The 461,373-nt window shown below is 34.5% G+C and carries 303 protein-coding genes and 1 riboswitch (2 of these 304 running past the window's edge); of the genes, 175 read left to right on the top strand and 128 right to left on the bottom strand.

Annotated features, from left to right (window positions below):
• Nucleotides 1–610, bottom strand: partial view of an alpha/beta hydrolase gene (locus C8C83_RS19360; RefSeq protein ID WP_233566154.1) — the 5' portion only. 350 nt of this gene lie to the left of the window's left edge; 610 of the gene's 960 nt are visible here — the first part of the coding sequence; it begins with the start codon at nucleotides 608–610; its stop codon lies beyond the left edge, outside the window.
• A gap of 408 nt (nucleotides 611–1,018) precedes the next feature.
• Between C8C83_RS19360 and C8C83_RS19365 the strand changes: the two genes are divergently transcribed.
• From C8C83_RS19365 to C8C83_RS19400, 8 genes are all read left to right on the top strand, one after another.
• The gene (locus C8C83_RS19365) at nucleotides 1,019–2,488 is read left to right on the top strand and encodes an MFS transporter (protein WP_121330225.1); all 1,470 of its coding nucleotides are present in this window, start codon (nucleotides 1,019–1,021) and stop codon (nucleotides 2,486–2,488) included.
• Nucleotides 2,489–2,574: 86 nt separating this feature from the next.
• On the top strand, nucleotides 2,575–3,414 hold the full coding sequence (kduI, locus tag C8C83_RS19370; protein ID WP_121330226.1) for a 5-dehydro-4-deoxy-D-glucuronate isomerase: 840 nt from the start codon (nucleotides 2,575–2,577) through the stop codon (nucleotides 3,412–3,414).
• Nucleotides 3,415–3,418: 4 nt separating this feature from the next.
• Entirely contained in the window at nucleotides 3,419–4,210 is a 792-nt protein-coding gene (locus C8C83_RS19375; RefSeq protein ID WP_121330227.1) for a gluconate 5-dehydrogenase, read from the top strand.
• Between the two features lie 23 nt (nucleotides 4,211–4,233).
• Nucleotides 4,234–5,640: a glucuronate isomerase gene (gene uxaC / locus C8C83_RS19380; RefSeq protein ID WP_121330228.1), complete on the top strand. Its 1,407-nt coding sequence runs from the start codon at nucleotides 4,234–4,236 to the stop codon at nucleotides 5,638–5,640.
• A 222-nt stretch (nucleotides 5,641–5,862) separates the two neighbouring features.
• A complete protein-coding gene (locus C8C83_RS19385) occupies nucleotides 5,863–6,885 on the top strand; it encodes a sugar kinase (protein WP_121330229.1) in 1,023 nt (340 codons plus the stop codon).
• 10 nt (nucleotides 6,886–6,895) lie between these two features.
• Nucleotides 6,896–7,567, top strand: a complete 672-nt coding sequence (locus C8C83_RS19390) for a bifunctional 4-hydroxy-2-oxoglutarate aldolase/2-dehydro-3-deoxy-phosphogluconate aldolase (protein ID WP_121330230.1) — start codon at nucleotides 6,896–6,898, stop codon at nucleotides 7,565–7,567.
• A gap of 220 nt (nucleotides 7,568–7,787) precedes the next feature.
• Nucleotides 7,788–9,254 (top strand): tagaturonate reductase, encoded by a 1,467-nt coding sequence (locus tag C8C83_RS19395; protein ID WP_132011860.1) that lies wholly within the window; start codon nucleotides 7,788–7,790, stop codon nucleotides 9,252–9,254.
• Between the two features lie 2 nt (nucleotides 9,255–9,256).
• The gene (locus C8C83_RS19400) at nucleotides 9,257–10,876 is read left to right on the top strand and encodes an altronate dehydratase family protein (RefSeq protein ID WP_121330231.1); all 1,620 of its coding nucleotides are present in this window, start codon (nucleotides 9,257–9,259) and stop codon (nucleotides 10,874–10,876) included.
• A gap of 169 nt (nucleotides 10,877–11,045) precedes the next feature.
• Here C8C83_RS19400 and C8C83_RS19405 read toward each other — a convergent pair whose 3' ends face one another.
• Complete coding sequence (locus C8C83_RS19405; RefSeq protein WP_121330232.1) at nucleotides 11,046–12,074, bottom strand: LacI family DNA-binding transcriptional regulator; 1,029 nt, start codon at nucleotides 12,072–12,074, stop codon at nucleotides 11,046–11,048.
• Between the two features lie 288 nt (nucleotides 12,075–12,362).
• Here C8C83_RS19405 and C8C83_RS19410 point away from each other — a divergent pair, with 288 nt between their 5' ends.
• The 23 genes from C8C83_RS19410 (at nucleotide 12,363) to C8C83_RS19520 (ending at nucleotide 53,307) form a co-directional block, all read left to right on the top strand.
• Nucleotides 12,363–13,802 carry a glycoside hydrolase family 28 protein gene (locus C8C83_RS19410; RefSeq protein WP_121331376.1) on the top strand — a complete coding sequence of 480 codons (1,440 nt, stop codon included), beginning with the start codon at nucleotides 12,363–12,365 and terminating at the stop codon, nucleotides 13,800–13,802.
• A gap of 40 nt (nucleotides 13,803–13,842) precedes the next feature.
• Nucleotides 13,843–17,016, top strand: coding sequence for a TonB-dependent receptor (locus tag C8C83_RS19415; protein ID WP_121330233.1), 3,174 nt, complete (start codon nucleotides 13,843–13,845; stop codon nucleotides 17,014–17,016).
• A 10-nt stretch (nucleotides 17,017–17,026) separates the two neighbouring features.
• Nucleotides 17,027–18,712 (top strand): RagB/SusD family nutrient uptake outer membrane protein, encoded by a 1,686-nt coding sequence (locus tag C8C83_RS19420; RefSeq protein ID WP_132011861.1) that lies wholly within the window; start codon nucleotides 17,027–17,029, stop codon nucleotides 18,710–18,712.
• A gap of 329 nt (nucleotides 18,713–19,041) precedes the next feature.
• Nucleotides 19,042–19,977: an alpha/beta hydrolase gene (locus C8C83_RS19425; RefSeq protein ID WP_121330235.1), complete on the top strand. Its 936-nt coding sequence runs from the start codon at nucleotides 19,042–19,044 to the stop codon at nucleotides 19,975–19,977.
• A gap of 9 nt (nucleotides 19,978–19,986) precedes the next feature.
• Nucleotides 19,987–20,955 (top strand): DUF4861 family protein, encoded by a 969-nt coding sequence (locus C8C83_RS19430; protein WP_121330236.1) that lies wholly within the window; start codon nucleotides 19,987–19,989, stop codon nucleotides 20,953–20,955.
• Nucleotides 20,956–21,179: 224 nt separating this feature from the next.
• Entirely contained in the window at nucleotides 21,180–22,352 is a 1,173-nt protein-coding gene (locus C8C83_RS19435; RefSeq protein ID WP_121331377.1) for a glycoside hydrolase family 88 protein, read from the top strand.
• A gap of 19 nt (nucleotides 22,353–22,371) precedes the next feature.
• Entirely contained in the window at nucleotides 22,372–23,592 is a 1,221-nt protein-coding gene (locus C8C83_RS19440) for a glycoside hydrolase family 88 protein (RefSeq protein WP_132011862.1), read from the top strand.
• Between the two features lie 188 nt (nucleotides 23,593–23,780).
• Nucleotides 23,781–25,382, top strand: coding sequence for a glycoside hydrolase 43 family protein (locus C8C83_RS19445; protein ID WP_121330237.1), 1,602 nt, complete (start codon nucleotides 23,781–23,783; stop codon nucleotides 25,380–25,382).
• A gap of 216 nt (nucleotides 25,383–25,598) precedes the next feature.
• Nucleotides 25,599–27,608, top strand: a complete 2,010-nt coding sequence (gene pelA, locus C8C83_RS19450) for a pectate lyase (protein WP_121331378.1) — start codon at nucleotides 25,599–25,601, stop codon at nucleotides 27,606–27,608.
• A gap of 236 nt (nucleotides 27,609–27,844) precedes the next feature.
• Nucleotides 27,845–29,194 (top strand): glycoside hydrolase family 28 protein, encoded by a 1,350-nt coding sequence (locus C8C83_RS19455; protein ID WP_121330238.1) that lies wholly within the window; start codon nucleotides 27,845–27,847, stop codon nucleotides 29,192–29,194.
• A gap of 175 nt (nucleotides 29,195–29,369) precedes the next feature.
• On the top strand, nucleotides 29,370–30,113 hold the full coding sequence (locus C8C83_RS19460; protein ID WP_121330239.1) for a rhamnogalacturonan acetylesterase: 744 nt from the start codon (nucleotides 29,370–29,372) through the stop codon (nucleotides 30,111–30,113).
• An 802-nt stretch (nucleotides 30,114–30,915) separates the two neighbouring features.
• A complete protein-coding gene (locus C8C83_RS19465) occupies nucleotides 30,916–31,293 on the top strand; it encodes a hypothetical protein (protein WP_121330240.1) in 378 nt (125 codons plus the stop codon).
• Between the two features lie 19 nt (nucleotides 31,294–31,312).
• Nucleotides 31,313–31,714, top strand: a complete 402-nt coding sequence (locus C8C83_RS19470; RefSeq protein ID WP_121330241.1) for a hypothetical protein — start codon at nucleotides 31,313–31,315, stop codon at nucleotides 31,712–31,714.
• 319 nt (nucleotides 31,715–32,033) lie between these two features.
• Entirely contained in the window at nucleotides 32,034–32,210 is a 177-nt protein-coding gene (locus tag C8C83_RS19475) for a histone H1 (protein WP_099708224.1), read from the top strand.
• A 312-nt stretch (nucleotides 32,211–32,522) separates the two neighbouring features.
• Nucleotides 32,523–36,572 carry a two-component regulator propeller domain-containing protein gene (locus C8C83_RS19480; RefSeq protein ID WP_132011863.1) on the top strand — a complete coding sequence of 1,350 codons (4,050 nt, stop codon included), beginning with the start codon at nucleotides 32,523–32,525 and terminating at the stop codon, nucleotides 36,570–36,572.
• A gap of 894 nt (nucleotides 36,573–37,466) precedes the next feature.
• Complete coding sequence (locus C8C83_RS19485; RefSeq protein WP_121330242.1) at nucleotides 37,467–38,864, top strand: hypothetical protein; 1,398 nt, start codon at nucleotides 37,467–37,469, stop codon at nucleotides 38,862–38,864.
• 46 nt (nucleotides 38,865–38,910) lie between these two features.
• Entirely contained in the window at nucleotides 38,911–41,943 is a 3,033-nt protein-coding gene (locus C8C83_RS19490; RefSeq protein WP_121330243.1) for a TonB-dependent receptor, read from the top strand.
• Nucleotides 41,944–41,954: 11 nt separating this feature from the next.
• A complete protein-coding gene (locus tag C8C83_RS19495; protein WP_132011864.1) occupies nucleotides 41,955–43,556 on the top strand; it encodes a RagB/SusD family nutrient uptake outer membrane protein in 1,602 nt (533 codons plus the stop codon).
• 1 nt (nucleotide 43,557) lies between these two features.
• Nucleotides 43,558–45,195, top strand: coding sequence for a glycoside hydrolase (locus C8C83_RS19500; RefSeq protein WP_121330244.1), 1,638 nt, complete (start codon nucleotides 43,558–43,560; stop codon nucleotides 45,193–45,195).
• A gap of 405 nt (nucleotides 45,196–45,600) precedes the next feature.
• On the top strand, nucleotides 45,601–47,187 hold the full coding sequence (locus C8C83_RS19505; RefSeq protein ID WP_121330245.1) for a glycoside hydrolase: 1,587 nt from the start codon (nucleotides 45,601–45,603) through the stop codon (nucleotides 47,185–47,187).
• A 141-nt stretch (nucleotides 47,188–47,328) separates the two neighbouring features.
• Nucleotides 47,329–49,749 (top strand): sugar-binding domain-containing protein, encoded by a 2,421-nt coding sequence (locus tag C8C83_RS19510; RefSeq protein ID WP_121330246.1) that lies wholly within the window; start codon nucleotides 47,329–47,331, stop codon nucleotides 49,747–49,749.
• Nucleotides 49,750–50,002: 253 nt separating this feature from the next.
• Nucleotides 50,003–51,373, top strand: coding sequence for a glycoside hydrolase family 27 protein (locus C8C83_RS19515; RefSeq protein WP_121330247.1), 1,371 nt, complete (start codon nucleotides 50,003–50,005; stop codon nucleotides 51,371–51,373).
• Complete coding sequence (locus tag C8C83_RS19520; RefSeq protein WP_121330248.1) at nucleotides 51,373–53,307, top strand: family 43 glycosylhydrolase; 1,935 nt, start codon at nucleotides 51,373–51,375, stop codon at nucleotides 53,305–53,307. The genes C8C83_RS19515 and C8C83_RS19520 overlap by 1 nt, the downstream gene beginning before the upstream one ends.
• Before the next feature lie 783 nt (nucleotides 53,308–54,090).
• On the opposite strand, the gene C8C83_RS19525 is transcribed toward C8C83_RS19520, so the two are convergent.
• Nucleotides 54,091–54,423 carry a YegP family protein gene (locus tag C8C83_RS19525; protein ID WP_121330249.1) on the bottom strand — a complete coding sequence of 111 codons (333 nt, stop codon included), beginning with the start codon at nucleotides 54,421–54,423 and terminating at the stop codon, nucleotides 54,091–54,093.
• Between the two features lie 227 nt (nucleotides 54,424–54,650).
• On the opposite strand from C8C83_RS19525, the gene C8C83_RS19530 reads away from it, so the two are divergent.
• Nucleotides 54,651–55,157, top strand: coding sequence for a copper resistance protein NlpE (locus C8C83_RS19530; RefSeq protein ID WP_121331379.1), 507 nt, complete (start codon nucleotides 54,651–54,653; stop codon nucleotides 55,155–55,157).
• 159 nt (nucleotides 55,158–55,316) lie between these two features.
• On the opposite strand, the gene C8C83_RS19535 is transcribed toward C8C83_RS19530, so the two are convergent.
• The 16 genes from C8C83_RS19535 to C8C83_RS19610 form a co-directional block, all read right to left on the bottom strand.
• On the bottom strand, nucleotides 55,317–56,729 hold the full coding sequence (locus tag C8C83_RS19535) for a serine hydrolase (RefSeq protein ID WP_121330250.1): 1,413 nt from the start codon (nucleotides 56,727–56,729) through the stop codon (nucleotides 55,317–55,319).
• 118 nt (nucleotides 56,730–56,847) lie between these two features.
• The gene (locus tag C8C83_RS19540; RefSeq protein ID WP_121330251.1) at nucleotides 56,848–57,411 is read right to left on the bottom strand and encodes a DUF2911 domain-containing protein; all 564 of its coding nucleotides are present in this window, start codon (nucleotides 57,409–57,411) and stop codon (nucleotides 56,848–56,850) included.
• 98 nt (nucleotides 57,412–57,509) lie between these two features.
• Nucleotides 57,510–59,333 (bottom strand): glycoside hydrolase family 2 TIM barrel-domain containing protein, encoded by a 1,824-nt coding sequence (locus tag C8C83_RS19545; RefSeq protein WP_121330252.1) that lies wholly within the window; start codon nucleotides 59,331–59,333, stop codon nucleotides 57,510–57,512.
• A 153-nt stretch (nucleotides 59,334–59,486) separates the two neighbouring features.
• Nucleotides 59,487–61,904: a glycoside hydrolase family 2 TIM barrel-domain containing protein gene (locus C8C83_RS19550; RefSeq protein WP_121330253.1), complete on the bottom strand. Its 2,418-nt coding sequence runs from the start codon at nucleotides 61,902–61,904 to the stop codon at nucleotides 59,487–59,489.
• Nucleotides 61,905–61,992: 88 nt separating this feature from the next.
• Entirely contained in the window at nucleotides 61,993–63,180 is a 1,188-nt protein-coding gene (locus C8C83_RS19555; protein ID WP_121330254.1) for a glycoside hydrolase family 88 protein, read from the bottom strand.
• A gap of 269 nt (nucleotides 63,181–63,449) precedes the next feature.
• Nucleotides 63,450–64,961: a RagB/SusD family nutrient uptake outer membrane protein gene (locus C8C83_RS19560; protein ID WP_121330255.1), complete on the bottom strand. Its 1,512-nt coding sequence runs from the start codon at nucleotides 64,959–64,961 to the stop codon at nucleotides 63,450–63,452.
• A 17-nt stretch (nucleotides 64,962–64,978) separates the two neighbouring features.
• Nucleotides 64,979–67,981: a TonB-dependent receptor gene (locus C8C83_RS19565; protein ID WP_121330256.1), complete on the bottom strand. Its 3,003-nt coding sequence runs from the start codon at nucleotides 67,979–67,981 to the stop codon at nucleotides 64,979–64,981.
• A 213-nt stretch (nucleotides 67,982–68,194) separates the two neighbouring features.
• Nucleotides 68,195–72,286, bottom strand: coding sequence for a hybrid sensor histidine kinase/response regulator transcription factor (locus C8C83_RS19570; RefSeq protein ID WP_121330257.1), 4,092 nt, complete (start codon nucleotides 72,284–72,286; stop codon nucleotides 68,195–68,197).
• Nucleotides 72,287–72,514: 228 nt separating this feature from the next.
• On the bottom strand, nucleotides 72,515–74,155 hold the full coding sequence (locus tag C8C83_RS19575; protein WP_132011865.1) for a DUF4955 domain-containing protein: 1,641 nt from the start codon (nucleotides 74,153–74,155) through the stop codon (nucleotides 72,515–72,517).
• A 230-nt stretch (nucleotides 74,156–74,385) separates the two neighbouring features.
• The gene (locus C8C83_RS19580; RefSeq protein ID WP_121330258.1) at nucleotides 74,386–75,759 is read right to left on the bottom strand and encodes an MFS transporter; all 1,374 of its coding nucleotides are present in this window, start codon (nucleotides 75,757–75,759) and stop codon (nucleotides 74,386–74,388) included.
• A gap of 245 nt (nucleotides 75,760–76,004) precedes the next feature.
• The gene (uxaC, locus tag C8C83_RS19585) at nucleotides 76,005–77,417 is read right to left on the bottom strand and encodes a glucuronate isomerase (RefSeq protein WP_121330259.1); all 1,413 of its coding nucleotides are present in this window, start codon (nucleotides 77,415–77,417) and stop codon (nucleotides 76,005–76,007) included.
• Between the two features lie 152 nt (nucleotides 77,418–77,569).
• The gene (uxuA, locus tag C8C83_RS19590) at nucleotides 77,570–78,754 is read right to left on the bottom strand and encodes a mannonate dehydratase (protein ID WP_121330260.1); all 1,185 of its coding nucleotides are present in this window, start codon (nucleotides 78,752–78,754) and stop codon (nucleotides 77,570–77,572) included.
• 579 nt (nucleotides 78,755–79,333) lie between these two features.
• Entirely contained in the window at nucleotides 79,334–80,146 is an 813-nt protein-coding gene (locus C8C83_RS19595; RefSeq protein ID WP_121330261.1) for an SDR family oxidoreductase, read from the bottom strand.
• A 4-nt stretch (nucleotides 80,147–80,150) separates the two neighbouring features.
• Complete coding sequence (locus C8C83_RS19600; RefSeq protein ID WP_121330262.1) at nucleotides 80,151–80,825, bottom strand: bifunctional 4-hydroxy-2-oxoglutarate aldolase/2-dehydro-3-deoxy-phosphogluconate aldolase; 675 nt, start codon at nucleotides 80,823–80,825, stop codon at nucleotides 80,151–80,153.
• A 4-nt stretch (nucleotides 80,826–80,829) separates the two neighbouring features.
• Nucleotides 80,830–81,279, bottom strand: a complete 450-nt coding sequence (locus C8C83_RS19605) for a YhcH/YjgK/YiaL family protein (protein WP_121330263.1) — start codon at nucleotides 81,277–81,279, stop codon at nucleotides 80,830–80,832.
• Between the two features lie 204 nt (nucleotides 81,280–81,483).
• A complete protein-coding gene (locus C8C83_RS19610; RefSeq protein WP_121330264.1) occupies nucleotides 81,484–82,491 on the bottom strand; it encodes a sugar kinase in 1,008 nt (335 codons plus the stop codon).
• A gap of 72 nt (nucleotides 82,492–82,563) precedes the next feature.
• Here C8C83_RS19610 and C8C83_RS19615 point away from each other — a divergent pair, with 72 nt between their 5' ends.
• Nucleotides 82,564–83,649, top strand: a complete 1,086-nt coding sequence (locus tag C8C83_RS19615) for a LacI family DNA-binding transcriptional regulator (protein WP_233566159.1) — start codon at nucleotides 82,564–82,566, stop codon at nucleotides 83,647–83,649.
• Nucleotides 83,650–83,844: 195 nt separating this feature from the next.
• Here the strand turns inward: C8C83_RS19615 and C8C83_RS19620 are convergent, their stop codons facing one another.
• From C8C83_RS19620 to kduI (C8C83_RS19630), 3 genes are read right to left on the bottom strand one after another with little or no spacing between them, the layout of a single operon-like run.
• Nucleotides 83,845–85,017, bottom strand: coding sequence for a DUF4861 family protein (locus tag C8C83_RS19620; RefSeq protein WP_121330265.1), 1,173 nt, complete (start codon nucleotides 85,015–85,017; stop codon nucleotides 83,845–83,847).
• 11 nt (nucleotides 85,018–85,028) lie between these two features.
• Entirely contained in the window at nucleotides 85,029–85,820 is a 792-nt protein-coding gene (locus C8C83_RS19625; protein WP_121330266.1) for a gluconate 5-dehydrogenase, read from the bottom strand.
• A gap of 4 nt (nucleotides 85,821–85,824) precedes the next feature.
• A complete protein-coding gene (gene kduI, locus C8C83_RS19630) occupies nucleotides 85,825–86,664 on the bottom strand; it encodes a 5-dehydro-4-deoxy-D-glucuronate isomerase (protein WP_121330267.1) in 840 nt (279 codons plus the stop codon).
• 221 nt (nucleotides 86,665–86,885) lie between these two features.
• Between kduI (C8C83_RS19630) and C8C83_RS19635 the strand changes: the two genes are divergently transcribed.
• The 7 genes from C8C83_RS19635 to C8C83_RS27425 all read left to right on the top strand — a co-directional run bounded on the left by C8C83_RS19635 (nucleotide 86,886) and on the right by C8C83_RS27425 (nucleotide 104,546).
• Nucleotides 86,886–87,818, top strand: coding sequence for a nuclear transport factor 2 family protein (locus tag C8C83_RS19635; RefSeq protein ID WP_132011866.1), 933 nt, complete (start codon nucleotides 86,886–86,888; stop codon nucleotides 87,816–87,818).
• 114 nt (nucleotides 87,819–87,932) lie between these two features.
• A complete protein-coding gene (locus C8C83_RS19640) occupies nucleotides 87,933–88,565 on the top strand; it encodes an HAD family hydrolase (protein ID WP_121330269.1) in 633 nt (210 codons plus the stop codon).
• Nucleotides 88,566–89,100: 535 nt separating this feature from the next.
• The gene (locus C8C83_RS19645) at nucleotides 89,101–92,031 is read left to right on the top strand and encodes a triple tyrosine motif-containing protein (protein WP_121330270.1); all 2,931 of its coding nucleotides are present in this window, start codon (nucleotides 89,101–89,103) and stop codon (nucleotides 92,029–92,031) included.
• Between the two features lie 810 nt (nucleotides 92,032–92,841).
• Nucleotides 92,842–96,732: a family 16 glycosylhydrolase gene (locus C8C83_RS19650; RefSeq protein ID WP_233566160.1), complete on the top strand. Its 3,891-nt coding sequence runs from the start codon at nucleotides 92,842–92,844 to the stop codon at nucleotides 96,730–96,732.
• 118 nt (nucleotides 96,733–96,850) lie between these two features.
• A complete protein-coding gene (locus C8C83_RS19655; protein WP_121330272.1) occupies nucleotides 96,851–99,514 on the top strand; it encodes a beta-1,3-glucanase family protein in 2,664 nt (887 codons plus the stop codon).
• 162 nt (nucleotides 99,515–99,676) lie between these two features.
• Nucleotides 99,677–101,308, top strand: coding sequence for a glycosyl hydrolase family 18 protein (locus tag C8C83_RS19660; RefSeq protein ID WP_121330273.1), 1,632 nt, complete (start codon nucleotides 99,677–99,679; stop codon nucleotides 101,306–101,308).
• A 376-nt stretch (nucleotides 101,309–101,684) separates the two neighbouring features.
• A complete protein-coding gene (locus tag C8C83_RS27425; RefSeq protein ID WP_233566161.1) occupies nucleotides 101,685–104,546 on the top strand; it encodes an RICIN domain-containing protein in 2,862 nt (953 codons plus the stop codon).
• A 147-nt stretch (nucleotides 104,547–104,693) separates the two neighbouring features.
• Here C8C83_RS27425 and C8C83_RS19670 read toward each other — a convergent pair whose 3' ends face one another.
• The 3 genes from C8C83_RS19670 to C8C83_RS19680 form a co-directional block, all read right to left on the bottom strand.
• Nucleotides 104,694–105,752, bottom strand: coding sequence for an SDR family oxidoreductase (locus tag C8C83_RS19670; protein ID WP_121330275.1), 1,059 nt, complete (start codon nucleotides 105,750–105,752; stop codon nucleotides 104,694–104,696).
• A gap of 88 nt (nucleotides 105,753–105,840) precedes the next feature.
• A complete protein-coding gene (locus tag C8C83_RS19675; protein ID WP_121330276.1) occupies nucleotides 105,841–106,431 on the bottom strand; it encodes a Crp/Fnr family transcriptional regulator in 591 nt (196 codons plus the stop codon).
• Between the two features lie 199 nt (nucleotides 106,432–106,630).
• Nucleotides 106,631–107,005: a hypothetical protein gene (locus C8C83_RS19680; RefSeq protein ID WP_121330277.1), complete on the bottom strand. Its 375-nt coding sequence runs from the start codon at nucleotides 107,003–107,005 to the stop codon at nucleotides 106,631–106,633.
• Nucleotides 107,006–107,337: 332 nt separating this feature from the next.
• Between C8C83_RS19680 and C8C83_RS19685 the strand changes: the two genes are divergently transcribed.
• Nucleotides 107,338–109,281, top strand: a complete 1,944-nt coding sequence (locus tag C8C83_RS19685) for a metallophosphoesterase (protein WP_121330279.1) — start codon at nucleotides 107,338–107,340, stop codon at nucleotides 109,279–109,281.
• Nucleotides 109,282–109,826: 545 nt separating this feature from the next.
• Here C8C83_RS19685 and C8C83_RS19690 read toward each other — a convergent pair.
• Nucleotides 109,827–110,888 carry a phosphatidylinositol-specific phospholipase C1-like protein gene (locus C8C83_RS19690; protein ID WP_121330281.1) on the bottom strand — a complete coding sequence of 354 codons (1,062 nt, stop codon included), beginning with the start codon at nucleotides 110,886–110,888 and terminating at the stop codon, nucleotides 109,827–109,829.
• Nucleotides 110,889–111,300: 412 nt separating this feature from the next.
• Here C8C83_RS19690 and C8C83_RS19695 point away from each other — a divergent pair, with 412 nt between their 5' ends.
• From C8C83_RS19695 to C8C83_RS19725, 7 genes are all read left to right on the top strand, one after another.
• Nucleotides 111,301–111,825 (top strand): RNA polymerase sigma-70 factor, encoded by a 525-nt coding sequence (locus C8C83_RS19695; RefSeq protein WP_121330282.1) that lies wholly within the window; start codon nucleotides 111,301–111,303, stop codon nucleotides 111,823–111,825.
• Between the two features lie 83 nt (nucleotides 111,826–111,908).
• A complete protein-coding gene (locus tag C8C83_RS19700; protein WP_121330283.1) occupies nucleotides 111,909–112,832 on the top strand; it encodes a FecR family protein in 924 nt (307 codons plus the stop codon).
• A gap of 74 nt (nucleotides 112,833–112,906) precedes the next feature.
• Complete coding sequence (locus tag C8C83_RS19705; RefSeq protein ID WP_121330284.1) at nucleotides 112,907–116,197, top strand: SusC/RagA family TonB-linked outer membrane protein; 3,291 nt, start codon at nucleotides 112,907–112,909, stop codon at nucleotides 116,195–116,197.
• Nucleotides 116,198–116,200: 3 nt separating this feature from the next.
• Nucleotides 116,201–117,970: a RagB/SusD family nutrient uptake outer membrane protein gene (locus tag C8C83_RS19710; RefSeq protein WP_121330285.1), complete on the top strand. Its 1,770-nt coding sequence runs from the start codon at nucleotides 116,201–116,203 to the stop codon at nucleotides 117,968–117,970.
• Between the two features lie 815 nt (nucleotides 117,971–118,785).
• Nucleotides 118,786–119,433, top strand: coding sequence for an outer membrane beta-barrel protein (locus C8C83_RS19715; protein WP_121330286.1), 648 nt, complete (start codon nucleotides 118,786–118,788; stop codon nucleotides 119,431–119,433).
• Nucleotides 119,434–119,559: 126 nt separating this feature from the next.
• Nucleotides 119,560–120,339 carry a DUF2490 domain-containing protein gene (locus C8C83_RS19720; RefSeq protein WP_121330287.1) on the top strand — a complete coding sequence of 260 codons (780 nt, stop codon included), beginning with the start codon at nucleotides 119,560–119,562 and terminating at the stop codon, nucleotides 120,337–120,339.
• Between the two features lie 278 nt (nucleotides 120,340–120,617).
• Entirely contained in the window at nucleotides 120,618–120,992 is a 375-nt protein-coding gene (locus C8C83_RS19725; protein ID WP_121331381.1) for an STAS/SEC14 domain-containing protein, read from the top strand.
• A gap of 194 nt (nucleotides 120,993–121,186) precedes the next feature.
• Here the strand turns inward: C8C83_RS19725 and C8C83_RS19730 are convergent, their stop codons facing one another.
• From C8C83_RS19730 to C8C83_RS19740, 3 genes are all read right to left on the bottom strand, one after another.
• Nucleotides 121,187–121,462 carry a PrgI family protein gene (locus C8C83_RS19730; protein ID WP_121330288.1) on the bottom strand — a complete coding sequence of 92 codons (276 nt, stop codon included), beginning with the start codon at nucleotides 121,460–121,462 and terminating at the stop codon, nucleotides 121,187–121,189.
• A gap of 30 nt (nucleotides 121,463–121,492) precedes the next feature.
• Nucleotides 121,493–121,891 (bottom strand): hypothetical protein, encoded by a 399-nt coding sequence (locus C8C83_RS19735; protein ID WP_121330289.1) that lies wholly within the window; start codon nucleotides 121,889–121,891, stop codon nucleotides 121,493–121,495.
• Between the two features lie 188 nt (nucleotides 121,892–122,079).
• The gene (locus C8C83_RS19740; RefSeq protein WP_121330290.1) at nucleotides 122,080–122,442 is read right to left on the bottom strand and encodes a hypothetical protein; all 363 of its coding nucleotides are present in this window, start codon (nucleotides 122,440–122,442) and stop codon (nucleotides 122,080–122,082) included.
• A gap of 1,109 nt (nucleotides 122,443–123,551) precedes the next feature.
• Here C8C83_RS19740 and C8C83_RS19750 point away from each other — a divergent pair.
• Nucleotides 123,552–123,938, top strand: coding sequence for a helix-turn-helix transcriptional regulator (locus C8C83_RS19750; RefSeq protein WP_121330292.1), 387 nt, complete (start codon nucleotides 123,552–123,554; stop codon nucleotides 123,936–123,938).
• Between the two features lie 7 nt (nucleotides 123,939–123,945).
• Here C8C83_RS19750 and C8C83_RS19755 read toward each other — a convergent pair whose 3' ends face one another.
• Entirely contained in the window at nucleotides 123,946–124,374 is a 429-nt protein-coding gene (locus tag C8C83_RS19755) for a DUF6326 family protein (protein WP_121330293.1), read from the bottom strand.
• A 409-nt stretch (nucleotides 124,375–124,783) separates the two neighbouring features.
• Between C8C83_RS19755 and C8C83_RS19760 the strand changes: the two genes are divergently transcribed.
• From C8C83_RS19760 to C8C83_RS19770, 3 genes are all read left to right on the top strand, one after another.
• Nucleotides 124,784–125,182, top strand: a complete 399-nt coding sequence (locus C8C83_RS19760; RefSeq protein WP_165877249.1) for a hypothetical protein — start codon at nucleotides 124,784–124,786, stop codon at nucleotides 125,180–125,182.
• 390 nt (nucleotides 125,183–125,572) lie between these two features.
• A complete protein-coding gene (locus tag C8C83_RS19765; RefSeq protein WP_121330294.1) occupies nucleotides 125,573–126,052 on the top strand; it encodes a TlpA disulfide reductase family protein in 480 nt (159 codons plus the stop codon).
• 3 nt (nucleotides 126,053–126,055) lie between these two features.
• Complete coding sequence (locus tag C8C83_RS19770; protein ID WP_121330295.1) at nucleotides 126,056–126,667, top strand: thioredoxin family protein; 612 nt, start codon at nucleotides 126,056–126,058, stop codon at nucleotides 126,665–126,667.
• 124 nt (nucleotides 126,668–126,791) lie between these two features.
• Here C8C83_RS19770 and C8C83_RS19775 read toward each other — a convergent pair whose 3' ends face one another.
• Together C8C83_RS19775 and C8C83_RS19780 are read right to left on the bottom strand one after the other, a co-directional pair.
• A complete protein-coding gene (locus C8C83_RS19775; RefSeq protein ID WP_121330296.1) occupies nucleotides 126,792–127,523 on the bottom strand; it encodes an ATP-binding protein in 732 nt (243 codons plus the stop codon).
• Nucleotides 127,524–127,553: 30 nt separating this feature from the next.
• Nucleotides 127,554–128,285: a YggS family pyridoxal phosphate-dependent enzyme gene (locus C8C83_RS19780; protein ID WP_121330297.1), complete on the bottom strand. Its 732-nt coding sequence runs from the start codon at nucleotides 128,283–128,285 to the stop codon at nucleotides 127,554–127,556.
• 175 nt (nucleotides 128,286–128,460) lie between these two features.
• Between C8C83_RS19780 and C8C83_RS19785 the strand changes: the two genes are divergently transcribed.
• Entirely contained in the window at nucleotides 128,461–128,724 is a 264-nt protein-coding gene (locus C8C83_RS19785; protein ID WP_121330298.1) for a DUF2024 family protein, read from the top strand.
• Nucleotides 128,725–128,919: 195 nt separating this feature from the next.
• On the opposite strand, the gene C8C83_RS19790 is transcribed toward C8C83_RS19785, so the two are convergent.
• Genes C8C83_RS19790 through C8C83_RS19800 form a run of 3 tightly spaced genes read right to left on the bottom strand, consistent with a single transcriptional unit; the run spans nucleotide 128,920 to nucleotide 131,013 of the window.
• Complete coding sequence (locus tag C8C83_RS19790; protein WP_099708166.1) at nucleotides 128,920–129,213, bottom strand: DUF3861 domain-containing protein; 294 nt, start codon at nucleotides 129,211–129,213, stop codon at nucleotides 128,920–128,922.
• Nucleotides 129,214–129,235: 22 nt separating this feature from the next.
• On the bottom strand, nucleotides 129,236–129,967 hold the full coding sequence (locus C8C83_RS19795; protein ID WP_121330299.1) for a LytTR family DNA-binding domain-containing protein: 732 nt from the start codon (nucleotides 129,965–129,967) through the stop codon (nucleotides 129,236–129,238).
• Nucleotides 129,964–131,013, bottom strand: coding sequence for a histidine kinase (locus tag C8C83_RS19800; RefSeq protein WP_121330300.1), 1,050 nt, complete (start codon nucleotides 131,011–131,013; stop codon nucleotides 129,964–129,966). The genes C8C83_RS19795 and C8C83_RS19800 overlap by 4 nt, the downstream gene beginning before the upstream one ends.
• Nucleotides 131,014–131,280: 267 nt before the next feature.
• Between C8C83_RS19800 and C8C83_RS19805 the strand changes: the two genes are divergently transcribed.
• The 4 genes from C8C83_RS19805 to C8C83_RS19820 all read left to right on the top strand — a co-directional run bounded on the left by C8C83_RS19805 (nucleotide 131,281) and on the right by C8C83_RS19820 (nucleotide 137,730).
• A complete protein-coding gene (locus C8C83_RS19805; protein ID WP_121330301.1) occupies nucleotides 131,281–132,444 on the top strand; it encodes an efflux RND transporter periplasmic adaptor subunit in 1,164 nt (387 codons plus the stop codon).
• Between the two features lie 8 nt (nucleotides 132,445–132,452).
• A complete protein-coding gene (locus C8C83_RS19810; protein ID WP_121330302.1) occupies nucleotides 132,453–135,617 on the top strand; it encodes an efflux RND transporter permease subunit in 3,165 nt (1,054 codons plus the stop codon).
• 19 nt (nucleotides 135,618–135,636) lie between these two features.
• Nucleotides 135,637–137,040, top strand: a complete 1,404-nt coding sequence (locus C8C83_RS19815; RefSeq protein WP_121330303.1) for an efflux transporter outer membrane subunit — start codon at nucleotides 135,637–135,639, stop codon at nucleotides 137,038–137,040.
• Nucleotides 137,041–137,235: 195 nt separating this feature from the next.
• Complete coding sequence (locus tag C8C83_RS19820) at nucleotides 137,236–137,730, top strand: hypothetical protein (RefSeq protein WP_121330304.1); 495 nt, start codon at nucleotides 137,236–137,238, stop codon at nucleotides 137,728–137,730.
• A 461-nt stretch (nucleotides 137,731–138,191) separates the two neighbouring features.
• Here C8C83_RS19820 and C8C83_RS19825 read toward each other — a convergent pair whose 3' ends face one another.
• From C8C83_RS19825 to C8C83_RS19840, 4 genes are all read right to left on the bottom strand, one after another.
• Nucleotides 138,192–139,199, bottom strand: a complete 1,008-nt coding sequence (locus C8C83_RS19825; RefSeq protein ID WP_199735309.1) for an FAD:protein FMN transferase — start codon at nucleotides 139,197–139,199, stop codon at nucleotides 138,192–138,194.
• A 200-nt stretch (nucleotides 139,200–139,399) separates the two neighbouring features.
• Nucleotides 139,400–141,583, bottom strand: coding sequence for a PepSY domain-containing protein (locus tag C8C83_RS19830; RefSeq protein ID WP_121330306.1), 2,184 nt, complete (start codon nucleotides 141,581–141,583; stop codon nucleotides 139,400–139,402).
• Nucleotides 141,584–141,741: 158 nt separating this feature from the next.
• Nucleotides 141,742–142,218 carry a DUF2271 domain-containing protein gene (locus C8C83_RS19835; RefSeq protein WP_121330307.1) on the bottom strand — a complete coding sequence of 159 codons (477 nt, stop codon included), beginning with the start codon at nucleotides 142,216–142,218 and terminating at the stop codon, nucleotides 141,742–141,744.
• A gap of 156 nt (nucleotides 142,219–142,374) precedes the next feature.
• A complete protein-coding gene (locus C8C83_RS19840) occupies nucleotides 142,375–143,853 on the bottom strand; it encodes an ankyrin repeat domain-containing protein (RefSeq protein ID WP_121330308.1) in 1,479 nt (492 codons plus the stop codon).
• A 998-nt stretch (nucleotides 143,854–144,851) separates the two neighbouring features.
• On the opposite strand from C8C83_RS19840, the gene C8C83_RS19845 reads away from it, so the two are divergent.
• The 4 genes from C8C83_RS19845 to C8C83_RS19860 all read left to right on the top strand — a co-directional run bounded on the left by C8C83_RS19845 (nucleotide 144,852) and on the right by C8C83_RS19860 (nucleotide 162,422).
• Complete coding sequence (locus C8C83_RS19845; RefSeq protein ID WP_121330309.1) at nucleotides 144,852–157,844, top strand: MBG domain-containing protein; 12,993 nt, start codon at nucleotides 144,852–144,854, stop codon at nucleotides 157,842–157,844.
• Nucleotides 157,845–157,898: 54 nt separating this feature from the next.
• Complete coding sequence (locus C8C83_RS19850; RefSeq protein WP_121330310.1) at nucleotides 157,899–158,822, top strand: PorP/SprF family type IX secretion system membrane protein; 924 nt, start codon at nucleotides 157,899–157,901, stop codon at nucleotides 158,820–158,822.
• 911 nt (nucleotides 158,823–159,733) lie between these two features.
• A complete protein-coding gene (locus C8C83_RS19855) occupies nucleotides 159,734–160,708 on the top strand; it encodes a ribonucleotide-diphosphate reductase subunit beta (protein ID WP_132011867.1) in 975 nt (324 codons plus the stop codon).
• Nucleotides 160,709–160,721: 13 nt separating this feature from the next.
• A complete protein-coding gene (locus C8C83_RS19860) occupies nucleotides 160,722–162,422 on the top strand; it encodes a ribonucleoside-diphosphate reductase subunit alpha (protein ID WP_121330311.1) in 1,701 nt (566 codons plus the stop codon).
• 548 nt (nucleotides 162,423–162,970) lie between these two features.
• Here C8C83_RS19860 and C8C83_RS19865 read toward each other — a convergent pair.
• The 4 genes from C8C83_RS19865 to C8C83_RS19880 all read right to left on the bottom strand — a co-directional run bounded on the left by C8C83_RS19865 (nucleotide 162,971) and on the right by C8C83_RS19880 (nucleotide 165,640).
• Nucleotides 162,971–163,543 (bottom strand): Crp/Fnr family transcriptional regulator, encoded by a 573-nt coding sequence (locus C8C83_RS19865; protein ID WP_199735310.1) that lies wholly within the window; start codon nucleotides 163,541–163,543, stop codon nucleotides 162,971–162,973.
• A gap of 3 nt (nucleotides 163,544–163,546) precedes the next feature.
• Nucleotides 163,547–164,209, bottom strand: coding sequence for a 3,4-dihydroxy-2-butanone-4-phosphate synthase (gene ribB, locus C8C83_RS19870; protein WP_121330312.1), 663 nt, complete (start codon nucleotides 164,207–164,209; stop codon nucleotides 163,547–163,549).
• 467 nt (nucleotides 164,210–164,676) lie between these two features.
• Nucleotides 164,677–165,003, bottom strand: a complete 327-nt coding sequence (locus C8C83_RS19875) for a multidrug efflux SMR transporter (RefSeq protein WP_099708149.1) — start codon at nucleotides 165,001–165,003, stop codon at nucleotides 164,677–164,679.
• A gap of 73 nt (nucleotides 165,004–165,076) precedes the next feature.
• Complete coding sequence (locus tag C8C83_RS19880; protein WP_121330313.1) at nucleotides 165,077–165,640, bottom strand: Crp/Fnr family transcriptional regulator; 564 nt, start codon at nucleotides 165,638–165,640, stop codon at nucleotides 165,077–165,079.
• A 287-nt stretch (nucleotides 165,641–165,927) separates the two neighbouring features.
• On the opposite strand from C8C83_RS19880, the gene C8C83_RS19885 reads away from it, so the two are divergent.
• Genes C8C83_RS19885 through C8C83_RS19895 form a run of 3 tightly spaced genes read left to right on the top strand, consistent with a single transcriptional unit; the run spans nucleotide 165,928 to nucleotide 168,876 of the window.
• Entirely contained in the window at nucleotides 165,928–166,941 is a 1,014-nt protein-coding gene (locus C8C83_RS19885; protein WP_121330314.1) for an alpha/beta hydrolase, read from the top strand.
• Nucleotides 166,942–166,965: 24 nt separating this feature from the next.
• Nucleotides 166,966–167,985 (top strand): MBL fold metallo-hydrolase, encoded by a 1,020-nt coding sequence (locus C8C83_RS19890; RefSeq protein WP_121330315.1) that lies wholly within the window; start codon nucleotides 166,966–166,968, stop codon nucleotides 167,983–167,985.
• 45 nt (nucleotides 167,986–168,030) lie between these two features.
• Complete coding sequence (locus tag C8C83_RS19895) at nucleotides 168,031–168,876, top strand: oxidoreductase (RefSeq protein ID WP_121330316.1); 846 nt, start codon at nucleotides 168,031–168,033, stop codon at nucleotides 168,874–168,876.
• A 188-nt stretch (nucleotides 168,877–169,064) separates the two neighbouring features.
• Here the strand turns inward: C8C83_RS19895 and C8C83_RS19900 are convergent, their stop codons facing one another.
• The 3 genes from C8C83_RS19900 to C8C83_RS19910 form a co-directional block, all read right to left on the bottom strand.
• On the bottom strand, nucleotides 169,065–171,512 hold the full coding sequence (locus C8C83_RS19900) for a sensor histidine kinase (RefSeq protein ID WP_121330317.1): 2,448 nt from the start codon (nucleotides 171,510–171,512) through the stop codon (nucleotides 169,065–169,067).
• A 401-nt stretch (nucleotides 171,513–171,913) separates the two neighbouring features.
• Entirely contained in the window at nucleotides 171,914–172,726 is an 813-nt protein-coding gene (locus C8C83_RS19905) for an SDR family NAD(P)-dependent oxidoreductase (RefSeq protein WP_121330318.1), read from the bottom strand.
• Between the two features lie 174 nt (nucleotides 172,727–172,900).
• A complete protein-coding gene (locus C8C83_RS19910) occupies nucleotides 172,901–173,488 on the bottom strand; it encodes a TetR/AcrR family transcriptional regulator (RefSeq protein ID WP_121330319.1) in 588 nt (195 codons plus the stop codon).
• A 347-nt stretch (nucleotides 173,489–173,835) separates the two neighbouring features.
• Here C8C83_RS19910 and C8C83_RS19915 point away from each other — a divergent pair, with 347 nt between their 5' ends.
• Together C8C83_RS19915 and C8C83_RS19920 are read left to right on the top strand one after the other, a co-directional pair.
• Nucleotides 173,836–174,342: a GNAT family N-acetyltransferase gene (locus tag C8C83_RS19915; protein ID WP_121330320.1), complete on the top strand. Its 507-nt coding sequence runs from the start codon at nucleotides 173,836–173,838 to the stop codon at nucleotides 174,340–174,342.
• Entirely contained in the window at nucleotides 174,329–174,817 is a 489-nt protein-coding gene (locus C8C83_RS19920; RefSeq protein ID WP_121330321.1) for a MarR family transcriptional regulator, read from the top strand. The genes C8C83_RS19915 and C8C83_RS19920 overlap by 14 nt, the downstream gene beginning before the upstream one ends.
• A 7-nt stretch (nucleotides 174,818–174,824) precedes the next feature.
• Here the strand turns inward: C8C83_RS19920 and C8C83_RS19925 are convergent, their stop codons facing one another.
• Nucleotides 174,825–175,667 carry an AraC family transcriptional regulator gene (locus tag C8C83_RS19925; protein WP_121330322.1) on the bottom strand — a complete coding sequence of 281 codons (843 nt, stop codon included), beginning with the start codon at nucleotides 175,665–175,667 and terminating at the stop codon, nucleotides 174,825–174,827.
• A 90-nt stretch (nucleotides 175,668–175,757) separates the two neighbouring features.
• Here C8C83_RS19925 and C8C83_RS19930 point away from each other — a divergent pair, with 90 nt between their 5' ends.
• Nucleotides 175,758–176,756, top strand: coding sequence for a hypothetical protein (locus tag C8C83_RS19930; protein ID WP_121330323.1), 999 nt, complete (start codon nucleotides 175,758–175,760; stop codon nucleotides 176,754–176,756).
• Between the two features lie 54 nt (nucleotides 176,757–176,810).
• Here C8C83_RS19930 and C8C83_RS19935 read toward each other — a convergent pair whose 3' ends face one another.
• Nucleotides 176,811–177,635, bottom strand: coding sequence for a helix-turn-helix domain-containing protein (locus C8C83_RS19935; RefSeq protein ID WP_121330324.1), 825 nt, complete (start codon nucleotides 177,633–177,635; stop codon nucleotides 176,811–176,813).
• 278 nt (nucleotides 177,636–177,913) lie between these two features.
• On the opposite strand from C8C83_RS19935, the gene C8C83_RS19940 reads away from it, so the two are divergent.
• The 3 genes from C8C83_RS19940 (at nucleotide 177,914) to C8C83_RS19950 (ending at nucleotide 180,894) form a co-directional block, all read left to right on the top strand.
• Nucleotides 177,914–179,146 (top strand): PQQ-dependent sugar dehydrogenase, encoded by a 1,233-nt coding sequence (locus tag C8C83_RS19940; protein WP_121330325.1) that lies wholly within the window; start codon nucleotides 177,914–177,916, stop codon nucleotides 179,144–179,146.
• A 121-nt stretch (nucleotides 179,147–179,267) separates the two neighbouring features.
• Nucleotides 179,268–180,131, top strand: a complete 864-nt coding sequence (locus C8C83_RS19945; RefSeq protein ID WP_132011868.1) for a helix-turn-helix domain-containing protein — start codon at nucleotides 179,268–179,270, stop codon at nucleotides 180,129–180,131.
• Nucleotides 180,132–180,390: 259 nt separating this feature from the next.
• A complete protein-coding gene (locus C8C83_RS19950; RefSeq protein ID WP_121330327.1) occupies nucleotides 180,391–180,894 on the top strand; it encodes a hypothetical protein in 504 nt (167 codons plus the stop codon).
• A 397-nt stretch (nucleotides 180,895–181,291) separates the two neighbouring features.
• Here C8C83_RS19950 and C8C83_RS19955 read toward each other — a convergent pair whose 3' ends face one another.
• Nucleotides 181,292–182,287, bottom strand: a complete 996-nt coding sequence (locus tag C8C83_RS19955; protein ID WP_121330328.1) for an SDR family NAD(P)-dependent oxidoreductase — start codon at nucleotides 182,285–182,287, stop codon at nucleotides 181,292–181,294.
• A gap of 680 nt (nucleotides 182,288–182,967) precedes the next feature.
• On the opposite strand from C8C83_RS19955, the gene C8C83_RS19960 reads away from it, so the two are divergent.
• The 5 genes from C8C83_RS19960 (at nucleotide 182,968) to C8C83_RS19980 (ending at nucleotide 191,545) form a co-directional block, all read left to right on the top strand.
• The gene (locus C8C83_RS19960) at nucleotides 182,968–185,844 is read left to right on the top strand and encodes a TonB-dependent receptor (RefSeq protein ID WP_121330329.1); all 2,877 of its coding nucleotides are present in this window, start codon (nucleotides 182,968–182,970) and stop codon (nucleotides 185,842–185,844) included.
• Between the two features lie 155 nt (nucleotides 185,845–185,999).
• Nucleotides 186,000–187,280: a DUF5690 family protein gene (locus C8C83_RS19965; protein ID WP_165877250.1), complete on the top strand. Its 1,281-nt coding sequence runs from the start codon at nucleotides 186,000–186,002 to the stop codon at nucleotides 187,278–187,280.
• 309 nt (nucleotides 187,281–187,589) lie between these two features.
• Nucleotides 187,590–188,747, top strand: coding sequence for a TIGR03364 family FAD-dependent oxidoreductase (locus tag C8C83_RS19970; protein ID WP_121330331.1), 1,158 nt, complete (start codon nucleotides 187,590–187,592; stop codon nucleotides 188,745–188,747).
• A gap of 261 nt (nucleotides 188,748–189,008) precedes the next feature.
• Nucleotides 189,009–189,689 carry a phosphonatase-like hydrolase gene (locus tag C8C83_RS19975; protein WP_121330332.1) on the top strand — a complete coding sequence of 227 codons (681 nt, stop codon included), beginning with the start codon at nucleotides 189,009–189,011 and terminating at the stop codon, nucleotides 189,687–189,689.
• A 173-nt stretch (nucleotides 189,690–189,862) separates the two neighbouring features.
• The gene (locus tag C8C83_RS19980) at nucleotides 189,863–191,545 is read left to right on the top strand and encodes a DUF4983 domain-containing protein (RefSeq protein ID WP_121330333.1); all 1,683 of its coding nucleotides are present in this window, start codon (nucleotides 189,863–189,865) and stop codon (nucleotides 191,543–191,545) included.
• Between the two features lie 370 nt (nucleotides 191,546–191,915).
• Here C8C83_RS19980 and C8C83_RS19985 read toward each other — a convergent pair whose 3' ends face one another.
• The 3 genes from C8C83_RS19985 to C8C83_RS19995 form a co-directional block, all read right to left on the bottom strand.
• A complete protein-coding gene (locus C8C83_RS19985) occupies nucleotides 191,916–192,500 on the bottom strand; it encodes an XRE family transcriptional regulator (protein WP_121330334.1) in 585 nt (194 codons plus the stop codon).
• 154 nt (nucleotides 192,501–192,654) lie between these two features.
• Nucleotides 192,655–193,287, bottom strand: a complete 633-nt coding sequence (locus C8C83_RS19990) for a hypothetical protein (RefSeq protein ID WP_121330335.1) — start codon at nucleotides 193,285–193,287, stop codon at nucleotides 192,655–192,657.
• A 3-nt stretch (nucleotides 193,288–193,290) separates the two neighbouring features.
• On the bottom strand, nucleotides 193,291–194,142 hold the full coding sequence (locus C8C83_RS19995; protein WP_132011869.1) for a hypothetical protein: 852 nt from the start codon (nucleotides 194,140–194,142) through the stop codon (nucleotides 193,291–193,293).
• Between the two features lie 322 nt (nucleotides 194,143–194,464).
• Here C8C83_RS19995 and C8C83_RS20000 point away from each other — a divergent pair, with 322 nt between their 5' ends.
• A complete protein-coding gene (locus C8C83_RS20000) occupies nucleotides 194,465–194,899 on the top strand; it encodes a carboxymuconolactone decarboxylase family protein (RefSeq protein WP_121330337.1) in 435 nt (144 codons plus the stop codon).
• 278 nt (nucleotides 194,900–195,177) lie between these two features.
• On the opposite strand, the gene C8C83_RS20005 is transcribed toward C8C83_RS20000, so the two are convergent.
• Nucleotides 195,178–196,293: a PepSY-associated TM helix domain-containing protein gene (locus tag C8C83_RS20005; RefSeq protein ID WP_132011870.1), complete on the bottom strand. Its 1,116-nt coding sequence runs from the start codon at nucleotides 196,291–196,293 to the stop codon at nucleotides 195,178–195,180.
• Between the two features lie 454 nt (nucleotides 196,294–196,747).
• Between C8C83_RS20005 and C8C83_RS20010 the strand changes: the two genes are divergently transcribed.
• Nucleotides 196,748–199,135 (top strand): TonB-dependent receptor, encoded by a 2,388-nt coding sequence (locus C8C83_RS20010; RefSeq protein ID WP_121330338.1) that lies wholly within the window; start codon nucleotides 196,748–196,750, stop codon nucleotides 199,133–199,135.
• A 345-nt stretch (nucleotides 199,136–199,480) separates the two neighbouring features.
• Here the strand turns inward: C8C83_RS20010 and C8C83_RS20015 are convergent, their stop codons facing one another.
• The 8 genes from C8C83_RS20015 to C8C83_RS20050 all read right to left on the bottom strand — a co-directional run bounded on the left by C8C83_RS20015 (nucleotide 199,481) and on the right by C8C83_RS20050 (nucleotide 211,121).
• Nucleotides 199,481–200,869, bottom strand: a complete 1,389-nt coding sequence (locus tag C8C83_RS20015) for an AMP-binding protein (protein WP_121330339.1) — start codon at nucleotides 200,867–200,869, stop codon at nucleotides 199,481–199,483.
• Nucleotides 200,870–201,100: 231 nt separating this feature from the next.
• The gene (locus C8C83_RS20020) at nucleotides 201,101–201,343 is read right to left on the bottom strand and encodes an acyl carrier protein (protein ID WP_099708126.1); all 243 of its coding nucleotides are present in this window, start codon (nucleotides 201,341–201,343) and stop codon (nucleotides 201,101–201,103) included.
• Nucleotides 201,344–201,596: 253 nt separating this feature from the next.
• The gene (locus tag C8C83_RS20025; RefSeq protein ID WP_121330340.1) at nucleotides 201,597–203,003 is read right to left on the bottom strand and encodes an MATE family efflux transporter; all 1,407 of its coding nucleotides are present in this window, start codon (nucleotides 203,001–203,003) and stop codon (nucleotides 201,597–201,599) included.
• Nucleotides 203,000–204,835, bottom strand: coding sequence for an IucA/IucC family protein (locus tag C8C83_RS20030; RefSeq protein WP_121330341.1), 1,836 nt, complete (start codon nucleotides 204,833–204,835; stop codon nucleotides 203,000–203,002). Before C8C83_RS20030 ends, C8C83_RS20025 begins: the two co-directional genes overlap by 4 nt.
• 322 nt (nucleotides 204,836–205,157) lie before the next feature.
• Entirely contained in the window at nucleotides 205,158–206,498 is a 1,341-nt protein-coding gene (locus tag C8C83_RS20035) for a SidA/IucD/PvdA family monooxygenase (protein ID WP_121330342.1), read from the bottom strand.
• A 17-nt stretch (nucleotides 206,499–206,515) separates the two neighbouring features.
• Entirely contained in the window at nucleotides 206,516–208,957 is a 2,442-nt protein-coding gene (locus C8C83_RS20040) for a GNAT family N-acetyltransferase (RefSeq protein WP_121331384.1), read from the bottom strand.
• Entirely contained in the window at nucleotides 208,935–210,458 is a 1,524-nt protein-coding gene (locus C8C83_RS20045; protein WP_121330343.1) for an aspartate aminotransferase family protein, read from the bottom strand. The genes C8C83_RS20040 and C8C83_RS20045 overlap by 23 nt, the downstream gene beginning before the upstream one ends.
• Before the next feature lie 30 nt (nucleotides 210,459–210,488).
• Complete coding sequence (locus C8C83_RS20050; protein WP_121330344.1) at nucleotides 210,489–211,121, bottom strand: nitroreductase; 633 nt, start codon at nucleotides 211,119–211,121, stop codon at nucleotides 210,489–210,491.
• A gap of 270 nt (nucleotides 211,122–211,391) precedes the next feature.
• Between C8C83_RS20050 and C8C83_RS20055 the strand changes: the two genes are divergently transcribed.
• Nucleotides 211,392–212,507: a taurine catabolism dioxygenase TauD gene (locus tag C8C83_RS20055; RefSeq protein ID WP_121330345.1), complete on the top strand. Its 1,116-nt coding sequence runs from the start codon at nucleotides 211,392–211,394 to the stop codon at nucleotides 212,505–212,507.
• Between the two features lie 633 nt (nucleotides 212,508–213,140).
• Here the strand turns inward: C8C83_RS20055 and C8C83_RS20060 are convergent.
• Complete coding sequence (locus C8C83_RS20060) at nucleotides 213,141–213,671, bottom strand: NAD(P)H-dependent oxidoreductase (protein WP_121330346.1); 531 nt, start codon at nucleotides 213,669–213,671, stop codon at nucleotides 213,141–213,143.
• Nucleotides 213,672–213,829: 158 nt separating this feature from the next.
• Here C8C83_RS20060 and C8C83_RS20065 point away from each other — a divergent pair, with 158 nt between their 5' ends.
• Both C8C83_RS20065 and C8C83_RS20070 read left to right on the top strand, forming a co-directional pair.
• Nucleotides 213,830–214,198, top strand: coding sequence for a helix-turn-helix domain-containing protein (locus C8C83_RS20065; RefSeq protein WP_121330347.1), 369 nt, complete (start codon nucleotides 213,830–213,832; stop codon nucleotides 214,196–214,198).
• A gap of 44 nt (nucleotides 214,199–214,242) precedes the next feature.
• Nucleotides 214,243–214,671: an MgtC/SapB family protein gene (locus C8C83_RS20070; RefSeq protein WP_233566162.1), complete on the top strand. Its 429-nt coding sequence runs from the start codon at nucleotides 214,243–214,245 to the stop codon at nucleotides 214,669–214,671.
• A 928-nt stretch (nucleotides 214,672–215,599) separates the two neighbouring features.
• Here the strand turns inward: C8C83_RS20070 and C8C83_RS20075 are convergent.
• The 33 genes from C8C83_RS20075 to C8C83_RS20230 form a co-directional block, all read right to left on the bottom strand.
• Entirely contained in the window at nucleotides 215,600–216,445 is an 846-nt protein-coding gene (locus C8C83_RS20075; protein ID WP_121330348.1) for a porin family protein, read from the bottom strand.
• A 51-nt stretch (nucleotides 216,446–216,496) separates the two neighbouring features.
• Nucleotides 216,497–225,493 carry a T9SS type A sorting domain-containing protein gene (locus C8C83_RS20080; protein ID WP_121330349.1) on the bottom strand — a complete coding sequence of 2,999 codons (8,997 nt, stop codon included), beginning with the start codon at nucleotides 225,491–225,493 and terminating at the stop codon, nucleotides 216,497–216,499.
• Between the two features lie 15 nt (nucleotides 225,494–225,508).
• Complete coding sequence (locus C8C83_RS20085) at nucleotides 225,509–226,645, bottom strand: ABC transporter substrate-binding protein (RefSeq protein ID WP_121330350.1); 1,137 nt, start codon at nucleotides 226,643–226,645, stop codon at nucleotides 225,509–225,511.
• 54 nt (nucleotides 226,646–226,699) lie between these two features.
• Nucleotides 226,700–227,278, bottom strand: a complete 579-nt coding sequence (locus C8C83_RS20090) for a tail fiber protein (RefSeq protein WP_121330351.1) — start codon at nucleotides 227,276–227,278, stop codon at nucleotides 226,700–226,702.
• Between the two features lie 608 nt (nucleotides 227,279–227,886).
• Nucleotides 227,887–229,389, bottom strand: coding sequence for a DUF4157 domain-containing protein (locus C8C83_RS20095; protein WP_121330352.1), 1,503 nt, complete (start codon nucleotides 229,387–229,389; stop codon nucleotides 227,887–227,889).
• A 60-nt stretch (nucleotides 229,390–229,449) separates the two neighbouring features.
• Nucleotides 229,450–230,571, bottom strand: a complete 1,122-nt coding sequence (locus C8C83_RS20100) for a hypothetical protein (protein WP_121330353.1) — start codon at nucleotides 230,569–230,571, stop codon at nucleotides 229,450–229,452.
• A gap of 90 nt (nucleotides 230,572–230,661) precedes the next feature.
• Entirely contained in the window at nucleotides 230,662–232,806 is a 2,145-nt protein-coding gene (locus C8C83_RS20105; RefSeq protein ID WP_121330354.1) for a DUF4157 domain-containing protein, read from the bottom strand.
• Between the two features lie 61 nt (nucleotides 232,807–232,867).
• Entirely contained in the window at nucleotides 232,868–234,619 is a 1,752-nt protein-coding gene (locus tag C8C83_RS20110) for a DUF4157 domain-containing protein (RefSeq protein ID WP_121330355.1), read from the bottom strand.
• Nucleotides 234,620–234,660: 41 nt separating this feature from the next.
• Nucleotides 234,661–237,120: a DUF4157 domain-containing protein gene (locus C8C83_RS20115; RefSeq protein ID WP_121330356.1), complete on the bottom strand. Its 2,460-nt coding sequence runs from the start codon at nucleotides 237,118–237,120 to the stop codon at nucleotides 234,661–234,663.
• Nucleotides 237,121–237,148: 28 nt separating this feature from the next.
• On the bottom strand, nucleotides 237,149–238,918 hold the full coding sequence (locus tag C8C83_RS20120; protein ID WP_121330357.1) for a DUF4157 domain-containing protein: 1,770 nt from the start codon (nucleotides 238,916–238,918) through the stop codon (nucleotides 237,149–237,151).
• A 7-nt stretch (nucleotides 238,919–238,925) separates the two neighbouring features.
• Nucleotides 238,926–239,720 carry a GH-E family nuclease gene (locus C8C83_RS20125; protein ID WP_121330358.1) on the bottom strand — a complete coding sequence of 265 codons (795 nt, stop codon included), beginning with the start codon at nucleotides 239,718–239,720 and terminating at the stop codon, nucleotides 238,926–238,928.
• Nucleotides 239,721–239,764: 44 nt separating this feature from the next.
• Entirely contained in the window at nucleotides 239,765–240,403 is a 639-nt protein-coding gene (locus C8C83_RS20130; protein WP_121330359.1) for a GH25 family lysozyme, read from the bottom strand.
• 57 nt (nucleotides 240,404–240,460) lie between these two features.
• The gene (locus tag C8C83_RS20135; RefSeq protein ID WP_121330360.1) at nucleotides 240,461–241,042 is read right to left on the bottom strand and encodes a hypothetical protein; all 582 of its coding nucleotides are present in this window, start codon (nucleotides 241,040–241,042) and stop codon (nucleotides 240,461–240,463) included.
• A 6-nt stretch (nucleotides 241,043–241,048) separates the two neighbouring features.
• Nucleotides 241,049–242,422, bottom strand: a complete 1,374-nt coding sequence (locus C8C83_RS20140; protein ID WP_121330361.1) for an ATP-binding protein — start codon at nucleotides 242,420–242,422, stop codon at nucleotides 241,049–241,051.
• A complete protein-coding gene (locus C8C83_RS20145; RefSeq protein WP_121330362.1) occupies nucleotides 242,412–243,335 on the bottom strand; it encodes a hypothetical protein in 924 nt (307 codons plus the stop codon). Before C8C83_RS20145 ends, C8C83_RS20140 begins: the two co-directional genes overlap by 11 nt.
• Nucleotides 243,336–243,527: 192 nt before the next feature.
• Nucleotides 243,528–244,370, bottom strand: coding sequence for a hypothetical protein (locus tag C8C83_RS20150; RefSeq protein ID WP_121330363.1), 843 nt, complete (start codon nucleotides 244,368–244,370; stop codon nucleotides 243,528–243,530).
• Nucleotides 244,371–244,381: 11 nt separating this feature from the next.
• Nucleotides 244,382–246,319 (bottom strand): hypothetical protein, encoded by a 1,938-nt coding sequence (locus C8C83_RS20155; protein WP_121330364.1) that lies wholly within the window; start codon nucleotides 246,317–246,319, stop codon nucleotides 244,382–244,384.
• A 722-nt stretch (nucleotides 246,320–247,041) separates the two neighbouring features.
• Nucleotides 247,042–250,737: a contractile injection system tape measure protein gene (locus C8C83_RS20160; protein ID WP_121330365.1), complete on the bottom strand. Its 3,696-nt coding sequence runs from the start codon at nucleotides 250,735–250,737 to the stop codon at nucleotides 247,042–247,044.
• Nucleotides 250,721–253,468 carry a hypothetical protein gene (locus C8C83_RS20165; protein WP_121330366.1) on the bottom strand — a complete coding sequence of 916 codons (2,748 nt, stop codon included), beginning with the start codon at nucleotides 253,466–253,468 and terminating at the stop codon, nucleotides 250,721–250,723. Before C8C83_RS20165 ends, C8C83_RS20160 begins: the two co-directional genes overlap by 17 nt.
• Entirely contained in the window at nucleotides 253,468–257,259 is a 3,792-nt protein-coding gene (locus C8C83_RS20170; RefSeq protein WP_132011871.1) for a hypothetical protein, read from the bottom strand. Before C8C83_RS20170 ends, C8C83_RS20165 begins: the two co-directional genes overlap by 1 nt.
• Nucleotides 257,256–257,693 carry a GPW/gp25 family protein gene (locus C8C83_RS20175; protein WP_121330369.1) on the bottom strand — a complete coding sequence of 146 codons (438 nt, stop codon included), beginning with the start codon at nucleotides 257,691–257,693 and terminating at the stop codon, nucleotides 257,256–257,258. Before C8C83_RS20175 ends, C8C83_RS20170 begins: the two co-directional genes overlap by 4 nt.
• Nucleotides 257,686–257,985, bottom strand: coding sequence for a PAAR domain-containing protein (locus tag C8C83_RS20180; RefSeq protein WP_121330370.1), 300 nt, complete (start codon nucleotides 257,983–257,985; stop codon nucleotides 257,686–257,688). Before C8C83_RS20180 ends, C8C83_RS20175 begins: the two co-directional genes overlap by 8 nt.
• A 476-nt stretch (nucleotides 257,986–258,461) precedes the next feature.
• Nucleotides 258,462–260,261, bottom strand: coding sequence for a type VI secretion system tip protein VgrG (vgrG, locus tag C8C83_RS20185; protein WP_121330371.1), 1,800 nt, complete (start codon nucleotides 260,259–260,261; stop codon nucleotides 258,462–258,464).
• On the bottom strand, nucleotides 260,258–260,935 hold the full coding sequence (locus C8C83_RS20190; protein ID WP_121330372.1) for a hypothetical protein: 678 nt from the start codon (nucleotides 260,933–260,935) through the stop codon (nucleotides 260,258–260,260). The genes vgrG and C8C83_RS20190 overlap by 4 nt, the downstream gene beginning before the upstream one ends.
• A 261-nt stretch (nucleotides 260,936–261,196) precedes the next feature.
• Nucleotides 261,197–261,367 (bottom strand): DUF5908 family protein, encoded by a 171-nt coding sequence (locus C8C83_RS27270; RefSeq protein WP_158235296.1) that lies wholly within the window; start codon nucleotides 261,365–261,367, stop codon nucleotides 261,197–261,199.
• Between the two features lie 6 nt (nucleotides 261,368–261,373).
• Nucleotides 261,374–261,844, bottom strand: a complete 471-nt coding sequence (locus C8C83_RS20195; RefSeq protein WP_121330373.1) for a phage tail protein — start codon at nucleotides 261,842–261,844, stop codon at nucleotides 261,374–261,376.
• Nucleotides 261,831–262,301 (bottom strand): phage tail protein, encoded by a 471-nt coding sequence (locus C8C83_RS20200; RefSeq protein ID WP_121330374.1) that lies wholly within the window; start codon nucleotides 262,299–262,301, stop codon nucleotides 261,831–261,833. The genes C8C83_RS20195 and C8C83_RS20200 overlap by 14 nt, the downstream gene beginning before the upstream one ends.
• A gap of 49 nt (nucleotides 262,302–262,350) precedes the next feature.
• The gene (locus C8C83_RS20205; RefSeq protein WP_121330375.1) at nucleotides 262,351–263,928 is read right to left on the bottom strand and encodes a phage tail sheath C-terminal domain-containing protein; all 1,578 of its coding nucleotides are present in this window, start codon (nucleotides 263,926–263,928) and stop codon (nucleotides 262,351–262,353) included.
• Between the two features lie 36 nt (nucleotides 263,929–263,964).
• The gene (locus C8C83_RS20210; protein ID WP_121330376.1) at nucleotides 263,965–264,798 is read right to left on the bottom strand and encodes a hypothetical protein; all 834 of its coding nucleotides are present in this window, start codon (nucleotides 264,796–264,798) and stop codon (nucleotides 263,965–263,967) included.
• Nucleotides 264,795–265,364: a Pvc16 family protein gene (locus C8C83_RS20215; RefSeq protein WP_132011872.1), complete on the bottom strand. Its 570-nt coding sequence runs from the start codon at nucleotides 265,362–265,364 to the stop codon at nucleotides 264,795–264,797. The genes C8C83_RS20210 and C8C83_RS20215 overlap by 4 nt, the downstream gene beginning before the upstream one ends.
• Nucleotides 265,365–265,785: 421 nt before the next feature.
• Entirely contained in the window at nucleotides 265,786–266,646 is an 861-nt protein-coding gene (locus C8C83_RS20220; protein ID WP_121330378.1) for a LuxR C-terminal-related transcriptional regulator, read from the bottom strand.
• 399 nt (nucleotides 266,647–267,045) lie between these two features.
• The gene (locus tag C8C83_RS20225; protein ID WP_121330379.1) at nucleotides 267,046–267,483 is read right to left on the bottom strand and encodes an META domain-containing protein; all 438 of its coding nucleotides are present in this window, start codon (nucleotides 267,481–267,483) and stop codon (nucleotides 267,046–267,048) included.
• Nucleotides 267,484–267,902: 419 nt separating this feature from the next.
• Nucleotides 267,903–268,373 (bottom strand): Lrp/AsnC ligand binding domain-containing protein, encoded by a 471-nt coding sequence (locus C8C83_RS20230; protein WP_099708086.1) that lies wholly within the window; start codon nucleotides 268,371–268,373, stop codon nucleotides 267,903–267,905.
• Between the two features lie 189 nt (nucleotides 268,374–268,562).
• Between C8C83_RS20230 and C8C83_RS20235 the strand changes: the two genes are divergently transcribed.
• From C8C83_RS20235 to C8C83_RS20275, 9 genes are all read left to right on the top strand, one after another.
• Nucleotides 268,563–269,378, top strand: a complete 816-nt coding sequence (locus tag C8C83_RS20235) for a DUF1338 domain-containing protein (protein ID WP_121330380.1) — start codon at nucleotides 268,563–268,565, stop codon at nucleotides 269,376–269,378.
• 134 nt (nucleotides 269,379–269,512) lie between these two features.
• On the top strand, nucleotides 269,513–271,066 hold the full coding sequence (locus C8C83_RS20240; protein ID WP_121330381.1) for an aldehyde dehydrogenase family protein: 1,554 nt from the start codon (nucleotides 269,513–269,515) through the stop codon (nucleotides 271,064–271,066).
• A gap of 161 nt (nucleotides 271,067–271,227) precedes the next feature.
• Nucleotides 271,228–274,350, top strand: a complete 3,123-nt coding sequence (locus tag C8C83_RS20245; protein WP_233566163.1) for a TonB-dependent receptor — start codon at nucleotides 271,228–271,230, stop codon at nucleotides 274,348–274,350.
• A gap of 23 nt (nucleotides 274,351–274,373) precedes the next feature.
• Nucleotides 274,374–275,873 (top strand): RagB/SusD family nutrient uptake outer membrane protein, encoded by a 1,500-nt coding sequence (locus C8C83_RS20250; protein WP_121330383.1) that lies wholly within the window; start codon nucleotides 274,374–274,376, stop codon nucleotides 275,871–275,873.
• A 592-nt stretch (nucleotides 275,874–276,465) separates the two neighbouring features.
• Nucleotides 276,466–278,472, top strand: a complete 2,007-nt coding sequence (locus tag C8C83_RS20255) for a trehalase family glycosidase (protein ID WP_121330384.1) — start codon at nucleotides 276,466–276,468, stop codon at nucleotides 278,470–278,472.
• Between the two features lie 274 nt (nucleotides 278,473–278,746).
• Nucleotides 278,747–280,882, top strand: a complete 2,136-nt coding sequence (locus tag C8C83_RS20260; RefSeq protein WP_121330385.1) for a beta-galactosidase — start codon at nucleotides 278,747–278,749, stop codon at nucleotides 280,880–280,882.
• Between the two features lie 197 nt (nucleotides 280,883–281,079).
• On the top strand, nucleotides 281,080–283,377 hold the full coding sequence (locus C8C83_RS20265) for an aminotransferase class III-fold pyridoxal phosphate-dependent enzyme (protein ID WP_121330386.1): 2,298 nt from the start codon (nucleotides 281,080–281,082) through the stop codon (nucleotides 283,375–283,377).
• A gap of 541 nt (nucleotides 283,378–283,918) precedes the next feature.
• The gene (locus C8C83_RS20270; protein WP_132011873.1) at nucleotides 283,919–286,870 is read left to right on the top strand and encodes an FAD-binding and (Fe-S)-binding domain-containing protein; all 2,952 of its coding nucleotides are present in this window, start codon (nucleotides 283,919–283,921) and stop codon (nucleotides 286,868–286,870) included.
• Between the two features lie 567 nt (nucleotides 286,871–287,437).
• Nucleotides 287,438–289,762, top strand: a complete 2,325-nt coding sequence (locus tag C8C83_RS20275; protein WP_165877251.1) for a TonB-dependent siderophore receptor — start codon at nucleotides 287,438–287,440, stop codon at nucleotides 289,760–289,762.
• 191 nt (nucleotides 289,763–289,953) lie between these two features.
• On the opposite strand, the gene C8C83_RS20280 is transcribed toward C8C83_RS20275, so the two are convergent.
• The 5 genes from C8C83_RS20280 to C8C83_RS20300 form a co-directional block, all read right to left on the bottom strand.
• The gene (locus C8C83_RS20280; RefSeq protein WP_121330388.1) at nucleotides 289,954–290,637 is read right to left on the bottom strand and encodes a hypothetical protein; all 684 of its coding nucleotides are present in this window, start codon (nucleotides 290,635–290,637) and stop codon (nucleotides 289,954–289,956) included.
• A 196-nt stretch (nucleotides 290,638–290,833) separates the two neighbouring features.
• Nucleotides 290,834–291,484: a delta endotoxin C-terminal domain-containing protein gene (locus tag C8C83_RS20285; RefSeq protein WP_199735311.1), complete on the bottom strand. Its 651-nt coding sequence runs from the start codon at nucleotides 291,482–291,484 to the stop codon at nucleotides 290,834–290,836.
• A 311-nt stretch (nucleotides 291,485–291,795) separates the two neighbouring features.
• On the bottom strand, nucleotides 291,796–293,256 hold the full coding sequence (locus C8C83_RS20290; protein ID WP_121330389.1) for a glycoside hydrolase family 30 protein: 1,461 nt from the start codon (nucleotides 293,254–293,256) through the stop codon (nucleotides 291,796–291,798).
• Nucleotides 293,257–293,429: 173 nt separating this feature from the next.
• Nucleotides 293,430–294,425: an L-glyceraldehyde 3-phosphate reductase gene (mgrA, locus tag C8C83_RS20295; RefSeq protein ID WP_121330390.1), complete on the bottom strand. Its 996-nt coding sequence runs from the start codon at nucleotides 294,423–294,425 to the stop codon at nucleotides 293,430–293,432.
• A gap of 19 nt (nucleotides 294,426–294,444) precedes the next feature.
• Nucleotides 294,445–294,885 carry a hypothetical protein gene (locus C8C83_RS20300; protein ID WP_121330391.1) on the bottom strand — a complete coding sequence of 147 codons (441 nt, stop codon included), beginning with the start codon at nucleotides 294,883–294,885 and terminating at the stop codon, nucleotides 294,445–294,447.
• Between the two features lie 580 nt (nucleotides 294,886–295,465).
• On the opposite strand from C8C83_RS20300, the gene C8C83_RS20305 reads away from it, so the two are divergent.
• The 11 genes from C8C83_RS20305 (at nucleotide 295,466) to C8C83_RS20355 (ending at nucleotide 319,347) form a co-directional block, all read left to right on the top strand.
• The gene (locus C8C83_RS20305; protein WP_121330392.1) at nucleotides 295,466–296,047 is read left to right on the top strand and encodes a Crp/Fnr family transcriptional regulator; all 582 of its coding nucleotides are present in this window, start codon (nucleotides 295,466–295,468) and stop codon (nucleotides 296,045–296,047) included.
• Nucleotides 296,048–296,697: 650 nt separating this feature from the next.
• Nucleotides 296,698–298,653: an alpha-galactosidase gene (locus C8C83_RS20310; RefSeq protein WP_233566164.1), complete on the top strand. Its 1,956-nt coding sequence runs from the start codon at nucleotides 296,698–296,700 to the stop codon at nucleotides 298,651–298,653.
• A gap of 4 nt (nucleotides 298,654–298,657) precedes the next feature.
• Nucleotides 298,658–300,634 carry a sialate O-acetylesterase gene (locus tag C8C83_RS20315; RefSeq protein WP_233566165.1) on the top strand — a complete coding sequence of 659 codons (1,977 nt, stop codon included), beginning with the start codon at nucleotides 298,658–298,660 and terminating at the stop codon, nucleotides 300,632–300,634.
• Nucleotides 300,635–300,653: 19 nt separating this feature from the next.
• Entirely contained in the window at nucleotides 300,654–302,858 is a 2,205-nt protein-coding gene (locus tag C8C83_RS20320) for an alpha-galactosidase (RefSeq protein WP_121331388.1), read from the top strand.
• Nucleotides 302,859–302,924: 66 nt separating this feature from the next.
• Nucleotides 302,925–303,941: a GntR family transcriptional regulator gene (locus tag C8C83_RS20325; protein WP_121330394.1), complete on the top strand. Its 1,017-nt coding sequence runs from the start codon at nucleotides 302,925–302,927 to the stop codon at nucleotides 303,939–303,941.
• Nucleotides 303,942–303,944: 3 nt separating this feature from the next.
• Nucleotides 303,945–305,537 carry a solute:sodium symporter family transporter gene (locus C8C83_RS20330; protein ID WP_121330395.1) on the top strand — a complete coding sequence of 531 codons (1,593 nt, stop codon included), beginning with the start codon at nucleotides 303,945–303,947 and terminating at the stop codon, nucleotides 305,535–305,537.
• Nucleotides 305,538–306,624: 1,087 nt separating this feature from the next.
• Complete coding sequence (locus C8C83_RS20335; RefSeq protein ID WP_121330397.1) at nucleotides 306,625–309,651, top strand: TonB-dependent receptor; 3,027 nt, start codon at nucleotides 306,625–306,627, stop codon at nucleotides 309,649–309,651.
• Between the two features lie 25 nt (nucleotides 309,652–309,676).
• A complete protein-coding gene (locus C8C83_RS20340; RefSeq protein WP_121331389.1) occupies nucleotides 309,677–311,209 on the top strand; it encodes a RagB/SusD family nutrient uptake outer membrane protein in 1,533 nt (510 codons plus the stop codon).
• Nucleotides 311,210–311,402: 193 nt separating this feature from the next.
• Nucleotides 311,403–314,348 (top strand): discoidin domain-containing protein, encoded by a 2,946-nt coding sequence (locus tag C8C83_RS20345; protein WP_121330398.1) that lies wholly within the window; start codon nucleotides 311,403–311,405, stop codon nucleotides 314,346–314,348.
• Nucleotides 314,349–314,485: 137 nt separating this feature from the next.
• On the top strand, nucleotides 314,486–316,825 hold the full coding sequence (locus tag C8C83_RS20350) for a glycoside hydrolase family 95 protein (RefSeq protein WP_121330399.1): 2,340 nt from the start codon (nucleotides 314,486–314,488) through the stop codon (nucleotides 316,823–316,825).
• A gap of 254 nt (nucleotides 316,826–317,079) precedes the next feature.
• The gene (locus tag C8C83_RS20355; RefSeq protein WP_121330400.1) at nucleotides 317,080–319,347 is read left to right on the top strand and encodes a GH92 family glycosyl hydrolase; all 2,268 of its coding nucleotides are present in this window, start codon (nucleotides 317,080–317,082) and stop codon (nucleotides 319,345–319,347) included.
• Between the two features lie 291 nt (nucleotides 319,348–319,638).
• Here the strand turns inward: C8C83_RS20355 and gldM are convergent, their stop codons facing one another.
• The 5 genes from gldM to C8C83_RS20380 form a co-directional block, all read right to left on the bottom strand.
• On the bottom strand, nucleotides 319,639–321,177 hold the full coding sequence (gene gldM / locus C8C83_RS20360; protein ID WP_121330401.1) for a gliding motility protein GldM: 1,539 nt from the start codon (nucleotides 321,175–321,177) through the stop codon (nucleotides 319,639–319,641).
• Between the two features lie 48 nt (nucleotides 321,178–321,225).
• Nucleotides 321,226–321,873 carry a gliding motility protein GldL gene (gldL, locus tag C8C83_RS20365; RefSeq protein WP_121330402.1) on the bottom strand — a complete coding sequence of 216 codons (648 nt, stop codon included), beginning with the start codon at nucleotides 321,871–321,873 and terminating at the stop codon, nucleotides 321,226–321,228.
• A gap of 537 nt (nucleotides 321,874–322,410) precedes the next feature.
• Nucleotides 322,411–325,725, bottom strand: a complete 3,315-nt coding sequence (locus C8C83_RS20370) for a DUF5107 domain-containing protein (protein WP_121330403.1) — start codon at nucleotides 325,723–325,725, stop codon at nucleotides 322,411–322,413.
• Between the two features lie 18 nt (nucleotides 325,726–325,743).
• Nucleotides 325,744–327,153: a sugar porter family MFS transporter gene (locus tag C8C83_RS20375; RefSeq protein WP_121330404.1), complete on the bottom strand. Its 1,410-nt coding sequence runs from the start codon at nucleotides 327,151–327,153 to the stop codon at nucleotides 325,744–325,746.
• A 128-nt stretch (nucleotides 327,154–327,281) separates the two neighbouring features.
• A complete protein-coding gene (locus C8C83_RS20380; protein WP_121330405.1) occupies nucleotides 327,282–328,190 on the bottom strand; it encodes an AraC family transcriptional regulator in 909 nt (302 codons plus the stop codon).
• Nucleotides 328,191–328,328: 138 nt separating this feature from the next.
• Between C8C83_RS20380 and C8C83_RS20385 the strand changes: the two genes are divergently transcribed.
• From C8C83_RS20385 to C8C83_RS20415, 7 genes are all read left to right on the top strand, one after another.
• On the top strand, nucleotides 328,329–329,360 hold the full coding sequence (locus C8C83_RS20385; RefSeq protein WP_121330406.1) for an aldose epimerase family protein: 1,032 nt from the start codon (nucleotides 328,329–328,331) through the stop codon (nucleotides 329,358–329,360).
• 385 nt (nucleotides 329,361–329,745) lie between these two features.
• Complete coding sequence (locus C8C83_RS20390; RefSeq protein ID WP_121330407.1) at nucleotides 329,746–331,674, top strand: glycoside hydrolase family 97 protein; 1,929 nt, start codon at nucleotides 329,746–329,748, stop codon at nucleotides 331,672–331,674.
• A 1,248-nt stretch (nucleotides 331,675–332,922) separates the two neighbouring features.
• The gene (locus C8C83_RS20395; protein WP_121330408.1) at nucleotides 332,923–333,480 is read left to right on the top strand and encodes an RNA polymerase sigma-70 factor; all 558 of its coding nucleotides are present in this window, start codon (nucleotides 332,923–332,925) and stop codon (nucleotides 333,478–333,480) included.
• 116 nt (nucleotides 333,481–333,596) lie between these two features.
• On the top strand, nucleotides 333,597–334,517 hold the full coding sequence (locus C8C83_RS20400) for a FecR domain-containing protein (protein ID WP_132011874.1): 921 nt from the start codon (nucleotides 333,597–333,599) through the stop codon (nucleotides 334,515–334,517).
• Nucleotides 334,518–334,740: 223 nt separating this feature from the next.
• Nucleotides 334,741–338,130 (top strand): SusC/RagA family TonB-linked outer membrane protein, encoded by a 3,390-nt coding sequence (locus C8C83_RS20405; protein WP_121330409.1) that lies wholly within the window; start codon nucleotides 334,741–334,743, stop codon nucleotides 338,128–338,130.
• 20 nt (nucleotides 338,131–338,150) lie between these two features.
• Entirely contained in the window at nucleotides 338,151–339,686 is a 1,536-nt protein-coding gene (locus C8C83_RS20410; RefSeq protein WP_121330410.1) for a RagB/SusD family nutrient uptake outer membrane protein, read from the top strand.
• Nucleotides 339,687–340,162: 476 nt separating this feature from the next.
• The gene (locus C8C83_RS20415; protein WP_132011875.1) at nucleotides 340,163–341,986 is read left to right on the top strand and encodes an alkaline phosphatase; all 1,824 of its coding nucleotides are present in this window, start codon (nucleotides 340,163–340,165) and stop codon (nucleotides 341,984–341,986) included.
• Between the two features lie 149 nt (nucleotides 341,987–342,135).
• On the opposite strand, the gene C8C83_RS20420 is transcribed toward C8C83_RS20415, so the two are convergent.
• Nucleotides 342,136–342,888, bottom strand: a complete 753-nt coding sequence (locus C8C83_RS20420) for a hypothetical protein (RefSeq protein WP_121330411.1) — start codon at nucleotides 342,886–342,888, stop codon at nucleotides 342,136–342,138.
• A gap of 361 nt (nucleotides 342,889–343,249) precedes the next feature.
• Nucleotides 343,250–343,600 carry a helix-turn-helix domain-containing protein gene (locus C8C83_RS20425; RefSeq protein ID WP_121330412.1) on the bottom strand — a complete coding sequence of 117 codons (351 nt, stop codon included), beginning with the start codon at nucleotides 343,598–343,600 and terminating at the stop codon, nucleotides 343,250–343,252.
• A 273-nt stretch (nucleotides 343,601–343,873) separates the two neighbouring features.
• Between C8C83_RS20425 and C8C83_RS20430 the strand changes: the two genes are divergently transcribed.
• The 8 genes from C8C83_RS20430 to C8C83_RS20465 all read left to right on the top strand — a co-directional run bounded on the left by C8C83_RS20430 (nucleotide 343,874) and on the right by C8C83_RS20465 (nucleotide 352,270).
• Entirely contained in the window at nucleotides 343,874–344,617 is a 744-nt protein-coding gene (locus tag C8C83_RS20430; protein ID WP_121330413.1) for an SDR family oxidoreductase, read from the top strand.
• Between the two features lie 416 nt (nucleotides 344,618–345,033).
• On the top strand, nucleotides 345,034–346,335 hold the full coding sequence (locus C8C83_RS20435; RefSeq protein WP_121330414.1) for an epoxide hydrolase family protein: 1,302 nt from the start codon (nucleotides 345,034–345,036) through the stop codon (nucleotides 346,333–346,335).
• Between the two features lie 81 nt (nucleotides 346,336–346,416).
• Nucleotides 346,417–346,824 (top strand): cupin domain-containing protein, encoded by a 408-nt coding sequence (locus C8C83_RS20440; protein ID WP_121330415.1) that lies wholly within the window; start codon nucleotides 346,417–346,419, stop codon nucleotides 346,822–346,824.
• A 369-nt stretch (nucleotides 346,825–347,193) separates the two neighbouring features.
• Nucleotides 347,194–348,201, top strand: coding sequence for an alpha/beta hydrolase (locus tag C8C83_RS20445; RefSeq protein WP_121331390.1), 1,008 nt, complete (start codon nucleotides 347,194–347,196; stop codon nucleotides 348,199–348,201).
• Nucleotides 348,202–348,445: 244 nt separating this feature from the next.
• Complete coding sequence (locus C8C83_RS20450) at nucleotides 348,446–348,856, top strand: organic hydroperoxide resistance protein (protein WP_121330416.1); 411 nt, start codon at nucleotides 348,446–348,448, stop codon at nucleotides 348,854–348,856.
• 363 nt (nucleotides 348,857–349,219) lie between these two features.
• Nucleotides 349,220–350,236 carry a histidine kinase gene (locus C8C83_RS20455; RefSeq protein WP_121330417.1) on the top strand — a complete coding sequence of 339 codons (1,017 nt, stop codon included), beginning with the start codon at nucleotides 349,220–349,222 and terminating at the stop codon, nucleotides 350,234–350,236.
• Nucleotides 350,217–350,984: a LytTR family DNA-binding domain-containing protein gene (locus C8C83_RS20460; protein ID WP_121330418.1), complete on the top strand. Its 768-nt coding sequence runs from the start codon at nucleotides 350,217–350,219 to the stop codon at nucleotides 350,982–350,984. The genes C8C83_RS20455 and C8C83_RS20460 overlap by 20 nt, the downstream gene beginning before the upstream one ends.
• 311 nt (nucleotides 350,985–351,295) lie before the next feature.
• The gene (locus C8C83_RS20465) at nucleotides 351,296–352,270 is read left to right on the top strand and encodes an integrase core domain-containing protein (RefSeq protein WP_121326054.1); all 975 of its coding nucleotides are present in this window, start codon (nucleotides 351,296–351,298) and stop codon (nucleotides 352,268–352,270) included.
• Nucleotides 352,271–352,461: 191 nt separating this feature from the next.
• Here the strand turns inward: C8C83_RS20465 and C8C83_RS20470 are convergent, their stop codons facing one another.
• Together C8C83_RS20470 and C8C83_RS20475 are read right to left on the bottom strand one after the other, a co-directional pair.
• The gene (locus C8C83_RS20470; RefSeq protein ID WP_121330419.1) at nucleotides 352,462–353,262 is read right to left on the bottom strand and encodes a DUF1223 domain-containing protein; all 801 of its coding nucleotides are present in this window, start codon (nucleotides 353,260–353,262) and stop codon (nucleotides 352,462–352,464) included.
• A 144-nt stretch (nucleotides 353,263–353,406) separates the two neighbouring features.
• A complete protein-coding gene (locus tag C8C83_RS20475) occupies nucleotides 353,407–353,805 on the bottom strand; it encodes a DoxX family protein (RefSeq protein ID WP_121331391.1) in 399 nt (132 codons plus the stop codon).
• A gap of 205 nt (nucleotides 353,806–354,010) precedes the next feature.
• Between C8C83_RS20475 and C8C83_RS20480 the strand changes: the two genes are divergently transcribed.
• From C8C83_RS20480 to C8C83_RS20515, 8 genes are all read left to right on the top strand, one after another.
• A complete protein-coding gene (locus C8C83_RS20480) occupies nucleotides 354,011–354,586 on the top strand; it encodes a Crp/Fnr family transcriptional regulator (RefSeq protein WP_121330420.1) in 576 nt (191 codons plus the stop codon).
• A 562-nt stretch (nucleotides 354,587–355,148) separates the two neighbouring features.
• Nucleotides 355,149–355,682, top strand: coding sequence for a YceI family protein (locus C8C83_RS20485; protein WP_121330421.1), 534 nt, complete (start codon nucleotides 355,149–355,151; stop codon nucleotides 355,680–355,682).
• A gap of 26 nt (nucleotides 355,683–355,708) precedes the next feature.
• Nucleotides 355,709–355,927, top strand: a complete 219-nt coding sequence (locus C8C83_RS20490; protein WP_042564553.1) for a 4-oxalocrotonate tautomerase family protein — start codon at nucleotides 355,709–355,711, stop codon at nucleotides 355,925–355,927.
• A gap of 5 nt (nucleotides 355,928–355,932) precedes the next feature.
• Nucleotides 355,933–356,667: an SDR family oxidoreductase gene (locus C8C83_RS20495; RefSeq protein ID WP_121330422.1), complete on the top strand. Its 735-nt coding sequence runs from the start codon at nucleotides 355,933–355,935 to the stop codon at nucleotides 356,665–356,667.
• Nucleotides 356,668–356,743: 76 nt separating this feature from the next.
• Entirely contained in the window at nucleotides 356,744–357,124 is a 381-nt protein-coding gene (locus tag C8C83_RS20500; RefSeq protein WP_233566169.1) for a nuclear transport factor 2 family protein, read from the top strand.
• A 16-nt stretch (nucleotides 357,125–357,140) separates the two neighbouring features.
• Nucleotides 357,141–358,226 (top strand): nitronate monooxygenase, encoded by a 1,086-nt coding sequence (locus C8C83_RS20505; protein ID WP_121331392.1) that lies wholly within the window; start codon nucleotides 357,141–357,143, stop codon nucleotides 358,224–358,226.
• A gap of 756 nt (nucleotides 358,227–358,982) precedes the next feature.
• Nucleotides 358,983–359,083: riboswitch (SAM riboswitch) on the top strand.
• 277 nt (nucleotides 359,084–359,360) lie between these two features.
• Complete coding sequence (locus C8C83_RS20510) at nucleotides 359,361–360,353, top strand: TlpA disulfide reductase family protein (protein ID WP_121330424.1); 993 nt, start codon at nucleotides 359,361–359,363, stop codon at nucleotides 360,351–360,353.
• A gap of 356 nt (nucleotides 360,354–360,709) precedes the next feature.
• On the top strand, nucleotides 360,710–362,179 hold the full coding sequence (locus C8C83_RS20515) for an aminotransferase class V-fold PLP-dependent enzyme (protein ID WP_121330425.1): 1,470 nt from the start codon (nucleotides 360,710–360,712) through the stop codon (nucleotides 362,177–362,179).
• 78 nt (nucleotides 362,180–362,257) lie between these two features.
• Here the strand turns inward: C8C83_RS20515 and C8C83_RS20520 are convergent, their stop codons facing one another.
• Entirely contained in the window at nucleotides 362,258–362,635 is a 378-nt protein-coding gene (locus C8C83_RS20520; RefSeq protein WP_121330426.1) for a helix-turn-helix domain-containing protein, read from the bottom strand.
• Between the two features lie 92 nt (nucleotides 362,636–362,727).
• Between C8C83_RS20520 and C8C83_RS20525 the strand changes: the two genes are divergently transcribed.
• Both C8C83_RS20525 and C8C83_RS20530 read left to right on the top strand, forming a co-directional pair.
• Entirely contained in the window at nucleotides 362,728–363,726 is a 999-nt protein-coding gene (locus tag C8C83_RS20525; RefSeq protein ID WP_121330427.1) for an NADP-dependent oxidoreductase, read from the top strand.
• Entirely contained in the window at nucleotides 363,723–364,190 is a 468-nt protein-coding gene (locus C8C83_RS20530) for a cupin domain-containing protein (protein ID WP_121330428.1), read from the top strand. Before C8C83_RS20525 ends, C8C83_RS20530 begins: the two co-directional genes overlap by 4 nt.
• A 95-nt stretch (nucleotides 364,191–364,285) precedes the next feature.
• On the opposite strand, the gene C8C83_RS20535 is transcribed toward C8C83_RS20530, so the two are convergent.
• Entirely contained in the window at nucleotides 364,286–364,873 is a 588-nt protein-coding gene (locus C8C83_RS20535; protein WP_121330429.1) for a nucleosidase, read from the bottom strand.
• A 388-nt stretch (nucleotides 364,874–365,261) separates the two neighbouring features.
• On the opposite strand from C8C83_RS20535, the gene C8C83_RS20540 reads away from it, so the two are divergent.
• The 19 genes from C8C83_RS20540 to C8C83_RS20630 all read left to right on the top strand — a co-directional run bounded on the left by C8C83_RS20540 (nucleotide 365,262) and on the right by C8C83_RS20630 (nucleotide 385,444).
• Complete coding sequence (locus C8C83_RS20540; protein ID WP_121330430.1) at nucleotides 365,262–366,320, top strand: serine hydrolase domain-containing protein; 1,059 nt, start codon at nucleotides 365,262–365,264, stop codon at nucleotides 366,318–366,320.
• A 457-nt stretch (nucleotides 366,321–366,777) separates the two neighbouring features.
• On the top strand, nucleotides 366,778–367,356 hold the full coding sequence (locus tag C8C83_RS20545) for a sigma-70 family RNA polymerase sigma factor (protein ID WP_121330431.1): 579 nt from the start codon (nucleotides 366,778–366,780) through the stop codon (nucleotides 367,354–367,356).
• 219 nt (nucleotides 367,357–367,575) lie between these two features.
• A complete protein-coding gene (locus C8C83_RS20550) occupies nucleotides 367,576–368,424 on the top strand; it encodes a FecR domain-containing protein (RefSeq protein ID WP_121330432.1) in 849 nt (282 codons plus the stop codon).
• Nucleotides 368,425–368,580: 156 nt separating this feature from the next.
• On the top strand, nucleotides 368,581–371,820 hold the full coding sequence (locus C8C83_RS20555; RefSeq protein WP_121330433.1) for a TonB-dependent receptor: 3,240 nt from the start codon (nucleotides 368,581–368,583) through the stop codon (nucleotides 371,818–371,820).
• 119 nt (nucleotides 371,821–371,939) lie between these two features.
• Nucleotides 371,940–373,253, top strand: coding sequence for a hypothetical protein (locus C8C83_RS20560; RefSeq protein WP_121330434.1), 1,314 nt, complete (start codon nucleotides 371,940–371,942; stop codon nucleotides 373,251–373,253).
• 586 nt (nucleotides 373,254–373,839) lie between these two features.
• Nucleotides 373,840–375,156 (top strand): hypothetical protein, encoded by a 1,317-nt coding sequence (locus tag C8C83_RS20565; protein ID WP_121330436.1) that lies wholly within the window; start codon nucleotides 373,840–373,842, stop codon nucleotides 375,154–375,156.
• 264 nt (nucleotides 375,157–375,420) lie between these two features.
• Complete coding sequence (locus tag C8C83_RS20570; protein WP_121330437.1) at nucleotides 375,421–376,119, top strand: hypothetical protein; 699 nt, start codon at nucleotides 375,421–375,423, stop codon at nucleotides 376,117–376,119.
• Nucleotides 376,120–376,220: 101 nt separating this feature from the next.
• Nucleotides 376,221–376,994 (top strand): hypothetical protein, encoded by a 774-nt coding sequence (locus C8C83_RS20575; protein WP_132011876.1) that lies wholly within the window; start codon nucleotides 376,221–376,223, stop codon nucleotides 376,992–376,994.
• Nucleotides 376,995–377,040: 46 nt separating this feature from the next.
• A complete protein-coding gene (locus C8C83_RS20580) occupies nucleotides 377,041–378,393 on the top strand; it encodes a S41 family peptidase (RefSeq protein WP_121330440.1) in 1,353 nt (450 codons plus the stop codon).
• A 104-nt stretch (nucleotides 378,394–378,497) separates the two neighbouring features.
• A complete protein-coding gene (locus C8C83_RS20585; RefSeq protein WP_132011877.1) occupies nucleotides 378,498–378,704 on the top strand; it encodes a hypothetical protein in 207 nt (68 codons plus the stop codon).
• A gap of 428 nt (nucleotides 378,705–379,132) precedes the next feature.
• Nucleotides 379,133–379,768 (top strand): hypothetical protein, encoded by a 636-nt coding sequence (locus tag C8C83_RS20590; protein ID WP_132011878.1) that lies wholly within the window; start codon nucleotides 379,133–379,135, stop codon nucleotides 379,766–379,768.
• Nucleotides 379,769–379,989: 221 nt separating this feature from the next.
• On the top strand, nucleotides 379,990–380,436 hold the full coding sequence (locus C8C83_RS20595; RefSeq protein ID WP_121331393.1) for a hypothetical protein: 447 nt from the start codon (nucleotides 379,990–379,992) through the stop codon (nucleotides 380,434–380,436).
• 314 nt (nucleotides 380,437–380,750) lie between these two features.
• Nucleotides 380,751–381,518: a methyltransferase domain-containing protein gene (locus tag C8C83_RS20600; RefSeq protein ID WP_121330442.1), complete on the top strand. Its 768-nt coding sequence runs from the start codon at nucleotides 380,751–380,753 to the stop codon at nucleotides 381,516–381,518.
• A 26-nt stretch (nucleotides 381,519–381,544) separates the two neighbouring features.
• Nucleotides 381,545–382,135, top strand: coding sequence for a Crp/Fnr family transcriptional regulator (locus C8C83_RS20605; RefSeq protein ID WP_121330443.1), 591 nt, complete (start codon nucleotides 381,545–381,547; stop codon nucleotides 382,133–382,135).
• Nucleotides 382,136–382,210: 75 nt separating this feature from the next.
• Complete coding sequence (locus C8C83_RS20610) at nucleotides 382,211–382,798, top strand: NAD(P)H-dependent oxidoreductase (RefSeq protein ID WP_121330444.1); 588 nt, start codon at nucleotides 382,211–382,213, stop codon at nucleotides 382,796–382,798.
• 155 nt (nucleotides 382,799–382,953) lie between these two features.
• The gene (locus C8C83_RS20615) at nucleotides 382,954–383,178 is read left to right on the top strand and encodes a 2TM domain-containing protein (protein WP_121330445.1); all 225 of its coding nucleotides are present in this window, start codon (nucleotides 382,954–382,956) and stop codon (nucleotides 383,176–383,178) included.
• 118 nt (nucleotides 383,179–383,296) lie between these two features.
• Complete coding sequence (locus tag C8C83_RS20620) at nucleotides 383,297–383,935, top strand: NAD(P)H-binding protein (protein WP_121330446.1); 639 nt, start codon at nucleotides 383,297–383,299, stop codon at nucleotides 383,933–383,935.
• A gap of 104 nt (nucleotides 383,936–384,039) precedes the next feature.
• Nucleotides 384,040–385,002, top strand: a complete 963-nt coding sequence (locus C8C83_RS20625; protein WP_121330447.1) for a CorA family divalent cation transporter — start codon at nucleotides 384,040–384,042, stop codon at nucleotides 385,000–385,002.
• Between the two features lie 193 nt (nucleotides 385,003–385,195).
• A complete protein-coding gene (locus tag C8C83_RS20630) occupies nucleotides 385,196–385,444 on the top strand; it encodes a hypothetical protein (protein WP_121330448.1) in 249 nt (82 codons plus the stop codon).
• A 68-nt stretch (nucleotides 385,445–385,512) separates the two neighbouring features.
• Here C8C83_RS20630 and C8C83_RS20635 read toward each other — a convergent pair whose 3' ends face one another.
• From C8C83_RS20635 to C8C83_RS20650, 4 genes are all read right to left on the bottom strand, one after another.
• Entirely contained in the window at nucleotides 385,513–385,872 is a 360-nt protein-coding gene (locus C8C83_RS20635) for a hypothetical protein (protein WP_132011879.1), read from the bottom strand.
• Nucleotides 385,873–386,237: 365 nt separating this feature from the next.
• Complete coding sequence (locus tag C8C83_RS20640) at nucleotides 386,238–388,001, bottom strand: hypothetical protein (RefSeq protein WP_121330449.1); 1,764 nt, start codon at nucleotides 387,999–388,001, stop codon at nucleotides 386,238–386,240.
• Between the two features lie 12 nt (nucleotides 388,002–388,013).
• A complete protein-coding gene (locus C8C83_RS20645) occupies nucleotides 388,014–388,994 on the bottom strand; it encodes a FecR domain-containing protein (protein ID WP_121330450.1) in 981 nt (326 codons plus the stop codon).
• Nucleotides 388,991–389,596 carry an RNA polymerase sigma-70 factor gene (locus C8C83_RS20650; protein WP_233566171.1) on the bottom strand — a complete coding sequence of 202 codons (606 nt, stop codon included), beginning with the start codon at nucleotides 389,594–389,596 and terminating at the stop codon, nucleotides 388,991–388,993. The genes C8C83_RS20645 and C8C83_RS20650 overlap by 4 nt, the downstream gene beginning before the upstream one ends.
• 351 nt (nucleotides 389,597–389,947) lie before the next feature.
• Between C8C83_RS20650 and C8C83_RS20655 the strand changes: the two genes are divergently transcribed.
• Complete coding sequence (locus C8C83_RS20655) at nucleotides 389,948–390,406, top strand: RNA methyltransferase (RefSeq protein WP_121330451.1); 459 nt, start codon at nucleotides 389,948–389,950, stop codon at nucleotides 390,404–390,406.
• 89 nt (nucleotides 390,407–390,495) lie between these two features.
• Here the strand turns inward: C8C83_RS20655 and C8C83_RS20660 are convergent, their stop codons facing one another.
• From C8C83_RS20660 to C8C83_RS20670, 3 genes are all read right to left on the bottom strand, one after another.
• On the bottom strand, nucleotides 390,496–392,643 hold the full coding sequence (locus C8C83_RS20660; protein WP_121330452.1) for a TonB-dependent receptor: 2,148 nt from the start codon (nucleotides 392,641–392,643) through the stop codon (nucleotides 390,496–390,498).
• 263 nt (nucleotides 392,644–392,906) lie between these two features.
• Nucleotides 392,907–393,323: a cyclophilin-like fold protein gene (locus C8C83_RS20665; protein WP_121330453.1), complete on the bottom strand. Its 417-nt coding sequence runs from the start codon at nucleotides 393,321–393,323 to the stop codon at nucleotides 392,907–392,909.
• Nucleotides 393,324–393,371: 48 nt separating this feature from the next.
• Nucleotides 393,372–395,093, bottom strand: coding sequence for a carboxymuconolactone decarboxylase family protein (locus C8C83_RS20670; protein WP_132011880.1), 1,722 nt, complete (start codon nucleotides 395,091–395,093; stop codon nucleotides 393,372–393,374).
• 159 nt (nucleotides 395,094–395,252) lie between these two features.
• On the opposite strand from C8C83_RS20670, the gene C8C83_RS20675 reads away from it, so the two are divergent.
• Nucleotides 395,253–396,146, top strand: a complete 894-nt coding sequence (locus C8C83_RS20675; RefSeq protein WP_121330455.1) for a helix-turn-helix transcriptional regulator — start codon at nucleotides 395,253–395,255, stop codon at nucleotides 396,144–396,146.
• Nucleotides 396,147–396,222: 76 nt separating this feature from the next.
• On the opposite strand, the gene C8C83_RS20680 is transcribed toward C8C83_RS20675, so the two are convergent.
• The 4 genes from C8C83_RS20680 to C8C83_RS20695 all read right to left on the bottom strand — a co-directional run bounded on the left by C8C83_RS20680 (nucleotide 396,223) and on the right by C8C83_RS20695 (nucleotide 400,558).
• A complete protein-coding gene (locus tag C8C83_RS20680) occupies nucleotides 396,223–396,957 on the bottom strand; it encodes a hypothetical protein (RefSeq protein WP_132011881.1) in 735 nt (244 codons plus the stop codon).
• A gap of 22 nt (nucleotides 396,958–396,979) precedes the next feature.
• Nucleotides 396,980–399,361, bottom strand: a complete 2,382-nt coding sequence (locus tag C8C83_RS20685; RefSeq protein ID WP_121330457.1) for a TonB-dependent receptor — start codon at nucleotides 399,359–399,361, stop codon at nucleotides 396,980–396,982.
• A 309-nt stretch (nucleotides 399,362–399,670) separates the two neighbouring features.
• Nucleotides 399,671–400,009: a helix-turn-helix transcriptional regulator gene (locus tag C8C83_RS20690; protein ID WP_121330458.1), complete on the bottom strand. Its 339-nt coding sequence runs from the start codon at nucleotides 400,007–400,009 to the stop codon at nucleotides 399,671–399,673.
• Between the two features lie 132 nt (nucleotides 400,010–400,141).
• Nucleotides 400,142–400,558, bottom strand: a complete 417-nt coding sequence (locus C8C83_RS20695) for an EamA family transporter (protein WP_121330459.1) — start codon at nucleotides 400,556–400,558, stop codon at nucleotides 400,142–400,144.
• A gap of 182 nt (nucleotides 400,559–400,740) precedes the next feature.
• Here C8C83_RS20695 and C8C83_RS20700 point away from each other — a divergent pair, with 182 nt between their 5' ends.
• The 7 genes from C8C83_RS20700 (at nucleotide 400,741) to C8C83_RS20730 (ending at nucleotide 411,505) form a co-directional block, all read left to right on the top strand.
• Nucleotides 400,741–403,191, top strand: a complete 2,451-nt coding sequence (locus tag C8C83_RS20700) for a TonB-dependent receptor (RefSeq protein WP_132011882.1) — start codon at nucleotides 400,741–400,743, stop codon at nucleotides 403,189–403,191.
• A 107-nt stretch (nucleotides 403,192–403,298) separates the two neighbouring features.
• Entirely contained in the window at nucleotides 403,299–404,306 is a 1,008-nt protein-coding gene (locus C8C83_RS20705) for a YncE family protein (protein ID WP_132011883.1), read from the top strand.
• Between the two features lie 27 nt (nucleotides 404,307–404,333).
• The gene (locus C8C83_RS20710; protein ID WP_121330464.1) at nucleotides 404,334–405,575 is read left to right on the top strand and encodes a TolC family protein; all 1,242 of its coding nucleotides are present in this window, start codon (nucleotides 404,334–404,336) and stop codon (nucleotides 405,573–405,575) included.
• A complete protein-coding gene (locus C8C83_RS20715; RefSeq protein WP_158598176.1) occupies nucleotides 405,568–406,494 on the top strand; it encodes an efflux RND transporter periplasmic adaptor subunit in 927 nt (308 codons plus the stop codon). Before C8C83_RS20710 ends, C8C83_RS20715 begins: the two co-directional genes overlap by 8 nt.
• A 4-nt stretch (nucleotides 406,495–406,498) precedes the next feature.
• On the top strand, nucleotides 406,499–409,546 hold the full coding sequence (locus C8C83_RS20720) for an efflux RND transporter permease subunit (protein WP_132011884.1): 3,048 nt from the start codon (nucleotides 406,499–406,501) through the stop codon (nucleotides 409,544–409,546).
• Between the two features lie 57 nt (nucleotides 409,547–409,603).
• Nucleotides 409,604–410,359, top strand: a complete 756-nt coding sequence (locus tag C8C83_RS20725; RefSeq protein ID WP_121330466.1) for a phosphatase PAP2 family protein — start codon at nucleotides 409,604–409,606, stop codon at nucleotides 410,357–410,359.
• A gap of 81 nt (nucleotides 410,360–410,440) precedes the next feature.
• Nucleotides 410,441–411,505: a glycosyltransferase family 9 protein gene (locus C8C83_RS20730; protein ID WP_121330467.1), complete on the top strand. Its 1,065-nt coding sequence runs from the start codon at nucleotides 410,441–410,443 to the stop codon at nucleotides 411,503–411,505.
• Nucleotides 411,506–411,644: 139 nt separating this feature from the next.
• Here C8C83_RS20730 and C8C83_RS20735 read toward each other — a convergent pair whose 3' ends face one another.
• The 4 genes from C8C83_RS20735 to C8C83_RS20750 form a co-directional block, all read right to left on the bottom strand.
• Complete coding sequence (locus C8C83_RS20735) at nucleotides 411,645–414,056, bottom strand: outer membrane beta-barrel family protein (protein ID WP_121330468.1); 2,412 nt, start codon at nucleotides 414,054–414,056, stop codon at nucleotides 411,645–411,647.
• 10 nt (nucleotides 414,057–414,066) lie between these two features.
• Nucleotides 414,067–414,495 carry a PepSY-like domain-containing protein gene (locus tag C8C83_RS20740; protein ID WP_121330469.1) on the bottom strand — a complete coding sequence of 143 codons (429 nt, stop codon included), beginning with the start codon at nucleotides 414,493–414,495 and terminating at the stop codon, nucleotides 414,067–414,069.
• Nucleotides 414,496–414,570: 75 nt separating this feature from the next.
• Nucleotides 414,571–415,836, bottom strand: coding sequence for a HAMP domain-containing sensor histidine kinase (locus C8C83_RS20745; RefSeq protein ID WP_132011885.1), 1,266 nt, complete (start codon nucleotides 415,834–415,836; stop codon nucleotides 414,571–414,573).
• A complete protein-coding gene (locus C8C83_RS20750) occupies nucleotides 415,829–416,506 on the bottom strand; it encodes a response regulator transcription factor (protein ID WP_121330470.1) in 678 nt (225 codons plus the stop codon). Before C8C83_RS20750 ends, C8C83_RS20745 begins: the two co-directional genes overlap by 8 nt.
• Nucleotides 416,507–417,212: 706 nt before the next feature.
• On the opposite strand from C8C83_RS20750, the gene C8C83_RS20755 reads away from it, so the two are divergent.
• Complete coding sequence (locus tag C8C83_RS20755) at nucleotides 417,213–418,064, top strand: phosphatase PAP2 family protein (protein ID WP_121330471.1); 852 nt, start codon at nucleotides 417,213–417,215, stop codon at nucleotides 418,062–418,064.
• The gene (gene eptA, locus C8C83_RS20760) at nucleotides 418,051–419,571 is read left to right on the top strand and encodes a phosphoethanolamine--lipid A transferase EptA (RefSeq protein WP_121331396.1); all 1,521 of its coding nucleotides are present in this window, start codon (nucleotides 418,051–418,053) and stop codon (nucleotides 419,569–419,571) included. The genes C8C83_RS20755 and eptA overlap by 14 nt, the downstream gene beginning before the upstream one ends.
• Nucleotides 419,572–419,748: 177 nt before the next feature.
• On the opposite strand, the gene ilvN is transcribed toward eptA, so the two are convergent.
• Nucleotides 419,749–420,249 carry an acetolactate synthase small subunit gene (ilvN, locus tag C8C83_RS20765; RefSeq protein ID WP_121330472.1) on the bottom strand — a complete coding sequence of 167 codons (501 nt, stop codon included), beginning with the start codon at nucleotides 420,247–420,249 and terminating at the stop codon, nucleotides 419,749–419,751.
• A gap of 905 nt (nucleotides 420,250–421,154) precedes the next feature.
• Between ilvN and C8C83_RS20770 the strand changes: the two genes are divergently transcribed.
• From C8C83_RS20770 to C8C83_RS20800, 7 genes are all read left to right on the top strand, one after another.
• Nucleotides 421,155–424,331, top strand: a complete 3,177-nt coding sequence (locus tag C8C83_RS20770; protein WP_121330473.1) for a SusC/RagA family TonB-linked outer membrane protein — start codon at nucleotides 421,155–421,157, stop codon at nucleotides 424,329–424,331.
• Nucleotides 424,332–424,349: 18 nt separating this feature from the next.
• Nucleotides 424,350–425,864, top strand: a complete 1,515-nt coding sequence (locus tag C8C83_RS20775) for a RagB/SusD family nutrient uptake outer membrane protein (RefSeq protein ID WP_132011886.1) — start codon at nucleotides 424,350–424,352, stop codon at nucleotides 425,862–425,864.
• A 29-nt stretch (nucleotides 425,865–425,893) separates the two neighbouring features.
• Entirely contained in the window at nucleotides 425,894–426,550 is a 657-nt protein-coding gene (locus C8C83_RS20780; RefSeq protein WP_132011887.1) for a hypothetical protein, read from the top strand.
• Nucleotides 426,551–426,568: 18 nt separating this feature from the next.
• Nucleotides 426,569–427,561 carry a hypothetical protein gene (locus tag C8C83_RS20785; RefSeq protein WP_121330477.1) on the top strand — a complete coding sequence of 331 codons (993 nt, stop codon included), beginning with the start codon at nucleotides 426,569–426,571 and terminating at the stop codon, nucleotides 427,559–427,561.
• 486 nt (nucleotides 427,562–428,047) lie between these two features.
• The gene (locus C8C83_RS20790) at nucleotides 428,048–431,056 is read left to right on the top strand and encodes a TonB-dependent receptor (RefSeq protein ID WP_121330478.1); all 3,009 of its coding nucleotides are present in this window, start codon (nucleotides 428,048–428,050) and stop codon (nucleotides 431,054–431,056) included.
• 11 nt (nucleotides 431,057–431,067) lie between these two features.
• On the top strand, nucleotides 431,068–432,675 hold the full coding sequence (locus C8C83_RS20795; protein WP_121330479.1) for a RagB/SusD family nutrient uptake outer membrane protein: 1,608 nt from the start codon (nucleotides 431,068–431,070) through the stop codon (nucleotides 432,673–432,675).
• A gap of 206 nt (nucleotides 432,676–432,881) precedes the next feature.
• On the top strand, nucleotides 432,882–434,366 hold the full coding sequence (locus tag C8C83_RS20800; protein WP_158598178.1) for a peptidase M61: 1,485 nt from the start codon (nucleotides 432,882–432,884) through the stop codon (nucleotides 434,364–434,366).
• A 171-nt stretch (nucleotides 434,367–434,537) separates the two neighbouring features.
• On the opposite strand, the gene C8C83_RS20805 is transcribed toward C8C83_RS20800, so the two are convergent.
• Entirely contained in the window at nucleotides 434,538–435,380 is an 843-nt protein-coding gene (locus C8C83_RS20805; protein WP_121331397.1) for an AraC family transcriptional regulator, read from the bottom strand.
• A gap of 138 nt (nucleotides 435,381–435,518) precedes the next feature.
• Here C8C83_RS20805 and C8C83_RS20810 point away from each other — a divergent pair, with 138 nt between their 5' ends.
• The 13 genes from C8C83_RS20810 to C8C83_RS20870 form a co-directional block, all read left to right on the top strand.
• The gene (locus C8C83_RS20810) at nucleotides 435,519–436,433 is read left to right on the top strand and encodes a dihydrodipicolinate synthase family protein (protein ID WP_121331398.1); all 915 of its coding nucleotides are present in this window, start codon (nucleotides 435,519–435,521) and stop codon (nucleotides 436,431–436,433) included.
• Nucleotides 436,434–436,453: 20 nt separating this feature from the next.
• Complete coding sequence (locus C8C83_RS20815) at nucleotides 436,454–438,022, top strand: aldehyde dehydrogenase (NADP(+)) (RefSeq protein WP_121330481.1); 1,569 nt, start codon at nucleotides 436,454–436,456, stop codon at nucleotides 438,020–438,022.
• A gap of 3 nt (nucleotides 438,023–438,025) precedes the next feature.
• Entirely contained in the window at nucleotides 438,026–439,036 is a 1,011-nt protein-coding gene (locus C8C83_RS20820; protein ID WP_121330482.1) for a 4-hydroxyproline epimerase, read from the top strand.
• Between the two features lie 76 nt (nucleotides 439,037–439,112).
• On the top strand, nucleotides 439,113–440,348 hold the full coding sequence (locus C8C83_RS20825) for an FAD-dependent oxidoreductase (RefSeq protein WP_121330483.1): 1,236 nt from the start codon (nucleotides 439,113–439,115) through the stop codon (nucleotides 440,346–440,348).
• Nucleotides 440,349–441,190: 842 nt separating this feature from the next.
• Nucleotides 441,191–442,606, top strand: coding sequence for an amino acid permease (locus tag C8C83_RS20830; RefSeq protein WP_121330484.1), 1,416 nt, complete (start codon nucleotides 441,191–441,193; stop codon nucleotides 442,604–442,606).
• Between the two features lie 305 nt (nucleotides 442,607–442,911).
• A complete protein-coding gene (locus C8C83_RS20835) occupies nucleotides 442,912–445,161 on the top strand; it encodes a S9 family peptidase (protein WP_132011888.1) in 2,250 nt (749 codons plus the stop codon).
• Nucleotides 445,162–445,219: 58 nt separating this feature from the next.
• Complete coding sequence (locus C8C83_RS20840) at nucleotides 445,220–448,276, top strand: beta-L-arabinofuranosidase domain-containing protein (RefSeq protein WP_121330485.1); 3,057 nt, start codon at nucleotides 445,220–445,222, stop codon at nucleotides 448,274–448,276.
• 137 nt (nucleotides 448,277–448,413) lie between these two features.
• Nucleotides 448,414–450,105 (top strand): DUF885 family protein, encoded by a 1,692-nt coding sequence (locus tag C8C83_RS20845; RefSeq protein ID WP_121330486.1) that lies wholly within the window; start codon nucleotides 448,414–448,416, stop codon nucleotides 450,103–450,105.
• A gap of 85 nt (nucleotides 450,106–450,190) precedes the next feature.
• The gene (locus tag C8C83_RS20850; protein ID WP_121330487.1) at nucleotides 450,191–452,881 is read left to right on the top strand and encodes a DUF5695 domain-containing protein; all 2,691 of its coding nucleotides are present in this window, start codon (nucleotides 450,191–450,193) and stop codon (nucleotides 452,879–452,881) included.
• A 6-nt stretch (nucleotides 452,882–452,887) separates the two neighbouring features.
• On the top strand, nucleotides 452,888–455,026 hold the full coding sequence (locus C8C83_RS20855; protein ID WP_132011889.1) for a family 43 glycosylhydrolase: 2,139 nt from the start codon (nucleotides 452,888–452,890) through the stop codon (nucleotides 455,024–455,026).
• Between the two features lie 352 nt (nucleotides 455,027–455,378).
• Nucleotides 455,379–456,722: a DUF6055 domain-containing protein gene (locus tag C8C83_RS20860; protein WP_121330489.1), complete on the top strand. Its 1,344-nt coding sequence runs from the start codon at nucleotides 455,379–455,381 to the stop codon at nucleotides 456,720–456,722.
• A 90-nt stretch (nucleotides 456,723–456,812) separates the two neighbouring features.
• Entirely contained in the window at nucleotides 456,813–459,023 is a 2,211-nt protein-coding gene (locus tag C8C83_RS20865) for an alpha-galactosidase (RefSeq protein ID WP_121331400.1), read from the top strand.
• Nucleotides 459,024–459,212: 189 nt separating this feature from the next.
• A protein-coding gene (locus C8C83_RS20870; RefSeq protein ID WP_121330490.1) for a DUF6055 domain-containing protein crosses the window boundary here: on the top strand, nucleotides 459,213–461,373 show its 5' portion. 77 nt of this gene lie beyond the right edge of the window; 2,161 of the gene's 2,238 nt are visible here — the first part of the coding sequence; it begins with the start codon at nucleotides 459,213–459,215; its stop codon lies beyond the right edge, outside the window.

Below are 461,373 nucleotides of genomic sequence, written 5' to 3' on the forward strand. Positions count from 1 at the left end.
GAAGGGAGAAATCTGGTCTTGCACTTACTTTTGATGTTGTTTCATATACTTTATCATCATAATGAGTTGCTATAGTTGATGCCAAATGTCCTCCGGCAGAAAACCCAAGAACACCAATTTTTTTCGGATCAATATTCCATTTCGCAGCATTTTCTCTCACATAGCGTACTGCTTGCTGTGCGTCTTGTAAAGGACCAATTTTTTTATCCGTCATAATTAAATCACTAGGCAAACGGTATTTTAAAACAAATGCGGTAATTCCTAAACTATTAAACCATTCAGCTACTTTAAATCCTTCTTTATTAATAGCCAAATGCTGATATCCTCCGCCTGGAAGAATAATTACAGAAGCTCCATTGGATTTTGTTTCCTGAGGACGAAAAACCATAATAGTAGGAATAGTAACCATACTGACGCTTTGTATTCCTTCCGTGTAGGATACATCTACTTTTTCTCTATAATCAAAAGTTTTGATTTCTCCTGGAATTTTATCCCAAAGTGGTATTTGTGGTCCTGATTGAGCTTGTACTTGTAAAGAATTCATAAGTGCTAAAAACAGTATTGGAATTAGTAATGTTTTCTTGAATAATTGGTTTTTTATTTTTTTCAATTTTAAAAGTATTTAGGGTTGTCATAATCGGGATGTAATTTACTTTATAAAAGTTGATTTATGAGGTAAAATCGTTAAAAATAAAAGGAATTTTCTATTGGAAAAGAGCAGCACTAAAAAGAGCTGTTTTGGGTTGCTTTTTTGTTGCTAAATCAAGTGTTTTTTCAAATTAAGCATTTAACAAATATATTGTTTAATATGTAATTATGTATTATTTTTTTTATACGATATGTTTATTTATCGGCTTAAATTAATTTTTTAGATAAATTATTTGGAATATAAAGATTAAAAACTATATTTGTGCAATCGATTACATTTTTTGATTTTTGAATGATTTGAATCTTTCGAATTTTTAAATAGTAATGAAATTGAAAAACCAAAAAGTAAAATTTATAATAAATCATTATCATGAACCAAACAGATGCAGTTATTATGAGCCAAACCAGTAAAACTACCGGAAAATATCGTTGGAGTATTTGTGCATTGCTATTTTTTGCAACAACAATTAATTATTTAGACAGACAAGTGCTTTCGTTGACATGGAGTGATTTTATTGCGCCAGAGTTTCATTGGACAAATAATGATTACGGAAATATTACGGCATTATTTTCTATATTTTATGCAGTTTCATTATTGTTTGCAGGACGTTTTGTAGATTGGTTAGATACTAAAAAAGGATTTCTTTGGGCGATCGGGATCTGGTCTTTCGGAGCTTGTTTGCACGCCTTTTGCGGTATTGCAACAGCGGGATATATTACAGGAAACTGGTTCGTAGGTTTTGAAGGTGCTAAAGAAGCGATTCACTTAGTAAAAGATACCGGATTGGTTATTAATGTAAGTGTTACATTATTCATTTTTGCCCGTTTTGTTTTGGCAATTGGTGAAGCGGGAAATTTCCCTGCGGCGATCAAAACAACTGCAGAATACTTTCCTAAAAAAGACAGAGCATTTTCTACCAGTATATTTAATGCCGGAGCTACTGTTGGCGCCTTGGCAGCTCCAATTTCTATCCCATTTATTGCAGCATCTTTTGGTTGGGAAATGTCTTTTATTATTATTGGAGCTTTAGGTTTTGTCTGGATGGGATTTTGGGTTTTTATGTATGATAAACCAGAGCGACACCCAAGAGTTAGTGCTGCTGAATTAGAGTATATTCAACAAGATGATATTGCTGATAGTAAGTTGGTTGGTTATATTCCGGAGACTAAAACCAAAGTTTCTTTTGTAGACTGTTTTAAATACAAACAAACCTGGGCTTTTGCTTTTGGAAAATTCATGACTGATGGAGTTTGGTGGTTCTTTTTGTTCTGGACACCAGCTTATTTAAGCTCGGTTTATGGAATGGATTCTACAGAAGCCGCGTTGCCATTATTCGTTTTATACATGATTACATTGCTTTCTATTATTGGAGGTTGGCTTCCAACGTATTTTGTTGAAAAGAAAGGAATGAATCCATACGAAGGAAGAATGAGAGCAATGTTAATTTTTGCATTTTTCCCACTATTAGCCTTAATAGCTCAGCCTTTAGGATATATAAGTTTTTGGATTCCAGTTGTTATTATTGGAATTGCAGGCGCCGCGCATCAATCGTGGTCAGCCAATATTTTTACTACAGTAGGAGATATGTTTCCTAAAAAAGCGATTGCAACTATTACAGGAATTGGAGGTTTAGCTGGAGGAATTGGTTCTACTTTAATCAACAAAGGTTCAGGCTTACTATTCGATTACAGCAAAGAAACCAATATGGCTTTCATGGGTTTTAAAGGAATTGAAGCTGGATATTTTATTATTTTCTCGATCTGTGCCGTTTGTTACTTAACAGGTTGGATTGTTATGAAAACATTGGTACCAAAATATCGTCCAATCACGGATTTATAAGTTTTAGCAAATTTTTTTAAGGATTCTAAAAGCTATTATAAAATAATATTTTACATTTGTGCAATCGATTACATTAAATTAAAATTATGACAAAATATAGTTCAAGATACGCGTCAAGTCCCGAAGCTGTTAAAAAATACGATACTCAGGAATTAAGAAAAGAATTCTTAATTGAAGATCTAATGCAGGAAGATGAAATGGTATTAACATATTCTCACTATGATAGATATATTGCAGGATCAGCAGTTCCTGTAAAAGGAGATTTAACCTTAGAAAGTATTGATCCGCTTAAAGCTTCTTATTTTTTAGAAAGAAGAGAAATAGGAATTATTAATGTTGGTGGTAAAGGTTCTGTTGTTGTTGAAGGTAAATCTTTTGAATTAGATTTTAAAGATGCATTGTACATTGGAAGCGGGAATAAAGAAGTAATCTTTAAAAGTGAAGACAGTAACAATCCTGCTAAATTTTATATCAATTCTGCTCCGGCTCATACCAATTATCCAACTGTAAAAGTAAGTTTGGCTGAAGCCAATAAATTACAATTGGGAACAATAGAAACAGCAAATCACAGAACGGTAAATCAAATGATTATCGGGAGCGTTGTTACAACTTGCCAATTGCAAATGGGAATGACCGAATTAAAACCGGGAAGTGTCTGGAATACAATGCCGGCTCACGTTCACGATCGTCGTATGGAAGTTTATTTCTATTTAGATATTCCGGAAAATCAGGCTGTTTGTCATTTTATGGGAGAACCTCAGGAAACCAGACATATTTGGATGAATAATCATCAGGCAGTAATTTCTCCGCCTTGGTCAATTCATTCAGGTTCAGGAACTTCAAACTATACTTTTATTTGGGGAATGGCGGGTGAAAACCTTGATTATGGAGATATGGATGTTTGTAAAATCACTGATTTAAGATAAGAAAATGACAAACTTATTTGATATAAAAGGAAAAGTCGCCCTAATCACAGGAAGTACACACGGACTTGGATTGGCAATGGCAAAAGGTTTAGGGCAAGTCGGAGCGACAATTATTGTAAATGGAAATTCTTCTCAACAAAAAATTGATGACGCAGTAGCGGAACTTCAAAAAGAAGGAATAAATGCTGTTGGTTATAAATTTAATGTAACCGATGAAAAGGAGGTTATAACTGCTATTCAGAAAATTGAAAGTGAAGTTGGACCAATTGCAATTTTGATTAACAATGCAGGAATCATAAAAAGAATTCCGCTTATCGAAATGGAAGTTGCTGATTTTAAAGAAGTAATTGATATTGATTTGGTTTCGCCTTTTATCGTTTCAAAACACGTTGCCAAAGGAATGATCGAAAGACGCCAGGGAAAAATAATCAACATTTGCTCGATGATGAGCGAATTAGGTCGAAATACAGTTGGAGCTTATGCTGCTGCAAAAGGCGGACTTAAAATGCTAACCAAAAATATGGCGACAGAATGGGCAAAATACAACGTTCAAATCAACGGAATTGGTCCGGGATATTTTGCTACGGAACAAACAAAACCTATTCGCGTAGACGGACATCCGTTTAACGATTTTATCATAAGCAGAACTCCTGCAGCAAAATGGGGCGATCCAAGTGATTTAGCCGGAGCAGCAATATTTTTATCTTCTAAAGCAAGTGATTTTGTAAACGGTCACATTTTATATGTAGACGGCGGAATTCTCGCTACAATTGGTAAACCTTCAAACGAAGCATAATTCTCAATTATAATTAAAAAGACATGAGTGCAAATCAGACTTTCATAAACGATAATTTTTTACTTGAAAATAAATTCGCTGAAGAATTATATCATAACTATTCTAAAAATCAACCGATAATAGATTATCATAATCATTTGAATCCTCAGTTTATTGCCGAAGATAAAATTTTTGATAACATAACTCAGGTTTGGATAAACGGAGATCATTATAAATGGCGTGCAATGCGTACGTTGGGCGTAAACGAACAATTTGTTACCGGAAACGGATCTGATAAAGAGAAGTTCTTAAACTGGGGAAAAACAGTTCCGTACACGATGCGTAATCCTTTGTATCATTGGACACACTTAGAATTGGCGCGTTATTTTGATATCTACGATTTATTGAACGAAAAATCGGCTGAGAAAATATATATCGAAACTTCAGAGAAAATAAATTCTGAAGCTTACAGCACGCAAAACCTGCTTAAAAAAGTAAATGCTGAAGTAGTTTGTACAACCGAAGATCCAATTGATAATTTAGAGTTTCATCAGAAACTTACTCAAAATCCAATTGGAACTAAAATGAGTACAGCTTTCAGGCCTGATAAAGCCATCTTAATTTCTAATGATGGTTATAATGCATATCTGGACACATTAGGGGATGTGTCCGGAATTGCAATTAACACGTACGCTGATTTGTGTAATGCTTTAAAAAACAGGATTGAATACTTTAATCAAAACGGATGTAAACTTAGTGATCACGGTTTGGATCAGATTTATTTTGAAAATTTTACTGAATCTGAAATCAATTCTATTTTCAAAAAGAAGAGAGAAAATCAAACTATATCGTCAGAAGAAGGACTGAAGTTTCAAAGTGCAATTTTGTTGTTTTTATCCGAAACCTATCATGAATTTGGTTGGGTACAGCAATTTCATTTAGGCGCTTTAAGAAATAATAATGCAAGAATGCACAGAATTTTAGGACCTGATACAGGTTGGGATTCTATTGGAGATTATCCTCAGGCGCAAAAATTATCTAGCTTTTTAAATGCATTAGACAGTAAAGATAAATTGACAAAAACGATCATTTATAACCTGAATCCTGCTGATAATGAAGTAATGGCAACTATGATTGGAAATTTCAATGACGGAAGCGTTAAAGGAAAAGTACAGTTTGGTTCAGGATGGTGGTTTTTAGATCAAAAAGATGGAATGACCAAACAATTAAATGCTCTTTCAAATATGGGATTAATTAGTTGTTTCGTTGGAATGTTGACGGATTCAAGAAGCTTTTTATCGTTTCCAAGACACGAATATTTCAGACGTATTTTATGTAATCTTTTGGGAGACGAAATCAAACGCGGAGAACTTCCAAACGACATGGAATGGATAGGAAAAATGGTTCAGGATATCTCGTACAACAACGCAAAAGAGTATTTTAAATTTTAGAAGTTTTGAACCATTAAGATATTAAGGAAATTAAGTTGTTGGGCTTAGTAAGGAAAATTAAGTAAACTGTAATCTTAATAGTTTGTAACAAAAGAATATTTGCACGATTAAACTTAACTTTCTTAATCTTTTAATGATAGAAATAAAAACACAAAGCTTAATTGACTTAATATCTTAATGGTAAAAAAAAGAAAAATTTTACTGGTAAAACAATAAAACAATATGAATAAAGTAGTTGCATTTGGGGAAATCATGTTGCGTCTTTCGACGGAAAGGCATTTGCGTTTTTCACAATCTACAGCATTTGGCGCTTCTTATGGAGGCGGAGAATTTAATGTTTGCGTGTCTTTATCGAATTATGGTGTAAACGCTGAATTTGTAACGCGATTACCGGATAACGAAATCGGTGTTTCGGCATTGAAAGAAATGAGAAAAATGAATGTTGAGTCCAAAAATATAATTTACGGAGGAGAACGTTTAGGAATTTATTTCTTGGAAACAGGAGCAGGAACTCGCGGAAGCAATGTCGTTTACGATCGCGCACATAGTTCAATGGCAACTATTGAGAAAGGAAATATTGACTGGGAAAAAGTTCTGGAAGGTGCAAATTGGTTTCATTGGAGCGGAATTACACCAGCGATTTCAGAAACTGCCGCCGAAGCTTGTTTAGAAGCAATTAAAGTAGCACACAAAATGGGAATCACGATTTCATGCGACTTAAATTATAGATCAAAATTGTGGCAATATGGCAAAACTCCAAGCGAGGTGATGCCCGAAATGTTGAAATATTGCAATGTTATTTTAGGAGATATTGATACAGCTTATTTTATGCTTGGAATTCCAAAAGTAAACCCGAATTATCAGGACGAGAAATCGCTTCCGGTTTTGTATTCTAAGTTGTTTGATTTGATTCCTAATTTAAAAACGGTTGCGACGACTTTACGCTATTCTGTAAGTGCTTCACATCAGAGAATTGGTGGTGTTTTATTTGACGGAAAATCAATATATCACGCCGGAATTAAAGAAGTTACGCCAGTTGTAGATCGAGTAGGAAGTGGTGACGCTTTTATGGGCGGATTGATTTACGGGCTTTTAGAATATAAAAATAATAACCAAAAAGCATTAGATTTTGCAGTCTCAGCTTGTTGTTTAAAACACACGATAGCTGGAGATTATAATTTGGTAACCTTAAAAGAAGTTGAAAATATGATTGATGGTAATTCAGCAGGATTAGTATCAAGATAACTAGATAAAAATGGCAAAATATTCAAGAATAGAAGTGGCTTTAACGATGAAGGAAAACGGAATGGTTCCGCTCTTTTTTCATTCGGATTTAGAAATTAGCAAAAAGGTACTAAAAGCCTGTTATGATGGCGGTGCAAGATTAATGGAATTCACAAGCAGAGGTGATTTTGCTCACGAAGTTTTTGGAGCTTTAAACAAATATGCTTTGGCAGAATTACCGGGAATGATCTTGGGCGTTGGATCAATTACAGATGCAGCAGCAGCGTCATTGTATATGAGTTTAGGAGCAAATTTTATTGTAACACCGGTTTTTAGAGAAGATATTGCAATTGCCTGTAATCGTCGCAAAGTGTTATGGTCACCGGGATGCGGAACTTTAACAGAGATTGCCAGAGCTGAAGAATTAGGTTGTGAAGTTGTGAAATTATTCCCCGGAGATATTTACGGTCCGGAATTTATAAAAGCGATAAAAGGCCCGTGTCCGTGGACGAATGTTATGCCAACAGGAGGCGTTTTGCCAACTGTAGAGAGTTTGACTTCATGGTTTAATGCAGGTGCATATTGCGTTGGAATTGGATCACAATTAATATCAAAAGATATTCTGGATAATAATGATTTTGAAGGATTAAAAACAAAAGTAAGTCAGGTTCTTGACATCATAAATAATATTAAAAATAAATAAGGAATAATCATGCCTGTTCCTTATTTAAAAATAGTTTTTTTTTAGATTTTAGAGATTGTAATTGAGCATTACGCTTGAAAAATAAAGCTTGTCATTCCTCACAGCAAGTTTCTGTTTTAGTTTAAACAAGTGTAATGTTTCTTTTACAAGTTCAAAGTTATTTCATAAAAAAGCGAATAAGGTATTTTGTGGTTATTTATAAAGCTTTAAAGAAATTATAATGGAGAAAATAAGCAGATCAAACACGGAATTTTCAGAGAGACTTCCAATTAAAATAGTACAGTTTGGAGAAGGGAATTTCTTAAGAGCTTTTGTAGAATATGCTTTTCAGAAATTAAATCAAAAAACTGATTTCAATGCCGGAATCGCTGTTGTACAGCCTATCGATAGAGGTTTGGTCAATATGATCAATGCTCAGGACGGTTTGTATACTTTGTTTATGAAAGGTGTAAAAAAAGGCGAAGAAATTCAGGAAAAAGAGTTAATTACTAATATCGTAAAAGCGATTGATCCATATGCTTCTTTTCAGGAATTTTTGGCTTTAGCCAAAGAAGAAGAGCTGGCTTTTATTATTTCAAATACGACTGAAGCCGGAATTGAATATATAGAATCTGATCGCGCAACAATGCAACCGCCAGTTTCATTTCCTGCAAAATTAACCGTACTTTTACATGAAAGGTTCAAACATTTTAATGGAGATAAATCGAAAGCTTTAACCATTATTCCTTGTGAGTTAATTAATTATAATTCAGATACTTTAAAGGATATTGTTTTGAAATATTGTATCGACTGGAATTTAGAAGCTGACTTTAAATTGTGGTTGATAAACGATTGTACATTCCATAATACTTTGGTGGACAGAATTGTACCGGGATATCCAAAAGATCAAATTGAAGAATATAACAGTCAATTGGATTATAAGGATGATTTGATTGTAAGTGCCGAAAGTTTCTTTTTATGGGTAATTGAAGGTGATGACAAATTGAAAGCAAAACTTCCGTTTGAAAAAACAGATTTAGATGTTAAAATCGTCGCAGATATGCAGCCATATCGCACGAGAAAAGTTAGAATTCTAAATGGAGCGCACACTGCAATGGTTCCGTTTTCATTGCTTTACGGAAATGAAACCGTAAAAGAAACTGTTGATAATGCTTTTACAGGAGAATTTGTAAACAAAGCAGTTTTTGAGGAAATAAATGAAACGTTAAACATGGACAGAGCAGAATTAACAAGTTTTGCTGAAGAAATATTGGACCGTTTTAGAAATCCGTTTATCAAGCATTTATTGTCTTCAATTGCTTTGAATTCAATTTCAAAATTCAAAGTTAGAGTATTGCCAAGTTTAACCGGATATGTAGATATTCATCACAAACTTCCGGTTCATTTAACGTTTGCATTTGCGGCTTTAATTCGTTTTTATAAAGGAACTTGGAAAGGTGAAAATTTACCGGTAAATGATAGTGAAGATATTGTCGCTTTTTTCGATGGACTTTGGAAATCTGATGATTACACTAAAATAGCACGACTTACTTTGCAAAACAAAAATTTCTGGGACGAAGATTTAACGTTGATTCCTGGTTTAACAGATGCTATTGCAAAAGGACTAGAAGAAATTGATGCAAACGGAATTGAAAATGGTTTTGTTAATTTTCAAAAACAATTACATACTACAACTCAGAACGCTTAATCATGGCAACTCAAAAAAAATTAATAAAAGTTAACCCAGCAGATAACGTAATTGTCGTTTTAACCGATTTGGTACAAAACGAACAAATTATGTTTGAAGGAACTACCGTTTCACCAACAACTGATGTTAAAGCAAAACATAAAATCGCAGAGAAAGATTTTACAATTGGTAATGATATTATAATGTATGGTGTTTTGGTTGGAAAAGCTGCTAAACCTATAAAAAAAGGAGAAGTAATTACCACCGAAAATGTAAAACATCAAAGTGAAAAAGTTTTTGGTAAAAACGGAAATTTAGGTTGGACTCCACCAAATGTAGATCGTTGGAAAGACAAAACTTTCAACGGATACCATCGTACTGATGGACAAGTTGGAACCAAAAACGTTTGGTTGTTTTTTCCATTGGTTTTTTGTGAAAACAAAAATATCGAAAAACTGAAAGATATTTTCGAAAACGAATTAATGCCCAAAAAAGAAGTTTCTTATAAAAATCTGTTACGCTCTTTAATTGAAGAAAAAAGCGTAGAAGAAGTTTCGGATAAAAATTTAAATGAAAATCTTTTAGATAATGTCGAAGTAAAATTTATCAATCATCAAGGTGGTTGTGGAGGGATTCGACAAGATTCAGAATTGTTGGCAAAACTGCTTGCAGGATATGTGAACAACCCCAATGTTGCAGGTGCAACTGTTTTAAGTTTAGGTTGCCAAAATTTGCAAGTTGATATTTTTAAAAAGGCATTGGAAGAAATGAGTCCGAATAGTGATAAAGAAATTTTGATCTATGAGCAACAACAAATTGGAACTACTGATCAAATGTTTCAAATGGTGATTAAAGATTCTTATGAAGCTATTAAAAGAGCCAACAAAATTGAACGCCAACCTGCTCCTCTTTCAAAGTTAAGTATTGGTTTAGAATGTGGAGGGTCTGACGGATTTTCTGGAATTTCTGCTAATCCGGCATTAGGAATTGTTTCAGATATTTTTGCAGCTTTGGGAGGGAAAACAATTTTGGCAGAGTTTCCAGAATTATGTGGCGTTGAGCAAGAATTGATGAACCGATGTGTGGACGAAGAAAAAGCAGATAAGTTTTTAACTTTAATGAAAGCTTTTGAAAAATCAGTTGTAGATGCAGGTTCAGGGTTTGATATGAATCCATCTCCGGGAAACATCAAAGACGGATTAATTACAGATGCAATGAAATCTGCTGGCGCAGCTAAAAAAGGCGGAACTTCACCTGTTGTGGATGTTTTAGATTACGGAGAATATATTTCAAAACCAGGATTAAATCTTTTAAATACTCCAGGAAATGACGCAGAATGTACCACAGGATTGGTGGGATCGGGCGCAACAGTTGTTTTATTTACCACAGGTTTAGGAAATCCGATGGGAAATCCGATTGCACCTGTTGTAAAAATTTCTTCGAACACGGCATTAATTAATAGAATGTCTGATATTATCGACGTAAATGCCGGAACGGTGATTACTGGTGAAAAAAACATTACCGAGGTTGGAGCAGAAATAGTAGATTACATTATAGAATTGGCGAGCGGAAACGTGGAAACAAAAGCAGACCAGTTGAAACAAGATGTATTTATTCCTTGGAAAAGAGGAGTTTCGTTATAGTTTTTTCACCATTAAGATATTAAGTTTCATTAAGTGCAAAGCTTAATGTTTTAATGGTAAAAGAGAAAAAAGCACAAAGCTTAATTTTCTTAATATCTTAATGGCAAAAAAAGAAAAAAAAATAAGCTCATTGTTAAATGAGCTTATATAATTTATATGTTTAAAAAAACTAAAAGGCAGTTCTTGACGAAGATTTACGAATGTGTAATTCTGGTGCGAGAACTACCTTTTTTTCGATTTTAATCGTGTTCGTTTTATCTACTTGTTCTAAGAAAACGCGTGCTGACATTTTTCCCATTTCAAGTGGAGACTGATCAACAGAAGTTATCGACAATTCCATGAATTTTGTGAAAGGTTCATTACTGAAACCAGCTACGCAAAACTCATTTGGAATACTAATATTTCTTTCTTTCAATTCCTGAATAGCGCCTAAAGCAGCAAAATCACTCGAAGAAAACAGTGCGTCTGGCGGAGTTTCCAGTTTTAGTAAAGTGTCGATTGCTTCTTTTCCGGCTTCAACACTACTTTTGGTACGAATAACATATTCTTCATTAAAGTTTATTCCATGATCCAGTAACGCTTGTTTGTATCCTAAAAAACGATTTTTGAATATCTCAAGAGACTGATCTCCTGAGAAATGCGCAATATGTCTGCAACCTTCATCAATTAAATGTTTGGTTGTAATATATCCGCCTTTAAAGTCATTGATTGTCACAGAACTTACTCCATCAATATGTTTGCTTCTATCAAAAAAGATTAATGGAACATTTTTCTCTAAAACATTATGAAACGCACCGTCATTTTCGTTCGTCACATCTGTAACTGACATTATAATACCGTCTACTTGTGCGTCTATTAATGTATATAGGTTTTCATTTTCTCTTTTTGGATCTTCGTGCGTCTGGCAAATAATAACCTGATAACCATGCGGATGAAGTTCTTCTTCGACTCCTCTAATTACCGAAGCAAAGAAGTTGCTATCGATACGAGGAACAATTACACCTATATTATTACTACGACCACTTTTTAGGGCTAGCGCCAATTTATTTTGCTTATAGTTCATCGATGCAGCAGTTTTAAGAACCAGCTCTCGTGTACTTTCTTTGATCTTCGGGTTGTTGTTTAGGGCTCTTGAAACAGTAGCAGCAGTGATATTTAATTTCTCGGCAATATCATAAATGGTTATTTTTTCGCTCATTCAAAAAGTGTTTCAGATTAATTGTTAGACAAAAATACATTTTTTTTTATTATCAAAATATAAAATGTTATCGATTACCTGTTTAAGATAACTAAAACGTTGTATACTCTGTAATGATAATAAATTAAGACCATTTTTACATTAAATGTAAATATAATCAATAATAAAAATTAAATATATAAATTTTATCTAAATAAATTTGCTGTATTGAAACAAATTTTCTACTTTCGTGTAATCGATTACATTAATATTGATTTTACGATTGAGAAATCAGAAATATATCTGCAAATGATTATAAGTAAGTCTATAGCGTCAAAAGGGGTTTTGGTTTTTAGCCTGATTGCAATGTCATTTTTATCTTGTGGAAAACAAGTTTCGAATGTTTCAGAAGCTAATCCATGGAAAAAAATGGAATTAATCGTAAAAAGCATTCCACAAACGCACTTTTTAGACAAGACTTATAATGTTATGAATTATGGTGCTGTAGCAGATGGAAAAACATCAAATACAGCCGTTTTTGAAAAAGCAATTAAAGCTTGTGCCGAAAATGGTGGAGGTAAAGTACTTGTGCCAAATGGAAAATATTTAACAGGACCTATACATTTAGAAAGTAATGTGAATTTGCATTTAGAAGACAATGCTGAGATTTTGTTTAGTATTGATTCAAAAGAATATCCTTTAGTGCATACTTCATTTGAAGGGACAGAATTGATGAATCATTCGCCACTCATTTATGCAAAAAATAAAACGAATGTTGCTATAACCGGAAAAGGCACATTAAACGGACAGGCAAATAATACAAACTGGTGGATTTGGGCGGGAACTAAAATATACGGTTGGGAAAAAGGTATTCCTTCTCAAAACGATCCTTTAAATCGTATTGCTTTGATTGAAATGGCTGAAAAAGGAATTACTGTAGAACAAAGGGTTTTTGGAGAAGGACATTATCTACGTCCCAATTTTATTGAATTTTTTGAGTGTAATACTGTTTTAGTAAAAGATATAACGATAATCAATGCTCCGTTTTGGATTTTGCATCCTATAAAGTCGAATAATGTAATTGTAGACGGAGTAACAGTCAACAGCCACGGACCTAATAATGACGGTTGTGATCCTGAATATTCTCAAAATGTAATTATTAGAAATTGCACTTTTAATACAGGTGACGATTGTATTGCAATAAAATCCGGAAGAGATGCAGATGGAAGGCGAGTTGGGATTCCGAGTAAAAACATCATTGTTCAGAATTGTAAAATGATCGATGGTCACGGCGGAGTTGTGATGGGAAGCGAAATATCTGCCGGAGTAAATAATGTTTTTGTGGAGAATTGCGTCATGGACAGTCCGAATCTTGAAAGAGCAATTAGAATTAAAACAAATTCTAAACGCGGCGGAACTACAGAAGACATTTATGTTCGAAATATTGAAGTTGGAACTGTAAAAGAATGTGTTTTGAGAGCAACCATGTTTTATGATGTTTACGGAAGTCAATCCGGAAATTTTATACCAACAATTAAAAATATCAGTCTTGAAAATATTAGAGTTAAAAACGGCGGAAAGTTCGGGATTTTAGCAGACGGATACGCAGAATCTCCAGTAGAAAATATCACTTTTAAAGATGTTGTAATCGAAAAAGTAGATTCAGTTTATTCGTTAAAAAACGTAAAAAATATAAATTTTATAAGCACATATATCAATGGAAAGAAAGTAGAATCGATTACAAATTAAAAAAGAAAAACTATCAATTAACCAAACTATTAACCAGATTATGAACATTAAACAATTATCAAAGAAAAAAATAAAATACAATCTTGTATTTTTATTTTTCCTCAATTTCCTTTTGAGTACGACCATGAACGCTCAGTCGACAGTGGTAGAAGGAAAGATTACTGATGCTGCAGGATTATCACTTCCGGGTGTGAATATCCAGGAAAAAGGAACTAAAAACGGAACCTCGACAGATTTTGAAGGAAGTTTTAAAATAAATGTTACCAATAATAAAGCGGTTTTGATTGTAACCTATTTGGGTTTTCAGACTCAGGAAGTTAGCGTTGCAGGAAAATCAAGAGTAAATGTTAGCCTTTCAGAACAATCCAATTCACTTAATGAAGTTGTGGTTGTAGGTTATGGATCTGTAAAAAAGACCGATTTAACCGGAGCTGTAAATACTTTATCAGCGGCTAAAATTACCGAAAGAAATGTAACTAACCCAATGGAAGCCATTCAGGGAGGAATTGCCGGAGTTCAGGTAACTTCAAATTCCGGTAGAATTGGCGACGGTTTCAACGTTATTATTAGAGGAACAAACTCTATTAATAAAGACGGATCTAAACCTCTTTTTGTGGTTGATGGTGTTCCAACAGATAATATCGACTTTTTGAATCCGCAGGATATTGCGAGAATGGACGTGTTGAAAGATGCTTCTTCGGCTGCAATTTATGGTTCGAGAGGAGGAAGCGGGGTTATCATTGTGACAACTAAAAGTGGTACAAATGCAAAAGCAGGTGTAACTGTTACTTATGATAGTTCTTATGGAAATAAACAAGCCGTGAGATTACCAAAATTAATGAGTCCTGAAAAATGGTGGTATTACCATCAATCGGCATTTTTGGCTACTTCTATTTCCGCTACTAACCCAACGTACAATGATATTGATCCAACCGAATTAAGAACAGCAGTTGGTCAGGCAGGAACGAATCCGGTTTTATTTAACAGAGTAGCTAATAACCAAAGTTATAATTGGCAAGATGCCGTTTTAAAAGGTGGAATGACTCAGAATAATTATCTGAATGTTTCAGGTCGTGCTGATAACGGTTTATCTTATAACATCGGTCTTGGTGCACAAAAAGAAACAGGAGTTATCGATAATGAAGGAATTGATAAGTATAACTTTAAGGCAGGTTTAAATCATAAGATAAACGATAAAATTTCGTTTGGAGTAAATCTTACGATATCTAAAACTGATGAGCAATTAGGAAGCGGAACGGCTATGCAGGAAGCTTTTAGGCAAAATCCTTATACGTCGCCTTGGGCAATTGATGCTAATGGTAACGAAATTGTTGGGACTTATGCACAACAACCGGGGACATTAAGATATCCTAATGGAACTTTAGGAATCAATAAAACGGGTTCTTATAATCCACTTTTGGAAATTGCAAATTCAAGCGATGAGATAAAAAGATTTACTACAATTGGGAACTTATTTGGAGAATATAAATTTACAAATTGGTTGTCTTTCAAATCGACTTTTTCTGCGGGTTCAATGAATGCGAGAGAAGGAAGATCTCTTGGAGCTCAAACAGATTTTGGTCTTAAAAACAAAAGTTTACCGTCTGGAGATGTAACCAATGTTCAAAATTTCAATTATACTTGGGACAATCAGTTTAACATCAATTATACTTTAAAAGAAAATCACGTTTTCAATGTTTTATTACTTCAGAGTTTTTACTCTAATACTACCGAAACGTATTTCCAATCTTCAAGAGAAAATCCATTCGAAACAGGATTTTACAACCTTGGTTCAGGAGCGCAACCAACTTACAATTTAACGCCTTCGGGATCTATCGCGATAATTCCTTCAGGAGTATTTATTCCATATTCTAAAAATACATTAGAATCTTATGCTGCGCGTTTAAATTATACATACAAAGGGCGTTATTTATTAACAGCATCGGTACGTTACGATGGTTCATCAGTTTTAGCCGATGGTAATAAATGGACAGCTTTCCCTTCTGTGGCTTTAGGGTGGAATATTAATCAGGAATCATTTTTGAAAAACGTTTCTTTTATTTCTAATTTAAAATTAAGAGGAAGTGTAGGTTATACCGGAAACGATAATGTGTCGCCATATTCAAGTTTAAGCGTTTTAAAAGTTCCAACATATTATGATTTTAATGGTACTCCGGCAAATGGTTTTACTTCTTCAAGCTTAGGAAATACTAACTTGACTTGGGAAAAAACGAGAGAGGTGAATTTAGGTTTAGACTTTGGATTTGCTAAAAATAGAATCTCAGGGAGTGTAGATGTTTACGATCGTTTATCAAAAGATTTATTGTTTCAACAAGCATTACCGTTAGAAATTGGAGTTCCTACAATTACTTCAAATGTGGGTTCTATTAGCAATAAAGGAATTGAAGTTGCATTGGTAACTAAAAATATTCAAACAAGAAATGTGTCTTGGGAAACCAGTTTTACTTTCACTAAAAACGTAAACAAATTAGAGTCTATTTATGGACAAGATAAAGTGGATGATGTTGGAAATAATTTATTTATTGGAGAAAACATTCACTCTTATTACAACTATGTTTTTGATGGAGTTTGGCAAGAAAGCGAAGCTGCAAAAGCACTTTCTTACGGTCAGAAACCTGGAGAAGCAAGAGTTAAAGATTTAAATAATGATGGTAAAATTGATGCCAATAATGACAGAGCAATTTTAGGAAATTATGATCCTAAATGGTCAGGAAGTTTTTCTACAACTTTAAAAGTAAAACAATTTGATTTGTCAATGTCTTTAATCACCAATCAGGGAATGACTGTATTTAGTGGTTTCCACGACAATTTTGCCGATGTAACAGACAGAGGACGTCAAAAGTTAGATTTAAAAGATTGGTACATTCCTGCAAATGGAGCTGGTATCGCACCACAATATTCAAACACAAACCCTTTACCACGTGGAGCAGGAGTTTATTATGATACTAATAACGTTGCTTTTTATAAAAATGCATCATTTGTCAAAGTTCAAAACATTGCAGTAGGATATAGTTTAGATAATGATCTGGTAAACAAATTGAAAATTAAAAGCATGCGTTTTTATGTTAACGTATTGAATCCGTTTGTAATTACACCTTATGAAGGTTATGATCCGGAATGGGCAACTGCAGCTTTAGCAGTGAATCGTGTGTCGACAATGACAGTTCAAATGGGATTAAGTTTAAAATTTTAAATTAGAAAAAATGAAAAAATTAATAATAGCTATACTAATACTAGGAACGACACTTAATTCCTGCTCAGATTTTATCGAGGAAGACAATCGTTCTTACGGTTCAGCAGAGCAATATTTTTTGACTTCTGCGGGATTTGAGTCATTAATAAATACCAATTATGCAACGCTAAAAGATATTTATGGTGGAGATCCGTGGTTGTTTGAAGCAGGAACAGACATGTATTCTGAAGGAAGAAATCAGGAACCGGAAGGATTAGCCAAATATTTGACATTATCATCGTCATCTGCTGGAGTTGATCAATTGTACAGAACATGTTATATCGCAATTCAACAGGCGAATAAAGGATTGTATTATTCGACAATTACAGAGAAATCAAGCACATTGGAGACCAGAATTGGTGAACTTAAATTTTTAAGAGCAAATGCTTATTTTCTTTTAGTTCAAACTTATGGCGGAGTTCCAATTGTTTTGGATAATATCAATACAGCAGTGACATCATTTGACAGAAATACTGCTCAAGAAGTATATACACAAATTTTTAAAGATCTTAACGAGGCACTTCCGGCAGTAAGCACAGCTGCTTATGGGGGAAGAGTTAATAAAAGAGCCGTTCAGGATTTATTGGCAAAAGTATATTTAACGAGAGGCTATGAAACTTTTGGTACTCCGGCAGATTTTACAACAGCGGCAGGTTTGGCAGATCAGGTAATTGGTGGTCAGGCTTTGAATGTGTCTTTTGATAATGTTGTAAAACCTGGAAACGAAATGAATGCGGAAACGATCTTTTCAGTTCAGTTTTCTATAGCTTCAAATGCAACAGGGCAAACTGCTTTAGGAAGTTCACAAAACTATTGGTTCAGTTCTTATTTAGGTGCTGCGGCGGCAGGAAATCCTTATCCAAATAGAAGTTACACACTTTGTCCTACGGTTTATGCTTTGTCATTATATGAAAAAGGAGACAAACGTTGGGAAGGTACTTTTATGAATGAAATATACAGTAGATATTATGATTATTATACGGTAACAGATAAAGCAGCTTTGAAACTTTCAGATTTCTATGAGCCAAAATGGTTTACAACCGCTGATAGAGACGCTTGGAAATTGGATAATGCTTCAAGAATGGTAGCAAATTTCAGATACCATAATTGGGGAACTTATTCTTCATCAGCGGCTTCGGGAGGAGATTACAACCTGATTCCGGTTCGTAAATTTGATGATCCTAATGCTCCTTACAGTGGCGCAACAAGTGCAAATTATAATACAACACCTATTACGCCAGCGACTAACAGAAGCAGTACACGTGATTTTATTATTTCAAGATTAGGAGAAACGTATCTAATCGCTGCCGAAGCTTATTTTAAAGCTGGTAATACAGGAACTGCATTAGCACGTTTAAATGAAGTAAGAAGAAGAGCTGGAGGCGGAGTTGCAGGAGTAATTCCGGTATTGACATCAATTGATATCAATACAATATTAGACGAAAGAGGAAGAGAATTATTGGGAGAATACCACCGTTGGTTTGATTTAAAACGTACTGGAACATTAGTAGAAAGAACGGTTTTATACAATCCAAAAGTTACAACAACAAATGCTTTTGCAGGGCAAAATGGTAATCTTAAAATTCTAAGACCAATACCACAATCAGCATTGGATTTGAACAGAAATAAAAATTTCCCTCAAAATCCGGCATATTAGTAATTAGTTAAAAAAATGCCACAGATTAAATTGATTTAAAAAGATTTTTTGCCGCGAATTGCACAAATTTTCACTAATTAATTTGTGATTATTTATGATAATCGATGATAGAAAGAAATCATTAAAATCATTTTAATCTGTGGCAAAAAAAAGCATAGGAACGTCATAGATTAAAGCATAATTGACTACAATAATTTGCGGAAATTTGTGAAATTCGTGGCAAAAAAAATAGAATCTAAGTTTTTATAATTAGTGTTTTTTTGAAGTAGTTAAAAAGGAGTTTGACCGCATATCAAACTCCTTTCTTAACTGATAATTGAAGTTTACAGATGAAGAAAATAGTATTGTTTTTAATGTTCTATTCTACTATAATTTCTGCGCAAAGCAAGTTTGAAATTGACACTTCATATACGGTAAAGAATACTTATAATAAGTTGATAAAACAATATCCTTTTATAACAATTGTAGAGTCAAAAAAGAATGAAAATGTTACTGAAATTTATGATGTTATCTATGATAAAAAGCAAAATAGAGACTTACATTTAGATTCTTATTTTTATAAAAAAGAAAAACAAAATCCAGCCGTAATTATGATTCACGGCGGTGGATGGAAATCAGGAAATAAAAGTCAGATGCGGGTTATGGCACAAGAAATAGCTTCAAAAGGGTATTCTTGTTTTGCGATTGAATATAGATTATCAAATGAAGCGAAATATCCGGAAGGGATTTATGATATTAAAAATGCGATTAAATTTATAAAAGATAATGCAAAAAAGTTTCACGTAGATCCAAACAAAATTGCCGTTTTAGGATGTTCTTCGGGAGGTCAAATGGCAGCTTTGATTGGTACAACAAATGATAATTTAGCTTTTGAAGATGGGCTTAATAAAAGTAAATCTTCATCAAAAGTAAATGCAATTATCGATGTAGACGGAATATTAGCATTTAAACATCCGGAATCTAAAGAAGGAGAAATGGCTGCATTTTGGCTAAAAGGTTCTTATGAAGAAAATCCGGAGAATTGGAAAAATGCTTCGGCTTTAAGCCATACAAATAAAAGTACGCCTCCAATCTTATTTATAAACAGTAGTTTTGATAGGTTTCATGCCGGAAGAGATGATATGATTGCAATTTTAAAAGAAAATAAGATTTACAGCGAAGTAAAAACGATTGAAAATTCGCCACATTCCTTTTGGTTTTTTCAACCTTGGTTTGATGAAATGATAGGATATACAACACAATTCTTGAACAAAATATTTAAATAATTTATATAAATGAAAACATTAATAACGGTATCAGCGGTTTTAGTTTTTGGACTTTCGGCTTGTAAAGCCCAAAACAAATACGATATAAAAACGGCAAAAACCTATGCCGAGTTATCGGTAAAAACAGATGGGAAATGGGAAAACAGAAAGTATATTGGAGGAACTGTTTTTAAGAACGTTGACAAACTAAAACTAGCTCCTGAACATACAGATCATTCGTTTGATATTCGTTATGAAGGTCCGGGTTGGGAAAATAACAGAATTGGATATCGCTTGTATTTAGACTGGAGAAATGCAATCGATATTTTCGGAAAAAAGACTTCTGCAATTGTTTTGCCACAAGTAGGGCAAGATAATTTTGATTCGTATCATGAAATGAGTGATTGGGGAGCTGATATTCTAAAAGCTGGAAAAGGAATTGGAATTGGTTCAATTGATCGTTATTTAAACAGCGAAAAACTACATTTTCATACTGTAGATTCTACGATTGCAAATGTTGAAAATAAAGTAAATGAATCTAAAGTAATCGTAAAATATTACGGTTGGAAAACGGCTTCTGATAATATTGATTTTACAACAGAATTAACCATTAAGCCGAACGAACTTTATACAGAACACAAAATTCAGGCTTCAAAAGAAATTAAAGGAATCTGTACCGGAATTGTAAAACAAAAGAAGGCTGAATTAATCAAAAAAGATAGCAAAAACAAAAAGTGGGCTTACTTGGCAACTTATGGTGAACAATCATTAGTTCCTGATAAATTAGGAATGGCAATTTTTTATAAAACAAGTGAAGTTGAGAATGTTGCTGATACTGATTTAGATTATCTTTTAGTCTTTAAACCAACTACTAAAGCACATTCGTTCTACTTTTTGGGAGCTTGGGAGCAAGAACAAAACGGAATTAAATCGAAAGAAGAATTTGTAAAGTACTTAGATCAAAAATTAGAAGTTCTGAACAAGAAAGGGAAGATGTAAGATGGTAAAGAGTAAAGAGTAAAGAGTAAAGAGTAAAGAGTAAAGAGTAAAGAGTAAAGAGTAAAGAGTAAGGTGGATTTTATTTTGGATTATAATTAAAAATGAAATCTGTGTGTATCTGCTTAAATCTTTTTAAATCTGCGTGAAAGAAATAACTAATTAAAATATTAAAAAGAAAATCTATTAAATCCTTTTAATCTGTGGCAAAAAAACAAATTAATCCCATGCTCAGAATTATTTTTCTGTTGTTATGCAGTAGTTCAATAATTGCTCAAAATAAACATGTAATTTCTAAAGATTTAAAATGGTCTGAAAAAACAGCACTTTCAATTTTAAATAATTATCCGAAAGCTTGGCAAATTGATGGCAACGAAAAACCAAAATGGGATTATAAAATGGGTTTTTTATTGTTTTCTTTTGAGAAATTATATCAAAAAACAAACGATCAAAAGTACCTGAATTATATAAAAGAATATGCCGATGAAATGATTGACAGTACTGGAAATATTAAAAAATACGACGAGAAAGAATACAATATCGATTATGTAAATCCGGGAAAAATTCTTTTTAATTTATATGATAAAACGAAAGACAATCGCTATCAAAAAGTAATTGTTCAATTAAGAAAACAACTTGAAAATCAACCCAGAACTGCGATTGGGGGATTTTGGCACAAACAAATATATCCCAATCAAATGTGGATTGATGGTTTGTATATGGCAGAACCTTTTTATACACAATATACGGTTAAGTATGAAAATGGAAAAAGTCTCGATGATATTGCAAAACAATTTGAGTTGGTTCACGATCATTTATTAGATAAAAAAAGTGGTTTGCCTTGTCAATGTTGGGATGAAAGTAAACAAATTGCGTGGGCAAATCCTGAAACGGGAACATCGCCAACAGTTTGGGGAAGAGGAATTGGTTGGTACATGATGGCTTTGGTAGAAACATTGGATTATTATCCTAAAAAGCATCCAAAACAGAAAGAATTAGTTAGCTATTTGAATCAAATATCAAAAAGTGTAATTGAGTATAAAAGTTCCTCAGGATTATGGTATCAGGTTGCTGATAAACCGGAATTAAAAGAGAATTATTTAGAACCTTCGGCTTCAGCGATGATTATTTATGCTTTGGCTAAAGGAAGTGATAAAGGATATTTAGCTTCTAATTATAAAAAAATAGCACAAAAGTCTTTTGATGCTTTTGTAAAAGAATTTGTCAAAACAGATGAAAATGGTCAGGTAAATATTCTAAACGTTTCGCCAAGTGTAGGTTTAGGTGGAAAGCCTTTTAGAGATGGTACAAATGAATATTATATCACCGGAAAAACAAAAGATAATGGTTCGCCCGCTTTAGCAGCATTTCTATTGAGTGCGCTAGAATTAAATAAGTAGAAATTAAAGTATTTTGATAATGAAAAAGAATATAAAACAAGGTTATTCAGTATTGGTTTTATTAATCTGTACAATGACTTTTACAAGTTGCAAAGTGACTTCGCAGGAAACGGCAAGTAAAGATATTGTTATTTCTAAAGACATGAAATGGTCTGATAAAATGGCTTTAACAATAATGAAACGCCATCCTCAAGCCTTTATGATTGATGATGCAAAGACTCCAAAATGGGATTATGTTCACGGTTTGGTTTTGCATTCAATGGAAGAATTGTATAAAAAAAATCCTGATTCAAGATATCCTGTTTATATTAAAGGATATGTGGATGCTTTGGTTCAAAATGATGGAATTATTAAAAGTTATGATCTTGATAATTATAATATTGACATGGTAGTTTCCGGTCGTTTACTTTTTAAAATTTATGAAAATACTAAAGAAGAAAAGTACTTAAAAGCATTACAAATGCTGCGCAAACAATTGACAGAACAACCAAGAACAGCAAGTGGTGGATTTTGGCATAAGAAAATATATCCAAACCAAATGTGGTTAGACGGTTTGTATATGGGAGAACCATTTTATGCAGAATACACAACAGTTTTTGAAAACGGAAAAGAATTGGACGATGTTGCAAAACAATTCGAATTGATTCAAAAACATGCCACAGATTCAAAAACAGGATTGTTATATCACGGTTGGGACGAAAGTAAACAAATGGCCTGGGCAAACAAAGAAACGGGAACTTCGCCAAATTTCTGGTCAAGAGCCTTGGGTTGGTATGCTATGGCGCTTGTAGATGTTCTGGATTATTTCCCAAAACAACATCCGAAACAAAAAGAACTTGTTGGATATCTAAACAGCGTTTCTGAAGCTTTAGCTAAATATCAGGATAAATCAGGATTGTGGTATCAGGTAACGGATAAAGGCAATAAAGAAGGAAATTATCTTGAAGCATCAGGATCATCAATGTTTGCTTATGCTTTTGCAAAAGGAGCAAACAAAGGTTATTTGCCTTCAAAATACAAAAAACTGGCAAACAAAGCTTTTGACGGATTAACCAAACAATTGATAAAAGTAGATGCTGACGGATCAATTACATTAACAGAAGCTTGTGCCGTTGCAGGATTAGGAGGAAGTCCGTACAGAGATGGTTCTTACGAATATTACGTAAAAGAAAGAAAAAAAGACAACGATCCTAAAGCAACAGGGCCATTTATTTTGGCAGCTTTAGAATTAAATCGATAACCTGAAAATCTCATAAAAAACCTGTCGGGTTTAATTACGAAAGAATAACCACAAAGTCTGTCATTTCGACGGAGTAGAAATCACACGCGTAAATCACATACTGTTGAAGACATTCTGTGTAGAATTTCTAGTGTGATTTCTCCTCCGTCGAAATGACAAAACGAGCTAAACCTCAATGATTATTAAAAATGAAAAGTATAAAAAATCTTTTTCTGTTATGCTCATTTTTCCTGATGCAAATTAATTTTGCTCAGGTTTGGGTACCTGATAACGGAGACGGAACTTATACAAATCCTATAATTCATGCTGATTATTCAGATCCGGATGTTGTTAGAGTAGGAGATGATTTTTATATGACAGCATCGTCTTTTAATTGCATTCCGGGATTGCCTGTTTTGCATTCTAAAGATTTGGTTAATTGGAAAATTCTTGGATATGCACTTAGTAAACAACCGCCATTTGAAACCTATAATAAAGTACAGCATGGTAATGGAGTTTGGGCGCCAAGTATCACTTTTCATAACAATGAATTTTATATTTATTATCCAGATCCAGATTTTGGAATTTATATGATAAAATCCAAAAAAGCCGAAGGTCCTTGGTCAGAACCACTTTTAGTAAAAGCGGGATTAGGTTTGATAGATCCGAGTCCGTTATGGGATGATGACGGAAAAAATTATCTCGTTCATGCCTTTGCGGGAAGTCGCGCACAGATAAAAAGTTTATTGGTAGTTTGCACAATGAATGCGGATGGTACAATAGTCAATACTGATGAGGTTATGATAATTGACGGACATGAAAGTGAAGGAACTATTGAAGGTCCAAAATTTTATAAGCGAAATAATTACTACTATATTTTTGCTCCAGCTGGCGGAGTTGCAACGGGATGGCAAACTGTTTTAAGGTCAAAAAATGTTTATGGTCCTTATGAAAAGAAGAAAGTTCTTGAACAAGGAACAACGACAATAAATGGTCCGCATCAGGGAGCTTGGGTACAAACACAAACTGGTGAAGATTGGTTTATTCATTTTCAGGATAAAGGAGCTTACGGAAGAATTGTGCATCTTCAGCCTATGAAATGGGAAAATGATTGGCCAGTGATGGGGCAGGATTTCGATAAAAACGGAATAGGAGAACCTGTCACTAGATTCAGAAAGCCAAATGTAGGAAGTAAATATTCAATAGAAGTTCCTGTAACATCAGATGAATTTAACGAATTAAAATTAGGCTTACAATGGCAATGGCAGGCAAATCCTCAAATCAATTGGGGTTTTCCAACAAGTCTAGGATATTTGAATTTGTTTTGTTTATCGACAATTAAAGAGGATCAGAAAATTTTTGAAGTTCCAAACTTATTACTGCAAAAATTTCCTGCCGAAGAATTTACCGCAACAACCAAACTGACATTTAATGCACGGTTAAACGGAGAATCAACCGGACTTTTGATAATGGGCTTAGATTATAGTTACCTGAATTTCAAAAACGATAACGGAAAATTATATCTGAATCAGAAAACGGGAACTTTCGATAAAAAAGTTTCAGAAACAGAAACTACACCAATTTTAATTTCGAACAATACAATATATCTTAGAGTAAAAATTAATAAAGGAGGAATTTGTAGTTTCTTTTATAGTTTAGATGATAAAATATACAAATCTATAGGATCTGATTTTGTGGCAAAAGAAGGAAAATGGATTGGTGCAAAAGTTGGTCTTTTTGCTTTAAGCAAGAAAGTAACAAACGATTCCGGTAATGTTGCCGTAGATTGGTTTAGAATAAATAAAGCTTAAAAATAGAAACAGGATTAATTTTTGTAAAAAAACGACTTCAGTAAACGGTGTTTTTTTGAACGAATTTATAAAAATGACAGTTTGATATATTGTAGGAAAAATAAAAGGTTATAACGAGTTCAAAATGATTTAATTTATAAAAAGTAGAGTTTTTGCCCTTATTATAGTGTTTAGGTTTTGCATTAAGATAAAATGACAAATAGAAATTTAAAAAAAATGATTCCATTAAAAAAAGCAATAGTATTCTTTTTGTTAATCGTGAGTTTTGAGTCAATTGCTCAGAATACGTTTAAGAATTGGCCTGATATTATTCGAAAAAATGATGCGGTTTGGTTTGCTTCGGCAGAAGCCAAAAATATTGCAGAAAATGTTTTGCTGTATCAAAGAAATATTGGTGGATGGCCAAAAAATATTCAAATGCAAAATGAACTTAGTGAAGCAGAAAAGCAAAAACTCATAGCACTAAAAAGTGATTTGCATGAGATAACCACAGATAATGGCGCGACTTGTCAGGAAATGCTTTTCATGTCCAGAATGTATGCGCAGGTTAAAGAGGAGAGGTATAAAGAATCATTTTTAAAAGGGCTTAATTATTTATTAGAAGCTCAATATAAAAATGGTGGCTGGCCTCAGTTTTATCCTTTAAAAAAAGGCTATTATACGCATATTACTTACAATGACGATTCGATGGTAAATATCCTGAATGTTTTAAAACAAGTGAGTGAAGAAACTGATTTTTACAGCATAAAACCATCAAAAGAAGTTGTTGAGAAAAGTAAAAAGGCATTTGATAAAGGGATTGATTGTATCTTAAAAACACAATACAAACAAAACGGAGTATTAACGGTTTGGTGCGCGCAGCATGATGAGGTTACTTTGGCTCCGGCGAATGCAAGAGCTTTTGAACTGGCGTCGCTTAGCGGATACGAATCGGCAAAAATTGTATTGCTTTTAATGTCGATCGACAAACCATCTGATCAAGTAATTACCGCAGTAAAAAATGCTCAGATTTGGTTCGAAAAAACAAAAATTACCAATCTCGAAGAGAAACGTGTTTTGAATGATGCCGGAAAAATTATAGACAAAAAAATGATTCCAACTCAAAATGCGGCACCAATATGGGCGAGATTTATGGATCTGGAAAGCAACAAACCTTTCTTTTGTGATCGTGACGGAATTAAGAAAAATTCGCTGGATGAAATTGGTTCAGAACGTAGAAACGGTTATTCATGGTATACAGATGCGCCAAAAGAAGTACTTAAAAAATACCAGAGTTGGGCAATAAATAATAGAGTAAAAGTTGCATTAAAAGAAACATCAGATAAAAAAAACGATAAGCTTATTACGGTAGCTTTGGATGGTTCAGGAGATTTTACAAAAATTCAGGACGCTATAAATGCCTGTCCTTCTTTTCCGTATGAGAAAGTAACAGTATTGTTAAAAAACGGAATTTACAACGAGAAAATCCGAATCCCGGAATGGAACACACATTTGGTTTTAATGGGAGAAAGCAAAGAGAAAACGATTATTCAGTTTGATGATAATTTTTCGAAAATTAATTTAGGGCGAAACAGTACTTTTTATACCTACACACTTTTGGTTGAAGCAGATGATTTTTCGGCTTCAAATTTGACAATTAAAAATACTTCGGGAGATAATGGACAGGCAATTGCATTGTCTCTGACAGGAAATCGTGTTCAGATTTCGAACTGTAATATTCTGGGGAATCAGGATACTTTGTACGTGTCAGGAAAAGAAGCGAAGCAATATTTTAAAGATTGCTATATCGAAGGTACAACCGATTTCATTTTTGGAAGTGCGACCGTTTTGTTTGAAAATTGCGAAATACGCAGTCTTAAAAATTCTTATATCACGGCTGCTTCAACACCTCAGGATACTGTTTTTGGATTTGTTTTTAAAAATTGCAAACTTACTGCGAATGAGATTTCAACAGCAGTTTATTTAGGAAGACCGTGGCGTATTTATGCCAAAACGGTTTACATCAATTGCGAGATGGGAAAACATATCAGATCAGAAGGTTGGGAAAACTGGTCAAAACCAGAAGCTGAAAAGAGTGCCTTTTATGCCGAATACAATTGCAAAGGCGAAGGTTTTCAACCAACAAAAAGAGTTTCATGGTCACATCAGCTAACAAAAGAAGAAGCTGAAAAATATACAAGCGAAAACATTTTGAAAGATTCGATTTCTAATTGGTATTCGAAGTAAATAATTTGACCACGGATTAAACGGATTAGCACTGATTTTTTTATTTTTTAATATTTAAAATTAAACCCGTGAAAACCCGTTTAATCTGTTAAAATCCGTGGGCAAAAAATTATGCATGAAAGACACAGATTAATCAGATCTACACTGATTTTTTTCTCTTTAGAGCGATAAATTTTAGAACAAAACCCGCGAAAACTCGTTCAATCCGTTAAAACCGTGGGCTAAAACATACACACATGAATATTAAATCTCTGCTTTTTCTATTAATTTCCTGGACTTCATTTGCTCAGAATACTGAATTTCCATCGGCTAAAGTAGATTCAATTGTCAATAGAATTCAGCTTCCGGTAATTCCTTCCTATCAAATTAATGTATTGAAAGTAGGAGCAAAAGGCGATTCAATTTTCAATAATAAGATGGCATTTGACAAAGCTATGGCATTGTGCAAAAAGAATAACGGCGGAACTATTATTGTCCCTAAAGGAATTTATAAAATTAAAGGACCAATTCATTTTGTAAGCAACGTTAATCTTAAAATAGAAAAAGGAGCAAAAATTAAATTTAGCGATAATCCTAAGGATTATTTGCCAATGGTTTTAACCAGTTGGGAAGGTACAATGTTGTACAATTATAGTCCGCTAATTTATGCTTACGAATGTTCGAATATTGCGATTACAGGTGAGGGGACAATTGATGGAGAAGGAGGAAAGATCTGGAAAAGTTTTAAAGCAAAAGAAGAATCCGGTAAAAAGCTAAGTCGGGATATGAATCATAATAATATTGCTTTGAAAGACAGAAAATTTGGGGAAGGTTATTTTTTACGTCCGCAAATGATACAGTTTTTCAATTGTAAAAATATTTTAGTCGAAAATATTAAAATTGAAAATTCGCCGTTTTGGTGTTTACATTTATTAAAATCACAAAGCATTACTGTTCGTGGAGTACATTATAAATCATTAAATTATAATAACGATGGTATTGATCCGGAATATGTAAAAGATGTTTTAATTGAAAATGTAACTTTCGATAACGGAGATGACAACGTAGCTGTAAAAGCAGGGAGAGATCATGAAGGAAGAACAAATTCGGCAACACCAAGTGAGAATATTGTCATTAGAAACTGCAATTTCAAAGGGCTTCATGGTGTCGTTATCGGAAGCGAAATGTCAGCGGGAGTTCAGAACGTTTATGTTGAAAATTGTAAAACCGTTGGGTACTTAAAAAGAGGAATTTATTTAAAAACCAATGCTGACAGAGGAGGTTATATTAAAAATATATTTGTTCGAAATATTAATCTCGATACTGTCGAAGATTGTCTGTATATCACAGCAAATTATCACGGTGAAGGAAGCGGTTTTCAGTCGGAAATATCAAATATTTACTTTTCTAATATTACCTGCAATAAAGCAACCCAATCAGGAATTGTAATTCAGGGATTTCCGGATAAAAAAGTTCGCAATATCTCCCTCAACAATATAGAGATCAAATGGGCAAAAAATGCAATTTCAAGTGAAAATGCTGAAAATGTAGTATTGAATGAAGTTTTTATAGGGGAAAAAGCAACGGTTCCATCGGCCGCTAAATAGGTTTTTTTTAGAGGTTCAAAGGTTCATAGTTGCAAAGGAACAAAGATTTTCCGTAGAGGTGCACTGCAGTGCATCTATTGGTAGGATACCAAAATTTGATAAAGAATAAAAACACCAGTAAAAATCCGTCTAAACCCGCAAAATCCGTGCGCTATTAATCACCAACTAATAAAATATGAAATACTACATAATAATCCTCTTGCTAATCACAACAACTTGTTTCGCTCAAAAAACGACATTATACACTATTGGTGATTCGACAATGGCCAACAAAAAAGATCCTGACAAAAATCCGGAACATGGTTGGGCACAAGTATTGCAGCCTTTCTTTAAAGATAATATAATAGTAGAAAATAAAGCTGTAAATGGTAGAAGTACAAAAAGCTTTATTAACGAAAAACGTTGGGATTCTATTTATAAGAGATTAAAAAAAGGAGATTATGTTTTTATTGAATTTGGTCATAATGATGAAAAAATAGAAGACTCTACACGTTACACTAATCCGCATACTGCATATCGATACAACTTAATTCGATTTGTAAAAGAAAGTCGTGAAAAAGGTGCAATTCCGGTATTATTTACGTCTATTGTCAGACGAAATTTTAATGAAAAAGGAGTGTTAGTTCCTACACATGGAGATTATCCTGTCGAAACCAGATTAGTAGCTCAAGAGTTTAACGTGCCTTTTATTGATTTAGAATATTATACAGAAAAATTGGAACAATCTTACGGTCCGGAAAAATCAAAACAATTACACCTGCACTTTAAAGCAGGAGAAAATGCTTATTATGATAAAGATAAGGCAGACGATACCCATCTTTCATTAAAAGGAGCGACTACTATTGCTCAAATTGTTATAGATCAGATTAAACTTGTGAACGACTCTTCCCTGGAAAAACTTAAAAAAGGAGTTAAATAATATTAATGTCCTAAGTTGTGGTTTTAAAAACTTTTAGAGGTAACTATTATCTATAAACTGAACGAAATTTGCTATTGATATTAAGAACAGTAGTTATAGGTTAATTGTTTTTTTTTATATTATTCTATTTTAATATTTTGATAATTCTAGATAAGATGCCTAATTAAGGTATTCTTTTTGAAGTTAGTTATTTTTTGTTGTTTTAGGCAGTTATGTATTGGTTTTAATTTATAGTAGGATAAAAATTATAGTCAATACTGATGAAATTAAGTTTTTAAGACTGCCTAATCAACAATTTTATTTTGTTACAAACTAATTAGGTAAAATGAGGAAACTTTGGTTTCCTCATTTTTATTTTGGGTAAGATTTAAAAATATATTGCATTTTTTTTGAATTTAATCATCTAAAATATTGATAAATTTTTTCAAATCTATGTTTTGATCTTGTAAAAAAAACATAGCGTTTTTCATTGCAAGACCAAGTATTTATTATATTAAGTACAATAAGGTCTGATTGCATTTCTCAAAACTTTCCCCTACTTAAACAATCCTATTACTGAACTATTATTTTCAGTTCAGCTCTTCAATATTAATATTTTGAATTCAACACTATATAGCTATTTCTTTAATGAGGAATGTCTTAATCTATAAGTTTAAAAACTTTTACAGGCAAAAATAAGTTGGCTTTCGCAAGACCTTTGCATCTTCAAATTGAGGTGTTTAGAAATTTGTTTTAAATATTCACCTAAAAATTAGATTGATAGATTTTAAAAGAAATAATAATAACCCATAATATTAAAGTTATGAAGAATAAATTACTCCCGCTATTTGTTGTATTAGGTTTAGGTAGTTTTTCAGCTTACTCTCAAGTAGGCATAGGGACAAATAATCCTGATCCTTCAGCACAATTACATGTTCAGGCTACAAATAGAGGTGTTTTAATTCCTAATGTTAAGCTAACGAGCACTACAGATGTTGTGACAATTAATAATCCTGCTGAAAGCTTGTTAGTTTTTAATGCGGTTACGGCATCGGATGTTACTCCTGGATACTACTACTGGCTTAATAACAAATGGAATAGAATTGCGCTTTCTGGTGAAAGCACGGGTCTGAATGGACTTGATGGAAAAGATGGAAAAGACGGTTTAGCCGGAGCAGCAGGAGTACCTGGTGCAAGATAATCAGGGAACATTTTTAAAAATGTTTAAAAGAAAGTTTAAAGATGAATTTGAATTTCACGAAAATTCGTTTTCAGGTACTAATGAGAATGAAACTCTGGATTATGACAGATGTATTTATGTTGTCTATAATAAGAATGAATTTCTGGATTTTTTAAAATTAGATAAAAAAGGTACCAACATTTTAGTTTGCCTGTTCAATAAACAATTATATAGTAGTCTGACTTTTTTAAACGAACTTAAAAGTTTAATTATGGTAGATGGTTCTAATAACAAGGCGCAAATCATGAAGGATTTGAAATCGTATTTTAGAGCAAAATCAGATTTTGCGATGCAGACAACACCACGAGTGATTTCTCAAAATTTAAGTTCTCTAAAAACCAAATTCAGCAATTTTGATAAAGCTGTGTATTTTTTAATGTAGTTTGTGTGTTTTTTATATTTTCTATTCTTGTAGACTAGAAACTATTGGTGCAGGGTATATGTTGTTCTATATCCTGCACTTTTTTTGTCTAAAAACGGCATTGTAGCACTGTTTGTGACATTAATGCTAATTTAAAAAGAGCATCACAAAAAAGAATGGTTTTTGTAAGTGTATAATTAGTAGACTGTTATGTTTTTAAATTTGTAACTTGTGATGAATCTTTGCTGAAGTGCCTAAAAGTGGGATAAATTTAACATCTAATATGCTGTATCTAACGTCTAAAATTTTATTTTTGCCACTTAATTTAATAAGTATAAGCATGAAAGATCTATTAGTAAAAATCAACGCCGAAATCGAAACATTTAAAGCAGAAGCTGAGTCTTTAACTGAAAAAGGTGTTAAAGCTGCTGGACCAAGAGCACGTAAATCAACTTTGGAAATTGAAAAACTTTTAAAAGAGTTTAGAAAAGTTTCTATCGAAGAATCAAAAAAATAATATTTGTATTCAGGTATAGAACCTCGTTTAAGTAAATTAAACGAGGTTTTTTTATGTCTTGTCTTCAACAAAATTGCTTTTTTGTCCTGCATTAATGTGCGAAGCATTTTTTATATAATTCCGTATAGAATCAAATCGATTTTATACGGAATTATTATTTATAGGGATTGGTTTATTAAAAATACGGAATATGGAAAAAGTCTTATAAATAATGACGGATATGTGAATTTTGTTTACTTGTTTTTATGAAATATTTACAAAATTAGCTTATAATTGTGCTTTTTACACCAAACCAAAAAACACCACCTTATTTTGAAGTATTTTCTCCAATATTGTTTACTTTTTATAGGTTTTACATCCATAGTTCAAGCACAGGATAATCCAGTTAAATTTCTGGATATATCTGATGGTTTATCAAATAATTCTGTAACTACAATATTTCAGGATAGTGATGGTTATTTGTGGTTTGGAACTTATGATGGATTAAATCGTTATGACGGTTATAATTTTAAAGTCTATCGCAATAGAATCAACGATAAAAACTCCTTGTCATTCAATACGATTTATGATATCGAAGGAGATTCAAGAAACAATATTTGGGTTGGCGGTTCTAACGGAATTTGTATTTATAATAAAACCAATGCAACTTTTCGCTCCGTTGAATATGTGATTTCAAATAAGAAACCAAAGTATTTAAAAGATATTATACACCAAACCAGCGCCATTTCTAATAATATGGTTTTGGTGGCTTCGCAAAATTTGGGTTTAATAAGTTTTGAAAACGGATCATTCGTTGGGAAACATATTCCGCTTAAAGCGAAAGAGAATAAATCAAACATCGATAATTATGATGCGATCGCCATTCAGGACGACAAGAAAAAGGGACATTCCTGGATTTATGTCAGAAACGTTGGTGTTTGTAGTTTCGATTATAAATCAAAAACTTTAAAAGTCGTTTATCCGCTTTCTATAGAGGTAAAAGCGATGAAATTAACTTTTGATGGAAATCTTTGGTTAGGAACAGATGAAGGACTTTTTCTCTTTAATACACAATCTGGTCTTCTTTCAGAGAATTATTTTACCAATAAGTGCAGCGTTACAGACATTCTTACAGATAAGAAAAAGGAGGTTTGGATCACAACAGATGGCTGTGGAATTTACAAAGTGACAGGAACGAACAAGAAAGCAATTACATCGAATACTGTAAAAGACAATAATCTGGTTAAAAGTAATTCGGTTTGGAGTTTGTATGAAGACAAATCGGGAAACAAATGGTTTGGTACTTTACGCGGTGGAATTAGTATGTTGAGTAATACACCAAAATATTTTAAAAGTATTCGTTACAATGCCAATGATCCTGCCGAAAACTTTATTTTATCGTTCTGCGAAGACGAAAAAAATAACCTTTGGGTTGGTACTGACGGAGCAGGATTAAAATATTGGAATCGAAAAAATAATACTTACAGTAATTACAGTAACAAGCTTCTGAGTAATTTTATTACCAGTATAATTAGAGATAATAATAACGAAATCTGGTTATCGACCTGGGCTGGCGGTGTAAATAAAATTAATCCGAAGAACAATACCGTTACCCATTATTCTTGTTATAATCCGTTTACAAAACAAACAGAAAAGAACATTTGGTTTGTTTATAAAGATGCTAAAGCCAATATTTGGGCAAGTGCGACAAACGAAGGTTCGTTATATCTTTTTAATAAAGCGAAAAATAATTTTGAACTCTTTGACAAATCCATCACAAATTTGCAATGTCTGATTCAAACGAGCGAGGGTAAACTTTGGGGAGGAAATTATACGTCATTATTTTCTATAGAAAAAGCAACAAAAAAGATCCATAAAATAAACATCGGCAATCCTGTAAGATGCATTCATGAAGACAAAGACAAAAATCTCTGGTTAGGAACTCAGGAAGGCGGCTTATTATTATTTGATCGAAAAACAAATACTTTCAAGCGACTGACTACAGATGATGGTTTGCCATCAAATACTATTTTGAGATTACTCGAAGATAAAGAAGGTAATCTCTGGATGAGCACGTATAATGGTATTTGCAGATTTGATAAGAAGCAAAAAACGTTTAGAAATTTCTCTGTAAACGATGGACTTCAGAGCAATCAATTTAGTTTTAATGCGGGAATTAAATTATCTACAGGAGAGTTTTTATTTGGCGGAATTAATGGTTTTAATATCTTTTTTCCAGAGGCAATAAAAGGATACAATCAGCAAAATAATCTTTTGTTGTCCGATTTTTATGTGAATAATCAGCCTATTGAAGAGAGTAAAACAGATTTAATTTCAGAATGGGATTCCAATAAAATCAAAGAAGTGAGTTTGCCTTATGATCAGACTACATTATCACTGGAATTTGTTGCCCTGGACTATAATAATGCCGACAAAATAAATTATGCTTATTTCCTTGAAGGCTGGGATGAACAATGGAATTTTGTAGGTCAGGCCCGAAAAGCAAATTATTCGAGATTGCCCGAAGGAAAATATACTTTTAAAGTAAAAACAACCAATTTTAAAGGCGGCTGGAACAAAGAGGAAAGTTTAATTATTATAAACGTTTTACCGCCTTGGTACAGAACATGGTGGGCTTATATGTTGTATTTATTAGCAGGTATTGCGAGTATTTTTGCTTATTTGGAATATCATAAAAATAAAGAAAAACTAAAGTACAAGGTTAAAATTGCCGAACTGGAAAGCAAGAAAGAAAAAGAAATTGCCGAAAAACAATCTTCAATGTTTACGTATATCTCGCATGAGTTTCGTACGCCGCTTTCGCTGATTATTAATCCGCTGAAAAAAGCAGTTCAAAAAGAAAGTGTCCAAAATGGATCTTCGGGGAGTGATTTGGCGATTGCACATAGAAACGCAAGACGGCTTTTGAGTCTTGTCGATCAGTTATTGCTTTTTAGAAAAGCCGAAAATGATGCAGATTCGCTTAGATTATCGACAATTAACGTTAATAATTTATGTAATGAAGTCTATCAGTGTTTTGTCAATCAGGCAAAAGAGAAAAATATTCAATACAATTTTAATATTCCCGATCATGAAATTGAAATTATTGGCGATTATGAAAAAATCGAAATTTCGCTGTTCAATTTAATGTCAAATGCTTTTAAATACACACCAATAAACGGTACAATTAATCTCAATCTTGATGAGAATGATCGTGAAGTAATTCTGGAAATTGCAGATAATGGCGATGGAATTGATAAAAAGGATATTGATGTTATTTTCGAAAAATTCAAGCAAATCAATTCTAAAGTTTCGGTTGGAACCGGTTTTGGAATTGGACTTTATATTGTAAAATATTTTGTAGACAAACACAAAGGTTCTGTAAGCTGTACAAGTGAATTAGGAAAAGGAAGTGTTTTTAAACTAACCTTTCTAAAAGGAAACAGTCATTTTGAAGATGTAGAAATTACAACCGAAATTCCGCAAAGAAGTCAATTGTTTAATGAATTGATTGTTGATGAAATCGAAGAAAATAATTCATTTTCTAATACTTCAGTTTCAGAAAATGATTTTCAGAGAATAATGCTGACGGATAAACGGACTGTTTTAATAATTGATGATAATGCCGAAATCAGAGCTTATCTCATCAAATTATTTTCGGAAAACTATATTGTTTATAGTGCAGAGAATGGAGAAGAAGGTTTGAAATTGACTAAGAAACACATGCCTGATTTGGTAATAAGTGATATTACAATGGAGGAAATGGATGGTTTAGAATTGTGCCGAAAGATAAAAGAGAATCCTGCTTTGTCACATATTCCGGTAATCTTATTAACAGCATCAAAAAATCCAGAAACCCATTTGCAGGGAATCAGCGATGGAGCCGACGATTATATCACAAAACCATTTGACGATGATATACTCGTGGCGCGTGTAGAATCGTTGTTGCGAAACCGTAGTAATCTTAGGACTTATTTCTTAGATAGTATTACGCTTAAAGAAAACACACAAAAAGTTCCGGTAGAATACCAGGAAATCCTCAAGAAATGCATTGATATTGTAGAAGCCAATATCCATAAGAGAGACTTCACGATTAAAAATTTCGCACTCGAAATGGGAATGAGTCACAGAACGCTTTATACTAAGATTAAAATTATTTCGGGGCAAACTTTAAACGCGTTTATACGTTCTGTCCGAATTCGAAGAGCAGCGATGTTGATGTTGACCGAAGATATAAATATCACTCAGGCAAGTGCCGAAGTTGGTTTTGAAGACCCAAAATATTTCAGACAGCAATTTGTGAAACTATTTGGAATGACGCCATCGGAATATATTAAAAAATACAAAAGTTCTTTCAACGCAGATTTGAATATTATTAAATAATTTGATTTGAGTTCAATATTGTCATTTTTTGTTGCTGGAATTTTTGAAGAAGTTCCGTAGGAACAAAATATATTTTAAGGATGGATTTTAATCCATCCTTCGCAATGGGAATCGACAATCTTATCATCCTGAGCGAAGTCGAAGGACACACTAGTAGCTCGACAAAGATTGGTCTTTGCGAGGAACGAAGCAATCTCATTTGCTGAATAAAATTCGTGATTTTTGTTAGTGTGGTTGCTTCGTTCCTCGCAATGACAAATATGGTGTTGTTTTTTATGTCAAACAAAAACGCAAACGTTTTAGCCGCAAAATACTATCAAAAACAGATAATTGCGTATTGTTTAAAAATATGTAGTTATTTTTTTATAGTATGTAATTTTTAACCCAAAATAATAGTTAATTACGATTTTGACCTCCTTTTTTTTCCATTTTACCCCTCCTTAAAAGTTGAAACTCGACATTACTTTGCACTTATAGTAATATTTAAGTTGTATTACTGTGTATGTTATAAGTGTTTATTTTACGATAAGTTTTTTTGTCTGTTTAAAGAATTGAGCCTTCTTTAAAAAAAGATAGTAAGAGTTGGTTTTACGTATTACTTATCAAACCCGCAGAAAAAAAGCTGCGGGTTTAAATAGATTTAAAAAGAATGTTTCAACTCAATTAGATAATGAGATAATTAGTCAATTAGATAATTATTACTGATACTAAATCTCTCGTTATGGAATTATAAAAAAGTCAATGCGAAAATTATTAAATCGAGTCAATTATCTCATTTTCTAATTATCAAATTAAAAAAAGTCAATGAGAGAATTATTAATCCGGCCAATTATGTAATGATCTCATTTTCTAATTATCAAATTAACTAACTAACCTAACCTTAAAATTAAAGAAATGAAAAGAAATGTATTTTTATTTTTTCTAACCCTTTTTGGTCTCCTTTTAACCGGATGCCAAAATAACGAATCAGATTTTCCAAGTTCTGATAATCCTACGGTGGTTGTGTCTACAAAAGAAATTTACGGCGCACCAAGTAGAAAGTTTGAGATAAAAGCCGCTTTGGCTGATGATTTAGGATTAAAGAGTGTACAAATTCAAATTCCGGAATTGTCTCTGGATAAAGTAATCTCATTTGCTACAGATCCTTTACTTAAAACGTATGATTTGAGTTACTTTTTTGAAATTCCTGCTAACAGAGGAACTTCTGAAGCTTTCAAAATAAAATTAATCATTACGGATGTTTCCGGTAACGCAATTAATGAAGAAATTAATTTACGTTTAGATGGAGAATTTGCCGCACCGGCAATAACAATGATAACACCAAAAGAAGGAGCTGTCGTCTTATTGTCTACAAGCAAAGAAATGCCAGTAAACTTTGTAGTTAATGACGATTCAGGAATTGATTATATACAGGTAAAATGTGCTGAATTAGGGATTGATGAAATGGTTCAGTTACAAGGAGCGCCACAATCTTATACATTCAATAAAACGTATACATTACCAGTGACTGCGGCAAACTATGTATTGACAATTACCGCGAGAGATAAATTTGCGATTCCAAATACAGGAACTTTAAATGTAAATATAGTTGCGACAAACGAATATCCTGCAATCTATTTATGCGACCAGCCAAAAGGTACCAACCTTACTACAGATGCTGTTGGAGTTCCGATGTATTTCCATGAGAAAAACGGACAGGATTTTGAATTCAAATATTATGCTGACAAAGACAATAAAGAAGTTTATTTCTTAGGTCAGGAATCAGACTTTGCCCCACATTGTTTTGGTTTGAATGAAGCAGGAACTTTAGTTGATGATGTTGCTTCAACTCCAATTATTTTACCTACAAAAGGATATTACATCATAAAAGTAAATCCAAATACATTGAAATACACCGCAACTAAATACACGCCATCAAGCAAAGTTTGGGCAGATATTGCAAACGGATTATGGCATGATGTTGAAGCACAAAGAAGACCTTTCGTAAGTGTTTGCGGTAGCGGAATTCAAGGTGCAGATTGGGATACCTGGACGGCATGGGTTCAAACAGGATTACACTTAGCAAACAACCCAAACAATCCTTATCAATTAGTAGGAGAATATACTTTGACAGGTCAATTAGAAGCGACTTTTACAGGTCAATGGTGGAATCCGTCATGGAGATTAATTAAAAATGGTATTTGTACAATGTCACCGGGAGAAAACGGAAATGCTAAATATCCTGCTGCTCCGGGAGTGTACAAAGTAGTGTTGGATACAGAGTTAGAAAGAGTATTTATCACAAAAAAATAAGTTGTTGTAACCCAGTTATAACATTTAATTAAAAAAATAACTTGATATGAAATTTAAATATATAGGATTTTTTATTGCCCTGATGTGTACCGCAGTATCATTTGGACAAATAAAAATAAAAGGTATTGTTAAAGACAAAGGCAATGTGCCAATTCCGGGAGTAAACCTAATCGTTAAAGGTACATCTACAACAGGCGCAACTGATTTTGACGGAAACTATGTAATTAGTGTTCCAAATAAAAATGCTCAGATCGAATTTTCATTTGTTGGTTTTACCAATCAAACCGTTTCCGTTGGCGACAAAACGGAGATCAATGTAATTATGCAGGAATCTAGTCAGGCATTAGATGAAATCGTGGTTGTGGGATATGCTGCCGTTAAAAAGAGCGACGTGACCAGTTCAATTTCTTCAGTAAAAGGAAAAGAACTTCAAACTATGACTGTTGGTAACGTTGCCGAATCTTTGCAAGGTAAAGTATCTGGAGTTCAGGTTACCGGACAAGGTGGTCCCGGAGCACAACCAAGAGTTTTAATCCGCGGTATATCGACGGTAAACCTTAGTACGGATCCACTTTATGTAGTTGACGGAATCCCAATGGGAACTAGTATTAACTTCTTAAGCAATAACGAAATCGAATCTATGGAGGTTCTTAAAGATGCTTCTGCAAGCGCAATTTACGGTTCTCGTGCTTCTAATGGAGTTATTTTGATTACAACAAAAAAAGGAAAAGCTGGTAAAACAAGATTCAATTTTGATATGAGTTCAGGAATGCAATTGATGAACAATCCGTATCATATGGCTGATGCCGAAGGTTATGCCACAATCATGAACAAAGCTTACAACAATTCGGGATATGCAGATTATTTGCCAAATCCTTCTCAATACAAAGGAAAAACAACCAATTGGTGGGATGCAGGAATCAAAGCTGGTGCTCCGGTTACAAATGCTTCTTTAGGAGTTAGCGGAGGATCAGATACACATACTTACTCTGTTAGTTTGAATTATTATAACGCAGAATCTATTTATGAAGTTGGAGGATGGGAAAGAATTACGATGAGAATCAATAACGATTTTAAATTTTCGGATAAATTCAAAGCCGGAATTACTTTGAATCCTCGTTATGAAACTTATGGAAGTCCTGGGAACTGGGCCGATTTTGATAGAATTGATCCAATTACACCAATTTACAAACCGGCAAATCAGTTAACAGGATTAGAAAACGAATACAGTATATATGCACGTTCTCCTTCATATGTATGGAATCCGATTGCAGCTGTAAAACGTTATGATGATTTTACAGATCAGTACAATTTAAATACTAATGGATATTTGCAATACGAGCCAATCAAAGGATTAGTATTTCGTACACAAGCTTCTATTGAAGTTGGAGATAAAGTAAGAAGTAAATTCACACCGGATTTTATAATCGATGCAGCACACGAAAAAGCAGAAATTAATACTATCGAAAGATGGAATACAACAAACGTAGATTGGACATGGCAAAATACTGCTACATATTCTAAAACAATTGCAGATAAGCATCATGCTTCTTTAATGATTGGTAACACAATGGAAGAGTATAATGGTAAAGATCTTTGGGGTTATGGCGAAGGAGTTCCTAACAACACAGATGCAATGAGAGAGTTGAATGCTGCAACCAAAAACCGTAATAGCGGTGGTAACAGCTGGTCAAGTTCTTTGATGTCTTATATTTCGCGTTTTTCTTATAACTACGATAGCAAATATTATTTTACAGGAACATTCAGACGTGATGGATCTTCAAAATTTATGACCAATAATAAATGGGCAAATTTCCCTTCGGCTTCTGTTTCATGGAGAATTTTAAATGAAGGATTTATGTCATCAACAAAAGATGTTTTGAGCGATTTAAGATTCAGAGCAGGTTGGGGTAAAGTAGGAAATCAAGGTTTACCAACAGCAGTTTACCAATCAAATATTGGGCAAGGATTTTATCCTATAGGATCTGTAGTTACAGATACTTCTTTTCCGTCATCAATGGCAAACAAAGACATTAAATGGGAAACAGTTGAAGATGTAAGTTTTGGACTTGATTTTGGATTATGGAAAAACAAACTTTCAGGATCGTTAGAATATTATCAGAAGAAAACAGAAGATATGTTGTTTAAGAAACAATTTCCAACATACAGCGGTTTTCCAAATTATTCAACAATCTGGACAAATGTAGGTTCAATGCAATCAAGCGGAATCGATTTGTTGATCTCTTATAAAGATAAAAAAGGTGATTTCTCTTATGGAGCCGATGTAACTTTTACAACCGTAAACGTAAAAATGTTGTCACTATCTGCAGATGGAGAAAGATTGTACGGAGCCGGAAACAGAACACTTACAACGAAAGGCGAAGAACCGGGATATTTTTATGGATATGTTGCTGATGGATTATTCCAAAATCAAACAGAATTAAATGCACATACAGATGAACACGGAACCAAATTACAACCGTATGCACAATTAGGAGATATTCGTTTTAAAGATGTTAACGGCGATGGAAAACTAGATGATAAAGACAGAACAAAAATTGGTTCTCCTTGGCCAGATTTCAATGTAGGATTGAATTTGACTTTAGCGTACAAACAATTTGATTTGGTAGCAAATTTCTATTCAAGTATTGGAAATGATATCGTTAACCAAAACATTTCAGATTTATATAATGGTACAAGTTTAAGCAACAAAGTAAACGGATTAGACCAAATGGCTTGGCATGGAGAAGGAACTTCAAATTATGTTCCGCGTTTGTCTAAAGACGATAACAACGAAAACTTCAGCAAATTCTCTTCTTTTTATGTAGAAGATGGTTCTTATGTTCGAATGAAAAACCTTCAGGTTGGATTTTCATTCTTTAACAAATTTGGTTTAGACAAATTGAGAATCTCATTATCAGGTCAGAATTTATGGACCTGGACAAAATATACAGGAGTTGATCCGGAAGTTGCGGGTGGAGATCCTAAACAAGATGACGGAGTTAAAGGATCAGGTTTTGGAGGATGGAACTATCCGGTTCAGCCAACAATTTTGATGGGTCTTAATGTAGCATTTTAATAAAAAACGACATGAAAAAAATAATAATAGCAATACTTACTTTTTCATTACTGGCAGTTTCGTGCAGTGATTTTATTGAAAAAGAAGAAAGAGGAACTCAAACGCTGGAGAACTACTTTAAAACAGGGCAAGAATGCGAGAATTATGTAAACGAATTAACGCGAAGATTGCTGATTCCTAACGATTGGTACGCATTAGTGGCACCAAGAGTTACTAACGAAATGTCTACAGATGATGCCTGGATGGGAAATACAGGTCAGGACAATTCGGCACACAGACCTTGTTCGCAATATATTATCACACCGGATAATATGGGAGATATGAACAGTATTTATACCGCTCATTATTATACGATACAATCTGCTAATATTGGTTTAGAGAAAATGGCTGCATCGCCAATTTCTGAAACTCAAAAAAATCAATATATGGGAGAATCATTATTCGTTCGTGCTTATTGTTACTACGAATTAGTGAATCTTTTTGGAGGAGTTCCGTTATACACAAAATCTCTGGGAACAGCCGATTTAAAATTACAACGCAGTCCTGCGGCAGCAGTTTATGCACAAATTGAAGCCGATCTTAAAGAATCTGCTGCAAAATTAGAAACCATTCCAGTAAACAGAGAAGGTAGAGTTAACAAATGGGCAGCATATGCTTTATTGGCACGTGTATCTTTATTTCAGGAAAAATGGGCAGAAGCAAAACAGTATTCAAACAAAGTTATTTCAGAAGGACCATATGCTCTTGAAGGAGACTTCTTAAACATCTGGAATGTAAACAACCATAACGGTGTGGAATCAATTCTTGAAGCACAATCATCATCAGTTCAGGATAAAAGTTTAGGATCAATGTTACCAACATTATCAGGAGCAAGAGGAGAAGACAAAAAATATTTTCCAAGTAATGATGCTGCAGATGTTCTTGACGGATGGGGATGGTGTATGCCAACCAGTGATTTAGAAAATGCATACCTTTCTGAAAATGATGTAGTTCGTCGTAGAAGTACCATTACAAAATGGGGAGAAGCAGCTTATGGAGACGAAGTTTTAAACCCAACACACAAATTCAGCTTAAACGATAATAAATCAGGACGTATTTGTCGTAAATATTATATTCCTATAGCAACACGTCGTGCATTAGACAAAAAAGACGGACACTTACCATTGAATATTCCGTTGATTCGTTTAGCAGAAATGTATTTGACAAGAGCAGAAGCTAGTTATCATGTTGGCGGAGACGCATTGGCAGATATCAACATCATTAGAGCACGTGTAAAATTAGATCCAAAAACAGGATTAGCAGGACCAACACTTCTAAAACAAATTTATAAAGAACGTCGTTTAGAATTGGCTTTTGAAGGATTACGTTTGTATGATATTCGTCGTGAAAAAGATCCAAATACAGGCAAACCGGTAATCGAAGGTTTAATGGGACCAAACGGAACTTTTGTTCAGTACAACCTGAATTCTACAGATCCTTATGAAACCACAAACTTGAGAGAATCACAAGACAAAGGAATCAATTTTAATCCTGCAAAAAACTTATTGTGGCCAATACCACAGTTAGAAATTGATTTAAGTGGAGGTTTAATTACACAAAATCCTGGTTACTAATATGAAGTTTATCAACCAAAATAAAGTAAGTCTGCTATGTGCAGGCTTGCTTTTCGCAAACACTTTTTTAACAAGTTGCGATTCCGAAAACAATAACAATTCAAATTCTGAAAATACTACTGCCGAATTAAGTATCAATTTGGATGCAAATCTTCAAACGATGGAAAGCTTCGGAGCTTCAGATGCGTGGCAATGTAATTTTATAGGTAAAAATTGGCCATCGGATAAAAAGAATAAAATAGCCGATTTACTTTTCAGCAAAGAATTGGATGCCGATGGAAACCCAAAAGGAATCGGATTATCATTATGGCGATTTAACCTTGGAACAGGAAGTACAGAACAAGGTGATGCAAGCGATATTGGCGACGAATGGAGACGTACAGAATGTTTTACAACAGATGGAGTTTCGTATAATATGAACAAACAAGCCGGACAGGTTTGGTTTATGAAAGCTGCAAGAGAACGTGGCCTTGAAAAATTATTAGCCTTCACAAATAGTGCTCCGGTTTATTTAACCCAAAACGGAAAAGCACATGCAACCATCAAAGAATTTTATAATTTGAAAGATGGAAAAATGCCTGAATTAGCTGATTTCTGGACAACATCGTTAGACAAATTAAAAACAGAACAAGGATTAACAATTGATTATGTAAGCCCGTTTAACGAACCACAATATGAGTGGGACGGAACCGCACAAGAAGGTTCACCGGCTACAAACGCAAATATTTACAGTTTTGTAAAAGTTCTTTCTCCGGCATTACAAGCAAAAGGATTAGAGTCTAAAATTGTAGTAGGAGAAGGCGGTTCTTATGAGCCACTTTATAAAACAATCTCAGGTAAAGAAAGCAGATCCAACCAAATTGATTATTTCTTTGGCGTAAATTCAGCTAGAAATATCGCAGGATTAAGCAACGTCAAAAAAACAATTTCAGCACACAGTTACTGGCAAGCGTGGCCTTTGACAGAGTTAGTTTATTCGAGACAATCAGCTGCAACAAGAGCACAAGCAGTTGCAGGATTAAGTTTATGGTCGTCTGAATATTGTGTTTTAGAAAGCCCTGGAACCGCAGAACTTCCTGGTGGAGCAGGTCCGGGAAGAGATTTAGGAATGCCGTTGGCACTTTGGACAGCACGTATTATCAGTACAGATATTGCCGTTGGAGGTGTAACGTCTTGGCAATGGTGGACAGCAATTAGCCGTGGAGATTATAAAGACGGACTAATTCACGTAGACGATGGTTCAAGCAACGGAGCAGGAAACGCAGATTATTGCAAAAATGACGGATACATCAGAGATGCTAAAACACTTTGGGCATTAGGAAACTTCTCTTTCTTTGTAAAACCGGGAATGGTGAGAGTTCAAATTCCAAGTGTTGATAATTCCACTGCTGTGAATGATGTAATGGTAACCGCATACAAAGATGCAGCAACAAAAAAGTTAGTAGTTGTAGCAGTTAACATCAGTAAATCGGCAAAAACATACAAACTGAATCTTGCCGGAGGAACTTTGACAGATAATAAATTAACACCTTATACAACTTCAGAAACTCTAAGTTTGAAAAAAGGAACCGCAGTCGATGCAACGAATTTTGTAATTCCAGCGAAATCTGTTGTGACTTATGTAGCAACTTATAAATAGAAGGTACTAAGATGCTGAGGTTCTAAGTTGCTAAGGTTTTGAAATGCTTTGGCAAAGGTAATGTTCACAAAGTTTGTCATTTCGAGGAACGAGAAATCTCCGCAAGAAGCTCGTCAAAGATTGTCGACTTTAGGAAAGGAATTACGTGTGTGATTTTAATCCGTTGAAATTGCAAGATTGCGAATAACCGCGAAAACCTTTGTCAAAGTTTTAAACTTTGACAAAGGTAATATCCACAAAGAAATACCCGCAACGTTTGTCATTTCGACGGAGGAGAAATCACACTAGAAATTCGACAAAGATTGGCGATTTTAGGAACGGAATTACGCGTGTGATTTCTCCTCCGTCGAAATGACAAGATTGCGAAAAAACTAGATTGAAGAAAAAATTACAAAGAATAAAATAATGAGAAAAATATACGTCTCGCTTTTATTGGTTATGAGTTCGCTGTCATTTGCACAGCGAACCATCACCATTAGCACAGATAATGTAGTGCAAACTATGGACGGTTTCGGAGGTTCTGATGCCTGGAGATGTCAGTTTGTGGGTAAAAATTGGCCAGATCAAAAAAAGAACGCCATTGCTGATTTACTTTTTAGTAAAGAAATTGACGCACAAGGAAATCCAAAAGGAATCGGGCTTTCGATCTGGAGATTTAATCTTGGAGCAGGAAGTACAGAGCAAGGCGAAAACAGCAGAGTTTCGGACGAGTGGAGAAGAAGCGAATCTTTTTTGCAAGCCAACGGAACTTACGATTTCTCTAAACAAGAAGGGCAAAGATGGTTTTTGCAGGCTGCTAAAAAACGAGGTGTCGAGAAATTCCTGATTTTTACCAATAGTCCACCGGTTTATATGACAAACAACGGATTGTCCTTTGCAACTCAAAAGAATAAACTGAATCTAAAAGATGGTGCAATTCCAAAATTTGCCGATTTCTTAGTTCAAAGTATTCAGGGATTAGAGAAAAAAGAAGGAATCAAATTCGATTATGTAAGTCCAATAAACGAACCGCAATGGGAATGGATGCCAAATAACGGCGACAAAAACAGTCAGGAAGGAACGCCGGCAACCAATCAGGAAATCTATGATTTGACCAAATCACTTTCGGAAAAACTCAAAGCAAATAAAATGAGTACTGAAATCGTAATTGCCGAAGCTGGACAAATCAATTATTTATATGAAAATGTAAATGCCGAAAACAGAGACAATCAAATTGAGTATTTCTTTGGAAAAACAAAAACAAACATTTCGAAATTCTCTAATGTAAAAAATGTGATTTTAGGGCACAGTTACTTTACAACGTGGCCAGTTGAGAAACAAGTTTTAAGCCGAAAACTAATCGCGGCAAACATTAGACAAAATCCCGGATTGAAATATTGGCAATCAGAATATTGCATTTTAGAAAACCCCGGAGAAGCTGAAATTCCGGGTGGTTCAGGCGGAGGAAGAGATTTAGGAATGCAAACAGCTTTATTCGTTGCGCGTTTAATTCACAATGATATTGCAGTTGCAAACGCCGCTTCATGGCAATGGTGGACTTCAATAACCAGAGTCGATTATAAAGACGGTTTGATTTACCTTGACGACGGAAAAAGCAACGGAGGAACAACACCGGATTACGTGAGAAACGATGGAGAATTTCATGATTCAAAACTACTTTGGGCTTTAGGAAATTATTCCTTATTTGTGCGTCCGGGAATGCTAAGAATCGATGTTCCAAATCAAAACGAACTCGACGCTGCAAACGACGTTATGTTAACAGCTTATAAAGATGTACAGAACAAAAAACTAATTGTAGTTGCGGTAAACTGCGGAAAATCTCCCCAGAAATACAAATTCAATCTTTCAAAAGGAACGGTAAAAAATAACGAAGTAACGCCGTATATTACTTCGGAAAACAGCAATTTAAAAAGAACAGAAATTCAAAAAATCGATAATCTCGAAATTCCAGCTAAATCAGTAGTGACGTTTGTTGGAGAATTACAGTATTAAAAAGTTTTAAGTTTCAGGTTTCAAGTTATCACAATGAACTTGAAACCTGAAACCTGAAACCCGAAACAAAAAAACTAAATTTAAGAATAACACAAAAGCTCAGAACCTCAGTATCTCAGCACCTTAGAACCTTTAAGAAAAATGTTTACAAAAAAGATCTTACTACCCGTACTTCTCTTTTCGTGTATGTCTGCCTTCAGTCAGATATCGTTTGGAGATTCCAAAAAAATCAATGACAACTGGAAGTTTAACTTGCAAGATACTCCCGATGCGCAAAAAGCAACTTACGACGACAGCAAATGGCAAGCCGTAAATGTGCCGCACGATTGGAGCGTAAAAGGACAATTGAGCCCAACACTGGCAAGTTGTACAGGTTTCTTGCCGGGCGGAATTGGCTGGTATAGAAAATCAATTAATATTCCGCAAAATAAAGCAGGCGAAAAAGTCTATTTATATTTCGAAGGCGTTTACAACAGAAGCGAAGTTTTCCTTAACGGACATTCATTAGGAAAACGTCCAAACGGATATATTTCTTTTGCTTATGATGCAACTCCATATATAAAATATGGTCAGGAAAATATCATTTCAGTTCGTGTAGATCATAGCCAGAGTGCTGATTCAAGATGGTATACAGGTTCAGGAATTTATAGAAATGTTTGGTTGGTTTATTCAAATCCTGTTCATATTGCACAATGGGGCGTTTACGCTTATCCCGAAGTAAAAAACGGAACAGGAACTTTAAATGTTGAGGTTGATGTTGAAAATAATTCAGCGGCAAAATCTAGTGTAACCGTAATAAATGAATTGATTTCTAAAGACGGAAAACCTGTTGGAAAATCTTCTTCTAAAGTTGAAATTGCAGCAAACAAAAGTGGAAAAATTTCGACTAAGATAAACGTAAAAAATCCTCAATTGTGGGATTTAGAAAATCCTAATTTATATCAGCTTAAAACAACCGTTTTAAAAGATGGAAAACAAATAGATGAAACAACTACAAAAACAGGTTTCAGAACTTTTACTTTCGATGCAAATAATGGTTTTGCATTAAACGGAAAATGGATGAAAATGAAAGGAGTTTGTTTGCATCATGACGCAGGAGTTTTAGGTTCTGCAGTTCCAAGAGAAGTTTGGGAAACAAGATTAAAAACATTGAAAGAAATTGGTGTAAATGCCATTCGTACAAGTCATAATCCGCAAGCGCCGGTTTTTTATGAACTTTGTGATGAATTAGGATTATTGGTTTTAAACGAAGCTTATGACGAATGGGAATTTCCAAAACGTAAATGGTTAGAAGGCTGGAATTACGGAACTCCGGGATTCGAAGGTTCATTTGATATTTTTGCAGATTATGGCGAAAAAGACCTTGAAGATTTCGTTCGTCGCGATAGAAATCACCTTTCAGTATTTGCGTGGAGTATTGGTAATGAAGTAGATTATCCAAACGATCCATATTCTCACCCGGTTTTAGACAAAGGAAAAGAAGGTTTTGGACAAGCAGCTTACGGTGGTTACAAAAAAGATGCACCAGATGCAATGCGTCTTGGAGTAATTGCAAAACGTTTGGTTGCAGCAGTTAAAAAATACGATAAATCTCGTCCAACAACAGCAGGATTAGCCGGTGTTGCAATGTCTAACGAAACAGAATATCCGGGAGCATTAGACATTACAGGATACAATTATACCGAAAGCAAATACCAATCAGATCACGAAAAATACCCAAACAGAGTTATTTTCGGAAGTGAAAATGTTCACGACATGGAACCTTGGTTAGCGGTAAAAAACAACAAACATATTTTTGGACAATTTTTATGGACAGGAATTGATTATTTGGGAGAATCAGGAAGATGGCCTTCAAGAGGATTTTACTCAGGATTAGTTGATTTTGCGGGAGTAATCAAGCCAAGAGGATATTTCCGTCAGTCACTTTGGTCAGATAAACCAATGGCTTATATCGGAACTTATCCGTTAAAAGATGTAAAAGACGTTTCTAAAGATGCATGGGCAATCTGGAATTACACTCAAGGTGAAATGATTCGCGTTGTGGTTTATACCAATGCTGCAAAAGCACGTTTAGAATTAAACGGAAAAGTAGTTGGAGAAGCAAAAGCTTACGACGAAAAAATAGGAATTATTTATTGGGATATTCCATTTGCATCAGGAAAATTAGAAGCAATAGGTTTAGATAAAAATGACAAAGAAGTTAGCAAATACACAATTAATTCGACACAACAACCAGTTGAATTGACAATTGCTGATAAAAACATCACGATCACAAAAGACAAAGGCGTTGCCAAAATAATGGTTCAGGTTAAAGATCAAAATGGTTTGCCTGTAATGCTTTCAGACAATGAAGTTACTTGTACGATTACCGGACCTGGAATTTTATTAGGACTTGAAGCAGGAAATAACAGCGACGTGACAGATTATACAGATAATGTTCAAAGAGTTTATCACGGTCATATTGCTGCTTATATTCAATCAACCGGAGAAGCACAGCCTATAAAAGTGACTTTTACAAGCCAATGGTTAAAACCGGTTGAGGTTATAATTAATGTAAAATAATTGGCATAAGATTAATCGTCAACGAAGACCTAACAGTCCCGAAGCCTCGGGATTAAAACCTGTTAGGTCTAATGAGCGAGATAAATTAAAATCATTATAATCTTTTTAATCTGTGGCAAAATAAATTGACACAAGAAGTAATGAATAAAGACCCGACAGACTTTAAAAACCTGTCGGGTCTAATTTAAAATACAGATATTAAAAAAAGTTTATTATATTTAAAGTGTAATAATAACACTTATTTGAAATTAAGATGAAAATAAAAAATAGAATAGCCTTAATACTTGGAGTTGTTTTAGTATCAGCTTCTTCAAATGCACAGACAAAAACATTCGCAAAAGACGAGTTCAAACAATGGGCACAAACACCGCCAATGGGTTGGAACAGTTGGGATTGTTACGGTTCGACAGTAGAAGAACACGAGGTAAAAGCCAACGCCGATTATATGGTTAAAAACCTGAAAAAATTTGGTTGGGAATATGTTGTAGTAGACATCAGATGGTTTGTAGAAAACGACAAAGCAGGCGGATATAACCAAACAGATCCCAGATATGTAATCGATCAATACGGAAGATATCAACCAGCCGTAAACCGTTTTCCATCGGCGAAAGACGGACAAGGATTCAAACCTTTAGCAGATTATATTCATAAAAAAGGATTGAAATTTGGAATCCATATCATGCGCGGAATTCCTAAAAAAGCTGTTGAAGAAAAATTACCTATTAAAGGCACAAACGGAATCACAGCAGATCAAATTTATTCTACAGCATTGCAATGCGAATGGTTAAAAGATAATTATACCGTTGTTGCAGACAAAGCCGGAGCACAAGAATATTATGATTCATTGTTTGAACTTTACGCACAATGGGGCGTAGATTTTATCAAAATCGATGATTTATCACGACCTTATCACGAAGGCGAAATCAACTTAATAAGAAACGCGATCGACAAATGCGGACGTAAAATTGTATTAAGTACTTCGCCTGGAGAAACGCCAATTACGGCTGCTTCACACGTAAAAGAACATGCAAATATGTGGAGAATGGTTGACGATGTTTGGGACACTTGGCCGCACATTACGCATTTGATGGAAGTAAGCCAGAAATGGTATCCGTACATTGCACCGGGAACATGGCCAGACTGCGATATGATTCCGCTTGGACGTATTTCCTTAAGAGGAGAACGTGGTGAAGACCGAATGACTCGTTTGACAAAAGACGAACAATATACGTTGATTACCTTCTTCAATATCTTTAAATCACCGTTGTTTTTTGGTGGAGATTTACCAAGTAATGACGCTTTTACCTTGTCATTATTAACCAATAAAGATGTGGTAAAAATGCACAATGAAAGTACAGATGTTAAACAACTTTTTCAGAAAGATGGAAAAATTGCTGTGACTTCAAAAAATCCTAAAGACGGAAGCGTTTATTTGGCTTTGTTTAATATTTCAGATAATGCTTCTGAGAAAATAGCTGTAAATCTTTCAGATCTTGGAATTTCAGGTTCTGCCGAAGTTTTAAATCTTTGGACAGGTGAAAAATCAAAAGTTTCTGCCAAAGAAATTTCTGCAGAATTAAAACCACATAGTTCTGTCTTATATCAATTAAAAAACAAAAAATAATGAAGAGATTACAATTTTGTCTTGTATCGTTTTTACTTTTTTTTACTTTTTTACAAGCCCAGAATAATACAAAAGGAATTCCGCCAGTTATTGCCGAGAAAGATTTGACAGCTTATTTATTCGTTTATTTTACAGGAAATAATGTCGAAGAAGAAGCCGTAAGATATGCCATCAGCGCAGACGGTTATCATTATTACAATCTGAATAATAATCAGGCTGTTATTGATAGTAAAACGATAAGTTCAACCGGAGGCGTTCGCGATCCGCATATTTTGCGTGGCGACGATGGCAAAACATTTTATATGGTTTTGACCGATATGACATCTTCAAAAGGATGGGACAGCAATCGTGCAATGATTTTATTAAAAAGTAAAGATCTTGTAAAATGGGAGAGTAGTGTAGTAAATATTCAAACCGCTTTTTCAGGAAATGAAAACCTGAAACGTGTTTGGGCGCCGCAAACAATTTATGATGCAAAAGCAGGGAAATACATGATTTACTTTAGTATGCAATATGCCGGAGGACCTGATAAGATTTATTACGCTTATGCGAATAAAGATTTCACAGCTCTGGAAAGTGCTCCAAAATTATTATTTGTGCCAAAATCAGAAAGAGCTTGCATCGACGGAGATATTATCGAAAAAGACGGAGTTTATCATCTTTTCTACAAAACAGAAACCGAAAAAGCAGGAATAAAAGTCGCTACAACAACCGATTTAACATCTGGAAAATGGACAGAAAACGACAATTATTTGCAACAAACCAATGATGGAGTTGAAGGTTCAAGCGTTTTCAAACTAAATAATTCCGATGAATATATTTTGATGTATGATATTTATACCAAAGGAAAATATCAGTTTACAAAAACGAAAGACTTAGAAAATTTCACGGTAATTGACAACGATATTTCCATGGATTTCAATCCGCGTCATGGGACAATTTTACCCATAACTCGTTCTGAATTGAAAAGATTGATTGCCAAATGGGGAATGCCAAAAGATTTTCCGAAAATAAATAATAATCCCGTTTTAGAAGGATATTATGCAGATCCTGAGATTTTATATTCAAACAAAACAAACAAATATTATATCTATCCAACAAGTGACGGATTTGATGGCTGGTCAGGTTATTATTTTAAAACTTTTTCTTCAGATAATTTAACCAACTGGAAAGATGAAGGCATTATTCTGGATCTGAAAAAAGACGTAAGCTGGGCAAACAGAAATGCCTGGGCACCTTGTATTGTCGAGAAAAAAATCAAAGGTAAATACAAGTATTTCTATTATTTTACGGCAGCACAAAAAGTTGGAGTTGCATCGTCAGATAATCCAACGGGACCTTTTAAAGATAGCGGAAAAGCATTAATAAGCACAAGACCCGAAGGCATAAAAGACGGTCAGGAAATTGATCCTGATGTTTTTACAGATCCAAAAACAAATAAAAGTTATTTATACTGGGGCAACGGTTATATGGCTGTAGCCGAATTGAATGCAGATATGATTTCGATAAAAAAAGGAAGTACTAAAGTCATTAAAACAGATAATACCTTTAGAGAAGGAACATATGTTATTTATAGAAAAGGAATTTATTACTTTTTATGGAGCGAAGATGATACCAGAAGCCCAAATTACAAAGTAAGATATGGAATTTCGAAATCGCCGCTTGGACCAATTGAAATTACGGAAAACAACATCGTTATACAAGGAAATCCAGATCAGGGAATTTATGCAACAGGACATAACTCTGTACTACAAATTCCAAACAAAGACGAGTGGTATATTACATATCATCGATTTTCATACCCAACTGGAATAAAAATGGGCGATGCAGGAGGTTTTCATAGAGAAGTTTGCATTGATAAACTAGAGTTTAATCCCGATGGAACCATCAAACAAGTAATTCCAACGCACACTGGAATTAATGCAATTAAGTAATGTGACTTGTTGTTGGAAGTTGTGCCGTTAGGCACTAAATATAGGTAGTCATTATAGGTTCAAAACTTAATGGCGTGCCGTAGGTACGCAACAAAACGATAACCATTGCGTACCTACGGCACGCTAAACTCATCCCAATTCATGTTTTTTTACCAATATTTAGTGCCTAACGGCACATTTTAATTCTTGATTCATAGTCGTATTGATAAACAAAAAAAGCGAGGCTAAAAACTTCATTTTTTTAAAATTCTTTAAAACAAAAAAAGTCTGCAATTTGTGCCGTTAGGCACTAAATATCGCTAGTCATTATAGGTTCAAAACTCAATGGCGTGCCGTAGGTACGCAACAAAACGGTAACCATTGCGTACCTAAGGCACGCTAAACCTATTCTAATTCATGTTTTTTTACCAATATTTAGTGCCTAACGGCACATTTCAATTCTTGATTCATCTTTGGATTAAAAAAGCGAGGCTAAAAATTTCATTTTTTTAAAATTCTTTAAAACAAAAAAAGTCTGCAATTTGTGCCGTTAGGCACTAAATATCGGTAGTCATTATAGGTTCAAAGTTCGTTGGCGTGCCGTAGGTACGCAACAAAATGTTAATCATTGCGTACCTACGGCACGCTAAACCTATTATAATTCATATTTTTTTACCAATATTTAGTGCCTAACGGCACAAATTGCAGATTTTATATTCTTGATTCATATTGTATTAATAAACAAAAAAAGCGAGGCTATAAACCTCGCTTTTTTTATGAAAATATCTTATTTGTTAAATAAAATTATGCTGTCTGATCATCTGTAGTTGCTGCTGACGCATTTGTTTTTACCGATTCAATTCCGTTTTCTCTTGCGGCAGTACTTTCATACATTTCGCTAGCGCCAATAATTTGACCGTTAGTAGCCTTTAGATTAAAATAAGGTTTACCATTAGAAGATTCTTTTCTGTCAAATTTATTGTCATCTGCTGAGTTTGTTTTCACAGATTCAATACCATTTAGACACGCAGCTTTTGTAGTATAACCTTCGCTGGTTAAAATTGTTTGACCGTTACCTGCTTTTAAATTAAATTGAAATTCGCCGTTAGTTCTTTTAGTAATCACAAATTTTCCCATATAGTTTATTATTTAAGTTAGGCATTAAATTATTTTGCTATTGATAAAAATACAAAACTTCATCATACAAATTATAAATCAGCAAAAATAAAATTGTAAGAATATTAAAAGGCAATAAAACCATTTTTCAGGAGTTCCTATAAAGAAAAGAATATCTTTTTTCATTGATAAAACTAGAATAATATAGGTTTATTCTGTATATTTAGCTCATTCTAAAAAATATGATTATGAAAAAATTAATGCTAACGTTGGTTATTTCGAGTCTTATAATGTCTTGCAATAATAAGAAAAGCGTAAACACAGTAACTACTTCAGTCGATAGTACTTCTTCTATTATTGAAGATACAAAAAGTCTGATTGCGGAAACGGATAGTCTGGGCGAAGCAAAAGTATACGAAGGTATATTGCCTTGCGCAGATTGTAGCGGAATTAAAACTGAGTTAAAAATTTATTCGGGAGACGGCACTATGGAAAGCCATAAGTTTGAATTAACAAGTACGTATCAAGGAAGAGAACCGGGAAATGTATTTACACAAAAAGGCAATTTCAACACAGAACGCGGATTAGGAAAAGATCCTAACGGAACAATCTACGTCCTAAATTACGACAAACCAGAAGGCGAACATATATTTTACGGCTATACAGAAGCAACACCAGATAAAATTTTTCTACTAGATAATAAACGTCAAATTATTCAATCAAAACTCAATTATACTCTAACTCTCAAAAATTAGAAAATGTGTCAATTAGAAAATTTGATAATTGGAAAATTTTAAATGTCTAATAAGCTTAAGAAGTAAATTGGTACTTTAAATTGCAGCATAAAAGTAAAGGCTTTCAGAATGAAAGCCTTTTTCTCTATAATCTATAATCTATTCTCTATTCTCTATAATCTAATTAGCTGCTTTTTTCACGTTAAACGAAGGCAAAATATACTTCTGAATCAATTCATCACTTGGTGATTGTGAGTTATAATTTCCCCCAGTAATAATGGTGATCATATTTTGGTCTTCCCAAATATATATTTTCTGTCCGCCATTTCCTTGCGCGGCTTTTCCGTTGTATTTTATGCCGTTAGCGGTCAGAGATTTGAGCCACCATAAATAGCCATAATTCACACCTTGAACGACAGAATGTTTAGAAAGCGATTGTTCCACCCAATTTTTAGAAACTACTTGTTTGCCATTCCAAAGACCTTTATTGAGATATAGTAAACCAAATTTTGCCATATCACGAGAGGTTAAGTAAACCTGACAAAAAGTTTCGGCACTTGAAGCATCCGGTTTAAAATTCCATTTGAAATTTTTAATTCCAAGATCTTTAAACAGCGTTTGTTTAGCAAACTCAGGTAAAGGCATTTTTGTTGCTCTTTCGATAATTTTCCCCATAGTAATAGGATTTCCAGAGCAATACATTCCTTTTCCGCCCGGAACATCAACCATTGGCAAATCCAGTGTAAATTGAATCCAGTCATCGGAATAATTCATTGCCGTTTCATTTCCTTCAGCTTTAGGATTGCTAACATCACAATCAAGACCACTTTGATTCGTCAACAGATTTTCAATCGTGATTTGTTTTTTATCATCCGTAAGATTCTTAATCGTATAATCAGGAAAATAAGAAAGCACCGTTTCAGTTTTGTCTTTAATAAGTCCTTTATCAATTGCAATTCCGGTCAAAGCCGAAACAAAGCTTTTTGTAGCCGATCGAAGTTCGTGCAACTTAGCTTTATTATTATCATAAAAGTATTCTTCAAACACAAGTTTACCATCTTTAATAATCAAAACACTGTGAACATTAGCGTAAGTTCCGTCAACGATTTTTTGCATCATTTCGCCCAATAAAGCTTTATCTAAACCCGTATTGTCAAGCGTTCCGGTAACTAAACCATCTAAATCTTTTTTGGGTTGTTGGTACACATATTTATAATCCTTAGTAACATTTAATCTTGGATACCACATTTCTTTAGGAAAAACGACTTTTTTATTAAGTAATTTAAAGGTTTTTTCATCAGAAGAATAGCCATTTATTACAGAAGATTTATCTCTCAGGAAAGTCACAGTTTCTTGAGACATATTCAAAAAAACATCTTTATCAGAAGGTTTTAAAGCATATTTACTGTCGTTGATAATGGCATATAAAATCGTGTCTTTTGGAGAAGCAGCGATTTGCAAAGTGGTGTTATTTTTATATTCATAAACACCTTCGTACTCTTTTAATTGTTCATAGGTAATTTTAAACTTTTGCTGAGAATATCCGTAGAAAGCAGACAACAAAAGAAGCAACAGTAAATGGGTCTTTCTCATTCTTTTGGTTTTTGGTTAGTTGATTGGTTATAGCATAGTTACCAAAAATAAAGATATAAAAAAAGAGACACTAAATTAAAAAATTAGTGTCTCTTTAAATATGTTTTAGAAGTATGAATTATTTGATCGTAATTGGAACTTCAACAGTTGTTTTATCCCATCCTATTACAAGATTTGCAACAGAACCCTGAGTTGTAAAAGCAATTGATAAAGCTTCAACAACACTTGATATTGGTTTAACCGGAACAGTTACTTTAGCAATATCTTTACTTTCGTCATATGCATAAGCGCCCCACATGTCAAGTTCTTTATTGATGATAATAGTCCATTTGTCTTTTTCAGGAATAGCAAATAAGCTATAAGTTCCCGCTGGAATATTTGTACCACCAATTGAAACTGGTTTGTAAAATTTGATTTCAGTATTCTCGTTTGCACCAACGCGCCAAATTTCACCGTATTTAATTAAATCTCCAAAAATAACACGGCCTTTAACCGAAGGTCTTGAATAAATAACCCTAACAACTGGTGATGGATTATCTGTTTTTTTGAACTTAACAGCTTTATTTGGAAAATAAGAAATATCAACCGGACTTGCGTCAAGCGGAGCAAATTTCACCACATCTTGCGCCTGAACTGAAACGGCAGCAAACAATACAACTGCCAGTAAATAAATTTTTTTCATAGGATTACAATTTTTAGAGTTACTACAAAGTAAGTTAATAATGAAGAAAAATCATATAAGTTATAGCCTGTTTTTTGTTAATGAATTGATAATGGTTATTAGTTTTGCTCTTTTTTCTTTTTGTCGTACCAATTCTGCATAATATAAAAAGCTTTCTTCTTTTGACCATCATTTGAGATCAGACCTTTTCGGTTATACTCGTCCTGAATTCCTGGAAGAAGTCTTCTTGGAGATCTGAAATCAACCAAAATCCACGGACTTAAACCGCTAAGATGAGGTATTTTTTCGATCATCTTCAAATTCTGAATGTACAAGTATTCTTGAAATTCTTCTGTCCAACGCTCGTTTTTTTCTCCGTGTAATCCAGCTTTCGCATCGCCTCCAAATTCTGAAACAATAACTGGTTTATTATATTTAGTTTTCCAGAATATTTTCTCAGCATCTTCAAGATTTCCTCCGTACCAGCCTAAATATTGATTGAAAGCAATAATGTCCAGATAATCGCCAATTGCATCATTTATAGTTCCAAATCCGGCGCTGTCACTTTGCGTCAATAAAGCCGCACTGATCAATCTTGTATTGTCCAAAGATTTAGTATGATCGACTAAATTTTTGATAAAAGCATTTCTCGCATCAGATATTGGCGTTTCATTTGCCATTGACCAGATAATAATACAAGCACGGTTTTTATCTCTCGTAATTGCTGCTGTCAATTGATCTTCGGCATTTTTATAAGTAGCGTCTCTTGTAAATTCAACCGTCCAGTAAACCGGAATTTCCTCCCAAACCATCAATCCCATTTTATCAGCCGTTCTGATAATGTTTTCGTTATGCGGATAATGCGCCAGACGAACATAATTACAACCTAATTCTTTAGCCCAGTTTAACAAACGCAAAGCATCTTCTTCAGAATTTGCACGTCCGCCTTTTGCATTTTCTTCGTGAATCGAAATTCCGCGTAAAAAGATTGGTTTTCCGTTCAGTAAAATTTTGTCTTCCTGAGTTTCGATAGTTCTGAAACCAATATTATCTTTTAATTTTTCTCCGTTATAATCAATAGTTACATCATATAATTTTGGATTTTCAGGAGACCAATAAGAGATTTTTTTCGCCGGAATTTCAAAGTTTACAGTTCCGTCAGCGCCAACTTTTCCTTTATAATTAATTTTCAATTCAGGAATAGAAACCGTTACCAAATTCAATGCAGCATTAGAATTATTGATTTTAACGAACCCAGAAATTAAGCCGGAATTTCCTTTTTTAAGCTGAATATTATAATCCTCAACAAACGATTCATTTTCTTCGATTAAAGTCACATCGCGCGTGATTCCACCATAATTCCACCAATCCGTATTAATAGTCGGAACATCTTCTTTATGTCTTGTATTATCTACTTTAATAACCAGATAATTGTCTTTTGGTTTTACAATCGAAGTAACTTCGTAATTAAAAGGCGTAAAACCTCCAATATGAGTTCCAAGTTTCTTCCCGTTTAAATAAACATCAGCCTTATAATTGATCGCTCCCAAATAAACAAAAAGGCGTTTTTTAGCTTTCAAATCATAATCAAAAGATTTCTTGAACCAAACATTTCCTTCATAATATTTAAGCTCCGGAACCTGCGAAGTCCAATCCCCCGGAATATTTATTTTAGGAGATTTATCAAAATCATATTCCACCAATTCCTGTTTGTTTACCGCATGATAATTATTGAAATAAGCCGCATTTGATGGTTTAGCCTGTTTATCATATTCATCATGATGAAAGCTATAAAATCCCGTTTCGTAAGGATCAACAATATAATTCCAAACCCCGTTTAAAGAAGTTGTATGTCGGTTTGGAACATTAGAAATCAGACTTTGATTTTGCGCAAATCCAAAAAGGGATAATGCGAGGAATAATGTGGTTATTAGTTTTTTCATTAGTAAAATTGTTTTTGTTTTATTATATAAATTCGGGATGTTTTTAACCGCAAAGGCACAAAGATTTTACGCAAAGTTCGCAATGTTTAAAAAAAGCTTTGCGAACTTTGCGTTTTCACCTAGCGCACTTTGCGGTTAAATCGGTGGTTAAATCTACGGTTCAATCTTCAAATATTCCCCTTTAAAACTCTGATTCAAAGCAGTCATTTCAATCGGAATACCGGAACCATCCGGAACAACCTCAATCGAAGCCTTTCCATTTGCCATTTTAATCGATTCACTTCCGGTTGGAGTACCTTGATTTTTCATCGTTTTTCCGCCTTTCAAACATTGAAAATAAACACTTTCTTCATAATCAAGACAACGCAAATTACCATTATCAATCGCGATTGCCGTAACCAGATAATTACCATTTTTTAATTTCTGAGCTGATAATTGCAAAGATGTCGCCGTATCATTTTTCTTAAAGCGATAATTAACCTTTAAAGTATCTGAAACCTTTTTACCATCTTTAGACTCACCAACGGCAATTAGCGTATTTTCTCCCTTTAAAAAATTCACGTCCCAAGTTAAACCATTTGCAGGATATAGCGAAATATCTCTGCGCTTTTCTCCAAGAGATTTTCCTTCATGATAAAGTGTAACCTTCTCACAATTACTGAAAACGCTCAAAGTTCTCGGAGTATTTTCAGGTCCTTGGCGCTCCGTCCAGGTATGCGATTCAATGTACGTAAAAGGTTCTTTGCTCCAATAACTTTTAAAAACATAATAAGCATCTTTCGGATTTCCATTTCTATCGACAAGACCTTTTTGATTCATATATGGAATATCATCTTCGGGGCGCAATGGCGTTGCAAAATCCTTAAACGCCCACTGAATATTACCCACAAACATTGGGTCGTTCTCGGATATATGCAAATGCCAATCGAATAAATCAACGATATAATTCTCGCTCCAATCGCCAATTTGCGCAATATTCGCAACTTTGGTCTGAACAATTGCTTCTTCCCAACCTTCAGCTTTTATAATGTTTTCTCCCGTAACAGGATTTTCGCTGTGACGCCCAACGTGGCTATCACCACCATATTCGGCATGAATAAAATGTTTGTATTCTTTTTTGTAAACGTCAATTGCTTTTTGATAGCTTTTATAACTTCCGGAATACCAACCCGACCAAATAGAAGGGGAGAAGACATCGACAATTTGCGAACCTTCATAATACTTTCTAATGGCTGTTTTTCGGCTTGGATCCATTTTGTGTGCAATGTCGTTTAGTTCCGTCAAAAACACATTCGTTTTTTCAGTATTATCACCGTTAGGAAAATCAGGAAGCCAGTTCATTTCATTTCCAAGAGACCAAATAATAATACTTGGATGATTGTAGTTTTGATTGATGATTTCGGCAAGCATATTTTTAGTATTCGTTTGCCAAAGTTCATCACCAATTCCGCCGCGACACCACGGCAATTCATCCCAAACCAAAAGACCAAGTTCATCACAAGCCTTATAGATTTCAGGATCTTGCGGATAATGCGCCAAGCGAACAAAATTTGCGCCCATACTTTTTATAGATTCCATATCGGCACGATGTTGTACGTTGCTCATTGCAGCGCCAACTCCCGCTTGTTCTTCGTGTCTGTGTGTACCGCGAATCAGCAATCTTTTTCCGTTAAGGTAAAAAGGGCCATGATCTTTAAACTCAAACCATCTAAAACCTACTTTTTCGGTAATGCTGTCTTTTATTTGTTTTTTCTCCGATAAGAAAGCTGTAACCGAATATAGATTTGGTTTCTCAGTATCCCAAAGTTCTGGATTTTTGATGTTTTCGAATTTAATAGTTGAAGTTTTATCCGAAACAGCAATCGTTTTACTGGCTACTTTTTTTCCTTTCGGATTTTTAAGAATTACTGTTAATGATAAAGCTGTATTTTCAGGATTCACAACAGAAGCCACAATGTTTACCGAAGCCGTTTTTGCAGAAACCTGAGGCGTTGTAATCTTCAAATTATCGATGTGGTTTTTGTATTGAGAAACGAACCAAACATCCCTTGTGATTCCGCCATAAATAAAGAAATCGCTTTTTTGAGACGGAATAATTTCGATATCATAACTATTGTCAACACGAACAAAAATATCGTTGTTTCCTTCGTTAATGAAATTTGTGATATCAATTGTAAAACCAATATAACCACCAATATGTCCTCCGGCTTCTTTACCGTTTACATATACTTTGGTCGTTACATTCGATCCTTCAAAATAAAGAGAATAACATTGGTTTTTATCTATTTTCGGAATATTTAATTGCTTTGAATACCAACTTGCATCGCGTCTGTAACCTGGATTTAAATCTGTGGCATCTTCGGCATTCCAAGTGTGAGGTAAATTTAAAGAAACCCAATTTGTAGCTTTTTTGGCTTCGTTAAGGCTTGAAGTATTATTTTCTAAATAATGCCAATTGTCATTGATATTCATTTTTGTCTGAGCAAAAATACTGCTCAGACAAATCTGAAAAAAAAACAAAAGCGCAAAAGTATAAAATGTATTGTTGTAGAGGTACGGTAGTTTTTTCATTGCTTGTAATTAGGTTCAAAGGTTTTAAAAGGGACAAAGGCTCAGAGATGCAAAGGTTCAAAGATCAAAACCTCAGTACCTTAGTTCCTCAGTTCCTCAGTACCTTTTTTCTCAATATCGCTTCCAAAAAATAATAATCGGCATAAATAATAGGTTCATCAATTTCGTCATGTTTTGGCCAGTTTCCGGTGCTGTGATCCAGAATAAAAGGCGTTTTAATATTCCCACTCAAAACATATTTATCAGAACTTAAAGAGTCGATTATTTTATCGGCAAAAGCCAAATAAGTTTTATTGTTAGTGTAGCTGTAAAGTTCATATAAAGCCGAAGCCATAACAGCCGCAGCAGAAGCATCACGTGGCGAATTTGGAATACTTGGATCTTTAAAATCCCAATATGGAATCCCGTCTTCCGGCAGGTTTTTATTAGTCATGAAGAATTTCGCAGTGGCTTCGGCTTGTTTTAAATAAGCAGGATCTTTGGTATATCTGTACGACATCGTAAATCCATAAACTGCCCAACCTTGTCCGCGTGCCCAAACCGAATCATCATTATAGCCCTGAAGCGTTGTTTTCTTTCTCACCGCTCCCGTTTTTGGATCATAATCGATTACGTGATAACAGCTATTGTCTTCTCTAAACTGGTTTTTCAAGGTAGTATTGGCGTGTTTTACAGCAATATCATGATACTTTTGATTTCCGGATAATTTTGAAGCTTCAAAAAGCAATTCCAGATTCATCATATTGTCAATGATAACCGGATAATCCCAAATTTCTTTATTAAAATCCCAAGAACGAATCGAACCTACTTTTGCATCAAAGCGTGTACATAATGTTTCGGCACCTTTAATGATAACGTCTTTGTATTCTTGCTTGTTTTCCACTTTTAGCGCTTCACCAAAACTGCAAAACACTTTGAAACCAACGTCGTGCGAATTACTATTTACACTTTCTTTTTTGCTAAAAGGCGTCCATTTTTCAGCTTGTATTTTATATTTATCATCGCCTGTAAGACGATACAATTGCCATAAGTTTCCGGCAAAAAATCCGCTTGTCCAGTCTCTCGAAGGAACTTTTTTGATCAAATTGCTTTTAATCGTCATACTTCTTGGCATCGACATCGAATCAACCGGATAATCCAGTAACATTTTGTATCTGGTTTCCAGAAGATTATTTGTGGTCGAGGTAACTTTTGTTGAAGAATTAATTCCGGATTTGCACGCCGTTGTCAGCAGTGCAAACCCAAGAATTAATGAAATGAAACTAACTTTATTCATACTTACTAATTAATCTAATGTTGTTTGTTTTGAATTAAAAATTGAGAATTAAAAATTAAAAATCTGTGAAATCGTAATAGCTATGTGTTTAGTATTTCATGCAGGTTTTATCCACATTTTTGTCATTTCGACGGAGGAGAAATCACACTAGTTGCTCGACAAAGATTGGCGATTTTGCTGGCAGAGTTTCGTGTGTGATTTCTCCTCCGTCGAAATGACAAATCCATCGCAAATTTTTAATTTTTAATTCTCAATTTTTAATTAATCTTTTAATAACCAGGATTATTCGGTTTTAAATTTGGATTGATCGCCAATTCAGTTCCCGGTAACGGAAATAAATAATCCTTATTCGGATTAAAATTTGCGTGTGGTTCTAAGCCATTTGGACCAAAAACTTCAGGTCCGTTTTGCAATCTTTTGATGTCGTACCATCTGATGTATTCAAAAGCAAATTCTAATCTTCTTTCGTCAATAACCATTTTTCTAAAATCAGATTGTGACATTCCAGCCGTTACATTTGCAGGAAACGAAACCTGTTTTCCGGCTTTATTTCTTGCTCTTGCGCGCACTCGGTTTACATAACCATCAGCTTCGGCAGTTCCCGGAGTGATTTCGTTTAGAGCTTCGGCAGCGGTTAATAGAACTTCTGCAAAACGCATTGTGATATAATTGTGCTGAGAAGTTCTTCCGTTAGCGCCCGCTTTTCCGGGGAAACGATAGTATTTTGCAATATGCGGACGTGGCGCTTTTTCATTATCACTTGAAGGGAAAATCTTTAATTCGCTACCTACTTTTTTTCTAATAATAGTATCAAAACTCACGGCGCGTCTGTAATCTCTTTGATCCCAAGTATTAAAGGCTTTTAAGGACGGAACAGCAACAGAGAATCCCTGTCCGTAACTGTAGCTTTCGTCTTTAAGCGAACCTGTAAAAAACGCAGTATAATCTTGTCCGTAGTTTCCTGAAACTAAGTTATTAAAATCAATTGTAAACAAAGGTTCTTTTAGCGAAGCTGTTTTTGTAGCATTAAATAAATCCTGAAAATCAGAATCTAATCCTAAACCAAATTTAGCTTCGTTTGTGATAACATATTTTGCTTCATCGTAAGCTTTTTGGTAGTTTTTTAAAGTCAAATAAACAGAAGCCAAATAACCCGCAGCAGTACCTTTTCCCGGAACAGCTTTTACTTTTGGTTTATCGTCCAGCCATTTTTTTGCAAATTCTAAATCAGAGATGATTTTTAGATAAACATCAGCTTCTTTAGTTCTTTTTAAAGAATTTACCTGAGAAACATCGTTTACAATAAAATCAATATATGGAACGTCTCCAAAGATTCTCACCAAATGATAATACGTAAAAGCTCTAGCAAAATAAGCCTGAGCCACAATTGCGTTTACTTTTGAAGGATCTCCCGGAGTTTTTTTCGCGCCTTCGATTGCCTGATTTGCAGCCGTAATGATCACATACGATTGTGGCCAAAAGTTAGCAACAAGCGCATTAGTATCATTCATATTCATATCATTGACATCGATTCTGGCAGCCTGAGTCGTTCTGTCGCCAATATCGGCCATGTCGTCGCGAAGCATTAAAGCAATCGTAAATTCTCTTCCCCAGTAATTATTGTGGGCAATATTGGCAAAACTTCCGTTTACAGCAGCTTGTAAGTCATCTGTATTCTTAAAAAAGTTTTCAGGACGAATAACTCCAACCGGATGTTCTTCAAGATCAGAACAGCCAAAAGTCATTATTCCAAAACAAAATAAAGCTATATATTTTTTCATGTTGTTACAGTATTAAACTAAAATTTTAAATTAAATCCAAAAGTGAAAGTTCTCACATTTGGGTAACTTCCGTACTCCAAACCTAAGTTCGTGTTACTTCTCGCATTGGTATCATTCAGGTAATTTCCTTCAGGATCAGAACCCGGATAATCTGTAATTGTCCAAAGATTTTGCGCACTGATGTAGAAACGAACTTTACTCAATCCAATTTTCGAAACTACTTTTTCGTCTAAACTATATCCTATAGAAACATTTTTCAAACGGATATAACTTCCATCATAAACAAATCTTGATGTAACCCTTTTTGTTCTTGCTGCATTTGCCGGAACATTTGTATCCGTGTGCGTTGGCGTCCAAGCGTCTAAAACTTCTGTCGTTGCATTGTTGTTTCCTGAAGCCAATTCCATCAAAGTATAGTTCAGGATTTGGTTTCCTTCAGAACCTTGGAAGAAAATATTCAAATCAAGATTTTTATAAGTGAAATCATTGTTTAAACCAAAGATGAAATCAGGATTTGGATTACCAATAATCGTTTTATCATTTGAATCTAATTTTCCGTTACCATCGACATCTCTGAATTTTTCTCCACCAGCAACAGTTTCAAAGTTCCCCGGAAGAACCGTTTCGCCTTGCTGAATTACACCATCATAAATAAACCCGAAGAAAGCTCCAACAGGCTGACCAACTCTCAAAATCTGAGAATCTGTAGCAAGGAAATGTCCAGGCGTTGAGTTGATTAGAAGATCTTTATTATCAGCTAATTTTAATACTTTGTTTTTATTCGAAGAAATGTTGAAACTTGTTGACCAAGTGAAATCAGCACCAATAAAGTTTTTAGAATTAATACCCAATTCCCAACCTTTATTTTCTAATTCTCCAACGTTTTGAAGCTGAGAAGCAATTCCCGAAACTCCCGGTAAAGGTCTGTTGAACAACAAATCTTTAGTAATTGTTTTGTAATAATCTGCCGTAAGACTTACTCGATTATCAAACAAACCTAAATCAATTCCGTAATCTTGCTGATAAGATGTTTCCCATTTTAAGTTCGGATTATTCAAAGAAGTCAATTGAACCGCATTTACAATTACGTCACCACTTACATCATAAATTTCAGAAAATCTCGACAAAGTAGAGTAGGCGCCAATCGATGGATTTCCGGTTGCACCATAACTTGCTCTCAATTTAAGATTCGAAATAGTTTTGTTGTCTTTTAGGAAATTTTCTTTTCCAATATTCCAACCAATTGCTCCAGAAGGGAAAGTTCCGTATTTGTAGTTTTCACTAAAGCTTGACGAACCGTCACGACGCGCTGTAAACGTAAATAAATATTTATCATCATAATCAAAATTCAACCTTCCAAAAGCCGAAATTAATTCTGTTTCAGATAAGTTAGAATCCGGTTTAAGAAATACAGTTCCGGCGCCTAAATTGCGATACGAATTGGTATTCGTCAAAAATCCTCTTGAAGCAGCGTATGAACTTTCGTTTTTGTTCTTTTGATACGAATAACCTCCAAGAACCGTTAAGATTCCTTTACTGATAATTTCTTTTTTATACGTAAGATAATTTTCCGTTAAAAACGAAGAAAATCTGGTATTGTTGACAGAAGCCTCTCCTTTGATATTTTTTCCGGCAATTAAAGTTGACGGAATAAAACGCCCCGTTTGAGAATTATTATCGGTTAAACCTAAAGTAGTTTTAAAATCTAAATCCTTAGTGATTTTATATTGTGCAAAGAAGTTAGATCTGTTTACGATAGAAACCGTTTCCAGAATATTTTCCATTGCAGTTGCATACGGATTATCAATATCGTCCCCAATAGGAGCCGTCGTTGTGTAAGTTCCGTCAGCGTTATAAATTCCTTTATCAGGCATAAATCTATATGCCGCTGCAATTACACCCGCAGCACCAGTTCCTCCAGCGCCAGTTTGGCTAATGATTCCGTCTTTGTTTTGTTTACTTTGAAATAAATTCAAACCAACTTTAAAACGATCAGATAAATCAGCTTCAAGATTACTTACAATTGTATATTTATCAATTCCCGAGTTAATTACAACTCCGTTTTGGTTAAAGTAGTTTCCGGAAATATAATATCTCACATTTTCAGAACCTCCGGAAAACGAAAGCGAAGTATTCGAAACCATTCCTTCACGATAAATTACATCTTGCCAATCTGTGTTTTCTCCGCCTGAAGTATGCGTTGTAAAACTTTTTCTATACGCAACAAATTGATCTCCATTTAATAAATTCAGTTTATGATTTACAGATTGTACCGAAGTTGAATTGCTGAATTCGATAACCGGTTTTCCAGGTTTTCCCTTTTTGGTTGTAACCATAATAACCCCGTTTGAACCTCTCGATCCGTAAATAGCAGTTGCAGATGCATCTTTAAGAACCTCGATAGAAGCGATATCCTGAGGCGCTGGCATGGCAACACCAGCAAAACCATCGACTACAATAAGTGCATCACCACTTGCATTGATCGACGTTCCGCCACGAACCCTGATTTTTACAGGAGCGCCCGGTTCGCCACCATTATTAGATTGTACAGAAACCCCCGCTGCACGACCTTGCAAAGCTTGCTCTGCATTTAATAATGGATAAGCCGTAAGTTCTTTTGCCGTTACCGAAGATACAGATCCCGTTATATCGCTCTTTTTACGCGTACCGTAACCTACAACAATTACTTCGTCAAGGTTTTTAGTATCTGGTTTTAAGCTTATGTTCACGGTAGTTTTATTACCTACAGGAACTTCTACAGTTTGATATCCTACGAAGTTAAAAACTAAAACAGCATTTTTTTCAGATATAAAAACGCTATAATTTCCATCCATATCCGCAGTTGCGCCCACAGATGAGCCTTTAACATATACATTGGCACCAGGAAGTCCGAGTAAATCCTCGCTCGAAGTAACTTTTCCCGTCACTTTTCTTTCCTGTGCTTCAACAATAATACTGCCCAGTAAAAAGACTACCAGAAAGCACCATTTAAGCGACTTAATTTTTTGGTTTGTAAACATTCATTTGTTGGTTTTAGGTTAATGTTAGATAAAATAAAAAAGCAATAAACTCATTCCTATTATCAGCGCTACTAACAGAATCTGAAGCAATACGAATTTTGTTTTTTTGAATTTCATAAGACAAATGTAGATTTCGAAAACGATATAGAAATACAAAAAAGGGTATCTAAAAATACAGATACCCTTTTTTAAGCCTTGAAAACATTGGATTTTTTAAAATACCGACATTGGTTTCGAAAATTTGTCAGCAAATTGTGATGGAGTTTCTCCATATCTTTTTTGGAAACATTTGCTAAAGTATTTCGGATTGTTAAAACCAACTTTATAACTCACTTCTGAGACGTTTAATTTGTTTTGTTCCAATAATTGAGCCGCACGTTTTAATCTAATTTCATGAATAAATTCGTTTGGCGTATAATTGGTCCAGGCTTTAATTTTTAAGAATAACATCGTACGACTTACGCCTAATTCCGAACAAAAAAACGGAATATCAAATAACTCGTTTGAGATATTATCTTCTACAATCTTAAATGCCTTTTTCAATAATTCTTCATCCAGAGAAGAAACCGTAATTTCAGAAGGAACGAAACTGTCTTCACTTGAAAATTTAAGTTTCAACCTTTCAGCCGAATTCAATAGGTTTTTAACGCGAAGTTTAAATTCCATTAAATTAAAAGGTTTACTGATATAATCATCGGCACCACTTTCCAGACCTTCAAATTTATAGACTAATGAAGATCTCGAAGTCAATAAAATCACCGGAATATGACTCGTTTTGAGGTTCTCTTTTATCATCGAACAAAGTTTTGTTCCCACCATTTCAGGCATAATAACATCGCTGATAATTAAATTCGGCACAAATTGCAATGCTTTTTCTAATGCCACTTTTCCGTTTTCGGCTTCGATAATATTGTACTCTTTTTTGAGTAAGTTTTTCATGAAAGTTCTCAAAACCTTATGATCTTCAACAATCAGAATTGTTTGTTTTTCGGCATTAACAACAAGATCATCAATGTCTTCATGATTTGTTATTTCGGGAGTTTCCAGTTGAGCCGTATATTGCGCAATGTCATCGCTGATTTTAAAATCCTGTATAATTTCACTGTCCAAAAGATGCGCGCGACCCAACGGAAGCGTTACTTTAAAAACAACACCTTCTGATTTTTTATTAATCACATCGATGCTTCCTTTATGGAGTTTTACGATATTTTTGACAATCGATAATCCAATTCCTGTTCCTTTATTATAATTCTTCTGAACGTTATTGTGCAGCGGAACTTCAAAGAATAAATCAAAAATCTTATCGATATGTTCCTCCGCAATTCCAACTCCGGAATCTTCTACATTTATAAAAAGATTTTCGTGATCGTGATTGATTTTGATGTTGATATTTCCGCCTTTTGGAGTGTATCTAAAAGCGTTGGAAATCAAATTATAAAAAACACGTTCTAATTTATAGCGATCAAAGTAAACCAGTATTTCCTCTTCCGATGATTCAAAAGTGTACATATAACCGCCATCTTTGGCATATTCGATAAAGGACAAAAAGATTTCTTTAGTAAATTTTACAATATTTCCGTTAGCAGATTCCAGCGCAACCTGATCGTTTTCAAGTTTTCTGAAATCCATCAAACGATTAATCAGACTCAAAAGATGATTCGCACTTCCTTCAATAACCAAGAGCTTTTTGTACATTTCGTTCGTTCCGTTATAATCGGCTAAAATCTGTTGCAACGGACCTAAAATCAAAGTCAAAGGCGTTCTGAATTCATGTGAAATATTCGTGAAAAAGTCCAGTTTTGCCCTGTTATTTTCTTCGATACGTTTCGTTTCAAGATATTCTAATTCCAGTTTTTGTTTCAGACTTGCTTTCGATTTCATAATCCAAATCAAACCGTATAATCCCAAACCTATTACAATTCCGTAGAATAAAAATGCCCAAATACTGCGCCACGGAGCAGGTTTTACAATTACTGTCAAAGTCGTCGGAATCTTGTTCCAAACGCCGTCGTTGTTGGCGCCTTTAACCTCAAAAGTGTAAGTTCCCGGATTCTGAATTGCAAAGATTGCTTCGGTATTTTTGGTCGTTGTCCAGTTGTTTTCCAATCCTGTCAAACGATAACTGTATTGATTATTTTTAGATCGAATGTAATTTGGAATCGCAAAATTGATCGAGAAATTAGATTTGTCATAATCCAGCGTAATCGTTTTGGTATAACCAATGCTTTTCTCCAAAATTTGTGTAGTATCGTTGGCGCGTACCGTTTGATTTTTAATCTTCAGATCTGTAATTAAAACCTGTGGAGCATATTGATTTAAGGATATTTTCTTAGCATCAAAATAAGTCGCCCCTGACGGACTTCCGAAATAAAATTTATTCGAATCTAATTTTAAAGCCGCATTGTCATTGAATTCATTGCTTGCTAAACCGTCTTTCTGGTCATAAAGTACAATCGTTTTTTGAGTCGTACTGTATTTTATAATTCCCTGATTCGTACTAATCCAGAGCTTTTTTTCGGCATCTTCAAGAATAGAATGAATCGAAGTAATAATCGTGTTTCCAAATTTTAGATTGATTTTGTTGAATTTTTTTCCATCAAAATAATGCAATCCTTTTGCTTTAGTTCCAACCCAAATTTTATTTTGACTGTCTTTAAACAAAGTCAGAATATCATCGCCGGACAAAGCCGAAGCATCAAAAAAGTAATGTTTTATCGTATAATTATTGTACTGAAAATCTTTTAACGAAATGCAATTAAGTCCGTTTTGCGTTCCAATCCAAAGTTTGTCTTTGTCGACCAAAATAGTGCGAACGATATTATTCGTCAGAAAATTGGCAGAAGTCGGATCATTTCCAATCACCTGAAAAGTTTTGGAAATAATATTATACCGAATCAAACCTTTGCCAAAAGTTCCAATCCATAAAACGCCGTTTCCTTCTGTTTTAAGAGAATAAACGCCACTTTCCTTCAATAAATCACTTAAAGCTGTCGCAATTCGGTTGTCTTCTATCTTTTTAGAATTTACGTTGTAAGCGGATAATCCTTTAGAGAAAGTTCCAATCCAGAGAATATTATCTTCAGAAAGGCACATGGATTTAATGTCGTTTTTATTCGTTTGAAACGTTTTGCTGTTGATGTAACTTACAGCTTCGGTATTTGTATTATAAATGGTAATTCCGCCGCCTTCAGTTCCAAAATAAACGTTGTGATTTTTATCTGCAATAATAGAACTCACGACATCAAAACTCATCGGAATCTTTTTGGAATTCTGATTATAGTTCGAAAAATTCACATTGGAAACATCCCAAATATTCACACCTTTGTAATAACAACCAATCCAAACCGAACCTTTTTTATCAATAAATACCGATTTTACTTTGTCGATTCCGCTGTTATTAGTGCTGTTATTTATTTTTTGAATGCTTTTATCTTTTCCTAAAATATAAATTCCGTCATAAGCGCCAACCCATAAAGAACCTTGATTATCAAAAGCCAAAGCGCGAATATCAGTGCTGATTTCTTTGTAATTAGAATCAGATAAAAAAGAAACAAACTTGTTCGCCGATTTATCAAATTTCAGAAGTCCTTTGTTTTTACTTCCAATCCATAAATTCCCTAAATTATCTTCTTTAATTGCTTGAATATTTAGGAGATCGGTAGCATTTAGCGGATAATTTTTAAAAGAAAATTTATCGTTTTTTCGGCTTTCAAGTAAACATAAACCTTTAGTAGTTCCAATCCAGATTTCTCCTTTTTTAGATTTTACAATACTGGTAATATTATTACTTGGTAAAGTCGAATTATCTGTATCCGAATGAAAAGCAGAAGTAAACAATCCCGTTTTTTTATTATAAATCGACAATCCTTTTGACGTTCCAAACCACATTTCGCCGCCAATTTCCTTGATTGCCCAAATCGCATTTCCACTTATCGTGTGATTGGTTTTGTTGTGCAGATATCTTTTAAAAGTATTCGTAACCGGATTATAACAATTAAGTCCGTTGTAAGTTCCAACCCATAATTGTCCCAAATTATCTTCTTCAATCGATAAAATATCATTGTTGCTAATCGAAGTTTTATCCGTAACATCATTTCTAAAAACCGTGAATCTGCTTCCGTCATATTTATTGAGTCCGTCGCGCGTACCAAACCACATTTGCCCAAATTTATCCTGATGAATGGCAATAACAGAACTCTGCGAAAGCCCGTCAGTCGTAGAAATATTCTTAAGACGATATTTATTTTGGGAAAATGCATTCCCGAAAATGGCTGCGATTAATAGAAGGGCTATTTTATATTTCATAGCATTCAGGTTTTATTGAGGTTATTATCTCTCGCAAAGTCGCAGAGTCGCAAAGTTTTTTTCTCATTTTATGTCATTTCGACGAAGGAGAAATCTTCACAAGTAACTCCGCAACGAGAATCCAATCTTTGTAGAGCTTCTCGTGGGGATTTCTCCTTCGTCGAAATGACAAACAGTACGCTAAATAATTACTTAAAAAAAACTTTGCGACTTCGCGTCTTTGCGAGATTACTTTTTCAACCGCTTTTTCAATTGATAATCATACAACGAAGGAACTTTATCCATCGAAGTATTTAGAAACTCAATATAAGCGTCAGGTTCATATTTTACTTCGGATTTAGCATTTCCGTTCACACCAATAATTCTCGCAAAAGGACCATCTTTCATTCCGTAAAGTAAAACAGGTTTTGTATTATCAGATTGTTTTTCAACCTGAACATTCAGATTCCAAAAAGTGCTGAAAGGTCCGTGAGACGGTTTCCAATAATCAGCACCGCCACCACCAAATAAGGCGTAACTATTATTTTTATCCGGTGTCAAATGCACCGTAATATTGTCGAATAAATTTTGATGATTTGCTCCCGAATGTTGATCTAAAACCGGATCAGCAAATATTTCACAATTCTGATACACATTTTTAGTTGCAAAAGTGTTGAAACTAAGCGGATGAACAGCTTTATTGTAAATCTTTAAATTCTTAACCAAAACATTGTGAACGCCACCCAAAGTAACGGTATAATGTGCTATATGATTTCCATCCGTCACAATATCCTGAATCGTTACATTCGAAATTTCTTCGCATAGAATTCCGCTGTCAGCATTTGTTATTGTAACATCTTTGACCCAACTATTAAAAACGCGCGTTAGAAATATGGCATTATTTCCCGGTTCAACGTGATGTGCGACTCTTGGAATATCAGGAAAAGTAAAACGAATATGTTCAATTCCAACTTCGTTTAAATGTTTCCATTCGACCAATTGTGCCTGATAACTTGGTTTTATTGCAATTGTCAAAGGCGTTTTGATCGTAATTTTAGACCCTGAAATTTTAGTGATTTCAACTTGTTGCCTTACGATTGGAAGTTTTGGGAATTTCCAATGATGAGAACCCGGTTTTACATTGGCACCTTTATATAAATCTTTAATAATTTCGCCATTTTCGCCGTCTTTATTAAACAACTGAAGTTCTACAATATCGCCAACTTTTAAGGCTTTAACTTCCGAAACTGTAATGGTGTGTTCGCCCATATTTCCGGAACTTACTTTAGCAAGAATATTTGGCACAGGTTCGTATTTATCCAAATAAGATTTTACACGTTCACCCGGAATCTGCGTCCAGATAAATCCACCCGACCAGGCATATTGGGAAAAAGGCAAATCGATATTATTCTCAGGTTCGCGTTGTCTTTTATCAAATGTGGTTAGATATTCTCTCAATTCAGCCAATGATTCCGGATTTTGGAGATACATCATTGGTCTTGGAAAATAAATTTCGGTTCCGTTTTCTTCAGAACCAGTTCCGCGAAGTACAAAATTGCTTCTTTCGATATAAATAATATCACTCAGAATTACTTTTCCGGCAGGCAATTGCAAAATCACATTTCCTTCAACTGCATTTGCTGCTTTTACAGCTTTCAATATAGCTTTAGAATCATCTAAACCATCATTAGCTTTTACGCCAAAATCAACCGCATTTATAATCTTTCCGTTAGTTTCAGGAAGTGGGCTTTCGCCGAAATGATATCCTGCATAACTAAAATCCGGCAAATAATTAGTAACAGGTTTTTGCGTGAGAATCTTAGGCAATTCCTGCCCAATAACATTCATACTAATGAAAAGGCTATAGAAAATTAGGGCTTGACGTTTCATGTTTTGTTTTTTTAGAGAATGATGGGCCACGGATTTTACGGGTTGAACGGGTTGACACAGATTTTTTTGTTCTTTGCCAAAGGTTTTGCGCGATATTGTCATTGCGAGGAACGAAGCAACCTCATTTGCTAAATCAAACTTTGTGTCTTATTCTTAGTGAGATTGCTTCGTTCCTCGCAATGAAAACCAGCGAAAACCCGTTTAATCCGTAAAATCCGTGGGCAAATACATTACAAATCTGTAATCAATTTATATTTAGGAACCAATGTTTTCATAATGCTCCAAGCCACTAAATAAGCCAAAGCGCAAAGCACGAACATGATTGTATATCCGGTTTCGATATGTCCCAAACCTTGATAGTAATCAAATAAAGCACCGCCTAATTTTGACACCAAAACACCGCCAAGTCCGCCTGCCATTCCGCCAATTCCAATAATAGAACCAATGGCTTTTTTAGGAAACATGTCAGAAACTGTGGTAAATATATTAGCAGACCAAGCCTGATGTGCAGAAGCTCCAACGCCAATTAGTAGAACCGGAATCCAAAAACTGATATAACCCAAAGGCTGTGCAAAAAGTACAAACAAGGGGAAAATTGCAATAATAAGCATCGCTTTCATTCGGGCTTCATAAGGATTGTGACCTTTGTTGATGAAATACATTGGGAAATATCCGCCGTAAATACTACCAACCATTGTCATACTATATAAAACGGCTAACGGAATCGTAATTTCGGTTTTTTCCATTCCAAATTGTGCTTCAAGATATTTTGGCAACCAAAACAAAAAGAACCACCAAATTCCATCCGTCAGGAATTTTCCAATCGCAAAAGCCCAGGTTTGTTTGTAGCTCAAAAGTTTAAGCCACGAGATTTTTTCCGGTTTTGAATTTTCTGAAGAAGTGTTTTCAAGAGTTTCTTCTTCAGATATATAAGTAAGTTCTGAAGCCGACATTCTTTTCTGGTTTCTAGGTTTTTCATACAAAAGATACCAAAAAAACATCCATATAAAACCAATTGCTCCAATGATAATAAAAGCCATTTGCCAACCCCAATGTACCGCAATCCAGGGCACGGTTAATGGCGCTAGAATTGCCCCAACATTTGAACCCGAATTAAAAATTCCGGTGGCGAGAGAACGTTCTTTTTTAGGGAAATATTCGGCAGTAGCTTTTATGGCAGCAGGAAAGTTTCCTGATTCTCCAAAGCCCAGAAAAGCTCTCGAAATCATAAAACCGGCAATAGAAACCGGAACGGCTCCAATACCAACCCAAACTAATAAGTTGTTAAAAGTACTTCCAATCGGGATTGCGTAAGCGTGCATAATCGCACCAATTGACCAGATGAAAATGGCTAAAATATAACCCAATTTTGTACCCAATTTGTCAATTAATCTTCCTGCAAATAACATCGAAAGCGCATAAACAAACTGAAAAACGGCTGTTATATTGGCATAATCGGTATTACTCCAGTTAAATTCTTCAGAAAGGCTGGGAGCCAGTAAACTCAAGACTTGTCTGTCCAGATAATTTACTGTAGTAGCAAAGAAAAGTAGTCCGCAGATGGTCCAGCGGTACCTTCCGATTGGTTCGGTTTTGATAGTCATGATAGTTAGTTAAGAGCATTTTGTTTTTAAATGGTAAAAGTTTGGGGTGGTTATAAAAAAGCTATCTTCTGAACTTTTTTCCTCAAACGGTAATCTTATTTTTTAGCTTATTATGCTTTATTTTGAACGAAACAATTAAACTTTGTATCGAAATATTAGCCACAGATTAAAGGATTAAATAGATTAAAAATAAAAATCTGCAAAATCTGCAAAATCTGCAAAATCTGCGAGAACAAAAAACATTTTTATTTTTTAAAATTAAAATAACGTTCAGCATTTTCACTGCAGATATTTCTAACCAATTCACCAATCAAATTAATATCATTTGGCAATTGACCATTTTCGACTTCATTTCCTAAAATATTGCATAAAATTCTACGGAAATATTCATGGCGCGGAAACGACAAGAAACTTCTCGAATCCGTAACCATGCCCACAAATCGGCTTAATAAACCAAAATTCGAAAGCACATTTAATTGCTTTTCCATTCCGTCTTTTTGATCTAAAAACCACCAAGCTGCACCATATTGCATTTTCCCCGGAATCAAATCGTCATTAAAATTTGCAACCATAGAAGCAAAAACTTCATTATCACGCGGATTCAAATTATAGACAATAGTTTTTGTCAATCCATTTGCAGAATTTAATTTATCAAAGAAACCGCTCATATTATCGGCCATATTCAAATCTCCAATCGAATCAAATCCCTGATCAGGTCCAAGCAATTGCATCATTTTGCTATTATTATTTCTAATCGCACCTACGTGAAATTGTTGCGCCCAAGACCTTTTATGATTCATCAAAGCAATCTCAAAAAGTACCGCCGATTTGAATTTTTCTATTTCAATCACACTTAATTCCGAAACATTTAATCCTTTTTTAAAGATCGATTCAATTTCAGATTTCGTATAAGTTGAGGCATATAATTTAATATGTCCGTGATCCGAAATTCGGCCACCCATTTCATGAAAAAAGTCATGTCTTAGTCCGATTGCTTTTATAAAATCAGCATATTCTTTTATCGAAAAACCAACAACAGTTTCCAGTTTCTGAATCCAGTTTACAAAAAGTTGTCCTTTTTCGATTTCAGTCGCTTTATCAGGTCTGAAAGAAGGCAAAACCAAAATTTCGAATTCATCATCACGAAGTTTTTGATGGAATTGCAAATCATCCGTAGGATCATCAGTCGTTCCTACAACTTTGACATTCATTCGTCTAAGTAAGTTTTTGACACTGAATTCAGGCTTTTTCAGCAATTCATTACAAGTATCATAAATTTCCTTTGCCGTTTCTTTATTCAATAATAAATCAATCCCAAAATAACGTTTCAATTCCAAATGTGACCAATGATATAAAGGATTTCGCAAAGTATGAGGCAGCGTTTCGGCCCATTTCTCAAACTTTTCAAAATCTGAAGCGTCTCCCGTAATGTATTTTTCAGAAATTCCATTAGCGCGCATCGCTCTCCATTTATAGTGATCGCCTTCAATCCAAATCTCCGTAATAGTCTTAAATTGAAGATCTTCAGCAATATCTTTTGGAGACAAATGACAATGATAATCTATGATAGGTTGTGCTTTTGCAAAGTTGTGATACAAGGAAACCGCTGTTTTATTATACAATAGAAAATCCTCCGTAATAAATTTATTTTCAGACATAAAGTAATTTTTTGAGTACTATATTGAAATATTTGGACACGAATTTCACAGATTTGCACAAATTCTAATGGTTAATTTAGTTTGTGAAATTAATTTCACGAACAGAATTAGTGACAATTCGTGCAATTCGTGTTTACATCTCAAACAGTATTTTATAAGCTTTTTTTAATTCCCATTTCAAGACCTCTCAATTCAGCTAAACCTCGCAAACGTCCAATAGCCGAATATCCCGGATTTGTTTTTTTATTCAAATCATCCAGCATTTGATGTCCGTGATCTGGGCGCATCGGCAACGAACTATTATTTCTTTTTTCGACTTCAATAATCGCTTTCACAACTTCATACATATCGACATCGCCTTCAAGATGATTCGCTTCAAAAAAACTTCCTTCCTCATCTCTTTCGGTACTTCTCAGGTGAATAAAGTTCATTTTATCGCCATGACGTCTCACAATTCCGGGTAAATCATTATCAGCTCTTACGCCGTATGAACCTGTACACATCGTGAATCCGTTCGATTTTGAATCGGCAGCAGCCATTAATTCTATTAAATCTTCTTCAGTACTTACAACTCTAGGCAAACCCAAAATAGGGTAGGGTGGATCGTCTGGATGAATCGCCATCAAAACGCCTTTGCTTTCTGCAACCGGAATAATTTCTTTCAAAAAGAAGAAAAGATTTTTCTTCAAAGTCGCTCTGTCAATATGATTATATCCGCTTAAAGTCACCAGAAAATCTTCTACCGAATAGGCTTCTTCAGCACCCGGAAGTCCTGCAAGAATGTTTTGCTGTAACTTGATTTTATCGGCTTCAGTCATTGCTTCGAAATAGCTTTTAGCCTTTTGAATTTGTGGTTGAGAATATTCATTTTCGGCTCCCGGTCTTTTCAAAATATACAATTCAAAAGCTGCAAAAGCATTAATATCAAAGCGTAAAGCCTTTGAACCATCTGCAACTTCATAAGCCAAATCAGTTCTCGACCAATCAAGAACCGGCATGAAATTATAGCAAATGCATTTGATTCCGCATAAAGCCAAATTTCGAATACTTTCTTTATAATTTTGGATGTATTCCAGATAATTTCCCGATTGCTTTTTTATGTCTTCGTGAACTGGAATACTTTCCACAACCGACCATATTAAACCCGAAGCGCCTTTTTTAGGATCTCCGTTTTCATGTTCAATTTCAACTTTTCGCTTGATAATTTCATCAATACTCCAAACTTCCCCATTCGGAATATGATGCAATGCCGTTACGATTCCGGTTGCGCCCGTTTGTAGAATATCTTGTAAAGAAACAGGATCATTTGGCCCGAACCATCTTAATGTTTGTTCCATTTTTTGATTTATTTTTTGTTTTGTAAGGTTTTGAGAACCTTATAGATATTATTTTTATTATTAATGTTTAGGAGCTATTTCCCGCTATCCATTCCAATCTTTTATTTTTTTAAAGAAAAAAAATAAAAGGATTTCCACTTCTATCGGGGCTAGGACATTCATTTTTATATGAACTATTTTTATTTATCGTTCTGTCAATGAATTTCTTAATTTTTCACAATCCTTTGCGATCTCAAAGCAAAGTGGCAAAAAAATAAAGCTTAGCGAACTTTGCGTAAACCTTTGCAACTTTGCGGTAAATGTCATTTTCCATTACTCCAATGAGATTTTTAATTTTTCACAATCCCTTTACAATCTCAAAGCAAAGCGGAATAAAAACAAAGCTTAGCGAACTTTGCGCAAAACCTTTGTGCACTTTGCGGTAAATGTCATTTTCCGTTACACAAATGACGTTCCCAATTTTTCACAATCCCTTTGCGATCTAAAAGCAAAGCGACATAAAAACAAGCTTTGCAAACTTTGCGAAAAACCTTTGCGAACTTTGCGGTAAAAACTTTTACAGCATAGTCAACAAAAAAACTAAATACTCGATGCCGAGAATCCTCCATCAACTTTGATAATCGTTCCCGTCACAAATTTTGACATATCGCTGCATAAAAATAAAAGCGCACCGTCAATATCCTCAGGTTTTCCAAATCTTCCCATCGGAGTATGATCTATTATTTTTTCGCCTCGAGGTGTTAATTTTCCTTCGGGAGTCAATAATAAAGCTTTGTTTTGTTCTCCAATAAAAAAGCCCGGAGAAATTGCATTCACCCGAATTCCTTCACCATATTTCGAAGCCAGTTCAACCGACATCCATTGCGTAAAATTGTCAATAGCCGCTTTTGAAGCCGAATATCCAACAACTCTAGTCAAAGGTCTTTGCGCTGATGCCGATGAAATATTAATGATAATTCCTTGTTTTTGTTTCGCAAAAAGCTCCGAAAATACTTGTGATGGCAACATTGTACCAATAATATTAAGATCAACAACTTTTTGCAAATCATCGACTTGCATATCATAAAATGCCTGATCCGGACTTATTGTTGCACCAGGCATATTTCCGCCAGCCGCATTGATTAAAATATCCAGGCGACCATATTTTTCTACAATAAAATCTTTGGCTTTTTCAAGTTCCTCCTGATTTAAAACATTCGCCTGAACTGCAAAAGCTTGTCCGCCATTTTTTTCAATTGCTTCTACAGTTTTATTGGCTTTTTCAATAGATTGAGAAACGATTCCGGTAATAACACCTTGTTTTGCCAAAACATTAGCAAAATTACTTCCCAATACTCCGGCACCGCCAGTTATAAGAGCAATTTTACCTTTTAAATTAAATATTGAATCCATGATATTAGTTTACTAATTGTTTTTGTATAATCTCTACGATCTCAATAGCTTTTTTAACTTCATTTTCGATTAAGTAAAAATCGCCTTCCTGCATTCTTTTTTTACTAATAAGCTGACTTCCCATTCCAACAGCCGAAGCTCCGGCAGTAAACCAACTATTAATGTTGGTGTAATTTGACTCTACGCCACCAGTTGTAATAAAACGAAGTGCTGGAAAAATGTCTTTTATGCTAGTCAAAAACTCAGGTCCAAGAATGTTTCCGGGGAAAAGTTTAATGAATTTTATTCCGGCATTTTCAGCAGTAATAATTTCCGTTGGCGTCATACAACCCGGACAGTACAAGATTTCTTTACTTTTTAAGAACTCTGAAACCTCAGGAACAAAACCCGGACTTATAAAAAAATCAGCTCCAACGGCATGAAATTCTTTTGCCTGATCCAGATTTTTTATAGTACCGATTCCTAGTAACATTTCTGGCATTTCGGTGTTTCTAACGGCAACCATTTTTTCAAAATTCAACAAAGCTTCAGAACCTCTATTGGTATATTCTACAGCTCTGATTCCAACTCTGTAAAGCGAACGTAAAACTTCAATACTAATATTCTCATCAGTATTAAAATACAAAGGCAAAATCCCTTGTTCCGAAATAATATCAATTGTATTTTGAATTGTTTTCATGACTTTAAATTTTAACTTTAATCACTATTTTTTTCAATAATCCTTCGCCAATCATGGCCGCATGAACATCTTCTGGAAATAATATTGCAAATTGTTCTTCCTGTAATTCAAAAAACATATCTGGTTTATCGTGAAAAAAGCGCACATCTCTTTCGTCACTATAATCCCCATTTGGACTAATGCATTTTTCTCTTGGTTTCCATGCAAAAGTTTCAGGTCCTTTTATCGAAATCTGAATGTCAATATTTTGATCATGGCATTCAAATCCTTTGATACTTTCTTCTCGTGTTGCTCCTTCGCCAATAATTACAATTACTTTTAAACCTTCTGCAATTTCAAAAGCACCTTCTTCAAGAATCGAAATATCATTTTGATTTACATACTCAAATGCCTTTTGAAAATTGGGGTGTAAACCGTAATATTTTGCTGCGTTGTGTAATGAATCTACTATCATTTTTTTGTTTTTATATTTTTAATTAATACACAGAAAGGTAGAAGTTTAAACTTAAATAAGTGTTTTGTTTTTTCTAAATTATTACAGGCGAATGTTAAAAATTATCACCCTATTTTATACCATCATTAGAGTAAAACCAGCCTTTGCATATTAAAATAAATCAATGTTAATCTGTTCAATCCGTTTAATTCGAGGGCAAATAAGTTAACGAATAACCCGTCCGCCGCTTGCGCCATTCATAAGCGCCGTAACATCATTCACGCTCGATAAATTAATATCTCCCGGTATCGAATGTTTAAGACAGGAAGCAGCAACAGCATATTCAAGAGTTTCCTGATACGATTCTGGCGAGGTTATCAATCCATAAATTAATCCAGCCATAAATGCATCACCGGCACCAATTCTGTCAACAATATGTGAAATCTTATATTCTTTAGATTTTAATAATTTTCCGTCGTTCCATAAAACAGCGCCAATTGTATTCGACGAAGCATTGGCGTCATAGCGCATTGTGGATACAATTGTTTTAAGTCTTGGAAACTGCTTTTTCCATTTATCAAAAACAGAATCAATACTTTCAGATTCTTCTATTTTTATATTCAGACATTTTTCAGAATCATCAGAACCGCCTAACAATACATCACAATATTGAACTAATTCCGGCATGATTTCAGAAGCTTTTTTGCCATAATTCCACAACGTTGGACGATAATTTAAATCGGCAGAAATTGTTAATCCTAATTTAGAAGCTGCTTCAAGAGCTTCTTTCGTTAAAATCGCAAGATCTTCGGTTAACGACGCTGTTATTCCAGACCAATGAAACCAATCTGCATCTTGAAAAATAGCTTCCCAATCAATCATTCCTTTTTTGAGATTTGCAAATGAAGAAGCGTCTCTGTCGTATAAAACTTTGCCAGGTCTTTCTGATGCACCTTGTTCAAAATAATATACTCCCAAACGCTTTCCTTGTTTTACGGCAATTGGTTCAACACCATAAGATTTTAATTCGCTTAAAGCGGAATCTCCTAATTCATTATCAGGAACTGAGGTTACGAATTTTACATCGCAACCAAATAAAGCCAGTGATGCACCAACATTTGCTTCAGCGCCACCATAATGTGCTTCAAATGTTCTTGATTTATAAAGTTTTGAATGGTTAGGAGGTGAAAGTCTTAGCAGGATTTCACCAAAAGTTATGATAGTTTTTGACATATGTGTAATTTTACGTGTACGCACACGGGTTATTGCAAATGTATATAAAAAGTTGTCTAAAACAACTTATCTTTGATAAAAAAAATTAATTTTACACTCTTACAGAATCTTTTTAACTTAAAAACAATCAATATCATAACGATTAAAAAAATTGCAGAACTAGCTAATGTTTCGCCTGGGACAGTTGATAGAATTATCCATAATCGTGGGCAAGTGACTCAGGAAAATGTCGATAAAGTCAATGCTATAATCGAACAATACGGTTACAAAAGAAATATTCTGGCGAGTAATCTGGCGCTGAATAAAAAATTTCATTTTGTGGTTTTCCTGCCTAAATATGAAAATCTGGAATATTGGAAAAGCCAAATTAAGGGAATAGAAAAAGCAGCTGTAGAATTCAGTAAATTCGGAATTGTTCTGGATTATTTCTTTTATGATTTTAATACTTCTTCGTTTAAAGAAGCGGTCAAAAAAGTATTAGAATTTGATTGCGATGGATTGTTATTTGCACCAATTTTCTATGAAGAATCTGTTCGTTTTTTAAACGAGTATGAAAAAAGGAATATTCCGGTTGTCATGATCGATTCTAATATAAAAATCAATCAGGATCATGCTTACGTTGGACAAGATGCTTTTCAAAGCGGATATTTAGCCGGAAGATTGATAAGTTTTGCTGTAAGAAATGAAAGGCAGGTTTTGATTTTTAAAATTACCAGAGAGATAGAAAGTACCTCTGTTTATTTACAGCGTATTGATGGTTTTTATTCCTTTTTTAAAGATCATGAAGAACTTCAAAACTTCAAATTTTCAGAAGTTACCATCAAAGATTCCGGAATTGATCAGTTAAATCTTGATATGTTTTCAGGTATAAATAGTGTTTTTGTACCCAATTCCAGAGCTTATATTGTAGCGCGATTTCTAGAGCAAAACAATATAAAAGGCGTCCGAATAATTGGTTACGATTTACTCAATGATAATATCGAATATTTGAATAAAGGCGTAATTGATTTCCTTATTAATCAAAGACCCGAAGAACAGGGTTATATGGGAATCAATCATTTATACAAGAAATTAGTGCTTCAGGAACCTGTTGAAGACACGCATTATATTCCCTTAGAAATTATCTTGAAAGAGAATTATTCTCCTGCAAAGAAATAGTTTTTTTGCCCACGGATTTTACGGATTTTAACTGGTTTACGCTGATTTTTTCTTTTTCTCTGCGCAATATCTTTGTCAAAGTTTAAAACTTTGACAAAGATCATGACGATAAACTTTGCGACTTTGCGACTTCGCGAGAATAAAAAATCCGTGTAGACCCGACCAAATCAGCCAAATCCGTGGGCAAAAAACATTTTACATTTTTTTCACCTTCACCACAAGCGGATTATTTATCTTAGAAGCAAACGAACTCAAATAACTTTCCCATTCTTCTTTGGTTTGAAACGGACTTCCTTTTTTCCATCCAAAACCAACATAATAAACGACTTTATTGCTCTTAACGGCTAGGTTTCCGTATAAGTTGCTTAAATCTTTATCGTTTGTGATATAATTGTCAAATCCGGTTAAAGTCCCTTTTGGAGCAACCAAACCAGTTCCTAATTCTGAATCGTCAAGAGGTTCCCAATGACTGAGCCAACCTTCTTTTATGTTGGTTCCGATAGTTCCTTTTTTGTCATGAAGCGTTAATCCGGCAGCGATTTCTTTTGTGCCTTTGATATGGATTTCAAAACGGGAAAGGTAACTTCCGTAATCGAGACTAATTAGTTTAGATTCGGTTATTTTGTTGCCTTTTGCGTCCCAATCGGCATAAGTCAGGATAAAACTCGTTCTGATTGGTCCTGTCGTAATCGTTTTCCAGGTAATGAAATTCTTTGAGAAATAGTATTTATTATCTAGTTTAACAGCAATTCCGCCAACGCCACGGCTGTCTCCAACGTGAAAATTATCCAAACCTTCACCAGTATCTTTATGATAAGTTCCAGTTCCTAAAGTTGCTTTTTCGTACCATTTATTGATAATTGGATAATCGACTCTTTTTAGCCACGCATCAATTCCGCTAGTTAAAGTTCCGCCTTCAACATGATCTTCGGCCATTTTTTGAGCCACAGGACCATAAGTTCTAAAAGCTACTTTATTGTTTTCCCAGGCATAATCATCTGTTCTTTCCGGAACAAATCTGGAATAACAGTTTACAGTTTTTGTTGCATCTGGATTTGTAGCAACCAAAACCTGAAAGTCTTTTTTTGAAGACGCTCCAATTTTAGGCTGAAATAACAAAACATCTGATTTGCCATCGCCATCGGTATCAACAAGCTGAGTTTCTAAAAACGTACTTGTGCCACTTTCTTTAACAGAATAATCTTCAAGCTTGACCGAAGATGGTAAACCCAGAGATTTTTTAGTCAGTTCAATAGTTTCAAATTCCCTGTCAATAGCAAGAGAATTCGTAATCGTTATGGTTTTGTTTTGCGAATGAACGGCAAAACTACTTACCAAAATTGCGGTTAATAATAGATTTTTTTTCAAAATTTGAGGTTTTAGTTTTCGTTAGAAGGTTTACCAATTGTAGCGAGAATTCCGCCGTCTACATACAAGATGTGACCGTTTACAAAATCACTAGCTTTAGAGGATAAGAATATTGCTGCTCCGGCTAAATCACTCGGGTCGCCCCATTTTGCAGCAGGAGTTCTGCTAATTATGAAATCGTTAAACGGATGTCCGTCAACGCGAATAGGTTTTGTTTGTTCAGTAGCAAAATATCCGGGACCAATTCCGTTGATTTGTACATTATATTTTGCCCATTCTGTTGCCATGTTTTTGGTCAGCATTTTCAAGCCGCCTTTTGCTGCAGCGTAAGCGCCAACGGTATTTCGACCCAATTCGCTCATCATCGAACAAATATTGATGATTTTTCCCTGACGTCTTTCTATCATTCCTTTGGCAACATGTTTTGAAACGATAAAAGGCGAAACCAAATCAATATCAATTACTTCTTTAAAATCAGAAACTTCCATTTCGATAAGCGGAATTCTTTTGATGATTCCAGCATTGTTAATCAGGATTGCAATTGGTCCAACTTCATTTTCAATCTTCTGAATTGCCGTTATAACTTCGCTTTCATCAGTTACATTAAATTTATAGCCAACAGCATTAATTCCTTCTTTTTGAAGCTCTTTTACAGCGTCGTCAATTTTTTGTTGAGAAGAATTTCCGTTTACGACAATTGTCGCTCCGGCTTCACCAAGTCCTTTTGCCATTGCCAATCCAAGTCCGTGTGTACTTCCTGTGATTAAGGCGATTTTTCCTTTTATATCAAATAAGTTTATCATTTTCTTATCTTAAATCAGTGATTTTACAAACATCCATATCTCCATAATCCAGGTTTTCACCCGCCATTCCCCAAATAAAAGTGTAATTTGAAGTTCCTGAACCCGAGTGAATTGACCAAGGTGGAGAAATTACTGCCTGATGATTGTTCATCCAAATGTGTCTCGTTTCTTGTGGTTCGCCCATAAAATGACAAACAGCCTGATTTTCCGGAATATCTAAGTAGAAATAAACTTCCATTCTACGATCGTGAACGTGTGCTGGCATTGTATTCCAAACACTCCCCGGTTTTAATTCCGTCATTCCCATTTGCAATTGACAAGTCGTTACAATTCCGCCAATAATCATTTGATTTACCGTTCTGTGGTTTGCCGTTTCCATTGTTCCCAATTGTAATTTATTGGCTTCTGCCAAACTCACTTTTTTGATTGGATGTTGTGTGTGGGCTGGAGCCGAATTCAGATAAAACAAAGCAGGATTGTCAGAATCGTCACTTTTGAAGATTACTTCCTTATTTCCGCTTCCAATGTAAAGTGCATCTTTATGCCCCAATTCATACGAAGTTCCGTCAACTTCAACCGAACCTTTTGCACCAACATTAATGATTCCTAATTCTCTTCTTTCCAGAAAATATTGGGCTTTAAGCGGATCAATAGTTTCTAATTTAAGTGGAGAAACCGGAACTGCTGAACCTGCGATATAACGATCATAATGTGAATAAGTAAGAGCGATTTCGCCCTTTTTCATTAGATTATCAATTAAAAATTCTGCTCTTAATTGTCTAGTGTCGTATTGTTTTACAGCTTGCGGACTTGACGCATATCGTGATTCGTATGATATTGACATTTGTTTTTTGTTTTGAGTTCAATGTGAATTTTATAGCTCTATAAAAATACAAATCAATTTTTTAATAAAAATACATTAATGGAGTAAAAACGTCCAAAAGCTTGTTAATGAATTTGTTGCTTGTTTTAAGATGTTTTTATTTGTTTCGATTTAATATATTGAATTGTAGTGTTTTATGAAGTTATTCGTTACTTTTAACTGAATAATTAAAATACTATAAAATGATGAGAAAGATTTACTTATTGACTGCGATTCTTCTTCTATTTGGTATGCAATTATCTGCGCAAGGGCAATTAAACAAAAGCGCAGAGGAATGGAAAGAGAAGCTGAAATCTATAAATAGTGAATTGGCAAATGCTTTTATAAATAAAGATATTAATGTTGTTATGAGTTATTATGATGACAAACAGCCAACTTGTATGCCGGAATTTCATATGGCTTTATATACAAAAGGCGGAATACAATATTATTATGAGCAATGGTTCAAAAACGTTACAATAAGTACTTATAAAAGGGATATTTATGAAGTTCTGTTAATCAAAAATTACTTAATTGAAATTGGAACTTTCACCAATAATTTCACCAGAGTTGGTGGTAGTCCATTTGTTTACGAAGGAAAATATATGAATGTTTGGAGAATTGAAAAGAATCAGGATTTAAAGCTTATTTCTGAAATCTGGGGTGCGAATACTGCTGTAGACAAATCTAATTTTTCCTTTATAAAACCGCAAGCGAGTATTATGCCAAAACTCGTGGTAAATAAAGCCGTATCAGATGAAGTAAATAAACGTAATGATGGCATTGCTAAACTTGTAAAAGAAAGAAAAGGGGAGAAACATGCGACAGAATTCTTTGAAAAAGATGCAATATATATGACTTATGATACTCCAATGTTGGTTGGAATGGATAACATAAAACCTTATTTTATGGAACACGAAAAACCAAATGGTGTTTCAATTGACTTTATACAAATCAAAGCAAGTACAATGATCTCACTTGGGAAATTTGTTTTAGAATATGGTTATTATTATGTTGATGTTTCCTGGGATAATAAAAAAGGAAAAGCCACCGTTACCGGAAAAAGCACCAATCTGTGGAAAAGAGATGAAAATGGTACTTTGATGCTTTACAGACAAATGGTGAATCACGATTAAAGATTTGGGATTTTTTTAAGTTTCTGAATTTAAGTTTCTATTCTAATTTTTGTAATTTACAATCCAATCATGTGATGAAAGTTGTCAAATGATTTAAAATTGTAAATAAAGAATATGGAAGTTAAGTGTATTATTTTTGATTGTGACGGAGTTCTTGTTGATACTGAAAAGATTGGTAACGGAATATTGCTTTCAATGGGCGCCGAATATGGTTTCGAAATGAAGCTCGTAGATGCGTATCGGGAATTTAACGGACGTAATTTGAAAGAATGTTTTTTACATATCGAAAATGCAATTGGTAAAAAGCTTCCGGATAATTTTGAAAGTGAGTATCGCCAAAGAAGTTTTGAAGCCTTCAAAACACAAGTTAAACCAATGGAAGGCATAGTTGAATTCCTAAACAAACTTAAAATTCCGTATTGTGTCGCTTCCAGCGGTCCTGTTGATAAAATCAGACTGAATCTTGAAGTTGCTGGTTTACTCGATAAATTCGAAAATAAAATCTATAGTTCCTACCAAATTAATAGTTGGAAACCCGATCCCGGAATTTTTCTACATGCCGCAAAAGAAATGGGATTTGAGGTCAAAGATTGCATCGTAATCGAAGACAGCAAAGCCGGAGTAATCTCAGGAATAAAAGGTGGTTTCAAAGTCTACGGTTTTGCAAACGGATATAACAACGAAGATTTAGAAAAAGAAGGTGCTATACTTTTTGATAGTTATGAAGAGTTATGGAATTTGATTTAAATTTTTGATTTAAATTTTTGATTTAAATTTTTGTTTCAAGTTTCAGGTTTCGTTGCGATCGATAGTTTTGCCATTTTAGCGTATTACAATCTTTTTCCACATAAATATTCGTGCAGATTTTTTTAAGTTCCGAAGGAACGAATTATATTGTAGGGATGGATTTCAATCCGTCCTACGCAACGGAAATCAAACGATTGTAGCATATAAGCTTTGTCAAAGTTTAAAACTTTGACAAAGCTAGACATTGAGAAATTATCTAATTTTCTAATTCCCTCCATTTTCTAATTCCCTCCATTATCTAATTCCCTCCATTATCAAATTCCCTAATTCAAATGTAATTTGTTGCATTAAAATAAAATTTTATATATTTGGATATAGAGATTCGTTTTTTTAATGGCTTTTAGTTATCAAATTATAATTTCTAAAGCCCTTAAATAACCGACTTTATTTTGCCTTAAAAGCAACCTCTCCCCGGTAGTTGTTTTTGAGATTGTGGCACTCCGACACCACAAAATAACCTACATTCTACAGCAAAATGACGAAATTTATAATTAGAATTTTAATTCTATATCTATTCTTTATACCTATAATTGGAAACGCTCAAATTAAGAAAATTGGAGTTCCATTTATCACTAATTACAATCCGAAAACGTATAAAGCCGCTTCAGAAAATTGGGATCTTTTGCAAGATTCTAAGGGAATGATGTTTTTTGCCAATCATTTTGGCATCATGCAATTTGACGGCGTAAGATGGAATATTGTAACGCAACCTCAAAATAGAAGTATGGTTCGCTCGCTTGCCATTGATAAAAACAATCGGATATATGTTGGGGCTCAGGGCGATTTTGGCTATGCGGTTCAGTTGTCAAACGGACAATATAAATATACTTCTTTGGTAAAATTTGCTTCCAGATCGGCTAAGAATTTTGGAGATGTTTTGCATACTGTTATTCGAAATAACGAGGTTGTTTTTTTCTCAAATGAAGAACTGTTTATTTATAAGAATAATAAAATCAAAACAATACGGCCAAAAACAAAATTTGATGAATTTTTTGAAGTCAATAAAGAAATCTATGTTTCAGATGAAGTAAGAGGATTATTGAAACTCCAAAATGATGTTTTAAGAGAAATTCCAAATGGTTTTCAGTTTATCGGAATGAAGATTAAAAAAATTTTCCAAGTCAAAGAAGGTTTGTTATTTCTGACACAGAAAAAAGGACTTTTTCTATATAAAAATAATCAGCTAAAACCATTTGTAACTGAAGCTGATGAATTGTTTAAGCAATATCAGATTTCGGCAGGAATTCAACTTTCAGATGGATATTTAGGAATTGGAACGCGCCAAACCGGATTGATAGTTATTGATAGTAAAGGAAATTTAGTTCAGCATATCAACAAGCAAATGGGGTTGCAGAATGATTATGTGACGAATCTCAAAACAGATACTGCTGGAAATTTATGGGTGACTTTGAAAGAAGGAATTTCGATGATTCAGATTTCATCGCCATTATCAAGAATATTGGATACTTCGAGTGCTGAAACCAAAATATATTGCAGTTTAATTTATCAAAACAAACTTTATATAGCGACAGATAATGGCGTTTTTTGGTTGGATTGGGAAGCTTATAAAAGCGGTAAAAATCAAAATGTACGTTTTCAGCATATTTCGGGAATGTCTGAAAATGTATGGAATATTGGCATTTTTGGAAATTCACTTTTGGCTTTTGAAAAAAATGGAGTTTTCGAAATAAAAGGAAATTCAGCGCAATTATTGGCTAAAACCGATGGAGCGTGGCAAGGTGTATTAATTCCCAATCATCCTGATTTATTACTTGTTGGCGGTTATAATGGTTTGTATTTGCTAAAGAACGTCAATAATTCCTGGGTTTATCAGCATAGAATAAAAGGTTTTGAAGAAAGCAGCAGAATAATTATAACCGAAAAAAATGGAAATATCTGGATTGCGCACGGTTATAAAGGAATCTATAAAATCAAATTTAATGCAGCATTTGATACCGTTTCAAACATTCAGTTTTACAACCAGGAAGCTGGGTTTCCGTCGAGTTTGTTTCTGAATACTTTCAAAATAAACGATCAGATTTTGTTCGGAACTACAAAAGGAGTTTACAAACAAGATTCTAATTCGAAGAAAATGATTCCGGATGCTCTTTTCAAGAAATACCTCGGATTGAAAAGCCATATTCGTCTGCTTAAAGCAGATAATAAAAACAATATCTGGTACATTTCAGGAGAGAATACAGGAAAAATGAGTCAGAAAGCAGGAGGGAAGTTTGAGATTGAAGAATTGCCTTTTAGAAAGCTCAGGTATTTGTATGTTCCCGGTTTCGAGAATATTCAAACAACAACAAATGGAGATGTGTTTTTTGGTACACAAGAAGGGTTGATTCATTATAATTCGATCAAAAACAAAAAGTATCAATCGAAATATAAAGCAGTTATATCTGAAGTAAAATGTATTTTTCCGAAAGATAGCTTGTTGTTTTCGAGTCGATACGATGTGCTTCCAACCGATACGGAATCTGCAAATAAGAAGCTTTCTCCGGTTTTATCGTATTCGAATAATGCGTTGCACTTTTCGTTTGCGTCACTTTGTTATGATGAAGCTGATGCTACACAATACGAATATTGGCTGGAAGGCTTTGAGCCAAAATGGTCGGATTGGAGCCTTCAAACGGAAAAAGAATACACGAATTTGTCTGAGAATGAATATGTTTTTCACGTAAGGGCAAAAAACATTTATGATGTTGTAAGCGAAGAAGCCGTTTTTAGATTTGAGATTTCGCCGCCGTGGTACCGCACAAGTTGGGCTTATATATTGTATTTGATACTTTTTGGAGTTTTGATTTATGCGATTATCAAGTACCAAAAAAATCTTGCCGAACGTGAACGCGAACAATTGATCCTTAATCAGGAAAAGGAATTGCTGCGAAATCGTGCCGAATTAAACGAGCAAAAACTGGCATTAGAACAAGAAAATATGACGATTATGAGAGAAAATCTCGAAACGACAATCAATCTTAAAAACGCAAAAGTTGCTTCGAGTACGGTGAATCTTATCCATTTGAATGAAATTTTGCTTTCGATAAAAGAACTCATCGCTCAAATTGATAAGAAGAATGATCAGAATGTAAATTTCAGCTTACTGACAAAAATAAACCGAATAATCGATCACGAATTAAAAGGAGATCAGCATTGGAACGAGTTTGAAGAGATTTTTAATCAGCTTCATGATAATTTCATGCAACGTTTAAAAACGAGTTTTCCTGAGTTGACTCCACGTGATATGCGATTATGTGCTTATTTGCGAATGAATTTTAATACTAAAGAAATTGCTCCGCTTTTAGGGATTTCTGTCAGAGGTGTTGAAGATACCAGATATCGCATTCGTAAAAAATTGCAGCTTTCATCTGAGGCAAATATCACGGAGTTTATTCTGAATTTTTGATTTTTGTTTCACGCAGATTTTAAAAAGAATTAGGCAAATGTTTATCTAACGTTTCAACGGATTAAAATCCGTTGCTACAAAATGTATCGTTCCTTCGGAACTTTTGGAAAGAGCCTTCGGCTTGATTTATATTGTAGGGATGGATTTTAATCCGTCCTTCGCAATCGTTTTATCTAACGTTTCAACGGATTAAAATCCGTTGCTACAAAATGTATCGTTCCTTCGGAACTTTTGGAAAGAGCCTTTGGCTCGATTTATATTGTAGGGATGGATTTTAATCCGTCCTTCGCAATCGTTTTATCTAACGTTTCAACGGATTAAAATCCGTTGCTACAAAATGTATCGTTCCTTCGGAACTTTTGGAAAGAGCCTTTGGCTCGATTTATATTGTAGGGATGGATTTTAATCCGTCCTTCACAATCAAAATCGCCATTCTGTTGCGTACCTATGGCACGCTAAATTTATTTCCAATTGTCTTTTCTACCTATATTTTGTACCTAAAGGCATAATTTAATTTCAGTTTTTATTATTAAGTAAAATCTGAAGTGATTTCACGGGTTTTGAGGGCTATTTATTACATTTTTTTGCTAGCACCGTAGTCAAACCGTACCCCAAAATGGACCTTTTAGGTGGTTTATTTGTTAATATTGTCATCTTATTAATACAATAAGGACTATTTCTTTGCGAGAAATAAGATTTGTTGGGTTAATGGAACTTTACTAACAAAAACTAAAAAAAATGAAACAAAATGACCCTTTTTTCGGCCGACCACCGAGAAGCAATTACTATTTTTTAAAGAGGTGTTTTATAATGACACTTATTATGTTGTCTCCTTTTCTAAAACTTCAGGCGCAATGCAACACTTTAATTTGGTCTGATGAATTTAATGGCACAACCGTAGATGCAACAAAATGGCAAAGCATTACAGGAAACGGTTGTCCTTCTCTTTGTGGCTTCGGAAACGGCGAAGCACAGCGTTACGATCCAAATCAAGCAACAATTGTTAAAGAAGGAACGGATAGTTATTTGAATATTCAGGCTAAATACGAGCCAAATGCATCATTTCCGGCGCAACCGTATTCTTCGGCAAAACTAACTACTGAAGGAAAATATTCGATTAAATACGGAAGAATCGAAGCTCGTATGAAATTGTCTAACGGAATGGGCGCTTGGCCTGCATTCTGGATGTTACCGGCAGGAACGTCAAATTGGCCTTATACAGGTGAAATTGATATCATGGAAGCCAAACACAGAAACCCAAAATCTATCGATGGAACGATTCATTATGATGGCGGTGGATATCACTTTACAGGAAGAAGTTATAGTTCTCCAACTGATTTGTCTACAGAATTTCACGTTTATGCTGTAGAATGGGGGCCAAATATCATAAAATGGTTTATTGATGGCAATTTATTTCACACAGCAACGCCACAAACGACTGTAAATGGCGGATGGCCTTTTAACGATCAACAGTTTTATATTATTCTGAATCTGGCTGTTGGTAGTGCAGGAACACCTTATACAAGTGTAAACGGTGCTGGTGTAGAACCAATTCCGGCTGATTTTCCGGCAAAACTGCAAGTAGATTATGTTCGCGTTTACAGCGGAAGTTTTACTTATGGAGTTTTGGGCGATGCAAAAGTATATAACAATGAAACGGGTAAAAACTATTCAATAAATGCCATTGCTGGTGCAAGTTACAATTGGACAGTTCCTGCGGGAGCAACGATTACGTCAGGACAAGGCACAAATGCGATTACTGTAAACTGGGGAACATCTGGGGGAGATGTTTCGGTAGCAACTACAGTTTCGGGATGTGCTGCAAATACTTATAAACTGGCTGTAACTACGGAAGTTCCTTTGCCTGTAGAAAGAATTTATGAAGATTTTCAAACGAATCGCAATATAGTTTACGGTCTTAAAACGGGGGTTTTGACTGAAGCTGTTGCAAATCCATCGGCTACGGGAATCAATACTTCGGCTTCGGTGGGGAAATATGTTCGTAATGCTTCTGAATTATATGATGTTCTTAATATCAAAAATGTCGTAATCAGCAATGCTAATGATTATGTTTATGGCAGAAAGAAAATCTCTTTTGATATCTATACTTCGGCGCCTGTTGGAACTAAAATTTCAATGCAACTGGAGAATAGTTTAGTAACAACGGCAACAAATTTTCCGTCAGGAAGACATAGTGGTTATAAAGCCACAACAACGGTTCAGAACAAATGGGAAACTATTGAGTTTGAATTCGAAAAAGTGATCGATCCCAATACAAGTGCTCTGACGATCAATAATGTAGTTTTCCTTTTTGAATCTAATTCGAATTCCGGAGCGACGTATTATTTTGATAATCTGCTGACAAAAGCTGCGCCTGAAAAACCTATTATTGCGACAGATGTTTTACAAAACTACGACGGAATCAATAAAATCATCAAAGGAACTACAACGGGAACGTATTCTGTGGTTGCAAATCCGGGAACAAATTCGGTTAATAATTCTGCAAATGTGGCGAAGTATGTTCGTAATGTAACAGAGCAATATGATGTACTTTTCTTCAATACGCAAGACAATATCGAAGATGCAGGTTTATTTAAAAATCAGACTAAAAAAATCATGATCGATGTTTATACAACGGCTCCAATAGGAACTGTAGTAAGTCTGAATTTAGAGAATAGCGCAACATCGCTTCCGGCTAATTTCCCAACAGGAAGAAACAGTAATTATGTAGCGATTACGACGAAACAAAATCAATGGGAAACGCTGACTTTCTATTATAATTCAAGTCCAGATGCGGGAACTTCAAATCTTGCAGTAAACCAAATGGTGATTTTGGCAAACTCAGGTTCTTATACGAATGACACGTATTATTTTGATAATTTCAGAATTGGTTCAACCAAATTACCGGACACTTATACGGCGGGAGTTGTGTACGAAGATTATCAAACGGTACATAATATTTCTTTTAGAGATGCGATTGGAACTTATACGCCAAACACGGCAAATCCTAATGCAAGCGGAATCAATACGTCTACAAACGTTGGGAAATATGTTAGAAAATCGACTGAATTGTATGATAATTTTTCATTCAATACGACTTTAACCAATATTGGAGAATTCAAATCAGGCACTAAAAAGTTTGCAATGGATGTTTATACTTCGGCTCCGGTTGGATCTGTAATTTCATGGCAGGCAGAAAGCAGTGCTTCGATTCCGTCAAATTATCCAACGGGAAGACATAGTATTTATCAGGCAGTTGTTAAACAAACGAACACTTGGCACACGTTGGTATTTACATACGCAAGTTCTCCGGATGCCTCAACTTTAGACAGCGAAGTAAATCGTTTTGTTTTCTTGTTAGAACCGGGAACGAGTTCAGGAAACACTTATTATTTTGATAATATCAGAGCTGTAAATTTAGTTGGTACAGAAAATCCTCCGGCAACTTTGCCAGCTCCTTGGGTAAGCACAGATTTAGGCGCTGTTACTCCGGCAGGAGAAGCAACTCACGCCAGCGGAACTTTCACGATCAAAGGATCTGGAAATGATATTTGGGATACAGGCGATCAATTTCAGTTTGTAAACCAACCAATTACCGGTGATGCCGAAATAATTGCTAAAGTAAATTCACTTACAAATACCAATACTTACGCAAAAGCGGGAGTTATGTTCCGTGAAACTTTAACGCCAACTTCAAAACACGCCATGACAGATGTGAGCGCTGCAGCAGGTTTAGAATTTCTAACGAGAGACGCAGTTTCTGGAATTACGACTGCTACAGTAGCTGCGGGAACGGCTCCAAAATGGATTCGTGTTACAAGAGCAGGAAATGTATTTACTTCTTATACATCGGATAATGGAACTACGTGGACGCAACTTGGAACTCCAAAAACAATTGCTATGGCAAGTACCATTTATGCAGGTATGGCTGTAACATCTCATGCAAACGGAACTTTGACAACGGGAGTTTTCAGCGATGTCATTGTTCGAAATATTACGCCTCCAACCAGCAATGTCAATTTGGCTTTAGCCAAAACTACTACGGCTTCTACAGAAGAAAATGCGACTTTTTCTTCGGCGAAAGCCACAGATGGAGATGCAGGAACAAGATGGGCGAGCAGTTTTGCAAATGCAAGCGAATGGATTTATGTTGATTTAGGAAGTAACTACAACATCAATCGTGTGGTTTTAAAATGGGAAGCAGCTTTTGCAACGCAATACAAAGTGCAAATTTCGACTGATAATGTTTTCACCGAAAATGAAACTGTAAACACTCAAACGGCAAGTGACGGAGGAACAGACGATTTAACGGTAAGCGGAACCGGAAGATACATTAGAGTTTTATGTACCACAAAAGCTTTGGCTCCATACGGATATTCTCTATTCGAAATTGAAGCTTACGGATCTGCTTCGACAGCCAAAAAAGCTTCGGTTATTACTGAAGAAGCTCAAGTTGAAACCACAACTTTTGCGATATATCCAAATCCGGCAAGTAGTTATGTTCAGCTTTTATTGCCTGAAAAGTTAGATAATAAAGTCGTGACGATTTATGACGATGCTGGAACATTGGTATCTCAGAATAAATTTGATGCAAATGCTACTGAAGGCGTAATCGATATCAGCAGACTTAGAAGAGGAATTTATATTCTAAACTTCAAATCTGACCAGAAAAGCTGGACTAAAAAATTGATTAAGCAATAACCAAAATACAATTGGGTGTAATGATCCTTAATAGTTACACCCAATTTTTTATAGACTTTATTTTCTCATTCTTACTAATTAATTAAAACAAGTTTATTAACCCAAACAATTTTAAACAATGAGAAATTTTAAATTACAAAAAAACATTTTTTCGGCATTGCTGTTAGCATTGCTATTTAATTTTAGTTACGCCCAAGGGCCAATACCGTTTACGATTAGCAATACTTCAACATTTAGCGACACCGAATTGTATGTTGCCATCGTTGGTATTGATTATACTACAGGAAATCACGTTTGGGTAAATGCCAAAACAAGTCAGGTTTTGCCAATGAGTTCGTCTTATAATACCGTTACAGGACCAACAATTGGCGGAAATACCGGACCGGGACAAAACTCAAAATATGCCAATTGTTTTACCAAATTAAGCGAAATTCCCAATAAGACTTTTACGTTGCCTCAAATTGCAGGTTGTAGAGTTTTTATTGCCAAAGGACAACAGTTGTATTTCTACTTTTTTGGTGCAAGTGGCGCTCCGTCAGGATATACGTCACCAAATCCGTTGAATGCTACAGATCCAAATCAGGGAATTTTATATGAAATTATCGAGTTGACGAATAATCAATACGGTTTCTTTGGAAATCCTTCGAGAGTTGATTCGTATAAATACCCAATGGGATTAGAATTATTTGGTGCAAATGGATATCAGAAACGTGTAGGTGAATTAAAGAAACACGCGGATATTGTTGCGGCTTTTAAAGCCAATGTTCCGGCTGAATTTCAAGGTTGTGTGAATGATGCAACGGGAGAAATTACGGCGCCTTCTAAAACGCCAGCTTTCGCCGATGGAACTGGAGGAACTTCTGTAGGACCTCAAGCTAATTATTTGAAATCATACATTGATGCCATTTGGAATAAATATAAAAATGAAGATTTAATATTTTATGCCGGAGATGCCGGAATTTTCAAAGGAAGAGTTAACGGAGAACAACTGGAAATGGTAGGACAATCTGGAGGTTTTGTTGGTCGTACAGGACGTGTTCAAAACAGACCATCAACTCAGGAAGCTCTTGAAGGAAAAGGTGTTCTGGACAGAAGATTGGTCGACGGAGATTTGGATCTTGTGATTCAGGCACAATTAACAGCGGCGATAAACAGACACGTTGTAAATACGACAACGCCAAATCCGGGTCAGCAAAATTGGTACGATGCATCGAAATTTTATCAGGTGAATCCAACGAATCATTATTCTAAATTTTGGCATTTGCCGGGAATAAGTGTTGACAATCTGGCTTACGGATTCGCGTATGATGATGTGGCAGATCAATCGCCATCGCTTCATTCGCCACAGCCTACAAAAGTTATTGCCAGTTTTGGAGGATATGCAGGAACGGTTCCATCTGTTCCGGCAACAACGGATGTAATTACCGTTTATAAAGATTGTAATTATACTGGATTTTCAGGCGGATTAACCATTGGAGATTACAACTTGGCGCGTTTGAATACTTTAGGAGTTTTAAACGATGATATTTCGTCTCTAAAAATCACTCAGGGATTTCAGGCGATTTTGTATCAGGATGATAATTTTACCGGAGCTTCAACCGTAATTAATTCTGATAATGCTTGTTTGAATACAACCTGGAATGACAAAGTAACTTCGATTAGAATTTTGGCAAACGGAACAACTACGCTAGGAAATCAAACTTTCTTTTTGCAAAACCGGAACAGCAATTTATACATGGATGTTTGGGGAGCAAGTTTGAATAATGGCGCAGCGATTAATCAAGGCGCTTTAAATTCTGGAAATAATCAAAAATTTACGTTGACACATTTAGGCGATGGTTTGTATAAAATTATTGCTAATCACAGCGGACAATCTCTTGATGTAAACAATTTCAATAAAGCAAATGGTACTCCTGTACAGCAATATCCATACAATGCAACGACAAATCAGCAATTTGTATTGGTTTCTACAGGCGATGGATTTTATAAAATTGTTGCCAGACATAGCGGTAGAATTGTTGAGGTTGCAGGAGCAAGTACAGCTTCTGGAGCAGTTGTTCAGCAATGGGATAACAACAATCAAACGTGCGGACAATGGAAATTGGTTCCGGCAACAAGTTCTCAAACTTCAGTTTTAATTCAGGCGGAAGATTACTCAGCAATGAGCGGAATTCAGGTTGAAGCAACGACAGATACCGGAGGAGGTTCAAATGTTGGTTATACTGAAACAGGAGATTGGTTGGCTTACAACAGTATTAATTTCCCAACTACAGGATCTTATTTAATCGAATATCGAGTTGCAAGTGCTGTAGCAGGAGGTAGATTATCTTCGGATTTAAACGGAGGAACTATTGTTTTAGGAAATGTTGATATTCCGAATACGGGAGGATGGCAAAACTGGCAAACGGTTTCGCAAACGGTAAATGTCAATGCAGGAACATACAATTTTGGAATTTACATTCAAAATACAGGAATGAATATCAACTGGATTAAAATTACAAAAACAGGTTCAAGTGCAAAAATGGCTTCGGCTCCAATTGAAGAAGAAGTTGCTGAAACGGCTTTAAATGTATATCCAAGTCCGGTTGAAAATACACTTTTTGTAACTACAAATGTTACCGGAGGAAACATTAGTATTATAGATTCTCAAACCGGAAATACAGTTTCAAAACAAAAATTATCGAATAATAGTATAGATGTTTCGCATTTGAGAAGAGGTGTTTATCTGGTAGTTTTTGAAAAAGACGGTACAAAAACAATTAAGCGTTTTATAAAGAAATAATTAATTATTTAAGAGACAAGAAGCAAGAAGCAAGATTTTGTGAATCAATATAAAGTCTTGCTTGTTGTTTCTTGCCTCTTAATTCTAAAATCAGAAATCTAAGATCAACAATAAGTTTCCCCCATTATTTACAAATTTTTATTAATCTATTAAACAATTACCATGAAAAACAATTACAAAAAAATGCCACTAAAATGGACGATCATTTTAGTTTTGGGAGTTTTCAATTTGTCAATGGCCCAGAAGAAAGTAATAGCTTATATCCCAAATTGGGTAGATTTGAACGCGTTTTCGAGCACCGTTCAGTACAGTAAATTAACGCATATAAATATTGCTTTTGAAAATCCCGATGCCAACGGATATTTGTCTTTTAATTCAGGAAGTAACACGATTATCAATGCGGCGCACGCACAAAATGTAAAAGTATTTGTTTCACTTGGAGGAGGCTCAGTTTCTGAAGGAGGACCTATTCGCGATAATTATTTTAATCTTATTACGAGTGGTAACAGAACGGCTTTTATCCAAAAAATATACGATTATGTTGTTGCGCATAATTTTGATGGTGTCGACGTAGATCTTGAAGGTCCGGCGATTAATGGTGATTATGGCGGATTTGTAATAGCTCTTGCGGCGAAATTACATTCGGGAGGTAAATTAATTTCGGCAGCACTTTCAGAAGGATATGGAGGAGCAAATGTTCCGGCATCGACTTTTACCGCTTATGACTGGATTAATATCATGGCTTATGATGCAACAGGACCTTGGGCTCCTGGAAGTCCGGGACAACATTCGCCTTATAGTATGGCTGTAAATCAGTTTAATTACTGGACAGGAAGAGGATTACCTGCAAGCAAAGCCATTATTGGTCTTCCGTTTTACGGATATGGTTTTGGAGCTTCGGCAAATCAGGGAATTTCTTATGCTAATATCGTAGCGCAATATCCTGGAGCTGAAAATTTAGACCAAGTTGGAAATACCATTTATTATAACGGAATTCCAACGATTAAAGCCAAAACAACTTTTGCAGTTCAGAATGCCGGAGGAGTTATGATTTGGGAATTATCTCAGGATGCTACAGGTGCAAAATCATTATTGACTGCCGTAAATCAGGTTATTACCGGAAGTAATCCTCCGGGAACAGGAACTTTGATTCAGGCAGAAAACTACTCAACAATGAGTGGCGTGCAAACCGAAGCTACAACAGATACCGGAGGAGGATTGAATGTAGGTTACGCAGATGCAAACGATTGGATGGCATATTACAATATTAATTTCCCAACTTCAGGCAATTATGTAATTGAATACAGAGTTGCAAGTGCTGTAAACGGTGCAAGAATATCCTCTGATTTAAATGCAGGAACAATTCAGTTAGGGGCTTTGAATATTCCAAATACAGGAGGCTGGCAAAATTGGCAAACGGTATCTCAAACCGTAAATGTGAATGCCGGAACGTACAACTTCGGAATCTTTATCCAAGCTTCGGGTGTGAATTTAAACTGGTTTAGAATCACAAAATCGGGTTCAAGTGCAAAAACAGCTTCGCCAGCAATTACCTCAGAAGAAGGAATTGCAAGTTTGAATGTTTTCCCAAATCCTACGCAAGATTCACTGACTTTTTCTACAGAAGTTTCAGGTGCAAATGTGAGCATTATAGATTCTCAGGGAGGAAATACGGTTTCTACACAAAAAGTCAATAATAACAGCGTTGATGTTTCTAGTTTGAAATCTGGAATCTATTTGGTTTTAGTTGAGAAAGACGGAATCAAAACGGTGAGACGTTTTATTAAAAAGTAAATATTTAACTGTAAGAGTTTAACCGCAAAAGTTTAACCGCAAAGTTCGCAAAGAAAAAACTGCAAAGGTTCGCAATCCCGATAGCTATCGGGATTGTGTTGATCTAGCTTTGCGAACTTTGTGTTTTCTATGCGTAAAGTAAAATTAAATCTTCGCGTGCTTTGTGGAAAAATATTTAACTGCAAAAGTTTAACCGCAAAGCGCGCAAAGCTTTGTGTTGATCTAGCTTTGCGAACTTTGCGATTGCTAAATGCAATCCAGAATAAAAAACCTTTGCGCGCTTTGCGGTTAAATTTTTTAGCCAATACCACTCAAATCCCAAGTTTCAAAAAACTCATAATTTATAATTCATAACTTTTTTAACCCCAAATTTTATATGAAAAACAATTACAAATTTCGGTTTAGTTTATTGATGTTTCTCGCCTTTAGCAGTTTTGCAATTGCGCAGACTTCTCTAGGTTCGAGTAAAACATTTATGAATCATCTAAAGAAAGAATTAGTTGCTTCAACATCAAAAAATGCAGAAAAAACAGTTTTACTTCAGGTTGAAAATTCGAAAAGCTTCAACGGAAAAATAAATTATAAAGAATCAAATGCGTCAAGCGAATTTTTGATTGGAGAAATCAAGAATATTCCCGAATCTTCTTTTTACATAAAAGTAAAAGATCAATCGCTTGAAGGTCATATTATTTTAAAGAAAACAAAAGAAGCCTATAAATATTATTCAGATGCGAAAGGAAATGCTTTTGTATCTAAAGTCGATATCAATACTTTGGTTTGTATAGATTACAGAAACGTTCCTTCGAATACTAAAACTACAAGTAAAGCAGCAGCGGCTCAAATTGCTCCGGCTTTATTGAATTTGCAAAGTTTACCGGGCGCGGCAGGTTGTGTTTTATTAGATTTTGACGGATATAATATGCCGGCAGGAAATCTCTGGAACAACGGAAACGCGATTAATGCTGCACCATCCGGAATGAGCGATGCTGATGTACAGCAACATTGGGAAGTAGTATCTGAAGATTACAGACCTTTTAACTTGAATGTTACGACGAGCGAAGCCGTTTTTAATTCGTATCCAAGAAACAGAAGAATGCGTGTGGTGGTAACTCCAACCAATACTGCGGCTCCGGGAGCAGGAGGCGTAGCTTATATTGGTTCCTTTAACTGGGACAATGATGTACCTTGCTGGGTATTTATTACTTCGGGTAAATCTGGTGGAGATGCCTCTGCGCATGAAGTTGGACATACATTTGATCTTGGTCATGATGGGCGTACAAATCCTGTTGAAGGCTATTTTCTTGGCATTGACGGAACTTCATGGGCTCCAATTATGGGTGCAGGTTATTACAGACCAGTCGTGCAATGGAGTAAAGGCGAGTACAACTATGCTGATAATAAACAAGACGATGTGGCTTCGATCGCAAGTTCAAAATTTGGTATTGGTTACAGAGGTGATGATTATGGAGATAACACCGCTTCGGCAGCTAATTTAGATTATAATGCAAGCGGAACCATTAATCAAAAAAATGGTATCATTTCTAGTGAAGCCGATTATGATTTCTTCACGTTTACAACCGGAGGAGGAAATGTTTCGATCAATGCTAATACCGTTGGAAGAGATGGAAATCTTCATCTTTTAATCCGTTTGTATAATTCGGCTGGAGCCGAAATGGGAACGTATTGGAATTCGGATCCTTTTGCCTTAAATGCTTCGATGAATGTAAATTTGCCAGCCGGAAAATACTTTATAGGCGTTGACGGAACCGGAGCAGGAAATGCAGGTTATGGCGGATATTCGGCTTATGGATCTATCGGAAGTTATTCGGTTACAGGAACAATTCCGCCAGGAGGAAATATTAGTCCTTCGACAGATGTTATAACGGTTTATAAAGATTGTAATTATACCGGATTTTCGGGAGGTTTGACTATCGGTGATTATAATTTGGCGCGTTTGAATTCCTTAGGAGTTTTAAACGATGATATTTCTTCGCTAAGAATCACTCAGGGATTTCAGGCGATTTTGTATCAGGATGATAATTTTACCGGAGCTTCAACCGTAATTAATTCTGATAATTCTTGTTTGAATACAACGTGGAATGATAAAGTAAGTTCTATTAGAATTTTGGCAAACGGAGTTACAACTTTAGGAAATCAGACTTTCTTTTTGCAAAACAGAAACAGCGGTTTAAATATGGATGTTTGGAATGCCAGTTTAATCAACGGAGCGAGTATTGCACAAGGAACTCCAAATTCAGGAAACAATCAGAAATATACTTTCACGCATTTAGGCGATGGCTTGTATAAAATCATCGTAAATCATAGTGGACAATCTCTTGATGTAAATGGTTTTAATAAAGCAAATGGTGTTAGCGTAGAGCAATATCCGTATAACGGAACTACGAATCAGCAGTTTGTTTTGGTTTCTACAGGCGATGGATTTTACAAAATTATTGCCAGACATAGCGGTCGAGTAGTTGAGGTTGCAGGAGCAAGTACAGCAAATGGCGCCAATGTGCAGCAATGGGATAATAACAACCAGACTTGTGGGCAATGGAAGTTAATTGCAACAACTACAACACAAACTTCAACATTAATTCAAGCAGAAGATTACTCAGCAATGAGCGGAATTCAGGTTGAAGCAACAACAGATTCAGGCGGAGGTTCCAATGTTGGTTATACCGAAACTGGAGACTGGTTGGCGTATAATAACATTAATTTTTCAACAACAGGTTCTTACTTAATCGAATACAGAGTTGCAAGTGGTGTAACTGGCGGTAAACTTTCATCTGATTTAAATGGTGGAACAATTCTTCTTGGAAATGTTGATATACCAAATACCGGAGGATGGCAAAACTGGCAAACCGTTACACAAACTGTAAACGTAAATGCCGGAACTTATAATTTTGGAATCTACATTCAAAACACAGGAATGAATATTAACTGGATCAGGATTACCAAAATTGGAGCGGCATCTACAGCTTCACCAATTATAGAGGACAAAACACCTTTAGTTGCTTTAAATATTTACCCAAATCCAGTTGCGAATACACTTTTTATAACCACAGATTTGACTGGAGGAAACATAAGTATTGTAGATTCTCAAACGGGAACTATAGTTTCAGGGCAAAAAGTCTATAATAATAGTGTAGATGTTTCCGGTTTAAATAGAGGCGTTTATTTTGTTGTTTTCGCGAAAGACGGAAAACAGACTATAAAACGTTTTATAAAGAAATAAATAGTTAGTTATATTTATTCTAACCTTTGTCAAAGTTTTAAACTTTGACAAAGGTTTATCCAATAAGAAATGACAATATTACGGATATACTTTATGATAAGAATCTAAAAATACTTAAAAGCTGTCAGAAGTGGCAGCTTTTTTTATTTAAGGAATAATCTTCTCCTGACGCAATTGATCAAATAGTTTAAAGAACATTTCTTCGGTATCTATAAATTCATAGAAACCAAAACGTCTGGCTTTGCTTCCGTCTGCGAAAAAATCGTAATCCCATGAAAAAACAAAATCTCCAAATCCCCAACTGGATAATTTTTCATAACTGTGTTTTTCTAAATTATGTTTCTCCTGAATATTTTTCCACAAAACTTCTTTATCAGCCATAACCGTTTGCAATTGCATTTGAAGTGGCGGCGCAACAGGAATTTCAAAATAAGAGGCAATTTTTGGCCATAATTCCGTCCATCTGAATAAATCTCCGTTTGAAATATTAAAAGCCTGATTGGCACATTGCACATTTGTAGCGGCCCAAACGGTAGCTTTTGCTAATAATCCTGCATCGGTCATTTCCATAAGTTTATCGTATGCTCCGGGTTTTCCGGGAAAACGAAGCGGAAGATTTAATTCTTTTGAAATGGAAGCATAAACTGCAATAACAAGTGCGAGATTCATTGGATTTCCCAAAGCTGTACCACCAACAACTGAAGGACGAATAGCCGTCCAATTCCAGTTTTTTCCTTGTTGTTTTTTCTCTAAAAATTCTTGCTGATTGATATTAAATTCCGGCGGCATATGTCCGGCATCACTTTCTTTTGCAGGAGTTTTAAAAGGTCCAAGATGCGCGCCATAAACTTTATATCCCTGCATTAAACTTATGTGCTGTAGATCTTTAGATAATGGTTCAATTGTGTTAACGACATTTTTGAGCATCGTCAAATTAGGTTCAACAAGTTCTGCCCACGAAGGACGATCTTGATAAGCCGCATAAAAAATATGAGTAATAGTATTGAGATGAGATAATTGCTTTTGAGAATCTTCAATATCCAGTAAATCGACTGAAATATATTCGAGATTTGGAGCATTTTCACCGCCTTTTCGGGATAAACCAATAACATTCCAATTGCTTAAAGACAAAAGATAATTGATAAGATTTGTCCCAATCACGCCATTTGCACCAACTACAAGCGCAGTATTTTTATTCGTTGCCATTTTCTTTGTATTTAAAATTACATTACAAAGTTGTGACAGTTTTAAAACAATAAAAATGAAGTAGATTAGGAAAAAAGGTTGAAGTAGTTCAACTTTTCTTTTTCAATTTATTGTTCCTTATTTTCGAAAGAAATTCAGTTGTCATGCCTAAATATGAAGCCAACGTATATTGAGGAACACGCTGAACAATTAGAGGAAAATTTTCGATAAAAGTATCGTAACGTTCTTCTGCTGTGGAAGTAAGATTCATAATAATTCGGCGTTGAAAAAATGCTGCAGTTCGCTCAGCCGTAATTCGGAAGAAAGTTTCAAATTTTGGATTAGCGTTCTTTAGTTTTGTTTCTGTTTCGAAATCAATTTGTAGAAGAACAGCATCTTCTAATGCGACAACAAACATAGTCGCTGGTTGCTGGTAAATATAACTGTTGTAATCAGAAATCCACCAGTCTTCGATCGCAAACGAAATCGTATGTTCTTGTCCCTGACCATTTACAACATAAGCTCTTAAGGCGCCTTTTAGGACATAACTTCTATATTTAGCGACAAAATCAGGCTGGATAATAAATTGTCTTTTTTTGATTTTTGTAATTTTAAACTCAGATACAAACTGATGAATTTCTTCTTCAGAAAGGGATATTCTTTGTTGTATGTGGTTTATTAAAGACTGATATTCTTCCATTTGGGGTATTTGTAATTTTTTATTCTGTGATTGCGATGATTTTTGTCAAAGTTGGTATGCTCATTTTTGTCATTTCGACCGAAGGGAGAAATCACACAAGAAGCTCCGCAAAGTATATTGTTAATCTTTGTCGAGCTACTCGCGGAGATCCCTCGTTCCTCGGGATGACAAGATTGTGTTTGCGTTTACGATGGTATTTTCATATCGATTCCCATTTTCCGTTTTGCTTTGCGATATCAATCAAAAGCTGACCATATTCTGTCATTAAACCTTGTTCAATCATTCTTTCTGCGCGATCACGGTTGGGTTGACTCCATTTACTTTTTTTAGGATTTCGCGGAGTAAATGTCAGATAATAACTTTCGCCATCACGTTTTTTACACAAACTATCAATCCATCCAAAACATAGTGCTTCTTCTGTGGCGTCGATGAGGTTTATACTTTCTACTTTACTTTTTTTATGGTATAAAATCAACCAAACCGATTTTTCAATCTGACTGTTTTCCTGAAGCCAATTGCGCCAATCATTTCTTGTTTGGGCGTAAATGGCGAGTTTTCCATCTTTTGTTTCCATAAGTTTAGAATTGAAAATGATTATAAATTTAAGGATTTTTTTACCGTGATGTTGATTTTACCGCAAAGTGCGCAAAGTTTTTTTCCTATGCGTGGTTTTATACAAACGCAAAGTTCGCAAAGCTGGCTGTTAACAAAGCTTTGCGAACTTTGCGTTTACTATGCGCAATCCAGAACAAAAAAACTTTGCGCGCTTTGCGGTAAAATACCTCCCAACAATAAATATTTATCATTAGGTAACAATACGATAAAGGTATTTCGGGTTTTAATCCATAAAATTGCACGTTCTTTTATGATTGCGCCATTTCATAAATCTCTTTAAAATTTAACCTAATGTCTTTAAAAATTATATCTCCTTATAAAATCTATTTCCTATTTCTATTTTTTCTCTGTTTTAATTCTAGTATTTCGGCACAAAAGCAAACAAAACTCGACGGTGTTCAGGTTGCTTTTTTGTCTGATGTGCATTTACAGGATTTATTCGGAACATTTTCTGATAATGATTATAAAGGTGTTTTGAATACCAAAACCGGAAAATATACGTTAATGAGAACAATGGCATCTCAGTTGCATTCGACGCGAATCTTCAATGAAAACTATTTTGCTTTTATTGCTGCTTTGGAAGATATTGCCAAGCGAAAAATAAAATATGTAGCACTTCCGGGCGATTATACAGATGACGGTCAGCCGATTCATGTAAAAGGCTTGGAAAAAATATTAGAAGAATATAAAAAGAAATACAATATAGAATTTTTTATCACAACAGGAAATCACGATCCCGTTGGGCCATTTGCACAAGAATCAGGCAAGGAAGATTTTCTTGGCGCAGACGGAAAAAGTCAGCCCATTTATAGCAAAGAAGGCCTTTATAAGCCAAACTTAACGATCGAACAGCCTGTAGTTGTAACCGCCGATATTGCTAAAATGGGTTATTTTGGAATCACGGATAATTTGAAAGATTTTGGTTTTTATCCCAATAAAAAATACAAATTCTGGGCAACTCCGTTTTCGACTTATACTTCTCAAAATTATAGTTTCGAAAAAGCTTCACAAGCTGCTCAATTGTCAAACCGAGTTTATAATGTGGCGCCGGGTTTTGAAGTTCCGGATGTGAGTTATGTTGTTGAACCTGTTGACGGACTTTGGTTGATGGCAATTGATGGCAATGTTTATATTCCGAAGAAAAGTGATGGAGATCCAAAAGATCCTAAAAATTATTCAGAAGCAAGTACAGGTTATAATAATGTGCTTTCGAATAAAAAACATCTTATAAAATGGGTCGAAGAGATTTCGGCGCAAGCCAAACTACAAGGTAAAACTTTGATCGCTTTCAGTCATTTTCCGATGATTGATTTTAATGATGACGCTTCCGCGGAAATAAAAGAATTACTTGGGCCAAATAAATGGCAATTAAACCGAGTTCCGGTTGAAGAAGTGGCGCAGGTTTTTGCAGATGCTGGATTGAAGATTCATTTTGGCGGACATATGCATATCAATGATACAGGAGTTAGAACAACTGCAAAAGGAAATACTTTGGTAAATATTCAAACGCCTTCGTTGGCGGCATATATTCCGGCGTATAAATTATTGACTATAAAAAAAGATAATCTTGTAGACATTCAAACGATAACAATTGATGATGTTCCGAGATATAACGAACTTTTTGATTTATATAGAACGGAATATAAATTCTTAGAAAGTCAAAACACAAAAGATATTTGGAATATTGATATTTTGAAAACTAAAAATTATCATGATTTCACTGATTTTCATTTGAAGGAATTAGTTCGTTTAAGATTTCTAAAAGACGATTGGCCAGAAGGATTCAAGAATTTCATTATGAATATTTCTGCAAAAGATTTATTCATTTTGGCTAATATAAAGTCGGTTAAAGATTTTGATTATAATCTTGAACATAAAGATGATTTTCAAAAGCAATGGATCGAAGCTGAAGGAAAAACTGATTTAATTTTATCGAATAAGAAAATAAAACGGGAGGATTTAAATTGGACAGGCTATGATTTATTAGTTGATTTCTACCGTTTTAGAAGTGCTGATGAATTGGCTTTAACCGATGTTGGAAGCACAAGAGCAATGCAATATAAATTACTTTCTCAATTGTTTTTTGAGAATCATAAAGATGATGCTTCAAAAGATAAACCGTTGCAAAACCAAATGCGATTGTTTCTGATTATTTTCAATAAATTCATGCACGAAGTTCCGGCAGATCATTTTAGTGTTGACTTGAAGAGCGGCGAAGTTAAGGAGTTGAAGTAAGGTTTGTTGGAGTGAATTTTACCGCAAAGGGCACGAAGGTTTTACGCAAAGTTCGCAAAGTTTTGATTTATGCTTGCTTTGCTTTTTTTAGATCGCAAAGCTTTGTAGGAAATGGCACGCGGATGACACGGATTCGCTAAAGCGAAAGCACGGATTTTTTACGGATTTTTTTGTCATTGCGAGGAACGAAGCAATCACATTTGCAAAATCAAGCTTTGTATTTTATTGTTAGTATGGTTGCTTCGTTCCTCGCAATGACTTTGTGGATAAAAAAATCTGTGTTAGATCTTTTTAAATCCGCGTCATCTGTGTGCCATGAAAAAGTTTTAGGTTTTACTGTGGGTGAAAATTGGAATGAATTTTACCGCAAAGCGCGCAAAGATTTTTTATTTGTAAGGTTTTATACAAAACGCAAAGTTCGCAAAGCTTTATCAAGAACTAGCTTTGCGAACTTTGTATTTACTAAACGCAATCCACATCAAAAAAACTTGCGAACTTTGCGGTTAAATTTTTATTCATCCCAACCTGAAAACCGAGACTGAAAACTATTCACCTCCAGTAACAGGATTTACTCTCACATAACTACCATCATCATATTTAATTTGATAAGGAGAATTAAAAAAAGTACTTGGCAAATAATAATCGGTGGTGATGATTTGTGCGCCTGATTTTTTGGCTGCTTCAAAGTGTGAATAATCGTTTTTGCGAGCTTCTTTAGTATCTGAATCTGCTCTTGTGCGGATTATATATCCTTTTTTGACTAGATCTGTAATTTTAGGATCTTCAGAATTGCCTATTAATAATGCTGCGGCTTCTGGTTTTCCAGGATCTGCGCAAATAAAAGCGACACGTTTTTCCAGCGATGGATGATCTAAAGCATACATATCTCTTTTGGCTCCGTTGTTGTCGAGGATAAACAAGAATTTACCTTTTGCTTTTTTCAGTGTTGGCCAATTGTTGTTTAGAACAGCTTCTTCGAGTGTTTTGTATTTTCCGCGAACCATATCCGGCGTGATTAATTTATTGCCTAAACCTTTTCGAAGTTCTTTGTCTAAAGCGTCAAATAATTCCGGTGTAAATTTTTCTGCTTTTGTACCTAAGAAACTGTCATCATCTTTTGGTTCTAGTGTAATAAAAACAGGAATATGATCAGGGTTTGCGTCTGACCATTTTTTTAATTCCGCCAAAGCGATTTGTAGCGTATAACAAGAAGTTCTAAAATCAATATCGATCATATGAAATACTTTAAAACCCGGTTTGTTCATTTCTCCTTTAGGATCATAAGCAGCTTCAGATTTTACAAGATCCAATCCTTTTGGGTGTGCATATTTTCCACCTTTAGAATCGGCCTGAACATCAATTTCTAAATTTCTAAGACCTTTATTTAATTGTTCTGTAAGCGAAATATGGGTGTATTGTAAACCTTTTAGAGATCGGGAAGTATCTTTTGCCTGAATAAAATTGTATAAATCAGGTTCAATATTGTGACGGTAACTGTTGTGAGATCCAATTACTTGTATCTGATTAATTTTTAGATTGTCATTTTGCGCGTGTAAACTATTGTTTATTGCGCCGGCAAGAAGTACTGCAAACAGAAGTTGTTTCATGGTTAAAAGTATGAGTTTTTATTAAGACTGTGGACGCAGCATTAGAAAAATCAACTTTTTAATATCTATGTACAATTATAAAAATACAACACGAATTGCACTAATTAGTTTGTGCAATTAATTTCACAAACAAGGTTAACTTATTTCAATTAGTGATAATTCGTTGAATTCGCGTTTATACTATTTATATCCAAAACGATAGCTTTTTAGAATGGACTAAATTAGATACGCTATTTGGTTTTTATGTTAGTTAAAGAAAAAGAAATCGCAAACTAAGTGTCATTTTTAGTGTAAAAAAGTAGTATTAGTAAAACAAATGAATTCATTCCTTAATTTAAAGATAACGTTCAGGAAAAAAACTTTGGTATAACATTTTATTATTTTACATCACCAAATAGTCCCCAAATTAGTTATGAAGAACCCTGAAATTTTTGAAAAAACGTATACTGAATACTGGAAAAAGCTCAATGCGTTTTCGTATACGATGACTCAGGATAAAGACTTGGCACAGAACATTGTTCAGGATGTTTTTATCGATTTATGGGAAAGAAAAGACGACCTGAATATAAATGCGATTGAACCTTATTTGTTTCGAGCAGTAAAAAATCAGGTTTTCAAACATTATCAAAATAACCGTTTTGATAAGACGATTCTGGAAGATCAATTTGAAGATTACATTATAGATAATTTTGCAACGATCGATCCTGAATTAATGGATTTACTTTATTCCTTATTAGATAAACTTCCGGAGAAACGAAAAGAGGTTTTATTAATGTATAAATTTCAGGATATGTCAATTGATCAGATTGCGGATGAACTTGGAATTTCTAAACAAACAGTTAAAAATCAAATTTCTTCAGCTTTAAAACAACTTCGCGAAGGCTTAAAAGATCTTGCCTGGCTTGCTCCATTCATTATTTTGCATCAAAAGTTTTAAGATAACTTTCTGTTAATGGTTTCATAATATTTCCGGATAGTACGATTTCATGATTCTGGTACTTACTAGTAATAATAAGTATTATGATAAAAAGAATTAAACACAGTTTAGAATATCTTATAGATAAAAGTTCTCGAAATAAAACTTCAATAGCAGAAGAAAATCTACTAAATGATTTTGCTTTTACGCAATATCAAGTTTCAAAATGGAATGATGATTCGATGGGAAATTCAGATGAAGTTTCTCAGGAGATCTACGAAAATATTCAACTTAGAATAGGGAAGAAGAGAAGCTTCAATCCTTATTTAAAATATATGGCAGCTGCCAGTATTCTCTTTCTTGTTGGTTTAGGATTTTATTTCAGACCAAATATTGCCGTCGAAAAGCAACTTTCATTTAAAACCTCAGATTCCCCCAAATCTATCGAATTAAGTGATGGCTCGAAAATTTATCTGGCAGCAAATTCATTATTTCAATATCCTGAAAAATTTGAAGGAGATGAAAGAAAAGTTTCGCTATTAAAAGGAAATGCATTTTTTGAAGTTGCCAAAGACAAAAAACATCCTTTTATAATTTCTTCGGGCGAAATTAAAACCAGAGTTGTTGGAACTTCATTTCACATTCAGTTATCAAAATCAAAATGTGAAGTAATTGTCGTTACCGGAAAAGTAAATGTTTCCTCAAAAGGACAAAGTGTTGATTTAGTACCAAATGAAGAAGCTTTATTTGAATCTCAGAAACTAACCAAACAAATGGCTGATAAATCATTTTTGGTTAATTGGTACAACACGGATGTGACATTAAATCAAACGACTCTTAAACATGTTATTACCATTTTACAATATAAATACGGAGTTTCATTTCAATACAATAATGAACACGTATTAGCAACGCCATTAACGGTGTTCATCAAGAAGGACGCATCATTAGAGAATGTTTTAGAACAAATTAATTATATCACAAACCTAAAATTCAAAGTTTATGACGAAATAGTAAAAGTGGATTAAAAACAAAAAAAGCAGTTGCTGAGAACAACTGCGATTAATAATTAAGTATCGATAAAAAACCAATAACTTAAATCATGTATTTTAAACTTTCCTATTTAAATCTAAAGAGAATTTTCTTTTTAGTACTGGCGTTACTGGCCATTCAAAATGGTTACAGTAAAACTAATTTTACAGAGCATTCAAAAGTAAAAAATAAAACAGAAAAAGCTACGCTTGTTTCTATTTTTTCAAAATTAAGCAAACAAACTGATTACAAATTCAGTTACGGACAAGCAATTATCGCTGATAATACTACTTATACGGTAGATTTTTCAGATGATTCTGTGAGTTTAATATTAAGTGATCTTTCTAAAAAGGCTAATTTCAACTATAATATTAATGGTAAATTAGTTTTAATTCAAAAAACAGAAGCGCCTAAAACTATCTCTCGTAAAGCAATTGACAGAGTTAAGGTAAAAGGAAAAATTGTTGACGAAAATAAAGTGCCAATTCCTGGTGCGTTTATTAAGGAAACAAACTCTTCAAATTCAACAACTTCTAATTTTGATGGAGAATTTGAAATTACTGTTGGCGAAGGCAAAACAATCGAAGTTACATACATGGGTTATAAAACCAAAACTGTTGTAACACAAAGCGGTTTCATGACGATTCAGTTAGAACCAAATACTGCTGAATTGAGCGAAGTTTTGGTTGTAGGTTATGGTAAACAAGCTAAAAAAGATGTTACCGGAGCTGTTACACAACTTCAAGCATCAAGTTTTAGACAAGGAGTTAATGTTTCAGCTGATAATTTATTACAAGGAAAAGTAGCCGGAGTTCGTGTTGTAAGCACAAGTGGAGAACCGGGAGCTGGAGTAAACGTTACGATTCGTGGAGTTGGATCTATCAGAAGCGGAAGTACGCCTTTGTTCGTAGTTGACGGTATGCCATTGTCTAATGATGATGTAAGCCCATCAGGAACGAATGTTGGTTTTGGAAGTTCGACTGCAAAAAATCCATTAAACTTTTTGAATACAAGTGATATCGAATCGATTACGGTTCTTAAAGATGCATCTGCTTCTGCAATTTATGGAGCAAGAGGATCTAATGGAGTTGTTTTGGTTACTACTAAAAAAGGATCTAAAGGGGAAGGAACTTTAACTTATGATTCTTATATGGGAGTTTCGAATGTTGCTCACAAACTAGATGTTTTAAGTGCAAGTGAATATAGAAATGCTATAAAAGATAAGTCTTTTGATCATGGCGGAAACACAGATTGGCAAGATGTAATTTTTAGATCTGCAATTACTACAAACAACGCTTTGTCTTTTGCAAAACAAACAGAATCTGGAAATTATTATGCATCTGTTGCACAAATGGATCAACAAGGAATTATTCGTAATAGTAATTTCAAACGTCTTTCAGGAAGAATTAACGCTGCTGAATCATTTTTGGACAACAAACGTTTAAAATTAAAAGTGAATCTTACAGCAAGTCAAACTGTAGATGACGGAGTTCCAACAAGTGATGACGGTGGTTCTAACGGACAATTGGTTATTCATACTTTGATGGCTAATCCAACAAGATCAGTTTTTGATGCAAACGGAAACTACACGAATTTTAACATGAATGCGCATTACAATCCTGCTTATTTATTGAGTATTTATGAGGATCAAACAAATACACTGCGTGTTTTAGGAAATCTTGAAGCTTCGTTTAGAATCGTTAATGGATTAGAATATAAACTGAATGTTGGTGTTGACCGTTCAACATCTGAAAGAAATACTACTATTTATCCAAACATTACGGATATCAGTAAAATTGGTAAATATGTTCAGAATAATCTTGATTCGAAAAACTCATTAATCGAACATTATTTAACGTACAACGGAACATTTGGAAAACATAAAGTAGAAGCATTAGGTGGTTTCTCTTATCAAAAATTCGAAAGATCAGGTACAAGTTTTAGTATTGAAGGTATTACAGAAAAAGGTGTTGGTGTAAAACCGGAAATCAATCCTGGATTCAAAGGAATTCTGCCTGTACTTTCAGGATATGCACAGGAAAATGAATTGCAGTCTTATTTTGGAAGATTGAATTATACTTTTAATGAAAGATATCTTTTAACAGCTTCGATGAGAGCGGATGGTTCGACTCGTTTTGGAGATAATAACAAATACGGTTACTTTCCTTCATTTGCTTTAGGATGGAATATTTCTAAAGAAAATTTCTTGCAAAACATAGAAGCTATCAACAACTTAAAGTTAAGAGCGAGTTGGGGACAAACAGGAAATCAGGAAGTTGAAAATAAAATTACAAAAGCAGCTTATTCTTTATCTGGTGCTGACGGGTATTATTTATACGATGATTTAAATTTAGTAAACGGAGTTTCTGTTGTTAGAACACCAAATCCTGATTTAAAATGGGAGGTTGTAACTCAATCTAACTTAGGTTTAGATTTTAATTTATGGAGAGACAAATTGTACGGAACTCTTGATTATTTCAAGAAAACCACTACAGATGCAATCTTAAACGTTACTTCGCCACTATTAAGCCCAACGAACACAGTTTGGACGAATCTTAGTAATCATGGTAAAATTGTGAACAAAGGTTTTGAGTTTATGTTAGGTTCAAAAGTAGTTGACACTAAAGATTTTACATGGAACGTTGATGTAAACGGAGCAACATTAAACAATAAAATTGAAGATTTACCAATTTCAGAAATCTTAACAGGAACTATTTCAGGACCTGGACAATCTGGTGTAAATGCAAATATTTATAAAAGTGGTTATGCTGCAGGATCTTTCTACTTATTACAACACATAGGTTTTGACAGCAAAGGTGGTAACATCTTTAAAGATCAAAACGGAGACGGAAAAATTGATAACAGCGACAGAGTTATTATCGAAGGAGCTTTACCAACTTTTTACTACGGACTTAACAGTGATATGAGATATAAAAACTTTAGTTTTTCATTCTCAATTATTGGACAAACCGGAGGTTATTTGTTGAATAATACTGGATTAAACGCTTTAAATATCAACAACCTGGCTTCTGACAGAAACGTTTCTACAAATTATTATGAGTCTGGTGCAAATCCAACAAACTCACCAATTTTGTCGACTCTTTTCTTAGAAAAATCTGATTTTATCCGATTAAATACAGCACGTATTGGTTATAATTTCGACTTAAAAGGACTGAACTGGTTAAACGGATTAACTCTTTATGTAACAGGAAATAATCTGGTAACAATAACGCATTATTCAGGATTTGACCCATTAATAAACAGCCCAAAACCAAGCGCAGGAAACCAATCTATTGGTATTGATTATGCGGCTTATCCAACTTCGAGAACGTTCAGTTTCGGAGCAACTTTAAAATTATAAATCATGAAGACAAAGACATTTTTTAATATAAAAACTTTAACAATATTCTCTTTTATTATTCTTTTAAGCAGTTGTACTGATTTAAATGAAGTTGTTTTAGATGAGAAATCAGGAAATTCTGTTTCAGATCCTGCAGGTTCACTTGCTGCAGCATATGACAGACTTGGAGACGGAACTTTTACAGATCACGGAGCCGTTTTTGCCATGCAGGAATATACTACTGATGAAGCTATTTTGCCAACTCGCGGAAGTGACTGGGGAGATGGTGGAAAATGGAGAGATATGCACGAATTTACATGGAGTCCAACGAATGCAATTATCGTTTCTAACTGGGATTTATTGACTAACGGAATCACTCGTTCTTTGAGTGCAGTTAGATCTGTAGCAGCAGGCACTTTTCCTGAAAAGACATTGTTTTTGGCAGAATCAAAAGCGCTTTTAGCTTTTTATACTTACACGACATTAGATTTATACGGACAAGCACCATATAGAGATCCTTCGAGTACAACGGCACCTTTGCAAATTTTAAAAGCTGATACTCAAATTGACCAATTAATAAAAGATGTTGAAGCATTAATACCTGATTTGGCTGATAGTGGAACTCAAAGAACACACCACGGAAGATTTACGAAACAAGCTGCTTATGCTTTTTTAGCAAATATGTATTTAAATCGTGCGGTTTTTAAAGATCGTTTCAATGCTTCGTTTGCTTTTAATTTTAATGAAGCTGCTGTAACCGGAACGGGAACAGATATGGATCGTGTTATTTATTATACATCATTATTGATTGATTCAGGAAAATATAGTTTAGAAAGTGATTTCTTTAAAAACTTTGCAAGAACGAATGAGAATGGTACAGAACTTATTTTTGCAATTACTCAAAAGATAGATTACATCCGTAACGGTTCTAACAGTTTTGCATATGTATGTATGGAGCGTAACCAGAGAACATCTGCTGCAAACAGAGGAACAAATGCTGCTTGTACAACTCCGGAATTCTACGCATCTTGGGATGGTAATCATGACGATCCAAGATTTGAACAACATTATCAATATGCTGATGGAACATGGTTTATGAATGATGGTACTGATGTAAGTGTTCCTGCAACAGACATCGTTCCTAAAAGTAGTCCAAGTTTGCCTTGGTTCCATTTTAACAGAGGAATTCAGGCTGGACTTCAATATGGTCCTATATTATTGCCTTCAGGATCTCTTGAAATGGTTGGTAATCGTATAAAAGTTTCTCCATTAGTTATGGAAAAAAGTACAACTACAAGAATGAATTTTACGCCATCATTGACATTTGCAGATCCTACTAAATCTGTTTTTGCTCAAAACGAAATCAATCAGGGAGCTCGTGTTTTTAAATATGAATTTGATCCTGAAGGAGGAAACGGTAACAGTAATGTTGATATTCCGTTATTCCGTTTAGGTGGAATTTATGCGATGAGAGCTGAAGCTTATTTTAGAAAAGGAAGTACAGGTTTGGCAATGGCTGATCTTAACAAATTGCGTACAAGCAGAAAAAGAGAATCGTTGTTTGGAAACGCTGCCGGAAAAGCTCTTACGACATTAGATTCAGATCAGTTATATAAAGAATTAGGTTATGAATTGTACTGGGAATTACAAAGAAGACCAGAAAGTATTCGTTTTGGAAAATTCGATTTACCGGGAACTGCAAAAGCAGCAACTCAACCATTTAGAAGAATATTTCCAATTCCACAAGCGGTTATCGACCAAAAGGTAATCAAACAAAATCAAGGATATAATTAAAAGTTTTGTGTGTTAGTTTATTTTTTTTACAAAATGCCTGTTTCGAAAGAAACGGGCTTTTGTTGTTTATAGATAATTTGTATTTGCAGATTTTATAGATTTTTGGTTTGTAGACACACACAGTCGTAGAGGCGCACAGCAATGCTTCTCACGTTTGTCACGTCCAAAAGAGAGGTAGATAATTAATGCACATTTCAATTTGTAGAGGCACACAGCAGTGCGTCTCACGTTTGTCACGTCCAAAAGAGAGGTAGATAATTAATGCACATTTCAATTTGTAGAGGCGCACAGCAATGCGTCTCACGTTTGTCACGTCTAAAAGAGAGGTAGATAATTAATGCACATTTCAATTTGTAGAGGCGCACAGCAGTGCGTCTCAAGTTCCAATTGTCGATTTCTATTATGGATATACTTTGTGTTAGACGCACTGCTGTGCGTCTCTACGGTCAATGGGAATCGTAGAATTGGAATGGTAGAATTGGAATGGTAGAATTGGAATGGTAGAATTGGAATCGGAAAATTGGAATGGAAAATTAGAATCATAAAATCGAATGAGATATCTAAACAAAAATATTGAATCGGATTCCCAAAACTTCGGGATAATACGTCAGAACCTCCAAATAATGGTTTCAAATTGTAATTTGCAACCATTAATAGGCTATATATCAAGGATTTTTATTTCGGTTTTGAATAATTTTGAAAAAATGTAAAATAATTTATAGGTACAACGTGTTAAATATTGTAAGATAAATTTTACATTTGTAAAATCATTAACTGTTATAGTTAACATAGAAACCCTTAAAAAAAATCAAATTATGAAAAAGAGTCATTTATTATTCGTTGTTTTTTTCTTCTCGCTGACAATGTCAGCTCAAAGTTCGGGAGCATTTTTACTAAATCTGTATGGAGGTTATACTTTTTCAGACAGAGTAGATTTTGATGACTCATACGCACGTGTGGAAGATGGTTTTGAATATGGTTTAGGTCTGGAATATTTTATAATGGATAACGCTTCTATAGAATTAAAATATAACAGACTAGATACAAATATGCCTCTTTACACAAAGACTGCATTAGCTGGTGGTATTACTCCTGGAACTCAGCTTAATGCTGGAAATGATAAAGGAGCTATTAATTACATATTGGCTGATTATACCTATTATTTTATGGATAGTTCAAAACAAGTCCGACCATTTTTAGGCGCTGGTGCTGGGGTTTCGATTCTTGAAACACCTAATAGTGGCAGCGGAACTTATTTTGCGTGGGAACTTAAAGGAGGTGTAAAAATCAAAACCAGTTCACCATTATCAATAAACCTTCATGCTTATTTACAATCTATGTCGGCAGCTGTTGGATATGATTATTATTGGGATTATTACTGGGGACCTGTAGCGGTTAATGATTATGTTTCAACATTTCAGTTTGGACTTGGAGCATCTTTAAGTTACGATTTCAGCAAATAAAAAAGCTTCATTATTAGCAAAATAAAGATTAAAAGCGAAAATGCATTCATTTGTATTTTCGCTTTCTAATGCTTTACAAATTTGTGCAGATTAAAAATAACTTTCAATAGAGACAAGAAATAAAGCATGAGGTATATTATTTATGTTCTCTTACTGTTTACCGTAGCGGTTCATTCGCAATCAGATAACCTAAATCAGGTTTGGAATGAATATGCATTTACAAAAGATTTAAGTCAAAATTGGGTAGTCGAATTAGATGCCGGTTTTACCTCGAGCAGCACGCCCGAGGATAAATCTTTTTTTCATGACATTACGCAAACCTATCTTAGAGGATGGGCACATTACTATCCCGGCGATCGATGGAAAATATCAATATTTTATGCTTACTATTCAAATAAAAATGTGCCTGAACTTAATCAGACAGAAGCGCCCGAGTGGCGTTCAGCATTACAAGTAAGCTACAGTTTGCTAAAAGATTACAGAATAAAAGTAAATTTGAGAGCACGACTCGAAGATCGCCATCTCCATAATGATGATGGTTATTTTGAAGCAGTAGAACGGTTTAGGTTTCAGGTTAAAGCAGTATATCCAATCACTAATGTGAAAATACAGAAAGGCGTATTATATTCATTTGCTGCAGACGAAGTTTTTTTTAAAACCGATAGTCAGGTCGCAGGTCCCGAAAATTTTGACCGAAACAGATTAACACTTGGATTAGGTTATGAATTTATCAAGGATTTTGTACTTGAAGCTTCTTATAACAACGAAATTATGCCAAGGAAAGACACGGATAAATTTGTTAATGCAATACAGGTAAAACTAATTATTAATAATTTCCTTCCAGATCTTATAAAATCATTCCACAGAACCAAAAAAGCTGTTGATGAAGGAAACGGTGGTTTATAAAAATATTGATTCTGATAGTCCTAAAAATCGAAGATTATCAGTAACTTAGTATATCAGAATATCTCATAAAACAAAACTACTTTACAAAATAAACAGTAAACTTAGTACCTTAGAACCTCAGTAACTAAGCACCTTTTAAAAAAAACATCGTTATTTTATAATAATACAAAGAGATGATATAATAGCTGAACACTATTCCAGAGGTATTTTTGATAGGAATTTCGGTGAAAACCAAAAATTACAAATCCGACATTAATAACATTCAAAATAGAAACATCATGATACATCAAATCGATACAACAGATAATATTGTAGCATTTAGAGCATTAGCAGAAGTAACAACAGAAGATTTTTTAACCGTAGTTATTCCCGCAGTCGAACATTTAGTAAAACAGACTAATGAAATTAATTTTTTATTAGTTTTAGATACTGATCTAGAGAATTTTACTTCCGGAGCGTGGCTGCAAGATGCATTATTAGGACTAAAACATCTTGGAAAATGGAATCGCGCTGCCATAATTTCAGATTCTGAAGAGATAATTTCCTTCACAAACGGATTTAGTTATGTTGTTCCGGGCGAATTTCACGGTTTTAAAAAAGAAGCTTTCAACAAAGCCTTAAATTGGGTTGAAGGAAATATAAATATCTCTTAAAAAATTGTTTCCGGTTTGAAAATTTGTTTCAGGTTTTCTTTGTTTCAAGTTTAACCTTTATCTAAAAAAAATAAGCCACGAATTCACAAATTATTGCCTACTATTATGTAGAAAGATTTGTGAATTCGTGGCTGTTTTTTCATCAGATTTTAACCTGAAACCTGAAACAAAGAGAACTTGAAACAAATTTTAAATTAGTGATTATATTCTATACCACTACTGTCATTGATTTCGCTTTTTGCTTTCGAAATTTTAGAATATTGTTTATAACAAGCCGAAGCTATTAAAGGCAATGCAAGACTACCAACAACTGCAGCTGTTTTATTTTGTCCTGCTTTTTTAAGAACGGCACTTGCAATAAGTGAGCCTACTCCGGCAAAAAGCAATTGTTTTGTAGATAGATTTGGCATTTTAGATTTTTCAGGAGTAATTCCGTGAAGTAGAGGGTCTATGAAATTTAAATTTTCCATGATTTGTTGAATTTTGTTTGTTATACTTTATTATGTAGATAGCTTTTCAGTATCAGTTTCTTGTTCGATTTTTTCAATTTCGACTTTTTCTTTCTTAATAGCTTGTCTCAATAATGCAAAAAGGCTCATATAGACATTTGCTAAAAAAACAAGCGAAAATCCTGCCAAAATGTACCCGCGCCAATCATTTAAGAAAAGTTTATAATTACAAAGAACCAAAAATGCAATTGTGACATAATGGCTAAAACAATACTCGCAAGTAAAGAGATAAAATGCCTTTCTGCCAAGAATTGTCTTCTCGTTTTTAGAATGTTTGATACACCATTCGCGAGGTTCTTTGAATATTTCTTCGTGCGTAACCGTCCAACTGATACAAGCAATTGGAAGAGCGAGAACAAAAAGCCAGATGATTTGAATTGTGATATCCATGTGCTACTGCATTTTCTAAAACCAGTTTAATTGGTTTAAAACTGATAATCTAAAATTACGGTAATTCGAAGAAGAAAAATTATATAGTTTTAATTTTTTCTTATAGAATTTCAGGCTGATTATCAACAAAAGCAGATAACTGCCAAGAATATTTCTTAGCAGTTATCTGTTTCTACAGGGGACTATTTTTAGAAATTTCCAGGTTCAAGACTCGGAAAAGGATCGTGAGATATCTCGTGAAGACCATCATCAGAATCGTCATCATCATCAGAATCATCGTCGTCGAGATCACCGTCTTTTTCTAAAGTATTATCTACATTTTCTGAATCTTCGTCATTTGTGATTTGTTCTTCTCCATTTATGATAGCTTCTTCATTAGGAGTATTTTCGTTTCTGTTGAAATCATTTGTTTCATGATTAACATCAGTTATTAATACTTCCTGAAATTGATTTTCGTCATTAAAAATGGTGTCAGAATAGTTGTTTTCCTTTTCGATAAGAGTATCAAGATCACTATAATCGCGGTAATTGTGGTTGTTTAGCTTTTCCATGATATTTTATTTTAAGTCGTTTTTATGGCTTATTTTCGAATTTAATTTTACAGGCTTTTACATTTGCTAATTTACCCCAGTAATTTACGCAAAATATTACAAAATATGTGTTTCTATTTCTATAATTATCAGTTGATTATATTGCGATCTTTTAAATATGGAGTATTGAGGGAATTTTAGAAGTAAGCAAGTTCTTTATTTAATTGTCAGAAATTATTTCTCTAGTAAAAAAAAGTTAAGATAAACATTGAAAAATTTAAAAAGTAAGACTTGTTTTATGAAAACTGAACTATCATAGGTTTTAAATTGTATTTAGGATTTAATTATAACTTTTAGTTATATTCTATGAGATGTGTTGTAAGAAAAAAAAGAAGTTATTGCGTAATATTGCGGAAGAGAGTTTATTGCATTGAAAGATAGCAATATTCCTTAAACAAATCCCTAAATTGTTTTTTACCTACTATTTATTATGTTCATTACCCTTACCTCAAATCAAGTCCATTTTTGTTATAACAAAAATCAATGGCAATACTCTTTTGATGAAATAATTGAACTTGGTATATCCCGAAAAAAGAAAACCTATTTTCTTGTAAATGCCATGTTTATTCTCGTCACCGCGATAGCTTATTATTGCATGATTTTTTCAGATATAAACGATATGTATTATATCATTCCTACCTTATTATGTTACACTTTTCTAATTATTCTCAGATTTAATAATCGTACAGAATTTGAATATTCTGTTTTGGTCCGGAATATTTACGGAAAAGAAATTACAGTCAAAATCAAAGCCGAAGACCGGAATCTTATCGGCAGGCAAATAGATCAGTACTTAAACCTACAGTATGATCGAATGATAAAAAAAACGGCCTAATTTACTAAAATTTACTAAATGTTATTACCTCTAATCTCCAGTTACGATTTAGTGTGTATCGTTATAGCCGTAATCTACGGATTTGTAATTATCGCAAAGAAAAAATAACAAAACCCCCGATTTCATTGTCTTACCAATGAAATAGTTTCAGCATGCATTTCAAAATGGAGCCGCTGCAGTATCAGATTCTGGTATTGAGTTGTTTTAGTTATTCTACATCCCCAAAAGAAAAAATATGTCAACCTCAATAAAAAATAAAATAAAAAGTATCAGAGAACTAAAAAATTACACACAAGAATATATGGCTGAACAACTGGGCGTTACTCAGGCTGGTTATAGCAAAATTGAAAAAGGTAAAACTATTTTATCCTACGTTAAACTAGTCGAGATTGCCCGGATTTTAGAAGTAAGTGTAGAAGATATTCTAAGTTTTGATGGTCAGCGTTATTTTGGGAATTTTAATAAAGTCATCGGAAATAATAACGGAAGCATTCTGATAAATACCGAAAATACAACAACTCTAAATGTTTTGTACGAGGATAAAATAAAACTCCTCGAAAAGCTTCTTCATAAAACAGAGGCAGAACTGGAGCGTTATAAAATGAAATTTGGAGAAATCTAAAAAATTATTACAATTCGCTTGGCCATTTCCAGGCATAATAAACAATCAGAAACGTAATTAAACTTTCAAGAAGCGCCAAAAAAACATAAAAACTTCTCCACGGCGTTAACGAAGTAAAAGCAATTAAAACCATAATTAAAGTATAGAAAACTCCAAATAAGACATTGAGAAATCTATTGATTTTTGGTTTTAACAAAATAGAAAAAAACACCATCACCGCCGGAATGGCGAGTAAAATTGCCGCCATAAATAATTTTACAGGATTGTCAAATAAATTTTCTCCGCTTACAAGTCCAGCCGTTTTTTGCGGCACATACAATTCAAAATAATCTCCATATAAATAACACAATGTTACAGATGTCCAGAGAAAAGCAAGTTTGATTTTGACATTGACTTCAAAATCTTTTAAACTATTGGTTTTTAGTTTTTTATCCATGGTTTTTGGTTTTCTGTAGGACGAATTATTACAGAATTTGTTACAGATTAGAGATTTTTAATTGAGGTTATGGAATCAAATATAGTAAACAAAATTTTCGCAAAAGACACAATTCTTATGATTTGAGAGTAGAGGTTTGTCATTTCGACGAAGGAGAAATCCCCACAAGAAGCTCGACAAAGATTAGATTTTCGTTGCGGAGTTACTTGCGAGGATTTCTCCTTCGTCGAAATGACAATATTGTGTTTAAGCATGGAGGTTTTGCGAAATTGATTTTATTTTCGAAGAACTTAACATAATGAAATTGACATTTGGAACATGATTTCGTAATAAATTAATTATTATTTTTATATAAAAAATATTCAAGTTTACTTTTGAAAATCAGATACATAATTAAATAACAAAAACTATGAAAAAGCTATTTTTAATTTTGCTATTGGTATTACAAATTCCTACTACTTTTGGAAACAATCAAGATGAAGATCCTTCCTCAAAAAAAATTATTGGAACCTGGTATAATAATGCAAATCGCAGTGCAAGGTGGGTTTTTACTCCGGATGGAAAGGTTTATAATTATGTCAATGATAGTTTCAAAGTAATGTACAAATATTCTATTTCGCACAGTTGTCAGAATAATTCAGATGATAATATTGAGTATCTGACATTAATGGATAAAGATGGAGATGAGTATTGTTTTAAAATAAATGGTGTTAATCAAAATAAGAATGGCATTTTATCCCTTGTCAATATGAGTAATATGGAGAAACTTGTGTTTGTTAACAATACCAATATAAAAGTAACAATGTAAAGCTAGTGAAATGTGCCGCTAGGCACTAAATATTGGTAGGAAGTATGAATTGCAAAAAAAATCTAGCGTGCCGTAGGTACGCAATAGTTATATTATTGTTGCGTACCTACGGCACGCTAACGAATTTCGAATCGATATGTTTACCAATATTTAGTACCTAACGGCATAAATTGCAAACCTTCAAATCTTTATAGGCATTAATATTATTATGAATTCATTTTTCCAACTGATATTTTGTATCTAACGACATATTTCAACTCCTGATAATTGATTTTACTTCGTCACTTCGCTACTTCGCGGACAATTTTCAAACCATTAAACTTTCATTAACAAAAAATAATTTAACATTAGTTTATATTTGTAAGGCAAACTTCTAAAGCACTCGCAAATATGAAAATCCACGCTTTTAAAATATATACTTTTTTGTTTTTTGCTTTTTCGATAACGTCATTTGGTCAAAATGTTAAGTTGATAAACATCGATCAATTGCAGGAAAGAATCAAAAACGGAAAAGACAGTACTTATGTCGTGAATTTTTGGGCAACCTGGTGCGCTCCATGCATTAAAGAATTACCTCATTTCGAAAAATTGAATGCCGAATATAAAGCCGAAAAATTGGCAGTATTGTTAGTTAGTGTGGATTTTAAATCAAAATTAACTTCGGCTGTAATTCCATTTGTTAAAAGAAAAAATATGAAAAGCCAGGTTTTTCTTTTGAATGAAAGCAATCCACAAGAATATATTGACAGAATCGATCCTACTTGGTCCGGAAGTATTCCTGCAACACTTTTTATAAAAGGTGATAAAAGGAAATTTGTCGAATCTGAATTTACCTATGAACAATTATTAACTGAATATAAAAAACTATAAATTATGAAAAATTTTATTACCGCAACCATGGTGTTTTTGTTTAATATGTTGCTTTCTCAGGCGCAAACAACGCTTAAAGCCGGAGATACAGCACCAGATTTTAAATTGAAGAATGTCGATGGTAAAGAAGTTTCTTTTGCAAGTTTTCCAAAAGCCAAAGGATTTATTGTTGTTTTTACCTGTAATACTTGTCCGTATGCAGTGGCGTATGAGCAAAGAATAATTGAGCTTGACAAAAAGTTTAAATCGCAAGGATATCCTGTTATTGCAATTAATCCAAATGATCCTGAAGCTTCAAAAGCAGATTCGTTTGATAAAATGCAGGATTTAGCAAAAGATAAAAAATATCCTTTCCCATATTTATTTGACGCAGGACAAAAAATTACTGATGAATACGGAGCAAAACATACTCCGCATCTTTTTATTGTATCTAAAAGTGCTAAAGGAAATGTTGTAGAATATGTTGGCGCAATCGATAATGATCCGGAAGGAACTAAAACAGAGAAAACAAAATATGCCGAAGACGTAATTGCATCACTAAAAAGCAATCAAAAACCAGCGATTACACAAACTAAAGAAATTGGCTGTACAGTAAAAAGAAAAGCAAAAGCTTAATATTATAGCACATAATTATTGAACACGAATTTCACAAATTGACACAGATTTTGGATGTTACTTTTTTACGAAAGTAATTTCACGAATGAATTAGTGCAAATTCGTGAAATTCGTGTTTGTTTTTTTATAGTATTGTTTCGCTGATTTTTTGGTTCTGAAGTTCTAATTCGGCGATGATTTGTCTTTTCATTGTGGTGTTGATATAATCTTTCGCTTCAGCGTATGAAATATTTAATTTACGCGGAATATCTTGAAAATGAACTGGGAAACGAGCCAATTGTTTATCGTAATAAGCAAGAAGTTCCTTTTCGTTTGGCATTTCAAATTTTAATTTAATCTGAAATCTTCTTAGTAACGCTGTATCAATGCTATCGTAATAATTGGTGGCACAAACTAGCAAACTGTTATTTGGGAAATAATCAATCAATTGAATCAGAGTATTTACCAAACGTTTCATCTCGGCAACATCTTTGTCATTATTATCTCTGCTTTTTCCAATTTGGTCAAATTCATCCAGAAACAAAACCGCTTTTTCTGAGATTACGCGGTCAAATATAGCTTTTAGATTTTTTGATGTTTCACCAATTTTAGCATCGATTAAAGTGCTGAGATTTATTATAATAATCTTTTTATTCAAAGCATTTGCAATGGCTTTTGCAGTCGTTGTTTTGCCACAGCCGGAATGACCGTGAAGCAGTATTTTATTGTCAACAGAAAGATTGTACTTTTTTAATTCTTCGATATAAGTATGTTCTTTAATCGTTTGAAGCAGCGTAGTTTTATTTTCAGGACTGAAATGTAAATCATTCAGCGCTACTTTTTCAGTATCATTTATAACAAGTTCGAACAGATTCATTTGCGTTTTTATTTGGTGCAAAATTAGACTTTATTCTGCAATATTTTCGTTCCAGATTTCTTTTCCTAAAAAGCGGTTTCCAAAGATAGAAGTCCCAATTCTCACCAAATTTGAACCTTCGGCAATAGCCAATTCTAAATCCTGAGACATTCCCATTGAAAGTTGTAAATTGCAAATTCCATCAATTTTATGAGCGTAAATTTCATTTCTTATTTCTCTGAGTAAACGCAATGACGGACGCATTTTTTCTTTCTCAACATCTAATAATCCAATCGTCATTAAACCTTTAATTTTCAAAGTTGAATAGCTTTTTATTTTTTCAATAAACGAAATTACTTCAGTTGGAACTAAACCAAATTTACTTTCTTCAAATGATGTATTTACCTGAATGTAGACATCGATTGTTCTGTTTTCTTTATGTAATTGTTTATCGAGTTCTTCGGCTAAACTTAATCTGTCAAGCGATTGAATACAAGTAGCATATTTAAGAACGTCTTTCACTTTATTGGTTTGCAAATGCCCTATAAAATGGCGTTCGATATTTAGATTTCTCAAAACAGAATCTTTATCGCGCAATTCCTGCATTTTATTTTCACCAATAAGTGTTTCTCCGTTTTCAATTGCAATTTGAATGTTGTTGGCAGGAACAGTTTTAGTCGCCAATAATAATTTGACATCTGAAACCTCACGACCATAAAGTTTACAGGCATCTTCGATACGCTGATGAACTTGTTTCAAATTAAAAATAATCTCTTCTCTCATAATGTCAAAAGTAATGATAGAATGGAGTAGGGAAAAGATCCAGTTTTAAGTTTTTTAAATAGTCCAGAATCTTGCTATAAATCAAAAAACTGGATTATTAACTTGATAAGAAACCCGAGTAATTTTGTACCAATAATAAAACCAAAAAGGTTTAATCTAAAACAAAATAAATCATATGAAAGTAGCAGTATGGGATACTTATGTAACCCGAAATGATGGAAAAATTATGCATTTTGATATTCTGGTTGACGAACGTACAGACAATGCCGATAAAGTTTTTGAATATGGAAAAGAATATCTTAAAACAGTTTCGCAAGAAGGTCAGCCCTTGACATCAAAAGAATGTAAATTTTGCCATATCGATAAAGCTCCAATAGAAATAGAAAATCAAATTCTTAAAAATGGATATTCGATTATAGAAATGGAAAATTGTAATTAAGTTTTTGTCGGTTCGAAGAATGAAAAATCTTCGTAAAAAACTCGGCAAAGATTGGTCTTTGCGAGGAACGAAGCAATCTCATTTGCAAGATTCAATTCGTGATTTTTGTTAGTGTGGTTGCTTCGTTCCTCGCAATGACGCAGCTGTGGCTATAAAAACAAAAAAAGACTGCCTTTTACGACAGTCTTTCATATTTTACATACTTTTCAATTTTTTCATGAAGATTGGAAACACTTCATTCAATTCTTCAAAAAGTGGATTCTTACGATGTTTTAATTTGATTTCGCTGAACAATTTCAAACCAAGTGCAAATTGTGTTGCTTCATGCGGATTTTCAAATATATTTTTGTCCTTTATTCTTTCGATAATCCCAAATATTTCGTCGTGATTGTCAAATTCAATTCCAAGTTCTTTTGCGGGTTCAGTTTCCCCATTTGCATATTCCTTTAAGCTTAATGTGAGGGAATATTTATTAGATCTTTTTTCCATGCGGTATTATATTGTATTATAATTATTTCAACCATTTGTCTACAATGGTTTTAAAGGTTTCTTTGTATTGTTCGCCAACTGTAATTTCGGTTTTTCCAATGAAAATTGAGTTTTTGCTTATTGAACTTATTTTATCTAAGGGAACAATAAAAGAGCGATTGATACGCATAAATTTTGAAGAAGATAATTTTTCTTCTAATGCTTTAAGCGATATCAAAGACATCAAAGATTTCTGAGAATCTTCAAAATGGACTTTGACATAATCTTTTAAACTTTCGATATATAAAATGTCTTTCAAAGAAATTCTGACCCATTGATATTCGACTTTCAGGAAAATAAATTCATCATCTGCTGTAACGGAATGAAAATGATTTGAAGCTTCTTCAGACAATTGCAAAACTTTATTAGCAGCTCTTAGAAACTCTTCATAACTAAAAGGTTTCAATAAGTAATCGACAGCATTTACACGATATCCTTCAATAGCATAATGATTGTAAGCGGTAGTAAAAATAATTTTTGGCAATGGTCCGGGTTGTTCCTGCAAAAGTCTGGCAAGTTCCATACCTGTTAAGTTGGGCATATTTATATCCAGAAAAACAATGTCCGGTTGTTGCTCTCGAATCAAACTCATAGCTTCAACAGCATTATCGCAACTGCAAGCCAATTGCAAAAACGGAGTTTGTTCTATAAAGGTTTCCACAAGCCTCAAAGCAAGTGGTTCATCATCTACTGCTATACATTTTAATACAATCATTGTTCTAAAGTTATTTGTAGATTTACTTTGTATTTGCCATTTTGATCAATACCGGAAGTCATTAAATGCTTATTTGGATATATCAAATGCAATCTTCGTTTGGTATTTGTCAATCCAATTCCGCCTTGATCCGTAGTCGATGTTTTTTCGAAAAAAGTATTTTCGACTTCAAATTCAAGAACGTTTCCATTTTGCCTTAATTTAATATATATTTCACTTTTATCAGTGGCATGAATACCGTGTTTAAACGCATTTTCTACTAAAGGTAATAACAACATTGGAACAATTGGAAAATCGTGAATCTTTTCTGGTATATCAGTTGTTATTGTCAGTTTTTTATTGGCACGAAGTTTCATCAAAGCGATAAAATCTTTCATGAATTCGGCTTCTTTTAATAACGTAGTTCGTTCACCTTCTGTACTATAAAGTAAATAACGCATCATACGGCTCAAAGTATGCAAAGCGCTGCGAGAATCTTCAATATTAGTATAAGTTAACGAATAAATACTGTTAAGTGAATTAAAGAAAAAATGCGGATTAATTTGGGCTTTCAGCATTGCTAATTCTGCCATTGTTTTATCCTGTTCCAGTTTTTGTTTGTGCTGTGCAGCTTTTTGCCAGTGTCTCAGCATCGAATAACTGGTGCTGATTCCTAAAACCAAAAGTGTTATTGTGAAAACATAATTGTCAAAATAATCATTTCGATATTTTTTAAAACCTAAGATTATTGCCAGTTTATTATGCAAGTCAGTATTGTAATTGTACAGATAAGCGATAAGCTGCATTACAAAAATGATAAATAGCGTGAGAATAAAAAATGGACTTATATTATCTTTTATAATTGTTCGCGGGACGATTATATGTGCATTAAAATAAAAAACAACAATCATAAAAAACAGCACAATAGATTGCCATAACCAAAAGATTGCCGGAAGAACAATATTCCACGTTAACGGAATATAAAACAACAAGGTAAATCCTAACAATAGCCAGACAAGGATATGTAATCCGACGAAAATGTAAGGTTTAAAAAAGTTTGGTGCCATTGTAATTGGTGATTTTAAGGGCAATATTACATTTTATTTACATTCGATATAAAACCAATCGCTAAAAAAGTAATTACAGTCCATAAAAACCATTTTAGAGCCGATGAGTACCTGTTAAAATCACACTATTTAGCTCATTCAACTTTTATCGGTTCTTAGCGCATATCTATCGATTGTGCCAAGGCTTCCGTCTATTTGAAAAATTTTGCTTGAACAGTTTTAGTTCTTTTGTTCCTTAATAAGTAGATAATCTCATAATTCATCAAAATGAATAAGCAATCTTTTTTAAGCATTATTGCTGCGTCAGTTATCATCGCTTCATGCGGAAATAAAAATGACAAATCGGCTCAGGCTGGCGGCGCACCACAAGTTAAAGAGTATAAAACGTTGACTTTAGAACCTAAATCAGCAACTTTATATACTGATTTTCCGGCAACTATTCAAGGACAGCAAAATATAGAAATACGCCCAAGGGTTGAAGGTTATATTGATAAAATCTTTGTTGATGAAGGTGCCGTTGTAAAAGTTGGACAACCTTTGTTTAAAATTAGCGCACCAGAATATGAGCAGGAAGTTCGTACAGCAAGTGCAAGTATAAAAAGTGCTCAGGCAAGTTTAAGTGCTGCAAAATTGGCTGTAAATAAAGTTAGACCATTGGTCGAAAAAGGAATTATCAGTAAATACGATTTAGAATCGGCGCAATATACTTATGAATCTGCTGTAGCAACATTAGCGCAGGCAAATGCAGCTTTAGTAAATGCCAAAACTAATTTGGGTTATACAACTGTAACAAGTCCGGTTAATGGCGTTGTAGGTTCGATTCCGTTTCGTCTGGGAAGTTTAGTTGGCTCAAATACAACAGAACCTTTGACAACAGTTTCGAGCATTGGTAATGTTTACGCTTATTTTGCATTGAATGAAAAAATGCTTTTGAATTTTACTCAAACTGCTGCCGAAGGAAGTTCTCTTGCTCAGTTGATTAAAAAAATGCCAGCGGTTTCATTATTGCTTTCTGATGGATCAATTTACAGTGAAAAAGGATATGTTGAAACCGTAAACGGATTAATTAATACAGAAACTGGTTCGGTTACTTTTAGAGCTCGTTTTCCTAATCCAAAAGGAATCATCAGAAGCGGAAGCAGTGCTACAGTAAAAATTCCGCAAGACATAGAAGAAAAACTATTGATTCCACAAAGCGCCACTTTTGAACTTCAGGATAAAATGTTTGCGGTTACAGTTGGAAAAGATGGTAAAACCAAAAATGTCGCTATCAAAGTCTTAGAAAATAGCGCAGGGAATTATTATGTAGTTACCGAAGGATTAAAAACAGGAGATCAAATTGTATTAGAAGGAGTTGCAGCGTTGAAAGACGGAAGCGAAATCAAACCTAAAAATCAAAGTCAGGAAGAAGTTTATGCTGACTTAAAATAAGAAAAAAAATGTTTAAAATATTCATACAAAGACCTGTTCTTTCGACGGTAATATCTGTTATTATTGTCATTTTGGGGGTTTTAGGACTTATTGAGTTACCTATTTCTCAATATCCTGATATTGCTCCGCCAACAGTAAATGTCTCCGCAAGTTATACCGGAGCCAATGCTGATGTGGTTTTGAAAAGTATTGTAATTCCATTGGAAGAGCAAATTAATGGTGTAGAAAACATGACTTACATGACTTCTACAGCAACAAATGACGGTAATGCGTCTATAAAAATCTACTTTAAAGTAGGAACAAATCCTGATTTAGCGGCGGTAAACGTTCAGAACAGGGTTTCCAGAGCTACAAGTTTATTACCGGTAGAGGTAACTCAGGCTGGGGTAACGGTGACAAAGAGTCAAAGTAGTAACTTGTTGATTTTCTCTCTTTATAGTGATGGAAATGCGTATAGTCAGACTTTCCTTCAAAATTATGCTAAGATTAACCTTGTTCCGCAAATTCAGCGTGTAGTTGGAGTAGGAGATGTAACAGTTTTTGGAGCAAACGATTATTCGATGAGAATCTGGTTGAGACCGGATGTAATGCAACAATACAAATTGATTCCAAGTGATATTTCGGCAGCTTTGGCAGAGCAAAATATCGAAGCAGCGCCGGGTAAATTTGGTGAGAACGGAAATCAGGCTTTTCAATATGTAATTAAATATAAAGGTCGTTTAACAAGTGCCAAAGAATTTGGTGATATCATTATCAAATCTGTTGGAAACGGACAAATGTTGCGTCTGAAAGATGTTGCAAAAGTAGAGTTGGGATCATTAAGTTATGCCTCGACAACTAAAACAAATGGTATTGAATCTACAGCGATGGCGATTAGCCAGACGCCGGGATCTAATGCCCGTGATGTAATTATCAATTCTAAAAAGTTGATTGAAGAAGCAGCAAAAAGCTTCCCAAAAGGAGTAAAATATACAATTCTTGTTGATGTTAACGAAAACCTTGATGCTTCTATCGGAAAGGTAATTCATACTTTAATTGAAGCTTTTATATTGGTTTTTATCGTAGTATTTATTTTCCTTCAGGATTTTAGATCGACTTTAATTCCGGCAATAGCGGTTCCGGTGGCAATTGTAGGAACGTTTTTCTTTCTGAATTTATTCGGGTTTACGATCAACTTATTAACGCTTTTTGCAATGGTTCTGGCGATTGGTATTGTCGTCGATGATGCGATTGTCGTCGTCGAGGCGGTGCATGCCAAACTGGATCACGGTTACAAATCGTCTAAGAAAGCTACAATTGATGCAATGGATGAAATTTCCGGAGCGATTATTTCGATCACACTTGTAATGGCTGCCGTATTTATTCCGGTTACTTTTATCAATGGATCTACGGGAGTTTTCTACAAACAATTTGGTATCACATTAGCGGTTGCGATTATTCTTTCGGCAATTAACGCGTTGACTTTAAGTCCGGCATTGTGTGCTTTGCTTTTAAAACCACATGCTGACGATCATAAACATAAAAGTTTTATTCAGAGATTCTATACCTCGTTTAACGTTGCATTTGATAATGTAACTGGCAGATATAAACGTTCAGTTCAATTTCTTTCTGTCAAAAAATGGATTGTGCTTGCGGCTATTGTTATTTTCAGTGGAGCATTATTTTACATGATGAAAACCACACCGTCGGCTTTCGTTCCGGCAGAAGATCAGGGAACTGTTTTTGCCAACATTAGTTTACCGCCATCGGCTTCTATGGAACGTTCTGATGTAATTGCCAAGAAAGTTGATAGTATTGCCAACACAATTCCCGGAGTTAAAAACACGCTTCGTATTGTGGGACAAAACTTTACAGCGGGAGCGGGAAGTGCTTACAGTATGGTTATTATAAAACTGGAAACCTGGGAAAAACGTGATTTGAGTGTTAATGACGTAATTGGTCAGCTTTTTGCCAAAACGAGCGGAATTCGTGAAGCAAATATTTTCTTCATTTCGCCTCCAACAATTTCAGGATTTGGACAAAGTGGTGGATTCGAATTTCAGTTGCAAGATAAAGGAGGACATACCACTCAGGAATTCTTTAAAGTTAATAATGAATTCTTAGAAAAGTTATCAAAACGTCCGGAAATACAATATGCGACAACGCCATTTAATCCTGGTTTCCCGCAATATATGATGGAAATAAATTTAGCTAAAGCTAAAGACGCAGGAGTTCCGGTAAATACGATTCTGTCCACAATGCAAGGATATTACGGAGGATTGTATGCTTCGAATTTCAATAAATTCGGAAAACAATATCGTGTTATGGTTCAGGCTTCTCCGGAATTCCGCACAAACACAGAAGGTTTGAATAAAATCTTCGTTAGAAATAGCTCAGGAACAATGGCTCCAATTACAGAGTTTGTAAAAATGACCAGAGTTTTTGGACCGGAATCTATTTCGAGATTTAACTTATTTACGTCTATTTCGATTACAGGAGCGCCAAATCCGGGATTTAGTTCTGGAGATGCCATTAAAGCAATTCAGGAAGTGGCGGCAGAAAATCTTCCGGCAGGTTATGGATATGAATTCTCAGGATTAACGCGTGAAGAATTAGCATCAGGTAGTGAAACGGTATTTATTTTCATACTGTGTCTTGTGTTTGTTTACTTCTTGTTAAGTGCACAATATGAGAGTTATATTTTGCCATTTGCAGTATTATTATCAATTCCGTTTGGATTGGCAGGAGCTTATTTGTTCTCAATTATATTCAAATTAAACAGTAATATTTACCTGCAGATTTCCTTAATCATGCTGATTGGATTGCTGGCGAAGAACGGTATTTTGATTGTTGAATTTGCCTTAGAAAGAAGGCGAAAAGGATTGCCAATCGTGCAAGCTGCAGTCGAAGGAGCCGTAGCACGTTTAAGACCAATTTTGATGACTTCGTTTGCCTTTATTTTAGGACTTGTGCCTTTGATGTTTGCTACAGGAGCTGGAGCGGTTGGAAACAAATCGATTGGTACTGGAGCTGTTGGAGGAATGTTGATCGGAACCATATTAGGAGTATTTGTTATTCCGGTATTGTTTATCATTTTCCAGACTTTACAGGAAAAAATTAGCGGTCCGGCAAAAGAGGGTTATGACGACGAAGATGATGAGGATGTACAGCTAATCGAAGCTCATAAAGAGTAATAATTTAATGAATACAAAGATGACTCATAGTTCAAATAAATATATCATGATAGTAATTGCAGTCACTCTTTTGAGTGCCTGCGTTACTAAAAAGTACGAACGCCCCACCACGATTTCGACCGATAAGTTGTATCGTGATCAGGCTTCTACAGATTCGACTACGATTGCAAGTATGCCTTGGCAAAGTGTTTTTAAAGATGAAAAACTGAATGCTTTAATTCAAAAAGGATTAGATCAGAATCTTAACTTAAAAAATGCTATTGAAAACATTGTTCAGTCACGCGCTACTTTACGTCAGGCGAAATTAGCGTATTATCCAACTCTGAATATTGATGCTAATGCAACGCACACGAAACAATCTGAAGCAGGTTTGAATTTTCCCGCAGGAATTAATATCAATACGCTGACAACGACTTACAAACTTGGTTTAAGCACGTCTTGGGAAGCTGATATTTGGGGAAAATTAAGCAGTTCAAAAAGAGCCGCTTTGGCAACTTATCTTTCTACAGATGCTGCAAAACAAGCTATTCAGACACAACTGATTTCAGATATTGCGAATAATTATTTTTTATTGTTAGCGTATGATAAACAATTAGAAATAACAAAAGCAACATTAGAAAGCCGTATCAAAAATGTTGAAGTTATAAAGGCTTTAAAAGAAGGCGCAATAGTTACCGGTGCAGCAGTTGTGCAAAGTGAAGCCAATCAGCATGCAGCCGAAGTATTGATTCCGGACTTAAAAAGAAGCATTCGCGAAACCGAAAATGCCCTTAATATTTTGTTAGGTCAAGGTCCGGGAACGATCGATAGAGGAACATTAGGAAATCAAATAATTCCTGAAAAAATTGATATTGGTGTTCCGGCGCAATTACTAGAAAATCGTCCTGATGTCCGTCAGGCGGAATTTAATTTCAGAACGGCTTTTGAGAATACAAATATGGCTAAAACTTATTTTTATCCAAGTTTGACTTTGACAGCAAGTGGAGGATTTTCGAATCTGCAATTGACAGATTTCTTTAGTAATTCTGTTTTCTATTCTTTGATTGGCGGATTAACGCAGCCACTTTTTAATCAGGGATTGAATAAAGCGAGATTAACAACTGCACAATCTAAACAAGTTCAGGCATTAAACAATTTCCAACAAAGCCTTTTGGTTGCTGGACAAGAAGTTTCAAATGCTTTGTACGCTTATGAAATGGCAGTTGAAAAAGAAGATTCAAGAGAAAAACAAATTGAAGCTCTTGAAAAAGCGGTCGATTTTACACAACAACTTTTAGAATATAGCTCAGCTACAAATTATACCGATGTATTAACATCAGAACAAAATTTATTGGCTGCTCAATTGAGTGGTATCAATGATAATTTACAAAAATTACAAGCAGTTGTTGATTTATACCGTGCTTTAGGCGGCGGATGGAAATAATAATATTGGTTATTGTATTGTTTTATTTGTTTAAAAACGCCTCAATCCTGAGGCGTTTTTTGTTTAATTATCTATCGGTTAAGAAGTGCTTTTCGTCGATTGGTATTGTGTTTTCGTATAATGAATAGGAGAAAGGCAAATAATTGGCACTACTTTAGCTTTGTTTCAAATCAAATAATACTTAATACCACAAAGATGAAAAAATTAGGATTCGCATTAATACTCTTGATGAGCGTTTTTGCACAGGCACAAGTTTCGATAAACGTAAATATTGGTACACCTCCAAATTGGGGACCTCAAGGTTATGACAATAGTAGATACTATTATTTACCTGATATTGATACTTATTATGATGTTGTACAAAGTCAGTTTATTTATGACAACAACGGCAGATGGATTCGTGAGAATAGATTGCCTTCAAAATACAGACAATACGATTTGTATGGAGGTTATAAAGTAGTTTTAAATGATTATAGAGGAGATTCTCCTTATACGTATCATACGAAACACAGAGCTAATTATCCAAAAGGATATCACGGAAAACCTCAGAAAAACAGAGGGAATAAACCGGAAAAAAACAATAAAGAATATCATAACAAAAAGGATAAAGACGATAAAAAAGGAAATTCAAAAAAGGATCATCCAAACAAAGACAGGGATCAGAATCATTCACACGATGATCACCATTAATTAAAACATGACTAAATTGGAAGAGCGCCTCAGAAATGGGGCGTTTTTTTTAGGTCTGTTTTGTTTTGAAAAAGCAGGAACGAGATCCAAGCGATAGCGAACAGACGAAGTAAATCTCCACGAGAAGCTCGACAAAGATTGGTCTTTGCAAGGAACGAAGCAATCTCATTTGCTGAATTCAATTCGTAATTTTTGTTAGTGTGGTTGCTTCGTTCCTCGCAATGACAAATATTGGGGTTACGTTGCGTTTCAAGGGATTAAAATCCCTTGCTACAAAATAAATCCCTCATGCGGAATTTTATGCAGAGTTCCGGAGGAACGAACTATATTGTAGGGATGGATTTTAATCCATCCATCGCAAGGAATTCGACAAAGATTATCGATTATAATTGCAGAGTTACATTCAAGTGAAATCTTTGTCAAAGTTTAAAACTTTGACAAAGATAATTGAGTTGTTTCCACTAAAACTTAGCTTTAAACTTTTTGATTTTGAAGTTTTTTGATTTCACGACTTTACCTTTATCAGTAATCATCAAACAGCTATATTCTGGATGTTTTTGAAGCAAAATCAGACCTTCTTTTTGACCTAAAACCATAAGCGAAGTACTTAAACCGTTTGCAGTTTCGGCATCAGGACCAAGAACAGTAACGCTGCATAATCCTGTTGCAGGATAACCTGTTGCAGGATTTATAATATGAGAATATCTCACGCCATTAAAAACAACAAACTTTTCGTAACTTCCGGAAGTTGTGATTGCGTGTTGCTCTAACGGAATTGTTGCCAGAAGTTTTTCAGGATCAAATGGGTTTGTGATTCCAATTTTCCACGGATTTCCATTAGGTTGTTTCCCCCATGTACTCATATCTCCGGATCCGTTTATAATGCCGGCTTTTATGCCTTTTGCAATCATCATGGCACGACATTTATCGGTTGCATATCCTTCGCCTAAAGCGCCAAAACCAATTTTCATTCCTTTTAATTTTAGAAAAATCGTTGATTGTGCACTATCCAGAATAATGTTTTTGTAACCGACTTTTTCAACTGATTTTTTTATGGCTTCCGCCGAAGGCATTTCGGTCATGGATCCGTCAAATTTCCAGATTCTGTCCATTGCGGCAAAACTCACGTCAAATCCGCCTTTTGTAGCTTCTGAAAATTGAATCGCTCTTTGCGTTAATTCAAAAACCTCACGATCTACTTTTACAGGACGAATTCCGGCATTCTGATTTACCTCTGAAACCTGCGAATCAGATTTCCAATCGGATATCAGGTTTTCAATTCTGGTTATTTCGGCAATAACGATGTCTATATTTTTTTCTGCTTCAAGCGAATCATTTGCAACAATTGTAATATCAAAACGTCCGCCCATAAGAAGCGTAGTTCTTTTGCGAAGAACTTGTGCGTTGCCGGATAATCCAGACATTAATATGGAAAGAAATAGGAGTTTAAATAGGATTGATTTATTCATGAAAATCATTTTTTAGAAGCGTTTTATTAAGATAAGAAATGTGCCTTTAGGTACAAAATATTGGTAGTTATTATTTCGCAAATTCGTTAGCGTGCCTTAGGTACGCAATAGGAATCATTTTGTTGCGTACCTACGGCACGCTAAATGTGTTTTAATTTATGTTTTCTACCGACATTTTGTACCTAAAGGCACAATTCAAATTAATAACAATCAGTCAGCAATTGACCATTTTCTTTATATTCTGAAATAGATTTCATCTTTTTAGCTTGACACAAATTATCCAAAATAGATTCTACATCTTTTTGCATGGCAAGAGAACCACAAATCATAATGACTCCGTTTTGCTGTAATAAATCGGTGAAAAAGTCAGCATCACGTTTGATTAAATCCATTACATAGAACTGATTTGATTCGCGTGATAATGCCAAATGAAAATCATTAAGCTGTTTCTTTTCTATCATTTCAGAAGTAAATTTTTTATATCCCAAAACCATTTCAGTCTCCATTCGGAAACCGGAATATAAATGCGTTTCTATCTTTTTCTTGTTTTGTTCAATCATTCCAAGAAAAGGTGCAATACCGGTTCCGTTAGAAATTAGGGCAACTTTTGAGGCTTTTTTCGGAAAATGAAAAGCTCCGTTATTGATTATTCTGGCTTTGATTGTATTTCCCGGTTCAAGATTATTTAGAAATTCGGAACCTAATCCGTGTGGATGTAATTTCACGACTAGTTGAATGTTTCCGGTATGCTTTCCAATCGAATATAGACGTTCTCTGGTATCGTTTGCAGGATAAATTGCCAGCAAATCTCCAGAAGTAAATCTGGTTCTCATATTGGCGCGTAACGTAACCAGAAAGGTTTGCTCGAATTCAGAAACCAATGTTTTGTCTAAAACCATTAGTTTTGATAAACCTTTTGGCGCGTGATTGTATAAAGAAGGTGTTATTGCTAATGAAATCTCGGTTTTGACGCTCCAAAGTTTAATCCATTCGACAAATTCTTCCGCCGATTTATCGTTTACGGTTTGTAATTCCAAAAAGCGCTCTGCCCAGGTTTGAGTTGCTAAAAGTTGATCAATTTCAACAGCAAAACCACAAAAATCCGGATAAGCTTTCGAACCAAAACCTATTACTGAAAAATTGATTTTCTGTTGTTGAGTATGTTTCTTTAAAAGCGATAAAAATTTATTTCCATTAGAAGGCGCATCTCCTAATCCGTGAGTTGATGAAAATACAATAATATGTTCTGCCTTTGGAAAAACATTATATTGATTCAATTGAGCAATGTGAGCTTTTTCTCCACGGTCAATTAGTTGTTTCTGAATTGCATTTGCAAAACGTAATGTACTTCCGTTTTCAGAACCTGCTAATAAAATATATTTACTTTCGTTGGCACTGAATTTATTTTTAATTCGGCTTGACCTTCTTTTTAAAGTAATTGCAAAACCAGAATAGATAAAAAAGAGAATATTAATGCAGGCAATAGCAAGAATTACAGCCCAGATTCCGTTTATTCTTCCTGTATGAAGATCAAGACTAAAATCAGCAAACTGAACAGTCTTTGGCGAACGTTTTTCTGTAATTACAGCACCTGTAACTTGATTGACTTCAATTTCTCTGTCTCTTAATTCAATGATATAATACTCTTCGGGATCGTCTGTAAAAGGGAATTCGATCTTTTTGACATCTGCCAAAAGCGTCGTATTGAATATATTCTCTGATTCCCCTTTTTTGGCTGGCGCTACAGTTTTTGCTTTTTCTTTCTTTTCACCCATGAAAAAATTAAATCTTTCAAGGGATAAATAAGTTCCGGTAAGTGCAATAATCAGAATTGGAATTAAAGCTAATCTTCCTAAAACAACATGATAATATTGGGCAAAATATTCTTTTATTACTTTCGAAAAGAAATTACGAATTCCTTTTTGTCTTTTAAGTACAAGAACAAAACCCGAAATCGAAATTAATATTAATAAAAAAGAAATTACTCCAACAAAGAAACGCCCCGTTTCATGCAGAAATAACGAACGGTGTAAACTGGTTACCCATTGTATGAATTCGCTTTTTTTTATGGGTTTTCCTAAAGCTTTACCTGTTTTAGGATTGATATAAGCATTGATATCGTTTCCGTCCTGATCAATTGCCTGAAGTGTCACAAATTGATTGTAATCGACGCTTAACTCAGTAATTTCAGAATATGACTTTTTTAAGACTGGCAGGGTTTCGCCTAAAGTTATGGAGTTAAAATTTTCTACTTTGTACGGATTTGTTTTTTCCTGAACAGCATCTATTGCCAAAATAATACCGGTTACAGATGCCAGCAGTAAAAATAAAGAAGAAAACAAAGCCAAAGCTAAGTGTGTGTAACGCCAAAAAGAAAGAGTCATTGAGTGAATGCTAAAAGGTAATTGCAATTTTTTTTGCCACAGATTAAAGGATTAAAAAGATTTTTTCGCAGTACGAAAAATAATCAGTGTGAATCTTTTTAATCTGTGGCAACTTTGACAAAATTATAAACTTTGACAAAGCTTATGATGATAAAATATTAAATCTTGTTTAATCTTACGTATCTGATATAACCTTTTCCTTCTGTTTTGTCAGCAAGACCTTGGGTTGTAAGTGGGATTTCAACGTCGTTTACATGGTATTTTTGATCTTCAACAGCCGATTCGAATCTTAATTTATATCCTTTATTGATTTTAGAATCATCGATTTCTATTGTTGTAATGCTGCGATCTCCACCAGTTACAGATGCTCCGGTTTTTGCGCTGATATCAGATGGTTTTGCAGTTTGGAATTTGTTCCATTCTTTCAATGATTTGTACCATTTTTTATCATCGCCCATTACGTAAAGCGTTTTTTCGTATTCTCCGCTTGGATTAATTAAAGAAACTACGATATAAGCGCCTTCTCCCATATAATTTGCCATTTGCAACATACATTTGTATTTGCTTTGCGCCGATGCCTGAAATGAAATTAGGCAAATTAATGAAGCTGTAAGGGCTATTTTGAATATTTTCATATAGTTATGAATTATGAATTATTAGTTATGAATTATTAGTTATGAATTATGAATTATGAATTATGAATTGTTAATTGTGAAATGTGAATTATGAATTATGAATTACTGTTTTATTTTTAACTAAAAACTCATAATTCATAACTCAAAATTTTAAGGCTATTTTAAAAATTCTATTGATATATTTTGTTTTGTCAATGACTCGTTTTCTTTTGCTAAAGCATAAGCACTTTCGTCAAATTCTGTTGTGATGTCTTTTTTTGCTCCTATAGAAAGCAGGTATTTTAAGATCGCATCGTCTTTTGCAATCATTGCCGCTTTGTGAAGTGCTGTCATACCATCTTTGTTTTTTGCATTAACATCAATTTTTAAATCGGCTAATTTTTTTATCAAAGATAATTCGTTTTTGGCAACAGCAAAATGATATAATGTGCTTCCGTCTTTTTGAGCAGCTGCAAGATCTAATCCTTTTTCCTGAAGTAATTTTACTTTGGCGTCAAAAGATTCTTGTTTAGCTCCCGGTCTGAAAGATTGTACTAAATAAACGCCCAAATTGTTTCCGTCTTTATCGGTTACTTTAACATCTGCGCCTTTAGCTAAAAGTGCCGAAACTGCTTCTGGAGTTCCAGATTTCACAGCAATTGTCAAAGCCGATTCTCCTTTGGTATTTTTCAGATTAATGTTTTTGGCTGTGGCTAATAATTGCTCCAAAGCACCATTTTCTCTGGCTCCTGCAGCGAGCATAAAAGGTGTGTTTCCTTCGTTGTTTGCTTTGTTAACATCAACACCTTTTGCCAGAAAGTAAGCGATGATTTCTTTCTGATTTGGTTTTGTAGCCAGAAAATGTAATACGTTTTCGCCTGATTTATTTGTGGCTGTAGCTTTTATTTTTACTTCTTCAACTAAGAATTTATACGCTTCAAGTGAAGTTGTTTCTCTACGGTTTCCCTGACTCGCAATAAGAAGTGCGTTGTCTGTATATTTTACTTTTTTGTCTAATAGTTTTTTTAACAATACAATATTTCCTGTTCTTGCAGCATAATCAAAAGCAGTGCTTCCGTTAGTATCAACATCTTTAAGAGACAACCCTTTTGTAACAAGAAAATCTGTTAAAACAAGATCTTTATCAGCTGGAATAGCCATTAATAAAAGAGTTGCGCCATCGGCATATTTTTTCTTCGGGTTGATTCCAGCTTTAAAGAAAACCTCGTAAAGTGCCGGATTAATCTGGCCATTAGAAGCAGCAAAAGCAAGCGGAGTAGTAGCATGACTGTCTTCAAGATTAACATCAGAACCTTTAGTAATTAAGTATTGTGCCAAATCAATATTTCCTCTGTATGCCGCCCAATGTAAATAAATACGATTGTCATGCGTCATTTTGTTTACCGGATTACCAGGTTGGTCTAATAAAAATTTTATAGTTGCCAAAGGTGCATCATTATTAATGGCAAGAGTTGTAACATCAAATGCATTTGCGTTGGCTTCAGAAGGATTGTTTCCTTTGGCAATTTCAGCTTGAACTGCTGTAACATCCGGTGCAGTTTTCCAAAAAGAAGCTTCTAATAAAGTATTTTTCTGCTGCGCACTAACAAATAAAGTGGCCGCAAATGCGAAAGAAAGAAATATGTTCTTTTTCATATTGAGGTATTTTGTTGGATAATTAATTCAGTTTTATTTTTCTAAGAAAAAATCTTCTTAAAGAAACCTATTTAGAATAAATAAAAATAGCGCAAATGTAAAAAATAATATTAGTAAATCAATTTTATTTCAGAAAAGAAAGCCTATTTCTAATGATTTTTTAATGTTATCGAAGTCTGGATTTTTCTTGTTGTAGTGTGATTCTTTTTAATTGGAAAATTTAACTGATTATAAGAAATTAGGGTTTATTTAAAATTGAGGGATTTTTATTTTGAAGTTCTAAGATTGCTTTTTTTAGAAATTTGAAACATAATTTGATTTTAAGATTGAACTTTAAATTTATTTATAAGATTTTATTTATGTTTTGTTTAAGAATAATTTGTATTTTTACTTTTATTACAGAATTATCTTTCAAATAAAAACACTCTAAATTGTTGCAAATTATAAAATGCAACCATTTATTAAAATTTTAATAAGATAATTTCTGTAGTTTAGACTTTCAAAAGAATTTTACTTTTAATAATTGTAAATCTTCTTTTACAAATTAGTAAATAGATTCTAAACAGATCGTTTGGAATTTCTTACATACAAAAAATACCACATCGAAGCCAGTTAAAAATTACATGCCTTCACTCTGTTGGAAAAAGTATCGGAGATTATAGCAAATTGTTCTCAGATCGGAAAAACCAATAACAACGAAATAATTAACCATTTAAAAATTTTAGTAATTCTGGAATTAGTTGTCCGATTTCGCTTTTTAAAAATGAAATCAAACTGCACAATTTAAAAACAATGTAATTATTAAAATAAGGTTTTTATTTCAATCCATTCAAAAAATACCACATTTCACAAAATCTATTCGAGAGGTTTAAAAAAAACTCATGGACAATAGATTTTAGCTTTAATATATTTTAATATTTTGAATTTGAATTGTTTATGTGTTGTATCATAATAATTCGACAATTTGTTTTTTAGATTAAAAATTAAAAAAATAAGGTATGATTTATACTTCTACTCATCGATTTACAAGAATTTCTTTTTTTCTTTTTTGGATTACTCTTATAGTAAGTCCTTTTTCTTTAGTTGCGCAAAATCCTGGTGGTGTTACTGGAGATGTTTTATGGTATAAAGCAAACTCCGGTGTATCTTTAGTTGGAGGTACAGTTGCAATTTGGAATGATTCAAGTGCAAGTGCGAATAATGCTACGCAACTTACTGCAGTTAATCAGCCTGCTTATAATGCTAATAGTATTAATTTTAATGAGGCTGTTACTTTTTCAGGTGCTAATTATTTAACTACACCAACAAATGGTCTTCCATCAGGAACTAGTGCCCGTACAGTATTTGTAGTTGCTACATCTGCTAATACTCAACCTGGAAATAGTTGGGTTTATGGATATGGTACCGCGAGTTTAGGAGCTGCTTTTAATGTTGGAAAAGTCATAGGATCAACAACACTTCACGTGAGCGGAGATACTGATGAATCAGAATCTACTGCGGGTTTCTGGACTGCCAATTTACCAAAGTTAGGAAGAGTTACATACAGCACGCCAACAGTATCTTTTTTTGATGCCGGAATACCTATCGGAACTGGTGTTCAAACAGGTTGGAACACAGTTCTTGCAGCAAATAGCGGAAGAATTGGTTCTTATGTAAACAGTACAAGCGATCAATGGAGAGGTAATATAGCCGAGATAATCATGTATCCGGGTGCAATAACAGGGAATGCCGCAGTAAGTGTAGAATCGTACCTAGCGATAAAATACGGAATTCATAAACCGGGCAATTATCTTAACAGTGCAGGAACTGTAGTTTGGGACGCAACTGCAAATGTACTATTTGATAATGATGTTTTTGGAATAGGGCAGGACGATACTTCCGGTTTATTGCAGACACAATCGAACAGTGTAAATACTGGTAGTGGAGATGGAACAGGGCAAAGCGGAAAAGGAAATATTACCATTAGTAATCCCTCGTCATTAAACAACAATGGTTTTTTGATGATTGGAAGGGATGTTAATTTACTTGCAGAAATAGATGAATTGATAGGTGGAAACCTTGTAAAAAGGGTGCAAAGAACATGGAAAGTACAAAGCGCAGGAAACCCCGGAACTGTAACATTAAGTTATGATATAAGCGGACTTTCTTATACAGCAACAGGTGCAAACGGTTATACTCTTTTAGTAGATACCAGTGGTACAGGTAATTTTGATGGAGCTGCTGTAGTGCGTTATACTGCAACATCACTTTTAGGCAATAAAGTTAGTTTTGATAATGTTGATTTGCCAACAGGTTCAGTTTTTACTTTTCAAACTTCGGAGCCTCCTTTGCTTGCCGGATCGTCTCCAACAATATCAAGTTTTACTCCTCAAACGGGTCCGGTTGGCACAACAGTAATAATTACCGGAGCTAATTTTGGAGCCACAATCGCTGAAAATATTGTGTTTTTTGGAGGTGTTCAAGCTACTGTTACAGCAGCAAGCACTACCAGTTTGACTGTAACAGTTCCTGTTTCTGCCTCTTATCAACCTATAACCGTATTAAATGGTACTACTCTGTTAATTGGGAACTCATCTGTACCATTTTTAACAACTTTCTCTCCAAATAAAGGAAATATAACGATAGATGACTTGTCTCCAATTGTCAATATTGCTTCGACTCCCGGAGCCACTTACAGGGTAGCTATTGGAGATTTAGATGGAGACGGAAAAGCAGATTTAGCCGTGACTTCAGATTCAGTGGTTACTATATACAGAAATATATCAGTAAGCGGCACCATTACTTCATCTTCTTTTGCCGCAGGCGTTAGTTATACAGCTGGAGGCAGTGCACGTGGTGTTGTGTTTGGTGATTTAGATGCAGATGGTAAACTAGATATGGTCGTAAGTAATTTTAATGGAAATACAATTTCTTATTATAGAAATACATCGACACTTGGAAATATCAGTTTTAGTGCTCGAACTAACTTATCTTCAGGGGCAAACCCTATTGGCTTAGTCGTAACAGATATAGATGGAGATGGTAAAGTTGATATAGCTGTAACAGCCTATGGGGGTACTACTGTAAGTGTCTATCGTAATTTGACTTCGACAGTAGGAAACATTAGTTTTAGCGGCTTAACAAGTTTTAGTGTTGGAGCAGCCCCTTATGCAATGGTATGTGGTGATTTGGACGGTGATGGAAAAGCGGATTTGGCAGTGGCTAATAATTCCGGAAATTCGATATCTATTTTACGTAATACTTCTGCCATCGGTTCTATAAGTTTTGCTAATCAAGTCGTTTTTCCAGCAAACCTTGGCCCATATAGTATTGCAATTGGCGACGTAACCAAAGACGGAAAAAACGACCTTGCTGTAGGTTATAATGGAACTGGAAGTAATTCTATATCTGTTTTTAGAAATACATCGTCAGGAGTAGGAAATATTAGTTTTGATACTAAAGTTGATTTTGTTATAGGTACAAATCCAAGGTCGGAGGCTATAGGTGACTTGGATGGTGATGGAAATCCGGACTTAGTTGTATCTACAGGCGGCTCAGTTTTATCCGTTTTTCATAATACAGCAGTAACAAGCGGTCCAATTAGTTTTGGCCCTAGAGTAGATTTTGCGGCGAATATTAATACTGGATCGGTTGCAATTGGAGATTTAGACGGTGATGGAAAATATGATGTGGTTACTGCAAATAGTAACGCTAGCAATATTGGTATTTTTCGCAATAATCCATTATTTGCACCAACTATTCAGGCTACAAATGTTACTTTTACCGCAACTACTGCAACTGCAACTACTGCAACCTGGACTAACGGAAATGGCTCTTCAAGAGCTGTATTTATGTATGCGGGAACAAGTGGCAGTCCTGTTCCGGTAGATTTCACGCCTTATACTGCAAATGCCATTTTTAGTACAGGAGCACAAATTGGCACTACAGGTTGGTTTTGTGTTTATTACGGAACTGGTACAACGGTAAATATAACAGGATTAACTCCTGCAACAGATTATAGAGTTATGGTAGTGGAGCGAAATGGTTCTGCCACTGATGAATTGTATTTATCTACTGTAAGTACAGGAAATCCTGTAAACATAACCACTCTCAATAATGTAGCGACATTAAGTAATTTGAGCATTAGTGAAGGAACATTAACTCCCGTTTTTGCAGCTGCAACTACAATTTATACAGCTGTAGTACCAAATGCCACGACAGACTTAACCGTAACACCAACAACAACAGATAGTAATGCTACAGTAACGGTAAACGGAGTAGTAGTCACTAGCGGAAGCCCATCTGGCGCAATTGCTTTGACGGTTGGTGTTAATGTTATCACCACGATAGTTACAGCTCAAGATGGCACTACATTAGGAACTTATACTACTAGCGTAACGAGAACAGCCCCGTCAACAATTGTAACAACTGGTACTTTAACGGCATTGACAAGTACTTACGGTTCGGTTTCTACAGCTGGTGTTTTTAATGTTTCGGGTACCGATATGCTTGACGGAATTTTAGTAACGGCTCCCACAGGATTTGAAGTAAGTAGTGATAATGTTACTTTTGGTAATACAACTACAATTGGAGCTTTGGGAGTTATTGTTTCTACGCCGGTATATATAAGATTAAAAGGAAATATTGCAGCTGGAGATTACTCAGGTGATATAGTTTTAACTAGTAATACTGCAACTACAGTAAATGTTGCTACAATTTTAAGTACGGTTAATAAAGCAGTTTTAACTGTCACAGCAGACAATCAGACAAAAGTTTACGGCGCTGTGAATCCAGCCTTAACGGTAACGTATTCAGGTTTTGCCAATGGCGATACAGTTGCGAGTTTAATTACAGCTCCAACGATAGTTACAACAGCAGTAACAGGAAGTCCAGTTGGAAGTTATCCAATTACAGCAAGCGGAGCGGTTTCTTCGAATTATACTTTTAGTTATGTTGCGGGAAGTTTAAACGTAACTCCTGTGGTGCTTACAGTAACAGCAGATAATCAGACGAAAGTTTATGGCGATGTCAATCCGGCATTAACGGTAACGTATTCAGGTTTTGCCAATGGAGATACGGTTGCAAGTTTAACTACAGCTCCAACGATAACAACTACAGCAGATACATCAAGTTCAGTTGGAAGTTATCCAATTACAGCAAGCGGAGCAGTTTCTTCAAATTATACATTTAGTTACGTTGCAGGAAGTTTAAACGTAACTCCTGTTGTGCTTACAGTAACAGCAGACAATCAAACAAAAGTTTATGGAGAAGTTAATCCAGCATTAACGGTAACGTATTCAGGTTTTGCCAATGGAGATACAGTTGCGAGTTTAACCACAGCTCCAACGATAACAACTACAGCAGATACATCAAGTTCAGTTGGAAGTTATCCAATTACAGCAAGCGGAGCAGTTTCTTCAAATTATACATTTAGTTACGTTGCAGGAAGTTTAACAGTGACTGCAGCTACTTTAACGGTAACAGCAGACAATCAGACAAAAGTTTATGGCGATGTAAATCCTACATTAACTGTAACGTACTCAGGTTTTGCCAATGGCGATACAGTTGCGAGTTTAACTACAGCTCCAACGATAGTTACAACAGCAGTAACAGGAAGTCCAGTTGGAAGTTATCCAATTACAGCAAGCGGAGCGGTTTCTTCGAATTATACCTTTAGTTATGTTGCGGGAAGTTTAAACGTAACTCCTGTTGTGCTTACAGTAACAGCAGACAATCAAACAAAAGTTTATGGAGAAGTTAATCCAGCATTAACGGTAACGTATTCAGGTTTTGCCAATGGCGATACGGTTGCGAGTTTAACTACAGCTCCAACGATAACAACTACAGCAGATACATCAAGTTCAGTTGGAAGTTATCCAATTACAGCAAGCGGAGCAGTTTCTTCAAATTATACATTTAGTTACGTTGCAGGAAGTTTAAACGTAACTCCTGTTGTGCTTACAGTAACAGCAGACAATCAGACAAAAGTTTATGGCGCAGTGAATCCGGCATTAACAGTATCGTATTCAGGTTTTGCCAATGGCGATACAGTTGCGAGTTTAACTACAGCTCCAAGTATTACAACTACAGCAGATACATCAAGTTCAGTTGGAAGTTATCCAATTACGGCAAGCGGAGCAGTTTCTTCAAATTATACCTTTAGTTATGTTGCGGGAAGTTTAAACGTAACTCCTGTTGTGCTTACAGTAACAGCAGACAATCAGACGAAAGTTTACGGCGATGTGAATCCAACTTTAACAGTAACGTATTCAGGTTTTGCAAATGGAGATACAGTTGCGAGTTTAACCACCGCGCCAACGATAATAACTACAGCAGATACATCAAGTTCAGTTGGAAGTTATCCAATTACGGCAAGCGGAGCAGTTTCTTCAAATTATACCTTTAGTTATGTTGCGGGAAGTTTAAACGTAACTCCTGTTGTGCTTACAGTAACAGCAGACAATCAGACGAAAGTTTACGGCGATGTGAATCCAACTTTAACAGTAACGTATTCAGGTTTTGCAAATGGAGATACAGTTGCGAGTTTAACCACCGCGCCAACGATAATAACCACAGCAGATGCTACAAGTTCAGTTGGAAGTTATCCAATTACAGCAAGCGGAGCAGTATCTTCAAATTATACCTTTAGTTACGTTGCAGGAAGTTTAAGCGTAACACCTGTTGTGCTTACAGTAACAGCAGACAATCAGACGAAAGTTTATGGCGATGTAAATCCAACATTAACAGTAACGTATTCAGGTTTTGCTAATGGCGATACAGTTACGAGTTTAACTACAGCTCCAACGATAGTTACAACAGCAGTAACAGGAAGTCCAGTTGGAAGTTATCCAATTACAGCAAGCGGAGCAGTTTCTTCAAATTATACTTTTGCCTATGTTGCAGGAAGCTTAACAGTGACTGCTGCTACCTTAACTGTAACAGCAGACAATCAGACAAAAGTTTACGGCGCTGTGAATCCGGTATTAACCGTTACTTATTCAGGATTTGCCAATGGCGATACGGTTGCAAGTTTAACCACTGCGCCAAGTATTACAACTACGGCTGACACATCAAGTTCAGTTGGAAGTTATCCAATTACGGCAAGCGGAGCAGTTTCTTCAAATTATACCTTTAGTTATGTTGCGGGAAGTTTAAACGTAACTCCTGTTGTGCTTACAGTAACAGCAGACAATCAAACAAAAGTTTATGGAGAAGTTAATCCAGCATTAACGGTAACGTATTCAGGTTTTGCCAATGGCGATACAGTTGCGAGTTTAACCACAGCTCCAACGATAACAACTACAGCAGTGACGGGAAGTCCTGTTGGAAGTTATCCAATTACGGCAAGCGGAGCAGTTTCTTCAAATTATACCTTTAGTTATGTTGCAGGAAGTTTAAGCGTAACACCTGTTGTGCTTACAGTAACAGCAGACAATCAGACAAAAGTTTATGGCGATGTAAATCCAACATTAACGGTAACGTATTCAGGTTTTGCCAATGGCGATACAGTTGCGAGTTTAACCACAGCTCCAACGATAACAACTACAGCAGTGACGGGAAGTCCTGTTGGAAGTTATCCAATTACGGCAAGCGGAGCAGTATCTTCAAATTATACATTTAATTATGTTGCAGGAAGCTTAACGGTGACTGCCGCTATCTTAACGGTAACAGCAGACAATCAGACAAAAGTTTATGGCGATGTCAATCCAACTTTAATGGTAACGTATTCAGGTTTTGCCAATGGCGACACCGTTGCGAGTTTAACCACAGCTCCAGGTATTACAACTACAGCAGACGCGACAAGTCCAGTTGGAAGTTATCCAATAACAGCAAGCGGAGCAGTAGATACAAATTATACTTTTAGTTACGTTGCGGGAAGTTTAACAGTTACCAAAGCAATTTTAACCATAACTGCTGACAATAAGACTAAAGATTTTGGCGATGTAAATCCAACTTTAACGGCAACCTATTCTGGTTTTGCCAATGGAGAAACCGAAACAAGCTTAACAACTTTGGCTACAATTACAACAACTGCTATCACAGCAAGTCCTGTTGGAAATTATCCAATTACGGCAAGTGGAGCTGTAGCTGTGAATTATAGTTTTAATTATGTTCCGGGAATATTAGAAGTATTGCCATTAACTAATGCTCTATTGACTAATCTTAGCATAAGTCAGGGCACTTTAACACCAGTTTTTGCAGTAACAACTAAGAATTATACAGCTACTGTTGCGAACGCTATTACAAGTATAACTGTAACACCAGTTACCCAGGATGCAGATGCAACCGTAACCGTAAATGGAGTTACAGTAATTAGCGGAAATGCTTCGGGAGCTCTTGCTTTGGCAGTAGGCACAAACACAATTACTACAATTGTAACAGCTCAAGATGGTATAACAACAGAAACTTATACAGTCGTTGTTACCAGAACAGCACCACCAACTATTGTAACCACGGGAACTTTATCTGCATTAACTACTACGTATGGAACCGCATCAACATCCGGTACATTTAATGTTTCAGGAAGCGATATGCTTGCTGGAATCTTAGTTACTGCACCTTCAGGATTTGAAGTAAGTACAGATAATAGTACTTTTACAAATACTGTTACAGTTGGTGCGTTGGGAATTATCGCTTCTACGCCAGTGTATATAAGATTAAAGGGAAATATTGCAGCAGGAAGCTATTCTGGAGATATAGTTTTAACTAGTAATAGTGCACTTACCGTAAACGTAGCAACAATTTCCAGTACAGTAAGCCCAGCAACCTTAACGGTTACAGCAGATAATAAAACTAAAGTTTATGGCGATGCAAATCCAACATTAACGGTTAGTTATGCAGGATTTGTAAATGGAGATACAGTCACAAGCTTAACTACAGCTCCAAGTGTTTCAACAACAGCACTTGTAGTAAGCGGAGTAGGAAGTTATCCTATAACCGCAACAGGAGCAGTAAATCCAAATTATGCTTTCACTTACGTGAATGGAAATCTTTCTATAAATACTGCTAATCTTACCGTTACTGCAGATGATCAAACTAAAACATATGGCTCGGCAAATCCAACTTTTACAGTAGCATATTCTGGTTTTGTAAATGGTGATACCGAAGCAGTTTTATTAATTCCTGCGACAGTTACAACTACAGCAGATACTTCGAGTCCAGTAGGTGTTTATCCGTTAACAGTAAGTGGAGCGACAGCTGTAAATTATACAATGAGCTATACAACAGGAGCTACATTAACTATCACCACAGCAGCTTTAACCATTACAGCCGATGATCAAACTAAAACTTACGGATCTGCAAACCCGACTTTAACGGCAAGTTATACCGGATTTGTAAATGGAGATACAGCAGCGAGTTTAGACACGCCAGCAACAATAAGTACAGTTGCAGTTACAGGAAGTCCAGTTGGATCATATCCAATTGTAGCAAGCGGGGCTTTAGATTCGAATTATACGATTACTTTCGTGAATGGAAATCTAGCCGTAACCACAGCAACTCTAACCATTACAGCCGATGATAAATCGAAAACTTACGGATCTGCAAACCCAGCTTTAACGGCAAGTTATACCGGATTTGTAAATGGAGATACAGCAGCGAGTTTAGATACGTCAGTAACAATAAATACAGTTGCAGTTACAGGAAGTCCAGTTGGATCATATCCAATTGTAGCAAGCGGAGCATTAGATTCTAATTACACAATTACATTCGTGAATGGAAATCTAGCCGTAACCACAGCAACTCTAACCATAACAGCCGATGATAAATCGAAAACTTACGGTTCAGCAAATCCAGCTTTAACGGCAAGTTATACAGGTTTTGTAAACGGAGATACCGCAGCAAGTTTAGATACGCCGGCAACAATAAGTACAGTTGCAATTACAGGAAGTCCGGTTGGTTCATATCCAATTGTGGCAAGTGGCGCATTAGATTCTAATTATACGATTACTTTTGTAAATGGAAATCTAGCGGTAACAACAGCAGCTTTAACCATTACAGCGGATGATAAATCGAAAACTTACGGTTCAGCAAATCCAACTTTAACGGCAAGTTATACCGGATTTGTCAATGGAGATACAGCAGCAAGTTTATATACACCAGCAACGATTTCGACAATAGCTAATAATGCAAGTCCAGTTGGATCATATCCAATTGTAGCAAATGGAGCTTTAGATTCGAATTACACAATCACTTTCGTGAATGGAAATCTATCAGTAACCACAGCAACTCTAACCATTACAGCCGATGATCAAACGAAAACGTACGGATCTGCAAACCCTACTTTAACAGCAAGTTATACCGGTTTTGTAAACGGAGATACAGCGACAAGTTTAGATACGCCGGCAACGATTTCGACAATAGCAGTGACAGGAAGTGCAGTCGGTTCATATCCAATTATGGCAAGCGGAGCTTTAGATTCTAATTACACAATTACTTTTGTAAATGGAAATCTAGCCGTAACCACAGCAACTCTAACCATTACAGCCGATGATCAAACGAAAACGTACGGATCTGCAAACCCAGTTTTAACAGCAAGTTATACCGGATTTGTAAACGGAGATACAGCAGCAAGTTTAGACACGCCAGCAACAATAAGTACAGTTGCAGTTACAGGAAGTCCAGTCGGTTCATATCCAATTGTTGCAAGCGGAGCCTTAGATTCGAATTACACGATTACTTTCGTTAATGGAAATCTAGCCGTAACAACTGCAACTTTAACCATTACAGCCGATGATAAATCGAAAACTTACGGATCTGCAAATCCAGCTTTAACAGCAAGTTATACCGGATTTGTAAACGGAGATACAGCAGCAAGTTTAGACACGCCAGCAGCAATAAGTACAGTTGCAGTTACAGGAAGTCCGGTTGGATCATATCCAATTGTGGCAAGCGGAGCTTTAGATTCTAATTACACGATTACGTTCGTTAATGGAAATCTAGCCGTAACCACAGCAACTCTAACCATTACAGCCGATGATAAATCGAAAACTTACGGTTCAGCAAACCCAGCTTTAACAGCAAGTTATACCGGATTTGTAAACGGAGATACAGCAGCAAGTTTAGACACGCCAGCAGCAATAAGTACAATTGCAGTTACAACAAGTCCAGTTGGTACATATCCAATTGTAGCCAGCGGAGCTTTAGATTCTAATTACACAATTACTTTTGTAAATGGAAATCTAGCGGTAACCACAGCAACTCTAACCATTACAGCCGATGATCAAACTAAAACTTACGGATCTGCAAATCCAGCTTTAACGGCAAGTTATACCGGATTTGTCAATGGCGATACCGCAACAAGTTTAGATACACCAGCAACACTTTCGACAATAGCTAATAATGCAAGTCCAGTTGGATCGTATCCAATTGTAGCAAGCGGAGCTTTAGATTCTAATTACACGATTACTTTTGTAAATGGAAATCTAGCCGTAACCACAGCAACTCTAACCATTACAGCCGATGATCAAACTAAAACTTACGGATCTGCAAATCCAACTTTAACGGCAAGTTATACCGGATTTGCAAATGGAGATACCGCGGCAAGTTTAGACATACCAGCAACAATAAGTACAGTTGCAGTTACTGGAAGTCCAGTTGGTTCATATCCAATTGTGGCAAGCGGAGCTTTAGATTCGAATTACACGATTACTTTCGTGAATGGAAATCTATCAGTAACGACAGCAACTCTAACCATTACAGCCGATGATAAATCGAAAACTTACGGATCTGCAAATCCAACTTTAACCTCAAGTTATGCAGGTTTTGTAAATGGAGATACAGCAGCAAGTTTAGATACGCCGGCAACACTTTCGACAGTAGCAATAATAGGAAGTCCGGTTGGATCATATCCAATTGTAGCAAGCGGAGCCTTAGATTCTAATTACACGATTACTTTTGTAAATGGAAATCTAGCCGTAACCACAGCAACTCTAACCATTACAGCCGATGATAAATCGAAAACTTACGGATATGCAAACCCTACATTAACAGCAAGTTATACCGGATTTGTAAACGGAGATACCGCGGCAAGTTTAGATACGCCAGTAACAATAAATACAGTTGCAGTTACAGGAAGTCCTGTCGGATCATATCCAATTGTAGCAAGCGGAGCTTTAGATTCGAATTACACGATTACTTTCGTGAATGGAAATCTAGCCGTAACCACAGCAACTCTAACCATTACAGCGGATGATAAAACGAAAACTTACGGTTCAGTAAATCCAACTTTAACGGCAAGTTATACCGGATTTGTAAATGGAGATACAGCAGCAAGTTTAGATACGCCGGCAACGATAAGTACAATTGCAGTTACAACAAGTCCAGTTGGTACATATCCAATTGTAGCAAGCGGAGCCTTAGATTCTAATTACACAATTACTTTTGTGAATGGAAATCTAGCGGTAACCACAGCAACTCTAACCATTACAGCCGATGATCAAACGAAAACGTACGGATCTGCAAACCCAGTTTTAACAGCAAGTTATACAGGTTTTGTAAACGGAGATACCGCGGCAAGTTTAGATACGCCGGCAACACTTTCGACAATAGCTAATAATGCAAGTCCAGTTGGATCGTATCCAATTGTAGCAAGCGGAGCTTTAGATTCTAATTACACGATTACTTTTGTAAATGGAAATCTAGCCGTAACCACAGCAACTCTAACCATTACAGCCGATGATCAAACTAAAACTTACGGATCAGCAAATCCAACGTTAACGGCAAGTTATAACGGATTTGTAAACGGAGATACAGCGGCAAGTTTAGATACGCCTGCAGCACTTTCGACAGTAGCAATTATGGGAAGTCCGGTTGGATCATATCCAATTGTAGCAAGTGGAGCTTTAGATTCTAATTATACAATCACTTTCGTGAATGGAAATCTATCAGTAACGACAGCAACTCTAACCATTACAGCCGATGATAAAACGAAAACTTACGGTTCAGTAAATCCAACTTTAACCGCAAGTTATTCAGGATTTGTAAATGGAGATACAGCAGCAAGTTTAGATACGCCGGCAACGATAAGTACAATTGCAGTTACAACAAGTCCAGTTGGTACATATCCAATTGTAGCGAGTGGAGCATTAGACTTAAATTATGTAATTAATTATGTTCCGGGTGTTTTAACGGTAACATCTTCTGCCAGCAATGTAAATTTGGCAAGTTTAACTATTAATAGTGGTTTACTTAACCCGGCTTTCTCTCCAAATACATTGTTATATAATGTAAATGTTGGTAATGATATTGATACAGAAACAATAACAGTGTCTTCTGAAGATCCTTTAGCAACAATAAAGATAAATGGAATTACCATTGTCAATGGGGGATCGTTAACACCGATTTCATTAATAACAGGAATCAATAAAATGGTTGTGACGGTTACTTCACCAGACGGATTAGTTACTAAGACTTACATATTAAACATTATAAAAGAAGCTTCAGATATTGCAACATTATCCAATCTGACTATAAGTAATGGAGTCTTAGAACCAGTTTTCAAATCGGATGTAACAAGTTATGATGCAGCAGTTAAGTATGATGTTAAATCGATTACTGTGACACCAATAGTTACTGATCTTAATTCTCATATTACAGTAAATGGAGTAGCCGTCGCTAATGCTACAGCAAGTACACCAATAATTCTAAATGCAGGAGAAAATATTATCACAACAGTAGTTACAGCAGAAGACGGAATAACAACAGAAACGTATACAATCACAATATACAAAGCTGTCGGACCGGACAAAGTAGTAGCAAACAATATTTTATCACCAAATGGAGATGGAAAAAATGACTTCTGGGAAATTAAGGACATCCTGTTATATCCTAATAATACCGTTACGGTATACGACAGAGCAGGACGAATAGTATATTCTAAAAAATCATATGCCAATGAATGGGGAGGAATATTTGACGGATCTCCACTTAACAATGATACTTATTATTATCTAATTGATCTGGGCGATGCTTTACCAAAAATCAAGGGGTTCATCACCATTATAAGAGATTAATTATTATAGTAAAAAGACCAAATAATATAATTATTACATCACAACCATATCGATATGAGTACAAGTAAAAGAGTAATTATGAGAGTATCTATCATCAGACAAATTCTGTTTTTGGGTATAGTTTTATTGGTAACAAATACGGCTAGTGCCCAATTGAACAGATTCGAAGCCATGTATTATCAAAACCAATATTTGGGCAATCCTGCGATGGCTGGGCTAAATAAGGGTTTAAATGTAAACATTGGATATCAGGGACAGTGGGATGATGTACCGGGAAAACCTGTTTTAATGTATGCTACAGCCGAATATAATCCGGATAACAGACTTGCTTATGGACTTAATTTTAGCAGTGACAAAGCAGGTTTAATAACCAATACTAGAATTCTGGGAACTTTTGCTTATCATTTACCTCTTGACGAAGACGATCGCAAATTAAATTTCGGATTATCTTTTGGAGCTCGTTTTCTTTCCCTTGATAATAGTGCAATCACTGGAAACATTGATGATCCTTCTATTCAGAATTTTAATCAAGGGGGCGCTTTAGACGGTGATTTTGGAATTTCATATACGACTAAATTATTAACCATTCAGGCAGCAGTTCCCAATTTAAACAATGTGTTTTTTGAGAACGACAATGGCGAAAGAAGGTATGTAGATAATCAGACATTCTATTCAGCGATAAGTTATAAAATATTTTTATCCAGCCGAATAAATGATTTTAATATTGAGCCACTTTTGGCTTACAGAGGTATTAGAGGATTTAAGGATATAGTAGATATAGGAGGGAGATTCAACATGCCGGAATACAATATAAACATATCCGCAATGTATCACACTAATGAAGCTATTTCGGGAGCTTTTGGGCTTCAATTAAATAAACTTGGAATCTTTCTCGCGTATTCGAGTTATATCGGCAACAATGGAGCTTTCGCCAATGATACTTTTGAATTAGGATTGCGTTATAACTTTCTAGATTAGACTTTTTTCGCAAACTTTAAGAACTTAATATTTTAAACAGGAAAAGTAAAATTTCATCATTATTGGTGAAGTTTTACTTTTCCTGTTTAAGGATTAAATGGCTAATGATTTTTTCTTACAATTATTTTTGAATGAAAAAAATATAGTGTTTCATACCAAAAGAATTTTAACTAGCTTCTAAAAATTAAAATCTCTTTTTTTTTGAATTAAATAAAGTTTCAAAAAAGTTTCAAAAAAGTTTTTTTAGTCTAAAATCATTTTGAAGTTTTCGGGATTTATTGGCAGCATATTTTACTTAATCAAAATGAAAACAGTTTCAAATTAGCTTTAATGCTTTTATTTTAGGAGCAAATTATTTTTATCGCAATTGTTGAATTGAAAATTTCTCCTTCTGAGAAGGGTATTTATAAAAAATAGTTGAGGTTAAATGATTTATTGTGTAAATGTTTTTATGTAATGTGTTTAAAATTAAAATGTTAAGTAATTTTTGTCCATATTTTTACTTCTTCAAATGCAAATCCTTCTAAGTTTATTTTGATGATAAATTAGCGTTCAGTTTTCTTTCTCTAAATACATTTTTGTAATAAAAAACTTAAAATTTTATAACTTATTGTTGATAACTGTTTTCTAAAAGAGAGCATTTTATACTGCTTTTCATGTTCATAACTTTATTTAGAAACTTTATAAATAGCTATCAGTTTGGCATTTAGGAAGTATTGTGCATGTTGATAAAAAGTAATTTTTCTGCCCTTTTTCAGAGACAATAAACTGTTGATAATTGCCTTTTTTTTTAACATCAAAAGAAGGTCGAAAGAAGAACAGTGGCTTAATTTTGTAAGTATAAAAACAAAGTAGCTCTCCCCAAATGGCTGTTTTTTTCTTTTTTAAGTCACCATTTAATACTTATATATATGTCAATTTTCGATAGAAGAATCAACTATAAACCTTTTGAATATCCAGAGGTACTACAATTTACAGAAGCAATAAATAAAGCATATTGGGTTCATACCGAAGTCGATTTTACTGCAGATACACAAGATTTTCATTCGCATTTGAATGAAGCCGAAAAAACGGCAATCAAAAACAGTTTGCTGGCAATTGCACAAATTGAAGTTGCCGTAAAAAGTTTTTGGGGTAATATATACGAGCATTTTCCAAAACCGGAATTTAACGGATTAGGAAGCACATTTGCAGAGTGCGAATTCAGACATTCTGAGGCGTATTCCCGTCTTTTAGAAGTCTTGGGATATAATGACGAATTCGAGAAATTGATGGAGATTGCAGTGATTCGCAAACGTGTAGATTATCTTTCGGATGTACTTAAAGATACCAAATCACAAGACAATAAAAAGTATGTAGTATCATTGATTTTGTTTAGTATTCTAATCGAAAATGTATCACTTTTCAGCCAGTTTGCGATCTTATTATCTTTTACAAGATTTAAAGGATATATGAAAAATGTGAGTAATATCATTGCCTGGACATCTATCGACGAACAAATTCATGCCAATGGAGGTATTTTTATTGTAAATAAAATACGCGAAGAATTTCCAAATTATTTTGATGAGGAAACCTTGACATTAATTAGAGAAACAGTTAAGAATTCGATAGCTGTAGAAGCAGATATATTAGATTGGATTTTTGAAGATGGTGAAATCGAAACAATCAAAAAAGCTGATCTCGTAAATTTTATGAAGTTTAGAGTAGACGAAAGCCTTTCACAAATAAATATTCCAACGATATTTAATGTTCCGGCCGAAGATTATAAGCCAATGGCGTGGTTTGAAGAAGAAGTTTTTGCGAATAGTTTAGATGATTTCTTTGCAAAAAGACCGGTAGAATATACCAAACATGATAAAAGTATTACAGCAAACGACCTTTTTTAATTAGCCAAATAATATGAATACGATAATAGATACAATTTCAGGAAAGAGCGCTCCGTTAAGCGACGCAGACAATAAAATGTGGTGGAAGAATTCTGAAAGTGAACAAATATTAAACCGCGGATATCTTTTAAAAGGAGAAACTGTAGAAGGCGCAATTGACAGAATTTGTACCGCTGCCGCAAAAAGACTTTACAAGCCAGAGCTAAAAGATTCTTTTGTAGAAATGATCGAACGCGGCTGGATGAGTATTAGTTCTCCCGTTTGGGCAAATATGGGAACAGAACGCGGTTTGCCAATTTCTTGTTTTAATGTTCATGTTCCGGACGAAATCGAAGGAATCACACATAAGTTAGGTGAAGTAATCATGCAAACCAAAATTGGTGGAGGAACATCCGGATATTTTGGAGAATTACGCGAAAGAGGAAGCGCCGTAACAGACAACGGAAAGAGTAGTGGAGCAGTAAGTTTCATGAAACTTTTTGATACCACAATGGATACGATTTCTCAAGGTGGAGTTCGTAGAGGAGCATTTGCAGCATATTTAGATGTAGATCACCCGGATATCGAAGAATTTTTGAAGATTAAAAGCATTGGAAATCCAATTCAGAATTTGTTTACCGGAATCTGTGTGCCCGATTATTGGATGCAGGAAATGATCGATGGCGATAGTGATAAAAGACAAACTTGGGCAAAAGTTCTCGAAAGTCGTCAGCAAAAAGGATTACCTTATATCTTTTTTAGTGACAACGTAAATAAGAATAAACCACAAGTATATAAAGATAAAAATCTGCGTATAAATGCCAGTAATTTATGCAGCGAAATCATGCTTCCGTCAGATATTGACGAATCATTTATTTGCTGTCTTTCATCAATGAATCTGGAGCTTTACGAAGAATGGAAAGATACCGAAGCCGTAAAATTAGCCATCTTTTTCCTTGATGCCGTATTACAGGAATTTATCGAAAAAACAGAAGGTAACTATTATCTTTCGGCAGCAAATCGTTTTGCAAAAAGACACCGTGCGCTTGGACTTGGAGTTTTAGGATGGCATTCGTATTTGCAAAAAAATATGATTCCGTTTGAAGGTTTAGAAGCCAAAATGAAAACTACAGAAATCTTCCAGCACATAAGTGATAAAGCCGATAAAGCAACTCAGGATTTAGCGAGAATCTATGGAGAACCTGAATTATTAAAAGGATACGGACGACGTAATACAACCACAATGGCAATTGCGCCAACAACATCTTCATCAGCAATTTTAGGACAAACTTCGCCTGGAATCGAGCCTTTTAGCAGTAATTATTATAAAGCAGGATTGAGCAAAGGTAATTTTATGCGTAAGAATAAATACCTTAAAATATTATTAGAGAAAAAAGGCCTTGATAACGAAGAAGTCTGGAGAGAAATCATGCTTAACGGCGGAAGTGTTCAGCATATGAGCCAACTTTCTCAAAACGAAAAAGATGTCTTTAAAACCTTTAAAGAAATTAGTCAATTAGAGATTGTACAACAAGCGTCTATTCGTCAGAAATTTGTAGATCAGGGACAAAGTTTAAACTTAAATATTCCTGCCGAATTACCAATTAAAGAAGTAAACCGTTTAATGATCGAAGCTTGGCAACTTGGCGTAAAAAGCCTTTATTACCAACGTAGTCAAAGTGTATCAAAAGAACTTGTTACAAGCCTTGTTACTTGTAGCAGCTGTGAATCATAAAGGATTAACGTGTAGAAATCTTTGTCAAAGTTTTAAACTTTGACAAAGATAAAAGAATGTTTAATAGAATTCCGAAGGAATGTTTTATTTTGTAGCAACGGATTTTAATCCGTTGTAACGCAACGTAACCCCAATATTTGTCATTGCGAGGAACGAAGCAACCACACTAGCAAAAATCACGAATTGAATTCAGCAAATGAGATTGCTTCGTTCCTAGAAATGACACGATAGGGTTACAATTGCGAATGAATGATGGATTAAAATCCATCCCTACAATATATTTTGTTCCTACGGAACGTTTAATAGAATTCCGAAGGAATGTTTTATTTTGTAGCAACGGATTTTAATCCGTTGTAACGCAACGTAACCCCAATATTTGTCATTGCGAGGAACGAAGCAACCACACTAACAAAAATCACGAATTTAAGTCAGCAAATGAGATTGCTTCGTTCCTCGTAAAGACCAATCTTTGTCGAGTTTCTAGTGTGATTTCTCCTCCGTCGAAATGACAAGATTGTGGGTAAAATTGATATATTCAATTCACATTCTTAACTCTTAGATTTCAATCGGCTTAAAGTTTCTTGTGAAATATTTATATAAGAAGCAACTACTTTATTAGGCAATCGTTTTACAATTGCCGGATTTATTTTTAGCAATTGATTGTATCTTTCTAAAGCATCCATAGTGGTATACGACATTAATCTGTTGGTATTATTAACGTATGCTTTTTCTAAATAAGAGCAATAAAATTCTCTCCATTGCGGAATAATACCCATCAAATGATTAAAATCATCGTGACTGATATACAAAAGCTCTGATTTTTCTATAACCTGAATATATTCTGAAGAAGGTAATTTTGTTATAAAACTCACCAAAGCCGTAGCAAGCTGATTTTCGAAAGCGATGTAGCGAGTTACATCTTTTCCGTCTTCATTTATAAAATAGATTCTCAAACAGCCTTTTCCAACAAAGTAAGTATTCTGACTCGTTTGACCGTGCGCAAGCAAAAGATCGTTTTTACTTTGTTTCAAAGGTTTAAAGTAAGAAAGAATAGTGTTTAAGTCCTCGTCTGAAATTTGAATCCTCTTTTTTATAAAATCACCAAGTTGCTCGTATATCATCTTTTATTTATAATCTCTAACAAATTTGCGGTAATAGATAATATCTTCTATAGATAAAACTACCAATTCATTTTCTGCTGCAAAACTAATAATTCTGCCCAGTTTAGCCATACTTCCGTCAGGATTCATTAATTCGCACAGAACAGCTTCGGGTTTTAAATTTGCTAATTTCATTAAATCAATACTTCCTTCCGTATGCCCGTTTCTTTCGAAAACGCCGTTTTCTTTAGCACGCAAAGGAAAAATATGTCCCGGTCTTGATAAATCTTCAGGCAATGCATTTGTTGCGCAAGCAGCTTTGATAGTAGTAATTCGGTCCGCTGCCGAAACTCCGGTTGTAACACCTTCTTTGGCTTCTATTGTAATCGTAAACGGAGTTTGAAAATGACTCGTATTTTCTTTTACCAAATAAGGTAGATTCAGTTCGTTTGCTTTTTCATTCGTAAGACAAAGACAAACAATACCGCTGCATTCTCTAATCATCATTGCCATATCAGGAACATTTATATGTTGTGCAGCAAAAATTAAATCGCCTTCATTTTCTCTATCTTCATCATCTGTAAGTAGAATTCCTTTTCCGTTTTGGAGATGTTTTAATGCGTTTTCTACACGTTCCTGGCTGGTTGTTCCAAATTGTGTCAACGGACTTATTTCAGTACTTATCATTTTAATTCAGGTATATTAAGATTTTTGAACAGCAAATCTAGAAGTGTTTTAGATAGAAAAGTTTGACATAGGTCAATAAAACGGATCAATAAAAAAAACTATGGAGAAACATAAAATATTTTGTATTGAATAACCATTTAACCGCAAAGTTCGCTAAGATTTAATTTTACTTTACGCAAATAGAAAACACAAAGTTCGCAAAGCTAGATCAACACATAGCTTTGCGAGCTTTGTGTTTTTATAAAATCCGATATGCGTAAAAAATTTTGCGAACTTTGCGGTTAAATTCATCCTTAATTTTAATAACTCTACGGGTGTTGTATTGTACCAATAAAACGACATTTCGAGAATAAAGAATTTAAAAACAAAAAAGCCCAATTCAGGTGAATTGAGCTTTAAATAAATATCTTAAGTTAGCTTTAAAACTTCCGCTTAAGCGAAAGAAATAAAACTAAAATTACTTCTTATTAATGAGAAACAGCTTTAAGACCAATGATTGAACCAACTAAAGCGGCAAGAAAAAACAATCTCCAGAAATCAACGGGTTCCTTAAAAACAAAGATTCCCATTAATACAGTTCCTACAGCGCCAATTCCTGTCCAGACCGCATAAGCAGTTCCAATAGGCAAAGTTTCAGTAGCTTTAATAAGCAGTAACATACTTACGGTTAGCGATATAAAAAATCCTGTGTACCATAAATAAGCGTCCGTACCAACAGCTTCTTTTGCTTTTCCGAGACAAGTTGCAAAGGAGACTTCAAACAGTCCCGCAATAATTAGAATAATCCAGTTCATATTGTTAAAATTTTATGGTGCAAAGTTCCTTCTCCTGAGGCAAATAAAATTTAACAAATGATAAAAAATGAAATTATTTAATCTCAGCTCTAATTCTGCTTAAACTAACTTGTGTGATTCCAAGATAAGAAGCAATATGACCTAATTGAATTCTTCTAATTAATTCAGGATGATTGGTTAATAATTCCAAATAACGATCTGTGGCGTTTTTAAACTGGCGCGAAATCAGTCGTTCTTCGGTTTTTACAAGTTCTATTTCGGCAAATTTTCTGCCCCAGTTTGCAATATGAATATCAGAATCAAATAGTTTCTGAAGATCTTCTTTCTTTAATTCATAAAGTTCACAATCTTCGAGAAGCTCGATATCTTCATATCCTTTTTCGTCTTGCGTATAGCTTTTCATCGAGATTACGGTCTGACCTTCCTTTCCAAACCAAAAAGTAACTTCATTATCATTCTGATTTACATAAGCACGAACGATTCCTTTTTTTATAAAATAAATATTCGACTCCACTTTTCCAGCATTTAGAAGAATATGCCCTTTTGGATATTTTATCTGAGTGATATTTCGTTTTATCGCAGTTTTTGATTCTTCCGGTAATTTAAATATTTCGTCTAGAATTGTGTCGATTTCCATTTTGTGATTGTTTTGTTCTAAGATTAAGTCAAAAGTTTATCAAACTTTATAATAGAACGATAAAGTTATAAAAATTGCCGAATTAAGAGATAAAAGAATCTTGATGATATAAGAATCAAAACTGATCCGATTTTAGTGTTATATCGTCAATGTTTTTCAAATGATAACGAAATACAACTTTTTATGAGTTCTTAAAAAAGTGTAAAGTATTGAATTTAAAAGGTTTTATGTCTTAGGCACAATTCTAGCCTATTAGTAAGCATTTAATAACTTTTAAATATAAAATCATGAAATTAATTTCTAACCAAAATGTATGGTCAAAAGCTTCAAAAGGATTCTTTGGCCTGTTAATAATCAGCTTTTTATCATTTGCATCTTGCAATAAAAAAGAAGAAGCTACAAAAACCGTTGCTGATGAATCAACTATTACAGCAGATTCAGCAGTAACGAAACCAGCAGATCCGCCGGCAAATTTTAAACATGAAACTGCCTTGGTCAATGGTGTAAAAATTCATTACGTAATTGGAGGAAAAGGCGATCCATTAGTATTAGTTCATGGTTTTGGTCAAAACTGGTACATGTGGAATCGCCTGCTTCCTGAACTTTCGAAACACTTTACAGTTATTGCACCGGATTTAAGAGGAGTTGGAGAGTCAGACAAACCGGAAAGTGGTTATGACAAAAAAACAATGGCAACCGATATTCACGAATTGGTTAAAAAATTAGGCTACACAAATATTAATCTTGCAGGTCACGATATCGGGTTAATGGTCGCTTACGCATATGCGGCACAATATGGCAGCGAAGTAAAAAAACTAGCTTTAATGGATGCTTTGCTTCCGGGAATTGAGCCAGTTTGGTCGCAAGTTTCAGCTTCGGCATGGTGGTTTGGATTTTTTGCATGGCCAGCTTCAGGAGATATTGTTAAAGGAAAAGAAAAAGAGTTTTTGACAAATTTCTGGCCGATGGTTGGACACGTTAAAGATCCTTTTACTCCGGAAGAAACGGCAGAATTTGTTAGAGCATACGCAGTAAAAGATGCAGCAAAATCAAGTTTTAAATGGTTTGGAAACTTTCCGCAAGACGGAAAAGATAACTTGATCTTTATGAAAACAAAACTTAAAATGCCTTTGCTTGCAATGGGTGGAGAATATTTTGCAGCAGCATTTTTAAAAGATCATTCAAAATTAGTGGCAGAGAATGTAACCGAATCAAAAATTGCAGGTTCAGGACATTGGTTAGTTCAGGAAAATACAGCTCAGGTTCAAAAAGATTTATTGGCTTTTTTCCTTGCAAAATAACTTTATCAGAATAAAAAATATACCATGAAAACTAAAAACATTCTCTCAGGATTTACAGTAATTATCTTGTTTTTCCTTTGTAATACTGTGGCTTATGCGCAGTTTCCAATGCCGGATCATGTCCCGATTTGGGATGCGAATAAAGTGACTTTGAAATTGCATAAAATCGCAGAAAACGTTTATTCAGTAGCGCCAGAAACTGCCGAAGCCGAAACCTCAAAAGGAATTGCACAAGCGACTTCGGCAGGATTTATTGTTGGCGACAAAGGTGTTTTGCTTATCGAAACTATGTTAAGCAAAAGATTATACGACCAGCTTTATAAATTAATCAGAAGTGTGACTGATAAACCAATTGTATATGCCATAAATACGAGCGATCACGGAGATCATTGTTTTGGAAATTATTTACTTCCAAAAGAGACTATTGTTATTCAAAACGAATTCTGCAAAGAGAATCTTTCTAAAAATTACGACAATATCAAGCAGTTTATGATTATGCTTTTTGGCAAAGGAAGAGGAATCGAAGAGAGCGTTTATCGTCCCGCGGATATTACAATTCCAATCAATGAAACCATGAAAATAGATATGGGAAAAGGAAATGTTGTTGAAGTTATAAACGTAGGAACGGCGCAATCTCCGGCAGATTTATTCGTGTATTTAAAATCGGCTTCAGGAAATGTATTGTGGGCAGGAAATCCTTTTATTGCCGAAAGTCCAACAATTCCGTGGCTGTTTGATGGTTATTTTCTGGAACCCGTAAACAATCTGAACAAAATTTACAATATGATTTCTGATAAAGATATTGTCGTTCCAGGTCATGGCCGCATTACGAATAAAGCCGGAATAAAATACACAATTGATTATGTTGAGGCATTAAAAACAAATGTCGAAAATGCCGTTAAAAAAGGACTCACTTTAGAGCAGACAAAAGCTGCTGTAACAATGAAAGAATTTGATAAAGGATATGAACTTTTTAATTGGCTTCATTTTAATTTCAATGTTCCAAATGCTTATAAAGACATTAAAGAAAATGGAAAAAAATAAGTTTCCGTTTTATAAATGAGGAATAATAAACATAATAAAGAGATTATGAAAAATCAAGATAAAACATGGTTTATAACCGGAACATCCCAAGGAATCGGACTCATTTTAGTCAAACAATTATTGGCACAAGGATATAATGTAGCTGCAACAGCAAGAAATGCAGAAGCGCTTAAAAAAGCAGTTGGAATTTCATCGGAAAACTTTCTTCCGCTTGAAGTAAATCTGGTTGACGAATCAAGTGTAAAGCAAGCTGTAAAAGATACTTTGGCAAAATTTGAATCCATTGAATATTTGGTAAACAATGCCGGATATGGATTAATAGGCGGAATCGAAGAAAGTTCTGATGCAGAAGTCCGCGCCAATTTTGACGTCAATGTATTTGGATTGCTAAATGTTACAAGAGCAATTTTACCACATATGAGAGCAGCAAAATTTGGACATATTATAAACCTTTCTTCCGTATTTGGATTACTTGCCGGAGCCGGTTGGGGAATATATTGCAGTACAAAGTTTGCGGTAGAAGCCATTTCCGAAGCACTTGTTCAAGAGGTTAAACCTTTTGGGATCAAAGTGACACTTATTGAACCGGGTTATGTACGTACCAATTTTCTTAATAGTAGTTCGTTGATCACAACTTTGGAACCAATCGAAGCTTATACAGAAATTCGTGATGCAGTGCGTTCTCATCAGGAAGATCTTCCGGGGAAACAATTAGGCGATCCTGAAAAAGTAGCCGCATTAATTATTGAAGTTTCAAAATGGCCTCAACCACCGCTTCATTTATTAACGGGATCAGATGCGTATCAATTTGCGAATTATAAAATTGATTCTTTAAAAAATGAAATCGAAGTCAATAAAGAGTTTACTTTTTCGACAGATTTTGGAGCTTAAAACTCAATAATAAAAGGTTTTTTATAAGAACTAATTACACCAATTTCAAATTCATCTTTTGGAATTGGTGGTTAGTTTAAAGTGTAAAATCAGAATATATAAATTCAAATAAAATCTGCTCAATCTGCAAAATCTGCGTGAAAAAATATTTTAAACACATAGCTATGTGTTTAAAATTTTAGTTTACACTAAATCTCCAACTCTTTTTTAGTAATAGGAAGTTCAGCTAAAAATTCAATTTTCAAAACCGTTCCATTATGGTTTTCCATTGTGAATTTGGCATCAAGATCCGCACTTAATCCTTTGATCAGACTTAATCCAAAAGAGTTGATTTTCTTTGAAGAAAAGTCAACATCAATTCCAATTCCATTATCCAGAATTGTCAGTAAATAATAGTTATTTGAGGTCGCTTCGAGCGTTACATAAATCATTCCGCTGCGATCATCCGGAAAAGCATATTTAATCGAATTGGTAATCGCTTCATTCAAAATAAGTCCTAACGGAATTGCTTGTGCAACATCTAATTCCAAAGTATCAACTTTTATTTCAAAGCGTATTCTTTGCCCAAGATTAAACGATTCTCTTAAATATTCGACTAATTCCCGAATATAATTAGGCATATTTATCGTCGAAATATTATCAGAATTATAAAGTTTCTGATGAATCAATGACATCGAATGAATCCTGTGTTGACTATTTTTTATCGCTGACAAAGCCATATCATTATCCAAATAGGCCGATTGTGAATTCAAAAGACTGATAACTGTTTGAAGATTGTTTTTTACACGATGGTGAATTTCCTTTAAAAGCCATTCTTTTTCATGTAGCAAATGCCGCAGATTCGTGTTTTTTAGTTTAATTTCTTTTTCTTTAAGCGCTAGTTTGGCGTGATTTCGTTTTTTTAATCGGTAACGGTTATAAAGTAAACCAATTGTGATGGACAATAAAATCAAACTCCAGATCGAAAGAGTATTGAGCAGTTTTGATTTCTGTAATTCGCTTTTTTGTAATGAAGATTGATTGTTCAAAAAGTTGATTTTTTGTTCTTTATTCAGCGTTTCATATTGAATTTTAAGCTCTTCGATTTGTTTGTTTTTCGAAAAATCAACCAAAGAATCATTTAGTTTTTTATAGTTCTGAAAATGCTTCAACGCCGTTTGGTAATTGCCATTTAAAGAATCTATTAATGACAAAGAAAGTTCCAGATTCTCAGATGTATAATTTCGTTTATAAGCTTTTGAAAGCGTCAGAATCTTATCAGCATAAAATTTAGCTTCTACAGGTCTGTGTCTGTGCGCATAAAAAGCGGTCATTGATGAGTATGAATTTAGTACATCAAACAACGTTTCAGAACCTGTAAGTTTTTGTGCGTTGAGATCCATTTCTTTAAAATAATTTTCTGCCAGCGCATAGTTTTTCAAGCGTTCGTAGCAAACGGCTCTCACATTATTGACTATCATTTTATCAAAAACATCTGTTGGAGGATATTTTAGGACAATTGTATTGATATAATTGATGGCTTCCGTCGTTTTTCCTCTGGAGAAAAGTGCTGCAACAAGACTTACAAAACTTCTGTAAAAACCACCACTATTAATATTCTGATGTCCGGCTTCTACGCTTTTTTTATACAAATCCAACGCTTCTTCATAATGACCAAGAGTAAGATATACGTTGCCAAAACGGAGATAAAATACATCAGCAAAATTATAATCATTGATCGTTTCCATCGTTTTTACACTCTTTAGAGCATAATACAAAGCGCTTTTGGTATTGTAACGCAAAAGTTCAATGTAGGATATTGTGCCTTCGGTAAAGTGTGTATGTTTAAAACCGTATTGCCTTTGATAGTATAAATTTTGATAAAACTCTTTAAGCGCCAGTTTAATATTTCCGGTATAATAATGCACAGTGATAAGCCTCATGTGCATTTCTATTTTTTTGTCGTCTAAGCCTAAATCCGTATATAATTTTATAACTTCATTTAAAAGAATTTCCTTCTGTGGATCTTGGTTTGGCAAATATAAAGCTTGATTTGCCAATGCATCAGCCAATGCTTTTTTATCGTTTTGTTTCTTGCATTCGGCAACAACTTTTTCAAAGCAATTTTTGCTTTCAATTGGATTATTCGCCTGAGCGTAGTATTTACCAAGAAGCATTAAGCTCTGGTTTTGCCATTTCTGAATCTTGAGTTTATTACTAAGTTCAAGCGCTTCTTTTATATTCGAAAAAGCATTTTGAAGATCTTGCGGTTTTGTTCCCGGTTTAAAAAGGTAAAAGCTTCCAAGCTGAAGCAATAATTTAATTTTATCTGTATTTTTTGAATTTTCTAAAAGTTGATTTACAGCTTTGAAATTTCCTTTTTCGATAAATTCAGATCCGGGTAAAACACTTTCTTTGGAGTCATTAAATCCTTCGTCATACCTTAACGAAAGAGGTAAATTATAAGCTCTAACCGCTAAAACTGCCGAACTGTCTTCGTCGATTTTCCCCTGATTTTTTCCATACAAAAACATCGAACAAAGCTGAATCAAGACTCTCTTTTTCTTTAAATCGTATTGTGCTGTCGAAGAAGTTAATTGTGCAAAAGAAGGAACAGAAATAAAAACCAATAGAAGAAAACAATAACAGTGTTTCATAATTTACTAAGTATTTGTAATCTAGGTTTTAGCAGAATCAAATATAAGTAATAAACGAGGAGAACTGTTAATTTTATGAGGATTAAACTGAAATAACAAAGCTATTTATGATTATGATAGTAAAAGAGATCCTATTTCTAGAAATAGTAGTTTTTGAACGCAGAATATTCAGAATATCTATTCCTTTTTCTGGAATCAGTATAAAAGAAATCCGTTTTATCTGCGTTTTCGCTTTAGCGAATCAGTTAAATCAGCGTCTTTATAATAACGCAGATAAAACGGATTTACTTCGTAAAGACGCGGATAAAAACGGATTTTCAAATTTAATTGAAAAGCATAAAAAAACTGCGTAAAACCTATTCAATTTTACGCAGTTTTTGGAGTTATAAAAGAGGATTTAATTATCCGTGTGCAGCCACAGAAACATCAGCCCATTCTTCCCAGGTTGCAATTTTTTGCTCGTAAGTTTGTTTTGCAAAAGGCAATGCCACTTTTCCTAAAAATAAACGTAAAGGCGGATTTTCGGCTTCAACCAATTTAACAATCGCAGGTACAGTAGCGTTTGTTTTTCCGAAAGTATCAGGATCATGTCCTTCAGCAATTGCTTTTCTAATTCCTTCATATGCAGGAATACTTTCGCTGTTGAATCCGTTACCCCAAATATCAGTAACATAACCATTTGGTTCAACCAAAGTTACATTGATTCCAAATTGTTTTACCTCTTGAGCCAATGTTTCAGTAAGACCTTCGACAGCAAATTTAGTAGCATTATAAAGACCTAAATTTGGTAAAGTTGTGATTCCCAAAATAGAAGAAACCTGAATAATATGACCGCTTTTTTGATTTCTCATAGTTGGTAAAACAGCTTGAGTTAACCAAAGTGTACCAAAGAAATTTGTTTCAAATTGTGCTCTGGCTTCTTTTTCGCTAGCTTCTTCAACCGCTCCGTTTAAAGCGTAACCCGCATTGTTGATTAAGATATCGATTGTTCCAAAATGCTCTTGTACTTTTCGTACCACAGCAAACGAATCTTCGCGGTTGTTTACGTCAAGCGTAAGTGGTAAAATAGCGTCTCCGTATTTTGCCTTCAAATCATTAAGAGATTCAATATTTCTGGCTGTTGCAGCTACCTTGTATCCTTTTTCTAAAAATGCTTCTGTCCAGGCTCTACCAAATCCTTTTGTTGATCCTGAAATTAAAATTGTTTTTGACATGATATTTAATTATTAATGGTTAATTGTGAAATGTAAATTGTTAATTGTGAGATGTGAATTGATGTTTTGTGTAATTGTTATTCGTTTGTAATTGATATTGAATTTTGTGATTGTAATTGATATTGTTTTTTTATTTAAAATATGACCGAAAGGTCATTTTTTAGATAAAAAAAATTAGAGTGTGTTTTCCTCTATAATTTTTTTTAGCGTTTTTGTGATGATTTTCATCTTATCATTATTGCCTGAAACTCTCGAAATTAAGTGACCGCCTTCCATCATGGCAAACATTACGACTCCAAATTCTTCGGCATTCCATTCCGGATTAAATTCTCCGTTTGCGATTCCTTTATTGACAATATTGGTCAATAATTCTTGATTTGAGTTACAGCCTTTATTTATTTTCTCCTTTACAACAGGATTAGTATCATCAGCTTCAGTTCCAAAATTCAATAAAGGACAACCTCCCGTAAGAGGCGGATTTACAGCATTACTAAAGAAATCTATATACCTGTAAAGTTCCTCTTTTGCCGTTTTGGTTTTACTGATTTCAAGCAAAAGTTTATCAACTAATACCTTCATATTATGATCTACAGCAGCACAGGCAAGAACATCTTTGTTTTCAAAATGAACATACATACTTCCTTTAGACAACTTTGTAGCCTCCATAATATCACTCATAGCAGTTGCGGCAATCCCTTTTGTATTAAAAATTGGTGCTGCTTTTTCTATAATGAATTGTCTGGTTTCTTCTCCCTTTGTCATGATCGTTTCATTTATCGAGGACAAATATATGACCGATTGGTCATATATGCAAATCTTTTTTATTTTTTATGATAAGTTTCACATTTCTAGAGTCTTTTTTTGTTGTTAATCTCGCAAAGTCGCAAGGGCGCAAAGTTTTTTTTCGCTGATGATCTTAATTGCTTTAAGCTTTATTAATCTGTTGCAATAAATATAAAACTTTGCGCCTTAGCGACTTTGCGTGCATATTTCTCTGCAGCATAACGAGAATTTAAAAACTTCTTCTTTCTCAAAAAAATCATAAATTTCAAAAAATATTTTTATTTATGTATTTAACTACGTAGTTTTGTGTTTTAATTTTATTTGATATGAAACCTATAATTATTCCAATCGAAAATAAATATGCAGATGCTGTAGTAGATTTAGTTTTAAGCATTCAGCAAAAAGAATTTAATGTTCCAATTACATTAGAAGACCAACCGGATTTATTGAACATAACCAATTTTTATTATGCCAGTGGTGGCGGTTTCTGGGGCGCTTTTATCAACGAAGAATTGGTTGGTACAATTGCTTTGGTAAAATTCAGCAACTCCGAAGCTGCGATCAGAAAAATGTTTGTAAAAAAGGAATTCCGAGGAAAAGAGTTTTCAATTGCACAGAAATTATTAGAGACTTTGGTCGATTATTGTAGAGAAAGTGAAATCGATGATTTATATTTGGGAACAATATCGATCTTAGAAGCTGCTTTGCGTTTTTACGAAAGAAATAATTTTGTACGTATTGAGAAAGAATCACTTCCAAAGGCATTTCCGGTAATGAGCGCAGACAATGTATTTTGTCATTTAAAACTAAAAAATAAGGATGAATATTATTGATGAATCGGGAATTTTAGCCATTTCAACGCGATTACAGCGTCTAAGCGAACAATTACGCAAAGACGGCGCTTTGTTTTATAAATCATATGGAATCGATTTTGAGCCCAAATGGTTTCCGGTTATTTACACTTTACATCACAAAGGAGTTTTGAGCGTTGTCGAAATTGCAAACGAAATTGGTTATACACATCCTTCGACAATTAGTTTGCTCAAAGAATTAGAAAAGCAAAAACTGATTCGTTCGAAAAAAGATAAAATCGATGAACGTAAACGTCTTATTGTTTTAACCACAAAAGGGCAGGAGCTTATCTCAAAAATGGAACCTGTTTGGGGCGTAATGACTCAGGTTCTTTCTGATATTGCAGACAATCAGAATAATTTACTGAAAGCAATTGACGAAGCCGAAAATAAGATTTTGCACCAGAGTTTTTTACAAAGAGCTTTACAATTAAAAAGCGAAAACGAAAATCAATAATTAAGTTTTAAGCGCTCAAAGTTTTTTTTCTAAAAGCTGATGGAGTAGTGCCACGATGTTTTTTGAAGATTTTATTCAAATGACTTTCATCATTAAAACCCAATTCATTTGCAATTTCTCCCACACGCAAATCACTATAAAGCAATCTGTTTTCTACCAGTTTTATTCGGTATTTCGAAATATAATCTTGCAAAGTTTCGTTGGCTTGTTTTTTAAAATACCGTCCTAAATACGTTTCTGAAATACCAAACTTCTCGCTCATAACTGTTACGCTCAGTTTTTCAGGTTCATAAATATGAGTTTGAATGTATTCTAATAATGAATGTGTCTTTCCATCCGATTGTTTATTGATATTTTCCGGTAGATATTCAGAGATATTTCGGGCAATAATTACAATCAAAGTATTGATTAATAGCTGAATAAGTTCAGTATTGTACAAAGTTGGATTGTGGTATTCATGTCTGATTGCTTCGATAACCGGATGAACAAGATTTTTATCCGTAATTCTTTTCAAAATACATCCGGGCTGATGATGCGCATGATGTAAAATATATTCAAGTTTATAAAGATTATTAGAAGTAAAAGGTCCGTTTTTGATATAAATATCAGTAAAACGCAACTGAAAAACAGTCGTTTTTTCCTTTATTTCTAAAGAATGAAAATCCTGAGGTGTAATTAAAAATAAATGCCCGGGTTCGTACGACAATCGATTTTGATTGATAGTTTGAATTCCGGTTCCGGATACAATATAAAGCAGTTCAAAGAAATTATTTCCCACTTCAGTTTGTAGCGATTCTGTTATTTCGCTAAAAATAACTTCATACGGAAGATATATATTATTCTTTATCATAACCTCTTATTACTATATTAACGAAGAATATTACAATTTATATTTTGCTAAATCAGTATAATTTTGCTAAAAGTTAAACTTAATATTTTAATGATGAATAAAATCGATTACAAAATCGCACAACAAAAATTTGAAAAACAGAAAATTACATTGCCAATTGCACCTGCATCTTTTTTTGCTATGACATTGGGATTAGCAGAAACAGGAAATGCGTGGAGAAACGCGACACCATTATGGAATTTACCAAGTTATATTGGCGAAATTTTAGAAGTTCTAGCTGTACTTTCGTTTATTTGGTGGTTAACACTTTATTGCAACAAATGGATTCAGCACAGAAAATTAGCGGTAAGTGAATTCAATGATCCTGTTCAATCTTCTTTTTTGGCGCTGATTCCTGAGTCTGTAATTTTGGTTGCAATTGCCATTCATGTTTATGATTATTCAATTGCTATTGCTTTATTTTGGATAGGTTCAGTATTAAACCTTCTTTATGGTGCGTACAGACTTTCGGGTTTATGGACAGAGAAACGTGAAGCGCATCAAACAACACCATCTTTGTTTTTGACCTTTACCGCAAGTATTTTGGTTAATGCTCTTGCAGCGGGATTGTTGGGATATACAAATTACGGATTTGTACTTCTTGGAATCGGAACTATCTCATGGCTGATTATGGATTCTGTAATTACAAATCAATTGATTGTGGGCGGACTTGCTGCTAAAACAAGAAATTTTATGGGAATTTATATGGCGCCTGTAGTTGTTTTATTTGTTGCGTATCAGGTTTTGACAGGAAAAACTGGTAATATTTCAATTACTTACGCATTAATGGGATATGCTTTATTTCTCTTTGTTTCGATAACTTTTGCTATAAAATGGTTGAAAGAACAAGCTTTTGCACCGGGATATTGGGCTTATACTTTTGGGATTGCTACTTTGTCACAGGGATTGTCAATTTTTGCTTTAAAAACCGCTGATTTTACGGTCATGATATTGGCTTTAATTGTTTTTTGTCTAACAAATATTGTCGTTTTAGGAGTAGTAATTGGATCTGTTAAACTTGTTTTGAAAGGTAATTATTTTCCAAAATAAATAAGATTCAATATTTCTAACCAAATCAATAGTATTGTGATAGCTAATATTGCTTTATATATTGATTTGGTTATTGATGCTTATTAATTCTGTCGCAGTATAACCAAATTGTTTTTTAAACGCATAAGAGAAATGCGATAAGTTCTCAAAACCAACTTCATAACAAACATCAATTGTTTTTTTCTTGTTTTTGCTTAGCTGATAATGGGCGAGATCAAGCCTTTTTTTAGTCAGCCATTTTTGCGGAGTTGTATCGAAATATTTTTTAAAATCCCGATTAAAAGTCGACAAACTTCTTCCGGTAAGATATCCAAGTCTTTCCAGCGGCATATTGAACATAAAGTTACGTTCCATAAAATTGACCAAATCAATTTTTCCCGGTTCTTCAAAATTCGCCAGAACATTATCTATTTCAGAATCAATCGATCTTAGAATACTAATGGCTTCGGTTATTTTTAAGTCGGCGATATTTTCGGGAAGTGTTGTAATCTCAAAATACGGAATCAATGACGCCAAACAGCTTTCGAGTAACGGATGATTGTTATACGAATATATTTTTGAAGATATATTGGTCTTTGGTTTTACATCCAGATTTGCATAGAAATCTTTCAGTTTTTCAGTTGATAAATGCATTACGACGGTTTTATGAGGTTGTCCGTCTTTTGGATAATTTATAATCGTTGCAAGTTGATTTCTGGGAATCAGAAAAATATCTCCTTTCTTGAAAACATGAATTCCATCAGTTTGTACAATCTTGGTTTCGCCCGAAATAAACCAAACCAACATATGCAGATCAAACATTACATCTGATTTGAAAAACTTATCTTCATAACAAGAAAGTTTAATATCCGGCGTTATATATTGTGCTTCGTATTCCATTTTTTCGAGTAAGTTAGACGTTGTATTTTTTTTTCGATTATATCATGCGTTAAGCAAAGTTAGAGACATTTTCGCAAGGTTTAAATCTTTTCTGTCTTTAGTTTTTAATGTTATCTAGTTTATCGTTAAGATGTGGGAATTATATTTAGAATAGTATAATTGTATAAATTTTCTCATAAATTGTATAACTTTTTTTAATTTTAATTCAAGATTTTTGTTTTGTTCTAAATTACAATATCTACCATTTGTATTTTTTTAATCCTTAAAATCCCAAACCTATGAGAACTATTAACCAGATTACTATTGTTGCAAGTGTGCTAATGACCTTATTTAGCTGTGCAAATGACAAAGACAAAGATGTCGATTCAAATCCAGGTACAACCACGAATCCTGTAGAAGGAAATGCTGCCAACACAACTTATAAACCCGCATTTGCAGGGCAAACCCGTATAAATGGAGTTCAAACCAATACACCATATGCAGGAGTTGTTCTTGCTACAAGCTTAACAAGTCCTTGGGGAATAAAAAGTCTTCCCGATGGCAGATTATTAATTACGGAGAAAACCGGAACGATGCGCATTGCAACTACCGCCGGAGTTTTGAGTGCTCCAATAACTGGTATTCCTGCTGTTAATGCTGCCGGACAAGGTGGTTTATTAGGATTAACTATTGATCCTGAATTTACTGCAAATCGAATGATCTACTGGGTTTTTGCAGAAGCTACAACAGGCGGAAATAATACGGCTGTAGCCAAAGGAAAATTATCTGCTGACGAAAAAACAATCGAAGGAGCGACCGTAATTTACAGAGCTAAACCTGCCAACGCAAGTACGCTACATTATGGCGGACGTATTCTTTTTGATAAAACAGGTTTTCTTGTCATAAGTACGGGAGAACGTTCTGTATTAGAAACAAGACCATTGGCACAATCAGTTGCAACAGGTTTAGGAAAAGTAATCAGAATAACAAAAGACGGGCAGCCTGCAACTGGAAATCCTGTTTTTACACAAACCGGAGCTTTACCGGAATTGTATAGTTATGGTCATAGAAATCCGCAAGGTTTAGCGCTTAATCCTGTGACAGGCGACATTTGGCTGGCAGAACACGGACCAAGAGGTGGAGATGAAATTAACCGCATAAAACCAGGCGCAAATTACGGATGGCCAACAATTACATACGGAATAGAATATAGCGGAGAAAAAGTTGGTGCGGGAATTCAGCAGCAAGATGGTTTAGAACAACCTGTTTATTACTGGGATCCCGTAGTTTCGCCAAGCGGAATGACTTTTTATACCGGTAATCGTGTTCCTGAATGGCAAAATAACCTTTTCATAGGCGCTTTAAGCGGAATGCATATTGTGCGTCTTGCCATAAAAGACAATAAAGTGATTGGTGAAGAAAGACTTCTGGCTTCAGAAAACCAACGTTTTAGAGATGTAACACAAGGAAACGACGGGGCTTTGTACGCCATTACAGATGGTGGAAGACTTTATAAAATCGATAAAAAATAAAAATCAATTTCAACATATGTTCTTTTATGATAAAAGAATGCAAAAAATGGCGCTGTATAGCGCCATTTTTTTGTTAGGCAAAAAACGTTAAGTATATTTGATACAGCTTAAAACAAAATCATTGAAGAATAAAATTACAACATACTCGCTCGCACATCATAAGAGTTTGTTTAGCAATATCAACAATGATAAAGATTATTTTTATGTTCAGGCAAAAGATCATCCGTATATCAGCGAACCTTATCGGGCAGAAAGTTACGCCATAGAATTTCTAAGAAAGGGCAGTATTGTCATGCAAACCCGTCTAAAAAAAGTTGTAGTTCATGCACCCGCTATAATCACATTAGGACCTTCGGTGATTAGAAGTTTTACAAAAGACAGCGCCGAAATTTTAATCGATATTATCTTTTTCAAACCACAATTTTTTCTTCATAATCAGGCAAATGTTTTCTTCCTGACACAATATGATTTTTTTGATAATAGCGAAATGCACGTTTTCAATCTCGACAAAAAAAACAAACTAAAGTTTGAGCAAATCTTTTCGTTACTAAGAGAATCGCTCGACAATAATTCAAATCATCAACCTTCGATTCTGAGAGGTTATCTTTATATTCTAATTTACGAACTCGATTTTATAAAGCAGACAATCTTAACCGAAACAACCCAAAATTCTTTGTTCGAAAAGTTTAAAGAAATACTTTTTAAAGATTTTATAAACCAAAGATCAGTTCAATATTATGCTGATGTGCTTAATGTCACCAGAAAATATTTATCAGAAGTCATCAAAAATAATAGCGGTAAAACAGCCAGCAATTGGATAGAAGATATTGTGATTCTCGAAGCCAAAGTACTACTTCAGAACAAAGACCTGACAATCAACCAAATTAGCGATATACTAAATTTCCCGAATCAATCGACTTTTGGTAGATTTTTTAAAAAAGCAACAGAAATCTCGCCACTCGAATATCGTAGAAAAAACATTTAGACTATTAATGATACTTTGGGCGAGCCACTAAATTAAAAGATTTTAGATTGAAGATTAACGATTTTTGATTTACCCTGTTTCAAGCATCTGAAATCAAAAATCGTTAATCAAATTTCGTCAATCATTTTTTCCATTTAAAAATCACTTCCCGACTTTTCGAACAAAACAGAAGACATTTTGCTCTTTTCTAATAGTAACAATCATCGCAACTTTGCCATAAATAGTAGAAAATTTAATATTCAGTAATAAAATATAAAAGATGACTAAAGCAGCAAGATTCGTAGTGATAATAAATGACAATATCGTTTGGATGGAAGAGAAAGCTCTTAAGTTTTATGCTGATTTATTTGGATCATCAAAAGAAATAGGAGAGAAGTATGCAACGGAAAATCTATCAAAGCAAGAGTTTTTCAGAATTCAAAATGATTTTTCGATCGAAATGTTGATGGTTTACGAAAACGAAAATCCTTTGTCTTTTATGAAGTTAAATTCGTCCCGACTTTCAAATCAAAATATTGAAGCCAACAAAGCAATTGGATTAGAAGACATCGTTTATTTTAATCCGGATGATTTAATTTTACTCTTTAAACGTGCCGAAGAAATTGCCTTACAAAGAAAACACGATTTGATTTGGGCAAAAGCTTTTGAAATTGATGTTGTTTTAATCAAAACTTTAAAATCTCTAGGATATCAGGAATTCATTTATAAAAATGAAAATAATCAGGAAAATCCAAACCAACTTTACTTTAAAAAAGCACTTTAGTTTTGCCATATTTAGGATGATTTATAATCGTCGCCAACGGAATAATTATGTTGTTTTTTAATTTTCAATAATGTTTGTACAGTTGCTTGCATGTGCGTACAGAGTTCAGGAGCGAGATTTTTTGAATAGGCTCCGGCTAAAGCACAATGTAATTAAGTTAAGCTTTTAGAAAATAAAATCCGTTTTTATCTGCGTTTTTACGAAGTAAATCTGTTTTATCCGCGTCAAATTTAGACGCTGATTTAACTGATTAGCTAAAGCGAAAACGCTGATAAAAACGGATTTTTCTAATTACTTTCGTGATTAAACTGTTAAGTAATTTTGTAGATTCCCCTTAAGTTAATGTCATTGAACTAAAGCAGGAGGCTATTCAATAAAATAAAAAAGACATCCCATCTTAAAGAACATCAAAACTTATTCCCGTCATTTCTTCGCTTAGCAACCATAATCTTTTGGCATTGTCTTCGTCAAGCGAATATAATTTTACTCCGGGAGTTACAGAAGAATCGGTTGCAATTGAAGCAATTTCGGCATCTTCACAATACACACCGCCAATATCTTCAAGAAGCGGACTCGTTGCGCACCAAACCGTTGTTGCCGCGCCTTGCGGAATCGTTTTTAGATTTGCCAGTATTTCAGGTCGAATATTCCCATTGGCATCACATAATCCCATTTTCTGAAATAAATCTAAAGAAGCTTCTCTAGCAAGTTCCGTTCCATTGATAGATCCCGGATGTAAGGAATAAGATCTCACGCCAAAATCTTTAGCACGATTATCTAATTCCAAAGCAAATAAATTACAAGCTGTTTTGGATTGTCCGTAAGCCTGTAAAGTTTCGTATTCTTTATGTAAAAAGTTAGGATCATTAAAATCAAAAGTACCAAACTGATGTCCTTGCGATGAAACGCTTATTACTCTCGCAGCTTTGGCTTTTTTAAGCGCTGACCATAATCTCGCGGTAAGTTGAAATTGTGCCAAATAATTCGTAGCCAATTGCGATTCGATTCCGCGATTGTCACGACGATAAGGAACCCACATAATTCCGGCATTATTAATCAATAAATGTAAAGATCTTCCCGACGAAAGAAATTTTTCTGCAAATGTGTTTATAGAACCGGAATTCATTAAATCCATAATTTCCAGTTCGACATTCGGAATATCTTTTAAGTTTTTCTTTGCTTTCTCAATATCTCTTGCAGGAACGATTACTGTCGCTCCGGCTTCGGCAAGAATTTTTACAGTTTCTAAACCAATTCCGGTGTTACCGCCTGTTACAATTGCAATTTTTCCCGTAAGATCAATTCCTTTGATAACTTCGTTTGTTGTTGATTTTGCATTAAATCCTGAACCAATTGGTTTTTGGAAAGTTCCCTGATAATTGTTTGTTTTCATTTTGTGCACTTTTTAAGTAATTGTTATAAAGCAAAGTTATTGGGAACTTAAAAGGCGGAGTTTGTTCAGAATGTCATTTTGCTTTGTTTAAAACGTCATTTTGTTTTTGTTTGATTTTGATAAAGGTGTAGTCCCTACGGGACATTTTTTCTGGGTGTGATAAGTTTGTTACCAATATTTAACTCCTAGCGGAGTATTGCCTATAAACATTATAAAATATTGAGTAATAATTTCGATAAAAGAATATCTCGGAGAGATTAAATGTTGGTAGAACATAAAACAGAAACCATATCAAATTGTCCCGTAGGGACTAAACACAAATTTGGCGTTCATAATATAATGTTTGTTCAATAACTCAAATTAGTAAAATATAACTCAAAAAGTTTACTATTTATAAACAAGGTCACAATTTCAAAATAGAATTGTTAAGGAATGTTTGCTTCGAAAACGTTTTCTGTTTTGTGTAAAATAAGCATCAAAATGCGTTGTTTCTCTCGAATTTAAAGAAGTTTTTAAATCATTTTCAAGCCTTTACAGTTTTTAGTTTTTACAAATCCTTAACAATCGAGGTGCTTAAATTTGCTTTTCTTTAACAATTACATAATTTTCATTTATTTACTATTTATAAAAATCATTGTTTATTTGCTTCAATAAATTTAATATTTGTAAACAAATTAACCATGAAAACAATTTACAAGGCAATTTTTATTTTTTCGGTTGCACTTTTTGCGCAGAACGTGACGGCGCAAAAAGCAACCATAAGCGGAACTGTTACCGACTCACAATCTCCTTTGCCGGGAGCAACTATTATTTTATCTAACAATCAAAAAGCAACAACTGATTTCAGCGGTTATTTTACGATTCAGGATGTTAGATCTGGTAGTTTAGAATTACAAATCGCCTATATAGGATATGAAACAAAAAATATAAAAGTAGAAGTAAAAGACAATCAACGTGTTAGTTTAGGAATAATTCGTTTAGAAACCAATTCAAAAGAATTAAGCGAAGTAGTTGTAAGCGGAATGAGCCAAAGAAATAGTGAAGCAAGAGCGCTGAACATGCAAAAGAAATCAATGAGCATTGTAAATGTAATTGCGGCTGACGGAATAGGAAAGCTTCCGGATCGTAATGCTGCCGAAACGGTTCAGCGTATGCCTGGAGTTTCTATCGAAAGAGATCAGGGTGAGGGACGTTTCGTTTCAGTGAGAGGTTTGCCGCCATTTTGGTCTTCAACAACAATCAACGGTAACAGAATTCCAACTGCCGAAGAAGAAACCACTTCGAGAGCTACTGCATTTGACTTTTTCCCGTCTGATCTTATTGCTTATGTTGAAGCTACAAAAGCACTTACGCCAGATATGGATGGCGATGCAATTGGCGGAAGCGTGAATTTTACGACACAAACAGCGCCAACAAAAAGAACTATCAAAGCAAGTATTTTTAGCGGATACAATCAAAAATCGGATAAAGGAATTTATAGTGGATCACTAACTATTGGTGACAAAAGTAAAAACGGAAAGTTTGGTTACATTATTAATGGAACTTATTGGGACAGAAACTGGGCAACAGACAATTATGAAGCCAGAAGAAACGGAGATCAGGGAGTTTACAGATTAGAATTAAGAGATTACACAGGGATTAGAAAAACGACGGGTTTAAATGCAGCGATGGAATTTAATCCTTCATCTAGAGATAAAATTTTCCTGAAAGCAACTTACGGAGGACTTTCTGATACTGAAACACATTACAAACACAGAATCAGATTTGACAAATTCAACAGCACTACAAATGCTTTAACGGTTGAACAACAAGATATTCACAACGAATTGATGACGCAATTTCTTGGTCTTGATTTAGGTGGGAAACATCAATTGGCAAACGGAACTTTAGACTGGAGTCTGGCTTCCTACAGAAACAGATTCAAATACGGAAATATTCCAAATGCAGAAGACAACAGTTATTTTTTAATTCAATTTAATCAAACAGGAGTTGGCGTTAAACCTGAATATTTAAACACTGTTCCTGTTGCATCTGGCGGAGCTGGCGGACCAAGAGCATATTGGGCTGCTGATGGCGGAAAGCTTGATCCGAATAATCCAAAATCGATATTTGATTTTTATTCAGATCCAAATTTTAAAACAGATCCAACAAAGATGAAGTTTTCTACTTTGGAATTGTATAAAATCAGCATTGTAGAAAGAGACAATATTATTGCTGCGGTAAACTACGAGCACAATTTTAACGAAAGTCTGAAAATGAAGTTTGGTGCGAAATTAACTGACAAAGATCGTATCGCCACTTTTAGAGACGAATATTACAATTGGACAGGATCTCCAACACCATTTTTGTCAAATTATGGTTCAGATTTGATTAATCAGCCGGGTGGAACAGATTATATGAGACGTGAAACAGGAACTAATATAGGAAACACTTTTGGACCTGTTTTATCTGGAAACGGAATGAACAATTTATATAATTCGGCGCAAGGAAGTTTGGTTCTAAACCCAACAGATTCTCAAATTCCTGAATTAGGAAAAGGATTAGGAAGAAACTTTAATGTTGGCGAAACTACATCTTCAGGTTATGCAATGGCAACGTATTCAATATCTGATAAATGGACCGTTTTAGGAGGAGTTAGAGTTACCAATACAATCACACAAGTTACGGGTAAAACAGTAGAAAATAACGTGGTTGTTGATGCCGAAAACACAAAAACATATACATCAGTTTTACCAATGTTACACGTTAAATATACGCCAATTGAGAATTTAAACCTTCGTTTTGCGACAACAAGAACATTTGCAAGACCAAACTTTGGTGACATTTCTCCAGCGGGATCTTTGAACACAATTGATGGCGAATATGCGGGAGGAAATCCAAATTTGAATCCTACTTATTCCTGGAATTTTGATTTATTGGGAGAATATTTCCTGGATGAAGTTGGTGTAATCAACGCCGGAGTTTTCTATAAATCAATTACAGATCCAATTTTTGACGACACTTATCAAGGTACAATAAACGGAATTCCGAATATCGAAATCAGTTCGCCTACAAATGGTGGTAACGCATGGATTGGCGGAGTTGAATTTGGAATCACAAAAAGATTTAGCTTCTTGCCAGGATTCCTGAAATATTTTGGAACTCAGATCAATGCAACTTTCATGAATTCTGAAATGACTTTAGGGGAAAACACAAATAATCCAAACGGAAGAAAAGTGTCAACTCCGTATCAGGCAAAAGAATTATACAACCTGCAATTGTTCTACGAAACAGGCAAACTTAACGTGAGAGCAGCATTCAACCATAAAGGTGCATACGCTATAAGTTTTGATGCAAATGCCAAGAATACAGATATGAATGACATTTATTACGGTAAATATAATTCACTTGATTTCTCAGCTTCTTATAAAGTAGGAACGCATTTTACAATTTTCAGTGATGTAAATAACGTTTTGAATGAGCCATTAATGTATCATTTTGGAGAAACACCAAACCGACCAAAACAGGTAGAATATTATGGTGCAAAATTCAATCTTGGTTTAAAATATAATTTATAGACAACTATAAGTTAACTCGTTGGATGTTGGCAGGTTTTATTTTTACAGTTTATTTTTTTTGAACCAACCCCATCCAGCGAGTTTCTAAAAACTATAGAGAAACACACATTTAAACTTTACAACCACACAACTATTACGCTAAATCTCAAGAACTAATGTCTAAAAAAGCATCTAATTTCAGGTTTATATTAAAAACATCCATCGCGGCATTTGGTACTTATTTTTGTATGTATGCGTTCCGTAAACCCTTTACTGTAGCGACATTTGACCATATGTCTTTTTGGGGAATTGACTATAAGATCTTGTTGATTCTGGCTCAGGTTTTAGGATATACACTTTCAAAATTTTTAGGAATCAAGATTATATCCGAATTAAAATCAGCAAAAAGGACTTTGTATTTAATCAGTTTTATAGCGATTTCTGAGTTGGCTTTATTAGGATTTGCATTAGTTCCCGCGCCATACAATATTCTGTTTTTATTCATAAACGGATTGCCTTTGGGAATGATCTGGGGAATTGTTTTCTCTTATATCGAAGGAAGAAAAACTACCGAATTATTAGGCGTTATTCTTTGTTCGAGTTTTATAGTTTCTTCCGGAGCAGCAAAATCCGTTGGAGTATTTGTCTTGACGGTTTTGGGATGCAATGAGTTTTGGATGCCTTTTGTATCGGGTTTATTATTTATAATTCCGTTAATCGTATTTTCATTGTTTTTGGAGAAAATCCCAAATCCGGATAGCGAAGATTTAGCTTTAAAATCAAAACGAAAACCACTCAGCAAAAAAGAACGCGCGTCATTATTTCAACAATTTGCATTTCCGTTAACGGTAATAATTATATTCTACGCAATGCTTACCGCAATGAGAGAATTCAGGGATAATTTTGCCAGAGAATTATGGGATACATTAGGGTATAAAGAAAGCATTTCGATTTATATGTATTCAGAAGTTCCTATTGCGATTTCAGTTCTTGTTATTTTAGGATTTTTAGGAAGCATGAAAAACAATTACAAAGCCTTCAAAAACTATCATTTAGTATTGTTTTTAGGTTCATTGCTTATTGGAGCAACAACATTTTTGTTTCAAAAGCATTTAATGGCGCCACTTCCGTGGATGATGATCTCTGGTTTTGGAATGTACGTTTGTTATATTCCGTTTAATGGTTTGTTTTTTGACCGAATGATCGCCACTTATAAAATAGACGGAAACACAGGATTTTTAATTTATATAGCTGATGCTTTTGGCTATTTAGGAAGCGTTTTGGTTTTGTTTTTCAAGAATTTCGGAGACAAAAACATTTCCTTATTAAGCTTTTTTACCACTTGTATTTATCTGTTATCCTTTGTTGGGATAATAACAACTATAATGTCGTTTAATTATTTTAAAAGGAAATTCAAGAAAACATCAAAAATTAGTACAACACCTTTATACACTTGAAATAAAGGGAAATAATAGAATAAAATGAAAAATAAATATAGCTATCCGTGACGAATACCAAACTAAGATAATATAAAAAAGTTTGCCACGACCCGAGCGATAGCGAACAGGCGAAGCAATTTCTCAAATTACCCCGAATTATTTTGACTGTATAGATTAATAATTTACATAAATCTGTGCAATTTTTGGCTGGTTTTTAAACATTTTCAAAATAAAAATTAGAGAAAATTCGAGAAATTGGTGGCAAAAAAACAAATTCGGTACTCTTTGAGGATTGTCATAAAAAACAAATTACACAAACACAAACACATGAAAGAGAAACATGATTTAATAATCGTTGGTTCAGGCGTTTTAGGTACATTTCATGCCTATCACGCTTTACTAAAAGGAATGTCAGTTGCCATTCTTGAAAAAAACAGCAAACCCGAAGGCGCGACAGTTAGAAATTTTGGTCAGGTTGTACCTTCCGGAATGGACAGAAAGTGGCAGAACTTCGGAAAAGAAAGTTTAAATATTTACAAAGATATTCAGTTACAATTTGATATTAATCTTCGTCAAAACGGAACGGTATATTTAGCTTCAAACGAAGAAGAAATGCAGCTAATAGAAGAGTTGCATCAAATAAATATAGCAAATGATTACGAATCAAATTTGCTGACAAAAGAGCAATGTCTGGCAAAATACGCCGGATTACGTTCTGATTATTGTACAGGAGGATTATTTTTTCCGCAAGAAGTAACCGTTGAACCTGCAACAATGATTCATAAACTGCATCAATATATGACCGCAAATTTAGGTCTTGATTTACATATGAATACCACGGTTTTGAATACCGAAAACATAAATAATGAAGTAATTGCAACCACTTCAGCAGGATTAGAATACAAAGCTTCAAAAATTATTATTTGTAACGGAAGCGATTTCAAAATACTGTATCCTGAAATTTATAACAATAGCGATTTGGTAGTTTCTAAACTTCAGATGTTGCAAACAAAACCGCAGCATAATTACAAATTAGACGGTTCTATTTTAACAGGATTAACGATTAGAAGATACGAATCTTTTGAAGAATGTAAATCTTACGCAGCAATCAAAGCAAAAGAAAATCCGGATAGTTTTGAGAAAAAATATGGCGTTCATATTTTATTCAAACAAGCTTTGGACGGATCTGTAATTCTGGGAGATTCGCACGAATATGCTGCTGCAAAAGATATAGATTCTCTGGGATTTGATTTGAATATGGACATCGATAATTTTATGATTGAAGAAGCCAAAAAGATAATTGACTTACCAACTTACGAAATCCAAAACAGATGGTTCGGAATGTATTCGCAATGTAAAACCAAAGATATTTTTGAACATACAATTGGCGAAAATATTCACATCATAACCGGAATAGGAGGAAAGGGAATGACCGGAAGCGCAGGATTTGCAAAACATAACATCGATAAAATTTTTAACGCATAGTTTTTTTAGCCACAGATTAAAATGATTAAAAAAAATCTGCTCACCCGAGCGATAGCGAACAGGCGAAGCAATCTGCCAAATCTGCGAGAGAAAAAACTTAAAGGCTAGAGAAAAAATCTGCAAAATCTGCGTGAAAAATATAGACACAGATTTTCAAAATTAAAAATAATATTTGAACCATTAAGAGATTAAGAAAAGTTAAGCTCAGCTTTTTAATATAACTTAATTTCTTAATGGTGAAAAAACACAAATACACACAAAATGAAAATTAATGAAATTGAAATGGTTGTTTTTGACATGGCCGGAACAACAATAAATGAACAAAATATAGTCTATAAATCACTACATAAATCCATCAATAAATTCGGAATTGATGTTTCTCTTGAATTGGTGCTTTCGTTAGGAGCAGGAAAAGAAAAACATCAGGCGATAAAAGATATTTTAAAACATATCAATATAACTGACACCAATAAATCGGAGGAGATATTTGAATATTTTAAAGAAACATTAGACCAGGAATATCTTACGGCTAAAGTTTTACCTATCGAAGGAGTTGAAAATGTACTTGAAAATCTTAAAAAAGACGGCGTAAAAGTAGTTTTAAATACAGGATATAGCAGTCATGTTGCGAATACATTATTAGAGAAATTAAACTGGAAAAAAGACCATCAGTTCGATGCCTTAATCACAGCTGACGATGTAGAATTAGGACGTCCGTTTCCGGATATGATACACAAAGCAATGCAATTATTCGAAATCAAAGACGCTTCAAAAGTACTGAAAGCAGGAGATTCGGCAATTGACATCGAAGAAGGCAAAAATGCTAAATGCGGAATCACAATTGGTGTTTTATCCGGAGCACAAACAAGATCACAACTCGAAGAAGCAAAACCGGATTACATCTTGGATTCTCTTGCTTCGTTGTACAGCATTATGAATTAATTTTTTTGCCACAAATTTCACGAATCAACACGAATTAATTAGTGAAAATTAGCGCAATTCGTGGCAAACATTTTAATCTAAACAATAATAAACTAATTAGTTAAAATAAAAATCCCTGCAGGAAATAGTTTTACAAGTAAATCAATAGTAACCCATTAAAACAATTCAACCCAATGAAAAAGATTTTTAGATTAAGTTACATTACAATTCTTGCAAGTGCACTTTTAGTGACTTCCTGTACTAATGAACCAATGCTTACGAGTGATGAAAGTTCAGTAAATGCAAAGACTATTTTAAAAACAGGCAAATCAGCTTTAAGCGGCGGTACTAAAAAGCTGCTTATTATAGGAATCGATGGCTGTCGCGGAGATGCATTAATGGGCGCAAACACACCAAATGTTCATGCTTTATTGCCAAACTCAGTATATAGTTTAGATGCTTTGACCGAAGCGCCAACCTGGAGCGGAAACGGCTGGTCGACAATGCTTAGCGGAGTAACTCATTTGAAACATGGCGTTACAGACAATTCATTTTCAAGTCCAAATTTTGGAACTTATCCAAGTTTTTTAAAACGTCTTGAAACCTATAACGCTGCTTTAAATACAATGTCAATCGTGCATTGGGCGCCAATAAACACTTATATCGTTGACGGAATTGATGTAGAAAAAACTTTAACTACAGATTTAGCTGTTAAAAATGAAGTTGTAACGGCATTAACAAACGACAATCCAGACGCTTTATTTCTGCATTTTGATGATGTAGATCACGCGGGTCACAGTTATGGATTTTCGCTTAATGTGTCTCAATACAAAGCTGCAATCGAAACTACAGACGGTTATATTGGTGAAATCTTAACCGCATTAAAAAACAGACCAAATTATGCCAATGAAGATTGGTTGGTAATTGTAGCGCCGGATCATGGCGGAATCGTTACAGGTTCGACAGGATCGCACGGAGGAACATCTTATGAGGAAAGAAATATTTTTACAATCTTCAATAATAAGAATTTCACATCGACTAAAATCGAAAAACCGGTTGATCCTACGACATCAATCACAGGTAAATTCGCAAATTTTAATTCGAATAGTATTTATGCTTCAACAAATAATGCTTTATACAATTTAGGAAATTCAAGTTTTACAGTTGAGTGCAGAGTAAAAACTTCCGGTTATTCAAGTGATCCTTCATTAGTTTCAAACAAAAATTGGGTAAGTGGCAAAAACCGCGGATTTGTGATTTGTGCTAATACTGGCGGAACCTGGAAAGTAAATATTGGAGATACTCAAAATCGCGTTGATATTTCAGGAGGTTCAATCAACGATGGAAAATGGCATCATTTGACAATGGTTGTTGATCGCACGGCAAAATTGGTAAAAACGTATCAAGATGGCGCTTTTGTGGGACAAGCAGCAATTGTTAGCACTTTTGGAAGTTTGACTTCTGGTTTGCCTTTTGCAGTTGGACAAGACGGAACTTTGACATACGGTGCAAACGTAAACGGAAATATTGCCGAGGTTCGCGTTTGGAATAAGGCTTTGTCTGAAGCTTCAATTCTTAATTATACGTGTGCGTCTGTGACAAGTTCTCATCCTGATTATGCAAATCTTATTGGATATTGGAAAGGCGATAACGGTTTAGGAAATAGTTTTACAGATTCCAGCTCGCAACATATTAATCTTGCTTTTCCAAATACGCCAACATGGACTACAAGTACAGCTACTTTAAAATGCGGAACTGCAACTGGAGTAGTTCCTAAAATGGTAGATATCGCATATTCTTCGTTGTCATGGTTTGGAGTGCCAATCAATTCGGCTTGGTCGCTGGATGGACGCTCTTGGCTTCCGGCAGGAAATTAAAACAGTTTGTGTTTTTTGTTTTTAAAAGGTTATCTCTATTTTGGAGGTAGCCTTTTACTTGTTTAAGCGTTAAATTTTATCGTGTTTTTTTACCGCAAAGACGCAAAGTTTTTTTGTTTCGGATTGTGGTTAGTAAACGCAAAGTTCGCAAAGCTAGATCAACACAAAGCTTTGCGAACTTTGCGTAAACCTTTGCGGCTTTTAACCGCAAAGAACGCAAAGTTTTTTTGTTTCGGATTGTGGTTAGTAAACGCAAAGTTCGCAAAGCTAGATCAACACAAAGCTTTGCGAACTTTGCGCAAAACCTTTGCTGACTTTGCGGTAAAAATACGCGGTAAAAATACGCGGTTAAATTTTAGAGTTATGCAGACTAACTATTACTTTCAGAGTAAAAGTAAAGTACCAGCATTACACAATTTTCTGTAGTTCTGTTTTCAGGTACGTGCGGATGTCTTCCGTTGAAACATAACGAATCGCCTTCGTTTACGATAACTTCAACGTCGTCAATAAGATACGTTACGCTTCCTTTTATGATATATTTAAATTCCCAGGCATCTGTAATTACTTTTTCGCGTTTACAATTGGGTTCAACGTCAAGAATTACGGCTTCAAAACCTATAGAATTTATGCTTTTACTAAAGATATGATAGTAATTAAAACCGGTAGTTTCGGCTTTGTCTTCTTTTTCTATTTTTTGGTAATCTTCTTTTTTAATATGAATGTATTTGGCATTTTTGGTATTTTCAACGCCTTCAAAAAAGTAACTTACATCAGTATTCAGAGATTGTATCAATTCGATTAAAACAGGCAGAGAAGGAATTGTTCTTCCGTTTTCGATTCTGGAAATCAAACCATTACTAACGCCAGCCATGTTGGCAACTTCATGAATAGTTAGCGAATTTTTCTTTCTAATTTCTTTTAATCTTTTTCCAATACCAATTAAAAAATCTTCCATAATAAAAACTTCGGTTTAAATGGTAAATATATACAATTAGCCGTGAAATCTTTTAAGATATTAATCGAAGAAAAATTTTATCAGGAATAAACAATTCAGAGCAATATATTTCAGGATTTTCTAATGAAAGATAAAAACAGGAAGAATTAGACAATTAATCTTGTTGCATAATGGGCATAAAACTATGAAAATAAGGATGTAATGCCCAATCGAAATATTTAGAATCAAAAGAAGCTAAAAATTCATCTGCGCTCTGATAATCATCGTCATAAATATATATGTCGCTTACATCATTATTTCTATGATAAGAAACACTTAAAAAATGACTTTCATATTCTGGCCTTTTATAAATATTTGGATCTCCATAAAAGTATTTGCGTTTATTGTCTATTTCACTGGTTTCTAAATCTATTGTACATGACGCAATTAACAGATTATCAGTATTGAAAACTTTGATTCCGCTTCTGTTTAGTTCTCCTTTTTTGTAAAAATGATATTCCCAACAAGTATCTCCTAAACTATTTTGTTGTTTATTATAGAAAAAGCTCCAATAATTACCAGTAGATTTATGTTGATTAACAATTGTTTGCAAATCTTCATCGGCAGATAAGTAATATTCTCCTCCTCGTAAAATAATTTCATTAGTTCTTCCTTTGGGACCATAATCTTCAACTAATTTCAATTCATCATTATTGAAAAATTCTTTTGAGTAGAATTTTAAATCTGATACTTTTTGCTCCGGAATATAATTACCATCAAAATCTTTGTATTTTATGTTTGAAGTCATTTTTTAAGGATTTAGAAACTTTAATACTTTAAGAGTTATTCCTAATTTGTATAGATTATGACCGGGACCTTCCAGGAAATTCCATGAAATTATGAAATAAAACAAAGCGGTTGGCAAGCTACAAATAAGAACAAAGGTCTCTATGTTTAACTTTGGCTTTCCGACTTTTTCTATAAAATCCTTCTTCCAACTTTTATAATATAACAAGCAATAAAAGCCAGATAAACTTATCATAATAGATCCTACAATAGAAACAGGAATTATTATTCTCGCAACATCTAACGAAGGTACAATTATGAAGAAAAAAAGAAAAGATGTTATAAATAAAACCAGCGACAATATAAATACAAATTTATTTTGTTTAGAGTAGGTTTTTAATTCAATGTCTGAAATTTCGCTTTCAGTCGTTTCAAATACTGTACTAGATTCTGTAGAATTTATTTCTTGTCGATTTTCAGATCTTTCAACTTGATTGTCTTGATAAACTTTAGTACCATTTAATGGCGGAGTTAATAAAAAATCACGCCAACCAATAACTATTTCTTTGAAGTCTTCTGTAGGAAGTTCATAAACAATTTTAGTATCATCATAAAGTTCAACTCTATTATGATAAATCATAATGCTTACATTTTCACTTGAGTTACTTTCTTGATAGTTTCTATCTAAAAGAGCAGTTTCTATATCAGGCAATAAATTCTCGTTGATTTCCTGAGGATTTGACCATTCGTATAAAAATAAATTGAGATAGTTATTTTTAGTATTGGGTTGCTTGGTTATTTTCGTTTGATAATTATTTAATTGTTCCGTTGAGTTGACAAAATTAATCTGATAACGGTTTATTAGATTTTCATTCATATTATAGATCATAATTTAAACTTGAATAAGTCAATTTTATAAATCAACTCTTTGAATTATTCTTTAATCACGTAATACAAATATCGTTGAATTTGCATCATTATGTATTGATATTAAAACTAAAATTAAAAAAGAAAAGTAGAAAAGCTTTTATAAGGTTTACATTTTTAAAAGAGAGATTCATTTGTTATCTGGGCTGGTATTTATTTGAAAATTGGCATATTTTACATCCAGATTACTGTTGTAGATTTGTATTGTAAAATATTAATAAACAATATTTTAGTTTTAAAAGAAAGGATTAATAATATAAAAATTTATAAAAATGCAAACAAGAATTCACATTGACAAAGTAGAACCAGCAGGATACAGCGCTATTCTGGGACTTGAAAAATTCATTGAAAGCACATCATTGACAAGAACGCATAAAGAATTGATTAAAATTAGAGCATCACAAATAAATGGTTGTGCTTTTTGTATCAATATGCACACCAAAGATGCTCGTAAAGCGGGTGAAACAGAACAACGTATTTATGCTTTGAATGCATGGCGCGAAACACCGTTTTTTACAGACGAAGAAAGAGCAATATTAGCTTTAACTGAAGAAATTACTTTGATTAGCAATCATGTAAAAGATGAAACGTATGAAGCCGCGGCTAAAGTTTTGGATGAAAAATATCTGGCTCAGGTAATTTTGGCTATTATTACAATTAATGCCTGGAATAGAATTGGTATCGCAACAAATCTTATTCCTGCTTAAGTAACGCTGAAATAATATAGAAAAAAGGATTTAAAGCTTTAATAATAAGGCTTTAAATCCTTTTTTCTTTAATTATTGCTTTGTTCTATTTGATAAAATCCAATTGTTAATGACAAAAATATCTAACACATAGAAACATAGTTTTTCTTTATCCATAAGAAGATTAAAAAGAAACTTGTTTCTTGCACATAGATAGTCCCGAAGCGTCGGGATGAATTCAATAAAAGTGAAACGCCTCTTTTTTTAGTTCTTAATAGCTATGTTTCTATGTGTTTAAATTATTTTTTCGCTCCTTTTTTCTTTCTTCCCAACCAGATTATAAGCCCAGTAATTGGCAATGTCGCAGCAAAAAGACAAACTATAAATGCAATTATTTTGGTAGGAAGACCATAAATACTTCCCGTATGAATAGGGTAGTTTAAACGTCTAATTTTGTCTCCCGTTGAAAATTTGTCATAAGGTCTCGCTTCAATTTGTTCCGTGGTATATTTATCAAAATAAGCGGCACTGGATTGATTTGGAATCGTTATTTCTGAATATTCTTTTAATACTACAATACTATTTATCGTGTCAGCCGGCATTCTGATTTGTATGTTTCCCGTGTACGGAAAAATGCTGTCGGCTTTATTATAGATGTTTTGATAGAACGCAGTATTGTTGAGTTTAGGATCAATTTTAGTTGGGTTTTCTACTTTTGCCGAAGGCTTTTTCGCATTTCCTTCAGTTAAGAAATAAACACCATTTTGAAACCATGTAAACGCAAATGATAATCCGGTTAAAGAAATAATTAACAGAATTAAAAAGCTGTAGAAACCAAAAGTAGAGTGGAAATCCCAATTTACTCTTTTAAAAGAAGCGCTCCATTTTACCGTAAGTCTTTGTTTCAGATTTTTGATTTTTTTAGGCCACCACAAAATCATACCGGAAATAAGCATAAAAGCAAAGATCAAACAGGAAGTTCCCATAATAATTGAACCTGTTTCGCCCAATAATAATTCTCTGTGTAGGGATAAAACAAAAACAAAAAATCTGCTTTCTTGCGGAGTTTGCGCCAGGATTTTCCCCGTATAAGGATCGATAGAAAAAAACTGGGCTTTTTTATCCGAATCCTTTCCTAAAATTTGAATAGTTCGCGAAGGATCACTAAAAGTATAAATACGAGTAATCTTTTTTATCGAATGCTCCTTTTGAAGCATATCCACACAATAATCGATTGTTTTTTTAGTCGTTCCAATCGTAGTAACATTGTAATATTCAGGATTTATGGCTTTGTCAATTTCTTTTTCGAAAACCAAAATACTTCCCGTTAAGGCAGCTATAAAAACAATTAATCCAGAACCAAGTCCAAGCCATAAATGCAATAGACCAATATTTTTTTTAAATCCTTTCTTCATAAATGCTGTTTTCCTGAACCCGTCAATTAGATTTGGGTGATTGATTGTATTAATAAACAGGGGAGAACTTTTAAAGTTCTGGCGCAAATTTATACTTATTTAGACTTAATCCATACAATATCATTAGAAAAAATGCTCTTTTTTTAATTCAAAATAAAACATTCAGAATTTTAATATTAGAATGAAGAAAAGAAGTTCTTAAACGAATAATTTACTTGTTAAAGTTATTGTTGGTTTCTGCATATATGGTTATTCAGAAGAATTTCGGATTACATTTATTAAAGCTCGAAAAGCCAACAAAACCGCTGGTTTTCTGTACAAAAGAAAGTGTCTTAATCATATTTATAGGGAATAAATCAAAATATTACTTGTTAAACAATGATTAATTTCTACTTTTGCATTGTTTTTATTCATTCTAAATAAAAGCAAAATACCTAACCAAAACTTAAAATCAATGAAATATCTTAGTTTAAGAACATCAAAGTTTTTACTTATTATTAGCTTTCTATTTTCGGTCATTTCATCTTTTGCACAACAAAATAGCGGAAAGATCAAAGGACAAATAACAACTTCTGACGGAAAATCGGCTTCAGGAGCTACAATTATCATTATAAGTTCAAAATATAGAACCACTGCTAAAAGTGACGGTAGTTTTACATTCAATAAAGTTATTGCAAATACTTATACTCTACAGGCTTCTTTGCCAGGTTATGAAACGATTGAAAAGAATATTTATGTAACCAATAATGAAACCGAAACTGTAAATCTTCAATTGAAGTTTACGGGAAAACTTGACGAAGCTTCAGACAATAATGGCGATCAACTGGATGAAATCATCGTTTCGGCAAGCAGAAAAGTAGAAACATTATCAAAAACACCTTCTTCTGTAACGGTAATTAATGCCAAGGATATCGAAGATTTATCGATTGTTAGTCCTAATATTGCAAATGTTGTGGCGTATGCAGTTCCGGGTTTAGGATCGGCAACGAATAATACAGGTAACTACGGACAAACACTTCGCGGAAGAAATCCGTTGGTTCTTATTGATGGAATTCCGCAATCTACGCCATTAAAATCAGCAGGAAGAGAAATACGTTCTATCGATCCTTCGGTAATCGAACGCATTGAAGTAATCAAAGGTGCAACTGCAATTTACGGAAATGGTGCCGATGGAGGTTTGATCAATTATATTACAAAATCGGGTAAAACTCAAAAGAAATTTGCCGGATATAGTGAAGCAGGAACGAACGGAAACATTAAAGGAGACAGTACTTTAGGATATAGATTTAACCAACAGTTTTACGGTCGACTTAATAAATTCAATTATATGGTTTCCGGGACTTACGATAAAACAGGCGTTTTTCGTGATGGCGAAGGACAGGTTATTTCTCCGGAATACGGATTAGGGGAAACCAAAACCTATAATATCTTTACGAAACTTGGATATGATTTAACAGACAAACAGCGAATTGAGGTGATGTACAATTATTTCAGTTCGAATCAGGATTCTGATTTTATCCTTAAAAATGGTGTTTATGGCGTAAGTCCGGCGATTGGTATTTTGGGCAACAGACCGGGAGTTGATGAAGGAACGCGTTACAATCACAATGCAAATCTTCAATATGTAAACAAACAGCTTTTCGGGAATACTTCGTTTACGGCAAATCTTTATTTTCAGGACTTTTTAACGATATTTTCTAATTCGACATTCTTCTACGGAAGTGGACAATCTCAAACTGCTTCTGCCAAAAAAGGTGTTAGAGTTTATCTGAATACGCCATTTACAATTTCTTCAAATTTCACAGGAGATGTAACGTATGGTCTTGATTTATTGAATGATAAAACAAATCAAAAACTTGTTGACGGGCGAGTTTGGGTTCCAAATATAAACATGGTCAATCTTGCTCCATATGCGCAATTATCGACACAGATTTTTGGTGATTTTAATGTAAAAGCTGGTTTACGTGCAGAAAATATCAAGATTAATATCGACGATTACAACACGCTTGCAACAGGAGCAAATGGCGCGGGAAGTATTGCTGTTAAAGGCGGTGATCTTACTTATGATGCTTTTGTATTTAATACCGGGGTGAGATATTCGAAGTTTAGATTCTTCAATCCTTTTGTGAGTTTTTCTCAATCTTTTTCTGTATTCGATCTTGGCCGAGTGCTTACAAATGCCAAAGAAGATGCAATCTCAAAACTACAGACAAAACCTATTATCGTAAACAATTACGAAGGAGGTTTTAGTAGTCAGCTTGGGAAATTTAATTTAAGTGCCGCTTATTATTTCAGTACTTCAAAACTAGGAACAAATCTGGTTCAGGTTGATGGTTATTTAGTTGCAGAACGTTTACCGGAAAGAGTTTGGGGTTACGAAGTTCAGGCAGATTATCAAATTCTGAAGCAATTGACAGTAGGAGGAAACTACGCTTATGTGCAAGGAAGAGGCGATAAAGATTCTGATGGACATTTTTACGGACCTACAGATATTTACCTAAAATCAAACAGAATTCCTCCTGTAAAAGTAACGGGTTATGCAAAATATGGTGATGAAAGATTAAACGTAGAATTGTATTGGATGTTGGTTGGTGATCGTGATCTTTTTCAGCCAAATGCTAAAGGTGCTTATGCAATTGGCGAAGGTCCAATTCATTCTTTCAATTTATGGAATTTGGCTACAGCCTACAAAGTTACAGACAGTATCAGAGTAAAACTTGGAATTGAAAACATATTCAACACCGATTATTATACTACAACGGCTCAGTTTTATGGTACAAATGCCAACTATACAAGAGGAAATGGTACAAGATTTAATCTGGCTCTTGGTTATAGTTTCTAGTCTCTAGTTTCAGTATTCAGTCTCAGTCTCAGTATTCAGTTTGAAATGCGCATACTGTAAACTGCGACTGAATACTGAAAACTGCGACTGTAAACTTGAATATAATATTTTTTGTTTTTTTTTATTTGAGAGGTTTCTGGCGATTTTTTGTCAGGAACCTTTTTTTATTTTAAAAAAGTCTCTAAAAAAAATCTCGCAAAGTCGCAAAGTCGCCAAGTTTTTGTAATTCTTTTGCGACTTAGCGTCTTTGCGAGAAATCCATTAGATAAGCATTAAAAACATTTTCATTAACTTAAAAAAAATTACATTCGGACTAACAAGAAAACTGAAAACAGAGACTGGATACTAAACTAAACTCTCCATTTCAAGCCATTCCTTAAGCAGCGGATAATTCACTTTTCCGTTTGGCGTAAGTGGCACATCTTCGATAGGCATTACTTTTAAAGAATTAGCATGAAGATTCAGTTTTGCTTTTAAGACTTTTAGAATCAACTCTTTGTTTAAATTTTTGTCTGTGTACATTACGGCCAAATGTTTATCGTTTATTCCTAAGCAAATAAAAGTTTGTCCGCCCAAAGCATCTTTCAGCAGAAGCTCTGTTTCATCAAGATTGAGGCGTACGCCAAATAATTTTACAATTCGTTTTATTCGGCCTACAATATAATAGTAACCTTCGTCGTCTTTTCTGGCTTTGTCTCCGGTATGAAGTTTTTCCTGTTGCTCAAAAAACTGAAGATCTGATCTGATATTGGCATAACCGCCAAATACATTTGGACCAATATAGATCAGTTCGTCGGTTTCATTGTCGATTTCGAAACGACCGTTTTTGACTGGTAAACCAATCGAAGTTCCTTTTCGTAATAAATCTTTTGGAGGCAAGTACGCCATTCTTCCGCAAGCTTCGGTTTGACCGTATTGCGCAAAGAATTGTTTACCGAATTTCTCACTAAAATCTGAAATTGCTTCGATCAGTTTATGGTTTAACATTCCGCCAGTATGCGTAAGATATCTAAGAGAAGGATGATCTTTTTTGAAAAAGCCAATGCTGTACAACATCTCATAAAAATAAGGAACTCCGCCTAAAGTAGAATAGCCGTATTTTTTGAAATCCGCCCAAAATTCTTTCTGAAAAGCATCTTTATCCGTACATACAATTTGACTTGCTTTCATGCAATTTGTAGTGAAAATAGATAATCCGTACACAAAATTTATAGGCACATTTAATGGCACTACATCATCAGTTCGGATTGGCATATATTCCATAATTGATTTTGCATTCTGAACCAGATTTTCATCAGAAAGTCTTACGAACTTTGGCGAACCTGTAGTTCCGGAAGTACTTAGCAGAAGTTTGGTTTTGGCATGTATCGGATAAATTAAATTCACATTTCGTTTAAACAATACAATACTTTCTGATGCATTTACTGCAACATAACCTTCGATTTCTGTTCGCGTAGGATCGTAGATATAATATGGAGTATATTTTTGTTCTAAATTCTCCTTAAAATCCTCTAATAATCCCATTCCTAATAAGGCAATTGTGTATCTGCTTTGATAAAAATTCAGCAATGTTTCTATTGCCGGCAACTGATTATCATTGTATATAAAAACGACAGAACGCAGGTTTTCAATTTCAAGAGACTGATGCATATCTGCAATCGACTTTGAAATTCCTGTACTCGAATCTGTAAAGATCAGTTTTTCGTTTTTTCGGATTAAATCGTATAGTTCCATAAGTTTAGGTCTATTTTAATCGGTTAGTTGTAATTATTGAAAAATGATTTAATACATAGTTTCGAAGTCCAATGAATCTCTCGCAAAGTCGCAAAGCCGCAAAGTAATTATTCAAACTTGGCGACTTGGCGACTTTGCGAGAAAATTTCTCAGGTATAATCGTCAAAAAAAAGCTTAATTTATTGACAATTAGCCTCGGAACTATGTACTAAAAAAGTATAACGCGTTGTTCTAATTAATTTCGAATCCGTATTTTTTAAGGATATCTTTTATTTTTGCTACACTTCCCATTTCCAGAATATCTTCCATTTCGATAGAGATATTATAAGTGCTTTCGAGTTCTTCTACCAAAACTAAATGACTCATAGAATCCCATTCGGCAATAGCCTGATATTCTAATTGGTCGTTTACTGCTTCAACAGGAATTTCAAAAGCTCTTGCAAATACTCCGTGTAATTGTTCTATTGTACTCATTTTATAGTATTAAAATTAAATTGATATTTTTATGTGTTGATTTTTTTTACGCAGATTTTAAAAAGATTTAGCGGAATTATTGTCATTCCGACAGAGGAGGAATCCCCACAAGAAACTAACGCACAGTACTTTTCTTAAATTGTCGAGCTACTTGCGGAGATTCCTCGTTCCTCGGAATGACAAAAACAGACCAAAATCCTTATACTACTCAGTTAAATCTGCTTAATCTGCAAAATCTGCGTGAAACAAAATTTTAAACCTTAGTATGTTTCCATTTTCCTTTTCGAAAGACAATTATACAGGCAACCGCCAATACAATTTCAGACAAAAGAATGGCTGTAAAAACACCATTTGATCCCAGTTCAAAAGAAATTCCTAAAGCATACGCCAGCGGAATCTGAACGATATAAAACATTAAAATATAAAGCCAGGTTACGACTTTGACTTCGCCTGCAGCATTTAAAGCTCTTGAAATAACCATTGTATATCCCAGAAGTATATATGCCATCGAAATAAAATGGATATATCTTGTACTAAAGGAAATCACTTCGGGAATATCTGTGAAGATTTTGACCACGGGAACAGCGAGGAAAATCCACGAAATTCCAATTAAAACCAAGAATCCCATATTTAGCATTCCGGCTCTCCAAACTGATTTTTCGGCTCGATCGGGTTGTTTTGCGCCAAGATTTTGTCCGGTTAATATTCCGGCTGCATTTCCTAATCCCCAGGCTGGCATTGTCGCAATCGAAGTTACTCTTTGTGCCAGAATGTATCCCGCCAATGCATTAGGTCCAAAATGCGACATAATCTTAATCATAAATACCCAACTTGAAGCAGGAATTATAAATTGAACTGTTCCGCCAAAAGCCAGTTTTCCTATTCTTTTGAAAATAGCCAGATTAAAGACCATTTGTGCCAAACCGATTTTCATGACTGTTTTGCCTCTTATTAAATACCAAGCCTGATAAAGTACGCCAATAACTCGGGCAATTAATGTCGCTAATCCTACGCCTAATAGACCGTAAGCGGGAATTGGTCCCCATCCGAAAATGAAAATTGGACATAGAATAATATTGATTGCATTTGACACCCAAAGTATTCTCATCGCCGTAGAAGCATCGCCCGCGCCACGAAAGATTCCGTTGATTACGATACGCAGAATCAAAAATCCGCTTGACGCAAACATCACGATTCCGTACGAAGTTCCTTCCTGAACCATTTCGGCAGAAAGTCCCATTGCGCTCATAATATCGGTTGCCCAAATCGTACAAACAACGCTTATAAGTGCTGCAATTGGTGTTGTGACATAAATTACCTGCATCGCAGTTTGTCCGGCAGCTTTGAATTTTTTCTCGCCAATTCTTCGTGAAATCATTGCCGATGCTGCGATTCCTAAACCTATCGAAACCGAATAACAAAACGTAATAAAAGTGGTTGTTGCGCCAGCAATAGAAATAGCATTTGTACCTAATCTACTCACAAAGAATAAGTTTGAACAAACGAATAAAGATTCCATCAAAAGTTCTGCAACCATTGGCACAGACAATAAAATAATGGTTTTGTTGATACTTCCTGATGTGAAATTGCTTTCGCTTCCGGCAAGAGAACGCCTTAAAAGACTAAAGAAAGAACGTGTTTTTAAAATAGCTTCTTTCATGCGTTTTCTTTTTCGATTAATACTTCCTGATGGATCAATTGATGCAACGGATTTGGAATAAAACCGCTTTTTTTCATGTGTGGAAAACCAACCGTTTCTTCATAACCATTATACAAACGTCGGCTATTGAAAATTAGACGTTTAAACTCCGGAATGAATAAATTGTATTTGTCGAACATGTCCTGAAGCTCCGGATGTTCTTGCTGATATTCTAAAATAATTTCGTGAACACAATTCCAGAAAGAAGTTTCAGAATAGTTTGCTGACGTAATTAATACATCGCTCAGATATCTGAAAAAAGCATCAAAAACGGCAATAAGTATCGTTAATGGCGCATTTTCGGGATTTGGAGAAGCGACAAACATATTCTCGATAAATTCCTGCGGAAGTTTTTTCTTTCCTTTTTCATTAATTAAAATATCACCCACAAAATCTTGCAAAGCAATTCGCGTTGGAACGTAATCTTTTAGAATAAGAATCACATTTTGTCCATGCGGATCGATGCATAAAGAATGTTGATAATAGATTTGAAGCACAGGTTTTAGATATGCCGTCATATACGCTTTTAGCCATTGTTCTGTCGAAAGTCCTGATTTTTCAATCAATTCCTCGACAAGACTTTTACCATGATCGTCGACATAAAGCAAGGCTGCCATTGTCATTAAATTTTCGCCGTGTTTTAGATAATTGATTGGACTTTCTCGCCACATTGCACCCAAATATTCGTTGTATTGATACGGCGTATTTGCAACTTTACTGTAATTTGGATGTGTGTAACTAACCGAAACCATTTCGCCCAAAAGCACAACATCCATTTTTTGCAAATGCTGATCTTTCTTAAGAATATCTTTCAAATAACCTGTCAAACGTGGCGCAATCGATAATTGTCTTGGACATAAACCTCGAATGTGACTTGTATTTAAGATCGACATTGACGTTTTTACGTAATGTTTGTTGGGTTTGCTTTGGTTAAAAAAAGTACGAATGCTTTGTTGCGGACTATAAATATCTTCGGTTAATTCTAACGGAATAAGATGTTTAGACGCAATATCATTGGCAAATTGCATGACTAATTTATTTTGCCATTGCCATAAATGGATGGGAATAAAAATGTAATCGTCCGGATTTACTTTCGTCTGAATTAGTTTGTTTCTAAAGGTTTCTATTTTTTCAGAACCAATTTCATTTTCATAGAAACTCTGATCGTTCATATCGGTTTGGAGGCGCAAAGTTGCTCTGTTTTTATGAGCAGCAATCCAAACCAATCGTGTTTTTTGACCGGATTCAGGCGTGTAATTTTCGTAATCTTCGGAATCAAAACCTATTCGGCCTTTGTTTACAATTACCCACGGATGACCGTCGAGACTGTGTTCGATGGTTTGAAAATCGGCATCAGCCAACTTTGCAGCCGACAAACGACGTCTCGAATGAATAAAAGCATCGGCATATAAAGTATGCAGCAATTCTTCGATATAATGAGCAAGTGTGAAAGAATTGATCCCGAAAGTTTCCTGAAGTTCAATAAAGAAATTCGGAACATCAATTTGATCCAGTTTTACTTCATTTTCGATTTTATGAATACTTTCTTTGACAATATGCCAGTAATTCAGAAACCTTGGATAAGCCGAAAAACTGTAATAAATATTCTCTTTATCGGTTTCTAATATAAAATGTGTCAAACCATTTTCTTCGCGGCTAACTATTTGTGGTTTCGCAACATCTTCACGCATTAATTCTGCGATACTTTTGGCGAGTAGGTTTCGATTTACTTTATCCCAAGTCGCTGAGTTGAGATGCTGTGCGTCTTTGAATGTGTTTTCTGGGGTTATCATCCTGATTATTTTTTCTTATTTATTTAATTCGTTTGCGTATTAATTTTAACAGATAGAGACATATATTTTATGTGTGAAAAAAGGATATTAAAAGAAACTCATTTCTTTACACATAGCTGGTCCCGATCCCGAACCGTTGGGCAATGTCATGCCGAATAAATCTCTCGCAAAGGCGCAAAATCGCAAAGGGTTTGTCATTTGTGTTTAAACTTTGCGTCTTAGCGCCTTTGCGAGATTAATTTTATTTTCTAAAAAGCTTAACTTAATGACATTGAGCGTCGGGACTATGTGTTAAATATTTTTATCAATTATACACAGTTAGTTACTCGTTTATTAATTCCAAAACATTGGCTTCAGACAATTCCTGCGTGTTTTTTTGTACGCCAAATTGTTGAAATGCAATTCGTTTTTCGACTTTATAAACTTCACGATTCGCAAGCTGATTTATAATCCATGAATTTCTGTAAGCGCCCATTCCTAAATCCGGAGTAGAAAGTCCGTGTGTGTGTAATTCAGCATTTTGAACAAAAATATCTGTACCGTTTTTGTCAATTGTATAATTGCGATTTACATTGAATAAACCATTTTCTAAACGTTGGATTTTGCTTTCGATTCCTGTAAGAATTCCAGGTTCTTTGTATTTATATCCAGTTGCGAGAATTACATAATCTGTTTGATCTTCAAAAGGTTGGTCTAATTCTGTGTGAACGAAATCAAGATTATAAGATCCGTCTCTTTCTTCGTTAACGGAAGTCAGACGCATATTCGAACGTAATTCTACATTTAGAGGTTTATCTTCTAAACTCATTTCGTACAAACTATCGAAAATTTCGTTGATTAATTCCTGATCGATTCCTTTGTAAAGTCCGTGTTGTCTCGCCAGAAGCTGTTTTCGTTTTTCATCAGAAAGACTATGAAAATGATCTACATATTCAGGAGAAGTCAATTCAAGCGTTAGTTTTGATTTATTATCCAAAGGGAAAAAGTGAGACGAACGTGTAAACCATTTTAGCTGTAAACCATTTTCAGTTTCAGGCAAAAGATCACGGAATACTTCGGCCGCACTTTGTCCTGAACCAATAATAGTCACAGATGCATTTTTGTTAATGCGTGATTTAAAATCCAGATATCTAGATGCGTGAATTACATTTGGCAAAACTTCCTGATCTATAAAGTCCGGAACATGTGGAGAAGTTCCGGTTCCTAAAACAATTTTATTGGCATAATAAGTTGTTGTTATGCAAGTTTGCGTATTGATAACCATTATTTTATAAAGATTATCAACGTAATCAATTGAAACTACTTTATGAGAAAACTTGCAATTTGGTAATTGATTTGCGACCCATTTGCAATATTCGTTGTATTCTCGTCTGTAAATGAAGAAATTTTCTCGGATATAAAATTTGTAGATACGTCCGCTTTCTTTGATGTAATTTAGAAAGCTATATTTATTTGTAGGATCTGCCATTGTGACCAAATCTCCCAAAAACGGAACCTGAAGTGTTGCATTATTCAGCATAAGTCCCGGATGCCAGTCAAAACTTTCTGACTGATCAAAAAACAGTGCCGATAATTCTTCAACAGGTTCTATAAGAGCGGCAAGTCCAAGATTAAAAGGACCAATTCCGATTCCGATTACGGAGTATATTTTTTCTGTACTCATTGTGGTATTTTTACGAATTAAACTTGAGGTGCTGAAATTGTGTTGTTTTGAAAATCTTTGGCAGCAGGAAATTTTGCCCAATACCATTCTCTGTAACAGAAGTTTAGATTGGCTTTTTTATGTGGCATTTCGATCACTTTTTCGATTTTAAAACCTACATGCGCTTTATTCATCATTGACGCGATGGAATCTACAGATCCTTCACCAACCATTTTGCCTACTTTTGGTTCTCCAAAAACAAAATCCATCATCGATTGTGTTGCCGGAGATCCGTATTTTAGTTTTGGATCTGTTGGTGCGATAAATTGATGCGTTCCATAATCTGACGGAAGAACATCATAATATTCTCCTACAATATCGCGGCTTGCCCAATATACTTCAATGTTAAAAGTTGGAATTCCATTTGCTTCGCCAATAAAACTGTGCCCATGATCTCCGGGAAGTAGCATTCTGTAAAAGGCTTCGATTTGGCGAATTGGCCAGTTCATTTGCCAGATTTTCAAAGCATGTTCACGGTGAAACCATTCGTGAAGCATCTCAATATCTTTGTCAATATCAACAGGACGCATGGTTATCGTTACATTTTCTTTTTCGAAAAAGCGACTGAAAACAGTTGTATTTTCTTTAGGATTAATCAGTTTTTTAGAGAAAAAATGTTTGTTTAAAGGATTAGGATAAGTTCTGTAAACCGCCGGATTTGTTCTTGGCGCGCTGGCTTCATCCATATTATTTAAACTAGTTAACAGATTTCCTTTTACCACCAATGTCACACTATTTGTAAAATGCGAAACTAAACCTGTCGTATCTGAATCTTCTTGTTTTTTTAATGCTTCATAGATCAAATTAAGCAATACATTTTCGTCAACTAGTTTGTTTTTGCCCAGAATACTTGTTATTCCAAACAAATGATTTACTAAAAGATAATATCCCCAGAAATCAATAATTCTTTTTTCGGCGATAAAAGATCTGCTATCTTTTCCGAAATCCGGAATCAGTTTTTCTAATTCTTCAACTTTTCCCTGACGGAAAAAATAACCCTGATTGTCTCTGAAATAGAGTTTTATAGGAAAAAGATTTTCATCGAATTCGACCAACATATTTTGCTGATGAAATTCAGAACCAAATCCGTATTTATTAAAAACTCCAACCAAAGGCGTTATCGTAATATTTAGATATTGTTTGAACCATGAAAGTGCTGTTTCGGTTACAGAAGAATCTTGTCTTTTGGCTGCTTCATTGATAAGATTCACGATTCTTGGTGTTTCGCCCAAAATTCCGTCTTGCGAAAGTGAAGCAACCATCGTTACATTTTTCTTTGCATTGGCTCCATGAAAAGGATTTTGACGAATGCTCGTGCTAAAACCGTCAATAATTTGATCTTCATAAGTAACGGCGATAAAAGCAGGATCTGTAATAAGCTGAATTTGTGGAAAATCTTCCTGAATGCCTTTTCCCCAATCGGTTTTCATCAGTAATGCAGCGTCATAACCACGATTTAATTCGTGTAGATAATTAACGCGGAATGAATTGGTGATTTTTACATGCAATGAAAATTTGTACATCCATTCGCTTTCGGCATTATAAACGGTACGAACAGAGGAAGTTGCCGTATAAGAAGGTCCAAATTGCCCAAGATTGAATAAAAGTTGTTTCGATTCCATTTCTTTTACTTCCTTTTGATCCAATAAATATTGGGCTTCCCAAGGATGAACCGGAATTACTTTATAATTGGTATAAAAATCCAGTAATTCTTTGGCGTGTTTATCTGCGTATTTCGAAATTTCATTTTTCAGATGATCTGTGAATAAAAATTCTTCTGCATTTTTTTCTATTATATTTTCCGGATGAATAAGGAAAAAATGCAAAGGAAATTTCCCTGCGGTTTCAGGAGAATATTTCAGCAATTCGTCTTTTGTAAAACCTTCTCGGCTTTTTGGCAACGGATGCACGCTATGTCCAAGAATCAAAGATTGTTCTGATTCTATAAAAGTTTGTTCGGCATTGTTGGCAGAATGATCGCTATTTTTGTAATGTTCCAGATATAAAGCCAGATTATCAATACTGTTTTCCATACGTTCCTGCGTAGGAATTGCATCTATATCAGGATATTCTGTTTTAGAATAAGAAGCTACAAACGCTGTAAATTCCATTGGATTTATGGCTTTGATTTCGTCAGTTTCAATATTGCGTGATACAATTGGAAAACCAAACGAATGAACACCGCTTTCAGAAAAATAAGTCAGCGGAGCAAAAACTTCCTGACCAATAGCTGAAAAATCAAATCTGAAGAATGTACTGTGATTAATCGTCTGCATGAAATCAGCCAGCGTTTGATCGTATTTTGGAATGCCTTCGTAACGGCTCCAATTGCTGAATTCTCTGCAATAACAATTGAGCAGGGATTTAAAATTTACCTGTTCTGCCAGTTGATGAAAATTAGTTAAGTCTGTGGTATTCATTTCCATTTTGTTTTATGAGGTTAAGAATGTTTTTAATGTCATTTAGGGTTGTAATCGGATTGAAAATGGTGAATTTCAAATAGAATTCTCCGTTTACTTTTGTACTTGCAACTAATACATCTCCGCTAAAAAAGAGTTTTTCTTTAATGTATTGATTGACTTCGCAAGAGTTTGATTCGGCTGGACCGTCAAGATATCTAAACACTAAAACGCCCATATCTGAATGACATAATAATTCGAAGTTTTCATCAGATTCTATGTAGGCGGCTGTTTTTTGCGTTGTTTCGATAATAGTATCGGTAAATTGTCCCAACTTTTCTTTACCTAAATAACGAAGCGTAAACCAAAGTTTCAAGGCATCAAAACGGCGTGTACTTTGAATAATTGATTTATTGATTTGCGCCGGAAGTGCGTCGTAGTTTTGTTCTTTTGGATTTAAATAATCAGCGTGATGTTTGATTATATTTAAGTGAAGTTTATTTTTCACGATAAAAGCACTGCTGCTTATAGGCTGAAAAAAGGATTTATGATAATCAATTGTTACAGAATCTGCGAGTTCAATTCCGTTTAAAAGATGTCTGTGTTTTTCTGTCAAAAGCAATCCACAACCGTAAGCTGCATCAACGTGAAGCCATATATTATTGCGATTGGCAATTTCTGCAATAGCTTTTAGCGGATCTACATTTCCAAAATCGGTAGTTCCTGCGGTTGCTGTAATCGCAATTGGAATATTGCCTTTTTCGATTTCCTGTTTAATTGCTTTTTCCAGTTTTTCAGGATCCATTCGGTATCTTTTATCGACACCAACATGAACGATCGCTTGTTCTCCAAGACCTAAAATCCATGCATTTTTATGATTACTAAAATGTGCTTTATCAGAAACAAAAACTCTGAATTTTGAAGCATCAACAGGAAGTCCGTCCAGTTTGATATTCCATTTTTGGTATTCTAACGAATAATAATCTCTAGCCAAAAGCAATCCCATTAAATTACTTTGCGAACCTCCGGCAGTAAAGATTCCGTCGCCTTGTTTGTAACCAATTTGTTCGCTTGTCCAGTCGATAAGTTTACGTTCCATAAAAGTTCCGCCGGCACTTTGATCATAAGTATCTTGCGAAGAATTTATAGCGCTTATCAAAACTTCTGCTGCCAAAGCCGGAATTACTACAGGGCAATTTAAGTGCGCGATATACTCCGGAAGATGATAAGCTGTGGCATGATTTACATAGATTTCGTCGACTTCGTTAAGCAGACTTTCATAATCGGGTAGTGGTGAATCAAAATCTATGGCTTCGATTTTGGTTTTCATTTCCGCAGGTCTGATTCCTGTAAAAGGTTTTTTTGTGTTTTTTAGAAAATTAGAAACACGTTCCTGTGCTAGTTTTACAGCATTTGCATATTCTGAACCAGAGTTTTGGTGAAATATGTCTTTGTAAAGATCCTGTTCTGCCAGGACTGCTTTATCTGTAGGTTGATTTTCGTTGATTAGCGTGGTATTCATAAAATAGTTGTTTAAGGGGTTTAGTTATTGTTATTCTAGATAAATGACTTTTTTGGGTAGGGGAGTTCGCTTTTTTGTGGATGATTTTAAATCCTCAGGATAATATCCGAGATAGAGTAGTCCTAATGATTTTTCGTTTTCAGCAAGACCAAATTGAGAAACATAATCTATCGCAACTCCTTTGGAGCTCCAATAACTGCCAATTTTATGTGCTGTACAGGTAAGCGCGATATTTTGTACAGCCGATGAAATTGCAGCAATTTCTTCCCATTCTGGCAGATTAATTTTGGTATTTCGAACCATAATTACGCCGATAAGGCAAGCTGCATTTAGCGGATAATTGGCGAGATAGCGAAGTTTTTCTTTTTGATCTTCAGGAGATAATTCACTGTAGAAATCCGTGTAATACTGCGCCATGTATTCGCCATATTCTTTTAGATATTTTCCTTTAAAAACAATAAATCTCCAAGGCTCTGTCATTTTATGATTTGGTGCCCAAGTAGCATTAATCAGAATCTCTTCAAGCAATTTATCAGGCAATTCTTTTTTGATGAACTCATTGGCAAAGACGCTTCTTCTGTTACGAATATTCCTGGAAACTTTTTTTAGTTTATCAGAAGATTCTGATTGCCCGTATTTGCTGGCTTTGTATTTAATTTTCATACATTTTTGAAATTTTTTTAAGAAAATTCTTTTTGTTTTGATTAAATAAAAATATATTTGTAAGTAAATATTATTTAGAATAAATAAGAATAGTGTTTGACAAATGTATAAATTAATCTTTATAAAAAAAATAAATGCAGAAAAATTTATACGAATGTCCGTACATATTAAAACATATGTACTTAGTGTTTAAGTTTTATTTAATTGAATATTAAGTAATTGTAAATTTTATTACCCACATCTTTTAATAACTATAAATGAATTGAAAAAATGAAATCACAATCAATTATTGCAGCCGAAAGGCCTGTAAAAACAAGTTTAAGTTTTGAAATTCCTACAAAGCCATTAATAGTAGTAGTTACGCCTCAGGAACGGAATATTTTGTCGAATGTTGGCAATCTTTTAGTAAAAGCTTTTGATCATTATGAAAACCCCGATTATATTGCCGCGCTTCATCTTCACGCTTTTCAATTGCTTCCGGAACGTATTAGCAGAATTTTGAGTCAGTTTGGTTCTGATTTTTCGGCTAATCAATATGGGGCAATTGTTTTTCAAGGACTTTTGGAAGTGGATCAGGAAGATTTAGGTCCAACGCCTCCAAACTGGCAAGGCGCTGATTATGCTAAGCTGAATAAATACGGATTTATATGTTCGCTTCTTCATGGCGCGGTTCCTTCTAAACCGGTGCAATATTATGCGCAAAGAAAGGGCGGAGGACTTTTGCACGCCGTGATTCCGGACGAAAAAATGGCTGCAACTCAAACAGGTTCCGGTTCAAAAACGGATTTGTACGTTCATACTGAAGATGCTTTTTTGAGCAATCAGGCTGACTTTTTGAGTTTTCTTTATCTAAGAAATGAGGAAAGGGTTCCTTCAACTTTATATTCGATTCGTTCGCACGGTGAAGTCAATGAGATTATGGAAAAATTATTTGATCCGATTTATCAGTGTCCAAAAGATGCTAATTATGAAGATGATGAAGCGATTCCGGGACCAACGGCTTCTGTTTTATATGGAAACAGACAACTTCCTTTTATCCGCTTTGATGCTGCGGAACAAATATTCAATGAAAATGCAGGACAAACTCCGGAAGCGCTTTACAATTTAACTGAATTTTGGAATGAGGCTAAGGAACTTATAAATAGTGAATATGTCCCAAATTCCGGTGATGTTATCTTTGTGAATAATCATTTATGCGCACATGGGCGAAGTGCTTTTGTGGCGGGACAACGTGAGGAAAATGGCAAGATTGTAAAATGTGAACGCCGACAAATGCTAAGAATGATGAGTAAAACGAGTTTGATTCATATGCGTTCTGTAACTCAGACTAATGATCCTTATTTTATTATGGAAGAGCATTTGGGGAAAATTTTTGATCTGGATTAAGGTATCTCTGGTGAAATGTTTTTTGTTAGATGTTAGATGCAAGATGCAAGATGTTTGATGTAAACTGTTGTGTGTTTTTTGCTTTATTATATGAAATTTTTAAAACCTCTAAAGTATTGATTTTAGAGGTTTTTCTGTTGTTTGTCATTTCGACAGAGGAGAAATCACACGCGTAACTCGACAAAGATTCGCGACAATATAGAACGCGGATGACACAGATTCGCTTTGCGAAAACGCAGATTAAAACGGATTTTATCTGCTTAATCTTGTCATTTCGATTTCTCCTCAATCGAAATGATGAGATTACGCAGATAATCTTTTGAGACAATAAAGGCGCACTGCTTTGTGCCTCTGCAATAAAATCAATCCATAAAATCAATCTATAAAAGATAAATAATAAGAAACATTTTTAAATATAGCCCGTGGTTTCAACCATGGGAACGCAATACATATCATCATCTAAACAACCACAATAATAATCCCATGGTTGAAACCACGGGTTATGTTGAAATGACAAGATTTTGGTTTTATTGTCGCCAATCTTTGTCGAGTTACGCGTGTGATTTACTTCGTCTGTTCGCTATTGCTCGGGTCTCCTCCGTCGAAATGACAAGATTATGTTATTATAATATTTTACAAAGCTTCCAGAAAAGAGATGTATTCCTGAGTGTTATTTTCTAGTTGTTCTGTGGTTACTTCATGTTCTGCTCCGTAAAAGGCAAACAAAGGTTTATAATCGGCTTTGATGTAATTGAAAGAAACTTCAAATGGTGCTGTTAGTTGCTCTAAGGTATATTTATATCTTCCGTTTGTGCTGTAATCTTCTTTATTAATTCCTGCAGAAATGCTTAAGGCTATTTTTTTATTGGCCATTTTATAAGTGCTGGTTTTTCCGTAGGCCCATCCAGAAATTACGACTTCATCTAACCATTTTTTAAATAAAGGCGGACAATTGAACCAGTACAACGGAAACTGAAATATAATTTTATCGTGATTTTCTACTAATTGTTGCTCTTTTTGAATGTCGATTTTTTCGTCCGGATATAAGCTGTACAAATCATGTAAGGTATATTGATCGGGATATTTATTTAATTCTTCGATCCATCTTTTGTTTATAATGGATTTTTCGATATTGGGATGAATTATAATTACGAGTGTTTTCATTTTTTTTCATTTAAAATTTGTTGTTACAAAGATCAAACACATTGATAAATACTACAATAAGGGACGAATTAATCCCATAGTGATAAATTAATCCCTATTCATTTTTCTTATAAAAACGATATTTGTTTTCTATTTTTGTAGTACTAAATGAATATTTTATGTATCAGCGAAAAATACCAATTGATTATAACTGCGGTCTTACTGTAGCTATGGAAGTGTTTGGTTCTAAGTGGAAATTTTGTTTGTTGGATGAAATTTCAAAAGGAATAAAACGTCCTAAGGATTTGGTTAATGCGATTACGGGTATTACGAAACGTGTATTGCAAAACCAACTTAAGGAATTGGAATTTCACGGGCTTTTAGGAAAAACGGTTTATTATGAAGTTCCGTTGCGGGTAGAATATTTTCTAACGGAGGAAGGAGAATCGTTAATGCCTTTGATTTCTGCTCTTGATAAATGGGGATTGGAATTTGCTCCTCAGTTAAAAAACATATTAGAAAATCAAACTATCGAAGTAGAAATCTAAAAATCTGCTTTTTAGAAACTTTTATTTTAACCTTATAAAATTACATGATATTGAGTACTACAGAATTTTTAACCCGACTTGTAATTGCTTTGTTCGCTGGATTAATTATTGGTTTTGAGCGACAATGGCATCATAAAGAAACTGGTTTAAAAACAAATATGCTGGTTGCAACCGGTGCGGCGGCTTTTGTTTTGTTGTCTATAAAAGTGGCTGGAACGGCACCAAATATCGATGTTACCCGTATTACTGCTCAAGTTGTTATGGGGGTTGGTTTTTTGGGTGCGGGAGTTATTTTTAGGGAAGGTGCAAATGTGCATGGATTAAATTCGGCGGCTACTATTTGGTGTAGCGCGGCTATTGGCTGTATTGCTGCTTCGGGATATTTTGCGGAGGCTTTGATTTGTACGTTTTTGGTTGTTACTGTAAATACTGTTTTGGAACCTGTAGAGAATTGGTTGAGAAATAGGAAGTGATTTTTTTTAAGAAATAGGGAGTGATTTTTTAACCGCAAAGATAGCAAAGTGAAAAACGCAAAGTTCGCTAAGCTTTATTTTTTTACTGCAAAGTGGACAAATGTCTTTTTCTTGGATTACGCTTAATAAACACGAAGTTCGCAAAGCTTTATCTAGAAATGGCTTTGCGAATTTTGCGAATTTTGTGTTTTTTAATTAGTATTTGAAAAAAAGATTTGCCTTTAGGTACAAAATGTTGGTAATATTTATAGGTTCGAAGTCCGTTGGCGTGCCGTAGGTACGCAACTATTATGTTTTTGTTGCGTACCTACGGCACGCTAAATTTATTTCAATTCATATTTTTTCTACCAATATTTAGTGCCTAGCGGCACAGATTGCGGAGGATTATCGATTAAAAGTGTTTAAGAAATAGGAAGTGATTTTTTGTTAAAATAGCAAATGATTTTTTTACAGTAAAGAAAGCAAAGTGAAAAAAACAAAGTTTGCAAAGCTTTATGTGTTTTTTAAAGAAGTTCCGAAGGAACAAAATATATTGTAGGGATGGATTTTAATCCATTCTTCGCAATCATAATTACATTCATTACGAACGATTACATGTAATGAAACAGATTTTTTTTTACCGCAAAGTGCGGAAAGGTCTTTTTTTAAATTTGTGTTAAAAAAAAAGATGTGCCTTTAGGTACGAAATGTTGGTAACAATTACTGGCTCAACGTTCGTTGGCGTGCCGTAGGTACGCAACTATTATGTTTTTGTTGCGTACCTACGGCACGCTATATTCATTTTAATTAATGTTTTTCTACCAATATTTAGTGCCTGACGGCACAAATTGCGGAGGATTATCTATAAACACAAAAAGCCGATTTTCGTTAAGAAAATCGGCTTTTAATTTTTTTCCTTTTAAGGAAAGATTATCTAAATTGTAAAAACTTATCTCAAGGCATATCTCAATTTAAGTCCGTATGAAACCAATCTGATGTCATTTGTGAATTGTGTATTAAGTGTACTGTTGTAGTGCAGTTGTACTGGCAATGCAGGATTATATTCTACTAGATTTTTATTGCTTTTATCTATTATGTCATTTAATCCATAGTCCAGATAAAGTCCGATGTAAACTGAACTTCTGTCTCCTACTTTTTGTTTTAAACCTGTTTCAAACGTAGCAGAATAAGAGGTTTTTGTAGTAACATCTTGTTTGCTTACTTTGATATCATCCGTACTTGCAAATCCTGCAAATGCCGGAGCAAACAATTCAACATTGTATTGTGGATAATAACCGCTTGTAGTAAGATTGTCCATTTTTGTTTCGTAGTTTCCGCTTACTGCGAATCCTACTTTAACACCGGCAGCTATATACAATTTTGTTGATCCCGGATTCTCATATTGAATCGTAATTGGAACATTTACATATCCTAAATTTTGCTTCTCTCTTAATTGAGTTGCTTTGTATCTGAATTGAAATGATTCATTTTCGGCATCAGTCGTTGTATATTGCCCTGCTAGAGACGCGAATTTTACATCAGATCTATACGTTTGATATTCTGCACCAATACCAACACTTATGCCTTCGTTTAAATAATACGAATAGCGAAGTCCGGCACTAATTCCGTTTCCAGGAACTGTTTGACCAACAGTACTATAATTCAGAAATGAAAACGGACCTGCAACAGAAACCGATAGTTCTTGTTTTTTATCCTGCGCATTACTCTTTAGACATGTTCCTAAAAGTGCCGTAATCATCAATGTTGATGTTATATAGTTTATATATTTTTTCATCTTTAATTGTTTTTTAAGTCAGTGCTATTGAATGAATAGCACTGACAGATTTTATTTATTTACAAGTACTTTTAGTGTTTTCTTGATATTAGCAGTTTCAACAACTACAATATACATGCTTGCTTCTGCCTCAGGTAATTGTATCTCAGTTTGTATTGAAGTAGATTTAACTGTTTTGATCAATTGACCTGTTACAGAATAAAGAGTAATTTGCATATTCTCTAATTCTTCTGATGGGAAATCTGCTTCTACAGTAATCGTTTTTCCTGTTTTAATTGGATTAGGATAAAGTTTCGCTTCTGCAATTTTAGTCAACTTAATTTTACTGTTACAAGTTTGAAGTACTTTTCCATCTTTTGTTGTCATTTTTACGCTGTAATCTGCTGTAGGATCTAATGTTGTTCCAAGAGCATTTCCTGCTGTATAATATTGACCTGTTCCAATTAGCTGACCATTTTTAAACCATTCGTAAGATACAAATTCGTAACCTCCATTTGTTAAAGGATTGTTATTTACAAGAAGTACGTTATTGAATTTTTGACGAACGATATCAAAGAATCCAAATGGTTTTTCTACAGTTATCGTATAATTGTTACTTACAGTTCCATCTTCAGAAGTAACTGTTACGTTTTGTGTATAAATTCCAGGTTTTGGAGTACTGATATTAAAGTTAGCAGATGGAGAAATTACAGCATTTGTCTCATTTACAATAGAAACACTTGGATTATTTTCATCACATACCATTACATATTTGATATTATTACCAGGAGTCAGGAATGTTTGGCTTCCAATAGTAATTTTTGCAATTGATACATCATTGTTCTTGATCACAAGAAGTTGAGTAACATCTGGAGCTGGTAAGTAATTGCTATCACCATCCTGATGTGCAGTAATTGATATTGAACCTGCTCTTAATAAATTTACTAAACCTGTAGTTGCAGATACATTTGCAGCCGGCAGGGCAGTAGGAGAGGTAAATGAGTAACGTATTGCTAATCCTGAATTTGCAATTGCAGCTAAATTGAAGGTATTATTTGCTCCAAGAATTTTAACTGGTAACGCTGCAAAAGTAATTAATTGTGCTGCTTTTTTAATTGTAAGCTGCGCAGTTAGAGTAACAGGAGAACAATTTGGCGTACTTGCAGATGGTGTTACTGTCGCTGTTATGCTGTAATCACCTGCATTTATTGCTCCATTTGGTGTTCCTGTTGCCGGAGTTATTGCATAACTTACTGTTGCTCCTGCAGGAAGATTTCCTACTTGTATAGTATTAAGACTTCCGTTATAAGTAAACTCTGTGTCTATGAATGTTACCAGATCTAAAGGAGATGCTGTTATATTAACTGTTTGATTTTGAGTTGAAACATTTCCATGTCCGTCATCATAGCTCCATGTAATTACGTGAGCTCCAACAGTTGTATAGTTTAAAGGATCTGTTGTAGTTGCAGTAATTATTCCAGCACAGTTATCAGTTGCTGTTGGAACAGTAATCTGAGCTGCTGATATTGAACAACTAGCATTGATAGCTGGCAATGTTGCCAAGTTAGGTACCGGAGCTGTTACGTCTGGAATTGTTATTATGTTAAGTGATTTTGTCACTGCACATCCATTTGAATCTGTAATAGTTACAGTGTAATTTCCTGCGCTAAGTCCTGTTGCAGTTGCTGCGGTTCCACCTGATGGAGTCCATATATAAGTATATAAACCTGTTCCTCCAGTTGCAGTTGCGGTTGCAGATCCATCAGTTCCTCCAAGACAAGTTACGTCAGTTTGTGTAGTTACTGCAGTCAAGACAGATGGTTCAGTGATTGCAACATTTTGAGTTGCGCTACATCCATTTGCATCTGTTACTGTTACAGTATAATTTCCTGCAACAAGTCCTGTTGCTGTTGCAGCAGTTCCACCAGTAGGTGCCCATGCGTATGTATAAGTTCCTGTTCCTCCGGTTGCAGCTACACTTGCAGATCCATTAGCTTCTCCATTACAAGTAACATTTGAGTCGACTGAGATTGAAGCAACTATTAAGTTTGGTTCAGTTATCGTTACGCTTTGAGTTGTAGAACAGCTATTTGCATCTGTTACAGTTACTGTATAAGTTCCTGCAATAAGACCTGTTGCTGTTGCTGCGGTTCCACCAGTTGGCAACCATGAATAAGTATAAGTACCAGTTCCTCCAATTGCTGTTGCTGTTGCAGATCCTGTAGTTCCTCCATGACAATTTACATTTGTTGGAGCAATTGTTACAGTAATTGCATTAGGTTCTGTAATTGTGAAACTTTGTGTTGAAGTACAGTTGTTAGCATCTGTTACCGTTGCAGTATAATTTCCTGCAGCAAGTCCTGTTGCGGTTGCAGCAGTTCCGCCTGACGGAGACCATGAGTACGTATAAGTTCCTGTTCCTCCAGTTGCAGTTACAGTTGCAGATCCATTGCTAAGTCCGTTACAAGTAACATCTGTTTGACCTACTGCTGAAGCTGTTAGTACAGCTGGTTGTGCAATTGTAAAACTTTGTGTTGCAACACAATTGTTTGCATCTGTTACAGTTACTGTATAAGTTCCCGGACTAAGACCTGTTGCAGTTGCAGCAGTTCCACCAGAAGGTGCCCATGCGTATGTGTATGTTCCTGTTCCGCCGGCTGCAGTTACAGTTGCAGATCCATTGTTAAGTCCGTTACAAGTTACGTCTGTTTTACTTGTTGCCGAAGCTGTTAAAATAGTTGGTTCTGTAATTGTAAAACTTTGTGTTGCAGTACAATTATTTGCATCTGTTACTGTTGCAATATAAGTTCCCGGACTAAGTCCTGTTGCTGTTGCAGCAGTTCCGCCTGATGGAGACCAAGAGTATGTATAAGTTCCTGTTCCGCCAGTTGCGTTTACAGTTGCAGACCCATTGTTAAGTCCGTTGCAAGTAACATCAGTTTGACCTGCTACAGAAGCAATTAATGCGCTTGGTTCTGCAATTGAGACACTTTGAGTTGTAGTACAGCTATTTGCATCTGTTACAGTTACTACATAAGTTCCTGCACTAAGTCCTGTTGCTGTTGCAGCAGTTCCGCCTGATGGAGACCAAGAGTATGTATAAGTACCAGTTCCTCCAGTTACGGTTGCAGTTGCTGATCCTGTTGTTCCTCCATTACAAGTAACGTCTGTTGGGACAATAGATACAGCAAGTATATTAGGTTCTGTAATTGTAAAACTTTGTGTTGAAGTACAGTTGTTAGCATCTGTTACAGTTGCTGTATAGGTTCCTGCTGCAAGTCCTGTTGCAGTTGCTGCAGTTCCGCCTGATGGAGACCAAGAGTATGTATAAGTTCCTGTTCCTCCAGTTGCAGTTACAGTTGCAGATCCTGTAGTTCCTCCATGACAAGAAACATCCGTTTGACCTACTGCTGAAGCTGTTAAAACCGTTGGCTCTATAATTGTAAAACTTTGAGTTGTAAAACAAGCATTTGCATCAGTAACTGTTACTGTATAAGTTCCCGGACTAAGTCCTGTTGCAGTTGCAGCAGTTCCGCCAGTTGGAGACCAAGAATACGTATAAGTTCCAGTTCCTCCAGTTGCGTTTACAGTTGCAGATCCATTGTTAAGACCGTTACAAGTAACATCGGTTTGACCTCCAATAGAAGCAACTAATGCGCTTGGTTCTGCAATTGAGACACTTTGAGTTGTTGTACAGCTATTTGCATCAGTAACCGTTACAGTATAAGTTCCGGCCGCTAATCCTGAAGCTGTTGCAGCAGTTCCACCAGTTGGTGCCCATGAATAAGTATAAGTACCAGTTCCTCCAGTTACGGTTGCAGTTGCAGATCCGTTAGATCCTCCATTACAAGTAACGTCTGTTGGGACAATAGTTGCAACAAGAGCATTAGGTTCTGTTAATGTAAAGCTTTGAGTTGTAAAACAGTTATTTGCATCAGTTACAATTACTGTATAAGTTCCTGCACTAAGTCCTGTTGCTGTTGCAGCAGTTCCGCCTGATGGAGACCATGAATAAGTATAAGTTCCTGTTCCTCCAGTTGCAGCTACAGTTGCTGATCCTGTAAATCCTCCATGACAAGCGATATCAGTTTGACCTGCCGCTGAAGCTGCCAAAACAGTTGGTTCAGTAATCGTAAAAGCTTGTGTTGTAAAACAACTGTTAGCATCAGTAACTGTTACGGTATAAGTTCCCGGGCTAAGACCAGTTGCAGTTGCAGCAGTTCCGCCTGACGGAGACCATACGTATGTGTAAGTTCCTGTTCCTCCAGTTACGGCTACAGTTGCAGATCCATTGTTAAGTCCGTTGCAGGTAATATCTGTTTGAACTCCAATAGAAGCAACTAATACGGTTGGTTCTGCAATTGAAACACTTTGAGTTGTAGAACAGCTATTTGCATCAGTTACAGTAACTGTATAAGTTCCTGCAGTTAGGCCTGAAGCTGTCGCTGAATTTCCTCCAGTAGGAGACCATGAATATGAATAAGTACCAGTTCCTCCGGTTGCAGTTACAGTTGCAGATCCGTTAGTTCCTCCATTACATGAAACGTCCGTTGGGACAATTGTTGCAACAAGAGCATTTGGTTCTGTGATTGTAAATGATTGAGTTGTCTGGCATAAATTGCCATCTGTAATAGTTACTGTATAAGTTCCTGCAGTAAGATTTGATGCTGTTGCAGCATTTCCGCCAGACGGCGACCATGCGTAAGTGTAAGAACCAGCTCCGCCTGTAACAACTACAGATGCAGATCCATTGTTTCCACTGTTACATAATAAATCAACCTGAGATGGAGTAACTGTTAAAGCAGTAGGTTCTGTAATTGTAAAGTTTTTTACAATAGAACAACCATTTACAGAAGTTATTGTTACACTATAATTACCAGCTGAAAGGTTGCTTGCAATATCGCTATTTCCGCCAGACGGTGACCAAACATAAGTAAATGGGCCCGGTGCTCCTGTTGGAACTACTGAAGCAGAACCTGTACTCGTACCATTACATAAAATATCAGTTTGAGATGTAGTAGCAATTAAAGTATTGGTTGTATTAATAGTAACGTTTTTAGTAATCGTACATAGATTAGCATCTGTGATGTCACAAGAATAACTACCAGCAGCTAATCCCGTTGCAATTGCTGATGTTTGACCATTAGACCATAAATAAGAATAAGGACTAACACCGCCGCTAACAGTTACACTTGCTTGTCCAGCTGTTGAACAAGTTGCATCTATTTGGCTTGTTGTAGCACTTAAGACTGCAGGTTCACTAATAATAACTGATTCTGATACAAAACAACCTTTAGCATCAGTAACTAAACAGCTGTAAGTTCCAGGTGTCAGACCAGTTGCCGTTGCTGCAGTACCACCAGTTGGGGACCATATATAAGTATATGAACCATTTCCGCCCAATGGAGTTATAGTCGCTGTTCCTGTTGCTCCACCATTACATAATACATCAGTTTTAGCAATTGATGCTGTTAAAAGTGAAGGTTCGTCTATCGTAACACTTACTGTAGCGCCACATGTATTTCCGTCTTGAATAGTCACAGTATAAGTTCCCTGAGCAAGTCCTGATGCCGTAGCAGCGTTACCTCCTGTAGGTGACCATGAATATGTATAAGAACCAACTCCACCAGAAGGGGTTACAGTTGCAGATCCGTTTGTTCCTCCATTACAGGAAACGTCTACTTTTGAGATCGTACCAGATATTGCGGTAGGAGAACTAATAGTAATAGTTTCAGTTAATGTACATCCTTTTGAATCGGTAATTGTACAAGTATAATCTCCGGCAGGTCTGCCTGAAATAAATGATGCCGAACCACCAAGTGGTGCCCATGAATAAGAATAACCAGGCGTTCCTCCTGATACCGTAACACTTGCAGTTCCATTAGACCCGCCAAAACAACTAACTCCAGTTGATGCTGTAGTTGCTGAAAGGGCAGCTGCTGGTCCATTAATAGTGAAAGTCTGAGTTGTTGAACAGATATTATCATCAGTTACCGTTACAATATAAGTTCCGGCAGCTAGTCCTGAAGCTGTTGCTCCTGTACCACCAGACGGTGCCCAAGAGTAAGAGTAAGATCCAGTTCCTCCAGTTACATTTACAGTAGCTGATCCTGTAGTATCTCCATAACAATTTATATTAACAGTTGTTCCCGGAGTAGCAGTTAATGCTGCTGGTTCTGTTATTGTAATTGTTTCTGTAGTTGAACAAGCTTTACTATCTGTAATTGTTACCGTATAAGTTCCTGCTGTTAAACCTGTAGCAGTATCTGCTGTTCCTCCTGTAGGTGACCATGAGTAAGTATATCCAGGTGTTCCGCCTGATACAGCTACACTAGCTGAACCAGTTGCAGCTCCATTACATAAGATATCAACATGAGAAGGCGTTACCGCTAAAGCAGAAGGCTGAACAAGTGTAAAAGATTGTGTTGTTGTACAACCTTTACTATCAGTAACTGTAACAGTATATGTACCGTCCGAAAGACCTGAAGCCGTAGCTGCGGTTCCTCCTGATGGTGACCATGAATAAGTATAAGGGAATGTTCCTCCCGAAACTGCAACAGTTGCAGATCCGTTTGTTCCAGTATTACAACTCGGATTAGTAAATGTGTCCTGAGAAGCTATTAATACAGGCGGTTCAGTAATAGTAAAAGCTTGTGTTACTGAACAAGAAAAAGAATCAGTAATCGTTACAGAGTAATTTCCTTGTGCTAAATTTGATGCTGTGGCCGAAGTTGCGCCATTAGTCCAAAGATAAGTATATGTTCCAGATCCTCCTGTAGGAGTAACCGTTGCAGAACCAGTACTATCTCCATTACAACTTACATTTACTTGTGTTGGAACAGGATTTATAGCTGTTACTGATCCTACTGAAATATTATTGAAAGTTCGGCTACATGCGTTAGCATCAGTAACCACAACACTATAAACTCCTGTTGTAAGCCCAGATGCTGTTGCTCCTGTAGCTCCGTTTGACCATAAGTACGTGTAATTTGGAGTACCTCCTGATACAGTAATAGTTGCACTACCATTTGATGCTCCAAAACAACTAACAGCAGTTGTACTTGCGATTCCCGCAAGTCCTGCTGATGGTCCGCCTACAACAATTCCAGTAACAGTAGTTGGGCAGCCATTATTATCTGTGATAGTAACGCTGTAAGTTCCAGCTGTAAGGCTAGTTGCCATTGCCGCGCTACCTCCTGATGGAGACCATGAGTAAGTATACCCTCCAACACCTCCTGCTGGAGTAACGGTAGCACTACCATTATTTCCTCCAAAACAAGACACCGATGTAGTAACATAAGTTCCGCTAACAGCGGCTGTAGGTCCTCCTACAACGATTCCCGTTACAGTTGTAGAACATAGATTAGCATCTTTAACGGTGACACTATAAGTTCCAGCTGCAAGTCCTGTAGCTGTAGCAGTTGTAGCTCCGTTAGACCATAAATAGGTTTTCGTTCCTGTTCCTCCTGCCGGAGTAACAGTTGCAGTACCATTAGTGCTTCCAAAACAAGAAACAGCAGTTGTGCTAGAAGTTGCAGTAAGAGCAGCTGTAGGTCCTCCTACAACAATACCAGGAATAGTTTTTGTACAAGAATTACCATCTGTAATAGTAACACTATAAGTTCCTGATGAAAGACTAGATGCTGTTGCTCCTGTACCCCCAGAAGGTGACCATGAGTAAGTATAACTTCCTGCACCTCCTGATGGAGTAATAGTTGCCGTACCATTATTTAGTCCAAAACAAGTTACTGCGGTTGTTGAAGGTGCTCCATCAAGTACTGAAGGTTCTGTAATTGAGAAAGGTCTTGTAATTTGTGTTCCTTCACCATCAGTAATAGTTACAGTATAATTTCCGGCTGTAAGATTAGAAGCTGTTGCTCCCGTACCTCCAGAAGGTGACCATGAATAAGTATAGTTTAATGTTCCACCAGTTACAGTTACAGTTGCAGAACCAGTTGCAGCTGCATTACACGCGACATTAACTTTTGAAGTCGATGAGGTATCTAAACCTGCTCCTGTATTAAATGTCAATTCAGTACCATAACTGGTACCGGCACTGTTTGTAGCATAAGCTCTGTAATGAATAGTTGTTCCTGAGGGAAGTCCAGTTATAGTAGCACTAAATGTTCCAGTTCCAGTTCCATTCTGAACTTTATGGTCAGTAATAGTAGGAGCTGCAGTTGTCGCCCAAACAATTCCTCTTTGAACGGTTGCTTCACCACCATCTGCTGTTAAATTCCCGCCCATGACAGCAGAAACAGCTTTAACACTTGTAGCTGTAGTAGTTGAAACAGTTGCAACAACAACAGTAGATACTGCCGGTGTTGGGTAACTTGTAGGAGTAATTCCTAAATCAGTAGCTCCAGCACTGTGTGACCAGTATGTGGCTGAAGGATTGTTAATTTTAGACAATAAATCAGCAACAGTACCTGTTAAAGTTCCTATATATTTGCTGTTATTTTGTTCAGGACCAGGTGCCGGAAATAACGAAATACAAGTTGTACCATTAGTTAAACCAGGTGGTAACGAACTCTCAGATGCTCCACCTGCTGCTGCACCTGCTACCGTAGTCCATGTAGTTATAGGGTCATAAATTGAAGAATTAAAATCTGCATGTATACCTGCAATAAACGTAGGTGATGCCGGTTCTGGACCTGTTGCAGATTGATACGCCAATATCTGGTCGCCGGCATTAGTAAGATTAAAACCTGTATTCAACGCAAGTGTTACTCCACTTGAGCCTGTGACTGTAAAAGTATCAGCCGAAGTTTCGACTACTGATATAACTTTACCAGCGGGTGTAAAGGCTGGTACAGTCCACAATAAATGTGTTTCCGGGTTTGATGGAATCCATGAACCGTTTCCCCAACCATCTTCTGTAAAATATACAAGCGTTCCGGCATTGATATCTTTAAGAGTGATAAAAGAGAAACCATCGGTTGGAGTTCCCGCTTGATAACCAATAAAGGCTATATCACCTGGCGCCAAGACGGTTGCCTGGGCTCGAAGATTTTGTTGTACAAAAAATGTACACAAAAAGATGATAAATAAGAGTAATTTTTTTTTCATAACATACAGTTTAGTTTAATGACATAAATAGGCATTTTGCCATCCGCCTACATAATCGGGCTTTGTAAATGAATTAAAAGCTCTGGTAAATTGCCCGTCATTTACGAATGTTTCAATTTTATTAAAGCTTATATCGTTAGAAGAATCAAAATTTAATTTATACATATAGTAATTAAATATTGTTCTGTTAGTGTCCTTATCAAATTTAATATTGCCTCTTGGTCCAGTAATATTCAATTTGCTAATCAGGTTAATTAAAGAACTTATACTAAGATTGTTTTCTGCATTCAGAAGAAGGGTTTCTAATATAAGTCCGTTTTCATATCCCAAAATAGAAAAGATCGTTGGCTCCTCTGAATATTTATTTTTATAGTTCTCTGTAAAGTTGCTACTGTCACTATCATTTTGCATCCATGAACTCACTACATAAAGATCGTGCGGTTCATTTTTATAATCCTCAAGAATTTTATCATTGATAAAAAACGGAGTAACATAAAACGGATACTTTTTAGTGATTTTATTTTTGTTTATAAAATTGGCATTTTCTTCGGCATACAAACCACTGTAGAAAGCAAAAACAGCATCAGGTTCATACGAGTTAATAAATTGCCCCATGTATTCAGATTCGTCTTCTCTGGGCACAAAAGGAGTAATATAGTGGCCTGAAAAAATAGGTTTTTCTTTAAAAGCATATTCAATTGCCGCCAGCATACCATAACCTGAATCATAAAATGAAGTTGAGGTTACGACTTTTTGATAGTTTTTGGCAGTTAAATAAGTTCCTAAATGATAACAGGATTCAGTTAATCCAAAAGAATTTATGTAAACACCTTTATAAGGAGATGTTTCATAAGGCATAGTTGCTCCGGTATCTGCAGCAAGCAATAGAATATCGTTTTTGGAGGTATAGTTATAAACCTCAGAAATATTATAATGCCCAAAAAAACCAACGATAATAGATATATCCTCTTGGAAATTTAATTTTTGTATTTTATCAATTATCATTTTTTCATCAGCACCAATACCAATGCTCTCTACAAAAAACTTCACATTGAGATTATTAAGTTTTAATCCTCTCATAAAATCTTTGTCCAGAGTAGGGTATTGTTGTGATTTTGGAATTAGAATTCCTATTTTAATAATATCTTCCATAAAATGAGATTAAAAAAACAGAGGCATAATTGCCTCTGTTTCATTTTAATTGTATTAGTTTCTACTTGGAAAAATTCCTTCCATAGCGATACAATAGTTTATTCCCAGGTAAGGATTTCTTAAACCAAATGGTTGGCTACCACCTGCAACACCTGTAGCACCGCTAATTGCTGCAGTTACACCACCAACTGCATTACTTGTTCCTCCAGTTTCACTATAGATATTTGGAGTATTGCCGCCAGCAGCAAAATAATTATTACCACCATCAGGATCATTACTGATTGGTTTTAAGCTTATTGCATTGACAGCTACAGTAATAGGAGAAGTAGCCGCAGCTAGTGGATGACCATGTATAGGCATGTTGCTTGATGTAAGCGTAATGCTTTCATTACCACTTACTTCTCCGATATTAATAAAGCTTAAGCCTGGCCCTTGTCCTTGACCTACAAGAGATCTACCTCTTAAATCAGGCAAAGCAAATGTAGATGTTCCATTGCCTCCATAAGTTGTTCCAAGTAGAGCAAAGAGTGCATTGTATTGTGATATGGGAACTAGTTGCCCATAACATAATTGCCAACCTCTAGGGTTAAAGTTAAATCCAAATGCTAGAATTGTTCCTAAAAATACATCCATAATTTTTTTGTTTAATGGTTAGTTAATAAATGAGATTTGTTAATGATTTCAAGATTTAAATTGAAATATATTTTTATGTTAATACAATGCTAAATTACTTTATATAACTCTCTTAGAAACAGGTGTTTTTACCTGTTTTTAAAGAACTTTCGGCTGGTTTAGGATTCTTCTTACGAAGTAGTTCTTCCTTCAAACTTTCCAGCGCTATCATTTCTCTTTTCAATGTTTAAAATTAAATATCCAATGCGTAAAATCCGGATAATATGACACAGAACAGTTTTTTCGTGTCATAAGATCGCTTTTTTGTGTCATATTAATTTTGATTGATTGTAGCTGAAGAAGCTTGATTTTTGTCAATCAAAATACAGAGACTTTATTGAAAGTTGTAATAGGGAATATCTTTGTAGGCTTATACTGAAGTATGCTTTTTCGATTTGATATACTAAAATTATAAAATAAATATGATATAACTATCAGAAAAACATATTTTTCTAAGTTTATTCTTATTTTATTTTGTGTTTCTGGAGACTCTTGAAGTAATAGAATACTTTTCGTAGTGAATTGGTTTTGGAGAATAATGCCGTATTTAAGTTTTAACCTCAATTTTATCAGACACCAAACAGTTTCTGTAAAACATGAAGACCAATTCCAATACCAATACCAGTTGCTATTGCCGGAGCTGCTGCTGCTGCAAGAGTTGTTCCGGTTGCCAGTACAATTCCGCCTGCTATTAGACCTCCAACAGAAGAACGTGCTGTTTGAGCAAGAGGGTTTGAAGAAATAGCCAAAGAACCCAATTGAGCAACTAAAAAGCGACGCAAGGGCCATTTACCTGTTTTAATATTTTTCGAAGCATTTTTCAGCCATTTATGCTTTGATACAAATTCTGTTACTATACGATCACGATAGATAATCATTAACTGTCCAATGGCATCTGTATTTTTAAAAATAGACATAGCGTTACCATCATCTGTGGCTACTATTCTTCCCAAATCAAATAAAAAAGAAAAAGTTAAATCTTTTAAGGCCTCATCTTTTTTCCTTTCATCTGTTATTTTATTTACTATAGCATCTCCTGCATGAAAATATAGGTTTCTATAAACATTATATCTTTTACTATTTCCCCCTGCCAGACTTTTTGCCAGATTTACATGATCACGAAATCTTGGCCTCCCTTTTTTCTTTCGTGATTCAATTTCATTTGGGTATTTTTCTATTTTGCCTTTAATATCATTTCGATGATCATTACTTTGATCTTTAAATTCAATAGCAAGATCAGCATCTTCGTCATTAGCCTCCAAATGCCCCTTATCTGTTATTTCAGCTCCCATAAGATTATCTGCAAAAGTGTGTACCCCAATTTCATGAATAAACATTCCAATTAAGCTTCCTATTGAAGCTTTTTCGAGATACCATCTATTTAATTCAACGCCAATATTTCCTTTATTTCCCGGATGAGATATTGTCCCTTTATGATAATTCCAGGCAGGAGTTGTTTCTCCTTTATTAATTATTTCTATCTCTATAGAAGCAGCCGGTAAAACGGGCAAAAGTGCATGTTGCATAATACTTACAAGAGTATTAAACGTTTTGATAGTTTTTGTATCGTTTCCTAACATTTTTAGAGTATCCGGTTTAGGTTCTACTTTCATTCTCTGTATTGTTCCTGAAGACACATTTTCAGTACTATTTTCCTGGCCCTTCATTTGCATAGTAGGTTTTACTCTGCCTTGTTTTTGTTGCACGACATGCCAGGCTTCATGCGGTAGATGTTTTTCTTGACCGGAAGCTAAGTGAATATCTGTGCCTTGTGCATAAGCATGTGCATTAAGTTGTTGAGGTTTGTTTGAGTTATAATGCACTTTAGCATCATCCATAGAATGTCCCGAAAGATTTTCAATTCCCGATTTCAGATTGTTAGGCAGACCTGTGTTATTTGCTTTTTTCTGAATAGGTTTAAAAGTAGATTCCTGACCAACAGCTTTTTCCAGAAGCTTTTTTTGTACAGAACTTGATTCCCTGTTATCTTTTAACTGTATAGCATTACCGTTGACATTAGCTGCGCTTGTCTGTGTTTTGTCTTCAGATAATTTTATATGATTTTGTTCCATTTTTTGGGTTTTAGGAATCTACTTTTTAAGATCTATGATTCAGTTTTGAATTATAAATAGTTAAGTTTTTTTATAATTTTTTACAACGATATCATTTAATGGAGTAGGGATTAAAGCATTTACCGTCAGAGGAGGATTCAGAGGATCCTTTGTATCCCAATGTGTAAAATCTGCATTTATGTAGTTAATAGTGCACATTATGTCGTTGCCTTGACTGCGTGTACCGTGTGAACCTTCAGTAGTTCCGGGAATCCAGACCTTGTCAGCAAATTGAAATAAGCAGATTCCTAATAATTTGTCAGGGTTTTTAGCAGCGTACTCAATACTTCCTGCCAGTTGTCCGTCTACAAATTCTTGATAATTAGGTTTTAATCTGTCGAGTCCGATTTCAGTAAATATAATTGGCTTTTGATATTTTTCGTATGCTAAATCAACATAACCTTTTCCGGATTCTTCAGCATTTTCAAATAAATATAAACGGTTGTTATAAGTTTGAGGTGCCAGGAATAAACGCTTATTTAAGTTTTTAGTTGTTTTTTTGTCTAAGACTGCAAATAAGGGATCCCAGAAACCAAAGCAAGGATACTTAGCGCCATATTTTGCAAAATCAACCGGATGTCCAATTGGTACTTCTCTATAATTAGGATATTTTGACGCTTCAATATCAGCCCAAGATGTTGTAAAATCTATACAGTGTTGAAAATTATAACCATTTCTGGTAGGTTCGTTTCCAATAACAATTCCTGCAACAGCACTGTGGTAATCTGTTTTTTGGCTATTAGAAAAAGAATCTATCAATTTAGGAATTTGGGTATTTCGATCCTTAAGTCCATTTTCATCACCTGGCTTTACAAAATAACAAGAAACAGATACCAGAACCTTGATATTAAATGAATTGCAATAATCCAGAAAATTTAAGTGATTATTTCGTGGATCCCAATCGTACAATCTAATAAGAGTAACGCCCATATTAGCCAATGTCTGGATGTCATTTCTGGCCTTATTAGGTCCGTTAAGATCACAATGACTTCCCGCTTTTGAAGTATATTCTTTTCCCCACATAGGAGTCATACAATCATAAGCAACATCACTTCCATAGAAGATTAAAGTATGATTTGCAGTTGATGGATCATATCCGTGAGGATATGGTGCGTAGCACATTCCGTTGAAATTTTTGTTCATAATGGTTGATTTTTAATGGTTAATGAATAAATTATTTATTGTTAAAAGCTCCTGTTTTATTGATTATTTAGATCTCATAATTATACTATTCTAAAATGGCCACAAACGACTAAAAAAGCCACCTTGTTGCGGTGGTGCCGGTGGTGGAATCGCCTGAATTCGTGCATTTGCCTGGTTGATTAATAAAATTGATTGTGCAATATTTGCTTCTGCTTTTGCTAATACATCAGCGTGAGCAGAATTAACATGAGTTTTGAAGCTTTCCAATTGAGTTTTTACAGCATCACTTTCTGAAACTAGAAACTGAGGAAAGACAGTATGCATATGCAAAATAAAACTTGTTGCAGCACCTTTAATGGCTATACGCGCTTCAGGGATTTTCATAGCGTTGGTCAGATTACCGGCTTGCCCTAAAAGATCATTAACAGCTGTTCTGTCATCCTCGGGTTGTAGGTCGCATAATGGTAAAAAAGCATTAATAATTTTGTTTAAAAGTTCCCATTGTACATTAGACTGATTGATGTGTCCAAAACGCTCTTTCATTCCATATTCTTTTCGAATTGAGTTTTCAACAGAATGAATATTACCATATTCTTCCATATTGGACCATTTCAATTCTTCGGCGCCAACTACACCAACGTGAGGGAATAAATGATCACTTACTTTTGAATTGTTCAAAGAAACTCCGTCAAGCATATGTGTAGCATGCCCAAGTTCGTGCCCCAGCGTTATAAAATTTGGAGCGGGAATTTCATTTCTGTTTTCATCTACAGATCTTGAAGTATGATGATCTTCGGCATCCCGAATATCTCTCGTTATGGTAACATTAACTCCAATGCCAGAACCAAATAAAAAATATTTATCACCTATTTTTAGCCCTTTTGCCTTTGGATTATTTTTACGGGCGTTATAAATAGCTGTACCTTTCAATTTATTATCAGCAATTTTGGTTAAATCAAGTTCAACAAATTGCTTTTTATAATTTTCTCGTTTTTTGTTCGCATCTTTTTCACCTTTAAACATTTGATTAGGAGAAACAGGAAGTGGTGTTAGCTTTTCACTATTATTAGAAATAGTTGGTCCGGCAGCAAACACGGCAGCGGGAGCACCTTGTGAGGGATGCGCAAATCCAGGCTTAATTGTTACTGGTTTTTTGCCTTTCGTATCTTTATTTACATGATTTACAATGTTTCTTCCGGTTTCAGTTTCTAATAAACGGGCAAATTGAGCAAGAACCTCAAATCGAAAACCTTCATGAATACGAGAAGCTGCAAGTTTGGTCTTTGAGTTAGTATAGTTTTCCTCTTCAGTAATATGCACATTCCCAGTTCCTTTTACTAATTGGTGCCAGATAGTTGTTACTTGTTTTTGTTCTTCTGCTTTTAATGTATTAAAATTTGCTACAGGAGGTAAATCATCGTTATTTTGAATACTTACTTTTACCAGATTTTGATGTTCTAATTGTACTTCGTTCATTAAATCTTTCACCCAAAGTGCATTTTTACTCACATTTTGATCAGGAACACTATACTCATCCAACCAATGCATAATCGAAACCTGAAGAATATGTAATTCATTGAGGCGCATAGTATGTGTTTTTCCTTTGCGATGTGAATTATAATTTAAAGCCTTATGCAAAAGATCTTTGATGCGTTTATCTCCGCCTTTATTCGAAAGCAGAGCAGGGTCAAGCCAACGTTGTACAACTGGATGATCGTTTTTTGTATGAGTTGGATTTGAATTGTTAAAATTTAAGTTTCTATTTTTCTCCGATTTTATACCTACGGATTTTGATTTCGTTTGCAAAGCTTTCGCACCCATAACATCCGCTTCTTTCTCCAGACCTTTATCATCATTTACATTCACTTTACCCTTCATTTGCAAAGTAGGTTTTACACGTCCTTGTTTTTGTTGTACAACATGCCAGGCTTCGTGAGGCAAATGTTTTTCTTGTCCTGATGCAATATGAATATCTGTTCCCTGTGCATAAGCGTGAGCATTAAGCTGAGCAGGTTTATCAGAGTTATAATGTACTTTGAGATCATCCATAGAATGACCTGAAAGGTTTTCTATTCCGGATTTTAAATTGCCGGGCAAGCCAGTATTGTTTGCTTTTCTTTGTAGGAGAGAAGCAGGGCGATTGTCTTGAAGTTCTCTTGTCTTATTCTGAATAGTTTTCTCGTTTAGAATATTGGCAACAGATTGAGTTTTGACTCTTTCATAACTATTTTCCATATCGTATTTTATTAAAATATTAGGAACCCGTTATTAAATTTGTGAATTGGTCATTTTATTGTTATTCAGCTTCGTGACTGAAGTCTTTTATAAACTCACCATAAGTTATAATTAGAATATTTAAACGGTGATTTGCATTTTCCCAAGCGGCAATGTCATGTACATGAGCAAAACCAAGTGATGCAGCTACATATCCACCTTCTGCTATGGCTCTTCGTAAGCCCGCCAGCATTACAGTATTTCGATCTTGCATACCTATCTCTGCATGTCCTGCGGCTGCTCCCAGTGGTAGATTTACTGATGCTGCGCGTTCTAATATTGTTTTTCCCGGATAGACAATATTAATATTATTTGTTGATGCCTGTCTAAGCGCATTATAAGCAGCAGTATATCTTTGTCTATATAGCTCAGTGGATCTATCATCTTTATCAGATTCTACTACCTCTCTATAGGCATCTCTTACATTTTCAGGTAATAAAAGTGGGATCTCTGGGCGTGCTATAAATGTTTCCATTGCGCCACCTTGATTGTAATTGTTGGCACCTGGTCCTTTCGGGCGCTCAATACCTCTTGGTCCACTAGCTGTGTCGCGTAGGAAATATAATATACCATTGCCGTTTCTAAATTTAGCTTTACCATTTGCTTCGGTTTTCCAAGCGTCAAATGTCACTGCATCTTGATCTGCTTTCGGAAGCATTCTGTGGACTCCAACAACATCTGTTCCTCCTGCGACTTCATAATTGGCAAAGGCGGGGAGTGTCTTAGTTTTTTGGTTAAATGGTAGTGGTGCCCGTAGATAGGCAAAAGCATGTAGAGCTTTGGATAATCCTAATTCTATATGATGCCTATTAGCATTCTCAGGCAAAGTACTGAGATTGGCGGCATCTCCGGCACCAACGCCCATTTGTGTGGGTCTAAAAGCAGCACTGGACTCAACTAATACTTTTGCATTTTGTTGATTTGAGGCTTTCAAAATTGAAGCAATAGGGTTATATCCATGATTTTCACCAAGTAGAAAAAAAGCAGTAGCTGGACCACCGGCAACTGCAGAAGGAAATGGCAATCGATACCATAGTCCCAAGGTTTCTAATAATCCACATTTTACAGGTTTACCACTATCATGCGCTTCAAACTCTTCTTCAGAAAGATAGTTTCGAATATAATTATCACTTAACCAATATGGATGGTCATAATCAAATAAATCAAATCCCGATTCCCTTGATTCTTTTTCAACACCATTTATAAGCACCTTTCTTTGTACTGTAGGAGTTGTTGTATTAGTTTTTTTATATCCTGAATTTATCCCTTCTGATTCCGATTTCATTTGCAAAGCCTTCGCACCCATAACATCAGCTTCCTTCTCCAAACCGCTATCATCATTTACATTTACCTTGCCCTTCATTTGCACAGTAGGTTTTACTCTCCCTTGTTTTTGTTGTACAACGTGCCAGGCTTCGTGAGGCAAATGTTTTTCCTGTCCTGATGCAAGATGAATATCAGTTCCCTGAGCATAAGCGTGAGCATTAAGCTGAGCAGGTTTATCAGAGTTATAATGCACTTTGACATCATCCATAGAATGACCGGATAAGTTTTCTATGCCCGATTTTAGGTTATTGGGCAAACCAGTATTGTTTGCTTTTCTTTGAACAGGTATAAAAGAAGCTTGTTGCGTTATCGTTTTTTCAGCAAATTTTCGTTGAACAACAGAATACTCCCGATTGTTTTTTAATTGCACAGCATTAATTCCGCCACCATTATAGGCAGCAGTTACAGCTGTTTTATTTTCGGATATTTTTTCGTGTTGTTGAGTCATTTTTAATTTTTAAAACATCATTATTATTATTATTATTATTATTAATGATAGACATTTTGTTTTAATTCAAGAATCCTCAACTCTTGGATTTCCTTGGCTTGTGTTGTTTCCAGCTTTTTAATCTGTTTATCGATTTCACGTAATTCTTTTACAGCTGCTGATGATTCACTTAAATCAGTTTCTAATTTTTCGTTTTCCAGAATCAATTTGTCGATTTCTTGGGTTAGTCTGTCATTTTCTTCTTGTAGTGCTTTCTGATCGATATTTAAATTTTTAACAAGCACACTCTTTTCATTTTTAGGACCAGTTATTCGTTTTATTTCGTCTGAAATGGCTACTTTTTTTTGATCAGCGTCTTCTGCTCTGGCATTAAAATCAGCAGAAGTATTTGCTCCAAAACGCCTTGATTTTTCTGCTTTTTCATTAGATTTATTTTTCTTTTTAGCATCAATTTCTTGTAACAATCTACTTTCCATATCATCTGATTTAACTCCGGGATATTTAATTTGCAAAGCGGCTATTTTGCTTTTCCATGTACTAAAAAGAATACCAAATCCTGAACCTGCTTTATGTAACTCATTATAATCTGCTTCAAGTTTTGTAATCTTGTCCTCCAATTTCTTTATGTTGGACTCCAAAACAAGTACTTTGGCTTTAAATTGTCGGGAAGTTTTTACCTCATTATCCCATCCATTTTCCTCTTGTTTCAAAATTTTAATTTCGTCTTCTAGCTTTGCGACATCAGTATTTAATTCGTTTAATTTTTTGGTAGTTTTTTCTAATTTTCCTTTCACAGTTGAAAGATCTTTCTTCAAAGCTGCTTGCTTTTCGTTACCTTCATCAAGTGCTTCTTTCAGCCCCTTTTCTTGACTTGCCAAAGGGCTTTTTTGTTCCTTTTCTTGTTTTAAAGCAGTTAATTTTTTCGTTGATTGTTCTATACTATAACTTGTTTTATCGATTTCCATTCTAACTCTTTCCGTAATACCTTGTCTCTCAAGTTCTACTACTTCAGATGCTACTTTGGTTAGTTGCATTTGACAAACGTGACAAGAAGGAACATCTTCATGATGCATTGTAAAGCGCTCTCCTTCCGCAGTTAGCTTATTATAAATCAACACTTCTGAATTTGGGTTTCCTGAAACAAAAACTTCGGTCAAACCCATTTTTCCCGAACCAGTAAAAGCTTTAGGATCAACGGTTTTTGCAACCGATAAAGCTACCGCAGCTGAACAGTTAGCAGGAAAGGAGCCTAAATCTTCTTTACTCTCCCTTCTTTTTCTAACCACTTTTTTATCTTGATAACCAAAGTGTTTGTCATTTTTACCTATTTCGTCACTGACATCTTCTTCGTATTTTGCTTCATCCTCAGGAGAAATCGAGGTTTTATCATAAACTTTATTATTGAACAATTGAAAATCTTTTTCCAAAATCATTTCAACTAATTGTACCATTTCAGGTTTATTTCCAGAAAGTGCAAAAATTTGTTGACCATCAGGAAGAACCAAAAGACCTAGCATAAATTTGTTAGAATCTAATTGGCGAGAAGCAATAATTAACTTGCGGGCCTTATTAACAATAGCAGTACTCAAAGCAGTTTTACTTATAGTGTAGGGAGCTTCATTTTCTAATGCCAGTTTTTTTGCAAGCCCATTTCTGCCTTTATGCACAGGGTTTGGGTGATGAGGCTCTCTGGTTTCAGAGTCGTTTACAAGATCAATTAGATGCATTATTTGTTGTGTAGCTCTGACAATATCTTTTTTATCGAGCGAATCTCGTATATTTTGCATCCATAGACCAGTATTTTTATGTTCCTTTACAGCTTCTTCAAAGTTTTGTCTGCGATCATTAATTATTGTTCCGTATACGTATTTTTCAAGTTCTTCAATATCTTTTGCTTTCGGATGATGTACCGAAATCATTCTTTGTACTATTCCCTGACTTTCATGTCCACAAGGAAGCACAATGCCTGATACTGGAGGTAATTTGCTGATTTTAGACAATTGTTTAACTTCAGGTATAGAAACGTTTGATTCTATAATTTGAATATCAGCTTTTTTCAACTGAATATTCAGGGCTTTATTCCCCATAACATCAGCTTCCTTCTCCAAACCGCTATCATCATTTACATTTACCTTGCCCTTCATTTGCAAAGTAGGTTTTACACGTCCTTGTTTTTGCTGTACAACATGCCAGGCTTCATGCGGTAAATGTTTTTCCTGTCCTGATGCAAGATGAATATCAGATCCTTGTGCATACGCATGGGCATTAAGTTGTTGAGGTTTATCAGAGTTGTAATGCACTTTGATATCATCCATAGAATGACCGGAAAGATTTTCTATCCCGGATTTTAGATTATTGGGTAAGCCAGTATTGTTTGCTTTTCTTTGTAGGAGAGAAGCAGGGCGATTGTCTTGTAAAGCAATTGCTTTGTTCTGAATGGGTTTTTCATTCAGACTATTCGCAACAGATTGTGTTGTGGCTTTTTCATAACTATTTTCCATATCGTATTAAAATATTGGGAACCCGTTATTAAATCTGTGAATTAGAGTTTTTTTCGTCTAATGCTTTGTCTGTATAAGTTTTCTTCGTTATAGGTTCGAGCTTCACAAATAGAGGTTCCAACTCTGTCAAATATTTTTGTGCTCTTTCACGTTCTGTTTTAAGGGATTCGAGTTTCTGGTTCAATGAGAATACAAGTTTGGCCGTTGGCATTCCTGATATAAAGCCCAGGAATCCAAGTGGCATCTTAAGGACATCTTCTACTTTCTTTATGCTTTGAGGGATTCCTGTTTGTATCTGATTATGAGCATGAAGTCCTTCAGATTCCGCCATTGTCAGAAGTTGCTTAGCCACTAAATTAGTATCTGGAGCATCGTGATTGCTTTGCAAAAATTCGTTGATAATTTCTATAAGACTTGGAAGATCTTTGGCTTTTTTGAAACCAGCATATTGAACAGGTAATGGAATAATTAAATGCTCTATCCCATTATATGGATCTTTTATTTTCTCTACTCTATTCCACGCTAGTGCAGCTTCCATAAACCGTGGTGATGGAATACCCATGCTTTTTAAATTTATAGCTGCAGGCAGCAGTTGTGCCGATTTTCCAACCGCTGCCTCATATCCCCATTCTATAGAACCAAGGTAAGTCTTTTGCATTGGACCATCCAGAATGATCGCCGCAGTTTCTGCAAGAAATTTTGAACCTCCATTTTTTGGGTGGTTTGGAGTATCTTCCAGTATCGCAGGTATTATCGTATTATTTTTTCTATAACCCGTTTGAGTTTTGTTTCCTTTATACCCATGAGACGGTAAGGTATCTTTTGGGTTGGGTGTATCGGAAAGTTTTTCTGGCAAAGCTTCATGACCTGAATGATAGTTTGCGAATCCATATGCTACTGGACTAGTCGTTTGTAGAAATTTCTTTTTCCCATAACCGAGTACTCCTTTTGTTTCTCCAAACGGAAGTTGATCTACTCTCCAACCCTTGTTTTCCCCTTCAAGAACCTGGCCTTTCATTAGTCCAAAGTCGCTGTCTTTTGTAGCATGCTTACCATCAACTGTATAAAGGTCTCTTTTTACTGTTTGAACAAGACCTATTCGTCCCTCAACTTTTTCATTGGGTTCAAATTTCAACTCGATATTTGCCCCCGATACAGGTGCCGTAGCAGGAATGATTCGGTACGGATCAGCAATAAATTTTCCATAATCTGTAGTTTGCTCGCTTTTTAATTGTCTTACAGAGCTACTTCCGTTATTATTTACTGTCTTAAGCGTATTGGGTTGCTTAATTTCTTTTTTCAACTGAATATTCAAGGCTTTATTCCCCATAACATCAGCTTCCTTCTCTAAACCGCTATCATCATTCACATTTACTTTGCCTTTCATTTGCAAAGTAGGTTTTACCCGTCCTTGTTTTTGCTGTACAACGTGCCAGGCTTCATGCGGTAAATGTTTTTCCTGTCCTGATGCAATATGAATATTAGATCCTTGTGCATAAGCATGAGCATTAAGTTGCTGTGGTTTATCAGAGTTATAATGAACCTTTACATCATCCATAGAATGACCGGAAAGATTTTCCATTCCGGATTTTAAATTATCGGGCAAACCAGTGTTGTTTGCTTTTCTTTGAACAGGAGTAAAAGAAGCTTGTTGCGTTATCCTTTTTTCAGCAAGTTTTTGTTGTACAACAGGATATTCCCGATTGTTTTTTAATTGCGCAGCAGTAGTCCCGCCACCATTATAGGCAGCAGTTACAGCTGTTTTATTTTCGGATATTTTTTCGTGTTGTTGAGTCATTTTCTTTTTATGTAGTTATGCCTGCGCCGCCGGAATCGGGATCTGGATCCTTGCGGAAATCTTTATAAAAACCTTTGTTCTTTGGTTCATCATCAGGAGTATGATATCCTTCTTCATCAGTATCGCTTTCATAATCGACTTTTTTCTTTTTCTCATATTTATGACTTTCATTGCATACTTTGCAAAAAGCCCTTAAACGATCCGGATCATTGTGATCTTCTCTTATTTCTTCATTAGTTGCACCTCTCGACTTCAAATTACGTTCTCGCGGCGCCCAAGTAGGATAATGGTCTAATGCCAAAGCCCGTTGTTCATGATCATTACCACTTTTACTGATAAAAGCATATCTGGTAAGTTCCAGCTTCTTGCTTCCTTTTTTGGTATAAGCAAGTGGACGTCTGCATCCGGGGCAAGTATAAACATCATCATAGTTACTATTGACATTTTCGCGTTTGTGAGCAGTATGTTTTATAACGTGTTCTGTAGTATCATTTGGGACATTAAATCTCTTTTGTTTTTTTGCTTGTGGAGGTACAAAATCACCGCTTCCATCGCCATCGTCGCTTTCCTCATCGCTTTCAGAATCTTTTCTTTTTCTTTTTTTACCACCTTTTAACTGCGCAACACCAGTATCAGAAATTGCATTTTCTTGTAGACTATTTTCTACATGTTCCTGCAGTTTTCTTTGTACAAGAGAATATTCGCGATTGTCTTTTAATTGAACCGTATTATTCTCTCGATTTGCATTTGCAGCAGTTAAAGCTGTTTTATTTTCCGATATTTTTTTATGTTGCTGCGTCATTTTCTTCTTTTTTGAATGATATAACTGCGTATTATTTCAGAATCTTAACTCGATTGAATGAAATTTGAAAAAGCATTACTATCGCCATTAAAAACATCATAATCATTAAGCTGACCATTTAGTTTATAACTTTGAGATTGTTGCCAGATTGTCCAGTTTGTCCAGACATTTGGTATTTTTAGCGTAGGATTATAATTGGCAATCCATAACGCATAACCCGCAAAAGAAGGATCAGTCAAATAAGCATTTGCCGTATTATTATCCGTATATATAAGAGGTTTTCGTCCTGTTTTTTGTTCTAATAAAGTTAAGAACTGCAACAAATTTGGCTGAATACTCGCTTTATTTACACCCGCATCAATACTGCTTTCTTCAAAGTCAACAATAGGAGGAAAGTCCGTATCTGAAAACTGTCCCATAACGCCCAAATAATTAGCAACTTGTTTGGAAGGATCATCATTGCAATGGTAAAAATGATACGCGCCACGTACATATCCTTTTGCCTGAATCGCTGGCCAGTTTGTCTTAAAACTCGAATCTGTATACGTAATTCCTTCAGTAGCTTTGCAGATTATAAAAGTAAGTTTGTCAACCTGCTTGTTTAAAAAATTGATTTCGTTGCCCTGATATCTCGAAATATCAATACCAAATACGCTGAAATTATTAGTTGTTGGAGTAGTCATTTTTTTATGGTTTTATTTTGTTAGTAGCTTTTGTTGATTTGGTTTTCAGATTAATTTTTATCGATCAGTATCCGGCTTATCTGCTTTCTGAAATTCGGTAACTTTTACAGCGCTAATACCACCTAAATAAGAAATAGCCGAACAATACGGATGATTATGAATCGTTGCTTTCAGATTCTGAAGAGTACGATCAAAATAAGGCAGTTTTACTTTTTTTCCTGTAATTAGTTTTTCTAAATATTCATTACGTAACGGATGTATTTTGAATAAAGGCTTTTGGGCTTCATAAAAAAAACTTTCATCATCGGCGATAAAAGAAATCTCGTCCCGGTTTACTTTTAGTTTCTTTGGATTATTTTTTAATAAATAAATAATTCGAAGCTCAATTTTACTAACCACTGATTCTATTGTTTCCTCTTTAGTTTGTATCATTAGATACACATTTTGACTCGTAATTAGAAAACCATTGAATAAAATCTGATCCTTTTTAGTAAAAAAATGCAGTGCCATTGCAATTATTGTATTGACATAACTGAGATCAAAATGTTTTCTCCAGTTCCCAATTTTAAGAGTCATTTTATAATAGTATAAAGTTTCCTCATCAGGAATAGTTTGAATTATGTTTTCATTCTTTTTCATAATGCGTCAATTCAGTTGAGTAACCTTCAGTGTTTTGTTCTCTTTTTTAAATTCACGTCTAATGCCTTCCAGCAAATCCTGACGGCTTACAATAGTTTCATTTTTTTGAATTGCTGCCAAAGCACAAAAGCGCAACACATTAATAATCGCACCGCCAGCCAGTTCATAGTTTTCGGCAATGTTCTCGATATCAATATCCGGATCAAGCTGACATTTTCCTGAGAATGCTTTTTCCCATAATAGAATCCTTTCTTCGGCGGTTGGCATTGTAAAATGAATCATCGATTGAAACCTTCTCGAGAAAGCTTCGTCCATATTTTCTTTTAAGTTAGATGCCAGAATAACAACGCCAGGAAAATCTTCAATTCTTTGTAATAAATATCCCGTTTGTTGATTTGCATGTCGGTCATTTGATGAGGTAGCACTCGTTCTTTTTCCAAAAAGCGCATCGGCTTCATCAAAAAATAAAATCCAGTCTTTGTGTTGAGCAACGTCAAATATCTTAGACAAGTTTTTTTCGGTTTCACCAATATATTTCGAGACAATCATCGAAAGATCAACCCTGTAAACTTCTCTGTTTGTGTTTTTTCCCAGTAAAGTTGCCGTAAGCGTTTTACCCGTTCCAGGAGGTCCGTAGAAAAGCGTTCGATAACCCGGTTTTATTTTATTCTCAAGACCCCATTCTTTCATAAGAGTTTCACCATGATTGAGCCACGCATTAATTTCCATAACCTGATTCATAACATGGTCTTCCAGAACCAAATCGTCCCAGTCCATATTGGTCGAAATTTGCTGCGCCGGAAACGAAACACTATGTTCAAGTTTGGGTAAAACACCTGTTATAAAATAGTGTAACCAACGTTCGTTAATCGAAATCACCTGATTCAAAACGGGCATATAAGATTCTGTAGATTCCAGAACCAAAACCTGTTCTTTTGCCAGAATATTTGCCGAACTCAGAATCTGTAGTATTTCGATTCGTAATTCAGGATTAACCGCCGTAATCAAAAAAGACAAAGTTTGACCAGTTGGTAAAAAACCGCTGTGATTTTTATTGACAACTCCGCCAAACTCAGTAAAACCACGATCATACATGGCATTTTTGCTAAAGAAAATATCCAGAACTTCAGGTTTAATCTGAGGCGCAAGAATCAGCGCAAGGCAAAGTCGCTCGTAGAGACTCAAATCCCATTCTATTATTTTTTTGTAATAAACGCTATCTTCAATATCAGTATCAGTTTCAGTTTCGGGCAACGGAATATCCTGCCAGCGATTTTCGTGACCTTCCTGAAGCAAATAGCTGCAAATAACCTGATCGATTACCCTTTGCAGCCAATCCATTTCATTATGCAAAACGATAATATCAGGATTAGTTTCCATAAGCGCCAAATAGTTTTTCTACATCGTCGAGATTAGCATCCACCCATTTAAAATACAACAAAGCCGTATTTGGATTTAACTCATTGCATTGCAGCATATCCAGATAAAAACCCTGAGCATTTTGCATTAGCATTTGAGTATTATAATCAATCTCATTATGGAAATTCGAATCAAAAAAAGAATCCGTCCATTCGCTCATATTATTTTCTTTGGCGATAAAATCACTAATAAAATAAGCCAGTTTTTCGTCCTGAACCACTAATTTTTTAGCCTTGAAATAAGCTGGTTTTCTTTTAGTTTCCCTGTGATAATATTCAATATCCTTCGATTGAATCGTTTTGGTATTATGATGTCCAAAAATATCAACCAGACCAAAATTTTCCGCTTCACATGCCAATTCCAGTTCCGCATTTGCTTCGCCCGCCGTAGCCAGAGTTGTGTTAGAAGCCGTAGCACTTTCCGTCACCACATAAAGTTCTCTGAAAGAGTATAAAGTCTGTGTTAGTTTTAGAATTAATTGTTGTTGGATTTCATTCCAATTATTAATTTTTATGGATTCCGGTTCTTCAGCCTTAAAAATGAAACTTCCCTTGTTTGCAAAAGCCAATATCTGTTTACTAAATTCAATCTGACCATCAATTGCCGCGTGTGCATGCGCTCGCCCCGAATATGGTTTTGAAATCCCGTCGCTAAAATTCCAATTAGAGGCATTCAACGCAATCACACCGCTTATATCAATATCCTGATGCGCTACAATAGCATTTCGATAAATGTTTCCTAAGAGAATTATTTCGCCATTTTTTATTTGGAAATAATCGCCCGGAAAAAGATTTTTATTCAAAGGTTTTGTAGGCAGAAATCCTCCTGTTTTAAGATAAAATTGTCTGTAAAAATTCTTGTAAGTGCGATCCATAACCTTAAAATTTATTGATTAAAGTCCACAGAAACACTATTGTAATAAGTGTTGCCCTTTGGACATAAACGCAAAAAAAGCAAACACGAATTTCACTAAGTTGCACAAAGCATATTGGTTAACTTAACATTGTGTAATTAAGTTCACGAATGAATTAATGTAAATTCGTGAAATTCGTGTTTGTAATGTATCTTAAGAAGCCAAAGCCGCTGCAGTTGCTGCCGCCAAACCAGATTGAAGCGATTGAAGCTTGATTTGTGCTTTGCTCAAATTAGTAGTTGCATAATTCAATTGTCTTGCAGTTTCATCATTTGCAATATTCGCTTTATCGTATGCAAGCTGAGAATTTTTGTAAGCATTGTACAACAAAGCTCTTATCGAACTATCAGTAACAGGTTGTAATGACAATGGTGCATCTATCGATTTTTCATCCGTTAAGGTCAGATACAACTTAGTCGCTTGTTTATTTTCTAACGTAATTGCAGCTTCAGATTCCAAAATAGAAGCTTCTGCAGCCAATGTTGATTTTAAAGCGATCAAAGTAAGTGCAACAGCATTATTTGCATCTGTTCCTGCTGTATTTATTCTTGAAATCAAATCATCAGAAATAAGCGGATTAAGCGCTTTCTTGCGAATAACAAGATTCGATAACTTATTGATAATCTCTACAGAATAAATCAGTTTGTTGATCAAATCGCTAATATTTTCCGCAACAAGCGAAGCATCGCCACTTGAAGCAGTCGTTTTGTTAAAAGCGTTTCTGGAGTTATAACCCAGGTCATAAGCGTTTTGAACAACCTGATCAATCAGGTTTTTATTGCTCAAAGCATGTGTACGATTGGCGTCTGCAACCAATAAATAACCTTGATATTTTGTTGCTTTTTCATTCAGCGAATTCACGATTATTTGTTGTTGCTGCACAATTGCTCCCGCGTCGATAACCTGATTTTTTAACGAATCCAGTTCTGCTTTTTTCTTTTCTGTGATCCCATATCTTTGCAATTTTGGACCAGAATGTAATATTTGAGTTTCCATGTGTTGTGGTTTTAATTAGTTGTTGTTAGAGTTTCTTTTGTAGAATAGGCAACCGGAGTAGTATTTTGCCAGTCAGAAAGACTGTTTGTATACTTGCTTTTACTAACTTCAGGACCATTATAGAAGGATAAAACCACCGGAATGTATTTTTTGTCTTCGATTAATGGATTCCCAAAATTATCAGTAGAAGTAGAGTCAATTTCAGCCACATGCGAAGTGCCTCTGTGGTGTTTAGCATTTGTATAATTGCCAGCAGGAATATTTTCGGCCAGGTTTAAATTGAAGAAAAAAGCATTTTTATTTTTAACCGGTTTAGGAGCGCTTTTTTCCGTTTCAGCCAATTCAGCTTTCAATTTTTTCAATTGGTCATTAGCAATATTCAATTTAGCTTTAGCTTCGTTTAGAGCATTTTTAAAATTGCTGTTTTTTTGTTTGGCTAAATCCTGATCTTTTGCAGATTTAGTTGCATCAGGAGTTACTTCACTTGCTCCGGAATTTATATTTTCGATTTCCTCGTTAAGAGCTTTAATTTCCTCTTCAACCGTTTTAATCTCTTCTTCAAGTTCCAGTGTTTCAATTTTAAATTCAAGCGTAGTCAAATCCTCATTTGTAGTCAATAAATCTTCAGGATAAGGCAATAAAAAACATCTGTATTCTAGTTCAGAAGCTTTTAAATCAGCTTCTCTTTCAACAGTGAAGTTTATTTTAGACAAGTCTTTAGATCCGCTTTCTCTTGAAATATTAATTGCGTCGGCATTATTCAAAGTATGTGTCAAAGCAAAAGTTTCAGACGGAGCAGACAGATATTCATCAAATGTGTTGATTTCTTTTTTGTAGTTTTCCGTAAAAATGATCAAAAGAAAAGCCACGTAATTTTGCCCCAATACTAAAGCTTGATTATCCGAATCCAACAATTCATTAAAACGAATATTTACAGAAGTCCCTATTTTTGACGAATCAGACGGAACAGCAATTCTTTTAAATTGAGAAGGATTTGTCAATAAATCTTCGGCAGTCGAAACATTGAAGAATGACTTTTTACTGTCTTTAACCAAGATGATATTATAGTTTTGAACTGGTTTATCTAAGCCCAGATTTTGAGTTTCTGTGTCTTTGTCTTTTGGCGAAAACGGACTTTTGTAATAATTAAAAGAAACCGTAAAATGACTTTTGGCTTCATCAAACGGAGCCGGAACATGGACATTTAAGTTCTGATTGAATTTTTCGTTATTAAATTCATACGCTTTTTTAGAAGCCTCATATTCAACCATACTACATTTTATTACACCTTCGGCAGCTCTTGTAGCAATACTAGCTTTAGATTTAGTGTCATTATCAGTTGTTAATACAGCCGTAATTGCAGTTAAATCAGTTGTAGTAACCTGCAATAAATTGTTTACAGAAGTATTTGTAAGTTTAGCTTCATCAGCAACTGTAGATGTTGCAACTTCTGCAATCGATGCAGAAGCTTCCATCGCATGTTGCGAAGTTTCCTCGGCATTATAAGCCGTTTTATTAATTAAATTATAAGCCTCAAAAGCCTGTTGGTAAATTTGAGTTCCATAATCTGCAGCATTAATAATACTGTAAATACTACCAATATCACTCGCTAAACGCACAATAGAATTTGATGCAATCTGAATGTTTGATGCGCAAACAGCCATATTAGTAACAGATTGTGTAGTATACGTTTTTTGTTGATTAGCAGATAATAACAAGTTGTCTGCCATGTTCTTATTCTTAACAACTACAGTATTTATAAGTTGTTTTTCCTTGTACATACTCGTTGTTGCTTCAAGTTTTTCCTCTGCAACAATTTCGGCTCCTTCGGCATAATAAAGCGTAAACATAGAAGCATTCAATTGTGTACTCAATTGTTTTTTGGTCATCTCCTGACTTTCTAATGAAGACAATACACTAGAATGTAGATTTTCATTGTAGCTGTTCATAATAGTTTTTTTTAGTTGATTAATTTATATTTCAAGATCGTATTCAAGGTTTTTTAATTTTTATTCTTTGATTTATTCTTTGCAATCGAAACGTAATCTTTGCCGATTCATATTATCCAACGGATTAAAATCCGTTGCTACAAAATAGTTCATTCCTCCGGAATTTTAGAAAGCGTTCCGCAGGAACAAACTATATTGTAGAGATGGATTTTAATCCATCATACACAATCAAAATCGCCAATCTTTGCGGAATCCCGCGTGTGATTTCTCCTCCGTCGAAATGACAAGATTAAGCTTATAAAATCCGTTTTAATCTGCGTCTTCGCAAAGCGAATCCGTGTCATCCGCGTTCAATATTTTCGCCAATCTTTGTCGATTCACATTGTCCAACGGATTAAAATCCGTTGCTACAAAATAGTTCATTCCTCCGGAATTTTATAAAGCGTTCCGAAGGAACAAACTATATTGTAGAGATGGATTTTAATCCATCATACGCAATCAAAATCGCCAATCTTTGTCGAGCTACTTGTGGAGATTTCTCGTTCCTCGAAATGACAAAAAATGTGTTAACACAAAATGCGCTAGCCAATCTTTGCGGAATCCCGCGTGTGATTTTTCCTCCGTCGAAATGACAAGATTAAGCCTATAAAATCCGTTTTAATCTGCGTCTTCGCAAAGCGAATCCGCGTCATCCGCGTTCAATATTGTCGCCAACGTTTAGATTAATAAGGCCACATCACGTGCAACGGCTTATCCATCCAATGGTATTTTATAATCGAAAAAGCAAAAGGAGATCTGTTAATCAACAAATCATACGCCCTTTTGTCAACTGTAAGTTCCCATTTATCCTCCTGTTCAACCAGAATTCCGTCACGAACAAGCCAGTTTCCGCGAAAACCTTCAATGGAGCAATCTCCAATATCCGGCCAATGCGAAATCGCAGCTTGTATCAAACCGTTTATTAATTGTTTTTCATTATCCGGTATTTCAATAAAATCCGGGACAGTATCTGTTAAAGGCAAACCGCACAAAACTTTATTTAGAGGCAAATAAACTTCCTCCGTTTCCTGCATTCCCGTGATTACATATTGTAGATATTGCACCGCTCGAACCTGATGTTCATTGCTTATAAACTTATTTTCGGCAACAAGATTTAAGCGTTCAAACAACATCGAGATATAATCATTCAGGAGTACGATTCCTGCATTTCTAACCGCGATGCCTTGTTTGAGGCTGGTTTTCGGGCTTTGTTTAGTTTTAATTAATTCCATTTTCGAGAGTATTTCAGTTTGTTTTAAAATAGGAGCTGATTGTTTTTCCGTTCTTAGAATTTCTTTGAAACCAAGTTGCAAAGCAGGCGGAAACTGATAGATATATTTTTCAAGATCAGTCAGAAAGCTTTTTTTAGAAATTCCTTTTTTGGCAACAACTTCCCAGATCAGTTCAGTCCAGATTTTATCAATCGCAATCAGTCTCCAATTGTCATTTGTGGCAGCTTTTAGAAGTTTTCGAAGCAAAAGATGCTGCATTTCTTTAGAAGCCAAACCTTTGATTGTAACCGAACCTAAAACATGATTGAATTTCTCCAGAATCCTCAAATACGATTCCCTATTTTTGTCCAGTTGACTTATCGCATTGCACAAATTATGAAAGCTAATATTTCGGCAAAGCCAATCCATTTGTGCCTCAGGAATAATTTCTTTCTGGAGTATTCTAAAGAAAATCTTAGGTTCTTTTACAATGATTACGTTCAGAATATCTTTGATTTCAATAGTTTTAGAAATAATAAAAGCCGAAGGAATTTGGCGTTCTATGATAATCGATGAAATCCATTCGTATTTTTCTTTCTCCGATAATTTCTCAATTTCAAACAGAATATTGTTGTTTAAAGATTCCAAAATTCCATTAGAAACCGTATAATCGGAAATACTATTATTTTCGAAAAAATGATCTAATTCTGATACTGAATTTGTGGCTTCAAAAGATTTTATTTCGTTTTGAAGTTGAAATTTTTCCTTCACAACATTATTCTTTAAATACGATTTCAGTTCTTTTTGAAGCAGTTTTTCAAATAAAACTTCATTGCCTTTATAAGCCGAATATTTTAAAATCGTTTTCCAGAAAAGCTCGTTTAATTCCTGAGCAATTTTGGTTTTTGAAACTGATTTTACATTTCGAATTATAGTTTCCGAAGTTTTCTGAATCCAATTCTTTTTCAGCGCATTTCCGTTTGCCAGGAAATACCGCAAGATGTTTTCGCTTTCCTTTCGATCTTGTTTTCGCAACAAAACAAATTCCGAATCAGTAAAATTCGTCGTCAATAATTGCGCTAATTCCACTTGATCTTGTTGCGATGTATTTTGAATAAGCAATGCAAGCGCAAGCGTATCAATAGATTTTGTATTCTTTAATTGATTTAGAAAAGTCTTTTTGATCGCAACGCCAAAAGATTTAATTCGTTTGGACTGAATTAGTTTTGCGATAAACTGAAAGTAATCATCGCGTCTTGTATCTGTAACTTTTTTGGACAATTGTACAATTATAGTTTCCAGAAATAAAGACGAGTTATGTTCCGGATGAAACAATATTTCCTGCATCCCAAGCAACAATAAATTATCTGTCATTAATTCTTCAGGAAAATCATATTGGTCTTTTTCGTTTAGAATTTCATAAACAACTTGTATCGTTTGTACGAGTTTTGTTTTTTTGTAATTGGCAGTTTTTACCAATAATTGCAGCATTTCACGGTTTAGAATCACCGGAAGTATTTTCTTCAAAACTTCTTTGTTTCCGTACGAAAGCATTACTTCAAAAGCCATTTTGGGATGCAGTAAAATAGTCTTGATTAATGATCTTTGCAAGTCAATAAAAAAGACACTTTTAGTAGCATTTTTTTGCAATTCAAGTTCCAGTTTTGCAACAAGATTCTTAAAGTGAATTGCTGGATAATTAGAATTATTGCTGTTTATTTCTTTACAATAAATAGCATTTAAGTTCGTATATATCGTTGCCGAATTATTGTTTTTTATCGTCGCAGGAATTTTAGCATTCGTAAACATTGCCAGTAAATGCTCGTGATTCAGATTGTTTCTTTTGCTTAATTCTTTAATACAAAAAAGCAGAAATGTAGCATTGTCGGCATTTTTATTTTTGATGAGAAAAAGAATGCCAATTTCCCATAAAGCTTTGCTATTTGTTTTTAATTTAAAAGTCTGACTCAGCTTATTCAAATAAATTACAGATTCCATATGAAGCAGCGATGGAGTAGAATCCAATCTCGAAAAAAGTATTTGTATCGAAGTTTCGTTCAAATCCTGAAGCAATAAAACAAGCAAACTTTCATCCTTTAAAACGGGATGAATCAACGCATTAAATTTGGTTTTGTTTTCATTATGTAAGGCAACAATCAATTCGTTTAGATTGTTTTTGTCCGCTTTAAATCTTCGATCGCTTTTATTTTTTAGCAATTGTTCTAGAACATTCCAGTAATTTGTGTTCGTTTCAGGTTTATAATTTTCGCTTTTTTGCGTTTCATATTCCTGAGTTAGTATTTTAAGACAAGCAATAAAATTGTTGTTCTGAGATGTTTTATCAGAGAGTTTTACAATCGTGTTTTCGATCAAAAGAATAAGTTCCGCGTAAGCGATATTATAATGATTTGCCATTTGCAGAATACTGCTTTTCATGAACGCCAATTTATTGAAAAGAGTTCCGCGTTCCAGCAGCAAAAAGTTCAGAATAAAGAACCACAAGTTCTTTTTGAAACTTGCCGTACTAGTCTGAATAATAGTTTCTTTGACCTGAATATTAGTCATAATCGAGCTAAACTCAATAATAGATCCGCTATTATTGGGTTCAAGCGCCGCAATTATTTTGGTTATATTTTTCTCGTCAAATTGCCATGAAATTCGTTTTCTGACTTCTTCGTGCGTCATTCCTGTTTCCTTGATAATCGCAATAACTTCGGTAAGATTATTTTGGAGTAATTCTGCCATAATTTGGTTTACAGAACCCTCTTTGTTTTGGTAATTCCACGGTAAATAACCTTCGAGCAAAAAGACCATAAGATTCTCCAGAATCGATTTTTCTTTGTTGTAAACCGCGATTCCATTTTGCTTCTGACTGTTTTGATACAGAATTAATTCGGCTATTTTTTCTCTTAATAAATTACTTATTTTTCGACTCAAATCAAATTCCAAGTCACTATAATCGCAAGAACCAAGATCAAGTTCCAGCGTTTCGATTCGCCAGCTTTGTTCCGGCGGACACAATTCAGTAAATATATTGGCAACTTCTCTGGGCAAAGAAATTTTGCTCCAGGTACTCAAACGTTCCTGAAGCCTGTAACTTTCCCTTTTTTGGTCAAAAGTTGTGTCCCACTTTAGACTCGATACAATATGGCTATTTATTTCTTCCATTTTTTGTTTCTAAAATTTGGGTTAAACTATTGATCAAATTCACCGCATAAAATTCTTGATTTAAAGGCTTTACAATTTGCGGATTATCTTGTTGTGTATCAGATGAATTGTTAGGCGTTTTGAAAGTCAAACACTCGTGCCAATTGCTATAAACTGACGTGAAAGTTTCTAATTGGTAAAGGCTCACAAACAAACATTCGTATTTTATACTTGTTGGAAAGCTGATATTGAGAAACTGTTTTAAACGTTTTTTGAATTCAGACTTTTTAAATTCAGGAATAAAATCAGGAAGCAATACAATTGCATTTTTCTTAAAAAGCGTGTCATTGATTGTAATTGTTCCGTTTCCGGAAATAACCGTAATCTTAAATAAATAATCTGATGAACTATTTTTTATATAATCGCTGTCAATGACGGTTTGAGACTCATCGGGAATTAAAGCATATTTTTCGTTCGAAAATTCCAAATAACCTTTTGCAACTTGAATATCAAGAACCGTTTGACTTGTTGTAGCTAGAATATAATTTACATTAGCAATCGATTGGTAATCTGTATTTTGAATGCTATAAAAAGTATTGTCGCTTTGTTTTACGATTTCGAGATGATATTTTAATTTACTTAAAAGAATTGCCGTTTCGATAAAAATACTACCGTTTCTTTTTTCTTTAAACCAATAAGCTTTCTGTATTGTTTTACTAACAGTCAATTTATTTTCAATAGATTTTGCCGAAGTTTCAATTTGAGTTGAAATAAAATTATAATAGATATTTTTTAATCCAAATAAAAGATTCAGCTTTAACTCAAATCCCGAAAAATTAATGAAATCACTTTTATGTAGTTTTTCTTTTTGATTAAGATGATTCGATTTGAATATAAAATCATTAGTATTCTCATTGATATAGTCAAAATGCTCTTTTTTAATCGTTCCCAAATTCAAATCAATATTTTGATTATTGATCGTCAATATTTTTGAAGCACTTAGAAAATTGTAGCCTTTTAGTCGGTTATAAGACAATAAATCAAGGTTTTGCAAATACAAACTTTTCACGATTATCTGATCTTTTTTCTTATTTCCGGTATAAATTGTGCCATCGATAATTGTGTCGATAACCTTTGGTGCTTCGCCGTGTCTGGCAAGCAAATGATCCAGTAATTTATTGCGTCGGTCGAAGTTTATATCTTCTTCTTCCATGATTTTCATCATCCCAAAAATGTAGGCATTATAAGGGTCTTGCTGATATTCGAACCAGCTTTTTTCTTTCATTTCCTTTTTAGTTTCTTCGCTAGAACTGAAATCAAACGCCGTATTATTTTTTAATAAAGGTTTGATATGAGGAACATTATACAAAGATTGATAAAAATAACTTGGCGAAAACATTTTGTACGGAACCGGATATTCTAAATGCTTTTGTTCGAATTTATCTTTTAAGGCATAAAAACTATCATTGTCCGAAGGCGCTCCACAAACCGAATTATTGAACGAAAATAACTTTGAAAGATTTGCTAATTGCGAAAACTGATTCGCCAAAACCTGATCAAATAAGGTCAAATATCCTTTTAATTGACGTGATTGTGCTACTTGAATTGGCGCCGAATCGTCTTCGATTTTGTCGTCACCAATACCATATTGCTGCGGAAATGTATTTTGTATAGAATAATAACTATTGATATCTCTAAAACTACTTTTTGGCAATTTTATAGCCGGTTTATTGTTTAAACTTGTTGCCGTTTCCTGATATTTGATCGTATCAATTTGTATTGGAATAAAATTATCAACAGGCACATCTTTTCCGTTAGTGGTTAATATTAGTTTATTCTCTTTATAAGATTTCAAAATATCTATAGATAATATTTGACTTATTGTCGATTGCAGCGACGGAATCATGGTGTTATTCTGAAAAAACTGTAATCCCGAAATTGAAATAATTCCGCTGACAGACTCAATTACCGGAATTAAATCAAGGGCTCTTAAAGTGTCTTTTTTATCGACCAAAGTATCGTTCAAAATCCAGCCATTTTTAAGATACGGACCATCATATATTTCGGCAGAATCATACCCATCTGCTTTTAAAGAATCATAACTAAGCTGTTCTATTTTCGGAAATATATAAGCGCGAATTTTATTTTGAAGCTCCAATAAAACGGCGTGTTCGTCGACTTCACTTTCAAGTTCTATTTTGCCTGAAATCAAATATTTTTGAGCTTGAAGCGCAATAGGTATATTAAAAAGCTCTCCAATGTTGCGGCTTTGATTAAGATAATAATAAGCAGATTTGCAAATTTTATTAAGTTTAAGCGCATCTGTAATCTCCGGATTTACATATAAATAAACTTGATAAACCCGATTAAATTGCGGGAGATTATTGTTGTAAGTTATTATCGCAACGTTATAAACATCGTTGACACCATCGATGAGATATTTTTTGTAATCATTAATAGTATAAGGCGCAGTAGTCAGGATTTTGTACGGTAAATAAAACTGATTTTCGATTTCTAATTTTCCGTTAGAATCCGTTAAAATATCCGAAATTGGGAAATCTGTACAATATCCTAATTCGGTAAGAGCATAACAAAGCTGATCCAGAATTGTCATTCCGGGATCACTTGGGTTAAAGTTTGTCCACTCGTTGCCAATATGCTTTTGGATATAATCAATAGCCTCGTCTTTCAGGAAACTAAAATCCTGATGCGGCGGAAGCTGTACTTTCGTTATTTGATTAATTGTATCCATTATACCTGAAAAATAAAATTATGGCTTGGCGCCGAAACTAAAAGTGTCGCTTGTCCGTAAGGTGCCAAAGTTCTTTTTTTTGTTTTTAAATTGGTTTGCTGTCCTGTTTTCGAATTGATATAATAGCTTGAAAATGTAACACTGTCAACTGCTGCAATTCCTTCAATATTTTGAATAAATGTGCTCACTTTGGCATTAATAAGTGGTTGTCCAATTTCAATCTGAGAAGGACAATTGGAGATCCACGGCGATAAATATTTCTTCAACGCAAGATTAACAGCATTACTCATAGGAGTTTTTTGGTAACCGCTTTTAATTGAAAATGTCGCATTAATAGTAACATATTCGAGATTAAAATTGGAAACTTTCAGGTTTGTAAATGGCGATGAATTGGCGTTTAAATATTTTAATATCTGAATTTCAAGCTCATTTGTCACCAACGGAATAAAGGCATTTGAATCAGTATCTGACGCTATTTTTTTGACCAAATAAACATTTGTACTGTTGTCGTTATTTTTTGTTACTACTTTTGAATAATAAACCGGATCAAATTTTTGAGCAATCAAAGTATAATAATCTGATGGAGTGCTTGCTCTGTTTTTAGTTCGGATTGTATTGCTGACTCTTTTATTTCTATCGACTTTATCTTCGGCGCCTTTTCCTCCATAAGATGCAAAAGGCTGGATTATTGTGCCAATTTCCGGAATCTTGATTTCTGGTTTCGTGATTACATTTGCATCAATTTGCGGACTTTGTGTATCAGTCAAAAACGTCGTTCCGGTTCTTTGTACAATAAATCCGTTGGTTTGCATAAACGTGGTTTTAGAGTACGATTTAAGATTGCCAATTGCCGCAATAGAAATCCAGTTTTTGGTTCCCGGCATTATCGTATTGTTATTATTGCAATCTGCCGGAATCGGAATTTCTATTATTCCTGAACATCTAAAATTGCTCGTTTGATCTGATAGTAGCGAAATTGGCTTCCAGCCTTCGTCACTTAAATAATAACAGAAAATACCATTATGATTGGTAAGTACCGTTGAATTTCTGGCCAGTTCAAAATAAAGATTTAAAGTGCTGTTTGAAACTAAATTGTCCAATTCTATAAATAATGCTCCGGTGTGATCGAAAGACGGATAAAGCGGAAAACCATTTTCGACATCATTTTGAGAGCTGGTAATAATTCCCGTGTTGAATAAGTTAGTTTCGGTTTGGTCAATTGTAGCGCTATCAAATATGGTATAATTTGAAAATGGAGTATAAATAAAATATTGCAGCGGATAATCTACTGCCGTACCATCAAGTTTGTAAGTTACAGTAGCTTTATAAATGGCCGAAAAGGTCTGTATTTTTGGCGCAAACGGAACATTGGCCGAAACGATAAAATCTGTTACTTCGGTATCTTTTGCTATTGCAAGTTTATTACCATTTTGCAAGGCAATACTAGCTACAACATTTGCATACAATTCAGATCCAAAACCATAACTCGGATTCGATAATGTCATTTTTATAAATCCCGAAGAACTTTCTTCCGTAAATTTTAAAGGTTCTTTTTGAATATTTGGATCAGGTATCAGATTTTTAGCAGCGGTTTGTGCAGCACTTATATCTGTTGCTGTATTTAAATCTATATTTGAATCAGAATTTGGAACTGCATTTGGATTTGGAACTGGTTTATAATACACATAATAACTGCTTGATGTATTAAGAACCGGATTGATACTATTTGAAGTTGGAGGATCGAATAAATAAACAGGTCGAGGAACTGTATCAATAGACACGAAAACTTTGTCGACATCACTGCTTTTAATTTTTGTCATTTTAAGACCTTGCCACGTTTTCTCCTGCATGATATTAAAATCCGCAGTAAAACTGGTATTTCTGAACTCATTTACAACCACAACAGCTTGCTCTTTTTTAGGTAAAACACTTCTCAGTGCTCTTCCAAGTATTGTGTCTTCCGTTTTTTTAATAGGATGCAAATAATCATTGTATTGTTTGTAATAAACCTCAAAATTTGCAGGTCTTTTATCCCAATCTATTTCGATAATAAAGCTGTCCAGAGGTTTACTCAATATTTCATTATTTCCGATAATAAAATTGGCATTCACTAACGGAATTGGTCCAAAAGGAGGATACGGAATTTTTGTACTTAATTCGCCATAATCATTATACAATTGAAATGTTTTGACTCCTGTTACTTTTAATGCAATAGTCAGCGTCTTAATTTTAGGAGGTTCCTGCGGATTAGGAACGTTCTGAAATAAGATCTTCATCATTGGCCAATCACTTTTTAAACCATCAGGACTAATTAAAAAAGGTTCAATCGCTTCTACCGTTGGATCAAGATCGATTGTGATAGTAGCAACAGTATTTTGTGTTGCAGGATCGATTGTGAAATTTTTAGACTGTAAATTCAGTTTTAACCAATCTTTTTGGGTACTTAAAAAATAACTTGCTTCCTCCAGTGTTTTTAAATCTAACGGCTGATCAAATTCCAGCGTTAGTGTCACCGTTCTTTGACCTTCGCGCAATAATAACATTGGTGAAGCAAACGCAATTCCAATTAGAGAAGGATTTATAGTAGTTTTTAAAGTAGAATCATCTGCTCCAAAAGTTTCCCAACTAATTACCTTATTTTCCGAATCTAATTGAATACTTGTTGGATTAACTATCGTTTGTAAATTATAAGATGCATTATTTTTGTCGTGACAAGAAAGCGTATGTACACTTGTAATCGTTGCAGGATTTAGATTTACAGTTTTTTGAGAAGCAAACAAAATAGGATTTTTTTGCGCATCGACTCCGGCATTAAACAGCGTTCCTGTAGGCAAAGTATAAAGCTGTGTTGGTTTTGCAAGCGTTGCGCACAAAAATGTATGATCTGCAATAGCAGGTAATTTTTTTTGTTTTAGAATATCTTTATAATAAAAATCAAGATGTTTCTCAGAAAGTCCATTCAATTGATCTTGTTGAACTTTTAGAGTATTTACAAAAGAGCGTAGGAGAACAGTATCCGGAAAATACCCTTTTTTAAGGCTTAATTTCTTAAATTCTTTTGAAGCATGATGTATTATCGTTTCTAAAAACTGAAACAATCGATCGCCAATTTTGGTTAGAATATCCAGACTAAAAGATGTTATTGAAGCTATTTCCTGTGAAATTCCCTGTTCCCTTTCAAACCCAAAAACTTGCCAGAAAGGCATCTTGTCTTTATTGATAAACCAGATGTTTTTATCAAAAGAATTAAATTCCTGAATAGGAGCAGGAACAATAAATAGACCATCGACAGACAATCTATACAAATATTCTCTAAAGGATTGAATTGCCCAAAAGTCAACGCTTAATCTGGTTTTTACTTCTTGCAAAATATACGTTTTAAGATCGTACATTTCAGTATTACTAAGCATATAATGCGTCCAGCGTTCTATGATTTTATAAATCGCCGTAATACGATCAAACAATTTATTTAAAGCACTTGAATCCGGATTTCCTCCGTTTTCATTTTTAACTAAACGTTCAATTTCGTTACAGCTGTTTTTATAGTCAGAGTAGAGATTTTTGTAGTTTGCTTTTGAAATTGAAGCCATCAAAAAAACTGGATCTTTTAGCAAAAACGGGCTCCAGTTTCCATCAACTGTATTACTGTCATTATAGAAATTGATCAATTTGCTGAACTCTGTCAGAAAGTACAACCAATCTTGCTCTGTTCTTCCATCTATCAAATACGGATGAGGAACGAGTGCTTCGTTGAGAGATTTTATGGCGCTATTTTGATCAATTAAAATCATTTTTTACGATCTAAGTTTGTTCCTTCTTTCAAATAAAATGGGAACACATAATTGTGTCTTGTGTTGGTTTGAGAATAGATATAAGTAATCAATATTTCTATTTTTCCGTTTAATACATCAGTCGAAGCCACTTTTACGTCTTGTACCAAAATTCTTGGTTCGTAACGTAATAATGCAAACTTGATGGTTTCTATAATTTCGCCTTTCAGCGTATTATCAATTTTTCTAAACATAAATTGCTGTATTCCAGAGCCAAATTCAGCTTCGAGAGTACGCTCGCCTTTGCGGGTATTTAGAATCACATTGATAGATTCGTTAATATTGGTTTCATTAGCAGATAAACTCAGCTGATGATTATCGACAGAGAAAGACACAGGAAATGCCCATCCTGAACCCAAAAAAGCCGTGTTTTTATGTTCTGTATTATTATCCACCTATCATTACATTAAATGCTCCAAGGACAATTGATCCTCCATGAGCGGTTGAATCGCCAATTCTTGCGGCTGGCATGCCGCATATCATAACCGACGATGATCCTTTTATAATAGAATCCGGCGGTCCCACACAAACCAACATATCGCCAACTCTGGCTGCCGGTAATCCCACGATCAAAACAGTTGGCGCACCCGGACCAACAATTGGCCCGCCCACATGTGGTATTGGTGGTACACCCGGAGTAATCATCGGGCATTGGTGAAAGTCTGTAAGTCTTGCTGCTGGAGGCATAATTTTTAATTGTTAGTTGTTAGTTGTTTAATCGTAATTATCGCTTCTTGTTTCCTATAAATCTTGCATCTATTTTCTTACATCTTATCGACACAGTAACCACAATCTTGTCATTTCGACCAGAGGGAGAAATCACACACGAAACTCCGTTGCTATAATCGCCAATCTTTGTCGAGCTACTAGTGTGATTTCTCCCTTCGGTCGAAATGACAAAAAATGCGTTGACCAATCTTTGTCGAGCTACTAGCGCCTTCGACTTCGCTCAGGATGACAAAAAATGCGATTACTACCATGTAAACTATTGTCTATAGACTATTGTTTACAATCTATTTCAACAGCTTTGTCAAAGTTTTAAACTTTGACAAAGCTTAATAATCAAATCAAACATCTAAGATCTTGCATCTATAATCTTGCATCTATAATCTTGCATCTATAATCTTGCTTCTATTTTCTATAATCTTTCTTCTAACAAACAATCAATTTATCATCACCATCGCACCCTTCAAAGTCAATTGCATTCCTCCCGAAACCTGTGCCATTTGTCCGCCTTGAGCGCTGTATTGCATGTCTGCGTTTTCTTTGATGTTCAAGCCTTTTATTGCGACGTCTCCGGCGCTTGATTGTATTGAAACACCTTGATTTCCTTTTATGGTAACATTTTGATTTGCTGAGATATTGATGTTTTTTTGGCTTGACAAATCAATACCATCGCTTGACATTACGATACTGTTACTGTTTTCATCCTTAATCGTGATTTTCTTGTCTTCATCACTGATTATGATGGTATTTTTATTGGGCGTTGCTACGGTCCATATTTTCTTTTCATCATCAAATTGCACCGAAATTCCTGATTTGGAAACGATGGCTTTTATCGAATTTTTCTCATTTGGATCTAATCCTGTAAACGGTTTTATGGTTGTGCTGCTATAGAGGCTTCCCAGAATTATTGGATAACGTGGATCTTCGTTTATGAATCCCAGAATAACTTCGTCTCCAACTTCAGGCATGAAGAAAGCTCCGGCACCGCTTGTTGAATAAAAATTCGTCAATCTTGCCCAGATTCCTGCACCATTTGGATCTAATAATGGAACATCGACTAAAACCCGATATTGAGAATCGGGATCTTCGTACATCTTTTTTACGGTTCCGTTCAAGAGACCTTTTGCTCCGGGAAGTAACCCAGAAGCTGGTGGTGCCATAACATCAGGTTCTTCGGTAAACCAAAAGGGTGAAAGTCCAAGTGTAACTTCTGAAACCCAGTTTCCTTGTGACAAATCGTGTACAACTCCACCAATTAGGTAATCGCCATTGAATCTGTCTCCAAGACCGGCGAAGGTCATGTATTTTCCGGGATCGATTAAGTTTGTACCTTGAAATTTGGCTTCCCCCATTATTTTAGAATATTCACTTTTAATAATTTGTGCTTTTGACCAATTGGTTAAATCGGCAGATTCTATAGGAGCCGAAGTCAGCAATTGATAGCTTTCAAGGCCAACGACTTCGGATAGTTTTTTTGTGGTTAAATTTCCGGTTCCTGTAACATCCGGTGCGGCTTTACCATTTACTACGGCTTGGGTTTTAAAATCCCAACTGTTTGCGGTAACGCTTCCTAATTGTGTTACGGCGTTTAATTTGGCATTAAACTCTAATAAAGTATCTCCATAAGTTACAGTAAGTACTGATGTTGTGGTTTTACCCGGAGGAAACACAGAAATTTTTCCGTTTAGAGTTGTTACGATCAAGCCATTTGATTCGGCTAGAGCCAAAATAAAATCCCAATCTGTAACATAATATTGTACTTGTTCCGGCCACGTTGTACTTGTAGCGGTTACATCTGAACTCAATCCTGAATAATTTCCTATGATGGTTGATATAATATCGCTGTCTTTTTGTTTGGAATAGGTGAGGCTTTTTCGGCCTACAATCATTTTTATGGCATTGTCGCGACATTCAACTTCTAATGCTGATCCTACTAAATTGTCAATACGAAGTGTCTGACTCATAATAATACCGGAGAAAACAACGGCGTTAGTGTTATCATAACCTGCTTCTATACTAATGGTTGCGCCCGGCACAAAAATAGACGATGAGCTCGCATCAAACTTTCCTGTATTAGCTTCTCCGTCCAGAATTGTCACTTTTGCAGAAGCGATTCGGTTGACTTTTTTTTCGATATGAACAGAAAGCACACTTAGTTCATCAGCTATTGCCGTACCATTAACTTTGACAACGAATGTTGCAATTCCGCCACTTTTTATTTCGGTTGAAGCACTCATGAATTAGAAGTATTTATTGGTGGAAATATTAATTTGTCGATACCATTTAGGTTTCGAAATTTGTTGAGTTTATTAAATTCCGCAACTTGTATGTATAATGAATCATCATTCCAGATTTTCTGGCACAATTGCGGCAAAGACATTCCCTCAGAAACGGTGACGATATGTGTCAAATCCGGAGATTCCGGAGCATCAGTTCTGGTTACCGTTTTTGGAGAAATATAGCGGCTAAAAGACAATGATAATTTGGCTCTCAGTGGACTTCCGTCTGGTTTAAAAAGGGTATAGGAGGTATCGATAGAATCGAGAACTCCGTTGAATGTGATATTTTGACCCCATTGTATTTTTACAAAATTTGGACGATGTATTTTACCATTAAAGGTGTAAATAATCGTTTCTAAAGCTGTTATTTCTTTGGACATATCGATACGTTTTGCATCTACGATACCGGTACAGTCTATCACCATTTCAAAACTTAATTTATCGCTTGGTGTACTTTTGTACTTTTGCGATGCCGAGCTTGTTGCCGGAGCTTGCTGCTCGTTGTATTCTATACTTTTTTGTATTTTGATATTATCGGGATTAATCATGAAAGAATAGGGATTTCCGGAGAATTTATTCTGAAATTCTTCGTCGGTATATCCCGTTATTTTCATTAATTCTAAACTTGCCATTGTTTTATTCTTTTAAGTTTTAAGATTTTTTCAAAACCTATTAGGTTTGGCTGCGAAAATATTTTTTCACTCATATTTGCTTCGCCGGTTCGCTATCGATCGGGTTGCAGATCTAGCAGATTTTTTTTAATCCTTTAATCTGTGTAACAAAAAATGTTTTTTAATCTTTTAAATCCTGTAATCTGTGGCAAAAAGTTCTCTCGCAGATTTTGCAGATCGAGCAGATTTTTTTTAATCCTTTTAATTCTTTAATCTGTGGCTTTAGCGTTTATAGCTGTTTTCCTGATTTTTCTCGGCAATTAATCTTTTGCATTCTTCAAGTAATTGTTTTCTTAAGATTGATAGTTCTCTTTCTTTGGCTACAGCCGAATTTTTGGCATTTGTAGTTACAATTTCTGTTTTGATAATCAGTTCTCTTATTTCGATTGGCATAATTGTTTATGTAAAAAGTTTATCAAATTTTGTATCCTTAGAAATATTAAAATAGGTATAGGCAAGTTCAATAGATTCAATAGCAATATTGCTTTCCTGAGAGTTTAGGTCAGAAACGGCATATTTTACCGGATAAGCATTATTAAAAGTCCATTGCATGCATACAACACCTGAGGCATTGAGCAATCTTAAGATCACATTTTTTGGCTGGATTGGGTTTGATAATCCCTGATCGATGCAGTTGGCACACCAATTTACCAACTGAGATCCTGCAGGCACCATGGCTCTTTTTAGCACTAAGTTTTGACTGTTAGAAATAGTTGGGAGGCGATATTTAAATCTATTTTCGCCTCCACAAACAATTTCTTCAACGCTTAATTCTTTAGAAATTCCGGATACCTCTTTGAAAGCCGCATCTACACCCGCAAATGAGAGTGTAAAATAAAAGCTAACGGGATAATCGTTACTTACCGCCATTTTTTATGATCAGTTGTTCATGTGCAATTTCTATCGTGTCTACCGCAACTTCGTTACCATCAGATTTTAAATCTGTACTGGTAATTTTTGTTGGCCAGGCATTGTTTAATGTCCATTGCATGGTTACACCGCCTTTTTCGTCTAATAATTTTATCAGAACGGTTCTTCTTTTAATCGTGTTCATCGTAACTTGCTTATGCCAATCCCAGAAAGAATTGTCATTTACAAAGATTCCTCGTTTCATCGTTACGTTTCCGTATTTGGTAATCCCCGGCATTTTCTCTACAGAAAATAGCGGACTATTACTTTTGCGATATTCTATAATTTGATTTTCGACATCCATTCCTGTAACTTCCTGAAAAGCTACTTTTGTTAATTCAGTTCCAAGATCTACTTCGAATCTAAACTTTGGCATGGGCCATGTTGCGCCTTGTACGCTTCCGTCATCTGTTGCCATATTATTTTATTTTTAAATTAAAAATTTACTTAATTGAATTTTTATTTGATTAACTAGAAGTTGCCATTTGCTGTTGAAATGTCAGAACGATAAATTCAGCAGGATGAACAACGGCTACTTTTACAGTTACATTCATAAAACCGTTTAAAAGGTCATCAGCAGTCATTGTAGAACCCAATCCGCAGGCAACAGAAAAAGCGTCAGAAGCGCTGGCTCCCTGCAAACCTCCTTGTTTCCAGATCGAACTTAAAAAACTACTAATCATAGAGATTACAGCTTCCCAGGTGTTTTTGTCATTTGGCTGAAATACATATGCCTGAGCTGCCAGTTTACAAGATTGCTCCAGGAATATCATTGTTCTGCGTACCGGAATATATCTCCAGTCCTGACTGTTTCCGTCTAATGTTCTTGATCCCCAGATTAAAATTCCTAAACCGTTAAAGGTTCTGATCGCATTGATCGATTTACCGGAAACAGCATCAACGTTTAAATTGCCTTGCTGACTCTCAGAAATAGAAATTGGCAATGATGAAACACCAACAATTGAAGTATTTGCAGGAGCTTCCCACGGACCAATTGCATTGTCTACAGTAGTAATAACACCAGCCATAGCACCACTTGGAGGCAGAATATTAGCATCTGATAAAATATGTTTTATCATCAGCGAATAAGTTTGACTTGCAATCAAAAGCGCATTATTGTTTTGTGTCACCGTCAAGGTACTCGCCGGATTTTGAATACCGGCAATAATCGTAGCAACAGCCGGATTAGGTGCACTTGCAGGATTAAGGATAGCCTCTAATTGTTTTACATCGCCACCAAATAAATTAGTGTAGTCAATATCAGAATTTTGCATTACCGTAGTTCCTATAAAAGGATAATAAGCCATTCCGTAATTTAAGCCATTAGAACCAGTGTTCATTCTGAAATTTGAAATATCCTGCGTGTACAAAATTGGGTCAGGATCGTCGCCTCCAATAATATCAAACAAACACATTGCTGTTTGCATATTCGTAGACTGAAGAAGCATTGCCTGCATTAGCGTTCCATTGTTTTCTAAACTTAACAAGGTCGCTTCAGGGCAAATGTACATTGTTGGTTCCTGTTCGTTTAGCAATATCGAAAGACCATTTGTCAAGTCATTCAATTGCACATTTGGGTTCACAACAGGAATCCCCGGAGTTGCCCCTTTTCCAGACGAAGGGCCATAAGAACCCACAGAAACAATATAAGCATCTCCACCGCCATTTTCATAAAAAAGCCTTACGCTATTGTATAAATAATAAACCGTGTTAGGATCTGGAACTATTGAATAGTAAGTTCCTGCAATCAGCATATAATCTCCCCTTAAAGGTTGACTTTTTTCTGCTACTAAATAGTATTCAGGGCTGTATTGCTTTGCCGGACTTGCAGGAGCAGGTGGATCCGGTAAACAGAAAAAAGCCTGAAAATCAGCAAATGATGTGATTTTTACCGCCTTATTCGTATACGATTTTCCTTCGTAAGAGGCCTGAGGTGTGTACCCTATAAATGCTGGTACGGCTGTAGCAACTGCAACAACTGAATTGGGAAAAGCATTTAATTCTTGAATGTAAACACCAGGAGTTTGGATGGTAGATAAATTCATTGATTTTAGTTTTTAATGTTCATTTTTAATAGTTTTTTATAGATAGATATACATTGGTGATGCGACCTGATTTTGGTCGTTATTTTCGATTATTCCTATTCTGGAAACATCCGGAACAGGCAGTCCTTTTATAATTACTTTGGGTTTTGTATTCGTTTGATTGGTTGAAGATGAGCTGCTTATTAAGTCAAATTTGTACTTCGGTTTTTCGCTTAGCGTGATATAGGTTTTATTCGAAGTAAACAACAATGCCGATTCTCCGGTTGGAATTGTTACGGTTTTCGGACCATCAAATTGTATGTTTTCTTTTTCAGTAATCGAAGGATTATTTAGCGAGACGGCATTTTTATTGATAAAATAATATTGCCATTGTGTTGCTCTTGCTGTAAAGTTTATTTCAAAAAGGACAGAATTACTCGTGTTTTGTTCCTTTAAGATATCTTCGAAATAAATTTTTAAATGACCAAAATTGGATGGTATCAGTTTAGTTTCGAAGGTTTGATTCAGCGTAATTTTGCCATTTTCGTTGATGTTTTTAGGATCCTGACTAGAATAATTAATAGCTCCCAGCAAATTAATGGGTAATGTGGTAAAGAGAATGAAATTGGGATTACTGCATTTGATATCAAACTCAAAAAAATCTTGATCTGTACTTTTAGAAATATAATCTAATAAGTCTGATAATGATGATTTTGTATTAGAATATAAGTCAAATCCATTTGAAACAGGATTCATTCTAAAGCCGAACTTTTTTAATATAATATCAGTTTTATGATTCGGAATAAAGTGAAGACAATTGCATTTTCCATTATCAAAAAAAGTATGATAAGCCGCAGTGCCAAAGATCTTTATGTAATTACTCTGTATCATTTTCCAATAGTATTGCTGGTGTTTTTTACAGACGGTATAATTTCCATGATTTCGTGACCCTGAACTTTTATCAGCTTCATTTTGTAAATAATCGAAGGCTGATATTTTGCCGCCATAGCAGTCCACAAACTGTGCATTTGGTGGTAAGAGATTTTTTCATATTCGAATTCTAATCTGCTCAGACCATCCGGAATAGTAGAAGAGGACGAAGCATCGAGATAATTATTAATCTGAAAGAAGACAATAATGGCATCCAGAAATTTTAACGATTCCGTATAATCGTCAAAGTTGCTGCTGATTAATAAGTCAATGTTGTATTTTTCTGTTGGATTGAAATTAGAATAACTTCCGTCTTCTAATTTTTTATTTCTAATGTAAAAAGGCTGGTTGGTTTCTTTTTCGATATTAATTAAAGATAAAACGACTTTATTCTGATTTATTTTTGGCAAAGTTCCACTTGGTTCAATAAGATAATTCAGGACCGTTTTGTCTTCATCCAAACCAAATTGGTTTTTTAAAAACTGTCCGAGCAAATTTTTCGTAAATTGAAGTGATTGATTGATCATCTTGTCTAATTCTTTATTGATTTGGGGATTATAGGGAAATAAATTACCTATAACTATTGTAAAAGTAGTTGAGAATTAGATTTGTACAGAAAAATACTAATATACTTTTCGTGTACATAATCAAAAGATATTTGATGCTTTTGTAGACAAAATATAGACAGAAAACGTTTTTTGTAGACAAAAAATATTTTGTCTATTTATGACGTAGACAATTAATTTCTTCGGTTTTACGGATTTCCACATTTTTGTAATTATGATTGCGTTTATGATTGCGTTTATGATTGCGTTTATGATTGCGTATGATGGATTAAAATCCATCTCTACAATATATGCCGTTCCTGCGGAACTCGTTTGTAAAATTCCGGAGGAATGAATTATTTTGTAGCAACGGATTTTAATCCGTTGAAAATGGTGTGAGAATTTAAGAAACAGTTCTCAGATACGAGATAATGTCTTGTTCTTTTTTAAGGGTCAATTTTTTTTTCAGGCGGTATTTGTGAGTTCGTACGCTTTCCTGATTGATTCCAAGGAGATTTGTGATGTCGTTATTGCTCATATTCATTTTGATGTAGCAACAATATTTTAAATCTTTGGAGCTTAGCGAAGGATGTTTTTTGGCTAGAGCCAAAAGAAAATTTGGATTTGATTGTTCGAAATAAATTTTAAAATCATCCCAGAGTTTTTTATCGTTTGCGACTGTTTTTATAGAGTTTACAATCGACATTAATTCTATTCTGGTGCTGTCATCAACATTAGGATAAAGGTAGGAGATACGTTCTTTTACCTTTAAAAGTATTTCAACTTTTTGATCAAGTTCCATTACATAATGGCTTAATTTATTGGAGTTATTCTTTTGAAATGCTGCTTCGACAAACGATGTTGGAATAGTACTTCTTGTTTCCCCTTTTTTGAGTAAAAAAATAGATCGGATTCTATAAATTAAATATTCGGAATTATTTAGATGGTTATTAGAATACGTAAAAACGATACAATTTTTTGACCAGCACAAAGATTCACATTCGTCGTTTTTTGTTAAACAGAGAATTGGAATATCATTTTTGCAGGAATTAAAATTTGGATCATTTATAATGGATTGGTTTTTTTTGAAACATAAAAAAATCAGATCGGGATTTAAGGATTCTGCGGTACGATTTAAATCTGCGGCTCTTGAGACAGAAACAGTCGAAATAGTAAAGTCTATTATGGTCGACAAAATATGTAATACTTTGGTTAAAACCATAGTATCATCACATCCAATCAATATTGTTTTCTTTTCAAGCATTTTTTCTGGGGAGTATTTTTTTGCCTGGTTGTTGTGTTTTAATCTGTTTTAAAATTATATATCTTTTGACTACAGAATAGAAAATATGCCACAGAATGGTTTTTTCCTGTCATGAAATCGAATTTTGTACGAGATATTTCTTTTTGAAAAAAGAGTTGTTAATCGATTCATTTTAAAGAGAAATGGTTTTATCAAAAAACAAGATAAAAGAGCTCAGAAAGGCTTGTAAAAGGAGTTTGATTTTTTATTTTGAAGTGTAAATTTATAAAATAATTACAATATAATAATCAGTAATAGTACCTATTTTTTCAGTATATTCTTATTTTAACGATTCGTTTACATAAAAAAAGAGATTCCTCAATATTGAAGAATCTCTTTTTATTAGGTATGAAATGACTTTTATTTATCAGCCACTTTTTTAAATCTCATCATTGGTACGTCTTTCATCAACAAATTTAGCTTACCGTCTTTGTCAATAGAATAAGAATCTATTTTTCTGATCATTTGTGTAAAAACCTGTTCACCGCCACCATCGCAATACATCAATGTAGCCGGACCTTGCTCGCCAAAGCTAAGAGCATTTCCTTTTAAAGTATAAGGAGCACTGTAACCGTTGCAACCAGCATTTCCGAAAACCTGACCTTTACTTTCGTCAAATTTTATAAATGGTTTTTTTTGAGGAAACAGACCATCAAAAGCAATACGCGGACCAGAAATATATTCTAATTCCCAAGTTGTATTGAAAAGATCAGAAGAGCTTGTGGTATTCTTCATCGTTGTACAAGAATTAAATGATAATGCTAAAACAGCAACAAAAAGTAGGATGTAATTTTTCATAAAAAACGATTTTAGAACATAAATTTAATAATTATTAATAGAATTTACATCATAAAATGGGCGAATTTTTAATTATTGGTGTTTCTTTTCTTATTTAATTAAAGAAGGTTTAGTCCCTACGGGACATCTCTAAAATAGGAACGACATTGTGTTTTACCAACATTTAATCTCTACGAGATACTCCGTTAGGAATTATACATTTATGGTTTGATATTCTATTTCTACCAATATTTAAATCTACCAACATTTAATCCGTGCGGATTACTCCGTTAGGAGTTACATATTGGTAGAAATAAAATTATCCCATCCAGAAAAAATGTCCCGTAGGGACTACACATTATCATTAAAATATTAAAAAAACATCCAAAAACAACAAACTATTCCCCAATCTTTCTTCTATAATCTTGCTTCTCCAAGTCTTAAACCGGCAAATTCTTCTCAAAAGCCGCACCAAAAGAGAAAAACGAATCCGTACTTCCAACGCCTTCAATTTGGTGAATTTGCTCGTATAGAATTTTACGAAGCTCTTCATTATTGAAAGAAACGATTTTGATGAATAAAGCATATTTACCAGAAACCCAATGACATTCTATGACTTCGGGGATTTCTTTTAGTTTTTCGGCAATAGAATAGGAGTAGCGTGCTTCTTTAGTAACGATTCCGGTGTAGGTAATCGTTTCAAAGCCAAGTTCTTTAGCATTTAGTTTGACGCCAAAACCTGTAATTACACCGGCTTCTTGTAATTTTTTGACCCTTAAATGCACCAGTGAATTTGATATATTCAATTCTTTAGCAAGATCAGAAAACGGTATTCTCCCATTCTCACTAAGTTTTTGCATGATTTCTCGATCTAAATAGTCAGTATTTTCATTCTTCTTGATACTCGCCATAACCTGTGTTTGTTTATAGATTCTACAATTTTGACAATTCTACTGTTAAAACTTGATTTTAAAATGTCAAAATTACAAAAAAAACCTTCTAAAATGTCTAGGTGTCAATAATCGTATTCTTGAGATGTTATATTAACAGTATAATATATAGATTTGTGTCATAATAACATTATTTTAAGATAGCCAAACATGAATAAAGATCAATTACTTACGAAACTATGGGAGCAATATGCTGATATTACTCCATCTGCAAAAAAAATACAGGAATTATTAGAAGATAAAGGCGAAGAAATCCAGAATGACCATATTGCGATTCGTACTTTCAATGACAAACGTGTAAATATTGAGGTATTAGAAAAACCTTTTATAAATGTTGGTTATGAGGCAAAAGGCGAATATAATTTTGAAACTAAAAAATTATACGCAAAGCATTATGAGCATGCTACAGATAAAAGCGCTCCAAGAATTTTTATTTCGGAGTTAGAATTAGAAAAATGTTCTGCTGAATTGCAGGAAACAGTACAGAATATTTTGAACAGTTGTGATCAAAATGTATTCAACGATCCTGAATTGGTTTTAAGCGGATCTGTTTGGAAAGGAAACTCTCAAAAAATTTACAAATCATTATTAGAGGAATCTGAATATGCTGCGTGGATGTATGTTTACGGTTTTAGAGCAAATCACTTCACTATAAATACTAATGCTTTAAAAGGATTTAAAACATTAGAAGAATTAAATAATTTCTTAGAAGAAAGCGGTTGGAAATTAAACGCTTCCGGAGGAAAAATCAAAGGAACTCCAGAGCAATTATTGGAACAATCAAGCACATTGGCAGATTTATATGTAGTAGATTTTGAAGAAGGAGCGGTAGAAATTCCTTCTTGCTATTATGAATTTGCGCTTCGTTACCCAATGGCAAACGGAGAATTGTACCAAGGATTTGTAGCATCATCTGCTGATAAAATTTTTGAAAGTACAGATGTAAAGTTGCAGGAAACTAAATAATAATAATAATACTCGTTTGGCGCAAATATTTTAACAAATAGTCTCGATAGTTATCGGGACTATGTGTTAAAAAAATTTTTGATTTTTTCGCAAACGATTGAGAAATACAAAATAATAAATAAAAAAAGGTCGGAATGACAAAAACAGAATTAGGATTCGGAATTAAAGAAGCTTTAGACCAATTAGGAATAAAGGATATTAATGAAGGAACTTCAACAGGATTAAACAATTTTTCGAATGGTGAAATTTTAGAGAGTTATTCTCCGGTTGATGGAGCATTAATTGGAAAAATTAAAACTTCGACTGCTGCAGATTATAAAAAAGTAATGGAATCGGCAACTGCTGCTTTCAAACAATTCAGAGTAATGCCAGCGCCACAACGTGGAGAAATTGTACGTCAGTTTGGAGAAAAATTACGCCAAAACAAAGAAGCTTTAGGAAAACTGGTTTCTTATGAAATGGGTAAATCATTGCAGGAAGGTTATGGAGAAGTTCAGGAAATGATCGATATCTGTGATTTTGCAGTTGGACTTTCGCGTCAGCTTCACGGATTAACGATGCACTCAGAGCGTCCAGGACACAGAATGTACGAACAATATCATCCGTTGGGAGTTGTTGGAATCATTTCCGCATTCAACTTTCCGGTTGCAGTTTGGGCTTGGAATACCGCTTTGGCTTGGATTTGCGGAGATGTTTGCGTTTGGAAACCTTCTGAAAAAACACCTCTTTGCGGAATTGCCTGCCAGAATATTATTGCCGAAGTTATCAAAGAAAACAACCTTCCGGAAGGAATTTCATGCTTAGTCAATGGCGATTATAAAATTGGAGAGTTGTTGACAAGCGACAAACGTGTTCCATTAATTTCGGCTACAGGTTCTACAAGAATGGGTAAAATTGTTGCGCAGGTAGTTGCGGGACGTTTAGGAAATTCATTATTAGAATTGGGCGGAAACAACGCAATTATTGTAACGCCGGATGCAGATATTAAAATGACTGTTATTGGTGCCGTTTTTGGAGCCGTAGGAACAGCAGGACAAAGATGTACATCGACGCGTCGTTTGATCATTCACGAAAGTATTTATGATAAAGTGAGAGATGCAATTGTTTCTGCCTACAAACAATTACGCATTGGAAATCCATTAGACGAAAAAAATCACGTTGGTCCGCTTATCGATAAACATGCTGTCGAAATGTACAATCAGGCTTTAGAAAAAGTAGTTGCCGAAGGAGGAAAAATCCTTGTTGAAGGCGGAGTACTTTCTGGAGAAGGATACGAAAGTGGTTGCTACGTAAAACCTGCAATTGCAGAAGCTGATAACACATTTGAAATCGTACAACACGAAACTTTTGCCCCAGTATTGTACTTATTAAAATATTCAGGAACTGTAGAAGATGCCATCGCAATCCAAAACGGCGTTGCCCAAGGATTATCATCGGCAATTATGACCAATAATTTAAGAGAAGCCGAGTTATTCTTGTCTGTTACAGGATCTGATTGTGGTATTGCCAATGTAAATATTGGAACCTCAGGCGCTGAAATTGGAGGTGCTTTTGGTGGAGAAAAAGAAACAGGCGGAGGGAGAGAATCCGGATCTGATGCCTGGAAAGTTTACATGCGTAGACAAACCAATACAATTAATTACACGACTAGTTTGCCACTAGCTCAAGGAATTAAATTTGACTTGTAAGCCGAATTAGAACTAAAGCTTACACCCAAAAGTCATAAAATTAGAATACCCAATTTATTTAGTCAGTGATTTACCGCCATTGACTAAATAAATTGTTTGCCTATGAATAAATAAAAAACAAAAAAAAAGAAAATTTTAACTAACTAAAAACCATTACCAGAATGAAAAAACTACTAGTTAGGAAGCTAAATTTGCTTCCTTTACTGCTATGTCTATGGTTGCCAAGCATCAACTTCGCACAAGCACAAAAGACAATTTCAGGAAAAGTTACAGATGATAAAAACAACACATTGCCAGGTGTTAGTATCTCTATCAAAGACTCAAAGTACAATGCAGCAACAGACATCGACGGAAATTATACGCTGGTATATTCCTCAAGTCTCGTAGATCCCGTTATCGTTTTTTCTTATATGGGTTTCATAGGAAAAAGTGAAGCCGTAAATAACCGCACCCAATTTGATGTGGTTATGCAGGAAGAAACCAATAAATTAAATGAAGTAGTAATTATAGGTTACGGATCTCAGAAAAAAAGTAACGTTACCGGAGCTATTTCTACCGTTAAAAAAGAAAGTCTTGAAACCAGAGCCACAACAAGTCCGGCCGAGGCACTTCAAGGTTTAGTTGCAGGGGTAAACGTGCAAAAAAGCGGTGGTGTAGCAGGAGCTTCTGTAAGTGTCAAAATTCGTGGAGTTAACACTTTTGGAGCGACAGAACCACTTTATATAATTGACGGATTTCAAGGATCTATTAATACCATCAATCCAACCAATATAGAATCTATGGAGGTTCTTAAAGATGGTGCTGCAGCTGCAATTTACGGATCTGTAGCCGCTAATGGTGTAATTATCGTAACCACTAAAAACGGTCAGAAAGAAGGCGTAAAAGTTGATTTCAGCTCCTTTTTAAGCATTACAAATCCATCAAAAATATTAGACTTATTAGACGCTGACGGATATCGCACGGTTAATAAAAGAATGTATGATGAATATAATAAATATGCCACTACGCCAAAACCGCTTCCAGCTTATATTACAGCGCCATCTGACGTAAATACAGATTGGCAGGATGAAGTTTTCCGTTCTGGATTTACTCAAAATTACGGTTTAGGAGTTCAGGGAAGACAAGGTGATTTTAAATTTGCTTTATACGGTAATTTAGTAAAGCAAAAAGGAATCGTAATTGACAACCAATTTGGGCAACAAACAGCGAGCGCAAGAATTAGTTTCAAAAAATCTATTTTTGATGTTGATGGAAAAATGGCGTACATCGGAACACAAAATGCATTGCCAAACTTTCAGTTAAAAGAAGTCTATACAATGGCGCCTTTGGTTCCGGTTTATGATGCAACACAACCTTATGGTTACGGATTGGCAGACAAAAATGGTTTACCGGCCGCAACAAATCCAGTTGCCGAAGAACATTTTAGAAAAAGCAATGACGTAGGACAGGATTTAACAGCAAATATTGCCATTACAACAAATATTGCGCCTTGGATAAAATACAAATTAGCGTATTCTTACCGTGTGAAAAATAACCAGCAAATGGCTCATTTTCCACCATTTATTGCAAATCCAAAAGAAGTTCATCTTTATCCAATGCAAAGCGAATTGAGAACAACATGGAACGAGCAAATTTTAGACAATATTATCACAATCGATAAAACATTTGGTAAACATGTTTTTGGATTAATGCTTGGTAATACTTTTAACAGTCAATCTTCAAACTGGAATCAAGTTAGTGTTGAAGGTAAAACAACGGACTATACGGTAGAAAATGGACAATTAGTTTCAATCGATCGTCCGTCTGGATTTCTTGATCCTGGTTTTGAAACTATTGGAGCAGGAAGAGGCGGAACATATACTGCAGACGGTTCAAAATTTCAATACAATCGTGTCTCTTTCTTCGGAAGGTTAAATTACTCGTATAATGATCGTTACTTACTTCAAGTGACCGTTAGAAAAGATGGTTCTTCTAAATTTGGAGAAGACAGCCGTTGGGGAACATTCCCATCTGTAGCTTTAGGATGGAAAATCGAGCAAGAAGATTTCTTTCCAAAAGATATGATACTTTCTACATTAAAATTACGTGCAAGCTGGGGACAATTGGGTAACGAAGCAGCATTAGGATATTACTCAGCAAATACCTTGATTAAAACCGGAAACACTTTAGGTAACGGTTATGTACAAGGAATTGGAAGCAATCCGTGGCCGGGAAGTATTGCAACAGCATTAGAAAACAGAAACCTACAATGGGAAACGACAGATTCTAAGAATATTGGACTTGATTATACCCTTTTGAAAGGAAAAATAAGCGGTTCGATGAACTATTATCATAATGTAACAGATAATTTATTGATTACTAAAAAACTGGCTCCATCTGCCGGAATCGATGATCCAATTCTTAACGTAGGTAAAATTAGCAATAGCGGATTTGAATTTGAAGTAAACTATCGCGATCAGGTTAACGAATTTAAATATAATGCAGGTTTAAACTTTACGACACTTAAAAATAAAGTGGTAGAATTGGCAAACGAAGGACAAACTATTTACGGAGAAGGATTGAAATACGGAGACGAACACTTTCCGACTCAAGCTCGCGTAGGAAGCCCAATTAGCGGATTTTATTTGTATAAAACAGATGGTATTTTCCAAAATGCACAAGAAGTTGCAGCTCACAACAAAAACGGCGTTTTATTACAGCCAAATGCACAACCTGGAGATATTCGTTTCAAAGATTTGAACAATGACGGCGTTATCGACGAAAAAGACAAAGAATATGCAGGAACAGGATTACCAAAATTAGAAGTAAATCTTAGTTTAGGAGCAAGTTATAAAGGTTTCGATTTCTCAGCTTTGATTGGAAGCGGTTGGGGTAATAAATTATACAACGGAAACAGATATTTCTACGAATCTATGAATTCAGGAACCAATATGCTGGCTTCGACATTAAATTCATGGACACCGGAAAACCACAGTAATATACCACGTGCAGTATTGCAGGATCCAAACGGAAACAGCCGCGAATCAGACCGTTTTCTTGAAAGTGGAGATTTTATTAGAATGCGCCAATTGCAATTGGGATATACTATTCCGAGCAAAATGTTAGGTAAAGCAAAAATCGACAAACTTAGATTTTATGTAAGTGTCGAAAACTTGTTTACCATCACCAATTATTCAGGTATAGATCCTGAATTCTCACGTGCTTCAGTAGTAGACACAGGTGTTGACCGTTTTGTTTATCCATTTACAAGATCATTTGTAACTGGAGTTCAGTATATATTTTAATACGATTTAAAAAAGACATTATCATGAAAAAGATATTTTTATTATTATCCGCAATAGGTCTGTTCACCATCACAAGTTGTAGTGATTATTTGGACCAACAATCTCCGGATCAACTTACTTCAGGTAATTTCTGGAGAAATAAAGCCGATGCTGAATCTGCTTTAGCATCAACTTATTCTCAATTAGAATGTGCCGTTGACGAATGGGCTTTCGCCGAAGTAAAATGGCCGGTTGAAGCATATCGTGAAGACATTAACGAATTAGGAAGCGACGCCTTAAACTACCAAAACTGGGTAGAACTTTCGACATTTACTTATACAAACGGAAACAGTCAATTTACCAGCTATTGGAAAATTAATTACAGAGGAATCAGTAATGCCAATCAGGTTATTGACAAATTGCCACAAGTTCCGGCAGCAACATTAACCGATTCAGATCGCAAACAAATTGAAGCCGAAGCTCGTTTTTTACGTGCTTATTACCACATGAAATTGCTTTTGAACTGGGATCAGATTTATATTAGAAATAAATATGTGACCAAAGAAAGTGATCTGAATGTTCCGTTGGCAACACGTGCAGCAGCTTGGGATTTTATTACAAGCGAATTTAAGGCTGTAGCCGATGTACTTCCTGCAAAACAATCTGCAGACAAGACAGGACGTGCAACAAGCGGAGCAGCAAACAGTTATTTAGGATTTGCGTATTTGACAAGAGCTTATGAAGAAACTGCTCAAAAACAAGCTTTCTTAAACGAAGCATTAACGGCGCTTAACAAAGTACAAGGATATGAGTTAGTGAAAGATTATGTTTCTATGTTTGACGGAACTACAAAAAACACGAAAGAATCTATTTTCGAATTGCAGTTTTCAGAAACTACAGCAAATGGAGCATTCTATCGCAACGCACTTCACTATTGGATGGCAGCATCTGAACTTGGAGGTTGGGACGAAATTTTGCCAAGTGCAATGCTTGTAAACGAATTCAAAAAAGAAGGAAAAATTGCAACTACAGGAAATTATGATACACGTTTTTACAGCACAATTTTCTTCAAAGATCCTTATTTCAATGATCCAAATAATCCATTGGTATTAGGAACAACTTATGACGAAAAATTTGGCGGTACAGACAAACCGGTTTACCGCAGATACATTCCAAGTACACAGGAAAAAATGAATCAGGAATTTACAGCAATCAACATTCCATTGATGCGTTATGCAAATGTATTATTGATGCAAGCCGAAGTTCTAAACGAATTAGGACGTTCTGCAGAAGCGATTCCGTATATTGACAAAGTTCGCGCAAGAGCAGATATGCCTGGAATGACGGGAACAACAACTGCCGAAGTAAGAGCACAAATCGAGCACGAAAGAATCATAGAATTTCCATTAGAAAACTATCGTTTTTATGATTTACGCCGTTGGGGAAAAACAAAAGCAGCACTTGACGCCGTTGGGCGTACAGGTTTTGATACATCAAAAAATAGCTTTTACCCAATTCCTTTAACCGAATTACAAACGAAATAATCAGTAAAAAAAGAATTCAATTAAAGTTTTTTTCGCCACGAATTCCACGAATCTACACTAATCTCTTAAGTTGATTATTTTTAAAATAACTCGTGATAATTTGTGGAATTTGTGGCGAACTTTTTTCTAAAAATAATTAGCATAATGAAACATTTAGTATGTTGTACCTAAATAAAGAGCACACCATAAAAACAACATCACTAAAAAAAGAATTCAATTAAAGTTTTTTTGCCACGAATTCCACGAATTTCCGCTAATTTATTAAGTTGATTATTTTTAAAATAATTCGTAATAATTTATGGAATTCGTGGCGAACTTTTTTCTAAAAATAATTAACATAATGAAACATTTAGTATGTTATACCTAAATAAAGAGCACACCATAAAAACAACATCACTAAAAAAAGAATTCAATTAAAGTTTTTTTGCCACGAATTCCACGAATTTCCGCTAATTTATTAAGTTGATTATTTTTAAAATAATTCGTGATAATTTGTGGAATTCGTGGCGAACTTTTTTCTAAAAGTATTTAACGTAAAGAAACATTTAGTATATTATATCTAAATAAAAACACACCATAAAAACAAAATAACATGGGCAAAAAGAAAATATTTTTTATTCTTGCATCCCTTTTTATACTGCAAAATTGCTGGTCTCAAAAGAGTTTTCCAAACTTAGAATCCGCCAAAAACAGTATCAATTACAAAGGAAACCCAACAAATGCAACCGACAGGAAATCATTGGCATTTTCAGATAAAGGCGCATGGTTTGCCTTCGGATTTTTAGAACAATCAGAAGTTCAGGCAGGATTTTCGGGACCATTTTTAATGACAGAACAAAACGGCGTTTGGTTAAGTCCATCGTTTGTTTCGCTAAAGCTAAAGAATGAAAACCAACAAGAAGCCATCAACTGGAAAAGTGCATTAGTTGCTCAAAACAGCTACAACAGCCATTTAGAGCAAGAATTTAAAAATGAAAAACTAACGGTAAAACAACAATTAGTTTTTTTATCAGGACATTCGGTATTACAAAAAACAAGCATTACCAATACATCAGGAAAGACGATAACATTATTTCCTTCGTATGAATCGAATATTTTTCTGGATGATTTACAATTATCGAAAGAAGGAAATGCATTAAAAATCGTTTCCACGAAAAGTACAGCGACCGGTTATATTCAGTTTTTGAAAAGTAATCCCGAATTTGAAATTTCAAAACAAGGATATAAAGCACAAACAGAAAAACTGGTTTTAAAACCAAACGAAACCAAAGAAATTGTAGTTGCACAAACGTTTATTTTTGCTCAGTATTCGTGGAAAAACGAAAATGAAACAATTGCAAAAACAGCATTTAATACGCTATTAAACAACACACAAAAAGAAAAAGAAAAGCAATTGGCACAATTAATTGCCAGAAAGAAAAGCATTTACAAAGACGCTATTTATTCTGATTTAGTGGCAAAATTAGTATTGACATTACAAAACAATACAAGAATTCCCGCAGAAGGATTAAAACACGGCGGACTTTTTCCGAGTTATAATTACGAATGGTTTCATGGATTTTGGGCTTGGGACAGTTGGAAACACGCCGTTGCTGTAGCCAATTATGATTCGGAATTAGCGAAAAATCAAATGCGCGCTTTATTTGATTATCAGGAACCAAACGGATTTATTCCGGATTGTATTTACAGAAATAATCTTCTGGAAGAAAACAATTACCGAAACACTAAAGCACCGCTTGCAGCTTGGGCAATCTGGAAAATTTATGAGAAAACAAAAGACGTTAATTTCATAAAAGAGTTTTATCCAAAGCTAAAATTATATCACAATTGGTGGTACAAAGAGCGCGATCATGACCAAGATGGTTTATGTGAATTTGGCTCAACAGACGGAACCGTAATCGCTGCAAAATGGGAAAGCGGAATGGACAACGCCGTTCGTTTTGATGATAGTAAAATCCTGAAAAATGGAGAAAAAGCCTATTCATTAGATCAGGAAAGTGTTGATTTGAATTCGTTTTTATATGCTGAGAAAAATTATCTGAATAAAATGGCAGAGGTTTTAAAATTAACCGAAGAAGCTAAAAAATGGAAAGACGAAAGCGTAACTTTAAAAGCTAAAATTCAAACCCAATTTTGGGACGCCGGAACAGGTTGGTTTTACGACACAACAATTGACGGAAAAACATTGATAAAAGCAATGGGATGTGAAGGATATTTGCCAATTTGGGCAGAAGTTGCAACAGCAGAACAAGCCAAAGCAGCAAAAGCAAATATGTTGGATACAAGTTCCCTAAACACATTTGTTCCGTTACCAACATTGGCAGCAAATCATCCTAAATTTAAACCCGAAGGCGGATATTGGAGAGGACCGGTTTGGTTAGATCAAAGCTACTTTGGAATAAACGGTTTAGAGAAATACGGATACACAAAAGAAGCAAACGAATTAGCACACAAACTAATCTATAATGCCGAAGGAGTTTTGGACAAAGGCACATCAATAAGAGAAAACTATCAGCCAATTACCGGAAAAGGATTAGAAGCCTTTAGTTTTAGCTGGTCAGCGTCTCATTATTTAATGCTGCTTTTAGAGGATAAATAGTTAGATAGAATTTGGTGTAATCCCTACGGGATATTTTTACTTCGGGGGATTTCGGTTTTTTACCAACATTTAAATCCTAAAGGATTATCTCTGATTAGTCATATTATTTGGGAATATTTTAGACTAAATGGTATTCCTAAAATAAAATATCTCGTAGAGATTAAATATTGGTAACCAACAATTGAGTGTTAGTATATTGTCCCGTAGGGACTACACCAAATCAGCAACTGAAATTATTTATCTAAATTTGATTAACACAACAACATTACAAAATATGTTCAACCAAAATATATCGCTTACAAAAATAGTATTAACGGGATTGCTTATTGCAAGTTGCAATTCGGTGCCTGTTTTTGCTCAAAGCAAAAAAGCTACAGTTACAGAAAAGAAAGATCCACAGCGTTTTTTCTCAAAGCCGGATTTAATGCAAATTGGCGTTTATTATTATCCGGAACAATGGCCGAGAGAACAATGGGAACGCGATTTAAAAAACATTAAAAAACTCGGATTTGAGTTTACGCATTTTGCTGAATTTGCCTGGACTTTTATGGAACCTGAAGAAGGTAAATATGACTTTAAATGGCTGGATGATGCTTTGGCTATAGCCGAAAAACAAGGATTAAAAGTAATTCTTTGTACGCCAACGCCAACTCCGCCAGCTTGGATGGGAGAGAAGTATCCTGAGATTTATTTAGTCGATGCAAACGGTCGTCGCAGAGAACACGGAAACAGAGCAAATCAGTCTGTTTCGAATGAAAAATACAGAGAGTTTGTAGAAAAAATTGTTACAGAACTCGGAAAAAGATATGGTAAAAACAAAAACATTATGGGCTGGCAAGTGGATAACGAGCCAGGCGCGCCAGATGATTTTAGTCCGTCTGCACAAAAAGGATTTCAAAAATGGCTTAAAGCCAAATATGGAACGATCGAAAATTTGAATAAAGAATGGGTTGCAAGTTTCTGGAGCATTCGATATAACAATTTCGAGCAAATCGCAATTCCAAATGCTGAGCTTTATTCAGAAGACAAATTGAGTCCGCATGCGGTTTTAGATTTCAAAAGATATACGGCAGATTCTCAGGCAGAATATCTGAATTTACAAGCAGAAACCCTTCGTAAATATGTTGATCCAAAACAATGGATTACAACAAATTACACGAATGTAGTTTATGGTACAGATCCAAGAAGAACGGACAAAATGGATTTTGCAACCTACACAATGTATCCCGTAAGTGGAAGAAATACTCTGGGAGGTCAGAATTTTAGAATGGGACAACCTAATAAAATTTCAGAAGCCAATGATTATTACAGATCTATAAACGGCGTTACCGGCGTTATGGAAATGCAACCGGGACAAGTAAACTGGGCAAGCATAAACCCGCAATTGCTTCCGGGAACGGTTCATATGTGGATTTCTCAAGCTTTTGGCGGAGGTTGTTCTTTTACATGCACGTATAGATACAGACATCCGTTGGGAAGCAGCGAAATGTATCACGACGGAATCGTAGGAACTGACGGAGTAACTTTATCACAAGGCGGAAAAGAGTTTGTACAATCAATCGAAGACATGAAATTGCTTCGTAAAGAATACAATCCAAAAGCGGTTATTCCGGAGAATCTTTCGAAAAGAAAAACAGGATTTTTATGGAGTCATGAAAACTTATGGGATTTAGAAAACCAAAAACAAACGGAGTTTTGGAATACATGGAGACATAGAAATACATACACATCGGCAATAAAATCAACTGGTGCGCCAATGGATTTTATTACAGAAGAAGATGATTTTTCTGCTTATCCGTTTATTGTCGCTCCGGCTTATCAATTAATCGATCAGAAATTAATCGACAAATGGACAAAATATGTTGAGAATGGCGGAAACTTAATTCTTTCTTGCCGCACGGGTCAAAAAGACAAAAACGGGCATTTTTTTGAGGCTAATTGGAGCGCTCCAATCGTGCCTTTAATTGGAGCTGATGTAGAATTCTTTGATATGCTTGTAGAAGATGTAAACGGAACAGTAAAAACCGGAACGAATACGTACAAATGGAATTCGTGGGCTGATGTTTTAAATCCAAAACAAGGTACAGAAGTTTTAGCAACTTATGCGGATCAGTTTTATAAAGGAAAAGCAGCAGCAATTACCCGAAAATTAGGAAAAGGAACAATAACCTATATTGGCGCTGAAAGCAAAGACGGAAACTTAGAAAGAGAAGTTGTAAGAACAATTTACGAACGTGCAAAAGTTGCGATCGAAGACTTGCCAAGAGGTGTATATGTAGAATGGAGAGACGGTTTTTATGTAGGCGTAAACTACACAAATGAGCCTGTAAACTTACCAATTCCGCAAGGAAGTAAAATTTTGGTAGGACAAAATCCATTACAACCGGCACAAGCAATTATTTGGAAATAGAAGTTTGACGTAAAGTGAAAGTTTGCCACGAATTCCACGAATTAGCGCGAATTTTTTAAAATAAATACGCATAATAATTTGTGTAATTCGTGAAATTCGTGGCGAAAAAACTTCCAAGATTACGCAAACAAATAGAATATAATTCGTGCTAATTCGTGGAATTCGTGGCGAAAAAATAATAATTTAATATAGTAACAATGACTTTTTCAGAAGCAACTATTCAGGATTTAGTAAAAGAACATTACGGATTAATCGTTTCCGTAAAAGCATTAAATGGATATGATGAATTGAATTTTCTTTTATCGAATGAGAAGAACGAAAAATACATTCTAAAAGTGTCGAATGAGAGTCATCCATTTCCTTTTTTAGAAGCACAGATTAATATAATTCAGCACCTTAAAAAAAGCAATATTTCTGATTGTTTTCAGCATTTTAGCATCAATAAACAAGGCGAAGAATTAACCAAAATAGTAAGAGATTCCAAAACCTATTATATCAGAATTTTAAACTTTCTTGAAGGTACTTTTTGGGTTGATGTAGCAAACAAAACAAGCGAATTACACCATAATCTGGGGACTTTTTTAGGAAATATGGACAATGCATTACAGGATTTTTCTCATCCTGCAATGCATCGCAATTATACTTGGGATATCAGTCGTGCGAGTGAAGCGGGAGATAATCTGAAATACATTTTAAATCACGAAAAAAGACGTATTGCAGGATATTTTCTGTTACAATTTGACACCGAAGTTTTGCCTCAAATTCATCGTTTAAGACATGCTTATGTGCATAATGATGCCAACGATTACAATGTCTTAGTACAAGAAAATGGCATAAGTGGTTTGATTGATTTTGGCGATATGGTTTATACAGCGCTGATTAATAATTTGGCAATTGCCTGTACGTATGCAATGCTCGACGAAGAAAATCCAGTGGAGGTTGCCGCATCGATTGTTGCAGGATATCACAAAGCGTATGCATTGACAGAGCAGGAATTAGATTTGTTATACTATTTAATTGCCGGAAGACTTTGCATTAGCGTGACACAATCTGCTTATAATGCATCATTAGACAGTAATAATGAGCATCATTTTATTACCGAAAAACCAGCTTGGGATTTGTTGTATAAACTAATCGAGATTAATCCAATTAAGGCTCAGGATGCTTTTAGAAAAGCGTGCGGTTTCGCCGGATTAATCAATGAAGATGATTATAGTGATTTGTTGGAAATTCGTAAAAAGAAAATTGGTCGAAATCTAAGCATTGGTTACAAAGACAAACTAAAAATTGTCAAAGGAGCATTGCAATATTTGTACGATGACAAAGGAAGAACCTTTGTAGATTGCGTAAATAATCCTTCGCACGTTGGACATTGTCATCCGGTCGTTGTTCGAAAAATGCAAAAACAAATTGCAACTTTAAATACCAATACAAGATATTTGAATGACGCCATAACAGAATATGCCGAAAAATTAACAGCAACATTACCGAAGAAATTAAGCGTTTGTTACTTCGTAAATTCGGGAAGTGAAGCCAATGATTTAGCGATCAGAATGAGCCGTCATTATACCAAACAAAAAGACATTATTGTACTCGATCATGCGTATCACGGAACATCGACTGTAGCAATCGAAATGAGTCCGTATAAATTTGACAGTAAAGGTGGTTCGGGTCAAATGCCTTGGATTCACAAAGCTATAAATCCGGATTTGTATCGTGGTCCGTATAAATATGGCGACGAAAAAGCCGGTGAAAAATATGCTGAAGATGTACAAAGAATCATCGAAGATTTAAAGAAAGAAGACAAAGCGCCAGCCGTATTTATTTGCGAAACCTTATTGGGAGTTGGTGGGCAAATTCCGTTACCGGAAAATTATCTAAAAACTGCTTACGATTATGTCAGAGCAGCGGGAGGCGTTTGTATTGCCGATGAAGTTCAGGTTGGTTTTGGGAGAATTGGAGATCATTTCTGGGGATTCGAATTGCAAAATGTAGTTCCTGATATTGTTGTTTTAGGTAAACCAATTGGTAACGGACATCCGTTGGCAGCAGTAATTGTAACCGAAGAAATTGCAGATTCTTTCAATAACGGACTGGAATATTTTAACACCTTTGGCGGAAATCCCGTTTCTATGACAACAGGTTTAGCGGTTCTGGATGTTATTCATGACGAAGAAATGCAAAAACATGCTTTAGAAGTTGGAAACTATTTGATGGATGGTTTGAAAGGTTTAATGGCAAAATACCCAATAATAAGTGACGTTCGCGGACATGGATTATTCATTGGTGCCGAAATGGTCAAAGAAAGAACAACAATGGAACCCGCAGTTCCCGAAATAGATATCGTGGTCGAAAAATTAAAAGCAAACGGATATTTATTAAGCACTGACGGACCATTGCATAATGTATTAAAAATAAAACCACCAATGACTTTCAGTAAACAAAATGCTGACGAAATGGTGAAATTTTTAGATATCGCCTTAAGCGAATTGTAGAAAATTAATCTCGCAAAGGCGCAAAGTCGCAAAGATTTGTCATTTCGACAGAGGAGAAATTTTATGGTACGCGGATGACACTGATTCGCTATCGCGAAAACGCAGATCTACACGGGTTTTGCACGTATTTTTGTCATTTCGACGAAGGAGAAATCTCCACGAGAAGCTCGACAAAGATTGGTAACTGTGCTTTTATGGTACGCGGATGACACTGATTCGCTATCGCTAAAACGCAGATTTACACGGGTTTTGCTCGCATTTTTGTCATTTCGACGAAGGAGAAATCTCCACGAGAAGCTCGACAAAGATTGGTAACTGTGCTTTTATGGTACGCGGATGACACTGATTCGCTATTGCGAAAACGCAGATTTACACGGATTTTGCTCGCATTTTTGTCATTTCGACGGAGGAGAAATCACACACGGGATTCGACAAAGATTGGCGATTTTGATTGTGGAGTTTCTATTGTGATTTCTCCTCCGTCGAAATGACAATATAGTGTTTGAGCTTTGCATCGATAATTATATAATAAAATATCAAAATGAACAACAATAATACCCTTTCCAAGAGTTCTATTAATCTTGAAGGTTTAGAAAAACAATTAGAAGGTAAATTATTTTACGATCACACGATGCGTTTGCTTTATTCAACTGATGCGAGCGCTTATAAAGAAATGCCTTTGGCGGTTGCAATTCCGAAAACGAAGGAAGATATTCAGAAGATTATTGCCTTTGCAAGAGAAAATAATAGCAGCGTGATTCCTCGTGCCGCCGGAACTTCGCTTGCGGGACAAGTAGTTGGAAACGGAATTATTGTTGATATTTCGCAGGAATTCACCAAAATTATCTCTGTAGATCAGGAAAATAAATCGGCTTGGGTAGAACCGGGCGTAATTCGTGATGAACTAAATCTTCATTTAAAACCTTATAAACTCTTTTTTGGTCCTGAAACTTCAACCAGTAATCGCTGTATGATTGGCGGAATGGTTGGGAATAATGCTTGTGGTGCGAGATCTGTTATTTATGGATCTACACGTGAACATTTACTGGAAATCAAAGGTTTTCTTGCCGATGGAAATGAGGTTACTTTTGGTTCTCTTACAAATGCTGAATTCGAAGGTAAATGCAACGGAATCAATGTTGTGAGTCCACTAGAGCAAGCAATTTATGTTCAGGCAAAAGAAATATTATCTTCTGAAAGTAACCGAATTTTATTCGATGATAATTTTCCTAAGAAAACAATTCCGAGGAGAAATACAGGTTATGCTTTGGATTTATTGGCAGATTCGATGCCTTTTGGAGCTTTCGACGAAAAATTCAATTTCTGTAAACTAATTGCAGGATCTGAGGGAACTTTGTTTTTTTCTACCGCAATAAAATTGAATTTGGTTGATGCGCTAAAACCTTACGCAGCTTTGGTTTGTGTACATTTTGAAAGTATAAATGAATCGCTAAAAGCAAATATAGAAGCGCTAAAATTTAATCCGGATAGTGTCGAATTAATTGACCATTATATTCTGGAATGTACCAAAGAAAATATCGAACAAAGCAAGAATCGTTTTTTTGTAAAAGGAGATCCTCAGGCAATTTTGGCGGTTGAATTTTTAAGAGATTCCCAAGAAGAAATTGACGCTGTTGCAAAAGAAATGGAAGCTTTGATGCGCTCTAAAAATCTGGGATATCATTTCCCGATTGTTTATGGCGACGATACGAATAAAGTTTGGGCATTGAGAAAAGCAGGATTGGGCTTATTATCGAATATTCCGGGTGATGCAAAAGCGGTTGCCGTAATTGAAGATACCGCCGTAGATGTTAATGATTTGCCTGATTTTATCGAAGATTTTAATGCGATATTAAAAGAACGAAACTTAAACTGCGTGCATTATGCGCATGCCGCAACGGGAGAATTGCATTTGCGCCCGATTATAGATTTGAAAACCAAAGAAGGCACAGCGATTTTTAGAACTATTGCAACAGATATTGCGCATTTAGTAAAGAAATACAAAGGTTCTTTGAGCGGGGAACATGGTGACGGAAGACTTCGAGGAGAATTTATTCCGTTGATGTTGGGCGAAGAAATCTATCAATTGTTTATTCAGATAAAGCAAGTTTGGGATCCTTGGGGAGTTTTTAATCCGGGTAAAATTGTCAATACGCCACCAATGGATTCGAGTTTGAGATATACGGCTGGTCAGGAAACGCCAATGCCGGAAACATATTTTGATTTTTCTGAACATAACGGAATCCTGCGTGCTGCCGAAATGTGCAACGGATCCGGAGATTGTAGAAAAACAGAGAAAAGCGGCGGTACAATGTGTCCGAGTTATATGGCAACGCGCGATGAAAAACATACAACGCGTGCCAGAGCAAACATGCTGAGAGAAACGATTACAACTTCTACAAAAGCAAATCGATTTGATGATGAAAACCTGCTCGATGTTCTCGATTTGTGTTTGAGCTGTAAAGGTTGTAAATCTGAATGTCCGTCGAATGTTGATATGGCAAAATTAAAAGCCGAAACATTACAACAATATCATGATAAAAATGGCGTAAAATTCCGTTCAAGATTGATTGGGAATACGCCAAAAATAAACCATTTGTTTGCTGCAATTCCGTGGATGTATAATCTTTCTACAAAAGGAGCTTTGGGCAATGTGATTAAAAAAGCAACTGGTTTTGCGACAGAAAGAAAATTGCCTTTGATGCACAAAATTACTTTTGCCAAATGGATGAAAAATTACATTCAAAAAGGAGATTTTACAAATGGCAAAGTGTATTTATATAATGATGAATTTCTGAATTATTATGATGTGGAAATAGGGCAGACGACCGTTAAGCTTCTGAATCGTTTGGGATATGAAGTTGAAATTCCTAAAATTGGAATCAGCGGAAGAACGTATCTTTCGAAAGGAATGCTAAAAGAAGCACGAGAAATTGCAGAACAAAATACTAGAGATTTTGATATTTCAATTCCGGAAAACGGTGTTTTAATCGGGATAGAACCTTCGGCAATATTGAGTTTTCGCGATGAATATCCTGATTTATGTCGTGGAGATTTAAAAGCAAAAGCGAAAACATTTGCATCAAAAACGTTTTTAATCGAAGAGTTTTTGGCCAAAGAATTAGACGCAGGACGAATTTCATCAAATAGTTTTACAGATAAAACAGAACGAGTTCGAATGCACGGACATTGTTTTCAGAAAGCTTTGTCGTCATTGGTTCCGTTGAAGAAGATATTAATGTTGCCAAAGAATTATGCGGTTCTCAATATCCCAAGTGGATGTTGCGGAATGGCGGGTTCTTTTGGCTATGAAAAAGAACATTATGATATTTCTATGAAAATAGGAGAGTTAGTTTTGTTTCCAACGATTCGTTCAGAAGAAGCGGCAACATTGATTTCGGCTTCGGGAACAAGTTGCAGACATCAAATTGCTGACGGTACAGGACGAAAAGCGCAACATCCGGTAGAAATACTTTATGAGGCTTTGAAGTAGGTTTTGATACTTCTATAAAATAATTTAGTTAAGTTTTTTTTAATGCCTGTATTCTTTCTGAAAGAATACAGGCGTTTTTATTTTTGAAAAAAATATTAATGCAAATCAAGAATTGAAAATGTGCCTTTAGGTACAAAATATTGGTAGCAATTATAATTCAAATTGATTGGCGTGCCGTAGGTACGCAACAAAACGAACATAATTGCGTACCTACGGCACGCTAAATTTATTCTGTTGATATATCTACCAATATTTAGTACCTAACGGTAGAAAAAAGAGGCTTTTAATCCTTGATTCGTATTAGTTTTTTTTGGGAATTGCTTGTCGTTTGTCCCTGATTATTATTTCTGTAGTATATTTTTTACGCTTATTTTAAAAGATTTATTTCAATGAAAAAATAACATTCTTCTTTTGATAGATTAAAAAAAATATTGTTCATTTGCGCTTTAATTTAGAATCAGTTTAAATAAGAATAACATGACAAGACCAAAACCCCCAATTTCTTTTTTTATAAAATATTCACTCAAAAAAATACAAAGCATTCAGTGTAGTTCTACATTATTATTGATGCTTTTTTTATTTGCTAATGTTGGATTTATTCAGGCGCAAACAGCAACTACAGGACAAATTTCTGGAACTGTTATCACAAATGATGGTAATGCAAGTCAGGGAGTTGTGGTAAAATTGATCGAAATAAATAAAAGTGCCGTAACGAATTCAGCGGGTAAATATGATTTTAAAAAATTGCCTTTCGGGAAATATACTTTAGAAGTTACGATGGCAGGATACGCTTCTTCTACTGAAACTGCTGAGATTACAGAACAAGCTCCAACTGCGGATATTGACATAAGAGTAAACTCGTCTGTAGAGAATCTTGATGATGTCGTAATTCGTACAGGAGGAAATCGTTTTGCAAAAAAAGAAAGTTTTGATGTAGCAAAAATGCCTTTAAAAAACATTGAAAATTCACAGGTTTATATTGTAGTAAGCAAGGAATTAATGAAAGAGCAGGTTATTACAGATTATAATAGTGCTTTTAAAAACGTTCCCGGAGCTGGTATTGCCGAAGTAAGAAATCAAGGCCGAACAACTTCTATTTCAAGAGGTTTTCCTACGCCACAAGTAGTTAGAAATGGTGTTGGTAGTTTTACTTATACAACTATTGATCCTTCAAATTTAGAGCGTATTGAGGTTATCAAAGGACCATCTGCAACACTTTTTGGAAGTACATTATCATCATTTGGAGGATTGTTTAATCGTGTTACCAAAAAGCCTTTTGATTCCTTCAAAGGTGAAATTTCATACTCAGCAGCAAGTTGGGATTTGAATCGTTTTACGGCTGATATTAATACGCCAATTAACGCAGATAAAACGGCTTTATTGAGAATCAACACGGCTTTTCATAGCGAAAGAAGTTTTCAGGACGCAGGATTCAACAAAAACTTTTCTATTGCTCCAAGTTTCTCTTATGAAATCAATGAGCGATTAACGCTTTTAATCGACGCCGAATTTAGTTTATACAAAGCTACTTCGCCAACGAGATTGGCTCCTTTTGTGGTAAAAGGAACAGAAAGCAGTATTGAAGCGCTTAATATTCCTTATAAATTATCTTTTGCCAATAATACCATTAATTACACGAGTCAGCAATACAATGTTTTTGCTCAGTTAAAATATAAAATCTCTGACGAATGGACGTCTCAAACGATCTTATCAAGAACCAGATCTTCATCTGACGGTTATACGGTAGCATTGCAAATGATGTCACCAACGACATTAAGACAACAAGTTACGTATCAGGAATCTCCGTTTTATGGAACTGATATTCAGCAAAATTTTATTGGTAAATTTAATATCGGAAAGCTGAAAAACAGAGTTGTAGCAGGAGTTGATTACTATAGTTTGCGTGCAACACGTAATGATGCAATCGTAAATATGCCGGCAATGGATTATAAAAAACCGGGCGATGCTTATAATAATTTTAATGTTGATAAAGTGGCGCCAATGTTTGCTACGGCTAAATTCAACAATTTTGTATCGAATGATGAAGTTACCTATAGCGCTTATGTTTCGGACGTTTTGAATGTAACCGACAGATTATTGGCAATGGGCGGAATTCGTATCGATAAATATGAAAACAAAGGAGTTTATTATCCAAGTAAAGATTCTATCGTAGGAAATTATAACCAAACGGCTTTATCTCCAAAATTTGGATTAGTGTACCAAATTATGAAAGAAAAAATTGCTGTTTTTGGTAATTATATGAATGGTTTTAGCAACGTTTCCGGTTCTGACTTTTCGGGTAATACTTTCAAGCCAAATCAGGCGAATCAGTGGGAGGGAGGATTTAAGTTTGACCTTAATAAAATCTCAGCTACTTTAAGTTACTATGATATTCAGGTTACAAACATTACTCGTGACGATCCGGATCATGCAAATTTCTCGATTCAGGACGGAACTCAGGTCAGCAAAGGTTTTGAGGCTGAGTTAATCGCAAACCCAATTTCAGGATTAAATATCGTTGCCGGTTATACTTATAATGATAGTAAATATGAAAAAAGTAATGCCAGCGTTCAGGGTTTGCGACCTACAACGGCAGGATCGCCACGAACGGCAAATTTATGGGCAAGTTATAGAGTTACAACAGGTAGCGCGCAAGGTTTAGGAATTGGTTTTGGAGGTATTTACGGAAGCGAATATTACCAAACAAATACCACAACATTCAAGTTTGCTATTCCGTCATATACGGTATTAGACGCATCACTTTTCTATGATCAGCCAAAATACAGATTGGGTCTTAAAGTAGATAATATAACGAATGAAAAATATTGGTCTTACAGACTTGCAGCTCAAAATCCAACTCGTATAACAGCGAATGTTACGTTTAAATTCTAAGATTATTTGGCTAAGCCAAAAAAAATCTGCGAAGTAATTATTATCACAATCTATTATCACTATACGTATCCCAAGGTTGAAACCTTGGGCTATGGTTGAAATTTGAATAGAATTAGAAAAGGGCATTTCATTTGTAATGAAATGCCCTTTTCTAATTCTTACTTCTTACTTCTGAATTCTTGCATCCGCTTTTAAACACCACTATGAAAAATAGCAGGGAATTTATCCTGATTTGCAAAAATCAGTTTCACTAATTCATAATTACTATCTGAATCCAATAGGGTATTCTCAATTTCTCTTACGTCAGAAAGCATAGCTACTGGCCCAATTTTTTTTCTATATTTTTTGAAATTAGAACGACTAAATCCGTGAAGAATTCCGTTTTCAATTATTGTAAATGGGAAGTCATCTTTTATTTCCCTTTTATCTAAATCATAATTCCTCAACTCGTAACGCTGTATGCTAAAAACCGAATCGTGATATTCTCCGGGAATTATAAAATCTGTATATAGTTTAATGAAACTCTCTATCGTAAACTGTGTAAGTAATGGATTAAAGCTTTGAATTTCAATAAAATGTTCTCCACCAATTTTGTCAAGAGTATAAGCTGTAATCAAATCAGATTTTATGTCTTCGCCAATTAAGGATTGTGGTCGGTCGAATATTCTTAATTTTCCATTCCATTTGCAATATTCTTTTACTTCTTCTGAATCTGTATTGATCACAATACTTTCAAATGCATCAATTTTCAGTAATTTTTCAATCATATATTGATAAACAGGTTTTCCATTGAATTCAAGGAAATTTCTATTAGGTAAATAGTATGAAAATTCTTTTTGGATTGGTAAAAGTGCGGTAAAAATTGGATGGCTCATAGGATCTTTATAAGAGAATTAAAAATGACGATCATTTTATTGAGCTAATGTAGAAAGATAGAATGAACTGGTTTTAGGTAGAAATACTTGATTTAAATAGTTTTACCATATAAGTTATATAACGAAATATAAGTTGCATTGTAAATATGCGCAAAGCTTAAAAGAACTTATATAACTTATATGGTGAAATAATATATTAATTGGGCGTAAAAGTCAGGTAATCTAGATTCATATTTCCGTTTTCGACAATATTTAATGTCAATAATTGCGTGCCTTTTTCGAGTTTAATAGTTCCAATATTTTCAGAACTGTTCCAATGATGCCATTGTCGCCATGCTACAGGATCTTTGTCGTCATGCGTTGATTCAATTTTCATATTTCCTGTCGCATCTTTTCCGTTTACGGAAATCGAAATTGCGCCGTCGCCGTTTGCAGTATACAAAACACCAATTTTGTACGTTCCGGATTTCTTAACCTGAACCGTATAATTTATCCATTCTGTAGGTTGCGTCCAGCCCACATAAAGCTGTTTCATCTTGATCGGAACTTTAGTATAAGGCGTATCATCAATATTATCGGTTTTGGTATACGAAATATCGACCGCTTCTTTTATTCTGAATTCATTCAAAGGATTTCCGTTAACGGGATTCAGTTTCCCGCTGCCATTATTGACTTCATCAGTATCGTGATACGCAATGCCTTCGCCACCAAGATCATAAAATTCGCATTCTATTTTTCCTGGAATCTGCTGTAATTTCATTGGTTTTGACTTTTCAGCCGATGTTTGGGCTATTGCCGATGTACCAATCAAAACGAAAATATTCAGGATTATTAATGCTCTTTTCATAATTATTCTTTTTTTTGGATGATTACAACGTTTAGATTTAGATATACAAAGAGTTAGATGCACTGCTGTGCATCTCTACGTTAAAATCTTTGACTTCTTTCTTTGTTTTAGCGTTGTTAGACCCGACAGGTTTTAAAAACCTGTCGGGTTTATATTGAACACAAACAAGGCGCACGGTTTTGCATATCGACGTTAAAACCTTGTAATCACATTCTATATTAACACCGAATATTCGTAGAGGCGCACAGCAGTGCGTCTTCGCATAGATTAGACATAAACCGGAAAATCTATGTTTCTATGTGTTAGAAAATTTATTGTATTTCTAAAGTAGCAATCGAATGTGCCAAACTGGTTATTTTTGAAGCTTTTCCTTTTATCCAAAGAAAATAATCGACGTTATCATCAGATTGATTCATCACAACGACTTCAAGATTATTATCCTGATTTACAAATGCTGTAGACAAAAGTTTATTACTGCTGGAATTGCAAGCGACACGTTTTGCGCCCGGATGAATGAATTTAGAAAAATGACCTAAATAATAATATCCGTTTGTATAAATCAATTTTCCAGTTGTAAGATCAGCGTGAATAGGCGACATACAAAAGTTCTGAACGTGGTTTGGTCCGCCTTTTTCGTCCAATAGAATATTCCAGTCCGTCCAGGCAACCGTTCCAATATTGAAATCGTTAATCATCGACATACCATATTTTTCGCCATAAGTCCAATCCGTCAATAATTTTTGGTCAAAATCAGCCGCACAACCTTCTGTTAAGATAAGCGGTTTATCCGGAAAAGCTTCTGCTACACGACGCTCCGCTTCAAAGTTCATTCCGTTTTTATGCCAGTCTTCGTACCAGTGATATCCAATTCCCCAAACATATTTTGCTGCCTCTTTATCTTCCAAAACCGTACTGACACGTTGATACATTAAATCACGATTATGATCCCACATGATTAATTTCTTTTGAGACAAACCCGCTTTTTGCATTGTTGGTCCAAGAAAATTTTTGATAAAATCTCGTTCCTCTTGCGCGGTAAAAATGCAAGATTCCCATTTTTGCACTGCCATAGGTTCGTTTTGTACCGTATAACCCCATATAGGAATTCCTTCTTTTTCGTATTCCTTTATAAACTTCACAAAAAAGTTAGCCCAACTTTGGTTGTATTCCGGTTTCAAAGCGCCGCCTTGCAAAACATTATTATTGGTTTTCATCCACGCAGGCGGACTCCACGGCGAAGCATATAAAGTTAATTTTCCACCCGCTTTTGCAATAGCTTCTTTAATTAACGGAATTCTGTATTTTCTGTCATGGCTAATATCAAAGGTTTTTAGATCCTTGTCACCTTCGGAAATATAACTGTAAATATCACTTGAGAAATCGCAGCTTTGCATATTTGTTCGAGCCAAAGTATAACCAATTCCTTTTTCTTTATCGTAATAAGCCGTCAGGATTTCTTGTTGTTGCTCTTTCGAAAGTTTGTAGAAAACTTCCGCGGAAGCGTCAGTAATAGCGCCACCAATTCCCAACATAGTTTGATAAGTCTTTGAAGGATCTACAAATACCGAAAATTCTTTTTCTATAGGTTGTGGTTTGTCAACAAACGATAAAGTTTCGGTTTTTGTTAGTTTTTTATCCGTGTTTTTAGCTGTTACATAAACCGTAACGCTTTTATAATCGGTTTTTGGAAGACTTTTTTGAGCGGCGAGATTATTAGTCAAAAATCCCGATAACATGATGGTCAGGCATGTTGTAAAATGATATTTTTTCATAAATATGGTTTAGATAGTTAGTATTTGTTTGTTATAAACAGCCCACAGATTTTACGGATTAAGCGGATTGACGCTGATTTTTTTAATCTGTGCGTCCAATATAATTTGCGGGAATTTGTGTAATTCGTGGCAAACTTTTTATTTTGGAATTAGTCACGAATAGTCATAATAATTTATATCAGAATTTGATTGATTGCTTTTAATTCCTCTGCAGAAAACGAAGTGTTTTTAAGACAACCTACAGAATCAATTACCTGTTCAGGTTTGCTCGCGCCAATAATAACCGATGAAATTCTTTTGTCTTTCATCACCCACGATAATGCCATTTGTGCCAATGTTTGTCCACGTTCTAATGCCATTTCGTGAAGCTTTTTAACCTTGGCAATATTCTCAGGCGTGATTGCATCTTCTTCGATTGCTCCGTTACCGCGATGTGCTGTGGCTCTTGAATTTTCCGGAATTCCGTTCAGATATTTATTCGTCAAAAGACCTTGCGCAAGAGGAGAAAATGCGATTCCGCCAATACCGTTTAGTTCCAGAACATCTAGTAATCCATCTTCTACAGAACGCTCCAACATCGAATATTTAGGCTGATGAATCACGCAAGGAGTTCCTAATTGTTTCAGGATTGTAAAAGCCTTTTGCGTTTCGGCAGGACTATAACTCGAAATACCTACATAAAGCGCTTTTCCCTGACGTACAATTAGATCTAACGCCGCCATAGTTTCTTCCATTGGCGTATTTGGATCTGGTCTGTGGTGATAAAAAATATCTACATAGTCTAAATCCATACGTTTAAGACTTTGGTCTAAGCTGGCAATTAAATGCTTTTTAGAACCAAAATCTCCATAAGGACCATCCCACATTGGCCATCCGGCTTTTGTAGAAATCAAAAGTTCGTCGCGAAAAGGTTTAAAATCCTGTTTGAATATTTGTCCAAAAGTGGTCTCAGCAGATCCCGCCGGTGGACCATAATTATTAGCAAGATCAAAATGTGTAATTCCGTTATCAAAAGCGGTGTGCAATATGTTTCTGGCGTTTTCGGTATTATCGATCGCGCCAAAGTTATGCCACAAACCAAGAGAAAGCGCCGGAAGCATTAATCCGCTGCTGCCACAACGACGGTATTCCATTTTTTGATATCGGTTTGAATCTGGTAAATAAGTCATGTTTTTTTAATTATGATTGTTATATTTTTTTGAATGCTTTGGTTACAATTTCTAAATCCGTAACACCTCTAAAACCGCTAAAACCAATAGAAAGTTGTGTTCCGTCGCTTAATATTATAGGTTGTCCGCCTTGCCAGCCAATAAGATCCGGTGCTTCGATTCCGTTAGCGTTTTCGTCTACAATTTTATTAAAAACCAATCTTTCGTAATCTCCCGTTTTAACTCCGGTAAGCCAAACCTGACTTGCTTTTATCCAGGCAATTTTATACGATTGTCTTTTACGAGCTTTGTCATTTCCGTACATTCGGCCATAAACCATACCTTCTTCGTCAATAATACAAATTGCAACGTTTCCGTTAGAAATTGCTTTGTCTTCTTCAACTTGCATATAAGAAGGAATTAGATCGTCAATTGCTGATAATGCCAATGTAATTCGTAGATGGAGAACTTGATCTTTCATTGATTATAAATTTATTGGGGTTTAATTTTCAAAGATCAAATATTAAATTGCCTAATTTCTTAAACTAGATCAAGAAATAATAAAATAATGCGAATTATGTGAAGATATGAAGATGTAAAAATGTAAAAATGTAAAAATGTAAAAATGTGATTGAAATGTGCCTTTAGGCACTACATATTGGTAAAAAAACATTAATCGAAATAAATATAGCGTGCCGTAGGTACGCAACAAAACGTTAATCATGCGTACCTACGGCACGCCAACGAATTTCACGCCATTTTTTTTCTACCGATGATATGTGGTTATGGGCACATTTTAGAGCGTAATTTTTATACGTAATTTTTGTGTGTAATCTATACGGAGACGCACTGCTGTGCGCCTCTACGGAAATTCGTTGGCAATAAATCAATATTGTGTGCCTGCGGATATTCCTTGTCTATAAATTAATATTGTGTGCCTACGGATTATTCGTTGTCTATAAATTAACGTTGGTAAAAACAATCGCAACAAACACGTTAAATAAATACATCTTATATTTACGACTTGTTACCAAAAGCAATCCTACTAAACAAGTTTTAAGATGTTTGAGAAAATACACGATTATCTTTCCCGATTTGCCAGACTATCAGAACAAGAGATTAAAATTTTTGAAAACAGTCTGGAGTTTAGAAAAGTTCCTAAGAAAACAATTCTGTTACATGCGGGCGAAATCTGCAATTTTGAAGCTTATATAAATAAAGGTTGCATAAGAGAATATTTTGTGGATCGTGACGGAATAGAACTCACATTGCAATTTGCAACCGAAGATTGGTGGGTAAGCGATATTACGAGTTTTGAGGATCAGGTGCCAAGTGATATGTATATCGAAACGCTGGAAGATTGCGAACTACTAGTTTTAAGCCGTCAAACGAAAGAAAATCTGATCAATGAAGTTCCACAATTAGAACGCATGTTTCGGTTAATGATTCAAAGGCATTTATCGAAATTACAGAAGCGGTTGTTCAAAACCGTTTCTTCAACTGCTATGGAACAATATGTAGAATTTCTGAATCGATATCCAACATTATCGCAGCGGGTTTCGCAACAATATATTGCTTCATATTTAGGAATCACGCCCGAGTTTTTGAGCAGATTAAGAGCGAAACATTTGAAGAATGGATAAGTTTTGATTTCATTGATTATATTATAAAGTAGAATAGGAGTTTTAATGCTCCTTTTTTTATAGTTTAAAATTAAAAAGTTATGCCACAGATTACTGAGATTAAAATGATTTAATGAATTTTTAGCTAAATTTTATTAGTGTTTAATTTTCTCTCGCAGATTTAGTAGATTTTTTTAATCTTTTCTAATCCTTCAATCTGTGGCTATTGTTTTTATTTTCATTGTAGTTTTCTCAGTTTTAATTTTCCTCACTCGGATAAAGAAGGTTTTTTATTTTTTAATCTTTTTTGATCCATTAATCTGTGGCATTAAAAAATTAAGGCAGAAACTATATGTTTACTAAACTTTTAGGATATCTTTAAAAAGAATTATTGTCAAATTGACTATTTGATGAAAAAAGTGTAATATTATTATGTTTTTAAAATTGCTGATTTTGTGATGTTTAGCATGGTTTTTAAAAGAACTGGCGAACATTTTTTTTTGAAGTTCTTGCAGAATAAATTATAATTTGTATTATTGTAGTATAGAATAGTATAATAACCAAAACTTTATTTAATGAGACAGTATCATTTCCTGTTAAAAAACATGTTTTTGTCCGTTTTATTTATGGTCATTTTTTGCAATTCGGCGCAAGCCCAAAAAAACATTAAAATGACTTATGGTAAAAGCGGAATTATTACTTACGATGTTCAACAAAAGACAATTGCCGTAAATCAATCCGGAAAAAATATTTTTTCGGGAGCAAAAGTTTCGGTTATTGTGAATAGTAGAACAATTTCTGTGAGCGATTATGCGGAAGCTGTTTTGTCAAAAGAAGCGATTCATGATGATTTAGGGAAAGGTTTAAAATATACGCTTACTTATAAAGACAAAAATAATCCAACGCTAATCCAGAGTTTTATAACTTATAACAATCAGTCGTATTTTATAACTCAAATCGAAATTTTAGGTAACGGAAATCAAATTGCAACCAATTATATTTCGCCATTAGATTTAGGAAAAGTTAGTTTTGATAAAATCGAAAATCTGCAAACTGTTTTCGTTCCTTATGATAATGACGCTTTTATAAGTTATGATTCGAAGAAACTAGAGGCAGTTTCTCAAAATACAAGTGCAGAAGTTGGGATTCTTTTTAATAATACTTCGCGAAATGGTTTTATCGTTGGCTCTCTTGAACATACGGTTTGGAAAAGTGCTGTAAAAACGATCAATAAAAACAAGGAACCATTATTTTCTGCTTGGGCAGGATATTCAGAAAAAGAAACTACACGTGATAGTATCGCTCACGGAATTGTAAAAGGCGATAAAGTTTCGTCTCCAAAATTCTTCGTGGGTTATTATGCTGATTGGAGAAACGGAATGGAAGAATATGCCAAAACGAATCGAATTGTTGAGAAACCTTTAGTCTTCGCGTGGGACAAACCAACTCCGGTTGGCTGGAATAGTTGGGGTGTTTTGATGGAAAAAATCAATTATGATAATACGACAAAAGTGGCTGATTTCTTTGCTAATTCAATTCCGCAATTTCGTGTTGGAAATACCGCTTTTATCGATTTAGATTCTTTTTGGGATAATATGGTTAAAGGTGGTTTTTCAGGAGATTTTAGTAAACTAAAAGAATTCGCAGATTATTGCAAAAGCAAAGGTCTGGAACCTGGAGCATATTGGGCGCCTTTTACAGATTGGGGCTGGAAAGATGGTCCAAATCGAAAAGCCGAAGGAAGCGATTATACTTTTGGTGAAATGTGGACGAAAACCGGAAATACTTATTTTGATTTTGATGGTGCTCGTGCCATTGATCCTACGCATCCCGGAACGCTTAAACGTGTTGATTATGTAATTAATAAACTAAAAGCGTGTGGTTTTAAAATGATTAAAATCGACTTTTTAGGTCACGCTGCTGCGGAATCTACTTCGTTTTATGATAAAAATGTTACGACCGGAATGCAGGCTTACAAAGTAGGAATGGAGCATTTGGTAAAAGCTCTTGACGGACAAATGCTTATTTATGCGGCAATTTCTCCAAATATGGCAACTTCTCGTTATGCACACGTTCGTCGTATTGCGTGTGATGCCTGGAAAACAATTGAGCAAACGCAATATACCTTAAATAGTGTGAATTATGGTTGGTGGCAAACGTATGCTTACGATTATATAGATGCAGATCATGTGGTTTTTGCTGATGTTACAGAAGGCGAAAACCGTGCAAGATTAATTTCGGCGGTTATTACCGGTACATTAATTACTGGAGACGATTATAGCAAAGAAGGAATCTGGAGCAAACGTGCAAAAGAATGGCTTCAGAATAAAGAGCTTTTAAAAATTGTTGCAAATGGTGTCGCATTCCGTCCTGTAGAAGGAAATACGGGAAAATTAACCACCGAAGTTTTCGAACAAAAAATTGGTAACGATTGGTATATCGCGGTTTTAAATTATGGCGCTTCAAGCAAAAATTATGAACTTCCTCTAGAAAGATTAGGAATAAAAAACGGCAATTATAAATTGCAGGATCTTTTTACTTCTGAAAATATTGACGTAAAAAACAATGTTATAAAAGTCACCCTTGGCGCGAAAGATGCGCATTTGTATAAAGTTATAAATCACTAATAAAATGCAGCTGAAAAAACATCTTTTTAAGAATACGATGCTTGTATTGGCATTGTTTATTATATCGTCAAATAGCGTTCATGCTACAGTATTATTGCCGTCTTTCTTTACGGATGATATGGTGTTGCAACAGAAAAGTTCAGTTCCGTTTTGGGGAGAAAGCGATGCGAAATCGGTAACTATTATAACTTCCTGGGATAAAAAAACATATACTTCTAAGGTTGAAAATGGTAAATGGAAAGTGATTTTGAAAACTCCCATTTATGGCGGACCTTATACCATTACAATAAATGACGGAACTGTAAAAACGCTTAATAATGTTTTGATTGGAGAAGTTTGGTTGTGTTCCGGACAAAGCAATATGGAAATGCCTCTGGAAGGTTGGGGAAAAATCAGTAATTATAAGGAAGAAATTGAAAACGCGAATTATCCGCAAATACGATTATTACAAGCGGAACATATCGAAAGTACTTTACCATTAAATACATTAAAAGTACAACACGACGGCTGGAATGTTTGCAGTCCAAAAACGATAGCAGATTTTAGTGCAACTGCTTATTTTTTTGCCAGAAAGATTTACAACGAAAAAAAGATTCCAATTGGGTTAATTCATTCTTCTTGGGGAGGAACCTTAATTGAAGCCTGGACAAGTTCTGGAGCGTTAACGACAATTCATGATTTTGATTCTGAAATTCAAGCCATGAAATCTGAAACTGATAACGCTGCATTATTGCAAAAATATAATGCTGATATGGCGGTTTGGGAAAAGAATTTGACAGCTTCAGACAAAGGATTTTCGGAAGAAAAAGCAATTTGGGCAACATCAAATTTTGATGATTCGGCTTGGAAAACAATGAAACTGCCTTCTTTTTTTGACACTAACGGATTAGGGAATTTTGATGGAGTAGTTTGGTTTAGAAAAAAGATCACAGTTCAGGATAATACTGTAGACTTTAGTCTAAATTATTATGCAGATGATGAAGATATGATTTGGATAAACGGAAATTATATTGGCGAAACTAAAGGTTATAACGTTGAACGTCATTATACAATTCCAGCTAAATTCTTGAAAAAAGGCGAAAACACAATTACAATAAGAGTTTTTGACGGATCAGGAAATGGAGGCGTTTATGGCGATGAAAAAATAGCTTTAAAATCTACTAAAGAAACCATTTCATTAGTTGGTGACTGGAAATATAATATTGGAGTCGATAGTAAAGATTTGCCTGTAAAACCGTATTTGGCTCAAGGCCAAAACCGACCAAGCGCCATATATAATGCGATGATTGCACCAATTATAGATTATAAAATAAAAGGAGTAATCTGGTATCAGGGAGAAAGTAATGCCGAAAGAGCGTATCAATATCAGAAGTTATTTCCTTTGCTGATAAACGATTGGAGAGAAAAATTCAAAGATAAAAATTTGCCGTTTTTGTTTGTTCAATTGGCCAATTATAAAGAACAGAAACAGCAACCAGAAGATTCTGATTGGGCAGAGTTAAGAGAAGCACAATTTAAAGCTTTGAGATTGCCAAATACTGGAATGGCGGTTACAACTGATATTGGAAACGGAGCAGATATTCACCCGAAAAACAAACAAGATGTTGGAGGTCGATTGGCAAATATAGCTTTGGCAAAAGTGTATAATACCAAAATCGATTATTCGGGACCACTTTATAAATCGTATTCTATAAAGGAAAATGTGGTGACTATTGATTTTGATTTCAATGAAAATATAAAACCCAGAGACAATCTGCTAAAAGGATTTTCGATTGCAGGATCTGATCAAAAGTTTCATTGGGCGGATGCTAAAATAGTAAATGGCAAAGTTGAAGTTTTTGCTCAGGGCGTAACAAATCCGGTTGCAGTGCGCTACAATTGGGCTGATAATCCTGCCGGAAATTTAACGAATGCATCAGGTTTACCTGCATCGTCTTTTAGAACAGATGTTTGGGCAGGAATTACACAAGAAAAGAAATAAGAAAATAACACATAATAAAATGAAAAAACAATTTACAACTTTAAGGCAGTCTTTTACGATCGCATTTTTTATTCTGACGAGTTATGGCAGCACAATAGCAGCACAAGAAATTATCTCGGTTAAAACCAAAAGTAATGCACTTGTTTTGCAAGTAACTCCGGGAAAAGAATTGAATACCATTTATTTAGGAGAAAAATTAGCGAATGATTTTGAATATGTAAAAATTCAAGGTCAGTTTCGTCAGGGAACAGATTATTCAGGGATTTATAATGCGGCTTATACGCCTTCAGGATCTAAAAATTTATTAGAACCTGCAATCGCTGTAACTCACTCTGACGGAAATACTTCGCTTGATTTATTATACGTAAAACATACTACAAAAACGATCGCTACAGGAATTTCTCAAACCGAAATTACGCTTAAAGATAATGTATATCCAATTGAGGTTCATATGTTTATTCAATCGTATTATGATACTGATGTGATCGAACAATGGACAACAATTCAACATTCTGAGAAATCGAATATTACTTTAAACAAATATGCTTCGGCAAATTTATACCTTAAAGGATATAATAATTTCTATTTGAATCAATATCACGGTGATTGGGCAAAAGAAATGCAACCTGAGGAAACGAAATTAACACACGGAATTAAAGTTTTGGATACTAAATTAGGTTCTCGTGCTAATTTATTTCAGCCTTCAGTATTTATGGTTTCTCTTGATAAACCTGCTACAGAAGATGAAGGAAAGGTTTTGTTTGCAGGTCTAGAATGGTCAGGAAATTTCAGAACTGATTTAGAATTAGATCCTTTGAATAATCTTCGTGTTATTTCCGGTATTAATAATGCTGCTGCAGCTTATTCATTGGCTAAAAATGAAGTTTTTACAACGCCTAAGTTTTGGTACACATTATCGTCTAAAGGAAAAGGAAATGCAAGCCGTAATTTGCACGATTGGTCTAGAAATTACAAAATATTAGACGGAAAAGGAAGCCGTATGACATTGCTTAACAACTGGGAAGCGACTTATTTTAACTTTGACGAAAACAAATTAAAAGTGCTTATCGCCGATAGTAAAAAACTTGGCGTGGATATGTTTTTATTGGATGACGGATGGTTTGGAAACAACTTTCCTCGTAACAATGATGATGCAGCGCTTGGAGATTGGGACGTAAATAAAAAGAAATTACCAAACGGAATTGGAATTTTAGTGAAAACGGCTAAAGACAATCAGGTGAAATTTGGAATCTGGATTGAGCCTGAAATGGTAAATCCTGCGAGTGATTTGTACAAAAAACATCCGGAATGGATTGTAAAACAGCCGGGAAGAGCGGAACATTATTTCCGTAATCAATTGGTTTTAGACTTATCAAACCCAAAAGTTCAGGATTTTGTTTACGGAGTTGTAGACAATCTTTTTACAGAAAATCCGGAATTAGCTTATATCAAATGGGATTGTAATGCGTTGATTTACAACGCGTATTCAAGTAATTTGAAAGACAAACAAAATAATTTTTACACAGATTATGTAAACGGACTTTACAAAGTTCTGGAACGTATTCGTGTAAAATATCCAAAAGTGCCAATGATGCTTTGTTCCGGCGGTGGCGGAAGAGTAGATTATGCAGCTTTAAAATACTTTACAGAATTCTGGCCAAGTGACAATACAGATCCTTTGGAGCGTGTATATATGCAATGGGAATACTCGTATTTTTATCCTGCTTTGACTATCGCAGCGCACGTTACAGATTGGGGAAAACAACCTATTAAATACCGTACAGATGTTGCGATGATGGGAAGATTAGGTTTTGATATTGTGGTTAAAGATCTAAATGAGAAAGATTTAGCTTATGCGCAACAAGCGATAAAAAACTATGGCGCTTTGAGCACTACAATTTGGCAAGGAGATCAATATCGTTTGCAAAATCCTTGGGGAAATGATGCGGCATCTGTAATGTTTGTGAATAAAAATGGTAATGAAGCGGTAGTTTTTAGCTATTTGGTAAATTCACGATATGAAGCAGGAACACATCTTCCGATAAAATTAAAAGGACTTGAAGCGGGACAAAACTATAAAGTGGAAGAAATCAATGTTTATCCGGATAAAAAAGCTGCGGTAGAAACCGTGACGTATTCCGGAGATTTTTTAATGCAGGTTGGAATTAATCCAAATGTAAATTCTTCAAATACGAGTGTTGTTCTAAAAATTACTAAGGCCTAAACTAAATCTCGAACATTAGTATATATTTGTAATATATTTCTAATTAAATACCCATTTAACCGTTTTATGAAGCAAATTATTCAACAGATAAAAAATCTTGAATCTATAAATTCCTTCTCTAAACATGAGCAATTGGTTCAGGGAATAATTAATGCAATTGATGAAAAAGTAGTTACAAAAGGTGATTTACTTCCATCTGTCAATACTTTTATAAGCGAATTAGGTTTTGCCAGAGAAACTATTGCCAAAGCTTATAAAGAACTTGTACACAGAGGAATCATCGAATCAAAAAACCGATTGGGTTATTTTGTGGCAACAAATGATGTAAAACAAGAGCTAAAAGTGGCTTTATTGATCTTTGCATTTGATATTTTTCAAGAGACTTTTTATGAAAATTTCAGAAAAGGTCTTGGGAAAAACGTTCAGTTAGATATCTTTTTTCACCATAATAATTTTGATACTTTCGAAAGTATTGTTCAAAATATAAAAGGAAAATACGGTATGTTTGTTATTGCTCCGATTCCGAGTGTAAAAACGCCACCTGTTTTAAAATTATTGCCAACAAACAGAGTTTTGCTGGTAGATCGTTTTATAGAAACTGATGAAGATTATAATTATGTTGCACAAGAGTTTGGCGATTCGTCGTACAATGCTTTTGTGCAGCTAAAAGATAAAATTAAGAAGTACGACGAAATCATTTTCTTCTTTAAACCATCGTCTGCAGAACCTGATGAGATTTTAAACTCGTTTAAAAGATTCATGAAGGATTATGATATCAAAGGCGTGATAAAAGAAGAATATGTTTCAGGATCTCTTGAAAAAGGGAAAGTATATTTCACAATTCACAATCTTGAACTTTGGGAAATGCTGAAAGATTCTAAAGTAAAAGGTCTTAAGATTGGTAAAGACATTGGGTTTATTTCGCATAATGATGATATTGTAAAAGAGATCATTTTTGACGGAGTTACCACATTCTCTACAGATTTCGCTGAAATGGGAAAAAAAGCAGCAAATTTTGTTCTAAATCGTAAAAAAACTCAGGAGATTATTCCAACAGTTTTGGTTGACAGAAATTCGCTGTAATTTATGAATGTTTGGTCAATCGTCAGTTTTATATTAGTTACAGGTCTTATTGCCCTGATTTCAGCAATAAAAACACGCAAAAAAAAGGTACAAACCACAAGCGGACTTTTTTTTGCAGATCACAACAATAACTTTTTCGTAGTAGGAGGAGCATTGTTGTTAAGCAATATAAGTGCGAATCAATTTATAGGCGAAAACGAATCTATTTATACCAATAATATGAGCGTTATAGCGTGGGGCGTGAGTTCTGTGCTGGCAATGTTATTGGTTGCAGAATACTTTTTGCCTATTTATTTTCGTACCGGAGCCATGACGATTCCGGATTATTTAGGAAAACGCTACGATCAATCTACCAAAAGATTGGTGTCGATTGTATTTTTATGCAGTTATATTGTTAATCTACTTCCTGCAGTTTTATATGGCGGAGCAGTTGCCCTTACGGGAATGTTCAATTTCTTAGAACCTTTACACTTAACGTATTGGCAAAATATCTGGATTATGGTTTGGGTAATCGGATTAACCGGTTGCGCTTATTCAGTTCTTGGTGGTTTGCGCGCAATATCGATAAGTGATACTATTTTGAGCATTGGATTATTGACTATTGGAATCGCTTTTCCTTATTTTGGATTCAAATTTCTTGGTCATGGAGATTGGTCTCAGGGTTTGCACATCATGCTTTCGCAGAATAAAGAGCATCTGAACGCTATTGGAAGTCCAACTGACGAAGTTCCGTTAAGTACTATTTTTACAGGAATGTTTATCATGAACCTGTATTATTGGGGAATGGAGCAGTTTATTGTTCAACAGGCGCTTTCGGCAAAAAGTCTTTCGCACAGTCAGAAAGGTATGGGATTGGCTTGTTTAGGAAAATTGTTATGTCCGTTTATCATCAATATTCCCGGACTTATAGGTGTTCATTTGTATAAAAATCTGGAGAATACGACCGAAGTTTTTCCATTAGTAGTAAAAGATACGTTACCTACGCTTTTAATTGGTTTAACTGCTGCAGTAGTTTTAGGCGCTGCAATAAGTACTTTTAATGCAGGTTTAAATAGCAGCAGTACGCTCTTTGTTTTGAATCTCTACAAACCTTGGTTAGAAAAAAGAAATAAGGAAATTACAGAGAAACATTTGGTTTATACAGGACGTAAATTCGAAATAATTGTTTCGGCTTTAGCCATGTTTTCGGCGCCATTTATTATGTTTAGCAAAGCTGGTTTTTATACGTATTTGCAACAGCTTGGAGGAATGTTTTGCGTGCCTATTTTTACCATTATTCTGGTTGGTTTTGTTTCGAAAAAAGTTCCGCCACAAGCTGCCAGAATCGGAATGGTGTTCTTTATTTTAAGTTATGTAATCTTTAATTATATTCTGGATATCAAACTTCATTATTTGCATATGCTGGCGATACTATTTGTTTTAACTACAATATGTATGTTGTTCGTTTCCAGGTTTTATCCGAATTATAAATATATCGAAATCAAACTTGAATCTGTTGGATTAGCACCCTGGAAAAACCGTTATTGGTATTTTGGCGCGCTCTTAATTGGGATGATTAGTATTTTTGTTTTATTCTCAAAATGGGGGATAGCGTAGGAGGAAGGTTCAAAGGATTGGAGGTTCAAAGGGACAAAGGTTTTTTTTTGAGGGTCAAAGAGGCAAAGGTTCAAAGGGACAAAGGTTTTATTGTAGAGGCGCACAGCAGTGCGTCTTTTTTTATTTTTTGTTCTTATGAAACGTGTTTGAATAAAATTCCGGAGGAATGATTTATATTGTAGCAACGTCCTGAAGCTTCGGGATTAATCCGTTGTAGGGTAATTGCAAATGATATAGATTGTAACGTAGAGGCGCACAGCAGTGCGTCTTTTTTTGCGTCTTTTTTTATGTTCAATAGAGACCTAACAGGTTTTTAAAACCTGTTAGGTCTAACAACCATAAAATCTAGAAAGAAGACAAAGATTATAACGTAGAGGCGCACAGCAGTGCGTCTCCGTATAGGTCAAAAAAACAAAAACAAAGAACCAAAAGTATGTGCCTTTAGGTACTACAGATCGGTAGAAAATATCAATTACGAATAGATTTAACGTGCCGTAGGTACGCAACAAAACGTTAATCATGCGTACCTACGGCACGCCAACGAATTTTACGCCAATTTTTTTTCTACCGACCTTTAGTGCCTGATGGCACTTTTTTTTAAAAAAAAATCTACTTGATTTAAATGGTTAAAACATATATCAATGTGTCTTTTTTACACAAATAAAATCAGGATTTTACGAGGATTATTAGTAATGGTTGGACTAATAATTTCATGAATTAATACTGCTTTTTTTCCCTTATTTCGAATTGTTTCTAAATATGTCTTTTACTTTAGAAATCGTATGAAAGTGGTTATTTTCTTTGTTTAAAGGATGAAACCCATAAGTTTTTGTCTGAGATTTCTTTATTTTAAACTTGATTTTTTTTCTTTATTCTTTTTAAACATTGTTATTTATACAAATGCCGAAAAAAATCCTGTAAAAAAATAACAAATTCTTAAAACATAAATTTGGATGTTATAAAAATATTTGTATGTTTGTATTGTTGTAGTATAGTATAGTATAAGTCAATTCGTTTTCTGATATTTTAAATGCTCAATATAAAAAAAAACTAACTCAATATTTTATTAACTAAAAACCAAATCATTATGAGAATTGCAATAAGATACTTATGCTTCTTAGTAGTTATGATGTCCGCCGGTACACTTTATTCCCAAACCATCACCGGTAAAGTTACAGATAATGAAAATTTACCATTGCCGGGTGCTACAGTTATAGTAAAAGGTACACAAACTTCTACAGTAACTGACATTGACGGAAGTTACAAATTAACGAATGTTAAAACCGGATCAACTTTAGAATTTAGTTTCATCGGATTTACTCCACTAAGCATTTCTGCTACTAGCTCAGTTGTAAATGCATCTTTAAAACCAAGCTCTCAAGAATTAAATGAAGTTATAATAGTTGGAGCTGTAATGAAAAAAGGCGATCTATCGGGTGCTGTAAGTAGCGTTTCGGGTGATAAGCTTAGAGAGGTTCCTACGCCAAATGTGGTGCAAGCGTTACAAGGGCGCGCTTCAGGTGTATATGTACAACAAAGCGCTGTACCTGGTCAATCAGGTTCGATAAGAATTAGGGGAAATAATTCTCTAAACTTTGGCGGTAACCCAATATTTGTAATAGATGGATTGGTTACTGATAGTAATTTTGAAAACATTAACCCTGACGATATTGCGAGTATGGAAGTTCTTAAAGATGCTTCTGCTACTGCATTATATGGTTCAAGAGCTGCTAATGGAGTAATCGTAATTACGACAAAAAAAGGTTCAAGATCAGGAGAAGCAAAAATACAATATGATACATGGACAGGTGTTTCTGAATTTGCAAGAACTATCCCTTTAATGAATGGTCAACAATTATTTGATTTAAGGGTTGATGCTTATGCAAATCGCTATATGGATGAACATCCTGGCGCTGATCGTGCTGCTTATGTTAATCAAATTAAGTCAGATGGTTCGACTGTTTTTGCGCCTTATGAATTAGAATCTTACAGAACGGGAAAAAGTTACAATTGGCTAGATCAGGTAACACGTTCAGGTTTTCAAACGAATCATAATTTAAGTTTTAGCGGAGGAGGAGAAAAGGGGACTTATTTTGTAAGTTTTAATTATGTTAATCAAGAAGGACTTCTTAAAAACTCTGATTTTAAAAGATATAACGGAAAAATCAACCTTACGCAGGATTTAAAATCATGGCTGCAGTTTGGTACTAATACTACTTTTTCAAGAAGCAAGAGCGATTATCAGGAAGGTAGTGCCTTTGGCGTGGCATTGGGAGCAAATCCATTATTGCCTATAGATTCTAAGGCTACTTATCTTAGATATGGTGAAGTATTTGACCAGAATCTTTATAACCCAATAAAAAGTCTTGATATCATAAATTCAAGCACGCGTAACAGACTTACAAGTAGTAATTTTTTAAGTGCAAAACCATTAAAAGGACTTGATATCAGAACTACTTTGTCTGTGGATATTGCAGATCAGGCAAATTTTGATTACATACCAAGTTACACAGGACAGTCGCTTAGAAATTCTATGAATGGAGAAGCTCATCATTATAGATATTCACAATTCAATTATCAGTGGGATAATACCGTAAGTTATAGTAAAGTTTTTGCTGCAAAGCATGACGTAAGTGTTATGGGAGGATTTTCTGTAATGAGTAATTCAGGTAACAGTACTGATGTAAGAGCTCGCGGATTTGTTAGTGATGATTTGACCTACATGGCATTATCAGGTGCGTATCAAAAGGATAATGCACAGTTAAGCTCGAATTTTACAGATTATTCAAACCAGTCGTATTTCGCAAGAGCGAACTATACTTATGATGGTAAATACAATATTACCGGTACAGTAAGAAGAGATGGTTCTTCTAAATTTGGTCCTAATAACAAATGGGGAACCTTTCCTTCGATAGCGGGAAGCTGGGATGTTGCCAAAGAAAATTTCCTTTCAGGATTTGAAAAATTAAACCAGCTTAAATTTCGTGTAGGATATGGTATGGTTGGTAATCAAAATGTAGATGCTTACAGGTATTTTGCCTTATATAATGCACAAGTAAGTAATAATTCAGGGACTTATGTGTCTGATAATTATATTGATAACTTTGATTTAAGATGGGAAAAACAAAAACAATTTAATGTTGGATTAGATGCTGGTTTCTTTAAAAACAGGCTGACTGCAAGTGCTAATTATTTTCATATAAATAATGATGATCTTTTAATGTTGCGTAACATGCCGGTTTCATCAGGATATAAATATAAGCTGGATAATATTGGTGCTACAACTAATAAAGGTATAGAATTAGAACTTAGCGGTGACATTATTAAAAACAAAGACTTTAAATGGAATGTTTCTGCCAACATATCATCGGCAAAAAATAAGGTTACAAAACTTTATGGAGACGCTACAGAGATATACAATTTAGGTGGTTACAGTAACAATGAGATTCAACGTACCGGAAACTTTTTCTTAGGTCAATCAGTAAACACAGTTTATGTTTTTGAGTATGATGGTATAGCACAGACTGGAGAAAACCTTAGTGGAGTAAATTATGGAAGTAGAACTGTTCAGGCTGGAGATATTAAAATTAAAGATCGTAATGGCGATGGTGTAATAAATGATAAAGACAGATATGTAGTTGGCGATTTGAATCCTGATTATTATGGAGGTTTTTCTACAGATCTTAATTACAAAGGTTTTGCATTAAATGCAGTGTTTTCATATTCAATAGGAGGTAAGCGACCAAGTTCTACTTACGAAAGCTATATGAATTCAGGAGGAATGAGTGCAGCACATACAGATCTTTTGGATCGTTGGACTCCTACCAATACCAATACAGATGTTCCAAGAGCTTATTATGGAGGTGGAAGATATTCTTTAGGCGAGACAGATAAGGCAATACAAGATGCTTCATTCCTTAGGTTAAATGCACTTACATTATCGTATACATTACAAGACAAAGTTGCAGAAAGTGTTTTTCTTAAAAATGTACGTTTTTATGTAACGGGATCTAATCTGTTTATTGTAACTAAATACAAAGGGTATGATCCTGAGGGAGGAGATTCTTATCCTATATCCAGAATGATAGTTATGGGATTAAATGTATCTCTTTAATCAAATTAATTTAAAAAATTATTTTATGAAAGCAAAAATTATAGCCTTTATGGCCTTAGCAATATTATCAGCTTCCTGTTCTTCAGATTTTTTGGATGAAGAGCCTAAAAGTTCACTTACTGCTGCTCAGGCATATGGCAGTTTAGGTAAAATAGAGCCTGTTCTCTTGGGAGCTATAACGAATTGGAGGAATATGCAAAAAGACCGTGCTGGACTTTATAGTTCTCTTGGTACAGATGAAGCACAGCAAGGAGCTTTGCAGGTAACCGGAGATGCAAATCAGGCAGGACTTGACTTATACAATGGTTTTCTAAGTCAGGAGAATCAGGCAATTGGGCAATTGTGGAATGACAGATGGCCAGTAATTGAAGTAGCCGCACAAACTATTAGAGCATTAGGAACCAATACCGAAGACGATAGTGCAAAACGTGATCTTTTAATGGGAGAAGCTAGTTTTTTGAGAGCAACATTAATGTTTGAACTTACACAATATTGGGGAGAAATACCTATTAATGATAAAGCAAAAACAGCAGAATTTGGTTTAAAACGTCAACCTCTTCCTTTGGTTTATTCCTATATAGTTGCCGATTTAGAAAGAGCAATTCAAAAACTTCCTGTAACACAAAGCAATCCTGCATTTCCTGCAAAAGGTGTAGCTCAGGCACTTTTAGGAAAAGTATATCTATACGCTCCTGAAGCGTCAGGATATCGTGATTATGCAAAAGGAAAACAATGGTTTGAAGAAGTTATTAAATCTGGAAAGTACAGTTTATTGCCTAATTATGCAGATGTTTTTAGTCCGGATCATGCTAATTCTTCAGAATCTTTATACGAATGGCAGTATACTAATAACTGGCCTGATAATAACCAGATCCAATGGCAGACAGGTTCAAGAGTTTTGGCAAATATAGATCAGTATGCTTATTTTGGCGGTTATGATCTGATACTTCCTACTCAATATTGTTATAAAGATAAAACGGATGGCGGAATATGGGAACCAGGCGATGTGCGTAAAGATGCGAGTATTCGTTATGATTTTACATATAAGGGAGTTACACCAACACTTCCTGCTGGTTTTGGAGGTGATGAATTGGATCCACACATTAAAAAATTTGAAGATATTCGTGTACAGGGAAAGCAATCGTTCTGGAATTCAGGAAAAAACAAACCATACATTCGTTATTCAGATGTATTACTTAACTACGCAGAATGCTTAAACGAATTAGGAAACACGGCAGAAGCTGAAGGATATGTAAATCAGGTTCGTACAAGAGCTTTTGGAGGTACATTACCAGCAGCAATGAAGTGGAGCGGACTTTCTCAAACTCAGTTTAGAGACCAAATTCTTGATGAACGTATGCGTGAATTGGCTTTTGAAGGCTGGAGAAGAATGGATCTTAATCGCACAGGAAAATTGGTAGAATTAGTAAAGGCTCGCAACAAATGGGCAAAACAAAACGGTACAATTGCTGCCTTTCATAGCCTTTATCCTATTCCTATCGGAGAGATTAAGCTAAATGATGAGATTGGTCCGGAAAATCAAAATCCAGGATATTAATATCCGTAAAAATAGTTTTAATGTAATTTTTTTTTTGGTCACGTGATTTTTGGTTGATCACGGTTTGATTAGTAATGCCATTTTGGATTTAGGTAATAACAGTACAAGTGAGTTTTCTGTTAGAAAAAACTTATTCCAAAATGGCATTCTTATTTTTTAATGTTTACGATCTGTAAACCAATTAAGCAACAACATGAAGTTTATTAATAGTCAGATTTATACAATAATATTGGTTTTAAATGCTTTAACATTAAGCGTTTATTCCCAAAACAAAGTAAGTTTAAACTCTTCTGATATTGTTTGGAAGCTAAAACCACAAACAGAAATAGGGCAGGATAGCCTTAAAATATTTACTCCAAATTATTCCGATACAAATTGGGTAAAAGCCGTTGTTCCGGGAACAATTTTTAATTCTTATGTCGTAAGCGGATTAGAAAAAGATCCCAATTATGGCGATAATATCTATCAGGTAGATAAATCAAAATACGATCGCAGTTTTTGGTATCGTTCAGAATTTGCTGTTCCGGAGAATTTCACAAAAGATATCGTCTGGCTTAATTTTGAAGGAATCAATCGTGAAGGAGATATTTACCTTAACGGAAAAAAAATAGTCACTTTAAGCGGAATGATGCAACGTGGTAAATTTGATATTACCAAATTGGTGCATCGCAAAGAAAAAAATGTGTTGGCGATTTTGGTAAGCATTCCAAAACAACCTTTAAATAATTACGGAAGCCCAACCTATATTTCAAGCGCAGGCTGGGATTGGATGCCTTATGTTCCGGGATTAAATTCAGGAATTACAGATGATGTTTATCTTAGTAATACCAATAAAATTACGATTGTAGATCCGTGGATTCATACGGATTTGCCATCAAACGGACGTGCAGATCTTGAAATAAAAGTAGATCTAAAAAATTCTTCGGCACAAAATCAAGAAGGAGTTTTGACAGGAGTTATAATGCCTGGAAATATTACTTTTTCTAAAAAAATAAGTTTGGATGCAAATGCCATTACAAACATAAAACTAAGCAAAGAACAATTTCCTGAACTAGCAATTCAAAATCCTAAATTATGGTGGCCAAATGGTTACGGAGATCCTAATTTATATACTTGCCAGTTTACTTTTAAAATTGGCGACGTTGTTTCAGACGCTCAAAAAGTAACTTTCGGAATTAAAAAATATACTTACGATACAGAAGGTGGCGTTTTGCATGTTTCGATAAACGGAAAAAAAGTCTTTCTAAAAGGAGGAAACTGGGGAATGAGCGAATATATGCTTCGTTGCCGCGGAGATGAATATGATCTTAAAGTAAAACTTCATAAAGAAATGAATTACAACATCATTCGTAACTGGTTAGGTTCAACTACAGATGATGAATTTTATGAAGCTTGCGATAAATATGGAATCATGGTTTGGGATGATTTTTGGCTAAATGCAAATCCAAACTTGCCATTAGATATTAATGTTTTTAACAACAATGTTGTCGAGAAAATAAAACGAGTGAGAAATCATGCAAGTATAGCTGTTTGGTGTGGAGATAACGAAGGCGTTCCTCAACCTCCGCTTAACGGTTGGATTGCCGAAAATATTAAAACTTTTGATAACAATGATCGTTATTATCAGCCTTGTTCAAACACAGGAAACCTGAGCGGAAGCGGTCTTTGGGGAAATAAAGATCCAAGGTTTTATTTTACGAAATATCCTGCGGCTTATGTTGGAACGGGAGATGGTCCGGGTTGGGGCTTAAGAACCGAAATTGGAACAGCCGTTTTTCCTAATATCGAAAGTTTCAAGAAATTTATTCCGGAAAAAGATTGGTGGCCAAGAAACGAAATGTGGAATAAACATTTCTTTGGAGAAAAAGCCTTTAATGCATCACCGGATAATTATGATAAAAGTATCACAGAACGTTATGGAAAACCTTACAATCTGGAAGAATATACCACAAAAGCGCAATTGCTAAATATCGAAACCAATAAAGCCATGTATGAAGGCTGGTTAGATCATATGTGGGAAGATGCTTCGGGAATTATGACCTGGATGAGTCAATCGTCATATCCAAGTATGGTTTGGCAGACTTATGATTATTATTATGATTTAACAGGAGCATATTGGGGCGTAAAATCGGCTTGTGAACCATTGCACATTCAGTGGAATCCGGTGAATAATTCGGTTAAAGTAATTAATACCACAGGAACGGATTTTAAAAATTTAAATGCCGAAGCAACGGTTTATAATTTGGACGGAAAATCAGTAGCAAAATTCAAGCAAAATACAACTGTAGATTCGTATTCAAATACAGCAACAGAAAGTTTTGTGATTCCGTTTTATTCGAACCAAAAAGATTTGGCTTTTCAGAAAAATGCAACGGCTTCTTCAACAGATGGAGGAAATACGAGAGACGTTACAGACGGAGATTCAAACAGTCGTTGGGCAAGTAATTCAACAGATAATGAATGGATTTATGTAGATCTTGAAAATGAATATGTCGTAAACCGAGTAGTTTTAAATTGGGAAAATGCCTTTGGAAAAGAATATAAAATTCAGGTAAGCACAGATGCAAAAAACTGGACAGAAGCAAGCGTTATAAAAGAAGGAAAACAAGGTCTTGAAACTATTTCATTTGATGAAGTAAAAGCCCGTTATGTTCGAATGTTAGGTATAAAACGTGGTTCAGGTTGGGGATATTCCCTTTATGATTTCAAAGTTTTTGGTGCCGAAACCAATACAAATACTTTAGATTTGAGTCCGGTACATTTTATTAGATTAAAATTAAAAAACGCTCAAAACAAATCGATTAGTGAGAATTTTTATTGGAGAGGTTCTAATATGAAAGACTTCACCGATTTGAATAAATTGCCAAAAGCAAACGTAAATGTTTCGAGTAAGATTGTAAAACAAAACGGGAAATATGTTATTAAATCAAAAGTTTCAAGCCCGTCAGAATTAGCATTTGGAATTCACATTCAGGCTTTAAATGATAAAACCGGAGCTCAGATTTTACCAGCAATTATTAGTGATAGTTATTTTACTTTACTAAAAGGAGAAAGCAAAGAAGTTACTGTAGAATTTGACGAATCGCTTTTGAAAAACGGAGAAAAACCGGTTATAAAAGCGATTCCTTATAATAAATAAGAGATTGTTCTCACCGCAAACCTAACAGGTTTTTAAAACCTGTTAGGTTTAATACACGTCTAAAATTGATTAAATAAATTTATCACCGATAAAAAATCATTCCAATCCTTTTAATCTGTGGCTAAAAAACACATAATATGAATATCAATACATACAAAGCATTATTTTTTATATTACTGCCTTTTTTGGGCTATTCGCAAAGTAATCCGATAGAATTATGGTATACAAAACCAGCTTCTCAATGGGAAGAAACCTTACCATTAGGAAACGGCCGTTTAGGAATCATGCCAGATGGCGGAATCACAACCGAAAAGTTGGTTCTAAACGATATTACTTTATGGAGCGGATCTCCGCAAGATGCGAACAATTACAAAGCATATACTTTTTTGCCTCAAATAAGAGAATTGCTTTTAGCCAATAAAAACAGCGATGCCGAAAAACTAATTAATGAGAATTTTGTTTGTACAGGCCCGGGTTCAGGAAGCGGAGACGGAGCAAATGTTCAATTTGGCTGTTATCAGGTTTTGGGAGACATGACCTTGAAATTTGATTATAAAACCCAATCAAAAGCTACAAATTACACCAGAAATCTAAACATACAAACTGCAGTTGCAACGACTCAATTTACAATTGATGGAGTGACTTATAAACGTGAATATTTTGCAGGTTTTGGTGACGATGCGGCTTTTATCAAACTAACTTCAAGTAAAAAAGGAAAACTAAACTTCACGGTTCAGTTAGACAGATCGGAACATTTTAAAACCATAAATGGTACAGATAATTCTCTTATAATGTCAGGTCAGTTAAACAACGGAATTGATGGAAAAGGAATGAAATATGTAGCTAAAGTAAAATCTCAGGTAAGAGATGGAAATACTTTATATTTTAATAATATAATCGAAATAAAAAATGCTACAGAAGTCGTATTGTTTATTTCAGTTGGAACCGATTTTAAAGATAAAAACTTTGAAGTTTCAGTAGATAAAATTTTGGATATAACAATGCAAAAGAAATATCAGGATCAGAAGAAAACGCATATTCAAAACTATCAGAAGTTATTCAATCGCGTGGCTTTGAACTTTGGTAAATCAACCAAAAATACATTGCCTACAAATCAGCGTTTAGATGCTTTTATGAAAGATTCCGATTCAGATACAGGACTTCCGGTTTTGTTTTACCAATACGGCCGTTATTTGAGTATCAGCAGTACAAGAGTAGGATTGTTGCCGCCAAATTTGCAAGGATTGTGGGCACATCAGGTTCAAACACCTTGGAATGGTGATTATCATCTTGATGTAAATGTACAGATGAATCATTGGGCATTAGAAACAGGAAATTTATCAGAATTGAATCTTCCGCTAAAAGATTTGGTTAAAGAAATGGTTCCTTATGGAGAAAAAACAGCCAAAGCTTATTACAATGCCGATGGTTGGGTGGCGCACGTTATCACCAACGTTTGGGGTTTTACAGAACCAGGAGAAAGCGCTTCATGGGGAATTGCAAAAGCGGGTTCAGGATGGTTGTGCAATAATTTATGGAACCATTATCTGTATTCAAATGATAAAGAATATTTGGCTGAAATTTATCCAATTATAAAAGGAGCAGCTCAGTTTTATAACAGTATGTTGGTGAAAGATCCCGAAACAGGATGGTTGGTAACTTCGCCATCTGTATCGCCTGAAAATTCGTTTTTCCTACCAAATGGTCAGGATGCACACGTTTGCATTGGGCCAACAATCGACAATCAGATTGTTCGTGAATTATTTGATAATGTAATTACAGCATCTGCAAAACTAGGATTAGATAATGATTTAAGAATCGAACTCGAAAAACGATTAAAATTATTACCTCCGGCAGGAGTAATTTCGCCTGACGGAAGAATTCAGGAATGGTTAAAACCTTATAAAGAACCAGATCCGCAACATCGTCACGTTTCTCATTTGTACGGCTTATATCCGGCATCTTTAATTACGCCGGAAAGCACACCTGAACTTGCAGAAGCAGCTAAGAAAACCCTTGAAGTAAGAGGAGATGATGGACCAAGTTGGTCAATTGCTTATAAAATGTTGTTTTGGTCACGTTTGAAAGAAGGAAACCGTGCTTATAAATTATTAAAAACAATTTTGAGACCAACATTGGCAACAAACATCAATTACGGAGCAGGAGGAGGAGTTTACCCAAATTTACTTTCGGCTGGACCTCCATTTCAAATCGATGGAAATTTTGGAGCCACAGCAGGAATTGGTGAAATGCTGATTCAGAGCCACGCCGGATTTATCGAATTATTGCCCGCAATGCCAGACGTTTGGTTAAACCAAGGTGAAGTAAAAGGGCTTAAAGCCGAAGGAAACTTTACGATAAATATGAAATGGGAAAAAGGTAAAGTGACGAAATATGAAGTTTTATCTCCTGTACCAACAAAAGTAAAAGTGAAAGTAAACGGAGAAATGAAAGAGATTACGTCTTCTAAGTTATAATTTGTAGAATTTAATTAGACCTAACAGGTTTTTAAAACCTGTTAGGTCTGGAATTAATCACCCAAAAAGGCTTGAATAGCCTCCTGCTTTAGTTGGAGGTTACCGAAGTCAGAGTCAAATATGGCTTTAGCCGAAATCTTAAAGTATTTTGGCTAAAGCCATTTTTTAATTATTTTTTTTGATCTCCAGCTAAAGCTGGAGTCTATTCAATAGAAGAATGAAATCATGTTTTACTAATTTTTATGCTAAAAATAATGAAACTCAATAAAATAATATTTTGTGCTGCATTTCTAAGCTCAATAATTTTAGGAGCACAAACAACAGAAAAAATAACGTCACATGTAAACCCGTTTATCGGAACAGGAGCAGCACACGGTTCGCCGCTTTCGGGAAATAATTATCCAGGAGCGACAGTTCCGTTTGGGATGGTGCAATTGAGTCCTGATACAAGAAATACACCTGATTGGAGCGTTGCCAGCGGTTATAACTATAACGACACTACAATTGCAGGTTTCAGTCACACCCATTTAAGCGGAACCGGAGTAGCCGAATTATTCGATGTTATGTTGATGCCCTTTAGTGGCGCAATAGTCAAGGAAGAAGCCGGACAAAATGCGTATCAGTCTAAATTTTCTCATGAAAAAGAATCGGCTAAACCTGGTTATTATAGTGTAGAATTATTAGATTATCAGATAAAAGCAGAACTTACGGCAACTATACACGCAGGTTTTCATAAATATAGTTTTCCTAAAAATAAAGAAGCTCATATCATAATCGATTTAGATCATTCGATGAAAAAGTCCGATTGGAATACACGTATTATCGCATCTCAACTTTCATTTCCTAATGATCATACTATCGAAGGTTATCGCGTTATCACAGGTTGGGCTCCAATGCGAAAAGTGTTTTTTCACGCTGAATTTTCACAGCCTATAATCCGTAATCATGTTACAGATGGCGGAAATATTTATGACAATGCTAAAATAGTCAACGGAAATGCAATTCGAGCAATTTTAGATTTTGATACTTCAAACCAACAAGAAATTTTGGTAAAAGTAGGAATCTCAGCTACGAGTATCGAAAATGCACGATTGAATGTTCAGGCTGAAATTCCTGATTGGAATTTTAATGCAATCGTAAACGCTGCGGATTCAATTTGGGAAAAAGAACTCAATAAAATAAAAATTGACGGAACACCGGAGCAAAAGCAAATTTTCTACACCGCTTTATATCATACGTTCATTCAACCGAATACTTTATCAGATGTTAGCGGAGATTATCCAGCTGCCGATTTTACGACCAGAAATTCATCTAAACCTTATTATTCAACATTTTCTTTATGGGATACCTATCGTGGTGCGCATCCTTTATACACGATTTTACAGCCGGAACGTTCAGTTGATTTTGTAAATAGTATGTTGGCGTATTATAAAGTCTTTGGTTATTTACCAATCTGGCAATTATGGGGACAAGAAAATTATTGTATGATTGGCAATCATGCCATTCCGGTTGTGGTTGACGCTGTGCTTAAAAATCTACAAGGAATTGATGCTGAAGCAGCGTTCGAAGCCGTAAAGAATTCAGCAACACGTGAACATCCGGGATCTCCATTTGGCATTTGGGAAAAGTACGGTTATATTCCGGAGAATCTAAAATCCCAATCGGTTTCTTTGACGTTAGAAATGGCTTATGATGATTGGTGTGTAGCCGAATTAGCCAAGAAAATTGGCAAAACAGATGATTACAATCATTTTACGAAACGTTCTCAATTTTATAGAAATCTATACGACAAACAAATAGGATTCTTCAGAGCTAAAGATGATAAAGGCAATTGGATTAGTCCCTTCGATCCATTAAAATACGGCGCAAATGGTGGATATCCGTTTACAGAAGGCAACGGCTGGCAATACTTTTGGTACGTTCCGCAAGATGTAAAAGGGCTTATAAATTTAGTTGGCGGAGATAATGCTTTCACCAAAAAACTGGATACTTTTTTCACTTTAGAAGACAAACCTGAAGAAGTAAACGACAACGCTTCAGGTTTCATTGGACAATATGCACACGGAAATGAACCAAGTCATCATATTGCATATTTGTACAATTACGGTGGACAACCTTGGAAAACCCAACAATACGTTTCAGAGATTTTGAAGAAAATGTATAATACGACTTCATCCGGTTATTCCGGAAATGATGATTGCGGAGAGCTTTCGGCGTGGTATATTTTTAGTGCAATGGGATTTTATCCTGTTAATCCTGCAAGTGGGATTTATGTTATTGGATCGCCATTATTAAAAGAAGCTTCTATTGAATTAAAAGACGGAAAGATTTTTAAAGTTATAGCAAAGAACGTTTCTGATAAAAATATTTATATCCAAAGCGCCAAATTAAACGGTAAAAAGTATAGTAAAACCTTTATTAATCTAGCTGATATTGATAATGGCGGAGTTTTAGAATTTATTATGGGATCAAAACCAAATAAAAAATGGGGAACAGAATTAGAGGATAGACCAATTAAATAAATTTCACGAAAATTGCCCACAGATTTTACGGGTTGAACGGATTATCGCAGATTTTAATTTTATTATTTACGCGTTCAGTTTGTCAGTAACAATTACGAGTAAAATAAAAAAAAATCCGTTTTTATCCGCGTTTTCGCAAAGCGAATCCGTGTCATCCGTGTACGATATTCAATCCTAAGAACGACAAGACTGTAAAAAGCAATAAAAAAAGGTTTAATGAAATTAATCATTAAACCTTTTTTATTTCAAAAAACCTAACATTTTAAAACCGTGTCAGATCTAGTATTTGTATTATAGTATTTCGTAAATTACAGGAGCAGTTCTTGGTAATAAATAGCTGCCTGCTCCTGCAAGTTTAGTTTTAATTTCAGAAATAGTAACCTGATCTCCTTTTCCTGCTCTTGAAAGAACTTGTTTGCATTGTGCATTTAATTTGTTCCCGCTAACAACAACTGTAGGCTGTCCGGCAATTTTTAAGTTAAATCCAATGACTTCTAAACCAACTTCAAAATCAAAATCAAGTAAATTAGCACCAATCGTAGCAATTTCTAAGTTAGATCTAGGACCTTTAACGATACCCATTTCACCTCTAATTGTTCCTGTTGGTCCGGGAATACCTTTAATTCTAAATGTTTTCTTATCTGTAACTTGATCTCCGTTTGGCAATGTACCAGTTACAGAAATAGTAGTTTCGGTACCTGAACCTGGACTCATATTATATTTACCTGCTTTACCAGCTGAAGATAATCCCGGAGCACTTGCAACGACTTTATTATCAGCAACACCGGCAAATGATACAGAGATTGGGTTAACAACACCTCTATAAACAACATTCATTTTGTCTGCGGAAATTGTAGCTGAATTTGGTCTTGGTACAACAACGTAAGTTCCATTAAAAGGAAGATTAATTGGTTTACCATTTTCAACAAAATTGAAAGAACCTCCAATTTTTTGCTCTCCAACGCCACCAGCTGTCATCTCTAGTAAAGCTTGACCATTTACTAATTTACCAGGACCTTTAAAGTCACTAAATTGAGCATTAGGATCGTATTTACCCAAAACTACTTTACCAGTAACTTTTTCTCCTTGGAAATAAGCATTTTTATCTAAAACAACAATTGCTTGAAATTTACTATAAGAAGCTTCTGCTACTGCAGCTTTCCCTAATGCAGCACTGTAGACATCAGATTCTGCTTTTTGAACGTCATTTTGCCAAGCCGAAAGTTTAGCCAATGAAGCAACAGCCGGGAAACCTTTAAAATGATACGCTAAATATTTATCTTTTAAACCTTCTTTGTTTGCAACATCTGAAATATCAAATTTCTTTTCAATTTCAGCTAAAATTACAGCATATTTTTTATCTGATAATGCAGATTTCATAGCTGCTTTATACTTTTCAATATGAGAAATGATATCATTTCCTTTTGTAGTATAACCTTCTCCTGTAAACCAGTTGTCGATAGTATCACCTTTGTCCATAGACTCATAAGGTAATTTACCAGTTTCTTTGTCAGTTTCAAATCCTTTTAAAATATCGCCTTTTAGAGAACCGATATACGTATAAAATTCTTTTGAAATTGTTTTAACTTTATGTGCAATAATTGCCTCAGCAGCGTATTCACCTTTTGCTTCAGATGCTTTTTGATCTAAAGATTTCAATAAATCATCATTTGTTTGCTCTGAAGAGGTATTAGCACTTTCAAATTTTTCATTCATTAAGCCAAAAGCAGATAAAACTTCTTTTGACATATTCATTGCTAACATTGCGATGAAAACCAGATACATCAGGTTAATCATCTTTTGTCTAGGGGTTAATTTTCCTCCTGCCATTATTTCTAATTAGTTTTTATTAATAAAATTATAATAGTTAAAAACTAATTATCCTTTGTTATTCATTGCAGAAAGCATACCACCATAAACACTGTTCAAGGAAGCAATGTTTGCAGTCATTGATTGCATTTGTTCTTTTAATTTAGAAGCATTTTCAGCAATTTCGCTGTTTGCTTGTGCATTTCTTGAAGCACTTTCTAATTGTATTTTGTATAAGCTGTTTAATGATTCCATTTGCGCAGCAGCCATAGACATTTCTTCAGCGTATTTCTTTTGTCCTGCGATAGAATCTACTGTTGGAGAAATTGCTTTTGCAGCTCCTTCGAAATTTTTGATAGAGTTTCCTAAACTTGACATTAATTCACCGTCAATTTTAGCTTCTCTCAACATCGTGTCTAATTTTTGAGACAACAATCCTTGAGCATCAGATGAATTTTCAACTTTGTCAGCTTTTTTTCTAGCTTGACCATTAGCTAATTCCGGGTAAACAAGAGTCCAGTCTAATTCATGATCTACTGGTTCGAAAGCAGAAAGAGCAAAGATTAACGCCTCAGTTACTAATCCCACAGAAAGCATCAATGTACCTGTTAATGGTCCAATTTCGAAGTGAGTAATTTTGAATAATGCTCCAATAATTACTACTGCCGCTCCCATACCATAAGCGAAATTCATTGCTTTTTTACTTAATAATGCCATTTTTTTGTTTGTTTTAAAGTTTTTAAATTGTGTTTTTGGTTTAATAATAAAGTTTGATCAGCATGCTAATTTTTGTTATATAATTAGTCATAATTCGCTATTTATTAAAAACATGCAAAAATACTTCGGCGATAAAATATCGTAAAACATGAAAGAGCATTAAAATATCAGATTAGGACATTTTTTTTGATGTAAAGTGCTGGAGTGTTGTATGACCTTTGTCAAAGTTTAAAACTTTGACAAAGGTTCGCCATCAAAGTTATTCTGCGCAGTTTTGTCATCTCGACGAAGGAGAGATCACACAAGAAACTCCGTAACAAAAAGAATCAATCTTTATTGATTTACGAGTGTGATCTCTCCTTCGTCGAGATGACAAGATTAAGCTTAATCATTGTAAACAAAATAAAAAAATCCGTTTTTATCCGCGTTTTCGGAAAGCGAATCCGTGTCATCCGTGTACCATATTCATTTACAAAAAAAGCCCCGACAAGTCTCTAAAACCTGTCGGGGCTAATTACTAACCACTAACCATTATTTTTAAACAGAAACCGATTCTTCATTTTTTAATAAAGACAAATGAATCGTAACTCCTGAATGACTTTTTTCTTCAGATAGAACAGTTGTAAAAGTTTCTTCTGCTTCAGCTTTTTTATCAAGACCCAAAAGCCCCAAACCTTGCATGTACAGACAGTGAATTTTATTACGTTTATCCAAATCATCCTCCCAAATCATAAGATCAGGTAATGAAACGGCGAAATAATCAATCGTGACATGATCGTTTAGATGTTGTTGAGCATAAGCAACAAGCTTTTCGAAACGTTTATTAGCTTCAGAAATGTCGTTTAATTTTAAGAAAGCAAGACCTTGATAGAAAATTTTATCTGGTTGCTGATCGTTATAGAAAATCGCAGCGGTTGGTTCTTCTAATCCCTGAGTCGTTTTTTTCCACCAATTATTAGCTTGTTCCTGATTGTTTTTTTTATCGAAAGCAACGCCTAACCAATAATGTGTATCATTTTCCTGTGCTCCCGGTAATTTTCCTTCGCCTAAATTATCAGGATAAGTTTGGGCTTGTTCCAGAAGTTCAATAGCTTCATCATAATTACCTTCGGAGATTTGTTGTTTTGCAATTTCAGTTAAACTAGTAAGATATTGCCCGCTTACTTTTCCTTCGCCGCCTTCCCACGGATGGAAAATTCGGTTTTGTAATAAAGTTAAAGCTTTGTCGTGTTTCCCTAAAAGATTGTACAAAGCCACTCTTTCTAAGTAAACATCGTCACGCTGAATCACCAATTCCAAATGTTTCTCTAAGAAAGCCAATCTGAAAACCAAATCTCTGTTGAGACGTTTATACAATTGATCCAATTCCATTAAAATTCTGGAATCTTGTAAATCCAATGAAAATGCTTTCTCTAAACTCGCAAGTGCTTTTTGTTCATTTTCTAGTTTATTGTAATAGGCTAGAGCCAAATTACGATGCGCAGTCGGGAAACTATCATCTACAGATACAGATTGTTCCCAACAAGAAATGGCATCATCATAAAATTTAGAAGAATACCAAAAGTTTCCTAAATAGTACAAAGCTTTTGCATCATTGGTCTGTTTATTAATTACATTTTGAAGTACTATTGCCGCTTCAATCTGATTAGGGAAACAATAATCCGGTTTTGCCTGAGATGCCATTTTGAAGCATTTTTCGGCTTGACCGAAATCATTTAATTTTTCATAAAAAGAACCCGCAAAATACCACGCCATTGGATAGGTGTTTTCATCTTGTAATCCTTCATTCAATAAACTCACAGCTTCCTGATACAAACCTGCAGCAGCATAATCTAACGCATACTCTATATAGGTATGAATGTTGTTTCTAATGAGCGAATTAAAATACTTCAGATCTTTTTTGTCATTACTCAAAAGGTATTTTTCGAAAAGTAAGCCAAAATTGAAACAATCATTTTCCAGATAAATATTAGCGTGAAGCGATGCTTTTTTGTGCTGACCTAATTTTCTAAGAAATGCAACTTGCAAATGCAATGCTTTATGATCTTCGGTATTTTTAGAAATTGCTTTTTTAATGTGTGTCAAAGCCAATTCATAATCACCGTTTAATGCGTCAAGTTGCGCTACATAAAAGTAACCTTGATTTTGCCAAGCCGCATTCCACGTTGCTTTATAGAAAGCGTCGTAAGCTTCTTTGTTTTTATTTTGATATTTAAGACATAAACCTAAATTAAAATACGCTTCGCCATCATACGGATTTGGGTTTCGTTGTGTCAAAGTTTTGATAGCCGTTCTAAAATAAGGTTCAGCTTCTGTAAATTTTGCTCTTCGCATCAACCATAATCCTATTGCATTATTCGAACGAACGTCTCCGGCATCACGTTTTATAGCTTCTTTGTAATACGGAATCGGACTATAAGTTGCGTGTCTATATTGTTCTAAATGCTGTGCTGTCAGGAACAATTGTTCGTTGTTTTCAATATCTTCAGGTGCAAGTGCAGGTTTTGCAGCTTCAGGAATTTCAGCTTCATTTGGTCCTTCGTAAGCCCAATCTACCAAAACTTTATCATCAGCATCAGTTACCGAAATCGACAAACCTTCTAAAGAAGCATTGTGATCAAAATCAATTGTTTCTTCGAATGAATTGTACGGTGAAGCATCGTATTGTTTTTGTAATAAAACCGTATCGTTGTTCTTTAACGTAACCGTTGTTTTAGGATAAACGCCTGTTGTATACGCTTTAATCACTAATTTATTGTCGATATTTTCCAGATTGACCATTGCATTTTTGGTCGCATTTTTTACGATTCCTAAATCTCGATATGGCATAAAATACTGCGTAAAATCTTTTTGTTCACCCGGCATAATCCACGTAAAATCAGGCTGATTATCCGTGTAAACGCCACACATCAATTCGATATATGGACCATCTTCATCGGTAAGGTTGCGATCCCAGGCGCGACCAAAATCGCCATGTCCCCAAGTCCATTGTTTTTTTCCGGGAGAAACATGATGATTGGCTACGTGAAGCAATCCGCCTTTTGAATCATTTTCGTATCCGCCCACAAAATTATATTTAGACGCAATTGCCATATAAGAGGTTGGAACCGGAATATTTTTATAACGTGAAATATCAGTTCCGGGTGAATAATCGACTTTATAATAGGTTCCTTTTGCAATTGGAAAAGACGAAACATCACGTTTACCGTGGTCAAAAACAGCGTTTACATCCGGTGGAAATACCGATTGATAATCGTCGTTTACTTTAACCGCAGGATTTGCCCACCATAAAAAAGTTTGCGGGAATGAAGTTCTATTGTACAATTGCGCTTTGATTTCTAAATATGCTTTATCAGGATATAATCTAAATCCCGCCATACCTTTAGTTCTAAACATACGTTCGACTTCGCTGCACCAAACTGTTGCGCTTCCATCTTCATGTTCTTCGATCGTAAAATCTACCGGATCAAAAGTTGTTGGTCTGTGGTGTTGTGGCCAGTTAAATTCGATTCCGCCAGAAATCCACGGACCTGTAAGTCCTACCAATGCCGGTTTTACAACTTGATTGTAATATACAAAATGGCGTTCTTTGGTTTTATCGTACGCCATATGTACACGTCCGCCAAGTTCAGGCAAAATCATTATTTTAACAAACTCATTTTCAAGATAAACGGCTTGATATTCTTTGTCGATTTTTTCGTCTGCGATTTTTTCAATAACCGGATAAGGATATACAGATCCGTTACTTCCCTGATAAACTCTTTTCTCAATAAATACAGGATTTTTTTCAGGTTTGCCCACCTCATAGGTTGGTAGGATTATTTTTTCCTTCCAAACATTTACTTTTTGCATGATGTAATGAAATTTAAATTATTGAATATTCTTTGATTTTTTATCAGAAACCATCAGTTCTTCAATCTCTTCAAGACTTTTGTTTTTGGTTTCAGGAAGTTTTTTAAATACAAACACAAATCCTAAGGCACAGATGATTCCGTAGATCCAGAAAGTTCCGGAAGTGCCTAAATATTCGTTGAAAATAGGGAAGGTTTGTACTAAAAGCGCAGAGGCAATCCAGAGCGCAAATGTCGCTACAGACATCGCAACACCACGGATTTTGTTCGGGAAAATTTCAGATAAAATAACCCACGTAATAGGAGCGAGGGACATGGCGTAAATAGCAATTGCTAACAATACCAGTAATAATAATGGGAAACCGGTAACATTGGTATAATAAAAATAACCCAATAAAGCATAAATTACAGCAAGTGCTGCAGAACCAAAAAGCATTAGTTTTTTACGACCAATTTTGTCTACAGTTCCCATTGCAACCAACGTAAATACAAGATTAATACTTCCTGTAATAACAATATTCATGAACAAATCATTGATACTATAACCCGCCGAAACAAAGATTTCCTGAGCGTAGTTAAAAATAATATTGATTCCACACCATTGTTGGAAAGCAGCTAAAACAATCCCAATTGTTAGAATTGGTAAAGCTTTTTTATCCAATAACATTCTGAAATCAGTTTTCTCCGTTTCATCAGTGAAGGTTTCTTTGATTTTTGAGATTTCTTCTTTTCCGTAAGCTAATCCACCAATTTTTGTTAGTGTTGCTTCGGCTGTATCATTTTTTCCTTTTTTAGCCAAATATCTCGGGCTTTCAGGAATTAAAAACATTAGAATAAAGAATAAAATCGCAGGGAAAAATCCTGCCCAAAACATCCATCTCCAACCCGTTTGTCCGTTCCATGAAGCCAGAATCTGAGCGTGTGTATATCCTGTCGGAATAACTTCAGTAATCAACATATTGGTGATTTGCGCGGCAAGAATACCTATAACTACAGTAAGTTGGTTAATCGAAACGAAAAGTCCGCGGGTTTCTTGCGGAGCGATTTCTGCAATATATAAAGGTGAAATTGTCGACGCAATCCCAATTCCGATTCCGCCAATAATACGCCAGATAATAAATACTGTAAAAGTTTCTGAAGCTCCAGTGCCAAGCGCACATAAGGAAAATAATACTGCGGCAACAATCAACATTGGACGTCTTCCGTAGGTATCTGCCAGTTTTCCGGCAACGGCTGCTCCCGCAACACAGCCTACAAGTGCACTACTCATTGCCCAACCTTGTAAAGCCGGAGAATCTGAAATGCCAAAATAAATTTCGTAAAATGGTTTTGCACCACCTATTACAACCCAGTCGTAGCCAAAGAGTAAACCACCCAAGGCTGCGACAAGGCTAATTGATAGTAAAAAGGTATAATTATAATTTTTCATAAAAAGGTTTTAATAGCTTTTGTAAAATTAGCAGAATAGGAACCTTTGATTTATGGATGATTTTTTTGAATAGATGGACTATAATCTGATTTTTGAACGATGTTTGCTAAAATACGAAAACAATTGCGTTACTGCTTGTATTCCGTGCGATATTGTATGGGCGAAGTACTCATTATTTTTTTGAATAAACGCGAGAAATACAACGGATCATTAAACCCCAAAGCAAAGCTTATTTCTTTAATACTCATCGTAGTAAAGCTGAGATACTGGCAGGCTTTCTGCATTTTTAAATAGTTAAAATAATGTATTGGCGAATAGCCCGTTTGCTTCTTAAACAAGGTGAAAAAGTGAGAAGACGAGTAATTAAAATAAGCTGCGACATCATTGATTTTTAAAGATAAATCCAAATGCTTTTTCATATAATCAATTGCAGACTCAATAGTATTATCCTCTGAAAATTGCCTGTTTTTTTTGATGAAAAATCGCTCATATAAAAAAGCATTCAATAATTGCCATAACGAGAGATTCGCATACTCGAGATTACTAGCACTATAACCATCTTCCATAACATCAAGTATGTTTTCAAAAAGTTCGATACGCCTTTCTTCCAGCGATAATTGTGGCGCTGTGTCCGGAAATTCCGTGATGAATTTTTCGTAGAAATGTGGCGCTTGCGGTCCTGTAAAATGAATCCAGTAAATACTCCACGGATTTTGTTTTAATGCATAATAATCATGCGCAACTTCCGGAGGTATTATATAAAAGGTATTCGCTTTGAGCGTTATGGTTTTGTTTTCTTTGCTAATAATGCCTTCACCTTTGTAACAATAAATCAGGATATATTGTTTGCTTCCATGTTTTCGTTTCATCGAATGGTGGCTTGCATTTGGGAAAACACCAATATCTGTAAAGTACAAACTGGCAATAAGCGCATTTTTTTTAATGCTCGAAAGAATGTTTTTAGGAATCACAATCATACGTTGTCCTAAAAAACCTTCTCTAACTTTTATTTTTTCCTTTTGTGATGAATTCTTCATTTCCCGTTTTGCTAATTTTCAAATATCGTAATTTAATCCATGTTTTTAAAAAAAATGTCCATTTTGATGATAATAATCGAAACTACATTTGAAATATTAGAATAACACAGATGTTTTCAATCCTTTTTTAAAAACAATATGAATCCTATTAATAAGATTGTATGCGAACCTTTTGGAGTTTGTAATGGCAAAGAAATCTTTATATTCCGAATCGCAAATGTTCATGGAAACTATGTCGAGCTCCTTAATTATGGAGCCATAGTAAAATCCATAGTGGTGCCGGACAAAAACGGAATTAAAGAAAATGTAGTTTTAGGATTTCCGACTCTTGAAGGCTATCTAAAAGATAAATCTTATATAGGTGCAACGGTTGGGCGTTTTGCAAACAGAATCAATAATGCCGAATTTTCGATCGGAAATAAAACTTTTCATCTTGATAAAAACGATGGTAAAAACAATAATCATAGCGGTTCGGCTGGATTTAATGACAAGGTTTTTGATTTTGTTATTGAAGATGATGCTGTAATTTTTATTTTAGAAAATGAAAATGGAGACGGTGGTTTTCCCGGTAATTTAAATACTAAAGTGATTTATAATTGGACGGATAAAAACGAACTCAAAATTGAATTTTTGGCTGTAGCCGATGAATCAACTCCGCTGAATTTTACGAATCATTCTTATTTTAATTTATCGGCTTGTGCCGAAAAAATAATTCAACATAAACTCAATATTCAGGCAACAAAAATTCTCGAAAGTACAGAAGATTATATTCCGACAGGAAAAATTATACCAGCAGATAACTATTTGTTTTTTAATTATAAACTGACAGATGTAATGCAAAATAACGGACTGAATATCTATTATATTTTTGATCGAATTTCATCCAATGAAAATGCTGTTTGTGAATTATTCGAAGAAAAATCAGGACGATTAATGCGCGTTTATACGTCTTATCCGGGCGTACAATTGTATACGGGAGATTATTTAAACAGCGCAATAATCGGCGAACATTCGAAGCATTATGAACCTTTTGACGGACTTTGTTTAGAATGCCAATATTATCCGGATAGTCCGAATCATGCTCATTTTCCGAATACAATTTTTGAAGCCGGACAAGTTTATAACGAAACGATTACGTATGCTTTTGATGTTGTAATTCTTGAAAATTAGAAAAAAATATGCCACAGATTATTATGATTAAAAGGATTTTTTTTTAGCCACGAATTGCACAAATTTTCACTAATTAATTCGTGCTCATTCGTGAAATTCGTGGCTAAAGACTTTGTTAAAAATATATGTTTTCGGTAAAAATTTTTGCCACAGATTATTATGATTAAAAGGATTTTTTTTTAGCTACGAATTGCACAAATTTTCACTAATTAATTCGTGATCATCCGTGGCTAAAAACTTTGTTACACATTATAAAGATTAAAATAATTTTTTAATCACAAATTGCGCAAATTTTCATAAAGAAATTCGTGTTCATTCGTGAAATTCGTGGCTAAAAATCTTTACTAACCAATAAAATTGAACTATCACCTCTAAATTATATATAATGAAAAAAATGTTTATTCATCGATCTTTGAGTTTACTTCTGCCAGTACTATTTTTTGTCCAGATTAGCGGTAAAGCTCAAAATGCGGCAATTGATCTGAAATCTAAGGATAATCTAAATAAAATTACTTTGTCTTTGAGCCAAGATGGAAAGTTGTCTTATAAAGTAACACGCAAGGATAAAACGGTAATTTTAGATTCTCCGCTTGGATTGACTTTCGAAAATAACGATTTTACATCGGGTTTGTCTGTTGTAAATGTTTCGGCTGTGGAAGAGAAACGCGAAAAATACGAACTTAAAGTTTCGAATAATAAAGCTGTAAATCATGTTTTAGAAAGTAAAAGCATAACCTTCAAAAACCAACAAGGCGCTTTAATGATAATCGACTTAATTGCCGGAGAAGAAGGAGTTGCTTTTAGATATAAGTTTACAGATCAAGAACCACAGAAAAGAGTTCTTAAAAATGAAATTACAGGATTTCATATTGATCAAAATGCAAAAGGATGGCTTCAGCCTTATAATAAAGCCGGAGATTATACGCCGGGTTATGAAGATTTTTATGTAAATGTAAAATCAGGAGATCCAATAAGTGGAGCGAGAAACGAATCTGTTGGTTGGTGCATGCCAGCGCTTTTTAATGTAAATGATACTAAAAACTGGGTTTTGATTGCGGAGTCAGGAACGGACGGTTCGTTTCCGGGATGTCATTTACAACCGGATTCTAAAGGCGGAATTTATAACATAGCTTTCGCTAAAAAAGACGAAAAATTTACTTTGCCTTTGCCGGATAAAGAAGCTTATCCGGAATCAAGTTTGCCGTGGACAATGCCTTGGAGAGTGATTATGATTGGCGATAATGCAGGAGATATTTTATTATCGACTATGATTACAGATTTGGCTCCAGCCTCAAAAATCGAAGATACTTCTTGGATTGTAGCCGGAAAAGCGGCTTGGTCATGGTGGTCACATCCTGAGGATTTTACGCCGGAAATGTATAATAAATTCACAGATGTTTCGGCTTCATTTGGCTTTAGATATACACTTTTTGATGCAGGATGGGAAAAGGCGAATAAAGAAGGGAAAATTATTGATTATGCATTAGCAAAAGGAGTTCAACCTTTAGTTTGGGGATATTCGGCGGAATATTTTGATGCGGATAAAAGAAAGAAAAGGTTCAAAGAATTGGCTGATATGGGTGTAAAAGGTGTTAAAATTGACTTTTGGTGTTCAGATCGTCAAGAAGTTATGGGAACGCTACAATCGGTTTTTGAAGACGCTGCTAAACAACATTTGTTGGTAAACTTACACGGGACAACTGTTCCAAGAGGATGGCACAGAACATGGCCGAATTTTGTAACAGCAGAAGCGATTTTAGGAACGGAAAGTTATTTTTATGAGCCAAGATTCCCTGAAAAAGCAGCGGAACAAAATACGGTATTGCCTTTTACTAGAAACGTTGCCGGACCTGCAGATTATACGCCATTTGCATTGACTTTTAGAAAATATACACGTTTAAATACTGCGGTTCACGAGTTGTCAATGGCGATGATTTATACTTCCGGAGTTATTCATTTTGCCGATTCTGAAGAAGTTTTTAATTCATTACCAATTGAACTTAAGAACTTATTAAAGAAAATGCCTGCAACTTGGGATAAAACGGAATGTATAATTGGAGAACCTGGAAAAGCAATTGTTCTTTCTCGTAAAAAAGATAATCTTTCGTATATCGTTGGGATAAACGGAACTAATACAGCACAACCAGTTTCAATTGATCTTAAAAAATACAGCAAAGGTTTTTCAAAATTCAGAATTATATCTGAAGGCAAAGATCCGTTAATGGATTTTAAAGTAGAAACGTTTCCTATAACTTCAAAATGGAAACATGATTTAACTCCAAAAGGAGGGTTTATTATTGAGTTTATAAAGTAGTTAAACAACAAAATTGTTTAAATACTAGAAAGGTGATATCTTAATTGATTATCACCTTTTTTTGTGTAAATTAGTTAATATCTCTGCTATAAGTTGTGCCTTTAGGTACAAAATATCGGTAGAATGAGATGAATTAAAGAAAACAAACGTGCCGTAGGTACGTAATAGATGGTGTTTGTTGCGTACCTACGGCACGCTTTCGTATTGCGAATTTATTGGGCTACCAATATTTAGTGCCTAACGGCACATTTTTGAATATTGATTACATTATTAATGTTACCTTTTTATGTAAGCGTCTTAATGATGTCACATGATAGATGTGCCGCTAGGTACTAAACATTGGTAAAAAAAATATGCATTGAATAAGATATAACGTGCCGTAGGTACGTAATGGATATCGTTTTGTTGCGTACCTACGGCACGCTTGTGTATGATGAATTTATTGGGCTACTACCAATATTTAGTGCCTAACGGCACATTTTGAATATTGATTACGTTATTGATGTGACCTTTTTATATAAACGTCTTAATAATGCCATTTGATATATGTGCCGCTAGGCACTAAACGTTGGTAAAAAAACATGCATTGAATAAGATATAACGTGCTGTAGGTACGTAATATATTGCGTTTTGTTGCGTACCTACGGCACGCTTTCGTATTGTGAATTTATTGGGCTACCAATATTTAGTGCCTAACGGCACATTTTGAATATTGATTACGTTATTGATGTGACCTTTTTATATAAACGTCTTAATAATGCCATTTGATAGATGTGCCTTTAGGTACAAAATATCGGTAGAATGAGATGAATTAAAGAAAACAAACGTGCCGTAGGTACGTAATAGATGGTGTTTGTTGCGTACCTACGGCACGCTTTCGCATTGCGAATTTATTGGGCTACCAATATTTAGTGCCTAACGGCACATTTCTGATTTACTAAATATTTTATATAACATCACATTTCCGTTCTTGATTATCATAAAAACTTCATTATCTAAATTTTAAACTTTCCTTCATAACATCTGAGAAATGAAATGTTAATACAATGTTTTATAATCGGAACATTTTATTAATATAAACGTAACCTTGTTCACCTACCCTCATTTCTAATTTTGGAGACATATTATAAAACAACACACTGTAGAATATGTCATTTTTTAAATTAAGAACACATCGCAAGAAAATAATCGGAACTGATGTTTTGGCAAGCCTTATTTATTCGCCAAATAATACAAAAGCAACGTATTATGTATAAAAGATTTACCGATGAAGAACTTGTCGAATTATTGAGACAAGGAAAAGACAAAGCGTTTGATGAATTATATTTTCGATATCGGGATTTGTTAGTTCGCTTTGTTTATTTGAGAATGAAGTCGATTCCCGTTTCTGAAGAAATTGTTCAGGAAGTTTTCACCACCATTTGGGAACGTCGAAAGACTTTGGTCATTCAAAAGAAATTTTCGGCTTATATCTATACATCAGTTCGTTATGTGACTTTAGATTACTTCAAATCTCATACTATTACAGACCAATATATAAAAGAAGTTTTGGATAGCAATACTGTCGAATACAGCAGTACAAATGCAACAGAAGATTCTATTTATTATGAAGAATTACAGGAAGCAGTAGATAAAGCCGCTTCGTTACTTCCTAAAAAAGCCAAAGAAGTTTTTATTCTAAGCAGAATTAAGCACTACACCAACAAAGAGATAGCCGAAGAACTTAACGTTTCGCACGAAACCGTAAAGTATCATATTGCTTATGCGCTGAAGTTTATGCGCAGCTATTTAGGCGAATTCAACTGACAAAAGATTCTGGGATTGAGGTTAACGTTTTGTTTTCTTAACATAAGCGTAACCTTATCCGCCTACCTGAAATTAAGATTTCTAAGACATACTATTAAAGAGATAAACAAATTATAATGCCTGAAAATTTACATCGAGATATAAAATTTTTTTTAGAAGGAAAACCTTCTCCAAAAGGAGAAGAACTATGGAATAAATGGTACGATCATCCGGAAGAAATATTGGATAGTATCGAAAATATAAAATCTGATCGTTCAAAATTAAATAGAGAACTCAGACAAATAAAGAAATCAAATAAAGTTATTTTTCTTCAGAATAGAAATTGGGCGATGGCAGCTTCTTTACTCGTATTAGTGGGTTTGTCATGCTTCTTTTATTTATCATCTGAACAAATAATGAACAAACAATATACTACAAAGTCTGGTGAACGCGCTAAAGTAGTTTTGAGCGACGGAACCCAAATTTGGCTTAATGCAGGAAGTAGATTAAAATATCCGGCAGCATTTAAAGGAGATACAAGAGAAGTTTATTTAACCGGAGAAGCTTTTTTTGATGTTGCCAAAGACAAAAAACACCCGTTTATCATTCATACTGATAAAATGGACACCAAAGTTCTGGGAACCAGTTTTAATGTACAAGCTTATCCGGATCACGCCACGCAAGAAGTTTCGGTTTTAACCGGAAGAGTAAATGTAAAGTCGACCGTAACGGAAGAAAATGTCTATGTAACGCCGGGACAGAAAGTAGTTTTTAAATCAAAATGTAATAAACTAAAAGCGTTTACAGATATTCCGATGAACTCTATTTCGCTATGGCGAAAAAATATCATTGTTTTTGAAGATGCTCCGTTACCCGAAGTAATTGCGACAATTAACCGCAATTATAATGTAAATGTTCAGATTGAAAACAAGAATTTAAACAATCTTAAAATTAGCGCTTATTTCAAGGAACTCCCAGTTGATCAGGTTGTTGCTTTGGTGTGCAATATTATAAACGCTGATTATAAACAAGAATCGGGAAGTTATATAATTAAATAAAGTAGAGAAAATTAACACAGAATAAAAGAATTAAAAATTGAGAATTAAAAAATAAAAATCTGCTTAATCTGCTTAATCTGCGAGAAAAAATTAAGACATATATATAAATCAACATAGCATATATGTGCTAAGATGAAAGATTACAACAGATTACAATATTAAATTTTTAAACAAGCTACGTAGAAAACCAATCATAATCCAAAAACAATTAAAACTCAAAAACATGACTAAAAAGCAAATGCGGTTTATCCAAAACTGTCAGAGCATTAAAAAATCTGTATTAGACAAAGCACTTCTTTTTGTGGCTTTATTTTTTATCGGATTAACAGCAAAAGCAGCCAGCGTAGATATCGGCAAAAGAGTTACGCTAAAAGTTGAAAATGAAAGTATGAAAAATGTTTTTCAAAAAATTGAAAAGCAAGTTGATGTGCATTTTATGTACGAAACAAATCAGGTTAACGCTAATCAGAAAATTAGTTTAAAACTAAACAATGTTACGTTAGAACAGGCTTTGGATAAAATTTGCAGCAATTTTTTATTGAAATATGAAATTGTAAGCAACAATATCGTAATCAAAAAGAGCCAAAAAGTCGCTGATAATGAACAGAATAAAATCAATATTTCGGGAACTGTTTACAGCGCTACTGATGGAATGCCGTTGCCAGGCGTAGGAATCAAAGATAAAGGTTCTGACGTGGCTACATCAACAGATTTTGACGGAACTTTTAAGATGGAAATCAATTCATCTGAAGCGGTACTTGTTTTTTCATATGTTGGTTATGTTAATCAGGAAATTAAAGTAACTCCGGCAGATAAAAACATAAAAGTGAAATTAGTAGCTGATATGAAACAACTACAAGAAGTTGTAGTTATGGGTTATGGAAGTGTAAAAAAGAATGCAGTTTTGGGATCTGTGGGATCTGTTTCTATGAAAGAAACTTCAAGCAGAACTTACAATAGCGCTGCCGAATTATTACAAGGAACTGTTGCAGGTGTTACAGTACTTAATAATGGTGGTGATCCAACGGCTGAGCCAACAATTAATATCCGCGGAATTGGTTCTTTGAATGCTGAAACGCCTTTAATCGTTTTGGACGGAATCATTTACAGCGGATCTCTAAATACTTTAAATCCAAATGATATTGCTTCGATAAGTGTTTTGAAAGATGCGGCTTCTGCGGCAATTTACGGAGCTAGAGCTTCTGGAGGTGTAATTTTAATTACGTCTAAAAAAGGAGTTTCTGAGAAAGTAAATATCAATGTAAATTATCAGGGAGGTTTCCAGAATGTAGCTAAAAAACTTGATGTTCTTAATGCTGCTGAATATGCAGACGCTATGAACTTAGCGAGAGATAATGCTGGTATGCCTAGAATTCCTGCTTTTGATCCTGCATTTGAACCAACAGCGAGAACGACAAAAACAAACTGGATGGATGAAATTTTTCATACAGGAGAAATTCAGGATTTGTCACTTTCTATAAATGGAAAAACAGAAAAATCAAATTTCTTTGTTTCAGGAAGTTATAGAAAAAATGAAGGTATCTTATTGAATACTTTCGGAGAACGTTATACAGCAAGAGCAAACTCTTCTTTTAAAATAGCACCAAATTTTACAATTGGAGAAAATTTATCTTATTCGTTGACAAACGGTCAAAGTGCTAATACGTCAAGCGGATATACGGGAGCAATTTTGGCAGCGATTTTTTATCCTCCAAATGCAACAATCTATAGAGAAGACGGTTCAGGACATTTTGGTGGAGTTCCGGAGAAATATATTGGTTCTTACGGAGACGTTATCAATCCTGTGGCTTATTTGAAAAGGTTAGACAACAGAAATCCTGTTTCAACAATTTTGATCAATCCTTATGCTGAATGGGAAATCGTAAAAGGTTTGAAAGTAAAAACAAACTGGGGTTACACGAGAATTCAGGATAATGCAAAAGATTTTGCAGTTAAAATTACAGAACCTGGAAAAATATTTGACTTTAACCGTTTAACGCAAAAGTCAATTACAACTACTGATTTATTAGGTGAACAAACGATTTCTTACGAAAGATCATTAGGAAAACACAATTTCAAAGCTTTGGCCGGATATACATATCAGGAAACAAAAAGAGATTTTTATACGATTGAAGGAACTGGTTTTGATAACGAAGATCCATCACAACGTTATTTGCTAAATGCAAAATTAATTCAGCAAACGGCTGCAGGATTATCGGATGAAATTATTTCGTCTTATGTTGGAAGGTTGAATTATGATTTTAATCAGAAGTATTTATTCTCAGGAATTGTTCGTCGTGACGGAACTTCAAAACTTTTATCAGAAAACCGTTGGAAAGTTTATCCTTCAGTTTCTGCAGGTTGGTTAATTTCTGAAGAAGAATTCATGAAAAATATCGGTCCAATCGTAAGCAATTTGAAATTACGTGCAAGCTGGGGACAAATAGGAAACTTAGGAAACCTTGGACCATACCAATTTAGTGTACCGTTAAATCAAACTCAGGCTTTAATTGGTTCTACTCCGGTAATTAATTACGGTTATGCTGAAGGTGAATTATCAAATCCTAACTTAAAATGGGAAAGCTCAGAGCAAACAAACATTGGTTTAGATTTTACAATGTTCAACAATATGTTGACAGGATCTGTTGATGCTTACGTAAAAAAGAACAAAGATATGTTAGTTCGTGATCAGCTTCCGGGAGTTTCTGGAACGCCACAAGGTAGAATCGTAAACTCTGGAGATGTTGAAAATAAAGGTCTTGAAGCTAGTTTGACATACCAAAAATCACGTGGAGAATTTAAGTTTGATGTAACGGCAAATGCTGCATTTTTGAGCAACAAAATTGTTTCGATTAAAGACGGTTTAACTTCTCTTGAGCCTTTAAATATTAGCAGAGTTCGTAGTTTGCCTTTAGCAAATATTTATCAGGTTGGAAGCCCGGTTGGAGCTTATTACGGATATGCGACAGACGGATTATTTCAAAGTAATGCCGAAGCAAAAGCATACGTAAACAGTACAGGTGCAGTTTATCAGCCAAACGCAGTTGCGGGAGATATTAAATTTAAAGATGTAAACGGAGACGGCGTAATCAATAACAGCGATAGAGTAGTACTTGGAAATCCTTTTCCAAAAACAACTTATAGTTTGAATGCGAACTTTAGATATAAAGGATTTGATATGAATGTGTTTTTTAATGCAGTAGCTGGAAATAAAGTTTTCAATGCAGTAAAATATACAGGATTAAACGCTTCTTTCCCAGGATATAATTTATTGGCAGATTCTAAAAATGCCTGGTCGCCAACAAATACAGATACTAATATTCCGGTTCTTTCGTCAACAGATAACAACAATAACTTCGGAAGAATCTCTGATTTTTATATTGAAGATGCTTCATTCATAAGATTGAAAAACGTTTCGATTGGTTATACAGTTAAAGATAGTTGGTTAAACGGAAAAGCGAAACTCAGATTCTTTATTTCAGGACAAAACTTATTTACAATCACTAAATATTCTGGAATGGATCCAGAAGTTGGTCTTAGCAACTTTGGTCTTGACTTAGGTAAATATCCACTTTCTCGTATTTATATGACGGGTGTAAATGCTACTTTTTAAAAAAATATAAAACATATAAAATGAAAAATTTAAGTCTTTTATTATTGAGTTTTGTGCTTTTATTAGGCACTTCGGCTTGCGAAAGTGAACTTGATGTTATTCCGCAAGGAGCTCCGTCAAGCGGAAATTTCTGGAAAACTCCGGCAGATGCAAAAGCGGGAGTAAATGCAATTTATGCTTTATATTCTGATGATAATATGTACGGTCGTGGTTTCTTCTGGCTGAATAATGCAAGTGATGATATTGGAACAAAACCAAGACAAAATGCAGAACGTATCAAGAATTTTATCGTTGACGGATCAGAATCGGATACTAAAGATATTTGGAGATTGCACTACGAAGTAATGAAACGTTGTAATGATGTGATTCGTAACATTCCTAAAATTGCTTTAGACGATAAAACAAAAAATATGATGCTTGGTGAAGCTTATTTTAATCATGCAGTAATGCATTTAGAATTGGCTTACCATTATGGAGACGATCGTGCCGGAATTCCGATTCAGGATCGTAATGACCCAACAAATGTATATGTCCCACGTGCTAAAAATGTTGCAGAAAACTACGCATATATCGCAGCAGATTTAGTAAAAGCAGCAGATTTATTACCATATTTTAATGAGCTTACAACAGATAATTACGGACGTGCTCACAAAACTGCAGCTTGGGGATATTTAGTTCGTACGTATTTATATGCTAAAGATTGGGACAATGCAATTAAGTATGCCAACATGATTGTAAATAGCGGAAAGCACAAGTTGCTTGACAATTTTGAAGATGTATTTAAAATCAAAAACAACTGGTCTTCAGAATATATTTGGTCAGTAACTTCAAGTTCAGAAAACACAAGTTTAGGATCTATTTTCCCGGGAGTATGTTTAGAAGATAAAGGTTGGGGAGTTTACAATGGTTGGGGAAATTTTTATCCCACAAAAGAATTGTTCGATACTTATGATCCGGCTGACAAAAGACGAAGCGCTACTATTTTGCAAAAAGGCGATCAGTTTATGTACTTTGGAGAATTAGTAACTTTTAACGAAGGAAAATATATTGTAAGCTCAAGTAACAGAACAGGTTATCAGTTTAAGAAGTATATGGAGCCATTCGGTTACCCAAAAACAAATTCTGGTGGAATCGATATTCACTATGTAAATGCAAACGGAGATAAACCTTCAACAGCTTTAAATGTACCTCTTTTACGTTATGCTGATGTAATTTTGATGTTGGCAGAAGCCAAATTAATGAAAGGTTTAAGCGCTGACACCGAAATCAATATGATCCGTAATCGTGCAGGTTTAGCAAGTATTTCAGGAGCAACATTAACAGATTTAAAAAGAGAAAGACGTTGCGAATTGGCTGGAGAATGGACAGATCGTCACTTTGATTTAGTTCGTTGGGGAGATGCTCAGGCAACATACGCAAAACCTTTGCACCACTACAACGGAACTGTGATTTACCCAGCCCGTAATTTCAACCCTGCAGTTCACCACGTTTGGCCAATACCACCAGATGAAATCGCAGTAAGCAAAGGCGCTTTGACTCAAAATAAAGGTTGGTAGTTTTTAATTATGAATTGTAAATTATGAATTATTAATTAGCATTCACAATTTATAATTCACCATTAACAATTAATTAGTTTCAGTTTGTTTTGTTTTTTTTTACGCTGCAAGCTTGTTGTGGAGCTTGCAGTCGTAATAAAAATGAAATGAATTTTAGATAAAAAAATAAACCAGTCTTTTTTTAGGAAAAGGCTGGTTTGTCTTTAAGGAAGTTACCCCAATATTGTCATTCCGAAGAATGAGGAATCTCCGCAAGTAGCTCTACAAAGTTTAGAATTACAAATAAAGTTAGCCCAATATTGTCATTTCGACGGAGGAGAAATCACACGCGAAACTCGATAAAGATTGGCGATTATGCGGATGTAATTTCTAGTGTGATTTCTCCCTTTGGTCGAAATGACAAATATTACGATAAAAATTAAATACCAATAATAGTAAATTCTAAAAGCTTTAAAAGTGAACAAACCCCAATTACAATGAAAAAAATAATAGTTCTTTTATGTCTTCATTTTTTCCTGTTTGCACAAGCGCAGGAATACAGTTCATCGAATATTCATTCTCATAATGATTATGCGAGTAAAAACCCTTTTTATGATGCCTATTCAAATGAATCTGGTGTTATCGAAGCCGATGTTTTCTTAGTAAATAACGAATTGCCTGTTGCGCATACTTCAAAAGAAATTTCAGTTTACAATACGCTTAGAAGTATGTATTTGGATCCTTTATCGAATAAATTAAAGGCATTGAACGGAAAAGCATATCCAAGTAATAAACCTTTGATTTTAATGATTGATATCAAAACAGAAGCTGAACCAACTTTAAAATTAATTGTTCAGCAGTTAAAAATGTATCCAGATTTGATTTCGAATAAAAACCTGAAAGTAGTTATTTCTGGAAGCAGACCTTCTCAGGCAAACTGGAAAGATTATCCGGAGTTTATTTATTTTGACGGAAGATTAAACGAGAATTATTCTCCGGAACAATTAGCTCGTGTCGAAATGATTAGCGAAGATTTAAAAGAAATCACTCCTTGGAACGGTAAAGGTGTAATGACTCAGGTTGACGCCGAAAAAGTACAAGAAATCATTAAAAAAGTACACGATCAGAATAAAAAAATCAGATTTTGGGGAACGGCAGATAATGTGAATACTTGGATGACTTTGATGAATCTGAAAGTAGATTTTATTGCTACAGATAATGTTCCTGCATTGACACAATTCATTAATAATATCAAAACGACATTCTTTCAAAACACAGAATTTCATCAGGCATATGTTCCTAAAAATGTTTCGGCTTTCGCCAAAAAGAAGCCAAAAAATGTAATTCTGTTAATTGGTGACGGAATGGGATTGACTCAAATTTATTCTGGTTATACGGCTAATAAAGGTCAATTGAGCTTGTTTAATATCCCAACTCAGGGATTGTCTATTACAAAATCTTCGGACAGTTATATTACAGATTCGGCTGCTGGCGCAACGGCAATGGCAACGGGACATAAAACCAATAATAGATTTATTAGTGTTGATGAAAACGGAAAACCGTTAGAATTAATCACACAACAATTGGCAAAGAAAAATTATAAAACGGCAATAATCTCTGCAGGCGATATTACCGATGCTACTCCTGCTGGTTTTTATGCACATCAGTCTGATAGAAGCTATAGCGAACCAATTGCAAATGATTTTTTATCAAATCCGTCAGATATTTTGATTGGAGGAGGACCAAAGCAATTCAAATCTAGAAAAGATGGTAAAGATTTATCTAAGGTATTAATAGAAAAAGGATATACTTTTTCGGATAAATTCAGCAGTCTTGATACGATCAAAAATTCGAAATTTATTGTTTTGGATGATGCTTCGGTAGTTTCTATGAAAGCGGGTAGAGGAGACTTTCTGTCTAAATCTTTAGCGAAAGCAACATCAACATTTGCAAAAACAAAGAATCCATTTTTTATCATGGCAGAAGGTGCACAAATCGATTACGGCGGACACCAAAATAACGTGGAATATGTAGTACGCGAAATGCTTGATTTTGACAAAGTAGTGGGACAAGCAATGGAATTTGTAGACAAAAATCCTGAAACACTTTTAATCGTTACCGCAGATCATGAAACAGGAGGACTTTCTTTAATCGACGGAAGTATCGAAAAAGGATATGTACACGGAAGTTTCAGTACAAACGACCATACAGCAGTTCCGGTTCCGGTTTTTGCTTATGGAGCAGGAGCTCAGAATTTTGCAGGAGTTTATCAGAATATTGCAATTTATAGTAAGATTATGGAAGTTATTTCTGGGGAGTAATTTTTGTCTAGCGTTTTTTTAAAATAAAGAAATAAAAAACAGGAGTATTTTTTACTCCTGTTTTTTTTATTTTCATATTTCGGGATTATATAATTTTCTCTAATTTATTAAATCATCGTTATAGAGATTTATAATTTATGTTTGTTATTTTAATCTATTTCAATTGAAATTACAGCTTGTTTGTTTTGTTCGTCTATATTCAATAATGATACTGACCAAGGAATATTTTGTATTTTTTCTGTCGCTTTTTCATTTGTCAGAAATAAAAATTGCGATTCTATAATGTAAGGATCTCTGTCAATACGAATTTGATTAAAATTAATGAATAATTTTATCGCTCCGTATCCAATATGAGGTGCTTTAAATTCAAGTTGATAAAAATTTGTGTCATTTCCAGCTAATTTTTTATCAAATAGAAGTTCCTTCCCTTCCGTTACTTTTAATACGAATCTATGTTTAGCAACTGCTTCAAACGTTTTTATTAAGTCATCACGGAGCTGTATTAAACCTTCTTCTGTTTGTTTATATGTAATGCAACGAAATTGTCTCAAGTCAAAAGGAATTGTCTCCATATTTTGACTTAAAATTATTACTTTGTCTATATCTTTTATACAATGTGCAATTCCAAGTTCATAAAAAACATTTGGATTTCGATCAGTTAAATCGGCGATAATATATTCTGCTCTCAAAATGCTTTTTAATATTGTTTCCACTATATGAGGTTCTATAATGTCATCAGCTCTTTTACAAACAAAGTTTAAGTTAGTAGATTGAAGTGTATTTGTTATTGTATTATTAACATCATCAAATTTAGGATCAAAAGGCATCATTATAAAACAAGTTGCCCTTTCAACTTTATTATTTAACGTTTTGAAATATTCTTTTGGATAAATATTGGTCATTTCTTAAATGTTATTTTAATGTATATTGTTTTTTAATACTTGCTACAAGTTTATATAAATTATTAACGAATCATAGATTTCATAATTGATCTTTTTGTCAAGAGTTACAGTTGTCGCCATATTAGTTTCATTTAAATTAATTAATAATTAAAATTTGGACTATTCGAGTTTTAATATTTGTTATAGGATTAAAACGATTAAAAGGAGGCGTGTAGCACTATTTTTCGTGGAGTTTTAGTTTAACTAACGGGAGTGTAGTGAATTAAGTAAGTTCAAATTTATTAATATATAAGAAATTAAAAAAGGGTATAAATACCCCTTTTTAATGCTGATTAATTTAGTTGAGACTAAGATTTAAAAGCTATAATATTGCGTTAGTTTTCTTGTTTTTGATATGTTCTCTATGAGATATTCCCCAATTAATCATTTCGGTGATAATGGGTCCAAAAGATCTGCAATAATCTGTAGATTCATAAAGTATCGGAATTTGCGCATCTCTGTCTTCGGTTCTTTTCACAAGATTGTTGAGTTCCATATCTTTTAATTCTTTCGAAAGCATTCTAGACGTAATTCCAGGAATACTTTGCTGGATTTCTTTGAATCGGTTATTTCCATTACAAATCGAATTGATAATAGGTAATTTCCATTTACCACCCAAAACATATATCGTATCCTGAAGCGCGCGAACTTCTTCTTGCTGATTTCTTGCCATTAGAATTTATTTTAGACTAAGATATAAAAACAATTTATAATTTTTTCCGGTGTGATTTTTTCACCATATAAGTGATGTAAGAAAATATAAGTTTAAATGCTGACTTTAGTAATTTAACGAATGTGAACTTAAGCTAAGTACTTAGTAAACAGTACAATTTAAGTGAACTTATATCACTTATATGGTAGGAAATCAGGTATACTCAATGATACCGCTGAAAAAGTAATATGTTCTGCGTTCTAACTTTGTCCCATTAATTTAAAACATATAAAAATGGACAATTTAAAAAATAAAGTTGCAGTAATAACAGGCGGAAATAGTGGTATTGGTTATGCTACAGCAAAACAATTAATAGAACAAGGCGCAACGGTTATTATTACAGGAAGAAGAAAAGAAGCAATCGAAAAAGCAGCTTCAGAATTAGGCGTTACAGCTATTGTTGCGGATCAATCCAATGTTGCAGATATTGATCGTTTAGCTTTAAAAGTAAAAGAAGATTTTGGACAAGTTGATATTCTTTTTATCAATGCCGGAATCGCAGGTTTAGGAACTATTGAGCAAGCAACAGAAGCTTTATATGATGATATCATGAACATCAACCTTAAAGGAGCATATTTTACTTTAAGCAAATTTATTCCAATTCTGAAAGACGGAGCTTCTGTTGTATTTCTTTCTTCTAATACTGCGAGTATGAGTGGAGCAGGTTCATCAATTTATTCTTCAAGTAAAACAGCTCTTAATGCTATAATGAAAATTGCAGCAGTTGAATTAGCGCCACGAAAAATCAGAGTAAATTCAGTAAGCCCGGGACCAACAGAAACCGAAGTAATGAAAAAAGTAGGTTTAGACGAAGCAACTGTAAAATCTATTATGGATGTTGTTGTCGAAAGAATTCCGCTAAAGCAAATGGGAACCGCAGCCAATGTTGCAAAAATGGTTTCGTATTTAAGCGGCGAAGCTTCTGTATTTATAACCGGAGCAGATATTTTAATGGATGGCGGAATGGTGCTTGTTTAATTGCTAATTATGAATTGAAGGTTTAACCGCAAAGTTCGCAAAGTTTTACGCCACGAATTATGATTAAAAAAAATTCGTGAATTCGTCGCGAAAAAATCATTTTAATCTATATAATCTGTGGCAAAAACTACACAAAGATCGCAAAGTTATTAGACACATAGCTTTGCGATCTTCGCGTTTTTAAAGATTTCCAGAAGCAAAAAAATCTTAGCGCTCTTTGCGGTTAAATCACCAGCATTCAAAAACTCATAATTCATAATTCATAACTCATAATTTAAAAACCCCTAACTCCTAGACTGTCCATTTCAGCTATCACTTCGTCCGTTTGGACTGTTTTCTGATTTCGTAAGAAGGGTTATCGAAATACTTTTGACGAAGAAATTAACTGATAAACAAATAATTTAAAATCAAAAACAATGAAAACAATTCACACAAACAAACGAAGCATCGCAAATATTTTTGCATTAGGAGCTTTCCTTTTGCTTACAACAACCGGTTTTGCACAAAAGAACCTAGATAAAAGCAAAACAGATTCAGAAGCGATTCGTCCTTATCACATTAGTATTTCAGAAAAAGCAATCACAGAACTTCGCGATCGTGTAAATGCAACAAGATGGCCTCAAAAAGAAACCGTAAACGATCAGTCACAAGGAGTGAAATTAACGCAAATTCAAGGTCTTGTAAAATATTGGGGGACAGATTACGATTGGCATAAAACAGAAGCCAGATTAAATGCATTACCACAGTTTATTACCAACATTGACGGATTAGACATTCAATTTATCCATGTAAAATCAAAACATAAAAACGCCTTACCAATTATTATTACGCATGGATGGCCGGGATCGTTCTTTGAACTTTTAAAAGTAATTGGACCATTAACAGATCCGACTGCTTATGGCGGAAAAGCCGAAGATGCTTTTGATGTTGTGATTCCTTCTATGCCCGGATATGGTTTTTCTGAAAAACCTACAGGAACAGGTTGGGGAGTAGAAAAAATAGGAAGCGCCTGGGATGTTCTAATGAAACGTTTGGGATATAAACACTACGTATCTCAGGGAGGAGATTGGGGTTCTGTAATTGCAGATGCGATGGCGCGTCAGGCTCCTGATGGATTATTGGGTATTCACGTGAATATGCCGGCAACTGTTCCCGCTGATATTGCCAAAGCTTTACAAGACGGAGAATCGGCGCCTGCTGGATTATCTGTAAAAGAAAAAGCAGCTTTTAATTCGTTGAATAAATTATATACTCGTGGTGCAGGATATGCAGGAATGATGGTAACACGTCCTCAGACTATAGGATATTCACTTACAGATTCGCCAGTTGGTTTAGCTTCATTTTTCTTAGATAAATTCAATGATTGGACATACAGCGGTGGTAATGCCGAAAAATCGCTTACCAAAGACGAAATGCTTGACGATATATCATTGTACTGGTTTACAAATACAGCTAATTCTTCGGCTAGTTTATATTGGGAAAACAACAATAATAACTTTAATGCTGTAGAGCAAAGAACAAACGAAATTAAAATTCCGGTTGCAATAACGGTATTTCCGGGAGAGATTTACCAAGCACCAAAAACATGGGCTGAAAAAGCATATAAAAATCTGATTTATTTCAATGAAGTAAACAAAGGCGGTCATTTTGCTTCTTGGGAAGAACCACAGCTTTTTACAATAGAACTTCGCGCAGCTTTCAAATCATTAAGAAAATAATAAAAACTAATAGAATAATACCTAACAGGTTTCTAAAACCTGTTAGGGTATTCACTCAACGAATATTCAAATTAAAACATTATGAAAACAAATAAAAACTTCAGCTTATATACAATTGCAATTTTACTTTTTATGGCTTTTGCTTCAAATAATGCTTTTGGACAACAATCAGGAATAAAGCGCACTGACTTGCAAAGACATGATCTTAGTATTCCAGGAAGAGAAGCCGTTCAGGCTAGAATCGATTTTGATGCACATACTTCTTTCGGAAAACATTATCATCCGGGCGAAGAAATCATTTATGTATTAGAAGGCACATTAGAATATAAAGTAGAAGGTCAAGGAACCGTAACGCTAAAAGCAGGAGAAGTTTTGTTTATTCCCGCAGGAACGGTTCATTCGGCAAAAAATAATACAAACGCAAAAGCTTCTGAATTGGCAACGTATGTAGTAGAAAAAGGGAAACCCATTTTAGTATTGAAGAAGTAGTTTACAGTGTGAAATGTTAGTTGTGAATTGTGAAATGGGAATAGTTTAACCGCAAAGCGCGCAAAGATTTTTTACTCGTAAGTTTTTGTAAAAACGCAAAGTTCGCAAAGCCATGCGAAAGAAACTTTGCGACTCAGCGTCTTTGCGAGAAATAAGCTAGCAAACCTTGCGTAAACCCTAGCGCCCTTTGCGGTTAAGTTACCCGCATTTCATTCATAACTAATAATTCAAAATTCATAACTAAAAGACTGTCCATTTCAACTTTTACTTTGTCCACTTCACCTTTTTTCATCTTTTAAAAAGAGTATTGTCAAGATACCTTTGACGAAGAAATTAACTGATAATCAACTAATCAAAACATTAATAATTATGAAAACGATATTAAAAATCAAAAACAGTTTTACAAATGCAGTTTTATTAATTGCCTTTCTTTTTGTAAATGCAGTAACAATTGCACAAACAGAAAAACAAGAAGGTTCACTAGGAACTTTAAAACAAATCAACGCTGGATTATTAAACGTAGGTTATACCGAAGCAGGACCTTCAAACGGAACCCCGGTAATTTTGCTTCACGGTTGGCCTTACGATATTCACAGTTATAATGAAGTCGTTCCAATTTTAGTTTCAAAAGGATATCATGTATTTACGCCTTATTTAAGAGGTTCAGGAACAACTACTTTCCTTTCAAAAGATACTTTTAGAAACGGACAACAAGCTGCATTAGCAAGTGATATTATTGCTTTTATGGATGCGCTTAAAATTGACAAAGCCATAGTTGGCGGATTCGATTGGGGAGCAAGAACTGCAGTAGTTATGGCAGCACTTTGGCCGGAACGCATAAAAGGATTAGTATCTGTAAGTGGCTATTTAATAGTGAATCTTGAAGCCAATTTAAAACCATTGCCTCCAAAAGCAGAATTAGGCTGGTGGTACCAATATTACTTTGCTACCGAAAGAGGAAAAGCAGGTTACGCACAAAATACCTACGAATTCAACAAACAAATCTGGCAAATAGCTTCTCCATTATGGAATTTTGACAAAGCCACTTACGATCAAACCGCACAATCTTTTGATAATCCGGATCACGTAGAAATTGTAATTCACAACTACAGATGGCGTCAATCGCTTGAAGCAGGAGAATCTAAATACGATAGTTTAGAAAAACGCTTAGCAACAAGACCAGCAATAAAAGTGCCTACGATTACAATAGCAAGTGACTTTGACGGCGCTTACGCAGATGGAAAAGCCTACGCAGATAAATTCACAGGAAAATATGCCCACAGAATCCTAAAAGGCATCGGACATAATGTACCACAAGAAGCCCCAAAAGCTTTCGCGCAAGCAATTATTGATGTGGATAGCTTTGGTAAAATGTGAATTGTAAAATGTGAAAAATGGAAACTATTCATTACGCATTTTACCATTAACAGTTCACAATTTACATTTTACTTTTCACAATAAACATTTCACATACAAATACACACACACAAAGCTTTGCGTTCTTAGCCATTCATTAAGCTTTATTATTAAAAAAAACTTTGTGCACTTTGCGGTAAAATGACAAACCATTAACAATTACAATATCAAATAATCTAAAATCAACAATCTAAAATTTTAAAACATGGAAACAAAAGTATTATACACAGGAAAAACGCACACCACTGGTGGTCGCGAAGGAGCATCAAAAAGCTCAGACGATCAATTGAATATTAAATTGAGTTCACCGGAATCTTCACGTCCGGGAACAAATCCGGAGCAGCTTTTTGCAGCAGGATGGTCAGCATGTTTTATTGGCGCAATGGGAATTGCCGCTTCTAAACTAAACATCAAATTGCCAGCTGATACTGCCGTAGATACAGAAGTAGATTTATGTCTAACAGACGGAGCTTATTCTTTGCAGGCACGTTTGAATATCAGTCTTCCGGGTTTAGATCTCGAGACTGCCAAAGCAGTGGCTCATGAAGCACATCAGACTTGTCCTTATTCTAAAGCTACAAGAGGAAACATTAATGTAGAAATTAATATTCTGTAATATCAAATCATCCATCCTGCAAGGTTTCCAAAACCTTGTCGGTTTGATATTAGGACTAAAAAGTTCTAACAATATTTAATAAGCTATACCTACAAGGCATTAGAAACCTTGCAGGAATCAATTAACAACTAAAATATAAACTCATGAAAAAAATAAAGTCGACAAAATGACAGTTTCAAATATTATCAATTACATATTAAGTTATTAGTATTTGATAAACAGTTAATTTAAATGATTTATATAAAGTTAAAATTTAAGTTTTAGAAAGCAATTTATTTTGTATTCCAAAAGTCAAAATCAAATAAATTGCCTTTCAAAATATCCTATCTTTGACAAAGCAAGAGCTATAAAAACAGAAAAAATATGGAAAAAGTAAAAAGCTTTCACGTCTCCCGAAAGGTGATTTGGGGAAGTTCTATAGCATTGGCAATTCTTGCTTCGATACCCAAATTATTTGATACCGATTCAACTACAGGAGATATTATTATCAATTCGTCGATTACGCTCATGTTCTCCATTTTTATATGGTATTATAACATTTATAGTCTCCCAAAATTTTCAACACAACGCACCAATAAAAGTCTGTTCAATTGGAAATTGTTGCTGAGTGTTGTATTAGGAATTCTAATAATGGTTGTACTCGTAATTGTACATCAGGAACTTTTTCAAATCTCAAAAATGGATGCACCAATAATGTTCGAATTGCGAGGCGTTCTAATCAATTTGATTGTATATATGTTTCTGCATTTGCTTTTTCAAAACTACCAAACGCAGCAAATGGGAATAGAACTAGAACGTACTCACGCTATAAATCTCGGCGCACAATACGAACTTTTGAAACAACAAGTCAATCCGCATTTCTTATTTAATAGTCTGAATACACTAAAATCAATGGTTGATATTCAAGATCCTCAGAGCTCTGATTTTATTTTAAAACTATCTGATTTTTATCGTTTTACACTCGAGAGCCGAAAATTAGATTTAATACCGCTTCGGGAAGAACTTCAAATATTAGATTCATATGTTTATTTACTCAAAGCTCGTTTTGAAGACGGATTTGTACTCATAAACAAAGTCGATTCAAAACAATACGATTCCGCAATTCCACCATTTACATTGCAATTATTAATCGAAAATTGTATCAAGCACAACATTGTTTCGCTTGATAAACCATTGCATATTAATTTATATTCTGAAAATGATTTTCTCGTGATCGAAAATCAAATACAACTCAAAAGAGGCGTATTATCGACAGGCGTTGGTCTTGATAACATCAATCAGCGTTTTGCGCACCTCATTCATAAAGAAATTGAAATTGACAAAACCGAAACTACTTTCAAAGTAAAAATACCAATGATCTATGACTATCGTAATAATTGAAGATGAAGTAAAAACCGCCAAAGCACTTGGTCAGCTTATTTTGAGTATCAGACCAGATGCTCAAATTTTGTCGTATATACAAAGCATAGATGGAGCCGTAAGTTACTTGCTTGAAAACGATCAGCCCGATCTTATTTTCATGGACATTCAACTTGCAGATGGACTATGTTTTGAGATATTTAAAAACGTTGAGGTCTTGTCACCCGTTATATTTTGCACCGCTTTTGACAATTATGCCATCGAAGCCTTTAAATCAAACGGAGTAGATTATGTCTTAAAACCCTTTTCGAGAGAAAGCATTGCAAACGCAATTAAGAAAGTAGGCGAACTAAAGAATTTCTTTCAAAGGAATAAAAAAATGATGCCAGATTTCGAATATTTATTAACGAGAACTGGCGAAAATACAGGTAAAAGTAGTTTTTTGGTTTTTAAAAATAATAAATATCAAACTGTGCTAACAGAGAATATTGCCTTTTTTTACATCAAAAACGAAACTCCAACGATTATGACATTTGATAAAACCGAATATCAAATAACACAATCCCTAGATGAGGTTCATAAACTATTGTCTACAATGCAATTCTTTAGAATCAACAGACAATATTTAGTTAATTTCTCAGCAATCAGAGAAGCAGAACATTATTTTTCGCGCAAATTAATTCTAAAATTAACCGTTCCCACCGAAGAAAAATTATTGGTAGGAAAAGAAAAAGCTACTGCGTTTTTAAGTTGGTTAGAGAATAGATAAATAGCTTTTTGAATTGTAATTTTCTTTGCAATCCCGAAGTTTAAACATAATATTGTCATTTCGACGGAGGAGAAATCTCCACAAGTAACTCCACAACGAGAATCCAATCTTTGTCTAGCTTCTCGTGAAGATTTCTCTCTTCGTTCGAAATGACAAAAAACTCAGCGAGAGATTTATTGAACTATCGATACCTTTGTCAAAGTTTTAAACTTTGACAAAGGTTTGCGTAATCTAATACACCTCAATCTTGTCATTTCTGTAGATGTTAGATATTTCGGTAACAAAATTTAACTTTAATAAATTTTGTTACGATGAGAAATAATAGTCAGGATTCCACTTTAGAGCGGAACTACTTAGAGAAGTATCGTTTTCTAATAAAAGAATATGAACAGGTAAAAAATAAAACTCATCCTTTGTATAAAAAAGCAATGGATTTTTATGCAGCAAATAATACTTGCCGAAAGAGTTTTTTAAAGTATTATAATCGCTTTAAACAAAGTGGGAAATCTATTGATTTATTGCCCCAAAAAAGAGGTCCCAAATATAAAACAAGACGTCCTTTGCCTTTTATAGAGCAAAAAGTAATTGCATTACGAGAAAAAGGAAACAACAAATATGAAATTGTTAGTATCTTAAGGCCCAAATTAGGGAAGCATACACCATCATATTCAGGAGTTTATAATATTTTAAAACGCAATAAAATAAATAGATTAACTCCGAAGATTAAAAAGAATCATCAAAAAATAATCAAGGAAAGAATGGGACAACTTGGTCATATTGATTGTCATTATTTGAGCAAAAGTATAATTAAAGGGGAAAATAAAAATCGCTATTTAGTTTGTGTAATAGATGATTACAGTCGAATTGCCTGGGCTGAATTAGTTTCTGATATTACCAGTTTAACAGTTATGTTTGCGGCATTGAAATGTTTAAACATCCTAAGTGATCATTATGAAATAAAATTTGAAGAGATATTATCTGATAATGGAGCTGAATTTGGACCTAAAACAAGCAAAGTGAAAAATAATCACCCTTTTGAGAGGATGTTAATGGAATTAGGTATTGTTCATAGGTACACAAAACCCTACAGACCACAAACTAATGGTAAAGTTGAACGCTTTTGGAGAACTCTTGAAGATGATTTATTGAGAGACACAGATTTTGATTCTCATGAAGAATTAAAAGAAGAATTATTGCAATACTTATATTATTATAATCATGAAAGACCACATCAAGGTATTGATGGAAAAAAACCAATCGAAATGATAAATCCGTTACCGAAATAAGTAACCTTTACAATTTCGACGGAGGAGACCCGAGCGATAGCGAACAGATGAACTAAATCTCCGCAAGTAACTCCACAACGAGAATCCAATCTTTGTCGAGCTTCTCGTGAAGATTTCTCTCTTCGTTCGAAATGACAAAAAACATTACAAGATCTATTAACCATAACATTAAGAGAAATAAAAAAGCTGATTTATTGTAAATCAGCTTTTGTTGTTATAAGTATTTTTCCGGTAACCGTATTTTGAATAAACCCAATTATTTGAAAGTCATTCAAGTTATAATTCTCAGGTTTTAGAATCTTTACTTTTCCGTCTTTTTGAGTTAAAGAAAAAGAATTGAGCCGTCTTACAATCTGAGTATGATGCAATATATTCCCTTTATTTTCACCCCGAATTACATTAGAAATTCCTTGTTTTTGAATCGTTGCGACAAACAAACTAGTGTTTTTCTCCAACATATTAGTCTTGAAATCTACTTCTAAAGAATCTTTATTTGATTTTGCATTCAGTTTTAAATCGAACAACGTTTTAATTTTTAAAGCATCAGAAACTTTTTTATCTAAAGCTGCTTCATTATAACCCGCAAATTCAGTAGTTCCGTTAATTATAAACTGAGGCGTGTACATTACAAACAAGTGAAGCCAATCCTGGTATTTTTGTTGTCGGATTGTAAATTCATTCGAACTAAACTGATCTTTCCAGCCCAAACGATCCCAATAATCGACATGATACGCTAAGAGATAAATGTTTTTACTGCTAGTTTCTTTTTGCAATTTTGTTATTAATTCATCGGCAGGAGGACAACTCGAACAACCTTCTGAAGTAAAAAGCTCTACAATCGCAAAGCCATTATTATTGGAGATTTCGAGATTTGTTTTTTCAGATTTTGGCTTTCCAATTAACTCTTCGTGACTGTCCGGAAACATATAACAATTGAGAAAAAAGAGAACCGAAAGTGCGATTACCGCAACTATTAAAAGTGCATTTTTCATGATTTTTAATGTTTAAATTTTTACTTTAGATAAAGTAAAATAATTAGATGTATTTTAATGTTTTGAATAAACTTAAAGATGTCTGAATAAACCTTCAGACATCTTTAGTTTGATATTTTTTGTTTTCTGAAATGGATAGAAATTTTAAGCTTCGATTTCGTTTTTAACGTAAGTTGCAGTATATAATTTTCTAAACATAATATACGTTACGCTTACCATAACAAAAGCAATTATTGCATCGATTGTTGCCGGAAAACCTAATACTGCCACTTTTGAAAAGAAAGCAAAAATAATGTCGAAGAAAACGCCTGCAAATACCCATTCTTTCAACCTTAATAATTTATTTGGAATCAAAAGTGTAATAACTCCGGAAACTTTCATTACGCCAAGCAAATAAATAAAATGCGTAGGATAACCCAATTGCTGTGTAATTTTCCAAACTACAGGATTTGTTGTAAGTTCAAAAAAACCGCTGGCACCGAACCATAAAGAAGTTAAAATAATTCCTGTCCAATAAATAATTTTTGTTGTTTTTGTGTTCATGATTTTAATTTTTAAGTTGTTAAACAGGACAAATTTGCGGCGAAAGGCTTCGGAATCATATTGCTTTTTTGCCGAAATGGACAGTTTTAGATTTGAATCAGACATTCTAAACTTTAAGCTTTTCTATTGAACTAAAGTTTTGATGTAATCCGATTTCGTAACTTTGAAAAATACTTGCTGAACAACTGAAATTCATATAATAAGAATGGGAGCCAAAGAACTATTAAAAGAACATATTGCCAAAACCGCTTTATTGACGGACGAGGAATTCGATTACTTTTTTTCTCATTTTTCACCAATTTCTTTCAAGAAAGGACAAACGATTGTAAGCGCTGGAGATCATGTTGATTGCGAGTATTTTGTGATTTCAGGTTGTTTGAAAGCCTTTTTTATAAATGACGAATTCAAAATGTATATTCTTCAGTTTGCCATGCCTACTTGGTGGACTTCAGATTATAACGCATTATACAATCAAACAACCGCAACCATAAATATCGATTGTATTACAGATGCCGATGTACTTTGTATTTCTAATAGTGACCGCGAAAAACTGTGTAATGAATTCCATCAGGTAGAACATTTTTTTCGCTGGAGAACCAATAAAGGATATATCGCCTCACAAAAAAGGCTTTTATCTTTTATGAATAACAATGTCAAAACCCGCTACGAAGAACTTTTGACATTATATCCTCAATTGTATAATCTTGTTCCCAAACATTTGATTGCCGCTTATTTGGGTGTTTCAAGAGAAACCTTAAGCCGTTTGCAGGCGCATAAATGATGATTTTTAGCCAAAGATTAAAGGATTGAAATGATTTTTGTTTCTCGCAGATTCGGCAGATTAAGCAGATTTTTTATAATGTTTGCGCGTAGTTTGTCATTTCGACGGAGGAGAAATTTTCGCAAGAAACTCCGCAAACTAAATCACCAATCTTTGCCGAATCCTGTGTGTGATTTCTTCTCTGTCAAAATGACAAAAATGAGAATAAGTTTCTCGCAGATTTAGCAGATTTTTTATTTATCTAAATTCGACATTGCCCGTGGTTTCAACCATGGGGATTTAGATTATAGCGATACATTGTATAGTTTGTCATTTCTCCTCCGTCGAAATGACAAGATTGGGTTTTGATTGCGTATGATGGATTAAAATCCATCCCTACAATATATTTTGTTCCTCCGGAACGCATCAAAAATTCCGAAGGAATAATATCTAGATTTTAAAAACCTTTGCACCTCTGCAACTTTGTCCCTCTGTCCCTCAAAAAAAAAGAATGTGATCTAGGTCACGTAACCAATTTTTATATCCGCCGTTCCTTTGTATTGTACTTTTAAATACAATAAAAATGGAAACAACAAATTTTAAAATCGTAAGCTCAAATAGCAACGTAGAATGGACTGGTAGAAAAGTTACTGGTGCTCATAATGGTACAATTGGTATCAAAGAAGGTAATTTCATCTTGAATGGTGGAAAAGTAAAAGGAGGTAATATCGTAATTAATACCTCTACAATAAAAATTCTGGACATTACAGATGCAGCAACAAACGAACAATTTGCCGGACATCTTGCTTCGGATGATTTTTTCTCTATCGAAAAATTTCCAACCGCATCTTTTGATATTCTTTCTGTAAAAGAGATTTCAGACAACACTTATTATCTTGAAGGCAATCTTACTATAAAAGACATTTCGCATGTTGTTGGTTTTGAAGCGAGTTTAGAAAATGCTGAAAATGCCATTACACTTTCGGGTAAATTGGTTATTGATCGTACCAAATATGATATCAGATTCCGTTCTGGGAATTTCTTCAAAGATTTGGGTGACACATTGATTTACAATGATTTTGAATTGGATTTCAATATTACTGCACAAGCAATTTAATTTAGAACAATTTAAAAACTAAAGTCATGCCTTACGTAAAAATAGAATTGACCCGCGAAGGAGTAACCCGCGAGCAAAAACAGGAATTAATAAGCGGAATAACCAACTTAATTACAGACGTTTTAAACAAAGATCCGCACTTAACTCACGTTGTAATTCAGGAAATCGAATTGGACGATTGGGGTTACGCAGGAGAACAAGTATCAGTATTAAGAGAAAAAGGCATTACAGCCGATAAAAAATAAAGATCATGAAAAAACAAACCATAATAGTTACCGGAGCAGCATCCGGAATAGGAAAAGGAATCGCCAAATATTTTTTGGACAGAGGAGATAATGTTGTCATCAATTCATTAACGCCAAGCGCATTAGAAAGTGCTTTTAATGAATTTGGAGCGGGAGATAATCTTGCAATGTTTGCCGGAGACGTGAGTAATGTTGAAACCGGAAAACAATTAGTTGCTTTAGCCATCCAAAAATTCGGATCAGCAGATGTATTGGTGAATAATGCGGGAATCTTTGATAGCAAACCATTTCTGGAAGTTGATGAAGCCTATTTGGATAAATTTCTGAAAACGAACCTTAAAGGAACATTTTTTACAACACAAGCCGTGATTCCGCAAATGCTGGAACAAAAAGGAGGTGTCGTAATCAATATCGGAACACCGTTAGTAAATCACGGATTGGGCGGATGGCCAGCTTCGGCTCCAGTTTCGAGTAAAGGAGCAATTCACGCCTTGTCGATTCAGTTAGCAGCGGAATTTGGAAAACAAAATATTCGCATAAATACCGTTGCACCAGGCGTTATTAGAACTCCAATGCACGGTGACAAGGCAGATCAGAGTGCAGGTTTACATTTATTAAATCGAGTAGGAGAGATCGACGATGTTGCCGAAATGGTTTATACCGTAGCAAAAAGCAACTTTATTACGGGAACAATTATCAATGTTGACGGAGGTAAAGCAGCCGGACATAATTTAAATTAAGTTGAAAACTTTTGCAATACTAATAGCTTTCATGTCCTGCTTAACGGCAGGACTTAAAGCACAAAATAAAATTAAAATGGAAAATCAACAAGACGAAATAAAAGCAATAACTGAGGTAGTAGAAAACTACTATTTTAAAGGAATTTATGAAGGAGACGAAATGTTGCTGGGAAGTATTTTTCATCCTGGATCGCTACTTTTTGGTGATGTAAAAGGACAACCTTACTTCAAAACTGTAGATTTGTATTTGGATGGCGTAAAAAACAGACAAAGTCCAAAAGACTCCGGAAAACCTTTTAAAGGCGAAATTCTGAATATAAAAGTCGTGAATTCTATCGCTGTAGCGGAATTAAATGTTAAAATGTACGACTTTAACTATCGGGATTTTTTATCTTTCCATAAGATTGATGGCAAATGGATTATTGTCAATAAAATGCTCACAGACATTAGCGAATAATTTAAATTTTAAAGCGATGTGGTACAATACAAAAGCTAAAGAATTATTAGGAATTGACTATCCGATTTTACAAGGACCTTTTGGCGGTAATTTATCAACCGTAGAATTAACTGCAACAGTTTCTAATCTTGGCGGATTAGGCGGTTATGGAGCTTATACTTTGAGTCCGCAGGAAATTTATGAAGCAGACAAACAAATAAAAGCAGCCACAAATAAACCCTATAATATTAATCTTTGGGTTTCAGATCATGATATTCGGGATGGCGGTTTAACCGATGAACAATTCGAGAAAACAAAAGCACTTTTTAAACCTTATTATGATGAACTTGGAATTCCGTTACCGGAAAAACCAGCGTCGTTTCAATCAAGATTTGAAAATCAGTTAGAAGTTATTTTAGACATTAAACCAAAAGTTTTTAGCTTTATGGTTGGCGCTCCTTCAGATGATGTTTTAGAACAATGCCGAAAATTAGGAATTGTAACAATAGGAGTAGCCACAACGCTTGACGAAGGTGTTTTTCTGGAAAGTAAAGGTGTTGATATGATCGTCGCTTCGGGTTTTGAAGCAGGCGGACACCGACCTTCTTTTTTGGCTTCAGCCGAATCATCTTTAACCGGAACTTTTGTTTTACTGCAATTAATGCGAGAGAAAATAAAAATACCAATCATTGCCGCCGGAGGAATCGCAAACGGAAAAGGAATCGCAGCAGCTTTGACATTAGGCGCAAGCGCAGTCCAAATTGGAACTGCATTTTTAGCAACCGATGAATCGAATGCATTACCAATTCACAGAGAAATGTTATTTTCGGACGCAGCAAAATACACAACACTTTCGCGTGCTTACACCGGAAGGCTTGGACGCGGAATCACAAGCCGAATCGCAAAAGATATAATAGGGAAAGAATCAGATGTTCTGCCTTTTCCGTTACAAACTACTTTTATATCTCCATTGCGAAAAGCAGCGCTCGATCAACAAAAATGGGATATGATATTATTCTGGGGTGGACAAATTTCGCCAATTTTAAAACACACAAAAGCCAAAGATTTAATGCATTCTCTAATCGAAGAAACTACAGCTTATTTTGAGGATTTGAAATTATAACGCTCTTTTTGTCATCTCGACGAAGGAGAGATCACACTAGAAACTCGACAAAGATTGGTGACAATATTGAACGCGGATGACGCAGATTCGCTTTGCGAAAACACAGATTAAAACGGATTTTATAGGCTTAATCTTGTCATCTCGACAAAGATTGGTGACAATATTGAACGCGGATGACGCAGATTCGCTTTGCGAAAACACAGATTAAAACGGATTTTATAGGCTTAATCTTGTCATCTCGAAGAAGGAGAGATCACAGTAGAAACTCGTCAAAGATTAATAACCGCAAAGTATTGTCATCTCGACGAAGGAGAGATCACACTAGAAACTCGTCAAAGATTAATAAACGCAAAGTATTGTCATTCCGAGGAACGAGGAATCTCCGCAAGTAACTCGACAAAGATTAGCGACATTCTAGACGGAGCTTCTTGCGAAGATTCCTCGTTCCTCGGAATGACAAACTGCATGATTACTATCTGTTCTATACAAACTCATTTCAAAAAAGGAATGAGTTTTTTTGTGCTTTTTCTACAACATAAAAATCATATTTCATGTTTTTTATCAATCAAGTGTATGAATTTCTGTTATAAAATAACAAAACTTTAAAAGATTTATTTAAATGTAAAGTTTTATTTTACAGTCTTTTATGATATGAAAAACACGCTTTATTAATAATTTTAAAAAAAAATATTTATAAACTATACTAATTTTATAGAATTAGTATATATATTTGTACCACAGAAAACTTCTGTATGATACTTATCCAGAAAGACTGAGGGAATAGGCCCAATGATGTCTTAGCAACCTGTTACCGAATAAGGTGCTAAATCCTTCCCACTTTTCGGGACAGATAAGAAAGATTTGCTCAAAATCTGAATAAGATCATGAATGTTAAAACCTTTTATTTTTTAAAATGAAAACAGACACAACTTTATACGCGGCTTATGAATTTTTGAATTCAATTTTTGATGCAAATAGTATGGCTGTTTTCCGAATGCGAAAGCATTAAATTCTTATCCAATTTTCCCTTTAAATAGCATTTGCTAAAATCCATTTTACATTGGGTTAAAGGAATTCCCTTGTCTAATTTCAATTAAAATAAAAATCATATTATCACTTAAAAATCAAAATAAAATGAAGAAAATATTATTAGGTTTCGCTTTATTTCTTGGGGTTACACAAACTCAGGCGCAAGACACAAGCTTGCAATTAAAAGGAACTGTTATAGATACAGTTGCGCAATATGTTTATCTGCAAAAATTCCACAATAAAATGTTTACCACAATTGATTCGGTAAAAGTAAAAGATGGAAGTTTTAGTTTTAAAACAAAAGTAAAAACTCCTGAATTATACGGATTAAGCGTGAATACAGAAGATTCTCCGCTGTATATTTTCCTTGAAAAAGGCCCTATAACAGTAAAATTAAGTCCAAAGAAATACTATAGTGGATCTGTAGTAGAAGGTTCTGAGGCTCAGAATTTATTTGAAACCTATAAAAAATCGAAAGATGTAGAAATTAGTAAATTCATTACAGAAAACCCAAAATCTATTGTTTCGGCTTATGTTTTGTACCGAAACTGGTCGTACAGATTGTCGCCGGAGCAAATTACTCAAAACATTGCTTTGCTTGACAAAAGCCTTCAAAGTACCACTTACGTGAAAGAATTAAAAGAACTGGTTACCGTTTTAAGCGGATTGGCGGTTGGAAAAAAAGCCCCTGATTTTACCAGCGTTAATCCCGAAGGAAAACCAGTTCGTTTTTATGAAACTCTAAAAGGAGGTTACACTTTAGTTGATTTTTGGGCTTCATGGTGCGGACCTTGCCGAAAAGAAAATCCAAATATCGTAGCGGCTTACAAAGAATTTCACGATAAAGGATTTAATATTATCGGAATCTCTTTAGACAAAAAGAAAGAAAACTGGATCAAAGGTATTCAGGACGATAATTTGACTTGGACACACGTTTCTGATTTACTTTTCTGGAATAGCGCCGTTGCAAAATTATATGGCGTAAGAGCAATTCCCGGGAATTATTTAGTGGATTCAAAAGGAATTATCGTAGCAAGAAATCTACATGGAGAAGAATTGCAAACTACGCTTAAAACGCTTTTAGAGAAAGGGATTTAGAGCCTATTTTCTTTTTTGTCATTCCGAGGAACGAGGAATCTCCGTTAGAAACTCGACAATCATGATCGACAATCTTTACGGAGCTACTTGTGGAGATTCCTCGTTCCTCGGAATGACAAATGAAACGAAAATATTCTTATGAAAATAATTGTCTTAGGCCCGATAGAAGTGGAAATCCTTTTGTGGCGGGGTTCGCAACAAAAGATTGAAATGGATTGCTTCGCCAGTTCGAACTTTCAGGCTCGGGTGCGGGATTAGCTCCAAAAAAACATTTGATTTTATCATAGAAATCAGAATGATAAACGGAACTTATATAATCCAAAATAATAAATTTAGTTAATTTAAATGATAAGGAAATGAATGCTATTGAGACAGAAACAAAACCAGTTGAATCAGAATGTTATTTTTCAAAATTTAGAGAAAATACAGTAGGTGTTGATCATATTTTTAAATCGGTTTATGGAAAACAAAATTTGCTTTATGCAGATTGGGTTGCCAGCGGAAGATTATACGCCCCGATTGAGGATATTATGCTCAATAAAATTGGTCCAATGATTGCCAATACGCATTCACTTTCAAGTCAAACCGGAAAAACTTCCACGTATGCTTATCAATACGCAAGAGATATTATAAAAAAGTCGGTTAATGCCAACGAATCTGATGTTCTGGTGACAACCGGAAGCGGAATGACGGCTGCTTTATCAAAATTGCAACGAATAATTGGTTTGAGAAAGCATGATGATAATGACAAACCTGTGGTTTTTATCACGCACATGGAGCACCATTCTAATCAGGTTTCGTGGTATGAAACGAATGCCGAAGTTGTGATTTTACGTCCTGATGAAAACAATTTAGTTGATCCAAATGTTCTTTCGGAAGAAATTAAAAAATATGCCGACAGAAGTATAAAAATAGGTTCGTTTACGGCTTCTTCAAATGTTACAGGAATTATTACGCCTTATCATGAATTAGCCAAAATCATGCATGAAAATGGCGGGCTCTGTTTTGTGGATTTCGCTGCTTCGGCGCCTTATGTCAAAATCGATATGCATCCAAAAGATCCGCAAGAACAATTAGACGCTATTTTCTTTTCACCTCATAAATTCTTAGGCGGACCGGGAACGTGTGGAGTTTTGGTTTTTAATGAGAAATTATACAAATCTGATTTTCCGGATAATCCAGGAGGAGGAAATGTAAAATGGACGAATCCGTTAGGGAAATATTGTTATAGCGAGGTCATCGAAGTTAGAGAAGATGGTGGAACGCCAGGCTTTCTACAAGTAATACGAACTGCCTTAGCTTTAGAATTAAAAGATCAAATGGGAGTTTCAAATATTAAAAACAGAGAAAAGGAATTGCTTGATCTTTGTTTTTCCAAACTTCAAAAAATAAAAGGTTTGTCTATTCTGGGCGACCTTAAAACGGATCGAATAGGCTGCGTTTCTTTCGTAATCGAAGACATTCATTATAATCTTATCGTAAGACTTTTAAACGATCGTTTCGGAATTCAGGTTCGTGGCGGTTGGTCTTGCGCGAGTACTTATGCTCATTATCTTTTCAATATAAATGAGAAAAAATCGGCAATAATTACCAACGAACTTTTAGAGAAAAACCAAACTAATAAACCAGGTTGGGTTCGCTTATCATTGCATCCAATTATGACAAATGATGAAGTTTCATTTATTTGTGATGCAATTGAACAAGTTGCTTTACATTCTAAAAAATGGCAGAAAGACTACGAGTATAATTCGGTTACAAATGAGTTTGAAAACCCTGAAATCAAAGAAACTATAGCCGAAGAAGTAAACGAATGGTTTAAGTTCTAGTAATACATGAGATAAACATTGATAACGTAAACCTAACAGGTTTTTAAAACCTGTTAGGTTTTTTTATTTTCAAATTACTCATTTAAGCGATTCGATAATTTTTTCTCTGTGTAGAATTCCCCAGTTTACCAATGTCTCGGTTACGGGAAGTACAGATTTTCCATATTCTGTAATTGCATACGCCACAGTTGCAGGTTTAGTATCTTGTTCAGTTCGGCTTACCAGTAAATTTGTTTCCAGTTCCTTTAATTCTTTACTGAGCATTTTAGCTGAGATTCCTCCAATTTCGCGTTGCATTTTTTTAAAGTGAATCGTTTGATGTGTTCGATTGGTTAAGAAACGCAGAATCATAAGTTTCCATTTTCCTCCCAAAACATCCAAACTGTCGCGCATTGCCATAAGTTCTTCTGAACAATTAGCTTCACGAAGTACTCCATTATCATTAATTTTTGCCATACTAGTTTCTATTTGGTAACCGGTTACCTCGGGTTAACCCATAACAAAAATAAGGCTTTAGCACTATATTTTTGTATAATAAAACAATAAAAATGAAAGCAATTGTACTACAACAAAACAGAGAGTTTCTTCTGGAAGAAATAGAAATTCCACAACCTGAAAACAATCAAATTCAAGTGAAGATTTTAGCTTCAGGTTTTAATCCAATCGATTATCAAATGACCGAAGATGGACCAGAAAGAAAGCTTTTGCGTTCTCCAATTCTAGGTCGTGAATTCTCCGGAATTGTCTCGGCAATTGGTCCAAACGTAACCGATTTTAAAATAGGAGATGCCGTTTTCTGCGGATCAGGAAGTATGGGATCTAACGGAACTTACGCCGAATATATTTGTGTTCCCGAAGCCATCGTAGTGCATAAACCTTCGAACATTTCTTTTGGAGAAGCTGCGGCAATTCCGTCAGCGGGTTTAACGGCTTTGCAATCGTTTAATCGCATGAATGCCAATTTGAATGATTCGATATTAATTACAGGTGCTGCGGGCGGAGTAGGCAATATGTTTCTGAAATTACTTATTGCAAAAAACTATGAGAATTTTATTGTTACGGGAGGAAATGAAAATAGTATCAATGCATTACTTGGTCTCGGTGTAAAACGGGAAAAAATCATCAATTATAAAAAAGAGGAAATCTACGAAACCGCATTTTCTTTAAATGAAAATAAAAAATTTGATTTTGTTGTGGATTTGGTAGGAAACAACACTGGAGAAATTGGAGCAAGGCTTCTAAAAACAAACGGAGTTTTTGTAGATGTAACTAATTTTTCGACACCAGAATCACGTGGAATTCTGTTTACCAAAGGCGCTGCAATCTTAAATATCTCCAACTACGTTTACGGACTTGAAAAACGTTATGACTATTACCAAAACGGATTAAATGAGTTAAGATTATTGTTGCAAAACGGAATAATCTCACCGCCAGAAATTCAAATAGTTGGAAGTTTGGATGTTTCTACAGTTACAACTGCGCATTCAATATTACGCGAAAATAAAACACAAGGAAAGAAATTAGTAATGCAAATCAATACAATATGAAAATCATTCCAAGAAGAGTTGTAACGGGCTTACACAACGGAAAATCAATAATTGAAGAAGATGCTATAATAACCAATGTTTCAGAGCATTTTCCGGGTCTGATAATTTCTGATGTATGGTCGACAGATAGCACTCCTGCGAAATTTGAAGAGAAAATTATAGAAAATACAGCTTTTCCAAATACGCCTTTAAACGGAAGTTATTTTAGATATGTTCAGATTCCGCCAGATAAAGATTTAGGAATTGTAACGCCAGAAAATCAGCCACATCCTTTAATGCATCAAACAGAAACACTGGATTATATCATTATTCTTTCGGGGGAAATTTATTTGATTTTAGACGAAGGCGAAACTTTATTGCAAGCAGGTGATATTGTTGTACAAAGAGGCACAAATCATGCCTGGAGCAATCGTTCTGATTTGCCTTGCATACAATTGGCTATTCTTTTGGATGCATCCAAATAAATGATTTTAGAAAAATCAGTTTTTATCAGCGTTTTCGCTTTAGCGAATCAGTAAAATCAGCGTTTAATTTTGACGTGGATAAAACAGATTTACTTCTACTTTTTTAAATTCAAAATTTCCCCAAAAGCTTCAGCGGCTTTATGAACCTGAATTGTCCAGTCGTCTGCGGCATTATCATCTGCACCGTCTGAAATATATTTCAAACACAAAAACGGAATATTCTCTTTCATCGCAATCATAGCAAGTGCGTAGGCTTCCATATCTACGACGTCATATATTTTTACGTCGTGTCCCATTTCAAAATTATCGCCGGTTCCGCAAATCCCAATTTGTAGTTCCGGCATTGTCAAACCGTATTCTAAAATTACGGGTAAATTAGAAAGAGGCGTTTCGTATAAAGCAAATCCCAATCCGCGAACATCCATATCTCTTTGTACAAATTTGGTACAACAAATGACATCACCTTTTTTAAAGTGACTACTTCCGGCTGATCCAAGATTAACAATTATAGACGGCTTTTTGAACTGTATAGCTTTAGTAAGTTCATAAGCGGCGTTTACTTTTCCAATTCCGGTAATTAATGCGTTTTGTCCATCAAAAACATCGGCAGCTTCAACTTCTAAAGCAAAGGAAAAAAGTACATTCTCTAAAGCAAAGGATTGCTCGTTGTTAATCTGTATCATTGAAATTTTATTTTCGAAATGCAAATATCTTTAATTAAAATAAATAAAATAGGAGAGCTGCGTTTTAATTTTTGTCTAAAAATGCAATCGGAAAAATTAAGTAAATGAGTTACAAGTAAGTTCTTTTTAATTCGGTCGAGTAATTTTTTCGAAGATATTTAGTTTTTCATTCTGAATTTAAGGCTGTCTAAAATGCACAAAATAGCATTGGTTTTTGGTTGTAAAACATTGTTATGTAGTGTTTTGTAATTACTCGTACTTCGGATTTTGATTATTCGTACTTGTTTTTTGAAACAAATGAGTACGAGTGTTTTTATTCGGTCGCGCAGGAATGGTTTCTTTCTGAGATTTGTATCGAAATAAATTTCTAACCATAAACAACGATACCATGAAAACTTCCCTAAAATTATTAGCAGCATTATTATTAGTAAGCACTTTTTCTTTTGGACAAGACATTACAAGAAAGATTGATTCTATCATTAAGGACAATTATCAAAAAAATCCTGATGTAGGTATTAGCGTTGGTTTTATTCAAAATAATAGAGAATTCTATACTTCTTACGGAAAATTGAATGCAGAAAGTAACGCAGAAATTAATAAAAATTCTATTTTCGAAATTGCGTCTATCACCAAGATTTTGACCACAAATTTAGTTGCACAAGCTGTTTTGGAGAATAAAATAAAGTTAGACGATTATATCGACAATTATCTTCCTAACCAATATGTGTTGAATGAAAATCTAAAAAATAAAATCAAAATTTCAGATTTGGCTTCTCATCAATCTGGTTTGCCTGATATAGATTTTGGAAAATTAATTGCACTGGATCCGCAACAACCTATAAATAATGTAACCGAAAAAACATTGGCAGACATTATCAATAATTGCACTGAACTCAAAGATTATGGCAAATACCGTTATTCTACTATTGGAATTACTTTATTGGGGCAAATACTAGAAAAAGTGTACAACAAGAGTTATGATGAAATTATTAGAGAAAAAATCATAAATCCGTTGCACATGAAAAATACACTAACAATAGATTTTGATGTAAAAAACAGAACAACTGCTCACAATCCTGAGGGTGGTATTCAGGAATTTTTCAAATGGAATGTTACTGCTCCTGCAGGATTAGTAAAATCGAATGCAACTAATATGGTTAAGTATTTGAAAGCACTTTTAAACAAAGAAACTACAGTTGGTAAAGCAGCATTAATTACTGAAAAAACGTTCTATAAAGTCGATAACAGAGAATTAGGATTGGCTTTAAATATTGATTCAGATGATAAAAATACGCTTTATATGAAATCTGGTGATTCAATGGGACAATCGTCTATTATATGTTATAACAGGACTAAAAATTGGGGAATTATAATTCTTTTGGATAAAAGAAATTCAAAAATGAGATCGAATTTATTGGATACTATTACTGAGACGGTTTTGAAATAAAAGGCTCAAAATTGAACGCGGATGAGGCGGATTCGCTTTGCGAAAACGCGGATTAAAACGGATTTTATTAGATTAATCTTGTCATTTCGAATGAGAAATCTTCGCAAGTAACTCCGCAACGAGGATTTAATCTTTGTCGAGCTACTCGTGAAGATTTCTCCTTCATCGAAATGACAAAAATGCGAGTAAAATCCGTTTTAATCTGTGTTTTCGTAAAGCAAATCCGTGTCATCCGCGTACTATAAAAAGACAGTCACCAATCTTTGTAGAGTTAAGCCTGTCATTTCGATCCCAAAGCCCTGAGATCGAAATGACAATATTGCGGTTAAGCTGCATCTTCATGATGTACCCAACTGAGTAATATTAATAAATTATTAAATGAGCGAATCACAAAAAATATCGATTGCGCTTTGCCTTACTTTTGTAAGGGTCTTCTTTAACAATTTAAAATTGCATTATGAGTTCTGATTTGGTACTAAGATTACGAAATGGAGATGATTCTTGTTTTAAAGAAATCTACGATTTATATCACTTTAAAGTATTTTGTTTTGTAAAAAAATATACAGCGCAGCTTGCAGATTCAGAAGATGTGACACAGAATGTTTTTATTCATCTTTGGAAATACAGAACAAAACTAGATCCAAATATTGAGTTGGAAGCCATTTTGTTTAAAAGCTCCAAACAGGAAATTTCAAGATGGTATAAGAAACAAAACAGAATTTTTTCGGTAGAAAATGACCAGTTGATAAAAGAGCTCGATTATGTTCTTGAAGTCGATGATGACATTAGTATTAAACTGGAAAAAATAGAATATCTGCTCAATAAAATTCCAGCCAAAAGAAGAAAAATTTTTAATCTCCATAAGTTCGAAGATCGCAGTTACAAAGAAATAGCGGCAGAAATGGACATGTCGCCAAGTGCCGTAGCAAACCAAATTTCGAAGACATTACAATTCCTTAAAAAGAATTCGATTAAGAATCATGAATTGTATTGGTTCGCGCTTTTTTTTGTGAGTCAGGCCGAATTTATATCTTAAAACCGACTTTTGTTTTTGTGTCTTTTTAAAGGCAAATTTCCCCTGATTTACTGCCAATAACTGTTTTTTTGCATCGGATTCAAAGTTAAGTAAATGTTCTTCTACATTAAGAAAACATTAATTACGATGACTACCCGTGATATTTAAATCATTGAAAATCTATTATAGTTGAATCGAGGAGATTCGTGTATGATTTTCCAAAAACTAAAGTTGATTTTAATGAAATCGAAAAAATTGAGAGATGAGTGGGATGCAATACCCAACAGAGGTATTTTACCAAATGAAAGCACAACTCGTATGTGGAATACGATACGCAAAACTACAGTTGATAAGTATAAAAACTTTTATAACTGGACAGCGGTTGCAAGTGCTGTAATTATTCTGTCTTTTAGTGCGTATCAGGCTTTTCTTCACTCTGATTTTCCTAAACCCGAAATTACTTCGACAATAACTTTCAATAATGATATCAGACTTTTGAGTTTGCCTGATGGAACAAGAGTTTGGTTAAATGAAAATTCTGAGATTGATTATCCTAAAAAATTTACTGGAAAAGAAAGAACGGTTACTTTAAAAGGAGAAGCTTTTTTTGAAGTAAAACGCGATCCGTCTCATCCGTTTGTGATTAGTTCCGGAGCTATAAAAACGACTGTTTTGGGAACTTCTTTTAATGTTAAGGCTTACGCCAATAATCAGCCTGAAGTAAACGTAAGAACTGGAAAAGTAAAAGTCGAAAGTTCGCAAAATACTGTATTGCTTGAAAGAGGCGATAAAGCAATTTATGAAGCCCAAACTTCGATACTAAACAAACAAAAATCTCTTGTTCTTGAACCGGAATGGAAAAAGGTTTTAATCTATGTCGACGGATTAACCTTAGCACAGGTTTTGGAAAAAATGAAAGTAAAAAATCATTTTTCAGTTATGTATTTAGATGAAGATTTAAAAAATCTTAAAATACAAGGAACACTTGATACGAGACAGGGTTTTTATGAAATGCTCCAAACAATTGCTTTTGCTTTGGAAATAAAGATTCAAACTACCGGAAATAATACTTTTCTCATTAGCAGATAAAAGGTTATAAAATTTTGAAACAATAATTTGCGACTGTATTAAATCTAAAAAAAAGATTTAATACAAGTTGCCGGGAATCGCTCGCTTTAAACTGAAAATATTTATCCAAAATATTGCATTAAAAATAATTCTAATAAACACTAACAATCATCAATTATGAACAATGAATTTTCGAGGCGATTTGCCGTTGCCTTATGGATTTTATTTTTCGGAGTTTTCTTCGGAACAAATTCAATTTATGCACAAACCGGAACTGTATCGGTTGATTTTAAAAATTCTTCGCCACAAAAAATTATAGATAATCTAAAATCCCGAACGCCTTATCAATTTGTTTATCAAAAAGATCTGGATTTGGATTTACCATTGGTTACACTAAAAAAAGATAATGTTTCGATAGATGAAATTTTAAGTGATTTGCAAAACATGACCAACTTAAATTTCAGAAGAAACGAAAATAATATAGCCGTAAATAGTAAAGACGGTGACAAAAAAAAAAAGAAGGGAAAAATAACCGGTAAAGTCGTAGATGTCAAAGGACTTTCGTTGCCTGGTGTAAATATAAAAGTAGCTGAACTGAGTATTGGCGCGCAATCTGATATTGATGGTAATTATGTTTTGGAATTAGAACCAGGCGAATATACTATCGAAATTAGTGCGATTTCATTTCAAACGCAAAAGATTACGGGAGTTAAAGTTCTTGAAAACGGCGAAACTCCACTTGTAGTTTCTTTAAAAGAAGATGCAGAATCTTTGAATGAAGTTGTTATTATTCAGGATTATAAAAAAGCAACAGCATCAGTAGGAGGTATGTTACTGCAACAGAAAAAAGCGGCTCAGTTTTCTGATGGTATTTCGGCAGAGCAAATCGCCAGAACTCCGGACAGAGATGTGGCGAGTTCCTTAAAACGTATTACGGGTGTAACGACAATTGGCGATAAATATGTTGTAGTACGTTCTATGGGCGAAAGATGGAATCAGGCGGTTATGGACGGAATCGCTTTGCCAAGTACAGATGCTTATCAGCAAAATTTCTCTTTCGATATTATTCCAACGGCTATTGTCGAAAGTATTGTTGTGAGCAAATCTGCAACGCCGGATATGTACGCGAATTTTGCCGGAGGATATGTAGAAGTTAAAACTATGGATATTCCGAAAGAAAACTTCACCAATTTTTCTATTAGTAATTCTTATAACAGTAAAAGTGCTTTTAAAGAGCGATTGACAAAACAGGAAGGCGATTATGATTATTGGGGTTTTGATGACGGTCGACGTGATTATCCATCTAACCGTGCCACAATAGATCCTCCAAAAACTGAGGCGGAATCAGGTCCTTTTTTGGATTACAGCAGACTATTTACAGAGGATAATTTTTCTACTTATAAAACCTATGGCGCTCCCGGAACAACTTTGCAATTTGGTATAGGAAGAACTTATAAATTAAAAGACAATAACAAATGGGGATTTGTTGGTTCAGCAATTTTTAAGAATACGCAGGAAAAACTAGAAATTGAGCATACAGAAAGAAATTTTAGAAGTAATACTGATTTTTCGCCGGAGAGCGATAAAGCATTGTACTCCACTTTTACAAAATATGGCTTTAAAAATTCAGGAGCCAATTATACTTATAATTCGACTTTGGGCGGTATGTTTAATGCGGGTATTCAGTTAGGTAATCATAAAATTACAGTGCGTAATACTGTTATGCATATTTACAACAATCAATTAACCCAAATTACAGGTTGGGAAAATGACGATGCTATAGATGGGATTTTAGACGGCAGCAAACTTGCAAATACTACAGAGTCTAATTATCCTGTTTACACCACTTTTATTCAGAATAAAATTGAAGGAAATCACAAGTTCGATAACCTTGAAGTTAATTGGTATGGTGCCTATGGAAATGTAGCAAAAGATACCAAGGACGCAACATTTGTAACTATTAGCAAGGAAAAAGTAGGCGATGATGTACTGACATCTTACGGTGTGAATAATAATGGTAAGAACAATTTTCCGTTTAGCAGAAGCAATTTTACTAATGACGAGGCCGATTATAACTGGGCCATTAATTTAAAATACACTTTTAATTTTGGTGATTCTTTTACAAATGATCTTAAAGGAGGTTATTTTGGGACTTATAAAAGAGCAACAAATCAACAAGCATCTGCTAAGTTAATAACAGTTGGTCAGACAGCTGAGCAGGCTACTATTTATGAACCGCTTTCTAAATTTTTGGACGGATCAAATTATTATTGGGGAGGTTTTGGATGGCAAGATTTTGGCATATACGGTAATAAGTATGAAGGTGACGTCAAAATACATTCCCCATTTTTAATGCTCGATGATAAAATTGGTCGATATGTAAGGTTGGTTTGGGGAGTAAGAGCCGAAAGCTACATTTATACCGAAATACAAAGTCAATCTGAATATCCTGATGGTTTAGCAAAAGACCAGGGTAATGATAAAATGTGGCAATTTCTGCCATCGGCAAGCTTAATAATTAGTCCAACTAATAAAATGAATGTTAGATTGGGGTATAATAAATCTGTTTTGCGTCCACAATTTGCAGAGCGTTTGGGTATTCCTTATTACGATCCAATTCGTTCGGCTAAAGTCTACAATTACTCAGATGGATTGGTTTCAAGTGTCGCTAATAATTATGATCTTAAATTAGAATGGTTCCCATCCGGTGCTGAGATTTTATCTTTTGGTATTTATCATAAAGACATTGATAATCCAATAGAATCAGTTGGTTTCCGTAATACTTCAGATGGAAGAGATATCTACGTTTTGAACTCAAACAATGCCAAACTATGGGGAGTTGAATTTGAGTTTTATAAAAATCTTTCTTTCTTAGGAGAAGGCGGAATATTAAAAGATCTTTTTGTTTACGGAAACGCTTCTTTCAATGATACAAAAGTAACTTCTTATGTTAATATCGATGGAACGGGAGGACTTTATGAAGCCAACAGACCTTTGTATGGGCAATCACCTTATACTTATAATCTTGGTTTAGATTATGTAGGTGACCGTTTTGGTTTTAGTCTTAGACAGAATGCGATTGGAGATCAATATATATTGGTAGGATTTGAATACCGTGCCGAAGAAATTCGCATGCCATATGCGATAACGGATGCTCAGGTAAGTTACAAATTTTTTAAAGAAAGAAATCTGGAATTAAAATTCAGCATGAAGAACATGTTTGATACAGGCATAAATACTTATAATAACACTAATAGTTATAGTACAATTACGGATGTTCCCTATGGAGCAAATCCAAGAGATAGATATAGTCTGGGTGCTGGGGCAACAAAGAAGTACGATGAAGATATTGATCAGGTTGTATTTAAAGCTAAAAGTGGCAGGACATTAAGTCTATCTCTTAATTATAGGTTTTAAAGTTGCAAAATTGAATCATTAGACGATCAAACATTTTATAAAAACAAAACCTTAGAAAAGTATTTTACTTACTTCTAAGTTTTGCTTTAAAGGACAATTTTAATAATAATTAATTCTTTATGAAAAACTTTTTTCTATTTGCAATCGCAACTCTACTTATGAGTTCTTGCCAAAGTGATGATACTGCCGATGCTTCTTTTTCTATGAAAGCTACTAGCGCTGATTACTCCGGATATCCAGCTACAGTACAAACGGTTAGTGGAGATATTACAACCAATACAACCTGGACAAATGACAGGGTTTGGGAAATTAATGGAATTGTACGTGTAAAATCTGGTGCCACCTTAACTATTCAGGCTGGAACGTTTATTAAAGAAAAGCCTCTTCCTGAAGGTTATGCTACAGGAGTTCTTGTGATTACTAAAACAGGAAAAATTGATGCACAAGGAACTGCAAATGCACCAGTTATTTTTACTAGTTATAATTTATTGGATGGCAATGCAAATACAGCTGCAAGGCCTGGAGATTTTGGAGGTATAGTACTTTTAGGAGACGCTCAGGTAAACAATGGTCAGTATACAAATCTTGTAGAAGGATTAGATTTCAATCGTTTGGCAAATTATGCCGAATTATATTATGGTGGTACAAATAATGGTCACAATGCAGGTATTTTGAATTTTGTGCGTATAGAATTTCCGGGATGTACCTTAGGATATGAAACTACATATACAATCGAGGCAAACGGTTTAACATTAGCCGGAGTGGGTAGCGGAACATTTATCGATCATATCCAGGTATCTTATGGTAAAGATGATTCATTTGAGTTTTTAGGAGGCAAAGTAAATGTAAGTCACTTAGTTTCTTTTGCTCCAGACGATGATAATTTTGATTTTGATCTTGGTTATACTGGAACAATTACAAAAGCCATCGCAATTGCTAACGGTAATTCAAGTCACAGTTATGTTGGTGGATACCCAGATTCAAATGGTATCGAATTAGATAACAATGCTGGAGGTACTACAACTATATTAATCACTCGTCCGGTTATTTCTCAAATGTCTATTATAGGTGTTAGCTCAACTACCGTTGCTGATCTATACGAAAATGCTATCCAAGTACGTAGATTAGGACAAATCAGTCTTGCTAATGTCACGGTAACAGGATATAATAAAGGTATTAATTGGGAATCTCCATCATTGCCATCAAATTCTACTTGGTCTGGATTATCAATTCATGGATTTGATGACCCAATAACGCCAACAGCAACGATTTTAGGTTTGGGGAATGTAACGTCAATTGTAGCTCCTGCTCCAAAATGGGGACTAACACAGCCTTTTTTTAACGATGGAGCATTAGATCTTACCGGAAATACGGGAGCATTTAAAACAGAGGCAAACTGGACAAATACATGGACCAAGTTTAATAATTTCTGATTTTTATAAGTTAATAAAAAGGAAGAAAAAATATGTTTTAATAAACTTTTTAAAACATGCGGTTGCTTATCTGTTATGTAATATTAAGAAACCGTTAACAATAAATTTAAGCATGATATTTTGCTTTTTTGAAATCTAATACTTAGTAAGTACTGTGATTGTGTAGGGAAGATTTTACAACACGATGCTTAATAGGTTTTCTTTAAAGACTCTTTTTTGAGGGAGAGTTTTTATAAAAAAAGTTCTTTGATAAGTTTTAAATAAATAAAATAGTAAAGGTTGCAGATATTCGGAATCTTCATACAAAGCCAAATCACCATAAAACGGCATTAGGTTTATCATATCCATAAACATCTAGCTTTTTATTTATTCTAAAATTTAAAAGAGAATTCGACCCTGATCCTTTCATTAGATCAATCCTATAATGAAAGATGGAAGTAGGCGTAAACCTCCGGCGGTAAAGCGGAATCGTTTATTGAAGAAAAGAATTTACCAAAAAAAGAGAAAGACCTAAGGAAAGATATTTTGCTGCTCTCTCCAAAGGCCTAGTTTAATAGCAGCAAATATAGCAATAATTCCAATTATTATGAAAAAATTTTTTCTATGTGCAATGATAGCTCTGGCTGTTACTTCTTGCCAAAATGATGATTCTTCTGCTGATTCTTCTTTTTCTATGAAAGCTGCTGGTGCTGATTACTCAGGATACCCTGCAACAGTACAAACTGTAAGTGGAGATATTACTGTAAACACAACTTGGACTAGCGACAAAGTTTGGGAAATCAACGGAGTAGTAAGAGTAAAATCTGGTGCTACATTAACAATTCAGGCAGGTACTTATATTAAAGCAAAACCTCTTGCTGCAGGTGTTGCTACAGGAGTTCTTGTAATTACTAAAACAGGTAAAATCGACGCACAAGGAACTGCTGCATCTCCGGTTATCTTTACAAGTTACAATTTATTAGATGGTAACGCAACTACAAAAGCAACTCCTGGAGATTTTGGTGGAGTTGTTGTTTTAGGAGACGCTCCGGTAAACAATGGATTAACTACAAACGTTATCGAAGGATTAGGAGATCAGCCTAATGTTTCTGATTTCTACTACGGAGGAACAAATTCAGTTCACAATGGTGGAGCTATAAACTATGTACGTATCGAATTTGCAGGACGTATTCTTGATGCTGCAACAGGAGTTGAAATCAACGGATTAACTTTTGGTGGTGCTGGTTCTGCTACAGTGGTTGATCACGTTCAGGTTTCTTACGGAAGAGATGATTCATTCGAATTTTTTGGAGGAACAGTAAATGTAAACCATTTAGTTTCTTTTGCTCCAGATGATGATAACTTTGATTTTGATCTTGGTTACACAGGAACAGTTACAAAAGCTATCGCAATTGCAGATAGTAATTCTACTCACAGTACTTCAGGTAGTGGATCTACATTAAGCCCGGATTCAAACGGTATCGAATTAGATAACAACGCTGGAGGTACTACAACTACATTAATTACTCGTCCGGTAATTAATCAATTGTCTATCATTGGAGTTAGCTCTGCTACAACAGCTAATTTATACGAAAATGCAATCCACGTTCGTAGATTAGGACAAATCAGTCTTACTAACGTTACTGTAACTGGATACAATAAAGGAATCTACTGGGAAGCTCCTTCATTGTCAAGTAACTCTACTTGGTCTTTATTATCTATTCACGGATTTGTTAATCCAGTATTACCTACAACAACAAGTTTAGGTCTTGGAAACACAACTTCAACAGTAAATCCAGCTACAGCTTGGGGACTTACACAACCATTCTTCAACAATGGTACATTAGACTTATCAGGTGCTACAGGAGCTTTCAAAACAGAAGCTAACTGGACTAACACTTGGACTAGGTTTACAAATTTCTAATTGTCAGGTTAATAAATATTTAATTCAGCATGGGCAGCATTTTTGCCCATGCTTTTTAAAAACAAAAAATAAAAAAAACTATACTATTTTTTTACTAATGATTACAAATTGCTTCATCTGCCCAATTCACAATATGGGAAGATGATTTTGAGGATGAAGAAGTTTCTGATTGCTTTTTACTCGATTGATAACAACTAAACCTTCGGAAATAAAGCAGAATAGTTTATAAAAAGTATTTGCTAAATACGCACTAATTAATTTATTATGAAAAACTTTTTTTTAATTGCAATTATAGCTCTGATTGCAATTTCTTGCCAAAATGATGATCCCATTGTTTCTTCTCCTCCCGTGGTGGTAGAACCTGAACCTGAGTCTCCTGAAGAACCTGCAAGTGGTAAATTCACAATATGGGAAGATGATTTTGAAGACGGAGACGTTTCTGATTGGGTTTTGCTGGATAAAGATGGAAATAAGAGCAACTGGAGTGCCCGAAAAAACATTCAGGTTGATGAATCCGGAGCAATTGTAAATGGAACTATTAATATATTAGGGACTTATAACATTGATCTAAGTACCGGAGCACCACTTGAAAATATGGAAGAAAACTGGGCTACAACAGCACCAATTGATTTGTCGTATTACTCAGGAAAAATTGAATTAGTTATTAATGCGCAAACTTCTATTTATGATGCCTCGCATGATTTATTAGTATATGGTTCAACATCATCAGATCCGGCAACTTTTAAACTTTTGTCAACAATACATTTAAAACGAGAAACAATGCTCGATGCAGAGTTTAAAGATTACACATTAGATATTTCAGAATTTAAAGGCAGTCATAATGTTTATATTTCATTCGTAAATGAAAACACAAGCTTTGTAGGCTATGAAATTGACAAAATATCGATCACAGCCGAAGGGCTTTTAGAAAACGTTTTGAAAAAAGCACCTAAGTCAAACTAAAACATATATTTCTAAAAAATAAAATTTATCAAAAACTAAAAACAAATCAGTAGTTGTTTTTTATAAAAGAACAAAAAACAGTTACTAATTACATATATAAAATGAAAAACAAGATTGTAAACGCACTTTTTTTTTTAATAGCACTTCTCTTTTTAGAGTCTTGTACAAATGACGAATTAGTTCCTTATTATCCGGAACAAAAAGCAGGAAAGTTGGTTATTAGAGGTTATAATGCACGCGCAGATTCTATTCAGATTGCTGTAAATGGCAAAGTAATAAAAATTGGAAATAAGAATGCATTCGTCAAAAATATTGTCAGAGATTATGATTTTGTGATCTATGAAAATGCACCCAAAGATATCGTGATTACAAATAAAAGAAGCAAAGAAATTTTGCATTCCTACCACATAACAAGTAATAAAAGCATTGATACCATTTCGTTTTATCATAAGAAAGATTTATGGGTTGACAATGTTTTAGCCACAAAACCCGGAGTATTAACAAATCCAAAAGATGCTGGATTTAAATTTATTTTTCCAACATTCAATAAGTATTCAAATACTGCATATAAAGGAAATCTAGATGGAATTATACGAAATTTAGACGGAGAAACTGTTGCTGTAGCACAAAACATTGGACAAAATCAATACAGTACTTTCGTTGAATTTCAGGCTTCATTGCCTCCAATTATAAAAATGGAATTAGTAAAACACGGCACAACCGAATCTTATATACCCGGAAAACAGGTTTTTGTAGTAATGTTAATGACTGCAAACAAATCAAGGTTGATTGTTCTTGACGAAAAAAAGGCAGATAATGGTCAATTTTCAGGTGTAGATGGATCCTTGAATCTGGCAGATTTTTTTGAATTCTAATAGCATTATTTTAAGAGTTTAGGTTCCATAATTTTAAAAGTTTAAAATGAAATATTCTTCTCTTATCAGAATCCTTTTTTTTCTTTTTTTCGGCATATTTTTAATTTCCTGCGAAGTCGATGACAAACCGGAAGTATATGAAGAAGGTTCCAATAAATACACCAATGATTGGATTTACAATCAAATGAAAAAGTATTATAAATGGAATGAAACAATGCCTGATAAGGGAGATTTAACCATAAATCCAAAAGAATATTTCAACAGATTATTATATAAATCAGATGTGTATTCGTATGCTGTGAATCCAAATTTACCAGAAACGGTTCCGCAGAGTTTACGCAGAAATTTTGGGTTTGATATTTCTTTTGTAGAATATCAAAGCAAAATTTATGGCGTGATTTTATATGCTTTAGAAGGTTCTCCGGCTAAAAATTACGGATTATTAAGAGGACAATTAATAACGAATATTAATGGAGAAGAACTGAATTTGAATAATTATGAGAAGATTTATAAAAGCATAATAACGACAACTCATTTAGATTTAAAAATAGTTTCCTATTCAAAAGAAACGGGTTTTTCTCAACCGGAATCAGTTTCTTTATCACAAGGATTTTCTTTTTCACAGCCAATTTTTCCGAAAGTATTTACAAACAATAATACTAAAATTGGGTATGTAGAAATTCCGCATTTTGATGTTGGTCAAGCCAAATTATTTCAAGAGATTTTTCAGGAACTAAAAACTCAGAATATAACCGAATTAGTTTTGGATCTGAGATATAATGGAGGAGGAGATGTATCATCGGCAACAGCCTTAAGTATAGTTCTGGCACCAAATATAAAAGCAAGTGATCTTTTTATACAATTTGAAGGAAATAAAAACGGAGGACTTGTAAAACAATCTTTTCAGGAAGCCTTAGAAAGTAACGAGCGCAATGTAAGTTTTGAGGTCCTCAAAAATGTACATCCGGATATTAAGAAACTCTATATTTTATGCGGAAAACGAACTGCTTCTGCTTCAGAAATAATGATTAATAATCTTCGTCCTTTTATGGAGGTTATTACAATAGGCGAAAAAACTGTGGGTAAAGATGTAGCAGGTTTTCCTATAGAAGACGACAGGATTCCAAATAAGATAGGCTGGATATTATATCCTTCTATCTATAAACTTTTCAACGCAAAACACGAAGGTGATTATTCAAGCGGAATAAATCCAACTATTTCCTTTGATGAATTGCAGGAACCGGAGATTTTTGCTTTAGGCAATCGTTCAGAACTTTTGCTAAGTGCAGCAATAAATATGCAATCCGGAAATACCAATAAAACGAAAACTTCAACAGCAAGATCATTACCATTGTCCAAAATTTATATCGATGCTGATCCGTTATTGGCGAAGCCTTAAATTCAAATTTTTAAATATTATTTATATTAGAGTATTTTATTATGCAAGGAATAAATTCTTCAGAGCATCGTATTTTGTTGGCAGCATTTCGGAAATTTGAATATATGGCTTCAATTTCCAAGAATAAAATGGAGGAAAACGAAGATGCTAATACACGAAAAGCCATGAAAGAACTTGATGCACTCTACGATAAGTTTCAGGTATTATTTGTCGAGTTAAAAAAATGCAGCGATGATTATGAAATCAAAAAGAAATCGACCCGAAGCATCATTAATAAAAGTATAAGGAAATTAGCGCCTGTTTTTTTGTAAAAGTAGTTATCTAAAAGCTCAAACATAATATTGTCATTTCGATCCCGAGGCTTCGGGAGAGAAAGCTCGACAAAGATTAGCGACAATATAGAACGCGGATGACGCTGATTCGCTTTGCGAAAACACAGATTAAAACGGATTTTATTCGCTCAATATTCTCATTTTTCGAAATGATAATATTATGTTTAAGCTTTGCGTCTTTCCAAGAGATCTATTTGATAATATTTAGCTGTTAATATTTAGTTTTATACTTACAGAAAACATCTAATCAAAAAAATAACACTTTATAAAGATCTGAAATAGAGTTGTCTTTAAAAAAATAATAAAAGTTAAGAAGTAAAAATCCAATTATAACTTGATTTTTATAGATTTGTATAATGTATTATTCCCAAAAATCAGTTGGGATACAATTATAAAATCTAATGCCAATGAAATCTGTTACTTCAATATTTTTGTTCTTAATACTTGTGTGTTCTAATTCTTATTCACAATTGAGTGCAGATAAAATATTCGAAAGCTTTAAACAAGGCGACCGCACAAACTGTTCATCGATTGCTTTCATTAAGGCTTCTTTAAATATTTATGGATTAGACAATCTTTTTGAATATGAACAGATAAATGATAATCTACATAAAATAACACTAAAAAACGGTGCGTCGTTTAATATTAATAATGACGAAATGAACAAAGCCAAAGAATCTGCGGGTTTTGTGTTCATTAAAGACAATTGCGATAGCGAAAAAATAACCGATTATGCCGTCTTGACTTATGCTGTTATGGCAAAATACAAGCAGATTATCGACAAAGAATCAACTTTTGACAGAGCGTTAGAAGATTTAGAAGACGGCGCGGTATATACGCCAACAATCTACAAGTATTTAGGATTTAAACTAGGAAAGCAAGTGCAAAAACTAAAGAGACAATCCGGAAGTGAATTTTGCGGAGTTGTTGCCTGGTCATCTGCACATGCCGTTTTTGTTTGCGAAGAATTTATGGATTATTACGGCAACAAAAAAAGCATATGGATAAAATATCCAGGTCGTTTTAGAGTAATAAAGTCATAAATTACACTTATTATTACGTTGCAAAACAGTACTAAAATTGATTTCTTAATAATTTTTTGTCAAAAAGGAGCATTCCAAACATGGTATAATAACCCCTATAAGTGTCTGTAATAGCATATTGCGAAAAGTTAAAATTTTATTAAAAAAAAGAAATCAATAAAGTTGCAGTTTAAGTTTAATTATATATTTTTGTTTTATTAACAACCAATTACATTATGAAAATGAAGAGCAAGATTTTTATACTAAGTATCCTTTTCTTTTTGACTACAGGAGCGATCTCAGCACAGGCAAAAAATGCACCAAGAAGTATCATCAGTACAACAGCGTTAATTCGTAAGTACCATGATCAAAAAGAACTAAGTGGAATGCAAAAAGGAGAACTTTTAGAATTATACATTGAGCGTATCAAAGTTCTTGTAAAAACTCTTCCTTATATTGCTTTGGTTACTAAGCCAGGAGTTACTATGGCAGATTTAGGTATTCCGGACGATTCTGAGCACAAAAAAGTGTTAGACAATCAAGCAATCGGAACAACAGCATTTTTGGATACAACAGTAGAATTCCAAAGAAAAATGATGCCTTACTCAGATAAAGGAAATTTAATTGCTGCAATTTTGTTCTACGAAGGTACATTGAAATCATTACACGAATTCAACGACTTGAACTAATTGTAAGACAATAAAATATAAAATTCAGAAACCTCCAAAGTCATTTGATCTTGGAGGTTTTTTTATAAGTATGACTAAAAAAAAATCTCGCAAAGTCGCGAAGCCGCCAAATTTAAAACTTTCTTTGCGACTTAGCGACTTTGCGAGATTAATTTTATTTTCTAAAAGTTTAACTTAATAACATTCCTTTCGTTCAGAATGACAAAAACGAGCGCATTAATTTCAAAAGTTTTTAGTTTGAAATTATATCGTAAATTAGCTGAATTGCATTTATATAGCTTTCAGAAGTAAATAAAACATTAAAACAGACTTTTATGCCTTGGAATCCCAAAATATATAATGAGTTTAATGAGCTGCGAAATAAACCGTTTTATGATCTGATGGATTTTATAAAAGAGTCGGAAGCTACAAAGGCAATCGATTTGGGATGTGGCACAGGAGAACAAACCGCAATATTAGCTAAGAAATTCAGCAAAACTGATTTTCTGGGCATTGATTCATCTGTAGAAATGCTGGACAAATCCAAAACTTTAGAGGCAAAAAAACTTCGTTTTGAGCGTGCAACTGTAGAAGATATTGCAGAGTCAAATCAAAAATGGGATTTGATTTTTAGTAATGCAGCACTACAATGGTCAGATAATCATGAAGTCTTGTTTCCAAAACTGATCAATTTGATTCATCCAAAAGGTCAGTTTGCAGTTCAAATGCCTGTTCAGAACGAAAATATACTAAACAAGATTTTATATCAATTAGCAGGCGAAGAACCTTTTAAAACCTATTTGAACAGTTGGAGAAGATATTCACCCGTTTTGAGCATCGATCAATACGCACAAATTATGTTTGATGGCGAACTTGAAGATATTCAGGTGATGCAGAAAATTTATCCTATAATTGCTCAGGATCATGAAGCGCTTTATAATTTTATTTCCGGTTCAGCCCTGATTCCGTATATAGAACGTCTTGATAAAGAACAACAGAAACTTTTTGTCAGCACATTTAAAGAGAGAATTGCAGAACATTTTCCAAAACTTCCTGCGATTTATGCCTTTAAAAGAATTTTACTTTACGGAAGCAAAGCTTAGTAGATCATCAAAATCTAGTCTAAAAAATGGAATTAGGAGCAGAGATACTTTTTAAATCGGTTAGGGAAATTTGTCCTGAGATAACTGATGAAGAAATGTCACAATATGCTTCGAGATTAACATTTCAAGAACTTCATAAAAAAGACTTTTTTCTACAAGTTGGCAAAGTTCAAAAATCGATCGGTTTTATTGCAAACGGATTAGTTCGTTCTTCGTTTGTAGATAATGAAGGCAACGAAATCACGGTCGGTTTTTATTCAGAAGGTGATTATGCCACACATTATCCAGCTTTTATAACACAACAACCCAGTAAATATTCGATTCAATGTTTGGAACCAACTACAATGGTTTGTCTTTCTTATGAGGATTTGCAATGGATCTACAAAAAATTGCCCAGCTTCGAAAAATACGGACGTTTAGTTGCCGAAGAAATCCTTAAACGACAACAAGCCCGTATTGAAAACTTCATATTTCAAACTGCCGAAGAGCGATATATTGATTTTATAAAACACCATTCAGATCTGTTTAACAGAATATCTGTTTCTCATCTTTGTAGCTTTCTGGGCATAGAAAGACAATCACTTACCAGAATCAGGCAAAAATTAGCGCATCAATAATATTTTGACACATTTGTGTCACGAATCCCTTTCTATTATTTAAAATCTTTGCAGTGTCAAATTAAATGAACTGCAATGAAAACGAATATCTTACTTATACTTGGACATCCATCTGAAAATTCTTTTTGTAATGCATTATTAGACGCTTACAGAAATGGAGTTGAAAGTACAGGAGCAAATTGTAAAACGATTTATATTTCGAGACTTGATTTTAATGTAAATCTTTCTGACGGATATAAAAGCGGAGAAACCTTAGAACTCGAACCAGATTTAGTCCATTCGCAAGAATTGATCAAATGGGCCGATCACGTTGTTTTATGCTACCCAAACTGGTGGGGTTTTATGCCAGCAATCACCAAAGGATACATAGACAGAATCCTACTTCCTGACTTTGCATTCAAACACCATTCCGGAAAAATATTCCCCGAAAAACTCTTAAAAGGAAAAAGCTTAAGGCTTCTTGTTACAATGGATACGCCAAAATGGTGGTTTTATCTCATTTATCGAGCTTCACAATATCAGATCCTTAAAAACATTGTTTTTGGCTACGTAGGATTTGACCCAATCAGATTTTCAACTTTTGGATTTATGAGGAAATCAACTGAAAGCCAACGGAATAAATGGTTAAACAAAGTAGAAAAATTAGGAAAACAACTTAAATAAATCGAATTGTAAAAAAGATAATCTGCTAGGATTTAAAGGTTGGTAGTAAAAATAAAAGACCCGTTAGATAAAATATCCCGTAGGGATTATACCAATAGATTTTTTTAAAAATAACAACTTAAATAAATTATTCAAAATCAATAAAATCAAACATTATGAGACATTTAGCAAACGAGCACAAAGTTGCTCAAATCAACCCGGAAAAAAGCTTCAGAATTCACTTATTAGTATTTGCATTGACCATTCCGGTTATTTGGTTGATCTGGTTTTTTACAGACAGAACTTATTTATGGCCTTTGTGGCAAACCGCTGCATGGGGAACAGGTTTATTATTTCACTTTCTGGGAGTCTTTGTTTTCGGAAGTAAAAAAATAAAATAAAGAACATTAGAAGATATTTACAATAGAATAGCAAGTTTTAAATGGATTGATGCTAAAATTGGTATTTTTAATTTTTAAACTAAGCTGTTTTTACAACGAATATTTATAAATTTATAACATGAAAGCAATAGTTATAGGCGCAACAGGTGCAACAGGAGAGTTCTTGGTTAATCAACTTTTAGAAGACAAAGATTATACGACAATTACAGTTTTTGTAAGAAGATCAATTGGGAAACAACATCCTAAATTGGTCGAGCAAATTGTTGATTTCTCTAATATTGATTCTTATAAAGATTTGATTGTAGGTGATGTTTTTTTCTCTTGTTTAGGAACAACTCTAAAAGCTGCAGGTTCAGAGGAAAATCAAAAGAAAATAGACTTTGATATTCCGGCAAATTTTGCAAGTGCGGCCAAAGAAATCGGAGTTTCTTCGGTAGTACTATTATCTGCTTATGGAGCTTCTGCAAAAAGCAAGATTTTTTATTCTCAAATAAAAGGAAAACTCGAAGACAAAATTGCTGAACTGAATTTTGAGCAATATATTATTTTCAGACCGGGATTGCTTTTAAGAACCGGAACAGATCGTTTGGGCGAAAAAATAATGGTACCAATTCTAAATATCCTTAATTCAATTGGGATTCTTAAAAAATACAAACCATTACCAACCGTTTTATTAGCAGAGAAATTGGTAAAAGCGCCGAAAAAATTACCAAAAGGAACTTCTATTATTGAACTAAAAGAAATATTTGGTTTTTAAGAAGCTTATAAATTTAGGATAATTCATAAATTGAACTTAAATTAGTTCAAAACCAACTGTAGTAAAAGGCACCAAAAGTAAACTACAACATAAAACTTTCATTCATGATTATTGAACTTTTAGATACCAATAAAAATATTACAAGAGTAAAAAGCATTGATGAAATTCCTAAAGACCTGAAAGGGATAAACAGTGTTCAAGTTGTAAATTATGCAAAGAAAGACATTCCCGTTTTTGAAAAGCTTTTTGATATTGACACTACAATTCTTAATAATAGCGAAGATATTGAAATCAGTTCTCATTACCTAGAATTGCAAAACCAATTAGCCTTTAATTTTTCATTTCCCTATATAACACCACAAAGTAAAGTCGAAGAAGTGATTGTTTCCTTTATTCTTAAGGAGAAAATCATGTTTTCGTTCATGGATATTAATTTTGAGAAGTTTATACCGGAAAGCAAGAAACAGGAACATTTTGATAAAATAAAAAATCTGCCTTTTACAATAGATACCTTTTTGCAAATGATGATTGGAATTGTTCCCGATTATTTTGCTGATTTGACGGAGATTATTTCAAAGAATATCAAAATAATTTATTTAAGATTACAAAAGGAAAATGACTTTTCTGAACAAGGATTAAATGAAATTACCGCTTTAAAGTTCAATAATTTTATAATCAAAGAATCTCTTAATGAGTTCAGGCGAATTTTACTAATGCTTAGAAAAAGCGATAAATTAGAAGCTGAAGTTAAAGATGCAATTCTACTGGAATTGACAGATTTAACGGTAATCAACGAATATGTGCAGAATAATTTTGAGCGTCTGGAAGATCTTAAAGATTATGTGTCAACGAGAATAGATCTTCAACAAAATAAGATTTTTAAAACACTGACGATAATAACAATGTGCATTTCTTTGCCAATGCTTGTTGCCGGAATTTACGGAATGAACTTCAAAAACATGCCGGAATTGGATTGGGAATATGGATACGTTTTTGCGATTACGCTAATACTTTTATGTTTTGTTGTGCCGTTGATATGGTTTAAACGAAAAAAATGGCTGAATTAACTAAAAATCAGCAATGAATTTCATTTTGATCAGACATAAATTTTTAAGAAATAAATGTTGTTTTAGCTTTATGAAATTGTTATTAATATGTTGATAAATAATATGTTAAAGCATATTTTTTAACAGTGGTTTCAAAGAATTAATTTTTATATTTGGAATAAGTAACTGACTTATTAATTTAAAATATTTTACTATGGATAAAGCTATAAAACTAAAAGTACGCAAGGAATTAGATGGCAAACAGCAGTTTAATATCATTAAATTGAAAGGAAGTTTAATTTCCCTTGGTTATACAGAAATAATACATATTCTGGATCAGGATGACGAATTTCATATCAACTCCTTCGAAACGCCAGTTGAAACTAAAAATGAAGTACAGGAATATATTACAGCATTTATCAGCAAAGAAAATCTTGCCGATACAATTACTCTTTACAAATAATATTCTGGCGAATTGTCTTTGAATTGGCAATTAGAAACAAAATCCAGCTGATAATTTAAAGACAAAATCTAGTTTAGTTTCTCGGTACTTTGCATTCTGAGGCAATGTTCAGTTCCAAGAAATAGGGGATTTCCATGTTTTTCAGACCAAAAACCTTCCAATACATCTTTGGTGATGCATCGGTAAACTGCGACGCCTTTATAAGTTTTATTATTTTCGCCTTTATAGCTAAAATTGATAACCAGAATATTGTCTTTGAAGAAACCGTAGCCTTTTTGTTCCTGAGTATTGTTAATAAGCCATTTTGCAATAACACGCTTATCATTGTCTAATGATAAGCTCAAAATACCTTTGTAAGTCATTTCAAGACTTTCATCCTGATTACTTCCGGAAATGGCATAATTCCCGATTAGTTCTTCTATAATCATTTATTTTTTGATGCAAATTTGAGCAAAATATGGCAAACAAACCTTGTTTTTCAATTGAAACGTGAAATTTTATTATTCTATCAATATTTAACTCCTAACGGAGTAACAATAAAACATCTCGTGGAGATTACATATTGGTAGAAATCAATTTAGTCATGTGCGTTTTTGTCCCGTAGCACAATGTCATTAAGTTAAGCTTTTATAAAATAAAATTATTGTAAAATCCGTTTTTATCCGTGTTTTTACGAAGTAAATCTGTTTTATCCGCGTCAAAATTAGACGCTGATTTTACTGATTCGCTAAAGTGAAAATGCTGATAAAAACTGATTTTCCTAATTACTATCTTAACTAGTAACTTGAATTAATTAAAACAGCGTTAGTCCAAAACTCCATCCAATCCATGCGCTTAATCCTTTGTCATTATCTTTGAAGACATTATAACGTTTTGTTCGATCGGGAACAAATGTGGAAGTAGTGATAATGCCAGGATCTTTATCATTTTTTCCATTCCAATACACATTAAAAGAAGGTCCGGCAGATATCGCAACACCTTTGAAAATGCGGAACGTAAAAGAAGAATCAAATTTACCTAACGAATTATATTGATCCCAATTGCCTAAATAAAGATATTGAGTACTAATTTCGGGATTGTATGTAAAACGCTTTCCTAATTGGATATTCTTTCCCAATCCAATCCCGAAAGAAGTTAGTTTTTCCTCTTCATTTCGTTCGCTTCTTCCTGCCATCAAAATAGTATAGAGTTTATTATCGCCCGTTTTTATGGCAAGATTTATATCTGAAATTTCATTACTTGTAATGCTGATTTTTTTATAGCCATTCTTTTTAAAGTTTAATAAACCAAAACTATAACCTGATTCTGAATCTGTAACGTTTATTAATCCAATTTGAACTCCTTTTAATTCTTTGGCATAATTAAAAATACCTGTAATTTGAGCGCCACGAACGGTATCTTTTCCAATATTATAAATACCGGAAAGTTGCAATCCGTCCTGAGAACCATTTACCGTATTTTGAATACCCGAAATTTGAAGCCCTTTTGAATCTTTTTTTACATTATTGGAAATTCCCGTTATTTGAAGTCCAATTTGCGAACCTTTTACACTATTGCGAATGCAGCTCATTTGAAGTCCTCTTAGATCGCCAAATACATTATTGTAGATTCCGGCGAGTTGAACTCCTTTAACAGACCCTCCAACCGTGTTGAACAAACCAGCCATTTGTAACGCATAGACATTCATTCGGTTAATGTTATAAAGTCCTGCCATTTCCAGTCCGCGAACTCCGCCGGTATATCCTCCCAATAAATTCAAAGAGAAACTGCTGTTAATTTGAGAATTCATCATACCGCGTGTACTGATACTGGGGATTAAAGAAGCCTGAACGGGTGCTTTGGCAATAAGTCCGCCAAGATTCAAAGACTGAATTTTTTGTTTCGAAGAAATAAAGAAACGTCCAATTCCGGTGCGCTCTACTTCAGATAAATTATCGGTGAAATAATCTGAGCCATTTTTTTGGGAATCCTTCTGAATTGTGATTTCAGAGAGTAACATCATAGTGATGCTTTTGTAATTTTCCTTCGTAACAGTCAACTCGACAGGTTGTTGCAGATTTTTTAGTTTCAATTCAAAGAAACCGTCCTTATTTGTTAATGTCGATTGCAGTGCATTTTTTTCATATACGCTGACATTCTGAATTCGTTTCTTGGTTTGAACATCAATAATATAACCGCTTACTATATTGAAGTCACCATTGACAGTGTTTTTTTCGAGTTCGAGAGAAAGTTCTAAAGGCGCGTATCTGAGAATAATAAATCCCGGAGATTCTTTATATTCATATTTATTATTTAGCAATTGATCTAAGATGTCTTTTACAGTAGATTGCTCAGAATGAATGCTAACAACACTATCTTTTGGAACTAGTTTGCTATAATAAGCAAATCTAAAACTGCCTTTTTGCTCCATTTCTTCTAAAATAGTACCTAATGTTTTTTTATCTCCATCGATAGACATTTCGTTGCCTAATATAGATTGTGCATTGGCATTAAAAAAAATACCGGAGAGAAACATGAATAAAATCCAAACGAAAATAGACTTTGAATTAATCAGCATATAAAAAAGGAATTACTTTAATAGAATTTGGTTGTTTTTACGTTCGATTTCAATCACAAATGTTTCCTGAATTACTTCTAGAATCTGATCCAGCGACTGATCCTTAAATATTGTTGTTATTGGTTTTTCCTGCAATTCAGGGTTTTTAATACTGATATTGACATTATATATTTCGTTTAATGCTTCTACCAATTCCTGTAAAGGCGTTTGATCACAAACAAGTTCTTTATTTCGGTAATAATTGTATAATCTGCCTTTGCTAATGCTTTTCAACAGCTTTAAATTGGGATCAGAAATGATTACTTTTTCACCATGTTTTAATTCTACCTGATCTTTGTTTTTGCTCACTTTTACAATTCCTGTTTCGACATCTACGGTTGTTTTTCCATTTTTGTGTTTCACATTAAAAGAAGTTCCGACTACTTGTACCGTAACATCATTAATTGTAATAATAAAAGGCTTTGATTTATCAGGAGAAACATTAAAAAAAGCTTCACCTTTTAAGGTCACCGGACGAGTATTTCCTTTGAACTTTTGAGTATAAGTCAAGGATGAATTTTTGTTTAAAGTAATGGTTGTTCCATCTGGTAAAGTATCATTTAAAGTAGTGCTTGTTGCATGTATTGTAATTAAAGTATTGGCTGATTTATTTTCGAAATAAGAATAACCTAATCCTCCTAAAGTGCTAATTAAAAGAACAGAAGCGGCAATTTGCAACCAATTGAAAGATGATTTTTTCAAGCTATTTACAGGAACATCCTTCTCCTGAATCCGATTTTGTAATCGTTTCCAGGCTGCATTTTCATCTACGGTTGTATTTTGAGCAAGTACAAGACTATCATCCCATATTTTCTTAAAATCGTTGTAATAGTTTTGGTTTTTTTCATCGGCTTTAAGCCAAATTTCTACTGTCGCATTTTCGTCTGGATCAGTTTCACCAACTAGATATTTCACTAGTAAATCATCGTTCATATTCATTTTGTTTTGGCTCATGATCTTCGGATTAAATACAATAATTGCAGTAGAAACGGAAGATATTCAACGAGTTTTAAACGTAATACTTTAAGGGCTTTTCCCATTTGATTTTCGACTGTTTTAATCGAAATATTCAATTGATCGGCTATTTGCTGATATTTAAGCTGCTCGAAACGACTGAGTTGAAAAATAGTACGACATTGCAATGGTAATTCACTAATCGCTTTTTGAATTTTGTCTTCGAGTTCAGATGTAATCATTGGATTGGATGCATCTTCATTTGAGGATTCCATATGACCTGAATATTGAATTTGAAAAGAGGACTTTATTTTTACGTGTTTAATGTGATTAAGACTCTCATTATGAACTGCTCTGTAGAGATAAGCTTTTAATGAATCATCAATTTGCAATTGATTTCTTTTTTCCCAAATCTTAAAAAATACATTTTGGACAATTTCTTCGGCAATGATATCATCTTTCATAAAAGTGTAGGCAAAAGCATGAAGATTTCTAAAATACATTTTAAAAATCTTTTCAAAAGCAGCTTCATTTCCGTTCTTTATAAAACTGATAGGATCGATATTGCTATACTCCACTAATACGTTTTGACATTCAATCAAAGATAGATACTTTTTGTATTTAATAACTCATTGGTTTAATTGCTTCATTTGTTCACTTCACTTTTAAATATTACTACAAAGCTATGCGAGGCAAATATTTGCTTATTTTAATCTTAATTTAAATTGGAAAAAAGCTATGTTTCTATGTGTTGGAAATAATTGCATTCGAACGGATTATTATTAATTGTACTGTTATTATAGAAGTAATACAATCGAATCACATTTTACCCCTATGTCGCTTTTAGTTTTTTTTGAAAAAAAAAGTTCTTTTGTTTTTAAAGGGATTTATGAGGCTACAGTTGATGTCAATAAAAATTGACTTATGTGCTTGCAGTTTGTATTTTTGCACTTATGAATGATAATTTTACAAACGAATATTTCGGGATAGGAATACAAAATGGTAAAACGCCTGAAAATTTGGGTGTTTTATGGCGAACGGCTCAAAACTTAGGCGCCACTTTTATCTTTACCATTGGTAATCGATATGCCAAACAAGCTAGTGATACTCATGATGCAGTAAAAGCAATTCCTTATTTTCATTACGATACTTTTGAAGCTTTTTTTGAAAACCTTCCAAAAGGAGCGCGAATAGTGGGTGTTGAATTAGATGAAAAAGCTTCAGATTTAGAAACTTTTGAACATCCAAGACGTTGTGTTTACTTACTGGGAGCAGAAGATCATGGCTTATCCAAAAAAGTAATGGAGAAGTGCCATCACTTAGTAAAATTTAAATCACAAAAAAGTTTAAATGTCGCCGTAGCAGGAAGTATTGTTATGTATGACAGAAACTTGCCAAAACCACGATCTTAAAACCAGTAAATTTAAAGCTACTATAAATCAAAAACCCTCCAAAATAAAGTGATTTTGGAGGGTTTTGATTTTAAGTGATAAAAGAGATTCTAGAATGCCTGCGTAAAGCTAACAGTCAAGCGAGTTCCATTTTCTTTTACATAATTCATATTGCTGGATTGCCATTGCGAAATAACGCTATAATAATCTTTATTGAATAAGTTTTCTACACCTAAACGGATCGTACTTTTTTCTTTGAAAGTATAACTTGAAGAAAGGTTAAAAGCCGTAAAAGATTTTATAGGTCCAGTTCCGTAAGTATAAGCTCCGTTAACGGGTTGAAATCTGTCTCTTCCTGTTGAGCTTATCATTTGCAAAAAGATCGACCAGTCTTCAATTGGTCTAAAAACGGTATAAGCGGCTATTTTTGGCGGATTTATACGATCTCCCCCCAAATATACTTTTTTGTCTGCAAGTTCACGTTTTCCTTCTGTAAAAGAATAGTTTGCTCCAATATCCAGTTTTGGATGAAGACGATATTTTGCTGACAATTCAAAACCATAAATCTTTTCTGGTGAACGTGAAATCTGCGGATTACCATCGACATAAACATAAGAAGCTCCCAATTTTGAAGTACTATAATAAACGGCTCCTTCATAAGAAAGCTTATCTAAAGCTCCGGAAAATCCAAATTCATAATTATTTGCCGTAACAGCTTTTATCGAAGTATTGTTTACTGTATTTTCTTTTGCAGCGCGCAGCACCAAACCTAAATCAGCAACGCTGAAACTCTGAGAAAAACTTACAAAAGGTTTAAACAATGTCCATTTTGTATAACGAAGTCCGGCATTGAACATAAGTGCATTAAAATCTAATGCGCCACCATTTACGGCGATTCCGCCTCCAACGTAAGTTCCGTTTACATAGTTACGAATACCAATTGTTGTATAATCTGGTACATCGATGTTTACATTTTCAAGCCTTAATCCGGTTTTTAAAACCAAATTTGGTCCAAACATATTTTTAAGTTGGAAATAAGGCGCCAGATTGTTCATTTTCATTTCTGGAATTACCAATCTGCCGTCTGTAAGATGCGTATCTGTAATGTCCGAAAGAATATCCAATCCATACGTTAAGTTACCTGATATAAGAGAACTGAATTCATATGGTGTATTTAAATTAAGACGAAAACCTAACTTTTTACTTTGTGTTGCCGGCTGTCCGTTATTTTCAAAGAAATCACTATAATTAATTAGTGTTAGGTAATCTTGGAAATAAAGAGAGGCATTCAAATCCGTATTTCCAATAATATTCTTTCCTATATAGCTTAAACTTGCATTATGATTGTACGGAGTTCCTTCCGGTTCTCCTGGTCGTTTTCCTTTGACACCAATTGTTGGAGAATCAAAATTGCCATAAACTCCTGCTTTTGCTATATAATCCGTATGTTGCGTACTTTGGAAATAATTATACATTACTTCCAGGCGATTATTTGGATTTATATCATAACCAATTTTCGCAAAAGCATTATAGTTTTTAAGATCGTTCATTCCGTATTCTGGAGAAAGCACGCGTCCTTTGGCATCACGATAAAGACCAGTTTCTTCATAACGTCCGCTTACAACATAATCGATTTTATTTATTTTTCCTGTAAAGAGTTGAGACACAAAGAAACCCGCTGTTCCTTTGGGCTTAACAAGAGAGAAATTTGTCCCAGCCTCAGTTGATCCGCTTATTGCTTTATCAGTATTTGCTTTTTTGGTAATATAATTGATCAAACCACCATCTGCGCCATTTCCATAAATTGCAGTTGCTCCTTTAATAACTTCTACACGATCTAAAACTGTAGGATCGAGAGAACGCATATCTTTTGCTCCATCTCTAAGCGGCGTAGATTGCGGAATACCGTCAATCATTACCAATACTCGGCGTCCGCGCAAGGTTTGACCTAAATTTTGAGTTCTATTAGTTGTAAATCCTAAACCAGGAACCGTTGCGCCCAATATATCGCTAAGATTTGAGCTAATGTTTAATTGTTGTTGTATTTGCTTTTTTGATAATAAAGTAACCGAAGAAGGAACTTCGTTTAAGATTTCAGCCTTTCTGGAAGCAGAAACAACAATTTCCTGCAATTCGTTATCGTTTTTTGATTTGTCAGGTAAAATGGTATCCCGAGCTTTTGTATTTGTTTTTGAAGTTTGTTGTGCAGAAAGTGAACTTATTGACAAGAACACTAAAAGTAAAGCATAAATTCGCATGATTAATTCTTATTTGGATTTAATTAAAATAGCTGTAAATATAGCAAATCTAATACATAAAATAAGAGTAGGGAAGGCTTTAATTATGGCATTTTTGCTGTTTGTTTCTGCGTTTTCTGTCGGAAAGAATAACGTAAAAAGTTAGATATCACAAAATCAGTTTAATAGTGTTTTTTGTGTAGTTTTTAAATTGATATTTTTTTCAAACTTGAAATGAATTATATTATAAAAAACCTCCATTATTTCTAATGGAGGTTGTATGTTTAGTTTTGAGCAATTTCAAATTTAACTTGCATAGCATCAGATTCTTTAAAAATTTCAATTCCTTTTTCAATTTTAGCCAAAACAATTAATCCTGCTTTTATTTCATGATCGTCCTGATTATAGAATACGGCAATTCCTCCGCCAAGCCAATACGCAATATCACCTTTTTGGAAAGATGTTTTTACCTTTCCGTTTTTGGACAATTCTCTTGAAATTCCGCTGTATTTTTCTCTTCCGCTAAGATCATTCATGTTCAATGTTAAAGGCAACATTTTTATAAAGTCTTTTGTCGTTTCACTATCCTTGAATTCTGCATATAGAACTGTTTTGCCAGTTGTTATTTTCAATTTTTGGCTTTGACCAAATAAAGAAACCGTACTTAATATCATAAATAGAAAAGCGATTAAATTTTTCATGTAAAGATTGTATTTCAGATTTCTACGAAGTTAGAATCTAATTTCGGCTTATAAAAATTTTGAATAAAATTGCGTTAGTTTAGAAACTGCCTGATTTACATATTCCGGTTTCCAATAGGTTTCTATATGAGTTGCGCCTTCGATAAGAAATAATTCTTTATTTTTTGCATTGACAGCTTTTCCAAATGCATCTTCTGTCATATAATAAGAATCTGCTTTGCTTCCTGCAATCATCAACAAAGGCTGCTCAATTAAATCCATATTGGTTGAAGCATCCCAAGTCATTAAATCTAATAAACTGCTTAAAGTATATTTTGCACTTGAATTTGGGTGTGGGTAAGTTATGCTATAATATTCAATTCCTTGTCTGTATAAATCTACCGGAATACTGGCAATTTGTTCTTTTGTCATAGGCGTTGTACTATTGTTTGCATATAGAATTTCGCCTCCTGCTGCTTCTTGCGCTCTCGCATCTGAAGCTTGTTTTAACCTTTCCTGAATTGTTGCAAGCTGCGAATTCATATAACCATTACGTCTTACAAGACCGGAATTAAACATACTCAAAGTCGCAACTGTTTTAAATCTTTTATCTGATTGTGCCGCTTTCAAAGAATAACCTCCACCGCCACAAATACCTAGCAATCCAAGTCTTGATGCGTCAACTCCTGCATATTGCGAGATGAAATCTGCCATAGCATAAATATCTTCGATTCGGTTTGCAGGTTTATCGACATTTCTGGGAAAACCGCCACTTCCGCCTTGATAAGCGGCATCCGCAGTAATCGTAATATAACCTTGTTCTGCGAGATGTTGCGCATATAAACCTGCGACTTGCTCTTTTACACCGCCATTTGGATGTGCGATAACTATAGCAGGATATTTGTTTGCGGGATTATAATTAGGAGGTGTATAAACGTTTGCCGCTATAGCAATATCTTTGATTTTATAACTAACCGGATTAATGTTTACTTTTCCTTTTACATTTTCGGTTATTGCGCCATCATAAACCAAAGTATAAGGATTTTGATTGCTTTTTATAGTTTCATTATTTTTCATGTAAATATTTTTTAAAATTTCTTTCATTGAATTGCTTTCTGCAGGACCTACTTTATTTTTAAGAATGGTGGCAATATCGTTCAGTTGTGTTTCTGTAATTCCGTTATAAATACCAACATTTATATGAGAACGCAATTGTATTTCGGCATTGCCCAAACTTGCTAATGTTGTTATTGTAACGATTTCTCTGGTTTTAAAATCTAAAATATCACGACTGAAAATGTCCGCAAAAAGATGTTCTTTTAAAAAAATATCAATTATCGGAGCAAAATCAGCTGTGCTAGTTTTCATTTCTTTGCCCAATAATTTAGTTTGTAAAGCTGTTCCTTTTTTTAGTTTGTTTTCATTGGTTAGAACAGGAGAAGATTCTTTTCCTATTTCATCGTGAATTCCATTTTTTTTGCGTTCCTCCAGCACTGTAATAAAGGTACTTAAAGCATTTAGAGTACGCGGAAAACCTGCATAAGCATAGATTTGAACCATTATTTCTTTGATTTCATTAATACTTAAACCGGCATCTAATCCGGTGTTTAATGAAATTCTAAGTTGTTGCGTATCGCCTTTGGCTGTAAATGCAGCTATCGGAACTATGCTTTGTTCTTTTTGAGTTAAGGATTTATCTGATTTCATTTTTGTCTGAGCGCTTAATGAAGTTATAAATGCAAATTGAATTGTAAGTAGCAGTAAAACTTTAATTGATTTTATGTATTTCATATTGAAGTGTTTAAATTGATAATGCAAAGTTCTGTTAATTATAAAAAAGAGCGCTTATATCAATTACGGGATTACTTACCAATATTACGGATTGAGATATGTTTAAGAAAAAACGGTGATTTATTTTATAGTTTTGTATAGAATTAAACCATATTTAAGATGGATGATATTATAAAATTTGATACAATAAGTCAATACAATGCTTTTAATAAGCAGGAAACGCTGCATCCTTTAATAAGTCTTGTTTACTTAGATAATGCAGATCCAAGACAACACCGAAAATTGAATTATAGTTTTTATACAATTTTTTTGAAACAAGTCTATTGTGGTGATTTACGTTATGGATTGAGTAACTATGATTATGAAGAAGGAACATTGATTTTTTTGGCTCCCGGACAAGTTATCGGTCAAAATAGTGACGAATATTATCAGCCTCAGGGAATTGCGTTAGTATTTCATCCTGATTTATTGCATGGTACATCACTTGGTAAAAAGGTTCAGAATTACAGCTTTTTTTCTTACGCTTCAAACGAAGCATTGCATTTATCCGAACAGGAAAAACAAATAATTTTAGATTGTCTCACCAAGATTAATCATGAGTTGAAACATGCAATTGATAAACACAGTAAACATTTGATTGTAGCAAATATTGAACTGTTTTTAGATTATTGTACTCGTTTTTACGACCGACAATTTATAACGAGAGATACAGTGCATAAAGGAGTTTTGGAAAGGTTTGAAGATTTATTGAATAGTTATTTTTCATCTGATAAACCTTTGAAAATGGGATTGCCCGCAGTTGCCTATTTTGCTGATGAACTTAATTTATCGCCTAATTATTTTGGAGATTTAATAAAAAAAGAAACAGGCAAAACCGCTCAGGAATACATACAATCTAAAGTTATTGAAGTTGCAAAAGAAAGAATATTTGACCAGAGTAAATCTCTGAGCGAAATTGCTTATACATTGGGATTTAAGTATCCACAGCATTTTACGCGATTGTTTAAACAAAGAGTTGGAGTTTCACCAAATGAATACAGACTCTTAAATTGACTTTAGAAATAAAAAAACGCTTAAAATAGATTCTACTTTAAGCGTTTTTTTATTATAAAAATGTCATTACAATAACTTATTGATATAACAAATAGTAATTGCAACGATGACGTTTACTGCCATAATTAACATTCAAATAGGTTCCGGAAACTGGTTCTTTCCAATCTTGTCTTATGATATATAATCCTTTCATTGTGGGATAAAAAACAGCTTCACCATCTTTATTCAGAACCAATTCTTTCTCCCAATTCTCCGGATTAAAAACACGCAATTTTGTTCCCGCTTTTGAAGGTTTTCCATCGAAAAAAGCTTTAACCGTTATTTTCCCATTCTCAGAAATGGTCACCAAATCAAGTTTCTGAATTGGATTAATATCAATTGCTTTTGAATCACCAATATTATAAATCGCTGCAATATAATCAACTGGTAAAACATTTTCTCCTCCCGAAGCAGAGCGATCTACAACGGGATGTTTATCATTAATTCCGATAATTCGATATTGTCCTTCACTTTTTGGAGTAAAAACCGCCAACCAGGAATCTTTTTGAAGTGTAAGTTTCAATTCCTGTTCATTGCCTTTAGAATCTACAATTCGCAATTTAAAATCTCCTGCCAATTGAAGTTCTTTTCCGGTATCTCTGTGTCTTACGCCATATTCGTCCATACTTCCATAGCATAGTTCGATGTTTACAGATTCATTGGCTTTGCCCGAACCTTTTACATCAATCCAATAAGCGCTTGCCATTATTTTTGGACTAGCTAAATAGAGGCAAAAACTAAAAAAGATCTTGATTAACAGCTTATTTTTCATTTAATATATCTTTTGTATTGATTTAGAATTTCAAAGCAAAACTACCAATAAATTGAGCAGGAGCTTGAGGAGTTAGTCTCACGTTCCAAGCTTTTTCGCTGGTAAGGTTATTCACTTTGAAGCTAATTCTGTATTTCGGCTGATCGTAATATAAAGCCGCATCCAACATTTTATATTCCGGAATTGTAACCTTTGTAGTTTGGGTATTGATCACGTAAGACATACTTCCGTAATTACCACCAAAACCGGCACCAAAACCTTCAAATTTACCTTCGGGTACACGGTAACTTAACCACACGTTCACTGTATTTGCAGGACCAGAAAGGGCAGGGCGTAAGCCATTTACTGATGTATCAGCTTTTGTATATTTGCTGTCATTATAAGCATATCCGGCAATTACATTGAATCCTGAAAATGGATTTGCAGTAAATTCTGCTTCAAAACCTTTACTTCTCTGTGTACCATCCTGAATAGAATAAGTAGGATCTGTAGGATCTTGTCTTAACGAATTTGCAACTTGAATATCATAATAACTCAATGTTCCAACAAGACGGTGCTCAAAAACATCTCCTTTTACACCAAATTCTAATTGATTTGCATGTTCCGGTTTGAATGCCGTTCCGTCAAGAGCTTGTCCGCTTTTGTTAAGGAAACCATTCATATAATTCGAAAATAATGATAAATGATCTTTGCTTAATTCATAAACTAATCCCATTTTTTGAGAAAGAGAAGTTTGGTTGTATGGTCCCGCAGAAGTTCCATTTGCACCAATTCCGCCGGCAGTAACACCAGTTGCAATGTTGTAAACACCAAGATATTCATAACGATCAACACGCAAACTTGCCATTGCTAATAATCGGTCAGTTATATTAAAAACATCAGAAACATAAGCTGCATACGTATTGTCTCTGTTTTTTTCTTTACGCAAAGTACCTTTTCCTGCCTGAGCCATTGCATTTACAATTTGCAGATTTGTTCCTGAGTTTGCAGGAGGATTTATAAAATCAAAAGTATCAGTATTGATTGTTAATCGGTCAAAATCGTTGTAATTATTGTAATAATCCAATCCAATAACCATACGGTTTCTAAACTTTCCGATTTTAAAATCACCAATAAAATTCTGTTGAAGATCTGTCGCGATAAAGTTTGTATTACCAGAAATTACCTGAACACGAGCCGTAGTATCACTCAATGCATTAATTGCCGTGATGTTACCATCGATAGTAGATCTGGCTCTTGAGAAAATAGTTTGCGAAGTCCATTCTTCGGATATTTTATAATTAATCTGTCCAAAGATATTTAGCATTTGAGTATTGTAAACCAAATCATTACTCATGAAAGTTCTTTCGTAAGGGAAAGCGATATCAACAATAGATCTCGTTGTATTACTTTTATTGAAAGGGTTGAAACGCACTACAGAAGTACCCTCTTCCTGACCAAATTCTACATCAAGTAACAACGAAAGTTTGTCTGTGATTTGGTAAGAGAAACTTGGCGCAATACTTATGTTTTTTGTAAAACCAAGATCCTGAAAACTTTTTTGCTGCGTTGTAGCACCGTTAAGTCTGAACAATGCAGTTTTATCTTCGTTTACCGGAGTATTCACATCTACAGTAAGACGATTTAAATTGTAACTTCCTCCTGAATAAGAAACTTCTCCGCCAAAATCATTATAAGGTTTTTTGGTTACACGGTTGTAAACACCTCCATAACTACTAGCTACACTTGCTCCAAACAAAGTTGCCGAAGGTCCTTTAATAGCTTCAATGCGTTCTAAATTTACCGGATCTATTGAAGAGAAAGCTTGTCCGGCTACACCATTTCGTGCATTAGGTTCTGTTTCAAATCCGCGGGAACGAAAAGTTACACGTCCTTGATTAGCAATCATTGGAATACCTGCGCCAGGAACGTTTTTAGAAATACTTCCCAAGTCAACCGCAGATTGTTCAATAATAACTTCTTTAGAAACGGTATTGTAAACCTGTGGATTTTCAAGATTTTTAAGAGGAAGACGCGCAACATATTTACTTTCTTTTTTAGAAAATCTGTTTACAGCGCCAGAAACCGTTACTTCTTGTAAAGCCATAACATTTTCTTCGGGTAATTGATAATCAACCGTTGCAATTCCTCCGGCAGTTACAGTAGTTTCAATATCTTTTTCAGCAGCTCCCAACGCCTGAATTTTGATATGATAAGTTGCAGCAGGAATATTTTTGAAGCTATAATTACCATTTACATCAGTAAGTGTAGAACGGTTTAATTCGACTATAGAAACAGAAGCTGAGGCAAAAGGCTGACCGTCAACAAGTTTAACCTGTCCGGAAATTACGCCCGTAGTTTGGGCAAAAACAGTAGTTGTGCTTACTAGTAGAGTTACCAGAAAACAGTATAAAAATTTGTGCATAAAAATTAAATTGTAGGTGTTTATAAGAGCCGCAAAAATAAACAATTATTTAGATTCAGTCTTAATAAAAGCTTTTAAATAACGATAAATTAAACTTTGTTATAAAAGATAAGAATTCAGAATTTTTACAAAAAGATTATTACAGACTCGATTTTATTTTATGTTAAAGCTTGCAAATATGATATTGAACTTTGAATTAAAAGCATGAGATTTGAGATTCACATTCTGTAATATGTGAAAATATTGGAGAAAATTGTGTGTTCTTTAATGTATTCGAGTGAAAAAGAAATAGGTATTTGCGAAAGTTTGTTAGCGATCTTTAGACTCGTATTTTTTTAGTCTTTCTTTAAGCTCTTGGTTTTCTTTGGTTAGAAACTCAATTTTTTCAAGTAAAGAAGCCGGAAGGACTTCGAATTGTTTATTGAGGTTATGAGATATTATATTTTTTCTAACATTATCTTCAAATACATCTTCTTTTTTTACGCCCAGAACTTCGGTTATTTTACTCCATTCTTCCTCAGTTATATCAATTACCCCTCTTTCTTTTCGGCTATAGGTCGCCTGTGTCATGGCAAGACGATCTGCCATCACTTCCTGGGTTATGTCTCGTTCTAACCGTAATTGCTTTAATTTGATTTTCTTTTTCAATAAAGAGGACTTATAGAATTTTGAGTTTGATTGGAAATTAAAAATAAATAAAACTATCTGAAACTTGTTTTTGTAAGTGCTATCTTAAGCAGAAATTAATTTTAGTGCCAAAGCCAAATATTGCATTTGTAATTAGCTGTATATAATTATTATTGTTCCTCCAATAATCATAATAACGCCTATAATCCCAAGCGGACTAATTTTTTCGTTTAAAAAAATTACTGAGAGAACTATAGCAATGGCGACACTTAATTTATCGACCGGCGCTACTTGCGAAACTTTCCCAACTTGTAGAGCTTTAAAATAAAATATCCATGATAAACCTGTTGCAATTCCCGAAAGGCATAGAAAAATCAGATTTTGCTTCGTCAATAAATGAATGCTGTTTGTGCCGCCTCTGAAAAAGGCAATTCCCCACGCGAGAATCAGGATAATAACAGTTCTGATTGCTGTAGCCAAATCTGTGTCAACACCTTTAATTCCCATTTTAGCAAAAATTGCTGTCAGCGCAGCAAAGAATGCTGAAAGCAACGCAAATATCCACCACATAATTCTTGATTTTTTGAATTGATTAAAAACAAAGTAAATTCACGATTTAGTTTTAATTCTGAATTTTTAAAGTTTAGACTGTTTTTTTAGTTTCGAGTTTGGATATTAAGAAAGCGTTATAAATTATTTCATTCAGGATAAATTCAGAATTAGGATATTATTTTGCGGTATAAATTTTTGATATGCGTTATTTTATACTAAGCCTGATTTCATTATTCTCCTTCGCAGTTGCTGCACAATCCCCAAATACAAAAGGTAAAATCACCGGAAAAGTGATCGATTCCGAAACCAAAATTCCGATAGAAATGGCAATAGTGAGTGTCTATAAAATAGGAGAAACCAAAGTGCTAAATGGCCAGACTACAGATCAAAACGGAGCGTTTGTCATTGATAATCTTCCTGTTGGAGAATACAGAATCACGGTTGATTTTATAAGTTATAAAGAAGTTTTATTCAATACAATAAAAGTAAATTTCGATTTAGTAAATCTTGGAAATATTTCTTTAGCGCCTTCATCCAATCAACTTGATGAAGTAAAAATTGTTTCAAAAACTCAGACCGTTCAAAACAAAATCGACAAAATGGTTTACAATACTGCCAATGATTTGACAAGTCAAGGCGGCGTTGCTACTGATATTTTAAAGAATGTTCCGATGGTAAGTGTCGATATTGACGGAAATGTAGAATTACAGGGAAATCCTAACATTCGGTTTTTAATCAACGGAAAACCTTCAAGTATATTTGGCGCCAGTGTTTCGGATGCATTGCAGTCAATTCCGGCAAGTCAAATCAAAAGTATTGAGGTAATAACAAGTCCTGGGGCAAAATATGACGCTGCAGGAACTGGCGGAATTATAAATATTGTTTTAAAAGAAAGCAAAGTTCAGGGCATTAACAGCAGCATTAATTTATCAGCTGGAACGCGTCTTGAAAATGGTTCTTTTAACCTAAATGCACGAAAAGGGAATTTTGGAATTGGAGTTTATTTTAGCGGAAACAAACAATTAAATACGAAAACAAAAAGCTCGAGTGACCGTATTTCGTACAATGCAACGAGAGATAGTATCAATAGATTGTATCAAAATGGAGTAAATCCTTTTACCAGAAGCGGATACCAAACCGGGATAAATGCAAACTGGAGTATAACACCAAAAGATGAATTAACGGCTACTTTGGGCTACAATCATTTTGAGAATAATTCCTCAGGAATGACATTGCAAGATCAGACTTCATCATTGTCTAACGGAACGGTTTTATCGGAAATTATAAGTGAAAGAAATTCAGTAAGTAATTTTAAAAATAATGCTACCGATTGGAGTTTAGGCTATAAAAAGACCTTTGAGAGGGAAGATCAGGAATTGAATTTTCTGGTAACATCAAGTTATGGAAGAAGCCAAAATGATGCTTCACAACAAACTGCTTTTCAGGATAATGTTGATCCCGTTTCCGGATTAAGAAGTAATAATCCCGGGAAAGATCATCAAATGGATTTCTCTCTTGATTTTGTGCGTCCGCTTGCTAAGGGATTTACACTCGAAATGGGATCAAAAGTTTCCTTGGAGAAAATCGATAATAATGTCGTAACCGATACTCTGGCAACAGACGGATCGTATATAAATAATCAGGGACAAACGTACGCTTTTCAATACAAGAGAAAAATTTATGCAGCTTATTTATCGACGTCTTTTGCCTTGTTCAATAACTTTCTGGAAGGAAGAGCAGGACTTCGATACGAGCGTACCAATACAACTGCTGATTTCATTGGCGTTTCTATTCCGGATTATAATACTTTTGCGCCCTCTTTTACGGTTCAGCATAAATTTAGTGAAGATCAGTCTATAAAATTCGCTTATAGTTATCGTATCGAAAGACCAGATTACGAAGAGCTGAATCCGTTTTTTAATATCAGTGATCCGCATAATATCAGTACGGGAAATCCATTTTTAAAACCCGAAATAGGCAATCGTTTTGAATTGGGTTACAGCAAAACATTTGTAAATAATGCCAATATTTATTTCTCAGGATATTACAGAAGAAATACAGACGATATTCAAAGTTTTAGCACATTTCATTCTGTTTTAGACGTAAACGGAACGCAATATACAGATGTTACGTTAACGCAGCGCTACAACGTTGGAACACAAACCGATATTGGAGTAAGTATATTTGGATCTGTTAAACTGGATGATAAACTGAACATCAGAACGACTCTTGAATTTGGAGATCGTACTACTACAAATCCGGCTTTGCCAACTGTGAGCGGTTTTAATTACAGAGCAAATTTGAATTTAAGTTATCAGTTTGCGCCTACGATGATGGGAGAGATATTTGGAAATTACCGTTCTTCTCAGAAAAATATTCAAGGCGATCGTCCAGCTTCCTTTTTTTATAATCTGGCTTTGAGAAAGCAATTTTTACATAAAAATGCAAGTTTGGGAATTACTATGGCAAATCCTTTTAATAAGTATATGAGCCAAAGATCTACGCGATATGGCGAAAGTTTTAATCAAATAAATATTAAGGAAATTCCGGTTCAGTCTTTTGGGATTTCGCTTAGCTATAAATTCGGAAAACTCGAGTTTAAAAAAGGAGAATCGGACAATAATAATGATCCGCAACAGCCAACAATTTAATCCAAAATACAGCAATACTTAATGCAATATTAAGAATCATACAAGGCTTAATTCAGAATTAATTCAGGATTGAGAACCAACTTTGTATTGAATTTAAATTGCTTATTATGAAATATTTATCGCTGATTTTGTTTTTGTTTTTCGTTCCTTTTTTAAAGGCTCAAAATATAAAATTATCCAAAGAAATTAAAGTCGGAGGAAATTTAGGATGGGATTATTTATCTGTTGATGAAGCTTCACAGCGATTATTTGTTTCTCACGGAAATGTGGTGAATGTTATTGATCTAAAAACAGAAAAAGTAATAGGCACAATATCCGATACAAAAGGAGTTCATGGGATTGCAATTGCCAATGATCTTAACAAAGCTTTTATAACCGATGGTGCTGAAAATGCTGTAACGGTAATCAATTTAAACACATTTGAACTTATTGAAAAAGTAGCGATCCAAGGCATAAAACCTGATGCTGTACTTTATGATAAATTTTCAAAGAAAGTTTTTGTCTTTAATGCTAAAACTAATGATGCCACGGTTCTGGATGCATTGACGAATAAAGTTGTCAAAACAATTCCGCTTGATGGAAAACCTGAATTTTCGGTTACTAATGCTAAAGGATTGGTGTACGTAAATATTGAAGACAAAAATCAGATAAAAGTTATAGATGCCACCAAATTAGAAGTATTGCATTCCTGGGATATTTCGCCTGGTGATGAACCTTCTGGATTGGCTTTCGATTCAGATAACAATAGACTTTTTAGTGTTTGTGGAAATTCAATTTTGGTAGTAACCAACGCAGATACGGGAAAAGTTATCACAAAACTTCCTATAGATGAAGGTTCTGATGGTGTTTTTTTCGATGAAAAAAGAAAACTGGTTTTTAGTTCAAACGGATCAGGAACGCTGTCTGTTATTAAACAAAAAGATAAAGACCATTATGCGGTTCTACAAACCGTAAAAACGGCTAAAGGCGCCAGAACGCTCACAATGAGTAAAGCTACAGGCACTTTGTATCTTCCAACAGCGAGTTTTGGAGAAGCTCCGGCTGCAACAAATGATAATCCAAATCCACGTGCGCCAATTACGCCGGATTCTTTTAAGATTCTCGTGCTAAAGTAATTTGATATAATTTTTGAAAAGCAAAGGATGAAAAGGTATTTTTTCTTCATACTTGTTTTGATTTTGATTGGTTCCAAATCTTTCTCTCAGGAGAAAGATTTGTTTTACTTCATAAACAAAGCAAGGACAAATTCTCCCTTACTGGCAGATTATCAAAATCAGATTAAAATCTCAACTCTTGATAGTCTCCTGAACAGGGCTTCTTATAAAACTCAGGTGGCAGCAAATTTAAATGCAAATTATGCTCCTGTAATTAACGGTTATGGTTATGATACCGCTTTGAGTAACGGTCAGATGGTTTCGGCGCTAGTTGGTTTTAACCAAAGAATATTAGGAAAAGGGCAAATTAGTTCGCAGGCAGAATCTTTCAAATTGATCAAAGATGCTTTGGTAATCAACAAAAAGATTGCGGTAAAAGATTTGGATAAAAGTATTATTTCACAATATATAACCGCTTTTGGTACAGAAGAACAAATGGTTTTTAATAATAAAGTTACAACACTTTTAAAAGAAGAAGAAGTAATCTTAAAGAAACTGACTAAAAATTCTATTTACAAACAAACAGATTATCTGATTTTTAACGCTACTATAAAACAACAGGAACTTACCGCTTTACAGCTAAAACAGCAATATCAAAATGATCTCGCACTTTTAAATTACCTCACAGGAGAAAAAGATACGGCTGAAATAAAATTGAAATCCCCCGATTTAACTATAAAACCGGATCAGGAACAAAGCAATATTTTTCTGAAACAATTTGAAACCGACAGCTTAAAAATTAAAAATGCCGATAAACTAATTGATAATAATTATAAACCTTCACTTTCTGTTTTGGGAGATGCAGGATACAATTCGAGTTTTATCTATCAAGGCTATAAAAACTTCGGATTTAGTGTTGGTTTAGGGTTGAGTATTCCTATTTATGATGGAAATCAGCGAAGTCTTCAGCATCACAAAAATAGTATGGCGCTGGCAACAAATGAAGGTTATACTAAGAATTTTAAAAGGCAATACGATCAGCAATTATTTCTTTTAAATCAAAGAATTAGTCAAAGTACCGAAACCAATAAAATGCTGCAATCACAGCTTTCTGTTGCCGAAGCGCTTATTGAAGCAAATAAAAAACTATTGCTCAGTGGAGACGCTCAAATCACAGAATACATTATTGCGCTTAGTAATCTTATTTCGATTGAGAATGCCATTACGCAAAACAGTGTCAATAATCTTCAGACAATTAACGAAATCAATTACTGGAAATCAAATGAATAAATACACCTATAAAACCGCGGGATTTTTATTTCTAATGATGCTAATTTTAGTTTCCTGCAATAAAACTGCCTCAACAGAAGCGCCTGTAGCTGTTAGTGTTCCGGTAACGGTTACGCATATTGATACTACAGCAATTGAAAGTTATATTGATCTGAATGCGACAACATCTTATTTGATCAAAAATACCATTAAAGCCAATACAACAGGATATTTAGAAACAGTAAAAGTGGCATCAAATGATTTTGTTTCGAATCATCAATTATTGTTTTCACTAAAAACACGTGAAGCAAAAGTTTTGGGAAATACAATTAATAAAATTGATCCAAGTCTGAATTTTGGAAACGCGATACAAGTAAGAGCAACTTGCGACGGATATGTAAATGCAGTAAATGTTCAAAAAGGAGATTATGTGCAAGATGGCGATGTTCTGGCGATTATTAATGATGCCAAAAGTTTCTCGATTGTGCTGAGTCTTCCGTATGAGTTAAGAAAGTTTGTTGCTGTTAATCAAATATTGAATGTTTCGTTACCGGATGGAACTTCAATGCAGACCAAAGTCGATAAATATATGCCAACTGTTGATCCGGCATCACAAACTCAAAATGTGATTTTAAAAAGTATAAAAGCGGTTAATATTCCGGAGAATTTAATTGTAAAAGTCAGGATTGATAAAACGGATGAAAACAAAACAATAAGTCTTCCTAAACAAGCTGTTTTGAGCGATGAAACTCAAACTGATTTCTGGATTATGAAAGTAGTCGGGCATAATATGGCTATAAAAATTCCTGTAAAAAAAGGGATCGAATCTGAAGATAAAATAGAGATTCTTTCTCCAAAATTAAATACTACAGATCAAATTCTGCTAACGGGAAATTATGGAGTAGGAGACAGCATCAAAATAAAAATCATCAACAAATAAGCTCATGATACCTTTTTTTGCAAAACATAAAAACGGACTCAGCACGATTATCTTCCTGATTTTATTAGGAGGGATATTTTCGTATTCCAAAATGCAGACGGGTTTATTTCCTGAGATTACATTTCCCAAAATAAAAATCATTGCAGATGCAGGTCAACAACCTGTAGACAAAATGATGATTACGGTTACAAAACCTCTTGAAGCTGCTATTAAAAAAGTACAAGGACTTCAAACAGTAAGAAGCACAACAAGCAGGGGAAGTTGCGAAATTTCGGCTTTTATGGATTGGAATGCTGATATTGATTTGAGTAAAACCAGAATTGAAGCTCAGATTAATCAGATAAAAAATGATCTTCCGCCGGATTTGCAAGTTACTGTAGAGAAGATGAATCCGTCAATTCTTCCCGTTATTGGATATGCCATTGACAGCAAAGAGCGTTCTGCTGTAGATTTAAAAAAGATTGCCAATTATACTATCAAACCTTTTCTATCTCAGATTCAGGGAACAAGTGAAATTAGAATTGTTGGTGGAAAAGAAAAGGAATATTGGCTTTCGTTAGATTTCCAAAAAATGAGCGCTTACGGAATCACTCCCGCAATGGTTACGCAGGTTTTTAGTGAAACTAATTTTATAAAATCCAATGGTTATCTGGCAGATTATCATCATCTGTATTTAACGATTACCGATGCACAATTAGACAAGAAAGATGAACTTGAAAATCTGGTTATTCGCAATAATAGCAAAGGTATTGTAAGGTTAAGTGATATTTCTTTGGTGGAAATCAGAGAAGCTAAAGAATACATTAAAGTCAATGCCAATGGCAAAGAAAGTATTCTGATTGCGGTTATCAAACAACCCGATGCTAATCTTATTGAGGTGTCTGATGCCATGAACCAAAAAATAAAAGATCTTAAGGCAATACTTCCGAAAGACATTACGATAAAACCTTTTTATGAACAGGCAAATTTTGTAAATGATGCTGTAAAAAGTGTTACAGACAGTCTTTTGATAGGTTTATTTCTGGCGATTATTGTTGCGGTTTTGTTTTTAAAATCGGCGAAAGCCAGTGCAACCATTTTAATCACGATTCCCGTTACGTTATCCTTAACGCTTATCATATTATATTTTACAGGACAAACATTCAATATTATGACATTGGGCGCGATTGCAGCTGCTTTGGGATTAATTATTGACGATGCGATTGTGGTAGTCGAGCAAATTCATAGAACTCACGAAGAACATCCTGACGAACCTACAGTAACATTGCTTCAAAAAGCGATGAAATATTTGCTTCCCGCAATGACAGGTTCTTCGATTAGTACAATCGTGATTTTTATTCCATTTGTATTGATGAGCGGAGTTGCGGGATCTTATTTTAAAGTTCTGACAGACACAATGATTATCACGCTGGTTTGTTCGTTTTTGGTAACCTGGTTATTGCTTCCTGTAATCTATTTATGGTTGTCACCAAAAAAAGTTGTATCGGTTAAAAATGAAAACATTCACCACGAAGTTAAAAAGCAAAAATGGGTTTCTTATTTTATGGAAAAACCTGTTTTAAGTATCGTTTTCTGTTTGATCTTGGTGCTTTCTATATTCTTAATTCTTCCAAATTTAGAAACCGGATTTCTACCGGAAATGGATGAAGGAAGTATCGTTTTGGATTATGAATCTCCACCGGGAACTTCTCTTGAAGAAACAGACCGAATGCTTCAGGAAGTCGAAAAGATAATCATTAAAAATCCCGATGTAGAAGCGTATAGCCGAAGAACAGGAACACAAATGGGATTTTTTATTACAGAACCCAATACGGGAGATTATCTGATTCAGTTAAAGAAAGACAGATCAAATACAACCAATGATGTTATTGATGCTATAAGGCTAAAAATTGAAAACAGTCAGCCTGCACTTCGTATTGATTTCGGACAGGTTATTGGCGATATGTTGGGAGATCTTATGAGTTCGGTTTCGCCTATCGAAGTTAAAATTTACGGAAACGATCAAACCAAACTGCATCAAATAGCCAAAGAAGTTGCCACAATAATTGAAAATACCAAAGGAACCGCAGATGTTTTTGACGGAACGGTATTAGCTGGTCCAAGTATAAATATTGAGCCTAATTATTCTTTATTATCACAATACGGAATGACGCCTGCTGATCTTCAGTTTCAGATGCAAAGCCAGCTCGAAGGAAATATTATTGGTACTTTATTAGAACAGGAACAGTCAACGCCAATTCGTTTGATTTATAAAAATTCTGAGAAAAGAAGTCTGGATCAGATTAAGGGATTGCAGGTTTTTCTTCCGACAGGACAAGCTATTCCACTTTCTAATTTGGTAAAAATTACACCGGAAAAAGGAAGCGCTGAAGTACAAAGAGAAAATCTACAAATGATGAGCGTTGTTACAGGAAGACTCGATAACAGAGGTTTAGGAACTGTTATGGCAGAAATTCAGAAAAATGTTGGAAAAAATATTGTATTGCCGCAAGGTTATTATATCGAATATGGAGGCGCTTACAAAGATCAACAACAAGCATTTAGTGAGTTGTTGCTAATATTGGTTGCTTCATCACTTTTGGTTTTTGGTGTGATTCTGTTTTTATTTCGGGATTTTAGGGCTGCTTTAGTAATTCTTCTGATTTCTATATTGGGAATTTCAGGAAGTTATTTATTGCTTTTCCTGACCAATACTCCGCTAAATGTGGGAAGTTATACGGGAATTATCATGATTGTTGGAATTATTAGTGAAAACGCCATTTTTACATTTCTTCAATTTAAGGAAACCTACAAACAGACTTTAGATATCAATCAGTCTTTGATTTATTCGATTTCAACACGACTCAGACCCAAATTAATGACTGCAATAGGAGCTATCATTGCTTTGATGCCTTTGGCGATTGGAGTAGGAACGGGATCAGAATTGCATCAGCCTTTAGCGATTGCTGTTATTGGCGGTTTTATTGTCGCCATGCCATTATTATTAATTGTACTGCCAAGTTTACTGGCGGTTGTATATAGAAACCCTAAACACCTAACTTATTTAATATGAAACAAAACTACGTTAGTCCGATTGTCAACGTAATATTCATTTCTAAATTTTCTTAAAATGCGAAAAACTTTTTTATTATTTATCGTAAGCATAACAGCTGTTAATGCGCAAAATAAGGTGTCGGATTCTATTGTTATTAAAGATACCGTGCAGAATTTGAAATTCAATTATAAACAACTGATTATTCCGGGAGTATTAATTGGATATGGTTTTATTGGTCTTGAAAGTGACCAACTTAAGAGTTTTAATAATAATATAAGGGAAGAAGTAACGGAAGATATTGACAATAAAATTACTATAGATGATTTTACTCAATATGCTCCTGCGGCTTCTGTTTATGCGCTTAACGCAATGGGAATTGAAGGTAAAAACAATCTGAAAGACCGTTCCATAATTCTGGCAACTTCTTATCTAATAATGAGTACTACAGTTTTTTCGCTGAAACATATTACGCACGTCGAGAGACCAGACGGGACATCCAATAATTCTTTTCCTTCGGGACATACCGCGAATGCTTTTGCCGGAGCCGAATTTCTTTGGCAGGAATACAAAGATAAGTCGGTTTGGTACGGAATAAGCGGATACATTGTCGCAACAGGAACAGGATTATTCAGAATGTACAATAACAGACACTGGCTTACGGACGTAGTTGCCGGAGCCGGAATTGGAATCCTGAGTACTAAAGCGGCTTACTGGCTTTTTCCTTATGTAAAAAACACCTTTTTTCCTTCTAAAGAAAAGAAAGTTACCTCAATGATTGCTCCCTTTTATAACGGACAACAAGTAGGCGCGGGAATGGTCGTACAGTTTTAGTGCCTTAGAATTATCAATAAAGATTATTAGTAACAATTTTAAATACCACAAGGCTGATTTAAGTCTTAAAATTTGCTGCAAATGAAAATCTCAAAAAAAATAAACAATTTTCGAAGGAAAGCGATGCGATTCTTAACCAAAAACATTGGTTCTTCCCAAAAAGATTCTAAGAAGATTATAGATAATCCATCAGAGATAAAGCAAATTTTGATTTGCAGACCAAACGCAAGACTTGGAAATCTTTTGCTCATAACTCCTTTAATTAAAGAGGTCAGTTCGGCTTTCCCCGAGGCTCAAATTGACCTTTTTGTTAAAGGCGGTCTGATGCCAATTATCTTGAAAAATTACACTCAGATTGGTGATATTATTGTGCTTCCGAAAAAGCCTTTCAGTAATCTTTTGGCTTATGCGAAAGTTTGGTTCAAAATAGCAAGTAAAAACTATGATCTAGCCATAAATGTAGACAAAGATTCTTCGTCAGGCAGATTGGGTGTTGAACTTTCTCATGCTGCTTTTAAATTTTATGGAGATGATTTAAATGAAAATGAGACTAAACCAAAAGATTATCAGCATATCGCCAAATATCCGGTATATAATTTCAGGAATTTTTTGAAAAGTGTTTCGGTAAATACCAGTGAGAAATCGGTCTCAAAAACCGATCTGAAATTAGATGAAAAGGAACTGGTTCGCGGAGCAGAAATTCTTCATGATAAGTTTGATAATAACAAACCAACAATCGCAATTTTTACTTACGCAACAGGTAATAAATGTTTCTCTGAATTTTGGTGGAAAGATTTTTATGAACTTTTAAAAGTAAAATACGAAAGAGATTATAATATTCTTGAAATTTTACCAGTCGAAAATGTTTCTCAGATTAATTTTAAAGCAACAAGTTTCTACAGTAAAGACATACGCGAAATTGGCGCAGTTATAGCCAACACAACTTTATTTATTGGCGCAGACAGCGGTATAATGCATCTTGCAAATGCAGTTCATACTCCTGTAATCGGATTATTTTCGGTATCAAATCTTGAAAAATACAAGCCTTTTGGCAATGGTTCTCAGGGAATTGATACTAATATTGTCGTTAGTAAAAATCAATATGTATTAATTATTGACGAGATTTTGATGGCGAAAAAGAAGTAGATTTTGTAGAAAAATCTCTTAAAACTGATAATATTGTATCGAATGAATTTCTCGCAAAGTCGCAAAGCCGCTAAGTTTATAAGCTTACTTTTGCGTCTTAGCGACTTTGCGAGATTAATTTCATTTTCTAAATTAAAAATTAAAACTTATAACTATATCCAAATCGGATTACTTGCGTTTCATAATAATCCTTACTACTATAACTAAAACCCTCTGCTTTTATTTCTCTTCGTAAAACCAGTGTATTAAAGATATCGGTAGCATTCAAAAACACTTCGCCTTTTCCTTTTTGGACAGTTTTTTTAATTCCTAAATCAACAGAAAATCTCGAATCGATTTTTCCTTGCGGAATAATATCAGGTGCCAAATAAATTACAGAAACCTGACCTTTTAATGTTTTATCGAATTGAAGTGTATTGTTCCATTTTAAATTTCCGGAAACCATTTGCTGACGTTCGCCGTTATAAATGCTTGGAACCGGATATAAATTGGTAACCGTAAAAGCATCAATCGTATTTTGATACAAGTTTCCATTGATATTAAAAGAATACCACGAAGTTATTTCTTGCGAATATATGGCTTCGATTCCTAGTGAAGTACTTTCATCAGCATTTTGGAATACATTATAAATCAGCGTACTTCCCGGAACTGTAGTTGCAATACGCGCGATCGTTCCGTTTATAACTCTATAATATACTGAGGAAGTAAAATATCCTTTTGGCATTGTATTTTTATAACCCACTTCAAAAGCGCTGGTAAACTGCGGACGAAGCGCAGGATTTCCCACTTTTATAATTTCGGCATCATCATATTTTGGAAAAATACGAATATCAACTTCTGCAGGTCTGTCAACTCTGCGGTTGTAGAAAGCCGTGATTTTATTCTTATCATTTATTTTATATCCAAAACGCACATTCGGGAAAGGTTCTGTATAATTGTAACCGTTGCTTTTGTAAGTTGGATGATCCGGATTTACATCATATTGAAGTTTTACATATTCTAATCGAAGTCCAATTTCTGCTTCAATTTTATCATTTTCAAAAATATAATTAGAATAAAGCGCAGGAATTATTTCTTTATAATTTGCCCATCCTCCGGCATTGGCATCAATAGGCGAGTTCTCTCCGGGAAAGAATTGCATATTGGTCGGAATTTCTCTGTTTCTGAATTTAAATCCAGTTTCAAATCTTCCGTATTTCAATGGCTTGATATAATCAAAATTAATATCGATTACCTTTTCATCAGATAAAAGTTTAAAAGCATCTTGTCCAATAGAATTTGGTAACGTATTGGTAAAGAGGTATTTCTCGTCTTCACGGTGATATGTGTAATTAATTCCCGCATTTAATTTATGACCAGGCTGTTTGAATTTATGCTCATAAGAAGCACTTGCCATTACCGTAGTTTTGAGTTCATCTTCCAGAAAGGACCAAAGACGTAAACGCTGGGAATAATCCTGATTAAAGAAAGGTTCGTCTCCGTTGTCTATAATTTTTTCACTTCCGAAAAGTCCTGAAAAAGAAAAGCTGTTTCGGTCATTATAATTCCAGTCGATTCCGGATTTTAGCGTTGTAAAATGAGTGTGACGATTTCTGACCGTTTGTTGGTTGATAATCGTCCCATCGTCATAAGTTCGTGTTACAAATTCATTTTTGTTAAGTGTTTCTGTATAAAGATAATCTGCCTGAATGTAAGCGTTTATTTTCTCTTTTCGATAATTTAGCGAAAGCGACGGATTCATTTTTGGCGTCATTTGGTATTGCGGGCGAATACTTGGCAAATTTGCTTTTCGTTCCCAAAGTGCGCCATATCCGGAACTGATTCCAACTTTACCGTTGAATCCTTCCTGTTTGTTTTTCTTGTAAATAATATTGATAATACCAGCATTCCCGTTGGCATCAAATTTTGCAGAAGGATTATTTATAATTTCAATTTTCTCAATTGCAGATGCCGGAATATTATCAAGTCCGGACTGATTTCCAAAACCTGTCAGCGCCGTTTGTTTTCCGTCAATGAGAACCATTACTTTATCATTTCCGCGAAGCTGAACTTTTCCGTCATGAAGTGTAACGCCTGGAAGACTTTGCATGGATTGAAGGACAGAACCTCCGCTTTGCGTAATATTATCGGCAACAGAAAATACTTTTTTATCCATTTTGGCACTTACTTCTGAAGTTTTAGAAGTTACGACAACTTCGGATAAAGTATTGATATCTTCTTCGATATCGATGGTATTGAGATCCAGAAAATCGGATAATGTGCCTACGAAGACTTTTTGAGATTTGGTTTTATAACCTATAGAAGTGATCTCGAGAATATAATTTCCGGATGGAACGGAAGGAATGTTAAAACGACCTTCTTCGTTAGTTACCGTGCCGGAAAACATTTTTTGATCTTTTGCAGTTTTTAAAACTACATTAATATAAGGAAGTGCGGTTTTTGAAGTTTTATCTTTAATTAATGCTGAGATTGTAGCTGAATTGTTTTGCGCCGTTACGTTGTAAATTTTCATTACAAGAAACGACAATACTAGTATTATCTTTAATTTCATTGGGATGTTTTTAGTCTGCTATGCTTTTAATATAAGTTCCTTGTTTGTCAAAAATCAGATCAATAGAAGTTACCTGAGCTTCAAAAGTAACCGTGCCATGTGCATCAGTTATTACTGCAACTTCTTTGATTTTTTTGTTTTTGTAATTCTTTTGGATGTAAGCCAGAGCTTTGGCAGGAAGTTTCTTGACGCTAATTTCTTCTTCGGTTTCCAGAATGTTTCCATCGGAATCTAAAAGCATCGCATGTTCGGTTTTACCAACTATAAAATTGGCTTCATAATTCTCTTTTTCCTTTTCCCATTTGACATCGGTCTGATCGGGATAGGAAATTAAAAAGGTGGATTTTACAATATTAGGAACGTCTTTTTCACTTACACGCTGCGCTATGGCAAAGGAAGAAAAAAGCAGGACTAAAAATGTTAGGATTGAATTTTTCATTTGTACTAATTTTTTTAATGGATTAAAAAATGTAGTACAAAGATTCAATACGAATCTGTAGGAAGTCTGAATTTTTTAGAATTTGACGCTAAAATTATGCAAATTATCTTCGAAAGAATAGTTTATTTCCCACTGATTAAGTTTTGTGATTTTTTTAATGATTGCCAAACCAAGTCCATTTCCCATTGAAGAAGGATTAGTTTTGGAAAATCGGTTAAAAAGTTTCTCAATTTCTAATGGCGTATCCTGACCTGTATTCGAAAATATCAATTCATTTTCAAGAGTTGTAATAATGATTTCTCCGTTTTTTTCGTTGTGACGAATGGCATTTAAGAATAAATTATTGATAAGCACTTCTGTCAAAGCAGGATTTCCTGTAACCATTAGAGTCGAAGTAAACTCGGTTGTAATTTTTAGATTTTTGGCATTAGCCTGTTCCGTAAAAAAGTCTAAGTGTTTTTTAATATATTCATTTATTACAATAGTATTTTTTTCAATAAAGGTTTCATTGTCAATTTTAGAAAGCAGCAATAAGTTTTTATTCAGCCTGTTTAGTCTTGAAACATCCGTATTTAAAGCCGAAACCACACAAGATTGTTCTTCATTTAAGTTTAGCTGAGTCAGTGTGTCAATTTTGGTCTGAAACAAAGCAAGTGGAGTTTGTAGTTCATGAGCAGCATTTTCAACAAATTCTCTTTGACTTTTATAAATGGCTGTATTTTTTTCAATAAGTCTTTCGAGACTTTTGTTAAGACGATCAAACTCATCGATGTCAGTAGAAATAAAATGCGGAGGTTTATTTTTATCGATTTCAAAATCCTGAATCTGATTCAGTGTATTATAAAAAGGGCTCCATATTTTAGCCGCAGTTGCTTTTGAGATCCAGATAATCCCAATTAAAAGGATAATAATGATAAAGAGAAACATGAGGGCAATACTAAAGACCATTCCTTCCATTTCTACCAGATTTATTTTCTCGGTATAGGTATATTTCTTGCCATTTATAGTTATAGGAGCATAAAGTACACGAAAAGGTTCTTTTTCTTTTGCAATAGAATCATAGAGCATTTTCCCCACAATAGAATCTTTTTTGATTCCCATATCAGGCACAATCATTACTTCATGATTGTATTTGTTCCATAAATCAATATCGGTTTGAGTAAAACCTTTATGGCTTTCCTTCGCAAAAGCGCCTTTGTGAAAATGAAGCACTTCATCAGTTTCGTAAATATAAAGTTGCTGGCTTATATAATAAAATAAGGGCGCCGCTATCAATAAAATAATGATGGCATAAGCAAGAAAGCTGTTGGTTGTTTTATTGAGTAGTTTTTTTTTATTCATTTTCCCATTTATATCCCAAACCGTAAACTGTTTTAATGTAATCGCCGCTTCCTGCCTGGTGGAGTTTCTTTTTTAGGTTTTTGATATGTGCATAAATAAAATCATGATTATCGAGCATATCAGCCATATCTCCGGAAAGATGCTCAGCAATAGCGCCTTTAGATAATACCTTATTTTCGTTACTAATTAAAAAAAGAAGTAAATCTATTTCTTTTTTGGTGAGATCTAATTTGATATTGTTTACCGTTACAGATTTAGAAAATATATCAATTACAATTTCATTGAAAGTTATACTATTGCTTCCTTTAAAATTCTTTCGTCTGATAAGAGCCTGCATTCTCACCAAAAGTTCCGAGAGATGAAAAGGCTTGGTAAGAAAATCATCGGCACCAAGATTAAATCCTTCCAGGCGGGTTTCAAGCGTTTCTTTGGCAGAAATCGCAATTACTCCGTCAGTTTTATTTTTTCTTTTGAGTTCTCTTAGTATATCAAATCCGTCACCGTCAGGTAACATCAGATCCAGAAGGACACAATCATAATCATAAGAATCAATTTTGTTTAGCGCCAATTCATAGGTTTCGGCAGTTTCACATTGAATCCCGTTGCTTCTAAAATAGTTCTTGATGCTTTGAGCAATTTGCAGCTCATCTTCTATAATTAAAATCTTCATGCCGCAAGTTTAGATATAAATTTTGTAGAAAAGTTGAATTGGAAATGATTTGCGTTTCTTTTCTAAGAAAATCTAAGGTAATAATTTAAGGTTATTTGTTGCGTACAATTTTCAAAAAAGTGTTCAACATACGGGAAAACAGATTTTAAGCACAATCAAAAATCTAAAAAAAAACTCCCTTATTCAGAATGCCTTGTTGTGTCATAAATAAAACTTTTAGAGACATCAGTGGAATTAAGAGTTTGATAATTTCCCCGAAAATGAAGAATGATAAATTAAGCTTATAAAATTTAGAATAAACAACAGTACAATCTTCAGTTTTATTGTGTTGTAAATTAAGTATATGTTAAGCTAATACTACGTGCCGGTTATGTTTTCTAACAAATTTAAATTCTATGTTAAAAAAAATGTAATCCCGTAAAAATTCTAAATTTCTTCAGAATTGAACAATTATTTTACATTTTATTAAAGTGTAAGAAATGAACAGTATAATGAGAATAGTTAATCTTGCAGCCGAAAAATTTATTGAATTGTTAGCAGTTTTGCCAAAAAGATGGATTGGTTCGTAAGTAAAAAGAATATAGTTTTTAGTACTTACACATCGTTCATCATTAATTTCTTCTTAGGGTAAAGAAGAACGATATTTTAACCTGAAAATTATTTAAGAACATTATAAAAGTAAAAAAACATTAATACAAATAACATAATGAATACCTACATTATTAATAATTATTCAAGACTTAGACCTTTTCTATTTTTTCTTCCTGTATTTTTCCTAGCCGCAATCGTTTTGTTTTTGTACAGTCGAAATGCTTTAAGTGCAGATCAATATATACAAATTCAAAAAGATAGTTTCTATTTTATAAATCATCATTTAGGACATTATCCAAGTTTTGAATATAATCTGACTCAGATAGGAGACGCTCTTGTTTTTTTATCTTTTTTAAGTGTTTTATTTGTTTATGCTCCAAAATTGTGGGAGGCTTTATTGTCAGGATTGTTGTTTTCTCTTTTGTTTTCTTGCCCGCTTAAAAATCTATTTTCTGTACCAAGACCTGCAGCAACTTTTAATAATGATAGTTTTTTTATCGTTGGTAAAGCATTGTGCGGACACAATAGTCTGCCATCAGGACATTCTATTGTAATTTTTACAGTACTTACAGTTTTATTCTATGCTTTTATGCCTCAGAAAATTAAAATGAAAATTCTGTGGTTTTTTGCCATCGTAATTATTGGATTGATTCTTGGTTTTACAAGAGTCGCTGTGGGAGCGCATTATCCTCTTGATGTTATTATAGGAGGAATTTTTGGATATATCTCAGGATTATCAGGTATTTTTATAAGCCGAAAATTTAGAATCTTTACTTGGATTGGCAATAAAAAAGCCTATCCGGTGTTTGTTGTGTTATTTTTGATTTGCGGTATTTGCCTGATCAACAAAATAATTAATGAAGATTTAATCATCTTTTATTTAGCATTTATTAGTTTAGCCGTTTCACTTTATAAAATTAGTATCGTTTCCCTATATGAATTTACAGCCGTTTATGCCAAAAAGTAACATAAAATTGACTCATTTTGTTTTATTGATGAGTATTTTAAATTTTGTGTTTTTTCATTTGCCTTTTTACACCTATGTATTTAATAATATTGATTATAAAAGCTTAAGCGGTGTTATTCTGATTTTAAGCCTGGTAATTTTAATGTTGGTTTTAAACGCTTTTGTTTTTTACCTGATATTTTCTCTCTCACGTTATCTTGGGAAATTTCTATTGGTTGTTTTCTTCCTGATCAATGCGGTTTCAGTTTACTTTGTTAATACTTATAGTGTTATAATAGATGAAACTATGATTGGGAATATTCTTAATACCAATTATGAAGAATCCAGTAGTTTTTTCTCTTTTAAATTGATTTTATATCTGGTTTTTTTTGGCATACTTCCCAGTATTTACATCATTAAAGCCAATATAATAAATGTTGCTTTAAAGAAATTCTTAACCCTTTCTTCTCTGACTTTATTATTTATTGTTGTTTTGGTATTTGCCAATGCAAGCAACTGGCTTTGGATTGATAAAAACTCCAAACAATTGGGAGGTCTTGCAATGCCTTGGTCATATTCAGTAAATACTTCGCTTTTTTATATTCATAAAGCTAAAAAGAACGAAAAAGAAATTTTATTGCCAAATGCTGTAATAAAGGATAATCAGAAATCAGTTGTGGTTTTAGTTATTGGAGAATCTGCCAGAAGTGAGAATTTTTCTCTTTATGGCTATAAGAAAAACACTAATCCGTTGCTTTCTAAAATACCGAATGTATTTCATTTTAATGCTAATTCCTGTGCGACATATACAACTGCTGGTGTAAAATGTATCCTGGAACATACCAATTCTGATGAATTATATGAAATCTTGCCTAATTATCTTTATAGAAATAACGTCGACGTTGTCTGGAGAACTTCAAATTGGGGAGAACCTCCGGTACATATCGAGAAATATCAAAACCGAGATGTTTTAAAGAAAGATTGTAAAGGCGAAGAATGTAATTATGATGAAGTTCTTCTAACAGGATTAAAAGAACAGATTTTGTCCAGTAAAAAGAATAAAATATTAATAGTTCTTCATACAAGTACAAGCCACGGACCAACTTATAGCAAGAAATATCCGCCATCGTTTGAGACTTTTAAACCGGTTTGTAATAGTGTTGAACTTGGAAAATGTTCTCGCGAAGAACTTTTGAACGCTTACGACAATACGATTGTTTACACAGATTATATTTTATCAAAAGTAATTGAAGACTTAAAGGAGTTAAAAGAGTATAAAAGTGCGATGATTTTTGTTTCAGATCATGGAGAATCTTTAGGAGAAAAAAATCTGTATATGCATGGAGTGCCAATAAGTTTTGCGCCAAAAGAACAATACGAAATCCCTTTTATAGTTTGGGTTTCTGATAATTCAAAACAGCTCAAGCCTAATAAAACCGTTACTCAAAACCATGTTTTTCATAGTGTTTTAAATTTCTTAAACATACAAAGTCCTGTTTATAAGGAGGAAATGAATATTTTTAAATAGCTTAATTAGATAAAGTTATTCTTTTTATTTAATAGAGTAGTATCGTTTAGCATCAAATAAAAGATGAAAGCTTTGAAATAAAAAGAACAATTTTTCAAATATATTATAAGGTAAAGGCGCTAATTTTTAATAAAATTGGCGCCTTATATTTTTTACGTTTTCTTCTGATAAATATAGCTATATATCGAAAGATTCATTAGTCAGAGTAAGTGCAATTCTGGCGCTTTTTATAAATTCGATTAATCCAAATTTCTTTAATTCGGTAGTCAGATTATTGATTTCATCTTCTTGTCCTGTTGCTTCAAATACAGTAAAATCTTTTTCTATTAATATAAATCTGGCGCTATATTTTTTAAGCAAATGATTTATATGTTCTTCGTTGATAAAACTGGAAGTCGTTACTTTAAATAATCCCATTTGTTTCCATGCGATTTCTTCATTTGTACTGAAATAGCATTTATAAACTTCGATGATTTTTTCGATTTGAAGCGCAATATTTCTGGCGATTTCAAAAGTTTCATTTATAACGAGCGTACATCTGTACATTTTGTCAATTTCGCAAGTAGAGATATTGAGGCTTTTGATATTGATTTGTTTTCGCGTAAGCATAATGGTTATTTTATTGAGTAATCCCATTTGATCTTCGGTGTAGGCTGTTAAAGTATATTCTTGTTTCATTTGAAAAGTGTGTCTGAATTGTTTGAATTATTAGTAGTTAGTGTTTTCCGGAAATAAAAAAACCTTTCTCATTTATGACTGAGAAAGGTTTTTATTATACAATAGAATCCTGCCTCGTCATAAAAGACGAATAATGATAATTGCGATAATGATAATTTGTACTGAATTTTTCATGTGTATTTTAAATAAAAAAACCTCCCAAAGAGGGAGGTTTCAAATTGTATCTGTGTACTTATTTATATAACATCCCTGACCATTATCTAATGATAATAATGCTGCTAATAATAGTGATGTTAATTAAGTTTTTCATTTTGTATTTCTGATGTGCGACAAATGTATTGATTTTTATAATGCTAAAGAAAGTTTTTTTTCAAAACTATTTCCCTTAGGTTCTGTAAATTATCGGCAGTAGTAGAGTAGGTATTCCTTAAAATTGCTTTATATTATTCTATTCTTCCGGATTCTTATTATTCTTTTAAGCAAGAAGAAATAGTCTTTTATTTGAGGCGATTTACTTCAAATACAAATACTTCTTTAAAGACGATATTTTATAAATATATACTTACACAGATCTCTATAATAGAATTTCAACCGGAGTTCTTAATCCTGCTTTACGAATTGCTTTTTCGCCCTGATTTCGGGTGTTTTCTTCTTGTTTTATGAATAAAAAAGTATATAACTTAAAATTAATATATTTTTTATACGGTATGTTTATTTAATTATGAAATATGTTGTGTTTTGTTTAATAAACGGATAAGATAGTATTAATATGTGTTAATATCAGCTTTTTTGTTAACTCATATTTAACATAGTTTTACAAGTGTAAAATTAACACTAAATAAAATTACCTGTCATTTTATAGGTCTTATGAAATTTAGGTTGCATACTAAAATCCATTATATCTTATGAAGAAAAAAGTAAAAAGTAAAAATGTAAAACTATCAAAAATAGTTTTACTCCTATGTTTAATGTCGCTTTTTAAAGTTAGTAGTATTAGGGCAGAAACAATTAATTTATCATTTGAACAAAGTCAGGATAGAACTGTAAAAGGTAAAGTCGTTGATGAAATTGGAACGCCTTTACCCGGAGTTAATGTTATTGTAAAAGGCACTTCCAAGGGAACTGTAACTGATAAAAATGGAGAATTCAGTATCGATTTACCGGAAAAAAAAGATGTATTGGTATTTACATTTATCAGTATGAAAGATCAGGAAGTTATTGTTAATGGTAAAAATGATATTACTGTTGTAATGACAGATCAATCAGAATCACTAAAAGAAGTCGTACTTATTGGTTATCAAAGTGTACAAAAGAAAACGGTTACAGGCGCTATGACTACTGTAAAAAGCAAGGATATTGAGAATGTTCCTTATGCGTCTATAGATCAGATATTGGCTGGTAAAGTAGCCGGACTTACTTCATTAAGTACATCTGGTGAGCCTGGAGCAAGAACAGTAACCAACATTAGAGGATCAAATAGTGTGGGTTTGGGAGGCGTTAGTTACCCGCTTTATGTGGTTGATGGAATAATTTATGACATAAACGATATGCCAAGTTCTTACGGAAATAATCCGCTGGCGTCATTGAATCCTAACGAAATCGAATCTGTAGATGTTCTTAAAGATGCTTCGGCTTCTGCGATTTATGGTTCAAGAGGAGCAAATGGAGTTATTTTAATCAAAACAAAACAAGGATCTAAAAATCAAAGACCAACATTTAGAGTTAATGCTTATACGGGTATTGGTTTAAAACCTTCTTTGAGAAAAGTAACTGTCGGGAGAATGGAGCGTCAATTAAAGTTGGACGCTATTCGAAGAAACTTCAAAGATATGGATCAAAATTTTCATATGGCTTTGACGGATAGTTTAAATGTGTCCTTTAATAATAATACGGACTGGCAGGATCTTTTTATTCAAAATGCCAGAATTAGTAATGTTGACGCAAGTGTTAGTGGAGCTTTTGGAAAAAACCAGTATAAAGTTTCTCTGGGATATTATAATGAAACAGGCGTAATTATTGGTTATCAGCTTAAGAGGTTTTCGCCTACAATGTTTTTGTCTTTAAATCTTACAGACAAAATCAACTTTACAATAAACATGATGCCATCTTACATGGATACCAATCATGGATTTGGAAATGGAGAAACATTTCCGTTTGGAACCTGGGGATTTCCGAGTTCTTTCTGGGGCATTTCAGATAAACAAAAAAAGCAGTATCAAGGTCAGGCAGGAAATCTGGACGAAGACAAGAGAATTGGACTTTTGGCCAATACAAGGCTGAATATTAATTTTACAAAAGACTTATTATTCACGAGTTCGTTTTCTTATAATTTCTTCGAAAACAGAAGAGATCAATTCCAAAGTTCACAAATTTATGCGACAGATAAAGATGCCGCAGTAAGTGAGCATTATGCAACTAATATCAATGAGCTTGAGAATTATTTAACCTATACAAAAAGCTTTAATGAACGTCATAATTTTTCGGCCATATTAGGACAGCAAATATCTGAACAGGATAATAAAAGTTCTTATTTGCGTGGACAAGGTGTTTTAGGAAGTACTGTTTTTGATATTTCTCCCGGACCGGATTTGAGTGGTAATTCTTATATGGAAACAAAGAAACGAATGGGAATCTTTGGCCGTTTTAGTTATGATTATAAAGAGAAATACTTATTCTCGAGCAGTTATAGAAGAGATGGATCGTCACGTTATAATACAGATAAGCGTTGGACCACTTTTTATTCAGTAGCAGGAGGTTGGCTTGCCTCAGAAGAAACTTTTTTTAAACCGGTAAAAGATGTTGTTAATTTCTTGAAATTCAGAGGAAGTTACGGAGTTACCGGTAATGATCCCGCAAGTTATTATGCCCAATATAATATCTATACCGGAAACGCCAGTTATGATAATTCTTCTTTTGGGATAAACAATCCTGCTGTGGCAACTACCTATAATGGAGTTCCAACCGTATCACAAAATTATGGAGGTTTTGCAGGATCAAAAGATATAACCTGGGAAAAATATCCACAAGTGAATTTTGGTATTGACCTTAATATGTTTAACAACAGAATACAAATCAATGCCGATTGGTATGCACGTGATTCCAAGGATATTTTCTATACTAATTTAGTAGCGCCGGCAACATCTGGATATGGTTTTTACAGTGGTAATGCTGTAGATATTCGAAATACCGGTTATGAGTTTACAGTTTCTACAGTGAACTTAGGAAACAATTCTACTTTTAAATGGAACACGTCTTTTAATATTGCTTTCAATGATAATTATGTAACGAGATTGCCAGATGGTGGTAAAGATCTTACAGTTGGAGAACCTTGGCTGCAATATACATTGACTGAGGGAATGCCATTATTCAATTACAGAGTTTGGGATGTTAAAGGAGTTTATTCATCAGATTCCGATGTACCTACGGATCCTTTAACGGGGCAAAAAATGAAATTTTATGGAGAAACTATAAAAGTTGGAGATCCAAAATATGTAGATCAAAACGGGGATTATATAATTGATAACCTGGACAAAAAATATGCAGGAAGTCCAAATCCAAAAGCAACTGGAGGTATTATTAATGATTTTCGTTACAAGAATTGGTCAATGTCTATATTCTGCAACTTTGTTTATGGACGTAAAATATGGAATGGATATGTTTCGGACAGACTTAACGGATCAAAATCTGCAGCTCCTTGGTCAGATTGGGGTTCTCGCGCAACGGTTGGTACCATTCAGGATATAAATTATTATCAAGGACCTGGCGATACTACAGCCGAGTTTGGAACCTTGTTTACTAACTACAGTAATGTGGACCGTTTTCATATTGCCAATTCTCAATTTATTGAAGACGGAAGTTTTTTTAGAATAAAAAATATCAGATTAGGGTATGCAGTTCCCGAAAATTTTGGAAAAAAAATAGGATTAAGCGCATTGCAATTTTATGCTATGGCAGATAATGTTGCTTTGTTTACAAAATCTACTTTGCCAGATCCTGAAGCTGTTGGAGCAGATGGATTTACTACAGGAAACAATTATCCATTGGCAATTAAATTCACTCTTGGATTATCAGCAACATTCTAAAAAACAAAAACGAAAAAGATGAAAACAACCTATAAAATTAAATATATACAACAAGTGCTTGCTGTTTGTCTTGTTGTTGTATCCTTGAATTCCTGCTCTGATTATTTGGATGAAAAACCAATAAGTCAGCCTTCTAATGTAACTTTTTGGAGAAATAGCAATGATGCTAATTCTGCCGTTGCAGGAGGTTATGCACAATTGCGAAAAGCGTTAAACTCAGGATTATCATATTATGCTCACGGAGATCTTGGAACCGATGTTTTTTCTACGGAAAGAGAACTTCGATCTGATTTTACAGATATCATGAAATTCAAATTGGGAATATCAGTTCCTTTAACAGAAACCTGGAAACCCATGTATAAGGTTAGGGATTTCTCGATTTTTTATGCAGCGATAAAACAAGCCGATTTATGCCTTAAGCATATTCCGGAAATTCCAAAAGATGAGTTTACAGACTACGATGCACAGTACAATCAATATATTGGAGAAGCCTATTTTATAAGAGCGTTTTCTTATTTTTATATGGCTCGTGTTTGGGGGAATGTTCCAATTGTTGATGGTTCAGATCCTGATATTGTTGATACCAAAAATTATAAACGAGAAGATGTGGCAAAAGTACTTCTTAAAGCTACTGAAGATTGTCAGTCTGCAATCAAAAATCTTTCATGGAATTACAGCACAGATACTGATAGAGTAGTTAGAGCAAATGCCGGAGCTGCTTATGCATTACTTGCTCATATTTATGCGTGGTCGGGTAATTATAGTGCCTGCGAAACTGCTGCTGCAAAAATTATCGATAGTAATTTTTATACCTATGTAGATCGTAACAATTACATGAATGTTTTTGCTGGTCAATCTTCAGAATCTATATTTGAAATTGCTCAAAATTCTCAAAGCGAAGCACAAGCAGGAGATCGTCAAAGTCTTACCAATTACTTACTTAGAGGAGAATATTTAAAAACACGTTTGAACGAAAAAGAAACAGTTTGGCAATATGATCTTACTACGCTAAAGCAAACTTTCTTTAACGATGCAAATGATTTAAGAAGAACCAAAGGTTTTGCAGAATTTTCAAGCGATTGGCCCATTTTACTTAAATATTCTAAAGTTACTTACACAAGTCCTACATCGCCTTTGAGTATCAATAACATCTTAATTTTTCGTTTGGCTGATATTGCTTTATTGCAAGCAGAAGCTCAGGCTGCACAAAATAAATTTGATCAGGCAAGAGCAACATTAAACCGTATTCGGAAAATGGCTGGTTTAGAAGATTCAACTGCAAGCGATGATAAATTATTTGAAGCAGTTATCGAAGAACGCGGTAGAGAATTGTTTATGGAAGGGCATCGTTTTTATGATTTAGTGCGATTAGCGCGTGCCAAAAAGATATACAAATTTGGAGATTCAAGTTCTAATAAAATAACAGCAAGTCAGTTTGTGAGCGGAAAAAGTTATTGGCCAATACAACCTACATTATTAGAGACCAATATATTGTTTACGCAAACTGAATATTGGAAATCTGAAGCACAATAATTTATAATAAATATATAAAAACTACAACTATGAATTTATTTTTAAAAAATAGCATAATAATCTTAATCGTTATTATGAGTATTACCGCTTGTGCAAAAGATGACTATTTAACTGATAGTGGAGTAGCGAAAGCAGAGACTCCATTAACGGCATATGATTATTTAAAAGCACATAAATATCAGATGTTTGATACACTAATTACCTTAATAGATCATTATGATTTAAAAGAAACAGTTAATTCCTCAGGAACTTTCTTTGCTGTAAATGATTATAGTATAAGACGTTTTCTAAAGGCTAAAACCGATTCTCTGAAAATAACCTCGCAGTCTGATGAAGCAAAATACACACTTGATGATTTATTGAATGATCCTACTGTAACTTCTAAAAGTATTTTGCAATATGTTTTTAAGGATAAAATACAATTAAGTACAGCGACAACTACTGGTCAGGAATATAAATCTCTGGCAGATACTTTAATTACAATAAAGAAAATTAAAACACTGGAACCAGTTTATTATGAACATAGCGATGCTCCGGTATATTTTCTTTATTACTGCAAAGACAACAAAGCAAATGAAGTATGTCAAACTACAGATATTTTGACTCAAAACGGAAATGGCACTGTACTTCATGTTCTTAACAACACACACTTTTTTAATCTCTTTTCAAAAAAGATTGGAAATTAATTTAAAATAAAATTCATTATGAGAAAAAATATAAAAATAGCTGCGTTTTTAATAGCATTATTACTCGTTGTTACAGCTTGTGAAAAACCTGAAATAGGCTATTTAAGCGATAACATTTTTTACAATAATAGTATTTATTATGTCGAAAGAGGAAAAACAACTTATTCGTCTCCAATAGTAGCAAATGGTTCATCGTCTCCGCTAAATGTTGAACTTCTAAAAGTAAAAGATTCAATAGGAAACGATGTAACTGCAGTTTTTAAAGAACCTCAGCACATTAAAGTTTATGATCAGCCAGTAACTTATCTGGACTCGACTATGGAGTTGCTTAATTCCAGATTTAAAGACAGTATTGTTCAGCCTTTTAGAATAAGTCCAATAGGGGGCCGCATGGAGTTTACTCCGGCAACAACCTTTTTACCGGGAGGAAGTTATACCATAGATTTAAAAGTAAACAATGTAAAAGGAGAGAAAACGATTAATGATGCGGTTAAAATTGTATTGACAAATTCAACGGGAGTTCCTTTTCAAAATGTATTTAAAAGAGTAAGAGATTATTCTGAAGGATCTACTTTAAACAATACTGACGATGAAAATATAGTAATCGATGTGAATTTTGTTCCGGGTACACAAGAGGAAACAAAGTGCATTTATAAATTTATAGATAAAAACGGAGTTGCTTTTAATCCAAAAGCGGGCGAAATTGCAAGATGGCTTCCAAACTGGCCTTGTATAGACAATTGGGATCCTTATTTTAAACCTGTATTAACAGACACAGCAATCGAACATAAAATGCCGGGGTTAGTTGGTTTTAAATTTCCTTATTTTAATAGTTTAGTCGTTGGCGGACAATCCTGGGATCAGGGAGGTGATGCGCTATCTTATTTTAAAATTCCAAAAGGATATCTTAATGAGTATAATGTAAATATACAAGTAGCATTTGCTTTTCGTTTTTATGCACAAGGAACCTTTAATATAACCGTGCATTTGAAAAAACTGACCAAAAAATAATTGAAATATATAACCCGTTTGGCAATGTCACTAAGTTAAGCTTTTAGAAAATAAAATTAATCTCGCAAAGACACAAAATCGCAAAGATTTTTGTCATTTCGACGAAGGAGAAATCTCCGCGAGAAGCTCGACAAAGATTGGATTCTTGTTACAGAGTTACTCGCGGAGATTTACTTCGTCTGTTCGCTATCGTTCGGGTCTCCTTCGTCGAAATGATAAAAATCTTTGCGATATGGTTTAAACATACAGTAAATCAGTACATGATTATGGATAACATTATATGTTCTGTTTTTGGGTTATAATTATAGATATTTAAAAAATATACATAAAATATTGTTAAAATGATTAGATATTTTTAAATAAACAAATAGTTAGTCAAAAAAGGGATAATATAATACTATGATGTGGTAATATCGGCATTTTTCTTAACTCAGGTTTAACATAATTTTACAAGTGTTAAAAATACACTAACCAAATTATTAAATTATGAAGCCAACCACGCATGTTTTAAAAAGTACTGCAACATCCTCTCACAGAGAAAAGATGTTCTTTACGATTTTGTTATTGTTTGTTTTTTTTAGTTCATTTTCACAACAGAAGATCAGCGGTAAAATTACAGATGCAAATAAGATTCCAATACCGGGAGTGTCAGTTTTAGAAAAAAACACAACTAACGGAGCTGTAAGTGATTTCGATGGAAATTTTCAAATTACACTTAAAAATAAAAACTCAAAATTGGTTTTTACTTATTTAGGTTTTGTAACTCAGGAAATTTCAGTTTCAGATAAGAATGTAGTAAGTGTTGTTCTTCAGGAAAGTAAACAAGAATTAAATGAAGTAGTAGTTGTAGGATACGGAACTCAGAAAAAATCAAGAATTACAAGTGCGATAGCGAGTGTAAAAGAAAAAGATTTTACAAGAGGAGCAATCAACGATGCTTCTGATCTTATAAAAGGTAAAGTTGCCGGTCTAACAATTAGCAACGGTTCCGGAGATCCGGGTTCATCGCCAAATATTACATTACGTGGATTTTCAAGTTTAAAAGGGAATAACGGTCCTTTGGTCTTAATTAATGGTGTACCGGGAAGTATTGATACGGTTGCTCCAAATGAAATTGCTTCGATAGATGTTTTGAAAGATGCATCGGCAGCAGCAATTTACGGAACCAGAGGAGCAAATGGAGTAATTCTTATTACAACAAAAACAGTAAATAGCGATATACCGCCAACAATTACGTACTCAACATTTACCACAACATCTACTTTTGCTAAAAAAGCTAAATTTATAGATGCCAGTCAACAAAGAGCTTTACGCTCTCAAGGTTTTACAATACCTTTTGCTGATGGCGGTGCCAGTACAAATTGGTTAGATGAAATCTCAAAAACGGGAGTATCTCAAAATCATAATTTAGCTTTTAAAGGTGGAACGGCTAAAACAAATTATATAGTAAACCTTAATTATGTGAATCAAACCGGGGTTTTTAATAATACCTATAATAAAGAATACCGATTTTCATTTGATGTCAATCATAGCATGTTCAATGATAAGTTAAGGATTAATTTAAGCTTATTAAACGGAACACAAGATATGGGTATTGAGGAGGGAATTGCTGCATATGCATACAGACAAGCAATGATTAGAAATCCTACTGCTCCGGTATATAATCCAAATGGTACTTATAATGAAGATAGAAATAAGCTTCAATATTACAATCCAGTAGCGATTTTGAATGAAACGACGCAAGATAGAAATAGTACTTGGCAAAGATTTACCGCTAATTTAACTTTGGATTTATTACCGGGATGGGATGTAGGTACGCAGCTTTCAAAAAATAAAAATACAGCTTTAAATGGATATGTTGAAACTAAAAAACATTATTCAAATACAATAAATGGTAGAAATGGAGTTGCTTCAAGAGATACAGGAGCTACAGATAATGATTATGTTGAGATAACATCAAAATATCATAAAACTTTAGGAAACCACGACTTTACAGTATTAGGCGGTTATAGTTATCAATATACTGTTAATGAAGGATTTTCTGCCCGTAATTCTGATTTTCCAACAGATGCATTTTCGTATAATAATTTAGAAGCAGGAAATGGTTTGTCAGATGGTACTGCATCTATGGATAGTTATAAAAATGACAGTAAATTAATTGGATTCTTTGGTAGGTTAAATTATAATTTTAACAGCAAATACGATTTGTTATTTAGTATCAGACGAGAAGGTTCTTCTAAGTTTGGAAACAATCACAAATGGGGTAATTTCCCGGCGGTTTCTGCAGGATGGAGTATCAATAAAGAATCTTTCCTAAAAGACGCTACTGCTGTAAATACTTTAAAATTAAGAGCAGGTTATGGAGAAACAGGAGTAATACCAAATGATCCTTATATGTCAATGACATTGTACAAATATGATGGATATTTCTTTAGTAACGGAAAATGGGTTAAAGGTTTAGAGCCGGTAAGTAATCCAAATCCTGATTTGCGTTGGGAGAAAACAGCAGAGGTAAATATTGGTCTTGATTTTGGTTTTTTCAATAATAGAATTAGCGGAAGCGTTGATTTCTATAATAAAAAAACAAGTGATATGTTATGGGATTATAAAGTACCAACTCCTCCTTATTTGTTCCCTCAAATTACGGCAAATGTTGGAAAAATGGAAAATAAAGGATTTGAAATTCTTCTTAATACAATTCCTGTAAGAACAAAAGATTTCACTTGGAACTCATCAATGACTTTTTCGCACAATAAAAATAAGCTAACGAGTCTTTCTAATGATTTATATAAAATTGAAGGAGACTATTTGAATACCGGAAATACAGGAGATCCAATTTCATTTGAAACACACAGATTAGAAGTAGGACAATCAATTGGTAATTTCTGGGGGTTGAAATCTGTAGATATAACGGGACCTTCATCTAAACCGGAAGAAGATAGAAAATGGATCGTAGAATTACCTGACGGTACTAGAAAAACACTTAGTACAGAATTGTATAACGATGCTAATAAACAATATTTAGGAAACGGTATTCCGCAATATTATGCTGGATGGACGAATACTTTTTCTTATAAAAGATTTGATTTAAGCGTTGTATTAATAGGAGCTTTCGATTATCAAATCCTAAATACACAACGTATGTTTTATGAAAATCCAACAATTGCTTACAATATGTTAGACAGTGCATATGATAAAGTATATGGTAAAGAGTTACTAAACTACAATCAAACCTACGTAAGTTATTATATTGAACAAGGAGATTATGTAAAAGTAGACAATGTAACTTTCTCCTATAATTTTGATGTAAAACCATTGAAATTTATCAATGCAATGAGATTGTATGTGTCTGGAAATAATTTAGCTACAATTACAAAATACAAAGGACTTGACCCAGAGATAAAAAGAGAAGATCCTTTGTCACAAGGAATGGATGGAAGAGATAAATATCCAAGTACAAGAGGTATTACACTAGGTTTAAATCTAACTTTTTAAATTAAATCAAAATGAAAAATAAAAATATAGTATATAAAATTCTTATTTCGGGCTTATTCCTTTTAGGAACAGGATGTACGAATCTAGATGAGACCGTTTATGATCAGGTAAGTGCCGAAAATACTAAATTAACAGCTGATGATTTAGCGAGTATTATTGCTCCGGCTTACAACTCTTTTAGACAAATTTATTCAGATTGGGATGCTATTTTTAACCTGTATGAAGATTCATCAGATTTAATGGTAACACCTCAGAGAAACGGTATTGGCTGGGGAGATTATTACATCACAATGCACAAACATAGTTGGGGTACAGCGCTTCCAATGGCCGAGGGTAACTGGTTTTATATGTATACTGGAGTAAATAAAGTCAATAGAGCGATATACCAAGTCGAGCAATTAGAAGGTGTTGATAACAAAGAAAATGTTATTCAGGAATTAAAAGCACTAAGAGCAATTTATTATTATTTGCTATTAGATAATTTTAGAAATGTTCCTATTGTAACTTCCTATATCAATCCTCCTGGATATTTGCCAGTTCAAAATACCGGAAAAGAAGTTTATGATTTTGTAGAAAAGGAATTAAAAACAGCTTTACCTTACTTAAGCGACAAGAATAATTCTTCGACTTATGGTAAAATTAATCAATGGGCTGTAAAAATGACTTTGGCAAAATTATATTTGAATGCCGGAGTTTATTTAGGAACACCAAAATGGGATGAAGCTTTGGCTCAGGTTAATGATGTTATCAATAATGGAGGTTTTAAACTGAATTCTAATTATCGAGACAATTTCATCATCAAAAATGAATTTTCTACAGAACAAATATTATCGATTCCTTATGATCAGATAAAAGCACCTGGAACGAGCTGGCCATATAGAACATTGGCAGCTGCAAGTCAGGCAACTTTTGATTTAGCTGGAGGACCTTGGAACGGAACAGGCGGAATCCCTCAATTTATAGATACTTATGATCCGGACGATCAAAGGTTAAAAGATTGTTGGTTAGGAGGAAAGCAATTTACAAGTAAAGGAGATCCGATAATGTTAGACGATAAAGTAACACAATTTGAGTATATTAATTACATGACCAGCGTTGATGGTTGTGAGCCAAATGAAGGTTACAGAATGGTTAAATATGAAATTGGTCCCGGTCTTGTAGGACAAGCAAGCAATGATGTTCCTTTTTACAGATTGGCAGATGCTATGATGATCAAAGCAGAATGTTTATTAAGAAAAGGAGACGCTGGCGGAGCTGCAGCAATTGTTACAGAATTACGACAAAGAGATTTTAAAAATACCAATCCTGCAAAAGCAACTGTAACAGGTGCAAAACTTATGGGAGGAAGTGTTTATAAATACGGAACTTATCAGGCTGGAGTAATTACAAATTTAGAAGGTGGTGCAGACATTCAGTACGGTGGTTTCCTTGACGAATTAGCTTGGGAATTTGTTGGAGAAGCGCACAGAAGACAAGATTTAATCCGATTTGGAGTATATTCAAAAAAATCATGGTTCTCTAAAAAAGCAGATCCAAGTGGAGATTTCAGAGCTATTTTTCCAATTCCGCAATCAGAAATGGTTAAGAATAGCAATTTGAAACAAAATCCTGGATACTAGAAATAATATGAAGATTTTACAAGTTGGTTACTTGTAATTATAAGTGTGTGAGAAGCTGTTCCTTGTTTAGGAATGGCTTTTCATTTTTAAATCAAACAATTATGAAACACAAATCAAAAATTATAAAAGCTTGTTTTTTTCTGATCGTTTTTCAATCTTTTTTTTCCTCTAAAGTTATAAGTCAGACGAAAAATAAAGATTTGAAAATGAATTTTTCGGTAGCTTCACAAAATCCCGAAACTCATTATCTGGAAGTTGTTCTGGGTTTTGAAAATTTGTCCTCAAACAAAACAAATCTGATACTTCCGGTTTGGACGCCGGGCTATTATTTAATCCTCGATACACCAAGATATATTGTAGATTTTGATGTAGAAGATACCAATGGAAATAAAATAAATTGGACTAAAAAAGCCAAAAATTGCTGGGTTGTCGAAAACGGAAAAACATCCAAAATTAAAGTGAAATATAAAGTTTTTGCCAATAAAAAATCGGTTGCAGAATCTTATGTCGATGCTGATAAAGCTTTTTTAATGCCGAATACTATTTTTATGCATGTAGAAAATGCATTAAATAATCCCGTAACACTAACTATTAATCCGCATAAAAACTGGAAAAAAGTTTCCACCGGATTAAAACCAATCCATGAAAATGGACTTGCTTTTTCAGCCAAAAATGTAGATGCGTTTTATGACAGTCCGATTTATTTGGGAAATCAAAAAATAATAAATTTCGAACACGAAGGAAAATCATATTCATTAGGAATTGCGACTCCCGAAGGATTAAAAGAAGAAAAATTCACTACAGATCTCAAAAAAATAATGTCCGCAACAACGGCAATTATGAAAAAAGTTCCGTATGATTATTACAGTTATATTATGATGGAATCCGGTGGTGGAGGTCTCGAACATTCAAATTCACAAGCGATATTTACCAACGGAACTTTCGATTTTAAATCTCCTGATGAATACACCGATTTTTTGAATTTTGTAACACACGAATATTTTCATCTTTATAATGTAAAAGCCATTCGCCCAATAGAATTAGGACCTTTCGATTATAATAAAGAAAATTATACCACCATGTTATGGGTTTCAGAAGGTTTTACCGTTTACTACGAATACATCATTATGCTCAAAGCAGGTTTACTCGAAGAAAAAGAAGCACTGAAATATATTACCGAATCGATAAAACGCTACGAAAATATCGAAGGAAGTAAACACATGTCGTTGTCGAGATCTAGTTTTGATATCTGGCTTAACTTTTTTAATAACGAAAGCAACGCCAAGCAAACTACAATTTCCTATTACAATAAAGGACCAATTATTGGATTTTTACTGGATTTAGAAATCAGAAATAATACTCAAAACCAAAAATCATTAGACGATGTAATGCGTTTTTTATACAATGAATATTATGAAAAAAACAAAAGAGGATTCACAGAAGCCGAATTCTGGAAAGCATCTGAACAAATCGCAGGAAAGTCATTAACCGAAATAAAATCGTATGTTGATACCGTAAACGAAATTGATTATCAGAAATATTTAAAATACGCAGGACTTCAAATCGATTTAAGTCCGATAAATTCTAATGCAAAAAAGGATAATCTTATCGAAAGAAATTTTGAAATAAAAGAATCACCGGAAGCTTCAGCATTACAATTAGAAATCAGGAAATCTATTTTTAAATTATAATTATTTTCATATAGTTTGTCATTTCGAGGAACGAGAAATCTCCACAAGTAACTCCGCAACGAAAATCCAATCTTTGTCGAACTTCTTGTGGAGATTTCTCCTCTGTCGAAATGACAATATTATGTTTAAACTTTGCATCTTAGCGTCTTTGCGAGATAAAAAAAAATCAGCTTAAAACTGAGCACGATAATGCGAAGGCGAAATCCCTTTCAATTCCTTAAATTTTCTATTGAAATTGGCAATATCCTGAAAACCACAAAGCTCAGATACAGAAGCAATCGAAAGATCTTTTTTATTGTGAAGTAATTTACACGCATTTTCAATTCTGATTTCAATCAAAAACTGAAAAAAAGTTTTATTAGTACGTTTTTTAAAATAACGGCAAAAAGCATTTTTACTCATATTTGCCTTTTCTGCAACTTCATCAAGAGTAATATTCTGATGATATAATTCGATGGCATATTCAAAAACAGCACTCATTCGGCGACCTTCATCATCCGTATATTTCTTTTTGTAAACAAAAGAAGAAAGAGGCGTTTTCTCTGAAGAAATAATAATATTTATAATTTTCAGGAAAGAAGCAATGCGTTGTATTTTATTCTGTTTTTTTAGTTTATTAAAATGATGCGTAATTTTCTTATGATTCGAAAGTATTTTCATACCATACTCCGATTCTTTAAAAAAATCATCAACAGAACTCATATCATTCAGACTAAAAAAATCTTTACCAAAAGAAGTTTTAGTAAAAAACAAAGTCAGCATTACAGATTCCGGACTTGCCTCGACATTACTTCTAAAAACATGAGGAACATTCTCACCAATTACTAAGATATCGTCCTCTTTATAATCGTTTATCGAATCTCCCACGATTAAAGTTCCCGAACCTTTTGCAATATAGCTTATCTGAATTTCTTCATGCTGATGCAATTGATCGTAGAAAACACGCTCAATATCTTCCTGATAAATTAGAGCTTCTCTTTCGGTTTTAGGTATTTTAAAAGGTAGAATTTTCAACGTCATGTTTTTTAGATATGTAAATATTAACAAAAAAAACAGATTATACAAAAGAATTGGTAATATAGTACTGATAAAGGCTAATAATGACACAGAACTACTTTTTTTTAAGCTTTATTTTTGATAAAAATTATGAATATGAAAATTAAATGGGATGGCGTAATGCCAGCTGTAACAACAAAGTTTACAGCAGAAGGTCAACTGGATCTTGTAATGTTCGAGAAGAATATTAAAGCACAAATTGAAGCTGGAGTTAATGGAATTATACTTGGTGGAACCCTTGGAGAAGCAAGTACATTGACGAAAGAAGAAAAAGAGATTTTAATAAACAACACTTTAAGAATAGTCGAAGGAAAAATTCCGGTTATTGTAAATATTGCAGAGCAAACTACCAGCGAAGCAATTACTCTTGCAAAACGTGCTGAAGAGTTAGGTGTAAATGGTTTAATGCTTTTACCTCCAATGCGATACAAAGCAACTGATTACGAAACTGTTGTTTACTTTAAAGAAATTGCTCAAAGTACTTCTTTACCAATTATGATTTACAATAATCCTGTAGATTATAAAATTGAGGTAACACTTGATATGTTTGAAGAACTTTTAAAATTGGACAACATTCAGGCAGTAAAAGAATCAACCAGAGATATCAGCAATGTAACAAGAATCAGAAATCGTTTTGGCGATAGATTAAAAGTACTTTGTGGTGTAGATACTCTTGCACTTGAAAGTTTAGTGGCTGGAGCCGATGGTTGGGTTGCAGGTCTTGTAGTAGCATATCCTGCCGAAACTGTTGCAATTTACAAATTGGTAAAAGCTGGAAAAGTAGACGAAGCAGTAGCAATTTACAGATGGTTTATGCCATTATTAGAATTGGATATTTCTCCACAATTAGTCCAAAATATTAAACTTGCCGAAGTAGCAACAGGACTTGGAACAGAAAATGTAAGAGCACCAAGACTTCCGCTACAAGGAAAAGAAAGAGAACGCGTTTTGTCGATCATTGATTTTGCAATGAAAAACAGACCAGTATTGCCAGCCTATAAAACTATTTAATTAAAGATTAAAAGAAAGCGATGACTACAGGAAAAAATTATATTGGAGATGTGCTTTCCGCGAAAGGTAAAACGACTTACAAAACAATAAATCCCGAATTAAATTCGGAGAATGAAACTGTTTTTTATGAAGCTACAGCCGAAGAGATTTCTGAAGCTGTAGCATTGGCCGAAGAAGCTTTTAAAACTTACGGAACAATTGCAGACGTAAAAAAAGCAGATTTCCTTGATGCTATTGCCGAGGAAATCGAAGCTTTGGGCGAAGATTTACTAACGACTTACATTCAGGAATCAGGACTTCCGGCAGGAAGAGCAAATGGCGAACGCGGCAGAACAACCGGACAACTTAGAGCATTTGCAACCATGCTTCGCGAAGGTTCATGGGTTGAAGCGATCATCAATAAAACAGAAGGAAAACCGGATATTAGAAGATTACAGATTCCAATAGGACCAGTTGTCGTTTTTGGAGCAAGTAATTTTCCGCTTGCATTTTCTACTGCTGGTGGCGATACCGCGAGCGCATTGGCAGCGGGTAGTCCTGTAATAGTAAAATCACATCCGCTTCATGCTGGAACAGGCGAATTAGTAGCTTCGGCTGTTATAAAAGCAGCCAAAAGAACTGGAATGCCAAATGGTGTTTTCTCAAACCTAAACAGCAGTGGTGTTGAGGTTGGAGTAGCGTTGGTAGAACATCCGTCTATAAAAGGAGTTGGTTTTACCGGAAGTATAAAAGGAGGAACAGCACTTTGCAAAATTGCAGCCAATAGAGCTATTCCAATTCCGGTTTATGCTGAAATGGGAAGTATAAATCCTGTGCTTATTTTACCTTCGGCTTTAAAACTAGAAAGTGAAAAATGGGCTAAAAATTATGCTGCTTCAATCGTAGCAGGAACAGGACAATTTTGTACAAATCCGGGACTTATTTTAGGAATAAAAAGCGCTGAGTTAGATAATTTTATTACTATTTTAGCTTTAGAGACAGATAAATTAGACCCAACTTGTATGCTGCATCCGAATATAAAAAAGCAATACGAAAGTCTAAAATCAGAAGTGCTTGGGCAAGAAGGATATACGCAGGAAACCAGTTTAGAGAAAGAGGTAAAACCAAATTATGCATTGCAAAATATAATTGCGGTTGATGGAGAAACCTTCTTAAAAAACAAAACATTTCACAAAGAAGTTTTTGGGCCTTTTTCTGTAGTGGTCAAATGTGATGATGTGCAGCAGCTTAACACCATTATTGCGGAGTTGGAAGGACAATTGACAGGAACAGTTTTAAATGCTGATTTGCAAGAATGGGACAATTTCAAAGAAACAATCGAAAACCTTAAAAATAAAGTCGGACGATTGATTTTTAATAATGTTCCAACAGGAGTAGAAGTTTGTTCCGGAATGACTCACGGCGGACCTTTTCCTGCAAGTTCCGACAGTAAATTTACTTCTGTAGGATTAACAGCGGTTAAAAGATGGGTTCGTCCGGTAACTTTTCAGGATTGGCCGGATCAATTATTACCAAACGCTTTACAGGACAAAAATCCTTTAAATATTACCAGAACTGTAAACGATATACTAACAAAGAACGCTATATAATTTATGCCAAGAAAAACCTTTTTTTGTGTTGATGCACATACGTGCGGAAATCCGGTAAGAGTTGTCGCTGGTGGTGGTCCCAATTTGGTTGGAAACAACATGAGCGAAAAAAGACAACATTTTTTAAAAGAATACGACTGGATTCGTAAAGGACTTATGTTTGAGCCTCGCGGTCATGACATGATGAGTGGAAGTATTTTGTATCCGCCAAGTAATCCTGAAAATGATTTCGGAATTTTATTTATCGAAACTTCGGGTTGTTTGCCAATGTGCGGACATGGAACCATCGGAACCATAACAATTGCGATTGAAGAAGGATTGGTTACACCGAAGATTCCCGGAAAAATTAAGATGGAAGCGCCGGCAGGACTTGTTCAGATCGAATACCAACAAACCGGTAAAAAAGTAGATTGGGTAAGATTGACGAATGTAAAATCATATTTGGCAGCCGAAGGCTTAACGATTGATTGTCCGGAATTAGGCGAGATTGTTTTTGATGTGGCATATGGAGGAAATTATTATGCGATTGTAGATCCGCAAAATAATTTCTCTGGAATTCAGGATTTTACAGCCGGAAAAATTGTTCAGTACAGTCAGGAAGTGCGCAAACGCATTAATGAGAAATATCCAAATATGTTTATTCATCCTGAAAACGATACGATTCGCGATGTAAGTCATATGTTGTGGACAGGAGATCCTATCGATCCAACTTCTTCAGGACGAAATGCCGTTTTTTATGGCGACAAAGCAATCGATCGTTCACCATGCGGAACCGGAACTTCGGCAAGAATTGCACAGCTTCACGCTAAAGGGAAACTAAAAAAAGGAGAAGATTATATACACGAAAGTTTTATTGGAAGTAAGTTTATTGGCAGAGTCGAAGAAGAAACTTCGATAGGCGATATCAAAGCCATTGTACCAAGTATTCAGGGTTGGGCAAAAGTTTACGGTTACAACAATATCATTATTGATGAAGATGATGATCCGTATGCTTTTGGTTTTCAAGTGATTTAAAAAAATGATAATATAAAAAAAATCATTGGTTTACAGAAAAACTTCTTACCAATGATTTTTTAAATTTATAATAGTAATGAAAAAAGTAAGTATAATTGGCGGAGGAATAATTGGCTTATGTTCAGCTTATTATTTAGCCAAAGAAGGTTATGAAGTCGTTGTTTTCGATAAATCAGATATGAGCGACGGTTGTTCTTACGGAAACGCCGGAATGATAGTTCCATCGCATATAATTCCGTTGGCACAACCCGGTATGATTGCACAAGGAATAAAATGGATGTTTGATAGCCAAAGTCCGTTTTATGTAAAACCAAGATTAAATCTGGATTTAATGAAATGGGGATTGCAATTCTACAAACATGCGAATTTAAAGCATGTAGAAAAATCCATGCCGGCACTTTGCAATTTATCGCTTTTGAGTAAAGACTTGTATCAGGATTTTGCAAAACAAAACAACTCCTTTTTTTATGAAGAAAAAGGGCTTTTAATGCTTTATAAAACCGAAAAAACAGGCGAAGAAATTCAGCACGAAGGAATATTGGCAGAAAAATTAGGCTTAGAAGTTGATTTTTTATCCAAAGAAGAAGTTTCAAGATTAGAAAAAGGAACGACTACAGACGTGATTGGTGGCGTACATTACAAAAGTGATGCGCATGTATATCCTCAAAAATTCATGCAATTCCTTAAAGAAGAATTGAGCAGATTAAATGTAAAAATTCATTCGCAAACTACTGTTAATGATTTTGTTTTAAAGAACAATCAGATTTCAGAAATCATAACGGACAAAGGCAATTTCGCAGCAGACGAAGTAGTTTTGGCAACAGGATCTTGGAGTCCGCATATTGCTAAAAAACTAAATGTAAATATTTCGATTTTACCGGGAAAAGGTTACAGTTTTACACTTAACGATCAAAGTCATAAACCGTCAATTCCGACCATTTTATGCGAAGGAAAAGTAGCTGTAACGCCTATGAATAAAGATATTCGTTTTGGAGGAACAATGGAAATAACGCACACCAATGACACCAAAATAAATCAAAACCGATTACAGGGAATCGTAAATTCAATCAATGATTTTTATCCGGATTTAAAAATCGAAATGCCAAAAGAACAAGATACTTGGTTTGGTTTCAGACCTTGTACGCCTTCGGGAATGCCAGTTATTGCGCGAGATAAAAAACTTAAAAATTTAACTTTAGTTACAGGACACGCCATGATGGGATTAAGTCTGGCTCCTGCAACAGGTAAAATTGTAGAAGAAATTATTTCAGGAAAAAAGACTTCTGTAGACACGCAAATGTTTCAACTTTAAAAAAAATCAGCTTCATTTTTAATCAAAATTGAAGCTGATTTTTTTTATTTAATAGGCATAAAATCGTAAAGATTTTGTCATTTCGACGGAGGAGAAATCCTCACGAGAAGCTCGAAAAAGATTGGCGACAATATTGAACGCGGATAACACAGATTCGCTTTGCGAAAACACAGATTAAAAAGGATTTTATCCGCTTAATCTTGTCATTTCGACGGAGGAGAAATCTTCGCAAGAAGCTCGACAAAGATTGGAGACAATATTGAACGCGGATGACACGGATTCGCTTTGCGAAAACGCAGATTAAAACGGATTTTATCAGCTTAATCATGTCATTTCGACGGAGGAGAAATCACACGCGGGATTCGACAAAGATTGACGATTTTGATTACGGAGTTACTTGCGAAGATTTCTCCTCCGTCGAAATGACAAACTAGACGAAAATCTTGTTATGAAAATTCTCGTAAAGGCATAAAATGGGAAAGATTTTGTCATTTCGACGGAGGAGAAATCTTGACGAGAAGCTTGACAAAGATTGAAGACAATTGAACGCGGATGACACGGATTCGCTTTGCGAAAACGCAGATTAAAACGGATTTTATCAGCTTAATCTTGTCATTTCGACGGAGGAGAAATCACACTAGAAGCTCGACAAAGAATGTCGCCAAACTTTGTCGAATCCCGCGTGTGATTTCTCCTCCGTCGAAATGACAAACTAGACGAAAAAGTTTTTAATTACAATATGATAAAAACAAAAACTCACATTACAAAATTCTAAATACTGACCACATTTAGAATTAGAAAAGATTGCCCTATTTTCAAACAAAAAACAAAACAAACCAAAAATGAAAGACCAAAATCAAGAAGAATTTAAAAAAGAATTAGGACTTCTCGACGGAACTATGCTAGTAGTAGGTTCTATGATAGGATCCGGAATATTTATTGTAAGTGCCGATATTGCCAGACAAGTAGGTTCAACTGGATGGCTTATTTTAATTTGGCTATTTTCAGGATTAATTACTATGATTGCGGCGGTAAGTTATGGAGAATTAAGCGCCATGTTTCCCAATGCTGGCGGACAATATGTGTATTTAAAAGAAGCATATAATAAATTAATTGCCTTTTTGTACGGCTGGAGTTTTTTTGCTGTAATCCAAACCGGAACTATTGCGGCGGTTGGAGTGGCGTTTTCAAAATTTGCAGCCTATTTAATTCCTGCTGTCAGCGACGAAAATATCTTATACGAAATAGGAAATTTCAAACTCAATGTCGCTCAGATTGTTTCTATTGTAACGATTATTTTTCTAACGTATTTGAATACTCGCGGTGTAAAAAACAGCAAGATTCTACAAACCATTTTAACGATTATAAAAATACTTTCTATTTCAGGATTAATCATCTTCGGATTTACTTTGGCAGCAAAAGCCTCAATTTGGAATGCCAATTGGACAGATGCCTGGACACCGCGCTCTTTTAATACAGAAACTGGTTCATGGCTCCCAATTAATGCTACGGCTTTGATTTCGGGGATTTCAGCGGCTATGGTTGGAACTTTATTTTCCAGCGATTCCTGGACAGGAGTTACTTTTATTGCAGGAGAGATAAAAAATCCAAAGCGAAATGTTGGATTAAGCATGTTTCTGGGAACCTTAATCGTAACAATCATTTATGTTTTAACGAATTTAATGTACGTGGCAGTTATTCCGTTAACCGAAATTGCAACAGCAAAATCGGATAGAGTAGCGGTGGTTGCTTCAGATTATATTTTTGGAGATATTGGAACGTTAATTATTGCGCTTATGATTATGATTTCGACATTTGCCTGCAATAATGGCTTAATTATGGCGGGAGCCAGAGTTTATTATACGATGGCAAATGACGGTTTATTCTTTAAAAAAGCAGCTAATTTAAATAATGCAAGTGTTCCTGCGTGGGCACTTTGGGCGCAATGTATTTGGGCTTCTGTATTATGTCTTACCGGAAAATACGGTGATTTATTGGACTTTGTAATCATCATTGTTTTGATTTTTTATATCCTTACGATCTACGGAATTATGCGTTTGCGTAAAAAAATGCCAGATGCTGTTCGTCCGTATAAAGCAATTGGATATCCTTTTTTACCGATTTTTTATATCATAATTGCTTCGGCTGTTTGTGTTTCGTTATTGTTTACGAAATTTTCAACTTGCGGTTGGGGAGTTTTAATTATGTTAATCGGAATACCTGTTTATTATCTGATAAAGGAAAAAAGCCCAAACTAATTTTTTGAATTCCTAACAGGTTTTTAAAACCTGTTAGGTCTCCTAAATATCGACAACGTAATGTAATACGCACTGCTGTGCGCCTCTACAATAGCATATCGTTCAATTGATTACTACAGATAAATATTCGCTTTTACTTCATTGATCTCTATGATATTAGAAAAACTGAAATTAGGAAGATTATTAGTATTTAATAACTGATTTTGTTTGAATTTCAATTTCGATGGATAATATAATATTACTATGTGTTAATATTAACCCACATCAGTCAATAAATAATATATATTTTTATAAATATTTAAATTATGGGAACAACTAGTAAAAAAATAAGTGTATTTTTAACACTTTCATGGTGTTTGATAACTCAGGCTCAAGGAACTTTAAAGGAATATAAAAAGGCAAATGCCGTAGATTCTTTATTTAAGAATAAAGTTATTAATACTCCGAAGGAATTTCATTGGATTGGAAACGATTATGTTTGGTACAGCAATAATCTGCTAAAAGGAAAAGAATTTCTTTTGGTTAATACCAAAGAACAGAAACAAGCACAAGCTTTCGATCATAATAAGTTGGGACAATCTTTATCAAAATTTTTAGGAAAAGAGGTAAAATCAAACGATTTGCCAATTGAAAATTTAGAATTTGATAAAACTTTGTCAACCTTAGTTTTTACAACAGATACAACTAAAGCTTCTTGTAATTTAAAGACGTATGAAATTGCTAAAATTGGACCTTATAAAAAGCCAGCAAAAACAGATGATTATTGGGGCGGTAATTTTGATGAATTGGGAAATAAACCTGTAGGTTCTCCGGATTCTTTGAATGTTGCGTTTATCAAAAACTATAATTTATATATCAAGAATAAGAAAACAAAAGTTGAAACGCAGTTAAGTTACGATGGTTCAAAAGGCTTTTATTATTCTTCGTATTTACAATGGTCGCCAAACAGTAAGGAAATAATGGCTTATAAAGTCAGACCTGGAGAAGATCATAAAATTTATTTTGTAGAGTCAAGTCCGGCAGATCAGTTTCAGCCAAAATTGCAAACCAGAGATTATTTAAAACCTGGAGATCAATTACCATTCAAAAGTCCGCAATTGTTTGCTGTAGCTTCAAAAAAGCAAATTTCGGTTGCTACAGATTTATTTCAAGAACAATATGAGTTGAGCGGAATCGAATGGAAAGACGACAGCAGCGCTTTTACTTTTGAATTTAATCAAAGAGGACATCAGGTTTATCGTGTTTTGGAAGTAAATGCAACAACTGGAAAAGTAAAAGTCATTATAGAAGAAACCAGTCCGACATTTGTAGATTATAGCGGAAAAAGATACCGTTACGACCTTAAAAAAAGCAATGAAATTATTTGGGCTTCGGAACGTGATGGCTGGAATCATTTATATTTATACGATGCCATTTCCGGAAAAGTAAAAAATCAGATTACTAAAGGAAATTGGCCAGTAAGAGAAGTTTTAAAAGTAGATGAAGAAAAAAAACAAATCTATTTTACTGCAAGCGGATTAGACAGCGATCAGGATCCGTATTTATTGCAGTTTTGCCGAATTGATTTTAACGGAAAAAACTTTACCAGATTAACGACAGAAAACGGAAATCATAAAGTAACTTTTTCACCGGATTATAAATATTATGTCGATCAATATTCAAGAGTAGACGCGGCGCCAATTACGGTTTTGAAAAGTATTGATTCTCAAAAAACAATTGTTGAATTACAAAAAGCAGATATTTCGGCATTGCAAAAAACAGGATGGATTGCTCCGGAAGTTTTTACGGCAAAAGCAAGAGATGGCAAAACAGATATTTGGGGCGTTATTGTACGCCCGACAACTTTTGATCCGAATCGTAAATATCCAATTATCGAATATATTTATGCAGGGCCGCAGGATTCATTTGTTCCAAAGAATTTTCAGCCTTATTATTGGGCAATGTCATCGCTGGCAGAATTAGGATTTATCGTGGTTCAGATTGACGGAATGGGAACTTCAAATCGCTCAAAAGTTTTTCATGATGTATGTTGGAAAAACTTAAAAGATGGTGGTTTCCCAGACAGAAAACTTTGGATGAAAGCCGCTGCAGCCAAATATCCTTATATGAATATTGACAAAGTAGGAATTCACGGAACATCTGCGGGAGGACAAAATGCCGGAGCAGCTTTGGTTTTTAACTCTGATTTTTATGATGTTGCCGTTGCATCTTGTGGTTGCCACGATAATAGAATGGATAAAATGTGGTGGAACGAACAATGGATGGGATATCCGGTTGGACCAGAATATGAAGCGTGTTCTAATACCGCAAATGCAGCACAATTAGGCGGAAATTTAATGTTGATTGTGGGAGAATTAGACGATAATGTTGATCCTGCGTCAACGATGCAATTTGCAAACGCTTTAATAAAAGCCAATAAAAACTTTGAGTTAGTAACTGTTCCGGGAATGGGACATTCAGCAGGAGGAGATTTTGGAGAACGTAAGCGAAGAGATTATTTTGTACAGCATTTATTAGGCGTGATTCCGCCAACTTGGGAAGAAATTTATAAGTAGAAAATTCCTCAGAAGTAGAAAAAGGGAGTTTTGTAAATCATAAGAAAAAGAAGTAGTGATGAAAAAATATCAATTATTTATTTGTGTAATGTTAAGTTTTTGGGCTTCGTGTACCACAAGTTTACGCGCACAAAACGGCGACCAGATTTTAGACGGAATTGGAGAAACGGGATTAATTGCACGTTATGTTTTTGATGGCGATGCAAAAGATTGGTCGCGAAATAATTTACACGGAAAAATTCAGGATACAAAAGCTAAGTTTGTAAATGACGAACTTTTTGGTACTGTACTTTCTTTGCCTGCAGATAGTAAAGCATTTGTTTCAATTCCCGGAGACGGATTAATTGGCGAAGAATCTTTGAGTATTTCAGGATGGATTTTCTTAAGATCGGCACAAAAGAATCAGCGCTTTTTTGATTTCGGAAAAAACACAAATTCACATTGGTTTTTTGCACCAACAGGAACTCAAAATGAAGATGGAATTCAAACTGAAGTAAGTACAGAAGCAGGAGCAAAATATAAAACAAAAGGTGCAGTTTTAGAAACCGGAAAATGGAATCATGTAGCCGTTGTAATTAATATTCCATCAAAAACAATCAGCACTTTTGTGAATGGTTTGTTGGTAAATGAAACTAAGAATGTAGAATTGGATTTAGCGAAATTATTCGATTATAATTCGGCAGAAAAAAATAAGCTTTATATTGGAAAATCGCTTGGTGATGAAAACATTTATCTGAATGCAAAACTTCATGATTTCAGAATTTACAGAGTTCCTTTGACAGACAAACAAATCACGAGAATTTATAATAATGCCTTAAAAGAAGGACAGGAAGAAGAATCGGGAGAAGAACAAACTACAGATTTACCAAAATTTCCTGTTGGAACGCCACAACTTTACAATCAATTTTTAGCAAGTGTTGCAGACGTAAAAGTTGAAACCGTTGTAGGATCGCTTCCAAGATTACCAAGTTACATTAAAGGAGTTTACAAAAATGGAATTCAAGGTCCGGAAGTTCGCGTAATTTGGCCTTCGCCGAAAGATAATAATCAAGTACTTAAAAGTGGACAATATACTGTAACCGGAACAGTTTCGGGAACAGATTTAAAACCAAAAGCAATTGTAACCGTAAAAGATGCAAAAGAAGCTGCAACTCCAGAACGCAAACTGGAAGCTTTTAAATTAGAGCAAGTTGTATTGAATTCTGATGCTGACGGACACGAGACAAAATTTGTTGAAAATCGTGATAAATTTTTATCCACATTGGCAACAACAGATCCAGATTCGTTCTTATATATGTTTCGTAATGCTTTTGGGCAACAACAACCAAAAGAAGCTGAACCACTTGGCGTTTGGGATACACAAGAAACAAAATTACGCGGTCACGCAACAGGACATTATTTAACTGCAATTGCTCAGGCATATGCAAGCACAGGTTATGACAAAGCACTTCAGGCAAATTTTGCCAATAAAATGGAGTATATGGTAAATACACTGTACCAGTTATCTCAGCTTTCGGGCAAACCAAAAACAGCAGGAGGAAAATTTGTGTCAGATCCAACTGCTGTTCCCTTTGGTCCGGGCAAAACTGCCTACGATTCTGATTTAAGTACGGAAGGAATCCGTACTGATTATGAAAATTGGGGAACTGGATTTATCAGCGCTTATCCGCCGGATCAATTTATTATGTTGGAAAACGGTGCAATGTACGGCGGACAAAAAACGCAAATTTGGGCGCCTTATTATACTTTACATAAAATCCTTGCCGGATTAATGGACGTCTACGAAGTTAGCGGAAATGAAAAAGCATTAGAAACCGCAAAAGGAATGGGAAATTGGGTTTATGCCCGCATGAAAAAGCTTCCAACAGAAACGCTTATCAGTATGTGGAACCGATATATTGCTGGAGAATTTGGCGGAATGAACGAAGCAATGGCAAGATTATACCGAATCACAAAAGATCCTCATTATCTTGAAGTTGCACAGTTATTTGACAATATCAAAGTGTTTTATGGCGATGCAAATCACGCCCACGGATTAGCCAAAAATGTGGACACTTTTAGAGGTTTACACGCCAATCAGCATATTCCGCAAATTATGGGAGCGCTTGAAATGTACCGCGATTCAAACACACCGGATTATTACCGCGTAGCCGATAATTTTTGGTACAAAACAGTAAACGATTATATGTACACAATTGGCGGAGTTGCGGGAGCAAGAAATCCTGCAAATGCCGAATGTTTTATCAGTCAGCCGGCAACGATTTACGAAAATGGTTTCTCGTCTGGCGGACAAAATGAAACTTGTGCAACCTATAATATGCTTAAACTAACGGGAGATTTATTTCTATATGAGCAACGTGGCGAATTAATGGATTATTACGAACGTGGTCTTTACAATCACATTCTTTCATCAGTAGCCGAAAATAGTCCGGCAAATACGTATCATGTTCCTTTAAGACCAGGTTCTGTAAAACAATTTGGAAATGCTCACATGACAGGTTTTACGTGCTGTAACGGAACTGCAATTGAAAGCAATACGAAATTTCAAAATTCAATTTATTTTAAAAGTGCTGATAATAATGCGCTTTATGTAAATCTGTACGTGCCTTCGACTTTAAATTGGACAGAAAAAAATATAACTGTAGAACAAACAACAGATTTTCCTAATGAAGATTTTACGAAGTTAAAGATTAAAGGCAACGGCAAATTTGATCTGAAAGTTCGTGTGCCACATTGGGCAACCAAAGGATTTTTTGTAAAAATAAATGGAAAAGAAGAAAAAGTAAAAGCAACACCGGGAAGTTATCTTTCATTGAATAAAAAATGGAAAGATGGCGATATAGTGGAATTGCGTATGCCATTTCAATTTCACTTGGAACCGGTTATGGATCAGCAAAATATTGCGAGTTTATTTTACGGACCAATTTTATTGGCTGCACAAGAAACAGAACCTAGAAAAGATTGGCGCAAAGTTACTTTTGATGCAAATGATATTAGCAAAGCAATACAAGGAAATCCTAAAAAGTTAGAGTTTACGATAGACGGAGTTTCATACAAACCGTTTTACGAAACCTACGGACGCCATTCGGTTTATCTGGATGTTACACTGAAATAATACTTAAAAAAGTTAGCCACGAATTACACGAATTTTCACGAATTATTTTGAGAAATCGTATTAAAATCCCCATAAGAATTAGTAAAAATTCGTGCAATTCGTGGCAAAAAAACCTTTAGAATCATCAAACCAAAAACATGAAAAAATTAATTCTAAGCCTTATTTTATTTTTATTTACGGTAACATCTTCATTTTCCAGTGAACTTATAGATGTCGTAAATACTTTTCAGGCAGACAAAACCGCTTTGCAAAATTTTTATCCCAATAGAGAATCGGAGGAATATTATGTGCGTTTCTCTAAGTTTTATTCTGATTGGGAGAAAACAGTAAAAAATATCGATTTTAAAAGTTTATCCAAAGACGGAAAAGTGGATTATTTATTATTGAAAAATCTAATCAATAAAGAAAATTATTTTTTACAAATAGAATACAAAGGCTATAAAGAAGTGGCTTCGGTTTTGGATTTCTCCGATGAAATAAATGTTTTTATCAAAGAAAGAAGAAGAGGAAAACATCCGGTTTCTAATCAATTGGCGAAAGCTTTTGATGTTGCAGCAAATAATATTGATAAAAAAACAGAGACTTTAAAAGCCAAACCTTTTAAAGATTGGTTTGCCGCCGATAAAGCAGCAAAATCTGTAGCTTATTTTAACCAATCGCTTAAAGAGGCTTATGAGTTTTATTACAGTTATGATCCAGATTTTACATGGTGGATGGAAAAACCGTATAAAAAGTTATCAGAGAAATTGAAAGCTTACGAAGATTTTTTAAAAACAAATTATTCTCAAACCAGCATAAAAGATGACGGAAGCGGTATTATTGGAAAACCAATTGGAAGAGAAGCAGTAATCAAAAGTTTGTCTTACGAATATATTCCGTATTCTCCAGAAGAACTTATTGCTGCTGCTCAAAGTCAATTTGAATGGTGTAAAAAAGAAATGATAAAAGCCTCAACCGAATTAGGTTATGGAAATGATTGGAAAAAAGCATTAGAACACGTTAAAGACACTTATGTTCCCGCAGGCGAACAACCGCAAGCGATTACGAGCCTTTACAATCAATCGATTAAATTTATTGAAGACAAAGATTTAATTACGTTGCCGGATTTGACAAAAGAAACCTGGCAGATGATTATGATGACGCCGGAACGTCAAAAAGTAAATCCGTTTTTTACAGGAGGCTGGGAAATCAGTATTTCATATCCAACTCAGGATATGGATCAGAAAGACAAATTGATGAGCATGCGCGGAAACAATCCTAATTTTTCTTTTGCAACGGTTCAACACGAATTACTTCCGGGACATAATTTGCAGTTCTTTATGAACAGCCGTTATAAGTCGTATCGTCAGCCTTTTGATACTCCGTTTTGGATGGAAGGTTGGGCTTTGTATTGGGAAATTATTCTTTGGAACAAACAATTTCCGCAAACACCGGAGCAAAAATTAGGAATGTTATTCTGGAGAATTCACCGTTGTGCCCGAATCATTTTCTCCTTAAAATATCATTTAGGAGAATTGACACCACAACAATGTATTGACTTATTAGTAAACGAAGTTGGACACGAAAAAGCCAATGCAGAAGCCGAAGTCAGACGTTCTTTTGCCAGCGGAGACGCACCATTATATCAAGTCGCTTATATGACTGGAGGTTTACAATTTTATGCTTTAAGAAATGAATTGTTAGCAAAAGGATGGACAGAAAAGCAGTTTCACGATCGCGTTTTGAAAGAGAATATAATGCCGGTTGAAATGCTTCGGATTTTATTGGAAGATTTACCGGTTTCAGAAGATTATAAAACGAATTGGAAGTTTTCGACTGATTTCAAATAATGAAAATAGTTTAGATTTTATCATTTAAAAAAGTATAACTAAGAGACTAAATCAGATTGGTTTAGATCTTAAAATAATAAGAATTATGAAGAAAATACAACTTTTGGCTTTAGTATTTTGTTGCACAATAGGTTCGACTAATGTGCAGGCACAAGAATATTGGGATCGAATTAAAGCGAAAAAATCAACGCTTGAAGTCGACAAAGGATTTACTGTTTTGAATACAAAATCGTTTGAATTGAAAATATTAAAATCTTCTCAAACGGTAGCAGCATTATCGCCACTTTCAGATAAAACTTTTGATTTTACGCCTGGAGAAAGACTTTCTATTCGTGATAAAGACGGACTTTATCAATTGGGAGATATCAATCTTCGGGTAAAAGCTGCGGATGGAACCTGGAAAAGTTATTCTACAGCAGAAAAAAGAGCTTCTGTAACTCCGTTAAATGTTTCGGGGAATATTTTGGCTGCAGCCGATCTTTCGAACACATTACCAACTGATATTCCGGTAACGATAAAACGTTATTACGAAGAAAAAGACGGGAATTTAGTTTTACGTTTTGAGATTACAAACAAATCAAATACGACTCAGGAAATTGGAGCTTTAGGCGTTCCGATGGTTTTTAATAACATTCTGGAAGGAAAAACATTAGACGAAACACACGTTCACAATGTATTTTTTGATCCATATATTGGTAAAGATGCGGGTTATCTTGAAGTAAAAAGATTAAGCGGTCATGGTCCGGCATTGTTGGTGCTTCCGGAAGCAAATATGCCTTTTGAAGCGTATCGTCCGTTATTGGATGATGAAACGCCAAGAAGTATTGTTTTTGAAGGTTTTCATGAATGGATGCCTTTTAGTAAAGCTTACGCCGAAAATGAATGGAAATCAGCTGATCAATGGAATACGCCAACTTCATTAGTACTTAAGGCGGGAGAAACTAAAAGTTTTTCTTTGAAATTTGTATTAGTAGATCAAATTGAAAATATTCAAAATTCTTTAGTTCAAAACGATCGTCCGGTTGCAGTTGGAGTTCCGGGTTATGTTTTGCCTCAGGATGTTGACGGACAACTTTTTCTAAAATATAGTAAAGCAGTAAAATCTTTTAAAGTTGAACCTGAAGGCGCTTTAGTTATAGAACAAAAATCAAAAAATAAAAATGGTTATTTTCAATATGCTGTTCACGGAAAAAAATGGGGAAGAGCAAGATTAACCGTTGTATATGAAGACGGATTACAACAAACAATCAATTATAAAGTAATAAAATCAGAAACAAATGTTGTAGCTGACTTTGGAAATTTCCTGACAACAGCTCAATGGTTTGACGAAAAAAACGATCCGTTTCATAGAAATCCTTCGGTAATCTCTTATGATTATGAAACTAAAAAACAAGTAACTCAGGACAGTCGTGTCTGGATTTCAGGTTTAAGTGACGAAGGTGGAGCAGGAGGCTGGCTTGGTGCAGTAATGAAACAATTAATTGAACCAAAAAAAGAAGAAGTAGAAAAATTACAGCAGTTTGTTGATAAAACTTTATGGGGAAGTATTCAGTATAATACAGCTGATACGCTTAAATACGGAGTTAAAAAGAGTGTTTTTTATTATGAGCCAACTTTAATGCCGGAAGAAACTTACAGCAAAGATGTTAATTATAAAACATGGGCTGCATGGGACAAAAAAGGCGCTGATGATCCGGGAAGATCTTATAATTATCCGCACGTTGCCGCTGCTTATTGGACAATGTATCGTTTGGCGAGATATCATGACGGCTTGGTTACAAATCATGCGTGGGATTGGTATTTGAAAAATGCTTATGAAACAAGTATTGCAATGACAAGATTAGCGCCGTATTATGCGCAGTTTGGACAAATGGAAGGAACGGTGTTTTTATTGATTTTGAAAGATTTAAAAACCGAAGGTTACACAGAAATGGCTACTATCCTGGAAGCTAAAATGAAAGAAAGAGCGGATCACTGGAGAACTTTAAATTATCCTTTTGGAAGTGAAATGCCTTGGGATTCTACAGGTCAGGAAGAAGTTTATATGTGGTCAGATTATTTTGGATACACAGATAAAGCAAAGATTACATTAGACGCAATTTTGGCTTATATGCCTACAATGCCACACTGGGCTTATAACGGAAATGCGCGCAGATATTGGGACTTTTTATACGGAGGAAAATTATCAAGAGTAGAACGTCAGATTCATCATTATGGTTCGGCTTTGAATGCGATTCCGGTTTTGGAACAATTCAGAAAAACACCTGAAGATTTCCATTTATTAAAAGTTGGTTACGGAGGATTATTAGGCGGAATTTCGAATATTACCGAAGATGGTTTTGGAGCTGCGGCTTTTCACTCTTATCCTGAAACTTTAAGAATTGATTATTTATCAGGAGATTACGGTTCTGGTTTCTTTGGTTATGCGGTTAATACAGCCACTTTTATTACCAATGAAAAAGATTATGGATGGGTTGCTTTTGGAGGAAATGTAAAAGAAAAAGGAGATGAAATTGTAGTTGATATTACAACAGCTGCAAAATCTAAAGTATTCATCGCTCCTAAAAAAATATGGTTAACATTAGACGCAGGTACTTTTAACAAAGTAGCTTATAATACTAAAACTGGTGCGATTACTATTACTTTAGATCCAAAAACTACTTACACGCCAAATGCTTATTTGAGAGTAGATCAGGATGTTAAATTATCATATGAAAAAGTAAGAGGCGCTTATAAAATAGCTTTGAAAAACAAACCAGTTGAAATTAAACTATAAGATTCAATGCCGAAAAAGAAACTAATTTACTGTTTATGCATGCTTATTTTTGCAGGAACTATTTTTGCTCAAAAAGATGTTGCTGTAAATTCTCCCGGCACTGGAAATCCAATTTTGCCGGGTTGGTTTGCCGATCCTACGATTAAAAAATTTGGAGATACCTATTACATCTATGCCACGACAGACAATGAAATGCTGGCATCGGGCGCTCCAACCGTCTGGTACAGTAAAGACTTTAAAAACTGGTATAATTATATCATGGAAATTCCTTCTTTTTCGGCAAAATCGATTACCAATTTTTGGGCACCCGATATTATCGAAGGAAAAGATGGTAAATATTATTTGTATTTTGGAAACTGCGAAATAGGCTGTAATATTTATGGCTATGTTTCGGATTCTCCTGTTGGACCTTGGAAAAAATTAAGCGAAAATGATACTCCGGTGATTTCAAACGGATATCCAAAAGAGAATTTTCCATCTCTGGATGCGCAGTTTTTTACCGATACTGATGGTAAAATATACAGTTATTGGGGAACTTGGGTGCATTATAACGGCGGATATGCTGTTGGTGAATTGAACAAGAATAATATGAGTGAAATGATGCATTCAACCAATATTCCGTTAGAGCAAACGCCGGCACCTTTTGAAGCTGCTTACATGATGAAAAAAGGTTCTAAATACATTTTGATGTATTCCGGAGCGTCTTGTCATGATGAAACATATAATGTTCGTTATTCTTATTCGAATTCGCCATACGGACCTTTTACGCCCGGAAAAAACAATCCGATTTTGAGTACAAATGAAGATCAAACCGTTCACGGTCCCGGTCATCATTCGATCTTACAGGAAAAAGACGATTATTATATCGTTTATCACAAACATGATTATCCAATGACGCGAGGCGGACTTGCGAGACAAGTTTGTATTGATAAATTGATTTTTGAAAATGATTCGACAATCAAAAAAGTCGTTCCTTCAAGCAAAGGAATTGCTGATTTAGTGAAGTCTGAAGTTCCTGAAAATATTGCTTTTGGAGCAAAAACTACCGCTTCGTCATTTTATCATTTAAAGTCGACACAATACGATTACGAATACAAACCTTCGTATGCGACAGATGATAATAATGCCACAATGTGGAAAGCAGCAGATAATACTTCAGCGCAACATTTAATTATTGATTTAGGTTCTGAGAAGAAAGTAAAACGAGTAATGACGCAATTTGAATTTGCGAGTTATTATTACCAATATAAATTGGAATATTCTGCCGATGGTAAAAAATGGAATTTATTTGCTGATAAATCCAAAAATCGTATAGCAGGAAGTCCAATGATTGATGATAATGATGTAACAGCGCGTTTTATAAAATTAACAGTTCTGGGTACTGAAAAAACAGGACTTTATGCCGCAATTTGGAACATTAAAGTCTACAGTTCATTATTTGAGATTCCCTTGCAATTGCAAAACAAAGAATCGAAAATAAGTCCGGCGCCAAAAAGTTCTAAGAAATTATTGGTAGATTTTGATGCCAGTAAAATTCAAAATAAAGTCGCTATAAATTCAGTTTCGAATAAAGGATCTCTTGGCGGAACTTTTGTCAAAAGCGGAGACGTTTCTTTAGAAAATGTAGACGGAATAAAAGCGTTCAATTTTAAAAATGGAGCTTTTACTTTAGATAAAGCGGTGCCAAAAACATTGGCTTGGAATGGTTCTTATACCGTTGCAACCTGGGTTAAAAATCCTGAAATACCAAAAGAAGGTGATATTTTGTTATCATGGTGCGACAGAAACGAATTTGGCTTAGCCAATTCCTACAATACATTGGCTTACAATAGCGGAAGTTATGGCGCAGGAGTACATCTTGACGGTCATTTTGATATGAAATACAATAAAGTTCCCGAAGCTAATAAATGGCATTTTATTGTTTTAACTTTTGATGGTGTTGTAGAGAAAGTGTATGTCGATGGCGTTTTAGACAATTCGCAGAATATGCTTTTATCTTCGGCAATTGATAAAGCCAAAATAATAATTGGAGCATCTGATATTGGAGAAAATTTCTCCGGTTTTATGGCTTCATTGCGTTTGTATGATTATGCACTTAATGAAAAGGATTTAGTTAAACTAATGAATGACACCGCAAAAAAATAAATTAAAAACGTCTTTTAAGCGCAATTAATCTTAAACAGATTTTATTGTGATTAAGAGGCATTTTATTTAATTAAAATGCATCCCGAGGCTTCGGGCAATATCATTAAGTTAAACTTTTTGAAAATAAAATTAATCTCGTAAGAATGCAGTTTAAGCGCAATATTGTCATTTCGACGAAGGAAAAATCTTCGCAAGTAACTCCGCAATGAGAATCCAATCTTTGTCGAGCTTCTCACGAAGATTTACTTCGTCTGTTCGCTATCGCTCGGGTCTCCTTCGTCGAAATGATAAAATCTCTACGATTTAGTGTCATAGTATTATCGATTTTCTTTAGTCAATAAAAACAATCATTATGTTTCAAAACAAAGGCTTTACAAAGATTTTAATAGTCATAACTTGTTTGGCTTTTTTTGTTGTTTCTGCTCAGGAAATAAAAAATAAAGAACTCTATATTCCTAAAAAAGTATGGATGTTGCCTGAAAATAATGATTATAAAGATCCAAAGAGCGATTACAACTTTGATCACATGATTACTTCGGCAAATTTTGCCATCTTTTGGCACAAGGATTATGGCAAAGATCCAATGTTGAATACCGAAGTAACAGAAAGATTTGACCCCAATAAAATGTTGAGTGAGTGCGAACGAATTTATAATGTTTATGTCAATCAGCTAAAATTGGTTCAATCAGGAAATTCGCTTACGGATAAATATAAAATTCTGATTTTTGTATTTAAAGGTGAAGAAAAAGCAGCATTTGGCGGTGGCGACGAAGATAAAGTTGGAATTTTCTGGACGCCGGCAGTTCGCGTAAACAAAGAACCTTACGGAGTTTTGGCGCACGAATTAGGACACAGTTTTCAGTATTTAAGCCATGCCGATACCGGAAAAGGTCCCGACGGAACTATTATGGAAATGTCTGCACAATATATGCTTTGGCAGGTTTATTCGGGTTGGATGACTTTTGAAAATTATCATTTGGTTGATTATTTGAAAGGAACTTATTATGGATTTCTGCATCCTTATAATATGTATCATTCACCTTATGTAATTGAATATTGGTCGGAGAAACACGGGAAAGATTTCTTTGGGAAATTAATGCGAAATTCTAATGAAGGCGAAGATCCTGTAATGACTTACAAGCGTTTAAACTCGATTAATCAGGAACAGTTTAACGACGAAATGTTTGATGCTTCAAGGCGATTTATTACTTGGGATTTGCCTAGAATTGATTCGGTTGCAAAACGGTATGCGAATAAACATTTTACTAAAGTTAATAAATTGAAGGACAAGTGGTATATAGTTGATTCGATCAATTGTCCTCAGAATTACGGATATAACGGAATCCAGTTAAATATTCCTAAATTGGGAACTAAATTAGAATTGAATTTTAAAGGAATTGCCGGAGAAAACGGTTTCTCAAAAGTAAAAATAGAAAAAGCAGGATGGCGATATGGTTTTGTGGCTCAGCAAAAAAATGGAAAACGAATATATAGCCAAATCTTCAAAAAAAATAACGGCAAAGTATCTTTTAAAGTCCCAAAAGATACAGAACATTTATGGCTGGTAGTTTTGGGAGCGCCAACAGAACATTGGTCTCGGCCAAATAGATGGGGCGATAATCCGGACAAAACGCCTGATGAACAATGGCCTTATGAGTTTCAGTTATCAGGTACAACACTTGCCGATTTGAAATGAAATTAATCTTTTAATATCTTAAGACCTCACAGGTTTTTAAAACCTGTGAGGTCTGGTAAAACTTCTGAAGCATCATTAAAAAATAAAAAAATGAACCGATTATTACTTTTAGTATTTACAATTGTTTTTTCTGCTGTTCAGGCGCAGGAAAGTTCCCTGATTAAAATTGAAACCGAAAATTCGGCATTGGTTTTAAAAGTGGGAAAAAACAAGAAATTATATCAAACGTATTTGGGAACAAAGCTTGATAATGGTTCAGAATATGAATTGATTTCGAAAGAAAATACAAAAAAGTTTGTTGTAAATGATGGTAATCCTTTAATCGATTTGCGTCATTTGGCTTATCCAACTTTTGGAACGGACAATTTGTTTGAACCCGCAATCAGAATGACGCATAATGACGGAAATCCATCTTTGGAATTAGAATATCAAAACCATACTTCTCAAAAAGTAAGCGATGATATTTCTGAAATTACTATAAAATTAAAAGATCCGCAATATCCGGTTTTTGTCAATCTTCATTATAAAATATTTTATTCAGAAAATGTAATAGAAACCTGGACAGAAATTCAGCATCAGGAAAAAAAATCGGTTGTACTTTACAATTATGCTTCGGTTGCCTTGCATTTAGATTCCGATAAATATTGGCTGACTCAGTTTTACAGTGACGTTGTAGAAGAAATGAGAATGGAAGAAACTCAGCTTGTTCGAGGTGCTAAAACTATTGATTCGAAGTTGGGCGTAAGAACGAATATGTTTGCTTCGCCAAGTTTTTTTCTTTCGTTAAATTCAAAATCTAGTGAAAATAACGGAGAAGTAATCGCAGGAACAATTGCATGGTCAGGGAATTTTAAGCATACGTTTGAAATTGATAATAATAATGAATTAAGAATCGTTTCGGGAATAAACGAATTTGCTTCAGAATACAATTTAAAACCTGGAGAAATATTTAAAACTCCGGCTTTTATTTATACTTTTTCGAACAAAGGAAAAGGGCAGGCGAGTAGAAATTTACATACTTGGGCAAAAAAATACGGAATTAAAGATGGTGAAAAACCACGCTTGACTTTATTGAATAATTGGGAAACGACGTTCTTTGATTTTGATCAGGTAAAATTGAGCAATATGTTTCAAGATGCTAAAACATTAGGCGTTGATATGTTTTTGTTGGATGATGGTTGGTTTGGGAATAAATATCCAAGAAGTGGTTCTGTTTCGGGTTTGGGAGATTGGCAGGCTACAAAAGCTAAACTTCCTGACGGAATTGGTTTTTTAATGCAGGAAGCTAAAAATACTAACGTGAAATTTGGTATTTGGATTGAGCCTGAAATGGTAAATGAAAAAAGCGAATTGTATGAGAAACATCCGGATTGGGTTTTAAGTTTGCCTAATCGTGAAAAAAGTATTTATCGAACACAATTGGTTTTGGATTTGAGTAATCCAAAAGTTCAGGATTTTGTTTTTAAGGTTGTCGACGACATTATGCAAACAGAATCGGGTGTTGCTTTTTTTAAATGGGATTGTAACCGAATGATGACAAGTGCGTATTCGACTTATTTAAAAAATGAACAATCGCATTTGTTTATTGAATACACAAGAGGATTGTACAAAGTTCTGGACAGAATAAAAAGTAAATATCCAAACTTGCCAATGATGCTTTGTGCCGGCGGCGGTGGAAGGGTAGATTATGGATTACTGAATTATTTCACGGAGTTTTGGGCAAGCGATAACACAGATCCGTTTGACCGCGTATTTATTCAATGGGGATATTCTAATTTTTATCCGGCATTATCGACTTGTAACCACGTAACTTCGATGGGAAATCAATCGATAAAATTTAAAACCGATGTTGCAATGATGGGCAAATTAGGTTTTGATATTCATGTTGGAGGTTTAAAAGACAACGAATTAAAATATTGTCAGGAAGCGGTTTCTAATTATAAACGATTAAGTCCGGTGATTTGGCAAGGAAATTTATTCCGATTAATTTCTCCTTATGAAGATACAAGGGCTGTTTTGATGTACGTGAATGAAAACAAAACGCAATCGGTGCTTTTTTCTTATACGCTGCATCCGCTTACAGATCCTAATTATGGTTTGGTAAAACTTGAAGGACTTGATGCTTCAAAAAAATATAGCGTTAAAGAAATTAATCTGATGCCTCAGAGTAAAAATACTTTTGAAGAATCTGGTACTATTTATTCCGGTGATTTTCTGATGAAAATAGGATTGAAAGTTTCTTCTTCAAGACAAGAAAGTAGTGTTGTACTTGAGATTACTGATGTTGATTTGAGGAATTAGTTTTTAAAATTTAAGGTTTTTCTAGTGTGAGAATTAGTAATTATCTAACTATTTGTATAACAGAATAGTATAGTTAAAGAATAGGTAAAATAGTATTAAATGTTGTTAATATTGTCTTACAAATATTTAAGTGTGATATTTACATTTACAAAAAAATGCTATTTCTTAACCTATTAATTAATTTAACCTATGAAAAAACTATTACTACTGATTGTCGTTTTTCTATCCAGTTATTTTGCAATTGCACAGAAAACGCTTTTTACTCCCACAGAATGGAGTGATCCCAACAATGAATTTTACAATAAAGTATCCAACACCAGAAAGTATGAGTCTACGAACTTTGTCGTTTACTGGGGTGATAAAGTGGGTACAAATCCTGCGACGTATTCTGATACAGCACTTAGATTTACGCCTAAATCGGTTGCAGATACGCTTGAAACTAGCTTTAAACGCTACATTACCGATTTGCATTTTATAAATAATGCGCCAACAACAAATTTTGGAAAATACAAGATCATTATTATGATGATGAACACCTGGACTTCTACAGATCCAAGGTTACAAGCCTTTGCACAAGCCAGCTCGTTTAGTGGTACAATTGGCGCAATGTTTGTACATCCTGAAGCTACAAGAGATGGTGGAGCATTGTCACACGAATTTGCGCACACGCTGCAAATGATGATGGGCATTCAGGAAAACCCAGGCGCCGGTAGAGCATTTTCGGGATATGATTGGGCAGGTCCGTTTTTTGAAGGACATGCCAATTTTATGCGAGCCCAGGCTTACTCACAATGGGCAGAAATTGACGGAACTCTCACCCGCTGGATTCAGACGAAACATTTTATGTGGTCCTCGAATCGACATCATTACACGAATTTTCATTTAATGTATTATGTGCAGGAAAAAGAAGGTTTTGATTTTACTAGAAGAATGTGGGCAGAATCTATGAACGAAGAGCATCCGCTTGAAACCATTAAGCGATTAAAAGGTTTTACGCAAGATCAACTTGATGATTATCTTTGGGGATATGCACAAAGACAACCTGCATTCGATTATCCTATTCAATGGAATTCTCAAATTAATGCGACAAGTAATTTTGGAAAAACCATTAGAAACGTGTACAACAGCATCAAAACAAATATGCCTCGTTATACTAGTAGAGAATACACGCTTCTAACTAAAGTTACAGGTACAACAGATCAATATTATACTAATAATGACTGGGCTCCACAAGATTACGGAATGAACGTAATTCCTTTATACCCAACTTGTACAGGAACTCAAAAGAAAGTTACGATTAAATTTAAAGGACATACTGAGGTTAATACAACTCAGGCTGGATGGAGATATGGTTTTGTTACTACAAAAACTGATGGTACTATTTCGCGTTACAGTCCAATGTATAAAGTGGATGGTGAAGCTTCATTTACCCTTAATACCGCTACAGAAGCCAATATTTATTTGGTAGTATTTGCTGCGCCAAAAGTCCATGTAAATTACAATATGGATGTTGGTTACCCAAAACAAAGAAGATATCCTTATGAACTAAAAATTGCAAATGCTACTCCAGAAGGATTTCAGCCTGCAGCAAATTTTAGAAGTTATCTTAAAACAAACGGACATTTGCACACTAACGGTGGCGGATGGGTTTCTAATAACGCGACTGTTGCGTCTACAGTATATGTAGGTCCATATGCAATTGTGAGAGCCGGAAATGTTTCAGGAAATGCACGTATAGAAGATTATGCTATGGTAGATGGAGGAACTATAAATGGTAGTGCAATTATAAGAGGAAATGCATGTGTGTACAACGCAACGATAGCAAACACTGCAATTGTTGAAGGTAATGCTTGGATGGAAGGCGGATCTGTAAAAAATACAGCCAATATAAAAGGAAACGCAATGTTGTTTGCGGGAGATTTTGGAAGTTCGGTTGTGGTAGGAGGAGATGCGGAAATTGGAAGTTGTTCTACACCAGGTGTTTATTTACAGTTTCCTTACTGGAGAAACGGAAGAGACAATTGTGATGGTAAAGGAGCAAGCGATACTTCTAATGTTGATATCAATGCAACATTTACGAACTTTACAGCTGCACAAATGGCTTTTAGTACCACACCAAACTGTACTGTAACTACGTTGGCAACTAATAAGTCAACTTTTGATTCAGCAGCAGAAGTAGATTTAAGTGTTTATCCAAATCCGGCAAAAGGAAATCTAAACATTACCTTTTTACAAACGGAAGAAGAAAAAACAACTATTGCTTTGTTTGATATTAACGGACAAAAAATAGCTACAATTGCAGATAAAGTTTACGAAGCCGGAAGAATTGACATTCAATACAATTCTGGTA

This window comes from Flavobacterium sp. 90 (genome assembly GCF_004339525.1).
GTDB lineage: Bacteria > Bacteroidota > Bacteroidia > Flavobacteriales > Flavobacteriaceae > Flavobacterium.

Coding starts and splice junctions, on each gene's coding strand:
- C8C83_RS19365 (WP_121330225.1), top strand. CDS start 1,019: ATGAACCAAACAGATGCAGTTATTATGAGCCAAACCAGTAAAACTACC.
- kduI (WP_121330226.1), top strand. CDS start 2,575: ATGACAAAATATAGTTCAAGATACGCGTCAAGTCCCGAAGCTGTTAAA.
- C8C83_RS19375 (WP_121330227.1), top strand. CDS start 3,419: ATGACAAACTTATTTGATATAAAAGGAAAAGTCGCCCTAATCACAGGA.
- uxaC (WP_121330228.1), top strand. CDS start 4,234: ATGAGTGCAAATCAGACTTTCATAAACGATAATTTTTTACTTGAAAAT.
- C8C83_RS19385 (WP_121330229.1), top strand. CDS start 5,863: ATGAATAAAGTAGTTGCATTTGGGGAAATCATGTTGCGTCTTTCGACG.
- C8C83_RS19390 (WP_121330230.1), top strand. CDS start 6,896: ATGGCAAAATATTCAAGAATAGAAGTGGCTTTAACGATGAAGGAAAAC.
- C8C83_RS19395 (WP_132011860.1), top strand. CDS start 7,788: ATGGAGAAAATAAGCAGATCAAACACGGAATTTTCAGAGAGACTTCCA.
- C8C83_RS19400 (WP_121330231.1), top strand. CDS start 9,257: ATGGCAACTCAAAAAAAATTAATAAAAGTTAACCCAGCAGATAACGTA.
- C8C83_RS19405 (WP_121330232.1), bottom strand. CDS start 12,074: ATGAGCGAAAAAATAACCATTTATGATATTGCCGAGAAATTAAATATC.
- C8C83_RS19410 (WP_121331376.1), top strand. CDS start 12,363: ATGATTATAAGTAAGTCTATAGCGTCAAAAGGGGTTTTGGTTTTTAGC.
- C8C83_RS19415 (WP_121330233.1), top strand. CDS start 13,843: ATGAACATTAAACAATTATCAAAGAAAAAAATAAAATACAATCTTGTA.
- C8C83_RS19420 (WP_132011861.1), top strand. CDS start 17,027: ATGAAAAAATTAATAATAGCTATACTAATACTAGGAACGACACTTAAT.
- C8C83_RS19425 (WP_121330235.1), top strand. CDS start 19,042: ATGAAGAAAATAGTATTGTTTTTAATGTTCTATTCTACTATAATTTCT.
- C8C83_RS19430 (WP_121330236.1), top strand. CDS start 19,987: ATGAAAACATTAATAACGGTATCAGCGGTTTTAGTTTTTGGACTTTCG.
- C8C83_RS19435 (WP_121331377.1), top strand. CDS start 21,180: ATGCTCAGAATTATTTTTCTGTTGTTATGCAGTAGTTCAATAATTGCT.
- C8C83_RS19440 (WP_132011862.1), top strand. CDS start 22,372: ATGAAAAAGAATATAAAACAAGGTTATTCAGTATTGGTTTTATTAATC.
- C8C83_RS19445 (WP_121330237.1), top strand. CDS start 23,781: ATGAAAAGTATAAAAAATCTTTTTCTGTTATGCTCATTTTTCCTGATG.
- pelA (WP_121331378.1), top strand. CDS start 25,599: ATGATTCCATTAAAAAAAGCAATAGTATTCTTTTTGTTAATCGTGAGT.
- C8C83_RS19455 (WP_121330238.1), top strand. CDS start 27,845: ATGAATATTAAATCTCTGCTTTTTCTATTAATTTCCTGGACTTCATTT.
- C8C83_RS19460 (WP_121330239.1), top strand. CDS start 29,370: ATGAAATACTACATAATAATCCTCTTGCTAATCACAACAACTTGTTTC.
- C8C83_RS19465 (WP_121330240.1), top strand. CDS start 30,916: ATGAAGAATAAATTACTCCCGCTATTTGTTGTATTAGGTTTAGGTAGT.
- C8C83_RS19470 (WP_121330241.1), top strand. CDS start 31,313: ATGTTTAAAAGAAAGTTTAAAGATGAATTTGAATTTCACGAAAATTCG.
- C8C83_RS19475 (WP_099708224.1), top strand. CDS start 32,034: ATGAAAGATCTATTAGTAAAAATCAACGCCGAAATCGAAACATTTAAA.
- C8C83_RS19485 (WP_121330242.1), top strand. CDS start 37,467: ATGAAAAGAAATGTATTTTTATTTTTTCTAACCCTTTTTGGTCTCCTT.
- C8C83_RS19490 (WP_121330243.1), top strand. CDS start 38,911: ATGAAATTTAAATATATAGGATTTTTTATTGCCCTGATGTGTACCGCA.
- C8C83_RS19495 (WP_132011864.1), top strand. CDS start 41,955: ATGAAAAAAATAATAATAGCAATACTTACTTTTTCATTACTGGCAGTT.
- C8C83_RS19500 (WP_121330244.1), top strand. CDS start 43,558: ATGAAGTTTATCAACCAAAATAAAGTAAGTCTGCTATGTGCAGGCTTG.
- C8C83_RS19505 (WP_121330245.1), top strand. CDS start 45,601: ATGAGAAAAATATACGTCTCGCTTTTATTGGTTATGAGTTCGCTGTCA.
- C8C83_RS19510 (WP_121330246.1), top strand. CDS start 47,329: ATGTTTACAAAAAAGATCTTACTACCCGTACTTCTCTTTTCGTGTATG.
- C8C83_RS19515 (WP_121330247.1), top strand. CDS start 50,003: ATGAAAATAAAAAATAGAATAGCCTTAATACTTGGAGTTGTTTTAGTA.
- C8C83_RS19520 (WP_121330248.1), top strand. CDS start 51,373: ATGAAGAGATTACAATTTTGTCTTGTATCGTTTTTACTTTTTTTTACT.
- C8C83_RS19525 (WP_121330249.1), bottom strand. CDS start 54,423: ATGGGAAAATTTGTGATTACTAAAAGAACTAACGGCGAATTTCAATTT.
- C8C83_RS19530 (WP_121331379.1), top strand. CDS start 54,651: ATGAAAAAATTAATGCTAACGTTGGTTATTTCGAGTCTTATAATGTCT.
- C8C83_RS19535 (WP_121330250.1), bottom strand. CDS start 56,729: ATGAGAAAGACCCATTTACTGTTGCTTCTTTTGTTGTCTGCTTTCTAC.
- C8C83_RS19540 (WP_121330251.1), bottom strand. CDS start 57,411: ATGAAAAAAATTTATTTACTGGCAGTTGTATTGTTTGCTGCCGTTTCA.
- C8C83_RS19545 (WP_121330252.1), bottom strand. CDS start 59,333: ATGAAAAAACTAATAACCACATTATTCCTCGCATTATCCCTTTTTGGA.
- C8C83_RS19550 (WP_121330253.1), bottom strand. CDS start 61,904: ATGAAAAAACTACCGTACCTCTACAACAATACATTTTATACTTTTGCG.
- C8C83_RS19555 (WP_121330254.1), bottom strand. CDS start 63,180: ATGAATAAAGTTAGTTTCATTTCATTAATTCTTGGGTTTGCACTGCTG.
- C8C83_RS19560 (WP_121330255.1), bottom strand. CDS start 64,961: ATGAAAAAATATATAGCTTTATTTTGTTTTGGAATAATGACTTTTGGC.
- C8C83_RS19565 (WP_121330256.1), bottom strand. CDS start 67,981: ATGTTTACAAACCAAAAAATTAAGTCGCTTAAATGGTGCTTTCTGGTA.
- C8C83_RS19570 (WP_121330257.1), bottom strand. CDS start 72,286: ATGAAATATAAAATAGCCCTTCTATTAATCGCAGCCATTTTCGGGAAT.
- C8C83_RS19575 (WP_132011865.1), bottom strand. CDS start 74,155: ATGAAACGTCAAGCCCTAATTTTCTATAGCCTTTTCATTAGTATGAAT.
- C8C83_RS19580 (WP_121330258.1), bottom strand. CDS start 75,759: ATGACTATCAAAACCGAACCAATCGGAAGGTACCGCTGGACCATCTGC.
- uxaC (WP_121330259.1), bottom strand. CDS start 77,417: ATGTCTGAAAATAAATTTATTACGGAGGATTTTCTATTGTATAATAAA.
- uxuA (WP_121330260.1), bottom strand. CDS start 78,754: ATGGAACAAACATTAAGATGGTTCGGGCCAAATGATCCTGTTTCTTTA.
- C8C83_RS19595 (WP_121330261.1), bottom strand. CDS start 80,146: ATGGATTCAATATTTAATTTAAAAGGTAAAATTGCTCTTATAACTGGC.
- C8C83_RS19600 (WP_121330262.1), bottom strand. CDS start 80,825: ATGAAAACAATTCAAAATACAATTGATATTATTTCGGAACAAGGGATT.
- C8C83_RS19605 (WP_121330263.1), bottom strand. CDS start 81,279: ATGATAGTAGATTCATTACACAACGCAGCAAAATATTACGGTTTACAC.
- C8C83_RS19610 (WP_121330264.1), bottom strand. CDS start 82,491: ATGTCAAAAACTATCATAACTTTTGGTGAAATCCTGCTAAGACTTTCA.
- C8C83_RS19625 (WP_121330266.1), bottom strand. CDS start 85,820: ATGATAAACTTATTTGATATAAAAGGAAAAATCGCCTTAATCACAGGA.
- kduI (WP_121330267.1), bottom strand. CDS start 86,664: ATGTCAATATCATACGAATCACGATATGCGTCAAGTCCGCAAGCTGTA.
- C8C83_RS19635 (WP_132011866.1), top strand. CDS start 86,886: ATGATGAGAAAGATTTACTTATTGACTGCGATTCTTCTTCTATTTGGT.
- C8C83_RS19640 (WP_121330269.1), top strand. CDS start 87,933: ATGGAAGTTAAGTGTATTATTTTTGATTGTGACGGAGTTCTTGTTGAT.
- C8C83_RS19645 (WP_121330270.1), top strand. CDS start 89,101: ATGACGAAATTTATAATTAGAATTTTAATTCTATATCTATTCTTTATA.
- C8C83_RS19650 (WP_233566160.1), top strand. CDS start 92,842: ATGACACTTATTATGTTGTCTCCTTTTCTAAAACTTCAGGCGCAATGC.
- C8C83_RS19655 (WP_121330272.1), top strand. CDS start 96,851: ATGAGAAATTTTAAATTACAAAAAAACATTTTTTCGGCATTGCTGTTA.
- C8C83_RS19660 (WP_121330273.1), top strand. CDS start 99,677: ATGAAAAACAATTACAAAAAAATGCCACTAAAATGGACGATCATTTTA.
- C8C83_RS27425 (WP_233566161.1), top strand. CDS start 101,685: ATGAAAAACAATTACAAATTTCGGTTTAGTTTATTGATGTTTCTCGCC.
- C8C83_RS19670 (WP_121330275.1), bottom strand. CDS start 105,752: ATGGCAACGAATAAAAATACTGCGCTTGTAGTTGGTGCAAATGGCGTG.
- C8C83_RS19675 (WP_121330276.1), bottom strand. CDS start 106,431: ATGGAAGAATATCAGTCTTTAATAAACCACATACAACAAAGAATATCC.
- C8C83_RS19680 (WP_121330277.1), bottom strand. CDS start 107,005: ATGGAAACAAAAGATGGAAAACTCGCCATTTACGCCCAAACAAGAAAT.
- C8C83_RS19685 (WP_121330279.1), top strand. CDS start 107,338: ATGTCTTTAAAAATTATATCTCCTTATAAAATCTATTTCCTATTTCTA.
- C8C83_RS19690 (WP_121330281.1), bottom strand. CDS start 110,888: ATGAAACAACTTCTGTTTGCAGTACTTCTTGCCGGCGCAATAAACAAT.
- C8C83_RS19695 (WP_121330282.1), top strand. CDS start 111,301: ATGAAGAACCCTGAAATTTTTGAAAAAACGTATACTGAATACTGGAAA.
- C8C83_RS19700 (WP_121330283.1), top strand. CDS start 111,909: ATGATAAAAAGAATTAAACACAGTTTAGAATATCTTATAGATAAAAGT.
- C8C83_RS19705 (WP_121330284.1), top strand. CDS start 112,907: ATGTATTTTAAACTTTCCTATTTAAATCTAAAGAGAATTTTCTTTTTA.
- C8C83_RS19710 (WP_121330285.1), top strand. CDS start 116,201: ATGAAGACAAAGACATTTTTTAATATAAAAACTTTAACAATATTCTCT.
- C8C83_RS19715 (WP_121330286.1), top strand. CDS start 118,786: ATGAAAAAGAGTCATTTATTATTCGTTGTTTTTTTCTTCTCGCTGACA.
- C8C83_RS19720 (WP_121330287.1), top strand. CDS start 119,560: ATGAGGTATATTATTTATGTTCTCTTACTGTTTACCGTAGCGGTTCAT.
- C8C83_RS19725 (WP_121331381.1), top strand. CDS start 120,618: ATGATACATCAAATCGATACAACAGATAATATTGTAGCATTTAGAGCA.
- C8C83_RS19730 (WP_121330288.1), bottom strand. CDS start 121,462: ATGGAAAATTTAAATTTCATAGACCCTCTACTTCACGGAATTACTCCT.
- C8C83_RS19735 (WP_121330289.1), bottom strand. CDS start 121,891: ATGGATATCACAATTCAAATCATCTGGCTTTTTGTTCTCGCTCTTCCA.
- C8C83_RS19740 (WP_121330290.1), bottom strand. CDS start 122,442: ATGGAAAAGCTAAACAACCACAATTACCGCGATTATAGTGATCTTGAT.
- C8C83_RS19750 (WP_121330292.1), top strand. CDS start 123,552: ATGTCAACCTCAATAAAAAATAAAATAAAAAGTATCAGAGAACTAAAA.
- C8C83_RS19755 (WP_121330293.1), bottom strand. CDS start 124,374: ATGGATAAAAAACTAAAAACCAATAGTTTAAAAGATTTTGAAGTCAAT.
- C8C83_RS19760 (WP_165877249.1), top strand. CDS start 124,784: ATGAAAAAGCTATTTTTAATTTTGCTATTGGTATTACAAATTCCTACT.
- C8C83_RS19765 (WP_121330294.1), top strand. CDS start 125,573: ATGAAAATCCACGCTTTTAAAATATATACTTTTTTGTTTTTTGCTTTT.
- C8C83_RS19770 (WP_121330295.1), top strand. CDS start 126,056: ATGAAAAATTTTATTACCGCAACCATGGTGTTTTTGTTTAATATGTTG.
- C8C83_RS19775 (WP_121330296.1), bottom strand. CDS start 127,523: ATGAATCTGTTCGAACTTGTTATAAATGATACTGAAAAAGTAGCGCTG.
- C8C83_RS19780 (WP_121330297.1), bottom strand. CDS start 128,285: ATGAGAGAAGAGATTATTTTTAATTTGAAACAAGTTCATCAGCGTATC.
- C8C83_RS19785 (WP_121330298.1), top strand. CDS start 128,461: ATGAAAGTAGCAGTATGGGATACTTATGTAACCCGAAATGATGGAAAA.
- C8C83_RS19790 (WP_099708166.1), bottom strand. CDS start 129,213: ATGGAAAAAAGATCTAATAAATATTCCCTCACATTAAGCTTAAAGGAA.
- C8C83_RS19795 (WP_121330299.1), bottom strand. CDS start 129,967: ATGATTGTATTAAAATGTATAGCAGTAGATGATGAACCACTTGCTTTG.
- C8C83_RS19800 (WP_121330300.1), bottom strand. CDS start 131,013: ATGGCACCAAACTTTTTTAAACCTTACATTTTCGTCGGATTACATATC.
- C8C83_RS19805 (WP_121330301.1), top strand. CDS start 131,281: ATGAATAAGCAATCTTTTTTAAGCATTATTGCTGCGTCAGTTATCATC.
- C8C83_RS19810 (WP_121330302.1), top strand. CDS start 132,453: ATGTTTAAAATATTCATACAAAGACCTGTTCTTTCGACGGTAATATCT.
- C8C83_RS19815 (WP_121330303.1), top strand. CDS start 135,637: ATGACTCATAGTTCAAATAAATATATCATGATAGTAATTGCAGTCACT.
- C8C83_RS19820 (WP_121330304.1), top strand. CDS start 137,236: ATGAAAAAATTAGGATTCGCATTAATACTCTTGATGAGCGTTTTTGCA.
- C8C83_RS19825 (WP_199735309.1), bottom strand. CDS start 139,199: ATGAATAAATCAATCCTATTTAAACTCCTATTTCTTTCCATATTAATG.
- C8C83_RS19830 (WP_121330306.1), bottom strand. CDS start 141,583: ATGACTCTTTCTTTTTGGCGTTACACACACTTAGCTTTGGCTTTGTTT.
- C8C83_RS19835 (WP_121330307.1), bottom strand. CDS start 142,218: ATGAAAATATTCAAAATAGCCCTTACAGCTTCATTAATTTGCCTAATT.
- C8C83_RS19840 (WP_121330308.1), bottom strand. CDS start 143,853: ATGAAAAAGAACATATTTCTTTCTTTCGCATTTGCGGCCACTTTATTT.
- C8C83_RS19845 (WP_121330309.1), top strand. CDS start 144,852: ATGATTTATACTTCTACTCATCGATTTACAAGAATTTCTTTTTTTCTT.
- C8C83_RS19850 (WP_121330310.1), top strand. CDS start 157,899: ATGAGTACAAGTAAAAGAGTAATTATGAGAGTATCTATCATCAGACAA.
- C8C83_RS19855 (WP_132011867.1), top strand. CDS start 159,734: ATGTCAATTTTCGATAGAAGAATCAACTATAAACCTTTTGAATATCCA.
- C8C83_RS19860 (WP_121330311.1), top strand. CDS start 160,722: ATGAATACGATAATAGATACAATTTCAGGAAAGAGCGCTCCGTTAAGC.
- C8C83_RS19865 (WP_199735310.1), bottom strand. CDS start 163,543: ATGATATACGAGCAACTTGGTGATTTTATAAAAAAGAGGATTCAAATT.
- ribB (WP_121330312.1), bottom strand. CDS start 164,209: ATGATAAGTACTGAAATAAGTCCGTTGACACAATTTGGAACAACCAGC.
- C8C83_RS19875 (WP_099708149.1), bottom strand. CDS start 165,003: ATGAACTGGATTATTCTAATTATTGCGGGACTGTTTGAAGTCTCCTTT.
- C8C83_RS19880 (WP_121330313.1), bottom strand. CDS start 165,640: ATGGAAATCGACACAATTCTAGACGAAATATTTAAATTACCGGAAGAA.
- C8C83_RS19885 (WP_121330314.1), top strand. CDS start 165,928: ATGAAATTAATTTCTAACCAAAATGTATGGTCAAAAGCTTCAAAAGGA.
- C8C83_RS19890 (WP_121330315.1), top strand. CDS start 166,966: ATGAAAACTAAAAACATTCTCTCAGGATTTACAGTAATTATCTTGTTT.
- C8C83_RS19895 (WP_121330316.1), top strand. CDS start 168,031: ATGAAAAATCAAGATAAAACATGGTTTATAACCGGAACATCCCAAGGA.
- C8C83_RS19900 (WP_121330317.1), bottom strand. CDS start 171,512: ATGAAACACTGTTATTGTTTTCTTCTATTGGTTTTTATTTCTGTTCCT.
- C8C83_RS19905 (WP_121330318.1), bottom strand. CDS start 172,726: ATGTCAAAAACAATTTTAATTTCAGGATCAACAAAAGGATTTGGTAGA.
- C8C83_RS19910 (WP_121330319.1), bottom strand. CDS start 173,488: ATGACAAAGGGAGAAGAAACCAGACAATTCATTATAGAAAAAGCAGCA.
- C8C83_RS19915 (WP_121330320.1), top strand. CDS start 173,836: ATGAAACCTATAATTATTCCAATCGAAAATAAATATGCAGATGCTGTA.
- C8C83_RS19920 (WP_121330321.1), top strand. CDS start 174,329: ATGAATATTATTGATGAATCGGGAATTTTAGCCATTTCAACGCGATTA.
- C8C83_RS19925 (WP_121330322.1), bottom strand. CDS start 175,667: ATGATAAAGAATAATATATATCTTCCGTATGAAGTTATTTTTAGCGAA.
- C8C83_RS19930 (WP_121330323.1), top strand. CDS start 175,758: ATGATGAATAAAATCGATTACAAAATCGCACAACAAAAATTTGAAAAA.
- C8C83_RS19935 (WP_121330324.1), bottom strand. CDS start 177,635: ATGGAATACGAAGCACAATATATAACGCCGGATATTAAACTTTCTTGT.
- C8C83_RS19940 (WP_121330325.1), top strand. CDS start 177,914: ATGAGAACTATTAACCAGATTACTATTGTTGCAAGTGTGCTAATGACC.
- C8C83_RS19950 (WP_121330327.1), top strand. CDS start 180,391: ATGACTAAAGCAGCAAGATTCGTAGTGATAATAAATGACAATATCGTT.
- C8C83_RS19955 (WP_121330328.1), bottom strand. CDS start 182,287: ATGAAAACAAACAATTATCAGGGAACTTTCCAAAAACCAATTGGTTCA.
- C8C83_RS19960 (WP_121330329.1), top strand. CDS start 182,968: ATGAAAACAATTTACAAGGCAATTTTTATTTTTTCGGTTGCACTTTTT.
- C8C83_RS19965 (WP_165877250.1), top strand. CDS start 186,000: ATGTCTAAAAAAGCATCTAATTTCAGGTTTATATTAAAAACATCCATC.
- C8C83_RS19970 (WP_121330331.1), top strand. CDS start 187,590: ATGAAAGAGAAACATGATTTAATAATCGTTGGTTCAGGCGTTTTAGGT.
- C8C83_RS19975 (WP_121330332.1), top strand. CDS start 189,009: ATGAAAATTAATGAAATTGAAATGGTTGTTTTTGACATGGCCGGAACA.
- C8C83_RS19980 (WP_121330333.1), top strand. CDS start 189,863: ATGAAAAAGATTTTTAGATTAAGTTACATTACAATTCTTGCAAGTGCA.
- C8C83_RS19985 (WP_121330334.1), bottom strand. CDS start 192,500: ATGGAAGATTTTTTAATTGGTATTGGAAAAAGATTAAAAGAAATTAGA.
- C8C83_RS19990 (WP_121330335.1), bottom strand. CDS start 193,287: ATGACTTCAAACATAAAATACAAAGATTTTGATGGTAATTATATTCCG.
- C8C83_RS19995 (WP_132011869.1), bottom strand. CDS start 194,142: ATGAATGAAAATCTAATAAACCGTTATCAGATTAATTTTGTCAACTCA.
- C8C83_RS20000 (WP_121330337.1), top strand. CDS start 194,465: ATGCAAACAAGAATTCACATTGACAAAGTAGAACCAGCAGGATACAGC.
- C8C83_RS20005 (WP_132011870.1), bottom strand. CDS start 196,293: ATGAAGAAAGGATTTAAAAAAAATATTGGTCTATTGCATTTATGGCTT.
- C8C83_RS20010 (WP_121330338.1), top strand. CDS start 196,748: ATGAAATATCTTAGTTTAAGAACATCAAAGTTTTTACTTATTATTAGC.
- C8C83_RS20015 (WP_121330339.1), bottom strand. CDS start 200,869: ATGGAACTATACGATTTAATCCGAAAAAACGAAAAACTGATCTTTACA.
- C8C83_RS20020 (WP_099708126.1), bottom strand. CDS start 201,343: ATGAGTACAATAGAACAATTACACGGAGTATTTGCAAGAGCTTTTGAA.
- C8C83_RS20025 (WP_121330340.1), bottom strand. CDS start 203,003: ATGAAAGAAGCTATTTTAAAAACACGTTCTTTCTTTAGTCTTTTAAGG.
- C8C83_RS20030 (WP_121330341.1), bottom strand. CDS start 204,835: ATGATAACCCCAGAAAACACATTCAAAGACGCACAGCATCTCAACTCA.
- C8C83_RS20035 (WP_121330342.1), bottom strand. CDS start 206,498: ATGAGTACAGAAAAAATATACTCCGTAATCGGAATCGGAATTGGTCCT.
- C8C83_RS20040 (WP_121331384.1), bottom strand. CDS start 208,957: ATGAATACCACAGACTTAACTAATTTTCATCAACTGGCAGAACAGGTA.
- C8C83_RS20045 (WP_121330343.1), bottom strand. CDS start 210,458: ATGAATACCACGCTAATCAACGAAAATCAACCTACAGATAAAGCAGTC.
- C8C83_RS20050 (WP_121330344.1), bottom strand. CDS start 211,121: ATGAAAATTAAATACAAAGCCAGCAAATACGGGCAATCAGAATCTTCT.
- C8C83_RS20055 (WP_121330345.1), top strand. CDS start 211,392: ATGAAATCACAATCAATTATTGCAGCCGAAAGGCCTGTAAAAACAAGT.
- C8C83_RS20060 (WP_121330346.1), bottom strand. CDS start 213,671: ATGAAAACACTCGTAATTATAATTCATCCCAATATCGAAAAATCCATT.
- C8C83_RS20065 (WP_121330347.1), top strand. CDS start 213,830: ATGTATCAGCGAAAAATACCAATTGATTATAACTGCGGTCTTACTGTA.
- C8C83_RS20070 (WP_233566162.1), top strand. CDS start 214,243: ATGATATTGAGTACTACAGAATTTTTAACCCGACTTGTAATTGCTTTG.
- C8C83_RS20075 (WP_121330348.1), bottom strand. CDS start 216,445: ATGAAAAAATATATAAACTATATAACATCAACATTGATGATTACGGCA.
- C8C83_RS20080 (WP_121330349.1), bottom strand. CDS start 225,493: ATGAAAAAAAAATTACTCTTATTTATCATCTTTTTGTGTACATTTTTT.
- C8C83_RS20085 (WP_121330350.1), bottom strand. CDS start 226,645: ATGGAAGATATTATTAAAATAGGAATTCTAATTCCAAAATCACAACAA.
- C8C83_RS20090 (WP_121330351.1), bottom strand. CDS start 227,278: ATGGATGTATTTTTAGGAACAATTCTAGCATTTGGATTTAACTTTAAC.
- C8C83_RS20095 (WP_121330352.1), bottom strand. CDS start 229,389: ATGGAACAAAATCATATAAAATTATCTGAAGACAAAACACAGACAAGC.
- C8C83_RS20100 (WP_121330353.1), bottom strand. CDS start 230,571: ATGAACAAAAATTTCAACGGAATGTGCTACGCACCATATCCTCACGGA.
- C8C83_RS20105 (WP_121330354.1), bottom strand. CDS start 232,806: ATGGAAAATAGTTATGAAAGAGTCAAAACTCAATCTGTTGCCAATATT.
- C8C83_RS20110 (WP_121330355.1), bottom strand. CDS start 234,619: ATGACTCAACAACACGAAAAAATATCCGAAAATAAAACAGCTGTAACT.
- C8C83_RS20115 (WP_121330356.1), bottom strand. CDS start 237,120: ATGGAAAATAGTTATGAAAAAGCCACAACACAATCTGTTGCGAATAGT.
- C8C83_RS20120 (WP_121330357.1), bottom strand. CDS start 238,918: ATGACTCAACAACACGAAAAAATATCCGAAAATAAAACAGCTGTAACT.
- C8C83_RS20125 (WP_121330358.1), bottom strand. CDS start 239,720: ATGACGCAGCAACATAAAAAAATATCGGAAAATAAAACAGCTTTAACT.
- C8C83_RS20130 (WP_121330359.1), bottom strand. CDS start 240,403: ATGACTACTCCAACAACTAATAATTTCAGCGTATTTGGTATTGATATT.
- C8C83_RS20135 (WP_121330360.1), bottom strand. CDS start 241,042: ATGAAAAAGAATGAAAACATAATTCAAACTATTCCTGATGAGGAAACT.
- C8C83_RS20140 (WP_121330361.1), bottom strand. CDS start 242,422: ATGGAAACTAATCCTGATATTATCGTTTTGCATAATGAAATGGATTGG.
- C8C83_RS20145 (WP_121330362.1), bottom strand. CDS start 243,335: ATGGATCGCACTTACAAGAATTTTTACAGACAATTTTATCTTAAAACA.
- C8C83_RS20150 (WP_121330363.1), bottom strand. CDS start 244,370: ATGGAAACTCAAATATTACATTCTGGTCCAAAATTGCAAAGATATGGG.
- C8C83_RS20155 (WP_121330364.1), bottom strand. CDS start 246,319: ATGAACAGCTACAATGAAAATCTACATTCTAGTGTATTGTCTTCATTA.
- C8C83_RS20160 (WP_121330365.1), bottom strand. CDS start 250,737: ATGGAAGAAATAAATAGCCATATTGTATCGAGTCTAAAGTGGGACACA.
- C8C83_RS20165 (WP_121330366.1), bottom strand. CDS start 253,468: ATGGATACAATTAATCAAATAACGAAAGTACAGCTTCCGCCGCATCAG.
- C8C83_RS20170 (WP_132011871.1), bottom strand. CDS start 257,259: ATGATTTTAATTGATCAAAATAGCGCCATAAAATCTCTCAACGAAGCA.
- C8C83_RS20180 (WP_121330370.1), bottom strand. CDS start 257,985: ATGCCTCCAGCAGCAAGACTTACAGACTTTCACCAATGCCCGATGATT.
- vgrG (WP_121330371.1), bottom strand. CDS start 260,261: ATGAGTGCTTCAACCGAAATAAAAAGTGGCGGAATTGCAACATTCGTT.
- C8C83_RS20190 (WP_121330372.1), bottom strand. CDS start 260,935: ATGGCAAGTTTAGAATTAATGAAAATAACGGGATATACCGACGAAGAA.
- C8C83_RS27270 (WP_158235296.1), bottom strand. CDS start 261,367: ATGCCAATCGAAATAAGAGAACTGATTATCAAAACAGAAATTGTAACT.
- C8C83_RS20195 (WP_121330373.1), bottom strand. CDS start 261,844: ATGGCGGTAAGTAACGATTATCCCGTTAGCTTTTATTTTACACTCTCA.
- C8C83_RS20200 (WP_121330374.1), bottom strand. CDS start 262,301: ATGGCAACAGATGACGGAAGCGTACAAGGCGCAACATGGCCCATGCCA.
- C8C83_RS20205 (WP_121330375.1), bottom strand. CDS start 263,928: ATGAATTTATCTACCATCCAAACTCCTGGTGTTTACATTCAAGAATTA.
- C8C83_RS20210 (WP_121330376.1), bottom strand. CDS start 264,798: ATGATACAGAGTAATTACATAAAGATCTTTGGCACTGCGGCTTATCAT.
- C8C83_RS20215 (WP_132011872.1), bottom strand. CDS start 265,364: ATGATCAATCAATCACTTCAATTTACGAAAAATTTGCTCGGACAGTTT.
- C8C83_RS20220 (WP_121330378.1), bottom strand. CDS start 266,646: ATGCTTGAAAAGAAAACAATATTGATTGGATGTGATGATACTATGGTT.
- C8C83_RS20225 (WP_121330379.1), bottom strand. CDS start 267,483: ATGAAAAATTACATCCTACTTTTTGTTGCTGTTTTAGCATTATCATTT.
- C8C83_RS20230 (WP_099708086.1), bottom strand. CDS start 268,373: ATGGCGAGTATCAAGAAGAATGAAAATACTGACTATTTAGATCGAGAA.
- C8C83_RS20235 (WP_121330380.1), top strand. CDS start 268,563: ATGAATAAAGATCAATTACTTACGAAACTATGGGAGCAATATGCTGAT.
- C8C83_RS20240 (WP_121330381.1), top strand. CDS start 269,513: ATGACAAAAACAGAATTAGGATTCGGAATTAAAGAAGCTTTAGACCAA.
- C8C83_RS20245 (WP_233566163.1), top strand. CDS start 271,228: ATGAAAAAACTACTAGTTAGGAAGCTAAATTTGCTTCCTTTACTGCTA.
- C8C83_RS20250 (WP_121330383.1), top strand. CDS start 274,374: ATGAAAAAGATATTTTTATTATTATCCGCAATAGGTCTGTTCACCATC.
- C8C83_RS20255 (WP_121330384.1), top strand. CDS start 276,466: ATGGGCAAAAAGAAAATATTTTTTATTCTTGCATCCCTTTTTATACTG.
- C8C83_RS20260 (WP_121330385.1), top strand. CDS start 278,747: ATGTTCAACCAAAATATATCGCTTACAAAAATAGTATTAACGGGATTG.
- C8C83_RS20265 (WP_121330386.1), top strand. CDS start 281,080: ATGACTTTTTCAGAAGCAACTATTCAGGATTTAGTAAAAGAACATTAC.
- C8C83_RS20270 (WP_132011873.1), top strand. CDS start 283,919: ATGAACAACAATAATACCCTTTCCAAGAGTTCTATTAATCTTGAAGGT.
- C8C83_RS20275 (WP_165877251.1), top strand. CDS start 287,438: ATGCTTTTTTTATTTGCTAATGTTGGATTTATTCAGGCGCAAACAGCA.
- C8C83_RS20280 (WP_121330388.1), bottom strand. CDS start 290,637: ATGAGCCATCCAATTTTTACCGCACTTTTACCAATCCAAAAAGAATTT.
- C8C83_RS20285 (WP_199735311.1), bottom strand. CDS start 291,484: ATGAAAAGAGCATTAATAATCCTGAATATTTTCGTTTTGATTGGTACA.
- C8C83_RS20290 (WP_121330389.1), bottom strand. CDS start 293,256: ATGAAAAAATATCATTTTACAACATGCCTGACCATCATGTTATCGGGA.
- mgrA (WP_121330390.1), bottom strand. CDS start 294,425: ATGACTTATTTACCAGATTCAAACCGATATCAAAAAATGGAATACCGT.
- C8C83_RS20300 (WP_121330391.1), bottom strand. CDS start 294,885: ATGAAAGATCAAGTTCTCCATCTACGAATTACATTGGCATTATCAGCA.
- C8C83_RS20305 (WP_121330392.1), top strand. CDS start 295,466: ATGTTTGAGAAAATACACGATTATCTTTCCCGATTTGCCAGACTATCA.
- C8C83_RS20310 (WP_233566164.1), top strand. CDS start 296,698: ATGACTTATGGTAAAAGCGGAATTATTACTTACGATGTTCAACAAAAG.
- C8C83_RS20315 (WP_233566165.1), top strand. CDS start 298,658: ATGCAGCTGAAAAAACATCTTTTTAAGAATACGATGCTTGTATTGGCA.
- C8C83_RS20320 (WP_121331388.1), top strand. CDS start 300,654: ATGAAAAAACAATTTACAACTTTAAGGCAGTCTTTTACGATCGCATTT.
- C8C83_RS20325 (WP_121330394.1), top strand. CDS start 302,925: ATGAAGCAAATTATTCAACAGATAAAAAATCTTGAATCTATAAATTCC.
- C8C83_RS20330 (WP_121330395.1), top strand. CDS start 303,945: ATGAATGTTTGGTCAATCGTCAGTTTTATATTAGTTACAGGTCTTATT.
- C8C83_RS20335 (WP_121330397.1), top strand. CDS start 306,625: ATGAGAATTGCAATAAGATACTTATGCTTCTTAGTAGTTATGATGTCC.
- C8C83_RS20340 (WP_121331389.1), top strand. CDS start 309,677: ATGAAAGCAAAAATTATAGCCTTTATGGCCTTAGCAATATTATCAGCT.
- C8C83_RS20345 (WP_121330398.1), top strand. CDS start 311,403: ATGAAGTTTATTAATAGTCAGATTTATACAATAATATTGGTTTTAAAT.
- C8C83_RS20350 (WP_121330399.1), top strand. CDS start 314,486: ATGAATATCAATACATACAAAGCATTATTTTTTATATTACTGCCTTTT.
- C8C83_RS20355 (WP_121330400.1), top strand. CDS start 317,080: ATGAAACTCAATAAAATAATATTTTGTGCTGCATTTCTAAGCTCAATA.
- gldM (WP_121330401.1), bottom strand. CDS start 321,177: ATGGCAGGAGGAAAATTAACCCCTAGACAAAAGATGATTAACCTGATG.
- gldL (WP_121330402.1), bottom strand. CDS start 321,873: ATGGCATTATTAAGTAAAAAAGCAATGAATTTCGCTTATGGTATGGGA.
- C8C83_RS20370 (WP_121330403.1), bottom strand. CDS start 325,725: ATGCAAAAAGTAAATGTTTGGAAGGAAAAAATAATCCTACCAACCTAT.
- C8C83_RS20375 (WP_121330404.1), bottom strand. CDS start 327,153: ATGAAAAATTATAATTATACCTTTTTACTATCAATTAGCCTTGTCGCA.
- C8C83_RS20380 (WP_121330405.1), bottom strand. CDS start 328,190: ATGAAGAATTCATCACAAAAGGAAAAAATAAAAGTTAGAGAAGGTTTT.
- C8C83_RS20385 (WP_121330406.1), top strand. CDS start 328,329: ATGAATCCTATTAATAAGATTGTATGCGAACCTTTTGGAGTTTGTAAT.
- C8C83_RS20390 (WP_121330407.1), top strand. CDS start 329,746: ATGAAAAAAATGTTTATTCATCGATCTTTGAGTTTACTTCTGCCAGTA.
- C8C83_RS20395 (WP_121330408.1), top strand. CDS start 332,923: ATGTATAAAAGATTTACCGATGAAGAACTTGTCGAATTATTGAGACAA.
- C8C83_RS20400 (WP_132011874.1), top strand. CDS start 333,597: ATGCCTGAAAATTTACATCGAGATATAAAATTTTTTTTAGAAGGAAAA.
- C8C83_RS20405 (WP_121330409.1), top strand. CDS start 334,741: ATGACTAAAAAGCAAATGCGGTTTATCCAAAACTGTCAGAGCATTAAA.
- C8C83_RS20410 (WP_121330410.1), top strand. CDS start 338,151: ATGAAAAATTTAAGTCTTTTATTATTGAGTTTTGTGCTTTTATTAGGC.
- C8C83_RS20415 (WP_132011875.1), top strand. CDS start 340,163: ATGAAAAAAATAATAGTTCTTTTATGTCTTCATTTTTTCCTGTTTGCA.
- C8C83_RS20420 (WP_121330411.1), bottom strand. CDS start 342,888: ATGACCAATATTTATCCAAAAGAATATTTCAAAACGTTAAATAATAAA.
- C8C83_RS20425 (WP_121330412.1), bottom strand. CDS start 343,600: ATGGCAAGAAATCAGCAAGAAGAAGTTCGCGCGCTTCAGGATACGATA.
- C8C83_RS20430 (WP_121330413.1), top strand. CDS start 343,874: ATGGACAATTTAAAAAATAAAGTTGCAGTAATAACAGGCGGAAATAGT.
- C8C83_RS20435 (WP_121330414.1), top strand. CDS start 345,034: ATGAAAACAATTCACACAAACAAACGAAGCATCGCAAATATTTTTGCA.
- C8C83_RS20440 (WP_121330415.1), top strand. CDS start 346,417: ATGAAAACAAATAAAAACTTCAGCTTATATACAATTGCAATTTTACTT.
- C8C83_RS20445 (WP_121331390.1), top strand. CDS start 347,194: ATGAAAACGATATTAAAAATCAAAAACAGTTTTACAAATGCAGTTTTA.
- C8C83_RS20450 (WP_121330416.1), top strand. CDS start 348,446: ATGGAAACAAAAGTATTATACACAGGAAAAACGCACACCACTGGTGGT.
- C8C83_RS20455 (WP_121330417.1), top strand. CDS start 349,220: ATGGAAAAAGTAAAAAGCTTTCACGTCTCCCGAAAGGTGATTTGGGGA.
- C8C83_RS20460 (WP_121330418.1), top strand. CDS start 350,217: ATGACTATCGTAATAATTGAAGATGAAGTAAAAACCGCCAAAGCACTT.
- C8C83_RS20465 (WP_121326054.1), top strand. CDS start 351,296: ATGAGAAATAATAGTCAGGATTCCACTTTAGAGCGGAACTACTTAGAG.
- C8C83_RS20470 (WP_121330419.1), bottom strand. CDS start 353,262: ATGAAAAATGCACTTTTAATAGTTGCGGTAATCGCACTTTCGGTTCTC.
- C8C83_RS20475 (WP_121331391.1), bottom strand. CDS start 353,805: ATGAACACAAAAACAACAAAAATTATTTATTGGACAGGAATTATTTTA.
- C8C83_RS20480 (WP_121330420.1), top strand. CDS start 354,011: ATGGGAGCCAAAGAACTATTAAAAGAACATATTGCCAAAACCGCTTTA.
- C8C83_RS20485 (WP_121330421.1), top strand. CDS start 355,149: ATGGAAACAACAAATTTTAAAATCGTAAGCTCAAATAGCAACGTAGAA.
- C8C83_RS20490 (WP_042564553.1), top strand. CDS start 355,709: ATGCCTTACGTAAAAATAGAATTGACCCGCGAAGGAGTAACCCGCGAG.
- C8C83_RS20495 (WP_121330422.1), top strand. CDS start 355,933: ATGAAAAAACAAACCATAATAGTTACCGGAGCAGCATCCGGAATAGGA.
- C8C83_RS20500 (WP_233566169.1), top strand. CDS start 356,744: ATGGAAAATCAACAAGACGAAATAAAAGCAATAACTGAGGTAGTAGAA.
- C8C83_RS20505 (WP_121331392.1), top strand. CDS start 357,141: ATGTGGTACAATACAAAAGCTAAAGAATTATTAGGAATTGACTATCCG.
- C8C83_RS20510 (WP_121330424.1), top strand. CDS start 359,361: ATGAAGAAAATATTATTAGGTTTCGCTTTATTTCTTGGGGTTACACAA.
- C8C83_RS20515 (WP_121330425.1), top strand. CDS start 360,710: ATGAATGCTATTGAGACAGAAACAAAACCAGTTGAATCAGAATGTTAT.
- C8C83_RS20520 (WP_121330426.1), bottom strand. CDS start 362,635: ATGGCAAAAATTAATGATAATGGAGTACTTCGTGAAGCTAATTGTTCA.
- C8C83_RS20525 (WP_121330427.1), top strand. CDS start 362,728: ATGAAAGCAATTGTACTACAACAAAACAGAGAGTTTCTTCTGGAAGAA.
- C8C83_RS20530 (WP_121330428.1), top strand. CDS start 363,723: ATGAAAATCATTCCAAGAAGAGTTGTAACGGGCTTACACAACGGAAAA.
- C8C83_RS20535 (WP_121330429.1), bottom strand. CDS start 364,873: ATGATACAGATTAACAACGAGCAATCCTTTGCTTTAGAGAATGTACTT.
- C8C83_RS20540 (WP_121330430.1), top strand. CDS start 365,262: ATGAAAACTTCCCTAAAATTATTAGCAGCATTATTATTAGTAAGCACT.
- C8C83_RS20545 (WP_121330431.1), top strand. CDS start 366,778: ATGAGTTCTGATTTGGTACTAAGATTACGAAATGGAGATGATTCTTGT.
- C8C83_RS20550 (WP_121330432.1), top strand. CDS start 367,576: ATGAAATCGAAAAAATTGAGAGATGAGTGGGATGCAATACCCAACAGA.
- C8C83_RS20555 (WP_121330433.1), top strand. CDS start 368,581: ATGAACAATGAATTTTCGAGGCGATTTGCCGTTGCCTTATGGATTTTA.
- C8C83_RS20560 (WP_121330434.1), top strand. CDS start 371,940: ATGAAAAACTTTTTTCTATTTGCAATCGCAACTCTACTTATGAGTTCT.
- C8C83_RS20565 (WP_121330436.1), top strand. CDS start 373,840: ATGAAAAAATTTTTTCTATGTGCAATGATAGCTCTGGCTGTTACTTCT.
- C8C83_RS20570 (WP_121330437.1), top strand. CDS start 375,421: ATGAAAAACTTTTTTTTAATTGCAATTATAGCTCTGATTGCAATTTCT.
- C8C83_RS20575 (WP_132011876.1), top strand. CDS start 376,221: ATGAAAAACAAGATTGTAAACGCACTTTTTTTTTTAATAGCACTTCTC.
- C8C83_RS20580 (WP_121330440.1), top strand. CDS start 377,041: ATGAAATATTCTTCTCTTATCAGAATCCTTTTTTTTCTTTTTTTCGGC.
- C8C83_RS20585 (WP_132011877.1), top strand. CDS start 378,498: ATGGCTTCAATTTCCAAGAATAAAATGGAGGAAAACGAAGATGCTAAT.
- C8C83_RS20590 (WP_132011878.1), top strand. CDS start 379,133: ATGAAATCTGTTACTTCAATATTTTTGTTCTTAATACTTGTGTGTTCT.
- C8C83_RS20595 (WP_121331393.1), top strand. CDS start 379,990: ATGAAGAGCAAGATTTTTATACTAAGTATCCTTTTCTTTTTGACTACA.
- C8C83_RS20600 (WP_121330442.1), top strand. CDS start 380,751: ATGCCTTGGAATCCCAAAATATATAATGAGTTTAATGAGCTGCGAAAT.
- C8C83_RS20605 (WP_121330443.1), top strand. CDS start 381,545: ATGGAATTAGGAGCAGAGATACTTTTTAAATCGGTTAGGGAAATTTGT.
- C8C83_RS20610 (WP_121330444.1), top strand. CDS start 382,211: ATGAAAACGAATATCTTACTTATACTTGGACATCCATCTGAAAATTCT.
- C8C83_RS20615 (WP_121330445.1), top strand. CDS start 382,954: ATGAGACATTTAGCAAACGAGCACAAAGTTGCTCAAATCAACCCGGAA.
- C8C83_RS20620 (WP_121330446.1), top strand. CDS start 383,297: ATGAAAGCAATAGTTATAGGCGCAACAGGTGCAACAGGAGAGTTCTTG.
- C8C83_RS20625 (WP_121330447.1), top strand. CDS start 384,040: ATGATTATTGAACTTTTAGATACCAATAAAAATATTACAAGAGTAAAA.
- C8C83_RS20630 (WP_121330448.1), top strand. CDS start 385,196: ATGGATAAAGCTATAAAACTAAAAGTACGCAAGGAATTAGATGGCAAA.
- C8C83_RS20635 (WP_132011879.1), bottom strand. CDS start 385,872: ATGATTATAGAAGAACTAATCGGGAATTATGCCATTTCCGGAAGTAAT.
- C8C83_RS20640 (WP_121330449.1), bottom strand. CDS start 388,001: ATGCTGATTAATTCAAAGTCTATTTTCGTTTGGATTTTATTCATGTTT.
- C8C83_RS20645 (WP_121330450.1), bottom strand. CDS start 388,994: ATGAGCCAAAACAAAATGAATATGAACGATGATTTACTAGTGAAATAT.
- C8C83_RS20655 (WP_121330451.1), top strand. CDS start 389,948: ATGAATGATAATTTTACAAACGAATATTTCGGGATAGGAATACAAAAT.
- C8C83_RS20660 (WP_121330452.1), bottom strand. CDS start 392,643: ATGCGAATTTATGCTTTACTTTTAGTGTTCTTGTCAATAAGTTCACTT.
- C8C83_RS20665 (WP_121330453.1), bottom strand. CDS start 393,323: ATGAAAAATTTAATCGCTTTTCTATTTATGATATTAAGTACGGTTTCT.
- C8C83_RS20670 (WP_132011880.1), bottom strand. CDS start 395,093: ATGAAATACATAAAATCAATTAAAGTTTTACTGCTACTTACAATTCAA.
- C8C83_RS20675 (WP_121330455.1), top strand. CDS start 395,253: ATGGATGATATTATAAAATTTGATACAATAAGTCAATACAATGCTTTT.
- C8C83_RS20680 (WP_132011881.1), bottom strand. CDS start 396,957: ATGAAAAATAAGCTGTTAATCAAGATCTTTTTTAGTTTTTGCCTCTAT.
- C8C83_RS20685 (WP_121330457.1), bottom strand. CDS start 399,361: ATGCACAAATTTTTATACTGTTTTCTGGTAACTCTACTAGTAAGCACA.
- C8C83_RS20695 (WP_121330459.1), bottom strand. CDS start 400,558: ATGTGGTGGATATTTGCGTTGCTTTCAGCATTCTTTGCTGCGCTGACA.
- C8C83_RS20700 (WP_132011882.1), top strand. CDS start 400,741: ATGCGTTATTTTATACTAAGCCTGATTTCATTATTCTCCTTCGCAGTT.
- C8C83_RS20705 (WP_132011883.1), top strand. CDS start 403,299: ATGAAATATTTATCGCTGATTTTGTTTTTGTTTTTCGTTCCTTTTTTA.
- C8C83_RS20710 (WP_121330464.1), top strand. CDS start 404,334: ATGAAAAGGTATTTTTTCTTCATACTTGTTTTGATTTTGATTGGTTCC.
- C8C83_RS20715 (WP_158598176.1), top strand. CDS start 405,568: ATGAATAAATACACCTATAAAACCGCGGGATTTTTATTTCTAATGATG.
- C8C83_RS20720 (WP_132011884.1), top strand. CDS start 406,499: ATGATACCTTTTTTTGCAAAACATAAAAACGGACTCAGCACGATTATC.
- C8C83_RS20725 (WP_121330466.1), top strand. CDS start 409,604: ATGCGAAAAACTTTTTTATTATTTATCGTAAGCATAACAGCTGTTAAT.
- C8C83_RS20730 (WP_121330467.1), top strand. CDS start 410,441: ATGAAAATCTCAAAAAAAATAAACAATTTTCGAAGGAAAGCGATGCGA.
- C8C83_RS20735 (WP_121330468.1), bottom strand. CDS start 414,056: ATGAAATTAAAGATAATACTAGTATTGTCGTTTCTTGTAATGAAAATT.
- C8C83_RS20740 (WP_121330469.1), bottom strand. CDS start 414,495: ATGAAAAATTCAATCCTAACATTTTTAGTCCTGCTTTTTTCTTCCTTT.
- C8C83_RS20745 (WP_132011885.1), bottom strand. CDS start 415,836: ATGAATAAAAAAAAACTACTCAATAAAACAACCAACAGCTTTCTTGCT.
- C8C83_RS20750 (WP_121330470.1), bottom strand. CDS start 416,506: ATGAAGATTTTAATTATAGAAGATGAGCTGCAAATTGCTCAAAGCATC.
- C8C83_RS20755 (WP_121330471.1), top strand. CDS start 417,213: ATGAATACCTACATTATTAATAATTATTCAAGACTTAGACCTTTTCTA.
- eptA (WP_121331396.1), top strand. CDS start 418,051: ATGCCAAAAAGTAACATAAAATTGACTCATTTTGTTTTATTGATGAGT.
- ilvN (WP_121330472.1), bottom strand. CDS start 420,249: ATGAAACAAGAATATACTTTAACAGCCTACACCGAAGATCAAATGGGA.
- C8C83_RS20770 (WP_121330473.1), top strand. CDS start 421,155: ATGAAGAAAAAAGTAAAAAGTAAAAATGTAAAACTATCAAAAATAGTT.
- C8C83_RS20775 (WP_132011886.1), top strand. CDS start 424,350: ATGAAAACAACCTATAAAATTAAATATATACAACAAGTGCTTGCTGTT.
- C8C83_RS20780 (WP_132011887.1), top strand. CDS start 425,894: ATGAATTTATTTTTAAAAAATAGCATAATAATCTTAATCGTTATTATG.
- C8C83_RS20785 (WP_121330477.1), top strand. CDS start 426,569: ATGAGAAAAAATATAAAAATAGCTGCGTTTTTAATAGCATTATTACTC.
- C8C83_RS20790 (WP_121330478.1), top strand. CDS start 428,048: ATGAAGCCAACCACGCATGTTTTAAAAAGTACTGCAACATCCTCTCAC.
- C8C83_RS20795 (WP_121330479.1), top strand. CDS start 431,068: ATGAAAAATAAAAATATAGTATATAAAATTCTTATTTCGGGCTTATTC.
- C8C83_RS20800 (WP_158598178.1), top strand. CDS start 432,882: ATGAATTTTTCGGTAGCTTCACAAAATCCCGAAACTCATTATCTGGAA.
- C8C83_RS20810 (WP_121331398.1), top strand. CDS start 435,519: ATGAAAATTAAATGGGATGGCGTAATGCCAGCTGTAACAACAAAGTTT.
- C8C83_RS20815 (WP_121330481.1), top strand. CDS start 436,454: ATGACTACAGGAAAAAATTATATTGGAGATGTGCTTTCCGCGAAAGGT.
- C8C83_RS20820 (WP_121330482.1), top strand. CDS start 438,026: ATGCCAAGAAAAACCTTTTTTTGTGTTGATGCACATACGTGCGGAAAT.
- C8C83_RS20825 (WP_121330483.1), top strand. CDS start 439,113: ATGAAAAAAGTAAGTATAATTGGCGGAGGAATAATTGGCTTATGTTCA.
- C8C83_RS20830 (WP_121330484.1), top strand. CDS start 441,191: ATGAAAGACCAAAATCAAGAAGAATTTAAAAAAGAATTAGGACTTCTC.
- C8C83_RS20835 (WP_132011888.1), top strand. CDS start 442,912: ATGGGAACAACTAGTAAAAAAATAAGTGTATTTTTAACACTTTCATGG.
- C8C83_RS20840 (WP_121330485.1), top strand. CDS start 445,220: ATGAAAAAATATCAATTATTTATTTGTGTAATGTTAAGTTTTTGGGCT.
- C8C83_RS20845 (WP_121330486.1), top strand. CDS start 448,414: ATGAAAAAATTAATTCTAAGCCTTATTTTATTTTTATTTACGGTAACA.
- C8C83_RS20850 (WP_121330487.1), top strand. CDS start 450,191: ATGAAGAAAATACAACTTTTGGCTTTAGTATTTTGTTGCACAATAGGT.
- C8C83_RS20855 (WP_132011889.1), top strand. CDS start 452,888: ATGCCGAAAAAGAAACTAATTTACTGTTTATGCATGCTTATTTTTGCA.
- C8C83_RS20860 (WP_121330489.1), top strand. CDS start 455,379: ATGTTTCAAAACAAAGGCTTTACAAAGATTTTAATAGTCATAACTTGT.
- C8C83_RS20865 (WP_121331400.1), top strand. CDS start 456,813: ATGAACCGATTATTACTTTTAGTATTTACAATTGTTTTTTCTGCTGTT.